The organism is Paraburkholderia fungorum, from assembly GCF_046027215.1.
GTDB lineage: Bacteria > Pseudomonadota > Gammaproteobacteria > Burkholderiales > Burkholderiaceae > Paraburkholderia > Paraburkholderia fungorum_D.
Map to the genome: position 1 here is coordinate 1,841,905 of NZ_JAQQEN010000002.1, position 461,373 is coordinate 2,303,277.

The 461,373-nt window shown below is 61.5% G+C and carries 385 protein-coding genes, 1 tRNA gene and 8 pseudogenes (1 of these 394 only partly in view); 151 read left to right on the top strand and 243 right to left on the bottom strand.

Going from position 1 to position 461,373, the window contains the following annotated elements; translation table 11 throughout:
• Positions 1–4 precede the first annotated feature (4 nt).
• The 5 genes from hpaE to hpaI all read left to right on the top strand — a co-directional run bounded on the left by hpaE (position 5) and on the right by hpaI (position 4,467).
• Complete coding sequence (gene hpaE, locus PQR27_RS28795) at positions 5–1,462, top strand: 5-carboxymethyl-2-hydroxymuconate semialdehyde dehydrogenase (RefSeq protein WP_408526987.1); 1,458 nt, start codon at positions 5–7, stop codon at positions 1,460–1,462.
• Positions 1,463–1,545: 83 nt separating this feature from the next.
• Complete coding sequence (gene hpaD, locus PQR27_RS28800; RefSeq protein ID WP_408526988.1) at positions 1,546–2,409, top strand: 3,4-dihydroxyphenylacetate 2,3-dioxygenase; 864 nt, start codon at positions 1,546–1,548, stop codon at positions 2,407–2,409.
• A gap of 21 nt (positions 2,410–2,430) precedes the next feature.
• The gene (locus PQR27_RS28805; RefSeq protein WP_408526989.1) at positions 2,431–2,829 is read left to right on the top strand and encodes a 5-carboxymethyl-2-hydroxymuconate Delta-isomerase; all 399 of its coding nucleotides are present in this window, start codon (positions 2,431–2,433) and stop codon (positions 2,827–2,829) included.
• 23 nt (positions 2,830–2,852) lie between these two features.
• Positions 2,853–3,656 carry a 2-oxo-hept-4-ene-1,7-dioate hydratase gene (gene hpaH / locus PQR27_RS28810; protein WP_408526990.1) on the top strand — a complete coding sequence of 268 codons (804 nt, stop codon included), beginning with the start codon at positions 2,853–2,855 and terminating at the stop codon, positions 3,654–3,656.
• 10 nt (positions 3,657–3,666) lie between these two features.
• The gene (gene hpaI / locus PQR27_RS28815) at positions 3,667–4,467 is read left to right on the top strand and encodes a 4-hydroxy-2-oxoheptanedioate aldolase (RefSeq protein ID WP_408526991.1); all 801 of its coding nucleotides are present in this window, start codon (positions 3,667–3,669) and stop codon (positions 4,465–4,467) included.
• Between the two features lie 677 nt (positions 4,468–5,144).
• Here the strand turns inward: hpaI and PQR27_RS28820 are convergent.
• Both PQR27_RS28820 and PQR27_RS28825 read right to left on the bottom strand, forming a co-directional pair.
• Positions 5,145–7,508, bottom strand: coding sequence for an EAL domain-containing protein (locus PQR27_RS28820; RefSeq protein WP_408526992.1), 2,364 nt, complete (start codon positions 7,506–7,508; stop codon positions 5,145–5,147).
• A 109-nt stretch (positions 7,509–7,617) separates the two neighbouring features.
• Positions 7,618–8,766 (bottom strand): GGDEF domain-containing protein, encoded by a 1,149-nt coding sequence (locus PQR27_RS28825; RefSeq protein WP_408526993.1) that lies wholly within the window; start codon positions 8,764–8,766, stop codon positions 7,618–7,620.
• A 598-nt stretch (positions 8,767–9,364) separates the two neighbouring features.
• On the opposite strand from PQR27_RS28825, the gene bcsD reads away from it, so the two are divergent.
• The 7 genes from bcsD to PQR27_RS28860 all read left to right on the top strand — a co-directional run bounded on the left by bcsD (position 9,365) and on the right by PQR27_RS28860 (position 22,349).
• Entirely contained in the window at positions 9,365–9,820 is a 456-nt protein-coding gene (bcsD, locus tag PQR27_RS28830) for a cellulose biosynthesis protein BcsD (protein ID WP_408526994.1), read from the top strand.
• Between the two features lie 129 nt (positions 9,821–9,949).
• Positions 9,950–10,894, top strand: coding sequence for a cellulose biosynthesis protein BcsP (gene bcsP, locus PQR27_RS28835; RefSeq protein WP_408526995.1), 945 nt, complete (start codon positions 9,950–9,952; stop codon positions 10,892–10,894).
• A complete protein-coding gene (gene bcsQ, locus PQR27_RS28840; protein WP_408526996.1) occupies positions 10,891–11,679 on the top strand; it encodes a cellulose biosynthesis protein BcsQ in 789 nt (262 codons plus the stop codon). Before bcsP ends, bcsQ begins: the two co-directional genes overlap by 4 nt.
• Positions 11,676–13,880, top strand: coding sequence for a UDP-forming cellulose synthase catalytic subunit (bcsA, locus tag PQR27_RS28845; protein ID WP_408526997.1), 2,205 nt, complete (start codon positions 11,676–11,678; stop codon positions 13,878–13,880). The genes bcsQ and bcsA overlap by 4 nt, the downstream gene beginning before the upstream one ends.
• A gap of 3 nt (positions 13,881–13,883) precedes the next feature.
• Positions 13,884–16,424, top strand: a complete 2,541-nt coding sequence (bcsB, locus tag PQR27_RS28850) for a cellulose biosynthesis cyclic di-GMP-binding regulatory protein BcsB (protein ID WP_408526998.1) — start codon at positions 13,884–13,886, stop codon at positions 16,422–16,424.
• A 10-nt stretch (positions 16,425–16,434) separates the two neighbouring features.
• Complete coding sequence (gene bcsZ / locus PQR27_RS28855) at positions 16,435–17,613, top strand: cellulose synthase complex periplasmic endoglucanase BcsZ (protein ID WP_408526999.1); 1,179 nt, start codon at positions 16,435–16,437, stop codon at positions 17,611–17,613.
• Positions 17,604–22,349: a cellulose synthase subunit BcsC-related outer membrane protein gene (locus tag PQR27_RS28860; protein ID WP_408527000.1), complete on the top strand. Its 4,746-nt coding sequence runs from the start codon at positions 17,604–17,606 to the stop codon at positions 22,347–22,349. Before bcsZ ends, PQR27_RS28860 begins: the two co-directional genes overlap by 10 nt.
• A 124-nt stretch (positions 22,350–22,473) precedes the next feature.
• Here the strand turns inward: PQR27_RS28860 and tnpC are convergent, their stop codons facing one another.
• Positions 22,474–23,892: an IS66 family transposase gene (gene tnpC, locus PQR27_RS28865; RefSeq protein WP_408523875.1), complete on the bottom strand. Its 1,419-nt coding sequence runs from the start codon at positions 23,890–23,892 to the stop codon at positions 22,474–22,476.
• Positions 23,893–24,409: 517 nt separating this feature from the next.
• Between tnpC and PQR27_RS28870 the strand changes: the two genes are divergently transcribed.
• The 4 genes from PQR27_RS28870 to PQR27_RS28885 all read left to right on the top strand — a co-directional run bounded on the left by PQR27_RS28870 (position 24,410) and on the right by PQR27_RS28885 (position 31,146).
• Positions 24,410–25,480 carry an IS30 family transposase gene (locus tag PQR27_RS28870; protein WP_408523912.1) on the top strand — a complete coding sequence of 357 codons (1,071 nt, stop codon included), beginning with the start codon at positions 24,410–24,412 and terminating at the stop codon, positions 25,478–25,480.
• A gap of 271 nt (positions 25,481–25,751) precedes the next feature.
• Positions 25,752–27,293, top strand: a complete 1,542-nt coding sequence (locus PQR27_RS28875) for a methyl-accepting chemotaxis protein (RefSeq protein WP_408527001.1) — start codon at positions 25,752–25,754, stop codon at positions 27,291–27,293.
• A 434-nt stretch (positions 27,294–27,727) separates the two neighbouring features.
• The gene (locus PQR27_RS28880) at positions 27,728–29,452 is read left to right on the top strand and encodes a peptidoglycan D,D-transpeptidase FtsI family protein (protein WP_408527002.1); all 1,725 of its coding nucleotides are present in this window, start codon (positions 27,728–27,730) and stop codon (positions 29,450–29,452) included.
• A 230-nt stretch (positions 29,453–29,682) separates the two neighbouring features.
• Positions 29,683–31,146: a catalase gene (locus tag PQR27_RS28885; protein ID WP_408527003.1), complete on the top strand. Its 1,464-nt coding sequence runs from the start codon at positions 29,683–29,685 to the stop codon at positions 31,144–31,146.
• A 65-nt stretch (positions 31,147–31,211) separates the two neighbouring features.
• Here PQR27_RS28885 and PQR27_RS28890 read toward each other — a convergent pair whose 3' ends face one another.
• Positions 31,212–32,360: a GGDEF domain-containing protein gene (locus tag PQR27_RS28890; RefSeq protein WP_408527004.1), complete on the bottom strand. Its 1,149-nt coding sequence runs from the start codon at positions 32,358–32,360 to the stop codon at positions 31,212–31,214.
• 406 nt (positions 32,361–32,766) lie between these two features.
• Between PQR27_RS28890 and PQR27_RS28895 the strand changes: the two genes are divergently transcribed.
• On the top strand, positions 32,767–33,021 hold the full coding sequence (locus PQR27_RS28895; RefSeq protein WP_408527005.1) for a DUF2866 domain-containing protein: 255 nt from the start codon (positions 32,767–32,769) through the stop codon (positions 33,019–33,021).
• Positions 33,022–33,035: 14 nt separating this feature from the next.
• Here PQR27_RS28895 and PQR27_RS28900 read toward each other — a convergent pair whose 3' ends face one another.
• Positions 33,036–33,674, bottom strand: coding sequence for a glutathione binding-like protein (locus PQR27_RS28900; protein ID WP_408527006.1), 639 nt, complete (start codon positions 33,672–33,674; stop codon positions 33,036–33,038).
• Positions 33,675–33,764: 90 nt separating this feature from the next.
• Between PQR27_RS28900 and PQR27_RS28905 the strand changes: the two genes are divergently transcribed.
• Positions 33,765–34,421, top strand: a complete 657-nt coding sequence (locus tag PQR27_RS28905; RefSeq protein ID WP_408527007.1) for a TetR/AcrR family transcriptional regulator — start codon at positions 33,765–33,767, stop codon at positions 34,419–34,421.
• Positions 34,422–34,462: 41 nt separating this feature from the next.
• On the opposite strand, the gene PQR27_RS28910 is transcribed toward PQR27_RS28905, so the two are convergent.
• On the bottom strand, positions 34,463–35,101 hold the full coding sequence (locus PQR27_RS28910; protein ID WP_408527008.1) for a 2-hydroxychromene-2-carboxylate isomerase: 639 nt from the start codon (positions 35,099–35,101) through the stop codon (positions 34,463–34,465).
• A gap of 78 nt (positions 35,102–35,179) precedes the next feature.
• On the opposite strand from PQR27_RS28910, the gene PQR27_RS28915 reads away from it, so the two are divergent.
• Together PQR27_RS28915 and PQR27_RS28920 are read left to right on the top strand one after the other, a co-directional pair.
• Positions 35,180–35,365, top strand: a complete 186-nt coding sequence (locus tag PQR27_RS28915; protein ID WP_408527009.1) for a hypothetical protein — start codon at positions 35,180–35,182, stop codon at positions 35,363–35,365.
• A gap of 182 nt (positions 35,366–35,547) precedes the next feature.
• Positions 35,548–35,916 carry a hypothetical protein gene (locus tag PQR27_RS28920; RefSeq protein WP_408527010.1) on the top strand — a complete coding sequence of 123 codons (369 nt, stop codon included), beginning with the start codon at positions 35,548–35,550 and terminating at the stop codon, positions 35,914–35,916.
• A 56-nt stretch (positions 35,917–35,972) separates the two neighbouring features.
• On the opposite strand, the gene PQR27_RS28925 is transcribed toward PQR27_RS28920, so the two are convergent.
• A complete protein-coding gene (locus PQR27_RS28925; protein ID WP_408527011.1) occupies positions 35,973–36,599 on the bottom strand; it encodes a LysE family translocator in 627 nt (208 codons plus the stop codon).
• A 262-nt stretch (positions 36,600–36,861) separates the two neighbouring features.
• On the opposite strand from PQR27_RS28925, the gene PQR27_RS28930 reads away from it, so the two are divergent.
• Positions 36,862–37,446, top strand: coding sequence for an IMPACT family protein (locus PQR27_RS28930; RefSeq protein ID WP_408527012.1), 585 nt, complete (start codon positions 36,862–36,864; stop codon positions 37,444–37,446).
• 669 nt (positions 37,447–38,115) lie between these two features.
• Here the strand turns inward: PQR27_RS28930 and PQR27_RS28935 are convergent.
• From PQR27_RS28935 to PQR27_RS28950, 4 genes are all read right to left on the bottom strand, one after another.
• Entirely contained in the window at positions 38,116–40,221 is a 2,106-nt protein-coding gene (locus PQR27_RS28935) for a TonB-dependent receptor family protein (RefSeq protein WP_408527013.1), read from the bottom strand.
• 65 nt (positions 40,222–40,286) lie between these two features.
• Positions 40,287–40,895 (bottom strand): YcnI family protein, encoded by a 609-nt coding sequence (locus PQR27_RS28940; RefSeq protein ID WP_408527014.1) that lies wholly within the window; start codon positions 40,893–40,895, stop codon positions 40,287–40,289.
• 46 nt (positions 40,896–40,941) lie between these two features.
• The gene (locus PQR27_RS28945; RefSeq protein WP_408527015.1) at positions 40,942–41,355 is read right to left on the bottom strand and encodes a DUF2946 family protein; all 414 of its coding nucleotides are present in this window, start codon (positions 41,353–41,355) and stop codon (positions 40,942–40,944) included.
• 247 nt (positions 41,356–41,602) lie between these two features.
• Positions 41,603–41,983: a DUF2946 domain-containing protein gene (locus PQR27_RS28950; RefSeq protein ID WP_408527016.1), complete on the bottom strand. Its 381-nt coding sequence runs from the start codon at positions 41,981–41,983 to the stop codon at positions 41,603–41,605.
• Between the two features lie 429 nt (positions 41,984–42,412).
• Here PQR27_RS28950 and PQR27_RS28955 point away from each other — a divergent pair, with 429 nt between their 5' ends.
• The 3 genes from PQR27_RS28955 (at position 42,413) to PQR27_RS28965 (ending at position 44,893) form a co-directional block, all read left to right on the top strand.
• A complete protein-coding gene (locus tag PQR27_RS28955) occupies positions 42,413–42,952 on the top strand; it encodes a hypothetical protein (protein ID WP_408527017.1) in 540 nt (179 codons plus the stop codon).
• 117 nt (positions 42,953–43,069) lie between these two features.
• On the top strand, positions 43,070–43,690 hold the full coding sequence (locus PQR27_RS28960) for a LysE family translocator (RefSeq protein WP_408527018.1): 621 nt from the start codon (positions 43,070–43,072) through the stop codon (positions 43,688–43,690).
• A gap of 225 nt (positions 43,691–43,915) precedes the next feature.
• Positions 43,916–44,893: a 2-dehydropantoate 2-reductase gene (locus tag PQR27_RS28965; RefSeq protein WP_408527019.1), complete on the top strand. Its 978-nt coding sequence runs from the start codon at positions 43,916–43,918 to the stop codon at positions 44,891–44,893.
• Between the two features lie 77 nt (positions 44,894–44,970).
• Here PQR27_RS28965 and PQR27_RS28970 read toward each other — a convergent pair whose 3' ends face one another.
• Genes PQR27_RS28970 through oxlT form a run of 3 tightly spaced genes read right to left on the bottom strand, consistent with a single transcriptional unit; the run spans position 44,971 to position 48,760 of the window.
• Positions 44,971–46,422 (bottom strand): aldehyde dehydrogenase family protein, encoded by a 1,452-nt coding sequence (locus tag PQR27_RS28970; RefSeq protein WP_408528331.1) that lies wholly within the window; start codon positions 46,420–46,422, stop codon positions 44,971–44,973.
• Positions 46,412–47,389, bottom strand: coding sequence for a LysR family transcriptional regulator (locus PQR27_RS28975; protein WP_408527020.1), 978 nt, complete (start codon positions 47,387–47,389; stop codon positions 46,412–46,414). Before PQR27_RS28975 ends, PQR27_RS28970 begins: the two co-directional genes overlap by 11 nt.
• Before the next feature lie 30 nt (positions 47,390–47,419).
• Complete coding sequence (gene oxlT / locus PQR27_RS28980) at positions 47,420–48,760, bottom strand: oxalate/formate MFS antiporter (RefSeq protein WP_408527021.1); 1,341 nt, start codon at positions 48,758–48,760, stop codon at positions 47,420–47,422.
• 372 nt (positions 48,761–49,132) lie between these two features.
• Between oxlT and PQR27_RS28985 the strand changes: the two genes are divergently transcribed.
• Positions 49,133–50,080, top strand: a complete 948-nt coding sequence (locus PQR27_RS28985; RefSeq protein ID WP_408527022.1) for a LysR family transcriptional regulator — start codon at positions 49,133–49,135, stop codon at positions 50,078–50,080.
• A gap of 117 nt (positions 50,081–50,197) precedes the next feature.
• On the top strand, positions 50,198–50,503 hold the full coding sequence (locus PQR27_RS28990; RefSeq protein WP_408527023.1) for an HAD family hydrolase: 306 nt from the start codon (positions 50,198–50,200) through the stop codon (positions 50,501–50,503).
• Between the two features lie 59 nt (positions 50,504–50,562).
• On the opposite strand, the gene PQR27_RS28995 is transcribed toward PQR27_RS28990, so the two are convergent.
• The 6 genes from PQR27_RS28995 to PQR27_RS29020 all read right to left on the bottom strand — a co-directional run bounded on the left by PQR27_RS28995 (position 50,563) and on the right by PQR27_RS29020 (position 56,638).
• Complete coding sequence (locus PQR27_RS28995; RefSeq protein WP_408527024.1) at positions 50,563–51,189, bottom strand: NAD(P)(+) transhydrogenase (Re/Si-specific) subunit beta; 627 nt, start codon at positions 51,187–51,189, stop codon at positions 50,563–50,565.
• A gap of 61 nt (positions 51,190–51,250) precedes the next feature.
• On the bottom strand, positions 51,251–52,069 hold the full coding sequence (locus tag PQR27_RS29000; RefSeq protein WP_408527025.1) for a fumarylacetoacetate hydrolase family protein: 819 nt from the start codon (positions 52,067–52,069) through the stop codon (positions 51,251–51,253).
• 86 nt (positions 52,070–52,155) lie between these two features.
• A complete protein-coding gene (gene frc / locus PQR27_RS29005; protein WP_408527026.1) occupies positions 52,156–53,403 on the bottom strand; it encodes a formyl-CoA transferase in 1,248 nt (415 codons plus the stop codon).
• 38 nt (positions 53,404–53,441) lie between these two features.
• Complete coding sequence (locus tag PQR27_RS29010; protein WP_408527027.1) at positions 53,442–55,205, bottom strand: thiamine pyrophosphate-binding protein; 1,764 nt, start codon at positions 55,203–55,205, stop codon at positions 53,442–53,444.
• Positions 55,206–55,716: 511 nt separating this feature from the next.
• On the bottom strand, positions 55,717–56,436 hold the full coding sequence (locus tag PQR27_RS29015; protein WP_408527028.1) for a GntR family transcriptional regulator: 720 nt from the start codon (positions 56,434–56,436) through the stop codon (positions 55,717–55,719).
• Positions 56,414–56,638, bottom strand: coding sequence for a hypothetical protein (locus PQR27_RS29020; RefSeq protein ID WP_408527029.1), 225 nt, complete (start codon positions 56,636–56,638; stop codon positions 56,414–56,416). Before PQR27_RS29020 ends, PQR27_RS29015 begins: the two co-directional genes overlap by 23 nt.
• Positions 56,639–57,184: 546 nt before the next feature.
• Between PQR27_RS29020 and PQR27_RS29025 the strand changes: the two genes are divergently transcribed.
• Together PQR27_RS29025 and PQR27_RS29030 are read left to right on the top strand one after the other, a co-directional pair.
• Complete coding sequence (locus tag PQR27_RS29025; protein WP_408527030.1) at positions 57,185–58,588, top strand: L-lactate MFS transporter; 1,404 nt, start codon at positions 57,185–57,187, stop codon at positions 58,586–58,588.
• Positions 58,589–58,598: 10 nt separating this feature from the next.
• Entirely contained in the window at positions 58,599–58,727 is a 129-nt protein-coding gene (locus PQR27_RS29030) for an MFS transporter small subunit (protein WP_408527031.1), read from the top strand.
• Positions 58,728–58,824: 97 nt separating this feature from the next.
• Here the strand turns inward: PQR27_RS29030 and PQR27_RS29035 are convergent, their stop codons facing one another.
• The 4 genes from PQR27_RS29035 to PQR27_RS29050 form a co-directional block, all read right to left on the bottom strand.
• Positions 58,825–61,644 carry a YadA-like family protein gene (locus tag PQR27_RS29035; protein WP_408527032.1) on the bottom strand — a complete coding sequence of 940 codons (2,820 nt, stop codon included), beginning with the start codon at positions 61,642–61,644 and terminating at the stop codon, positions 58,825–58,827.
• A 495-nt stretch (positions 61,645–62,139) separates the two neighbouring features.
• Positions 62,140–63,360 carry a sensor histidine kinase gene (locus PQR27_RS29040; RefSeq protein WP_408527033.1) on the bottom strand — a complete coding sequence of 407 codons (1,221 nt, stop codon included), beginning with the start codon at positions 63,358–63,360 and terminating at the stop codon, positions 62,140–62,142.
• Positions 63,361–63,640: 280 nt separating this feature from the next.
• Positions 63,641–64,066 (bottom strand): DUF3830 family protein, encoded by a 426-nt coding sequence (locus PQR27_RS29045; protein ID WP_408527034.1) that lies wholly within the window; start codon positions 64,064–64,066, stop codon positions 63,641–63,643.
• Positions 64,067–64,669: 603 nt separating this feature from the next.
• The gene (locus PQR27_RS29050; RefSeq protein WP_408527035.1) at positions 64,670–65,581 is read right to left on the bottom strand and encodes a helix-turn-helix domain-containing protein; all 912 of its coding nucleotides are present in this window, start codon (positions 65,579–65,581) and stop codon (positions 64,670–64,672) included.
• 178 nt (positions 65,582–65,759) lie between these two features.
• Here PQR27_RS29050 and PQR27_RS29055 point away from each other — a divergent pair, with 178 nt between their 5' ends.
• The 3 genes and pseudogenes from PQR27_RS29055 to PQR27_RS29065 all read left to right on the top strand — a co-directional run.
• Positions 65,760–66,761 (top strand): helix-turn-helix transcriptional regulator, encoded by a 1,002-nt coding sequence (locus tag PQR27_RS29055; protein WP_408527036.1) that lies wholly within the window; start codon positions 65,760–65,762, stop codon positions 66,759–66,761.
• A gap of 51 nt (positions 66,762–66,812) precedes the next feature.
• A pseudogene (locus tag PQR27_RS29060) lies at positions 66,813–67,040 on the top strand (3,4-dihydroxy-2-butanone-4-phosphate synthase); the annotation flags it as partial.
• A gap of 28 nt (positions 67,041–67,068) precedes the next feature.
• Positions 67,069–67,281, top strand: a pseudogene (locus PQR27_RS29065) (SDR family NAD(P)-dependent oxidoreductase); the annotation flags it as partial.
• Between the two features lie 105 nt (positions 67,282–67,386).
• Here the strand turns inward: PQR27_RS29065 and PQR27_RS29070 are convergent.
• The 8 genes from PQR27_RS29070 to PQR27_RS29105 form a co-directional block, all read right to left on the bottom strand.
• The gene (locus PQR27_RS29070) at positions 67,387–68,148 is read right to left on the bottom strand and encodes an ABC transporter permease (protein WP_408527037.1); all 762 of its coding nucleotides are present in this window, start codon (positions 68,146–68,148) and stop codon (positions 67,387–67,389) included.
• A complete protein-coding gene (locus PQR27_RS29075) occupies positions 68,145–69,071 on the bottom strand; it encodes an ABC transporter ATP-binding protein (RefSeq protein ID WP_408527038.1) in 927 nt (308 codons plus the stop codon). The genes PQR27_RS29070 and PQR27_RS29075 overlap by 4 nt, the downstream gene beginning before the upstream one ends.
• A 60-nt stretch (positions 69,072–69,131) precedes the next feature.
• Positions 69,132–71,051 carry a hybrid sensor histidine kinase/response regulator gene (locus tag PQR27_RS29080; RefSeq protein ID WP_408527039.1) on the bottom strand — a complete coding sequence of 640 codons (1,920 nt, stop codon included), beginning with the start codon at positions 71,049–71,051 and terminating at the stop codon, positions 69,132–69,134.
• Between the two features lie 52 nt (positions 71,052–71,103).
• On the bottom strand, positions 71,104–72,564 hold the full coding sequence (locus PQR27_RS29085; protein WP_408527040.1) for a sensor histidine kinase: 1,461 nt from the start codon (positions 72,562–72,564) through the stop codon (positions 71,104–71,106).
• Complete coding sequence (locus PQR27_RS29090; RefSeq protein ID WP_408527041.1) at positions 72,564–73,670, bottom strand: ATP-binding protein; 1,107 nt, start codon at positions 73,668–73,670, stop codon at positions 72,564–72,566. Before PQR27_RS29090 ends, PQR27_RS29085 begins: the two co-directional genes overlap by 1 nt.
• Positions 73,655–74,041 carry an anti-sigma regulatory factor gene (locus PQR27_RS29095; protein WP_408528332.1) on the bottom strand — a complete coding sequence of 129 codons (387 nt, stop codon included), beginning with the start codon at positions 74,039–74,041 and terminating at the stop codon, positions 73,655–73,657. Before PQR27_RS29095 ends, PQR27_RS29090 begins: the two co-directional genes overlap by 16 nt.
• 98 nt (positions 74,042–74,139) lie before the next feature.
• On the bottom strand, positions 74,140–74,499 hold the full coding sequence (locus PQR27_RS29100; RefSeq protein WP_408527042.1) for an STAS domain-containing protein: 360 nt from the start codon (positions 74,497–74,499) through the stop codon (positions 74,140–74,142).
• Between the two features lie 34 nt (positions 74,500–74,533).
• Positions 74,534–75,442: an STAS domain-containing protein gene (locus tag PQR27_RS29105; protein WP_408527043.1), complete on the bottom strand. Its 909-nt coding sequence runs from the start codon at positions 75,440–75,442 to the stop codon at positions 74,534–74,536.
• Positions 75,443–75,991: 549 nt separating this feature from the next.
• On the opposite strand from PQR27_RS29105, the gene PQR27_RS29110 reads away from it, so the two are divergent.
• Complete coding sequence (locus PQR27_RS29110) at positions 75,992–76,399, top strand: hypothetical protein (RefSeq protein ID WP_408527044.1); 408 nt, start codon at positions 75,992–75,994, stop codon at positions 76,397–76,399.
• Between the two features lie 51 nt (positions 76,400–76,450).
• Here the strand turns inward: PQR27_RS29110 and PQR27_RS29115 are convergent, their stop codons facing one another.
• Positions 76,451–78,067 carry a tannase/feruloyl esterase family alpha/beta hydrolase gene (locus tag PQR27_RS29115; RefSeq protein ID WP_408528333.1) on the bottom strand — a complete coding sequence of 539 codons (1,617 nt, stop codon included), beginning with the start codon at positions 78,065–78,067 and terminating at the stop codon, positions 76,451–76,453.
• Positions 78,068–78,117: 50 nt separating this feature from the next.
• Complete coding sequence (locus tag PQR27_RS29120) at positions 78,118–79,224, bottom strand: OpgC domain-containing protein (RefSeq protein WP_408527045.1); 1,107 nt, start codon at positions 79,222–79,224, stop codon at positions 78,118–78,120.
• A 388-nt stretch (positions 79,225–79,612) separates the two neighbouring features.
• On the opposite strand from PQR27_RS29120, the gene PQR27_RS29125 reads away from it, so the two are divergent.
• Both PQR27_RS29125 and PQR27_RS29130 read left to right on the top strand, forming a co-directional pair.
• On the top strand, positions 79,613–80,818 hold the full coding sequence (locus PQR27_RS29125; RefSeq protein ID WP_408527046.1) for an acyltransferase family protein: 1,206 nt from the start codon (positions 79,613–79,615) through the stop codon (positions 80,816–80,818).
• Positions 80,775–81,230, top strand: coding sequence for a tyrosine-type recombinase/integrase (locus tag PQR27_RS29130; RefSeq protein WP_408527047.1), 456 nt, complete (start codon positions 80,775–80,777; stop codon positions 81,228–81,230). The genes PQR27_RS29125 and PQR27_RS29130 overlap by 44 nt, the downstream gene beginning before the upstream one ends.
• A gap of 293 nt (positions 81,231–81,523) precedes the next feature.
• On the opposite strand, the gene PQR27_RS29135 is transcribed toward PQR27_RS29130, so the two are convergent.
• Positions 81,524–81,922 (bottom strand): hypothetical protein, encoded by a 399-nt coding sequence (locus tag PQR27_RS29135; RefSeq protein WP_408527048.1) that lies wholly within the window; start codon positions 81,920–81,922, stop codon positions 81,524–81,526.
• 568 nt (positions 81,923–82,490) lie between these two features.
• On the opposite strand from PQR27_RS29135, the gene PQR27_RS29140 reads away from it, so the two are divergent.
• Positions 82,491–83,669, top strand: coding sequence for a porin (locus PQR27_RS29140; protein ID WP_408527049.1), 1,179 nt, complete (start codon positions 82,491–82,493; stop codon positions 83,667–83,669).
• Between the two features lie 651 nt (positions 83,670–84,320).
• Here the strand turns inward: PQR27_RS29140 and PQR27_RS29145 are convergent.
• A complete protein-coding gene (locus PQR27_RS29145) occupies positions 84,321–84,725 on the bottom strand; it encodes a response regulator transcription factor (RefSeq protein ID WP_408527050.1) in 405 nt (134 codons plus the stop codon).
• 645 nt (positions 84,726–85,370) lie between these two features.
• Here PQR27_RS29145 and PQR27_RS29150 point away from each other — a divergent pair.
• Positions 85,371–85,604, top strand: a complete 234-nt coding sequence (locus PQR27_RS29150) for a hypothetical protein (protein ID WP_408527051.1) — start codon at positions 85,371–85,373, stop codon at positions 85,602–85,604.
• A gap of 89 nt (positions 85,605–85,693) precedes the next feature.
• Here the strand turns inward: PQR27_RS29150 and PQR27_RS29155 are convergent, their stop codons facing one another.
• The 5 genes from PQR27_RS29155 to PQR27_RS29175 form a co-directional block, all read right to left on the bottom strand.
• Positions 85,694–87,058, bottom strand: coding sequence for a DUF1254 domain-containing protein (locus tag PQR27_RS29155; RefSeq protein ID WP_408527052.1), 1,365 nt, complete (start codon positions 87,056–87,058; stop codon positions 85,694–85,696).
• A gap of 16 nt (positions 87,059–87,074) precedes the next feature.
• Positions 87,075–88,358, bottom strand: a complete 1,284-nt coding sequence (locus PQR27_RS29160; RefSeq protein WP_408527053.1) for a DUF1254 domain-containing protein — start codon at positions 88,356–88,358, stop codon at positions 87,075–87,077.
• A gap of 155 nt (positions 88,359–88,513) precedes the next feature.
• Positions 88,514–89,893, bottom strand: coding sequence for an MFS transporter (locus PQR27_RS29165; RefSeq protein ID WP_408527054.1), 1,380 nt, complete (start codon positions 89,891–89,893; stop codon positions 88,514–88,516).
• Between the two features lie 216 nt (positions 89,894–90,109).
• Positions 90,110–90,664 (bottom strand): hypothetical protein, encoded by a 555-nt coding sequence (locus tag PQR27_RS29170; protein ID WP_408527055.1) that lies wholly within the window; start codon positions 90,662–90,664, stop codon positions 90,110–90,112.
• A gap of 503 nt (positions 90,665–91,167) precedes the next feature.
• Positions 91,168–93,072, bottom strand: coding sequence for an ATP-dependent metallopeptidase FtsH/Yme1/Tma family protein (locus PQR27_RS29175; RefSeq protein WP_408527056.1), 1,905 nt, complete (start codon positions 93,070–93,072; stop codon positions 91,168–91,170).
• A 171-nt stretch (positions 93,073–93,243) separates the two neighbouring features.
• Between PQR27_RS29175 and PQR27_RS29180 the strand changes: the two genes are divergently transcribed.
• Positions 93,244–93,519, top strand: coding sequence for a hypothetical protein (locus PQR27_RS29180; RefSeq protein WP_408527057.1), 276 nt, complete (start codon positions 93,244–93,246; stop codon positions 93,517–93,519).
• Between the two features lie 372 nt (positions 93,520–93,891).
• Here the strand turns inward: PQR27_RS29180 and PQR27_RS29185 are convergent, their stop codons facing one another.
• Entirely contained in the window at positions 93,892–94,185 is a 294-nt protein-coding gene (locus tag PQR27_RS29185; protein ID WP_408527058.1) for a hypothetical protein, read from the bottom strand.
• Between the two features lie 297 nt (positions 94,186–94,482).
• Between PQR27_RS29185 and PQR27_RS29190 the strand changes: the two genes are divergently transcribed.
• Both PQR27_RS29190 and PQR27_RS29195 read left to right on the top strand, forming a co-directional pair.
• Entirely contained in the window at positions 94,483–95,508 is a 1,026-nt protein-coding gene (locus PQR27_RS29190) for a helix-turn-helix transcriptional regulator (protein WP_408528334.1), read from the top strand.
• 219 nt (positions 95,509–95,727) lie between these two features.
• The gene (locus PQR27_RS29195; protein ID WP_408527059.1) at positions 95,728–96,351 is read left to right on the top strand and encodes an ABC transporter ATP-binding protein; all 624 of its coding nucleotides are present in this window, start codon (positions 95,728–95,730) and stop codon (positions 96,349–96,351) included.
• On the opposite strand, the gene PQR27_RS29200 is transcribed toward PQR27_RS29195, so the two are convergent.
• The 10 genes from PQR27_RS29200 to PQR27_RS29245 form a co-directional block, all read right to left on the bottom strand.
• A complete protein-coding gene (locus PQR27_RS29200; protein ID WP_408527060.1) occupies positions 96,348–97,328 on the bottom strand; it encodes an O-fucosyltransferase family protein in 981 nt (326 codons plus the stop codon). The two genes, PQR27_RS29195 and PQR27_RS29200, sit on opposite strands and share 4 nt — an antisense overlap.
• Positions 97,329–97,542: 214 nt before the next feature.
• Complete coding sequence (locus tag PQR27_RS29205; RefSeq protein ID WP_408527061.1) at positions 97,543–98,877, bottom strand: sensor histidine kinase; 1,335 nt, start codon at positions 98,875–98,877, stop codon at positions 97,543–97,545.
• Positions 98,874–99,614: a response regulator gene (locus PQR27_RS29210; RefSeq protein WP_408527062.1), complete on the bottom strand. Its 741-nt coding sequence runs from the start codon at positions 99,612–99,614 to the stop codon at positions 98,874–98,876. Before PQR27_RS29210 ends, PQR27_RS29205 begins: the two co-directional genes overlap by 4 nt.
• A gap of 7 nt (positions 99,615–99,621) precedes the next feature.
• Positions 99,622–99,744, bottom strand: coding sequence for a hypothetical protein (locus PQR27_RS29215; RefSeq protein ID WP_408527063.1), 123 nt, complete (start codon positions 99,742–99,744; stop codon positions 99,622–99,624).
• Positions 99,741–100,115, bottom strand: coding sequence for a GFA family protein (locus PQR27_RS29220; RefSeq protein ID WP_408527064.1), 375 nt, complete (start codon positions 100,113–100,115; stop codon positions 99,741–99,743). Before PQR27_RS29220 ends, PQR27_RS29215 begins: the two co-directional genes overlap by 4 nt.
• A gap of 203 nt (positions 100,116–100,318) precedes the next feature.
• Positions 100,319–101,125 (bottom strand): TauD/TfdA dioxygenase family protein, encoded by an 807-nt coding sequence (locus PQR27_RS29225; RefSeq protein WP_408527065.1) that lies wholly within the window; start codon positions 101,123–101,125, stop codon positions 100,319–100,321.
• Between the two features lie 95 nt (positions 101,126–101,220).
• A complete protein-coding gene (locus tag PQR27_RS29230; protein WP_408527066.1) occupies positions 101,221–101,964 on the bottom strand; it encodes an amino acid ABC transporter ATP-binding protein in 744 nt (247 codons plus the stop codon).
• Between the two features lie 7 nt (positions 101,965–101,971).
• Positions 101,972–103,078, bottom strand: a complete 1,107-nt coding sequence (locus PQR27_RS29235; protein ID WP_408527067.1) for an amino acid ABC transporter permease — start codon at positions 103,076–103,078, stop codon at positions 101,972–101,974.
• Positions 103,079–103,093: 15 nt separating this feature from the next.
• Positions 103,094–103,960 carry an ABC transporter substrate-binding protein gene (locus tag PQR27_RS29240; protein WP_408527068.1) on the bottom strand — a complete coding sequence of 289 codons (867 nt, stop codon included), beginning with the start codon at positions 103,958–103,960 and terminating at the stop codon, positions 103,094–103,096.
• 350 nt (positions 103,961–104,310) lie between these two features.
• Complete coding sequence (locus tag PQR27_RS29245) at positions 104,311–106,002, bottom strand: peroxidase family protein (protein WP_408527069.1); 1,692 nt, start codon at positions 106,000–106,002, stop codon at positions 104,311–104,313.
• Between the two features lie 403 nt (positions 106,003–106,405).
• On the opposite strand from PQR27_RS29245, the gene PQR27_RS29250 reads away from it, so the two are divergent.
• Positions 106,406–108,178: an ABC transporter ATP-binding protein/permease gene (locus PQR27_RS29250; protein WP_408527070.1), complete on the top strand. Its 1,773-nt coding sequence runs from the start codon at positions 106,406–106,408 to the stop codon at positions 108,176–108,178.
• 23 nt (positions 108,179–108,201) lie between these two features.
• Here the strand turns inward: PQR27_RS29250 and PQR27_RS29255 are convergent, their stop codons facing one another.
• Complete coding sequence (locus tag PQR27_RS29255; protein WP_408527071.1) at positions 108,202–109,263, bottom strand: methyltransferase; 1,062 nt, start codon at positions 109,261–109,263, stop codon at positions 108,202–108,204.
• 302 nt (positions 109,264–109,565) lie between these two features.
• On the opposite strand from PQR27_RS29255, the gene PQR27_RS29260 reads away from it, so the two are divergent.
• Positions 109,566–110,075, top strand: a complete 510-nt coding sequence (locus tag PQR27_RS29260) for a DUF1993 domain-containing protein (protein WP_408527072.1) — start codon at positions 109,566–109,568, stop codon at positions 110,073–110,075.
• 54 nt (positions 110,076–110,129) lie between these two features.
• On the opposite strand, the gene PQR27_RS29265 is transcribed toward PQR27_RS29260, so the two are convergent.
• The 9 genes from PQR27_RS29265 to PQR27_RS29305 form a co-directional block, all read right to left on the bottom strand.
• Positions 110,130–110,666 (bottom strand): chromate transporter, encoded by a 537-nt coding sequence (locus PQR27_RS29265; protein WP_408527073.1) that lies wholly within the window; start codon positions 110,664–110,666, stop codon positions 110,130–110,132.
• 33 nt (positions 110,667–110,699) lie between these two features.
• Complete coding sequence (locus PQR27_RS29270; protein WP_408528335.1) at positions 110,700–111,239, bottom strand: chromate transporter; 540 nt, start codon at positions 111,237–111,239, stop codon at positions 110,700–110,702.
• Positions 111,240–111,456: 217 nt separating this feature from the next.
• Positions 111,457–112,416 (bottom strand): alpha/beta fold hydrolase, encoded by a 960-nt coding sequence (locus PQR27_RS29275; RefSeq protein ID WP_408527074.1) that lies wholly within the window; start codon positions 112,414–112,416, stop codon positions 111,457–111,459.
• Between the two features lie 17 nt (positions 112,417–112,433).
• Positions 112,434–113,846, bottom strand: coding sequence for an NAD(P)-binding protein (locus PQR27_RS29280; protein ID WP_408527075.1), 1,413 nt, complete (start codon positions 113,844–113,846; stop codon positions 112,434–112,436).
• A gap of 118 nt (positions 113,847–113,964) precedes the next feature.
• Entirely contained in the window at positions 113,965–115,083 is a 1,119-nt protein-coding gene (locus PQR27_RS29285; protein ID WP_408527076.1) for an ABC transporter ATP-binding protein, read from the bottom strand.
• On the bottom strand, positions 115,080–116,111 hold the full coding sequence (locus tag PQR27_RS29290) for a carbohydrate ABC transporter permease (RefSeq protein WP_408527077.1): 1,032 nt from the start codon (positions 116,109–116,111) through the stop codon (positions 115,080–115,082). The genes PQR27_RS29285 and PQR27_RS29290 overlap by 4 nt, the downstream gene beginning before the upstream one ends.
• A complete protein-coding gene (locus PQR27_RS29295) occupies positions 116,108–117,262 on the bottom strand; it encodes a carbohydrate ABC transporter permease (RefSeq protein ID WP_408527078.1) in 1,155 nt (384 codons plus the stop codon). The genes PQR27_RS29290 and PQR27_RS29295 overlap by 4 nt, the downstream gene beginning before the upstream one ends.
• Positions 117,263–117,265: 3 nt before the next feature.
• The gene (locus PQR27_RS29300; RefSeq protein ID WP_408527079.1) at positions 117,266–118,747 is read right to left on the bottom strand and encodes an extracellular solute-binding protein; all 1,482 of its coding nucleotides are present in this window, start codon (positions 118,745–118,747) and stop codon (positions 117,266–117,268) included.
• 121 nt (positions 118,748–118,868) lie between these two features.
• Positions 118,869–119,579 (bottom strand): GntR family transcriptional regulator, encoded by a 711-nt coding sequence (locus PQR27_RS29305; RefSeq protein ID WP_408527080.1) that lies wholly within the window; start codon positions 119,577–119,579, stop codon positions 118,869–118,871.
• Positions 119,580–119,772: 193 nt separating this feature from the next.
• Here PQR27_RS29305 and PQR27_RS29310 point away from each other — a divergent pair, with 193 nt between their 5' ends.
• Both PQR27_RS29310 and PQR27_RS29315 read left to right on the top strand, forming a co-directional pair.
• Positions 119,773–121,071, top strand: coding sequence for an L-fuconate dehydratase (locus tag PQR27_RS29310; RefSeq protein ID WP_408527081.1), 1,299 nt, complete (start codon positions 119,773–119,775; stop codon positions 121,069–121,071).
• Between the two features lie 132 nt (positions 121,072–121,203).
• Positions 121,204–122,349 carry an alpha-hydroxy acid oxidase gene (locus PQR27_RS29315; RefSeq protein ID WP_408527082.1) on the top strand — a complete coding sequence of 382 codons (1,146 nt, stop codon included), beginning with the start codon at positions 121,204–121,206 and terminating at the stop codon, positions 122,347–122,349.
• Between the two features lie 121 nt (positions 122,350–122,470).
• On the opposite strand, the gene PQR27_RS29320 is transcribed toward PQR27_RS29315, so the two are convergent.
• Positions 122,471–122,635, bottom strand: a complete 165-nt coding sequence (locus PQR27_RS29320; RefSeq protein WP_408527083.1) for an FmdB family zinc ribbon protein — start codon at positions 122,633–122,635, stop codon at positions 122,471–122,473.
• Positions 122,636–122,677: 42 nt separating this feature from the next.
• Positions 122,678–122,995: a hypothetical protein gene (locus tag PQR27_RS29325; RefSeq protein WP_408527084.1), complete on the bottom strand. Its 318-nt coding sequence runs from the start codon at positions 122,993–122,995 to the stop codon at positions 122,678–122,680.
• A 290-nt stretch (positions 122,996–123,285) separates the two neighbouring features.
• Here PQR27_RS29325 and PQR27_RS29330 point away from each other — a divergent pair, with 290 nt between their 5' ends.
• On the top strand, positions 123,286–123,924 hold the full coding sequence (locus PQR27_RS29330) for a DsbA family oxidoreductase (RefSeq protein ID WP_408527085.1): 639 nt from the start codon (positions 123,286–123,288) through the stop codon (positions 123,922–123,924).
• 220 nt (positions 123,925–124,144) lie between these two features.
• A complete protein-coding gene (locus tag PQR27_RS29335) occupies positions 124,145–124,348 on the top strand; it encodes a hypothetical protein (RefSeq protein ID WP_408527086.1) in 204 nt (67 codons plus the stop codon).
• A gap of 181 nt (positions 124,349–124,529) precedes the next feature.
• Here PQR27_RS29335 and PQR27_RS29340 read toward each other — a convergent pair whose 3' ends face one another.
• The 6 genes from PQR27_RS29340 to PQR27_RS29365 all read right to left on the bottom strand — a co-directional run bounded on the left by PQR27_RS29340 (position 124,530) and on the right by PQR27_RS29365 (position 128,430).
• Positions 124,530–125,390, bottom strand: coding sequence for a class I SAM-dependent methyltransferase (locus PQR27_RS29340; protein ID WP_408527087.1), 861 nt, complete (start codon positions 125,388–125,390; stop codon positions 124,530–124,532).
• Positions 125,387–125,806 carry a DUF1801 domain-containing protein gene (locus tag PQR27_RS29345; RefSeq protein WP_408527088.1) on the bottom strand — a complete coding sequence of 140 codons (420 nt, stop codon included), beginning with the start codon at positions 125,804–125,806 and terminating at the stop codon, positions 125,387–125,389. The genes PQR27_RS29340 and PQR27_RS29345 overlap by 4 nt, the downstream gene beginning before the upstream one ends.
• 56 nt (positions 125,807–125,862) lie before the next feature.
• Positions 125,863–126,348 (bottom strand): CPBP family intramembrane glutamic endopeptidase, encoded by a 486-nt coding sequence (locus PQR27_RS29350; protein ID WP_408528336.1) that lies wholly within the window; start codon positions 126,346–126,348, stop codon positions 125,863–125,865.
• Positions 126,349–126,587: 239 nt separating this feature from the next.
• The gene (locus PQR27_RS29355; RefSeq protein WP_408527089.1) at positions 126,588–126,881 is read right to left on the bottom strand and encodes a GYD domain-containing protein; all 294 of its coding nucleotides are present in this window, start codon (positions 126,879–126,881) and stop codon (positions 126,588–126,590) included.
• A 168-nt stretch (positions 126,882–127,049) separates the two neighbouring features.
• Positions 127,050–127,748 (bottom strand): haloacid dehalogenase type II, encoded by a 699-nt coding sequence (locus PQR27_RS29360; protein WP_408527090.1) that lies wholly within the window; start codon positions 127,746–127,748, stop codon positions 127,050–127,052.
• 49 nt (positions 127,749–127,797) lie between these two features.
• Positions 127,798–128,430, bottom strand: coding sequence for a CGNR zinc finger domain-containing protein (locus PQR27_RS29365; protein WP_408527091.1), 633 nt, complete (start codon positions 128,428–128,430; stop codon positions 127,798–127,800).
• A 178-nt stretch (positions 128,431–128,608) separates the two neighbouring features.
• Between PQR27_RS29365 and PQR27_RS29370 the strand changes: the two genes are divergently transcribed.
• The 3 genes from PQR27_RS29370 to PQR27_RS29380 all read left to right on the top strand — a co-directional run bounded on the left by PQR27_RS29370 (position 128,609) and on the right by PQR27_RS29380 (position 132,022).
• The gene (locus PQR27_RS29370; RefSeq protein WP_408527092.1) at positions 128,609–129,304 is read left to right on the top strand and encodes an alpha/beta fold hydrolase; all 696 of its coding nucleotides are present in this window, start codon (positions 128,609–128,611) and stop codon (positions 129,302–129,304) included.
• Between the two features lie 74 nt (positions 129,305–129,378).
• Positions 129,379–130,149 carry an SDR family oxidoreductase gene (locus PQR27_RS29375; RefSeq protein WP_408527093.1) on the top strand — a complete coding sequence of 257 codons (771 nt, stop codon included), beginning with the start codon at positions 129,379–129,381 and terminating at the stop codon, positions 130,147–130,149.
• 139 nt (positions 130,150–130,288) lie between these two features.
• Positions 130,289–132,022, top strand: coding sequence for an FAD-dependent oxidoreductase (locus tag PQR27_RS29380; protein ID WP_408527094.1), 1,734 nt, complete (start codon positions 130,289–130,291; stop codon positions 132,020–132,022).
• Between the two features lie 78 nt (positions 132,023–132,100).
• Here PQR27_RS29380 and PQR27_RS29385 read toward each other — a convergent pair whose 3' ends face one another.
• A complete protein-coding gene (locus tag PQR27_RS29385; protein WP_408527095.1) occupies positions 132,101–132,562 on the bottom strand; it encodes a MarR family winged helix-turn-helix transcriptional regulator in 462 nt (153 codons plus the stop codon).
• Positions 132,563–132,687: 125 nt separating this feature from the next.
• Positions 132,688–133,191, bottom strand: coding sequence for a peptide-methionine (S)-S-oxide reductase MsrA (msrA, locus tag PQR27_RS29390; RefSeq protein WP_408527096.1), 504 nt, complete (start codon positions 133,189–133,191; stop codon positions 132,688–132,690).
• Positions 133,192–133,673: 482 nt separating this feature from the next.
• Between msrA and PQR27_RS29395 the strand changes: the two genes are divergently transcribed.
• Complete coding sequence (locus tag PQR27_RS29395) at positions 133,674–134,672, top strand: hypothetical protein (RefSeq protein WP_408527097.1); 999 nt, start codon at positions 133,674–133,676, stop codon at positions 134,670–134,672.
• A 38-nt stretch (positions 134,673–134,710) separates the two neighbouring features.
• On the opposite strand, the gene PQR27_RS29400 is transcribed toward PQR27_RS29395, so the two are convergent.
• Positions 134,711–135,568: a LysR substrate-binding domain-containing protein gene (locus PQR27_RS29400; protein ID WP_408528337.1), complete on the bottom strand. Its 858-nt coding sequence runs from the start codon at positions 135,566–135,568 to the stop codon at positions 134,711–134,713.
• Here PQR27_RS29400 and PQR27_RS29405 point away from each other — a divergent pair.
• Positions 135,467–135,694 (top strand): hypothetical protein, encoded by a 228-nt coding sequence (locus PQR27_RS29405; protein WP_408528418.1) that lies wholly within the window; start codon positions 135,467–135,469, stop codon positions 135,692–135,694. The genes PQR27_RS29400 and PQR27_RS29405 overlap by 102 nt on opposite strands.
• 9 nt (positions 135,695–135,703) lie before the next feature.
• Here the strand turns inward: PQR27_RS29405 and PQR27_RS29410 are convergent, their stop codons facing one another.
• Entirely contained in the window at positions 135,704–136,450 is a 747-nt protein-coding gene (locus PQR27_RS29410) for an SDR family oxidoreductase (protein ID WP_408527098.1), read from the bottom strand.
• Positions 136,451–136,660: 210 nt separating this feature from the next.
• On the bottom strand, positions 136,661–137,515 hold the full coding sequence (locus PQR27_RS29415; protein WP_408527099.1) for a sugar phosphate isomerase/epimerase family protein: 855 nt from the start codon (positions 137,513–137,515) through the stop codon (positions 136,661–136,663).
• Positions 137,516–137,655: 140 nt separating this feature from the next.
• Here PQR27_RS29415 and PQR27_RS29420 point away from each other — a divergent pair, with 140 nt between their 5' ends.
• Both PQR27_RS29420 and PQR27_RS29425 read left to right on the top strand, forming a co-directional pair.
• Positions 137,656–138,504 (top strand): IclR family transcriptional regulator, encoded by an 849-nt coding sequence (locus PQR27_RS29420; RefSeq protein WP_408527100.1) that lies wholly within the window; start codon positions 137,656–137,658, stop codon positions 138,502–138,504.
• 11 nt (positions 138,505–138,515) lie between these two features.
• Entirely contained in the window at positions 138,516–140,261 is a 1,746-nt protein-coding gene (locus tag PQR27_RS29425) for an FAD-dependent oxidoreductase (RefSeq protein ID WP_408527101.1), read from the top strand.
• Here PQR27_RS29425 and PQR27_RS29430 read toward each other — a convergent pair.
• Both PQR27_RS29430 and PQR27_RS29435 read right to left on the bottom strand, forming a co-directional pair.
• Entirely contained in the window at positions 140,214–140,702 is a 489-nt protein-coding gene (locus tag PQR27_RS29430) for an SRPBCC family protein (protein ID WP_408527102.1), read from the bottom strand. The two genes, PQR27_RS29425 and PQR27_RS29430, sit on opposite strands and share 48 nt — an antisense overlap.
• Before the next feature lie 161 nt (positions 140,703–140,863).
• Complete coding sequence (locus tag PQR27_RS29435) at positions 140,864–141,643, bottom strand: SDR family NAD(P)-dependent oxidoreductase (RefSeq protein ID WP_408527103.1); 780 nt, start codon at positions 141,641–141,643, stop codon at positions 140,864–140,866.
• A 140-nt stretch (positions 141,644–141,783) separates the two neighbouring features.
• On the opposite strand from PQR27_RS29435, the gene PQR27_RS29440 reads away from it, so the two are divergent.
• Positions 141,784–142,674 carry an AraC family transcriptional regulator gene (locus tag PQR27_RS29440; protein WP_408527104.1) on the top strand — a complete coding sequence of 297 codons (891 nt, stop codon included), beginning with the start codon at positions 141,784–141,786 and terminating at the stop codon, positions 142,672–142,674.
• A 31-nt stretch (positions 142,675–142,705) separates the two neighbouring features.
• Here the strand turns inward: PQR27_RS29440 and PQR27_RS29445 are convergent, their stop codons facing one another.
• From PQR27_RS29445 to PQR27_RS29455, 3 genes are all read right to left on the bottom strand, one after another.
• On the bottom strand, positions 142,706–143,038 hold the full coding sequence (locus PQR27_RS29445) for a hypothetical protein (protein ID WP_408527105.1): 333 nt from the start codon (positions 143,036–143,038) through the stop codon (positions 142,706–142,708).
• A gap of 106 nt (positions 143,039–143,144) precedes the next feature.
• Positions 143,145–143,957, bottom strand: a complete 813-nt coding sequence (locus tag PQR27_RS29450) for an alpha/beta fold hydrolase (protein WP_408527106.1) — start codon at positions 143,955–143,957, stop codon at positions 143,145–143,147.
• 153 nt (positions 143,958–144,110) lie between these two features.
• Positions 144,111–144,248 (bottom strand): DUF3563 family protein, encoded by a 138-nt coding sequence (locus PQR27_RS29455; protein WP_408527107.1) that lies wholly within the window; start codon positions 144,246–144,248, stop codon positions 144,111–144,113.
• 571 nt (positions 144,249–144,819) lie between these two features.
• Here PQR27_RS29455 and PQR27_RS29460 point away from each other — a divergent pair.
• The gene (locus tag PQR27_RS29460) at positions 144,820–145,761 is read left to right on the top strand and encodes an enoyl-CoA hydratase/isomerase family protein (protein WP_408528338.1); all 942 of its coding nucleotides are present in this window, start codon (positions 144,820–144,822) and stop codon (positions 145,759–145,761) included.
• 82 nt (positions 145,762–145,843) lie between these two features.
• Here PQR27_RS29460 and PQR27_RS29465 read toward each other — a convergent pair whose 3' ends face one another.
• Positions 145,844–146,431: a BPSL1445 family SYLF domain-containing lipoprotein gene (locus PQR27_RS29465; RefSeq protein WP_408527108.1), complete on the bottom strand. Its 588-nt coding sequence runs from the start codon at positions 146,429–146,431 to the stop codon at positions 145,844–145,846.
• A 200-nt stretch (positions 146,432–146,631) separates the two neighbouring features.
• Positions 146,632–148,260 (bottom strand): electron transfer flavoprotein-ubiquinone oxidoreductase, encoded by a 1,629-nt coding sequence (locus PQR27_RS29470; RefSeq protein WP_408528339.1) that lies wholly within the window; start codon positions 148,258–148,260, stop codon positions 146,632–146,634.
• 804 nt (positions 148,261–149,064) lie between these two features.
• Between PQR27_RS29470 and PQR27_RS29475 the strand changes: the two genes are divergently transcribed.
• The 4 genes from PQR27_RS29475 (at position 149,065) to PQR27_RS29490 (ending at position 154,652) form a co-directional block, all read left to right on the top strand.
• Positions 149,065–150,354 (top strand): MFS transporter, encoded by a 1,290-nt coding sequence (locus tag PQR27_RS29475; RefSeq protein ID WP_408527109.1) that lies wholly within the window; start codon positions 149,065–149,067, stop codon positions 150,352–150,354.
• Between the two features lie 80 nt (positions 150,355–150,434).
• Positions 150,435–152,123, top strand: a complete 1,689-nt coding sequence (locus tag PQR27_RS29480; protein WP_408527110.1) for a GMC family oxidoreductase — start codon at positions 150,435–150,437, stop codon at positions 152,121–152,123.
• Positions 152,124–152,278: 155 nt separating this feature from the next.
• Positions 152,279–153,196: a TauD/TfdA dioxygenase family protein gene (locus PQR27_RS29485; protein ID WP_408527111.1), complete on the top strand. Its 918-nt coding sequence runs from the start codon at positions 152,279–152,281 to the stop codon at positions 153,194–153,196.
• A 34-nt stretch (positions 153,197–153,230) separates the two neighbouring features.
• Positions 153,231–154,652, top strand: coding sequence for an aldehyde dehydrogenase family protein (locus PQR27_RS29490; protein ID WP_408527112.1), 1,422 nt, complete (start codon positions 153,231–153,233; stop codon positions 154,650–154,652).
• Positions 154,653–154,728: 76 nt separating this feature from the next.
• On the opposite strand, the gene PQR27_RS29495 is transcribed toward PQR27_RS29490, so the two are convergent.
• Together PQR27_RS29495 and PQR27_RS29500 are read right to left on the bottom strand one after the other, a co-directional pair.
• Positions 154,729–155,079, bottom strand: a complete 351-nt coding sequence (locus tag PQR27_RS29495; RefSeq protein WP_408527113.1) for a BON domain-containing protein — start codon at positions 155,077–155,079, stop codon at positions 154,729–154,731.
• A gap of 102 nt (positions 155,080–155,181) precedes the next feature.
• A complete protein-coding gene (locus PQR27_RS29500; protein WP_408527114.1) occupies positions 155,182–156,345 on the bottom strand; it encodes a porin in 1,164 nt (387 codons plus the stop codon).
• A gap of 311 nt (positions 156,346–156,656) precedes the next feature.
• Here PQR27_RS29500 and PQR27_RS29505 point away from each other — a divergent pair, with 311 nt between their 5' ends.
• The 8 genes from PQR27_RS29505 (at position 156,657) to PQR27_RS29540 (ending at position 166,479) form a co-directional block, all read left to right on the top strand.
• The gene (locus PQR27_RS29505; protein ID WP_408527115.1) at positions 156,657–157,274 is read left to right on the top strand and encodes a DUF2889 domain-containing protein; all 618 of its coding nucleotides are present in this window, start codon (positions 156,657–156,659) and stop codon (positions 157,272–157,274) included.
• 131 nt (positions 157,275–157,405) lie between these two features.
• Entirely contained in the window at positions 157,406–160,252 is a 2,847-nt protein-coding gene (locus PQR27_RS29510; RefSeq protein WP_408527116.1) for a winged helix-turn-helix domain-containing protein, read from the top strand.
• Between the two features lie 204 nt (positions 160,253–160,456).
• Positions 160,457–162,334 (top strand): feruloyl-CoA synthase, encoded by a 1,878-nt coding sequence (locus PQR27_RS29515; protein ID WP_408527117.1) that lies wholly within the window; start codon positions 160,457–160,459, stop codon positions 162,332–162,334.
• A 45-nt stretch (positions 162,335–162,379) separates the two neighbouring features.
• Positions 162,380–163,519 carry an acyl-CoA dehydrogenase family protein gene (locus PQR27_RS29520; RefSeq protein ID WP_408527118.1) on the top strand — a complete coding sequence of 380 codons (1,140 nt, stop codon included), beginning with the start codon at positions 162,380–162,382 and terminating at the stop codon, positions 163,517–163,519.
• Positions 163,520–163,549: 30 nt separating this feature from the next.
• A complete protein-coding gene (locus tag PQR27_RS29525) occupies positions 163,550–164,734 on the top strand; it encodes a lipid-transfer protein (protein WP_408527119.1) in 1,185 nt (394 codons plus the stop codon).
• A gap of 27 nt (positions 164,735–164,761) precedes the next feature.
• Entirely contained in the window at positions 164,762–165,202 is a 441-nt protein-coding gene (locus tag PQR27_RS29530) for a MaoC family dehydratase N-terminal domain-containing protein (protein ID WP_408527120.1), read from the top strand.
• A gap of 12 nt (positions 165,203–165,214) precedes the next feature.
• Positions 165,215–165,628 carry a MaoC family dehydratase gene (locus PQR27_RS29535; RefSeq protein ID WP_408527121.1) on the top strand — a complete coding sequence of 138 codons (414 nt, stop codon included), beginning with the start codon at positions 165,215–165,217 and terminating at the stop codon, positions 165,626–165,628.
• 26 nt (positions 165,629–165,654) lie between these two features.
• Entirely contained in the window at positions 165,655–166,479 is an 825-nt protein-coding gene (locus PQR27_RS29540) for an SDR family NAD(P)-dependent oxidoreductase (protein ID WP_408527122.1), read from the top strand.
• 171 nt (positions 166,480–166,650) lie between these two features.
• Here PQR27_RS29540 and PQR27_RS29545 read toward each other — a convergent pair whose 3' ends face one another.
• From PQR27_RS29545 to PQR27_RS29615, 15 genes and pseudogenes are all read right to left on the bottom strand, one after another.
• On the bottom strand, positions 166,651–167,595 hold the full coding sequence (locus PQR27_RS29545; RefSeq protein WP_408527123.1) for an electron transfer flavoprotein subunit alpha/FixB family protein: 945 nt from the start codon (positions 167,593–167,595) through the stop codon (positions 166,651–166,653).
• 10 nt (positions 167,596–167,605) lie between these two features.
• Positions 167,606–168,355, bottom strand: coding sequence for an electron transfer flavoprotein subunit beta/FixA family protein (locus PQR27_RS29550; RefSeq protein ID WP_408527124.1), 750 nt, complete (start codon positions 168,353–168,355; stop codon positions 167,606–167,608).
• A gap of 37 nt (positions 168,356–168,392) precedes the next feature.
• A complete protein-coding gene (locus PQR27_RS29555; protein ID WP_408527125.1) occupies positions 168,393–169,553 on the bottom strand; it encodes a CaiB/BaiF CoA transferase family protein in 1,161 nt (386 codons plus the stop codon).
• A 211-nt stretch (positions 169,554–169,764) separates the two neighbouring features.
• A complete protein-coding gene (locus PQR27_RS29560; protein WP_408527126.1) occupies positions 169,765–171,123 on the bottom strand; it encodes an MFS transporter in 1,359 nt (452 codons plus the stop codon).
• Between the two features lie 176 nt (positions 171,124–171,299).
• Positions 171,300–171,806: pseudogene (locus PQR27_RS29565) on the bottom strand (class I adenylate-forming enzyme family protein); the annotation flags it as partial.
• Between the two features lie 100 nt (positions 171,807–171,906).
• Entirely contained in the window at positions 171,907–172,929 is a 1,023-nt protein-coding gene (locus PQR27_RS29570) for an NAD(P)H-dependent flavin oxidoreductase (RefSeq protein ID WP_408527127.1), read from the bottom strand.
• Between the two features lie 66 nt (positions 172,930–172,995).
• Positions 172,996–173,790 (bottom strand): crotonase/enoyl-CoA hydratase family protein, encoded by a 795-nt coding sequence (locus PQR27_RS29575; RefSeq protein ID WP_408527128.1) that lies wholly within the window; start codon positions 173,788–173,790, stop codon positions 172,996–172,998.
• A gap of 87 nt (positions 173,791–173,877) precedes the next feature.
• Positions 173,878–174,879 carry an acyl-CoA dehydrogenase family protein gene (locus PQR27_RS29580; protein ID WP_408527129.1) on the bottom strand — a complete coding sequence of 334 codons (1,002 nt, stop codon included), beginning with the start codon at positions 174,877–174,879 and terminating at the stop codon, positions 173,878–173,880.
• 27 nt (positions 174,880–174,906) lie between these two features.
• Entirely contained in the window at positions 174,907–176,064 is a 1,158-nt protein-coding gene (locus PQR27_RS29585) for an acyl-CoA dehydrogenase family protein (RefSeq protein WP_408527130.1), read from the bottom strand.
• 41 nt (positions 176,065–176,105) lie between these two features.
• A complete protein-coding gene (locus PQR27_RS29590; protein WP_408527131.1) occupies positions 176,106–177,674 on the bottom strand; it encodes an acyl-CoA synthetase in 1,569 nt (522 codons plus the stop codon).
• Between the two features lie 35 nt (positions 177,675–177,709).
• Positions 177,710–178,645: an SDR family oxidoreductase gene (locus PQR27_RS29595; RefSeq protein ID WP_408527132.1), complete on the bottom strand. Its 936-nt coding sequence runs from the start codon at positions 178,643–178,645 to the stop codon at positions 177,710–177,712.
• A gap of 72 nt (positions 178,646–178,717) precedes the next feature.
• Positions 178,718–179,905, bottom strand: a complete 1,188-nt coding sequence (locus PQR27_RS29600; protein ID WP_408527133.1) for a lipid-transfer protein — start codon at positions 179,903–179,905, stop codon at positions 178,718–178,720.
• Between the two features lie 26 nt (positions 179,906–179,931).
• Complete coding sequence (locus PQR27_RS29605; RefSeq protein ID WP_091808985.1) at positions 179,932–181,071, bottom strand: acyl-CoA dehydrogenase family protein; 1,140 nt, start codon at positions 181,069–181,071, stop codon at positions 179,932–179,934.
• Positions 181,072–181,224: 153 nt separating this feature from the next.
• Positions 181,225–183,969 (bottom strand): winged helix-turn-helix domain-containing protein, encoded by a 2,745-nt coding sequence (locus tag PQR27_RS29610; protein ID WP_408527134.1) that lies wholly within the window; start codon positions 183,967–183,969, stop codon positions 181,225–181,227.
• 234 nt (positions 183,970–184,203) lie between these two features.
• The gene (locus tag PQR27_RS29615) at positions 184,204–184,887 is read right to left on the bottom strand and encodes a TetR/AcrR family transcriptional regulator (RefSeq protein WP_408527135.1); all 684 of its coding nucleotides are present in this window, start codon (positions 184,885–184,887) and stop codon (positions 184,204–184,206) included.
• A 141-nt stretch (positions 184,888–185,028) separates the two neighbouring features.
• Between PQR27_RS29615 and PQR27_RS29620 the strand changes: the two genes are divergently transcribed.
• The 4 genes from PQR27_RS29620 to PQR27_RS29635 are packed head-to-tail and all read left to right on the top strand — an operon-like array spanning position 185,029 to position 189,538.
• Complete coding sequence (locus PQR27_RS29620) at positions 185,029–185,985, top strand: HlyD family secretion protein (RefSeq protein ID WP_408527136.1); 957 nt, start codon at positions 185,029–185,031, stop codon at positions 185,983–185,985.
• The gene (locus PQR27_RS29625) at positions 185,982–186,926 is read left to right on the top strand and encodes an ABC transporter ATP-binding protein (RefSeq protein WP_408527137.1); all 945 of its coding nucleotides are present in this window, start codon (positions 185,982–185,984) and stop codon (positions 186,924–186,926) included. Before PQR27_RS29620 ends, PQR27_RS29625 begins: the two co-directional genes overlap by 4 nt.
• Positions 186,923–188,065 (top strand): ABC transporter permease, encoded by a 1,143-nt coding sequence (locus tag PQR27_RS29630; RefSeq protein WP_408527138.1) that lies wholly within the window; start codon positions 186,923–186,925, stop codon positions 188,063–188,065. Before PQR27_RS29625 ends, PQR27_RS29630 begins: the two co-directional genes overlap by 4 nt.
• 12 nt (positions 188,066–188,077) lie before the next feature.
• Positions 188,078–189,538, top strand: coding sequence for an efflux transporter outer membrane subunit (locus PQR27_RS29635; RefSeq protein WP_408527139.1), 1,461 nt, complete (start codon positions 188,078–188,080; stop codon positions 189,536–189,538).
• A 14-nt stretch (positions 189,539–189,552) separates the two neighbouring features.
• Here the strand turns inward: PQR27_RS29635 and PQR27_RS29640 are convergent, their stop codons facing one another.
• From PQR27_RS29640 to PQR27_RS29660, 5 genes are all read right to left on the bottom strand, one after another.
• Positions 189,553–190,851, bottom strand: coding sequence for a TAXI family TRAP transporter solute-binding subunit (locus tag PQR27_RS29640; protein WP_408528340.1), 1,299 nt, complete (start codon positions 190,849–190,851; stop codon positions 189,553–189,555).
• Positions 190,852–191,009: 158 nt separating this feature from the next.
• Positions 191,010–191,897 carry an amidohydrolase family protein gene (locus tag PQR27_RS29645; protein WP_408528341.1) on the bottom strand — a complete coding sequence of 296 codons (888 nt, stop codon included), beginning with the start codon at positions 191,895–191,897 and terminating at the stop codon, positions 191,010–191,012.
• 93 nt (positions 191,898–191,990) lie between these two features.
• A complete protein-coding gene (locus PQR27_RS29650) occupies positions 191,991–193,013 on the bottom strand; it encodes a substrate-binding domain-containing protein (RefSeq protein ID WP_408527140.1) in 1,023 nt (340 codons plus the stop codon).
• A 25-nt stretch (positions 193,014–193,038) separates the two neighbouring features.
• On the bottom strand, positions 193,039–194,034 hold the full coding sequence (locus PQR27_RS29655; RefSeq protein WP_408527141.1) for an ABC transporter permease: 996 nt from the start codon (positions 194,032–194,034) through the stop codon (positions 193,039–193,041).
• Between the two features lie 40 nt (positions 194,035–194,074).
• A complete protein-coding gene (locus tag PQR27_RS29660; RefSeq protein WP_408527142.1) occupies positions 194,075–195,619 on the bottom strand; it encodes an ATP-binding cassette domain-containing protein in 1,545 nt (514 codons plus the stop codon).
• A 421-nt stretch (positions 195,620–196,040) separates the two neighbouring features.
• Between PQR27_RS29660 and PQR27_RS29665 the strand changes: the two genes are divergently transcribed.
• From PQR27_RS29665 to PQR27_RS29685, 5 genes are all read left to right on the top strand, one after another.
• Positions 196,041–196,937 carry a LysR substrate-binding domain-containing protein gene (locus PQR27_RS29665; RefSeq protein WP_408527143.1) on the top strand — a complete coding sequence of 299 codons (897 nt, stop codon included), beginning with the start codon at positions 196,041–196,043 and terminating at the stop codon, positions 196,935–196,937.
• Between the two features lie 208 nt (positions 196,938–197,145).
• The gene (locus PQR27_RS29670) at positions 197,146–197,895 is read left to right on the top strand and encodes an SDR family NAD(P)-dependent oxidoreductase (protein ID WP_408527144.1); all 750 of its coding nucleotides are present in this window, start codon (positions 197,146–197,148) and stop codon (positions 197,893–197,895) included.
• A 76-nt stretch (positions 197,896–197,971) separates the two neighbouring features.
• The gene (locus PQR27_RS29675) at positions 197,972–199,303 is read left to right on the top strand and encodes an MFS transporter (protein WP_408527145.1); all 1,332 of its coding nucleotides are present in this window, start codon (positions 197,972–197,974) and stop codon (positions 199,301–199,303) included.
• Between the two features lie 39 nt (positions 199,304–199,342).
• Positions 199,343–200,188, top strand: a complete 846-nt coding sequence (locus PQR27_RS29680; RefSeq protein WP_408527146.1) for a transketolase — start codon at positions 199,343–199,345, stop codon at positions 200,186–200,188.
• Entirely contained in the window at positions 200,185–201,186 is a 1,002-nt protein-coding gene (locus PQR27_RS29685; protein WP_408527147.1) for a transketolase family protein, read from the top strand. The genes PQR27_RS29680 and PQR27_RS29685 overlap by 4 nt, the downstream gene beginning before the upstream one ends.
• Positions 201,187–201,218: 32 nt before the next feature.
• On the opposite strand, the gene argE is transcribed toward PQR27_RS29685, so the two are convergent.
• The 4 genes from argE to PQR27_RS29705 are packed head-to-tail and all read right to left on the bottom strand — an operon-like array spanning position 201,219 to position 204,842.
• The gene (argE, locus tag PQR27_RS29690) at positions 201,219–202,382 is read right to left on the bottom strand and encodes an acetylornithine deacetylase (RefSeq protein WP_408527148.1); all 1,164 of its coding nucleotides are present in this window, start codon (positions 202,380–202,382) and stop codon (positions 201,219–201,221) included.
• Positions 202,375–203,052 (bottom strand): DUF1028 domain-containing protein, encoded by a 678-nt coding sequence (locus PQR27_RS29695; protein WP_408527149.1) that lies wholly within the window; start codon positions 203,050–203,052, stop codon positions 202,375–202,377. Before PQR27_RS29695 ends, argE begins: the two co-directional genes overlap by 8 nt.
• 9 nt (positions 203,053–203,061) lie before the next feature.
• Complete coding sequence (locus PQR27_RS29700; protein WP_408527150.1) at positions 203,062–203,493, bottom strand: RidA family protein; 432 nt, start codon at positions 203,491–203,493, stop codon at positions 203,062–203,064.
• Positions 203,493–204,842: a flavin-containing monooxygenase gene (locus PQR27_RS29705; RefSeq protein ID WP_408527151.1), complete on the bottom strand. Its 1,350-nt coding sequence runs from the start codon at positions 204,840–204,842 to the stop codon at positions 203,493–203,495. Before PQR27_RS29705 ends, PQR27_RS29700 begins: the two co-directional genes overlap by 1 nt.
• A 205-nt stretch (positions 204,843–205,047) precedes the next feature.
• Between PQR27_RS29705 and PQR27_RS29710 the strand changes: the two genes are divergently transcribed.
• Positions 205,048–205,974, top strand: a complete 927-nt coding sequence (locus tag PQR27_RS29710; RefSeq protein ID WP_408527152.1) for a LysR family transcriptional regulator — start codon at positions 205,048–205,050, stop codon at positions 205,972–205,974.
• A gap of 191 nt (positions 205,975–206,165) precedes the next feature.
• On the opposite strand, the gene PQR27_RS29715 is transcribed toward PQR27_RS29710, so the two are convergent.
• From PQR27_RS29715 to PQR27_RS29725, 3 genes are all read right to left on the bottom strand, one after another.
• Entirely contained in the window at positions 206,166–207,578 is a 1,413-nt protein-coding gene (locus tag PQR27_RS29715) for a purine-cytosine permease family protein (protein ID WP_408527153.1), read from the bottom strand.
• A 244-nt stretch (positions 207,579–207,822) separates the two neighbouring features.
• Positions 207,823–209,340, bottom strand: coding sequence for a CoA-acylating methylmalonate-semialdehyde dehydrogenase (locus tag PQR27_RS29720; protein ID WP_408527154.1), 1,518 nt, complete (start codon positions 209,338–209,340; stop codon positions 207,823–207,825).
• 395 nt (positions 209,341–209,735) lie between these two features.
• Complete coding sequence (locus PQR27_RS29725) at positions 209,736–210,611, bottom strand: LysR family transcriptional regulator (RefSeq protein WP_408527155.1); 876 nt, start codon at positions 210,609–210,611, stop codon at positions 209,736–209,738.
• A 110-nt stretch (positions 210,612–210,721) separates the two neighbouring features.
• On the opposite strand from PQR27_RS29725, the gene PQR27_RS29730 reads away from it, so the two are divergent.
• Entirely contained in the window at positions 210,722–210,928 is a 207-nt protein-coding gene (locus PQR27_RS29730; RefSeq protein ID WP_408528342.1) for a hypothetical protein, read from the top strand.
• Between the two features lie 7 nt (positions 210,929–210,935).
• Here the strand turns inward: PQR27_RS29730 and PQR27_RS29735 are convergent, their stop codons facing one another.
• The 6 genes and pseudogenes from PQR27_RS29735 to PQR27_RS29755 all read right to left on the bottom strand — a co-directional run bounded on the left by PQR27_RS29735 (position 210,936) and on the right by PQR27_RS29755 (position 218,696).
• Positions 210,936–212,648, bottom strand: a complete 1,713-nt coding sequence (locus PQR27_RS29735) for an IlvD/Edd family dehydratase (protein ID WP_408527156.1) — start codon at positions 212,646–212,648, stop codon at positions 210,936–210,938.
• A 172-nt stretch (positions 212,649–212,820) separates the two neighbouring features.
• Positions 212,821–213,441, bottom strand: a pseudogene (locus PQR27_RS29740) (aspartate-alanine antiporter-like transporter); the annotation flags it as partial.
• Positions 213,333–213,698: an aspartate-alanine antiporter-like transporter gene (locus PQR27_RS39405; protein WP_459251662.1), complete on the bottom strand. Its 366-nt coding sequence runs from the start codon at positions 213,696–213,698 to the stop codon at positions 213,333–213,335. The gene PQR27_RS39405 and the pseudogene PQR27_RS29740, both read right to left, overlap by 109 nt.
• A gap of 99 nt (positions 213,699–213,797) precedes the next feature.
• Positions 213,798–215,489 (bottom strand): choline dehydrogenase, encoded by a 1,692-nt coding sequence (betA, locus tag PQR27_RS29745; RefSeq protein WP_408527157.1) that lies wholly within the window; start codon positions 215,487–215,489, stop codon positions 213,798–213,800.
• Positions 215,490–215,532: 43 nt separating this feature from the next.
• Entirely contained in the window at positions 215,533–217,059 is a 1,527-nt protein-coding gene (locus tag PQR27_RS29750) for a purine-cytosine permease family protein (protein ID WP_408527158.1), read from the bottom strand.
• Between the two features lie 128 nt (positions 217,060–217,187).
• The gene (locus PQR27_RS29755) at positions 217,188–218,696 is read right to left on the bottom strand and encodes an aldehyde dehydrogenase family protein (RefSeq protein ID WP_408527159.1); all 1,509 of its coding nucleotides are present in this window, start codon (positions 218,694–218,696) and stop codon (positions 217,188–217,190) included.
• Positions 218,697–218,913: 217 nt separating this feature from the next.
• Here PQR27_RS29755 and PQR27_RS29760 point away from each other — a divergent pair, with 217 nt between their 5' ends.
• On the top strand, positions 218,914–219,849 hold the full coding sequence (locus PQR27_RS29760; RefSeq protein WP_408527160.1) for a LysR family transcriptional regulator: 936 nt from the start codon (positions 218,914–218,916) through the stop codon (positions 219,847–219,849).
• 96 nt (positions 219,850–219,945) lie between these two features.
• Here the strand turns inward: PQR27_RS29760 and PQR27_RS29765 are convergent, their stop codons facing one another.
• Positions 219,946–221,088: a branched-chain amino acid ABC transporter substrate-binding protein gene (locus PQR27_RS29765; protein WP_408527161.1), complete on the bottom strand. Its 1,143-nt coding sequence runs from the start codon at positions 221,086–221,088 to the stop codon at positions 219,946–219,948.
• 228 nt (positions 221,089–221,316) lie between these two features.
• On the opposite strand from PQR27_RS29765, the gene PQR27_RS29770 reads away from it, so the two are divergent.
• The gene (locus PQR27_RS29770) at positions 221,317–222,240 is read left to right on the top strand and encodes a LysR family transcriptional regulator (protein ID WP_408527162.1); all 924 of its coding nucleotides are present in this window, start codon (positions 221,317–221,319) and stop codon (positions 222,238–222,240) included.
• Between the two features lie 27 nt (positions 222,241–222,267).
• Here PQR27_RS29770 and speB read toward each other — a convergent pair whose 3' ends face one another.
• From speB to prpC, 4 genes are all read right to left on the bottom strand, one after another.
• Positions 222,268–223,245: an agmatinase gene (gene speB / locus PQR27_RS29775; RefSeq protein WP_408527163.1), complete on the bottom strand. Its 978-nt coding sequence runs from the start codon at positions 223,243–223,245 to the stop codon at positions 222,268–222,270.
• A gap of 196 nt (positions 223,246–223,441) precedes the next feature.
• A complete protein-coding gene (gene prpF, locus PQR27_RS29780; protein ID WP_408527164.1) occupies positions 223,442–224,647 on the bottom strand; it encodes a 2-methylaconitate cis-trans isomerase PrpF in 1,206 nt (401 codons plus the stop codon).
• Between the two features lie 82 nt (positions 224,648–224,729).
• Positions 224,730–227,327 (bottom strand): Fe/S-dependent 2-methylisocitrate dehydratase AcnD, encoded by a 2,598-nt coding sequence (gene acnD / locus PQR27_RS29785; RefSeq protein ID WP_408527165.1) that lies wholly within the window; start codon positions 227,325–227,327, stop codon positions 224,730–224,732.
• A gap of 286 nt (positions 227,328–227,613) precedes the next feature.
• Positions 227,614–228,783 (bottom strand): bifunctional 2-methylcitrate synthase/citrate synthase, encoded by a 1,170-nt coding sequence (gene prpC / locus PQR27_RS29790; RefSeq protein ID WP_408527166.1) that lies wholly within the window; start codon positions 228,781–228,783, stop codon positions 227,614–227,616.
• A 216-nt stretch (positions 228,784–228,999) separates the two neighbouring features.
• Between prpC and prpR the strand changes: the two genes are divergently transcribed.
• A complete protein-coding gene (prpR, locus tag PQR27_RS29795; RefSeq protein ID WP_408527167.1) occupies positions 229,000–230,955 on the top strand; it encodes a propionate catabolism operon regulatory protein PrpR in 1,956 nt (651 codons plus the stop codon).
• A 59-nt stretch (positions 230,956–231,014) separates the two neighbouring features.
• On the opposite strand, the gene PQR27_RS29800 is transcribed toward prpR, so the two are convergent.
• The 11 genes from PQR27_RS29800 to PQR27_RS29850 all read right to left on the bottom strand — a co-directional run bounded on the left by PQR27_RS29800 (position 231,015) and on the right by PQR27_RS29850 (position 243,608).
• Positions 231,015–231,371 carry a helix-turn-helix domain-containing protein gene (locus tag PQR27_RS29800; protein ID WP_408527168.1) on the bottom strand — a complete coding sequence of 119 codons (357 nt, stop codon included), beginning with the start codon at positions 231,369–231,371 and terminating at the stop codon, positions 231,015–231,017.
• Entirely contained in the window at positions 231,368–232,555 is a 1,188-nt protein-coding gene (locus tag PQR27_RS29805) for an NAD(P)/FAD-dependent oxidoreductase (protein WP_408527169.1), read from the bottom strand. The genes PQR27_RS29800 and PQR27_RS29805 overlap by 4 nt, the downstream gene beginning before the upstream one ends.
• Positions 232,552–233,922, bottom strand: a complete 1,371-nt coding sequence (locus PQR27_RS29810) for an FAD/NAD(P)-dependent oxidoreductase (RefSeq protein ID WP_408527170.1) — start codon at positions 233,920–233,922, stop codon at positions 232,552–232,554. The genes PQR27_RS29805 and PQR27_RS29810 overlap by 4 nt, the downstream gene beginning before the upstream one ends.
• Positions 233,907–234,221, bottom strand: coding sequence for a (2Fe-2S)-binding protein (locus tag PQR27_RS29815; protein WP_408527171.1), 315 nt, complete (start codon positions 234,219–234,221; stop codon positions 233,907–233,909). The genes PQR27_RS29810 and PQR27_RS29815 overlap by 16 nt, the downstream gene beginning before the upstream one ends.
• Positions 234,218–236,059, bottom strand: a complete 1,842-nt coding sequence (locus tag PQR27_RS29820) for an ABC transporter ATP-binding protein (RefSeq protein WP_408527172.1) — start codon at positions 236,057–236,059, stop codon at positions 234,218–234,220. The genes PQR27_RS29815 and PQR27_RS29820 overlap by 4 nt, the downstream gene beginning before the upstream one ends.
• Complete coding sequence (locus PQR27_RS29825; protein ID WP_408527173.1) at positions 236,059–237,003, bottom strand: ABC transporter permease; 945 nt, start codon at positions 237,001–237,003, stop codon at positions 236,059–236,061. The genes PQR27_RS29820 and PQR27_RS29825 overlap by 1 nt, the downstream gene beginning before the upstream one ends.
• The gene (locus PQR27_RS29830; protein WP_408527174.1) at positions 237,000–237,956 is read right to left on the bottom strand and encodes an ABC transporter permease; all 957 of its coding nucleotides are present in this window, start codon (positions 237,954–237,956) and stop codon (positions 237,000–237,002) included. Before PQR27_RS29830 ends, PQR27_RS29825 begins: the two co-directional genes overlap by 4 nt.
• A gap of 136 nt (positions 237,957–238,092) precedes the next feature.
• Positions 238,093–239,709 carry an ABC transporter substrate-binding protein gene (locus PQR27_RS29835; RefSeq protein WP_408527175.1) on the bottom strand — a complete coding sequence of 539 codons (1,617 nt, stop codon included), beginning with the start codon at positions 239,707–239,709 and terminating at the stop codon, positions 238,093–238,095.
• A 69-nt stretch (positions 239,710–239,778) separates the two neighbouring features.
• The gene (locus tag PQR27_RS29840) at positions 239,779–241,062 is read right to left on the bottom strand and encodes an NAD(P)/FAD-dependent oxidoreductase (protein WP_408527176.1); all 1,284 of its coding nucleotides are present in this window, start codon (positions 241,060–241,062) and stop codon (positions 239,779–239,781) included.
• A gap of 73 nt (positions 241,063–241,135) precedes the next feature.
• On the bottom strand, positions 241,136–241,804 hold the full coding sequence (locus tag PQR27_RS29845; protein ID WP_408527177.1) for a haloacid dehalogenase type II: 669 nt from the start codon (positions 241,802–241,804) through the stop codon (positions 241,136–241,138).
• Positions 241,805–242,117: 313 nt separating this feature from the next.
• Complete coding sequence (locus tag PQR27_RS29850) at positions 242,118–243,608, bottom strand: aldehyde dehydrogenase family protein (protein ID WP_408527178.1); 1,491 nt, start codon at positions 243,606–243,608, stop codon at positions 242,118–242,120.
• Positions 243,609–243,848: 240 nt separating this feature from the next.
• On the opposite strand from PQR27_RS29850, the gene PQR27_RS29855 reads away from it, so the two are divergent.
• The 4 genes from PQR27_RS29855 to PQR27_RS29870 all read left to right on the top strand — a co-directional run bounded on the left by PQR27_RS29855 (position 243,849) and on the right by PQR27_RS29870 (position 247,766).
• On the top strand, positions 243,849–244,712 hold the full coding sequence (locus tag PQR27_RS29855; protein ID WP_408527179.1) for a GNAT family N-acetyltransferase: 864 nt from the start codon (positions 243,849–243,851) through the stop codon (positions 244,710–244,712).
• A 6-nt stretch (positions 244,713–244,718) separates the two neighbouring features.
• Positions 244,719–245,645 (top strand): 2-hydroxyacid dehydrogenase, encoded by a 927-nt coding sequence (locus PQR27_RS29860; RefSeq protein WP_408527180.1) that lies wholly within the window; start codon positions 244,719–244,721, stop codon positions 245,643–245,645.
• A gap of 171 nt (positions 245,646–245,816) precedes the next feature.
• Positions 245,817–247,214, top strand: coding sequence for an aspartate aminotransferase family protein (locus PQR27_RS29865; protein ID WP_408527181.1), 1,398 nt, complete (start codon positions 245,817–245,819; stop codon positions 247,212–247,214).
• A gap of 54 nt (positions 247,215–247,268) precedes the next feature.
• The gene (locus tag PQR27_RS29870) at positions 247,269–247,766 is read left to right on the top strand and encodes an Lrp/AsnC family transcriptional regulator (RefSeq protein WP_408527182.1); all 498 of its coding nucleotides are present in this window, start codon (positions 247,269–247,271) and stop codon (positions 247,764–247,766) included.
• On the opposite strand, the gene PQR27_RS29875 is transcribed toward PQR27_RS29870, so the two are convergent.
• Positions 247,763–248,737 carry a LysR substrate-binding domain-containing protein gene (locus PQR27_RS29875; RefSeq protein ID WP_408527183.1) on the bottom strand — a complete coding sequence of 325 codons (975 nt, stop codon included), beginning with the start codon at positions 248,735–248,737 and terminating at the stop codon, positions 247,763–247,765. The two genes, PQR27_RS29870 and PQR27_RS29875, sit on opposite strands and share 4 nt — an antisense overlap.
• Before the next feature lie 157 nt (positions 248,738–248,894).
• Between PQR27_RS29875 and PQR27_RS29880 the strand changes: the two genes are divergently transcribed.
• The 4 genes from PQR27_RS29880 (at position 248,895) to PQR27_RS29895 (ending at position 254,295) form a co-directional block, all read left to right on the top strand.
• A complete protein-coding gene (locus PQR27_RS29880; RefSeq protein ID WP_408527184.1) occupies positions 248,895–249,977 on the top strand; it encodes a tartrate dehydrogenase in 1,083 nt (360 codons plus the stop codon).
• A gap of 15 nt (positions 249,978–249,992) precedes the next feature.
• Positions 249,993–251,477 carry an NAD-dependent succinate-semialdehyde dehydrogenase gene (locus PQR27_RS29885; RefSeq protein ID WP_408527185.1) on the top strand — a complete coding sequence of 495 codons (1,485 nt, stop codon included), beginning with the start codon at positions 249,993–249,995 and terminating at the stop codon, positions 251,475–251,477.
• On the top strand, positions 251,474–252,457 hold the full coding sequence (locus PQR27_RS29890; protein WP_408527186.1) for a M14 family metallopeptidase: 984 nt from the start codon (positions 251,474–251,476) through the stop codon (positions 252,455–252,457). The genes PQR27_RS29885 and PQR27_RS29890 overlap by 4 nt, the downstream gene beginning before the upstream one ends.
• Before the next feature lie 479 nt (positions 252,458–252,936).
• Positions 252,937–254,295 (top strand): MFS transporter, encoded by a 1,359-nt coding sequence (locus PQR27_RS29895; protein WP_408527187.1) that lies wholly within the window; start codon positions 252,937–252,939, stop codon positions 254,293–254,295.
• An 84-nt stretch (positions 254,296–254,379) separates the two neighbouring features.
• Here the strand turns inward: PQR27_RS29895 and PQR27_RS29900 are convergent, their stop codons facing one another.
• The 9 genes from PQR27_RS29900 to PQR27_RS29940 form a co-directional block, all read right to left on the bottom strand.
• Complete coding sequence (locus PQR27_RS29900) at positions 254,380–255,627, bottom strand: enolase C-terminal domain-like protein (RefSeq protein ID WP_408527188.1); 1,248 nt, start codon at positions 255,625–255,627, stop codon at positions 254,380–254,382.
• A gap of 6 nt (positions 255,628–255,633) precedes the next feature.
• Positions 255,634–256,974 (bottom strand): MFS transporter, encoded by a 1,341-nt coding sequence (locus PQR27_RS29905; protein ID WP_408527189.1) that lies wholly within the window; start codon positions 256,972–256,974, stop codon positions 255,634–255,636.
• A gap of 104 nt (positions 256,975–257,078) precedes the next feature.
• On the bottom strand, positions 257,079–257,846 hold the full coding sequence (locus tag PQR27_RS29910; protein WP_408527190.1) for an SDR family oxidoreductase: 768 nt from the start codon (positions 257,844–257,846) through the stop codon (positions 257,079–257,081).
• 126 nt (positions 257,847–257,972) lie between these two features.
• On the bottom strand, positions 257,973–258,692 hold the full coding sequence (locus PQR27_RS29915; RefSeq protein ID WP_408527191.1) for a FadR/GntR family transcriptional regulator: 720 nt from the start codon (positions 258,690–258,692) through the stop codon (positions 257,973–257,975).
• A 145-nt stretch (positions 258,693–258,837) separates the two neighbouring features.
• Positions 258,838–260,802 (bottom strand): beta-galactosidase, encoded by a 1,965-nt coding sequence (locus PQR27_RS29920; RefSeq protein WP_408527192.1) that lies wholly within the window; start codon positions 260,800–260,802, stop codon positions 258,838–258,840.
• A 36-nt stretch (positions 260,803–260,838) separates the two neighbouring features.
• Positions 260,839–261,690 carry a carbohydrate ABC transporter permease gene (locus tag PQR27_RS29925; protein ID WP_408527193.1) on the bottom strand — a complete coding sequence of 284 codons (852 nt, stop codon included), beginning with the start codon at positions 261,688–261,690 and terminating at the stop codon, positions 260,839–260,841.
• 19 nt (positions 261,691–261,709) lie between these two features.
• The gene (locus tag PQR27_RS29930) at positions 261,710–262,615 is read right to left on the bottom strand and encodes a carbohydrate ABC transporter permease (RefSeq protein WP_408527194.1); all 906 of its coding nucleotides are present in this window, start codon (positions 262,613–262,615) and stop codon (positions 261,710–261,712) included.
• 65 nt (positions 262,616–262,680) lie between these two features.
• Entirely contained in the window at positions 262,681–263,934 is a 1,254-nt protein-coding gene (locus tag PQR27_RS29935) for an ABC transporter substrate-binding protein (protein ID WP_408527195.1), read from the bottom strand.
• Between the two features lie 97 nt (positions 263,935–264,031).
• On the bottom strand, positions 264,032–265,171 hold the full coding sequence (locus tag PQR27_RS29940) for an ABC transporter ATP-binding protein (RefSeq protein ID WP_408527196.1): 1,140 nt from the start codon (positions 265,169–265,171) through the stop codon (positions 264,032–264,034).
• Positions 265,172–265,376: 205 nt separating this feature from the next.
• Between PQR27_RS29940 and PQR27_RS29945 the strand changes: the two genes are divergently transcribed.
• Positions 265,377–266,393: a LacI family DNA-binding transcriptional regulator gene (locus tag PQR27_RS29945; RefSeq protein ID WP_408527197.1), complete on the top strand. Its 1,017-nt coding sequence runs from the start codon at positions 265,377–265,379 to the stop codon at positions 266,391–266,393.
• Between the two features lie 566 nt (positions 266,394–266,959).
• Here PQR27_RS29945 and PQR27_RS39410 read toward each other — a convergent pair.
• Positions 266,960–267,643: a hypothetical protein gene (locus PQR27_RS39410; RefSeq protein WP_459251663.1), complete on the bottom strand. Its 684-nt coding sequence runs from the start codon at positions 267,641–267,643 to the stop codon at positions 266,960–266,962.
• Here PQR27_RS39410 and PQR27_RS29950 point away from each other — a divergent pair.
• Complete coding sequence (locus PQR27_RS29950; protein ID WP_459251664.1) at positions 267,633–269,348, top strand: hypothetical protein; 1,716 nt, start codon at positions 267,633–267,635, stop codon at positions 269,346–269,348. The two genes, PQR27_RS39410 and PQR27_RS29950, sit on opposite strands and share 11 nt — an antisense overlap.
• 66 nt (positions 269,349–269,414) lie before the next feature.
• Positions 269,415–269,651: a hexameric tyrosine-coordinated heme protein gene (locus PQR27_RS29955; protein WP_408527198.1), complete on the top strand. Its 237-nt coding sequence runs from the start codon at positions 269,415–269,417 to the stop codon at positions 269,649–269,651.
• Positions 269,652–269,826: 175 nt separating this feature from the next.
• On the opposite strand, the gene PQR27_RS29960 is transcribed toward PQR27_RS29955, so the two are convergent.
• The gene (locus PQR27_RS29960; RefSeq protein WP_408527199.1) at positions 269,827–271,089 is read right to left on the bottom strand and encodes a citrate synthase; all 1,263 of its coding nucleotides are present in this window, start codon (positions 271,087–271,089) and stop codon (positions 269,827–269,829) included.
• Positions 271,090–271,336: 247 nt separating this feature from the next.
• Between PQR27_RS29960 and PQR27_RS29965 the strand changes: the two are divergent.
• The 3 genes and pseudogenes from PQR27_RS29965 to PQR27_RS29975 all read left to right on the top strand — a co-directional run.
• Positions 271,337–271,642 (top strand): annotated as a pseudogene (locus PQR27_RS29965) (cupin domain-containing protein); the annotation flags it as partial.
• Positions 271,643–271,651: 9 nt separating this feature from the next.
• Positions 271,652–272,611, top strand: coding sequence for a PDR/VanB family oxidoreductase (locus PQR27_RS29970; protein WP_408528344.1), 960 nt, complete (start codon positions 271,652–271,654; stop codon positions 272,609–272,611).
• A 47-nt stretch (positions 272,612–272,658) separates the two neighbouring features.
• The gene (locus PQR27_RS29975; protein ID WP_408527200.1) at positions 272,659–272,823 is read left to right on the top strand and encodes a hypothetical protein; all 165 of its coding nucleotides are present in this window, start codon (positions 272,659–272,661) and stop codon (positions 272,821–272,823) included.
• A 4-nt stretch (positions 272,824–272,827) separates the two neighbouring features.
• Here PQR27_RS29975 and PQR27_RS29980 read toward each other — a convergent pair whose 3' ends face one another.
• Together PQR27_RS29980 and PQR27_RS29985 are read right to left on the bottom strand one after the other, a co-directional pair.
• Entirely contained in the window at positions 272,828–274,180 is a 1,353-nt protein-coding gene (locus PQR27_RS29980; RefSeq protein WP_408527201.1) for an MFS transporter, read from the bottom strand.
• A 180-nt stretch (positions 274,181–274,360) separates the two neighbouring features.
• Positions 274,361–275,587 (bottom strand): porin, encoded by a 1,227-nt coding sequence (locus PQR27_RS29985; RefSeq protein ID WP_408528345.1) that lies wholly within the window; start codon positions 275,585–275,587, stop codon positions 274,361–274,363.
• Positions 275,588–275,754: 167 nt separating this feature from the next.
• Between PQR27_RS29985 and PQR27_RS29990 the strand changes: the two genes are divergently transcribed.
• Positions 275,755–276,642, top strand: coding sequence for a LysR family transcriptional regulator (locus PQR27_RS29990; protein ID WP_408527202.1), 888 nt, complete (start codon positions 275,755–275,757; stop codon positions 276,640–276,642).
• Positions 276,643–276,677: 35 nt separating this feature from the next.
• On the opposite strand, the gene PQR27_RS29995 is transcribed toward PQR27_RS29990, so the two are convergent.
• The 6 genes from PQR27_RS29995 to PQR27_RS30020 all read right to left on the bottom strand — a co-directional run bounded on the left by PQR27_RS29995 (position 276,678) and on the right by PQR27_RS30020 (position 283,907).
• Positions 276,678–277,520: an IclR family transcriptional regulator gene (locus tag PQR27_RS29995; RefSeq protein ID WP_408527203.1), complete on the bottom strand. Its 843-nt coding sequence runs from the start codon at positions 277,518–277,520 to the stop codon at positions 276,678–276,680.
• A 77-nt stretch (positions 277,521–277,597) separates the two neighbouring features.
• Positions 277,598–279,139 carry an AMP-binding protein gene (locus tag PQR27_RS30000; RefSeq protein WP_408527204.1) on the bottom strand — a complete coding sequence of 514 codons (1,542 nt, stop codon included), beginning with the start codon at positions 279,137–279,139 and terminating at the stop codon, positions 277,598–277,600.
• A gap of 25 nt (positions 279,140–279,164) precedes the next feature.
• Positions 279,165–280,946, bottom strand: coding sequence for an ABC transporter permease subunit (locus tag PQR27_RS30005; protein ID WP_408527205.1), 1,782 nt, complete (start codon positions 280,944–280,946; stop codon positions 279,165–279,167).
• A 19-nt stretch (positions 280,947–280,965) separates the two neighbouring features.
• Positions 280,966–282,027, bottom strand: coding sequence for an ABC transporter ATP-binding protein (locus PQR27_RS30010; protein WP_408527206.1), 1,062 nt, complete (start codon positions 282,025–282,027; stop codon positions 280,966–280,968).
• Between the two features lie 11 nt (positions 282,028–282,038).
• Complete coding sequence (locus PQR27_RS30015) at positions 282,039–283,100, bottom strand: ABC transporter substrate-binding protein (protein ID WP_408527207.1); 1,062 nt, start codon at positions 283,098–283,100, stop codon at positions 282,039–282,041.
• Between the two features lie 45 nt (positions 283,101–283,145).
• Positions 283,146–283,907 carry an enoyl-CoA hydratase/isomerase family protein gene (locus PQR27_RS30020; protein WP_408527208.1) on the bottom strand — a complete coding sequence of 254 codons (762 nt, stop codon included), beginning with the start codon at positions 283,905–283,907 and terminating at the stop codon, positions 283,146–283,148.
• 235 nt (positions 283,908–284,142) lie between these two features.
• On the opposite strand from PQR27_RS30020, the gene PQR27_RS30025 reads away from it, so the two are divergent.
• Positions 284,143–285,558, top strand: coding sequence for an aminotransferase-like domain-containing protein (locus PQR27_RS30025; RefSeq protein ID WP_408527209.1), 1,416 nt, complete (start codon positions 284,143–284,145; stop codon positions 285,556–285,558).
• A 49-nt stretch (positions 285,559–285,607) separates the two neighbouring features.
• Here PQR27_RS30025 and PQR27_RS30030 read toward each other — a convergent pair whose 3' ends face one another.
• Complete coding sequence (locus PQR27_RS30030) at positions 285,608–285,796, bottom strand: DUF2970 domain-containing protein (protein WP_408527210.1); 189 nt, start codon at positions 285,794–285,796, stop codon at positions 285,608–285,610.
• A 228-nt stretch (positions 285,797–286,024) separates the two neighbouring features.
• Between PQR27_RS30030 and PQR27_RS30035 the strand changes: the two genes are divergently transcribed.
• From PQR27_RS30035 to PQR27_RS30045, 3 genes are all read left to right on the top strand, one after another.
• Positions 286,025–287,812 (top strand): nitrite/sulfite reductase, encoded by a 1,788-nt coding sequence (locus PQR27_RS30035; RefSeq protein WP_408528346.1) that lies wholly within the window; start codon positions 286,025–286,027, stop codon positions 287,810–287,812.
• Complete coding sequence (locus tag PQR27_RS30040) at positions 287,809–288,195, top strand: DUF934 domain-containing protein (protein ID WP_408527211.1); 387 nt, start codon at positions 287,809–287,811, stop codon at positions 288,193–288,195. The genes PQR27_RS30035 and PQR27_RS30040 overlap by 4 nt, the downstream gene beginning before the upstream one ends.
• A gap of 243 nt (positions 288,196–288,438) precedes the next feature.
• Positions 288,439–289,365 (top strand): glycosyltransferase family 2 protein, encoded by a 927-nt coding sequence (locus tag PQR27_RS30045; RefSeq protein ID WP_408527212.1) that lies wholly within the window; start codon positions 288,439–288,441, stop codon positions 289,363–289,365.
• A 12-nt stretch (positions 289,366–289,377) separates the two neighbouring features.
• Here the strand turns inward: PQR27_RS30045 and PQR27_RS30050 are convergent, their stop codons facing one another.
• The 9 genes and pseudogenes from PQR27_RS30050 to PQR27_RS30090 form a co-directional block, all read right to left on the bottom strand.
• Positions 289,378–289,662 carry a DUF4148 domain-containing protein gene (locus PQR27_RS30050; protein ID WP_408527213.1) on the bottom strand — a complete coding sequence of 95 codons (285 nt, stop codon included), beginning with the start codon at positions 289,660–289,662 and terminating at the stop codon, positions 289,378–289,380.
• Positions 289,663–289,826: 164 nt separating this feature from the next.
• A complete protein-coding gene (locus PQR27_RS30055; RefSeq protein ID WP_408528347.1) occupies positions 289,827–290,561 on the bottom strand; it encodes a hypothetical protein in 735 nt (244 codons plus the stop codon).
• Between the two features lie 20 nt (positions 290,562–290,581).
• On the bottom strand, positions 290,582–290,779 hold the full coding sequence (locus PQR27_RS30060) for a hypothetical protein (RefSeq protein WP_408527214.1): 198 nt from the start codon (positions 290,777–290,779) through the stop codon (positions 290,582–290,584).
• A 373-nt stretch (positions 290,780–291,152) separates the two neighbouring features.
• The gene (gene bfr / locus PQR27_RS30065; RefSeq protein ID WP_408527215.1) at positions 291,153–291,629 is read right to left on the bottom strand and encodes a bacterioferritin; all 477 of its coding nucleotides are present in this window, start codon (positions 291,627–291,629) and stop codon (positions 291,153–291,155) included.
• Positions 291,630–291,876: 247 nt separating this feature from the next.
• The gene (locus tag PQR27_RS30070; RefSeq protein ID WP_408527216.1) at positions 291,877–292,458 is read right to left on the bottom strand and encodes a type II secretion system protein; all 582 of its coding nucleotides are present in this window, start codon (positions 292,456–292,458) and stop codon (positions 291,877–291,879) included.
• A gap of 2 nt (positions 292,459–292,460) precedes the next feature.
• Positions 292,461–292,847: a type II secretion system protein gene (locus tag PQR27_RS30075; protein ID WP_408527217.1), complete on the bottom strand. Its 387-nt coding sequence runs from the start codon at positions 292,845–292,847 to the stop codon at positions 292,461–292,463.
• 5 nt (positions 292,848–292,852) lie between these two features.
• Positions 292,853–293,317, bottom strand: a pseudogene (locus tag PQR27_RS30080) (prepilin-type N-terminal cleavage/methylation domain-containing protein); the annotation flags it as partial.
• Positions 293,318–293,520: 203 nt separating this feature from the next.
• Complete coding sequence (locus PQR27_RS30085) at positions 293,521–296,109, bottom strand: secretin GspD/PilQ domain-containing protein (RefSeq protein WP_408527218.1); 2,589 nt, start codon at positions 296,107–296,109, stop codon at positions 293,521–293,523.
• 25 nt (positions 296,110–296,134) lie between these two features.
• Positions 296,135–296,665, bottom strand: coding sequence for a hypothetical protein (locus tag PQR27_RS30090; protein ID WP_408527219.1), 531 nt, complete (start codon positions 296,663–296,665; stop codon positions 296,135–296,137).
• 27 nt (positions 296,666–296,692) lie between these two features.
• On the opposite strand from PQR27_RS30090, the gene PQR27_RS30095 reads away from it, so the two are divergent.
• Positions 296,693–297,262: a hypothetical protein gene (locus PQR27_RS30095; protein ID WP_408527220.1), complete on the top strand. Its 570-nt coding sequence runs from the start codon at positions 296,693–296,695 to the stop codon at positions 297,260–297,262.
• A 406-nt stretch (positions 297,263–297,668) separates the two neighbouring features.
• On the opposite strand, the gene PQR27_RS30100 is transcribed toward PQR27_RS30095, so the two are convergent.
• The 8 genes from PQR27_RS30100 to PQR27_RS30135 all read right to left on the bottom strand — a co-directional run bounded on the left by PQR27_RS30100 (position 297,669) and on the right by PQR27_RS30135 (position 312,951).
• Positions 297,669–298,220 (bottom strand): PilN domain-containing protein, encoded by a 552-nt coding sequence (locus PQR27_RS30100; protein ID WP_408527221.1) that lies wholly within the window; start codon positions 298,218–298,220, stop codon positions 297,669–297,671.
• The gene (locus PQR27_RS30105) at positions 298,217–299,182 is read right to left on the bottom strand and encodes a hypothetical protein (RefSeq protein ID WP_408527222.1); all 966 of its coding nucleotides are present in this window, start codon (positions 299,180–299,182) and stop codon (positions 298,217–298,219) included. The genes PQR27_RS30100 and PQR27_RS30105 overlap by 4 nt, the downstream gene beginning before the upstream one ends.
• A 223-nt stretch (positions 299,183–299,405) precedes the next feature.
• The gene (locus PQR27_RS30110; protein WP_408527223.1) at positions 299,406–301,094 is read right to left on the bottom strand and encodes a GspE/PulE family protein; all 1,689 of its coding nucleotides are present in this window, start codon (positions 301,092–301,094) and stop codon (positions 299,406–299,408) included.
• A complete protein-coding gene (locus PQR27_RS30115) occupies positions 301,091–302,278 on the bottom strand; it encodes a type II secretion system F family protein (RefSeq protein ID WP_408527224.1) in 1,188 nt (395 codons plus the stop codon). The genes PQR27_RS30110 and PQR27_RS30115 overlap by 4 nt, the downstream gene beginning before the upstream one ends.
• 90 nt (positions 302,279–302,368) lie before the next feature.
• Complete coding sequence (gspG, locus tag PQR27_RS30120) at positions 302,369–302,821, bottom strand: type II secretion system major pseudopilin GspG (RefSeq protein ID WP_408527225.1); 453 nt, start codon at positions 302,819–302,821, stop codon at positions 302,369–302,371.
• Positions 302,822–302,894: 73 nt separating this feature from the next.
• Positions 302,895–310,013: a beta-1,3-glucanase family protein gene (locus PQR27_RS30125; RefSeq protein ID WP_408527226.1), complete on the bottom strand. Its 7,119-nt coding sequence runs from the start codon at positions 310,011–310,013 to the stop codon at positions 302,895–302,897.
• 718 nt (positions 310,014–310,731) lie between these two features.
• Positions 310,732–312,309, bottom strand: coding sequence for an aldehyde dehydrogenase (NADP(+)) (locus PQR27_RS30130; RefSeq protein ID WP_408527227.1), 1,578 nt, complete (start codon positions 312,307–312,309; stop codon positions 310,732–310,734).
• A gap of 18 nt (positions 312,310–312,327) precedes the next feature.
• Positions 312,328–312,951 carry a cysteine hydrolase family protein gene (locus PQR27_RS30135; RefSeq protein ID WP_408527228.1) on the bottom strand — a complete coding sequence of 208 codons (624 nt, stop codon included), beginning with the start codon at positions 312,949–312,951 and terminating at the stop codon, positions 312,328–312,330.
• 321 nt (positions 312,952–313,272) lie between these two features.
• Between PQR27_RS30135 and PQR27_RS30140 the strand changes: the two genes are divergently transcribed.
• The gene (locus PQR27_RS30140; RefSeq protein ID WP_408527229.1) at positions 313,273–313,545 is read left to right on the top strand and encodes a hypothetical protein; all 273 of its coding nucleotides are present in this window, start codon (positions 313,273–313,275) and stop codon (positions 313,543–313,545) included.
• Between the two features lie 413 nt (positions 313,546–313,958).
• On the opposite strand, the gene PQR27_RS30145 is transcribed toward PQR27_RS30140, so the two are convergent.
• The 6 genes from PQR27_RS30145 to PQR27_RS30170 all read right to left on the bottom strand — a co-directional run bounded on the left by PQR27_RS30145 (position 313,959) and on the right by PQR27_RS30170 (position 321,866).
• Positions 313,959–315,167, bottom strand: coding sequence for a pectate lyase family protein (locus PQR27_RS30145; RefSeq protein ID WP_408527230.1), 1,209 nt, complete (start codon positions 315,165–315,167; stop codon positions 313,959–313,961).
• Between the two features lie 971 nt (positions 315,168–316,138).
• Positions 316,139–317,308, bottom strand: a complete 1,170-nt coding sequence (locus PQR27_RS30150) for a porin (protein ID WP_408527231.1) — start codon at positions 317,306–317,308, stop codon at positions 316,139–316,141.
• 437 nt (positions 317,309–317,745) lie between these two features.
• Complete coding sequence (locus tag PQR27_RS30155) at positions 317,746–318,777, bottom strand: sulfonate ABC transporter substrate-binding protein (protein WP_408527232.1); 1,032 nt, start codon at positions 318,775–318,777, stop codon at positions 317,746–317,748.
• Between the two features lie 129 nt (positions 318,778–318,906).
• A complete protein-coding gene (locus PQR27_RS30160; RefSeq protein WP_408528348.1) occupies positions 318,907–319,578 on the bottom strand; it encodes a hypothetical protein in 672 nt (223 codons plus the stop codon).
• Positions 319,575–320,981, bottom strand: coding sequence for a selenium-binding protein SBP56-related protein (locus tag PQR27_RS30165; RefSeq protein ID WP_408527233.1), 1,407 nt, complete (start codon positions 320,979–320,981; stop codon positions 319,575–319,577). Before PQR27_RS30165 ends, PQR27_RS30160 begins: the two co-directional genes overlap by 4 nt.
• A gap of 348 nt (positions 320,982–321,329) precedes the next feature.
• Complete coding sequence (locus tag PQR27_RS30170; protein WP_408527234.1) at positions 321,330–321,866, bottom strand: hemerythrin domain-containing protein; 537 nt, start codon at positions 321,864–321,866, stop codon at positions 321,330–321,332.
• Between the two features lie 302 nt (positions 321,867–322,168).
• On the opposite strand from PQR27_RS30170, the gene PQR27_RS30175 reads away from it, so the two are divergent.
• Positions 322,169–323,104: a hypothetical protein gene (locus PQR27_RS30175; RefSeq protein WP_408527235.1), complete on the top strand. Its 936-nt coding sequence runs from the start codon at positions 322,169–322,171 to the stop codon at positions 323,102–323,104.
• Positions 323,105–323,325: 221 nt separating this feature from the next.
• On the opposite strand, the gene phaP is transcribed toward PQR27_RS30175, so the two are convergent.
• Positions 323,326–323,847, bottom strand: coding sequence for a phasin family protein (gene phaP / locus PQR27_RS30180; protein WP_408527236.1), 522 nt, complete (start codon positions 323,845–323,847; stop codon positions 323,326–323,328).
• A gap of 157 nt (positions 323,848–324,004) precedes the next feature.
• Positions 324,005–324,889, bottom strand: a complete 885-nt coding sequence (locus tag PQR27_RS30185; protein WP_408527237.1) for a manganese catalase family protein — start codon at positions 324,887–324,889, stop codon at positions 324,005–324,007.
• 459 nt (positions 324,890–325,348) lie between these two features.
• On the opposite strand from PQR27_RS30185, the gene PQR27_RS30190 reads away from it, so the two are divergent.
• Positions 325,349–326,665, top strand: coding sequence for a family 16 glycosylhydrolase (locus PQR27_RS30190; protein WP_408527238.1), 1,317 nt, complete (start codon positions 325,349–325,351; stop codon positions 326,663–326,665).
• Between the two features lie 63 nt (positions 326,666–326,728).
• On the opposite strand, the gene PQR27_RS30195 is transcribed toward PQR27_RS30190, so the two are convergent.
• Together PQR27_RS30195 and PQR27_RS30200 are read right to left on the bottom strand one after the other, a co-directional pair.
• Complete coding sequence (locus PQR27_RS30195) at positions 326,729–328,033, bottom strand: purine-cytosine permease family protein (protein WP_408527239.1); 1,305 nt, start codon at positions 328,031–328,033, stop codon at positions 326,729–326,731.
• 35 nt (positions 328,034–328,068) lie between these two features.
• Positions 328,069–329,529 (bottom strand): amidase, encoded by a 1,461-nt coding sequence (locus PQR27_RS30200; RefSeq protein ID WP_408527240.1) that lies wholly within the window; start codon positions 329,527–329,529, stop codon positions 328,069–328,071.
• A 167-nt stretch (positions 329,530–329,696) separates the two neighbouring features.
• On the opposite strand from PQR27_RS30200, the gene PQR27_RS30205 reads away from it, so the two are divergent.
• Entirely contained in the window at positions 329,697–330,452 is a 756-nt protein-coding gene (locus PQR27_RS30205) for a response regulator (protein ID WP_408527241.1), read from the top strand.
• On the opposite strand, the gene PQR27_RS30210 is transcribed toward PQR27_RS30205, so the two are convergent.
• Both PQR27_RS30210 and PQR27_RS30215 read right to left on the bottom strand, forming a co-directional pair.
• Complete coding sequence (locus PQR27_RS30210) at positions 330,383–332,788, bottom strand: ATP-binding protein (protein WP_408527242.1); 2,406 nt, start codon at positions 332,786–332,788, stop codon at positions 330,383–330,385. The two genes, PQR27_RS30205 and PQR27_RS30210, sit on opposite strands and share 70 nt — an antisense overlap.
• A 5-nt stretch (positions 332,789–332,793) precedes the next feature.
• Positions 332,794–334,086: a cytosine permease gene (locus PQR27_RS30215; RefSeq protein ID WP_408527243.1), complete on the bottom strand. Its 1,293-nt coding sequence runs from the start codon at positions 334,084–334,086 to the stop codon at positions 332,794–332,796.
• A gap of 290 nt (positions 334,087–334,376) precedes the next feature.
• Here PQR27_RS30215 and PQR27_RS30220 point away from each other — a divergent pair, with 290 nt between their 5' ends.
• Positions 334,377–336,206 (top strand): ABC transporter ATP-binding protein, encoded by a 1,830-nt coding sequence (locus tag PQR27_RS30220; RefSeq protein ID WP_408527244.1) that lies wholly within the window; start codon positions 334,377–334,379, stop codon positions 336,204–336,206.
• 73 nt (positions 336,207–336,279) lie between these two features.
• On the opposite strand, the gene PQR27_RS30225 is transcribed toward PQR27_RS30220, so the two are convergent.
• The 3 genes from PQR27_RS30225 to PQR27_RS30235 all read right to left on the bottom strand — a co-directional run bounded on the left by PQR27_RS30225 (position 336,280) and on the right by PQR27_RS30235 (position 342,370).
• Positions 336,280–339,621, bottom strand: a complete 3,342-nt coding sequence (locus PQR27_RS30225; protein ID WP_408527245.1) for an efflux RND transporter permease subunit — start codon at positions 339,619–339,621, stop codon at positions 336,280–336,282.
• Between the two features lie 10 nt (positions 339,622–339,631).
• Positions 339,632–340,846: an efflux RND transporter periplasmic adaptor subunit gene (locus PQR27_RS30230; RefSeq protein ID WP_408527246.1), complete on the bottom strand. Its 1,215-nt coding sequence runs from the start codon at positions 340,844–340,846 to the stop codon at positions 339,632–339,634.
• A 75-nt stretch (positions 340,847–340,921) separates the two neighbouring features.
• On the bottom strand, positions 340,922–342,370 hold the full coding sequence (locus PQR27_RS30235; RefSeq protein ID WP_408527247.1) for an efflux transporter outer membrane subunit: 1,449 nt from the start codon (positions 342,368–342,370) through the stop codon (positions 340,922–340,924).
• Between the two features lie 592 nt (positions 342,371–342,962).
• Between PQR27_RS30235 and PQR27_RS30240 the strand changes: the two genes are divergently transcribed.
• On the top strand, positions 342,963–343,736 hold the full coding sequence (locus PQR27_RS30240) for a hypothetical protein (RefSeq protein WP_408527248.1): 774 nt from the start codon (positions 342,963–342,965) through the stop codon (positions 343,734–343,736).
• Positions 343,737–343,747: 11 nt separating this feature from the next.
• On the opposite strand, the gene PQR27_RS30245 is transcribed toward PQR27_RS30240, so the two are convergent.
• Entirely contained in the window at positions 343,748–346,120 is a 2,373-nt protein-coding gene (locus PQR27_RS30245; protein ID WP_408528349.1) for a putative bifunctional diguanylate cyclase/phosphodiesterase, read from the bottom strand.
• Between the two features lie 430 nt (positions 346,121–346,550).
• A complete protein-coding gene (locus PQR27_RS30250) occupies positions 346,551–348,107 on the bottom strand; it encodes a glycoside hydrolase family 28 protein (RefSeq protein ID WP_408527249.1) in 1,557 nt (518 codons plus the stop codon).
• A gap of 553 nt (positions 348,108–348,660) precedes the next feature.
• Here PQR27_RS30250 and PQR27_RS30255 point away from each other — a divergent pair.
• From PQR27_RS30255 to pdxR (PQR27_RS30275), 5 genes are all read left to right on the top strand, one after another.
• Positions 348,661–349,161, top strand: a complete 501-nt coding sequence (locus PQR27_RS30255) for an Ohr family peroxiredoxin (protein WP_408527250.1) — start codon at positions 348,661–348,663, stop codon at positions 349,159–349,161.
• Between the two features lie 455 nt (positions 349,162–349,616).
• Positions 349,617–350,654 (top strand): LysR family transcriptional regulator, encoded by a 1,038-nt coding sequence (locus tag PQR27_RS30260; RefSeq protein WP_408527251.1) that lies wholly within the window; start codon positions 349,617–349,619, stop codon positions 350,652–350,654.
• A gap of 326 nt (positions 350,655–350,980) precedes the next feature.
• Entirely contained in the window at positions 350,981–351,199 is a 219-nt protein-coding gene (locus tag PQR27_RS30265) for an ATP-binding protein (RefSeq protein WP_408528350.1), read from the top strand.
• Positions 351,200–351,305: 106 nt separating this feature from the next.
• Positions 351,306–352,172, top strand: coding sequence for an RNA polymerase sigma-70 factor (locus tag PQR27_RS30270; RefSeq protein ID WP_408527252.1), 867 nt, complete (start codon positions 351,306–351,308; stop codon positions 352,170–352,172).
• Between the two features lie 219 nt (positions 352,173–352,391).
• Positions 352,392–353,870 carry a MocR-like pyridoxine biosynthesis transcription factor PdxR gene (pdxR, locus tag PQR27_RS30275; RefSeq protein WP_408527253.1) on the top strand — a complete coding sequence of 493 codons (1,479 nt, stop codon included), beginning with the start codon at positions 352,392–352,394 and terminating at the stop codon, positions 353,868–353,870.
• Between the two features lie 138 nt (positions 353,871–354,008).
• Here the strand turns inward: pdxR (PQR27_RS30275) and PQR27_RS30280 are convergent, their stop codons facing one another.
• A complete protein-coding gene (locus tag PQR27_RS30280) occupies positions 354,009–354,989 on the bottom strand; it encodes an alpha/beta fold hydrolase (protein ID WP_408527254.1) in 981 nt (326 codons plus the stop codon).
• A gap of 423 nt (positions 354,990–355,412) precedes the next feature.
• On the opposite strand from PQR27_RS30280, the gene PQR27_RS30285 reads away from it, so the two are divergent.
• Positions 355,413–356,915, top strand: coding sequence for an ATP-binding protein (locus tag PQR27_RS30285; protein ID WP_408527255.1), 1,503 nt, complete (start codon positions 355,413–355,415; stop codon positions 356,913–356,915).
• Here the strand turns inward: PQR27_RS30285 and PQR27_RS30290 are convergent.
• From PQR27_RS30290 to PQR27_RS30330, 9 genes and pseudogenes are all read right to left on the bottom strand, one after another.
• Positions 356,854–357,081: an EAL domain-containing protein gene (locus tag PQR27_RS30290; protein ID WP_408528351.1), complete on the bottom strand. Its 228-nt coding sequence runs from the start codon at positions 357,079–357,081 to the stop codon at positions 356,854–356,856. The genes PQR27_RS30285 and PQR27_RS30290 overlap by 62 nt on opposite strands.
• 175 nt (positions 357,082–357,256) lie before the next feature.
• Positions 357,257–357,538: pseudogene (locus PQR27_RS30295) on the bottom strand (LysR family transcriptional regulator); the annotation flags it as partial.
• 180 nt (positions 357,539–357,718) lie between these two features.
• Positions 357,719–358,198 carry a carboxymuconolactone decarboxylase family protein gene (locus PQR27_RS30300; protein ID WP_408527256.1) on the bottom strand — a complete coding sequence of 160 codons (480 nt, stop codon included), beginning with the start codon at positions 358,196–358,198 and terminating at the stop codon, positions 357,719–357,721.
• 181 nt (positions 358,199–358,379) lie between these two features.
• Positions 358,380–359,261, bottom strand: a complete 882-nt coding sequence (locus PQR27_RS30305) for an RNA polymerase sigma-70 factor (protein ID WP_408528352.1) — start codon at positions 359,259–359,261, stop codon at positions 358,380–358,382.
• Positions 359,262–359,332: 71 nt separating this feature from the next.
• On the bottom strand, positions 359,333–360,337 hold the full coding sequence (locus PQR27_RS30310; RefSeq protein ID WP_408527257.1) for a DedA family protein/thiosulfate sulfurtransferase GlpE: 1,005 nt from the start codon (positions 360,335–360,337) through the stop codon (positions 359,333–359,335).
• A gap of 520 nt (positions 360,338–360,857) precedes the next feature.
• The gene (locus tag PQR27_RS30315) at positions 360,858–361,664 is read right to left on the bottom strand and encodes a hypothetical protein (protein WP_408527258.1); all 807 of its coding nucleotides are present in this window, start codon (positions 361,662–361,664) and stop codon (positions 360,858–360,860) included.
• 121 nt (positions 361,665–361,785) lie between these two features.
• Complete coding sequence (locus PQR27_RS30320) at positions 361,786–362,793, bottom strand: bestrophin family protein (protein WP_408527259.1); 1,008 nt, start codon at positions 362,791–362,793, stop codon at positions 361,786–361,788.
• 89 nt (positions 362,794–362,882) lie between these two features.
• A pseudogene (locus tag PQR27_RS30325) lies at positions 362,883–363,128 on the bottom strand (DHA2 family efflux MFS transporter permease subunit); the annotation flags it as partial.
• Positions 363,129–363,138: 10 nt separating this feature from the next.
• Positions 363,139–364,020: a lecithin retinol acyltransferase family protein gene (locus PQR27_RS30330; RefSeq protein ID WP_408527260.1), complete on the bottom strand. Its 882-nt coding sequence runs from the start codon at positions 364,018–364,020 to the stop codon at positions 363,139–363,141.
• A gap of 260 nt (positions 364,021–364,280) precedes the next feature.
• On the opposite strand from PQR27_RS30330, the gene PQR27_RS30335 reads away from it, so the two are divergent.
• The 7 genes from PQR27_RS30335 to PQR27_RS30365 all read left to right on the top strand — a co-directional run bounded on the left by PQR27_RS30335 (position 364,281) and on the right by PQR27_RS30365 (position 370,733).
• A complete protein-coding gene (locus PQR27_RS30335; RefSeq protein ID WP_408527261.1) occupies positions 364,281–364,454 on the top strand; it encodes a hypothetical protein in 174 nt (57 codons plus the stop codon).
• Positions 364,455–364,783: 329 nt separating this feature from the next.
• Positions 364,784–365,191: a cupin domain-containing protein gene (locus tag PQR27_RS30340; protein WP_408527262.1), complete on the top strand. Its 408-nt coding sequence runs from the start codon at positions 364,784–364,786 to the stop codon at positions 365,189–365,191.
• Positions 365,192–365,513: 322 nt separating this feature from the next.
• Positions 365,514–365,786, top strand: coding sequence for a hypothetical protein (locus PQR27_RS30345; protein WP_408528353.1), 273 nt, complete (start codon positions 365,514–365,516; stop codon positions 365,784–365,786).
• A gap of 350 nt (positions 365,787–366,136) precedes the next feature.
• A complete protein-coding gene (locus PQR27_RS30350) occupies positions 366,137–367,345 on the top strand; it encodes an NAD(P)/FAD-dependent oxidoreductase (protein WP_408527263.1) in 1,209 nt (402 codons plus the stop codon).
• A gap of 591 nt (positions 367,346–367,936) precedes the next feature.
• Complete coding sequence (locus PQR27_RS30355; protein WP_408528354.1) at positions 367,937–368,866, top strand: LysR family transcriptional regulator; 930 nt, start codon at positions 367,937–367,939, stop codon at positions 368,864–368,866.
• Complete coding sequence (locus tag PQR27_RS30360) at positions 368,863–369,762, top strand: DMT family transporter (protein WP_408527264.1); 900 nt, start codon at positions 368,863–368,865, stop codon at positions 369,760–369,762. The genes PQR27_RS30355 and PQR27_RS30360 overlap by 4 nt, the downstream gene beginning before the upstream one ends.
• A gap of 242 nt (positions 369,763–370,004) precedes the next feature.
• Positions 370,005–370,733 carry an EF-hand domain-containing protein gene (locus PQR27_RS30365; RefSeq protein ID WP_408527265.1) on the top strand — a complete coding sequence of 243 codons (729 nt, stop codon included), beginning with the start codon at positions 370,005–370,007 and terminating at the stop codon, positions 370,731–370,733.
• Between the two features lie 170 nt (positions 370,734–370,903).
• On the opposite strand, the gene PQR27_RS30370 is transcribed toward PQR27_RS30365, so the two are convergent.
• Together PQR27_RS30370 and PQR27_RS30375 are read right to left on the bottom strand one after the other, a co-directional pair.
• On the bottom strand, positions 370,904–371,614 hold the full coding sequence (locus PQR27_RS30370) for an SDR family NAD(P)-dependent oxidoreductase (protein ID WP_408527266.1): 711 nt from the start codon (positions 371,612–371,614) through the stop codon (positions 370,904–370,906).
• Positions 371,611–372,363 carry an SDR family oxidoreductase gene (locus tag PQR27_RS30375; protein WP_408527267.1) on the bottom strand — a complete coding sequence of 251 codons (753 nt, stop codon included), beginning with the start codon at positions 372,361–372,363 and terminating at the stop codon, positions 371,611–371,613. Before PQR27_RS30375 ends, PQR27_RS30370 begins: the two co-directional genes overlap by 4 nt.
• Before the next feature lie 186 nt (positions 372,364–372,549).
• Between PQR27_RS30375 and pdxR (PQR27_RS30380) the strand changes: the two genes are divergently transcribed.
• Positions 372,550–374,079, top strand: a complete 1,530-nt coding sequence (gene pdxR, locus PQR27_RS30380) for a MocR-like pyridoxine biosynthesis transcription factor PdxR (RefSeq protein ID WP_408527268.1) — start codon at positions 372,550–372,552, stop codon at positions 374,077–374,079.
• A 99-nt stretch (positions 374,080–374,178) separates the two neighbouring features.
• Here pdxR (PQR27_RS30380) and PQR27_RS30385 read toward each other — a convergent pair whose 3' ends face one another.
• The gene (locus tag PQR27_RS30385) at positions 374,179–374,853 is read right to left on the bottom strand and encodes an FMN-dependent NADH-azoreductase (protein ID WP_408527269.1); all 675 of its coding nucleotides are present in this window, start codon (positions 374,851–374,853) and stop codon (positions 374,179–374,181) included.
• Positions 374,850–375,317 (bottom strand): GNAT family N-acetyltransferase, encoded by a 468-nt coding sequence (locus PQR27_RS30390; RefSeq protein ID WP_408527270.1) that lies wholly within the window; start codon positions 375,315–375,317, stop codon positions 374,850–374,852. The genes PQR27_RS30385 and PQR27_RS30390 overlap by 4 nt, the downstream gene beginning before the upstream one ends.
• Before the next feature lie 263 nt (positions 375,318–375,580).
• Here PQR27_RS30390 and PQR27_RS30395 point away from each other — a divergent pair, with 263 nt between their 5' ends.
• Positions 375,581–375,823 carry a hypothetical protein gene (locus PQR27_RS30395; RefSeq protein WP_408527271.1) on the top strand — a complete coding sequence of 81 codons (243 nt, stop codon included), beginning with the start codon at positions 375,581–375,583 and terminating at the stop codon, positions 375,821–375,823.
• A gap of 87 nt (positions 375,824–375,910) precedes the next feature.
• On the opposite strand, the gene PQR27_RS30400 is transcribed toward PQR27_RS30395, so the two are convergent.
• Entirely contained in the window at positions 375,911–377,293 is a 1,383-nt protein-coding gene (locus tag PQR27_RS30400; protein ID WP_408527272.1) for an undecaprenyl-phosphate glucose phosphotransferase, read from the bottom strand.
• A 39-nt stretch (positions 377,294–377,332) separates the two neighbouring features.
• On the bottom strand, positions 377,333–378,847 hold the full coding sequence (locus PQR27_RS30405; protein ID WP_408527273.1) for a mannose-1-phosphate guanylyltransferase/mannose-6-phosphate isomerase: 1,515 nt from the start codon (positions 378,845–378,847) through the stop codon (positions 377,333–377,335).
• A gap of 617 nt (positions 378,848–379,464) precedes the next feature.
• On the opposite strand from PQR27_RS30405, the gene PQR27_RS30410 reads away from it, so the two are divergent.
• Both PQR27_RS30410 and PQR27_RS30415 read left to right on the top strand, forming a co-directional pair.
• Positions 379,465–380,712: an O-antigen ligase family protein gene (locus PQR27_RS30410; RefSeq protein ID WP_408528355.1), complete on the top strand. Its 1,248-nt coding sequence runs from the start codon at positions 379,465–379,467 to the stop codon at positions 380,710–380,712.
• Positions 380,713–380,764: 52 nt separating this feature from the next.
• On the top strand, positions 380,765–381,364 hold the full coding sequence (locus tag PQR27_RS30415) for a phosphatase PAP2 family protein (RefSeq protein WP_408527274.1): 600 nt from the start codon (positions 380,765–380,767) through the stop codon (positions 381,362–381,364).
• 10 nt (positions 381,365–381,374) lie between these two features.
• On the opposite strand, the gene PQR27_RS30420 is transcribed toward PQR27_RS30415, so the two are convergent.
• From PQR27_RS30420 to PQR27_RS30445, 6 genes are all read right to left on the bottom strand, one after another.
• On the bottom strand, positions 381,375–382,565 hold the full coding sequence (locus PQR27_RS30420) for a glycosyltransferase family 4 protein (RefSeq protein WP_408527275.1): 1,191 nt from the start codon (positions 382,563–382,565) through the stop codon (positions 381,375–381,377).
• A gap of 52 nt (positions 382,566–382,617) precedes the next feature.
• Positions 382,618–383,931, bottom strand: coding sequence for a lipopolysaccharide biosynthesis protein (locus tag PQR27_RS30425; protein ID WP_408527276.1), 1,314 nt, complete (start codon positions 383,929–383,931; stop codon positions 382,618–382,620).
• 29 nt (positions 383,932–383,960) lie between these two features.
• Entirely contained in the window at positions 383,961–384,971 is a 1,011-nt protein-coding gene (locus PQR27_RS30430; RefSeq protein ID WP_408527277.1) for a glycosyltransferase family 2 protein, read from the bottom strand.
• A 73-nt stretch (positions 384,972–385,044) separates the two neighbouring features.
• Positions 385,045–386,505 (bottom strand): hypothetical protein, encoded by a 1,461-nt coding sequence (locus tag PQR27_RS30435; protein ID WP_408527278.1) that lies wholly within the window; start codon positions 386,503–386,505, stop codon positions 385,045–385,047.
• Between the two features lie 3 nt (positions 386,506–386,508).
• On the bottom strand, positions 386,509–387,624 hold the full coding sequence (locus PQR27_RS30440; RefSeq protein WP_408527279.1) for a glycosyltransferase family 4 protein: 1,116 nt from the start codon (positions 387,622–387,624) through the stop codon (positions 386,509–386,511).
• Between the two features lie 62 nt (positions 387,625–387,686).
• Positions 387,687–390,029 carry a polysaccharide biosynthesis tyrosine autokinase gene (locus tag PQR27_RS30445; RefSeq protein WP_408527280.1) on the bottom strand — a complete coding sequence of 781 codons (2,343 nt, stop codon included), beginning with the start codon at positions 390,027–390,029 and terminating at the stop codon, positions 387,687–387,689.
• A gap of 1,230 nt (positions 390,030–391,259) precedes the next feature.
• On the opposite strand from PQR27_RS30445, the gene PQR27_RS30450 reads away from it, so the two are divergent.
• The 4 genes from PQR27_RS30450 to PQR27_RS30465 all read left to right on the top strand — a co-directional run bounded on the left by PQR27_RS30450 (position 391,260) and on the right by PQR27_RS30465 (position 395,414).
• The gene (locus tag PQR27_RS30450) at positions 391,260–392,168 is read left to right on the top strand and encodes a helix-turn-helix domain-containing protein (RefSeq protein WP_408528356.1); all 909 of its coding nucleotides are present in this window, start codon (positions 391,260–391,262) and stop codon (positions 392,166–392,168) included.
• Between the two features lie 54 nt (positions 392,169–392,222).
• Positions 392,223–393,230, top strand: a complete 1,008-nt coding sequence (locus PQR27_RS30455) for an ATP-grasp fold amidoligase family protein (RefSeq protein WP_408527281.1) — start codon at positions 392,223–392,225, stop codon at positions 393,228–393,230.
• A gap of 86 nt (positions 393,231–393,316) precedes the next feature.
• Complete coding sequence (locus PQR27_RS30460; protein WP_408527282.1) at positions 393,317–394,432, top strand: glycosyltransferase family protein; 1,116 nt, start codon at positions 393,317–393,319, stop codon at positions 394,430–394,432.
• Positions 394,433–394,475: 43 nt separating this feature from the next.
• Positions 394,476–395,414, top strand: a complete 939-nt coding sequence (locus PQR27_RS30465) for a hypothetical protein (protein WP_408527283.1) — start codon at positions 394,476–394,478, stop codon at positions 395,412–395,414.
• Positions 395,415–395,509: 95 nt separating this feature from the next.
• Here the strand turns inward: PQR27_RS30465 and PQR27_RS30470 are convergent, their stop codons facing one another.
• The gene (locus tag PQR27_RS30470; RefSeq protein ID WP_408527284.1) at positions 395,510–397,069 is read right to left on the bottom strand and encodes a hypothetical protein; all 1,560 of its coding nucleotides are present in this window, start codon (positions 397,067–397,069) and stop codon (positions 395,510–395,512) included.
• Positions 397,070–398,366: 1,297 nt separating this feature from the next.
• On the opposite strand from PQR27_RS30470, the gene PQR27_RS30475 reads away from it, so the two are divergent.
• The 7 genes from PQR27_RS30475 (at position 398,367) to PQR27_RS30505 (ending at position 405,888) form a co-directional block, all read left to right on the top strand.
• Positions 398,367–398,867, top strand: a complete 501-nt coding sequence (locus PQR27_RS30475) for a MaoC family dehydratase (RefSeq protein ID WP_408527285.1) — start codon at positions 398,367–398,369, stop codon at positions 398,865–398,867.
• A gap of 167 nt (positions 398,868–399,034) precedes the next feature.
• The gene (locus tag PQR27_RS30480) at positions 399,035–400,441 is read left to right on the top strand and encodes an MFS transporter (protein WP_408527286.1); all 1,407 of its coding nucleotides are present in this window, start codon (positions 399,035–399,037) and stop codon (positions 400,439–400,441) included.
• Positions 400,442–400,447: 6 nt separating this feature from the next.
• Positions 400,448–401,875 carry an MmgE/PrpD family protein gene (locus PQR27_RS30485; protein ID WP_408527287.1) on the top strand — a complete coding sequence of 476 codons (1,428 nt, stop codon included), beginning with the start codon at positions 400,448–400,450 and terminating at the stop codon, positions 401,873–401,875.
• On the top strand, positions 401,872–403,035 hold the full coding sequence (locus tag PQR27_RS30490) for an acyl-CoA dehydrogenase family protein (protein ID WP_408527288.1): 1,164 nt from the start codon (positions 401,872–401,874) through the stop codon (positions 403,033–403,035). The genes PQR27_RS30485 and PQR27_RS30490 overlap by 4 nt, the downstream gene beginning before the upstream one ends.
• Positions 403,032–404,222, top strand: coding sequence for a CaiB/BaiF CoA transferase family protein (locus tag PQR27_RS30495; RefSeq protein WP_408527289.1), 1,191 nt, complete (start codon positions 403,032–403,034; stop codon positions 404,220–404,222). Before PQR27_RS30490 ends, PQR27_RS30495 begins: the two co-directional genes overlap by 4 nt.
• Positions 404,223–404,268: 46 nt before the next feature.
• Positions 404,269–405,024, top strand: coding sequence for a GntR family transcriptional regulator (locus PQR27_RS30500; RefSeq protein WP_408527290.1), 756 nt, complete (start codon positions 404,269–404,271; stop codon positions 405,022–405,024).
• Between the two features lie 36 nt (positions 405,025–405,060).
• A complete protein-coding gene (locus PQR27_RS30505; RefSeq protein WP_408527291.1) occupies positions 405,061–405,888 on the top strand; it encodes an HpcH/HpaI aldolase/citrate lyase family protein in 828 nt (275 codons plus the stop codon).
• Between the two features lie 31 nt (positions 405,889–405,919).
• Here PQR27_RS30505 and PQR27_RS30510 read toward each other — a convergent pair whose 3' ends face one another.
• From PQR27_RS30510 to PQR27_RS30555, 10 genes are all read right to left on the bottom strand, one after another.
• Positions 405,920–407,044, bottom strand: a complete 1,125-nt coding sequence (locus PQR27_RS30510; protein WP_408527292.1) for a porin — start codon at positions 407,042–407,044, stop codon at positions 405,920–405,922.
• Positions 407,045–407,206: 162 nt separating this feature from the next.
• Positions 407,207–408,559: an MFS transporter gene (locus tag PQR27_RS30515; RefSeq protein WP_408527293.1), complete on the bottom strand. Its 1,353-nt coding sequence runs from the start codon at positions 408,557–408,559 to the stop codon at positions 407,207–407,209.
• A 105-nt stretch (positions 408,560–408,664) separates the two neighbouring features.
• Positions 408,665–409,570, bottom strand: coding sequence for an amidohydrolase family protein (locus tag PQR27_RS30520; RefSeq protein ID WP_408527294.1), 906 nt, complete (start codon positions 409,568–409,570; stop codon positions 408,665–408,667).
• Between the two features lie 41 nt (positions 409,571–409,611).
• Positions 409,612–410,409: a class II aldolase/adducin family protein gene (locus PQR27_RS30525; protein ID WP_408527295.1), complete on the bottom strand. Its 798-nt coding sequence runs from the start codon at positions 410,407–410,409 to the stop codon at positions 409,612–409,614.
• A gap of 152 nt (positions 410,410–410,561) precedes the next feature.
• Positions 410,562–411,446: an HpcH/HpaI aldolase/citrate lyase family protein gene (locus PQR27_RS30530; RefSeq protein WP_408527296.1), complete on the bottom strand. Its 885-nt coding sequence runs from the start codon at positions 411,444–411,446 to the stop codon at positions 410,562–410,564.
• Positions 411,443–412,834, bottom strand: coding sequence for an MmgE/PrpD family protein (locus PQR27_RS30535; RefSeq protein ID WP_408527297.1), 1,392 nt, complete (start codon positions 412,832–412,834; stop codon positions 411,443–411,445). The genes PQR27_RS30530 and PQR27_RS30535 overlap by 4 nt, the downstream gene beginning before the upstream one ends.
• A complete protein-coding gene (locus tag PQR27_RS30540) occupies positions 412,827–414,050 on the bottom strand; it encodes a CaiB/BaiF CoA transferase family protein (RefSeq protein ID WP_408527298.1) in 1,224 nt (407 codons plus the stop codon). Before PQR27_RS30540 ends, PQR27_RS30535 begins: the two co-directional genes overlap by 8 nt.
• Positions 414,047–414,556 carry a MaoC family dehydratase gene (locus PQR27_RS30545; RefSeq protein WP_408527299.1) on the bottom strand — a complete coding sequence of 170 codons (510 nt, stop codon included), beginning with the start codon at positions 414,554–414,556 and terminating at the stop codon, positions 414,047–414,049. The genes PQR27_RS30540 and PQR27_RS30545 overlap by 4 nt, the downstream gene beginning before the upstream one ends.
• A 2-nt stretch (positions 414,557–414,558) precedes the next feature.
• Positions 414,559–415,737, bottom strand: a complete 1,179-nt coding sequence (locus PQR27_RS30550) for an acyl-CoA dehydrogenase family protein (protein WP_408527300.1) — start codon at positions 415,735–415,737, stop codon at positions 414,559–414,561.
• A 36-nt stretch (positions 415,738–415,773) separates the two neighbouring features.
• Entirely contained in the window at positions 415,774–416,280 is a 507-nt protein-coding gene (locus tag PQR27_RS30555; RefSeq protein WP_408527301.1) for a MaoC family dehydratase, read from the bottom strand.
• Between the two features lie 138 nt (positions 416,281–416,418).
• Between PQR27_RS30555 and PQR27_RS30560 the strand changes: the two genes are divergently transcribed.
• Both PQR27_RS30560 and PQR27_RS30565 read left to right on the top strand, forming a co-directional pair.
• Positions 416,419–417,336 (top strand): LysR family transcriptional regulator, encoded by a 918-nt coding sequence (locus PQR27_RS30560; protein WP_408527302.1) that lies wholly within the window; start codon positions 416,419–416,421, stop codon positions 417,334–417,336.
• A 268-nt stretch (positions 417,337–417,604) separates the two neighbouring features.
• On the top strand, positions 417,605–418,126 hold the full coding sequence (locus tag PQR27_RS30565; RefSeq protein WP_408527303.1) for a zinc ribbon domain-containing protein: 522 nt from the start codon (positions 417,605–417,607) through the stop codon (positions 418,124–418,126).
• Between the two features lie 37 nt (positions 418,127–418,163).
• Here PQR27_RS30565 and PQR27_RS30570 read toward each other — a convergent pair whose 3' ends face one another.
• The gene (locus PQR27_RS30570; RefSeq protein WP_408527304.1) at positions 418,164–419,339 is read right to left on the bottom strand and encodes a porin; all 1,176 of its coding nucleotides are present in this window, start codon (positions 419,337–419,339) and stop codon (positions 418,164–418,166) included.
• A gap of 60 nt (positions 419,340–419,399) precedes the next feature.
• Here PQR27_RS30570 and PQR27_RS30575 point away from each other — a divergent pair, with 60 nt between their 5' ends.
• Positions 419,400–421,067: an SGNH/GDSL hydrolase family protein gene (locus PQR27_RS30575; protein ID WP_408527305.1), complete on the top strand. Its 1,668-nt coding sequence runs from the start codon at positions 419,400–419,402 to the stop codon at positions 421,065–421,067.
• 132 nt (positions 421,068–421,199) lie between these two features.
• Here the strand turns inward: PQR27_RS30575 and PQR27_RS30580 are convergent, their stop codons facing one another.
• Positions 421,200–421,721, bottom strand: a complete 522-nt coding sequence (locus PQR27_RS30580) for a DUF8737 domain-containing protein (RefSeq protein ID WP_408527306.1) — start codon at positions 421,719–421,721, stop codon at positions 421,200–421,202.
• 87 nt (positions 421,722–421,808) lie between these two features.
• Here PQR27_RS30580 and PQR27_RS30585 point away from each other — a divergent pair, with 87 nt between their 5' ends.
• Positions 421,809–422,480: a TetR/AcrR family transcriptional regulator gene (locus PQR27_RS30585; RefSeq protein WP_408527307.1), complete on the top strand. Its 672-nt coding sequence runs from the start codon at positions 421,809–421,811 to the stop codon at positions 422,478–422,480.
• Positions 422,481–422,758: 278 nt separating this feature from the next.
• On the opposite strand, the gene PQR27_RS30590 is transcribed toward PQR27_RS30585, so the two are convergent.
• From PQR27_RS30590 to PQR27_RS30655, 14 genes are all read right to left on the bottom strand, one after another.
• A tRNA-Sec gene (locus tag PQR27_RS30590) sits at positions 422,759–422,851 on the bottom strand.
• 366 nt (positions 422,852–423,217) lie between these two features.
• On the bottom strand, positions 423,218–424,342 hold the full coding sequence (locus PQR27_RS30595) for a porin (protein WP_408527308.1): 1,125 nt from the start codon (positions 424,340–424,342) through the stop codon (positions 423,218–423,220).
• A gap of 61 nt (positions 424,343–424,403) precedes the next feature.
• Complete coding sequence (locus tag PQR27_RS30600) at positions 424,404–425,687, bottom strand: anaerobic sulfatase maturase (protein ID WP_408527309.1); 1,284 nt, start codon at positions 425,685–425,687, stop codon at positions 424,404–424,406.
• Between the two features lie 264 nt (positions 425,688–425,951).
• On the bottom strand, positions 425,952–427,253 hold the full coding sequence (locus PQR27_RS30605) for an MFS transporter (protein WP_408527310.1): 1,302 nt from the start codon (positions 427,251–427,253) through the stop codon (positions 425,952–425,954).
• On the bottom strand, positions 427,250–428,737 hold the full coding sequence (locus PQR27_RS30610) for a coniferyl aldehyde dehydrogenase (protein ID WP_408527311.1): 1,488 nt from the start codon (positions 428,735–428,737) through the stop codon (positions 427,250–427,252). Before PQR27_RS30610 ends, PQR27_RS30605 begins: the two co-directional genes overlap by 4 nt.
• A 120-nt stretch (positions 428,738–428,857) precedes the next feature.
• Positions 428,858–430,411 (bottom strand): class I adenylate-forming enzyme family protein, encoded by a 1,554-nt coding sequence (locus PQR27_RS30615; RefSeq protein WP_408527312.1) that lies wholly within the window; start codon positions 430,409–430,411, stop codon positions 428,858–428,860.
• Positions 430,412–430,481: 70 nt separating this feature from the next.
• Complete coding sequence (locus PQR27_RS30620) at positions 430,482–431,258, bottom strand: SDR family NAD(P)-dependent oxidoreductase (RefSeq protein ID WP_408527313.1); 777 nt, start codon at positions 431,256–431,258, stop codon at positions 430,482–430,484.
• Between the two features lie 70 nt (positions 431,259–431,328).
• Positions 431,329–432,486 (bottom strand): acyl-CoA dehydrogenase family protein, encoded by a 1,158-nt coding sequence (locus PQR27_RS30625; RefSeq protein WP_408527314.1) that lies wholly within the window; start codon positions 432,484–432,486, stop codon positions 431,329–431,331.
• 21 nt (positions 432,487–432,507) lie between these two features.
• Complete coding sequence (locus tag PQR27_RS30630; protein WP_408527315.1) at positions 432,508–433,749, bottom strand: thiolase family protein; 1,242 nt, start codon at positions 433,747–433,749, stop codon at positions 432,508–432,510.
• Between the two features lie 25 nt (positions 433,750–433,774).
• Entirely contained in the window at positions 433,775–434,560 is a 786-nt protein-coding gene (locus tag PQR27_RS30635; protein WP_408527316.1) for an enoyl-CoA hydratase/isomerase family protein, read from the bottom strand.
• 167 nt (positions 434,561–434,727) lie between these two features.
• Positions 434,728–435,861, bottom strand: a complete 1,134-nt coding sequence (locus PQR27_RS30640; protein WP_408527317.1) for a CaiB/BaiF CoA transferase family protein — start codon at positions 435,859–435,861, stop codon at positions 434,728–434,730.
• 110 nt (positions 435,862–435,971) lie between these two features.
• Positions 435,972–436,247 carry a hypothetical protein gene (locus PQR27_RS30645; protein ID WP_408527318.1) on the bottom strand — a complete coding sequence of 92 codons (276 nt, stop codon included), beginning with the start codon at positions 436,245–436,247 and terminating at the stop codon, positions 435,972–435,974.
• Positions 436,232–437,857: a GMC family oxidoreductase gene (locus PQR27_RS30650; RefSeq protein ID WP_408527319.1), complete on the bottom strand. Its 1,626-nt coding sequence runs from the start codon at positions 437,855–437,857 to the stop codon at positions 436,232–436,234. Before PQR27_RS30650 ends, PQR27_RS30645 begins: the two co-directional genes overlap by 16 nt.
• A complete protein-coding gene (locus PQR27_RS30655; RefSeq protein WP_408527320.1) occupies positions 437,854–440,253 on the bottom strand; it encodes an arylsulfatase in 2,400 nt (799 codons plus the stop codon). Before PQR27_RS30655 ends, PQR27_RS30650 begins: the two co-directional genes overlap by 4 nt.
• A 454-nt stretch (positions 440,254–440,707) precedes the next feature.
• Between PQR27_RS30655 and PQR27_RS30660 the strand changes: the two genes are divergently transcribed.
• The 5 genes from PQR27_RS30660 to PQR27_RS30680 all read left to right on the top strand — a co-directional run bounded on the left by PQR27_RS30660 (position 440,708) and on the right by PQR27_RS30680 (position 444,928).
• Complete coding sequence (locus PQR27_RS30660) at positions 440,708–441,754, top strand: AraC family transcriptional regulator (protein WP_408527321.1); 1,047 nt, start codon at positions 440,708–440,710, stop codon at positions 441,752–441,754.
• 83 nt (positions 441,755–441,837) lie between these two features.
• Positions 441,838–442,803 (top strand): helix-turn-helix domain-containing protein, encoded by a 966-nt coding sequence (locus tag PQR27_RS30665; RefSeq protein ID WP_408527322.1) that lies wholly within the window; start codon positions 441,838–441,840, stop codon positions 442,801–442,803.
• Between the two features lie 255 nt (positions 442,804–443,058).
• On the top strand, positions 443,059–443,601 hold the full coding sequence (locus PQR27_RS30670; protein ID WP_408527323.1) for a carboxymuconolactone decarboxylase family protein: 543 nt from the start codon (positions 443,059–443,061) through the stop codon (positions 443,599–443,601).
• 40 nt (positions 443,602–443,641) lie between these two features.
• On the top strand, positions 443,642–444,466 hold the full coding sequence (locus PQR27_RS30675) for an isocitrate lyase/PEP mutase family protein (RefSeq protein WP_408527324.1): 825 nt from the start codon (positions 443,642–443,644) through the stop codon (positions 444,464–444,466).
• 42 nt (positions 444,467–444,508) lie between these two features.
• Entirely contained in the window at positions 444,509–444,928 is a 420-nt protein-coding gene (locus PQR27_RS30680) for a RidA family protein (protein ID WP_408527325.1), read from the top strand.
• 177 nt (positions 444,929–445,105) lie between these two features.
• Here PQR27_RS30680 and PQR27_RS30685 read toward each other — a convergent pair whose 3' ends face one another.
• From PQR27_RS30685 to wrbA, 3 genes are all read right to left on the bottom strand, one after another.
• Positions 445,106–446,101, bottom strand: coding sequence for a hydroxyquinol 1,2-dioxygenase (locus tag PQR27_RS30685; protein WP_408527326.1), 996 nt, complete (start codon positions 446,099–446,101; stop codon positions 445,106–445,108).
• A 35-nt stretch (positions 446,102–446,136) separates the two neighbouring features.
• On the bottom strand, positions 446,137–446,628 hold the full coding sequence (locus PQR27_RS30690) for a cupin domain-containing protein (RefSeq protein ID WP_408527327.1): 492 nt from the start codon (positions 446,626–446,628) through the stop codon (positions 446,137–446,139).
• Between the two features lie 240 nt (positions 446,629–446,868).
• On the bottom strand, positions 446,869–447,495 hold the full coding sequence (gene wrbA / locus PQR27_RS30695; protein WP_408527328.1) for an NAD(P)H:quinone oxidoreductase: 627 nt from the start codon (positions 447,493–447,495) through the stop codon (positions 446,869–446,871).
• A 412-nt stretch (positions 447,496–447,907) separates the two neighbouring features.
• On the opposite strand from wrbA, the gene PQR27_RS30700 reads away from it, so the two are divergent.
• Both PQR27_RS30700 and PQR27_RS30705 read left to right on the top strand, forming a co-directional pair.
• Positions 447,908–449,119 carry an FAD-dependent oxidoreductase gene (locus tag PQR27_RS30700; protein ID WP_408527329.1) on the top strand — a complete coding sequence of 404 codons (1,212 nt, stop codon included), beginning with the start codon at positions 447,908–447,910 and terminating at the stop codon, positions 449,117–449,119.
• Positions 449,120–449,305: 186 nt separating this feature from the next.
• Positions 449,306–450,412 (top strand): porin, encoded by a 1,107-nt coding sequence (locus PQR27_RS30705; RefSeq protein ID WP_408527330.1) that lies wholly within the window; start codon positions 449,306–449,308, stop codon positions 450,410–450,412.
• Positions 450,413–450,462: 50 nt separating this feature from the next.
• On the opposite strand, the gene PQR27_RS30710 is transcribed toward PQR27_RS30705, so the two are convergent.
• Positions 450,463–451,395 carry a LysR family transcriptional regulator gene (locus PQR27_RS30710; protein ID WP_408527331.1) on the bottom strand — a complete coding sequence of 311 codons (933 nt, stop codon included), beginning with the start codon at positions 451,393–451,395 and terminating at the stop codon, positions 450,463–450,465.
• Positions 451,396–451,881: 486 nt separating this feature from the next.
• On the opposite strand from PQR27_RS30710, the gene PQR27_RS30715 reads away from it, so the two are divergent.
• The 5 genes from PQR27_RS30715 (at position 451,882) to PQR27_RS30735 (ending at position 457,134) form a co-directional block, all read left to right on the top strand.
• Positions 451,882–452,193: a DUF4148 domain-containing protein gene (locus tag PQR27_RS30715; protein WP_408527332.1), complete on the top strand. Its 312-nt coding sequence runs from the start codon at positions 451,882–451,884 to the stop codon at positions 452,191–452,193.
• Positions 452,194–452,331: 138 nt separating this feature from the next.
• A complete protein-coding gene (locus PQR27_RS30720; protein WP_408527333.1) occupies positions 452,332–453,846 on the top strand; it encodes an efflux transporter outer membrane subunit in 1,515 nt (504 codons plus the stop codon).
• A gap of 19 nt (positions 453,847–453,865) precedes the next feature.
• Positions 453,866–455,443, top strand: a complete 1,578-nt coding sequence (locus tag PQR27_RS30725; RefSeq protein WP_408527334.1) for an MFS transporter — start codon at positions 453,866–453,868, stop codon at positions 455,441–455,443.
• Positions 455,444–455,448: 5 nt separating this feature from the next.
• A complete protein-coding gene (locus PQR27_RS30730; protein ID WP_408527335.1) occupies positions 455,449–456,501 on the top strand; it encodes an HlyD family secretion protein in 1,053 nt (350 codons plus the stop codon).
• A gap of 81 nt (positions 456,502–456,582) precedes the next feature.
• Complete coding sequence (locus tag PQR27_RS30735) at positions 456,583–457,134, top strand: TetR/AcrR family transcriptional regulator (protein WP_408527336.1); 552 nt, start codon at positions 456,583–456,585, stop codon at positions 457,132–457,134.
• 34 nt (positions 457,135–457,168) lie between these two features.
• On the opposite strand, the gene PQR27_RS30740 is transcribed toward PQR27_RS30735, so the two are convergent.
• Entirely contained in the window at positions 457,169–458,761 is a 1,593-nt protein-coding gene (locus PQR27_RS30740) for an FAD-dependent monooxygenase (protein WP_408527337.1), read from the bottom strand.
• A 327-nt stretch (positions 458,762–459,088) separates the two neighbouring features.
• On the opposite strand from PQR27_RS30740, the gene PQR27_RS30745 reads away from it, so the two are divergent.
• On the top strand, positions 459,089–460,009 hold the full coding sequence (locus PQR27_RS30745; protein WP_408527339.1) for an AEC family transporter: 921 nt from the start codon (positions 459,089–459,091) through the stop codon (positions 460,007–460,009).
• A 377-nt stretch (positions 460,010–460,386) separates the two neighbouring features.
• Here PQR27_RS30745 and selB read toward each other — a convergent pair whose 3' ends face one another.
• Positions 460,387–461,373 carry the 3' portion of a selenocysteine-specific translation elongation factor gene (gene selB / locus PQR27_RS30750; RefSeq protein WP_408527340.1) on the bottom strand. It continues 927 nt past the right edge of the window, so 987 of the gene's 1,914 nt are visible here — the last part of the coding sequence; its start codon lies beyond the right edge, outside the window; it ends in the stop codon at positions 460,387–460,389.

Genomic DNA, 461,373 nt, shown 5'->3' on the forward strand with positions numbered 1-461,373 from the left:
GGCAATGAGAATCGAGCATCTGATTAACGGCAAGTCGAATGCCGCGCAAGACTATTTCGAAACCGTCAACCCGGCTACGCAAGACGTGCTTGCCGAAGTCGCGCGCGGCACCGCGGAAGAAGTCGACGCCGCCGTGCGTGCGGCAAAAGACGCTTTTCCCGCATGGGCCGGCAAACCCGCCGCGGAACGCGCGAAGCTGATTCGCAAGCTCGGCGAATTGATCGCGAAGAACGTGCCGGACATCTCGGAAGCCGAGACGAAAGACACCGGGCAGACGATCTCGCAGACGCGCAAGCAGCTCGTCCCGCGCGCCGCCGACAACTTCACGTATTTCGCCGAGATGTGCACGCGCGTCGATGGCCATACGTACCCCACCGACACGCATCTGAACTACACGCTGTTTCATCCGGTCGGCGTCTGCGCGTTGATCTCGCCGTGGAACGTGCCGTTCATGACGGCGACATGGAAGGTGGCGCCCTGCCTCGCGTTCGGCAATACGGCTGTGCTCAAGATGAGCGAGCTGTCGCCGCTGACCGCCTCCATGCTCGGCAATCTCGCGCTCGAAGCAGGAATTCCGGCCGGTGTGCTGAATGTCGTGCACGGTTTCGGCAAGGAAACCGGCGAGCCGCTGGTCGCGCATCCTGACGTACATGCGGTGTCCTTCACGGGATCGACCGCGACCGGCAACCGGATCGTGCAAACCGCCGGCCTGAAGAAGTTTTCGATGGAACTCGGCGGCAAGTCGCCTTTCGTGATTTTCGACGACGCCGATTTCGAACGCGCACTCGACGCCGCCGTGTTCATGATCTTCTCGAACAACGGCGAGCGCTGCACCGCGGGTTCGCGCATTCTCGTGCAGCGTTCGATTTACGCGCGCTTTGCCGAGCGGTTTATCGAACGCGCGAAGCGCCTGACGGTGGGCGATCCGCTCGCGGACAGCACGATCGTCGGCCCGATGATCAGCCAGGGGCATCTGGCCAAAGTGCGCAGCTATATCGAACTGGGCCCGAAAGAAGGCGCGACGCTCGCCTGCGGCGGGCTCGATACGCCTGATCTGCCGGAAGCCATGCGCAAGGGCAACTTCGTTCAACCGACCGTGTTCGTCGATGTCGATAACCGCATGCGGATCGCGCAGGAAGAGATCTTCGGCCCGGTCGCCTGCCTGATTCCGTTCGACGACGAAGCCGACGCAATCAAACTCGCCAACGACATTTCGTACGGCCTGTCGAGCTATATCTGGACCGAGAACACGGGCCGCGCGCATCGCGTCGCCGCGGCGGTTGAAGCCGGCATGTGCTTCGTGAACAGCCAGAACGTGCGCGATCTGCGCCAGCCGTTTGGCGGCACCAAGGCATCCGGCGTGGGCCGCGAAGGCGGCACGTGGAGTTATGAGGTGTTCCTCGAACCTAAGAACGTTTGTGTGTCGCTCGGCTCGCACCACATTCCGCGCTGGGGCGTTTGAGGTGCTGGGGGTTTTAGGCGCGAGGACGTGATGGCTTGCGCCAGACAGAATAGCAATTAACGTGTGTGGGACAGGAGGCCATAATGGGCAAACTGGCATTAGCAGCAAAAGTAACTCACGTCCCGTCGTTGTATTTGTCCGAGCTCGACGGTCCGCATAAGGGCTGCCGTCAGCCTGCAATCGACGGCCATCATGAAATCGGCCGGCGTTGCCGCGAACTCGGTGTCGATACGATTGTGGTGTTCGATGTGCATTGGCTCGTGAACAGCGAATACCACATCAATTGCGCGCCGAAGTTCGAAGGCGTCTATACCAGCAACGAACTGCCGCATTTCATCAAGAACATGCCGTATGCGTATCCCGGCAATGTCGGGCTCGGCGATCTGATCGCCGAAGTCGCCAATGAAATGGGCGTCAAAAGCCGCGCGCATAGCGAAACCACGCTCGAACTCGAATACGGCACGCTCGTGCCGATGCGCTATATGAACGGCGACCAGCACTTCAAGACCGTCTCCGTGGCGGCCTGGTGCATGTGGCACGACCTCGACACCAGCGCGCGCTTTGGCCTCGCCGTCCGCAAGGCCATCGAGGAGCGTTACGACGGCACCGTGGCGATTCTGGCGAGCGGCTCGCTTAGCCACCATTTCGCCAACAACGGTACCGCCGAGCATTTCATGCATAAGGTATGGAGCCCGTTTCTCGAACAGATGGACCGCCGGGTGGTCGAGTTGTGGGAAGCCGGCGACTGGAAAACCTTCTGCGAAATGTTGCCGCTCTATAACGAGAAATGCTGGGGCGAAGGCGGCATGCACGACACCGCCATGCTGCTCGGCGCACTGGGCTGGGACCGTTACGACGGCAAAGTGGAAGTCGTCACGCCATATTTCGGCAGCTCGGGCACTGGACAGATCAACGCGATCTTTCCCGTCACGCCGCTACCCGCTTAAAGCCTGAGAAAGGAGTCTACTGTGCCTCATCTGACACTTGAATATAGCGCCAATCTTGCCGGCGATGAAAGCATCGGACAGCTTTGCCAGGCGCTCGCCCGCTGTCTCGACGCGCAGCGCGAGAACGAGCAGCGCGTCTACCCGCTCGGTGGCATCCGCGTGCGCGCATTGCGCTGCGAGCAGTACTGCGTCGCCGACGGCAGACCGGAAGCCGCCTTCCTGCATGCCAATCTGAAGATCGGCGCAGGCCGCTCCGAAGCCGTGAAAAAGGCCACGGGCGAGGCGCTATTCGGATTAATCAAACAGCACTTCAGCGCTGAATTCGAAAAGCACGGCCTGGCGCTCTCGCTTGAGATCAATGAATTCAGCGAAGCCGGCACGTGGAAACACAACAATTTGCACGCGCGGCTAAAGGCCTGAGCGCGGCTCATCGAGAATCGACCATGCTAGACGAACAGACTATCCGCGATCTCGCGGCGCAACTCGACAACGCCGAGAAAACGCGCACCCAGTTGCGTCATTTTTCGGCTGCGTATCCCGGTATGACCGTACAGGATGGCTATGCGATTCAGCGTGAGTGGGTCAAGCTCAAGCTCGCCGAAGGCCATGTAATCAAGGGCCGCAAGATCGGGCTGACCTCGCGTGCCATGCAGCGTTCGTCGCAGATCGACGAACCCGATTACGCCCCGTTGCTCGACAGCATGTTCCTCGAAAACGGCCAGGACATCCGTGCCGACCGCTTCATTGCGCCGCGCGTCGAAGTGGAACTGGCGTTCGTGTTGAGCAAGCCATTGAAGGGCCCCGGCGTCACGTTATTCGACGTACTGGACGCCACCGCCTACGTGACGCCCGCAGTGGAGATTATCGACGCGCGCATCGAACAGTTCGACCGCGAAACGAAAGCGCCGCGCAAGGTGTACGACACCATCTCTGACTTTGCGGCTAACGCGGGCATTGTGCTGGGCGGGCGCCCGGTGCGCCCACTCGATGTCGACCTTCGCTGGGTTGGCGCGCTGCTGTACAAGAACGGCGCGGTCGAGGAAAGCGGATTGGCGGCGGCGGTCCTGAATCATCCGGCGACCGGTGTGGCATGGCTCGCCAACAAGATTGCCCCCTACGACGAGGTGCTGAACGCCAACGACGTGATCCTGAGCGGCTCATTCACGAGCCCGATCCCGGCGCGGGCGGGCGACACGTTTCATGTCGATTACGGTCCGCTGGGCGGAATTGGTTTGAATTTCATTTGAGCGTATAGCCATGCATCTACCGCAGAACCCATTCAAGCGTGCTCTCGCCGAAGGCCGACCGCAATTCGGGCTATGGGCGGCTCTTGCTGATGCCTACGTGACTGAACTACTGGCGACGGCTGGTTTCGACTGGTTGCTGATCGATAACGAGCACGCGCCGAACGACGTGCGCAGTACCTTGGCGCAATTGCAGGCGGTGGCCGCTTACGCGTCGCATCTCGTGGTGCGGCCGGTGCGCAGTGATAGTGCGTTGATCAAGCAGCTACTCGATATTGGCGCACAGACATTGTTGTTGCCGATGATCGATACCGCGGAGCAGGCCGCCGAGGCGGTGGCGGCGACGCGCTATCCGCCGCAGGGTATTCGCGGCGTGGGCAGCGCATTGGCGCGGGCCTCGCGGTGGAATCGGATTCCTGATTACCTTGGCGCGGCGTCGGATGAATTGTGTGTGCTGGTGCAGGTCGAGACTGTTCAGGGGATGGAGAATTTGCCGGCGATTGCCGGGGTGGAAGGGGTAGATGGTGTGTTTTTTGGTCCTGCGGACCTGAGTGCGTCGATGGGGTTGCTGGGCAAACCAGGGGATGAGCGCGTGCGCGAGGCGATTTGCAACGGGATTGCGACTGTGCGGAGCGCGGGCAAGAGTGCTGGTGTGCTGGCGACGGATGCTTCGATTGCTGAGGAATATTTGGCTGCGGGCGCGGTGTTTGTTGCTGTTGGGACGGATACTGGACTGTTGAGCCGTGCGGCGGGGGAATTGGCAGCGAAGTATGTGAGGGGTGCCGCTGTGGTCGCGGTGAAAGGGGGATATTAAATTGGGGGTTTTTGCCTTTCGCGGCGGCATTTTGTGGTTGTGCCTACGGCGTTGGTTGTTTCTATTCTTATTGGTTTATTAGTGTTCCCCCTGTGCGGGGGGGCACCTACTTTTCTTTGCCGGCCGCAAAGAAAAGTAGGCAAAAGAAAGCGGCTCAAACCGCCAACATTTAAGTGGGTCCCCTGGCTTGGAGTGGCTGGTGGTGCGATAAACGGATCACACCTCGGTCCATAACGGTCTGTGACACAGCCGTCATCCGCTCCCACTCCGCACTGCGTGCGTCGCGGTTGGGTCCACCAGGGAAACCATCGGCTTCGTTTGCGTGCGGTGGGGGCCGTCGGCTTCGCCTCGGCGAGGCGCCGAAAACACCGATTGGTTTTGTGAAGTACCGCCCCGGCGCGCGCAGCGCCGCCGGAAGCATGACGGCCTGGTCACTCACGAGAGCAGGTGCGCAGGCTCAATCTCTACGGGGCCACGAGCCCCTCCAAGCCAGGGGACCCACTTAAGAGTTGGCGGTTCGAGCCGCTTTCTTTTGCCTACTTTTCTTTGCGGCAGGCAAAGAAAAGTAGGTGCCCCCCCGCACAGGGGGAACGCTAATAGACCAATAAGCAAACAAGGAAAGGCCAAAGAAGCCAGAACCAGGAAATGCCGCCGCCAAAGGCAAAAAAAACCCACCTTCATTCCCCTGCCGGCCAAGGCAACCCAACTGTCGACCAATCCAGCTCGACCCCAACCACAACCCGCCCCACGGCACACAGTCCCACAGCACACTGCGCAGCGCCAAACTGCGCTGCCAAAGTCACAGCAACACAAGGCCGGCCGCTGGCCAAAGAAAGATAAGGATTACTGGCCACCGCCACCCCTGGCGCCAAAACCGCATTACGAAAATAAGGCCGATGATCCCATCGTGCATTGCGCGGGTTCGCAACCGGATGCAGCGAAGCCCCTTCGCTATCGTAAGCAGGTCCCGGTACTTCAAGCCCGATCTGCCGCCCCGAATCGTCCAGAATAAAACAGCTAATACACCGTTCAAACGCGGCCAGCGAAACAAACGCCTCTTCCATCGCGATGCCATGCAGCAAAGCATCGGTCGCCTGCCTCAATGCAGCCCGGTAAGGCTCGACTTCCGACTCGAACAAGGCGTGCTGATGCGCCCGCCCCTGCGCGATCACATCAAACGCATCGTCGATTCGACGATGCACGGAATCCGGCGGCACGATCTCGGCAGCCGGCCGGCCAAGCAGAAATCCCTGCGCAAAGTCCACGTTGGACTCAACCGCGAGAATCAACTCCTCTGTCGTTTCAACACCCTCGACCACCACCAGCATCCCCGCCTGATGCAACAGCGAAACCAGCTTCGGCAAAATCGGCTGCTCAGTGCCGTGACTCGTCGCGCGAATCAGCTCGCCGTCGAGCTTCACGAGATCCGGCCGGATGCGCAATAACCGGTCGAGATTGGATTGGCCCGCGCCAAAATCGTCAACCGCGATCAGGAAGCCGTGCGCGCGATACAGCGCGGCAGCCCGCGACATCTCATCGACACTGCCGCCGTGCGACTCGAGAATCTCGAGAATCACCCGCTCAGGTTCGAGCCCCACCGTGCGCACAATCCTGGCAAGCTGATCGGCGTAGCCCTCGGCAATGAATGTGGCCGGCAAAATATTCAGGAACAGCCATGCGTCGTCAGGCAGAGACTTGCGCGCGTTGTCCAGATGCACCGAGTGGCTCGCGCGATCCAGTGCGCCCTCGTCGCTGGATGGCTTCGGCGCGAATAGCACCACGGGCGGCACCAGCGTGCCGTCGTCCTGCTCGCCGCGCAGCAACGCCTCGAAGCCCACCTGCTTCTGATGCGACAAACTGTAGAGCGGCTGGAAATGCGAAGTCAGGTAGTAGTCATCCCATCGATGCCGCAGCGCCACCGCCCCACCCTCGCCTTGCACCGCGTCGGAGATGAGCTGCAGAGCCTCGCCCGGCAGCGAGCGCTCGGCGCATACGCGGTTTCTGCCCGAGTGTTTGGCGCGCAGCAAGGCTTCGTCGGCCCGGTCGAGCAACACCATGATGTTTTCGCCGCCGCGGTGTTCGGCCACGCCGAAACTCGCGGTCAACTGGCCGTCCGGTCGCTCGATGGCGGCAATCGCGCCGCGCAGGCGCTCGGCGAGATCGAGCGCGCCGACCAGACCGTCGCGCACCAACACGGCAAACTCCTCGCCGCCGATCCGGCTCACGCTCTCCTGCGCGGAGGTTTCCGCCATCAGCACCTGCGCGACCTGGTACAGGGCCTCGTCGCCCACGCCATGGCCGAAGCGGTCATTCAGCGCCTTGAAACCGTCGATGTCGAGAAAGATCGCGCTGATCCGCTCGCCAGATGCCAGCGTCTCGAGACGGTGCTCGGCCTGCTTCACGAACGCCCGGCGGTTTTGCAGGCCGGTCAGCGGATCGGTCGCGGCAAGCTGCGCCAGCTGGCTCTCGAGCAGATAGTGATTGCGCCGGAACCGGTAGAAGCCGAAGTGATAGACCACGGACGCGGGCATGCCGATCGCCACGATCCACATCCACGTGACCACATTGAAGTCATGAGCATGCGTCTGCCCGAATAGCATCGCGAGCGCCGCGGCGTAAAAAAGCGCGCTGCCCACGAAAAAGTGCGTGGGCGTGAGCCACAGCGGCGCGGCGCAGATCGGTATCACCACCACAGCGGGCAGCGCCCACAGCAACGGCTGCTCGACCCCGGCGATGTTCAGCGCCATGCCGGCTACCAGCGTCAGCGAAAACGCGACGCCGATTGCGCCGAAGGCCCAGGTGCTGGTCGTGCGTGGGATCGCCAGCACCAGCAGGCCGAGCACCAGCGCGCACGCGAGCCGGTATCCCAGCGGCATGGCAGGACCGTCGACATAATTGCGCGCACCGACAAAGAACAGGAATGCGACGACGGTAAACGCCAACGTCACCGTCAAAAGTGGACGTTGGTGTTCCAGCGCTCGCCGGTGAAAGCGATCACGCAAACCGGAATCAGACAGTTGCTTCGTTGAAGTGGAAAGCATATTGATAGATATCAGACTCGTTCCGGTCACTCTGCCGATGTATAACGGCAAGGGTCTGACAAATATTTATGCCTTCCAGCAAATAGAAGTGCGCCCCGCCCGCTCGCCGCTACGCCGCCGCCATCACGCGGTCGCGCCCTGACGCCTTGGCGGCGTACAACGCGCCGTCGGCCCGCGCCATCACCTCGGCGAGCGACTCGTCGCCCTGGCGCTGGTCGACGCCGACACTGAAGGTGTAGCGCAGCCCGCGCGGCAAGTCGGCCGGCCCGGTCGCGGCGAGCCGGGCGCGCAAGCGCTCCAGCAGCACCACCGCCTCGGCCGCCGTGGTGGCCGGGCACAACACGCCGAACTCCTCGCCGCCCAGCCGCCCGAACACATCGCTGGCGCGCAGGTTACAGGTGACAAAAGCCGCAAAGTGGCTCAGCACCTGGTCGCCGGCGGCATGGCCGTGGTTGTCGTTGACGGCTTTGAACGAATCGATGTCGATGATCGCGATCGCCACCGGCGACCCCGCGCGCCGCGCCGCCTTCAGCAGCGCTTCGCCAACTGTGAGAAAAGCACGGCGCGACAGGGCGCCCGTCAGCTCGTCGACGTTGGCGAGCCGCTCGAGCCGTTCGGCCAGGCGGTCGTGCGCCAGCATCACCACGCCGATCGACAGGCAGGGCATCGCGAGAATGCCGATCGCAAGAAACGCGATATTGGCCGCCGACACCTGCATCAGGCTCGACTGCGCCAGCATGCCGAAGCCGTACAGCGTGCCGCGCGCAATGTGTCCCACGCAGAACAGCGCCGCCGCCACGGCGAGGAAGTAATAGCTGTAACGCGGCCGGTTCGCGGGGCGGCCGCGCAGCATCGTGACCGCGAGCGTCGCATACAGACAGGCGTGGAACGCCGACACCAGCGCCACGCGCGCATTGAAGTCCGGCGCGGCAAAAGTCCAGTAGACGATGCCGGCCAGCACCGCGGCCAGTCCGATATATGCGGCCCATGGGCGTGACCGGCGCCCTAGGAAGCGCCAGCAACCTTCCAGCACCAGCAGCAACGAGGCAGCCAGCAGCACATTGGCGGCCACAAAAGACAGCCAGGGCGACGCGTGCCCCTGCACCGCGAAAGCCAGCAGCGCGACGATCGCGACGGCATTGGCGAGGATCCAGTAACCGACGCCGGTTATCGCCGCGCGCCAAAGGGAACCGAGCACGGCCATTGCCATGAGACCCGACAAAACCGTCACGACCAGAATACTGAGTGGATTGAGCATTGCAGTGATTGAGTCGAAGTGCGCCGCGATATCGTGCGACGCCCTGCTGCCACCGGTCCACGCTTTTCGACGCTTGCGCGTGCAACCGGACGGCACAAGTCCGTAAGCTTACTCGACGGGTACAAAAAACCGGCGCGCAACGGACAGCAAGTTATGGAAAGAATCCTCGGGACCGCACACGCCTGTTGCATCCGCACAAACATGAAGCGTTGCATTTCGTTGCATTTACCACGAAACGACATCGCTAAAATCCGCATGCGAAACATGCCGTTAGTGCGGCGATGGTGAATACATTTGCCCTTGGTGTTCGCCTTAAAACGCAAGCCAGGCGATTGCCGCAGTAAAAACTACGGAGCCCATTTGCCATTCTTTCGCATGCGCTTGCATGGTTCATGCGTATAGCCAGACGAATCGAATGTGGCTAAAAGTTACTGTCTTAAGTAGACTCATTCGAAGTGTGACGGACAGACTAGACAGACTCGGTAAAAGTAACCTAGGGCGCGTGCAATGCGCGGCTTTCCCGTAACACTTTCATGATCTTGGTCGTCGACGCCCGTCTTTGTACACGGTTTGAAGCAACGGCCGATTCCCGGAAAACATGGTCCCAATTCTCGATTACCTGCTGGAACGCCAAATCTCGCCGCAGTGGCGCGGCATGCTCACTGCACTGGCTACCGAGTTCGAAGCGCAGATTGGCCGCGCCGAACTGCGCCAGTTGATGCATCGGGTCGGCTGCCGGTTTGCGGCGGCGCACCAACTGCCCGCGTGCGGGTCAACAGCCGAACTCGCGCAGACCTTGAATCTGTACTGGCATGAAATGGATTGGGGCTACGTCGAACTCTCCGACGAAGCCGAGTGCCTGCGCATCGTCCATTACTGCGCGCCGCTGCAGGCATTCGGCGACGCGGCCCTGAACTGGACGCCCGCGTTTCTCGAGGGCGTCTATCAGACGTGGTTGAGCGCGTTGGGCGCGCAAGGCCTGTCGGTCGCGCAGACGAGCGAGTACGGCGCGGACACCGCAATCGAATTTCGCCTTGGCCGCCATCCGGCCTGAACCGGCGGCAGGTGGCGGGCGGCAGGTGGTTGTCGCAAGCAGTCAGTAGCGTATTAACGCGCCAGACCGGTGCGCGTGAAGTGGCAGCACCCAGGTTTTAGCGCCGCGAGCAAGAGTCAGGATCGGGGCATGGCAAGTCATGAACAAGACGGCGGCATTATGAGTTCATCCAGCGACATCGAAAAACTATTCGATCACTTTGGCGGCGACGCCAGCGCATACCAGGAAATCGGCCGCGAGAACGAAGCGCGCTCGGCGCGTACCCGTTGGCCCCTGCTGGTGACGCTGGACCTGACACAACCGGCGATCCCGGCGATCGGCCAGCGCAGCGAGGCCAGCCCTCGGGCGTTGCCGAAAGACGCGTCGCGCGAGGCCGTCGATCCCAAGGACACGACGCCCAAAGACGCCGCCTCGGTCACGCGCGCGAAAGCGCCGCTGTTCACCCGCTCGCATCGGCGCGACATTCCGCCGGTGGTCGTGGCCACGCCGTCTGCCGCGCCGCAGGGCGCCTCGCGTTTCGGCACGTTCGAAACGGAAGATGACAGCGCAGCACGAGCCGCGCTGGATGCGGCAGGCGCCGCACCGGTGCCGCCAGTGGTGGCGCAGGCCGCGCCGCTTGTGCACGTTGCTCCGGTTCCTCCCGTCATCCCCGTTGCGAGCGTCCCGCCAGCGGTTCAGTTTCGCGCGCCTGCCGCGTCGGCCAGACCCATTGCCACGCCCGCGGCCGCCGCAATGCCGGCAGCCGCGGGCGTGGGCACAGGCGCGCCCGCGTCGGCCTCAAACTGGGCACCAGCGCCCGCGCCGGCCCGGGCCTACGCAAGCGCGCCCGCTGCGCCTGCCGCCCCGGCCAGTCCCGCATCGATCCTCGGCAAGCTGTTCGCCGCGGAATCCAAAACCGAACCCGCGCCGCCGCAACCCGCTGCGCCCGCCGCCGAAGCGGCGCCGTTGCAAGCGGTTTTCGACCGTCTTCGCGGCTCGCCCGGTCAAACGTTTGCCAGGCCGGACAGTCCAACCCGCGCCGCTGTGCCCGCCCCCTCCAACTCGTGGCTGGTCAACGGCCCTCGTCGCTCATGAAAGTCATCGCGGTGGTGTCCGCCAAAGGCGGGGTCGGGAAAACCACTCTCGCCGCCAATCTCGCTTCCGTGCTGGCCAGCAGTGGCCGGCGTGTGATCGCCCTCGACCTCGACCCGCAGAACGCACTGCGCCTGCATTTCGGCGTGCCGCTCGACAGCGTCGACGGTTTGTCGCGCGCCACCCTGACGGGCGATCCCTGGCAAACGGTGATGTTCGACGGCGTGGACGGCGTGACCGTGCTGCCCTACGGCGCGCTGCTCGAAGACGACCGGCGCCGCTTCGAGGCGCATGTCGACCAGGACCCGAGATGGCTCGCGCAGGCCTTGCAGGCGTTGCGCCTCGACGCCGCCGACATCGTCATCATCGATACGCCGCCGGGTTCGTCCACCTATGTACGCACTGCGTTGAGCGCGGCCACCTTCACGCTGAACGTGGTCCTCGCCGACGCCGCCTCGTATGCGGCGATTCCGCTCATGGAACGGCTGATCAGCGCTTACGCGGCGCCGCGCCCCGAGTTCGGCGGTGAAGGCTACGTGATCAACCAGATCGACCAGTCGCGCCAGCTGACCAAAGACGTGCTCAAGGTCTTGCGCCAGATGCTCGGCGACAAGCTGTTCCCCGGCGTGATCCATCTGGACGAAGGCGTGAGCGAGGCACTCGCCTGCGACACCACGCTGATCCACTACGATCCGCTCAGCCAGGCGGCCGCCGATTTTCGCGCGTGCGGCAACTGGCTGATGGCGGCGGTCGACGCGATTGCCGTCTCGCCGAGGAACGTCGCATGAGTACGCCCCGTTCGCCGGGACTCGAACCCGCCAACCCGTCGCGGCTCGAAAGCTTCGTCGACGCGCGCTTCTGGAACAGCCGCATTGTGACCGGCGCCGTCACGCTGTTCGCGCTGGCCATGCTGTACTTCGTGTTCACCGTGCCGCTCGCGTTCTACGAGCAGCTGATGTTCGCGACCTGCTGCTTTGTCACCGCGCTGTGGTTCCGCCGCCTGCCGGGCCGTTACGCGACGATGGTGATGATCATGCTCTCGGTGGTCACCTCGGGCCGCTATATGTACTGGCGGCTGACCGCGACCACGTACTGGGAACATCCGCTCGACGCCGCGTGGGGGCTGCTGCTGGTGGCGGCGGAAGTCTATTCGACCGTCGTGCTGCTGCTCGGCTACTTCCAGACCGCATGGCCGCTCAAGCGCACGCCGATGCCGCTGCCCGCTTCGCGCGACCAGTGGCCGACCGTCGACGTATTCATTCCAACCTACAACGAGCCGCTCTCGGTGGTGAAGCCCACCATCTTCGCCGCGCTGGCGCTCGACTATCCGGCGGACAAACTGTCGATCCACGTACTCGACGACGGCCGCCGCCCAGAGTTCAAGGCGTTCTGCGAGGAAGTCGGCGTCAACTGGACGATTCGCACGCATAACCGCCACGCGAAAGCCGGCAATATCAATGAAGCGTTGAAGATCACCCAGGGCGAGTACCTCGCGATCTTCGATTGCGATCACATTCCGACCCGCTCGTTCCTGCAGATCGGCCTCGGCTGGTTCCTGCGCGACAAGCTGCTGTCGATGCTGCAAACGCCGCACCACTTCTTTTCCGCCGATCCGTTCGAGCGCAATCTCGGCACCTTCCGTAAGGTGCCGAACGAAGGCGAACTGTTCTACGGCCTCGTGCAGGACGGCAACGACTTGTGGAACGCAACCTTCTTCTGCGGTTCGTGCGCGCTGCTGCGCCGGAGCATGGTCGAAGAGATTGGCGGCATCGCGGTCGAAACCGTCACGGAAGACGCACACACCGCGCTGAAACTGCACCGCCTCGGCTACACCACCGCCTATCTGGCGATTCCACAGGCGGCCGGTCTCGCCACGGAAAGCCTGTCCGGCCACATCGGCCAACGGATTCGCTGGGCGCGCGGCATGACGCAGATTTTCCGGATCGACAATCCGCTGACCGGCAAGGGCCTGAAAATCGGCCAGCGCCTGTGCTATCTGAACGCGATGATGCACTTCTTCTACGGCATCCCGCGTCTGGTGTTTCTCACCGCGCCGCTGTCGTACCTGTTTTTTGGCGCGCACGTGATCGAAGCCGCCGCGAGCACGATCGCGATTTACGCGCTGCCGCACATGATGCACGCGAGCATCACCAACTCGCGCATGCAGCGCTCGTTTCGGCATTCGTTCTGGGCCGAAGTGTATGAATCGGTGCTGGCTTCCTACATCACCGCGCCAACGCTGCTCGCGCTGATCAACCCGAAGCTCGGCAAATTCAACGTGACGGCCAAGGGCGGCCAGATCGAGAAGAACTATTTCGACTGGGCAATCTCGCGGCCGTACCTGTTCCTGCTGCTGCTGAACCTGATCGGCTTCTGCGTGGGCATCGTGCATATCTATCTGAACTGGCACATCCGCAGCGAGGTGAACACCACCATCCTGAACCTCGGCTGGACCACCTACAACATGCTGATTCTCGGCGCGAGCGTGGCGGCGGCGAGCGAGCGCCGGCAGATTCGCGCGGTGCACCGCGTGGCGATGCAGATGCCGGTGATGCTGAAATTTTCGACCGGCCGCACGCTCGCCTGCGAAACCATCGACTACTCGGAAGGCGGCGTCGGCGTGGCGCTGCCGGCCAAAATCGAAGTGCCGATGCACGAACGCGTGACCGTCTCGCTGTTTCGCGGCGACGAGGAGTACGCCTTCCCCGCGACCGTCGGCTTCACGGCGCCGGGCCGCGTGGGCCTGCGCTTCTCGGCGATGACGCGCGAGCAGGAGTACGAGTTCGTCAAGACCACTTTCGCGCGCGCCGACGCCTGGACCGGCTGGGCCGAAGGGCGCGAGCAGGACACCCCGCTGCGGGGTCTGTCGCATGTGCTGACGGTCGGGGCGCGCGGCATCGCCGGGCTCTTCGAACATCTGTATGCCGACCTTCGAAGCTCGATGAAAAGCCGTCCGGTGGACGTCAAAAAGCTAAAAACCAAAGACTGATCTATGGGCAACAGGATGGCGAAGGGAAACATCGAACGCTCGAATCACGAGCGCAGTGGGATGGAATCCGGGACCTGGCTATCCGGCCGTCCCCGAACCCGCGGTTTGATGCGCGGCCTCGCGTGCTGGCTCGCGTTGCAGACCGCATTGGCGGCGCCGCTGGCGGCGGCGGCCGAAGTCGCTGCGGCGGCGTTGAGCAGTTCGGGCTCCGGCACAGCCGCAGCAGCACAGGCCGCCGTCGCAACCGGCGTGGGCAGCGTGCCCGCGCCGAGCGCCGCCGTGCCGTTCGACCCGAACGCGATCACGCAGGCACCGTTGGCCACGCCGACGCCCGCGCTCGCCGCGTCGTCGGTCAAAGCGCTGGGCGTCAGGACGCCGACCACCGCCGAACCGGGCACGCTGGTGCCGGGCGGCCGCCGTCAGACGCTGACCTTCGCCGACCTCGGCGCGCTCGATCCGCTGCAACTGCGCGGCACCGACGGCCAGAACGGCGTCGCGTTCTCCGTGCGTGGCGACGAAGTGGTGACCGGCGCGATCCTGCATCTGGTCTACAGCTATTCGCCGGCGTTGCTGCCGAATATCTCGCAGCTCAAGGTGCTGGTGAACGGCGAAGTGGCCGCCACCCTGCCCGTGCCACACGAACAGGCCGGCATGCTGGTGGCGCGCGACGTCTCGATCGATCCGCGCTTCATTACCGAGTTCAACCACCTGAACGTGCAGTTGATCGGCCACTACACGACGAGCTGTGAAGACCCGGCGAATTCGTCGTTGTGGGCCACCGTCAGCAATGCGAGTTCGCTGGATATGAGCTACGCGTCGCTCGCCAGCAAGCCGGATCTCGCGGCCTTGCCGCAACCGTTCTTCGACCGTCGCGACGTGCGCCGGCTCGAACTGCCGTTCGTGTTTGCGCAAAAGCCCGGCGCGGGCACGCTCGAGGCGGGCGGCATCGTGGCGTCCTGGTTCGGCGCGCTCGCCGGTTATCGCGGCGCGTTGTTTCCGGCGCAACTGGACAACCCGCCGCTGTCGGGCAATGCGGTGGTGTTCGCGACCTCCGACCAGCGTCCCGCAGGCGTGACGATTCCGGCGATTTCCGGGCCGACCATCGCGGTAGTCGATCGCGACGCGCCGGCGCGCGGCAAACTGCTGCTCGTGCTCGGCCGCACCGAAGCCGAACTGAAGACCGCCGCCCGCGCGCTCGGCATCGGCCAGAACACGCTGACGGGCCCAAGCGCGACGATCACGCAGTTGAATGAACTTGCACCGCGCGCGCCATACGACGCGCCGACCTGGCTGCCGACCAACCGTCCGGTGCGTTTCGGCGAGCTTGCCGACGCGCGCGATCTGACCGTATCCGGCTACGACGCCGACGCCGTGCGCGTGAATCTGCGCGTGCCACCCGATCTGTTCATGTGGCACACCAAGGGCGCGCCGATCGATCTGCGCTACCGCTACACGGTGCGCCCGCTGCGCGATCGCTCGTCGCTGAACGTGAGCGTGAACAACGGCTTCGTGCAGGCCTTGCCGATTCCGGCCGAGTCGGCCTCGGTGTTCGAACTGAGCCATTACTTCGCGCGCGTGTTGCCGGACAAGACCGCCGAAGCGCGCCGCACCGTGCATATTCCGCCGCTGCTGCTGACGCCGCGCGCGCAGGTGCGCCTGCACTTCTTCTACGACATTCCGAATACCGGCGAATGCCACGGCCGCCTGCTGGACAACGTGGTCGGCGCGATCGATCCGAACTCGACCATCGACCTGTCGTCGTTCCCGCACTACATGGCGTTGCCCGATCTGGCGGCGTTCGCCAATAGCGGTTTCCCGTTCACGCGCATGGCCGACCTCTCCGAGACCGCGGTGATCCTGCCGAACGAGGCCGATTCGAGCGACTACAGCCTGTATCTGCTGACCATGGGCCGCATGGGCGCATCGACGGGTTATCCGGTGACCGGCGTGACCGTCGGCACCGCGGATAGCGTCGATCAATACGCCAATAAAGACCTGCTGCTGTTCGGCGCGCCGGGCCGCCAGCCGCTGCTGCAACGCTGGGCCAAGTCGATGCCGTTCTCCAGCGACGGCGATTCGCGCACCTTCCAGCTCTCCGATATCGTCTTCAAACTCGAAGACTGGTGGCATGGCGAACGCGGCGTCGAGCGTGCGCCGGCGCGGGCCGATCTGACGCTGGTGAGTTCGAACGGCGCCGCCCTGCTGACGGGCTTCGAGTCGCCGTTGCAGAAGAACCGCAGCGCTGTCGCGCTGGTGAGCGCGGCGGGCCAGTCGGACGCCGATCTGTCCGCCGCCCTGCTCGACGCCGACGTGCTGCCGCAGATTCAAGGCGCGATGGCGGTGATCCACGGCCGCACCGTCACGATCACGTCGAACGGTGAGGCGTATTACGTCGGCCATCTGTCGCCGCAGGAATATCTGCGCTGGGCGCTCTCGTCGCATCCGCTGCTATTGATGCTGGGCGGTGTCGTCGCCGCGCTGATCATCGCGGGCCTGTTCTACCGGACGCTGCGCTCGATCGCCGCGCGCCGCCTGAAGGAATAATAGGACTGATATGCGGGTTCGAATCAACACGACGTGCGTGGCGCTGACGCTGGGGCTGGCGGCGTCCACGAGTTTCGCCAGTCTGATGAAGGTCGCCCAGACCACCGCCGCGCCGGGTGCGTGTGGTGACTGGAGCGGCTACCGCAGTTTCGTCGAACGCTTCGTGCAGGCCGATGGCCGCGTGATCGACTATTCCACGCCGGCCCAGCAAACCACCTCGGAAGGACAGTCGTACGCGATGTTTTTCGCGTTGGTCGCGAACGACCGCGCGAGCTTCGACCGCCTGCTCAACTGGACCCGCACCAACCTCGCGGGCAATCAGTTCGACGTGCAGAACATGCGTCTGCCGTCGTGGCAATGGGGCAGGAAGCCGGATGGCTCGTACGGCGTGCTCGATCCCAACTCTGCTTCGGATTCCGACTTGTGGATCGCCTACGATCTGCTGCAAGCCGGCCGTCTGTGGCGCGACCCGAGTTATACGCAACTGGGCGAAGCGCTCGCCGCGCAGATCGCGCGTGAGGAAATGACCACGCTGCCGGGCGTCGGCCCGATGCTGCTGCCCGGACCGCAGGGCTTCAAAACCGGCGGCGTAACGCGCCTGAACCCGAGCTATCTGCCGTTGCCGGTGCTGCGCGCGCTCGCTCGCGAACTGCCGAACGGCCCGTGGGCCAAACTCGCCGACAGCGCGTACAAGCTCATCAAGACCACCGCGCCGCTGGGCTTCGCGCCCGACTGGGCCGCCTGGCAAAACGGCCAGTTCGTGGTCGATCCAAAAAACGGCGACACCGGCAGCTACGACGCGATCCGCGTCTACCTGTGGGCCGGTCTCGCCTCGCCCGCCGACCCGCTCGCGAAGCCGTGGCTCGCGGCCCTCGGCGGCATGCGCGCGAGGGTTGCGCAGACCGGCATTCCGCCTGAAAAGGTCTCGTCCACCACCGGCACCGCCAGCGGCGAAGGCCCGCTGAGCTACTGGGGCGCGCTCGCGCCGTACTTCAAGGCGCTCGGCGACGAGCATGGCCTCGGTCTCGCGCGCACCCATCTGGCCGCGCTCGACGTCGGCGTGCCGGGCCGCGAAGCTGTCTATTACGATCGTGTGCTGGGCTTGTTCGGCACCGGATTCATCGACGGCCGCTATCGCTTCGACGAAGCCGGCCGTCTCGTGCCGAGTTGGAGAAACGCATGCGATTGAGCGCCCTCGCGTTGTCATTGCGCTTCGCGCTGAGCCTCACGGCCGTCTGCTGCGTGGCGACGGTTTCACCTGACGCGCTGGCGCAGGACTCGAAAGATCCGCTGAGCGTGCTGATCGACCAGGGCAAGTACTGGCAATCGCACCAGCGCGGTGACCTTGCCGAGCAGGCCTGGCAGAAGGTGCTGCGCATCGATCCGAAGCAGCCCGACGCGCTGTTCGGCATGGGCATGGTACTCGCCGACCGCAAGGACGGCGCCGGCGCGCAGCAATATCTGGCGCGTCTGAAGGCGGCCGCGCCGAACTATCCGAATCTGGACGAGTTGGGCCGACGGCTCGGTGAATCGAGTGTGCGCGACCAGACCGTGAACGACGCGCGGCGGCTGGCGCAAAGCGGCCAGAGCGCGAGCGCGGTGCAGCAATATCAGCGCGCGCTGAACAGCAAACCGGCGACACCCGAGTTGCAACTCGAGTACTACCAGGCACTCTCGGCCACGCCGCAAGGCTGGGACCAGGCGCGCCGCGGCCTCGAACAGCTTGCCCGCGATAATCCCGACGACCCGCGTTACGCCCTCGCCTACGCCCAGCATCTGACCTATCGCGACGTGACCCGCCGCGACGGTATTGCACGGCTGCAGAAGCTGGCCGGCGACAGCACGGTCGGTGCGTCGGCGAAAAAGAGCTGGCGCCAGGCACTGTTGTGGCTCGACGCACGGCCGTCGGACGCCGCGCTCTACCAGGCCTATCTGCAAACCGCCCCCGATGACGCCGCGGTCAAGGCGCGCTTCGATTCGATGGTTCAGCAGGACAAGGCCGCGCGTGATCGCTCGCAGGAAAGCGCCGCCGTCGATTCGCGAGGCCGCACCATCGCCGACGGCTTCGCTGCGCTCGATCGTGGCGACCTCGTCACCGCGCGCGCGAAGTTTTCGTCGGTGCTGGCCAATAGCCCGAACGATACCGACGCGCTCGGCGGCATGGGGATTGCCGCGTTGAAGCAGGAGCATTTCGCCGAAGCGCGCAATTATCTGGAGCGCGCGTCGCGCAGCGGCAATCCGGCGCGCTGGAAAGCCGCGCTCGACAGCGCGACTTACTGGACCTATACCAGCGACGCAATCGGCGCGCGCAGCAACGGCGAGTTCGCGAAGGCGAAGTCGCTGTTCGAACGCGCGATCGCGACGAATCCATCCGACGTCACCGCTCAAGTGCTGCTCGGCGAAATGTTGCTGGCGAACGGCGACCCCGCCGGCGCCGAACAGGCGTACCGGATGGCGCTGCGCCGCCAGGCCGACAACCCCGATGCGATTCGCGGCCTCGTCGGCTCGCTGGCCGCGCAAGGCCGTGGCGACGAAGCGCTGCAATTCGCCAATCAGCTGAACGCCGAACAGCAGTCGAAGGCCGGCGGCATCAACCGTCTGCGTGGCGAAGCGCAGGCGGCGCAGGCGCGCGCGGCCGAAGCGCGCGGCGATCTGGGCAGCGCGCGCAGTCTGTTCGAAGATGCGCTGCTGAATACGCCCGACGATCCATGGCTGCGCCTCGACCTCGCGCGCATTTACGTGCGCCAGGGTGCGGTCGCGAATGCCCGCAGCATGATGGACGGCCTGCTGGCCGCGCATCCCGACATGACCGACGCGTTGTATGCGAGCGCGTTGCTGGCGGCGGAAACCCAGGACTGGGCAGCGGGTCTCGCGCAACTCGAACGGATTCCGGTCGCGCAACGCACCGACGCGATGACCATTTTGCAGCACCGTTTGTGGGTGCATCAGCAGGCCGACATTGCGACGCGCCTCGCGCGCAACGGCCAGACGCAGCAGGCACTGGCAATCCTGCACGGCGCCGAACCGGTTGCCGGCAACAGCCCCGAACTGATCGGCGTGCTCGCCACCGGCTATCAGCAGGCGGGCGACCCGAACCGCGCGCTGAGCCTCGTGCGCGGCGCGATGAATGCCGCGCCCGGCAATACCGATCTGCTGCTGCAATACGCGGGTATTCTGTCCGCCACGCAGCAGGAGGCCGAGCTCGGCATGGTGATGCGACGGCTCGCGTCGATGCCGTTGACGCCGCAGCAACGCACGGATTTCGGCAATCTGAATCTGGGCATCGTCATCAAACAGTGCGATGCGGTGCGCCTGCGCGGCGACCTCGCCAGCGCCTATGACGTGATCGCGCCGTGGCTCGCGGCGATGCCCGACAACCCCGATCTGCAAGCCGCCCTTGGCCGCCTCTATTCGAGCGCGGGCGACGACCGCAATGCGCTCGCCAGCTATCGCGTCGCGCTGCAGCGCAAGCCTGACGACCTGAACCTGCTGCAAGCGACGATCCCCGCCGCGGTCGGCGCCAAACAGTTCAGCTACGCCGAATCGCTCGCCAATCAGGCGCTCGCCGCGGCGCCCGGCGATCCGGGCGTGCTGGCTACCGTCGGCCGCATGTATCGCGCGGAGGGCAAGCTGTCGCTCGCGTCGACTTATCTGCAACGCTCGCTGGTCGCGGCCAATACGCCGCTGATGAGCAATGCTCGCGCAAACGCGAACACGTCGGGCAATGTGCCGCGCGGCTGGGAAGTCGCGATGCGGCGGATCGGCGCGACGCCGTTGCCGGGCACCAATCCCTTCGAAGGCAAAACCGCCACGGCCGCGCCGGCCGACGCCGAGAACGCCGCGCGCGCCTCGCTCCCGCAGTCCTCCTTGCCGACACAAACCGTGCCGAACTATCCGCCGCCCTCGCCGCCCGCGCCTTATGTTGCGCCCTATGTGGCCCCCTATGCGACGCCCGCGCAGCCGTACGCGCCGAATCCCGCGCCCTCCGCCGTTCCCTATAACGCGCCACCTCCGGGCGCCAACTCAGGGGGCTATGGCCAGGAGAGCTATGGGTCGAGCCAGTCGGGCGCGCCGTTGCAGCCGTATCCGGGTCAAGGCCAGCAGTCGATGCAAACGCAAATGCCGCCGATGCAGCAGGCACCGCAGCAGCCGTACAACGCGCCTTATCCGCAGCAGGCGCCGTATGGCGCGCCGGACGGTTCCACGGCAACGCCATGGCCGATGTCGCCGGCTGCGCGCGAAGCGCAGGCCAATACGGGTTCGATGCAGCAACCGCGCTCGACGGGTTCGACTGCGACCGCGAACTCAAAACGCTCGACCAGCAAGAAGCAAAGCGCGTCGACCAGCAAGCGCAATGCGCCAACCTATGCTCAAGCGCCGTACGCGCAGCAGCAAGGTTATGCGCAGCAGCCGTATGCCGGCCAGCAGCCTTATCCGCAACAGCAACAGGCCTACGCTCAGCAGCCTTATCAACCGTATCCGCCGCCGCAGCAGCAGCAGGCCTATGGTCAGCAGCCTTACCAGCCCTATCCGCCACAGCAGGCGTATCCGAACCAGGGCTCCGGCTACTACGCTCAGCAGCAACAGCCGTACATTCCGCAGCCGCCGACCGGTTACGCCCAGCCGTATTACCCGCAGCAGCCGGGCGCGAACGGCAATGGCGGCAACTATGCGGCGTCGAACGTTGCGAACACGCAGACGCTTGGCGTTGCCGAAGAGCTTGCGCAGATCAATCGCGAGCAGGCGAGCACCGTGTCGGGCGGGATCGTATTTCGCAACCGTTCTGGCGAAGACGGCCTCTCGACGCTCACCGATATCGAGGCGCCGGTGCAGGGCCGCATCAAGGCCGGCAATGGTCACGTTGTCGTGACGGCCACGCCGGTTACGCTCGATGCCGGCACGGCGGCGGGCAATGTGTCGACGCTCGCGCGTTTCGGCGCGGGGCTCTCCAACAGCACGTCTGAATCGGCGGCGATTGCCGGCACGAATACGTATGGCAACCAGACTGCGAGTGGCGTCGGTTTGTCGCTCGGTTATGAGGGCCGCGGCATTAACGCCGATATCGGTGTGACGCCGATTGGCTTTCGCGAGACGAACATCGTAGGTGGCGCGCAATATAGCGGCGCCATAACGGACAAGGTGACGTATTCGCTGGCGATTGCGCGCCGCGCGGTGACGGACAGCCTGCTGTCTTACGCTGGCGCGCGCGACTCCGGGTCCGGTCTCGAATGGGGCGGCGTGACTTCGAACGGCGGCCTTGCCAGCCTTGCATGGGACGACGGCACCAGCGGCCTGTACGCGAACGCCGCGTATCAGCATTATCAGGGCACGCACGTGGCGAGCAACAACGCCGTCAAGGGTGGCGGCGGTGTTTACACACGCGTGTTGAAGGATGCCGATCAGACGTTGACGGTCGGGGTGAACACGACGCTGATGGGCTACAACAATAATCTGTCGTACTTCACATATGGACAGGGCGGCTATTTCAGCCCGCAACAGTATGTGATCCTGAATCTGCCGATTGAATGGACTGGGCGCAATGGTGCGTTCACGTACGACGTGAAAGGCTCGATTGGCGTGCAGCATTACCGGCAGGACGCGTCGAATTATTTCCCGCTCAACGATAATTCTGGCCGCCAGGATGCGGCGGCGGCGAATGCTGCTTTTGTTGGGACGGGTGTGGATAGTGGTGCTGTTTATCCTGGACAGAGCAAGACTGGGGTCTCGTATTCGCTGAGTGCCGTTGGAGAGTATCAGTTGGCGCCGCAACTGGCGTTTGGGGCGACTGCGTCGCTGGGGAATGCGTATGAATATCGCGAGTGGCTCGCGGCTGTTTATGTACGGTATAGCTTTAGCAAGCAGACGGGCTTGCAGCCGTTTCCGCCGGCGCCTTTGAGTTCGCCTTATCTGTCTTTGTCTAATTGAGGTTTGTGCCTTTGGCGGCGGCATTTTTGCTGGATGCCTATGGCGTTGGCTGTTTCTTTTGCTCTTGGTTTATTAGCGTTCCCCCTGTGCGGGGGGGCACCTACTTTTCTTTGCCGCCGCGTAACTATTCAGCAGCAGCCAGAGGCGAAACGACGAACCCCGCGAAGCTCAGGGCCAGCGCATTGATGAGCGAACGGCCCTGTTTGCGTAGGGTAGCGAGGTAGGAGCGGATCGTGCAGAACGCCTGCATGCCCGACTCTGCGCGGAAGCATCCGGAGATTTTCTGTTTGAGTTTGGGCATGCGGATATCGCGTTCGGCCTGGTTGTTGTCGAATGGTACGCGGTACTCCGTAATGAAGCGCCACACCTCGCGCACGTGCGTGCGCAGGCGCGCGAGCAGGTTGTAGGTGAAGCTTTGCCTGACCCTGCCGCGGCGTTCCTTGCGGGTCGGCTCGCGCGCCTGCCGCGGATTGAGCCTTCGCGCCTGGGCAAGCAGTGCCCCGTTGCGTCGCCTGTAGTAGCGTTGACGCGGCTCATCCAGCGCTGTGGCGCCCGCGGCCTGACTGAGCTGAACTTCCCGCTTTGCCTGGCAAAGCAGGTCGATCATCTGCTGGGCCCACGGTTGCTCCGTGGACTCCAGCACAAAGACCAGTTCGCGCAGATGGTGTGCATTGCATAGTGCATGTTCACACTCGTAGCGCGCGTAGGGCCCCCAGCCGTCATGTACCGCGATTCCCGGAAAGCCAGGCAGAATGCCGAAGCTGTCCAGCGCCTCACTACCACGCTTGCGGTGTGAGCCATACCAGCTCAACGCGCCGGTCGAGGCGACGTGCAGCCAGTAAGGCGTGCGTCCTACGCGCATGCTGCTCTCATCGAAATGCACCACGGGCTGCTCGCGCAGCGTCTGCCTGATCTGTTCAACCGCTGGCGCCAGCAACCGGGCCGCCTGATCAATGCTGTGCTGCACGGTACCCGTACTCACATGCAGGCCAAACAGATCCGCCAGCGCCTGGGCGGTACGCGCAACCGGCAACTGCTGGTATTGCGTCAGATAGACCGCAGCGGCGCGCACCTGAGGACCATACTGAACCGCCTGGCTCACGCCCTCGGGAAACGCGCCTGAATGGTGCTTGCCGCAGCGGCACTGCGCGATCTGCACGCGATGCTCGGTCACCTCAAGGCGCGTGGGCGGCAGATCGATCACCTGACGACCTTCAGGCAGCACGGTGATGTGAGCGCAGTCGATCCGCTGTCCACAGGCGTCGCACACCGGCGCCACCGGATGAATCTCGATGTGATCGGGCTGCGCCACGCGTTTGAGCGTCTTCCCCGGGTGCCCGGGCTGCGCGCCGGGCTTTGCGCCGCTCGTGCCGCGCAATGACTTCGGCTTGCGCCTGGGCCCATCGCCTGACGGTGGTTTGCTGGAGTTATGACTGTCCTTCTCAAGCTTCGCCTCAAGCTCGTTCAGACGTCTCACCAGATCAACGATGAGCGCGTCCTTCTGCTCCGGTGTCAGGTCCTTGATGTCGGGCATCTTCGTCATGTCCTTCACTATGCACGGCCTGCCTCAGGTTTACAACAGCTGAATAGTTACGCCGCCGCAAAGAAAAGTAGGCAAAAGAAAGCGGCTCCAACCGCCAACATTTAAGCGGCTCCCCTGGCTTGGAGGGGATCGTGGCTCCGTAGAGATTGGGCCTGTGCACCTTCTGGCCGGAGTGACCAGGCCGTCATACCTCCGGCGGCGCTGCGCGCGCCCGGGCGGTACTTCACAAAACCAATCGGTGTTTTCGGCGCCTCGCCGAGGCGAAGCCGATGGCCCCCGCTACGCGCAAACGAAGCTCCCGGTTTCCCTGGCAGACCCGTCCGCGACGCACGTAGTGCGGAGTGGGAGCGGATGACGGCTGTGTCACAGACACTAATGGACCGAGGTGTGATCCGTTAATCGCACCACAATCCCCTCCAAGCTAGGGGACCCACTTAAGAATTGGCGGTGTGAGCCGCTTTCTTTTGCCTGGCGGTTTCAAAATACAAGTGCAACAGCATCAGTTAGGATGCGTGGCATGGGAAAAATATACGAACATCTGAGCGCCGAAGAGCGCGGCGTGATCTTTGCGATGAAGCTCGAGGACCGTACGACAAGCGAGATTGCGCTGGTATTGCAACGTTCGCGCAGTACGATCAGCCGGGAGTTGAGGCGCAATAACTGGAAGCCGAAGCACGAACGCAGCGCGCTGGGCAGGCCCCCGGTTGCGGGTGGATACAATGCGACTTCCGCCGGGCGCCGGGCGACGCAGCTTCGCCACAAGCCGCGTCGTGAGCGCAAGCTACGGCCTGAGGGAAGCCTGTGGAGTGAAGTGCGTGAGCATCTGGACGAGTGTCACTCGCCTGAGCAGATTTCTGCCGAACTCAAACGTAATCATCCGGACAAGCCCGCCTTGAACGCGTCGCATGAAACCATCTACAAGGCCATCTATGCGATGCCGCGCGGCGAGCTCAGGCGCGAGCTGGTAGGCCTGTTAAGACAGGGGCGTAGCGCGCGCAGGCCGCGCACGCGAGGCGAGGACCGGCGCGGCAAGCTGGTCGATATGGCAAGCATCCATATCCGGCCTCCCGAGGCCAATGAGCGGCTGATTGCCGGTCATTGGGAAGGCGATCTGATCAAGGGCGCGGGCAACGGCTCAGCCGTGGGCACGCTGATTGATCGCAGCACGCTGTTCGTGATGCTGGTGAAGATGGAAGACAGCACCGCAGAAGCCGCGTTGAAAGGCTATAGCGCCGCGTTTGCGCCGCTGGATCCGCAACTGCTCAAGACCCTGACTTACGATCAGGGCAAGGAAATGGCGCTGCACAGAAAGCTGGCAGAGGCAACCGGTATCAAGGTCTACTTCTGCGATCCGCATAGCCCCTGGCAACGCGGAATCTGCGAGAACACCAACGGGCTGCTGCGCCAGTTCCTGCCCAAGGGAGCCGACCTGTCAAAGTTCTCGCAGCGCGAGCTTGATGCCATTGCTCTGAACCTGAACCGGCGTCCTCGCAAAACCCTTGGATGGCGCAGGCCTGGAGAGGTCTTCATTGATAACTGCGCAAAGCAGGGTATTGTTATCGACCCCGCTGTTGCACTTGGTATTTGAAACCGCCCCTACTTTTCTTTGCGGCGGCAAAGAAAAGTAGGTGCCCCCCCGCACAGGGGGAACGCTAATAAACCAAGAGCAAAAGAACCAGCCAACGCCGTAGGCACACAGCAAATAGTGCCGCCGCCAAAGGCAAAACCACACCTCAAGGGTTTCCCCTGCTCCACCCAAAGCAAAACCCCGCCGTAAACCCCAGTAACGAACAAACCCCCTCGCGGCAAGCGACCACCCCCTAGCCAGACCATTTTGCGCAAGCAAAAACCCAACTGCTATGACTTTGAATAAAAAACTGGCCTCAATGATCGCCGTCCTCTGGGCCGGCCTGATCCTGATCGGCGGCTTCGGTGCATGGCAAAACCGCGCGTCGATGATCTCCGACCGCCGCGATCAACTGACCTCGCTGATCGACCAGGCCAACCACATCGTCAACCGCTACTACACGCTAGCGCAACAACACACGATCACCGAACAGGAAGCCAAAAAGCAGGCGCTCGAAACCATCGCCACCATGCGTTATGGCAAAGACGGCTACATCTCCATCAACGACTCGCAGCCCGTCATGCTGATGCACCCGATCAAGCAGGACATGGTCGGCAAAAACCTGGCGCAGTTCGCCGACCCGGCGGGCCACCATCTGTTCGTCGATATCGTCAACGCGGGCAATCGCGACGGCGGCGGCTTCGTCGATTATCTGTGGGCCAAGCCGGGTAGCGACCAACCCGTCGCCAAAACCAGCTACGCCATCCACTTCGCACCGTGGGACTGGTATCTCGTCACCGGCATGTATATGGACGACGTGCAGCAGGCGTTCTACGCCAATCTGCTACGCTGGCTCGTCATCACCGTAACGCTCGGCGCGATCGCGACGGCCGTCATGCTGCTGGTCCTGCGCAGCATCCGCCGCACACTCGGCGGTGAACTGGAAGTCGCGGTCGAAGCCGCCCAGCTCATGGCGCGCGGCAACCTGGCCACGCGCGTGCCGCTGCAGTCGAACCACACAGGCAGCCTGCTGCATGCACTCCACACCATGCAGGCCGGTCTCGTCGACACCGTGTCGCGCGTGCGCCAGGGCACCGAGAACATCAACATCGGTGCAACCGAAATCGCCGCCGGCAACACGGATCTCTCGCAACGCACTGAAGAACAGGCCGCAGCACTCGTCGAAACCGCATCGAGCATGGATCAGATGACGGTCAACGTGAAGCAGAACGCCGACAGCGCGCTGCAGGCCGCGCAACTCGCCGGCCAGGCAGCGGATGTCGCCACGCGCGGCAGCCGAGTGGTCGACGACGTGGTCCGCACGATGGGCGAAATCACCAGCAGCTCGCGGCAGATCGGCGACATCATCGGCGTGATCGACGGCATCGCGTTCCAGACCAACATCCTCGCGCTCAACGCAGCCGTCGAAGCGGCCCGTGCGGGCGAACAGGGCCGCGGCTTCGCCGTGGTCGCCGCGGAAGTGCGCAGCCTCGCGCAACGCTCGGCCACGGCCGCGAAGGAAATCAAGGCGTTGATCGAAACCTCGACGGGTACCGTCGAAGCCGGCGCGTCGCTAGTGGCCAACGCCGGTTCGACCATGGGCGAGATCGTGCAGTCGGTGCGCCGCGTCAATGAAATCCTCGAGGAGATCAGCAACGCGTCGCGCGAACAGAGCGCGGGCATCGAGCAGGTCAATCGCGCGGTCGGCGAAATGGATCAGGTCACGCAACAGAACGCCGCGCTCGTCGAACAAGCCGCGGCCGCCGCCCATTCGCTGAAGGATCAGGTAGGCGTGCTGCGTGAAGCCATCTCGAGTTTCGCCCTGCCGGCCTGAGGCGATTTTCGCCAACCATCGTCACGCTCTAAAACGAGCAGGCAAAAAAGAAGGCGCTCGACAGGCGGAGAGCGCCTCTTAACACGCCGCGTCGGAGTCGACGCATTAATCGAACGAATCAGCCGCGTGGATTTTTTAAATCCCCGCGGTTTTTTTGTGCCCGTCTACACCGTCGCCGCGCCCGGCGATGCGTTGCCCGGCCACCCTCCGCGTGCGAGGCTCTCGCATCATGATTACGTTACACTTACATCGGAACCGTACCGATTGACGCCGCCAGCGCAATCGCCGCCGCCGATTCGGGCGGCGCACGCTAATCCCGCTGCACGCCATACGCGCGCAGCCCTCGCTCAAGGAGCACGCTCGACAGTCACGCGCAACCGGCCGCCGGCCTCGCCGGCCCCCGCTCGCCACGCACGCTGTCCGTATCCGCACCCATGATCCAGAAGAAAAAATCGCAGCCCCACGATCCCTACGCGCCCGTCGTCAAGAACCAGCTGCTGGCCGCGCGCCTGCCGATGTGGCGCTCGAAATTCATCGTCCTGCTGGTGTTCGGCGCGTTCGCGTCGCTGGCGGGCCGCGCGTTCTGGGTGCAGGTGGTGAATCAGGACTTCTACGTCGATCAGGGGCAAAAGCGCTATCAACGCACCATCGAACTGGATGCGACGCGCGGGCGCATCGTCGATCGCAACGGCTCGATGCTGGCCGTCAGTCTCGCGACCTACGAGATCTGGGCCAACCCAAAACTGATCGACGAAGCCGCCTTTGCGCCGCTCTCGAAGCTGCTCGACCTGCCGCTGGCGGAATTGCGCCGCCGTCTGAATGGCGACAAGATCTTCGTGCTGCTCAAACGCCAGGTGGACGCCGACACGGCCGGCCGCCTCGGCAAACTGGGTCTCGCCGGCATCACGCAGATCGCCGATTCCAAGCGCTTTTATCCCGAGGGTGAATCTGCGGCGCACGTGGTCGGCTTCACGGATATCGAGGACAACGGCCAGGAAGGGGTCGAACTCGCCGCCAACGAGCAGTTGCTCGGCGTGCCGGGCCAGCGCGAGGTGATCCGCGACCGCCTGGGCCGGGTGGTCTCCGAAACCCGGCCGCGCGTGCCGGCGCAAAACGGCGACACGATCCAGCTGACGATCGACCGGCGCATCCAGCAACTCGCCTATGCGCAACTGAAGGAAGCCATTGCCCAACATCGTGCCGAAGCCGGCAGTGTGGTCGTGCTCGACGCGCGCAATGGCGAGATTCTGGCGCTCGCCAACTATCCAAGCTTCGATCCGAACGACCGCGCCCGCCTGACCGGCCGGCAGTTGCGCAATCGCGCGGTGGTCGACACTTTCGAGCCGGGCTCAACGATCAAGCCGGTGGTCGTCGCGCTGTCGATCGACGAGGGCAAGGTGCGGCCGCAAAGCGTCATCGATACCGCGCCGGGCTGGTACAGGATCGGCCCGGCGGTGATTCACGACACCTCGAATCACGGCGCCATGACGGTTGCCGAGGCGGTGCAGAAGTCGAGCAATATCGCGCTCGCCAAACTCGCGCTGAACCTGCCCGCCGAAAAGATCTGGACCAAGTATCAGGAATACGGCCTCGGCTTGCGACCCGAACTGACTTTTCCCGGCGTCGCCTCGGGCAAGGTCAGACCCTACAAACGCTGGCGTCCGATCGAGCAGGCGACCATGGCGTACGGCTACGGTTTGTCCACCTCCCTGCTGCAGATCGCGCAGGTCTACACCGCCTATGCCGGCGACGGCACGATGCATCACGTGAGCCTGTTGCGTGATCGTACAGACGGCGCCGCACCGGCCAGCGATAAAGGTCATGCCGTCACGACGCCCACCACCGCGCGCGCGATCCGCTCGATGCTCGAAATGGCCACCGGCGTCGGCGGCACCGGACGCGCCGCGGCGGTAGAAGGCTACCGGATCGGCGGCAAGACCGGCACGGCGCGCAAGCAGGTCGGCGCGACTTACGCGAAAAACCGCTACCGCGCGTTATTTGTCGGCATGGCGCCGATGAGCGACCCGCGGCTAATCGTCGCCGTGATGATCGACGACCCGGCCGGTAAGGCATTCTACGGCGGCACGGTGGCCGGGCCGGTGTTCGGCGCGGTGACGGGCGGAGCGCTGCAGTTGCTGGGCGTGCCGCCGGATGCATGAGGGGCATTAGGGCCGCAAAGCGCGGCAGAAGCGCGAACAGGCCGCTCAATGCGGGCCGGCATAGCCCGCTCCGCTTCCGTTCTATTAACAGGCTTTTGATTGAGCGGTGCCGCCCCAGCCTTGCTAGACTAGCCCTCGCGCTAGACGATCTGGCATTTAGCGCCCCGTTGCGCGTCGGTCGCCACGAGAGCGGCCGATGCATTCCCCCGCAAGCAAGCTAAGGAAACGCCATGACGAATCGTACTTTGACGACCGCGGCCGGTGCCCCGGTCGGCGATAACCAGAATTCCGAAACCGTCGGCCCGCGCGGCCCGATCACGCTGCAAGACTTCTGGCTGATCGAAAAACTCGCGCATTTCGACCGTGAAGTGATCCCCGAACGCCGAGTGCATGCCAAAGGCTCCGGGGCCTTCGGCACCCTCACCATCACGCACGACATCACGCGCTACAGTAAAGCCAAGGTCTTCGAAGTGGGCAAGCTCACGCCCGCTTTCCTGCGCTTCTCCACCGTTGTGGGCGAGCGCGGCGCGGCGGACGCCGAACGCGACGTGCGCGGCTTCGCCATCAAGTTCTATACCGAAGAAGGCAACTGGGACGTGGTTGGCAACAACACGCCGGTGTTCTTCATTCGCGACCCGCTGAAATTTCCTGATTTCATTCACACGCAAAAGCGCAATCCCAAGAACAATCTGCGCGACGCCAACATGGTGTGGGATTTCTGGTCACGCAATCCGGAGTCACTGCATCAGATCACGATCCTGATGAGCGATCGCGGTATTCCGAAGAATTACCGGCAGATGAACGGCTATGGCTCGCACACCTATTCGTTGATCAACGCGCAGAACGAACGCTTCTACGTGAAGTTCCACTTCAAATCGAAACAGGGTATCGCCACCTACACGAATGCCGAAGCGACGGCACTGATTGGCCGCGATCGGGAAAGCGCGCAACGCGATCTGTACGAAGAGATCGAAAAGAAGAACTTCCCGCAATGGCGTTTCTGCATTCAGGTGATGACGGAAGCCGAAGCCCGTGCACGCCAGGAAAATCCGTTCGACATCACCAAGGTGTGGTCGCACAAGGAGTTTCCGTTGATCGACGTGGGCGTGCTCGAGCTGAACCGGAATCCGGAGAACTATTTCGCGGACGTCGAACAATCGGCCTTCACGCCGGCCAACATTGTGCCTGGCATCGGCTTTTCGCCGGATCGCCTGCTGCAGGGGCGCCTGTTCTCGTATGGCGACACGCATCGCTACCGGCTCGGCGTGAACCATCATCAGATTCCGGTGAATGCGCCGCGCACGGCGAACCTGAACACCTATCACCGCGACGGCGCGATGCGCGCGGACGGCAATCTCGGCAGCACGCCGAACTACGAGCCGAACCGGTTTGGAGCGTTTGCTCAGGACCCGTCCGTGAACGAGCCGCCGCTCGCCGTGGAAGGTGCCATCGAGCGCTACAACCATCGCGAGGACGACGACTATTACAGCCATCCACGTGCGTTGTTCAAGCTGTTCGACGCGGCTCAGCGCGAGCGCTTCTTCCGGAATATCGCTGAAGCCATGGCGGGCGTGTCGAAAGAGATCATCGAGCGGCAATTGGCGCTGTTCGAAAAGATCGACCCGAGTTACGCCGAAGGGGTGAAAAAAGAACTCGGCAAGACACCGCCCGTTTCAGAAACGGCACTCCCCTAGCTATCCGCCGATCCGCTGACTGGTTGCGCATGCAACCAGTCAGCGGGAGACGGCTCGCAGCTCGGTCAGGTCTCCTGCCGCTTCGGCGGTCGGCCTCGCGCGTGAGCGCCGGGGGTGGCCACCAGCGCCTCGATGCGATTGCGGCCGTTGCGCTTGGCCTGATACATCGCCCGATCGGCTTCCTCCATCATCGCCTGACAGGATGCGGCCGCTTCGGTCGTGCCGACGGTCATCGTGCGCGCCGCCACACCGATCGACACGGTCAACGCAATGCGCTCGCCCCGATCGTCCTGTAATTCCAGTCTTTCGACCGCTTGCCGCACACGCTCGGCGACGACCAGCGCATCGGCCCGGTCGCCTTGCAGCAGCGCGGCAAATTCCTCGCCGCCGTAGCGCGCCACGGTGTCGCCCAGACGCACCTGTTGCCGCACGCAGGCCGCTACCGCAGCCAGTGCGCGATCGCCGGTCTGATGGCCGTAGGTGTCGTTGATACGCTTGAAGCTATCGACATCGATGAACAGGCAGCTCACCGGCGCGCCATAACGGACGGCGCGCATGACCTCTTCACGCAGCCGCTCGTCGAAATAGCGGCGGTTGGCGAGACCGGTCAATGCATCGGTCATACCCAGTTGCTTGAGCCGCTCGCGATGCGCCACATTGTCGAGACTTGCCGTCACGATGCTCGCGAAGCGTTCCAGAATGTCCGTAGCCATGCCTTCGCCAAAGCGCAGCGGGTCGTTACTGCCGAGACACAGATAGCCGCTGACCTTGTTGCCGGCGGCCAGCGGCACAAGCGGCAGCATGATCGCGCTCGCCGGCGTAGGCGTGGCGCCGAAGAACGCGCGGCGCGCCGTTTCATCCAGCTCATGCCCTTGTCCCAGCCATGGCCGGCCGTCGTCGCACAGAGCATGCGCGGCGAGGCCGGCTTCGCGCGAGGTCATCAGACTCGGCTGGCCGAGCGCTTCCACCGCGCGCGGCTCGAGCAGTTCCAGCAACATCGGCGCATGGTCGTCGAGCCACAGCGTCACGCTCGCCAGCGAGAATTCCTGCGGCAGATGGCTGAACAACGTATCGAGAAACGAAGCGAAATCCTGCGCGCCGATCAGGCGCAACTCGACGTTCTGGAAGCGGCGCAGCGTGCGCTCGTTGTGCTGCACGGTATCGACGAGCGAGCGCAGGCGGTCGGAAAGCGGCGTTTGGGCGAGATTCGTCACGTTAGCAATGAGATGGCGCAAAAGGCCAGGCGGGGTCGACTCCCCCAACTGCTGTAATAACGGCCAATTCCACGGGGTCTTAAGGGCAAGATCAGAGCGCGGGTTCTAACGGGAGTTCGACGGTCGACCTGATCTTCGTCGATCCCGTGCTGGTGCATCACGTCGCCACCGATGCGCTCAATGACGATCAGGCGTGTGCGCAATCGCCGCTTTTACGCGCGATCTTAAGTCTGGCTTAATTCTTCCCTGTAACTATGGTGCATAACATCCCCTGTTGAGCCGCCAGAACATCGGCGGCGCTTTTTTTCTTCGGGTGTCGCATACGCGCATGTCGCATACGCGCATGTCGCATACGCGCAGAAAGATGCATCGCCAGCCTGCGAAAAAGGAAAGAAGGAGTCACACGATGGTTGAAGACACGGTATTCGAGCATTTGCGCACGATGCCCGGCAACGAATGGGTGAGCCAGATCCACTCGTGCAAGGTCTCGGACCCATTGCAGCCTCCTTGGGGACGTTCGTACAGGCTCGTCGAATGGACCATGAAACACACGCCCGAATCGAGTCGCTGTGTGGTCCCCGCGGAAAGCACGCCGCTTGAAATCGCTCAGTCAGTTGTGTCGCACATTCCGGGGCGGCGTTTCTGCCAGCATGGCGATTAATAACCCACCCGTTGTCAGCTTTTCGCGCGTTTCACCACTTCTTCGCTGAACAGCGCGAACTCTTCCGCGAGCGCTTTCGCGACGCTCGGGCGTTGAATCAGGCGCTTGTAGTAAGCGTCCACCGCCGGCCATTGCGACAGATCGATGCCGCCATGCGACGCCCAATTCAGCACCGTCACCAGATAGGCGTCACCCACGCTGAAGGCGTCGGCCAGATACTCGTTTTGCGCCAGATGCTTTTGCAGCACGCCTAAACGCAAGCCGGCCTTCTCGCGCGCATAGTGCTTCACGTCTTCGGGTGCGCGCGCATCGAGTAGCGGAACGAACACCGCCTTGTGCAACTCCGTACTGATGAAACCCAACCATTGCTGCAGGCGCGCGCGCTGTGCCGTACCCGCGGCCGGCGCGAGCCGCGCGGCCGGGTACCGGTCGGCCACATACGGCAGGATCGCCGTGTTTTCACTCAACAACCAGCCTTCGTCAGTGCGCAGAACCGGCACCTGGCCGAGCGGGCTGATCGGATAAAAATCGGACCCGTCGGATAACTGTTTCGACTTCGTGTCGACCTGAATGTAGCCAGCCTGCGCACCCGCCTCGTACAAGGCAATTCGGGTGGCCATCGAGCACGCAAGCGGAGAGAAGTACAGATCCATGAGGGAGTCCCCTGTCGTTGGTGTTTTTGTACTATATTGCATAGAAATCACCTCCGCCATATTTTTATGCCGACCAGTACAAAAAAAGAAATGCGCCCACGTGGACGCCCACGCGCCTACGATGCCGAGCAGGCGCTCGCCGACGCGAGAGATGTGTTCTGGCGCGGCGGCTACGCGGGCACCTCGCTGGATCAATTGAGCGCCGCGACCGGCATGAACCGGCCGAGCCTGTACAGCGCCTTCGGCGATAAACACGCGTTGTATCTGACCGCGCTCGTGCGGTATATCGAGGTCGGCCGGCTCGCGATGATCGATGCGCTCGGCGGCGATCTGCCATTGCCGCAGGCGCTGATGCGCGTGTATGACGGCGCGCTCACGTGGTATTTGCCTGCGGGTGGCGATCCGCTTGGTTGCTTCATGATCGGCACAGCGGCGGTGGAAGCCGTGGATGATCCCGAGGTCCGCGCCGCGCTTGCTGAAGGGCTGCGAACCTACGACAAGGCCTTCGAGAAACGCCTCAGGCTGGCCCAGGCCAATGGCGAGTTGCACGCCCACGCCGAGCCGGCCTTGCTTGCGAAGATAGCGTCGTCGATCCTGCACAGCCTGGCGCTTCGCGCCCGTGCAGGCGATTCGCGCGCGTCGCTGCGGGCCACGGCAATGGCGGGCGTAGCGTTGATATGTGCAGGCGGCGGTGAGCCGCCCGTTCCGGCGGCCGCCAAAACCGCAGCGAAGGGGCGCGCGAAATAGGCGACGGTGCCCAGGTTGCCAGCACGTCCGTGCGAATCACGCTAGCCCGGCGCGGCCGTCGGATTGCAGAAGGCCAATGCGTCGTCCAATCGATCATTGCCCCAGAACATCTCAGCGCCCGCAAAAAACGTCGGCGCGCCGAAAATGCCTCTGGCCGCGGCCGCCTCGGTCTGCTCGCGCAAACGCAGTTTGTTGGCGTCGCTTTGTGCGTCGGCAATGATGCGCTGCGCGGGCAGGCCCAATTCATTGAGGGCTTCGCTCACCACGTCGATCGAACCGATGTCGCGGTCGTACACGAAGTTCATCTGCATGATCTGCCGGCAGTATGCGGCAATCCAGTTCTGCTCGGCGCCGAACAACGCCACGCGTGTTGCGAGTAGCGCGGCACGGGGGAAGGTTGTCGGACGCGTCAGGGCGAGCCCGTATTTGCGGCATTCGCGCTCCATGTCTTTCCATATATAAGCGCCCTTTTCCTTCTGCGACACGAACGGCGAAGTGTCGTAACCCAACGCGCGAAAGATGGGACCGAGCAGGAAGGGACGCCAGCGCACCAGCACGCCCCGCTCCACCGCCTGGGCCTCGATGCGCATGACGCTCAGGTAGCTGTAATTGCTGCCGAAGTCGAACCAGAACTCGATTTCCCGTGCAGGTGTGATAGCGGGAGTCGCAGCGTCTTTCATTTTTGCCTCTCCAGATCATGCCGGGCTGGATAACGCCGTCGGTATTATTTGGCCACACGGCGCTCAGGCGTAACGGCTGTGGCCAATACGATCAACGCGAAATCCGACGTGCCCGTGCTGGCGAAACTCAATGCCGCGCGCAAGCGCGTGACGTGCGTTGCCCGAACACTGTTAGCGCCTTTGCAATGGTTGACAGTAAGTGAGAACGGTAATGCCTATGATGGGCTGATTCGCCGGTTACTTACATTTACGGTTACGACATGAATTATCCATACGACATCCTGACTGCCGTGTGCCTCTTCATTATCGTTATCTCCTCGACGATCATGCTGGCGCTGTCCTGATCCCTGCATACCTGCTCCGCGATGGCATTTCAAACGCTCTACGCGGTTCCCTAACCGGACGGGCTATACTGTACATATATACAGTGTTTTTTCGTCTGACCAATGCGCCTTCCTTCCTTCGAACCTCCAACGCTCGCCGACCTGCGCGCGTGGTGGCGCACGCGTGATGAACAGGCCGTCCAGCGGCTGATTCTCGAGATCCAGCGCCAGCGCCTCACGTTGCTGGAACTACGTTATCTGATCGACGCCGGCGTGCAGCAGGCACGCGTCACGGATCGCACGCTGATTGAACGCGGCGAACCGCTGATGACACTGCGCATCCGGATCGCGCAGGAAGTGCTGCGGGTTGGCGACATCGACGATACGCGGCAAATGAGCCGTGTCGAACAGGAAAGGCTCGCCGTGCGCACCGAGGGCCAGATGGAATATGCGCGCGAAGGCCGCTTGCGGCGGCAGCGCCGAAACATCTGACGTCAGAATGTGTGTTGCAGCATGCACGTTCGCAGGAACGGCGCGGCGCGCGCTGCTTAGCGCGTTTGCGCCGCTACCCGCAGGCCGAGCGAAATGAATAGCACGCCGATGATCTTGTTTTGCCAGCGGGCAAGCCATGTCAGGCGTTTGACCAGTTTGCCCAGCGGACGAATGGTTACCACGATCAGTGTCGTGTAAAGCGCGCTCATGCCGACAAAGATGAGGCCGAGCGTTGTGAATTGCAGGAAGGACGAACCGTGCTCGGGATGGACGAACTGCGGCAGGAACGCGAGGAAGAACAACGCGGTCTTGGGATTCAACACCTCGGCGGGGATGGCCTGGAAGAAGGCTTTGGAAGCCGATACCGGCGCGACCGTCGGCATATGCACGCTTGCCTGCTTTTCGCGCAACGCGCGGATGCCCAGATAGACGAGATAGGCGGCGCCGACAAATTTAACGGCATTGAAGGCGAGCGCTGAGGTCATCAGCAGTGCCGACAGGCCGATCGATGCCGCGAGCGTATGAATGAAGTCACCTGTGGCGATACCGAGGCCGGTGAGGATGCCCGCCTTGCGGCCACCATGCACGGTGCGCGTCAACACCAGCAGCACGGCCGGACCGGGAATCAGAAAAAGGCCTAGCACAACGGCAACGAAGGTTCCTAGCGTGGAAAGGTCAAGCATGTCGTCTCCTTGGTGACGCGCTGGGCCCAGCAGACAGGTGGGCGCGCGCTCAGTCGATGATTGTAGACGAATGGTTGGAATCTGGATTGGCGAAGGCGTGGGCGTGGACGTGCGCGTGCGCGGCTGGCGCTTGCGAACGAGCGTAGCGATATGTGGCAAGCGTGCGCGGGTGATTCGCCGGATATCTGCTGGCTATCCGTTACCATTGCAGTCACTGGGCCGCGAGAGCCGTCCGCATTTCTCATTCATTTAAGTTTTTGCCTTGCCCACTTATACCTTGCCCGCGGCGTTGACTGCGGAACTCGAGATTCGCAAGAGCCGGTTTATTGCGCATGCGATACCGGTCGCTGACCGCGACGCCGCGATGGCTGAGTTGCGGCGTCTGCGCGACGAGCATCCTGCCGCGACGCATGTGTGCTGGGCGTTGCTGGCGGGTGGCCAGTCGGGTATGTCCGACGACGGTGAGCCGTCCGGAACCGCGGGCCGGCCGATTCTGGAGGTACTGCGGCACCATGATCTGGACGGTGTGCTGGCGGCTGTCGTGCGGTATTACGGTGGGGTGAAGCTGGGCGCGGGCGGGTTGGTGCGGGCTTATACAGATGCAATTGCTTCGGCGCTGTTGAACGCGCCGCGGGTGGAGAGGGTTGTTCAGGCTTCGCTGATTGTCGAAGTGGGGTATGCCGATGAGGCGAAAGTGCGAAGATGGATTGAGGCTCAGGGATATGCGCTGGTGGAGAGTGCTTATGGGATGCTCGTAAGGATGACAGTTCGGGTGCCTGCCAATTCCATGGATGAGGCCCAGCTGGCGCTGGTGGATATGACTCAGGGGAAAGCTGGGTTTTTTTGATTTTTTTTGCCTTTGGCGGCGGCATTTTCCTTGTGTCTGCGGCGTTGGCCTTTCCTTGTTTTCTTATTGGTCTATTAGCGTTCCCCCTGTGCGGGGGGGCACCTACTTTTCTTTGCCGGCCGCAAAGAAAAGTAGGCAAAAGAAAGCGGCTCAAACCGCCAATTCTTAAGCGAGTCCCCTGGCTTGGAGGGGATCGTGGCTCCGTAGAGATTGAGCCTGCGCACCTCCCCGCCTGAGTGACCAGGCCGTCATGCTTCCGGCGGCGCTGCGCGCGCCGATGCGGTACTTCACAAAACCAGTCCGACTGGTGTTTTCGGCGCCTCGCCGAGGCGAAGCCGATGGCCCCCACAAACACAAACCGAAGCCCCTGGTTTCCCAGGCAGACCCATCCGCGACGCACGTAGTGCGGAGTGGGAGCGGATGACGGCTGTGTCACAGGCACTTATGGACCGAGGTGTGATCCGTTAATCGGACCACTAGCCCCTCCAAGCCAGGGGACCCACTTAAACGTTGGCGGTTTGAGCCGCTTTCTTTTGCCTACTTTTCTTTGCGGCGGCAAAGAAAAGTAGGTGCCCCCCCGCACAGGGGGAACGCTAATAAACCAAAAGCAAGAGAAACAACCAACGCCGCAGGCACAAGGAAAGTGCCGCCGCCAAAGGCAAAAAAAAATCAAAACGCGTATCTCATTCCAGCAAAAACACTCCTCCCCTCCCCAGGATAAAAAATCATCCCACTAGCAGTAGCAGCATTCCCCACTGTACTGATATCACTAACATACCGCTTGTTAGCCAGATTCCTGGCATCGACAAACACCGACACTCCATTACGAAAATCCATCCCCGCTTGCAACCCAAGCAACACATACCCCGGCACGCGCAGCGTATTAGCATCGTCAGCCCAGGCGCCGGCAGGCACCCAATCCATAGACGCCGAGACATGAAAACCATCCGGCCGCACATAACTCAAAGCCGCGCGCAGCACATTAACGGGTACGCCAGCAATCCGATTCGATCCATACTGTGGATCATCCTTAAAGCGGAAATCGCTCAGATTCCACAAGCCGGACAAAGTAATCCGGTCCCCCGACCCCGGCTTGAAAACATCGCGCCACACATCCACCGAAGCCTGCGCTTCAATCCCCCGCAATACAGTCTTGTTGGCATTGAACGTATTAGCCGGAACGTCAGGATTGATCGTGTACTGCAACAACTGATCCCGCACCATCGACTGATACGCAGTCAGATCCCAACTCACCCTGTCACGCGTGCCGCGCGTCCCCACCTCGAGGGTCCATGCATGCTGCGATTGCAACGGCGTAAAACGTGTGGTCGATGCGAACGACTGCGTGAGGTCGGTAAAGTCAGGCGTGTCCTGGCTGCGCGTGATGTCGATAAAGGCCTGAATCTCGCGATTGGGTTGCCACAAAAATCCGACCTTCGGATTGATGCCGTTATACGTCTGGCTCGCCGACTTATAAGTCGGGTCCGCAGCAAGACCGCCATGGTCCACATAATCGCGTACGTCCCGCAGCGCCTTCACGCCGGTCATCAACGCGACGGTCGGCAGGAAGAACAGGCGGTTCTCCACGTACGCCTCGTAGTTATACGCGTTCTGTGTCGAGTCGAGCGTCTGCGTGCCCCGGTTGCCAGATACGTTCACATACTGCCGCGCCTGCGTATTGCCGCCGAAAAATCGCGCGCCCGCAATCACGTCGTCGCGCATGCCGCCCAGGTTCAACGTCGCCGTGTAGCGCGGCGCGACGCCGTAGGTCCAGCCGTCCTGATCGATTACCTGGAAGATCGGGTGATACAGGCTCTTGTGAATCGCCCATGTGTCGATGTCGAGCTGCCCGACATCGAGCTTCACGGTCGTGCGATTGGCGATCCGCTCAGTGCGCGTGTTGCGCGCCTGATCGCCGGATAATGCGCTGGCCGCCGCTTTGGTCGGGTTGTTCAACGCGTCGCTCAGGCTCAGCGTGCCCGGCAATTGCTGATCGACAATATATGCGCCCAGATAGAAGCGCGTCTCGACGTTCGGACTGAAACGATAGCCAACGTTCGCGTTAAATTGCTCGTACTGGCCGCGTGAATGCTGACGGAAACCGTCGTTGTGATCAACCGTGAAGGTGCCGATAAAATCGAGCGGCCCCACCACGCGCGAGAACTGCGCGCCGCTGCGAACGGTGCCGAAGCTGCCGCCTTCGAGGCGCAAAATGTTTGGCGCCAACGCAGTGCGCGCGGTAGGCGTCAGGAAGTCAATCGCGCCGCCCAGCGTCGATGATCCATAAGCCAGGCCATTGCCGCCTTTGTAGACCTCGGTTGCCTGCAAGGCGAGCGGGTCAATCTGGTAATAGTCGCCGCTGCCGTCAGCCTGGTTGGTTGGTATGCCATCCTGAAGAATTTCGAGGCCGCGGGTATGGTACGAACGCGCAATGCCCGAACCACGGATCGAAAGCCGCAATTCCTGTCCGTAGCGGTTCTGCACGAACACGCCCGGTACATCCTTCAGAACGTCGCGCAAGGTGAACGCATAAGTGTTCGCGTACGACTCGCTGTCGACAAAACCCACCGAGCCCACCGTTTCGTCGAGCTTGCGTTTCTGTTGTGCGGGCGTGCCGGAAGTCAACGAGCCGTCGGCCTGCCCCTGAACCACAACGGGTGCGAGCAGCTTCGGCTCAGTGGCATCGGACGACTCGCTGGTTTGCGCGAACGCATGCGTGGCGACAAAAACCGCGGCACTCGATAGTGCGCCGCTTCGTTTAATGAATCGATACATGTGATGAGGTCCCGGCGCTGCATCGTGGCAGCGTCTTTTGAACGTGGAAGTTCACGCGGATTCGATCAGTTCGAATGCGAATGCGAGTGGACATGTGCAGGCTCAGCGTCCGTCGACGAAGCAGCCGCAGGAGGCGCCGCATCGGCCGCCTTCAGGCGAACGAACGGTGCCGGACTGTGCAACGCGTGCCAGCTTTGGCCGTCAGCGGGAATCTCGGTCCATTCGCGGCGGCCGCTTTCGCAGGTCTGCACGACCGGGAAATACAGGGTCTTGCCGGCGGCCTCGGGCAGCTTCATGACGAGACCAAAGCTGTCGTAAAGACTGTCGGGCAACGGACCGCCGCGCCATTCAACCGAACTCACCACGCGCGTGACCGACGCGCCGTGTTCGCCCTTTAACGGCGGTTCGATCGCGCGCGTCTGGATGTCGACGCGCCAGCCGGCTTTCATTTGCGGTTTGACCGACAACACATCAGCGGGTATGGCAACCTGAATGGCGACAGTCGACGAACCATCGCAACCGTGCGGCACATTCAGCGTGGTCTGAAAGTAAGTACCGCCAACTGCTTCATTCGGTTGCGCGGTGATATGGGAAAAGGCCGGCGCGCAGTTGGCTGCGCCGCCGAAAACGAGCGCGAGCTGGCACGCCACGCGTGCGAGAGTACGAGTGTGCATAACGTTTCCATGGATGACGAGTGGGCCGCGCAATACATCGCGCGGTCTAAACGGAATTGGAAACGCCTGCAGGTGGTCCACGCGGACGATTCGGAGAGAACCGCGCGACCAGCCGAAAGCCGAGCGAGCGTGCGTGCACCGCAGGGCCAAACGCCATCGATGCGCGCGGCACGCTAAAGCCGCTGCCCGCGATTGGCAAATGATGCGCAAGAAAACCGCAATAACCGCAGGACTTATCGTGATGCGTCGACGGCTGAGGCGCAGCCTCGCGCGAATCGCCCGCCAACGCATGCATGGCACGCGCCGCATGTGTCGAACACAGCTCGGCAAATGAAACCGCAGGCGAAGCCGCGCTTTCCCGCGCCGCCAGCATCTGTGTGACGACAGGCGCGGCAAGCCCTAGCCAGAGCGCCAGAAGGCCCAGCCATGCGGTCAGCCGCGTGTGCCGCTGACATGTCATGCAAAAGCGCCGCAAGGAACGATCATCGGCCAACCTGTCGGGTTCGTTGCGGGACGCCAGTCGTCATGCACGCGCCAGCGCATGACGCACCGTCAGACAGGCTGACGGACGCGAACAGGCACGGCTAGCGGTATGGATCGGCGAAGGAAAAATGGGTCCGCGCGGTCAGGCAACGAGGTGCATCGGTGCTATAGCGGCGTCCGTATGGAAACGCACCGCGTCACGCAGGTTGCCAGACCGGCTGGAATCAGAGAACGGCGACAGGTGGCGCGCGTGGTTGCGCCGAAAAAACGGGCGTAACGGATGGCCCGTTGACGCTTGCATGGACAACAGCGGCGTGCGCAAATGCGGCTTGAGTCGCGAAAGCGACCGGCACCGGCGGCACGGCAGGGAAATGCGCGAGCAGCCCGCAATAGCCGCACGCCTCCCAATGAAGCGCCTGCGAATGCGATGCGTCGGCGTCCCCGTTGGCAGAAGGCGTGGCTTGCGCCGAACAAAGATCCGATTGCTCCGCCTCGAGTCGGTCATGCGCGCTCAACGCCTGCGACACCGTAGGGGCGAGCGTTGTCATCAGGATCGCGAGCAATCCGAGGATACTGCCAATCTTCTGTAGATGGCGGCGCAGCATGCGACGGGATTTTAAGAATTGAAAGCCGTGCGATTATGCCACGCGAATTCGCGGGCGCGGCATTCTTGTCGACACGTGATGATCGATATAACGCTCTATATGAAATCACGCCCAGCAGTTATTGTCGTAAATCGACTGGCTGTTACCATGTAGCTTTGAACCGGTAAGACTCACGTCCGTCCGGACTCGCGAAAGCGCTGGGGAGACTTCGCGAATTCAGCCGCTGATACGGCTTACAGACGGTTCGCTGTGTGACAGCGGCGTGTATCCTCTTCAAGACCCGCCGCCGTTTTTGAATACGTTTCAATTTAAAGGGCACATCCTCTGACCTCGACCGCCGCTTTTCCCCGCACAGCGCCGGAGTCGCCGCAACAGAGCCAGTCTGTACGGCCGCCGCTCAGTGTCATGCATCCGGCCTTGAGAGGCGCCGTGCTCAAGGGCTGCGGCGCCATCGCGCTGCCGTTGATGCTATCCGCGTGCTCGTGGTCGTGGTTCGGTCTGAACAGTTCGCCGCGCGCAGTGGCGCATCCAACCGGCTGGCTGAGCGTCGCGCCTGCCCGAGATTTTGCCTATATGCCGGCACGCAGCGGGCGCGTTTCGCCGAACCGGATCGAGAACACGGCGATGACCGTCATCGTGCTGAAAAGCGATATCAACGAAGCAGTGCGCAACAGTGTCGCGAATAGCCTGCAGATCGCCGGCTTTCATCTCACCGAGAGCGGGAAGATCCTGAGCGGCAGCATCGAAAATTTCACGGTAGATGACGCACGCTCGCCGGCGTTCTGGACGCTGAAAATGCGCTACATCGTGACCGATGCCGCGACTCAAAAGGTTGTGTTCTCAACTATTAAGACAGTGCGGCAAAAGTCGCCTAAATTCACCAGCAGCACGATCGCAATCGAAGACACCGTCAAGCTGAGCGTCGATGCGCTGATCAGCGACCCGGGCTTCGTCAAATCGGTGAACTGAGTGAACGGGTCGAATCCGTAAGGGCGGGGCTTTCGCTACAATTGCATCAATGTGCACGAGACGCCCGGTCCTGCGCGCACAATTCGTTGCAAGCGCCCTTTCTCTCTGCGAGTCGTCATGTCCATCACCGCCTGGCTGTTCTTTCTGCCTGCCTGCTTCGCGATCAATCTCGCGCCCGGCCCGAACAATCTGTTATCGATCAATGTTGCGGCGCGTCACGGCTTCATGACCGCGTTTGTCGGCGGCACCGGGCGGCTCGTCGCATTCGCATTGATGCTGGTGCTCGCCGCAACCGGACTCGCGGTTGTGCTGCACGCCTCGGAATGGTTCTTTCTCGCGATCAAACTGGCCGGCGCCGCGTATCTGATCTGGCTGGCGATTCAGTTGTGGCGCAGCGACGCTCCCGCCATCGACACGACCCAACAGGACGACGCCTCGCTGTGGCGAATTGCGCGGCAAGAATGTCTGGTGGCGGCCGGCAATCCGAAAGCGATTCTGGTCTTCACCGCGTTTTTGCCGCAATTCGTCGATATCGCCAAGCCGATGCTGCCGCAATTCGCCGTACTCGGCGCGAGCTTTCTGGTGCTCGAATGGGTGGCGATCGCGCTTTACTCATGGGCCGGCATGCACCTCGGCAAGTGGCTCGTTCAAGCGAAAGTACGGCGATGGTTCAACCGCTGCTGTGGTGCTTTTCTGGCGGCCATCGGCGTGAGTTTCCTGCTGGTGCGGCGGACCTGACACGCCCCCGGTTGCGCAGGAAAACGCGGCCCGGGGCCTTCCTTCGAAACACACCCGCTTTCCGCCCTATTGGCGCATGCATAACCAATCGCTAATGGACGGCCGCAAAAACTTTAACTATCCCCAATCATCCCTCCCCCCTATGCTCGAAGCGTGACTCGCCGCCGTGACACGGCCAGATACGGCAGCGGGCAAGCGGCTTCTCAAAAGCATAGGGGCGACATCATGAAGATCTGTATCTTCGGAGCGGGAGCGATCGGCGGACTGATGGGCGTGCAATTGGCGCGCGCCGGCGCGGATGTGAGTTTCGTCGCGCGTGGCGCGCATCTCGCGGCAATGCGCGAACACGGCGCGCGCCTGATCATGGACGGCGAAACCTTCAGTGCGCCGGTGCGCTGCACCTCCGACCCGCGCGAACTTGGTGTGCAGGACTTCGTGATCGTCACGCTCAAGGCACACTCGCTGCCAGGCGTGGTCGACGCCATGCAGCCCCTGCTCGGCAAGCACACGGCAATCGTGACGGGCGTCAACGGGATTCCCTACTGGTACTTCTATCAGCACGGCGGCAAGTTCGCCGGCACGCGCCTCGCCAGCATCGATCCGGACGGCAGTCAATGGACGAAGCTCGGTCCCGAACGCGCGATTGGCTGTGTGCTGTACCCCGCGGCGGAAATCGTCGAACCGGGTGTCATCAAGCATGTGTACGGCAAGAAATTCCCGATCGGCGAGCCGAGTGGCGAACGCACGCCGCGCATTCAGCAATTGCACGAGATCATGCAGGCCGCCGGTTTCGATGCGCCGGTCCGCGACAATATCCGCGACGAAATCTGGCTCAAGCTGTGGGGCAATCTGTGCTTCAACCCGATCAGCGCGCTGACGCACGCTACGCTCGATGTCCTGACGAGCGACCCCGGCACGCGTGCGGTGTCACGCACGATGATGCTGGAAGCCAAGCGAATCGCGGATCAGTTCGGCGTGCATTTTCGGGTGGACGTCGAAAAGCGCATCGACGGTGCGGGCGCGGTCGGCGCGCACAAAACTTCGACGCTGGTCGACCTGGAAAACCGCCGGCCAATGGAAATCGATCCGCTGCTGACAGTGGTGCAGGAAATGGGCCGTCTCGTAGCCGAACCGACGCCAACCATCGACGTCGTGCTCGCGTTGATCAAACTGCGGGAACGGATGGCCTTGCAGGGCGATTGAAGTTCGGTTGGCTTCGGTTGCCATTTCAATGCTGAAGAAAGGACCGAACGCCGCGCGTTCGATCCTTTTCTAATGCCCTATTGATCGATCGCCAGCCACACGGCCTTGGGCTCGGTGAAATTCTCGATCGCCACATCGCCGTGCTCGCGGCCAAAACCCGAATCGCCTGAGCCACCCCACGGCAGGCGCACATCGGTATAACCGTAGGTGTTGATCCACACCGTGCCCGCCTTCAGGTCGCGCGCCACCCGATGCACCCGGCCGATGTCCGCGCTCCACACACCGGCCGCGAGGCTATACAACGTGCCATTGGCAATGCGTATGGCGTCGGCTTCATCGTTGAAACGAATCACACTCGCCACCGGCCCGAAGATCTCCTCCTGCGAAATACGCATTTCATGCTCGACGTTGGCGAACACGGTTGGCTCGACGAAGAAGCCGCGCTCGCCTATGCGCCGGCCACCTGTCACGAGCGATGCCCCTTCGGACTGTCCTGCGTCGACATAACCAAGCACGGTCTTCATCTGCGCAGCGGAGATGAGCGGGCCCATCGAGGTCTCGCGCGCCGCCGGATCGCCGACCTTGATCGACCTGGCACGCGCGGCCAGCCGCTCGACCACTTCGTCGTAGACGTCGCGATGCGCGAGAATGCGCGAGCCCGCCGAACACACCTGACCTGTGTTGAAGAAAATCCCCGATGCCGCTGCCCGCACCGCATTGTCGAGATTCGCATCCGGGAAAATCAGGTTGGCCGACTTGCCGCCCAACTCCAGCGTCACGCGCTTAAAGTTACCTGCCGCGCCTTGCAGAATGCCGCGCCCCACCGAAGGCGAACCCGTGAAAGTAACTTTGTCGATGCCCGGATGCGCGACCAGCGCGTCGCCCACCACCCGTCCCTTGCCGGTGACAATGTTCAGGACTCCCGGCGGAACACCCGCTTCAAGCGCCAGTTCACCAATACGCAGCGCTGTAAGCGGCGTGATCTCCGCCGGCTTGACGATCAGCGTGCAGCCGCACGCCAGCGCCGGCGCAATCTTCCACATGCCGATCATCAACGGGAAATTCCACGGCACGATCGCGGCGACCACACCGACGGGTTCGCGCAAGGTATACGTCAAGGCATCGGGCCGTACGGGCACAACCTGCCCGTTGATCTTGTCGCACCAGCCTGCGTAGTATTCGAGCGTATCGATCGCGGCCGGAATGTCCTGCCGCATCACCGCGGAAATCGGCTTGCCGGCATCAAGGCTTTCCAGCGCGGCGAGTTCTTCGAGATTCGCGCGCATCAGACCGGCGAGACGCGCCAGGATGCGGCCCCGCTCGGCGGCTCGTATTGCATTCCACACTTTTAGCGCAGCGCGTGCCGCATGCACCGCGGCGTCCACATCGGCGCCACTGCCTTGCGCGACTAGCGCAATCGGCTCTTCGGTGGCCGGGTTGATATCGACGGAATATTCGCCCGTGCCAGGCGGCAAGCGCTTGCCGTCAATCAGCAGATCGTGGCGCCTGAGGTCGGTGTCAGTTTCCATCATGAAGCTCCTTGCGTGGATGTTGCGTGGACTGATCGGGAGCGCCGGGCGGTGGTGTCACGGTGGCATTCGAATGTGCACTGGCTGACATGGCGAACTGCGCCCATGCCGATGCGGCGTTGGGTCTGAGCGAACGGTTGCGGCGATGCACGAGCATCGTCGTCAGATTCATCTGGGGAAGCAGCGGTCGGGATACCAGCGGCGCACGCGGCGCGGGCCAATGCGAGTCCACCGGTAACACGCCGATACCGAGGCCGAGTTCGATCATGCGCAACACGCCGGCGACATGGCCGAGTTCCTGCGCCGGCCGCTGTTTCAGGCCATGCATGCTGAAGGCCAGGTCGAGCGCGGCGCGCACGCCCGCGTCCGCATTCAGCGTGACGAGCGGAACATCCCGTAATGCGCTCCACGAGATGTCCGCATGTCTTGCCAGCGGATGCGCGAAGGGCAACACCGCGTGCAACGATGTGGTGAAAACCACTTGCGCATGCAACAGATCGCCTACCAACGGCTCCGCCACCGACACCACGCCGAAATCGACTTCACCTTGCTCGACGCTGGCGAGTACGCCGGCTTGTGGCTGATCCTTGACGGACACGATCAATTCCGGAAAAGCCGCGGCACAACGCGCAAGACCGTCCGCCACCCAGGCCGACGACAACACCGGATTGCTCGCCACCACCACCACGCCGGTATGTCCGTCGTATGCGGCGCGCTCCTCGCGCAGCGTCAGATCGATTTCGTCGAGCAGGCGGCCGATTCGCCGTTCGAGGCTCGCGCCCGCATTAGTCAGTTCTACCTGGCGGGTGGTCCGGTCGAACAGTTTCAGCTCTACCGCGTCTTCGAGTTCACGCACGCATCGGCTCACCGCCGATTGCGTGAGATCGAACTCACGCGCCGCGCGCGTAAAACTCCGCTCACGCGCAACGGCGACAAACACCTTGAGTTGCTGCAACGAAACGTTCATGAGTCAGTTGCCGGGCGCGAGCGGTTCACCCTACTCGCCTGTCTGCTCGGGCCAGTGGCCCAGCCGGGAAGTCTTGCTGCCGGCAGCGGCCAGCACGCCCTGCGGCTGGTTATGCGCCTCGATCCAGCGCGAGCGCATCGGCGCGAGCACGAACTTGGCCGAGATGCCCGCGGCAATCGTGACGACCGCCGCGACGATAAACACCAGGCTCCAGCCGCCCGTGGCCGACAGTACCGAAGCAATCGGCACGATCAGCGAGGCCGTGCCCTTCGCCGTGTACAAGGTGCCGGCGTTAGCCGCCGCGTATTTGCTGCCGAAAGTGTCGGCGCAGATCGCCGGAAAGATCGAGAAGATTTCGCCCCAGAACAGGAAGATCAGCGCGGCAAAGGTCATGAACGCATACGGGTTGGTGCCGTACTGCATCAGACCGAGCAGCGCCAGGCCCTCGCCGATAAAGATCACGAACATCGTATTTTCGCGGCCCAGCTTGTCGGAAATGAAGCCGCACAGCGGACGGGTAAAGCCGTTGCAGACGTTGTCGATCGAGAGCGTCAAGGTGAGCAGCGGCAAGGTCATGCCGAACATCGTCATCGGAATGCGCGCGAGTCCCCAGTCCTTTGCGATCGGACCGATTTGCGCGGTCGCCATCAGACCGCCCGCCGCCACCGCGACAAACGACACGTAGATCACCCAGAACACCGGTGTCCTGATCATCTGGCCCGGCGTGTAATCGACCTTGGTAACGGCGAATTTCTTTTTCGCGGTGGTGGCCGGACGCACGGTCGGCTTCTTCAGAAGCAGTGCGAGTACGAGAATGGACACGCCTTGCAGAATGCCGAAGAAAAAGAACGTGTGCTCGTAGCCCGAGCGAGTAATCATGTTCGCAATCGGAATCACCGTCACTGCCGCGCCCGCGCCAAAACCCGCCGCGGTAAGACCCGCCGCGAGACCGCGGCGATCGGGAAACCATTTCAACGCATTGCCGACGCAGGTCCCGTATACGCCCCCCGCGCCGATCCCGGCAATGACCGCTGAGACATACAGTTCCGGCAGGCTCGTCGCATAGGAATTGATGACCCACGCAAGCCCCGCGCAGACCGCGCCACCGGCAACCACCGGACGCGGTCCGAACTTGTCGACCAGCCAGCCTTCCACCGGCACGAGCCACGTTTCAGTGAGGATAAAGATGGCGAAGGCGAGTTGGATCGACGCTTCGCCCCAGTGATGGCGCGAGTTCATCGGTGTGACGAACAACGTCCAGGCGTATTGCAGATTGGCCACCAACGCCATGCACATCATGCCAATGGCGAGTTGCCACCAACGGTTCGCCCAGAATACGCGGGCCGTGGTCTGCTGATTGATATCGTCCATGAGCCTTGTCTCCGCCATTTATATAGTGCAGCCGGCCAGAACGCCGCGCTGTATGCATCCCACCTTTTGGTTATGACCCGAAAAGCCTTGCAATCCGGGAATATTTAATATTTGCGTCTTTATTCCGCTTTCTTTAGAAACCCTGCCGCCCTGAATCACCGTATTCCAGACAGTTCTTTATTCCGATCAATTAAGCACGGACTGTGCGTTCACTTTTACCGGCGGCCCTGTCGGGCCTGAAAAACAAGCGTTAACCCGAGTCCTGCAGCGGCAATTCCGCCTTCTTATACAGACCCATGCTAGGGTGATTGCTGAATAACTAATAATTAAAGTTTGTTATTATGTCGATTCACGTTTGCTTATACATCGGCCATGACGATGCGCAATGCGACTCTGCGGCAACTTAAGGTTTTCGAAACGGTGGCACGTCACCTGAGCTTCTCGCGCGCCGCAGAAGAATTGCATCTGACGCAGCCCGCCGTTTCCACTCAGGTCCGTCAACTCGAAGAACATGCGGGGCTGCCGCTGTTCGAGCAGCTCGGCAAAAAGATCTACCTGACCCCGGCCGGCACCGAGATGCTTCACTACAGCCGCGCGATCATTCAGCAGTTTCACGAAGTCGACGAAGCGATGAGTCAGCTCAAGGGCGTCTCCGGCGGCAAACTGAACGTCGCGGTGATCAGCGCGGGCGACTACTTCTTTCCACGCGTGCTGGCTGAATTCACCCGCCGCTACTCCGGGGTGGTGCTCAATCTCGCCGTGCACAATCGCGAAGAACTGCTGCACCAGCTCGCCACCAATCAGACCGATCTCGCGGTGATGGTGCGTCCGCCGCACGAAACCGACGCGACCAACGAGCCGTTCGCGCCGCACCCTTATGTGATCGTGGCAGCGCCCACGCATGCGCTCGCGCACAAGCGCAACATCAAGATGAACCAGCTCGCGAGTGAGGCCTTTATCGTGCGCGAACGCGGCTCGGATACATGGAATTCGATGGAAGAAGGTTTCGCCGGACGCCTTGCCAATCTGAAGATCGCGATGGAGATCAAGAGCACCGAAACCATCAAGCAGGCCGTGATCGCGGGCATGGGCATCGCGTTCCTGTCCGCGCATACCATCAGCCTCGAATTGCAGCTCGGCCATCTGGTGGTGCTCGACGTCGAGAGCTTCCCGGTCATGCTCAACTGGTATGTCGTGCACCGGAAGAACAAGCGCCTGCCGCCGGTCGCGGTCGCCTTCAAACGCTTCCTGATGGAGGAAGGCGCGAATCTGATCGAGAAGATCACGCGCGTGAAGGAATTGAGCGTGTATAAGCAGTAGGCTATGGAAATCCAATAAAACTTTAACTATCGTAAATTGATCAGCACCCCTATTCTGCAAGCGAGTCCTCACTGATCTTCCGTCAGTACTCTCACTTGTCAGCCCAGGAGGCCGATCATGAACCACGCCCAGGTTGTGTCTCATGCCAGCGCGCGCACTGCCCATGTTGCGGCGGATCACCCCGACGACGCGCATCTGAGCGCGTACAATGCCGCCTTCAGCGATCTCGGCCTGCGCTTTCGCTGGGACCGCGGCACGCTCGACGTCCTCAAGGAATTCAACGGCGAGGCCGCGCGCATTACCGCCTACATCGAGCGCTTTCACGCCCACCTTCACCGCGCGTACGACGCCGAGTTTCTGGCCCAACTGATCCTGCACAAGAAAGCTCAGTACTTCAGCGAGTTTTCTGCTGCCGGCGATTGATCGCTGCGGCGGAGCCATTCCGCCGCCCCCTGTTCCCGATGTCCGGCGTGTCCAGGTATTCATCGTTGACGACGCGTCGGGCGAAGCGTGGAGCGGTGGTGAGCACACACGCGCGTGGGTTGGGACCCGATTGCGTCGCAACGGCTGGCGAATGCATACGTGGCCGTGTCGTGCCTGCCGGAATACTCGCGGTTCAGCATCAGATGCGCACCTAATGCGGCAGCGAGCGCGCCTGTTTCAAGCAGCGCCGCGAGGCCGAACGGCTGCGCCTCTTCCGTGACGAATCCATAGCCGAGCCCCGCGCACAGAAGCAACCCGAGAAGATTGACAACGCTATGGCCGGGGCGCGCAGCTTGACGCGCTTCCCATGCGTTCAATACGCCGCGCAACTGGCACACGGTCACAGCCGATATCGCGAAGATCAGCGCACCCATCAACACCGCCACGTATAGCTCAACACGTTCGACATGCGCCTGCGCCGCCGACGACAGATAGCGAGCAAATCCGCCGCCCATCACAGCGAGCCCCACGGCCGTGCCAAGCAGAGCGACCAGCCCGGACGAGCTCGCCAGCTTGCGCCGTCGGCCGAGCGGCGCTTGCCAGGCCATCGCCGACGCCCCTGCCAGCCCCACTGCCAGCAGAGACCCGACTCCCACCCACACGGTACCGTCAGACGCTTCTAGCATGCGTACTCCTCCGTGTTGCGATGCAATGACGCGGATGACTAACCAACTCAACCGCTTCAGCTCAGACGATGCCCGCTGTCGCCAGTGATCCCGCCGATGCCGCCACACCCCGCGCGCCGGTCAACGTATTGCTGAGCGTGCCGATGCCCTCGATCGTGATCGTCACCGTCGAACCGTCCTTGATCGAACCGACGCCCACCGAGGTGCCGCACGCGATCACGTCGCCCGGTTCGAGCGTCAGATCCTGTGAAATCAGACTCACCTGCTCGGCCGGCGAAAAAACCATATCGGCGAGCGGATAGTTCTGCCGCTCCACGCCGTCGAGCATCGTGACCAGACGCGCGTCACGCCAGTCGAATCCGGAAACGATCGTGGGCCCGATGCAGCAGAACGTATCGAAGCCCTTGGCGCGGCACCATTGCGGAAAGTGCGGATTCTCGTTCAGCAAATCGGCTGCCGTCACATCGTTGACGAGCGTGTAGCCGAAGATCGACCGGGCGGCCTCGTCGACACTCGCCTCGCGGCAGCGCCGTCCGATCACGATGCCCAGTTCGCCCTCGTAGACGATCTTGCCCGTGTAACTGGGCGGCCGCCGGATCGGTTCGCCCGCGCCTATCACCGAGCCCGCAGGCTTCAGCAGAAACAGCGGATGCGCGGGTACTGGCTTGTCGAGTTTCGCCGCCAGCGCGTGATAGTTGTTCCACAACGCCACGACCTTGCCTGGCGCGCACGGTGCAAGCGGCGTGAGCGCGCGCATCGACAGCACCGCGCCGGTCGGCATCGGCTGATCGAGACTTTCGTACTCGTGCAGATAGCCGCCTTCGACCCGGCCAAACACAATGCCGCCATCGCTCGACATGAAACGCATCCACGTATCCATTACGTTGCTCCTTTGAGCACGGTGCTTCAGCGCGATCATCGTCCATACCGCGACGAAGATCGCGCATTGACTGCCGACTGCATCGTTCAGATCGCGCCGGCGGTGCGCAACGCACTGATCTGTTCAGGCGAATAGCCGAGTTCAGCCATCACCTCGTCGGTGTGTTCGCCGAGCAGCGGCGAGCGTTTGACGTCGGTTGGACTGTCCGACAGTTTGATAGGATTGCCAACCGTCAGATACTTACCGCGCAACGGATGATCCACTTCCACAATCGTGCCGGTTTTACGCAGCGACGGTTCCTCGGCGATTTCCTTCATCGACAGAATCGGGCCGCACGGAATGTCGTACTTGTTGAGAATTTCCATTGCCTCGAACTTGGTCTTGGTCATGGTCCAGCGTTCGATCTCGGCGAAGATATCCTTCAGACGCGGCAAGCGCGCGGCGGGCGTCGCGTAGTCGGGATCGGTGGACCACTCTTCCTTGCCGATCACATTGCAGATTTTCGTCCACACCGGCGCCTGCGTGATGAAGTAGATGTACGCATTCGGGTCGGTCTCCCAGCCCTTGCACTTCAGAATCCAGCCCGGCTGACCACCGCCGGAAGCGTTGCCCGCGCGCGGCACCGCTTCACCGAATGTGCCGTTCGGATACTGCGGATACTCCTTCATCGTGCCGGTGCGTTCGAGCCGTTGCTGGTCGCGCAATTTCACGCGGCACAGGTTGAGCACGCCATCCTGCATTGCGGCGAGCACGCGCTGGCCACGGCCGGTGGCGGTCCGTTGATAGAGCGCCGTGACAATCCCGAGCGCCAGATGCAAACCGGTGCCGCTGTCGCCGATCTGCGCGCCGGTCACCACCGGCGGGCCATCGTCGAAACCGGTGGTGGAGGCCGCGCCGCCCGCGCATTGCGCGACGTTCTCGTAGACCTTGCAGTCCTCGTACGGCCCGGGGCCGAAGCCCTTCACCGAAGCGACGATCATGCGCGGATTGAGTTCCTGAATGCGCTCCCACGTGAAGCCCATCCGGTCCAGCGCGCCGGGTGCGAAGTTCTCCACCAGCACGTCGCATTTCTGGATCAGTGCTTCGAGAACCTGTTTGCCTTCCGGGTTCTTCGTATCGATCGTGACCGAACGTTTGTTGTGGTTGAGCATGGTGAAGTACAGGCTGTCCACATCGGGAATATCGCGCAATTGCTCGCGCGTGATATCGCCCGCACCGGCCCGCTCCACCTTGATCACATCCGCGCCGAACCACGCCAGCAACTGCGTGCAGGTCGGCCCCGATTGCACATGCGTGAAATCGAGAATGCGTACGCCGTCGAGTGCTTTGCTCATGGTCTGTCCCATGCAAGATGATTGTTGAAGAACGCGATTTACTTGTACATGGTCTGGTTTTTCGTACCCGGCGCATATTCGCGCGGGTCGACCCAGATATTGACGATCGCCGAGCGGCCAGTGCGATGAATCGCTTCACGAGCGCGTTGCAAGGCACCGGCGATCTGCGCCGGATCACGCACTTCTTCGCCGTGACCGCCCAGCATTTCAGCGAACTTGCTGAACGGCACGTCGCTCAGCAAATTGCCGACGTTGCCGCGCTCCTCGCCATACTTCGCGAGCTGGCCGTAGCGGATCTGGTTCATCGCCGAGTTGTTGCCGATCACCGCGAGATACGGCGCGCCGAACCGGTTAGCAGTTTCCATATCGAACGCGGTCATGCCGAATGAGCCGTCACCGTAGTAGCACAGCACTTCCTTGTGCGGATGCGCGAGCTTGGCGGCGAGCGCGAATCCAGTGCCCACGCCGAGTGAGCCGAGCGCGCCCGGATCCATCCACTGGCCCGGACGGCGCGGCCGCACCGCTTGCGCGGAAATCGTCACGACGTCGCCGCCATCGCCGATGTAGACGGTGTCGTCGGCGAGGAATTCGTTGAGTTCGTATGCCACGCGATACGGATGAATCGGCGTGCTGTTTGACTTGAACAGCGGCATCAGCTTTTCCGTCGCGGTGACTTCGGCGTCCTGCAACTGCGCCATCCATTTGCGGCGCGCCTGGCGCTTGTCGTCTTTCAGACGGCCACTCGCCGCCTGCAGCACCGCGGCGAGAATCGCACCCGGATCGCCGACCAGCCCGAGATCGATATCGCGGTTCTTGCCCACCGTGCGATAGTCCATGTCGATCTGCACCAGTGTCAGTTCGCGGCTGATGCGCTTGCCGTAACCCATGCGGAAGTCGAACGGCGTGCCGACCACGATCAGCACATCGGCATTGGCAAATGCCTGCGAACGCGTGCGGTCGAAGTGATGCGGATCGCCCGGCGGCAGGAGCCCGCGGCTCGCGCCGTTGAAGTAGCCGGGAATGTCGAGGCCGCGCAGCAGCGCAACCGCTTCTTCATGACCGCGCGCGGTCCACACCTGCTGACCATAGAGAATCGCCGGGCGCTCCGAATTGACGAGGATGTCCGCGAGTTTCTCGATATCGCGCGGGTCGCCAATCGATTTGGTCGACGCACGATAGTGACCGGGTTGCGGCACCACCGCGCGCGTCAGTTCCACTTCGCGGTCGAGCACGTCGCGCGGAATTTCCAGGTAAGCCGGACCAGGCGCGCCGATGAAACACTCGCGCGCCGCCATCGAAATCATGTCCGCGACCCGTTCGGTGCTCGACACGCTGGCCGCGAACTTGGTGATCGGCGCCATGATGTCCACGTGCGGCAGGTCCTGCAGCGAGCCCATCTTGTGCTGCGTGAGCGCGCCTTGTCCGCCGATATGGAGGATCGGACTTTCCGAACGGAACGCCGTCGCGATTCCCGTCACGGCATTCGTGCAACCAGGCCCGGCGGTCGTCACCACGCAGCCCAGCTTGCCGGTCTGCCGTGCGTAGCCGTCTGCCGCGTGCGCCGCGACCTGCTCATGACGCACGTCGATAATGCGGATCCCTTCGTCCACGCAGCCATCGTAGATATCGATGATGTGGCCGCCGCACAGCGTGAAGATCGTGTCGACCCCTTCGTTTTTCAGCGCCTTCGCAACCAGATGGCCGCCCGAGACGACGCCGGCGTTGCGGGTCTTCTGCTTGAGCGTGTCTTCGGCTGTCGTACTGCCCGTGGCTGGATTCAGGGATGAAACAACTACAGACATGGTCGTCTCCTGGTCAATCGGTTATGCAACGGTTCTCGACGGACGCGCCCACTTCGATGACACCGCCACCGCGGAAGTCTGGTTGGCCTTGGTACATACCGTATGTGATATATCACATTCAATCAAGATCAATTTAGCGATGCGCCTGCATTGAGATCTCTGCCCGAAAAGCTTATCTGCTATGGATTTGAGTGAAAGAAGCCGTTCACAAGCGCTAAAAGCGAGGGAAAACACCGATCTCCGTTTTTAGCTTGGCACGTTTGATATATCACATACTATATTTTTAAGACCGTCAAGCGCGGTTTATCCCGCACTCGCCATTCCTGAAGGACGCGTGTTCGGAGACACCGATAGTGGGGTTATTGCAGGCGCGAGCGCGGCGATGCTGGCGGCGCTGCGGTAAGCGGTTGCGGTTGCGCTCGTGATCGCGATCACGTAATGAGCGGGCAAAAAAAAGCCTGCGGGGATGAACACACCGCAGGCTCTTCCATCTGCAACTCAGCGCAAACGCTCAATCCAGAAAATCGCAATTCGCCTCGACGAACGCGGCGAGGTCCAGCGAATGCTGGCGCGTTAGCCGCTCGGCCAGTTCGGTATCGCGTTGCTCCAGTGCCTCGATGATGCGCAGGTGATCGACGATGGAGCGCGACGCGCGGTCGCTCTGCGAAATCGTCATGCGACGAATGGCTCGCACGTGGATAAATATGTTCTTGATCGTGTCGAGAATGATCTGCGACTTCGACAATTCGACAATCGCCTGGTGAAACGCGATGTTGGCGTCCGAGTATTCGGCGATGTGTTCAGCAGGCGTGGCGTCGCGGAAATTGTCGAACATGTGCCGCAAGCGGGCGATTTCCTCGTCCGTGGCATGCAGCGTAGCCAGGCGCGCCGCCATGCTTTCCAGCGCGGCCCACATCTGGATCATTTCGACAATTTCGCGCTTGCTCTTGCGCACGATATAAATGCCGCGGCGCGGCACCATGCGCAGAAAACCTTCCTGTTCGAGCAGCGTCATCGCCTCGCGCACCGGCGTACGGCTCACGCCGAGCGATTCGCTCAGCACGCGTTCGTCGAGGCGGATTTCTTCGCGGCTCTGATAGATGTCCGCGTCGGCAATGGCCTGGCGGAGCATTGCATACGCCTGGTCGCGCAAACTCGCGCTGGCGCCGATCGGCTGCAACGTCAACGTCAACGGTGTGGCCACTGCTTCAGTTTGAAGTTCTGACGACATTCATCGCCTCTGGTTGAACATGCGCACGATACGGCACCGCCGCTGCAACCGCGCCGTTCTGCTCGCCCAGACCGACGAAGCGGCCATGTTGCGCTGCAAGCTGTGCAGCCGGCAGCGGAATCCAGCGGGTCAGCAGAACGGTGGCGGCCGAGCCCAGACCTACCACAGCGACGGCAAGCAGGGAGAGAGGAACGAATTCCATGTGCAACTCCGAATGATTGAGTGAACAGAGGGCTCAATCATATGCTGCAATGCCGCATTAATCAATATTCCGTATGTAGTATATCAGTGACTGTTGTTTTTGAGACCTTTTGAGACCACATGCTCACGGTAGCACGGGCGCGTCGCGGACGCCTCTCCTACTCGCCCAAACAGGACAAAGCGGACTGGCGCAGCGAAAGCCACCGCCGACCGGCGTCGCTCTGTGCTCACCTTTTTGCCAGTTCGGGCCTTCCCGTTTGGCTCAAGCCGGTACTCCCTACCGTGCATTTGCGGTGCGCCGCCGCAATTGGACGCATTACAGCGTGATTTCACCAGGCTAATGCCTTATGCATTTACATCTCATATTGCAAAGGCAAACTGCGCACCCTATCGTTCGACGGAGCGGCGTTTATCAACAAATTGCGAATGTCATATGAAATAGAAAAGCATATATCAGACGTATCTTTTCCGTCTGACCATTACGCCGCGGTACTCAAGCATTTCTGTTCAACGCCGATAACAAAGAAATCGTCTCCGGAGACCGACCATGAGCAGCATCACTGAGCCGAGCGGGAATTCAGGCTCCGCGCCATTCTTTTCCAAGCAGGCCACCGTTGCGAAACCGGGTTTTTCGCGCTGGATGGTACCGCCCGCAGCCCTCGCCGTGCACCTGTGTATCGGCCAGGCCTATGCCTTCTCCGTGTTCAACGGCCCGCTGACCAAAGTCATCGGGATTACGCAATCGGGTCCCGACGACTGGTCGCTAACCTCGCTCGGCTGGATCTTCTCGCTGGCGATCGTCTTCCTCGGTTTGTCGGCGGCATTCGCCGGCAAGTGGCTCGAGCATGTCGGCCCACGCCGCACCATGTTCACCGCGGCATGCTGCTTCGGCGGCGGTTTTCTGGTTTCCGCGCTCGGCGTCTATCTGCATCAGATCGTGCTGCTCTATCTCGGTTACGGCGTGATCGGCGGGATCGGACTCGGCCTTGGCTACGTCTCACCGGTGTCGACGCTGATCCGCTGGTTCCCGGATCGCCGCGGCATGGCGACGGGGATGGCGATCATGGGCTTCGGCGGCGGCGCGATGATCGCCGCGCCGCTTTCCGTGGCATTGATGAACCACTTCCGCAGCGCGACCAGCATCGGCGTGGCCGAGACCTTTGTCGTGCTCGGCATCGCCTACTTCATCTCGATGTCGATCGGCGCACTCGCGATCCGCGTGCCGCCCGCCGACTGGAAGCCGGCCGGCTGGACGCCGCCCGCGACCGGCCAGAAGAAGATGATTTCGCGCAACCACGTGCACATCGACCAGGCGCTGAAGACACCGCAGTTCTATCTGATCTGGCTCGTGCTGTTCCTGAACGTGACGGCCGGCATCGGCATTCTCGGCCAGGCCTCGGTGATGATCCAGGAGAGTTTCAAGGACACCGTCACGGCGGCTGCGGCGGCGGGCTTTGTCGGCTTGCTGTCGCTGTTCAACATGGGCGGCCGTTTCATATGGGCGTCGGCTTCGGACTGGATCGGCCGCAAGAACACCTACTTCATCTTCTTCGCGCTGGGCGCCGTGCTGTACTACCTCGTGCCCGGCTTTGCCGCTTCCGGCCAGATCGCGCTGTTCGTGCTTGCGTACTGCGTGATTCTGTCGATGTACGGCGGCGGCTTCGCTACCGTGCCCGCCTATCTCGCGGACATGTTCGGCACGGCGTTCGTGGGTGGCATTCACGGCCGCCTGCTGACCGCATGGGCCGCGGCGGGCGTCGCCGGGCCGGTGCTGGTGAACTACATCCGGGCGTATGAAGTCGCGCACGGCGTGGCAAAAGCAGACGCCTACACAATGACGATTCACATCATGGTCGTGCTGCTGGTAATCGGCTTCGTCTGCAACCTGCTGGTCAAGCATGTGAACGACAGGCACCACATGACTGACGCACAACTCGCCAAAGGCGCTTAAGGAGATCCGCATGTCGACCGTTCAGGCAGTGCACCCGACCAACAAGGCCAAACTCGCGGTCTTCTGGCTGTATGTGACGATTCCGCTGGCATGGGGCGTGGTCAATACGCTCTCGCAAGCGATGAAGCTGTTCAAGTAAGCGCAGACCCGCACCCCGCACCGTCTGGCGTGCGGGGTGGGCCAGTTGCCTGTCTACGCGCGCGAACGGCGCGCGCGCTCACCACCTTCCTGCCGGGCTACCACTGATACGCCGCGCCGGCGCCGACCGTTGTCGCTGCCGAACTGATGCCGGCGCCGAGCTTCACCTTCAGGCTCTGCGTCACACGCGCCGACAAGCCGACCGCCACCGCCTGGTACCCCTTGTAGCCCGCCGTGCCGATGCCGATCGCGAGGTTCTTGTTCGCATCGACTTCCGGCACCATCGTCAAGGCGATCGCCGACGCTGTTCCCGAGTAAGCATTGCGCTGCAGATCGCTTATGCCGCCCTGGAACTGCTGCATGTTGACGGCGTCGCCGGGTGCCTGCCCAGGCGCCACGTTGGTGATACGGCGCTCATTGCCGGCCGACCCGATCGACACGGTGTTCGCCTGATCAGCCACGGAGCCTTCGCCGATCGCGACCGAGTTTGTCGCACCCGCCTTCGCCCCGCCGCCGATCGCCACGGACTGATTGCCGTTCGCCTGCGCCGCATTGCCCGCGCTATTGACAGCCACATAGGCACTGCCGGTGACCTGGTTGTTCCGCACCGTCTGATTGAGGTTGCCGATCAACTGATTGGTGTTCCAGAGTTGCGCACCGGTAACAGCATCGCTGCTGCTCGCGGATACTTCGCCCTCCTGCAGATTGGTAAGCGTGACCTTTGGCGTATTGGCCGCCGTGCCCCCGAGTGTGACCTTGTTGTGCGCCGAACTGTCGTATTGAACCGCATTCGCCACCGATCCGCTGATATTGCCGATGGTGGTTTGCAAGCCCGCGATGTCGCTGGTGTTCTGCGTCACGCGGCCGTCCAGATTGGTAATCGCGCTGCCGACGTTGTTCACAACCGTGCCGCCCACGCTATACGAGGGCGCGCTCACCGAGCCGTCCGGATTGACGGTCGAACCGCCACCGAGCGCGACCGCCGTGCTGGCCGCGTGCGCGTATAGCTGTGAACCGTTGATCGCATCCGTGCTGGCGGCCTGTACCGCGCCCGACGCCACGCCGGTGACCACGCGGTTGCCGCCTGTGCCAGCCAGGTTGATCAGTTTGCCGTCCGTCGTTGCGCCGACATTGATGATGCGCGACACCGGATCTTGCGTCACGATGCCGATGCCGCCGGTTTCCATGTTCTGCTGCAACGTGGTGAGACCGCTGTCGAGCGAGCCGAGCGCGTCGCCTACGGTGGTTTGCGTGCCGCCCTGCAGGTGATACGTGGGGCCGGTCACCGAACCGTCGGCATTGACCTGCGCGCCGCCGCCGAGTGCGGCGACCATCGGTTTGAGCTGGCTGAGATTGACGGCGGAGGTGTCGGCGGTGGCCGCCGCCACGCCGGTCAACTCGCGTGCGCCGCTGGTGCCGGTGAAATCGACGCTGGCACCGTCGGTGTTTTTGGCGACCGTGAGATTGCGCGATGTCGGGTCCTGTTGGACCAGACCGATCTCACCGTTGGTGATCTGATTGGTGATATTGGTGACGTCCCCTTCGATCGTCGTGGTGCGGGCGTCGAGGTGGGTGATCTGCGTGGTGTTGTCCGTGACGCGTTGGTCGAGGTTGGTGATGCTGCTGGTGTTGGTGGCGATGTCGGCGGTGTTTTGAGCCACAGCCTCATTGGTCGCGAATAGTTGCGAGCCATTGACAGCATCGAGGCTGTTGGCCGAAAGCGTGCCGCCCTGCACATTGGTGACCCGAACCGGCGCCCCTGCGTTGCCCAGTGTCACCGTGTCGTGGGCGCTCGAATCATATTGGACCGCGTCCGCTGCGACTTCTTCGCCTTTGACAGCCAAGGCGGAAAGCGCCGTACCGACGTCGTTATAGGTTTTCCCGCCGATCTGATAGGCGGGCATCGAGATCGTCCCGTTCGCCGCCACGCCAGCGCCGCCGCCGATCGCGGCCGTCGCGCCTTTCAACTGTGTGATATTGACCGCATCGTTGTTCTGCGTGCCCGCTGCAACGTTGACTAGCTGACGCCGCGCAGCGCTGTTGCCTATCGAGACTACGTCAGGGCGCTCGGCCAGGGAGCCCGCACCCAGCGCGACGGAACCCGCTGCGCTGGCGCTGGCGCCTGAGCCGATAGCCATCGCCCTGGTGGCTGCCGTTGATATGAATGCGTTGCTGCCCAGCGCAACCGAATCTTCGGCATTGGTCTGTACGTTCGTGCCAATCGCCAATGCGTTGACGTTCTGCACTCTCGCCAGGTAGCCAATCGCCACGCCGTTGTCAGCAAAATTATTCGTGGTCGCGGCTGCTCCGACCACCGTTGCATTCACCGCCAAAGCCGCGGCGCCCGAACCAACCGCCGTAGAACTGTTTAGCGATGCCGCCGAGCTTGCCCCGACCGCCAGCGAGCCATCGCCTATCGCCGTCGCTCCGACGCCGACTGCCATGGCATTCTCGCCATACAACGCAGTCGTTGTGAGACCCGGAGTAATGACCGGGCTAACAGCGATGTACTGGGTAAGAGGTACGTCGTCGGTCAAAGCGGTTGATTGCGCAGTCAGCGTCCTGGCACCGCTCCCCGCAGACGCAAGCTGGCGCGAAAGACCAGCTAGCAGAGCGGCTGCAGACGCGTCAGGTGCATTCGTGATTGCGTTGAGCTGTTTGCCTGCTACGCTGGCGTTCAGCGTGGCACCTGCAAGCGCCGTCCCGCTCGGGAACACACAGGATTTGTCGTTCAATCCACATTCTGCCGCGCTCGCAGGCAACGAAAACGCCAATGCACCCAACAACCCGGCACTGGCGGCCACCAGCATTGTGCGGGCCGACGCCTCGTTCGGCCCACGGCTGCGCGCGACTTCGGATGCCGCAGTGTAAGCACAAGTTGTTGTGTTCCAAACCGCCTTATAAGTCTTGTTCAACATTCCTCCCAGTCTTTTTATCGAAAGCCAATTACCAAGATTTTTTCTAAGATATCCTAAGCATTTAACGTAAATGTTGAGAAACCTAAGAATGCATCGCGCTGTCGCTCGACCAGCACACGAAGGCACCAGTTTGCCGCCATCTAACGAAATGGCTGCAACACATGTGTATCTCGAACCGCGAAAAACTCACGATGCATCGCGCTTTCACCTGGCCAACTCACGCGAAGCCCTACTTTGCCACTGGCTTACAAGACGGCAAATGCGAAAACTCTTAAAAGCCATTTTTTAGCTTGAAATAGTACAAACGACATAGCCCGTTTAGGACGAAATGTGCCAAACATCTCAAATCATGCGAGATCTTTTAGGACATTCTTAGGACACATGCTTAGTACCTCTTAGGTTTCAGAGGCATGTGTTAAGCCAACGGCAATGAAATACGAGTGACATGCATCGAGGGAGAGAAATCGACAGGCCGGATTGATGTTGCCGACCGAACTAGACCTGCTGAATTGACAAGCGCAGCGGAAATGTAATCACGAAGATCGTCCCCTCGCCTTCCTGCGAGTCGAAGCGGATCTCGCCGCCCAGCAGCCGGCACAACTCCTTGACGATCGCAAGGCCAAGACCGGCGCCGGGAATATCGTCGTCGGTGGCGCGCTCGAACTCCTTGAACACGCGCTCGCGGTCCGCCGCGGAGATGCCGACGCCGGTGTCGGACACCCGCAAGCGCCAGTGCGCATGATCCGCCGATGACATTGCCAACCCGATCTGCCCGGCCTTGGTGTACTTCGCCGCGTTGGTCAGAAGGTTGAGCGCCACCTGCTTGAGTTTCAGGCGGTTGGACAATACGGCGCCCAGTTCGTCGTCGAAGGCGGTCTCGAGGCGCAGGCCCTTGGCTTCGATCGCCGGTCCGCAGGAGGCGACCAGTTCGTCGAACAGATCACGCAAAGAAAACTCCTCGAGCGCTAGCGGGCTCTCGTCGCCGAGTACGACCGAGTATTCGACCAGTTCGTCGACCAGCGTTTTCATATCCGCCGCCTGACGGTTCGCCAGCGCGAGCGCGGTTTCGATCCTGGCCGGCGCGCGGCTTATCAGTTGCAGCGCCATCGAGAACACATTGAGGAAGTTGCGCAGATCGTGCACGACGCTGCGCGTGATCTGCATGCGCGACTCGTACAGATCGCCGACCAGCCTTTGCTTGAGCGTCAGCTCATGATTGGCGCGCTCAAGCCGCCCGGTGTAATCGTCGATCTTCCGGTCCCGCTCGCTGACGACTTCACGGATCGACGTCAGCGTGACAAAGCTGACTGCTTCGTCGATGAAATACCGCGCCCGCTCCTCATGGCGCCGCGTGAAAGACGGCCGCGCCTCACTGAATTCGACAATCGCCCCGGTCAGCATCTGGCGAAACAGATCGAGTTCGCGCACCAGTTCGTCGATCCGGTAGCCCTGCTTCCAGCGCAGCTTGCCGTGCAACCGAGCGTCCCGCTTGATCGCCGGTTCGGCCTGGTCGAGATCCTGGTTCTCCAGCACGCTGCAGATCTCATCGAGGATGTTCGGGATGTGATCGGCGAGCTGTTCGTACGTGAGCCGGTCGGACTCGGTCAATTCGGCGTCATGAAACACGGCCTTCATCCAGCGTTCGGTCAATTCGACCTGCTGCTGGCGCAAGTGCGCAGCAAAAGCGGGCAGCGGCCGTACGTGCGAGTCCGTCATGTGGGCGACCTGACGCCGCAGGGCGGCGCAATGGAGGTATGTCGCGCCCTGCTCAACGCGACTGGAATGAACTGCAAACCGGGCACAGCACGCAGAATACTGGCGTGTCAGCCGTCCCGGTTCCTCCAGTATGCTTGATTTACGCCGCGGAAATTAACCAGGGTTAGGACGTGTTCTCGACCGATAACGCGACGGCACGAGGCGGCACGCGGCCGACCCCGCCCGCCATTCCGGGCCACGCGTGCGCCGCCCACCGCACGCGAGAGCGCCGCACAAGCGCCTAGATCTTCTCGAACAGCACGTCCTGCGCGCCTTCCCACAGCACCTTGGTACCAAGTTCGCGCAGCTTCTCCTTGCCTTCGACGATCGTCAGGAAGTGATTGCCCGCCAGTTGCCCCATCTTGCTCGCGAAGCAGCAGGAGCCGTACGCGAGAATGATCTCGGTCTCGCTGTAGCCGCCCGGGTAGAACAGGATGTCGCCCACCGAAGGATGACTGGTGTGATTCTCAAAGCCGACCGCGGCGCCGTTGTTTTCGAGTTTGAAGTCGCCGAGCGGCACCCAGCAGCCCTCGCCACTCCAGCGCACATGAATGATCTTCTGGCGATAGGGCAGCAGCTTCAGGAAGGCGGCCACGGTTTGCGGCGCGTCGGGATGGGTTTCGGCGGTCAGGACGTGGCCGCAGCACGTGATTCGAAGTCGGGTCATCGCTAGGTATCCGGTGTGAATGGGTGAAGGGAATGGTCGGTCAGGGGCCGGCTGGGGCAAGGCTATCGGCAGGCCATTCTGTCGGCCGATGCAAGGCTTCGACAGATACAATTGCCATACATCTGGTCAGGCCAGTTAGTCCAGTTGCAATGCGAGGCCACTTTCACCTGAACCTGCGCGGGCTGTTTTCGGCCGCTCCCCACTGCCTCAAACCCTTGCCAGATTGCCGTGTATGGCCGATGTAGCTGATCACGCGCCTCACCCCACGTTGAACCTGGCGAGGCTAAAACGGCAGGAAAAATGCATCGCGGCCGTGCCATGCCAGGTCTTACCATGCTGTCGCCACGAAAGTTCGTAGTTTGCAAGCCGCGCAATGCGCAGCACACTGCCAAAACTGCATGATTCCCGCTATGGCGACGCACCGGATCTTATCCCCGGTGATCAACCCCAGCCGGCCGCGATATGACACGCGGCGTCGCGGCACAGCATATGCGCCCGACCCGGGCCGACGCCAACGGGCACTCATGTGCCGTCAATCGCCGGCCGCCGCTCAGGCGCGACCTGCTGACCAGCCCGCGACTATCCTGCCGCGCAATCCGTATCTCAGCCGCGCAACCGGTAGGCGAGCGGCGTCACGCCGTAGCCTCGCTTGAACTGCACGGAGAAATGACTGGCGTTCTCGAAACCAACCGCAAGCGCGATATGCAGCACCGTCTGATCCGTGGCGCGCAGCAGTCTCGCTGCTTCCTCGAGCCGCAAGCGCGTCACGAATTGATGCGGCGTCTCGCCCGTCTCATGGCGAAACACGCGGGCAAAGTGAAAACTGCTGAGTCCGGCGTGCGTGGCCAGTTCGCTGATTGCCAGATCGGCGGCGAGATTGGCGCGGATGTAGTCCGTCACGCGGCGGATCCGGCGCGGCACCAGCCGTTCAGGCCGCGCCAGCACGCCGGCCGTGCCGCTCTGGCCGCGCGAGTAGTGCTGTAACAGATGGGCGGCCAGCGCATGCGCCAGCGCATCGACATAGAGGCGCGAGTCGGCGGGGTCGCCTGCTGCGCGGTGCAATGCACCAAGCATCGCCGCGATCAGTGGATCGTGCAGCCGCATCGCATTGCCGAGCGAGAGTTCGCGTGAGCCGCCAAGCTCCATCTGGTCGGCCACGCTGTCGATCAGGCTGCGCTCGAGATGCAGGTGAACGGTCGACAAAGGCTCGTCGCTGATCGAATGCCAGCGCCAGGAGATCGGCGCCGGCGGCACGAACCAGACGTCGCCCATCCGCAGGTCGGCGCTCTCCCAGCGCCCGTTCAGGTTGCGCTCGAGGTGTTCAGCGCCGCTGCCGAGGGTCATCAGCGTGACGTCCTGCAGTCCGGGCGTCTCCAGCAGTGCCTGCTCGGCGGGTTCGAGATAGGAGCGCAGCACCAGGTGCCGCCACGGGCGATCCACGCTCGACACCAGTTTCTGGCCCGCGAGGTAGCGGTCGTAGGCGAGTGTCGTTGTCAGCTTTGGAATTCTGGCCATCGCGTCTCTTCCTGGGAGGTCACGTATGCAAATGAGTCAACCTGCCGCACGCGCAGCGCTGCGGTCAGCGCAAGATCTCAAAAATGATAGCAAGGAACCGGCTACCGTAATTTTTGGAAATAGCTAATCATTCAGGTTCTCGTCTTTCACGCGTTTTGAACGCCGGAGCTACCGTTTCATGGAACACGAATGCGATACGCTGCCGCACTGGCTGACGGGCTCGCCGCAAGGTGAAGCCGGTCACGCGTCGGCAGCTCACAACTCAGCGGTTACTGCACAGACGGCTTACCAGGCCGGCGCGCGGCAACCCGCGAAATCAGCCCACGCGGCTGAAGCATCGATCGCCTCAACCCGGTCGGCATCAGGCGTGGCGCCGGCCGGTTTCCTGACCCTCTTCACTGAGGAGGAGATCGGCACGCCCTCGCCGGCCGCGCGGCGAGCCGCGCCGGTGATCAGTCCGCTGGTGCGTTTTGGCAGCGCGCAGGACCGCATCGAGTTCGTGCGGCGGCGCATCAAGCAGCTCGGCTTCGACTCGTTCAGCTATACCGCCACACGCACCACGGCGCACCACAAGACGATGTTCGTGCTGACGAGCTACGAGTCGCAGAGCTGGCTGACGCGCTATTTCCGCGAGCGCTACTTCGAGCTCGATCCGCGCGTCACGCTGGCCTCGCCGACCGGTCTGCCGTTCCTCTGGAATACGGCCGACATGCGCGCCAACCTGCCGCGCGCACAGATGCGCAGCGAGCGCCTGGCCAGTCTGATCGACATGCTGGAAGTGACCGGCCGCAAAAGCGGGATTCTCACGCTGATGCCGCTGCCCGAGCCGGAACTGAGCGCGAGCCTGTGCTTCAACTCGGAGATCGGCAACCCGCGCTGGATGACTGAATCTATCGTGGCCGAAACGCTGATGTTCGCGCACACGATCCACGAATTCATCTGGACCCACGCGAAAAGCGTGATCGGCATTGCGCCCGCGCAGCGACAGCGCGTCACGCTGAGCGACTTGCAGCACGCGGTGTTGAGGGCGGTCGTGCAGGGACAGCGCGACAAGGAAATCGCCTACTTCCTCGGGCTGTCGCCGCATAACGTCGATTACCACTTGCGCCGCTTGCGGCAGTTGTTCAACGTGCGCAATCGCGTGCAGCTGATCAACGTCGCTCAGGCGTACGTGTCCTGATCAACGAGGGTGAAAAAGTAGCCGCTGCCGGGCGTCCGTGTGACGCCCGGCATGATCATTCTGGTCGACGAGGATGATCGCGAGAACGAAGGCGATCTGCTGATCGCCGCCGATCATGTGAGGCCGGAAGCGATCAATTTCATGGCGCGCTTTGGCCGGGGCCTCGTCTGTCTGACGCTGAGCGCCGAGCATTGCGCACGCCTGAAGCTCGCGCCGATGGCGCAGGAAAACGGCACCCAATATGGCACGGCGTTTACGGTGAGTATCGAGGCCGCGCAGCTGTTATATGCACGGCGCGGCCTAGGGCTTCAGCGAACTGGCGGAAACACCTCAATTCACCGGACGGCTGATCGACGCGCTGTATCGCGATCCGCGACGGATGCAGAAGTCGGGCATGGTGCGGGTCGGCGCGGAGGTGGCGCATGAATACGGCATCGCCGAACTCGACGGCCGCCAGCCGCCTTCGCATCGCGAGGCGTTGGGCGGTCCGGTGCAGGCGCATCCTGCCATCGTCGCCTGATAGCTCGATAGCCCGATACATCATGGTGTTGGCGTTCAGTCAGGCGCCGCGCCGTGCAACTCACCCGAGGCTAACCGCCGCTCACCACCAGTCAGTTTTGCATGGCTAGCTCTTCAGCCGGTAGCCGGTCCTAAAGATCCACGCCACGATCACGAGAAATACAGCGAGAAACAACGCCGTCATGCCCAGGCTCACGCCGACATCCACATCGGCGAGGCCATAGAAACTCCAGCGAAAGCCACTGACCAGATAAACGATCGGATTGAACAGCGTCACGACCTTCCAGACCGGCGGCAACATGGCGACCGAATAGAAACTGCCGCCGAGAAACGTGAGCGGCGTGATGATCAGCAACGGTACGAGTTGCAGCTTCTCGAAACTATCGGCCCAGATGCCGATGATGAAACCGAGCAGACTGAACGTGATCGCCGTGAGCACCAGAAACAGGATCATCCAGAACGGGTGCTGCACCTGCAACGGCACGAACAGACCCGCGGTGGCGAGAATGATCAGCCCGAGCAGAATCGACTTGGTGGCCGCCGCGCCCACATAGCTCACCACGATCTCCAGATACGACACGGGCGCCGAGAGCAGTTCATAGATCGTTCCGGTAAAGCGCGGAAAGTAAATCCCGAACGAGGCATTCGAAATGCTTTGCGACAGCAACGACAGCATGATCAAACCCGGCACGATGAACGCGCCGTAACTGATGCCGTCCACTTCCTTGATCCGCGAGCCGATAGCCGCGCCGAACACCACAAAGTAAAGCGAAGTCGAAATCACCGGTGCGATGATGCTCTGCATCAGCGTGCGCCAGGTGCGCGCCATCTCGAACTTGTAGATCGCGCGAATGGCGTAGATATTCATTGGTTACCTCGGAGCAGACTGACGAAAATGTCTTCGAGCGAACTTTGCGTCGTATGTAGATCCTTGAAGCGGATGCCGGCGTCGTCGAGCGCCTTGAGCAGCGCGATGATGTCGGTGCGGCCGCCCTCGCCCTCATACGTATAGATCAACTCGTTGCCGCCCTTGGCGACATCGAGTTTGTAGGCCGCCAGAACGGCCGGCAGTTGCTCGAGTGGACTCTCCAGTTGCAAGGTCAACTGCTTCTTGCCGAGCTTGCGCATCAGCTCGGTTTTCTCTTCAACCAGCATGATCTCGCCCGCGTTGATCACGCCGATGCGGTCGGCCATTTCCTCTGCTTCGTCAATGTAGTGCGTGGTGAGAATGATCGTCACGCCGCTCGCGGCGAGCGAGCGCACCAGCTTCCACATGTCGCGGCGCAATTCCACGTCGACGCCCGCCGTGGGTTCGTCGAGAAATAGCACGCGCGGTTCATGCGAGAGCGCCTTGGCAATCAGCACGCGGCGCTTCATGCCACCCGACAGCGTGATGATCTTGCTATCGCGCTTTTCCCACAGCGACAGATCCCGCAACACCTTTTCGACGTAAGCAGGATTCTTCGGCTTGCCGAACAGTCCGCGGCTAAACGAGACGGTCGCCCAGACGGTTTCAAACGAATCGGTGGTCAGTTCCTGCGGTACGAGGCCGATCAGCGAACGGGCGGCGCGATAGTCGGTGCCGATGTCGCGGCCGTCCACCGTCACACTACCCTCGCTGGCATTGACAATGCCGCAGATAATGCTGATCAGGGTGGTCTTGCCCGCGCCGTTCGGGCCGAGCAAGGCGAAGATCTCGCCGGGGCGGATCGCCAGATTGATGTTCTTCAGCGCGTGAAAACCCGTGGCATAGGTTTTCGACAGATTCGTAACCGAAACGATTGGCTGCATGGATTCGACGGTGGCAGAGGTTGGCCGGTGTGGCGACACCGCTCCGCATAATACCTGGGTTCAGCGCTGCCCGTCCGGAAAGCGGCCGGCGATCACCCGCTGAATCTCTTCCGACGACACCGGCTTCACCAGATGGTGATCGAAGCCCGCCTCCTGCGTGCGCAGACGGTCGGCCGCCTGCCCATAGCCCGTCACCGCGATCAGCAGCGCATTGGCCGTGGCGGCGCGTTTGCGCATCTCCTGCGCGAGCTGAAAGCCGTCCATGCCGGGCAAGCCCAGATCGAGCAGCACGATTTCCGGCCTGAACGCATCGGCAATCTGTAGCGCGTGCCCAGCCTCATGCGCCACGCGCACCTCGTAGCCATCCGATTCGAGCACCAGCGACATGGCCGTGGCAGCGTCCAAGCTATCGTCCACCAGCAGCAGGCGCAAAGCCGGCCCCGCGGCTTGCGGCGCGGCGACCGGTGTGCTCACGATCGGCTGGCCGGCTTGTGACAAGCGTGTGAGCGGCAGGCGCACCACAAACTCGCTGCCCTGCCCCGGACCGTTGGAAAACGCCTCGATCTGGCCGCCATGCAATTCGACCAGCGTTCGCGCGAGCGGCAAGCCAATGCCGAGTCCTCCTTCGGAGCGTTCGAGCGAATTCTCCGACTGCACGAACAGGTCGAAGATATGCGGGATCGTCTCGGCAGCCATGCCCACGCCGTTATCGCGCACACTGATCTGGACGTTGTCATCCAGTTCGCGGACTGCGATCAGAATGTCGCCGCCTTGCGGCGTGTACTTCGCTGCGTTCGAAAGAATATTGCCGAGCACCTGCGCAATCCGCACGCCATCGCCGACGATAAACAGCGGCTCGTCGGGCATGCTGGTCTTGAGTGTGTGGCCCTTCTTGCTAAGCGTGGGGCCTGCCGTTTCAATCGCCGCCTCGATCGCGGCGGCAAGGCCGACGATTTCCTGGCGCAGCGTGATCTTGCCCTGCGTGATGCGGGCCACGTCGAGCAGATCGTCGACGAGGCGGCTCAGGTGCTTGACCTGGCGGCCGATCACCGCGCGCATCGCGTCGAAGTTTTCCGGCGACGGTGAACGGCTTGGATCGAGCACCTCGATAGCATTGCGGATCGGCGCCAGCGGGTTGCGCAATTCGTGCGCGAGCATCGCAAGGAATTCGTCTTTGCGGCGATCGGCGTCGCGCAGCACCATGTCATTGGCCTTGCGCTCGGAGATATCGTTGACGATGCCGGCCAGCCGCACAATCCGCTCGCGCGCGTCGCGCACCGGAAAGGCGCGCTCGGCGACCCAGCGGGTCTCGCCATTGGAATGCACGACCCGGTATTCGATTTCATACGGCTCGCCGGATGCCAGCGCGCGATATGCCGTCCCGACCGCGTCCGCATCTTGCGGATGAATCCGGCCGGCCCAGTGACCCGCGCCGGGAACCGGCGCATTCGCGTCGTCGCCCCACAGGCGGCGATACGCGGGGCTCACGTACAGCAACTGGCCGCTCGACGGATCGAGCATCCAGAACACGTCGTCGATGTTCTCCGCCATCTGGCGGAAGCGCTCTTCGCTTTCGCGCAGTGCGCCCTCCGCGCGCCGTACCCGCAACAGCGCGCGCACATGCGCGATCAACTCGGCCGGTTCGATCGGCTCGATCAGATAGCTGTCCGCGCCGCCGTCGAGCCCGCGAATCTTGTCGATGCTCTGCACCGCCGCCGCCGAGGTTTGCAGCACGAGAATGCCGGCGGTCTCGGGCGTCGACTTGATCAGACGGCACACTTCGAAACCATTGATGTCGGGCAGTTTGACGTCGAGCAGCACGAGGTCGGGCAGCGACAGACGCGCCCGTTCAATCGCCTCGGCGCCGTTGGCGGCTTCGATCACCACAAAGCCCGCGCGCGACAGAATGCGGCTCTTGGCATAGCGAGCGCCGTCGTTGTCGTCGACGTTCAGAATCAGATTTGCGGTCGCGTCGCTCATGGAAAGTCGTGTCCGTGTATGCGTCAGTGGAGATCGAGGTGGGTGGGCGCCATCACAGGTGTACACCGTTTGTGTCGCTTGTGTCGTTCGTGGCGCTCCTGCCGCTCACGCCACTGGCGCTGACCGCCACGCGTGGCCCGGCGCTCCCGTCGAGCGGCAGATACGCCTCGATGGTCGCTGTAAAAGTCGAGCCCTTGCCCAGTTCGCTTTCGAGCTCGACCGTGCCGCCCAGTAGCTTGCACAGCTTGCTGCACAGCGGCAGCCCGAGACCGGTGCCTTTTACGTAGTTCTGCAGGCGGTTTTCCACCTGCTCGAATTCTTCGAAGACGCTTTGCTGATGCTCGAGCGCGATGCCGATGCCGGTATCGCTCACCGAGAAGGCCAGATATCGCCGGGTGGCGTCGTAGTGCGCGCGTACCCGCACCTCGCCTTGTTCGGTGAACTTTAATGCATTGGATATGAAATTGCGGAGAATCTGCGCGACCTTGCCTTCGTCGGTATAGACCGGCGGAATGTCGTCGCATGGATCGAACAGCAGATCGACACCGCTTGCCGGCACCAGCGGACGCAGCATGCCGCGCAACGCCGAAAACAGATTGGCGACTTCGAATTCGGCGGGCCGCAATTCGATCTTGCCCGCTTCGATCTTGGCGATATCGAGCAGGTCGTCCACCGTTTCGGACAGCTCCTCCGCCGCCTTGCGAATGAAGCGTACCTGTTTGGCCTGCTCCTCGGTCAGATCGCCGTCAGCGCGATCCATCAGCAGCTTGGAGAGCGCGCGAATCGAATAGAGCGGCGAACGGAATTCGTGGCTCATGTTCGACAGGAAGCGCGACTTGGCTTCGTCGGCGCGGCGCAGGTGGTCAGCGCGCTCGTCCAGTTCGGCATAGAGCGCCACTACGCCGCGATTGGTGTCTTCGAGTTCACGCGTGAGCCGCACGAGTTCTTCCTGACGCTCCTGCAGATCGCTGAGCGCGTTGACCAGTTCGCGGTTTTGCCGCTGCACTTCGTCAAACGAGCCTTCGTTGCCCGAGGCGGCAACATGCTGGGCGCGCGACGCTGCGACGGCTATGGTGGCGGCCGTGGCGGGCGGCGCGTGCTCCGGCAAGCGCTTGGTCAACGTGACGACCGCGCCGCCCGTCGTCTCTTCGAACGCGCACGCATCCATCAGACGCTGCGCGGCAAGCACGCCCAACGCGCCGGACGGTTCGTCGCCATCGCTCGTGCGCGCGGGGCTACCGGGCCGCTCGGACAGACGAACAAGGGCCGTTGCAGGCGCAACGAATCGGATCAGCAGGCTTTGCGGGCGGCTCGTTTCGTCGAGCAGAAATTCCGCGCGCCCTTCCGGTGTGGCTGCCAGCACGGCACGCGCGACTTCGAGCACCGAGGTGGCAATGCGCGTCCGATCCTGCGCCGTGAAGGCGAGCGCTTCGCCGAGTTCGCGCGCGCGACGCCGCGCGGCGACCACCGCGAGCTCGCCGTCGATTGGCATGACATGGAGCGTCGCGGTCATCAAAGGTGCTCCGCGGGGCGGGCGCGCGCGACGAATACCGTAACGTCGTCACGCACGCGAGTGAAATCGCGGTACAGCGTGGCCGCGATCAACGCCGGATGACGCATGGCGAGACCCGGATAGCGGCCCAGATCCCAGCGCGTGGCGAGGCCGTCCGAGTGCAGGATCAACAAGCCGTCTTGCGGCCAGTCGACCTGAAATTCCTGCGCCTTGCGCAACTGGTGCCCGACAATGCCGGCGTGCGACACCAGATGGCGATGGCCGTACGGCGTCCAGACGCTCGCCGCGATGTTGCCGACGCCGCAAAAGCGCGCGCTGCCGGGCGCGCCGTCCGCCGCGGCCCGCGCCGGAATGCGCGCGACGCCGAGCGCCGCGCCGCGCGTGGGTCGCAACGCTTCGTGCGACGCCCGCACGATTTCCTCGACAGTAGACGGCCCGATCCGCGCAAAGGTGTCGATGGCGGCCATGGCCGCGCTATTGGCCAGCGGTCCGTGGCCGAGTCCGTCGGCCACCATCACCGTGAATTCGTCTTGCGCGTAGCCGCACGACCACGCGTCGCCGCACAGCGTCTCGCCCTGCAGCGGCAGATTGATCCCGCCGTACTCGACTGGCGCGCGATCCGCCGCGACTGGCGAGTCGGCGCCGGACCACACCACCACGCGCAGCACCGTGCCGAGATCGGGCGCGCTCCAGATGTCGAGCGCGTCGGCAAGGCGCTGAATCGCGCCCATGCCGTTGCCCGGACTGCCGGCCGTCGTATAGCCGTCGACGAAACAGGCGTGCAGATCGTGCATGCCCGGGCCGCTGTCGATGGCGAGCAGTTCGATGCCATAACGCGTTGACAGCGGCGACAGCGTCGACAGCGGTGCGCCCGGCTGCGAATCCTCGCTGATCGGCCGCACCAGCAACTCGCCGCGCTGCGCATGTTTGAGTTGATTGGTCGCGCACTCGGTGACGACGATCGCCAGCCGCCCCAGCGCCGTCTCGCTGAAGCCGACGCTGTGCGCGAGTTCGCCGATACCGCGCCGCGCAAACGACACCTGGCTCGAATCGCCGATTTCAAAGCGCTGCTGGGTAGCGCTCGACCCGTTCAGAACGGCTTCCATTTCGTCACAGAAATATGAGTACCCTCGCCAGGTGCTGAACGGATTTCGAATTCGTCGCACAGCCGCTTCGCGCCGCCGAGACCCAGGCCGAGACCCGAGCCACTGGTATAGCCGTCGGTCAGCGCTCTCTGAATATCCGCTATGCCGGGCCCGTTGTCGATGAATTCGAGCCGCAGGCCCACGCGGCCATTGCGCTGGACCGTATAAGAATGGACGTCGCCGCCCCCGCCGTACGTGAGCGTGTTGCGGGCGAGCTCGCTCGCCGCGGTGACGAATTTCGTCTGATCGATTAACGACAGCCCTAACGCGACCGCTTTTTCGCGCACGTGGCGACGCAGCCGCACGATCTGCTCGTCCGAGCGGATCGGCATGATCTCCTCGGGCGGCTGACCGTCAGGGCCGGCTGTTTTGCCGTTGCGCGTCACAGCGGAGAGGGGGTCGCTATCGGGCGGCTGACCGGGAATGGCGTTCAAAGCGATTCCGTGCCGGTTAGCAACGCCATGCCCTTCTCAACATTCAATGCCGTGCGCACGCCGGGCAGCGCAAGGCCGAGTTCGACCAGCGTAATCGCCACGGACGGCTGCATGCCGACCACCACCGTCTGGGCGTCGAGCACGCGCGCCATCGCGGCGGTATCGCCGATCATGCGGCCGATAAACGAATCCACTACGTCGAGCGACGAAATGTCGATCAGCACGCCCTTCGCGCGATCCTTGACGATGCGGTTCATCAGATCGTCCTGCAGCGTCATCGCGAGACGATCGTGCATGTCTACCTGGATGGTCACGAGCAGCAGCGTGCCCATCCGCAAGATTGGAATGCGTTCCATCGCCGGGTCCGGTAGGTGTGCGCGTGAGCCGGCGTCAGTCGCCGGCAAACTGGTTGCCGCGCAATGCGCCGGGTGCTTCCAGTTTGTGGACCGCCCCCAGCACCGATTTGCCGGCGCGTTGCAACGCGACGACGAACGCGTCGGCGAGCGTGGCCTTGGTCGTCACGTTCGACAGGTTCACGCCCAGATGAACAATCGTCTGCGCAATCTGCGGACGAATCCCGCTGATGATGCAATCGGCGCCCATCAGCCGCGCGGCGGCGACGGTCTTGAGCAGATGCTGCGCGACAAGGGTATCCACCGTAGGTACGCCGGTGATGTCGATGATCGCGATGGCCGCGCCGGTCTCGACGATCTTTTGCAGCAGGCTTTCCATCACGACCTGAGTGCGCGCCGAATCGAGCGTGCCGATCAGCGGCAGCGCGAGGATGCCATCCCATAGCTGCACGACCGGCGTGGACAGTTCGAGCAGTTCCTGCTGCTGGCGCATGATCACCTGCTCACGGCTCGTCTGGAAGACTTCCGTGGTGTAGAGGCCTAGCGCGTCGAACAACGTGCTGATGGTCCAGGTGAGTTCCGCCAGCGTGGCGGGTTCATTTGACAGCTCCGCGCGCAAACGCGCAAACAGCGGTTCCTTCAGCGAGAACACGAACATGGCGGTCTCGCCCGGCGTGAAGCCCTGCCGCGCGCGTTGGGTCGACACTTCGGAGAGAAAACCGCGCACCTCGTCCCATGCAGGGGTCCTGAAGTTCACCTGTTCAGACGCGCCGAGCGCGGCGCAGGTCAGCGCGACGAATTGCACAAACTGGTTGCGCAACTGCACTTCGGCGACACCGCCGCGGCGCGACGCGATGGCGTATTGCTGGGCCACCCACTCGCCCAGCAACTCGCTTTGCCGTTCGTTGAAGAGTTGGGCGAGACGGCTTCCGCCAAGCGTTTCCATACAGTTTCCCCAGTCATTGAACAGCGGATGGCGCGATGCGCCGGGCCATGTACTTTTACTCGTGTTCGGTGGTGCCGCCAATTGAGCGATTGGACTCTAGCATGCGCGCGCGTGCCTTCACAATGCTACGTCCCCTAATCGCATGACATGGCGATGCCAGGTGCCAAAGGCGCGTGATATGGCGTTTCGAATCGGCTGCTTTTACTCGAAATCGCTACACGTAACGCGAAACAAGGTAACTATTGCCTGTCAGCCGCACGCAACATCGGCCCGCTCCCGCGCAGCACGATCCGGTGCCCGGGTCGCATGCTGCGCGGCACGCTAACGTTTGCATGACCTTCCTGTCGCGTTTGTTCACCGCCCCCATGATCGGTCAGCATTACTTCGGATAACTACGGTTATTCCCGCTCTTTCAGCACAGCGCCGGGCACACGGGATGCTCGACTCCCGACATGCTGCTGGCAAGCGCGCGGCACACCGCTTGCGGCAGTTCGCTTATGCGAGCGACTTGCGCTTGCGTGACATCAACCGACTCCATAGAGGTGAATCATGAAACACGTGACCAGGACAATCTTTGCTTCGGCGCTCGTGATGGCGCTGTCCGCCGGTGTTTATGCTCAGGCTGGAGGTGGCGCGGGCGGCGGTGGCGGAGGAGCGGCTGGCGCCGGCGGGACGGGCGTGGGTGCGGGCGGCGGCACGGCCGGTGGCGCTGGCGGCACGGCCACACCGGGCGTCGGCCCCGGTACGATGAAAAGCCCGGGTGACTCCGGCTACGGCTCGCCGGGCGTGACCGGCATGGGTGGCGGGATGGGCACGGGTACCGGCGCATCGCCCAATAGCCCTTCGATGAACCGTCCGAATAGCGGCATGAGCAAAGGCATGAACAACGGTACGCGAAGCGGTACGGGTAACGGCATGAACAACGGCACGAACGGCACGATGCAGAATGGCCAGTAGCCGCTATGGAAGTGTGCGTGGTTCACTGCCCCAAACGGCGGTGATCCACCGTCACGGTTCGGCGCACACGAAACTGCTGGCTAGATTCAGATTGCCCTTCCCCAGATAACGTGGGAACAGCGGATAGCGGCACAACGGACGCGAGCGTCCGTTGGTCGCTGCCGCGATATCCGTCGCCGTCAGGGTTTCGGGCGATATGCCCCGTGTCACCCAGTTGTCGAGCGCGCTCAACAGATCGACTGACGGAATGAACACCCCGCTGCCGTGCTGGAATCCCGGCACCATATACAAGCGCATGAACGTATCGACCTGGTCCGTGCCGAAGCGATCGACCAGCGCCTCGTAATAGGCGATCGTCTGATTCGGGCTGATGACTTCGTCGGCGAGGCCTTGCAACGTGATGAGCTTACCGCCTCGTGCGATGTAGCGCGCGAGATCGGAATTCATCGCGCCGATCGTCTGTGACAGCGCAACCAGTTGCGCGCGATATTTTCCAGCGTGTTGCGGATCGAAGCGTAGCGAGTCGAAATTCGCGTCATGTGCCACGAAATAGCGGACGTAGCCGTCGCCCTGCGCGAACAGGTAACCGTTCGCGAAGAAGCTCGGCACAGGCAAACGGTCGGGCTGGTGGCCGAGTCCGAGCAAGCCCGTCAGATGCGTCCCCTGAAATACGTTATAGCCGCTGTAGCCACTCACGTCCCACGCGAGACGGTACGGCAACGACAGACCATCGCGCATCACCAGCAAGGTGGACAGTTGCGCGTCGCTGAGGCATTCATCGTGTGCGGGCATGTGCCCAGCGCAGCGCAATGACGCGATGATGTCCGCTTCGCGCTCGCGGCAGGCGGCCACGTCGCTGACGATGCCGTCTGCCGCGCCGTCGAGCCGGTCACACACAGCCAGCGTCTGGTGATACACGTGTTCGAGCGCGAGTGGTGAAACGAAGCCACCGGGTCTCGCGTATTCGGCCTGCCCAAGCTCCACCCCCAGCAGGCGCACGCCGGAGAAATTGAGCGCGGGCGAATTGGCGATGACCCCGTCGTAATCGTCCGGATAGCGCTGCATGACCGTGTAGCCTTCGCGCCCGCCGGTCGAGCCGCCGGCGAAGTACATGCGCTGCGGCGGCCGGCCGTAGGCACGCGCGATCAGTGCAAGCGCGGCATCGTGCGTTTTCTTCAGGTGCGCGTAGCCGAAGTTCGTCACCGCTTCGTCGACGAGGCCGAACACCGCGAGCGACGAATCGCCGACATGCCCCGAGTCGTCGCCGAAAGTGGCGTACCCTTGCGCGAGCGGTGCGCGATTCGGCGAAAACGGCATCACGCCCGTGCCGCTCACCACCACGCCGTTATAGCCACCGCCGCCGATCTGCAACGCGCGGCCGTTCCAGCGGCGTGGCAGATTCAGGTCGAAACGGATGTCGGGCGTGCCTGCCTTCAGCGCCTTGATACGGCCGGTCATGCGGCAATATTCGCCGCCTTGCTGGTTGCCGGGCGCGGTGGCGCCCACCATGGCCGCGCTTTCGATCTGCGCGCCCGCGGTCGGCAAGGCGATGAGTTCAGGTGGCAACACCGCGCCCGCGAGTTCCGCGCAACGCATCGCGAGCGGCACTTCGTTGTCCGCGGCAAACAGCTGACCCGCGCCGAGCCAGCCCAACGCACCAATGATCATGACGACCGTGCGCGTGCCTCGCATGCCATGCATATGGCGCAATCGCGCCCTCATCCGCAACCCGCGCCGTTGGCCGCCGTGCGGGCTTGCTGACCTTTCCAGTCGTTCCAGCCGCGCGCGATCATCAGCACCGCGCCGATCGCGACCAGATCGCCGCCGAGTCCAATCAGCGTGCCGCGAAAACCGCGAAACATATGCGGCGTGGCCGTATCGACGATCAACGACACCAGCGTGCCGGTGACGAAACACACGAGCCCGGTGCGGCCGACCGTCACCACGGCGGGCAGCCGTTGCGCGAGCCACGCGATACTGCCCATGCGTACGAATTGCGCGGCAAGCCAGGCGATAACGAGAAAGTTGATCACACGGTCCACGGAAAGGTTCTGTTTGAGGGTGCCGGGCAGCGGTTGCGTCAGCACGAAAAGTTTGACGATGGCGAAGGCCAGCACCGCGATCACCGCGCCCCGCGTGAGCCAGCGCGCGGCGCGGGTTGCGTGGAAAGCTTCGCTGATGGGTTGCACCCGGCACAGAATCCCGAGCACGAACATCAATTGCCATGCAAACGGATTAAAAGCCCAGTCGGCCATATCGTCAATGCTCAATAGCACGGCCAGCGGCCGCGCCAGCGCCCAGACAGTCACGCTCACACCCAGCGCCATCAGCACAGAACGGCGCGCCAGCGGCACCGCGAAGGGTACGCATAGCGCGAAGATCACGTACATGGGCAGCACGCTCGACAAATACGGCTGACGCCTGAGCACCGCGATATCGAACGCTTCGCGCAGCGGCTGCCCCGCGAAAGGCGCCCAGCCGGTCAGCTCGACCATCGGCTGGTTCAGATGCAGGAGCGCGAGCACCGCACCCGACACGAGCGTCAGCATGGCGGTCAGCAGATAGGCGCGATAGATCTCCCAGCAGCGCCTGACAAAACGCAGCTTCGCCGCATGTTCGCCACGGCCCGCAAGCACTGTTGTATACGCGGCTGCCGACGCATAGCCGCCGAGGAACACGAACACTTCCGCCGAATCGCACAGCGCGTACGCATGCAACATCAGATGCGACAGCGTGCTGCCGGGAATGTGGTCCAGCACGATGACGATCAGTACGACGCCGCGGAAGAAATCCACTTCGATCGAGCGTCCGCGACGTGATTCCATTGAGAGTCTCGCAGGATGGCGCGTGCATGCGATGCACGCTGGCGAGCGGTCATCGACCGCCGTTGTTCGTAGGAACACCAAGACAATAAAACGTTCTCGCCGAGGCCGCGCACCACGTCGATGCACGCTGACAACCGGCCTCTAAGCGCGGGCGGATTGGCAGCGATCTGAAATTTTGCTGTCGGCGAGCGGTAATACTTGGTCATCCCGCATGCAGAACGCGGCAAGTTTTGCGGCTTTTCATGGAGCACGTGCGTGTCATCCGGTCATAAACGCGAAAAAAAATCGACGCGGGTGGTGTGCGATTTTTTTCGCTTTTTTTCATCGTAGGATGGGTTGCTGCACGGCGTGTTTCACGCGCCGCCTCCGCCCCGGAAGACAACCCCCCATGAACAACAGGATTGCCGGCTTCGACGGATTGCGTGCTATTGCAGTCCTGATGGTGTTTTTTCAGCACCGCTTATTTGGCGAGATTGGCGAGATCGGTCATCTCGGCGTATGGATTTTCTTTGCGTTGAGCGGCTTTTTGATCATCGGCATTCTGTCGACACAACGCACGCGCATCGAGAGCGGCGGCAGCCGGTTCGGCGCCGAACTGAAGCGCTTTCTGTTGCGCCGGACCTTGCGCATTTTTCCGATCTACTACCTGATGCTGGTGGTGATGTGCGTGCTGATGGCGTTTGGAATGGCGAGCCCTGAACTCGCGAGCGGCATGCCGTTTCACTTCGCTTATTTATCGAACTTCTGGATCGGCTCGGTGCTGCATTACTGGCCGGGGCGTTATTCGCATCTGTGGAGTCTCGCGATCGAGGAACAGTTTTATCTGGTGTTTGCGCCGTTGTTGCTGCTGATCGCTGCGCGGCGGCATCGTGCGGTGTGCGTGATGATCATAGTGGTGGGTCTGATTTCGTTACTGGCGATGCGTGCAGAACACTGGCCGGAGATCACCGTCTATACGCATCCGCTGACCAACTTCTGGCTGTTGGCACTTGGCGGAATGGGCGGTTTGCTGATCGCTCGCGAGGGTAGCCGTTTGCGGGCACTGCTCGGGCGTGGTGTGACTTTGTTGGTTTTGAGTGCTTGCCTTGTAGCGTTGTGTGCGGCGGAGCCGGTATGGAGCGGGTTGGAGAATCCGTTTGCGTTCACGCTGGTCAGCGCGTTGTATGGGGTGTGTATTGCGGCGCTGGTGTGTTCGATTGCCTGCTGCAGGACTGCGATGGTGATCCAATTGCTGGAGACTCGTTGGCTCGTGAGTTTTGGGCGCATTAGTTACGGGTTTTATCTCTATCACAATCTGATTCCCGATCTCACGCGCAATCGTCATGCGGAGGCGTTGTTCGGTGGCGCCGTGCCGGTGTGGGCGCATGCTGTGGGGATTGTCGCGTCGTTCGTGATATCGCTGGTGATTGCGGGTGTGTCGTGGCGGTGGGTTGAAGCGCCGATTCTTCGGTTGAAGACACAACGGGCCAGTGAGGTTTCTTCGTCGCGCGGCGAGGGGGTTGTACGTCGATCACGTCAAGCCAGCGATCCTGCTCGCGGTAAACACCGGCATGCGCCGCTCCGAAATCATGCGGCTGCGCTGGACCGCGATTAACTGGACCGCAAGAACCGTCACCATCGAGCCGTGGACGACCAAGGTAAAGCGCCGCCGCGTGCTGCCGCTCAATGATGAAGCGCTGGCCGTCCTGAAGGCATGGCGACGCCAGACGAAATTCGAGTTCGTCTTTATCAACGAGATGGGCGAGCGTCTGATCGAGGTGCGTGACTGGCTCAAGATCAGGAAGGCGGCGCAGATCAAGGACTTCCGTTTCATGGACACGCGCCATCACACGGCCACACGAATGATTAACGAAGGCGTGCCGGTCTATCACGTACAAAAGATTCTCGGCCACACGGACAGCCGCATGACCCAACGCTATCTGAAGGCGCGCGACGCCAAGCTGCAGGAGGCGATAGCGGTCCTTAACCGGCCACGAACATCGAACTCAGTATCGCAAGCTGCGTGACGCGATTCCCGCCGTGCCCGAGTGTTTAGTCACGGCGGCAATCGCGCCCCAGCCTGACCATTCGACTACGAGGGGAATAATCGATGTCCGCGAACTGCGTGTAGGCCGATCTGAGAGGTCGATTTTCCGGCCAGCGGTGGGCTAACCAACTGACGCGACTTTTTCAACAGCATCGGGACACTTCGGTCGTTCGCAGTAGCGCGCCAAGATCCTCCTGGTGGCTGAATCCGGCCACCCACAACTTGCGGCGCCGTGCGAATAGTCGGCTCCCGTCAAACGGGCCCCACATTAAATCAAACGAGATCTTGTTCGAGATTGCCAAAGGCTGCCCGCTCAAGCGGTCCCCACGCGAAGGCCTGTCCGACGGTGATGCACTTTCCGTTCGAAAAGGACGATAGGAACAGTCCGTACCCTTCGCTCACGCAGTCATCAGCAAGCTTTCTGATCGGGTCCGAGTAGCCAAACCGATGTACGTTCCACTTTACATGTTCGCGGGAAAAATCCGTTTTATGCAGGGCGCATAGGTGCGCGAGGAACAACTGGTGATAGCCAAGCTCCACGTGTGCGAACAGCAGTCCGCTCTTCTGGTGATAAAGAAAATCGCCGGCGGAGCCCGACTGAACGTCATGCAATGCATCCGCAAGCTGCTCCGCGTAGCCAAAGCGGGCATGCCTCCAGAGATAGCGGTCCAAACCTTCCACTACGGCCGGTTGCGGTACCTCCGAAAAGCCTGACAGAAGCAGACGCGTAAGGTCCGGAGCATCTCCCATCCGGTATCGCATGTGACACCCTTCGCACGTTGCACGGGCCTTAAGTCTAGCGTAGGAAGACATTGCCTTTTCAAAACCGCCAACACCAAGCTTCGCAGCAAGGCGGTCCCGGTGTCTGTTGCGGAGCCGACTTTCAAGTGCCCGGGTCAAAGAGCGGGCCAGTGGCCGTAGATGGCCGACTGTACGCGTTCAGCCCCTTCGCCGTAAGCCGCCGGTCGAAAACATTCGCCTTGCGGCAGCGGCAGCTTTTTGGCGTCATATCTCCGCGGGTGCAACCCGGCCCAGTAATTCCGGTCGGTCGCGCTCGCAGTTGATCCGACACTCAACCGTCGGTTGCTCGGGAGCAACGGACGCGCGTACGTCAACATCCTCGCTGCACAGACAGCGACATATACTTCTGAATCTAGATGTTCGTAATGCTAAGTTTGGGCGCGTCTCTGTGTGAAGCAATTCACGAGAATCCTGTCGAGCGATCTACTGGAGCAAGCGAATGAAAAAATCCCTGATAGCCGGCGCGGCGCTGATCACCCTGGCAGGTTCGGCGCATGCCCAGAGCAGTGTGACGCTGTATGGCTTGATCGACGCGGGCCTGACTTACACAAACAGCCAGATTACCGGAACGGGCTCGGGCGGTCACAGCAACTGGCAGATGACCAGCGGCTCGGTGCAGTACAGCCGTTGGGGGCTCCGTGGGGCTGAAGATCTGGGCGGTGGGTTAAAGGCCGTCTTTACACTGGAAAACGGCTTCAACGTGAACAACGGGCAGTTGTCGTCGAACAATCGCATCTTTAACCGCCAAGCCTTTGTTGGCCTGTCCAGCCATGACTACGGTACGCTCACGCTGGGTCGCCAGACCGATGACATGGTCGACTTCGTGGCGCCGCTTTCGATGACGGGCACGGAATTTGGCGGCACGCACTTCGCCCACCCTTTCGACATTGACAACCTGAACGATTCGTTCCAGATCAATAATTCGGTGAAATATGAGAGTCCGGAGTATGCCGGGTTCAAGCTCGGCGCGTTGTATGGCTTTTCGAATCAATCCGGTGGCTTTTCAAACAATCGCGCCTACAGTGTGGGCATGTCTTACGTGTGGGGGCCACTGAACTTCGGGGCTGGATATCTGCACCTGAACAGCGCCGCGCGGACCCCGGGGCAGGTCAATACGAACGGTGCAGTTACCGATACGACCGGCGCGTCACTTCAAGGCCTCCTGGCGCCAACCACGGTTCCGTTAGGGGCGATGGCCGCCCGCCAGCAGACTTGGGGTGGTGGGGTGAATTACACGTTCGGCCCGGCGGTTGCTGGCTTTGTATATACGCAGACCAACCTGACACAGCTGTTCCAGACGGGCTTCAGTACGCACTTCCAGAACTTCGAAGGTAACTTGCGCTATGCGCTGACACCCGTGGTGGAACTCTCGGGCGCCTACACGTACTCGCGCGCGGGCGGCAATGCAGGCAGCGGCAGTCCGCACTGGAACCAGGTGAGCGCGATGGCTGATTACAGTTTGTCACGGCGTACGGACATTTATCTTCAAGGAACTTGGCAAGGCGTGAGTACGAGCAGCAATTCGCCGTTGGGCGTAGCCTGGATCAACGGCGTGAGTGCGCCGTCGTCCACGAACAACCAGGTTGAGGCGACTGTCGGCGTGCGTCACCGTTTCTAAGGGGGAAAAGCTAGCGATCAAATCGCCTCTGATATCGCCGGGTCGAGCGCTGCGCCGCATTTGAGACAGAGTAGCGTCGAGCTGCCGATTACGAGTTGAACACTGGCTTCCGAGGGCTGTGCGCTGGCGGCCGATGCAACGTCTCGTAAGCAACGTTAACTTGCGACACATTTAGGAGGGTGGTCAGAGCGCGACGCTAGATTATGTCTGGCATGTACGTGGTCAATACCGACTCCGCAAGCCTTAGTTGCGTGTCCTCTTCATCTCGGTTTCAATCTGTTGGCAGGTCGTCCCTGCCTCGCGATGCCGAGGGCTAAGCTCTCAATGCTCGTTCGGCGATGCCTGACGCTCTCGGAAACGAGTCGAACATTCTTCTTGCTGGGCAGGTTCGACCCGTAACTGAACGTCCCAAACTGGCGATGAAGGAGCGTTCGTCCTAGATAATCGTATGTCCGGTTACGGTGCGGAGCCTACGGCTGAACGTCCGATCGACGACGCGTGTGAATAGCGGTTTGTGGCCGAACTCTGCCGGAGGCCGCCGCACGCATGAACTCCAAAACCGCGCGTCACGCAGAGGACTGCAGCCGACGCATGGACGGCCACCTTCGGGATAAGCATGGCTCGATGAGGATAGAACCGCAGCGTAGGCAACTACGCGGTAAAGCGTTCTACAGAAATTGGCGCAACTCCAATCGCTATTCCCACGGCCGTAAACAATGTGGTGTCATCAAATGGTTTGCGCAGATAGCCAGCGGCGCCCGACGCAAGGGCCTTCTCTCGAACAGTAGGATCGTCGTTCGCAGTGGTGAAGATTACTGGCACGAGAGTCGGGGCAAGGCGGCGCTGTAACTCCAGCCCGTTGATCCCCGGCATCTGAAAGTCCAGGATCACACACGCGGGCCAACACGAAGCTGTCGTCGAAAGCGCGCCTAGAAATTCCTCGCCACTGGAAAACGTCTCGGCCTTTATTCCGACGGAACGCAGCAAGCGGCTGATGGCCCGGCAAACTGATTCGTCATCGTCGACCACAGCGACGATTTGGTTGAGATTGACCATATGACGACGCGCCCGGTGAGAAGACCCTACTAAGCAGCTTTAGCCTGACAGGAGATCAAGTGATGTGCCATTTGGCTTTGGTCCGATAGCAGCGCCGCACGCGAGCAGTCCGCTCAGCGCCTCGCGAGGTTCAAGCAGCGGCGCTACTGCGCCGACGACAAGTATTTCTTGAGCCGACCAGCGTAGTTCGCCACAGGTTGCTCCGCACCTATCCGGACGAGGGGGGCGCTGCAACTGCGCTTCTAGACGTGTCAATTGTTGACAATCCCGGCGGTCACGTCGAACGCCCGCTCGTGGCCGAACTGAGTCGCACGTTGACACCTCCGTTTCACGTACATTGCGCATCGCATCTAGCGGGAACGGCTTGCGACGAACACGCGGAAGTAGTCAACGTAAAGGCAAAAAAATAGGCGGAAACTGCCCGAAAATGGCCTAGCCGGTCGCAAAGCCTTACCAGACAAGGCACCGTACGCGCCGTCTATTTTCCGAAATTGCCCCTGTGCGGGGCGACGCTGATAAACCAATAACAAAACAAGGAAAGGCCACCGCCGTAGGCACAAGGAAAATGCCGCCGCAAAAGGCAAAAAAACCTCAGGCACACCTCTTGCGCAGTCCAGATCACCCCACAAAACAGGACCCATCACAATGCCAACCCAAACATCCTTTCCGGCGGAGCCGGACCAAAAGCGTTCTGAATCCCCTGGCGGTCCGCCGACTGACGTTTCCAAGCCGATAGGCGACGCAATCCCGACGCCGGTCGAACCGGGCCTCGACCAGCCCTTGCCGGAAAAGGGCGACCCAGAGAACAACCCAGACGCCCTAGGCGAAACCGACCCACCCCCCGGCGTCCCCGCCCCCGGTCCATCCGATTTCGCATAGCGGAGCAAGCCATAACGGTGCAAACAAAACCCGCACAAACAGAAAAAGCCACAACCCCATAGCGCCTGCATGCAAACCAAGAGCGCCCCTCACTCCGGCAAATCCAGATCGCGCGTAACCGCAGGGTACAAAAACCCCCGCGCCAGATGCACCTCCCGCGGACAATACAACCGCATCGCGAGATAAAACGACCCACCCGGCGCGGGCAACCAGTTCGCCCGCAACACCGCATCGCGTGGCTCCCGCGCCGAAATGGCAATGCGCAATCCGCCATCCTCATCAAACCGCAAACCCGGCGTGCGGTCCCCCACGGAATATCGTTCAATGCCATTCTCAACCAGCAAACAACTCGCCTTGTCATACGCGGTGATCGACCAGAACGCATCGGTCTGCAATTGCCCACCGGGCGGAAAATGCAGCACGTAAGACGTTGCGCCATCGAGCGGCATATCGTCGGCGTCGCGGTCGGCGACCACGTACATGGCCTCCTCGACGCCCAATGCGCCAATGTAGTTCAGCGCCACCTGCGCACGCTCGGTGTATCGCGTGCCGAACGATTCGCTCACGTCGACCGGCAGGAACCATCCGCCACCCAGCGCCGACGGTTGCGGCGCGGATAACGTGTCGATGGTCTGTGCAATCGCGCGCGAGAGCGCATCGCGCTGCACATCCGTCAGCGCATCGGCGTCGCACGACGCGCCGATTCCACACGCGGCAAAACGCTCGAGCATGGCCGCCGCTTCAGCCGCCGCTGGATTCTCGGCCAACGCACGGTTCACGATGCGCGCAAATTGCACGGGATCGCCCGCGCGATCCTGCGCCCGCATGCCGGCATCGATCAGACGCGGCACCTGCGCGCCACCCTCCGCCAGAGGCTCGATGACAAGGCGGTCCTGCAACGCGATCACCTCCGCGAGATCGTCGGGGCCGTCGATCAGCAGCCGGCCGATCATCCATACAGACGGCGTCGGGCAGCTCAGTGCGCGCGCGCCTTCGGGCACCACGCCTTGCCAGTCCGGACCATGCAGCAGGAAAGTGCCGGCTGCGCTGCCCGTCGTGCGGCTGCCGATATAGCCAAACGGATTGGTGTAAAAGTCGAGCAAGCCCAGCACGTAATAGCGTGTGCCCATATCCGGCACGTGCAGAAGCAATGGGCCTTCGCTCAGATCGAGCCACACGCTCGAATACAGCGTGTCGTTATTCGGCGTGACCACTTCGCGATTACGCGGCCCAAGGAGCTGGCGGGTATGAACCCAGCGATTCACCCAGCGCAGTGTCGAGTCCGGCGAGCCGCCGGCGAAACGGCCGGCGTCGTCACGTCGCGACGATGCGGCCGCACGCATGCGCGTCATTTCGTACAGCGGGAGAGTGAACAGCACGGCGTCAAGCGCAAGCGCGAGCAGTTCATCGGGCACGGCAGGTGCGCATTGATCCAGAGTAGAGGTGCGGGACATGGCGTGAAATCACTCGTTAGTTTTGTAGCGGCCGAACGGCCGGGATCGTGTAGCGCCCATCGAGAAACTCGGCGCGCGGATGATAGAAGCGAAGAATCAGGTAGAACGGTGTGGCGGGCGCGGGCAACCAGTTCGTGGTCGAGGGCGGCGCTTCATGCTGGATCACGATGCGCAGGCCGCCCTCGGCGTCGTACTGCAAACCCGGCGTGCGGTCGCCAATCGCGTAGCGCCCCAGCGGATTTGTGGCGAAAAACCGGTCCGCGGCATACAGCGACAACGACCACAACGCGTCGACCGGCGGCAGGCCGCCCGGCGGGAAAATCAGTTCGTACCCCTGAGTCCCGTCGAGGCGTTGGCCCGTCTCGTCGAAATCGGCTACGGCGTAGACGGCCTCGTCGGCGCTCAATGCGCCGAGGCCCTTCATCGCCGTGCATGCGCGCAGCAGGTAGTCGCTGCCGTACTGTCCGAGCTGCACGTTATAACTCCAGCTGCGGCGCGCGCGGCTTTGCGTATGCGCTTCGATCAGACGCAACGCCTGAGCGTAAGCGAGCCGCAACCCCTGCTGCGTAGCAAGCGGCAACGCGGCGATGTCGACTGCCGCGTCGTAGCGCAAACCAGCACGCGCGAGCAGGCCGAACAGGCCGGTCTCGTCGGCGCGCGGCGGCACATCGCGCAACGCGTCAAACAGATTCTGGAAGAAATCGAGTGCGGCGTCGCCCGTGTCGCACCATCTGCTCACGCAAGCCGGTCCTGCAGTGCGCGGGCCGTTCGACCGGAACCCTGCAGCGATGCGCTGCGCGGCTGGCAGATCCGCGTCGCTGGTCACGAGCACCCGGCCGAGCAGCCAGACCAACGCGGTTGGGCACGCCACCGTGCGCTTTGCCCCGGCTTCCAGCGTGTGTCCGGGCAAATGCAGGACAACCTGGCAAGCGCCGTTGTCGAGCGTGCGGGAACTGATATTCACGAAATTGTTGGTGAACGCATCGAGCAATTCGATGACGAAATACCGCCCGGCCTCAGCCGCGGGAATGTCGAGCGTCACCGGGCCGGCCGACAGATCGATCCAGCCATTCAGATAAAGAAAATCGTTCGCCGGCGTGACGATGTCGCGGTCCTCATGGGTCCAGCGACGCATGCTCGCGTGGATCGTATTGAACGGCGCGCGCAGCGGGCTCGTGGCATCCGGCGGCGTGTGCAGCGCGCACGTGCGCATGACTTCGACAAGCGGATAACCGTAGATCGCCAACGGCGTCGCGGCCACGCTGACAAGCGCCACACGGGGATCGTCGTTATCAGGCACGAATGATTCAGAGGCGGGTAAGCGCAAATTATTCATTGGATCAGCTCAGGAGGTTCAACAGGTTCAGCCGGTTCGTTTCAAGGAGTGTGGCGCGCCCGCACGCAGCCCTTGCAGCGCGCGCCAATCGTGGTCATCGGAGAAAAAAAACGGTGTCGCTAGCGTTCCGGCGACGCGGAATCTGTCGCGAACACTGCGGCGGTGCGGGTATCGTTGCTGACCTTCTGCGCAAAAGCCTCGCGCGCTCCCTGCACGGCGAAGCGGCGCCGGTCGGCAGCCGGATCGACGAGGCAAGCGGAAATCAGGCCGCCAGCCACCGCGAACAGGCCGGCCAGCAACATGCCGGTGCGGTAGCCATTCAACGGGTCGCTCGCCCGATCGATCACCTGCCCCATCACCGCTGGTGTGATCAGACCCGCCAGCGTTGTGATGCAGATGTTGATGCCGAGCAGGCCGCCGCGCTGCTTCGCCGGCGCAATCTCGCCGGTCAGGGTGACGCCTGTCGTGAAGGCGAACGACGCGAGCGAGAAGGCCAGCGTGACCATCGCGATCAACAGCGGCCCACGCGGCAGGAGCGGCACCAGGGCAAGACCGGCGCCCGACAACACGACGAGCGCGCCGCCCAGCGTGCCGCGCGCCTGCCGGCTCGATACGCCGCGCCGCATCAGATGCTGCGACCACCAGCCGAGCAGCGGCGCCGATACCATCTGCCCGAACGCCGGCAACACGATGATCCAGCCGACCTGAGTCATCGAATACCCTGCCACGCGCACAAGGTAGCTCGGCAGCCAGATAGTGGCCACCGTCAGGATCACGTACGCCGAGAAGCCCGACAGATTACTGCCCATGCATGTGCGCGAGAGCAGCAGCGCACGCATCGGAATGCGTGCCGGCAGGCTCGCGCCCGCCGCGGCCAGGGCCGTCGCCTGAGCCGTCCCGCCGCCACGCGCTGGTGCGTCGAGCGGTCCTTCGCGGCCGGCCCACAGCCAGACCAGGCTCCACACGAGGACCGCAGCGGCTAGCGAGAGAAACGCAGCGCGCCAGCCGAAGCTCACGATGACCCAGGTGATGAGCGGCGCGACAAAGCCGGCGCCAAATGCCGCGCCAATCGTCAGGATCGCGGAAGGCACAGTGCGCTCCCTGTCAGGAAACCACTTGTAGAGCGCATGCACGGCAACCGGATAGGCGGGCCCTTCGCTCGCGCCCAGCAGAACGCGCGACGCGATCAACATGCCCGGCGTCGCAACCAGCAGCAATGGCGCCTGGGAAATGGACCAGACCAGCGCCATGGCCAGCAGCAACCAGCGGGTCTTGATGCGGTTTGCCAGCAAGCCGACCAGCAAGGACGACAGCGAGAACAGCGTAAAGAAGCTCGCCGCGATCCGGCCGAACTGGCTGTGGGTCAAGTGCAATTCGCGCATGATGGGTTCGGCGGCGAGCCCCATCACGGCCTTATCCGCGAAGTTGATCGCGAGAAAGAAAAACAGGCTGATTACGACCACCCAGCGATGCCGGATGCCCCTTGCCGAAACCGTCATGTCGTCTCCAGTCGCGGCTATGTCTGCCCGCGCTCCCAGGAGCGGAAGCCGGCTTGCTGCCGCGTGACGGATGATTGGACGCCTCGCAGATCGATAACACAATTGCATAATTTGCACGAAATCAATGCAGCGATTGCATTGACAATTGGGCCACGGGCGGCGCCGCGCCAGATGGAATTCCATCCCCTGGCGCGGCCAATAGCGCAGCCCGGAAGCTTAAAAACGGATGCTGAAAGTCTGCACCTTCTGCCCTTCGAGGCTGACCTGCACTGCCTCTGTACACGACCCCGTCAAGCAGGTCGTGTCGTCGATGGTGGGGCCGACTGCCGGAACCGTCTCGCTGATGATGATGGCCTTGATCAGCCGCGCGTCATCGGTCACGACCATTTCTAGCACGAGCACCACGCCGCTGTCGTAGGTGATAGTCATCGTTCCGGTGCAATCGGAATTTACCGTGTAGGCGCCATTCTGAGCCCCGGTGAAATTGATCTGTCCGCCTTTCGGCGCGCCAGCGATTGTGCCGGTGTCGATCCGCGTGAAGTGGCCACTGCCGTCGAACGTCACGAGCGCGACGTCGTTAAGGGCCAACTGGGTAACGAACGGATGCACCCCTTTGGCGTCGATCAGTCCGATCACTTGCCCCACGGCGCTAAATCCGTACGCGCCTCTGAGCATGCCGGCCGAACACGACGGAGCGGCACGGGCCGCTCCGCTGAGCGACAGAAGGGCAATAGCCGTGGCCGACAACATGCGTATACGCTTGCTATTCATATTCATCTCCTTGTAAGCAACTCAGGCATTCAGATGCAAATCAACAATTTGGCTTCCTAACTGAGTTGAATGCACCATTCATGGCGATTCGACAGATACGGCCGTGCGTCACCACCGCTGTTTAGAGAAGCAGCGGCGAAAGGACGAAAGCCCGGCTGCACGGGTCGTCCATTGAAAAGGTGGCGCGCTGGCGTCGGTGTTCGATCGGCGCGCGAAAGTGACGCGCCGGGGACCGACATTGGGAGTGGTGAATTGCTGCACCGGGCCGGATTTGCAGCCGGGTGTCGGCGGATGCGTGCGGAGAATTCACACGGAAATCCGCGCAGGGATGACTTCGTGAGTCAGCAGCGCGTGAAGGAGCGCCGCGAGTACCAGTATAGGCCGCAAGACCGGAAATATCGGACAAAAGCGCGGCGGATTATAACGACAGTGCGGCTGCTTTCTTGCTGTCCCGATCAGGCAAACAGCCGCGCCTCGAGCGTGACTGAAAGGGCAAAATCGGCTTACGCCGCCTCAGGCTCATGCACGATTTTCAGCGCGCTTTTGTGTTCCCTGATCAACCGGTAAACCGTTTCGCCCGGGACCGTTTCATGCTCAAGCAGTTCGTCGGCGATGGCGCGCAACACGGGCTCGTAGGCATGCAGAAGCCCATAGCATAGTTCGTTCAACTCCTTGAGCAGAACGTTGGCCTGCTCGATCGCACCTTTCATCTGCAGGCCCGCGTATTGCTGCGGCAGCGCGGCGAGACTGAACAGATCGCCGTCGCTGTTAAAGCCGAACTTCGACACCATGTCGAGACTGATGCGTGAGGCCTCCTGCAGATCCGAAGCGGCTCCACTCGACGCTTCGGAGAACGTGAGAATCTCAGCGTTGCGACCGCCGAGCAACACCTGGATTTCGTTGCGGATTTCGGTTTCGCGATACAGATGCTTGTCTTGCGCCTTGGTAATGAGCGCGACACCCAATGCGCCGCCTCGCGGCAGGATCGTGACCTCTTCCAGCACCCCCGTGCCGAGCACCGCGGCGACCAGACCATGCCCCGCTTCGTGCACCGCGATGCGTGTGCGCTCGTCTTCGCTCAGCGCCCGCTCGGCGCCGCTCACGTCGCCAATGCGCGCGATCTTGATCGCCTCCATAAAATGCTTCGAGGCGATTTCCGTGTCGCCGGCTTTGCGCGCAACCAACCCTGCCTGATTGACCACCATCGCAACCGTTGCGGGCGACAGGCCGGTGGTGAGGCGAGCCAGCTGGTCATAGTCGATGTCAGCGGCCTTCGACTTGAGCTTCTGCGCATAGAAGCGAAAAATTTTCGCGCGGTCTTCGCGGTCCGGCAAACGGACCTGCACGGTGCGATCGAAACGGCCCGGCCGGCGCAACGCTTCGTCGAGATTGTCGGGATGGTTGGTGGCCGCAACGATGATGACGCCTTCGTTCGAAGCGAAGCCGTCCATTTCCGCGAGCAGCTGATTGATGATGCGGTTGCTCTCGGCTTCGACCGGACCGCCGCCGGTGTCGGTACGTTTGGCGAGACCGTCGGCTTCGTCGATGAAGATGACCGTGGGCGCATTCTTGCGCGCGAGTTCGAACAGGTGCTTGACCTTCTGGATGCCGACACCGTAGTACTTCGCGCTGAAATAGCTGCCGGTGATCGAGATGAAGCTCGCACCGCATTCGCCCGCGAGCGCCTGGGCGAGGCGCGTCTTGCCGACACCCGGGCCGCCGACCATCAGAATGCCGCACGGGGCGCGCACGCCCATGGAGGTGAACTGCTTCGGATTCGACAGATAGCCGCGTATGTCCGCCAGCGCGGCCTTCGCTTCGCCCGCGCCGATCACGTCGTCAAAGCGCAATACCGGGGCCTTGCTGAGGAGCTTTGCGCCGCCCTTCATCTCGCGGCGCATGAACCAGATCATGCCGCCGATCAGCACGAGCGGAAGCAGCACGCTGATGGCGTCGCGCGTCTGGTCGAGCACCTGCATCCAGCGCGACCCGCCGGTGCGGATGTCGGCATCGGGCAGCCACACGAGCTGGTAGGAGGCGGACTCATCCGATTTGGGCTCGCCGAGCAGCAGCGCATGCGAGAAGGTCGCATTGTGATCGGTGACGAAGTATTTCGAGCCGTCGCGCTTGGACACCAGAATCGCGCTCGGGCTGACGCCGATTGCCACGACATTGGCGTCGTGGATATCGCGCAGCATCTGCGAAGCGTCTTTTTCCTGACGGGTCCACGCCGACGTGTCGTGCCGCATCTGGCTCGCCACACCGGTTAGCGCCGGCGCCGCCTGCGCTTCGCGCTGCTGATACTGCCACGCGCTGAATGCGAGCAGCGCTGCGATAAGCGCGACGCTAATGGCAATGGCGATATTGCGTGTGCGTTTGTTCCCAAGCGAGTTCTTTCCCGGCTTCATGAGTCACTTCCAAAAACGGGCCAAAGCAGGGCCCAAAACTTGTCAAAATCAGATGGCGGCGGTCGGCGGGAGAGAATCGGCTGATACGACACCAGGCGTAATCGGTAAGAAGGACACCCAACAATATGTCCCTTTTAACGGCCCGCACACCGATCAGTATGGCGGTGCGTCATGCTTTCCAAGCCCCAGAAAAGACCCCTTATCACCGTCAATCCGGCGCTTTGCGGTCGTCGAATATGGGGAGCGAATCGTGCGATGAAAAGCGCCGGCGCGCTGCTCCGGGGCACAGTTTATCAGCCCTATATTCGCTGCGTATTTTGCATACCTACTATTCATTTCATTCTGCTAAAACCGGTCAAAATTGCAGCTAATCCTCAGACATTGAAATCCCCCGCAGGCCGCAAAATAACCGGCAAACAGCGTCTATCTGGATTTACTCTGAAATGACGTGAATGGATGCGGCAGCAGCCCGGATAGGGCGCACGGTATGAAGCGGATGGAGACAGCGGCGCGGATTCGCACGGCTGGTGGGTAAGAATTCGCGCATGCGTCCGGCCGGGCGATAGTAGCTCGAGGACCACACCCCGTGGTGTTCCCCGGCGGATCGCCCGGCCAGATGTCTGAAAACGCGTTCAGCGAAGGCGCCTTCAGACGTGCAACGGGTCATGCGCCCAAACGGTACGCGGCATCGCGCGGGCCTCTGCTGGACCCTGCGCGTCCTTCGCCGCGCTCTCAGGTTCGTCCGGTTTTTTTGTGGTCGATGCTACGTGGCATCGACCGGTTCCCCCGCTGCTTGCCCTCCTCTGCAATCCTGTTCCTTCAGCCGTGCCAGGCTGCCGTGCGCCGCTTCACGGTGATCCGCGCGTCCCGCTCTAGCAGGTCGAGCAGCCGGCTGACACGATGCCGCTGGCTGGTGACCAGGTCGTGGGTTTCTTCCAGCGCACGGATGCGCTTTTCCCAGTACTCGTGGTCGAGCCTCGCCGTGTCGCCGCCCGCGTCTTCGCGCGAAACGTACTGCACCATGTTTTCCAGGTGCTGTAACTGGCTGTCCACCAGACTGGCCGGACGCCGCCCGCCGCGCCCCGCGGTCGGTTGATTATCTGTGCCGCTCATCTCTCAGGTTCCCCGTGATCGCCAGCCAGGCAAAGCGTGGGCCGCTCACACCCATGGCGCCGTATGGCGGAACGGCGCTCCTTGCTGCGCGCAGTTGGCAATGTTCGACACCGGCGGCCGGATGAACCGGAGCGCCGGGACGTCGGCGAAAGCAGTCTGCATCTAATCATCCGACGTTACCGCGACTTTTTTGATACGCTTGACCGTCCGTCTCAGTTCCGGACGGCCGCGCATGGAAAACGCGCCCTGACAGGCGCGCGCCGACCGGAGCCGCCCCCCGCTCGCAGTGACCAGCCTATGAATCAGCACCCGTCCACACTTCACCCGGCCGCCGAACCCCGCCTCGCCGTCGCGACGAGCACCTTCAGCACCCGTAAGCTGGCCGTCAGCGAGCAGATGCTCGCGTGGCGCCAGCGTGTGGGGCACGTCGTGGACGTTCCGCCGTCCCGAAGCCAGATCGCGGCGGGATTTCGGGGCGATATTGACCGGTATGAGGTGGGCGGGATGGTGTTTACGGACTGCCGCACCGAGGCCATGCTGCTCGAGCGCTCGGTGGCGCGCGTGTCCACCGATTCGCGGCGCGATTACGTCTTTCAGCTGTTCGTGGAGGGCGAAATCGGCCATGTGACGGGCATGCATCGCAAACGCAGCGCGCCCGGCTCGGTGCAAGGTGTGGTGGCGTTCGACCTGAACCAGCCGTTTCGCGCGGAACGGCCCGAATGCCGGCTTCTGAGTCTGTTCGCCCCGGCGTCGATCGTCGACGAAGCGTTTCGCGACGGCGCGTCGATTCATGGCCGCATCGTTCAGCACGGCGCACCGCTGATGGGCGTCGTGTTCGATCACATGACGGCGCTCGCCAGGGAACTGCCGACGCTCGACCCCGCCGCCGCGAGCGAGGCGCTCAATGCCGGCACCCAGCTGCTGGTCGCCGCATTCCGTAAGGAAGCGCGCCTGACGGGCGCCGGCCGCGCCGCCCTCCAGGCCGCGATCATGGGACAGGTGCGGCGCTACGTCGAGGCGAACCTGCACCAGGGCGACCTCACCCCGACGAGCGTCGTTCACGCCCTGCAACTCAAACGCGCCACGATCTACCGCTGGTTCGAGCATGAGGGCGGTCTCGGCGCCTACATTCGCAACCGCCGGCTGCGGGAGGCGGCGGACGAACTGGTCCGCTTCCCGAATCTGCTGGTCACGGAAATCGCTTACGGCCTCGGCTTCCAGAGCGCGTCGGACTTCACTCGCGCATTTCGCCGCGCCTTCGACATGAGTCCGCAGGACATGCGGGCGCGCGCCCTGGACCTGCGGCATCGCCATGCGGCGTAGCGATCAGGTCGGCGGCCAGCCGAACTGACCTGCAGTGACGCTGCACTCGCGCATGCCTTGATAATGACGCGCTTGCCAAGTGGAGAGAGTGACATGCAATTGCGCTGCTAAACTGGCGGACCGCCAGTTTGCCGCACCGTCCGCGCCGCGTGCCGCGATACCGCACGTGATCCACCTGCGTGCGGCGCGCGGCAATTCTTCGTTCACACTCTGCAACCCATGCTTCGATTCGACAACCTTTCCAGGCGCTATAGCGAGCGCATCGTCTTTCAGGGACTGCACGACGACACCACCGCGGGCTGCGTGGCGTTAAACGATGAATCCGGCAGCGGCAAGTCCACCTTGCTCGGCATCCTCGCCGGTACGATCGAGCCCGACACAGGCGAGGTGTGGATCGGCGGCCACTCACTGCGTACCGCACCGCTCGCGGCAAAAGCCGCGCTCACGTACGTGCCCGAAGACTGCATGGTCTATCCGGATCAGAGCGGACGTGAGTACCTGGCGCGGGTGGCGTCGGAGAGGCATACGTCCGTCACAAGCGCAACGTTTGAGTTGGCCGAGCGCTTCGGTCTCACACCACATCTCGAGAAGCGCTTTGAGCAGATGTCGTTTGGCACGCGCAAGAAATTCTTCCTGACCGCCGCCATGCTGGGCGACACCAGCGTCGTGATCGCGGATGAGCCGGCAGGCGGGTTGGACGCCTCGGCGCGCACTGTGCTTGTCGACTTGTTCAGAACGCTGGGCAAAACCCGTACGGTCTTTTTCTCGAGTTACGACACGGCGTTTACCGAAGCTTGCGAGGCGCGAACGGTGTGTTTTGCAGACCTCGGCACGCGTGGCTAACTACACGGATCCAGTTCGAGCTCGGCGCTCTGCACGACCTGTTGCTCGACCCAGAGGCGGCTATCGGGAAACCAGAATGCGTCCGGGCGCGGCGGTGACGCGAGTTTCACCGGCAGTGACGGGTTGAATATCCTGGACCACGCGGACAAATAAGACGGCGTCTTGACGAGGTATCCGCACCTGGACAGGAGCAGGCTCGACACCAACGCCTCACGGCCGATCTCCAGCCCCGGATAGCCGCTGAAATGAATCGGCGTGCTGCCACTGGCGAGCAACTTCGCGGGCGCCACCTTGACGGGCCTGCTGAATGGCCACGTGACGAAGAAGTCGAGAAACGCCCGTTCGTCACTCGATACGAAGATGCTGGTCAGATGCGGATTGTCCGCGAGGGTCGACTCCACCAGACGGCAGAAATTGCTCCATGAAACCGGCACGGCTTCCAGCTTCTTGTCGGTGCCTCTGAAATGCGCGCCAAGGCTCGACGCGCCGACCCCGAGCTTCTGACAGATGAAATTGACCTCGTCGACAATATGCGCGGCCGGCCGGTAGTGAGCGAAAAACAGATCGCTCGCGCTTCTGAGTTGAAGCCGGGCCTCATACCGCTGACGAAAACCCAGCTGAACCAGATCGCGGACCGTCGAGGTTCTGACCTTGTGCGTGGCCGCGCCACCCGGCGAAGTCCGAACGTTCTCGAAGAAGGTCGAGAACCAGTCCATCTTTCCTTCCGGATCACCGTATATTCCGCCGCGCGCGCTGATGCGTGGAGTCAGGTGTTTCTCTTCGCAATACATCAGAATAAACAGGACCATCTGCATCACGGAGAAAAATCCCGAGTTCTCCTGAATCTCGATGGCAAACACACCCTTGTTCAAACGCTGTCTTGCATGAAGTGAGATCCGGCGTGGCATGGCCACAGAATGTTTAAACCCTTCGCTGCGTCGGATCTGTTTCGCCCGATCGACTACCTTTCTCAACATGCCCGACTCCTAATGGCTTAGGTATTCTTTGAAAGGACGCCCGAGGTTTTCGAGGGGTCTCCGCCATAGGCCGAGCGTAACATTTCAATAAAATTTTTCGGGTAAGTTTGGCAGACCTACGTGAGCTAGCGAACAAAGCGCCGGTAAGGTTTTCCCTGGCGGCGACGCCGGACCCTCACGGTGCGTGAGGGTCCGGCCTTCGTTCAGACATGGCTCAGTGCGCGGCTCCATAGCTCGCGTTTTTCAACACGAGCGTGGCTTCAAGGCCGCCGCCGGGACGGTTGCGCAACGACAGCGCCGCGTCCATCGCCAGCGCGAGCTGCCGGGCAATCGCGAGGCCGAGTCCGGTGCCGCCAGTGTGACGGTTGCGCGATCCCTCCAGCCGGAAGAACGGCCCGAAGACCGCCTCCAGCGAGTCCGCCGGGATGCCGGGTCCACGATCGAGCACCGAGATCGTCACCTGGCCGGGCTGCGATGCAGCCACCTTGATCTCGGCCGCGCCACCGAATTTCAGTGCGTTGTCAACCAGATTGCCGACGATCCGGCGCAACGCCTGAGGACGCGTCACGAGCGGTCCAGCGATCTGGCCGTGCAACGTCACATCTTTGCCGGCATCGACATAGTCGCAGACGAGGCTATCGAACAAGGCATCAGGATCGATACGCAAAGGCACCTCGGTCGCGCCGTGCAGGGTACGCGCGTACGTTACGCCTTCTTTTACGAGGCTTTCCATTTCCTTGAGGTCCTGCTGCAGCTTGCTGCCCTCCACGCTGTCGTCCATCACGTCGACCCGCAAACGCATGCGGGTGATCGGCGTTTGCAGGTCGTGCGAAATTGCCGCGAGAATCTGCATCCGTTCGGTCATGTACGTCGCCACGCGGTCCTGCATCGCGTTGAATGCCCGCGCCGCGCGCGCTACTTCGTCGGGACCGTCTTCCGGCAGACGGTCCGCCTTCAGGTCGGGGCCAAGCGTGTCGGCGGCCTGCGCCAGTTGCTTGAGCGGCCGCGTCGCGAGGCGCACCGCGAGCCAGCAGCACGCGGCCAGAACGGCGAGTTGCAAGGCCAGCACCACCGGCAGCCAGCGCGACAAGGGCGCGCCGGACATGGGGCGCAGATCGATGGTCAGCGGCGCGCCGTCGCTCAGACGCAAATGCACCTGGACACGCCCAGGGTCGCCGGGCACCGCATTCGCGGTAAGGGGATAGCGAGTGCCGATCCCGTCCGCAATCGACTGCGCCGCGCGCGCGGTGAGCCGCGCATCCGGCGGTCCGCCGCTGACGCCCGGGCCGAGAATAAAGCTGTAGCTGCGCCGCTCCAGCCGGGGCAGCCAGGCCGCACGCTGACCAGGCGGCAAGTGATCGAGCAGGGCAACCGAACTTGCAACCTCGCGCTGGATGTAGCCCATCATCACGTTGGTCATGGACTGGTCGCGTTCGGTCATGGTGAGCCAGAACGACATCGTCTGCGCGAGCGCGAGACCGACAAACAGAATCAGCGCCAGTCGTGCAAACAGCGTACGCGGCCAACGCAGCAACGCATGGGTGTTCATTGCGGGCCTTCGATCTGCGTCACCGCCGCGGAGAACACATAGCCCTCGCTGCGCAGGGTTTTGATGTAACGCGGTTCGCGCGCGACGTCCTGCAGGCGCTGACGCAGGCGGCTCACCAGCAGATCGATCGAGCGGTCGAAGGCATCGGCCTGGCGGCCCTGGGTCAGGTTGAGCAACTGTTCGCGCGTGAGCACGCGCTGCGGATGATCGAGAAACACGCGCAACAGACGGTATTCCGCACCGCTCAATGCCACCATGGTGCCTTCGGCATCGAGCAGGTGGCGTGCGGTGGTGTCGAGCCGCCAGTCGCCGAAGGCCAGCATCTGCGCCGATTCCGTGACCTCCATGCCCGGCGGCAGCATGCGCGTGCGGCGCAGCACGGAGCGAATCCGCGCCAGCAGCTCACGCACCGCGAATGGCTTGGACAGGTAGTCGTCCGCGCCCATTTCCAGCCCGACGATGCGGTCCGCCTCCTCGCTGCGGGCGGTCAGCATCAGCACCGGCACCGCGCGAAACTTGCTTGCGCGCAATTCGCGGCACAGCACGAGTCCGTCCTCGCCTGGCATCATCAGATCCAGCACGATCAGATCGGGTGCGCCCTGCTCGAGCACGGTGCGCATCTGGCGGCCGTTAGCGGCCAGCGACACGCGCATGCCGTTCTTCTCGAGATAGGTGGCAAGCAGTTCGCGGATGCCGCGATCGTCGTCGACGATCAGCACGTGGTCGGTGGTTTCCATCTACGAATCATTCCTTCCTGCGTTTGACCTGCGTGCCGCCCGAGTTGATCGTCACGCACTGCACCGGGTGAGCCATTTCCGTGGCGATCCCACCTGCCAGGAACGCGAAGATTGCCAGCAGGCGTTTCATGCGTCCTCCACCACGGAGAGACTCGCGCCGTCGTTGAGTCCGGCCTCGAGCGTATACGGATCGACGCCTTCCAGGCAACCGATGTTGACGCGCCAGCCGTTCGGGTCCATGCGTGTCTGATGGAACGGATAGATGCCGCAATGCTTGCAGAAGTAGTGCTTCGCCACTTGTGTATTGAACTGATACAGCGTCAGCGCTTCTTCGCCGCTCAGGATTTTCAGGTCACTGGCGGGGAACAGCGGTGTCATCAGCGCGCCCTTGCGCCGGCACAGGCTGCAGTTACAGCGCAAGGCCGGCGCGACGGCGGTACGTACTTCAAAGCGGACGGTTCCGCAATGACAGGAGCCTTGCAACGGCGATCCATTGTTCATATCTGTCTCCGTGAATAAGCGATGACTGCTTTATAGCCCAGCTTGCACGGCGATTTGTGTCCCAATGTATCTGGTCCGGCGCAGTACACAAAACGTTGCACACAAGGGCTTTCACGGATGAAAACCAGATACCGGCCCGCGCCTCCCAACAAGCGCCAACAGGGCAGCTCAAGGCGCGCAGACAGGCGGCGCGCGGGCCCCGCTCAGGTCTCGATCGTCACGCGATGCATTTCGCGCCGTTCGCCGTAGTAGTCGTTGATCGGCAGATGCTGCGTGCTGCGGTTGTCCCAGAACGTCACGGTGCCTTGTGCCCAGCGCACGCGGCAGGTGAACTCGGCCTGCGTCGCGTGCTGGAACAGGTAGTCGAGCAAGGGCCGGCTCTCCTCCACTGTCATGTCCTTGAAGTGCGTCGTGTAGGTGGAATTCACATACAGCAGCTTGCGGCCGGTTTCCGGATGCACGGTGAGCACCGGATGCTCACCGCGCGCGTTGACGAGCCGCAGCGGCTCGACCGGCAAACCGGTCACCGGATCGACTTCCGGCACCGGTGTCTCGTGAATCGCGACCAGCGTTTCGAGCATGGCCTTCATGCCGGCGGAAAGCCTTTCGTAGGCCATATACATGTTGGCGAACAGCGTATCGCCGCCCTTCTGGGGCGTCTCGATCGCATACAGGACCGAACCGAGTACCGGGCGCTCGAGAAAGGTCACGTCGGAGTGCCACTTCTCGCCGAACACGCGCCGGTCTTCCTTTTCCTTGACGACGCGCAGCACTTCGGGATGCCCATCGAGCGGCCTCGCCATGATGTACGGATGCACGTGCAGCGGCCCGAACTGTCGCGCGAAATTCTTGTGCTGCTCGAGCGAGAGCCGTTGCTCGCGAAACACGATCACCTGATAGTCGAACAACGCGCGACGTACCGCCGCAAGCGTATCCGGCGGCAACGCCACCGACAGATCAATGTCGAGAATTTCGGCACCCAGCGCGCCGACCAGCGGTTGAATCTTCATGCTTCGTCTCCGGTGTTTCAGGCGCCGCTTCAGGGCCACTTCGGGGCCACTTCGGGGCCACTTCAAGGCCGCTGCTGGCGCCACTTCAGGCAATGCTACAGCCGGCCCGCTTCGATGATGCGCTGCAGGAATGCCCGCGTGCGCTCGTTTTGCGGGTCATCGAACATCTGCTGCGGCGGTCCTTCCTCATGGACGCGGCCCTCGTAGAGGAAACAGACCTTGCTCGCCACTTCGCGCGCGAACGCCATCTCGTGCGTGGCAAGCAGCATTGTCATGCCTTCCGCGGCAAGGTCGCGCACCATGCGCAGGACTTCGGACACCAGTTCGGGATCGAGCGCCGAGGTGATTTCGTCGAGCAGCATCACGATCGGCCCCATCGCCAGCGCGCGGACGATTGCAACGCGTTGCTGCTGACCACCGGAGAGCCGGTCGGGAAAGGCGTTCGCCTTGTGCTCCAGGCCGATCCGCTTGAGCAGCGCCAGCGCATTGGCCTCCGCCTCCGCGTGGTCGATCCCCAGCACGCGGATCGGCGCGAGGGTCACGTTCTGCAGCACCGTCATATGCGGGAACAGGTTGAAGCTCTGGAAGACGATGCCGATATCGCGGCGCAGCGCGTCGACGTCGACCCCGACGCCGGTCATCCGGTCGCCGCGAATCAGGATCTCGCCGCCGTCGATCGGCTCGAGCCCGTTGATACAGCGCAGCAGCGTGGACTTGCCGCAGCCTGACGGCCCGATCAGGCACACCACCTGATGTTCGTCGACGTCGAGCTGCAAGCCGTCGAGCACCGTGTGCTCGCCGTAGCGTTTGTGGATATCGCGGATTTCAATGAGCGGCATATACGCCTCACATGCCGCTGGCGAGCCGGCGGCGCTCGATCAACCGGTCGACGAGGCGGGTCTGCGGAATGGTAATCACGATGAAAATGAACGCCACGGTACTCACCGCCGACAGGTTGAAGTGGTTGCTGGCGATGATCTTGGCCTGGTTGAACGCATCCATCGAGCCGATGATGTTCACCAGCGCCGTATCCTTCTGCAGGCTGATGAACTGGTTCAGCAGCGGTGGGATCATGCGGCGCACCGCCTGGGGAATCACGACGAAGCGCAGCGTCTGTCCATACGACAATCCGAGCGAACGGGAAGCGGCGGTCTGACTCCAGTGGATGCTGTCGATGCCGGCCCGATAGATTTCCGCCACATACGAGCTCGACGTCAGCGTCAGGGCGATGATCGCGAAGGTTTCGGGCGAGAGGTCTTTCAGCACCGGCAGACCCGTCAGCGAGATACCGAAGCCGACCAGGTAGATCGTGATGACGGCGGGCAAACCGCGGAACACGTCGATATAAGTGACCGCGAGCGCGCGGATCGGACGGCCCGCGGGGCCCGGCGCCATGCGCGCGACGGCGAACACCAGCCCGACGATCAGCACCAGGATCTCGGCCACCACGAAGATATGGATGTTGGTCCAGAACGCCTTCACGATGAGCGGCAGCGTCTCGGACATCAGCGGCAACATGAAGAACGTACGGCTGACGGCCAGATCGTTGGCAATCAGGAACTGGATCACGGCCAGGATTACCGCACACGCAACGGCAAGACTGATCGAAATCCAGGTGTCGCCGCGCGAAGCCACGGCGGCCACCCGCGCCGCCACCAGGTCGCCGCCGGCGACGGCGCGGCGCGCCTGGCGTGCAAGGCGCAGACTGCGCAGCGCCGGCACGAGCGGATACAACGCGCCAATGCCGAGCAGCACGAGCAGCGCGAGGACCGCCCTGCCCGTCACCTCGAGCGTCGCCAGCGCCGCGCGCAGATCGAGCAGCGTGCGCCAGCTGCAGGCTGCTATGACTATGCCGATCGCAACAGCGATCGCCGCGCCCCGGGTGGTGTCTTTCGGTGGCGCGCGAAAGTGCCAGCCGCGCTCGGCGGCCACAGAGGGTTCAAGCTCTCGCATCCGGTGGGCTTCGCGTTACGGCTTGAAGTACGGGATCTTCGTCGGGTCCTGGCCCCACGCCGCCGCCAGATACTTCTGCGTCAGCATCTTGAGGGTGCCGTCGTCCGCCATCGACTGGATGATGCGGTTGATTTTCTCCTCGTTGGCCGAGCCCTTCGGATAGATCGCGCCGTAGGTCTCCCCGGTGGTGTACTGGCCGACCACTTTCATCGTCCCGTGCGAATTGGCCGCCTGACCCAGCACGTAGGCGGTATCGCTCAGTGCGATGTCGATCTGGCCGGCGGCGAGCGCGGTGAACATGCCCGCCGTGTCGGGGAAAACCTTGACGGGTTGGGTCGGCTTGAGAACGTTGGCGGCAAAATCGGCGCCCGTGGTGCCCTGGTGGACACCGATGCGCATGCTGCGGATGTTCTCGGCGGTGACCTTGGTGGTGGTCTTGACCAGTACGCCGATATCGGAATTGAAATAAGGCGTTGAAAAGTCGATCACCTTTTTGCGCTCCGGGGTGATCGAGGCTTCAGACAACGACAGGTCGAAATTCTTCGTCTGCCCCGCGATCAGCGCGTCCCACGATACGTTCACCACCGCCACCTTGTCGAGCCCGGCACGATGCGCGATGTTGGCCGCCATGCAGTATTCGTAGCCGTCCTTGATCGACTCCGGCGTGTCGCCGTTCCACCAGCCCGGCGCGGGCAGCGAGACTTCGACGGTGAGCTGGCCGGGAATGGCCGGGGTCAGCGGCATCGATCCTTTCTTTCCCGTAATCGTGCAGGTGCCATAGGTCTGGGCCGCGGCCGGCATGGCGATGCCGGTAAGTACCACGGTGGCGGCCAGAGCGGAAAACAGCAAAGCCGCGCGGGTGCCGTAGGTGCCTTTCTGCATGGAGGGTCTCCGTTGGATTGATTCGAGCGTGCCGGCGAAATCGTGGAGCGGGAAGCAGGAAAAAAGCAGGAAAGAACTGGGGGGAAAATGACAGAAAAACAGGAGCGCGACAAGTCGTGCAAACTCGCACGCTGCAGTCGGCATGCGCCGTCGCTGGCGAGGCGCGCGTTGCCAGTGGGTTGACTCGCGCGGCAGGATCCGCCGCCGCGCGGCTCATCAGCCCGTAGCCAAACCTACGGCGATGAAAGTTGCGAACGCATCGAAATCCGCGTCATGACCTGATTGTCACAAAAGACACGCGCCTGGAATGTCCCGGCACGGGACATTCCAGGCGCACCGACCATCGCGGCTCAACGCGCCGGATTCACAGCGGATGCAGCATCAGGCCTCATGCCGCGAGGAGCAGGCGTGTGCCTCTTGTGGTGCGGCGGGGGCGGCGCTACCGGCGAACCTTGAATAAAGACATGCGGCGTCAACGCAGTGGTGTCGGTGTTGCGAAAGATGACGTCGGCGAGCGTTGTGTTCGCAATCATGGTAGTGGTCGCTGGATCGAAACCCTGGTTGAGCCAGAAGAAACGGTCTCCCGCGCGCAATGCAGAGAACTGGTCGGCGATGATTTTCTGAAAGGTTGGCCCGACGACCGCGTTGGGCGCGTGCGCTTCCGCGAGTCCGCCAATGAAAAGATCCACCTGATCGATCGTTCCAAACGCGGTTTTCAGCTTTGCCTGCAGCATCGGATCGTTTGTCAGCGCAGCGAACGACTGATACGGCGCCAGACCCAGCGCGCGGCGGACCTGGTTCAGGCTGCCGAGTCCCAGATCGCGTTCGCGCTGGATGTCGATGGCGATCAGATCGATCAGATCGACACCGCCGCCCACGAGGCTGGCGGCCAGCAGGTTACGCAACGTCGCGACCACGTAGACATCGGTTGCCTGCGCGAAATCCAGACTGAACGCGCGCAGCATTGGATCGATCCCGTTCGCGATGTCCATTGCGGGCGTATTGAAGAACGCCTGCCCGAGCCCTTGAGTGAAGGTGGTGACGCCGGCGTTGTCCACACCCTCCTGGGTATCCGAGATCTGCGTATGACCGACGCGGAACGCGCCAGCGGAAAACTCCTGCGAAATCTGCGCATTCTGGGAAGCGTCATAACCTGGGTATGGACCGAGCACCGGGCCGATCAACACGGGCAAATACTCGGAATACACAATGTTCTCGTATTCGGCCGTGGTGAGGGCTCGCGCCATGCCGTAAAGCTGGTCGCCTGACCAGTCTGCATGCTGGGCTTTCAGGCGACGTACCCAATTATTGTGTTCACGCATGAAAAGCGTCGTGGTCGCGGTGAGTTCGGGATTTTCCATCACCCGCGGATCGCCACTTTCAAAGACCGTCCCGACTATTGGGAGCGCCTGTCCGTCGGACGACGCTTTCAGCGTGCCGTCCGCATTGCGCAAGCTGTCGGCCATGGCCTGAGTCGAGCCATAAAGCTGCGACAGATCGAGATACCCGGCACTCGTGTTGATAATCGTATTGGTCGCCGGACTGCGAACCGCGCGGGTCATGGCGATGACAGTGCCGGGGCTCACGTCGGGGTCCCCCGCAGGAATGGTGATGTTGATCGCGGCGGTGGTGAGCGGTGTCGCTTCGAGACCCAGATCGTGGTCGACGAATTGCCCCCACACATAGAGCCACGCGGAGGCCGCGGGATCGGTGGTCTGGCCGTCTTGTCCCTGAGCGCCGGCGCCGCCCGAAATAAGGTTTGAAATGGTGCGCGGATTGGGTCCGGTTATCAGGCCATTAGCCGTGCCCGGCGCGAAGTTCAACGGCGCCAGGGTGGTTTCCGGGCTGCCTGGCGTAGCGTTGAATCCGGGGTTAATGAGATTATTCCCCGCGCCGCCGATTGGTCGAAATGCCTGTATCAGGGTAATGGGGTTAGCTGCGGGACGAGAGCCCTGGCCGGCGGCCAGAACGGTAGTTGGCAGAATAATTGCTGCGATTAAAAAAGAAAAATACGTCACCCGCACATATCCGAAGATGTGCATTTTCATTCTCCTCAGTGTATTTAATAATACTAATATTGACTATTTCGCGCGTCCCTTCTGATGTGGGGACGGGCAGCTTAATGCTGTTACGCACGATGCGATTATGAGGAGTGGAACTCAACAAAAATTAATATAACGATCCTCACATCTGATTTGCTTTGACTATGCCAATAGCATTGCGACCATTTGTCCGATTTAACAGGCCGCATTTTTGATTAGAATCGACGCACATGCCGGGCAAATGACCTCGATTGGTTGAAACCCATTTTTTTTAATCTACCGGCATTCTATTTTTGATAGGAATATATAAAAATGCCACAAAGCTGCAATTAGACTGACCCTACCAATCGTCAATGACCATGCAAAAAAACAATATGGCAAGCAATTCGGGCGATACCCGCTCATGATCCACTCCTCCCGCGACGCGGCATCCGGGCCGTCCGACCGTGTCTCGGCATGGAGTCTGATCAAACCGTACTGGGTCTCTGAGGAACGCGCTACCGCATGGGGGCTGCTGATCGCGATCATCGCGATGGACTTGCTGCTGGTCGGCATCAGCGCCCGGCTAAACACATGGAACCGCGATTTCTACGACGCGCTGGAAAGCAGGAACGTGCGCGAATTCCCGCAGCTGATGCTGATATTTGCCGGCCTCGCATTCGCGTCCGTCGCGATCACGGTCTATAACCGCTATCTGCGGCAGATGCTTGGCTTCCGCTGGCGCCAATGGCTGACCACGCGTTATCTGCGGGAATGGCTCGGCGACGGCATCTTTTACCGCATCGAGCGCGATCGTCTCGTCGACAATCCTGACCAGCGCATCGCTGCCGACCTCGACCTGCTCGCCACCGCCACGCTTTCTCTCACGCTCGACCTGCTCTCAACGCTCGAGACACTCATCTGGTTCTCCATGGTCCTATGGGGCACGGCGGGCGCGCTGGTCTTCATGCTCAGCGGCACGGCTGTCCAGATTCAGGGCTACATGGTCTGGGCAGCCGTGGCCTACGCGCTAGCCGGCTCGCTGCTGACCCATAAGGTCGGTCGCCCGCTGGTGTCGATCAACTACCAGTTGCAACGCGTCGAGGCGGATTTCCGTTTCGGCCTGATCCGTCTGCGCGAAAACGCAGAGCAGATCGCGATGTACGACGGCATGCGGACCGAGGAAGCGAATGCCGGGACCTTGTTCGGCCGGATTCGTGAAAACTGGTGGCGCCTCATGCGATACACGAGGCGCTACAGTTTCGTGGTCAACTTCTACGGTCAGATTGCCGATATCTTTCCGATCGTCGTCGCATCGCCCCGCTACTTCACAGGCGCATTGACTTTCGGCACGCTGATGCAGATCGCCGATGCATTCGGTTCGGTCAGCGAATCACTTTCGTGGTTCGTCAACAATTACGACACGCTCGTCGAATGGCGCGCAACAGTGAACCGCCTGCGCGAGTTCAAACGTGTCATGCGGCAACCTCATCTGAAAGAGTCCGTGTCGCCTGCCACCGAGCATGGCGGCATCAACCTGCACTATGTCGACGAGAACCGGCTGGTCACGCGCGACCTCGTGCTGGCGCTGCCCAACGGCGACATGCTTGCGCAGGTGCGCGATATTGCCGTCCAACCCGGTTCGCGATGGCTGGTGCGCGGACCGTCCGGCGTGGGCAAAAGCACCCTGTTGCGAGCGCTTGCCGGTCTCTGGCCGTTCGGCGACGGCTCGATCGATGCCCCCGTGGACGCGCGCATGATGTTCGTCCCGCAACAGAGCTATCTGCCATTGGGCACCTTGAAGGCCGCGCTGGCGTACCCTGCATCGTCCGAGGCCTTCAGCGACGACGACTGCCGCATGGCATTACGCGAATGCCGGCTGGAACGCTACGTTGACCGCTTGCAGCAGTCCGAGCCATGGCCGCGCATTCTTTCGCCGGGCGAGCAGCAGCGCCTGGCGGTCGCGCGCGTGCTACTGCACAAGCCTGACTACGTGTTCCTCGACGAAGCAACCAGTGCGCTCGACACTGAAAACGAAGCGCACATCTACCGTCTGCTCATCGAACGGCTGCCGAAAGGGGCAATTGTCAGCGTCGCGCATCACGAGTCGCTGGCGCAATTTCACGAGCAAACACTCGACGTTAGCGGCGCGGCTCGCCGGGATCCTTCCCCGCCCATCGCTTCAGCGCGAACGTAATGCGCTATCCGCCTGACCGTGTTCTACCGTACTCCAATCACCATCGAATCCGCGCCAGCGAGCGGCACCACCCGAACCTGTGTAAAGCCGGCCTCCTCCATCCACGCACGACACTGCGCGCCGGTATAGTCGAAACCACCCGGCGTTTCGATAAGCATGTTCAGGCTCATCAGAAGGCCGAATGCGTTCTGCCTGCGATCATCGTCGATCACCGCGTCATAGACGATCAGGCACCCTCCCACCGGCAGTGCTGCGTAACACTTCGCGAGAAGGTCACGTTTCTGTTCGAGGTCCCAGTCGTGGAGAATGTGTCCCATCACGAGCACGTCGGCCGCCGGGCAAGGATCCGTGAAGAAGTTGCCCGGATGGAAATGCAGCCGCTCCTGCAGACCGAACGAGCTCACGTACTCCTGGAATATGGGTCCCACCGCCGGCAAGTCGAAGCCGCCGCCGCTCAGGTGTTCATGGGCGAGCGCGATCTGCACAGGCAACGCGCCTTGCGCAGCGCCGATATCGATGAACGTGCCGTAGTTTTGCCACGGGAATTTCTGCGCGATTGCCCTGGCTGCTCCCAGGCTGATGCCGGTCATCGCGCCGAGGAAGCCACGCAGAGCCTGTTCGTCGCGATACAGCACGTCGAAAGGATTGCCGCCTTGTTTCGCTTCGTTTTGCGGCCGCCCGGTTCGGAGCGCTTCCGTCAGCGAACCCCAGAAGGGATAAAGACGGGCGTTGGCCATTTCGAGTATCCCGCCCACATAGCCGGGCTTCGACTTGTCCAGAAAGAGTGCCGCGTCCGGCGTGTTGCGGTAGCGTCCGTCGTCGCGTTCCAGCACATTCAGGGCGACCAGCGTGTCGAGAAAATCGTGCACCGATCTCGGATGCAAGCCGAGCGCCTCAGCGAGTTGCCGAGCATCCTGTGGACCGTTCGAGAGGTGAGTGAACAGCTCGAGCTCGACTGCGGACAACAGCGTCTTGGCCGGCCAGAAGCCCATTCCAAGCTGGAGTAGCCGGTCCGGGGAAGGCGCGCATTGCGGCGTGCCGTCGGCATCTGGCGCTGGTCGATCCGCGCGGGGCGTGCTTGCCATCATGGCTCCTGGGGCGAGTGTGCGCTGAAGCGCCAGATGGCATGGTAGACGCAGCAATGACATTCAAACGTGCGCTATCGCACAGAGCGAAGTGGCGCCTTGTGCATGGTTACATCGCTATTCCCGGTGGCGCGATGGTAATCTTCCCCCTCTTCAGGCAAGCCGCGCGCCGTGACCGGCAATTCGCGCCACGCCTGAAGCGCTATCGCTGCTACAGGCCTGGGCCTGCGGCAAACCCTGAATCAAACCGGCCGGCGCGGCATCTTCCACGCCGGCATCCCACATCTATAGAAAGAGTAAACATGACGAATTCCATCTACAGCGCATCCGTGCCCGTTTTCAAGCAAATGCTGAGCGCGTTATCCGAGGTGCTGAAGAAAGCCGAAGCACACGTCACCGAAAAGAACATCGAGCCGAACGCGCTGCTGCAGGCACGCCTGTTCCCGGACATGTTCCCGCTGGTGCGCCAGGTGCAGATCGCCGCGGATTTCGCCAAGGGCATCAGTTCGCGCCTCGCCGGCGTGGATGTGCCGTCGTGGCCCGACACCGAAGTCACGTTTGCGGAACTGCAAGCGCTGATCGCCAAGGCATTGGCCCATATCGGCGCGCTGGACGCCGCGCAGTTCGACGGTAGCGAGAACAAGGAAATCGTCCTGCGTCCGGGTACGCCGAAGGAAAAGAAGCTGGTTGGCAGCGCCTATCTGCAAAACTACGGCCTGCCGCAGTTTTTCTTCCACGTGACAACGGCCTACGCGATTCTGCGCCACAACGGCGTCGAGATCGGCAAGCGCGACTATATGGGATCTTACTGAGCGTCGGCGCGCGGGAGAGGCGTGGCGGGAGAGGCGTGGCCTAAGCGCCTCGGACTAAAGCACGCCGCCCAGATGAAGCAGAACAAAGAATAGGGCCGCACCCGCGATCACGATCAACGCGTTGATTCGTGTTGTCATGACGATCGCGGTTGAAACGAGTGCGGTGAGCCACGCGATCCAGCCGCCGTCGAGTCCCTTCACCAACACAAACACCGCCGCCAGAATCAGTCCCGCCGCAACCGGGCGAAGCCCGGACTGCAATGCGTTCTGCCAGCGCGCGCCGCGATGCCTGGTCCACAGATGCGCGACGCCATACATCAGGAACGCCGTGGGGCCGAAGAGTGCAAGTGTCGCAACCAGGGCACCGGGAACTCCGCCAACCTGCCAGCCGATTAACGTCGCCAGCAGGGAACCTGGACCCGGCGCCAGCCTGGCGATCGCGAAGTCGTTGACAAACTGTGCGTGTGTCATCCAGTGATGCACGTCGACCACCTGTCTCTGGATGTCCGCAACGATGGCCTGACCACCGCCGATGGTCACGATCGATAGCGGCGCAAAGACAGAGACAAGCGCGGTCAGTGTTCGGGGCAAGGGAAAAGGCTCGTGAAATGTAAAGGTTGTCGATTACTCGTCGCGTGAAAAACGAACATATTCGTAAGCGACGCTCAGGGTTCCCGCAATCAGGACGGTCCAGACGAGTGGCAGCGCGAAAATCGCGACGGCGATGAACGTTGCAATGAAGATCGCCAGCGGAACAATGCGGCGCGGCAATCTGCGCACCGCGGTAATCGCCATCGACAGGGAGAGGCCGATCGCTCCGGCCGCGGCACCGGCCAACGCAATGTGCGTCAGCGAGAAACCTGCGATCGCGGAGAAGAATGCGCCCAGGAAGACAATCACGACCGCCGGCGGGAAGATGATTCCACAGAAGCCGGCCAGCGCGCCGCGCCAACCAAGCAGGTGGTGCCCGATCCAGATCGCCAGGTTCTTCACGTTGACACCTGGCAGCGCCTGCGACAGCGCAAGCCCGTTCAGGAATTCCTCCTCGGTGAGCCAATGGCGATCATGCACGAACTCACGCATGAACCACCCGCTCAATCCACCGCCAAAGCTCGTGAGTCCGATTCGCGAAAAAATCAGAAAGAGTTCGAGCGTGGTTGGCATGGCAGCCGGCGCGTGTGCGCGCCGGCTGTCAATCCCGGTGATGGGGCTTCCTTCGTCCGGCTCCTGTGCGCCGTCATTCCTGGACAATGTCATTCCTCGTGGACATAGCGGTCAGGCCAGAGCCTGGCATCAACGCATCAATGCAGCGGCGCACCGGCGCACCGACGACTAGGCAGGCTGCGCCGGCAGCGGCAAAAACCGCATGATACCTGCCGGCCTACAGCCCCTTCAAAAACGCAACCAGCAGGTCGCTCACTTCGGCTGAACGCTCGCGCTGAATCCAATGACCCGCGCCATCGAGAATATGGCAGCCACGCAGTCCTGGCAGCACACGTGCCAGATTCTCGATACGGGCCTGCGAACCCGGAAACTTGAGGACGTCGTCTTTTGCGCCGGCCACGAACATCGAAGGCTGCCGGATCACGCATCCTCGCCACGCGGCCATCAGTTCCGACGAGCGTCGAATGCTGCGGTACCAGTTCAGCCCGCCTGTGAAGCCGGTGCGCGCGAACTCGCCCGCGACGTAGGCAATGTCTTCGCTGCTCAACCAGCCGGGCAGCGTGTCGGGGTCCACTGTGCTGTCGAGAAAACCCGCGCCGGGCGCCAGCATTCCCGCCACCACGCGGCCGGGGCCATCACCCGACATGCTGAAGGTGACGCGTCGAATGGTGGCTTCGGGGTCCGCCTCGAATTCGCGCTCAGCTACGCCGGGCGTCTGGAAATACTGCATATAGAAGGTTCGCACGCCTTGCCGCTCCAGCACACTGAGCAGGTCCTCCTGTGCCGCCGGATGGAACGGCACGCTCATGCCGACAACCGCCCGGAACAGATCCGGCCGCAACAGCGCCGCGTTCCACGCGACCGGCGCGCCCCAGTCGTGACCGACGATGACCGCCTCGCTCTCACCGAGCACCTTGACCAACTCGACCATGTCGCCGACGAGATGCAGCATCGTGTACGACTGCGCGTCGGGCGGCGCATCGGTGCCGCCATAACCGCGCATATCGGGCGCGACGGCCCGGAAGCCGGCAGCGGCCAGCGCCGCCAACTGCTGCCGCCAGGCAGACCAGGACTCCGGAAAACCATGGCATAGCAACACTAGCGGGCCACTGCCCTGGCTGGCCACGCGCATGTGCAGCGCGCCGACCTGCAGCGTCTCGAGGCGAAGTTCGTGCAAGATCTGCTCCATCAGGTTCAACTCAGGGTGGCAAGCAACGCTGGCAGCCTGGCGGCCGCCGCTGCGGCCTTGGCGCCGCTCTCCTGCAACAGGGCCAGCTTGCCGGTGTCGTCCGGGCGCACGCCACGCATCATCGCATTGAGGCTGTTCAGCCGGCAATGCGCTAGCCACGCGCTCAAGCCCGCGTTCTGCCGCCAACTGGCGGTGTTGGCAAGCGTCACGGCCCACATGCGCAGCCAGTCGGCCGGACGCTCGGGGCTGGGCACGAGGCGGCACAGCGCGTTCTTTTCCGCCGGATCGATGATATGGCTCTCCACATAGGCAATCAGCGCGGCACTGAAAACCGGCTGGCACCAGCGCACCATCAGCAGATTGATCTGGTCGCCGTCGAACACGGGCAGCGCGGGCGGGCTCTGTATCGCGCCGGCTGAGCAGTCGACGTAGAGCGTGTCAGGGTCGGCGGGTAGCGAGCCGCGCGCCAGCGTGATCTGCGTTGACTGCACCGAATCGAGGTGCCCAAGACGCACAATGTCGTCGATGCGGCGCAGTTGCGCCAGTTCTGCTTGAGAAATGATGGCGCATCGATAGGTGCCGGGTTCGACCGTTTTGTCGATACGCAGGAGCAGGCCGCGCTGTTCAAGCCGCGCAAACAGATCGGCTATCGACGTTGCCTCGATGATGGCATCGAACTGACCGATGGTGCTGCCCATCGAGCGCTCGAAGTTCTCCGCACCGGGTTGCGTGTTGGCGCGATCCAGCAACCATGCGTCGCGCGGCATGATCCAGCGGATGCGCGGCGGCGCCACGCCGTTCTGCAACAGCCAGAGGCACGCATCCATGCCGGTCTTGCCGGAGCCCACCACCGTATAGCAGGCATAGGAGCGTTTGACGTCGGGCAGCCGATTCACCGGTATGCAGTCCACGTCCTGCGCCACCGCATAGGCGGGACGATGCGTCGAGGCCACCTCGGTCCGCGCATGGGTCGCGTTGACCAGTTTCCGGCGCACGACGACCTGCCGTTCATCGTCATTCAGCAACGATCTGAAGCGATGGGTGCCGTCGGCGCCCGCGCGGTAGTCGCTCATTGGAAACCATTGAACGCGGCCCGAGGGCAGAAAGCGCTGGCGCATCACGAGATCAAAGTGACTCAGCACTTCCGCGCCACTGGCCAGCTCGTACATGCCTTCGTTCAGGCCGGTCGCGTCCTTGGTCCACGTGCTCAGCTCGCGCGAGTTCACACCGTAAAAAGCCGACGGCTGGTGCAGTCCAACAAACGGATACGCGTCGTTCCAGTGACCGCCGGGACGGTGATGCCGGTCGACCATCACCACCTGGGCATCGGTCTCGCTGAGCAGGGTGTCGACGAAGGCCATGGCGGTCGCGCCGGCGCCGACGACAAGGTAATCGGTTTCGATCGGTGTGGTGCTCATGGTGCCTCGCTCGCAACGCGCCTATGGCGTCAACGCGTCGTCGCTGAATCATGTCGATGACATGTGAACCGCTCCGGCGAACATCGGCAGGCCGCTTCCCGTATCGGACAGGCAGGCCTCAGTCTCGCCGGATCCGCTTACCCGAAGCCTGGTCGAAGAAGTAGACCCGCTCGCGGTTGGCCCGCAAGCCCACTTCGGTGCCGATCTCGCCAGCATACATGTTGGACACCTTGACGACGACCTGCTGCTCGCCGACGTTCACCGTGACGAGAGAATGGTCACCGATCAATTCGACCGAGTAAATACGGCCGCGAAATTCACCCTCGGCCGCGGCGGCGAGCGTGCAGTCTTCGGGGCGTATCCCAAGCACCGCCTCGCCATGATGATTCACGTCCGCAGCCACCGCGAGGCCCTCCGCCTCGAAGCGATTGTTCGCCAGTGTGCCGCGTAGGAAATTCATTGGCGGCGAGCCAATGAAGCCCGCCACGAACAGATTGGCGGGGTCGGAATAAATGCGCGCCGGGGCGTCGAGTTGCTGCAGCACGCCCTTGTCGATCAGCGCCACGCGATGCGCGAGAGTCATGGCCTCGATCTGGTCATGAGTGACGTAGATCGTGGTCACCCCGAGTTGATGTTGCAGGTGTTTGAGTTCGGCCCGCATATGGCCGCGTAGTTTCGCATCGAGATTCGACAGCGGTTCGTCCATCAGAAACGCCGCGGGACGCCGCACGATGGCGCGCGCGAGCGCCACGCGCTGCCGCTGCCCGCCCGATAGCTGGCGTGGATACCGGTCGAGCTGCGGTTCGAGATGAACGCTCGCCGCGACCTCGCGCACGGCCGCATCGATCTCGGCCTTCGCACGCTTTCTCACGATCAGCGGGTACGCAATGTTCTCGAACACCGTCTTATGCGGATACAGCGCGTAGGACTGAAACACCATCGCGACGTCGCGATCGCGAGGCAGTTGCTGCGACACGTCGTTCTCGCCGACGTAGATGCTCCCCTCGCTCGCGGATTCGAGCCCTGCGACGATGCGCAGCGCCGTGGTCTTGCCGCATCCGGATTCGCCAAGCAGGACGAGAAACTCGCCGGCGCGCACGTCGAGCGACAGGTCGTGCAACACGCGCGTGTCGCCGAAGATCTTGCTGACGTTGCGCAGCGAGACACTCTTCGAATGCTGCACCGGCGCGCTCGCGCCGTACGGCGGGCGTGGCGCCTGCGTTTCCATGCCGTTCATCCTTTGACCGCTCCGACGAGAATGCCTTTGACGATAAAGCGCTGCAGGGTGAGCGTAAGCAGCATCACCGGCAGGATCATGATCAGGATCAGCACCGACATGTTCCACCACTGCGGGCCGCGCGTGGCGTTCTGCGCGGCAACCAGAAGCGGCAGGGTTTGCGCGTTGGCCGTCGACAGAAAGAGCGCGAACAGGTACTCGTTCCACGAGAGAATCAGCACCAGCAGGCCGGTTGCGACGATGCCCGGCGCAACCAGCGGGACCACGATCCCGAACAGAATCGCAAAGCGTGTCGCGCCGTCGATCTGCGCGCTCTCCTCGATTTCCTTCGGCACGCTGGCGAAAAAATCGAACATCAGCCAGACGACAATCGGCAGATTGGCGGTTGCATACGTGATGATCAGTGCGGTACGCGTATCGAGCAGACCGACACTTTTGAAGGTCAGGTAGATCGGGATCACCGTGACGACCGGCGGCAGGATGCGTTGCGAGATCATCCAGAAGAGGATGTCATCGTTGGCAAAATGGCGCCGTGCGCGGCGAATGATCGGGCGTAGCAGCAAAAGGAACAGCGCAGCGCACACCGCCACCGCGATGCGCAGGTCCACGCCACCCCAGCCGACCACCGCCACCATCACGGCCAGCAACAGGATGGCAAGACCCACCGCCGCGAGAGGCGGTTTGTATTCGATGCGCGCGAGGGCATACGCCGCCATCGAGCCGAGAAACACAGCCGCAACCGTGGAGACCGTCGCGATGACCAGCGAATTCACGTAAGGTCGAAACGTGTCCGGCCCGAGGTCCACGAAGATGTAATGCCACGCGTCGAGACTCGGCTTGAAGTCGACGAAGGGCACGTAGGCCGGCCCGCTCGACACGTCGATGGGCAGCTTGAACGACGTGATCGCCATCCAGTACAACGGAAACAGGACGACCACCGTCCATAGTCCTAGCAGGCCGTAGGCAATCACGCGGGTGCCGATCGGCACCTCGTCGAGCCGCGCGGGAACGAACAGGCGCCGGATCATGATTGCCGCCCGCGCGCGCGCCGCACCACGAGCTGGAAGAAAGAGACGCAGGCGATCGTCGAGACGAAGAACAGCATATAGGCGACCGCCGACGCGCCGCCGAGATTCAGCGTGCGCCACTCGATGAACGCGTGCAGTGTCATCGATTCCGTCGCGATGCCGGGGCCGCCGTTGGTGAGCACGTTCGGCAGATCCACCACCTTGAATGCTTCGATCAGGCGAATCAGCACCGCACTCGCGGCGACCGGCGCGATCGACGGCCAGATCACATCGCGAAAGATCCGCCAGCTCGACGCGCCATCGAGTTGCGCGGCCTCGATCTGGTCACGCGAGGTGCCTTCCAGTGCGGCGAGCAAAACCAGAAACATGAACGGCACCCACTGCCAGGTATCCCCAATGACCACCACGATGCGCGCAAGCCACGGGTCCGCCGCCCAGGATATCTGACCCAACCCGAGCCATGCCCAGAGCGGCGCAAGCGGACCCACCGCGGTGTCCGCCATCATGCGGAACATGTACGCGATGCCAACCGGTGTCACCATCAGCGGCAGGAAAAACAGGATCCGGAAAAAGCGGCCGCCCTTGAGCGGCAGCGTGCACAGATAGGCGAGCCCGAGACCGAGCAGGAATTGCAGGGCCACGCCGAATACCACGTAAAAGAGCGTCACCATCAGGCTGCCCAGCTCGCCGCCGTGACCGACCGTATTGGCAGCAAGCCACACCAGCGCCAGCAGAAAGACGGCGGCAATCAGCCTGCCGATACAGCCGACCACCGAACGATGCCTGCCGCGCAGATAGCCGACGAGCCACCAGGCCGTGGCCAGTACGGCAGCGGCCATCACCGCGATGCTGATGAAGCCAGCCGGCCGGAACACGCCGACGAAGTGAAACTGCTGGCTGCCGCTGAACAGTCTCACGTAGTTGCGCAGTCCGACGAACTTCAGTTCATACCCTCCCTCGCCAAGCGAGAACCGCATCAACGACAGATAAGCAGACGTGACAAGCGGAAAAATCGAAAAGCCGAGGATGAGCAGCACGGCCGGCAGGACGAACACATTCGGCGCCTGACGATCCAGCCAGTTCGCAACGGACGACCTGCGCGACGCCCGTTGCGGTGGCTCAGCTGACGAAACATGCGACGAAGATTGCATGAGCTATTTGGCGCCGATCGACGCCTTGTAGGCCTTCAACTGTCCGTCCTTGCCGAGGTCGTCGGTAATTTCATCCCAGCCTGTTTCGATCGCCTTCATGGTGGCGTCGGCATCGAGTTCGCCGGCCAGAAAGCGCGCCACGGCGGTATCCAGCACGACCTGCTCGTAGCGCTGATTCTGCGGAATACGCAGATCGATGATCATGTTCGGGCTTTGCAGGCTCGCCTTGATCGCGCCGAGATAGGAGGCCGCCGCCGCGTCGCTCATGCCGGACTTCTTCCAGATCGACATATCCGTGAACTGCGAGTGGCGATACGGATTGAAACCGGTCGCGCCGATCGTCACATCGACATTCGACTGCGCAGGCTGGCTCATATACGAGAGAAACGCGTAGGCCGCATCCTTCACCTTGGGGCTGGCCTTGGCATTGATACCGCCGGACCAGCCGCCGAAGGCCGCAAAAGGCGCATGGTTGACGCCGTCTACCGCATACGGACAGGTGCTCTTGTCGCACGCCATCAGCTTGCCGGTGTCACGGTTCAACACCTTGGTGGAGCCCGGCAGGATAACCGCGCCGACCTTGTCGATCACTTTCGATTGCTTCGGGTCGATCGCCAGCACGCCGACGTCGCCCCAGTCGAGCGTCAACGCGCAGTGGCCTGAAATAAACGCGCTGCGCGTATCGCCGACATCGAGATTGATTTCGTTCGGCGGCCCGTATTGAGTCGATTCCTTGTACACGTTGAGCGCCGCCTTGAAGGCGTCATTGTTGACGAGCGGCTTGAAACTGCGCGGATCGAAGAAGGCCCCTTGCGCCGTTCCTTTCGACTGGATATAGCCACCCGCAATCGAGATGATCGCCCAGTACGCCTGCGCGTTGCGCTTCTTTGAAATGCACGAGCCCGCCACCGGCTTGCCGTCGCCGCCGAATACCTTGCCGTTCGCCGCCTTCGCGATATCCAGATAGTCGTCCCACGTCTTCGGCGGCTGCTTGCCGAGCTGCTTCAGGATGTCGGTCCGGTAGTAGACCATCTGGAAATCGCCATCGAGCGCAACCAGATAGGTCTTGCCGTTGAAGCGCTGCGAGAAATCGCGGAAGAACGGCATGACGTCGTCTTCCTTCAGCGCCGGATCGTGGGCGACCCGCGTTGACAGATCCTCAAGGAAGCCACCCTTCGTATAGTCGACCATCCATTGCGGGGCGAATACCGCGGCGTCGACCGAATTCGTCCCGGAGGCCCAATCGGTCAAAAGCTTCTGGTACAGGTCGGAAAACGGCACCGTCAGAATATTGACCTTGGCGCCCGTGAGCTTCTCGAAGTCGGGCGCGCGGCGCTGTAACGGCTCCGCGATTTGCGGACCCACGAATGTCATCACATTGATGGTGACGCCGTGGAAATCTTCCGCAGCGAGCGCCTGCCCCGCTGCCATCACCCACGCAGCCGCCAGGGCGACGGCCACCTTTGCACCTTTGACGAGTTTCATTTGTTGTCTCCTCCATACCGGGTGGACTACGCTGCGCCCGGCGGCTGGCGGGCAGCGCATCCGAGGCGCCCGGACTGCGGCGGTCCGGTGGCTCTTACGAAGACTCGTGCGAAGGCCCGGCTTACTCCTCGAACAGATCGGGCCGTTCGCTGGCAAAGCGCCGCAACTCTGCAACGACTTCATCCAGATGACTGTGCATTGCGTGCGCCGCAGCTTCGGCGTCACGCTCCGCAATCGCCTCGAAGATGCGCTCGTGCTCTTCGAGTGTATGAATATGACGTTCCGGACTCCCCAGCAACTGGCGAGCGCGATCGAGCGCGCTGCGCGACGTGCCGACGATTTCCTTTACGCGTGGCAAGTCGATGGCGTCGAGCAGGATCTCGTGAAATGCGAGATCGAGCAGGTGAAATTCATGGCGCAGCCCGCTAGCCACGGCCTCGCGTTGCTTCTCGAGATTGGCGGCGAGCGCATTCAGAGTCGACTCGGAACACGTCGACGAAAGGCCGCGCACGGTTTCGACTTCGAGTGCGCTGCGGATAAACAGATGCTGGCGGATATCGTGAATCACAATCGGCTTCACCCGCGTGCCGCGCTGCGGCAACACCTCGACAAGCCCGGCGGTGGCAAGCTTCGCGAGCGCTGCGGACACCGGAAAACGCGACACGCCCATGCGCTCGCAGACCGCCTGCTTGTCGATCATCATGCCCGGCTCCAGCGCAAGCGTGACGATCGCCTCACGCAGCGCGTCTGCCACGGCATCGGTCAAACTACTCCGCTCCCCGCCCTGCAGTTTCTGCAATGCGGCATAAGGATCGACGGCCGCTGTCTTCATGATCAAGAGACTCGCGCAGAGCTTGATTTACGACTAACATGCTAGCATGCTAGGTGGCGAAAGCGGTGCTGTCAACGCGTGCTAACACTTGGTATGTGACGGGGTATGTGCCTGCCGGCAGCGCTTCGCCGTGACCGGTATCCGCATCCCTTCAGGCAGGCTGCCGCAGCCGTCATCACTGGGAGGCGTCCAGATGACCACCATCACCAATCTGTCCGTTCGGGACATTCGCTTCCCCACCTCCCGCTCGCTCGACGGATCCGACGCGATGAATGCCGCGCCGGATTATTCGGCCACCTACGTCGTGCTCGAAACGGACTCGCCGGAACAGTTCGCGGGGCACGGCCTCACCTTCACGATCGGCCGCGGCAATGAAATCTGCGTGACAGCGGTGAACGCGCTGGCACCGCTCGTCGTCGGCAAGGCCCTTGAAACGATCGTTGCCGACATGGGTTCGTTCTGGCGCGCCATCACGTCGGATAGCCAGTTACGCTGGATCGGCCCGGACAAAGGCGCGATTCACCTCGCCACTGCCGCTGTCGTCAATGCCGTGTGGGACCTGTGGGCGAAGACGGAAGGCAAACCGGTGTGGAAACTGCTCGTGGACATGAGCCCGGAGGCGCTGGTGCGCTGCCTCGATTTCCGCTATGTCACCGATGCGCTGACACCGTCTGAAGCACTGGCGATTCTGCGGCGCCATGCGGCCACCAAAGCAGAGCGCGAAACAGAAATGCTGGCGCAGGGCTATCCGGCTTACACCACGTCGGCGGGCTGGCTCGGTTACGACGACGAAAAGATCCGCCGCCTCGCTCGCGAAGGGGTGGCGCAGGGATGGACGCACTTCAAGCAGAAGGTAGGCGGCAATCTCGACGAAGACGTGCGGCGCGCGCGCATTCTGCGCGAGGAAATCGGCGCCGATCGCAAGCTGATGATGGACGCCAACCAGGTGTGGGAGGTCGACGAAGCGATCTCCAACATGCGGCGCCTCGCGGAGTTCGATCCCTGGTGGATCGAGGAGCCGACCAGTCCCGACGATATCCTGGGGCATGCCGCTATTCGCCGGCGCGTCGCCCCGATCGGCGTCGCGACCGGCGAGCATTGCCACAATCGCGTGATGTTCAAGCAGCTCCTGCAGGCGCACGCGATCGATTTTTGCCAGGTCGACAGTTGCCGCCTGGGCGGACTCAATGAGGTACTCGTCGTGTTGCTGCTGGCGGCCAAGTTCGGCGTGCCGGTCTGTCCGCATGCGGGTGGCGTCGGACTCTGCGAGTACGTGCAGCACATCGCGCTGTTCGATTACATCTGCGTGTCGGCATCGCTCGAGAACCGCGTACTTGAATACGTCGACCATCTGCACGAGCACTTCGTCGACCCTGTCGTGATTCGCAACGGACGCTATTTGCCGCCGCAACGGCCCGGCTATAGCATCGAGATGCACGCCGCGTCGCTGGAACAGTTTCACTTTCCGCAAGGCACCGCTTGGCGTCGTTGAAAGAGGCTGAGCGGGGTTGAGCGCGTTTGAACCAGTTTCGGCGGGTTTTGCTTTTTCCCAGGAATTCCCTGAATACCGGGCGATCGTCCCGGCAACGTACACTCGTCGTTCCTCCCTGTGCCGAGAAAAACTGTGCCCGTCATTACCTGCATCGAAGATTTGCGCGTGCTCGCTCAGCGACGCGTGCCACGCATGTTCTACGACTACGCCGACAGCGGCTCGTGGACTGAGAGCACCTACCGCTCGAATGAAAGCGACTTCCAGCGCCTCAAACTGCGCCAGCGCGTGGCGGTCAATATGGCCGGCCGCACTACGCACACGGAAATGGTGGGGCAGCCGGTTGCCATGCCCGTGGCGCTCGCGCCGACCGGCTTGACCGGCATGCAACATGCCGACGGTGAAATCCTCGCTGCGCGCGCGGCGGAAAAGTTCGGCGTGCCGTTCACCTTGTCCACCATGAGCATCTGCTCCATCGAAGATGTTGCGGCCGGGACCAGTCAGCCATTCTGGTTCCAGCTTTATATGATGCGCGACCGCGATTTCATTGTGCGGCTGATCGAGCGGGCCCGCGCGGCACGCTGCAGCGCGCTGATGCTGACGCTAGACCTGCAGATCCTCGGCCAACGCCACAAGGACATCCGTAACGGGCTGTCGGCGCCGCCGAAGCTGACGCCCGCCAACCTCATCAATCTGGCGACCAAGCCGCGCTGGTGCCTCGGCATGCTCGGGACCCGGCGGCGCACCTTTGGCAACATCGTCGGTCATGCAAAAGGGGTGGGCGATCTGTCATCCCTGAGTTCATGGACCGCCGAGCAGTTCGATCCGGCGCTGAGTTGGGCGGATGTCGAGTGGATCAAGAAACTGTGGGGCGGCAAACTGATTCTGAAAGGCATCATGGATGCCGAAGATGCGCGCCTTGCCGCCGATAGCGGCGCGGACGCGCTGATCGTCTCCAATCATGGCGGTCGTCAACTCGACGGTGCGCCCTCTTCGATTTCGGCGCTCCCCGAGATCGCACGCGAGGTCGGCTCACGTATCGAGGTGTGGATGGATGGCGGCATTCGCAGCGGCCAGGACGTGCTGAAAGCCGTTGCGCTCGGCGCCAAAGGCACGCTGATCGGCCGCAGTTTCCTTTACGGTCTGGGCGCTATGGGCGAGGCGGGTGTCACGCGGTGCCTGGAGATTATCCAGAAGGAACTGGACATTACGATGGCCTTTTGCGGCCACACTGACATCCGGCAGGTGGACGAGCGGATCCTGCTGCCCGAGCGGCGTTGAGAATTGGCGCAGCGCGCAACGGCTGCCGATGATCGGGCCTTCCTGCGCGGCGCAACGACGACTTCGCCGGCTGCAGGCCAGTTAATCATCCGCTCCATGAACGAACTGATGCGAGCAATGCTCAGCTCTTTTTGGACGTCCTGGCGACAAACGGTGTGGGTACGTGCTGACACGTCTCGCCGCCACACTTTGGGCAAGGCGGATGGGCCTTCTCATGTTCGACGAGATGTTCGGCGTGCTCGAACAGATGGCCGCACTTCTCGCAACGGTACTGGTACGTTGGCATTGCACTTCTCCAACACGAATTGATCTGCTTCCAGCGTCAATGTCAACGCCTGGGGCCTCTCATCTCCTCGGATTCCATGGCTGCGTGCCGTTCCTCGCTCGCTTCGATAGGGTCCATGGCATCGTCGACGAACGCAGCCGCGCGTTCCGTGGCTGCTGTCGCCGCATCCAGGGTGGCATCGAGGTCTTCTTCGTCGTCGACCGGCGGCGCCAACATGTCTCGCAGCATTGCCGCCAACTCCGGGGTGTCCCACGGCGCGCCATGCTGCTTTTTCTTCTTTATGTAATGCCTGACTTCCGCGTCCTGCTCCGCAGTCAAGGGAAGACCGCGAAAAGTGCCTTGGGGGCCGGTCTCGATCATGATTTTGCTCCCGGACATACACCGCTTCGAGTGTAGCCCTATTTGGGTCATGAGGCGACGGCGGCAAGCGGGGATCCATTCTCCACCACGCGAGCGCCCCGGCGCACGCTTGCCTCGGAGGAACAATTGAATTGCGGCGGATCACGATGATCTCCGCTCGAAGGTCGTCCACAATACAAGGCATCCGCGAAGCACGCGCCTGCAAGCATTCGCCATTCCGGCTACCCTGTCTGCCGCGATTGCTCCGTATCGGGCCTTTAGCGCGACAGGTCATCCCCATCAGGAAAGCTATGAAACAACCGCTCAGAATCGATTTTGTCTCCGATATCGCGTGCCCGTGGTGTGCCGTCGGTCTCCCCTCGCTTGAGCTTGCACTCTCGCGCATCGGCGAAGCCGTCGACACCACATTCGTCGTGCATCCGTTCGAACTGAACCCGGAGATGGGCAAGGAAGGCGAGCTGATTGTCGACTACGTTGGAAGAAAGTACGGAAGCACCCCGGAGCAGGTCGCTGCGAACCAGGCCGTCATCCGCGAACGTGGTGCGAGCGTTGGCTTTACCTTCGGGCCGCGCACGCGCATCTATAACACGTTCGACGCGCACCGCCTGCTGCACTGGGCCGGCCTCGAGGGCAAACAGTTGCCGCTCAAACGCGCGCTGCTACAGGCCTATCACGGCGACGGCAAAGCCCCGAGCGACCACGACGTTCTGGTCAAAGCGGCGGAGTCAGTGGGACTCGACGCCGGGCAGGCGCGCAAGGTACTGCAAAGCGGCGACTACGCCAACGAAGTGCGTGCGGAAGAACGTCAATACCAGGCGATGGGCATCCATTCGGTGCCGGCGGTCATCATCAATAATCGCTATCTGGTGACGGGTGCGCAGCCCGTGGAAGCCTTCGAGGAAGCGATCAAACAGGCCCTGACTGAATGACCGCACACGACGGTTCGCTCTTTGAGATTCCGTAGTGTTGGCACGCGCGCAACTGAAATCATTTACGGTGCCGGCCGTTGACTCACTGCGCCTCCCGCCAATACCGCCGGATCGGTAAGCCAGCCTGAACCCGTGCGATGGCACGACATATGCGTTGATTTCTGCAAGCGTCCGGCCGCTTGTCCCAGTCCTCATCCTGTATCCACCTAAGGAGCGCATCATGAACACACTAACCATCACGGATCTTGCCACGTCCATCGACCTGGACCGTGAATCGATGGCAGAGATTCACGGCGGCCGCATGAAGATCATCGGCCAACAAAACAACGGCGCAATATTGACGTCGCCCGACGGGGAACCCGTCTCTGTGTACGTCGATGGCATGCTGCAGAATTCGACTCGCGACGGTTATTACCACCTTTGAAATGGCGAGGCGACGCGCGCGCTCCGTGGCGCGCGCCGCTGTCATTGCCAGGCATCCTTGCCGTGTCGCCCGCACGTTCTCGACGGGTCGCAATTTCGTCAGGTTTCCTATGCAGTAATGCGAGCGTGGTTATTGCGTCGCGTCGGTACAATGATGTGGCGCAAAAAAAATATGCGGACCGCTAGGTATTGGCCACCAGCAATTCCTCCGCATTGTTCGGCGGACGCAGGCCATCTGTGCGGCCCGCAAAGTAGCGTCCGGTGAGATCGGCCGCCGAAATGTGCCGCACTTCTCCAAAGCCCGCTTCGCGGGCCAGCGCCAGGATCTCCGGTGGCGTGAAGAAGCTGAGAAAAGGTGTCCCGCTTGCGCGCGCCCCTTTCTCCGCCATCTCAAGCCCGGGTCGTATCTCGGGATCCGCCAGTTCCAGCGGAAGCAGAAACGTCATGGCAAGCGTCGATGCCGGAGCGAAGGCCGCGACCTGGCGCAGTGTGGCCGCGTTCGCCTCCTTCGTGAGATACATGCTGACGCCGGTTGAAACCACGATTGCCGGCTTGCTGCTATCGAAGCCCGCAGTCACCAGCCCGTCGCGCCAGTCCTGCCCCGCCTCGAAGTCGACCGGAACAAAGCGCAGCCAGTCCGGCACGCCGAAGCCGAGTTCGATCAGGCGCTGGCGCTTCCAGGCCTGTGGACCTGGTTGATCGACCTCGAACACCCTGAGGCGGGACGCGATCTCCGGCCGCCGCTGTGCGAAGCTGTCAAGGCCGGCACCGAGGATGACATACTGGCTCAGCCCGCGGCTGACCTGTTCCACGACCAGGTCCTCAATGAAGCGGGCACGGGCCACGATCGAGGCGCGAAAGGGGCGCGTGAACTGCGGGTCCATGTCCCCGCGGCTGCGCCAGTCTTCATTCGGAGACAGCAGCGCAAGGCCGATTTCGTCTTCGAGCACATGGGGCGGAGCGTCGGCCTTGACATGCAAAGCGCGCCACAAGGCGACTCGCGCTGCTGTGCTGTCCGGCGCTACATCTCGTTTGCCGTTCATGCTTTTTTACTTGCCGGTGCTTTCGCCGGAGTACGCGCAGGCGCGTTCTTCTTCAAATTGGCGTGGTTGTACTCAATCGCGGCACGGACGAGATTTTTTAGCGCACGCTCATTGATCTTGTCGCCCTCGAAAAAATCGATCGCTCGTCGCGCGTTGCCTTCAAGACCCGCGTTGAATAGCCTGTCAGGATCCGGGAGACCCGCCCCGTGGGCAAAGGTAAGCTTGACTTTCCCTTTGTGAGCGTTGGCAACCGCGATCATTCCGTCGCGAGACCACACCGGGCTTCCCATCCACTTCCATTCCTCGATGATCTCCCGGTCGGCCGCAAGGATATGCTTGCGGATGCTGGCGAACGTCTTACCACGCCAGTCTGTGAGTCCCGCAATCAATTCATCAATTTTTTCCGCTGGATTCATTGGATCTCCATGCCTCGAATTCTGGTCGGGTTGCTTTGCAAAACCATGTGTGGCCGTCACGAGTTATACACAACCGTCAAACCGTTGAAAAACCCATGGGTAATGCATGTTGCCCAGAATGCGGGACCTGCTCTTCCTGACTCGATGACGAATATCGAAGCCAGGACCGCCGCGGTAGCCAACATCCTCACGGCGCGCCAGTCAGTGTGGCCATGGCCGAGTCCAAAGATTACCGCGGACGCCAATCCGGCGATTAGCCAGGAGCCACGCAGCGGGCCGTGGACGAATTTAATGATCAGCCACTGAAAGATTAATGTCTCATAGAGCGGCGCGAGTACCACTATCCACGGAATTTTGAGCCAGAGCGGACGCCCCGCAAATGGATCGATGGCCGGCGCCGGGTATCCGAACAGCCCGCCCAGGCATACGGAAATACCATATTGCGCGAGGAAGATCGATACAGTTCCAATCAGGATAAGTACTGGAGTGGGCGCCGCGAACAGCGCCGCGAATGATCTGCTTCGAAATGTCGATTCCAGAATCCGCTCCTTGAATTATTGTTGTATTCCGATTCGCGGGGAGGCCAGTCAGGCAGTTCATCTCACGCGAGTCTCTCTCCAACATCACGATAACCTGATAAGCCGATCCGCTGTTCGTTGTAGTACACATTATCATGAACGGGCGGTTCCAGATTCGGCTAGTCCTGCTTATTCAGACAGGCAATGTAGTCCCGGAAGATGTTGGAGAGGTGGGTTTTATTGACAGCAATGGTCCGTGATTTTTATGGGAGTTTGCCGACAACGGCACTGAATTCGTCTTTCGTGAACGCGCGAAGCGTTTGTGTGCGGACATTGCCTGCGGAGCCGAGCGCGAGGCCGAATGACATGAAGCTGGCCTCGTCCGGCGCTTCGATGATTGTCACAATGTCATATTCGCCCATAGTCCAGTAGATCTCTTTCATTTCACAGCCAAAAGTCCGGGCCATCTCCGCCGCCTGACCGGCCCGCTGTGCGCTGTTTTTGACGGCGCGGATGCCCTGATCAGTAAACTGTGCAAGCACCACATATGTTGCCATGACGATTCCCCTTACGATTGATACGAGTCGGGATTCAGACGCGCAAGTTCAATCCGGAACGCTACTGCGAGCGCGTTGCTCGAAAGCGTCTTGCACGCAATCTGATTCTAGACAATGGAATCGTGTGCTACTGGCTGTTTGGTTTTCTGGGCTGCGCTATTTTCGCCGTTACCGTCCCTTTGTTTCCGCTCGCGCCGAATCAATCAGTCGCACGAGTTCGTCAAGGCCACCTAACTGCCAGTCCGGCGCCTGCCCCATTTCTTCGAAGACCTTGCCGTCGCGATTGATCCAGCAGGTCGGAAAACCGAAATAGCGCGCACCTGTTGCATCCCATGCATTCGAGGACACAAACAGGATCGACGACCGGTTCAGTCCGAATGCCTGTTCAGCGAGCGCATAAGCGCGATCGTCCGGCTTGTACACGCGCACCGGATCGACGCTCAACAGGTGGTCGAATTCGGCGCGCAGTCCGGCGTTACCCACCACCGCGCCGATGGTATGCGGCGAACCGTTCGACAGCACCGCCAGTTTCAGTCCACGCCGCCGCAGTTCGCGTAGCGCTTCAGATGCCTCCGCAAACGGCTGCAGGCGCAAATACGCCTCACAGAGCGCGCCGCAAGCCGACGCACTCAAATCGAGCCCGAGATGCCTGCATGTATAACGTAACGCGTCTTCAGTCGCCTGCTCGAAAGTGACGTAGCGGTTCATCAGACTTCGCAGCCACGTGTATTCGAGTTGCTTTTGCCGCCACAATGCGCTGATTTCACGCCCACGCCCGGGGAATTGCTCATCGCACCGATCGACAACCGAGTGAACGTCGAACAGGGTGCCGTACAGGTCAAATGCGATCGCCTTGATAGGGTCCATCTCACTTCTCCTCACAGAATCATCACAACACGTTGCCACTGACGTAACGTCAGCCGTTTTCCTGCTCCTTGAGCCGCTTCCGGTGAGCCGCGACCTTGGCGCGGTTACCGCAGATCGCCATGCTGCACCAGCGGCGCACGCGGCCTCGTGTGTGATCCGCAAACATCAAGGTGCAGCGGGGACCTTCGCACACCTTCACATGCGTGAAGTCTTCCTCGCAGACAAGTCTGGCTAGCGCCTCCGCTATCGGCATCAACAAGGTCTCTGCTGACTGCCAACGCCGATTCACGCGCAGTTCGAACTGCGCCACACCACCCGAGGCATGCGTGACGATTTCGCCATGCTGTTCGTCGCGCTCGAGCAGTTGATTCAAAGGTTTGAGCTCGCGCAGATCTCTGGCGGTCAAGGGGCGCCCTTTTCTCTTCCGGACAAATGCCCTGAACCATTCGCGCAGATCGCGCGCCCGTGCCGCAACCTCATCGAGTTCGCGAGACGTGGCCCGAACCCGTATTGCTTCGAGCGACGCGGGCGGCACAAGCGCTGCCTGCTCCAGCCAGGCCAACAGGCCATCGCCGTCGCTGATCCAGTCGACTTCCTCGTCCACCGGCGTCGCGACAGAGTTCAGAAAATCGAGCCCGGCCGCGTCGGCGACAAATATTGCGGGAATCTGACGGTAGTCCATCTCTCATGACAAATAGAAAGTAGCGATGCCCACATCGTAACCACACTAAATGCTCTTGACAAGTTACACATCAAATCAGTAACCTGTTTAAACGGGTTAAAACGGTTACTGATTGTAGGGCGATGCGCGACCTGTGCGTACCTTGCAAGCAGCCCCCCTTCCCTCAAAGGAGCGAGACATGTCGATTGGCAACGTGAGCGCTGTGCTTGTGCATGGCGCGTGGGCAGACGGCTCAAGCTGGAGCAAAATCATCGAACGTCTGAAGGCACATGGCATCCATGCAGTCGCGGCGCCGTTGCCGCTCAGCTCGTTGCAAGGCGACGTCGCCGCCCTCGATAGAACCCTGGAACGGCTCGAAGGTCCGGTTGTGCTCGTTGGGCATGCTTATGCGGGCGCGGTGATCGGTTCAACCTCCGCTGAAAACGTCAAAGCATTGGTCTACGTTGCGGCGCTTGCGCCAGACGAAGGCGAAACCGTGGGCGACGTGTTCTATCGCGGTGAAGCGCATCCGCAGGCGCCGAAGCTGGCGCCGGACCGTCATGGCCTGATCTGGCTGCCCGACGAGGCATTTGGAGCGGCGTTCGCACAGCACGCGAGCGCGGAAGAACAGACGGTGCTCGGCGCGGTTCAGCGCCCGATTTCGGTTTCCTGTATCGGCGAGGCGGTCGGGCGCCCGCTTTGGAAAGACCGCCCGGCCTGGTTCCTGATCGCGGAACAGGACCGCATGATCAGCGCCGACACGCAACATTTCATGGCACGGCGGATGAACGCGCAGGTGCGCTCATACCAGGTCGATCACACGCCAATCGTCACGGCGCCCGACGCCGTGGTCAGCGTGATCGTTGAAGCGGCCGAGGCCATCCCGGTTCGCTAAGGCTCACTCGCCGGCAGCCGAATGCCGGGCGACGCAGATTCAGGCGGGTCATTCACGATTCAAGGAGAAAGGAAATGTCCAGGAAAGTAGCCATTGTTACGGGCGCGAGCCAGGGTATCGGCCGTTCGACCGCAATCAGGCTGGCGCGAGACTTTACGTCGATCGTACTGGTTGCGCGCAACCGCGAGAACCTCGATCAGACTGCTGTGGAAGTGAAAAAATCAGGTGCCGAAACGCTCGCCATCGACATCGATCTGTCCGAACCCGACGCCGCGCAAAAAGTGGTCGATCAGACGCTATCTGCGTTCGGTCAGATCGATGCGTTGCTGAACATCGCGGGCGCCGTGCCGCAGATCGATGTCTTCGATATGACCGACGAACAATGGGACCGTGGCCTCGCGCTGAAGCTCCACGGCGCGCGGCGGTTGACGGTGGCGGCGTGGCCCTGGTTGAAGAAAGCATCGGGATCCGTGGTGCTGATGTCGGGCAATTCGGCACTGTTTCCCAAAGCACCGTACGCGGCCGTTGGCACGATCAACGCGGCAATTGTGGCGCTGGCAAAGGCATTTTCCGACCGGGGCATCGCCGACGGTGTTCAGGTCAACAGCGTATTGCCTGGCCCCGTCATGACCGGTCGGCGGCAATCCTATCTGGAACATTGGGCGCCGCTGCATAACCTGAGCGTCGAAGAAGCAACAGCGAAATTCCCGCTTGAAGCAGGGATAGCACGGTATGGCACACCCGAGGAAATCGCCGAGTTGATGGCGTTCATCGTCTCGCCGGCGGCGCACTGGATGACGGGTTCGACGTTGAGGATGGACGGCGGCGAGGTCAAGTCGATCTGATCGACTGGTGTGGACCTGACCCCGAAGCAGCGGTTTCTCCCAGAAGTTTCTCCGATTGAATACACTTGAGCCTCATGACGGCAGGCTGCTTTCGATCAATCGGTGGCGGCTTCGGCCAGCCATTCGAGGAGAATGCGCGATGAGCAACGAGTCAGGACTGAGCGGCGATACGCCCGAAAATCAGCCTTCAGACGACGCAAGCGGTATCGACAACGGCGCGAACGTCGAAGACCCGAGCGTGCGCGAGCATCCGCGTTACCAGCAAATGTTTCCGGTCCTCAGCGAGGCAGAAATCGACAGGGTGCGCCGCTTCGGCGACCTGTCCCGCTATTCGAAGGGCGAATTGCTCTATCGTGCGGGAGTCCTCTGCCCGGGAATGTTCGTGCTGCTATCGGGCAAAGTCCGGATCGTGGGTCGCGACGGCCTCGGCCACGAACGGACAATTCACATCTATACGCAACGCGGCGAGTTCACCTCGGACGTCACGCAACTCTCGAACAAGCCCGCGGTGGTCGACGCGCACGTCATCGAAGATGTGGAAGCGGTGCTGGTGCGGCCTGACGAACTCAGCGCCATGATGATCAGCGAAGCCGATCTTGGCGAAAAGATCATGCGCGCGCTGATACTGAGGCGTGTCCTCGTGATCGAGCGCGGACATGGTGTGGTTCTGGTCGGCGCATCAGGGAACGCACGACTTCTTGCGCTGCAGAATTTCCTGCGCCGCAATTCTTTTCCGAACATGACGCTCGATGCCGAGCAGGACGCCGAAGCCGTCGCGCTACTCGAGCGCCTGACGCCGCAGCCTCACGATTTCCCATTGGTCGTGTGTCCGAACGGCACGGTGCTGCGAAACCCCGACGAAGGGCAACTCGCATCCTGCCTCGGGCTGATTCCCGAGTTCGACGCGAGGCACGTCTACGATGTGGCGATCGTCGGTGCCGGCCCGGCGGGACTGGCGGCGGCCGTCTACGCGGCGTCCGAGGGCATGTCGGTCGCGGCGCTCGACTGCCGCGCGCCCGGCGGCCAGGCCGGCACGAGTTCGCGCATCGAGAACTATCTGGGCTTCCCCACCGGCATCACAGGTCAGGCGCTCGCGGGCCGCGCGTTCGTGCAGGCGCAGAAGTTCGGTGCGCATATCGGCATCCCGTGCGAGGTCAAGGCGTTGTATTGCGACAAGCAACCGCCCGTCGTGGAGCTGACCGACGGACGCCGCATTACCGCGCGCACCGTGGTGATCGCTACCGGTGCGGAGTATCGGCAGCCTGTCGTGGAAGACCTCGCGCGCTTCGAGCGCTGTGGCGTCTACTACTGGGCGACGCCGATCGAGGCAAGGCTGTGCCGCAAGGAGCCGGTGTTGCTGATCGGCGGCGGCAATTCGGCGGGGCAGGCTGCGGTGTTCCTGGCATCACACGCCGAACACGTGCATATGTTCATTCGCGGCGCGAGCCTCGAGCACAGCATGTCGCACTATCTGACCGAACGGGTCGCCTCGCTGCCGAACGTGACGCTGCATACGCGGATCGAACTGACCGCCCTTGAGGGGAAGGCGCGTCTCGAACGCGTGCACTATCGCGGTGCCGGCGGCATTGAGGGAAGCATGACGACCCATCATCTGTTCGTGTTCATCGGCGCGGAGCCTAACACTGGCTGGCTCAGGACGTGCGGTGTGTCGCTCGACGACAAAGGCTTCGTCCTGACCGGCACCGACCTTCCGTCAGCTGGCGTGCAATCGATGCCGCTGCAGACGAGCGTTGGAGGTGTTTTCGCCATCGGCGACGTGCGTTCAGGATCGACCAAGCGCGTCGCCTCGGCAGTGGGCGAAGGCGCGGCCGCTGTCGGGCAGATTCATCGTTACCTCGCCGCCGTGAGGTGAATGCGGGGTGAACGCGGGGTGAACGCGCGGTCGTCACCACGACGTGGAAACGACCGCCTCACACGCTTTGCCGCGCACTCACTGCCCGGAATGCACTGAGTCCACGAGATTGTTGCGCAGCGTCACGATCGCCTTCTGCACCTTCGCGAACTCGTCCGGTGCCAGACCCGTCGCCTCGACGAGGTCCATGCTCAGGCCTTTTTCGCGCAGGCGCCGACCGCTTTTCGTCAGACCGACCCGCACCTGACGCTCGTCTTCGGGATCACGCTGCCGCTCCAGATAACCCATTGCCTCGAGCTTCTTCAGAATAGGCGTGAGCGTGTTGGAAGCGAGAAACAGCTTTTCTCCCAGGCCGCTGACGGTTTGGTTGTCCTCCTCCCACAGCGCAATGATCGTGATGTACTGCGGATAAGTAAGCCCAAGCTGATCGAGGATCGGCTTGTACGCCTTGCCGAACGCAAGGTTCGCGGAATAGACCGCGAAGCACAGGAAGTCGGAAAGCCTTACGTCTGCCGCGGCTGGTTGGTCTGTCGATTTCATCTGGATCCTCTTTGGCTGGAGACCAATGTCTCGCATGGAGGAATTATACATCGTGTACGATTATATCGCAGCAGCTCGAAACGGTTCACCACCGATCGGGGCTGCTGCGCAATCCGGGGCACGGGCTAAGCTGCGGGCAGCTTCCAGTCCGGTCGGACGAAGTGGCACGTGTAGCCGTCGGGCAGGCGTTCCAGATAGTCCTGATGTTCCGGCTCGGCCTCCCAGAATGGCCCCGCTGCAACGATCTCGGTGACGACCTTGCCGGGCCACAGATCGGATGCATCGACGTCCGTCACGGTTTTCACGGCCACCTGCTTCTGCTCATCGCTCAGATAGAAGATTGCCGAGCGGTAACTCATTCCGATGTCGTTGCCCTGGCGGTTCTTCGTCGTCGGGTCGTGGATCTGGAAGAAAAACTCCAGGATCTGACGATAGCCAATCTGGCGCGGGTCGAACACGACCTCGATGGCCTCAGCGTGCGTGCCATGGTTGCGGTAAGTGGCGTTGGGCACGTCACCACCGGTGTAGCCCACGCGCGTGGACAACACGCCAGGGTAGCGGCGCAGCAGGTCCTGCATGCCCCAGAAGCACCCGCCGGCCAGGATGGCGGTTTCGGTTTGCGTTGTCATAACAGTTCTCTCCATCAGTGGCGTGACTACGCTGAGTACACCACTCGTCAGTTAGTTAGCTCGCCGGCTATCGCTTGATGCGATAGCCGGAATGGGGCCGCCCTCGCTTCGCGAAGGACTTGCGAAAGTGTTGCCGCCATTGACGACCCCAGCAGCATGCCAGAGATCGGCGGGGTCGGTCGGATCACCGGCAACGCCAATCGCGCTGCACATGACGGCGGGCGTGCCGGGCGGCTTCGAGGCCGGCATGGGCTTCATCGGCGTCATACGCATGCCGCAGGCTAATCTTCTGATGATATTGTTGGCGTGACAGGGCCGCGGGTACACGTCGGGCGACGTTCGGGAAGCGCTGTTGTTGAACGGGAAGATGTCGTTATGATGTCGTGCAAGTGGCCTGGCTGCGCGGGAATATTACGAGGCATGACATTTGCCAAACGATTATCCTTGAGGTTACCCGCCGACCTCGACGACCGGTATCCAGCGTGCACAAAACACTAACGCTTTGCGCCTCCCTATCGGCACCGCTTCTCATCGCCGGCCTAATCGTTTTTTCCTCACCCGCGAGCGCACAGGAATTCTCCGCGCTTGCCGGCCCGCTTGTCAGCGGCAGCGAGAACTCCGTTTCATGGGACGCCAGTTATCGCGAAGGACTCGGCCGCTACGCGGCATGGAGTTTTTCCTGGATCAATGAAGGGCATATACCCGATCACCATCGCGACGGGCCAACCTTGCAAATCTGGGGACGACTGCCCCTGTGGAACGACCGGCTGGAATTGTCGGCCGGCGTCGGGCCGTACCGCTATTTCGACACGACCGCGGCGCGAGCGGGTGGGGACTATTCGAATACGCATGGCTGGGGCGCATTGTGGAGCGTGCGCACCGCCTACTACTTCGATCGTCGCTGGATTGCCCAGATGCAACTGAATCACGCGCAGGTCTTCGGCGGCCGCGACACGACCGCGCTGCTATTCGGTGTGGGCTACGAACTCGAGGGAAACGACGAGCCTGGTCCGCGACAGCGCGCCCTCCCCCGCACGTCGAACGTTACGCACAACGAAGTCACCGTCATGGTCGGCGAAACGATCCTGAACAGCAATGGCTCGGAAACGGCGGTCGCCGAAAGCGTGGAGTATCGACGGGGGATATGGCGGTACGTCGACGTGAGCGCTTCATATATTCACGAAGGCGGTCATGTCCAGTCGCGCCGGGATGGCGCGGCAGCACAGCTGTGGCTCACGCGCGGCTTCTTCGACGACCGCCTGACATTGTCAGCCGGTGTCGGTCCCTACGTTGCGATCACGCAGAACGACGACCTGCCGCAAAACCGAACCGGCGACGGTCGCGTCTCCGGACTCCTCTCGGTCTCGGCGAGTTATCGGCTCGGACAGCACTGGCTGACACGCCTGACCTGGAATCGCATCGTCACGCGCTACGATCGCGATACCGATTTGATCGAAGCCGGTCTCGGCTTGCGCTTCTGAGTTTGCACGGCATGCGGGCTATGACAGGCCATAACAGCCTACGGCGTGCCAACCTCAGAGATGAGCCATTCCTTGAAAGCAACGACTGCCGGCGCATCTTCATTGTCCTTCTTATGGACGATGTAGTACGCGAGCTCGCATGCTTGCGCTTCGCCGAACGGGCGTACAAGCCGGCCCTCGAGAAGATCGCGCTCAACCAGCGAGGTGCGCCCGAGCGCGACACCGATGCCGGAAACGGCCGTCTGGATAGCCGCGGCGGAATCGTTGATCTGCAGTCCGCGGTCACAGTCTACGACGTCCCGATAGCCTGCTTTTTGCAGCCATGACCGCCATGTTGGAAACACCGCGACCGTGCGCATCGACATGTCGTGAATCAATGAATGAAACCTCAGATCAGCGGGCTCTTTGAGAGGGTGTTCGCCACTCATGAGCGTTGGGCTGCAAACCGGAAAAAATTCGTCGCGGAGCAGAAACGTTGCGACCACATCGGACCAGTGTCCGGCGCCGTAGCGGATGCCCGCGTCAATTCTCTCCGCCGTGAAATCAACGAGCTTCCCGTTCGTGTCGATTCGGAGGTCGTAGTAGGGATGCCTGCTCTGGAACCGTTCAACGCGGCGTAGAAACCATTTATCGGCAAATGCCGGTGGGACCGTCACAGTGAATGTGATGCGCGCCTTGCTCGCCTTCAGCCGCTCGACAGCCGTCGACAACAGGTCAAAACCCGCCTGCAATTCAGGCACGATCGCGCGCGCCGCATCCGTGAGAACGAGCCGTGACGGTCCAGAAGACGCGCGATGAAACAGCTCGACGTCGAGTGCGTCTTCCAGTCCGCGGATCAATTGACCTATTGCCGCAGGGGTCACGTGCAACTCTTCGGCGGCGGCGACATAGCTCAGATGTCGCGCTACCGCTTCAAAAGCCCTGAGCGCGTTCAGGTGATGGGGTGCTCGCATACCCGGCGAAAAGCCTCCTCCGTATCTGATCGACCCATCTTCGCAGCGCGCGCGCTGGCGGTCAACTGAACGGCATGTTCAGAACTGCGTCAGGCCACCATCGACAACCATTTCCGTACCCGTCACGAATGACGAATCGTCGCTCGCAAGGAACAGCGCAGCCGTCGCGATCTCGCGCGCCTCGCCGAAGCGCTTGAGCGGCACCGTGGCCTGGATGGCGGCGCCCGTTTCTGTCAGTTGGCTCTCCGACAGGCCGAGCTTGCTGTGGAACGGTGTCGCGATGGGGCCCGGGCTCACCGCATTGACGCGAATGCCGCGCGGCGCGAGCTCTGCGCCGATGGAGCGCACCAGCGAGCGAACCGCCGCCTTCGTCGCGGAGAGAATCGACAGACCCGGCGTGCCGACTTCGTTCAGGAACGAGGTGGTCACGACGATTGCGCTGCCCTTGCCCAATAGCGGTGCCGCCTTCTGGATCGTGAAAAACAGGCCATTGAAGTTCAACGAGAACTGCTCGTTGATCTGTTCCAGCGTCACGGCTTCGAGCGGAGCGGCGGTGCCAGCGCCGGCATTCGCGAACACGATATCGATGTGCCCATGCGTCGCGCCCACTTCCCTGATGGCGCGCTCGATCTGGGCCGGATCGCGAAGGTCGGCAGACAGCACCGTGGCGGTCTCGCCGAGAACCTTGGCGGCCTCTTCCAGGCGAGCGGCATGGGTACCGGTCACGATGACCTTCGCCCCTTCGTTGCGAAACAGTTTTGCGGTTTCGAGGCCAATGCCCGACGTGCCACCAGTGATGAATGCAACCTTGCCTTGCAGCTTCATGACAGACTCCTTGAGGGGGAAAGTGATCCGGAGTTGCAATGCGTCCCCGGTGACTGCACTATCGTCGCTGGCGGCACAGCGGACAAATGAGAAGATCTGTCGCGGCAAGATAGAAAAGCTATCTGACCGGTTCCTTCGGCTCATTTGGCCGGCGATGAGTGGCCCACGTTGACGACACGGCCGGGCTTTTCCCTCAAGTTTCGTCGCGCCTTAAAACTGCCTCGCGTCTGGTTGGATCGGACCGTAGGTCGAATCCAGCACGGCGAGCGTTGCTTCACGCAGTTTCACCGCACGCTCCGTAGCCTTTGCCGTCTTCGCCCAACTCTCCATCGGCACTTCGATGCTGATCGGAATATCGTCCGGTAGCGCGCACAAAATGCCGGCGAGATCGAGGCCGCCCTGCCCCGGCATCAGCCGCTCGGCACGCGCCTGATAGAGCAGCGTTTGCAGATCCTTGGGACGCTCGGCGGGCGCGTCGCAGAATTGCAGATAGCGGAAGTATTCGCGCGGCAAGGCGCGGAGTTCGTCGATCGTCGAGCCCGCGCGATCGAAGTGGATCGGATCGACGATGAGCCCGGCATTCGCCCTCCCCGCGGCCTTCACGATCCGCGCGCCCTGCGTGATGTTCTTCGCATCGGTCCACGGCATCGGTTCGATCGAGGGCGTGAGTCCCAGGGGCGCGGCCCGCTCGCACAGCTTCGCGAAGTTATCGGCGGTGCGCGCTTCGTCGGGGTCGTTGCCTGCAACAAGCACATAGCGCGCGCCAAGTTCGGCGGCCGTTTCGAGCATCGCCTGATAGCCGGCCACATCCGTTTCGGGCTTCAGCCGCAGGATCTCTGCATCGAGCACGGCCACGTCGGTGTCCTTCAGGCGAGCCAGCGTCTCGCGTTTCAGCGGTGTGTCGCCAATAAAGTCGTAACGCACTTCCGTGTCGGTGGCGGGCAAAAGCCGCAGGCCGACGAAATCGTAGCCGGCGTCAGCCGCGCACTGGACCATTTGCGGCGGGGTCAATTCGATCACCGTCAATGCGGCAAGCGACAGCGGGCGTCGATTCTTCTGTGACATGTCCTTCTCCTTTCTGGGTCGATCCAGTGCTGGGAACGATATTGACACAACTTCGCGGCCTGTAGAATTGTTTTCCATATATACTGGAACGAAATTCCAGTTTCGATTCACCTGATCGACAACACCCAAAAGAGGCGCGTATGGCAAGCACTTCGCAGGAACTCAGCTTTTCCGGCGTCCTCGATCGAGGTCTGGCAATCATCGAGTTGCTGGCGGCAAGCGCGGACGGCCTGCCGCTGAGCGCCATCTCCGATGAGTTGCGGATTCCGCGCAGTGCAACGCACCGGTTGCTGACGTCGCTGTCCGGTCATGGCTACGTACGTCAGGAAGAGGATCGCGGAACGTATGTCCTGACATCGAAGGTTCAGGTGCTTGCCTTTCGCCATCTGTCAGCGAGCGGATTCGTCGACGCCGTCCAGCCTGTGATCAATCGGCTGGCAATGGAAACCGGCGAACTGGTGCGGCTCGCGGTCGCCGATAACGGACAACTCACCTGGGTCGCCCGCGCTCAAGGCGCCCGCTCCGGACTGCGCTACGACCCGGATATGGGCATGGAAGCCAGACTGTCCTGCTCCGCCACCGGTTACGCATGGCTCTCGCGCATGAGCGACGCAGAAGCGCTAGCGCTCGTCGAGGCACAGGGTTTCGGTTCCCGTGATGAATTCGGTCCCGCTGCGCCGCAGACAGGCGAAGAAGTCCTGGAGCATATTGCGCTGGCCCGTCAACGCGGATATTCGACAGCGGTCCAGACCTTCACGGACTGGATGTCCGCGCTGGCCGCACCGCTCGTGCACCCGGTCAGCGAGAAAGCAATCGGCGTGGTGAGTGTGGCGGGGCCGGTATTTCGCCTGACCGAAACGCGCTTGCACGAATACGCGCCGCTTCTGCTCGACGCCGTAGAGGAAATCAGTCATCTCATTCCGGGGTCGCCATCGCTGATGAACCCGGCCATGGCCGCATTCAACGCTCGTCAAGGGCTCCTTTCGTAGCGACTGTGGAAATGAATAACCCAACTCAGATGCACTGCGATCTGCTCGTCGTCGGTTCCGGCGCCTCGGGTCTCGCCGCCGCTGTCACCGCGGCATGGCACGGTCTCAAGGTGGTGGTGGTCGAGAAAGATGCGGTATTCGGCGGGGCCACCGCGTGGTCGGGCGGCTGGATGTGGGTCCCGGGCAATCCGCTCGCGAAGCGAGCCGGCATCAACGAAGACCCGCAGCAGCCACGCACGTACCTCAAAAACGAGTTGGGTGATCGCTACGATCCGGAACGCGTTGACGCGTTTCTCGACAACTGCCCGCACATGGTGGCGTTTTTCGACGAGCACACCGCGCTCAAGTTCGTCGACGGCAATCAGATTCCGGACATTCACGGCGATGTCGAAGGGGCTGCCACGCAGGGGCATCAGGTGATTGCCGCGCCTTACGACGGACGCGAAATCGGCCCACTCATCAAGCGTCTGCGCAAGACGATGCGCGAGACTTCCTTTATGGGCATGCCGATCATGGCCGGCGCGGACCTGATGGCATTCCTCAGCATGACACGGTCGCTCAAGTCGTTCATGCACGTCACGAAGCGCTTCTCGCGGCATCTGCTCGATCTGGCGCGCTACGGCCGTGCGATGCAACTGGTCAACGGCGTGGCGCTGGTTGGACGTCTCGCCAGGTCGGCTGAGGATCTGGGCGTCACGCTGATGGAATCCGCGCCCGCGAAGCGTTTGGTGATCGAAAACGGCGCCGTGCGCGGCGCGATCGTCGCGACAGCCGGGGGCGAAATCGAGATTCGTGCGACAAAGGGAGTCGTGCTGGCGGCGGGCGGATTCCCCAATGACCTGAGCCGACGCAAGGCGCTATTCCCGCGCACCCCGACGGGTCGCGAGCACTTCGCGCTGCCGCCTGAAAGCTGCTCAGGCGACGGCATCAGCCTCGGCGAATCGGCCGGTGGCGTGCTCGTGACGGACGTCGCCTCGCCCGTGGCGTGGGCGCCGGTGTCGAAAGTCAGGCATCCTGATGGAAGTATCGGCCACTTCCCGCACATCATCGACCGCGCAAAACCTGGGGTAATCGGCGTGCTTGCCAACGGCAAGCGCTTCGTGAACGAAGCCAGCGGGTACTACGACTACACCTCGGCGATGGTTGCGGCCGCGCCTGAAGGGCAGGAAGTCGCGTCATGGCTCGTCTGCGATCACCGCTTTTTGCGCCGGTATGGCCTGGGTTACGCGCGGCCTTTCCCTGTCCCGGTCGGATCCTTTGTCCGCAATGGTTATCTGCAGCGCGGCTCGACCCTTGAAGAACTCGCCACGCGTTGCGGTATCGCGCCCGACGCTTTGGCCGCGACCGTCAAGAGTTACAACGAGCACGCACGTCGCGGTGAAGATCCGCAGTTCGGCCGCGGCTCGACACCCTACAACAGAAAAGGCGGCGACCCGCTGCATACCGGGCCGAACCCCTGTGTGGCGCCCATCGAGCAGGGGCCGTTCTATGCAGTGAAGGTGCTCCCGGGCAGCTTCGGAACCTTCGCCGGCCTGAAGACAAACGGCTCGGCGCAAGCGCTCGATCAGGACGGCAGGCCGATTCCCGGCCTCTACGCGGTGGGAACCGACATGGCCAGCGTGATGGGCGGCTTCTATCCGTCAGGCGGCATCAATCTCGGTCCGGCGCTGACCTTCGGCTACGTCGCCGGCCGTCATGCCGCGCTGGCTTCATCCATGCTCCACGCCGAGCAGCCGTGCGTCCAGCCGCCGCGCTAGCGCCACGCCGCCTTCGCGCATCACGGCATCGTGGTTCCATTGGAAAACCGGTCGCAGCAACGGCGCCAATGCATTCATCCATGCGCGGTTCGTACGCACACACCAGTCATAGCGGACCACAGTAAGCTGGTGTCCGTCGGTCGAAAAGCTCCATCGGCCAGCGCCTTCGACGTCGCCACTGGCTTCCCCCTCCAACGCGACCAATGGTTCGACGCGCGTCACCCGCATATCGAACACGAGGCGATAGGGCAACCGGCCTTTCCACGTGTAGCGTTGCACGACGCCTACGCCCTGACTGGAACCCGCCTCGAGCTGGTCCACGCGCTCGACGTTATGCCACCACTCGGGCCAGCGCGCCGAATCATGGATTGCCGCCCAGACTTCATGCACTGGCGCATCGATGCGCCAAATGGTGGAAAAGCGGTATTCGACCGTTCGCAAGCTGCCTCCATTCGTCGCCTTCTCACACGCTGCGGAGCAACGACCGGCATAGGTTGATAACCGGGCGTCCGTCGCGATTCTCGACGAGAGTATGGCCGCCGTGCCGAGCTAACGCCAGTACCTGGAAAGACGCTTGACGCCGAACCTCATGGGCTGAGGCGTTAGAGCACCATGCCGCCCGAGACCTCGATGCGCTGCCCGTTGATCCAGCGGTTGTCGTCCGAGAGCAGCGCGGCGATCATCGGGCCAATGTCGTCGGGTTCGCCGACCCGGCCGAGCGCGGTCATATCCGCCACGCGTTTGTTCACGTCGGGATTGTCGCGCACCATGCCACCACTGAAGTCGGTCGCGATTGCGCCCGGCGCGACGGTGTTGACCGCGATCCCGCGTGCGCCGAGTTCTTTCGCCATGTAGCGTGTCAGCACTTCGATGGCTCCCTTCATTGACGCATAGGCGGACGACCCGGGGAGCGTTATGCGGGCCAGCCCCGAAGAGATATTCACGATCCGCCCACCGTCGTTGATGAACGGCAGAAGTTTTTGCGTGAGGAAGAACACGCCTTTGAAATGAATCCGGTAGACGGTGTCCAGTTCGTCTTCGGTTGTCTGGTCGAATGAATTGTGCAACGAGGTTCCCGCATTGTTGACGAGGTAGTCAAAACGGGTGGCGCCCAGGCTGGCCAGCGCGTGCTGAACTTCCTGCACGAACGGATCGAACGCAGCGACCTCGCCAGTGTCGAGTCGCAGCGCAACGGCCCGACGTCCCGTCTCTTCGACCGCGGCAATCACCTGCTCAGCCTCTGCACGATTCGAGTGCCAGGTAAAGATCGTATCGACGCCGCGCTTCGCAAGACTCAGTACGGTGTTGCGGCCAAGGCCGCGGCTGCCCCCGGTAACGATCGCGATTCGCGGATTTGAAGTAGGGGTGATGTCGGTTGGCATTGCGTGCTCCTTTGGTTTGGCGTGGAGACAAAGATAGCTGTAACGTCATCTCGTTTGAATGCCGGAACTCACCTGTTTCTTGCCTAATCCTGCTCCGGCGGCTATAACACCCAGGACCACCCCTACCGTGAGACCTGGATATGTCCGATGCGCTGATTCGCGCCGTCACCCGCTACACGGAGGCGCAGACCGGCGCAAGCCCGTTTGTCACCGCGGTTGAAGGGCTGACGATCCTCCGTTCGAATCAGGAGACGCGGCCCAATCACCTGATTCACAGGCCGGCGCTTTGTATCGTCGTACAGGGCGCGAAATCGACGACGTTCGGCAACCGGCAGTTCGACTACCGGGCGGGACAGGCGCTCGTTGTCAGCGTCGAGACGCCGGCGTTCGGCCGGGTGGTCGAGGCCAGTCCCGGGAAACCGTTTCTTGGCGTCATCATCGAGCTGGATCTGGCGATCATGCGCGAAGTGGTGGAAGCATCGAATACGCTGCCTGATTCAGGCGGCGGCGTCCGCTCGGGGATCTTCGTTGCGAATTTCGATGGACCGCTGGCCGACTGCGCGCTGCGCATGCTTCGCCTGCTCGATACGCCCCACGCCATCCCGATGATCCAGCCCCTGCTGATGCGGGAGATCAGTTACTGGCTGCTGAGCGGCCCGCGCGGCGGTGAGATCGCGCGGCTGACGCTGTCCAACAGTCATTCACAACGGGTGATGAGCGCAATTCATGCGTTGCGTGAACGCTTCGCAGAACCGGTACGCATCGAGGATCTGGCGCGCACTGCCCGATTGAGTCCTTCGGCATTCCATCGTGAGTTCAAGGCGCTCACGTCGATGACGCCGCTGCAGTACCAGAAACAGCTTCGCCTGCTGGAAGCGCGCCGCTTGATGACGGCTGATGCGACCAACGCGGAAACCGCCGCATTTCAGGTCGGCTATGAAAGCGCTTCGCAGTTCAGCCGGGAATACTCGCGCATGTTCGGCGCGCCGCCGCGACGCGAGGTGATTGCATTGAAATGGACTGCTTCGTAAGCAGCAGGACACCATCGCTCCGGGTTGTCTCTCACTGAAGCCACTTCCTCACGTCTTTCTCCCACTCCGGATCGCCGCAACCTTTCGGGTTCTCCGGGCCAAGCACGGTAATGTAGCCCTTGCTTTTCATGCACGACTCGTACGCACGAACTTTCGAGCATTGATCCGGGCCCGCGTTCTTCGAGACCACTTTGCATTGTGCGACCGTCCTGTCCATCGGACCGAAGTCCATATCGCTCGCCTGATTGAGCATCGGCGCATCGGCACCCGACGCGGAAAACTCGACGGGTCCGGTCTGCGCGCAAGCGCTCAACAATAAACCGGCGAATGCGGTAGCGAAGAAAAGATGAACACGCGGTCCCATGGATCGGCTCCTGCCTGAAAGAGGTTGACGAATCATACCCCCAGGCGGATGCATCGCGGTCCGTGAAAGCGGCTTCGTGAAATGAGCCGGACACGGGATGTCGTTCTCAGTTGCCGACCACAGCCGCCTCGGCGATATGCTGCACGATCGTCGCGTTGACCGTCTCCGCGTGCGTAAGCGGCCCCATGTGCCCCGCGCCCTCGACGATTGCAAGACGTGCTGCGGGCAGCAGCATCGGCAACCGCTCAGCAATCGCGCGCGTCGGCACGGGCGCGTGCTGGCCGCGCATGATCAGCGCCGGCACATGCAGGCTTGCGTACGTGCTTGCGGGCGTGCGTTCGTCAAGCAATGCACGGAAGTCGAGCGGCGCCTTCGGCGCCCAGCGCGTGAGCGCGGCCTGCACCGAGGGCCGCAGCGCTTCCCATGCACCGCGGCCGCCCCAGTAATCAACGAACGAAGCGGCCGCGCCCCGATAGTCGCCGCTGCTCACGCCGTCGGCAGTGCGCTTTGAAAGCGCGACGATTTCCGCGAGCGCGTGCGCTCCGTGCGCGCCCATCACCTTTAGCAGATGAAATGCCGAGGGCTCGTAAAGCGTCAGGCTCGCGATACGCTCCGGCCGCTCGACGGCCGCGCGCAACGCCACGCCACCGCCATACGAGTGGCCGACGAGATGCACCTTGCCACACGCGGCGTCGATGATACCGATGGTCCTCGCAGCCTCGTCGGCGAGCGTGAACGCGCGCTCGCCGCTCCACGGTCCCGTGCTATCGCAGCCGTAGTGCTCGGGCGCGACGAGCGCATGGCGCGAGCCGAGCGCCTCGCCGAGCTTGCGCCATTGGCTCGCTCCCGAGCCGGAGCAATGCAGTGCGATCACCGTCGTGACGGGTGAGAAGGCTTGCGATGCGATGGTGCTATTCATGTCGTCCTTGAAACTCAGCAGTGTGGCGTGCGGATGCCGGACCGGGGATGTCTCTACTATCGGTGCGACGCGGGCGGCTGGCTATGATCAGGACGCCAGCGCACATGATCTGGCGTCCTGATTTAGCGGTGGAGCGCGCGTTGGTGTGGCGCCTCAGCCATTAAGGTCGATCGACTGCATGCGGCGTTCGAGCTCGCCCATGTCGACGGCGGACGCGAGGTACGCGTCCCGACGGCTGTGTTCGGCGCGGTCGAGTGCCTTTCTCAATAGCAGGAAAAGATAGATGAACATGATGTCCTCCGGTCGGTGACCTGGTCGATTGCATATCGGCACGAACGCGGGCACGAACGCGGCTCGATACGTGGGTTCCAGGCGTGCATCCGCTGCGGGGCATCCGGGTTCGGCGGACGGGCGGGTCGTGCTACGGCTGGACGCTTTGTATCGCAGAGTCCGTGCCACATTGCAGCAAGTCCCGTCTGGCAGGCATTTCAGCGGTCTTGAGGGAGCCAGAGCGGGAGAAATGTCGTAGCGTGGCGAACACGTTTTCGAACCAGAGTCGGGCCGGGACAAACACAACAGGATGCCGAAGCATGACGACCGGCAGGCTCCTTCTGAAACCGCTTAAAGCCAATACCAACGGTCTAAAAACTTAATACCAACGTGTCGTCGACGGGCCAGGTAGCGTTGTGTAGTCTTCATCCAGAGCGTGAGTCGATACTTGGCAAGGCCTCTCGCTGAGCGGAGCTGTGTCGGCCTGGCAGCCCTGCCGTGACACGACCTTTCGTTCAACAGAGGTTGTCGATCTGTAGACCCTATTGGTTGTTGTTCTCTGGGAGAGCCCACCGTGAAATCAATACGACTGATGGCAATGCTGGCGGCTTTCGGGTTACTCGCCGGCGGCGTTTCCAATGCCGTAGGTCAACAGGCGGCCGCTGCCACGGGTCAGGCGGCGCAAGCGGAAACCGGTGCGAATCAGGAGTTCAGGATTACCCGTGTCAGCCCGGAATACTGGCGCGTCACCATTGACCATCCTCCGTTCAATATCTTCGGCCCGGAATCCATCCCGATGCTCAATAGCGTCGTCACCCAGATAGAGAGCGATCCCCAGTTGAAGGTAGTCGTATTCGACAGCGCAGTGCCCGGATTTTTTCTGACTCACTTCGACTTCACCGCTCCCCTCGAAGCTACGACGAGCTTGCCCCCCGGCCCTACCGGCCTGCCGCCGCTGCCCGATATTTTTGTCCGCCTGAGCCGGTCTCCGGTGGTGACGATTGTCAAGATACGCGGCCGGGCCACTGGCGTCGGCAGTGAACTCTCTCTCGCGTGCGACATGCGTTTTGCCAGCCGCGAAAAAGCGGTGTTGTCGCAGTTCGAAATCGGCGCCGGCTTCACGCCGGGTGGCGGCCCGATGGCACGACTCCCGCGCCTGATGGGCCGGGGCCGCGCGCTGGAAATTCTGCTGAGCGGCAATGACATAAACGGTGACATCGCCGAGCGCTACGGCTATGTCAATCGCGCTCTGCCGGATGCTCAACTGGACAAGTTTGTGGACACGCTGGCGCGCCGCATCGCCTCCTTCGACAAACAGACCCTTGGCGATATCAAGCACCTGGTCAATGCCTCAACCCTGCCTTCTGACCAGGAACTCGGCGCGGAATGGGCCTCGTTCATCACCTCGGTTCAGCGTCCGGCGGCACAGCGCGATATCGGGAAACTGATGGAACTCGGGCTGCAGAAAAACCCCGACGTGGAAACGAATCTGGCCAGATACACGGGCATGGTCAATCAGCCGGATAAGAAATAGTGGCGGCCACACCCAGGCTTCGAGCACTCACCCGGCGAAGCGAGTGAGCACTCTGTGCGAAACCACGCCGCCAATCCGGTCGTCAAATATTCAGGCGCGACACCTTGGTCCCCGAGAGAGAGACGTCGCCCATGAGACCGGCATTGGTCAGGATAATCACTTCGACTGGCGCGGTTGCCGTGGTCGTATCGATTGCGCCGTTCGCTCCCATTTTCACAAGCGCGACCGAGCCTTCTCCACCGACTGACCAGCCCTTTGAGTTGCGAAAGCTGCTTAACGCATCATGTGTCATGAACAGGAAGATGATGGCCTTCGATTGCGCACCTGCCTGAAAACCGAACGATCCCGATACCGTACTGTAGTAACCCACTGACTTCCCGCCGACGCGCAACGCCCCCTCGCCGTATTGGCCGCCCACGACGAAACCGGCCTGAAGCACGGACGGAAACACGAGCACGCCGTTCGCTTTCGCGACAAGCTCCCGCGAACCCTTCACGGTCGAATAGAGTCGCGACATCGTCCCCTGGACCTTGGCGTCAATCGATCGTCGCTTCGCCGAGTTGGTCTCACTCGTTGCAGCGTGACTCGCCGTGGCAGTCAAAACCGGGAACGGCAGACTGATGACAGCGAGCGCGGCGACTCCTGTCCGTATCAAAGTTCGTCTTTGCATCGTGACCTCCTCAGGTATTGCGGCGGTTGCCCCTACTGATCGTCCCATTCACCGGCTCGGCTCTCAACTGCCTCGTCGATATGCAGCCATTCTGTCCTTTCATCTTACAAGGTACCGATAGCGAACGGCTTTTGCGCGGTTCCAACCCGGACACTCCCGCCGGTCAACCCGTTCTGGCCCAGCCAGGCCGTCAACCACGGCTACATATTCGGATAATTAGGCCCACCGCCGCCTTCAGGCGTGACCCAAACAATATTCTGGGTAGGATCCTTAATATCGCATGTTTTGCAGTGCACGCAGTTCTGCGCATTGATCACAAGGCTGTCGTCGTCGTTCTCGTCTTTCACGAACTCGTACACGCCTGCTGGACAGAAACGGGCTTCCGGTCCGGCGTAGGTTTGCAGATTGACTTTGATGGGGACGCCTGGGTCTTTCAGCGTCAGGTGGGCCGGCTGATTCTCTTCGTGATTGGTGTTCGAAATAAACACCGACGACAACCGGTCAAACGTCAGCTTCCCATCCGGCTTCGGATAAACAATCGGCTTGCACTGCGAAGCCGGTTTCAGCATCTCGTGATCCGAATGCTGGTGATGCAGCGTCCACGGCACATTGCCACCCAACAGCTTCTGTTCGACACCCACCATCAACGTGCCGAGGTACAGGCCCTTGCTCATCCACTGCTTGAAGTTGCGTGCGCGGTACAGTTCGGTATGCAGCCACGACGTCTTGAAGCTCTCCGGATAGGCAGTGAGTTCGTCACCGGCGCGTCCTGCCTGTACGGCGTCGAACGCCGCGTCGGCCGCCAGCATGCCGGTCTTGATCGCCGCATGCGAACCCTTGATCCGCGATGCGTTCAGGAAGCCCGCATCGTCGCCGACCAGCGCGCCGCCCGGGAACACCAGTTTCGGCAGCGACATCAGGCCGCCTGCAGTAATCGCCCGTGCGCCATACGACATGCGTTTGCCGCCTTCGAGCACCGCGCGGATCGCCGGATGCGTCTTGTAGCGCTGGAATTCCTCGAACGGTGACAGATACGGATTTGAATAACCGAGGCCGACCACGAAGCCCACCACCACCTGGTTGTTGTCCATGTGATAGAGGAACGAACCGCCGTACGTATCGCTCTCCAACGGCCAGCCGGCGGTGTGCATCACCAGTCCGGGCTTGTGCTTCGACGGATCGATTTCCCACAGTTCCTTGATGCCGATCCCGTAGACCTGCGGATCGGCGCCTTCGCGCAGCTTGAACTTGTCGTTCAGCTGACGGCCCAGATGTCCGCGCGCGCCTTCGCAGAACAGCGTGTATTTGGCGTGCAGTTCCATGCCGAGCTGGAAATTCTCGGTCGGCTCGCCGTCCTTGCCGATGCCGAGATTGCCGGTGGCCACACCTTTGACCGAGCCGTCATCGTTGTAGAGAATCTCCGCCGCCGGAAAGCCCGGGAAAATCTCGACACCCAGCGCTTCAGCCTGCTGACCCAGCCAGCGCGTGACATTCGCGAGGCTGATCACATAGTTGCCGTGGTTCTTGAAGTTGTCCGGCAGCGCCCAGACCGGCACGCTCTTCGAGCCGGTTTCGGTCAGGAACAGGAATTTGTCTTCGGTCACGTCCACGGTCAGCGGCGCGCCTTTTTCCTTCCAGTCGGGGATCAGTTCATTCAAAGCACGCGGATCCATCACCGCGCCCGACAGGATATGAGCCCCGATCTCCGAGCCTTTTTCCAGTACGCACACGCCAATGTCAGCGCCTTTTTCAGCGGCCAGCTGCTTCAGGCGGATCGCCGCGGACAGGCCAGCCGGGCCGCCGCCGACGATCACCACGTCGTATTCCATCGACTCGCGAGCGACAACGGTCTCGTCGTCAAGAATGGTCGGGATTGACACTGCGTCGGTCTCCATTATTTATGAATAGATGAAAAGCAGAATGCTGCGATCGAGCAGTCTGTTTTGAATGCGTCGAGTAGTGGAGGCCGCCCCCGACCTGCCCGTCGTCAGGCTGGCGACGCGATCGGGCCTGGCGCCCCGGGCAACACCGGCATGCGTGCCGCGTTCATCGTCGGCCGCTTTGTTTCTGGAGGGAACACTGACCAGGAACCGTCCTCGTGGCGGAAGAAAAAGATCGACAGGTCACCGGACGCACTGCTGGACGCCACGCATACATAACGCCACCGGCTGCCCCGGGAGTGACTGAACAGCGTCACGCGCGCCCGCATCGCCGAATCCGGTCCAAACCACCTTTCCACGAGGCGGCGCAACGATGTTTTCCGGGTATTCACTGCCTCTCCTCTCCTCTCGTCCCAGGCGGGCACGGACACGAGCCGCGACAAGCAACACCGACGGCTTCATCCGCAAATTGGCGATCACATCAATTGAACTGCGATGCCAGTCGACACTTTCCGGCACCACAGTAATGCAATGTTCCGGCGACGCCACCACCCCGGTCGGGTAGAGCGCCCGTCCCCGACCAGGCCGGCACGAACAACCGGCCACCGGCGGCCCCAACGGACAAGGTTTTCCCTGGCCTACCTGTTCCGGGTGGTTACCCCCCCTCCGGAACGCCTTACCGTGACGCTACAAAGTCGGCCTACCGGGATGGACAGCGAAGTCCGCCAGGAAAAGGACGACAGGAGACAACCTATGAACGCTACCCCTGATTTCCGGGCAAAGTCCGCATGGACGATGACCCTCCTGCTGACGGGGCTCGCCCTCATCAATTTCCTGGACAAGATCGTCCTCGGTCTCGTGGCCGTACCGTTGACGGCTGAACTGCATCTGTCGCCAGAAAAATTCGGACTTGTCGCGGGCAGCTTCTTCTGGCTCTTTTCCATCTCGACTGTCCTCGTGGGGTTTCTTTCCAACCGCTTTCAGACGCGCTGGCTCCTGCTGGCGATGGGCCTGAGCTGGGCAGTCCTCCAGTTGCCGCAAGCGATGGCGACGAGCGCGGCAGGACTGCTCATCTGCCGCGTGATTCTTGGCGCCGCCGAGGGCCCCGCGTTTCCGGTCTCCGTGCATGCGTTGTACAAGTGGTTCCCCGACCGGAAACGCAATCTGCCTGTCGCCATCATCAACCAGGGGGCGGCCTTCGGCATGCTGCTGGCTGGGCTGCTGATTCCGCTCGTCACGAGACAGTGGGGATGGCGCATGAACTTTCTGCTGCTCGGCGCGATCGGCGCAACGTGGAGCGTGCTGTGGACGTGCTTTGGGCGCGAGGGAGGACTTGGCAGGCAGCAAGCCGTGCCGGTGATGCGAACCCCGGCGCACCGGCTGCCCTATCGGCGAATCCTCACCGACCGCTCGGTCCTCTCGGTGTTCGCACTGGGATTCACGGCTTACTGGACGCTGGGCCTGAGTTTGACCTGGATCCCCACCTACCTCGAAAAGGGGCTCGGATTCAGCGGCGTCGAAGCCGGCCGTTGCTTCGCCGTCGTGGTCGCGACTGCGACACCGGTCAACGTGGGCCTGAGCTGGTTGTCCCAGCGCATGCTCGGACGCGGCGTGTCCACACGCAAGGCGCGGGTTCATCTGATCTGTCTGTCGGCGGGCGCCGGGGCGCTGCTGTATGTCGCCCTCATGCTGCTGCAGTTGCTGCCGTTGCAGAAAGTGGCGCTACTCGCGATCGCAGGCGCGCTGCCCACTCTGAGCTTCACGCTCGCTCCCGCGCTGCTCGCTGAAATGGTCCCGGACAGCCAGCGCGGATCGCTCGTCGCAATCCACACGGCACTCGCCAGTCTTGGCGCCGCATTCGCGCCGGCCGTGATGGGACGGATCGTCCAGGTCTACGGCGGCGGCAACGGCCATGCATACGAACTCGGCTTCACCGTCAGCGCCGTACTGCTGATCACGGCCTCCCTCGCCGCCTTGCGCTGGCTTCATCCAGAGCGCTCGCACAAAACACTCAATCACTTTGCCACGCAAGCCGCGGCTTGATGCGTGCCTGACCAATCCAGTGGCGGTAATGACAACGGCCGCTGTCCATGCGCAAAACCTTTCCAATGAACAGAGGAACCATGATCGGACCTGGTAACAACGCTCACAGCACGATGATCGCAGCAGAGTACGACTATATCGTCGTGGGCGCAGGCTCTGCAGGCTGCGCGGTGGCCGCCAGACTGGCGGAGGACCCGGCGGTGACGGTCGCTCTGCTCGAGGCCGGCCCGCATGACCATCACATGAGCGTGTGGGTGCCGATAGGTCTTGCATCGACCGTGCAGAAGGCCGGTCCGCGCAACTATGCGTACTACACGGAACGCCAGGCCTGCCTTGACGGACGCCCCTCCTATCAGCCTCGCGGCCGCGGACTGGGAGGCAGTTCGTCGATCAATGGCATGGTCTACATTCGTGGACATCGCAACGACTACGACGAATGGGCGAGCCTCGGTTGCACGGGCTGGGGCTACGACGACGTGTTGCCCTATTTCCGCCGCAGCGAATGCAATCAGCGCCACGCCGGACGTACTGACGATCCGTGGCATGGTGGTGACGGCCCCTTGCATGTCAGCGACCTGCGTACGCCCAACCCGTTCTCCCATCGTTTCGTGAAAGCCGCCCTGCAAGCCGGATTGCCGTTGAACACGGACTTCAATGGCGCAGAGCAGGAAGGCGCCGGCCTTTATCAGGTCACGCAATTCAACGGCGAACGCTGGAATGCCGCGCGTGCCTACCTGCACGGCGGCAATGCGAAAGATCCGGACCTGAACGGCGGTCGCCCGAATCTGGATGTACTCACGGATACGCAGGTATTGCGTCTTGTCATCGAGGACAAACGTGCGCGCGGCGTCAGCGTCGTGCGCGCAGGCGTCGTGCAGACGTTGCGGGCCGGACGCGAAGTCGTACTCAGTTGCGGCGCCTTCAATTCGCCGCAGCTGCTGATGGCATCGGGCATTGGTCCGGCCGAGCATTTGCGCAGCCACGGTATCAAGGTCGTACAGGACTTGCGCGGGGTCGGCGAGAATCTGCAGGACCACCTCGACATCATCGTCAACAAACAGGTCAAGTCTAACGACCTCTATGGCTATTCGGCGGGCGGCTTTCTGCGGCTAGTGTCCGGCATGTTGCGTTACCAGCGCAATCGCAGTGGCATGGTCAGTTCCAACTTCGCGGAGGCGGGTGCCTTTGTGAAGAGCCGCCCCGACCTGGCCGTCCCGGACGTGCAGCTCGCCTTCGTTCTCGCGCTACTCGGCAATCGCAACGTCGCGAAACGCAGCAAACTCGGGCATGGCTACTCCTGTCACGCGTACATCCTGCGTCCCGAGAGCCGCGGTCACGTGCGTCTGCGTAGCGCGGACATGCGCGACGCGCCGTTAATCGACCCGCGCTTTTTGTCGGCGGAGGCCGACATGGACGCGCTGGTTGCCGGCGTAAGGATCGTCCGCCATATCTTTGCGCAGCCGGCGCTGGCCGAAGCAGGCGGAAAGGAATTGCTGACGGACGACTTCGGACCGGACGATTCCAACGAAGCGGCGATCCGCGCGTTCGTGCGCAGCCAGGCCGACAGCGTGTTTCACCCGGTCGGCACATGCAAGATGGGGATCGACGCAATGGCCGTGGTCGACCCGAGTCTGCGCGTGCGGGGCATTGAAGGTCTGCGCGTGGCCGACGCGTCGATCATGCCGACGCTGATCGGCGGCAACACCAACGCGCCAGCCATCATGATCGGAGAAAAAGCCGCTGACCTGATCCGCGCCGACAACCGATAGATTGCCGCTCTGCACGCTGAACCGGCCTGTGCATGGCGACCCACGAAAGAAGAATCTGGCATACGCGAATCGCGTCCGCCTGTGAAACCGCCCCCCCCCCGCCGCGAGCCCCACGTGCCGCGGCACATGCGGGCCCAGACAAATGGAGACATGACATGCAAGCAACAGAGATCGCGTTCGATTCGCCGGTGGCGCGGCCGGATTCCGACGCCTGGCCATTCACCATCGAGCGCTATACGCCGACGATCGGCGCGGAGATTCGCGGTGTCGATCTGCGCGAGCCGCTCGATGACGAGACTTACGCCGCGCTGCGCCGCGCGCTATTGAAGTTCAAGGTTCTGTTCTTCCGCGATCAGGACATCACCCCGGCCCAGCACGTTGCTGTGGCAAAGCGGTTCGGCGAACTCGAAATTCACCCCGCGTTCCCCCATCATCCCGAGCACCCGGAACTGGTCATACTCGGCCGCAACGATACAAAACGCGGTCGCGAGAATCTTTACCACTCCGACGTATCGTGGCGCGAGATCCCGTCGATGGGCTCCATGTTGCGATGCGTGCAATGCCCGGAGGTCGGCGGCGACACCATCTGGATCAACATGGTGGCGGCCTACGACAATCTACCCGACGACGTGAAAGCACGAATCGCTGGCCTCAATGCCGTCCACGACTTCCTGCCGCTATTCGGCATTGCGGTTCCCGAAGACCAGCACGCAACGATGCGCGCGAAGTTTCCGCCGGTCGAACATCCGGTTGTGCGAGCCCACCCCGAAACCGGCGAGAAGATCCTCTACGTCAACGAAGCGTTCACCACTCACCTGCCGAATTACGGCCGCCTGACCGCTCAGGAATATCGCGTCGGCTTCGACTACAAACTCGCCGAAATGGATCTGCTGCAGTACCTGTTCCGTCAGGCGCAGGCGCCGGAATATCAGGTCCGCCTCAAGTGGCGTCCGAACACGATCGCCTTCTGGGACAACCGCTCGTGCCAGCACTATGCGGTGCAGGACTACTTCCCGGCCCCGCGTCACATGATGCGTGCGACGGTGATCGGCGATCGTCCGGTTGCGGCCTGAGTCCGGCACGCCCCGAAGAACCCGAGGAAACGAAATGAAAACCCTGAACACCTTTTACATCGATGGCCAATGGGTCGAGCCGTCTGCCGGCAGCACGCAGATGGACATCGTCAATCCGGCCACCGAGACGCTGACCGGACGACTGACGATGGGAACCGCGCAAGACGCGGATCGTGCCGTCGCCGCGGCGCGGGCCGCGTTCCCGGTCTGGTCGGAATCGAGCCGCGCCGAGCGCATCGCGCTGCTCGAACGGATTATCGAGCGCTACCGCGCACGGCTCGACGATATCGCTGAAGCGGTCCGCATCGAGATCGGCGCGCCCATCACGCTGTGCAAGCATCTGCAGGCCGCGATCGGGCTCTCGCAGCTTCAGGCCGCAGTCGAGACGCTGCGCCATTTCGAGTTCGAGACACAACACGAGAAGAGCTACGTGCGCCGCGAAGCAGTCGGCGTCGCGGCATTGATCACGCCATGGAACTGGCCGTTGAACCAGATCGCCGCCAAGGTCGCGCCGGCCCTGGCAGCGGGTTGCACCATCGTGCTGAAGCCGTCGGAAATCGCGCCGCTGGACGCTGTGATCTTCGCGGAAATCATGCACGAAGCGGGCACGCCGCCCGGCGTCTTCAACATGATCTTCGGTGAGGGACGTATCGTCGGCACGCGGTTGTCGTCGCATCCTGACGTGGATATGGTGTCGATCACCGGCTCCACGCGTGCCGGCGTCGAAGTGGCCGTGAGCGCCGCGCCCACGGTCAAGCGAGTGGCACAGGAACTCGGTGGCAAGTCGCCACTGCTGATTCTCGACGACGCCGACTTGCAGGCCGCGGTGACGAGCGGTGTGGCGCAGTGCATGGTCAACTCCGGACAAACCTGCGTTGCACCGACCCGCATGCTGGTGCCGCGCGAACGATACGACGACGCTATTGCGATTGCCGCGGCGGTCGCCAATGGGATCGTCGTCGGCGATCCGGCGGACCCGGCCACCAGGATGGGCCCGATCTCCAACCGCGCGCAATACGACAAGGTGCAGCACATGATCCGCGCCGGTATCGAGGAAGGCGCACGGGTGATTGCCGGCGGTCCCGGCAGGCCTGACGGACTCGCGCAGGGCTTCTACGCGCGTCCTACTGTTTTCGCCGATGTCCGCAACGACATGAAGATCGCGCGCGAGGAAATTTTCGGCCCGGTGCTGGTGATGATTCCGTACGACGGCGAGGAACAGGCCATTGCAATGGCCAACGACACGCAATACGGTCTGGCCGGCTATATCGCCAGCAGCGATCCCGAACGCGCGCGTCGCGTCGCCGCGCGCCTGCGGGTGGGGTCGGTGCGAATCAACGGCGCGATGCTGGACATTACGGTTCCCTTCGGCGGCTATAAGACATCTGGTAACGGGCGCGAGTATGGCCGCGAAGGCCTCGCTGAATTTCTCGAGTGCAAATCGGTAACCGGGTGAGGTCTCGTACAAAGGGCCTGCTCACACACCGTGAGCAGGCCCTTTGGATTTGTTGCCAGAACGCTCGAAACGCGCTTTACAACGTGGACAACGTCAGCGCGTTTGTCACCGAGGTCACGCCCTCGACGCCTTCAGCAGCCCGAGTCGCCAGACCAACCTGCGACTGTTCGGGCACCGTTCCTTCCAGTGTCACCACGCCGCCATGCGCGCGCACCGTAATCGTGGCAGCCCTGAGTCCTTTCGTCTTGCTCAGCGCGCGAATCACGTTCTTCTGCAGCGCGCGGTCGGCGGCCTTGACCGCTTTCGCGTCCGATGCATACGACTGGCCGGACGCCTGAGCCGCAGCGCTGCTCTGCGCGTGCACGTCGAGCGATGCCAGAACAATCAGCACGCCGCCTACCAGCCTGGTTACCCTGTTTTGCTTCATGGATTTTTTTCCTGTTGTTATATCGGACCGCGTGAAAACAGATACGGCAGCGTTCACGAGCGACGCCGCGAGGCGGCGTCTTCCCGAGAACGCGTACCGTCGTCAGAAACGGTGCGTCATGCCCAGCACCGCAAGAATCTGCTTCGAACCGCTGGCGACGCCCGTGACGCCAGGCCAACTCATATTCGCGCTGCCGTTGTTCTTCAGATAGCCGGCCCGCATGTAAAGGCTCGTACGCTTTGACAGACTGTGGTCGACGCCGACTTCGATGCCCGGCGTGTTGTCGTGAACCCCGCGCACATCCCGTTCGATGCCGGCGATTTCGATCGTGTCCGCTGCCGTGGCCTGGATCGTCGCGCCCAGTTCCATGATGCTGTACGAGTGGACCAGCGAAGCAAGCGGCAGCTTGATCGCCGGCGTGATCGTGACCAGCGCGCCGGCGGGCGCATCTTTCGGCCGGTTATACGAATAGTTGAACTGGAAGTTCACGATGCCCAGCCGGTATGCCAGCGCGCCGGAAAAGTGCTCCGTTCCCATCAGGTCGAATGTCGTCAGCAGTGTCGGGGCAGTGGGCACCAGTGGCGCACTCTCCTGCGATCCGTGCTGATATTGGTAACCGACACCCGCGTAAAAACCATAGCCCGAATAATTCGCGGACAGGTCGAGCATCGCTCCCGATCGAACCGGCACGGGTTGCGTTACCGTGGAAGGCATCGCGTACATCGCGTAAAAGTGCGCACCTTTCAGGTCCGGCGACGTATAGACAATCGAATTGCTGGTTCGCCCGGACACGTACTGCGTGGCGAGCGTCGACCGGTCGGTTGCACCGGCGAGGTCGGCCGCTGCTAGTGGCGACATGACTTCGTTGCCGCGGAACGGGTCGGTGAAATAGACGGCCCAGAAGCTCGGCTGATACTGACGCCCGAAGGTCAGCGAGCCATAAGTATCGTGTTTCAATCCCACCCAGGTCTGCCGGTAGAACATCGCCGTACTGTCGGCAAAAAACGATCCGTTGTTAACGTTGAAGCCGTTTTCTACGTCGAATACCGCCTTCAGGCCATTGCCGAGATCTTCGGTTCCCTTCAGGCCGAACAGCGAACCGGTGGACCCGCCACTTCGTTCGGAAAACGAATGATTTCCGCCGTTATCCAGATACTGGATAAACGTGTCCGCTACCCCGTAAAGCGTCACGCTCGACTGCGCCGCCGCTCCCCCTGCGGCAAGAATCAACGTAGCCCCACAAATACTCCGACTCATGAAACGCATGCATGTCTCCCTTTTTGTGTTTGCCGCGTCCGACGGACACGGGTCAAGCAAACTCATGCAGATGTCCGCCGGGACGACGGTCGGCAACAACCTGACCCGTCTTTGCGAGGCCATATTGCAGGGACGTCCAGACAGATCACCTACCCAAACAGAGGGGGGACGGGAATACCCCGAGCGATGAAGCGGATGGCGACAGACAGCGACATCTCCCCCCCAACCTAGGGGGCGGCAGGCGTTCGCTGTTCAAATAGGCTCGGTGGTATCGATCACTCAGGGGCGGATGAATGATGACTTCCGCAAGCGAGATACTTATGTCTGCCATCCCAGCAAATCCTTCAGCACGGCAGCTCGTGCATACCCGCCGTGTCGAGTGCATGGGGTTCGCACGAAGCGACGGCCTGTTCGAGATCGAAGGCCGCATGCGCGATACGAAGGCCGACGATGCCGACCTGCTCTTCAAGACCGTGCCCGCCGGTTCGCCGATTCACGAAATGCGCATCATCGTCACGGTCGATTCGAAGCTCGTGATCCATCGCATCGAGGCTCATACCGACTCCGCACCGAGCCGCTTTTGCACGGAGATCAACGACGCTTATCGCAGCCTCGAGGGCTTGAGCATCGGCGCGGGCTTCATGAAGGAGGTCAAGAACCGGCTGAGCGGTCCGAAAGGCTGTACGCATCTGAGCGAGCTGCTCGGTCCCATCGCCACGACAGCCATCCAGACGCTGATGGGTTGGCGCAAGACCGCGACCCTGCAGGCGGAATCCGATGAAGGCGGAAAAGCCGTTCAGGCGCATCCGATGATCGACACCTGTCACGCATGGCGCGCGGGCGGCGACGTCGTGCAGTTCGTGTCGCGGCGTCAACACGCGATGCAGCAAAGCGAAGCGCATAGTGCCGAGACAAGCCAGCCGCCACACAAGGGATAGTCCGGGAAGACATCATCCCTGCCGCAGGTGAAAACGCTACCAGTGCTGCGCTACAATGTGACGATTATCATTTCGTCCTTTGGCCCACGCCGACGAGGCGCGAAGCTGGAGCGCGCAAGGCGCAGGTCACGATGTCGCAGAATTTCCCTCCCGTGGACCCTCGCCGCTCACCAGGCGGCGCCGCGGAATCCCGAGCCGATCCCCGATTGATTCCGCCGCGCACCACCGCCCGCATTGTCGCGCGCGAACGCCTTCTGGCCCAGTTACTCGACGCACGGCGCAACCGTTGCGTCGTGCTTCAAGGTCCCGCCGGCTGCGGCAAGACTAGCCTCCTGATCGCGTGGCGAGAGGCATTGCTTTCGCTCGGCTTCGATATCGCCTGGCTGACGCTCGCACCTGAAGACAACGAACTCACGCACTTTCTCGACTACCTCGTCGCGAGCCTCGCCCACGTCGACCCGGCGATGTGCCATGAAGCGGCCCTGCTAGGCGGTCGCGGCGTGGACGACGAAACGGTCGAACGCACGATCATCGCGCTCGTGCGCGGTATCGCTGCCCATTCGAACGACGTCGTGCTGGTGCTGGACGATCTGCATCACGTGGCCAATCCGCGCAATCACGAAGCATTGCAATGGCTGCTCGACTACGCGCCGGCGAATCTCCATCTCGTGTTGGTCTCGCGTGGCACCGTTCCGCTCTCGCTCGGGCGGCCGCGCGACCAGGGCCTCGTGCTGGAACTCGACATGCGCGACCTGCGCTTCACGGCCGCCGAGTCCGCGGCATTCCTCAAGGCCCAGTTGGGCGAGATCGGCCAGCGCGAAGCACGTCACATGCACGAACTGACCGACGGCTGGGTGGCGGGGCTGCAACTCTTCGCGATGCGTCTGAAACGCAAGAAGCAAAGCCCAACTGACCTCACGCCAGCCGACCCGCTCGATCACGCCCAACTTCTGGACGCCCGCGGGTTCGCCGAGTACTTCGAACGCGAAGTGCTGTCACGCCTTGCCCCGCCCGAAGTGGAACTGCTGATCCGGATGGCGTGCTGCACGCGGGTATGCGCGCCGTTGTGCATCGCATTGATCGGCGACGAGCAATCCCCCGCCGAAGTGCGCGCGTTGTTGACGAGACTGGAAAGCGACAACCTGTTCCTCGCCCCTATCGAGAGTTCGGGGAGCGAGTCGTGGTATCGGCTGAATCCGCTCTTTCGCGAGACGCTGCTTGAGCGTTTTCGCGCACGCAGCGAGCAGCATCAACGCGACGTGCATCTGGCCGCATGGACCTGGTTCCGCGATCACGACCAGCCCGACGACGCCGTGCGGCATGCGTTGCTCGCGGGCGAGGCGGCAGCGGCAGCCGACCTTGTGCTGCGCGTCGCCCGAACGATGCAGATCAGGGGCGACCTGCGCAAGCTGGTCGGACTGATCCGCCTGCTGCCGCTTGCCGAAGTGCAGGCTCGCATCGGCCTGCGGCTATGGATGGTGCATCTGCAACTGTATGCGCGCGAATTCGAGGCCTGTGCTGCGGCTATCGCGCGCCTTCAGGCCGACATCCCCGAAAACGACGTGTATTCGCAATATCGCCTCATCCTGTTGCGGGCGGCCTTGGCCGTGCAGCGCGACGACACCGACGACGCGGTGTCGGTGTTGCCGTACATGCAGCAAATTCCCGCCCACGCCGACAGCCTCGCAGTGGGTGGCCGCAACAACCTGCTGTCGTGGATTCACATGCGTCGCGGCGAATACGAGGAGGCACGACGCGTTCAGGACGACGCGCCGCAACTGCTCGTAGACGGCGCGCCGCTCATGGGCACCTCGGCAGGCGCCTTGAATGGGCGCTGCATTGCGGGTTTCAGCTATGCCCTGGAGGGCAAGTTCATCCAGGTCGAGCGCATCAGCCGCGACGTTCTGTTCGACGCCGATCAACGCGGCAGCGCCGCCGCCGAAGCCGCATGTTTTGCAGCCGCACTGCTCGGCGAAGTGCTGTACGAATTCAACGAACTGGACGCGGCCCGCAAACTTCTGGAAGACCGTATCGACGTGCTCGAACGCGTGTCCATTCCAGACTCCGTATTGCGTGTGCTGACCGTGCTGTCCGCGGCCCACTGGGTAGCGGGACATCGCCTCGATGCTTTCGCCTATCTCGAGCGCCTCGAAGAATACGCGACGCAATACGGCTTGCATCGGCTCGTCGCCCATAGCCTGGCCGAGCAGATTCATCGCCATCTGTTGAGCGGCCAGTTCGATGCGGCGGAAGCCGGCCTCGCCCGGCTCGACATGATCGCCACGCGGGTGGTGTCCACCCCGGCGGCTACCCTCGCGGGAACCGTCGCGGAAATCCACGCGATGGCGGAACGCTCGCATATCAACTGGTGTATCGCCCATGAGGATTTCGAGGGCGCCGCAAGCCGTCTTCACGCGCTGATTCCATTCTGCGAGGCCCGCGGCTGGCAACGCCACGTCGCGCATTTCCAGATACAGGCCGCCGTGGTCGATGCGCGGCGCGGCCGGACCGACGCCGCGCGCGAAGCCGTGCTCGCCGCGTTGCGCCGGGGCCACCGGCTAGGTCTCGTGCGTAGCCTGCTCGACGCCGATTCCGGCGCGCTGGATCTCATCGCCGCCGTGGTCCGAGGCGAGGCGCACGATCCGGTTTTATCCTTCTATGTCAGCCGGCTACAGGCCGCGCAGAAGACGACCCTGGCGAGCGGCGCAGTACGGGCCGCCCAACCCGCCAACCGGAGCGCACAACCTGCCGGCGCTGAGATGCTCAGCGAGCGCGAAGCCCGGGTGGTCGGCCTGCTTGCGCAAGCGTTGCCCAACAAGAAAATTGCCCGCACGCTCGGCATCTCGCCGGAAACCGTCAAGTGGCACCTGAAGAACATCTACGGCAAACTTGGTGTGACCAGCCGCGACGAGGCGGTTGCACGCGTGCGCGACCTCGAATTGGGCTCGGCGCCCGCGACCGGTGGCGAGGGCGGCTGACGCGCCCGCGTCATAGCGCGCCCCTGCGCCCCCCCTTCTCCGTTCTGATCCCCTGCGCCACCCACCTTGGGTGGTTCGCTTCCGGCCACGAGCCACTATCCTATAACTCAAGGGGTCACGCGCAGCCGCTTACGGCGGACGCACCTCATAAAACAAACGCCGGCGCGCACCATGGCGCGCGCTGAAGCTCAGGAGACAGGCGCAATGACGCTCATGGCTAGTGAATACACGGCAGCCCCCTACCGTCCCGCACGCTTTCCGGAACGGCGCCCGCTCGTCGAACGCCGCCCCGACGGCACGCTGATGCTGAGTTCCGCCAGCCCGCCCCCCGACATCGCACAGAACGGCTTCGCCGCTTTCATCCCCGAATGGGCCGAGCGCCGCGGCGACAGCCCGGCATTCTGCGAGCGGGATGAAAACGGCGCGTGGCGCTCGATCAGCTGGCGCGAACTCTGGCGCCAACTGCAGACCGTCGCAGCCGGCTTGCTGGAAATGGGCCTCGGCCCACAGCGCCCACTCGTCCTGCTCTCGGGCAATTCAATTGAACAAGCTGTTGTGCTGCTGGCGGCCGAGTACGTCGGCATTCCTGCCGCGCCGGTGTCGCCGGCCTATTCGACGCTCAGCAAAAACTTCGCCCGTCTGAAAGGCGTGCTCGAGCTGGTGCCGCCTGCGGCCGTGTTCGTGCAGGATGCGACGCAGTTCGAACGCGCGCTCGCGATTCCCGAACTGGAGGCCATGCCCGTCATCGCCGTACGCAATGTCCAACCCGCACAGCGTGCATGGGCCGACGTGCTTACTGCCGACATGACGCCGGCAAGCGTCGCCGCGGTGGCTGCCGCACACGCGGCCATTCGCCATGACGACACCGCCCGCATCCTCTTCACCTCGGGTTCGACCGGAACGCCGAAGGGCGTACCGCTCACCTACAGCAATTTCAAGGCGGTCGCCGCCTACTACGCCGACAATCTGGGCTGGCTGCGGGAATCCCAGCCGGTGTTTCTCGACTGGCTGCCGTGGCACCACGGCCTCGGTGGCGTCCTGAACATCGGGCGCTCGATTCAATTCGGCGCGACTCACTATATCGACGACGGTCGCCCGCTGCCCGGCATGATCGAGCGCACGGTACGCAACCTGCGTGAAGTCTCGCCCACCATCTTCACCAGCGTCCCTTCCGCGTGGGCCGTGCTCGCTGGCGAACTCGAGCGCGATCCCGTGCTTGCCCGCAGCCTGTTCGCCAACGTGGAGTACTTCGGCTACGGCGGAGCAAGCCTGCCGACGGACGTGTGGCATCGCATCCAGCGCGTGGCGGTGGATACGATCGGCAAACGCATCGTCTTCTCGACGGGCCTCGCCTGCACCGAGACGAGCGGCATGGGCACCTACTGCGGCTGGCCGAGCCCCGATCTCGGCAACATCGGCGGACCCGTACCCGGCTCGGAAGTGAAGCTCCTGCCGCTCGAAGGCGGCGACGGCCGCTACGAAATCCGCATGCGTGGCGCCAATGTGTTTGCCGGCTATATCGGCAACCCGACACTCACCGCCGCCGCATTCGACGACGAGGGTTACTTCCGGCTGGGCGACGCCGTGCGCCTCGCGAATCCGGACGATCCGGGCCAAGGCCTGCTGTTCGCCGGCCGGGTCGTCGAGGACTTCAAGATGACGAACGGCACGTGGGTGCGAACCGGCGCGGTGCGGCTCAGCTTGCTCGACCTGTGCGCCCCGCTGATCTCCGATGCCGTGATCTGCGGCCATGATCGCGAATTTCTTGCCGCCCTCGCGTGGCCGAATGTGGCCGCCTGCCGGCGCCTCGCGCCCGAACTCGCCGAGCTCGATGCGGCTGCGCTGGTCGAGCATCCGCTCGTCGTTGCCGCGCTGCGCGAACGCCTTGCCCGGCACACTGGCAGCGGCGCGAGCCTGACCGTCGAGCGTCTGATGCTGATGGCCGAACCGCCTTCGATCGACGCCAACGAGATCGCTGAAAAAGGTTACGTCAACCAGGCGGTGACCCGCGCGCGCCGCGTCCATCTGATCGAGCAGCTTTACCACACCGAACCTGCCGCGCACATCGCCTTCGCGCGATAACGCCATTCACGGATGCACGCCGCATCCATTTTCAGGAACTTAGTTATGCAAATTACACGCACCGTTTTTCGTGACGATCATGAAATGCTACGCACCACGGTGCGTCGCTTCCTCGAGCGGGAGTGCACGCCCAAACAGGCCGAGTGGGACAAAGCCGGCCGTGTCGACCGCGAGACGTGGCTCAAGGCAGGCCGCGAAGGTTTGTTGTGCCTCACGCTGCCGACGGAATACGGCGGTGGCGGCGGCGACTTCGGTCACGCAGCGATCCTCAACGAGGAAGTGAATCGTGCCGGCTTGAGTGGTCTCGGCTTTGGCGTGCACTCGGACATCATCGCCCCGTACATTGCTCGCATCGGCAATGAAGAGCAAAAGCAGAAATGGCTGCCGAAGACTTGTACCGGCGAATCCATTCTCGCCATCGGCATGACCGAGCCCGGCACCGGCAGCGATCTGAAGGCGATACGAACCACGGCCCTGCGCGATGGTGACGAGTACGTCATCAACGGCAGCAAGACCTTCATCAGCAACGGCCTGAACGCCGACCTGATCGTCCTGGTCTGCAAGACCGATCCCAGCGCCGGCTCGAAAGGCGTCAGCCTGATCGTCGTCGAGGCGACCCGTGAGGGATTCCGCCGGGGCCGCAAGCTTGAAAAAGTCGGCATGCACTCGCAGGACACGGCCGAGCTGTTCTTCGACAACGTGCGCGTACCGGTGAGCAATCGTCTCGGGGAAGAGGGCAAGGGCTTCGCTTACCTGATGGGCGAACTGCCGCAGGAGCGGCTCTCGATTGCGATCGGCGCCGCCGCAAAACTCGAAGCCTGTCTCGAGCACACGATCAACTACGTCAAGGACCGCCGGGCTTTCAACCAGACCGTGTGGGACTTCCAGAACACGAAGTTCAAGCTGGCCGATATCAAGGCGCAGGCAACCGCCGTGCGTGTGCTGGTCGACCACTACCTCGCCGAGCACGTGCGCCGGCGTCTCACGCTGGAAGAAGCGGCGATCGCCAAGCTGTTCGCCACCGAATCGCTCGGCAAGGCGCTCGACGACATGGTGCAGTTGCACGGCGGCTACGGCTACATGCTGGAGTACCCCGTGGCCCGCGCGTTTGCCGATGCGCGCGTCAACCGTATCTATGGCGGCACGAGCGAGGTCATGCGCGACCTCATCTCCCGCAAGCTGTAATTCGAACATCCCATACCAAGGAGCAATGATATGACTCGTAACGTCTTCGTCGCCGGCGTCGGCATGATTCCGTTCAAAAAGCCCGGCACCAGCGATCCCTACGACGTGATGGGCGCGGGCGCCGTGCGCGAGGCGCTGGCTGACGCCGGCATCGATTACGCGGACGTGCAGCAGGCCTACGCCGGCTATGTGTATGGCGACTCGACCTGCGGTCAGAAAGCGCTTTACCACGTGGGCATGACCGGCATTCCCGTCATCAACGTCAACAACAACTGCGCGACGGGTTCGTCGGCGTTGTTCCTCGCGCGTCAGGCGGTGCAAAGCGGCGCGGTGGATTGCGCGCTCGCGGTGGGCTTCGAATTCATGCAGCCCGGCGCCCTGTCGTCGAAGTGGAGCGACCGTGAGCCGGCGCTCGAACGCGCGCTGAGCCTCGTCAATGAACTGGTGGATCGCACCGATCTGCCGAGCGCGATTCGCCAGTTCAGCGGCGCCGGCCGTGCTCACATGCAAAAGTACGGCACCAGGCTCGAAACGTTCGCGAAGATTCGTGCGAAGGCGAGCCAGCACGCCGCGCGCAATCCGCTGGCCGTGTTCCGCACCGTCGTGACGCCGGAAGAAGTGCTGGCCTCGCCGATGATCTGGGAAGGCGTGCTCACGCGCCTGATGGCCTGCCCGCCGACGTGTGGCGCGGCAGCGGCAATCGTGGTGTCGGAAGAGTTCGCGCGCAAACGCGGCTTGCGCACCAATGTACTGATCGCCGGCCAGTCCCTGACCACCGACCTGCCGAGCACATACGACACGCGCGACATGATCCGCGTGGTCGGCTTCGACATGACACGCTCGGGCGCGAAACTCGCGTATGAGCAAGCCGGCGTCGGCCCGGAAGACATCGACGTGATCGAACTGCACGACTGCTTCGCGCAGAACGAACTGCTGACCTACGAAGGCCTTGGTCTGTGCGATGAAGGCGGAGCGGAAAAACTCGTCAACGACGGCGACAACACCTATGGCGGCAAGTGGGTGGTCAATCCGTCGGGCGGCCTGCTCTCGAAGGGGCATCCGCTGGGCGCAACCGGCCTCGCGCAATGCTACGAACTGACGCATCAGCTGCGCGGCACGGCCGATCAACGCCAGGTCGAAGGCGCGAAGGTCGCGCTGGCGCACAACCTGGGTCTCGGTGGTGCGTGCGTGACGACCATCTACAAGGCAGCGTAATGCGCCGCTTTTGACGGAGTGTTCGACATGATCGATAAAAAGCACATTGGCAAGGTGATCCCGAGTTTTCGCACCGTGGCCGAAGCGGGCCGGTTGCGCTTTTTCGCCAAGGCGACCGGCGAAACCAACCCGGTCTACTTCGACGAATCGGCCGCGCGCGACGCGGGCCATCCTAATCTTCCGCTGCCGCCCACTTTCCTGTTCTCACTGGAACTGGAGCAGCCGGACAAAAGCTGGCGCGACGAGATCGGCATTCAGGTCGCGCGCATCCTGCACGGCGAACAGTCGTTCACCTATCACCGGATGGCCTACGCCGGCGACGTTCTGCTGTTCGAATGCCGGATCGCCGACATCTACGACAAGAAAGGTGGCGCACTCGATTTCGTGGTGCGCGAGACACGCGTGACCAACCAGAATGGCGAGCACGTGGCCGACATGCGCAGCGTGCTGGTACACCGCAACGGTTGAGGAGAGACACGAATGAGCACATTGTTCGACGACGTCAAGGTAGGCGACACGCTGCCGCCGCTGACGCTCGCGCCCATCGACCGCACGACGCTGGCGCTCTTTGCCGGCGCTTCGGGCGATCACAACGCAGTCCACATCGACCTCGACTTCGCGCGCCGCAGTGGCATGCCCGACGTATTCGCGCACGGCATGCTGTCGATGGCATACCTGGCGCGTTTGCTGAACTGCTGGGTGGACCAGCGCCAACTGCGGCAATTTGGCGTGCGCTTTGTCGGCATCACGCATCTTGGACACCGGATCACGTGCAGGGGCCGCGTAGTTGAAAAGTTCGAGGCCGATGGCGAGCGCCGCGTGAAAGTGGAAATCCAGACGGCCAATCAATATGGCGAGCCGCGCGTCCTTGGCGACGCCGTGATCGCCCTGTAATTCGCATCAATCAAGGAGACAAAAACATGGGAAAGCTTGACGGTAAGGTGGCGCTCGTCACCGGTTCGGGTCGCGGCATCGGCCGCGCGATCGCCGAGAAACTGGCGAGCGAAGGCGCGCGCCTCGTGATCAACGACCTCGACGCCGACCCGGCGCACGAAACGGTCGAAGTGCTGAAGAAAATGGGCGTGGAAGCCGTGGCGTGCCCGGGCAACGTGAGCGCGCCGGACTTCGCCGACCGCTTCGTCAACACGGCGATGAGCACGTTCAAAAGCATCGACATCATCGTCAACAATGCCGGCTACACGTGGGACGACGTCGTCCAGAAGATGACCGACGAGCAGTGGTACGCGATCATCGACTGCCACATGACGGCGCCGTTCCGTATCCTGCGCGCGGCTTACCCGCACATCAAGGCACTGCATGCCGCCGACAAGGAAGCCGGTCGCGACGTGTATCGCAAGATCGTCAACATCTCGTCGACGTCCGCGCTCAATGGTAATGCCGGGCAGATGAACTACTCGTCGGCCAAGGCCGGTGTGATCGGCATGACGCGTGCGCTCTCCCGCGAGTGGGGGCGCTTTAACGTCAACGTCAATTGCGTGGCGTTCGGTCTGATCCACACGCGCATGACCTCGGCTGATGCGAAGGCAGGGGCGACGGTCAAGATCGCAGGCCGGGATATCCGCGTCGGCCTGAATCCCGAATTGCTCAAGTCGCATGCCCAGCGCAATCCGCTCGGTCGCGGCGGCACGCCGGAAGAAGCGGCAGGCGGTGTCTACCTGTTCTGCTCGCCCGAGTCGAACTACATCACTGGCCAGACCATCGCGGTCGCGGGCAATCTGCAGTAATCCAAGGGGTCCGGCCGAACGCCGGACTTTTTTTGCCACCGGCATGCGTCGAAACATTCGACACATGCCGGTTTTTTTACCCGCTATCCGCTGGCCCCATCGACATGCAAAAGGGGCATCGCTGCGCGATGCAGCGATGCCCCTCACCCTCACCTGCCCCGCCGACGAATCTCAGATCGCGTTCACCAGCTCCGGCACCGCGGCAAACAGATCCGCTTCAAGGCCGTAATCCGCAATACTGAAGATCGGCGCCTCCGGGTCCTTGTTAATTGCGACGATCACCTTCGAGTCCTTCATCCCGGCCAGATGCTGAATCGCGCCCGAGATGCCACATGCCACATACAGTTGCGGCGCAACGATCTTGCCCGTCTGACCCACCTGCCAGTCGTTCGGCGCAAAGCCCGCATCGACGGCCGCCCGGCTCGCGCCGAGCGCGGCGCCGAGTTTGTCGGCGAGCGGTGTGAGGACCTCGTCGAATTTCTCGCTGCTGCCAAGCGCACGGCCGCCGCTTACGACGATCTGCGCGTCGCCGAGTTCTGGCCGATCGCTCTTTGCCACCACGCGCTCGACGAAGGTGGACAGACCGCTATCCGCTACCGCATCGACCGTTTCAATCTGTGCTGCGCCGCCTTCGGCCGCGACGGCATCGAATCCCGTCACACGCACGGTGAGCACCTTCACCGGGTCGCTGCTTTGCACTGTCACCAGCGCATTGCCCGCGTAGATCGGTCGCTCAAAGGTATCCGCGCCCAGTACCCGAACGATCTCGGAGACCTGCGCTACGTCGAGCAGTGCCGCAACGCGCGGCGCCACGTTCTTGCCCGCGCTGGTGGCGGGAAACAGGATGTGCCCGTAACTCGCTGCGAGCGCCACCACCTGCGCCGCGACATTTTCCGCCAGACCGTTGGCGAGATGCGGCGCGTCCGCATGCAGCACACGCGAGACGCCGTTGATCGCCGCGGCCGCTTTTGCCGCCACAGCGGCGTCGTTCCCTGCCACCAGCACGTGAACCTCAGCGCCGCATTGCAGCGCGGCCGCTACCGTGTTCAGCGTAGCTGTCCTGATCGAAACGTGGTCGTGCTCAGCCACCACCAGCACTTGATTTGATGCAGTCATATCGATTCCCTTAGATGACCTTGGCTTCATTCTTGAGTTTCGCAACCAGCGCCGCCACATCGGGCACCTTCACGCCGCCGCTGCGTTTGGGCGGTTCAACCGTTTTGAGCGTCGTCAGACGCGGGGCGACGTCGACACCCAGTTGCTCCGGCGTCACGGTGTCCAGCGGCTTCTTCTTCGCCTTCATAATGTTGGGCAGTGTTGCGTAGCGCGGCTCGTTCAGGCGCAGGTCGGTCGTCACAACCGCGGGCAGCGCAAGCTGGAGCGTCTCCAGGCCGCCGTCGATTTCGCGCGTGACGGTCGCGCCGCTTTCTGAGAACTCGACTTGGCTCGCGAAAGTCGCCTGCGACAGACCTGCGAGCGCCGCCAGCATCTGCCCTGTCTGGTTGCAGTCGTTATCGATGGCCTGCTTGCCGAGAATAATCAGCTGCGGCTGCTCCTTGTCGACCAGCGCCTTCAGCAGTTTGGCGACGGCAAGCGGCTGCAACTCGGCGTCGGTTTCGACCAGAATGCCGCGATCCGCGCCGATTGCCATCGCCGTGCGCAAGGTTTCCTGGCAGGCGCTCGCGCCGCACGAAACCGCGATCACTTCGCTTACGATGCCCTTTTCTCTCAGACGCACCGCCTCTTCGACGGCGATCTCATCGAACGGATTGATGCTCATCTTGACGTTGGCGAGATCGACGCCCGAGCCATCCGACTTCACGCGTACTTTGACGTTGAAGTCCACTACGCGTTTGACCGCGACTAATGCTTTCATTTGTTGTCTCCAGAAAGGCTTTCTCTTTTAACGACGCTTACGCTTCGGGCTGATAGCCAAGCCCGTGCTCGCGCAAGCGTGCAACAGCGGCTTCGTCGAAGCCCCAATCGCGCAACGCGGCAAGGCCGTGTTCGCCGCGCTGCGGCGCGCGCTTCGCAATCGTCGACGGCGTCGCGGAAAAACGCGGCGCGGGGGCCGGCTGGACCACACCGCCAACCTCGACAAAACTGCCGCGCGCACGATGCTGTGGATGCGCGGGCGCCTCGGAAAAGCTCAGCACCGGCGCGACGCATGCGTCGCTGCCTTCGAACACCGCGCACCACTCGTCGCGCGTGCGCGTGAGAAAGGCTGCGGTAAAGCGTTCGCGCAGCACAGGCCAGCCGCTGCGATCGTGTTGCGCCGGCAAGCCCGCATCAGTGAGACCGAGCTTCGACAGGAGCTCCGCGTAAAAGCGCGATTCGACGGCGCCGACCGCCATGTACCCGCCGTCTTTCGTGCGGTAGCTGTCGTACCAAGGCGTACCACCGTCCAGCAGATTGCTGGCGCGCTCTTCCCGCCAGTTGCCTGAAGCGAGCAGCCCCCAGATCACCGAGCCGAGTTGCGCCGCACCCTCGATCATCGCGGCATCCACCACCTGTCCTTCGCCGCCACGCTGCACATTGAACAACGCAGCCACGACACCCAATGCGAGCAACATGCCGCCACCACCGTAGTCGCCCACGAGGTTCAGCGGCGGCACCGGCGGACCATCAGCGCGGCCGATGCCCGACAACACGCCGGACAGCGCGATGTAGTTCAGATCGTGACCCGCCCGCTCCGCGAGCGGACCCGTTTGCCCCCAGCCGGTCATGCGCCCGTACACGAGACGCGGGTTGCGCGCCAGTGCGGCTTGCGGCCCGAGACCAAGGCGCTCCATGGTGCCCGGGCGAAAGCCTTCGATCACTACGTCGGCGCGCGACATCAGATCCAGCGCAGCTTCGACGGCCTCGGGCTGCTTCAGATCGAGCGTGACCGAGCGACGGCCGCGCCCCGTGACGTCCACACGCTTGCCATTCGTCTTCGGCCCCAGATCTTGCGGCGCAATCGGCCGGTCAATGCGTAGTACGTCCGCGCCCATGTCGGCCAGCAGCATGGCGCCGAATGGCCCAGGACCGATCGCCTCGAATTCCAGTACGCGAATACCGCTCAGAACACCCATCGTCCCTCCACTTTCCGTTTTGCATGACGGCGCGCGGCGCGCACCGCTGTTAGTCGGCACCGAACATTGAGCCGGAATTGCCTAAGTGGAAGTAAGCCAGAACACGCGCAAAAGCGGACCACCCTGGCCGGGTAGCGAGATGGGTCAATTGACGCGCAGGCGTAATGGGAGACAGGTTACAGAATCGACCCACACCTGAGCGTGTGATGGTTTACGCGAGATTCGACGGGTACTCGACCGCCGCGGAAGCATCGGTTGCGGAACGCTTCAGCCACAACGCCACCGCCTGAATCAACATCGGCGCCGCCAGCAGCGTGAACACCGTGCTCACGTCGAGATTGAATTTCAGCATCAAGCCGCCTGCAGCCGGGCCCAACATGCCGCCGAACCGGCCCATGCCGGTCATCCACGACACGCCGGTTGCGCGGCCGCTGGTTGGATAGAACGACGCAGCCAAAGCCGCCATCGACATCACCGCCCCATTCACGCACACGCCGGCAGCAAACGTACAGACCGCGAGAAGCATGAGGTTGCCCTGTTGCTCGCCGAGTAGCCAGAGGGTCAGCGCACCACCGGCAACGGCAATCGCCACCACGCCGTTCTTCTCGAACCGGCCCATCAACCACCCCAGGCAAAGGGTGCCTGCCACGCCGCCTAGCGAGAACAGGCTGGTAATGAAGGAGGCCTGACTGGTGGTAATGCCGCTGCCCCGAAGCAACAACGGCATCCAGCCGTTCAACAGGTAAAACACAAACGCAGCACAGAAGTAAGCGCACCACAGCATCAGCGTACCGAAGCGGAAACCGCGCGACAGAATCACCGATACGCCCCGCTTTTGCTGAGTTTCCACGTCTTCTGAAATCACGAAGTGAGCACCATCGAAGGACGTATCGGGGGCGATACGTCGCATCACGGCTGCCACCCGTTCAGACGGCCAGCCTCGCGACACCATGAATCGAAGCGGCTCGGGCAGCACAAATATCGACACGACGGCGAGGACAAGCGGCACCACGCCGCCGATGACAAAAATGCTCTCCCAGCCAAACGCGGGGATCAGGGCCGCCGCCACCAGGCCACACGCCGCCGCGCCCAGCATGACGCCGCAATTCACAAAGTTGACGAGAAGCGGACCACGGCGAGTGGGCGTGTATTCGTACACAATCGTGAGCGCCACCGGCATCGCCGCCCCCAACCCCACGCCGGTAATAAAGCGCAGTCCCGCGAGTACGGTCATGCTGCCGGCAAACGCAGTCAGGAAGCTCCCTATTGCGGAGGTCATCATCATGATGATCAACACCCGCTTCGGGCTGCTCCAGTCTGAAACGGCGCCGCCGAGCAGCGCGCCGGCCGTCATTCCCAGCACGCCGGCACTCATCGCGCCGCCCAGTTGTGCTTTCGCAATATGCCATTCGCCAATGAGCGACGGCGCCGCATAGCCGATTGCGGCAATGTCATACGCATCGACCGTGAGAATCAGAAAACACAATGCGATGACGAGCCATTGATATGGCGAGAAGCGTCGGTCGTCGATGAACCGCTTTACGTCTATTGTCTGTGATGCTAAAGGCATGCCCGTCTCCTGATCTTATCGGGCCGTAAGATTCACGGCGTTATGAAAATAGCTTCATTCATGCATGCGGAACCACTGAGTTGCCCAACCTCTTTCGACTGATCTTCGTCACTTCAAACAGGCCATTTCATTCCGCCTGGAAAGTGTGCCCTGCGCGGGCCCGGTGGCGAAGTGGGTTAATTGACGGCGCGTGACCTGCCCGCCCAATACGGTGCGCGGATTTCGCGCTTCAGAATCTTGCCGGCAGCCGACAACGGCAGTTGCTCGCGAAACTCGACCGTCTTCGGGCATTTGTAGCCGGCGATAAACTGGCGGCAATGTTCGCGAATGTCGTCTTCGCCGACGGTCGCGCCCGGCTTGCGCACGACGACGGCGTGCACGGCTTCGCCCTATGTGTCGTGCGGAATACCGATCACCGCGCACGCGGCGACCGCGGGATGACGAACGATCACGCTCTCCACTTCGGCGGAGTAAACGTTCTCGCCACCGCTGACGATCATGTCCTTGATGCGGTCCACGATGTACAGGTAGCCCTGCGCGTCCATATAGGCGCCGTCGCCGGTATGCAGCCAACCGTCGCGGACGGCCTGTGCGGTGTCCTCGGGCTTCTTCCAGTAACCCGCCATGACGTTCGGCCCACGCACCACGATCTCGCCGACCGTGCCGCGCGGAACCTCGTTGCCGCCCTGGGTCAAATACATGCTTGTCTCCCTGGCTGTGTATGAACATTAAAGAGCGCCGCGGGCCGCGCCGGACCTCGCACGCGTTGGTGAAACGCGTGCTTCAGGCCACTTGCGCCGAACTGCAGTACGCGTCCACGTCGACCACACGCCGAGCGAACGCGCGTGCTGCGTGCGCCGCATCGCTCATCAACCGCTCGACGATCTGTGCGGCCGGAACAATCGCATCCGCGAAACCACCCGCCGGGCCGAGCGAGACGATGCCGGCTTCGACATCGCCGTCCTGATAGACGCGTTGCCGCGTCCGAGACGACAGGATCAGATCGCCGAAGTCGCTGTGCTGGCTAGCACCCGTGGCTTCGAGCCGCTGAACCTCGCGCGCGGCCTTGTTGTCCAGCACGCGCCAGGTGTCGCCGAGCGACGCGAGGATCGCTGTCGAGCAATGCGCGTCGGCGGCGACGATGCGCTGCTTCAACGCGTCGTGTGCAACGATTTCCGCGGCCACCATGAAGCGGCTGCCCATCACCACGCCATCGGCGCCGAGCGCGAGGGCGGCGGCAATCTGACGTCCATTACCGATACCGCCACCGATCACGAGCGGAATACGAATCTGCTCGAGGGCGTAAGCGCCGTTCACAAAGGCGGACAGCTGATTGGCACCGGGATGTCCGCCTTCCTCAAGGCCGACCAGTGCAACCGCATCCACACCGAGGCGTTGCGCGCTCAATGCGTGGCGCACACTCGGGCATTTGTGAATCAGCAAGCCGCCGCCCTGTTGAATCGGCTCGACCAGTTGCTCGGGCGAGGCGCCCGCGCTTTCGAAGTGACGCACACCTTCTTCGAGCGCGATCCTGATCCAGCCGGCGACATCGCGATTCAGTTCGGCGCGGCGCGACAAAGTCAGATTCACGCCGAAGGGCCGGCCATCAGTCAGTGTCCGGCAGCGGCGCAAATCGCTGCGCAACGCATCCGCACTGCTAAACGAACGCGCGGTGATAAAGCCCATCGCACCGGCATTCACAACGGCCGCGACGATGCCTGACTCACCGAGGTGATGCATGCCGCCGAGCAGGATCGGATGCCGGATGCCGAAGCAATCAGTAATGCGGGTGCGAAAGCTTTGCATGATCACTACCTCACGAGAGCCATTGCGCGCGCCGCGGCATCGCGCGGCACGCGATTTGCGACAGCTCTATCCATTGAACGACGGTGACCGTTTCTCGACGAACGCGGCGACCGCTTCCCGATGATCAGCCGTCTGATGCGAGAGCGCCTGATAAGCCGCCGACATTTCCAGCAGCGTATCCAGACGGCAATGCATGCCTTCGCGCAACAGTCGCTTCGCAAGACGCACTGCGTGGGGCGGATTGGCGGCAATCGAGCGCGCGAGACCCTGCGCGGTCGTGAGCAGCGCATCGTGCGGCACGACGCGGGACACCAGATTCCATTCGAGCGCCTGGTGCGCATCGATCATCTGGCCGGTGAAGGTCAACTCGGCGGCGCGCGACAGACCGACAATGCGCGGCAGCAGCCACGCGCCGCCGTCGCCGGGAATGATGCCCAGCTTGACGAAGCTCTCGGCGAATTTCGCGAGCTCGGACGCGATGCGGATGTCGCACATGCAGGCGAGATCGAGCCCTGCGCCGATCGCCGCGCCGTTCACGGCGGCGATAACCGGCACCTCCAGATTGAACAGCGCCAGCGGCAACTGCTGAATGCCGCGCCGGTAGTCCTGGCGAATCTCCATGCCGGGCACGCCGCCCGACGCATGCCGTTCCATGTCGTGGATATTGCCGCCCGACGAGAACGCCGTGCCGGCGCCCGTCAGGATCACGGCCCGCACGGAACGGTCGGCCTCGATCCGTGCGATCGCCGCCAGGAACTCCTGCACCGCCGTGTTGCCGGTGAGTGGATTGCGCCGCTCGGGTTCGTTCATCGTCAGCGTGACGATGTGCCCGTCCTGTTCGTAGTTCAGAAATTGGTTCATAGGATGTCTAAGCGTCTCCGCTGCTGTAAGGGTCTGCCGCCGGTGCCAGCGAGGCGCACACAGACGGGCTGTCAACCATTCGTTCGTTCACGCGGCCACGCGGTATGGAGCGGTTCGCGCGAAGTCCGCGATCGTGGTCTGCTGTTGCGTCAGGACTGCGTTCCCCACCATGCGATTCCAGAATGCCTCCGAGCCATCCGCCATGCGCCATTCGTGCAGCCTGCGGGTATAAAGCTGGAGATCGTATTCGGCGGTGACACCGATTGCGCCATGCAACGCATGCGCGGTCGACGCCACCAGCGGCACCGCCATGCTCGTGCGCGCTTTGGCGATGGCGGTCGCGAGCCGCTCAGGTACGGCGCCCGCGCCGGAGAATGCCAGCTCGGACGCGATGCCCGCCGACGCCACGTGCTGGGCCATCACGCTCAACTGATGCTGCACGGCCTGGAATTTGCCAATCGACTTGCCGAATTGCGAGCGATCGTTGCAGTACTGCAGCGTCATGGCGAACACGCGATCCATCGCGCCGGCGATGGCGGCCGCATGAATCGCCGCGCTGAACAGCAGCACCTCCGCGCCGTTCGAGCCGAGCGCGGCGGGTACAGCCTCAGGACGCCAGCTGAGCGCGCCGGTCAAGCTGCCGTGCACGCCGCATCGCTTGCGCTCGGCTCGCGCTGCGTCGAGCAACAGCAGATCTCCGTCGACATTGGCCAGCACGTGATCGCTGGTCATGCCGAACGGCACCAGCGGCGCCTCCAGAGAGCCGTCCTCGCGACGGCGGCAGGCGCCGGCGAGCGTCGTCAGCCCGGCAGGCGCAGCGACGCCCGTGTCGCGCAATAGCGCGCGCGCCGCGATACTCTGCGCGAGCGGCACAGGTACCGCGTAGCGTCCAATGGCGGTAAAAATCGGCGCAATCGCCGGCAGCGACAATCCGGCGCCGCCCGCGCTTTCCGGCGTCAGCAACTCCAGAAATCCGGCCTCCTCCACTTCGTTCCAGATGGACGCGGGCGCGCCGTCGTTCTCGATCGCGCGGATCGCTTCGGGTGTCGCGCGGTCGCGCAAGATAGCTTCGATGGCTTCGGTGAACATGCTGGTGTCTTTCCTGGTCCGGATGGGTTAGCGCAAACCAAGTCCGCGCGCGATCATGCCGCGCAGCACTTCGCGCGTGCCGCCGCGCAGCGAGAAGGTGGGCGAGATCTGGCTGAGGTAGGCCACCGTGCGATACAACTCGGGATCGATGGTTTGGGCGGGGTCCGCGCTGATCGCGGCTTCCAGTTGCGCGGGAATGGCCTGTTCGAACTCGGTGCCGATGTCCTTGACGAGCGCTGCCTCGACCACCGGGCTTTCGCCTTGCGCGAGCCTCGCCGTCACCGCAATCGACAGGCAGCGCAATGTGGCCAGTTGCGTCGCGAAGGAGCCGAGCAAGGCGAGTTCGGCGTCGTTGGCGCCGCGGCGGCGCAGTTGCGCGCTCCAGCAGTCAAGCAGCACGACGCTCGAATAGAGCCGTTCGGGGCCGCTGCGTTCGAAGGCGAGTTCGGCCGTCACCTGCTGCCAGCCTGCGCCTTGATCGCCGATCAACGCGTCGTCGGCGAGGAATACGTCGTCGAAAGTCACTTCGGAGAAGTGGGCGTCGCCAGTGAGATCCTCGATTGGCCGCACGTTGACGCCGGGCAGCGACAGATCGACGATGAATTGCGACAGACCCTTCTGCCTGTCTTCCGGCACGCCGGACGAACGCACCAGCGCGATCATGTACTGGCATTGCTGCGCATTGGTCGTCCAGATCTTGCGTCCGGTCAGACGCCAGCCGCCGTCGCAGCGCACCGCGCGCGTGCGCACGCTCGCGAGGTCGGAACCCGAGTCAGGCTCGCTCATGCCGATGCAGAAGAACGCGCTCGCGGCACAGATGCGCGGCAGGTAGAAGTCCTTTTGCGCCTCAGTGCCATAGCGCAGAATCAGCGGACCGCTTTGACGGTCGGCGATCCAGTGTGCGGCGACCGGCGCGCCCGCCGCCAACAGTTCCTCGACCAGCACGAAGCGGCGGAACGCGTCCATGCCAGCGCCGCCGTAACTCGCCGGCAACGTCAGCCCGATCCAGCCGCGCGCCGCGAGGCGTCGGCTGAAGTCCGCGTCGAAGCCCATCCACGACCGCGCCCGAACGTCGGCTGCCGCTGGCGGGAGGTGTTCGTCGAGAAAATGCTTCACGTCCGCACGAAAGGCTTCTGCCTCGGCGGGCAGCGCCGTCAGGTGGAAAGCATCCAACAGGTTGTTCACGTCTCACTCCAGATTTTTTGTAGTCGCCGCACCGCTGCGGGCTATGAAGCCGCGCGCTCCGCCCGCGCGCCATAGCGCTCACGCAATCCCTGCTTGTACAGCTTGCCGGTAGGCAGCCGCGGCATCGTGTCGATGAACTCGATCGAGCGCGGCACCATGTAGCGCGCCACCCGTGTGCGCAGATAAGCCAGGAGTTGTTCCGCAAGCGCGTCCGATGGCGCGATGCCGGGCGTCAGTTCGACAATCGCTTTGACCTGCTCGCCCATCTCGGCATCGGGCACGCCGATCACCGCCGCATCCTGCACATCAGGATGCACGGCTAGCGCGTCTTCAATCGCTTGCGGATAGATGTTGACGCCGCCCGAGATGATCATGAACGCCTTGCGATCGGTCAGATACAGATAGCCGTCGCTGTCGACATGACCGATGTCGCCGACAGCGGTCCACGCCGGATGGCGGGGATGTTGCGCGGCGCGTGTCTTGTCGGGATCGTTGTGATAGTGGAACGGCAACGCGTCGCGTTCGAAATAGACGGACCCGGTTTCGCCCACCGGCAACTCATTGCCTTCGTCGTCGCAGATATGAATGACGCCGAGCAACGCGCGGCCGACAGAACCCGGATGCGCGAGCCACTCCTCGGTGTTGAGCGTGGTCACGCCGTTGCCTTCGGTCGACGAGTAATACTCTTCGATGATCGGCCCCCACCAGTCGATCATCTGCCGCTTGATCTCCTGCGGGCACGGTGCGGCTGCATGGATCGCCACCCGATGGCTCGACAGGTCGACAGCATTGCGCACTTCAGGGTCGAGCTTGAGCATGCGGATCAGCATGGTCGGCACCCACTGGCTATGCGTGACGCGATAGCGTTCGATCGCGCGCAGCGCGTCGAGCGGGTCGAACTTCTCCATGAACACCACCGTGCCACCGCCGAACTGCGTCTCCAGCCCATAGCCGAGCGGCGCGGTGTGATAGAGCGGCGCCGGCGACAGGTACACGGTTTGCGCGTCGAAGCCATAACGCTCGAACTGTGGGCGGCGCGCGGAGCCGGAACCTTCGGTTACTCGCCCTTGGGGCTGCGCGCGAATGATGCCCTTGGGACGGCCAGTTGTGCCCGAGCTGTAAATCATCGTGGCGCCCAGCCATTCGTCGGCAAGACGGGTCGCGGGGTATTGACCGGTGAGCGCTTCGTAGCTCTCCCAGCCGGGGATGATGCCGTCCACCATCAGCCGCAAACGGCACGTCGGCATCATGCCGGTCAGTTCGCTCGCGAGCTCACGCATTGCATACGAACTGACCACCACTTGCGCATGGCTATCTTCGATAATGAAGGCCGCTTCCGGCGCCGTCAGAAACCGGTTGACCGGTGTGATCATCAGGCCCGAACGCAGCGCCGCCCAACACACCTCGAAGCAGCGTATGTTGTTCTCGAGCACCATCGCGATATGGTCGCCGCGCCGCAGCCCCGCCTCATACAGACATTGTGCGAAGCGATTGGAACGCTCGTCGAGTTCGCGATAGGTCAGGACGTCGCCGCTCGTGCTGTTGATCGCGGCGGCCTTGTCCGGTGTCAATGCGGCGTGGTCGCCGAGGTACTTCGGGGTTCCGCTCATGCTCACTCTCCTGCAATGCAACACGGTTGGAGCGCTTACGCCACCGCCGCCGGAATCTCACCGGAGGTCAACGCATTTGGCGCGGCCTCTTCCACCAGCCCCGGGATCAGCGCACCGAGTTCGGCTGCGTCCCAGCGGCCGTCCTTTTCGATGCGCGGGCCGGCACGCCAGCCTTCGGCAACCGTGATACGGCCGCCGCGCACGCCGAATACACGGCCGGTAATGCCACTTGACGCATTGCTGCCAAGCCATGCCACCAGCGGCGCGACGTTACCGGCGTCGAGCGGATCGAAGCCCGGTGCGGCGCCAGCGGTGAATTCGTCGCGCCGCGCCGCGAAGACGTCCTCGGTCAGGCGGCTCATCGCGGTCGGATAAATCGCGTTCACGGTCACACCGTAGCGCTCAAGCTCACGGGCGGCAATCACCGACATGGCCGCGATGCCCGCTTTCGCCGCACCATAGTTGGCCTGGCCCGGGTTGCAATACAGCCCCGACGACGAGCTGGTGTTGATGAGCCGCGCGACCCGCTGGCGACCCGCTTTGGCCTCATCGCGCCAGTACGCGGCGGCGTGGCGCGACGGCGCAAAGGTGCCGCGCATGTGCACGCGAATCACCGAGTCCCAGTCTTCCTCGCTCATGTTGGCGAGCGTGCGATCGCGCAGAATGCCTGCGTTATTGACCAGCACGTCGAGTCCGCCGAACACGGAAATCGCCGTGTCGATCATGTTTTTCGCGCCGGCCCAGTCGGCCACGTCGTCGAAGTTCGCGACAGCCTGGCCGCCGAGCGCTTCGATTTCGGCGACCACGTCAAGCGCGGGGCCGCTCGCCGACCCGGAACCATCGCCCTTGCCGCCAAGATCGTTGACCACGACTTTCGCGCCCTGGCGCGCGAACTCCAACGCGTATTCGCGTCCGAGGCCTCGTCCGGCGCCGGTGACGACAACAACGCGATTTTTACAAAGCTGCTCCATGGGGAATCCTCAGTACTCTTTCAGGTAGGCTGACGCGGGGCACGACGTGCCACCCCGTCTGTATTCGCGGGTTCAGTGCTTGCCGTACAGCGTCACCACGCACGCGCCGCCCAGGCCGAGGTTGTGTTGAAGCGCGAGCCTCGCGCCCTGCACCTGGCGCTGATCGGCGGTGCCGCGCAGCTGGTTGGTCAGCTCATAACATTGCGCCAGGCCCGTCGCACCCAACGGATGTCCCTTGGAAAGCAGGCCGCCCGACGGATTGACCACCACCTTCCCGCCATACGTGTTGTCGCCGTCGCTGACGAACTTCTCGGCGCCGCCCTCCGGACAGAACCCGAGCGATTCGTAGCAGATGACTTCGTTGTGCGCGAAACAGTCGTGCAGTTCGCACACGTCGATGTCTTCCGGTCCAATGCCTGCTTTCTCGTAGACCTTGTTCGCGGCCGAGCGCGTCATGTGCGTGCCCACGTAATTGAGCATCGACGGCGGATCGAACGAAGCGGGCGGATCCGTGGTCAACGCCTGCGCCACGATCTGCACATCCGTGCGCAAGTTGTGCTTCTTCGCAAACTTCTCGGAGACGAGGATCGCCGCGGCGCCGCCGCAAGTCGGCGGACAGGCCATCAGACGTGTCATCACACCGGGCATCAGCACCGTGTCGTTCATCACGTCTTCGGTCGTCACCTGTTTGCGAAACAGGGCCAGCGGATTGTTCGCCGCGTGGCGGCTCGCCTTGGCGCGTACCGCCGCGAAGGTTTCCATGCGCGTACCGTAGCGCTGCATGTGTTCGCGGCCCGCACCGCCGAATGTACGCAGCGCCTGTGGAAGGTGTGCGAGGTCGGCGGTGAGACCATGCATGATCGGCACGAAGCGTGCGCGCGTCACCGGGCGGTCGTCCCAGTGCGACTTCAGCGCGCCGGCCTGCATCTGCTCGAAACCGAGTGCCAGCACGCAGTCGGCGTCACCGGTGGCGATCGCCTGGCGCGCGAGATAGAGCGCGGTCGACCCCGTCGAGCAATTGTTGTTGACGTTGACGATGGGGATGCCCGTCATGCCCACTTCGTACAGCGCGGTTTGACCGCACGTGGAGTCCCCGTAGACATAACCGGCGAACGCCTGCTGCACGAGATCGTAGGCAATGCCCGCATCGGCCAGCGCGCGGCGGGTCGCTTCGGCGCCCATTTCGGTGTAGCTCTGGCTAGCCCCGGGTTTGGCGAACTGGATCATCCCGACGCCCGCCACCAGTACTTTTTCGCTCATGATGCTTCCTCAAAAGTTAGGGAGACTTACAGCTTGCGCGAGATCAGATCGCGCAGCACCTCGCTGGTCCCGCCGAAGATGCGTGTCACCCGCATATCGGCAAACGCGCGAGCAATCGGATACTCCAGCATGTAGCCGTAACCGCCATGCAGCTGGACCATTTCGTCGATGCACTTCCACATCGCTTCGGTCGCGAACAGCTTCGCGATGGCCGCCTCCTGCAGCGTGAGCTTGCGCTCCATATGCTCGCGGATGTAGTAGTCGACGAGCGTGCGGACCGCGACGGCCTGGGCCTTCACATCGGCGAGCTTGAATTTGGTGTTCTGGAAATCCCACACGGTTTGATTGAACGCACGGCGGTCCTTCACATACTGCAGCGTCAGTTCGAGTTGCCGCTCCAGCTTCGCTGCGCAATACACCGCAATGATCAGGCGCTCCTGCGGCAGTTCTTCCATCAGGTGGATGAAGCCGCCGTTCTCGTTGCCGATCAGGTTGCTTGCCGGCACCCGTACGTTGTCGAAGAAGAGTTCGGCGGTATCGGCCGCAGCCTGGCCCACTTTCTCCAGCTTGCGGCCCCGGCGAAAGCCCGCGCGGTCAGTCTCGACCATGATGAGACTGACGCCCTTCGCGCCCGCCGACGGGTCCGTCTTGCAGACCACCACCACCATGTCGCAGTTCAGGCCGTTCGAGATGAAGGTCTTGCTGCCGTTGATGACGTAGTCGTCGCCGTCGCGTACCGCGGTAGTGCGGATGGATTTCAGATCGGAACCCGTGCCGGGTTCGGTCATCGCGATGGCGAGAATCTTCTCGCCACGGCAGATCGGCGGCAACCAGTTGCGTTTCTGTTCTTCCGTGCCGAGGCGCACGATGTAGGGCGCGGTGATATCGGAGTGCACGGAATAGCTGAAGCCCGAGACACCGGCACGATGCAACTCTTCCGCGACGATCGCCGAATGACCGAAATCGCCACCGCCGCCGCCGTATTCCTCGGGGACGGTCACACATAGCAGGCCTTCCCGGCCGGCCTTCAGCCAGGTCTCACGATCGACGCAGCCGGCCTCGTCCCACTGCGCCTGACGCGGCAGACACTCGCGCTCGAAGAAACGCCGCGCGGTTTCGCGCAGCATCTCGTGGTCCTCGCGATAGACATTACGCTTGACTTCCACCTCACGCTCCTCGTCGATTGATTGCGTTGGCAGCGCTTGATGGACAACCCGCGCGCTGTTTTCATGAGGCTATTCTGCGCGGCGACGGCAAAAAAAAGCCTACCCCGGTGGAGTAGGCTGCACAGCAAATTCGTGGGTAGGGATGAGACGCGGCTACCCCGCGCTCAGGTCGCGCATCCTCGCGACAGCGCCATCACGCCCGGACACGTCGAGCTTCCGGTAGATATTTTTCAAATGCCACTTCACCGTGTCGAGCGATACATCCATGACACGGGCGATTTTTTTATTCGGCAGTGCGAGCGCGAGCAGATTCAACACCTCATTTTCACGTTCGCTGAGCAGCCCGAGCGCACCGTCCACGCCAGACACTTTGGATTCGACAGGCACACGCGCCTGTCCCGCCTCTATCAAACGCTGCACGTAGAAGGCCAGAACCGGATCGAAGGCTTCTTCTGCCAGCAGAGCGCCGAGCATCTCCTGCGGCTGGCCTGGCACGCCAAGCAAACTGCGCATCAGGCCAAGCCGATGTCCCAGACGCAACGCCGCGATGAGATGCTCGCGGGCAGCTTTATGGTTGTGCCGGCCCTTCTCCGCAATCGACATCTGCAAGCGCAGGCCGGCCACGCGGCACCACCGTCCTCCCGCTTCGGATAGCGCGCCAAGCGGCTTGAGGCGGTCCATCGCGCCGTCGAAGTCGTTCATGTGCAGGCACATGGCGATACGCGCAAGATCGGCACACACGCTGATTTCCCATGCCGTGCTGCGCACAGCGCCCGAGTAACGCTTCGCCAGCGCTTCGCAGCTCAGCAAGGCCGCGTCGGCTTCGTCGACCCGTCCCTCTTCCAGCAGCCAGCGCGAACGCAGAAGGAGCGCATTGGCCAGCAGGCGATCCACGCGATGACGCTTCGCGTAATCCTCCAGACGGCCGAGACACTCGCGCGCCTCGAGCCGGCGGCCAGCGAGCCAGTGCGCACTTGCCAGCACCAGCATGGCGCGCAATACGGTGTCCGGAATCGACACACGCTCGAGCACGTCGATACGCTTTTCCAGTAGCGGCAGCGCGGCCTCGACATCATTCAGCTCATAAAGCGCCTCACCGAGCAGCGCGGCCGCCATGCACGCGATGCCGACATACGCAGCGCCCTGCTTTTCGGCCTCATTCAGCACATCGCAAAAGACCCGCTCGGCGAGCAACACCTGACCTTCGGCGGCATGTGTCATGCCTTCCATGCAGCGCCCCAGCAGGATGCCGCGCGGCGCCCCGTCATGCGGCGCGCCTTCTTCCAGTACCTTGCGGGCCTGATCGTATTCACCGCGGTGGATGAACATCCACGAAAGGACATTGCCGCGTCCTGCGAAGATGAAATCGTCGGCATCAGGCGGGACGCGTTGCAGTTCGGGCAGCAAGGCCACAACCGAGTCGGTGTCGTCGCGCTGCAATGCCAGCCCGCCGCGCAGCAACGCGAGTGCATAGCGTTGACGCGGGCCGCGGCGCTCGCTGCGAGATTCCATTTGCTGAATGCTCTGCAGGAGCGCGTCGGTTTCGCCGGCATACATTTGCAGATACGCCAGCACGACATGCAGATCGAAGCGCGCCGTGACCTGTTCGGGCGGCAGGCGGCGTATCAGTCCTGCAAGCTGCCTGAGCTCACCGCGCACGAGCAGATTGTGCGCACATCCTTCCACCATGTTCGCCGCTGCCTGGGCGTCGTCGGCCAGTACTGCGTGATGGACGGCTTCGTCGATGTAACCTTGCGTATCGAACCAGTGCCACGCGGCGACATGCAATTCGCGCTGATCCGCCTTCGACAGCCCGGTGATCCGGCGCAGCAGAACTTCGCGCAACAAGGGATGCAGGCGATACCAGGTTGCGCGATCCGTTCCCCCGCCGATCTGCGTAATGAACAGGTTGTCTGCGTCGAGGTGAGCCAGTCTGCCGGCGATCTCGCCGACGGAGCCGGTATGTTTGAGCAACTTCGCGCATAGCGGCGCGCAAAAACGGCTGCATACAGCCGCACGGGTGAGCAGAAGCAGATCGTCACTCGCGAGGCGCACCAGCACCTCACGCTCGAAGTAGCGCGCGAAAGCTTCGGCGTCGCGCACCTCCATGGGTGCGAAAGCCGCGCCGCGTTTCGCCTTGAGATCGATCGCGAACAGTTGCAAGCCAGCTGCCCAGCCATCGGTCAGTTCGTGCAGCGCCTGGGCGTCGCGCTTTTCGATTCGGCCCAGCTGTTCGCACAGGAACCGCTCGGATTCTTCCGGCGAAAACCGCAGATCACGAAGATCGATCTCGGCGGCAAGACCTTGCGAGCGCAGACGCGCCAGCGACAGCGGCAGCGCGCGACGCGAGGCCAGCACCACGTGAAACTGCGCGGGCGCGTAGTCGAGAAGCCATCGTAGCGCTTCGAAAATCCGTGGATCCTCGAGGTATTGAACATCGTCGAGCATCAACATCAGGTCGCGCTTGCGGCTCGCCATGCCGCGCACAAGCGTAATTACCCAGTGTTCCGCCGCGCAATGGTCCCCGTCGCGCCCCGCGAGAAGTTCGGCTTCGCTCGTAATGGATTCGTCGACGGTCGCGAGGCTCGCCAGCAGGCCGCTAAAGAACGAAGTCAGATCGTTGTCTTCCGGCCCCAGCGACAGCCACGCCACATCGAAGTCGAGCGTCAGAATCGCCTGCCGCCAGGCAAGCATCGCGCTGGTCTTGCCGCTTCCCGCTGGCCCCTGAATCACCACGCAACGCTGGCGTCGCGCTTCGATCAGCCGCGCCATCAAGGCCTGGCGAGGCATCAGCTGACGCGCCCCACGCGGCGGGATTAACTTCGTGCTGGTGACGTGCTCGACCGCACGATGAGGGCTAGTACTCGCGTCTACCTGGAGTTCGCCGGAATTTGACATGCTGAAAAGCCTGGGGAACGCATGAGCCCGGTGAGCGGGGCGCATCGTAATGAGGGAATGCACCGGTGGGATTATAGGTTTGTCCCGCGACGTTCCGGAGCATTTGCCTCGTCACCCACCCGATGCGGGGGGGCAGGCTAACGGGCCATGCCGCCTCGCTCAGGTCGCCCGGTTGGCGAGTTTGCAATCAACGGTGGGCGCCGCGGCAAATCTCCCGGCACATCGCCCGCCCGGCTACTTACCAGGCCGGTGCGCAAGAGCGATCGCGTCGAGCCCCGCCATCACGAAGCGAATAAAGTCTTCCGCCAGTGCGTTCTTGTCCCCAGCGACCGCCGGCAGAAGCGCAGCCTGCATCTGCTTGGGTGCAATCATCAGTGCGATGCAGGGCAACACCGTAAATAACAAGGCGCGCTGCACTGCGGGTGTGGTTGGGTCCAGTCCCAGCACTTCGCCAACCATCTTTAGCAGGAACGCGGCTTTGGGCCGCACGGCCTTCTCAATGAGCGCCGGAATGGCTTTCGATGGCGACAGCACTTCGCGCAGCATCAACATGAATCCCCAAGGCGTGCCCGCATGCGTCGATAGACCCACGAAACGGGACAGCACTGCGCGAAGTTGTTCCCTGGGATCGCTCAGGCCAGTTGCGAGCGCAACCAGTTCATCGAGGCCCACGACCTGCCGGTGCGCCTCGACCAGTGCCGCTTCGTAAAGCGCCTCCCTGCTGCCGAAGTGATAGTTGACCGAGGCCATCGGCGTACCGGCACGTTCGCAAATTTCCTTGCTGGTCGCGTCCGCGAAACCGCGTTCGGCGAACACTCGCCCCGCGACATCGAGCAGATGATTGCGGGTTGCCGCGCCGTCGGGGCGCGAAGCCCGCTTTGGCTGGGTGGCGGCCGTTTTCTTTCTGGCTGTTGGCATAGTGAAAGGAATCGATCCGGAAAATAGTTTGAATTTGAATTCAAATTCACATATGATCCATTCTACTTCATCGGCGTCTGGCTCGCGAAATTGCAGGTCATACGCACGCTCCAATTGCCGCCTCTCATTGCGGAGTCAGTCATGAAACGTATTTCCAGCACCGCCGTTCTTGTGTTGCTCGTCGCCGTGCTGTCGGCCTGTTCGCGCCACGACGCCGTCACTTATCAGGGCTATGTCGAGGGCGAGTTTGTCTATCTCGGCTCGTCGCAAGCGGGCAAGCTGACGCAATTGTCAGTCGCACGCGGCCAAACGGTCGCCGCGGACGCTGCCTTGTTTTCACTCGAATCAGTCGACGAAACCAGCGCGCTCGCCCAGGCCCAGCATCAGCTCGCCGCGGCCCGCGCCCAGCTCGCGGACATCCAGACCGGCAAGCGCGCGCCCGAAGTCAACGTGAGCCGTGCCCAACTCGCCGAGGCGATAGCCAACGCACGCAAGGCATCGCTGCAACTCACACGCGATGAAGCACAGTACAGCGCGGGCGGCATCGCCAAGGCCCAGCTCGACGATTCACGCGCCAACGCGGACGCCACCGCGGCTCAGGTCCGCGAGCTCACCAGTCAGGTCGACGTGGCCCGCCTGCCGGCCCGCTCGCAACAGATCGCCGAACAGCAGGCGCAAGTCGCGGCCGCCGAAGCGGCCGTCGCGCAGGCGCAATGGAAGCTGGACCAGAAGCGCGTGGCCGCCCCTGCGCAAGGCCTCGTCTACGACACGCTGTATCGCAAAGGCGAGTGGGTGCCTGCGGGCAGCCCAATCGTGCAGATGCTGCCGCCGCAAAACGTCAAGGTGCGCTTCTTCGTGCCGGAGACAATCGTGGGTCGACTCACGCCTGATCGCCACGTGAGAATCCATTGCGATGGCTGTTCTGCCGACGTGCCCGCGCAAATCACTTACGTGTCGAGCGAGGCTGAATACACACCACCCGTTATTTATAGCAACGAGAGCCGCGCCAAGCTCGTTTTCATGGTCGAGGCGCACCCGTCGGTTGCGGATGCAACGAAGCTTCATCCGGGCCAACCCGTCTCGGTGGTGCTGCAATGAATGGCGACGCACAACAATACGTGATCGACGTGCACGGTCTGAACAAGCGCTTCGGCAACAAGCATGTCGTCAACGACGTGTCGCTGCAGGTCGCGCGCGGCGAGATCTTCGGCTTCCTCGGACCGAACGGCAGCGGCAAGACCACGTCGATCCGGCTCATGTGTGGTTTGCTCACGCCCGATTCGGGCAGTGGCACCTGCCTCGGTTACGACATTCTGCGCGAGAGCGAACAGATCAAGCGCAATGTCGGCTACATGACGCAGCGCTTTTCCTATTGGGAGGACCTGACGATCCGCGAGAACCTCGACTTCGTCGCGCGCATCTACCAGATGCGCAACCGGCGCGAGGCCGTGGACCGCTCGCTCGAATCGCTCGGCCTGCAAACCCGCGCGAACCAGCTGACCGGCTCGCTATCGGGCGGCTGGAAACAGCGGCTCGCGCTTGCCGCGTGCATGCTGCACGAGCCAAAACTGCTGCTCCTCGACGAACCCACGGCCGGTGTCGATCCCACTGCGCGGCGGGACTTCTGGGAAGAATTGCACCGGCTCGCGGCGAACGGCATTTCGGTGCTCGTCAGCACGCACTACATGGACGAAGCCGAGCGGTGCCACAAGCTCGCGTATATCGCTTACGGGAAGTTGCTCGCGAGCGGCACCTCGAGTGAGGTGATCGAATCGCAAGGTCTCGCGACATGGTCGATCCACGGCGAGCATCTCAGCAAGCTGTCCGAGCAGCTTCGCGCAACGCCCGGCATTGACCAGACCGTCGTGTTCGGCTCCGCGCTGCATGTCAGCGGGCACGATCACGCCGCGCTCGAAGCAGCGGTCAGGAAGGCCACGGCGGGCACCTCGTTGCGCATCGAACCGATCAGCACCGGACTCGAAGACGTCTTCATCTACCTGATGAGCCGTTCGAAAGATAACTTCGGAGCCGCATCGTGAGAAAACGCACCGTATTCTCGCTGACGCGCTGGTGGAGCATCGTCCTCAAGGAGTTCCTGCAGTTGCGGCGCGACCGCGTCACGTTTGGCATGATCGTCGGGCTGCCGATTGTCCAGCTGGCGCTGTTTGGTTTCGCGATCAACACCGACCCGAAGCATCTGCCGACAGCGGTCATCGTTCACGACCAGAGCGAGTTCTCCCGCAGCTTTGTTGCGGCCATGACGAACTCGGCCTACTTCGACATCGTCGAAACGTTGCCCACCGAAGAAGCGGGCCGCCGCGCGCTCGCCCAAGGCAAGGTGCAATTCGTGCTCAACGTCCCCGTGGATTTTTCGCGCAAATTGCTGCGCGGCGAACACCCCTCACTGCTGGTCGAAGCCGACGCCACCGATCCGACCGCGACCAACACCGCCGTCGGCGCGTTGGCGAACCTCGTCCAGCCCGTCGCGGACAAAGACCTCAAGGGCCCGCTCGCGCACCTGAACGGCACACAAGGTGCGTTCAACGTGCAGGTTCACAATCTCTACAACCCTGAAGGCGTGACGCAGTACAACGTGGTGCCGGGGCTGATGGGCGTGATCCTGACCATGACTCTCGTCATGATGACGGGGCTTGCCGTGACGCGCGAACGCGAGCGCGGCACGATGGAAAACCTGCTTGCAACGCCGGTGCTGCCCATCGAAGTCATGACCGGAAAGATCGTGCCCTACGTCGTGATCGGTCTGATTCAGGCATCGATCATTCTCGTCGCGACGCGCTATGTTTTTCACGTCCCGTTTGTGGGCAGCGTGGTCGCCATCTATCTCAGCGCGCTACTCTTCATCGCGGCAAATCTGACGGTCGGTATCACGCTGTCCTCGTTAGCGCAAAACCAGTTGCAGGCAATGCAGCTTACGGTCTTCTATTTTCTGCCGAATATCCTGCTCTCCGGCTTTATGTTCCCGTTCGCGGGCATGCCGAAGTGGGCGCAATTCATCGGCAACCTGTTGCCACTTACCTACTTCAACCGGCTGATTCGCGGCATCCTGCTCAAGGGCAATGGGTGGGCGGATCTGTGGCCCTCGGTGTGGCCCATGGCCCTCTTCACGGCAATCGTGATGGCCATTGCATTGCGCTTCTACCGCCGCACGCTGGATTAGGAGAACACGATAGTGAAACCACTCGCCATTTTTTGTTCACTCGTGCTGTGCGGCTGCGCGGTGGGGCCGGACTTCCATACGCCTGCAGCGCCGGACACGCAAACGTACATGCAAAGCGCGGATCCGTCACATACGGTATCCGCCGGCGGCAAGGACGGCGCTGTACAAACCTTCACCACCGCGGACACGGCAATGCCGATGTGGTGGCGGCAGTTTCACTCGGCGGACCTCGACCGTCTCGTCGAGCAGGCACTGAGCCAAAGTCCGACACTTGCGCAGGCTCGTGCGAGGCTGATCGAAGCGCGTGAAAACTACAACGCGCAGGCCGGTGCGACACAGTTTCCGAGTGTCGACGCGAAGCTCTCCGGGACGCGGCAACAGGTCGATCTCGCCGCGTTCGGCATTCCGAGTGTCGCGAACCCGGGGCCGTTTTCGCTATTCAACGCGTCGGTAAGCGTGTCCTATCTATTCGATGTCTTCGGCGGCAACCGTCGCGCGCTCGAAGCCACGCTCGCGCAGGTCGACTATCAGGCGTTCCAGCTCGACGCGGCACGACTTTCGATTGCCGGCAACGTGGTGTCGACGGCCATGCAGCGCGCCTCGTTGCAGCAACAGATCTTGCTGAGCGAGCGTCTCGCCGAAGCACAGGCGCAGCAGTTGACCATTGTCGAAGCGCGGTTTGCGGCGGGAGGCGTTTCGCAACTTGACGTGAACAGCCAGCGCACGCTGCTCGCGCAGACGCGCGCGTCGCTGCCGCCCCTCGCTACCCAACTCGCTCAGGCGGATCATCAGCTTGCGATCCTGGTTGGCGACGTGCCGTCGAACGCCGATTTCAATCGACTCACGCTGGAATCGCTTCATCTGCCGGAAGACATACCTGTCACGCTCCCCTCGACGCTCGCGCGGCAGCGTCCCGACATTCGCGCATCCGAAGCGCTGCTTCATCAGGCCAGCGCCAACGTGGGCGTCGCGACGGCGAATCTGTATCCGCAGTTTTCGCTTTCGGCTGGTATCGGGTCTGAGCGCACCAGTATTCAGAACATTGTGAGCGGCCTGAACGTCTGGAATTTCGGCCTGAATCTCACGCAGCCGATTTTCCACGGTGGCGAACTCCATGCGAAAAAACGTGCCGCGCAAGCAGCTTACGACGCTGCCTTCGCCAGCTATGAGCAAACCGTGCTACAGGCGTTGCAACAGGTCGCCGACGCGCTCACCGCGCTCAGTAACGATGCGCACGAACTGCGCGCCCGCGACGATGCCGCCCGGCAGGCACACGCCAGCCTCGATATCGCGCGTGCGCAATATTCAGCGGGAGGGGTCAGTCAGTTGAGTCTGCTCGACACGCAACGTCAGGCGTTGCAGACCGCATTGGACCAGACGCGTGCGCAGGCGAGTCGGTTGAGTGATACGGCGGCGCTGTTTCAGTCGCTGGGTGGTGGCCTGGCCGATCCGACGCTGGGAAGCGCCCCGTAAGCGCGCTTACCCGGCTAGTCGTGTGCCTTTCCGGCGATCTGGGAAATCCGATTCCGTACCACGCCAATCGCCTGCTTGAGCGCGTAGACGTCTTTAAAATAACGGTAAGGAATCCGTATCTGGTTCGCATGCGCGTCAATGTCTTCGATTTCATCGCGCCATTGAGCAATCTGCTGCTGGGTCGGCTGTTTGATTCCCCAAATTTCGTCTTCGAGCGATTTGATCTCGCGATACCACACGACGAGCCGGTTCTTCATCCGCGCCTCCGCCATGCGCGGCAGGGCCTGCAGCAAACCTAGCAATAGCGCCAGGAAGGGAACCAGAATCAGCAGGCGTCGTTCGACAAAACTGGCCAGCCAGAACGGCAGATAGCGCTGCAGGAACGGCCGGCCGGCTTTGAAGTAACGCGTACTCTCGTCGGAAATCGGAAATTCACTGGTGTTCAGGTTGGGAAACGCGCCAAGCGGCGTGAAGTAATCTTCGCCGCCGTGGACCGCTTTGGCGGCATCCAGCAGCAGATAAACGAGTGCGGGGTGCATCGTGTCTTTCGACACCAGCAGAGCGGTGGCGGCCAGCAGGGTGACATCGGCCGGCGGAAGATCGTCGACGATGCTGGTCGAGGCGCGCGGGAAAATGATTCTGGATAGAGACGGGAATTTTTGCACCAATGCATCGGCCTGGGCAAAGCTCATCAGCTTCAGATTACTGTGCAGTAACGTCTGCTGCATGGAGGCATCGGGCCTGCCGATAAAGAAAGCAGCATCCAGCCGGCCATCTTTGAGGCCTTGATAGGCCGCGAGCGCATCCATTTCCAACAGCGAGGTATTCGCGGCAGTGACGCCGCTATAGCCGAGCAGTACGTTGGACACGTTGAGCAGGCCGCTGCCGCGCACGCCTATCGCGATCCTTTTGCCGCGCAGTTGCGCCAGGCGGTCCACGGTGGCATCGCCACGATAGAACACCCAGATCGGTTCATAGGAGACGGCAGCAATGGTTTGCAAATGGTCGGCTTCGCTCGGCGTCGTGGTGCCTGACTGGATAAAGCCCACTTCGTATTCGCTGTCCGGATTCTTTAACCGCTGATAATTTTCGACCGAACCGGATGAACTGCGGATCTCGAGCGTGATGCCTTCGCGCTTCAGGAGCGGAGCATAGCGATCCGCGAAGCCGCGATAGATGCCGTGATCCGCCCCGGTTGTAATGACGATCGTGCGCTGGATGGCGGGCTTGAGCAGAACCACCAGCGACCAGCCAAACGCCGCCAGCAGCACTATTGCGCCAATGATGAGAAGCCTGCGGCGCCCCGGAGACATCGGGGCTTTCTGGCTACGGTGAAGCGCTGGGTTGTGCCTGGGCATTGATCGGCCTGTCTCGTCTGGTCTGTCCCGCGCGGGATGGGCGCGGAGCAAGGTGCCCCCGGGCAAGGTGCCCCGCTACGATACCAGATTGTCTTTTTACGGCACCCACCAGGTCATAGCCTGTACACGCGCTCCGCGTTGTCGTGAAACAGTGAGCGCCGTTCATCGGACGAGAATCCCTGGGTAATCTCCTTGAACGCGTTAAACACCGCGTCGTAGCTGCTAAACAGTTTATCGACCGGGAAGTTGCTCGCGAACATACAGCGGTTTACACCGAATGCTCCAATCGCATGCAGGACAAACGGACGGATGCTGTCAACCGTCCACTTCCAGTCGCCCATCCCGAGCCCGGAAATCTTGCAGAAAACATTCGGCGCCGAAGCAAGCAGCGTCATCCCTTTTTTCCAGCCGTCTATCTCCTCGGGCGCACGATCCACGGGCATGCCAGTGTGATTCAACACCATGGGCGTATCCGGAAAGTCGCGTGCGAGCGCCAGCGCTTCTTCCATCTGCGTGTAATAGAGCTGCAAATCGAACGACAAATCGTGACGCTTGAGCAGTGCATAACCTCGGCGCCATTGCGGATCGCTCATGAGGTGCGGGCTATCGATGAACGTCTTCACCGGATCGCGGTGAAAGTTCAAACATTGGCGGATGCCTCGCACGTTTTTAAACTGGCAATGCTCTTCGATCACGGCCTGGGAATTCGGTGCGGCAAGGTCCGCGAAACCGACGATACCGTGCGGATAGCCATGCGCATCGGCGACGCTCTGAAGCCATCGCGTTTCAGCGACCGGATCGTTATGATCGTATTCGACCTGCAGATGGACCGTTTTCACGACATTCTGGTTCTTGATATCGGCAAGGAAATCGTCGATCAGATAGTCCTTGCGGATAGCTGAATAGTCGCCGAATACACGGTCCAGCATCGGCCCCTGCAACCAGGGATAGTTGCCGGTCTTGAGATCGTAGAGATGATGATGCGGGTCGATGATTGGCAGATTGTCCATGGTGCCTCCCGTATGGAGTGAGTCGGTGTTGCGGTACCGTTCGCCGCGGGCGAGCGGTACCGCCGCGAAATCAGCGGCATTACCCTAGTAATTGCCCGCCGACGGCGGATAGACTCGCTTGACGGTCGCTTGTGCTTCGGCGTGGTCGATTGTGTCCTTGGTGACGAGCGGCTCCTTGAGCGCCAGTTCCTGAGTGGTCGGCTTATGGTTCAGCGCATTGAAGACCTGCGTGGTGGCGTCGATTCCCTGTCCCACTGCCTCCTGCAAGAAAATCCCCTGGATGTCGCCGTTGCGCAGCAGCTTGATCGTCGTCGGGCTACCGTCGGCGGTCACCACCGCCACCTTGCCGACCATGCCACGTGTTTGTAATGCCTTCGCGGCGCCGGTTGCGGCTTCGTCATACATGCCATAGATCGCCTTGACGTCCGGATGCGCCGTCAGGATATCGTTCGCCTGCGCAACCGCCTCGTTGACGGTCAGGCCATGCGTCTCGAGCACCTGCACGAGTTCGCAGCCGTCGGCCTTGAACGACTCCTGAGCGCCCTTCATATACTTCTGCGCGTTCTCGCGGTCCTGCGGCAGCGACAGCATCGCCACCTTGTTGCTGCCGCGCTCCTTCGCGAGCTTGCAAACGTAGGTGCCCTGGGCCTTGCCGGTCTCGTAGTTGTTGGCGGTGACCGCCGACGTGTAGTCCGTCTGTCCGGCTTGCGGCCCGATGCCTGTGAACGCGACCGGAACGGACTTCGATTTCAGCAGGCGCAACACCGGTGGCGTGCTGGTCGAACTGACCGGCCCCATCACGATCGCATTGACGCCGCGCGTCATGGCCGTGCGGACATTGTCCATCTGCTTGGCCGGCGAGTTCTCCGAAGTAAACTCCACATAGTCCATGCCAAGTTCTTTGGCCCTTTGCTTGACGCCATACGCCACCCACTGCCAGTACGAAATATCCAGCGAGGGTGCGATGTAGGCGACGGTCTGCCGGTCCGCCGCATTCGATATCTGCGACGTGAGCGCCGCGGCGAGCGTCAATACCGACACGCCGATCAACCGGCCGAGCGGCCAGCATGAGAAGCTGCCTGCTGATTGCAACGTGAGCTTGTCCATCTTTGTCTCCTGAGCTGACCCGTGCCTAGCGCCGGGCCTTGGTAACGCGGTCGACGAGGACCGCAATGAGAATGACGACGCCCGTGACGGTGCCTTGCCAGAAGCTGTTGACACCGATCAGGTTCGCGCCGTTCTGGATAATCGTGATCATCAGCGCCCCCAACAACGCGCCGATTGCCGAGCCGGTGCCGCCGAAAAGGCTTGCGCCACCGATCACTACCGCTGCGATTGCCTGCAGCATCAGGCTCGAGCCGGCCGTGGCTTCCGCATTGCTGATGTAGGACACGCTGACGATGCTGGCAAATGAAGCGAACAGTCCCGAAAGCAGATAGGCGCCGAGCCGGACGCGATTGACCGGAATGCCGATCACGCGCGCCGACGAACTGCTGCTGCCGATCGCATACAGCCACCGTCCCGCCACGACCTTGCGCAGGCAGTACTCGATTGCGACCAGCAGCAGCACGCACCACAATGCGTAGTTCGGCAGACCGGGAATCAGCGTTCCTGAATTCAGCAACCAGTAGTCGGGATTCGAGATCGGCAACGAATGGCCATCGGTGACGATGAAAGAAAGACTGCCCGCGATCGCGTAGGTGCTCAACGTCACCACGAATGGTGCAAGCCCCACGAACGTGACAAGTGCGCCGTTGATCGCGCCGATGACGAGACCCACCGACAGTCCCGCAAAACTACTGGCGATCGCGCCATAGCCATGCGCCATTGCCAGACCCGTGACCATGCCCGTCATCGAGAACACCGAGCCGACGGAGAGATCGATGCCGCCCGTAATGATCACGAGCAGCACGCCGAAGGCCATGATCACGAGTGGCGCGGCTGCCTGCGTCACGTTGGAAATATTGCCGCCGGACAGCGCTGCCGGCACGATCATGCCGACCGCGAGTTCGATCACGATGATCGCGATCGCAATGGCAATCTCGGTGCGATACGTCGATAGCAGACGCCGGCCTGCGCCGCTGCGCCGGCCGTGCCCCTCCGTAATCGTATGAGTGACTGATTTCATGACTGTCTCCAGATAAATGTCATTCTTGGGTGAGCCGGGTTCAGGCAGCCATGCCCGTCGCAGCGGCCAGTTGCGTTTCATTGACGTCGGCATGCCGCAAGACTTCGGTCGGCTTGCCATCAAGGTCGAACGCCAGCACCGTGTCGCACAGTTCGACGAGCTCGATGTATTCGGTCGACCACCAGACAATCGTCGTGCCCTGCTGCGCCATCTTGCGAATCAGCGCGTAGATTTCACGCTTGGTGCGAATGTCCACGCCACGGGTCGGTTCTTCGAGCACCAGCAACCGTGGCCGCAGCAATAGCCAGCGCGCGATCAGCAGCTTTTGCTGAGTGCCGCCGCTCAAGGTCGCGGGCAGATCCCACAGCGAGCCCGCGCGGATCTTCAGCGCCTCGAGTAAGTGCGTGCCCTGCTCCATCTCCGCACGCCTGACGACACTGCGCCGATCGACCACGCGCGCAGCGGCGACGAGGTTGTCGACGATCGGCAGCGTGGCGAGGATGCCCTTGTTCGAGCGGTCGCCCGAGACGAAGCCGACACCGTCGCGCGCGCCGGCGGAAGGGTGTGAGTAGCTGACGCGGGCGCCGTCACGTGTGATGGCCCATGCACCCGCCGGCGCGATTCCGGTGAGTGCGTCGATCAGCGACGATGGGCCAACCGGCGCACCCGCCAGCCCGACGATCGCGCCTGCGGGAACGTCGATCGCGACGCCTTCACGTTCGATGCGAAGCGCGCTACCGTTCCCGATCTGCTCGCCGTGGTCGCGCTCCTGCCCGGCGGCCTCGCCTGCATGCGCCGAGTCCGCCGACTCCGCCACGCTCGCCGCCGCATCGTCGACCACCACGCTTTGTCCCATGCATTCGATGATTTCGCGGTCCGTGATCGCATCGAGCGCCGCGCGATCGACCGCAGTCTTGCCGTCGCGGATGATCGTGCAGACGTCCGCGATCTGCCGGATCTCGCGCATCCGGTGCGAAACGAACAACACGGCGAGGCCCGTATCGGCGATCAGCCGGCGTATCACGGCGAAGAGCCGGCCCGTCTCTGCCGCGGTCAGATTGGCCGTTGGTTCGTCGAGCAACAGTAGCTTCGCACCCGAGCCGAGCGCACGGGCGATCTCCACCAGTTGACGCTCGTGCAGCGTCAACCCGCTCACGAGCCGCCCTGCCGACTCTCGCGCGAAGTGCGGATCGATCAGCGATAGCGCGTCGATCGCGATCGCCATCGACGCGCGCTCGCTATATTTCGCCGTACCGCGCCGCAAGCGTGGCATGGCAATGTTCTCAGCCACGGATAGATGCGGTAGAAGCGCGAGTTCCTGATTCACCACCGCAATCGCGCCCGCCTCGACATGCGTGCCAACCGAGGCGCCGAGCGCGGCTCCGTCGAATTCGAGTGTGCCGCCGTCGCGCTCGAACTGACCGGAGATGATCTTGATGAGCGTCGATTTGCCGGCGCCGTTGCCGCCCAGAAAAGCATGCACTTCGCCCGCGGCGATCGAAAGATCGAAGCCCTTCAGTACGCTTGTGGGTCCGAAACTCTTGACGATCGAACGTGCCGTCAACAGATACTGTGACTCAGTCATGTGTTGTCTCCTTGCGCGATTTCCACGCGGCACCCCACACCTGTTTCGTTTTCCGAACGAGTGTTGTGAGTGAACGCGACGATCATGCGTGGCGCCTCCGACATCAGAGGCAACGGACGCCCATCAGGGCGTCTCGACGTCATCGATCAGGACGGGGAACGAAGCGGCAGGAGAGCTTGCTGAAAGAGCGATCGCTCGATCGCTCTTTCAGCAGGAAAGACGGATAATTCATTGCAGTCTCCTACGCAGTTGTTGCACTGCGCCATGTGTTTTTGGTCTGCCGCTTAGCTGCCCGAAACCGCCGGGTCAGCACCAGGAGGTCTTCAGGTTGCGCTGTTGCGCGGCTTGCCCACAGAATGGCAGCGCATGTGACATGCGAACAAGGCGGTTTCATTCAACTGCATCTGAAAAAAATTTCACTATGCGTATTCCCCCGGTGAAAGCCATCATCGCGTTCGAGAGCGTGGCCCGAACAAAGAGCGTCAACCGTGCATCCGAGGAACTCGGCTTGACCGCCTCGGCGGTGAGCCATCAGATCAGCAATCTCGAGTCGATCATCGGTCAGCCGTTGTTCTATCGCGCGGGGCGGGGGCTTGTGCTGACGCCAACAGGCGAGCGTTACCTGTCCGACGTCACGGGGTCGCTGGCGGACTTGAGCAGGGCCACCGAGCGGGCATCGAGCCGCGCCGACGTCGATATCCTGCGCGTGCACTCCAGCCCCAGTTTCGGGCTCATGTGGCTGCTGCCACGGCTCGAGTCGTTCCAGGAAGCCAACGGGGATATCCAGCTGAACCTGGCCTGCTCGTATGAAGACGTATCGTTTACGAGCGGTTATTACGACATCGACTTGCGTCACGGCTATGCGAACTGGCGTGACCTGGAAGTGAAAACGCTGCGCAACGAATTCATTGCACCACTCGCGTCGCCGGGATATCTGGAGAAACATCCGGTCAACACGCCCGAAGATCTGCTGACGCACCGCCTGATCTATTCGGAAACACCCCTCGTCCAGTGGAAGCAGTGGTTCGGCCGCACCGGCGTATCCGCCGCCCATAAAAGCTTCGACTTCTCTTTCGACCGCTCTTACATGTCGCTCGAAACGGCCGCGCTCGGCCTCGGCATCGCGCTCGAAAGCCTGATGCTCGCGTCAGTACGGATCAAGGAAGGGGTACTTGTGCCGGTATTCGACACTACCTACGCCGTCGAGGTTGGCGCGCATCATCTGGTCTATCCACCGCAGAACGCCGAGTTGCCACGCGTTATGCGGTTCATCGCGTGGATCGAGCGGGAAATCGGCCGCAAGGATCGCACTGTTTAGCATCCGCTTCGATCGGCCCCAGGGTATTCCAGCACTCGTATGAAACTGCGGGGCCTCGCGCCGCGGCGATACGGTCGCTGCACCAGCCATCGCATTCGCGCGGCGGTTCACCTGAAAATTTCTCAAGCATAGTTGAGCGGTACGGCGTTGATACAACTGGCGGCGCAGCAGACACTTGAGTCATCACATCAACACTCAGGAGACAAAGATGCTGCTCGAAAACAAGGTTGTCATCGTAACGGGTGCGGCTTCGCCGCGCGGAATCGGCAAGGCGACCGCAAAGGCGCTGGCCGCACAGGGTGCGCGTATCGTCATCCTCGATCTTCGCGAAGAAGACGCACAAAGCGCGGCCGCCGACCTCGGCGACGCGCATCTCGGTCTCGCCTGCGACGTCACCGACAAAGCCGCCTGTGTGAAGGCCGCAAAGGCGGCACTCGACCGCTATGGCCGCATCGACGGCCTGATCAACAACGCCGGCATCACTCAGCCGGTGCGCACACTGGACATCACTGCCGAGGGCTTCGACGCGATCGTCGATGTCAATCTGCGCGGCACGCTCTATATGTCGCAGGCCGTATTGCCGGTCATGAAGGAGCAGAAAAGCGGCAGCATCGTCTGCATGTCGTCGGTATCGGCTCAGCGCGGCGGCGGCATTTTCGGCGGTCCGCACTATAGCGCCGCGAAAGCGGGCGTCCTCGGTCTCGCTCGCGCGATGGCCCGCGAGTTCGGCCCCGACACCATTCGCGTGAATTCGATCACGCCGGGCCTGATCCAGACCGACATCACCGGTGGCAAGCTCACCGACGAGATGCGGGTCGACATCATCAAGGGCATTCCGCTCGGGCGGCTCGGCGTTGCAGACGATGTCGCGAATGCCTGCCTCTTTCTCGTGAGCGACCTCTCGACGTATCTCACGGGCATCACGCTCGACGTGAATGGCGGCATGCTCATTCATTGAAGACAACGGCCGCCTCCGCGGCCGCGCTGTATCTCAGGCACCCGGGCTCACCCGGGGTCATGGAAGGAGACAGAACATGAAAGCGAAGTACACCGTTTCGCCGGTTGGCAGCGACGCGCTGCCACAGGCCACCGATTCCACGGACTTCGAGTCCAGGACCTACGCGAAAGTCAGCCGCCGGCTCATCCCGTTCCTGATGCTCTGCTACCTGGGCGCTTATCTCGACCGGGTCAACGTCGGCTTTGCAAAGCTGCAGATGCTCAACGATTTGCGCTTTAGCGAAACTGTCTACGGCATGGGTGCGGGCATCTTCTTTCTCGGCTACTTCCTCTTCGAAGTACCGAGCAACCTGGTCCTCCATCGCGTTGGCGCGCGCAAATGGCTTGCGCGCATCATGCTGACATGGGCGGTGATCTCCGCGTGCTTCGTGTTCGTGAAGTCGCCCATGGCCTTCTATGCGCTGCGTTTTCTGCTCGGCGTCGCGGAAGCGGGCTTCGCACCGGGTGTGATTCTCTATCTGACGTACTGGTTTCCCGCTGCGCGCCGGGCCAAGGCGTTGTCGCTGTTCTTCATGGCGATTCCGCTCGCCGGCATGATTGGCGGCCCGCTGTCGGGCTGGATCATGCACTCGCTGCAAGGCGCGATGAATCTGTCCGGCTGGAAATGGCTGTTCCTGCTCGAAGCGCTGCCGTCGCTGGTACTCGGGATCGCGATCCTACTCTATCTCGACGACAGCATTGCCAAGGCAAAGTGGCTGACGGACACCGAAAAGAATCTGCTCGCACGCAATGTTGCCGGCGATAACGAACACAAAACCGCCCATCTGTCCGTCAAGTCGTTTATCGGTGACCGCCGCTTGTGGCTGATGGCATCGATCTACTTCTGCGTGGTGCTCGGCCAGTACGGCCTGACCTTCTGGCTGCCGACCATCATCCGTAAGTCTGGCGTCGCCGATCCGCTCTGGGTGGGCGTGTTCACCGCGATTCCCTATCTGTGCGCAATCATCGCCCTGCCGCTGGTCGGCATGAGCGCGGACCGCCGCCGTGAGCGACGGCTTCACCTGGCCATCCCGATGCTCGTCGCCGCCGCGGGTTTCGCCGTACTGCCGACCCTTGGCAGCGTCCCGGCATCGATCGTCTGTCTGAGCATTGCGGCAGCCGGCATTCTCGCGTCGTCTTCGCAGTTCTGGTCGTTGCCGACGGCGTTGCTCGGCGGTATGTCCGCCGCGGCCGGGATCGCGGCTGTCAACTGTTTCGCCAATCTCGCAGGCTTCTTTTCGCCGGCGATCGTGGGGTGGCTCAACGACCTGACAGGCAAATCGACCGCGGGGCTGATTTTCATCTCGACGGCCGTGACGCTCGGCGCCTGCCTGGTCTTTCTTGTGCCCGCGAAGTCAGTGAACCGCTGAACCCTCTTTCAAACTTTTTGAATGTTCACAGGAGACGACATGAACAGTCCATCCACCGCGTCAACGGCAGAACTTGCCGAACACGCTTACCGTATCCGCAGAAACGCCCTGTTGATGGGTGAAGTCCAGGGCCAGGGCTACATCGGGCAGGCGCTCGATATCGCCGACGTGCTGGCCGTCGCCTATTTCGGCTCCATGCGCTATCGCCCGGAGGACCCCGAGTGGGAAGATCGCGACCGCTTCCTGCTGTCCAATGGCCACTATGCGATTGCACTGTATGCGGCGCTGCTCGCAGCAGGCATTCTGCCCGCCGAAGAACTCGAAACGTATGGCAGCGACGATAGCCGGCTGCCGATGTCCGGCATGGCCAGCTACACGCCGGGCATGGAGATGTCCGGCGGCTCGCTCGGCCACGGCTTGACCATCGCGGTCGGCCGCTGCCTCGGACTCAAACGCAAGAATTCCGCTTCGTTCGTGTACACGCTGTTCTCCGATGGCGAACTCGACGAAGGCGCGATCTGGGAAGGCATCATGTCCGCGAGCCACTGGAAGCTCGACAACCTGATCGCCGTGGTCGACGTGAACAACCAGCAGGCCGACGGCCCTTCGTCGCAGATCATGGCATTCGAGCCGCTCGTCGAAAAACTGCAGGCGTTCGGCTGGTTCACGCAACGGGTCGATGGCAACGATATCGCCGCCGTCGCAGCCGCGTTCGATGCAGCCCGCCAGCATCCCGTCGCGCAACCGCGCATGATCATCGCAGATACGCGCATGGGCTGCGGCGTGCCGTTCCTCGAAGCACGCGAGAAGAATCACTTTATCCGCGTCGATGCCCACGAATGGCAATTGGCGCTGCAGGCACTCGAAGCAGGGAGACAAGCATGAGCAACGCAACGTTGAACAAACCGCGCCTGAAGACCTCGGCGATGATTGCATCGATCGCCGGTGAAGGACAGGTCACGCGCTCCGCGCCTTTTGGTCATGCACTGGTGGAACTGGCGCGCCAGAAGACGAACGTGATCGGCATGACAGCCGACCTCGGCAAGTACACGGACCTGCATATCTTCGCCAAAGAATTTCCCGAGCGCTTCTATCAGATGGGCATGGCGGAGCAGTTGCTGATGGGCGCGGCGGCCGGCTTCGCGCACGAAGGCGCGCAACCGTTCGTCACCACGTATGCGGTATTCGCCACGCGCCGTGCCTATGACTTCATGCATCAGGCCATCGCCGAAGACAATCTCGACGTGAAGATCGTCTGCGCGCTGCCGGGTCTCACGACGGGTTACGGTCCTAGCCACCAGGCCGCCGAAGATCTCGCACTGATGCGCGCGATGCCGAACATGACGGTCATCGATCCGTGCGATGCACTCGACATCGAGCAGATGGTGCCCGCGATTGCCGCGCACAAGGGCCCCGTTTATGCCCGCCTGTTACGCGGCAATGTGCCCGCGGTGCTCGACGAATACGACTACAGCTTCGAACTCGGCAAGGCGAAGATGCTGCGCGACGGCGCCGAAGTGCTGATCATCTCGTCCGGCATCATGACGATGCGCGCGCTCGAAGTGGCAAAGGTGCTCGAAAGCGACCGGATCGGCGTAGGCGTGCTCCACGTGCCCACGATCAAACCGCTCGACACGGCAACGATCGTGCGCGAAGCGAAGCGCTCAGGACGACTCGTGGTGGTGGCCGAGAACCATACGACGATCGGTGGCCTGGGCGAAGCGGTTGCAGCCGAGCTGATGCGCGCGGGCGTCACTTGCGCGTTCAGGCAGGTGGGATTGCCCGATGCGTTCCTCGCGGCCGGCGCGCTGCCGACACTGCACGATCGCTACGGCATCTCGACGTCCACGATGGCCGAAGCGATCAAGGGGTGGGTGTCCTGAGTCGGTGTGACCGGGGGCTTCCTGCGCCAGGATCAGAAAGCCCCCCGCAGATATTCGGCCAGGCGAACCAGCATGGCATCGCAATGAGTCAGTTGCTCAAGCGTAATAAACTCGTCGGGCTTGTGCCCTTGATCCATGCTGCCCGGCCCGCACACTACCGTCGGAATACCCGCCTCGTCGAACAGTCCACCCTCGGTGCCGAAGGCCACGGTACCGAATTCCGACGAACCGCTCAACAACGCCAACAGGCGCGCTGCTTCGCTGTCGGGCGACGTGGCGAGTCCTGGGTAGGCGCTCAGCGGCTGCAGGCGAATGTCAGTGTCCGCCTGCACCGAACGCATTGCCGGCAGCAGTTCAACCTCGGCATAGGTCTGCAGCTCATCCGATACCTTCTGAGCGTCGAAGCCCGGCAGCGCGCGTACCTCAAAATCAAACTCGCATTCGGCCGGCACAATGTTCAGCGCCCGACCGCCTTTGATAAGGCCGGTCTGCACCGTCGTGAATGGCGGATCAAAGCGCTGATCGTGATGTTCGGGCTGTGCCAGTTGCACACCGATCTCGCCTAAGCGGCCGATCAGTCGCACCGCATATTCGATCGCATTGACGCCATAGGGTGCGTAGGCGGAATGACAGGCTGCCCCCTTCACCTGGCAGCGCATGGCCAGCTTGCCCTTGTGACCGAGCACCGGTTTCAAGCCAGTAGGTTCACCGATCAGGCACAGACGCGGCTTGTGCGCACGCTTTGCCAGTTCCGCCAACATCGGCCGCACGCCCAGGCATCCCACTTCCTCGTCGTAGGAGAAAGCAAGATGTACAGGTACTTTCAAAGGCTGCTTCAGAAAGACGGGGACCGCCGCTAACACTGAAGCGATAAAGCCCTTCATGTCGGCTGTGCCGCGACCGTACAAGCGTGCGTCTTTCTCCGTGAGACGGAACGGCTCCACAGTCCAGGCCTGCCCGTCTACAGGCACGACATCCGTATGGCCGGACAGCACAACCCCGCCTCGATCAGAAGGACCGATGGTGGCAAACAGGTTGGCCTTGGTGCGCTCTGAATTGTAGAAGATCTCGCTTTGCACTCCGAGAGCCTCCAGGTAATCGCGGATGAAAGCGATGAGTTCCAGATTGGAATCCCGGCTGACCGTAGCGAAACCGATTAGCCGCTCGAGCAGGGCGCGGCTGGACACTTCATGCATCGCCCGGCACTCCATAGCTGGGCGCTGCCGTCGGATTCAACGCCCGGGTCAGATAGTCCTGCATCTGCGGTCGATAGGCTTGCCAGAGACCGCCCAGCTGGCCGATGGGGTCTTTATCCGCCCAGTCGATCCGTAGATCGACGATCGGCCAGCTCAGGTCGCCGACTACCTTGAGCGCTGCCGAGTGCACGGGCCCCGCTTCACCGCCGGCTGCCATGGCGGCATGCATGGCCAGCAGCAGGCGGCCGGCAAGCATCCCGGGCGCATTCTCGAACGCGAGAACCATCGCCTCGATAACCTCGACACCCGCCAATAAATTGCCCGCGGCAACACACTGCCGACCCGCCACGGCGTGATGCGTGCCCAGCGCCTCCTTACCGCTAAAAAACGCGGTGCGGCCCTGACTATCGATCACCGTCACCTGCCGATACTGGCTCCAACGATCGGCGCCGAGCGCCCGGTCGAGAGCCGCCGCAGGCTCGAATCGCGGGTCTTCAAGGAGTTCGAGAATCTGCGGGCCGAGAGCAGGCAGCGTCACGTTCTGGGTCGCCACCGCCCCCACGCCGGCGCGTAACCAGGGGCATCGGGCACCCACCGCGATACTGGACGAGCTGATAGCGATGCCAAGCTGGCCGGTCTCCGGACACCGTCCGATGATCGAGAATGTCATGCCTGCTCCTTAAACCTGCTTCGCCTGCCAGCCATCCGGGATCACCGCGATCACATCGATCTCCATCAACCACTGCGGCTGGCCCAGCGCGGTAACAACAAGGCCCGTGGAAATGGGAAACACGCCCTTGAGCCACTTGCCGACCTCCTGGTACACCGGCTCGCGATAGCGCGGGTCGGTCAGGTAGGTCGTGGTCTTGACGATATGGGTCAGGTCGCTGCCGGCCTCCGCAAGCAGTTGCTTGACGTTTTTCATCGCCTGCCCGGCCTGGGCCTGCGGATCGCCGAGGCCCACCAGACGACCTTCGAAATCCGTGCCCACCTGGCCACGCACATAGACGGTATTACCCGCGCGAACGGCCTGACAAAGATCGTTATCCAGCGACTGGTTCGGATACGTATCCTTGGTGTTGAACATGCGGATGCGTGTATGAGTAGGCATCAATTCACTCCCAATTCGTTGAGTTGTTGAACCTGCGATTCGGCGTATGTGCCGGCAGGCGTTTCCTTTCGACATTTCTCAGCCTGACGCTGCGAAGCATCACGGTAGGAGAGGTATTTGCGCTGCGTAGCGATGTGGTCGGCAATATGCTTTGCATCGTGCCAAACGCCCCAGATAAACGTGGAGCCGCGACGCGCCAGCCACGGCAGACCCAGGAAATAGACGCCGGGCTCCGTTGAAACACCGCGTTGATGTTGCGGCTTGCCCTTTGCGTCAAAGGCGTTGACATGCAGCCAGTCGTAATCGACTGCATACCCGGTCGCCCAGACGATCGATGTCACGCCGGCTTCCGCCAGATCGAGCTCGAGAATCGGATGAGTCACGCAGACCGGATCCGGCAGAGTATTGCGGGCTTCAGGTTCTTCCGGCAGGTCGAGACCATTGCGGGCAATATAGGCATCCGCAGCATCCAGCAGCGACAGATAGTTCTCGTCGCCACGAGCAAGGTTGACTGCGAGATCCGCTTCGAAGGTCACGACATCGTCGTCGAATGTCTTCGTCAGGCCGACAAGCGTCATCCCCTGACTGGCGAGCCGCCGGAAGTCGACGGTATGGCCGCCGCGCGCACCGCTTACCGCAATCGTCACGTGTTCCTTACCGGGTATCGCCGCTTCCTTGTCCCATTCGCCGAGCACGCCAAGCCACCAGCAGAAGTCACGGCTGCGATAGGCGCGTGGCGGACGATCGTGCGGACCGACCGAGAGGTAGACCTTCTTGCCGGCACGCTGCAACTCGTCCGCGATCTGCACCCCGGACGACCCGGCACCGACCACCAGAACACCTCCCTCGGGCAGTTGCCCGGGATTGCGATAGTCGGCGGAGTGGATCTGGGTGAGCGTCCCGTGTTTCGGAGCGATCGGCGGGATAACCGGGCGCTGGAACGGTCCAGTTGCAACCACCACGCGATTGGCCTCGACCACGCCGATGGAGGTTTCAACGGTGAATCCCGGCCGGCCTGCATTGCGTACCACGCTCGTCACTTCCACACCCGTACGGATGGGGGCGTCGAACTTCCTCGCATAGGCTTCAAAATAGTCCGCGACCCGTTCTTTCGGCGCAAAGGCGTCCGCGTCGAGATCGTCGAATGCAAGACCCGGGAACCGGTCGTGCCAGGCCGGACCGTTGGCCACCAGCGAATCCCACCGCCCTGTGCGCCAGCGTTCGGCAATACGATCACGTTCCAGCACGAGGTGCGGCACCCCGAGTTTGCTCAGGTGCTCACTCATGGCCACGCCGGCCTGACCGGCGCCAACCACAAGCGTATCTATCGACATGTTTTCAGCTGTCATCGCTGTTTCCTTTTGAAAAGCGGTTCTGGTTCAGCCCGGCAACGGCCGCCTCTTTCGTTGACGCTTAACCATGAGGAAAATGTACGCCCGCCACTTGATTCGGAAAAACATATTTAAAAAATACATAGCATCGTTTTTTTCTATGCAGAGCTTTCTTTCGTGGCGCACAATGCATGCACCCCGGGTGCTTCAAGGAGATTTGCGGATGGAAAGCAATCCGTTGCGTTATTCGCTGCGCCAACTGCGATATTTCGTCGTAACGGCGGAAGCGCTATCTTTCACTGCCGCGGCAAAACGCCTGCATATCTCGCAGCCGTCCGTTTCGACAGCGCTAGCGGATCTCGAAGAGTCGTTCGGCGTGCAGCTTTTCATTCGCCATCACGCGAGTGGGCTGTCACTCACGCAGGCGGGCCGCGACCTGCTCGGGCACGCGCGTAATCTGCTGAAGAATGCGGAAGACTTGCAGTTAGCGGCAAAAGAAATGGACGGCGGCATGACGGGCACCATCTCGCTCGGCTGCCTCGTTTCGCTCGCCCCGCCGCTGATGCCGGGCATCATCAGCCGCTTCGTGCAGGACCATGCGGGTATCGCCTTTCGCACGGTGGAGGCGCACCAGGACACGCTGCTGAGCGGCCTGCACGATGGCTCACTCGACATCGCCCTGACCTATAGCCTCGACATCAATGAGGACATCACCTTCACCCCGCTGCTGTCGCTGCCGCCCTATGTGATCCTGCCGAAGACGCACCGGCTCGCGCGCGCCCGTAAAGTCTCGCTCGCGGAACTCCTGCCGGAACCCTATGTGATGCTGGATCTGCCACACAGCCGCGAGTATTTTTCCGCCTTGTTCGATGCCGTGGGCAGCCGGCCCATCGCTGCATTCCGTTCATCGCAGCCGGAAGTGGTACGCGGCATGGTGGCGAATGGACTCGGTTATAGCATCCTCAATTTCCCGCTCAAATCGAATCGCACCGTGGACGGCGAGGACTTCGTCATCAAGCGGTTCAAGGAAGACGTGAATGCCACCACGCTCGGCATCGCGCAGGCCAGCGCCATGAAGCCGCGTCAGGTCGTGCGGCGCTTCGCGACGTTCTGCGAGTCGTATATCCGGCGTTTGCATATCGATCAATGAGCGGCCACGTTTTCGCACAGCAAAAAAATGCGACCGCCAGCGCCGGAAGTCGCCCGGCGCCAGAGGTCGCACCTTCGGCAGCAGATTGAAGCGTTTCTGGATGACGTGCTGTCGCGAGTTCGCGCTCACACTGTTGAAAACGCAGCGACGGGGAGTATGTCGCTGCCTGCAATGCCAACTACAAGCAAGTTCTAGCGGATCGACACAGAGGGCTGCTGATTCAGGCGGCGGCGATAGGCCGTATCCCGTGTGGCGAGCCAATAGTACAGAGGCGCCGTCACCACGATCCCCACCAGCCACGACAGGTCAGCGCCGTTCAGGTGCGAAGAGAAAGACCCGACATAGATTGGCGTGTTCATGAAAGGGATCTGCACGACGATGCCGATAGCGTAGGCAATCAGCGCCTGCGAATTGAATCGTCCATAAATGCCGCCGTCGACCCGGAATATCGAATCGATATCGTATCGACCCTTGTGAATCATGTAGAAATCGATCAGGTTGATCGCCGTCCACGGAACGAGTACGACGAGCAAGGCCAGCACCAGGTCGACGAAATGACCAATGAAGTCCTTCGACGCGCCAACTGCCGCGAAACAGCAAGCTGCCAGAATAATGAAAGACAGGACGGCGCGTGATTTTGCGGTCGGAATCCAGCGGTAGGCAAAGGTCTGCAAGGAAGTGATAACCGACAGCACCGCGCCGTAGAGATTGAGTGCATTGTGACTGATGACACTCAGCAGAAACAGAACGAGCATGAAGGGCCCTATCGTACCCGTCGACAGTTTCACGGCGTCCATGGTGTCCGCTCCGGGCGCTACGGCGAGCACGGCAACCGCGCCAAACACGAACGCGAGTGTCGACCCAAGCGTGCAGCCAAGATATGTCGCCCAAAACGTAGCGCCGACGCCAACGTTAGCCGGCAGGTACCGTGAATAGTCCGAGACGTACGGGGCAAACGCAATTTGCCAGAGTGCCGAGAGGGAAACGGTCGCCAGCCAGCCGGCAAAATTAAAGCCGCCTCGCGTCAGAAAATCGGCGGTCGCCACGTGAGTAAAGATATAGGCAAAGCCGACCACAATGCCAATGCCCAGAACCCACGTGCCGATCCTGTTGAGAATGTGGATAAAGCGGTATCCGACTATGCCAATGAGTCCCGAGCCCAGCGCGCCGATCACGATCCCAACAGGAACCGGAATCGATGACTCGATGCCATGCAGCGACTTGCCGGCCAGCACGATGTTCGATGCGAAGAAACCGACATACATCACGCCGGCAATCACCGTCACGAGGAGCGCACCCCACGAGCCGAACTGGGCACGGCTTTGTATCATCTGAGGGATACCCATCTGCGGCCCCTGGGCCGAATGCAGCGCCATGAGAATGCCGCCAATCGCCTGTCCGACCAGAATGGCAATCACGCCCCAGAACAGGTTTAGATGGTAGATCTGTACGCCGAGCGCTCCCGTCACGATGGGTAGCGGTGCGATGTTTCCCCCGAACCACAGCGTGAACAGGTCACGTACCTTTCCATGTCGTTCCTCGTGCGGAACGTAACCGATGGTGTGCTTTTCGATCAGTGGAACTGCACTTCGGCTGTCGCCCATATCACCCTCCCTTCATACGTGTTGCGCGGTCGCGCTCGATAATTTGGTGACCAGGGCGTTGACGTCGGCGATCGATTGGCCAGCGCCCCATGTGTCAAACCAATTTACTTAGGCCATATTTCTTTGACCAACACTGTTTACCGATGCGCTGCATAGATTTTTTCGATGCAAGCGCCGGCGTGGGGTGTGCAGCATATGGAGGGTGGAGTGGCGCGTCGCGGGGTGGCGCGCCGCGCGGATAGGCTTACCTGGCTACGGGCATCGTGAATTCCGCGCCTTTGGCGATGCTATCGGGCCAGCGCTGCATGACGCTCTTGTAGTGCGTGTAGAAGCGCACGGCTTCCTCGCCGTATGCGTGATGATCGCCGAACAGCGAGCGCTTCCAGCCCCCGAACGAATGCCACGCCGGCGGCACCGGACTCGGTATGTTGATGCCCACCATGCCGATATGAATCTGCCGGGAGAACGTGCGCGCCGCACTGCCGTCGGAGGTGAACAGCGATACGCAGTTGCCCAGTTCGTGCGCGTTGACGAGTGCGATCGCACTCGCGAGATCAGGCACACGGACCACCGAGAGGACCGGCCCGAAAATCTCTTCCCGATAGATGCGCATATCCGGTTTCACATCGTCAAAGAGCGAGCCGCCTAAAAAGAAGCCCTCTTCGCGGCCGGACACGGTATGCCCGCGACCATCGACGACGAGCCGGGCACCCGCCGCGACGCCTGCTTCGATGTAGCCCAACACTTTCGTGCGATGCGCGGCGCTGATGAGCGGCCCCATGTCCAGATCGGGCTCCATGCCGCCGCCGATCCTGAGCGAGCGCACGCGCGGCACGAGGCGCTCGACCAGCTCATCGCCAATACGCCCCACCGCCACCGCGACCGAGGTTGCCATGCAGCGCTCGCCGGCTGAGCCATACGACGAGTTGATCAATGCATCCACGGCCTGATCGAGATTGGCGTCGGGCATCACGACCAGATGATTCTTCGCACTGCCCAACGCCTGCACGCGCTTGCCGCGCTTGGCGGTTTCGCTGTAGATGTATTCAGCGACCGGCGTCGAGGCGACGACAGACATCGCGACGACATCGGGGTGCTGGATCAACCCATCGACGACGGCCTTGCTGCCATGCAGGACATTGAAGACACCCTTGGGAAAACCCGCTTCGATGAACAGCTCGGCAAGCCGGATCGATGCCGACGGCGTGCGCTCCGAGGGCTTGAGTATGAACGTGTTGCCGCACGCGGCCGCCATCACGAACATCCAGCACGGCACCACCATGGGAAAATTGAACGGCGTGACGCCCGCGGCCACGCCGAGCGGTTGACGCAGATTCCAGTTGTCGATGCCGCCGCTGATCTGATCGGTGAACTCGGTCTTAAGCAGGCTCGGAATGCCGCACGCGAATTCGACGATTTCGATACCGCGCACCACCTCACCCTTCGCGTCGTCAAACAGCTTGCCGTGGTCGCGTGTAATGAGCTCGGCGAGTTCGTCGCTGTGCGCCTCAAGCAGTTCCTTGAACTTGAACATCAAACGCGCGCGCTTCAGCGGCGGGGTTTCGCTCCACGCCGGGAACGCGGCTGTCGCAGCGGCGACGGCGGCGTCGACTTCAGCTTCGTTTGCGACCGGCACACGGGCCGACACCCGGCCTTGCGCCGGATCGTATACGTCGGCGAACCGCCCGCTTGCGCCCGAGGCGCATTGACCGTCGATGAAATGACTCAGCTCGCGCACGGCGCCTTGATTTGCTTCGCTCATATGTCCTCCGATGGGGGGATGCGGGCGCTGACCACGCCACGCCTTCCCATGCAGCGTACGCTCGTCGCCGCTTGATGTCGCGCGACGTTAATGACATCGCATCGATCCCTTTCGGCGAGTCAAGCGACTTCCCGTGCAAGGTCAGCGAAACCCGGTCGCGGATCAACAAGGCGCACCGCGTGAGCACAGGGCTTGGAAGCTGTTGCGACGTTATCGATAGGGACTGTTAGCTGTTTCCGCCCGGCGCTCACTTCCTGGCTTGTTTTGCCCGACAGGAAACAGTGGCTAAAGGGCTCAGGGCTGGTCACTGCCTGTCGTCGATCGGCGCATACACGGGATGGTATTGCTAAACGCGAATGCAAACTGACATATCCCGCGGCAACGGGGCGCGCTGATCAACCACCTTTCGCCGCGGCGCGCACGAACGACACAAAGCGCGTCGTAATGGGATTGACGCGCACCGACGGCCATGCGAGTCCCACGCGCCACTTCGCTTCTTTACCCTGAAGCTTCAGCACCGTTGCATCACGCAGCAAATGCTGCGCACGCGAAGGAATGAACGCGACGCCTACTCCGGCGACGACTGACGCGAGGACCGACTGCACGTCTTCCGCGTACTGCGTCACGTTCGGCACAAAGCGGCGTTCGAGGCACCACCGGTCGATCTGTGCGGCGAGCCCAGGGCCGCGCGTGCGCTGCAACGCGACGAAGCCGATTTCATTGAGCACGCCGAGATCGGCCGGGAGCCGTGTGTACCCAAGGTCTGGCGGCAACGCCAGCGCAAGTGCTTCGTCGATCATACTGAACGACGACAAACCGTCCGCGACCGGCAAGCGCAGGAAGCCTGCATCCAGCTTGCCTGCCAGCAGGCGGCGCGTTTGTTCGGCGGAAGAAAGATCGCATAGCGTAACGGCGACGCCGGGATGTTGCCGACGGAAATCGGCGATCAGTTGCGGCACGACCGTTAGCACGGACAGACAGAGACCGATGCGCAAATGACCAAGCCGGCCGCTGCTTGCCTCTCTCGCTCGCAACAGGATCTCATCCGCGTCGCGTACAAGTGCCTGCGCATCGGGCAGGAAGCGCTCGCCAAACAGCGTGAGCTCCGCGCCGTGCCGCCCCCTCTCGAACAACTTGCCACCGAGGCTTGCCTCCAACGCGCCGATCTGCTTGCTGAGCGCCGGTTGGCTCATGTGCAGCGCATCCGCCGCGCGACCGAAATGGCGCAGGTCGGCAACCGTCAGAAACGTCCTCAGCAATTTCAGTTCCATTCCGTCAAGTTATCGTATGGATCAAAACATTCATTTTACTAATTAATAGGCGAAGCGTTCAATAAGGGCATGTCCTCCCGGAGTGATCCACCATGTCCTTTCAGAACCCGATGAGCCGCCGGACGCGGGCGGCCCGTCAATCCGTCACCGATGGCGAACCTGACGCGGCCTCAGTCCATAGTCCCGATCCCCGCAGTGAGCCAGGTCGTCGGCCCCGTTTCGGCGATGCGATACCCGACACACCTCGTCGCGCGACGACCGGCGCGATCGCGGTGAGCTTCGCCGTCGTCTCGCGCAAGCGCTGGCCGAACTTATGAGTCAGCGCTAGTGTGAGTCGCGCGGCACAGGTGCGCCACTCGCTCCGACCAGGAAGTCCAGATCCGCGCCCTGGTCCGCCTGCAGCACGTGCTCGACGTAGAGCCTGTAGTAACCGCGCTTGGGCAGATCCGGCGCCTGCCATTGCGCGCGACGGCGCGCGAGTTCCTCGTCGCTGACGTCCAGATGCAGACGGCGTGCTTCGACGTCAAGCTCGATCATGTCGCCGGTCTGGACGAGCGCGAGCGGGCCGCCCGCTGCCGCTTCAGGCGATACGTGCAGCACCACCGCGCCATATGCCGTGCCGCTCATGCGGCCGTCCGAGATGCGGACCATGTCGGTGATGCCTTTTTCAAGCACCTTCTTTGGCAGCGGCATGTTGCCCACTTCAGCGAAACCCGGGTAGCCTTTCGGCCCCGCGCCTTTTAGCACCATGATGCAGTGCTCGTCGATATCGAGCGAATCATCATCGACTTTGGCGTGCAACTCTTCGACGTTCTCGAACACCACCGCACGACCGCGATGTTTGAGTAAAGACTGTGTTGCCGCAGACGGCTTGATCACCGCGCCATTCGGCGCGAGGTTGCCCCTGAGCACTGCAATGCCCGCCTTCGGCTTGAACGGCTCGGCGAACGTCGTGATGACCTTCTCGTCATGGTTTGGCGCGTTGCACACGTTGTCCCAGAGCGTTTTGCCGTTCACAGTCAGCGCGTCTTTATGCAGCAGCCCCTGTTCGCCGAGTTGCTTCAACACTGCCGGCAGGCCGCCCGCGTAGTAGAAGTCTTCCATCAGGTATTCGCCTGACGGTTGCAGATTCACCAGGCACGGCACGTTCGAGCCCAGCTCCCAGTCTTCAAGCGATAACTCCACGCCAATCCGCTTGGCCAGTGCGATCAGATGCACAACCGCATTGGTCGACCCACCAATTGCCGCATTCGTGCGGATCGCGTTTTCAAACGCCTGACGCGTGAGGATCTTGTCCATCGTCAGATCTTCGCGGACCATATCGACAATGCGTCGTCCCGCCAGATGCGCGAGCACCTGGCGACGTGCATCGACCGCCGGAATCGCCGCGTTATGCGGCAACCCCATGCCGAGCGATTCCACCATCGACGCCATCGTCGAAGCCGTGCCCATCGTCATGCAATGGCCGCGCGAGCGGTTCATGCACGACTCGGCTTCGGTGAATTCTTCCTGCGTCATCGTGCCGGCGCGCACTTCCTCCGACATTTGCCAGACGCCCGTGCCCGAGCCAATTTGCTTGCCGCGGAACCGGCCGTTCAGCATCGGGCCGCCTGACACCGCCAGCGCCGGCAGATTGCACGACGCCGCGCCCATCAGCAGCGCAGGCGTGGTCTTGTCGCAACCCACCAGCAGGATCACGCCATCCATCGGATTGCCGCGAATCGACTCCTCGACATCCATCGAAGCGAGATTGCGAAACAGCATCGCGGTAGGGCGCAGATTGGATTCGCCCAGCGACATCACCGGAAACTCAAGCGGCAAACCACCCGCTTCGTGCACGCCTTTTTTCACGTACTCGGCGAGTTCGCGGAAATGCGCGTTGCACGGTGTGAGTTCCGACCACGTATTGCAGATGCCGATCACCGGGCGACCGTCGAATTCGTCGTGCGGAATGCCCTGGTTTTTCATCCACGAGCGGTGAATAAATCCATCCTTGTCTTTCCTGCCGAACCAGCTTTGCGAACGGAGCTTGCGCATGTCCTGTCTCCCGGAAACCCTTGTGATGAGGTGATGCCCTATCTAATGGAATCGTCCTGGCGCGAGCGATGCCCGTATTCCGAGCCTCACTGGCCGTGTTCTGATGGTAATCAATGAAGGGACATTGCGCCATTGCTACCTGCTGATCACCGATCATCGAGATGCAGTCACCTCAAACAAGCTCGACGAGCAGAGGCCCCAGCAACGCCAGCAACACATTTGCGATTGCATACGTGACCGCAAATGGCATCGTAGCCACCGCACTTTCTGACTTGTCCAGCACCTGGCCGAATGCCGGATTTGCGGCACGTGAGCCGGCCAATGCACCAGCGAGCAAGGCTGAGTTGTCGTAGCGCAAGACGTAGCGACCGAACAGCATGGTAAGCACTAGCGGAAACAGCGCGACAAATATACCGAGCAATAAAATGGTGAACCCACTTTGTCGGATCGTTAAGAGCGCCTGCATCCCGGAATTGAGGCCAACCGCAGCGACGAATGCAGACAACCCGAAATCCTTTAACAGTTGCGAGGCCGCCGAGGGCATTGCCCCATGCATAGGATATTTGCCGCGCAGCCAGCCAAATATCAGCCCCATCAGAAGGCAGCCCCCGCCTGCGCCGAGCGTCAACGCGAAACCATCGACATAGAATACGACCAGCCCTAGCAGCAGACCAAAGACCAGACCTAGTCCCAGGTAAACGAAGTCGGTTTTATCCGAACTGGGCAAGTCATAGCCCGCTGCCTCGACCGCCCGTTTGGTGTTCTCAGGAGATCCGTAGAACGTAATGACGTCGCGATCGCGTCTCCGGCCGTGCCGACAATAGCTGACTGTGTCAACGCACCGGCCGCCAGGCCCGCTGCGAGGCCTTTGTTCAGGTGGAATAGCCTGGCGCAGGCGACCACGATAAAGAGTGCCGAGAATGCAAGGAATGCGGCAAGCGCGAACTCGCGGAGCGTCTTGCGATGGAGCGACGCAAAGAACTGCGGGCCGGATGAATACCCAACCGCGTAGAAGGGGTCGGAACCGGATGCGGCCTGATTGCTACGCAAGCGTGCCAGGCGCGGAGAGACTGAAGGGAACCAGATAAAGAACGCCAGACGCCACCCGGCGGGCGCCGGCGCTTCTCCCCGCCGGCGCCCGCCATCAACTTACTCGACGTGCAGATCTCGCATCGGCGCATGCGTGCGTTGCCGCGTTTCCCATCCTTCGGCCAGACCCACGTCCGCGTCAGAGGCGGGCAACATGGGGACCGCGCGAAGCAGATCGGACGCCCGTTCGGCGAGCATGATCGTCGGCGCGTTCAGATTGCCATTGGGCTCGGTCGGGAATACGGATGAATCGATGACCCGCAAGCCCTCCACGCCACGAACCCGCAACTCGGAATCGACCACAGCCATGTCATCCTCCCCCATACGGCAGGAACCACACGGATGCATCGTGCTTTCCAGGTTCGCCCTGACAAAGGCGTCGATCTGCTCATCCGTTTGCACGTCCGGTCCGGGAGCCAGTTCGGCATCGCGAAAGCGGTCCATCGCCGGCTGCCCGATGATTTCTCGCGTCAAGCGGACACAACGTCGAAATCCCTCACGGTCTTCTTCGCGATCCAGATAGTTGAAGCGGATCTCTGGATGCGTATAGGGATCGGCCGATACCGAGCGCACGTAACCCCGGCTCTTCGGCTTGTTCGGTCCGGTCAACACCATGAACCCGTGTCCTTTGAGCGGCTTGTCGCCGTCATAGCGCATGGCGGCCGGCAAAAAATGGAATTGAATGTCAGGCCAGCGCAAACCCGCTTCGGAGCGAATGAATCCACCGGCCTCGAAATGGTTACTGGCTCCCAGACCATCCTTGAACAAAAGCCATCGCAGCCCGATCATGAATTTGCTGAACGGGTCCATTTTCGAATTGAGGGTGACGGGCTCCTTGCAGGCATACTGAATATAGATTTCGGCGTGATCCTGCAGGTTCTCGCCGACGCCGGGCAAGTGATGCCTGACCTCGATCCCCGCCTGGCGCAATACCTCGGCGGGCCCGATGCCGGAGCGTTGCAGCAGGTGCGGCGAACCGATCGGGCCAGAGGCGATCAATACTTCGGCGCGGCATCGCGCGACGTGCGTGCTGCCGCCCTGATCGTACTCGACCCCAACGGCGCGCTTGCCCTCGAGAATCACGCGGCGCGTCATCGCATTCGTCACCACGGTCAGATTGGGCCGCTTCATCGCGGGCCGCAAGTATGCGTTAGCGGTGGACCAGCGCACGCCATTCTTGACTGTCATGTGCATTGCGCCAAAGCCTTCCTGCATATGACCGTTACAGTCTTCCGTCTTGATGTAGCCGGCCTCGGCCCCCGCTTCGATCCAGGCGCCGTACAGCGGATTCACCATGTTGTTGCCGTTGTTGGTGCTCAGTGGACCTTCCGCACCCCGATATTCGTCGCCGCCGAACTTGTAGCTCTCAGCACGCCGGAAATACGGCAAACAGTTGCGATAGCCCCAGCCGCGCGCGCCCAACTCCTCCCATTCGTCGAAGTCGCACGCGTGGCCGCGAATATAAACGAGGCCATTGATCGACGACGATCCGCCCAGCACCTTGCCACGCGGACAATGCAACTGGCGGCCATTCAGATGAGCCTCGGGCACGGTCTGATAGCGCCAGTTGTATCTGGACGTATTCATCGGCATTGAAAACGCGCTCGGCATCTGAATGATGACGCTGCGATCGCTGCCGCCGAATTCCAGCACCAGCACGCGGACCGCCGGGTCCTCGGTCAGCCGGTTGGCCAGTACACACCCGGCCGATCCAGCGCCCACTATGATGTAATCGAATTGCTCGGTAGCCATGATATTTGCCTGCTTCGTAGATCTTGACGGGGTCGTCCGGGGTTCAGTAGCGACCTTTGTCGCCGGTGGTGTATTGCGGTGAGGTCTTCTCGATAGACGCGATGACGGACTCTTCGTACTTCAGATCGAGCGAGCGCGACAAGACGTAATACGCCAGGCCCGAGACGAACAGGCCGACGAGCCAGGCCAGATCGACGCTGCCCATCGCGCGAGAAAGCGGGCCGACGTATACCTCGTTGGCGCCGTCGAGCACACAGAAGAACGGAATCATCGAGACGAAACCAATTGCGTACGCAATCAGACCGCGCGCGCCCCACTTTCCGTACATGTTGTTGTGCGGCATAAAGAAGTGCGGAATGGCATAACGACCCTTGCGAACGAAAAAGTAGTCTGTCAGATTGACCGCGGTCCAGGGCACCAGAAAATACAGCATGACAACCAGGTAGATGTTCAGGACGGAAAGACCCTTACCCGAGGTATAGATGCTGAGCGCTACGCCAAGTTGAAGGACCACCACAAAGAGAATCGCCAGAACGCGGGTGCTCGGAGTCGGTTTGACTTTGCGGAACGAATCGACTGCGGTGATAGCCGTCAGTTTCGCGCTATAGATATTCATCGCGATGACCGGCAGAAACGCCAGAATTGTGACGCCAACCACAACGCTTCCCATCCCCGGTGCGAGGTCGCTGCCCACCTGGTTCAACGCGACCAGTACATCCGTTGCGTGCAGATGGTCTGCAAGCCAGCCGCCAATCGCGATCATCCACGCGCCCGAAAGCGATGCGCCGAGGAACACGGCCGCAATCAGTTTGCCGCTCGGCGTGTTTTTCGGCAGGTAGCGCGAGTAGTCGGACACATAGGGTGCATAAGCGATGTTGTAGCTGGCGGCGGCTGCGAATTGCGCGATGAAAGCCGTCCAGCCGAAGCCCAGCGGTGGCGTCGGTGTCGCGCCCGGCGCCACCGCGGCGAGCGGCACGTCATGCACCCAATGCATTAGTACAGCCACCGTGACGAGTCCATAAAGGGGCAGCGACAGATACAACGCCCATTTGAAACTCCGGTGCATCCAGTCGTGGCCGAGAATCGCCAGAACGGAAGCCGGCAAGGTCACTGCCAGTGCCACCTTAACGGGGTCCCAGTCGAACAGTGCTTTGAGGCCCTGCATCATCAGCACGAGGTTGACGATGTTGAATCCCGCAAACACGAATAGCGTCGCCAACAGGACGACAATGACCCCGCGATAGCCGAACTGCGCTCTCGACTGGATCATCTGCGGCAATCCCAGGTGAGGGCCCTGCGATCCGTGAAAGGCCATGAACAAGGTGCCGAACATGATGCCCAGCGTGCCGGCTATCGTGGTCCACAGCGCGCTCAGGCCGATGCTGGGACCGACAAAGCCAATGGTCATGGTAAAGAAAGTGAAATTACCCAGAAACCAGAAGGGTCCTTGCCGGGACAGCCTGTCGGTTCGTTCGTTATCCGGAATAAAGTCAATCGAATGGCCTTCAATGGCGCCGTGCTCAACCCCGGCTACGGTGCCTTTTACTGTCTCGTCTGCTACTTGCATCATGTACCCCTGACTGGAATGAGAGGTTGATGGAATGAGGATAGACCGGTCATGCATGCCATCTGCGACACGCGCCCGCCACCTGGCGCCTGGCTCACGTTCGTTTGAGGCGCCGTCGGCGGATGGGCGGTTCAGTGCAGCGTGATCCAGACCGCTTTGCTCTCCATCAGATGATCGAGTTGTTCGGGGCCGAGGTCTTTGCCAAAGCCGGATTCCTTGAATCCGCCGAATGGCATCGACGGGTCGATGGTGCTGTGCGCATTGACGTAGACCGTGCCGGCGCGCAATTGCGGAATCAGCCTGTGCACGCGGTTCAGGTCATTGGAGTAGATCGCGGCGGCGAGACCGTAGGGCGAGTCATTCGCCAGCGACAACGCATCGTTTAGATCGTCGAAGGGCGCGGTCACCAGCACCGGACCGAAGATTTCTTCGCGGACTATCTTCATCTCGCTGCGGCAATGCGCAAAGATGGTCGGCTCGACGAAGTAGCCTGGCCGATCCATGGCATGGCCACCATGTACAACTTCCGCGCCTTCGCGCCGGCCAGCTTCAATATAGGTTTCGACACGGTCTTTCTGAAGCGCGGAAACGAGCGGGCTGATGAAGCAGTCGCGGTCGAGTCCGGGCGCAATCTTCATCTTGCGCGTGTGTTCGATCAGCGCGCCAATGAACCTGTCGTGAATACCGCGCTGGACGTAGACGCGTGCCCCCGCGTCGCACACCTGTCCGGAATTGAAGAAGATGCCATTCGCCACGGCCTGGGCAGCGGCTTCGATGTCGGCGTCCTCCAGCACCAGCACCGGCGATTTGCCGCCGAGTTCGAGCGTGATGCGTTTGATGCCATCCACGGCCGTGTGCCCGACCGTGCGCCCCACTTCGGTGGAACCCGTGAACGTGATCTTGTCGATACCGGGATGGGCGGCCATCGCCGCGCCAATTTCGCGCCCTCGCCCCGTGATGACGTTGACGACACCGTCCGGGATCCCGGCCTCGTGCACCAGCTCGGCGAAGCGAAGCGTGGACAGCGACGTGAGTTCGGCCGGCTTGATGACGGTGGTGCAACCGGTGGCGAGCGCGGCCGCCACCTTCCACGCCATGGTTTGCAGCGGGAAGTTCCACGGCACGATCACGCCGACGACACCAATCGGTTCCTTGCGCGTATAGGCAACGTAGTCACCAGGCAGGGAGGGTTCTACTGTGCGGCCATGGAGCTTCGACGCCCAACCGGCAAAATAGCGGAAGGTGTCGATCGTGCCCTGCACGTCGACGTCACGCGCATTGGCGACAGACTTGCCTACGTCGATCGATTCGATCTCGGCTAGCTCCGTGGCGTTGGCTTCAATCAGATCGGCGAGGCGGTGAAGCAGCCGTTCGCGCTCAAGGGGTTTGAGTTTCCGCCACGGTCCACCGTCGAACTGCTTACGAGCCGCTTCGACCGCGCGATCCAGATCGGCAGTCGTGCCAAGGGGAATGTGTGTGATCACGCCCGCGGTGGACGGTTCGTGCACCGCGAAGCATTCGCGGTCGCCTTGCGCAACCCAGGCACCGCCAATAAACATCCTCTGCGGCCTGGTGAGAAAGCGTTGCGTCTCTTCCCGGATACCGAACTTCTCCAGGTAATCTTGTACGACCTTATCCATCATTGTCTCCTGTGTTACGGATTAACTGCTTCACGGCCTCTGGCGGGCCGGTTTCGTGCGCGTGAGCGCGCCTGATCCTGATCATCGATATAAACGCGGCTTGTGGCTGCACGGCGTTTTGAGAGACTATGGACGACACGGCCGCGGGTAAAAATCACGTGGTTCAGATGTTCATATCGGAAATACCGAAGCAAGCGGTACAAAGGGAGCGACGACGGTGATCCAGTTGCAGGACGTGGACCTCAAGCTACTGAGGGTTTTCATGACGGTGGTGCGATGCGGCGGCTTTTCGGCCGCCCAGGCAACGCTGAACGTCAGCCAGTCCACCATCAGCGAACAAATGACGACGCTCGAAACGCGCCTGGGCCTCAAGCTTTGCGAGCGGGGCCGCAGCGGCTTTCGTCTCACCGAACACGGCGTGGCGACTTACGAAGCAGCGCAGCGGCTGCAACTGGCGGTAGAAAACTTCTGTGTGGATACCGATGCGCTAAAAAAGGTCGTCTCGGGGAGGCTGTACCTGGGCATCATCGACAACACGGTGACCGACTCGGCTTCGCCGCTGCCGCAGGCACTGCAAGCGTTCGTATCGCGAGGGCACGACGTGCATCTGGATGTCTACGTCGGCACGCCTGCCGAACTCGAGGAGCGTGTGCTGGATGGACGGCTGCACATCGCTGTCGGGCACTTTCCCCTTCACGTGCCGGGGCTGACCTACACGGACCTGTATTGCGAGCCGGATGGACTGTATTGCGGAAAGAGTCACCCGCTCGCCGGCTGTGCGATGCCCGACCACACGCTTGACGCGCTTGAACAGGTCGTCGCATCGAGCCGCGTCGTCGCGCGGGGTTATCTGCAGCAGCACGATCTGCGCATGCTCAAGGTCAGCAAAGCCGCGGCAACCGTCGACAATATCGAGGCGCAGGCCATCCTTATCCTGTCGGGCGCATACATCGGATTTCTGCCGATTCACTACGCTACCCGCTGGGTCGCGCGCGGCGAGATGCATCAGATCTGCCCGGACCAGTTCGGCACGCAGTGGCCGTTTTGCGCGATCATCCGGCGGGCCGCCGTGCCGCCCACCATCCTGCAGGTGTTCATGATCGACCTGATGGAAAGCTATCGTATGGTCCAGCAGACTGCGCCAGCGGCGTAAGCAACGCGCCGGGGCCATCCGTGAGGCACTGCTGCAACCACGGCAGTGCCTCATCGGCATTTCATACTTCGTCGCCTCTGATCGGCTGATGCAAGTCTAGGGTTGCGACGACGCCAAAGGCGTCGGTTCACCATTCCGATAGGTATAAATCGTGATTGGCGAGTCGGTCAGGTCACGGTTCCCGTCAAACCGGTAGTGACCTGACACACCTTGAGAATCGATGCCGGCCAGCGCAGTGCGGTATTGAGCCGGTTCAATCGAGTTGGCTTTCTGCATGGCCTGCGCAACGATATTCACGCCGTCGTACAAGGCCGCGCTGTAGGTCAGCGGGTCGGTATGAAAGCGTTGCTTGTAGTCTGCCTTGAACTGACGGCCTTTCTGGGTCTGATCCAGCACCGGGCCGCCTTGCGGACAATACACGCGTGTATCGACCGAATCGCCACCAAGTTTCGCCAGTTCGGCATTGCACATGGCGTCGCCGCCGAGCAGGCAGCCATTCATCGCCAGCCGCTTCATCTGCTTACGCATCGCACCGGCCTGGGCGTAGTAGCCGCCGTAGAAAATCCCCTCTGCGTTCGCGCCCTTGACGTGCGTCAGAATCGAAACGAAGTCGGTCGCCTTGTCGGTCGTATATTCCCGATCGACAATCTCGATCCCGTTGGCTTTCGCCGCATTGACGAACTCATCGGCGAGGCCCTGGCCGTACGCTGTCCGATCGTCGATCACTGCAATGCGTTTGATCTTGAGCTGCCTTGCAGCGAATTCACCCATGCGGGCGCCGAGTTGCGTATCGCTGGCGGAGATGCGAAACACGAACGGATAGCCGTGCTGCGTGATCGACGGGTTCGACGCAACGGTCGCCATCACGATTCCCGACACGTTCACCAGGTTCGAGATCGGAATCGCGACGCCCGAATTGAAAGGCCCGAAAATGACTTTCACGTTGGCGTCGACAAGGCTTTGTGCGACCGACATGCCGGTACGCGGATCAGCGGCGTCATCCTGCGAGACCAGTTCGAAACGGGTCTTCTGGCCGCCGATCACCAGACCCTCGGCATTCAGCCGCTCGATCGCCATCCTGACGCCGTTTTCGTCGTCCTTCCCGATGGCCGCCTGCGGGCCGGTCAAGGGCCCGGTCAAACCGATTTTGACCACCTGCTCGCCCGCCGTCGCGCCCACCGCCACCATGCTCAAAGCGACCGCTGTCAACCAGCTTGCACCTGCGTACGGCTTTTTCATCTTGCTCTCCTCACATCGTGACGCGCCAAACCGCGCTGTCACCGGAGGTGGCGAACGCGCCGCGCTTTGGCACTGGAAACATCGCTTTGGGACCCCCGCTGTCCGAATGCCTTGCCGAACGCCCGGCAGTGGGGTTGACAGCAATTCTGTCTAGCCAAATTCCTCAATAAAATGCACCATTAATGAAATATATTTCGGCAATTCCCGAAGTAAACAAGAGGCGGCACGATGCAAGTTCAGGACACGGATCTCAAGCTGTTGCGTATCTTCGAAACGATCGTGCGATGCGGGGGTTTCGCCGCCGCGCAACCCATCCTCAACATCGGCGCATCCAGTATCAGCGAATACATGTCGCAACTGGAAACCCGCCTCGGGCTGCGGCTGTGTGAACGCGGTCGCGCGGGTTTCCGTCTCACGGAAGAAGGCGCGGAGCTGCACGCCGCCGCACAACGTCTGCTCGGCGCGGTCGACACATTTCAGATGGAAGCCGGCGCGTTGCGTAATCAGCTTTCCGGCGTGTTGCGCTTCGGCATGATCGAGGCGACGTTGACCGACAAAGATTCGCCGCTGCCGGTAGCGATTCGCGAGTTCGGCCGGATGGCGCCCGAGGTTCGCCTGCATGTGCAGATCGAAACCCCGGGCAGCATGGAGCAACACGTGCTGGACGGCCGTCTGCATCTGGCCGTCGGGCCGTTCCCCGCGCACATTCCCGGTCTCGACTACTTGCCGCTCTATCGCGAGGAACAGGGGCTCTACTGCGCTTCGACCCACCCACTGTACGAGCGGGCGAGCGGGCGCGTCCCCGTTTCGGTCCTCAGCAAACAGCGGCTCGCCGCCCGCGCCTATCTCGGCAGTCAGGAACTCAAGCTGTTACGCATGCCGCAGGCCGCGGCCTCCGTCGACAATGTAGAAGGCCGCGCCATGCTGATCCTGTCGGGCAATTACATCGGCTTTCTGCCGCCGCACTATGCGCAGCCGTGGGTGGACAGCGCGCTGTTGGCCCGCATCGATCCGGAACACTACATGACCCATCTGGACTTTCAGATCATCACACGCAAAGGCGGTGAATCGGCGCGGGTCGTACAGGCGTTTTGCAAGCAGTTGCGAGCGGCGGCCAAAGAAATAAGCCGCACCTCGCGAGGTGGCAAATAGCCACCGCGACCGCACAAGCGGTCCCGTTTAGCGGTACAGGTTTCGTTTGACCTTGCGTTGATGCATCACGCGGCCAATCGTGTTCAGCAGCAATTGCGCCGCCAGAATCGAAGTGGAACCGGAATGATCGTAGTCCGGCGCGACTTCAACGAGGTCGATGCCGATCACGTCACCTTGCGCCGCGAGGCCGGCGAACAGTTCGAGTCCTTCGTAGTACAGCAGGCCGCCGTGGCTCGGCGTGCCCGTGCCGGGTGCAATCGAAGGATCAAAACCGTCGATATCGATGGTCAGGTAGTAGCGCACGCCCTTTGGGACACGGTCCAGTACGCCCTGAATGCCGAGTCGCCGCAGGTCGCGCACCGAGATGATGTCCGAGCCCATTTCGCGCGCCTGTGCATAGCCCTCACGCGCCGTAGAGGACACGTTGCGAATACCGATCTGGGTCATGCCCGACACCACGCTTTTCTCCGCTGCGCGCCGCAGCGGATTGCCATGGCCGTGACGCACGCCATGGCGTTCGTCGACGAAATCGAGGTGGGCGTCAATGTGGACGATATGAAACGGCTCCTGGCCTTCGAATGCATTGATGCACGGAATGTTGATGGAGTGATCGCCGCCCATCACCACGGGCAAGGCGCCGGCCGCCAGCATCTTGCGCACGCCGTATTCGATGTTGGCGTGGCTCTTCTCCGTGTTGGTATGCACCATGTCCGCGTCGCCGATATCGACGATCCGCACTTCGTCGCTAGGCAGATAGACGACGTCGTCTTCGAAGTCGTATGCGCCGCCGTGTCCGAATGAGAACAGCGTCGACGCGTCCCGGATCGAACGCGGACCGAACCTGGCGCCAGCCCGCCACTGCGTGCCGCAGTCGAAGGGCGCGCCCATCACCGCGACGTCGGCGTCGATCTTGTCCCAGTCAAGGCACAGCGGAGACTTCGCAAAGGTGCAGATGCCCACAAACGGCAAATTGAGCCGGCCTGTTTCGTAGCTGTTTTCAGACATGATTGCCTCCGTCCTTTTATTGATCCAGATAGGTGCGGCGCACGCGAGGCGCCTCATTCTTCACCGCTGGGGCAACGCACATTGCGTGCGGCCCAGCGGTGCATCTGGAACGGAGTCTAGGCAAACATATTCAACGGAAAAATGCCAAAAACAAGAAATGCACTTCGGCATTATCCGAAGCGATGGTGAAACGTGGTCAGCTCGCGCTCTGGGCCGACACCGGAACCGGCACCCGCACCCACCCTTCCATCAACACGCGCGCACTGCGGCTCATGATCGCCTTGGTGACGGTCCATTCACCGCCTTCCTCACGCGCTTCAGCCCCCACCCGCAAGGTCCCCGACGGATGACCGAAACGCACCGCATCGCGCGCGCCGCCGCCCGCCGCGAGATTCACGAGCGTCCCCGAAATCGCCGCAGCGGTACCGATCGCGACCGCGGCCGTGCCCATCATGGCGTGATGCAGCTTGCCCATCGACATCGCCCGCACCAGCAGATCGACGTCACCCGCGCCAACGCGTTTGCCGCTTGACGCCACGTAATCCGCCGGCCGCGCGACAAAGGCGACCTTCGGCGTGTGCTGGCGCGTCGCGATCTCGTCGATATGCCTGATAAGACCCATGCGCACGGCACCATGCGCGCGAATGGTTTCGAACATCGCCAGCGCCTTGTCGTCGCTATTGATCGCGTCCTGCAACTCCGTGCCCTTGTAGCCGATCGCTTCCGCGTCCACGAAAATGGTCGGGATGCCGGCGTTGATCATGGTGGCCTTCAGCGTGCCCACGCCGGGCACTTCGAGGTCGTCGACCAGATTGCCGGTCGGGAACATCGCGCCGCCCGCGCCCTCTTCTTCGGCGGCCGGGTCCATGAACTCGAGCTGCACTTCAGCCGCGGGGAACGTGACGCCGTCCAGTTCGAAGTCGCCGGTTTCCTGCACCGCGCCATTGGTGATCGGCACATGGCCGATGATGGTCTTGCCGATATTGGCCTGCCAGATGCGCACGGTGGCCACGCCGTTGTGCGGAATACGGCTCGCGTCAACGAGGCCCGCGCTGATCGCAAACGGCCCCACCGCAGCGGAAAGATTCCCGCAGTTGCCGGTCCAGTCGACGAAGGCCTTGTCGATCGAGACCTGACCGAACAGGTAATCCACATCGTGATCGGGCCGGCTGCTCTTCGCGATGATGACCGTCTTGCTGGTGCTCGAGGTCGCGCTGCCCATGCCGTCGATCTGCTTGCCATACGGGTCGGGGCTGCCGATCACGCGCATCAGCAATGCATCGCGCGCGGCGCCGGGCACCTGCGCGGATTCGGGCAAATCCTGCAGGCGGAAGAACACACCCTTGCTAGTACCGCCACGCATGTAGGTGGCCGGGATTTTGATCTGTGCTTGATGAGCCATGAAAGTCGTGTCCTGATGAAGTCGGGCGGTGCGGCGCATCCAGCCGCGCGGCACCGCCCGAAACCTGCGTTACGTTCGCTGCTTAAGCGGCAGCCTTCGACGATTCGAGAAAGTCCTGTGCAAAGCGCTGCAGCACACCGCCGGCTTCGTAAATGGAGACCTCTTCGGCCGTATCGAGCCGGCACGTCACCGGCACTTCCACGCGTTCGCCGTCACGGCGCTGAATCACGAGTGTGAGATCGGCGCGCGGCTTGCGTTCGCCGATCACGTCGAAAGTCTCGGTGCCGTCGATGCCGAGCGTCAGACGGTTCACGCCGGGTTTGAACTCGAGCGGCAACACGCCCATGCCGACCAGATTGGTGCGATGGATCCGCTCGAAACCTTCGGCGACGATCGCTTCCGCGCCAGCCAGACGCACGCCCTTGGCGGCCCAGTCGCGCGACGAACCCTGGCCGTAATCCGCGCCGGCAATCACGATCAGCGGCTGCTTGCGCTCCATGTAGGTTTCAATCGCTTCCCACATGCGCGTCACCTTGCCTTCGGGCTCGATGCGGGCCAACGAACCGGCCTTTACCTTGCCGTCTTCCAGCACCATCTCGTTCTTCAGCGTGGGATTCGCGAAAGTGGCGCGCTGCGCCGTGAGGTGATCGCCGCGGTGCGTCGCGTACGAATTGAAGTCCTCTTCCGGCAGGCCCATCTTCGCGAGGTATTCGCCGGACGCGCTGTCCGCGAGAATCGCGTTGGACGGCGACAGGTGGTCTGTCGTGATGTTGTCGCCGAGCACGGCCAGCGCCCGCATGGCCTTGAGCGTACGTTCGCCGGCAAGCGCGCCTTCCCAATACGGCGGACGGCGGATGTAGGTGCTCATCGGGCGCCAGTCGTACAGCGGATCCGCCTTCTCGCCGGTATCGACGGAGACGGCGAACATCGGCTCATACACCTTGCGGAACTGTTCCGGCTTGACGCTGGAAGCAACGATCGCGTCGATCTCTTCGTCGGTCGGCCAGATGTCCTTCAACGTGACCGCGTGGCCGTCGGCATCGATACCGAGCACGTCCTTCTCGATGTCGAAACGGATCGTGCCTGCAATCGCGTACGCCACCACCAGCGGCGGCGAAGCCAGGAAGGCCTGCTTTGCATACGGATGAATCCGCCCGTCGAAGTTGCGGTTGCCGGACAGCACGGCGGTCGCATACAGATCGCGCTCGACGATTTCCTTCTGGATCACCGGGTCGAGCGCACCCGACATGCCGTTGCACGAGGTGCACGCATACGCGACCACGCCAAAGCCCAGTTGCTCCAGTTCCGGCAGCAGCCCGGCCTCTTCCAGATACAGCGTGACCGCCTTCGAGCCCGGCGCGAGCGAGGTCTTCGCCCACGGCTTGCGGGTCAGCCCGCGACGATTCGCGTTACGCGCCAGCAGGCCCGCGGCAATCATGTTGCGCGGGTTGTTGGTGTTCGTGCAGCTGGTGATCGCGGCGATGATCACCGCGCCGTCCGGCATCAGGCCCGGCTCGTTCTCCACTTTGCCGCTGATGCCGCGCGCGGCCAGCTCCGAAACCGGCAAACGGCGGTGCGGATTGGACGGACCCGCCAGGGTTCGCACCACGGTAGAGAGATCGAAGCTCAGCACACGTTCGTACTCTGCGTTCTTCAGGCTGTCGGACCAGAGGCCGGTTTCCTTCGCATAGGTTTCGACCAGCTTGACCAGCTCGTCATCGCGGCCGGTGAGCTTGAGGTACTTGATGGTCTGTTCGTCGATCGAGAACATCGCGGCCGTGGCGCCGAATTCAGGCGCCATGTTGGCGATGGTCGCGCGGTCGCCGAGCGTCAGCTTGGCGGTGCCCGCGCCATAGAATTCGAGGTAGGCGCCGACCACTTTTTCCTTGCGCAGGAATTCGGTCAGCGACAACACCACGTCCGTAGCAGTAATGCCCGGACCCGGTTTGCCGGTGAGTTCGACACCGACGATATCCGGCAGACGCATCCACGACGCGCGGCCCAGCATCACGCTTTCCGCTTCGAGCCCGCCCACGCCGATGGCGATCACGCCGAGCGCGTCGACCATCGGGGTATGAGAGTCCGTGCCGACCAGCGTGTCGGGAAAGGCCACGCCGTCTTTCACCTGCACCACCGGGCTCATCCGCTCCAGGTTGATCTGATGCAGGATGCCGTTGCCCGGCGGAATCACGTCGACGTTCTTGAACGCGCGCTTGGTCCAGTTGATGAAGTCGAACCGATCTTCATTGCGGCGATCTTCAATCGCGCGGTTCTTGGCGAACGCGTCCGGATCGAAGCCGCCGCACTCCACGGCGAGCGAGTGGTCCACCACGAGTTGGGTCGGCACGACCGGGTTGACCATGGCCGGGTCGCCGCCTTGCGCGGCAATCGCGTCGCGCAGGCCGGCGAGGTCGACCAGCGCGGTCTGGCCGAGAATGTCGTGACACACCACGCGCGCCGGGAACCACGGAAAATCCAGTTCGCGCTTGCGCTCGATGATCTGCTTGAGCGAGGCCGTCAGCGTGACCGGGTTGCAGCGGCGCACGAGGTTTTCGGCCAGCACGCGCGACGTGTACGGCAGCGTGTCATAGGCGCCGGGCTGGATCGCATCGACGGCGGCACGCGTGTCGAAGAAATCCAGTTGGGTGCCGGGAAGGCGTTTGCGGTTTGCAGTATTCATGGCTTAGGGGACAAAACAGTAATGATCCGGGGACGGTGGTGGCGGCCGGGCTTGACGATCAGCCGCCCCTTGTCTCAATCGGCGCTTCCCTGGCGTATCGATCGGGTAATCAATGCAGTGTAGCGCGGGCTTGCGGCCACTCTCGTCGATGCGCTTTAAAAAAACGGCCCTGGCCCGGGGTTCCAGCAAGCCAAGGCCCAACTTCATTACGTCGCGCTCAAGAGACGCAATGGAGGAGAAACACTCGCGGCAGGAAGCGGCCGCGCTAAAGCAGGTTCGGGCAGCGTCACACGCGCTTGGCGAGCGGCACGAACGGCAGGTCGTCGGGGCCGGTGTAATTCGCGCTCGGGCGGATGATCTTGTTGTCGACGCGCTGCTCGATGATGTGCGCGCTCCAGCCAGCCGTGCGGGCGATCACGAACAGCGGCGTGAACATCGCTGTCGGCACGCCCATCATGTGATACGACACCGCGCTGAACCAGTCGAGGTTCGGGAACATCTTCTTGGCTTCCCACATCACCGATTCCAGCCGCTCGGCAATGCTGAACAGCTTGGTGTTGCCCGCTTCCTTCGAGAGCTTCTGCGCGATTTCCTTGATGACCTTGTTGCGCGGGTCGGAGATCGTGTACACCGGGTGACCGAAACCGATCACCACTTCCTTGTTCTCGACGCGCTTGCGGATGTCCGCTTCGGCTTCGTCAGGCGTTTGATAGCGTGACTGGATCTCGAACGCCACTTCGTTGGCGCCGCCGTGCTTCGGCCCGCGCAGCGCGCCGATCGCGCCGGTGATCGCCGAGTAGATGTCCGAGCCCGTGCCCGCGATCACGCGGCCGGTGAAGGTTGACGCGTTGAATTCATGCTCGGCGTACAGGTTCAGCGACACGTGCATCGCGTCGACCCATGCCTTCGACGGCTCCGTGCCGTGCAGCAGATGCAGGAAGTGGCCGCCGATCGAATCGTCGTCGGTTTCGACCTCGATGCGCTTGCCGTTGTGCGAGTAGTGATACCAGTACAGCAGCATCGAACCGAGCGAGGCCATCAGCTTGTCGGCGATATCGCGCGCGCCCGGCAGGTTGTGGTCGTCCTTCTCGGGCAGCACGGTGCCGAGCACCGACACGCCGGTGCGCATCACGTCCATCGGGTGAGCGGCGGCCGGAATCCATTCCAGCGCGGCTTTCACGTTGGCGGGCAGGCCGCGCAGCGCTTTCAGCTTCGTCTTGTACGCGGTCAGCTCGGCTTGCGTCGGCAGTTTTTCGTGGACCAGCAGGTAGGCGATCTCTTCGAACTCGCACGCGCCGGCGATATCGAGAATGTCATAGCCGCGGTAGTGCAGATCGTTGCCCGTCTTGCCGACCGTGCACAGCGCGGTGTTGCCCGCGGTCACGCCAGACAGCGCGACGGATTTCTTCGGTTTGAACGCGCCTGCGTTCGGCGTGCTGTTGTCTGCTTCGCTCATCACTGTGTCTCCAGATGCATTGGGGGTAGCTTTTGCCGAAGCCTTAAAAGCAAAGAACGGGCCAGGTGCGGCCGGGCGAGCTAAGTGCCTGATTTAACAAAAAATCATTCGCCGGCTGCGGCCGCGCCTCATTTCACAATTGAAATTTCAATTTCGAAAGCGAAATGGATGCGCGCATAATGGATGAACCCGTGACCCGCCATGAGCCGCCCCACCGTGAGCACGCCCCCTTTCGAACCCGCCCAGCGCCCACGCATCTGGGCTGTCAGCATCAGCCGGCTGCGCGACCTGTTCTTCGACATCGCCGGCGAATACGTCGAGCGCGCGGATCTGCGCATCGTCTCGCACGGCTTTGAAGATGCAGTGCGCGAGATCGACGCCGCGGGCCCGGGCCGGCCCGATGTCGTGATTGCCGGCGGCTCGAACGGCGCGTATCTGAAAACACGCGTCGCGGTGCCGGTGGTGCTGATCGGTCCGACCGGTTTCGACGTCATGCACGCGCTCGCGCGAGCACGGCGCGACGGCGCGTCGGTTGCCCTCGTCACGCACGGCGACACCCCTGACGAAGTGCGGCGCTTTAGCGCCGCGTACGGACTCGACGTGACGTTTGCGTCGTACGAGTCGGCGCAGGATGCGGAGAGCGTCGTGCTCGACCTGCGCGATCGCGGCATCGACGTGGTGGTGGGTCCGGGGCTCGTCACGGATCTCGCCGCGAACGCCGGCATGGGCGCGGTGTTTCTCTATTCGCGCGCCTCCGTGCGCGCGGCCTTCGACACTGCGCTCGAAGTCGCGCAGGCCACCCGTCGCGAGACAGTGCGGCGTCAACGGCTCGACAATCTGCTGCAGCATCTGCGCGACGGCGTCGTCGCGCTCGATGCGCAAGGGCGGGTCGAAGCGATGAACCAGCGCCTCGCCGGCGTGCTCGGCCTCGACGCGGCGAAAGCGATAGGCCGCCCCCTGCTCGAACTGGCGCCGGATCTCGCGGGCGCGCTACCCGACGCGGACGGCGACACGCTCAGCACGGTACGCGGCGTGAGCTTCGTCGTGCATCGCGGCCCGCTGGCGGGCAACGGCGCGGCAGCGGGCACGGTGCTGACGTTCCAGGAATCGCGCGCCGTCGAACGGCTCGACCGCACCTTGCGTTCGCGGCAGCGCGTGCAGCAATTCACGGCGCGCTACCGGCTCGCCGATATCGTCGGCGCGGGTGAGCCGATCGAACGGGTGCGCACGCTCGTGCAGCGCTACGCCCGCTCGGACGCCACCGTGCTGATTCTCGGCGAAAGCGGTACCGGCAAGGAAATGGTCGCGCAGAGCATGCATCAACTGAGCGCGCGGCGCGATTTCGCCTTCGTCGCCATGAATTGCGGCGCGTTTCCGGAGGCCCTGCTCGAAAGCGAATTGTTCGGCTACGAGGAAGGCGCATTCACCGGCGCGCGCAAAGGCGGCAAGGCGGGGCTGATCGAAGTGGCGCATCGCGGCACGCTGTTCCTCGATGAGATCGGCGAGATGCCTTTGTCCCTGCAAAGCCGTCTGCTGCGCGTGCTGCAGGAGCGCGAAGTCGTACGGCTCGGTTCGACCGAACCGACGCGCGTGGATATTCGTGTGGTCGCGGCGACGCACCGCGCGTTGACCGAGGGCATCGAGGCGGGCAGTTTCCGTGCGGACCTTTATTACCGCCTCAACATTCTGAGCATCGCGCTGCCGCCGCTGCGCGAGCGTCCGACCGACCTGCTGCCGCTCGCCACCGAGCTGCTGCTTCAGGCCGCGGCGCGTGAACCAAGGCTTGCACTGCGCATTCCGGATGCGGATGCCGCCGCGCGCGTTCTTGCGGGTCTGAGCGAACCGTTACGGCATTACGCGTGGCCCGGCAACGTGCGCGAATTGCAGAACGTAATCGAACGGATCGCGGTTGAACTGGCGGACATCGATCCCGATGACGCGATGGAATCGTTTCTCAACCGTGACGAACTGCGCACGATCGCGCCGGAAATCTTCGAGTCGGCTGCGCGCGGGAAGAAGGCCGCGTTGACCTTGCGTGAGCGCAGCCGTCACGTGGAAGCGGACGAAATCCGCGCCGCGCTCGCCGCATGCGACGGCGATCGCGACGCGGTCTGCGAGGCGCTCGGTATTAGCAAGACCACGTTATGGCGCAAGCTGAACGCGGCGCAGTAAGCGCCGCGTTCAGCTTGCGCGATGCGCTGGAAAAAGCCGCCCTGGTGTTCGGCTGAGCGCTACGCGCTCTTCGCCGGGGCCGCGGGTTTCGCTCTCGCCGCGCGCTCGATGAACATGCTCGGTGTCATCCCACAGCATCGTTTGAAATGGCGGCCGAAATGACTCTGATCGAAGAAGCCGACCTCGGTCGCGACGACGGATCCCGGCACGCCTTCCAGCAACAAGGTTTGCGCGCGCTGGATGCGCAGTCCGCATAGATAGCGATAGGGCGATGAGCCGTACTGCTGCCGGAACACGGTCGCGAATCGTGACACGCTGAGCGCGGACAATTCGGCGAGTTGCGCGAGCGTCACCGGTTCGTCGAAATGCGCTTCAATGAAAGCCCGCGCGGCGTTGAGGGTCAGGGGATGTTTCATGACGTCGCGATCTCCGAGCGGCCCGTCGGATGTTTCGCGAAGCGCAGGATGGAAAACACGTCGAGCGGAATGGGCGTGCTGCCGGTATCGACGAGTTCGGCAAGCGTCTCGCCCACCCCTGGCCCGATCTGAAAGCCCGAACCGCTGAAGCCGAATGCGTAATAGAGGCCGTCCACCTTGCTGCTCGGGCCGATCACCGGTTCGCCATCGGGCAAATAGCTTTCCACGCCGCTCCACACGCGGATCACATGCAGCGGCGCCATCGCGGGCACAAGCCGGCGCAACTGCGCGAGTTGCCGCACGGTGTTGCGAGGCAGGACCGACGCGCGCGAGGTCGCCGCATCGGCCGGCCCGCCAGGACCACCGCCGAGGATGATGTTGCCGCGCGGAATCTGGCGGAAATAGATGCTCTCTTCCTTGACGGACGTAAAGACGCCCATCGACGAGCGGAACACGTACGGCACCGGCTCGGTCACCGCCATTTGCGGACCGCTCGCGGTCAGCGGCACCGTTTCGCCGAACTGTTCGGTCAGCCGGCTTGCCCAGGCGCCGGCGCAAATCACGAGTTGCGCGGCCCAATACACGTCGCCGCGCGCGCTCTCCACGCGAAACCGGGCGCCGTCTTTTTCCACGCGCACGATTTCCGTGTTCTCGACGATCTGCGCACCGCGCCGCGCGGCAGCGCGGCCAAACGCGGGCGCGGCGAGCCGCGGATTGGCGTGACCGTCGAGCGGCGATATCGACGCCGCCAGCACCTCGCGTCCGAGAAACGGGAAGCGTCTGAACATGGCGTCGCCATGTAGCACGTCGAGTTCGAGACCGCAGGCGCGGGCGTCGATCGCGTACTGATCGAAATTCTCGACATCTTTCTGGTGATAGCACACGCGCGTATGGCCCGAGGGCAGGAACTCGATGTCCTCGCCGAGCAGTTCGGCCGAGCGCTGCCATGTGCGCAGCGCACGATTGGCCATCGCCAGTTGCGGCAGCGCGCGCCCCTGGCGGCGAATGCCGCCGAAGTTCACGCCGCTCGCCTGCTGCCCGGTAAGACCGCGCTCCAGCAGAATCACCGAACGGTTGCGCTCCCGCAGGAAGAACGCGGTGGTCGTCCCCATGATGCCGCCGCCAATCACGATGACATCCGCTTCCCTGGCGTTTGGTGCGCTCGATGCGTTCGGTGCGCTCATTCCGGCACCTCCTCGACCAGCGCCACCGGCAACGGCTTAACCGGCGCCTGCCCGCGCAGCCGTCCTACCGACGACAACGGCACCGAGGCCGCCGCCGCGATAATCTCCGCACCCGCGTGGCCACAATAGCGTCCCTGACAGCGGCCCATGCCGACCCGCGAAAACGCTTTCGCGCGATTGGCTTCCTGCGCGCCGCTCTCGCGCACGACACGGCGCAATTCGCCGGCCGTAATCGCTTCGCAGCGGCACACGATCGTCTCGTCCGGCATCGACGCGGCGAATTTCGCGGGCCACGGGAACGCGGCCCGCAAGCCCGCGGCGAAACGCGTGAAACGCGCCAGTTCCACGCGCAGCCGCTCAATGCCTTCCACCTGCACGCCCTGATCGTGCAGCACCGCCAGCGCCGCGAGACGGCCCGACCGCTCGGCGGCATCCGCACCGCGCACGCGTGCGCCGTCGCCGGCCAGATAAACGCCTGACACACTGCTGCGGCCGTCTTCGTCGATGCGGGGCAGCCACTGCCGCGCGTCGACGTCGAAAACAAACTGGCAACCAGCGAGGTCCGCAAGCTGCGTTTCGGGCCGCAGGTGATAACCGAGCGCCACCGCCTCACAAGCCACCTCGAAGCGCTTGCCACCCGGCAACGCGACCTCAACGCCGCTCACGCCGTTCTGCGGCGAACCTTTGATTTCGATGGGCTGCACGCCGTGCTGCACCGGCACACCCGCTTGCGCGAGTACGCGCGTCAACGCGATCCCTTTCCTGAGCGCGGCAGGCATCGCCAGCAAACGAGGCAGCGCGGCCAGCCGCTGCATGAACGTCGACGTATCGAGTACCGCCGCGACCTGCGCGCCGGCCTTCACGTATTGCGCGGCCACCAGATACAGCAGCGGGCCGCTGCCCATCATTACCGTACGCGCCCCGATCGCGCAGCCCTGCGATTTCAGCGCGACCTGCGCGCCGCCCAGGCTATAGGTGCCGGCGAAGTGCCAGCCCTTGACCGGCATCAGCCGGTCCGTCGCGCCGCTGCAGACAATCAGGCTGTCGAACGGCAGCGTCCGGTAGCGCGCGCCGCTCACCAGATGCAAGGTGTTCGGCGTGACGTTCCAGACGAGCGTCTCCGGCAGGTAGTCGAGCTTGTCCTTCAATGCATCGAAGCTCTGATGCAACGCGGCGGCCCGCGCGGCCTCGGTGCCGTACAGCGTCTCATAGCTGCGCGAAAAGCCGTCCGGTTGCCGCCGATAGATCTGGCCGCCGTCGCGCCGTCCTTCGTCGATCACGATTGGCCGCAACCCCGCTTCCACCAGTGCCTGCGCGGCGCGCACGCCCGCCGGTCCGGTCCCGATGATGGCTACACGCGGGGCCATACGCCCTCCCCGGCCGCAGCCAGCGTCGTGACGATCGACATGCCGGGCGCGGCGGGCGTGCTGCAGGCGCGCACGCGCTCGCCGTCCGTGGTCCACACCCAGCAGTCCTGGCAAGCGCCCATCAGGCAGAAGCCGGCGCGCCGCCCGTCGCCGAATTCGGAATCGCGCAGCGTCGTCACGCTGGTCAGCAACGCGACCATCAGCGTGTCGCCCTCGGCTGCCTCGCGCATCACGCCATCGACGATGATCGGGAACGTCTTGCGCCCGCTCTCCGCGACTCGCACAAATCGTCCGTTCATGCCGGCGTTGCCTCCACGGTTTGCAACCGGTTCAGTTCCGCCACCGGATGATGGCAAAGAATCTCCGCGCCCGAAGGCAGCTTCTTCATGGCCGGCGGCGTCATATTGCACATCCCGTCGATACGGACCGGACAGCGCGCCCGGAACGCGCACAACTCAGGAATATCGGCACTCGGCCCGAGCGGCGGCAACGCGGTCAGGGCGATCTCCCGACGCGCGTCGAGCCAGCCGGGTTTCAACGCGGGCACCGAATCGACCAGCAGTCCCGTGTACGGGTGATACGGCGGCGCCGCGAGCACGTCGCGCTGCCCCGCTTCTACCCGATGACCTGCATACAGGACGATCACTTCGTCGCAGATCGCGCGGACTGTCGAAATGTCGTGGCTGATGAACATGTACGACACACCGAGTTCGCGGCGCAATTCGGCCAGCAGGTCGAGGATCGCGGCGCCGACCACCGTATCGAGCGCGGACGTTACTTCGTCGCAGAGAATCAGCGCGGGCTCGGCGGCCAGTGCGCGCGCCAGATTCACGCGCTGTTTCTGACCGCCGGAAAGTCCGGCCGGCACGCGCGTGGCGATCAAGGCCGGCAATTGCACCAGGTCGAGCAATTCGAGCATGCGTTTATTCGCCGCCGAGCCGCGCAGGTGGTGATAGAACGCGAGTGGCCGGGCGAGAATATCGGCGATCGAATGACTCGGGTTCAGCGCGGTATCGGCGTTCTGGAACACGATCTGGATCTGCCGGTACTGCTCCGGCGTGCGCCGCGACAATTGCGCGGGCAACGGCTTGCCGTCGAACAGCACCTCGCCGCGCGCCCGGTCGACCAGGCCCGCTACCACTCGCGCGAGCGTTGTCTTGCCGGATCCGGATTCGCCGATCACGCCAAGCGTGCTGCCGCGCGGGATCAACAGGCTGACGTCGTCGAGCACGCGCACGGCGGGTGCGCCGAAGCGGTCGATGCGTCCGTAGCCCGCTGCCAGCCCGCGGATTTCGAGCAACGGCGGCACCTGCTTGCCGGCCGCGGGCGTGTCGAACTCGGCCTCGGGACGGCGCGTCGCGGCGAGCAACTGCCGAGTATACGCATCCACCGGCGCATCGAGCACCTGCGCGACCGCGCCGTTCTCCTTCACCGCGCCGCCGTTCAACACCACGATCCGATCGGCCATCTGCGCGACCACCGCCAGATCGTGCGACACATAGACCGCGGTCGTACCGAGTTCGCAGATCACCTTCTTGAACGCCGCCAGCACTTCGATCTGCGTGGTGACGTCGAGCGCCGTGGTCGGCTCGTCGAACACGACGACCGCCGGATCGGTGATCAGCGCCATGGCGGCCATCAGCCGCTGCAACTGGCCGCCCGAGACCTGGTGCGGATAGCGCTCGCCGATTGTCTCCGGCTCGGGCAGCGCCAGCCCGCGAAACAGGGCGATCGCCTTGAGCCGCGCCGCATCCGCCGACATCAGGTGATGCAGCAAGGCCGGCTCGGTGACCTGATCCATGATCGTGCGAGCGGGATTGAAACCCGCCGCGGCACTTTGCGCGACATACGCGACGGTCCGTGCGCGCAACGCACGGCGTCCTTTGGCATCGAGCGACAGCACCTCCACGTCGCCAATCCGCACCGAACCGCCGCTGATCGAACACCCGGTGCGCGCATAGCCGAGCAGCGACAGCGCGATGGTGGTCTTGCCCGAACCGGATTCGCCGATCAGCGCCAGCACTTCGCCCTTCTTCACCGAAAAATCGACGCCCTTGACGATCTCGGTCACCAGCCCCGGCGCCGCACCGGCGACGACCCGCAGGCCCTTCACTTCAATCATGTCCCGTTCGGCCATCACGCGCCTCCATGGCTACGGCCACGACGCCGCAGGTTGTCGATCAGCAGATTCATGCCGATGGTCAGCGTCGCAATCGCGACGGCCGGCATCAGCACGGCAGGCGCGCCCTCGGACAAGCCGCCGATGTTTTCGCGCACGAGCGAACCCCAATCGGCGTTCGGCGGCTGCACACCGAGGCCGAGAAAACTCAACCCGCTCAGCAGCAACACGATGAACACGAAGCGCAGGCCGAAATCGGCGAGCATCGGATGAATCATGTTCGGCAGCACCTCGACGCGCGCAATGTAGAACAGTCGCTCACCCCGCGCGCGGGCCACCTGAACGTACTCGAGGCTCATCAGATTCACCGCGAGCGAGCGCGAAATACGAAACGCGCCGGGGATGTAGGCGAGTGCCGCGACCGTCGTCAGCATCGGGATCGACGAACCGAACGCGGCGATCACGACGAGCGCGAGAACCTTGCTCGGAATCGAGATCAGCGCGTCGAACAGACGGCTCAGAATCTCGTCGAACCAGCGCCCGGATACCGCCGCGAGCAGGCCGAAGAACGTGCCGATCACGCTGGCGAGCACGGCAGCCGCCAGCGCGAGGCCGACCGTGTAGCGCGCGCCGTAGAGAATCCGGCTCAGCATGTCGCGGCCCAGATAGTCGGTGCCGAGCGGATAGGCCGCGCTATAGCGGCCGAAAATCTCCGTGGAGGTGAGCGTGCCGCCCTTATACGGCGCGACCAGCGGACCGATAAACGCGACGATCAGCCAGAAGAGCACGAGCGTCAGGCCAATCAGGCCCAGCACGGAAAAACGCCGCACCAGCCGTGCCAGCACGCCCGGCTTGTGCGTGGCCGCGACTGCTGCCGGCGGCTCGACGGCGGGTTGATTGCGGCTCATGTCGTACAGCTCCGTGCCGGGGTGAGGAACGTCGGGATGGGTCGGTCGGTTCATGATCGGCGCAGCCTCGGGTTGGATACGATCTGACACAGGTCGGCGATCAGCACCAGCGCGAGATACGCCGCGCAGAACACCATCACGCAGCCCTGCACGAGCGGCATGTCGCGATTCGTGACGGCGTCGACCATCAGGCTCGCGAGACCGGGATAGTTGAAGATCGATTCGACGATCACCACGCCGCCGAACAGATACGACAGACTCAATGCCACCGCATTGGCAATCGGCCCAATGGTGTTCGGCAGCACGTGACGCAGCACCACGCGCGCCGGCGAGGCCCCTTTGAGCACCGCCATTTCGACGTACGACGAATTGAGCTGATCGAGCACCGCGGCCCGCGTCATGCGCGCCATCTGCGCGACGATCACGCAGCACAACGTCATCACCGGCATCGCGTAGATGCGCAGCAGCGCGCCGAACGAATGGACCTCGGAGAGATACGACAGCGCCGGCAGCCAGCGCAGTTTGACCGCGAAGATCAGCACGGCAATGGTGGCAATCAGGAACTCGGGCACGGCGACCGTGGAGAGCGTCAGCACATTGAGCACGCGGTCGAGCAGCGAGCCGCGGAACATCGCCGACGAAATACCGATCGCCAGCGCGAGCGGCACCGAGACCAGCGTCGTCAGACCGGCCAGCACCAGCGAGTTGGGCAGGCGCGTCGCGATCAACTCGCTGACCGGCAGATTGTTCGATAGCGAGGTGCCGAAGTTGCCGCTGACAATATGAATCAGCCACTCGAAGTAGCGTTGCAGCGCCGGCTGGTCGAGACCGAACTGATGCCGCAATGCCGCGACGGCTTCCGGGGTTGCCGCCTGGCCGAGCGCCTGCTGGGCGGCATCGCCGGGAAGCAGCCCGGTGATGGCGAACACGACCGCCGAGACCAGCAGCAGCGTAAGCAGCGCGAGGCCAAGGCGCGCGGCAATGAGTCGTTGCGCGTGTGCTTTCATCGAAAGTCTCCTCTGTCGACCAGCGTTGGTGCTTTAGCGCTTACTCTGGTCCCATGCAACGAGTTGCCGTTGAAGCCGCACACTGCGAGAAAGCGGCGTGCGTGTTGCTCGTGACTGCCCGTCAGGCGCGCCTGGCTCAGGCTTCCAGCCAGACGTTTTCCGCGAACATGAAGCCCATCAGGCCGGCCAGCGGAATCGAGCCGAGGCCCTTGAGTTTCGTCGTATATGCATCGATCGAACTCTGGAACAGCGGAATACCGACGCCGCCCGTTTCATGCACCAGCACCTGCATGTCGCCGTAGATCTTCTTGCGTTTCGCGTCGTCCGGTTCGCCGCGTGCCGCCAGCAGCATCTGGTCGAACTTCGGGCTCTTCCAGTTCGCTTCGTTCCACGGCGCGTCCGACTTGAAGAACTGCGTGAAGATCACGTCAGCGCTCGGACGCGCGTTGACATTGCCGAAACCCAGCGGATGCTTCATCCAGTGATTCGACCAGTAGCCGTCGGCCGGTACGCGCGACACCTGAAGATTCAAACCGGCTTGCGGCGCTACCTGCTGCAGGAACATCGCCATTTCAACCGACCCTTCCGCCGCCGGCGACGCGAAAATCTGGATCGGCGCGCTGCCGACCTTGGCCTTCTGGAAATGGAACTTCGCCTTGTCCGGATCGAAGGCACGCTGTGGCAAACCGGCGAGGTAGTACTTGTTGGTCGGATCGATAGGCTGGTCGTTGCCGATCGCGCCGTAACCCTGGAAGATCGCGCGGCGCATCTGCTCGCGGTCCTGCAGGTACATCATGCCTCGACGAAAATCGTCGTTGCCAGTAATGCCGCCTTCGTCGCGAACAACCAGGTCGGTGTACAGGCCGGTCTTGGTCTCCAGCACGGCGAAGCCCGCGGTGCTCTTGATCTGGGTGGTTGAACGCGGGCTCACCGAGTTGATCAGCTGCACGTCGCCCGAGAGCAGCGCGTTCACACGCGCCGATTCGTCGCCGATACCGATCAGTTCGACTTCGTCGAGATGTGGCAGGCCCGGCTTCCAGTATTTCTCGTTCTTCACGCCGACCGTGCGCACACCTGGCGAGAATTCCTTGACCTTGAACGGGCCGGTGCCGACCGCCGTTTTGAAATCCCGGGTGCCGTCCTTGATGATCTGGAAATGCGAGGTGGCGAGAATCACCGGCAGATCGGCGTTCGGACCCTCCAGCGTGATCGTCACTTCGTTCGGACCCGTCGCCTTCACTTCCTTGATCTGATCGGCAAGCGTCTTCGCTTTCGATGCCGTCGCCGGATCCTTATGCCGCATGATCGAATACACGACGTCCGCCGGTGCGAGCGCCTTGCCGTCGTGAAACTGCACGCCGCTGCGCAGCTTGACAACCCACACCGTCGCGTCCTTCGTATCCAGCGAGGTGGCGAGCGCCATCTTCGCGCCGAGATGGGCATCGAGTTCGGTCAGGCAGTTATAGAACATGAAACCGCGGACGTAGTCCGTGCCGAGCGCACCCTTGGCCGGATCGAGCGTGTCGGCCGCGGAAGCGGACTGCGTCGCCACCCGGATCTTGCCACCCTGCTTCGGCTTGGCCTGCGCAAAGGCCGCGCCGCTGGCGGTCAGAAGACCCGCGCCCGTCACCGACATCATGCCGGCCGCCGCCATCGCGCGCAGCACGTCGCGCCGCGACGCGCCCCTGGCTGTCAATTGCTCCAGCCCGGTGTCGAGTTGAAAAGCGCCATGTTGCGAGTTTTCCTTATTCATCGAACTTCTCCGCGAGGGTGAGCAGGGATAGCTGCGTGGTTTTTGATTTGCAAATAGAGCGATCGTGAATCAATAAAAAATGTCTTTGATGCGGTAGTACGTGCCCACCAGCGGCAGGAACCACGGTTTGCCCGTGTGGCCGGGAATCGCAGGCCAGTCGGCGCTGCGCCACGGATTGCGTTCTTCGTGGCCGTCCATCACGTCGGCCATCACCTGGCCCATGTGCGTCGACATCTGCGTACCGTGGCCGCTATACCCCAACGAGTAGTAGACGCCGTCGTGCTGGCCGGCATGCGGCAGACGGTCGGCGGTCATATCCACCAGGCCGCCCCAGCAATAGTCGATGCGCGCGCTCGCCAGCATCGGGAACATCGCGGCGAGTCCCTGTTGCAGAATCCGACCGCTCTTCGCGTCGGAAGGCTGCTCGGACGCGGTAAAGCGCGCCCGGCCGCCGAACAGCAGACGCGAGTCGGGGGTCACGCGGAAGTAGTTGTGCATCAGGCGCGTAGTGGTATACGCGCGCCGGTTCGGCAAGACCTGCGCCAACAGTTCCGGCGCAACGGGCTGGGTCACGACAATGAACGAACCCACCGGCGCGAGCCGCCGCCGATACCAGCCGAACGGCCCATGCCGCGACGGCCCGGTGGCGATCAGCACCTGCTTCGCGCGTACGTCGCCGCGCGCGGTGGTGATCCGGTAGCCGCCCACGCCGCTGGTATCTTTTGCGATCGCGGAGACGGCGGCGTGTTCGTACAGCTTCGCGCCGCGCCGCACCGCGGCATCGGCGAGGCCGACCGTGAACTTGCCCATATGCATCTGGCCGCCGTGCCGTTGCAGCAATCCGCCGTAAAAACTGTCCGACTGGACTTCGCTGCGAATACGGTCGCGGCCGATCAGTTCGATATCCGTATCGACTTCACGCCGGATCAGCTCCGCGGTCTTCTCCAGATGCTCGACATGATGCGGCTTGGACGCCAGCTTCAGCTTGCCGCTGGCGAGGTAATTGCAATCGATGTTTTCCTCGCGGATCAGACGCTCGACCGTATCGACCGCATCCGAAAACGCGCGGTAGCAGGCACTCGCCCGCTCCACCCCGAGTTGCGCGACCAGCGCGACGAAATCCTGCGCGACGCCCGTGTTCACCTGGCCGCCGTTGCGCCCGGAGGCGCCGCCGCCGATGCGCCCCGCGTCGAGCACCGTCACCGATGCGCCGCGCCGCCCCAGCGCCTGCGCCGCCGACAACCCGGTGAAGCCGCCGCCGATCACGACGACATCGGTATGACCTTCAACCGGACCTTCACACGCTGAAACGAGCGGCGGGGCGGTGTCGAGCCAGTAGGAATCGAGCTTCATCCGGTCTGTCCTTGAGAGGGGCAATGAGCGAGGCGGTGAATGCGCAAACGGTGCCAGCGGTGCGTTACGTTGCTTACAGCCCGAGTTCCGCGGCGAGATGCGGAATATCGTTGACTTCGTAGTACTGGTAGTACGGCGTCGACGGTTCGTGGCCGCGATTGACGAACGCCTTGTGTTTGATGCCCAGATCGTGTGCGGTCATCAGGTCGTAGCGCAGGCTCGACGACACGTGCAGCACGTCCTCCGGATTGCAGTTGAGCTGGTCGAACATGTATTCGAAGCCTTGCATGCGCGGCTTGTACGACTGCGCCTGCTCCGCCGTGAAGACTGCGTGGAACGGCGCGCCGAGCTTGTCGACATTGCTCTGGATCTGGTTGTTCGAAGCGTTCGACAGGATCACCAGCTTGTACTTCTTCGCCAGGCGCGAAAGGCCTTCCGGCACGTCCGGGTGCGGACCCCAGGTCGGCACGGCCGTGTAGATCTTCTCGGCTTCCACTTCATTGAATTCGACGTTCATGCGCTTGCAGGCGCGGCGCAGCGCGTTGACGACCACATCGCGATACGGCTTCCATGCGCCCAGCACTTCGTCTCGGCGATAGCCCGCGTAGAACGCAATGAGCTTCTCCAGATCTTCCGCGTTCAGCACGTTGCCGTACGTCTCGCGGGTCATGTCGGCCATGCGGAATCTGGTCAGCGTGCCGTAGCAATCGAAGGTGATGTATTTCGGTTCGAATTCGATCATGGTTGTCAGTCCTATCGTTGTGACGAACCCGCAGCGGGTTCAGTGGCGAAAACGTGAATAACTCATTCCTGTAAAAGATTTAATCAGCGCAAAAACATAGATGTTCCTGATTAAGGCGCTGCCAGTGACACAAACCATGCGTTTTGAGGCCATCGCGCAGCACAGTCTGCGGTGGTTGGGCTGAAAGCCCCGCCCATCATGGCTTTGCTGGATTCGATGTGAAACGCTCTGAAGCTGGAAGCCGCCTTGCCGGGGTAGCTTTCCCCTTACCAATGCTTGCCGCCTGCATGGCGCGCTCGCGGCCCCAGCGGGTTCAGGGCCGCAGATCGATCAGCACGCTCTTGAAGCGCAGGTTCGCCTCATACGCCTGGCGGCCGAGGTCCTTGCCGATGCCTGAGCGCTTGTAGCCGCCGGTGGGGATCATGAAGTCGGAGGTGCGGCCGTAACGGTTGACCCACACCGTGCCGGCTTCGAGGCCGCGCACGAAGCGCAGCGCCCGGCCCAGGTCGGCTGTGTGCACGCCCGCCGCGAGCCCGTACTCGGGATGCTGGGCGAGCGCGAGCGCCTCGTCTTCCGAGTCGAAGGTTTGCAGCGTCAGCACCGGGCCGAACACTTCCTCGCGCACGGCTTCGGAGTGGGCCGTGACGTCGGTGAGCAGGGTCGGCGTGTAGAACGCCCCGTGCGCGCCGCCATCGGCACGTGCGCCGCCGAAGCGCAGTGTCGCGCCCGAGTCGAGCGTGCGCCCCACAATGCCTTCGATGCGCGCCGCCTGCGGCTCGGAAATGATCGGCGACAGCGTGGTGCCGGCGGCCCAGGTCGCACCGGGCTTCAATTCGGCGAAAATCCGGCCGATGCGCTCGGCCAGCGGCTCCGCCAGCGCCCGCTCCGCCAGCAGGCGCGAACCCGCCACGCAGACCTGCCCGGCATTGCCGGTAATCGCTCCGGCAATGCGGCGCGCCACATCGTCCAGACGCGGGGCGTCGGCGAAGACGATTTGCGGACTCTTGCCGCCCAGTTCGAGCGTCACCGGCTTCGTGCCGCTGGCCGCACAGGCGGCCATGATCGCCGCGCCCGTGCGCGTGGAACCGGTGAACGTCACCTTGCTGATCTTCGGGTGGCGCACCAGTGCGTCGCCGGTGATGCGCCCGTCGCCCTGAATGACGTTGAAGATGCCCGCCGGGACGCCCGCCTGCACGGCCAGTTCGGCGAGCCGCAATACGGAGAAGGGTGTCATCTCGGACGGTTTGAGTACGACCGCATTACCCGCCGCAAGCGCTGGCGCGATTTTCCACGACGCCATCACGAGCGGGAAATTCCACGGTGCAATCGCGCCGATCACACCATAAGGCTCGGCGATCGTCATGCCGAGATGGTCGTGATCGGTCGCGGCCACGTCGCCACCCAGCTTGTCGGCAAACTCCGCATAGAAACGGATGCCTTCGGCGGTGAACGGCACGTCCCAGCCGACCGCCTGGCTGACCGGGCGGGTCGAGCCGAGCGCTTCCAGACGGCCGAGCGCGGGCGCATCGGCTTCGACCAGATCCGCGAAACGGCGCAGAATCCTGGCGCGCTCGCGCGGTGCCATGCGTGCCCAGCCACTGTGTCTGAACGCCTGCCACGCGTTCTCGACGGCGCGGTCCACGGCCTCGGCATCGGCGAGCGGCACCGACGCGTAGACGACGCCGTCCGAGGGGCGCGCCACCTCGATGCGGCGCACGTCGCTGCGCACGTCCTCCTCCACATACTGGCCGCCGATGAAATGGCCACTGCGAATCGCGACGTCGTCTGGATTGAAGCTGTCCATGAGAAAGGTTTCCTGAGTGCCTTGGATAACAAAATCGTAGGGCCGCGGGCGCGGCATATGTCGCCGACAAAAATCGCCGCGCAGCAGAACACGCTTGTAATGAGGGTCCAGACGGCATGTTTTGCATCGATTTTCGATGCGCCCCTTTCCCACAGCCGCGATGAAAAGATCGTCCTAGTCATGCTGCGCGCCGGATGACACAGTGATGGCGTAAGCCTTCAGTCATCCAGGGAGCACGGCGTGTCCGATCCGATCACCTATAGACGCTTCACCACCGACGACATCGCCGCGGCGCACGCGCTGACGGTCGAACTCAAGTGGCCGCATCGGCCGGACGACTGGCGCTTCGTCGCGCAACTCGGCACGGGGTTCGTCGCGCAGGACGCAAGCGGCGTGATCGGCACCGCGCTGTGCTGGAAATATGGCGCCGACCGCGCCTCGCTCGGCATGGTGATCGTCGCGCAGACACAGCAAGGCCGCGGTATCGGCAAAAGGCTGATGGATCTGATCCTGGAAGAACTCGGCGACCGGGTCACCTTCCTGCACGCCACCTCCGCCGGCCTGCCCCTGTACGAGAAGCTGGGATTTCGCGCCACCGGCACGCTCGACCAGCATCAGGGCGCGGCATTCCAGCCGCCGCTGGTCTCCTTGCCGCCGGGCGAGCGTCTGCGCCCGCTCGGATCGAGCGATACCGCCCGCCTCGTCGAACTGGCGTCGCGGGCGAGCGGCCTCGATCGCAGCGACGTGCTGCCGGCCCTATTGAGCACCGCGGACGGCATCGCGCTGGATCGCGACGGCGAACTGGTCGGCTTCGCCCTGTTTCGGCGCTTTGGCCGCGGTTTTGCAATCGGACCGGTGGTCGCGCCGGTATCCGCGGACGCGAGCCGCGCGAAGGCGCTGATCAGCCACTGGCTGGCGCTCAATGAAGGCGTGTTCGTGCGGATCGATACGCCGGGCGAGAGCGGTCTGACTGAATGGCTCGAACAGATGGGGCTGCCGCGTGTGGATACGGTCGTGAAGATGGTGCGTCATGCCGTACCGAAAGACGTCGGCACCGATTCACACCACCTGCAGTTCGGCATCATCAATCAGGCAATCTGCTGATCCATCATGGCCTTCCTCTATAAAGCCGACCCGGCACGCGGCGCGCAATGGGCCAGACTGTTCGCGCAGAAGGCGCCCGAGCTGCCCTTTCACGTCTGGCCCGATCTCGGCGATCCGGCGGCCGTCCGTTATCTCGCCGCCTGGCAGCCGCCTGACGATCCCACGCGCCTTTTCCCTAATCTCGAGGTCGTGTTCTCCGTCGGCGCGGGCATCGATCAGTTCGACCTCTCGGGCGTGCCGGCCCATGTCCCGGTCGTGCGGATGATCGAGCCTGGCATCGTCGAAGGAATGGTCGAATATGTCACGCAGGCGGTGCTGACGATTCACCGCGATCTGTTCGACTACGCGATCCAGCAGCGCCAGCAGGTGTGGAAGGAACTGCCGGTCAAGGCCGCCAGCGAGCGCCGGATCGGCGTGATGGGGCTCGGCGTGCTCGGCACCGCGGTGCTGGAGCGGCTGCGTCTGTTTGGCTTCGCGTGCGCGGGATGGAGCCGCTCGCCGCGTGAGCTTGAAGGTGTCGATTGCTACGCGGGCGAGGGCTCGCTCGACAGCTTCCTTGCCCGCACCGACATTCTGATCTGTCTGGTGCCGCTCACGCCGGCCACGCGCGGCCTGCTGAATGAAGCGTTGTTCGCGAAGCTGCCGCGCGGCGCGTCACTGATTCAAACCGGGCGCGGTCCGCATCTGAATCAGCAGGACCTGCTCGCCGCGCTCGATAGCGGCCACCTGCTGAATGCGATTCTCGACGTCACCGACCCTGAGCCGCTGGCCGCCGGTCACCCACTGTGGACGCATCCGCGCGTGCGCATCACGCCGCATATCGCCAGCGCGACGAGGCCCGAAACGGCTGTCGACGTGGTGCTCGAGAATCTGCGCCGTCATCGCGCGGGTTTGCCGATGCACGGCCAGATCGACCGGACCCACGGATATTGAGCACGGTGCCCGCCCATGGCGGGCTTCCCGCACGCGCAGCAGAAAATGCTAAGCCCATGCATCAAAACGCGTCGTGCGCGCTTTTCAGGCAATTGTTTAGGTGAGCAGGCGATCGCCGCTGATCAGTAGTATGGAACGGTCAACAGCCCTTTTCCGCGACGAGAAACCACCATGACGATTGATTCGCTGATCGAAGCCGACCGCAAGCATCTGATTCACCCCGTAATCAACTATCGCGCGCACGAAGCCCGCGGTGTCACCGTACTCGAGTCCGCCAGCGGCGCGTTCCTGCGCGACGCGGCCGGCAATGAACTGCTCGACGCCTTCTCGGGCCTGTGGTGCGTGAACGTGGGTTACGGCCAGCAAAGCATTGTCGACGTGGCCACTGAGCAGATGAAGAAACTGCCCTACGCCACCAGCTATTTCCATTTCGGCTCCGAACCGGCGATCGAACTGGCGGCCAGGCTGGTCGAGCTGTCGCCCGCTTCGCTGCAACATGTCTACTTCACGCTCGGCGGGTCGGATGCAGTCGACTCCGCGCTGCGTTTCATCACGCATTACTTCAACGCCACGGGCCGTGCGTCGAAGAAACACATCATCGCGTTGCAGCGCGGCTATCACGGCTCCTCGTCGATCGGCGCGGGGCTGACCGCGCTGCCCGCCTTCCACCGCAATTTCGATCTGCCGCTGCCGACCCAGCACCATCTGCCGTCGCCCTATGCGTACCGCAACGATTTCGCCGACGACGCCGCGCTGATCGCGGCCTCGGTGGCTGCGCTCGAAGCGAAGGTCGCCGAACTCGGCGCGGACAACGTCGCGGCGTTCTTCTGCGAGCCGATTCAGGGCTCGGGCGGCGTGATCGTGCCGCCGGTCGGCTGGTTGAAAGCGATGCGCGAATGCTGCCGCAAGCTCGGCATCCTGTTCGTTGCTGACGAAGTCATTACCGGCTTTGGCCGCACGGGTCCGTTATTCGCCTGCCAGGCCGAGGACGTTCAACCCGATCTGATGACAGTGGCGAAAGGTTTGACTGCCGGCTATGCGCCGATGGGCGCGGTCCTGATGTCTGATGAAATCTATCAAGGCATCGCGAACGGCGACGCCGAGGCGGTCGTCGGACATGGCCATACGTACTCCGCTCACCCAGTGAGCGCGGCGATCGGTCTCGAAGTGCTGCGCCTCTATCACGAAGGCGGCCTGCTTGCGAACGGCGTGGCGCGCGGGCCGCGTTTTGCCCAGGGGCTCGACGCGCTGCTCGCGCATCCGCTGGTTGGCGATTCGCGGCATCGTGGCCTGCTCGGCGCGCTCGAACTCGTTTCGGACAAACACAGCAAGACGGGCTTCGACCCGGCGTTGAAACTGTCTGAAAGAATCGCCGCCGCCGCGTATGCCAACCGGCTGATCTTCCGCGCCTTCGGCGACAATATTCTCGGCTTTGCACCGGCGCTGTCCTACACCGAAGCAGAGTTCGATCTGATGTTCGGGCGGCTCGAAAAGACCCTCGACGACGTTCTCGCACAAGCCGACGTGCGCGCCGCGTTGAAGGACAAAAGCCATGTCGCTGCATGCTAGAGTAGAGGAACCCTCTGAGGCCCCTTCACCCAACGCCGGAGCGATAACGTTACGATGAGCAGCGACTGCAAGCTAGACCGGATTGACCTGCGCATACTTTCCCAGTTGCAGAAGAAAGGCCGCATCACCAACGTCGAGCTTGCCGATGCGGTCGGCCTTTCGCCCAGTCCTTGCCTGATCCGGGTCAAGCGTCTGGAAAAAGCCGGCTACATAATCGGCTATGGTGCGCAGATCCAGCTTGAAAAGCTCGGCGACGTGCAGATCGTGTTTACCGAAGTCACGCTCGCCGATCATCGGCGCGAAGACTTCATCAAGTTCGTGAATGCGATCAAAGACGTCGACGAGATCGTCGAGTGTCACCTGGCGAGCGGCGGCTATGATTACTTGCTGAAGTTCATCACGCGCAGTGTGAGCCACTATCAAAGCATTGTGGAAGGCCTGCTCGAGCGCGACATCGGCATTGAAAAGTACTTCAGCTACGTCATTATCAAGTCGCCGTTCGTGAAGAGTCACTACCCGCTCGAAACGCTGTTTTCGCAGAACCACCACTAGGCGTTCTGATCCGCCGGTCCTTCACTGGAGCCGTCAGTGCTGTCTTCAATGAGCTCCTCGACCGGTGGACTCCATTGCGCGAATTCCTCGCTCAGAAAGTCGACGCATACCCGCACCTTGGCGGACTGGGCAAGACGTGCCGGATACACCGCCCACAGGTTCGCCGGTTGCGTGACGTCAGGCAGTATCTGCTGCAACTGGCCGCTCTCGAGCAGCGGCCGCACATCCCACATCGAACGCAGCACAATGCCGCGCCCGGCCAGTGCCCATTGCACGGCCACCTCGCCGTGATTGGTGGAAAGCGGCCCGGTGACCTTGATCGACACCGTCTCGCCGCGCACATTCAAACGCCACAAACCGAATGGATGGTCGCGCTCCTTGATCGCGAGACACGCATACGAGGACAGATCGGCAAGCTGGCGCGGCGCGCCATGCCGCGCGAGATAAGCCGGCGATGCGCACAGCACGCGATGGTTCGACGCCAGCCGTCTGGCAATCAGATGCGGCGCGATGTCGTCGCCGATGCGGATATCGAGGTCGAAACCCTCTCCGCCGACGTCGACCAGGCGATCGAACAGATCGAGGCGCACGCTTAGCTGCGGAAACTGGTCGGAGAAACGCGCCAGCGCGGGCGCCACAAAACGGCGGCCAAAGCCGAAGCTACTGGAGATGCGCAGCTTGCCGCCGGGAATGCGGCGCGTGGTGGAGACGTCTTCCACCAGCTGGTCGACGTCGTCGAGAATTTTTTCCGCCCACGTGTAGACACGCTCGCCGGCCTCCGTAATCGCGACTCGCCGCGTTGAACGATGCAACAAACGCGTACCAAGCGTACGCTCGAGCACATTGATCCGTTTGCTGACGTAAGCCGCCGACACCGACAAGGCCTCCGCCGCCGCGCTGAAACTCGACTTGCGCGCCACTTCGCAAAACACGCGCAAATCGCCTAGATCGGGTGAGGGGATGGCGTTCATAGGTCGCTTAATGGCACGTCAAGGGCACGTTAATGGCGCAGGAGTTTGTACACGAATCGTGCACAGTGGCTTAACTAAAGCGACTATTTTATGCTTAAACAGCAGGAATAAAATAACCGTATTCAATCGTCAAACGCCCCAATGGAGGAGCAGGAACATGTCGAAGACATATCGGATCGCGGTCATACCCGGCGACGGCATCGGTGTCGAAGTGATGCCGGAAGCCCTTCGCGTGCTGGACTCGGTGAAGAAGCGCTTCGGCATCGAACTGGAATACCAGCACATTGAATGGGCGAGCTGCGAGTATTACGCGAAGCACGGCAAGATGATGCCGGACGACTGGAAAGCGCAACTGCAATCCGCCGACGCGATCCTGTTCGGCGCGGTCGGCTGGCCCGACACGGTGCCCGACCATATTTCGCTGTGGGGATCGCTGCTGAAATTTCGGCGCGAATTCGATCAGTACATCAACCTGCGCCCCGCCCGGCTGTTCGCCGGCGTACCTTCGCCGCTCGCCGGCCGCAAGGCGGGCGACATCGATTTCTGGATCGTGCGTGAGAACACCGAGGGCGAGTATTCGTCGGTGGGCGGCGTGATGTTCGAAGGCACGGAGCGTGAATTCGTGCTGCAGGAATCGGTCTTCACGCGGCACGGCAGCGAGCGCGTGCTGAAGTTCGCGTTCGATCTCGCGCAACGGCGCGAACGCAAGAAGATCACGGTCGCCACCAAGAGCAACGGCATTGCGATCAGCATGCCGTGGTGGGACAAGTGCGCGGCCGGCATCGCGGCGCAGTATCCGGACGTGACGTGGGACAAGCAGCATATCGACATTCTCTGCGCCCGCTTCGTGCTGAATCCCGATCGCTTCGACGTGGTGGTGGCCACCAATCTGTTCGGCGACATCCTCTCGGATCTCGGCCCCGCCTGCACGGGCACGATCGGCCTCGCACCGTCGGCCAACCTGAATCCCGATCGCAAGTTTCCTTCGCTGTTTGAGCCGGTGCACGGCTCGGCGCCGGATATCGCCGGCAAGAACATCGCCAATCCAATCGCGATGATCTGGTCGGCGGCGATGATGCTCGATTTTCTCGGCAATCACGCAGGCAAGGAACGCGAGGCGCACGACGCGATTCTCGCCGCGATCGAGGCAACGCTGCTCGAAGGTCCGCTTACGGGCGATCTGGGCGGCAAGGCGAACACGACCGAGGTGGGTCAGGCCATCGCGGCGAAACTGTCTTAAGCAAGGAGAACAGCTATGACGAGCACTGCGGCACGTACATTCGAACTGGGCGAGCTGATTCGCCCGGACAATTTTATCGACGGCAAGTGGACGCCGGCACAAGACAATCTGCGCTTTGCCGTGACGAACCCCGCCACCGGCGAGACGATCACTCAGGTGGCCGACAGCAGCCCCGCCGATGCACGCGCCGCCACCGACGCCGCGGCGCGCGCGCTGCCCGCATGGCGCGCGCTGTTGCCCAAAGAGCGCGCGGCGGTGCTGCAGCGCTGGCACGCGTTGATCGTGGCCAATCAGGACGCGCTCGGTGCGCTGATCTCGCTCGAACAAGGCAAGCCGCTCGCCGAAGGCAAAGGCGAAGTCGCGTACGGCGCATCGTATGTCGCCTGGTTCGCCGACGAAGCCACACGCATTTACGGCGATCTGATTCCGCAGCAGCAGCGCGGCAAGCGCATGACGGCGGTGAAAGAACCCATCGGCATTGTCGCGGCCATCACGCCGTGGAATTTCCCGCTCGCGATGATCGCGCGCAAGATTGCCCCGGCGCTTGCCGCCGGCTGCACGGTGGTCGCCAAACCCGCCGAAGATACGCCGCTCACCGCCTCGGCGCTGGTCCTGCTCGCGCACGAAGCCGGCGTGCCGGCGGGTGTGCTCAACCTCATCACGGCCTCGCGCGAGCATGCGGTCGCGACCGTCGCGGACTGGCTGCACGACGCGCGCGTGCGCAAAATCACCTTCACCGGATCGACGCCCGTCGGCAAATACCTCGCGCGTGAATCGGCGGAAACGCTCAAGAAGCTCTCGCTGGAACTCGGCGGCAACGCGCCCTTCATCGTATTCGACGACGCCGACCTCGACGCCGCCGTCACCGGCCTGCTCGCGTCGAAATTCCGCAACGGCGGCCAGACCTGCGTCTGTCCGAATCGCGTGTATGTGCAAGCGGGTGTGTACGAGCGTTTTGCCGGCCTGCTCGCCGAGCGCGTGGGCGCACTCAAGGTGGCGCCCGCCACCGACCCGGCCGCGCAGATCGGCCCGATGATCAACGGCCGCGCGCTGGACAAGATCGCCCGTCACGTCGAGGACGCCGTGTCGCACGGCGCGCGGGTGCTGACCGGCGGCAAGCGCCTCAGCGACCTGGGCCCGAACTACTACGCGCCCACCGTGCTCGCCGACGCCACCGCGGACATGGAATTGAACGGCGAGGAAACCTTCGGCCCGGTCGCCCCGCTGTTCCGTTTCACCGACGAAGCCGAGGCCATCAAGGCCGCGAACGATACGCCGTTCGGCCTCGCCGCCTACTTCTATAGTGAAAACGTGAAGCGGATCGACCGGGTCTCTCGCGCGCTCGAAGCGGGCATTGTCGGCATCAACGAAGGCGCCGTTTCCAGTGAGGCCGCGCCGTTCGGCGGCGTGAAGGAATCAGGCTATGGCCGCGAAGGTTCGAAGTACGGCCTGGATGACTACCTGTCGATCAAATACCTCTGCCAGGGCAATCTCGAATGAGCCTCGAAGCCTATCCCATCGACGTCGAGTTCCCGGATATTTCGGCACACGAACAGTCGGCATCCGGCATCGCCTATGTCCACACGTTCGACTCGGGCGTGCCGGGACCGCACGTGATGATCAACGCGTTGACGCATGGCAACGAGGTGTGCGGCGCGATCGTCGTGGACGAACTGCTGCGCCGTGCGTTGCGTCCGCGTCGCGGACGGCTGACGCTTGCCTTTGCGAATGTCGCCGGCTATCAAAGCTTCGATCGCGCGAAACCGGACGCCGCCCGCTTCGTGGATCAGGACTTCAATCGTGTGTGGACCGCCGAGGTGCTCGACGATACTTCGCGCACGTCCAGCGAACTGGCCCGCGCTCGCGACATGCGGCCCGTGATCGATACCGTCGACGCCCTGCTCGATCTTCATTCGATGCATGAAAAAAGCGCGCCGCTGATCGTGGCCGGCCCGTTGCAGAAGGGCATCGACCTCGCAACGCGGCTCGGCACACCGGCCACGGTGATCTGCGATGAAGGCCACCCGGAAGGGCGGCGCATGCGCGATTACGAAGGCTTTGGCACAGCGGAGAGTCCGAAGAACGCGTTGCTGATCGAATGTGGGCAGCATTGGGAAGCGAGCGCGGTCGCCGTTGCGCGCGATACGACCGCACGCTTTCTGCTGCTGGCCGGCGTGGTCGACGAAGCGGATCTGCCGGCTGGCTGGATTGCGCCGCTGCCGCCTGCCCAGCATATCGTCCGCGTGACGCAGCCGGTGGTGGCAAGCAGCATGGACTTTCGTTTCGCGGCGCCGTACACCGGGCTGGAAATTTTTCCGCACGCCGGCACGGTGATCGGCTGGTCGAACGGCGAGCCGGTGCTCACGCCGTACGACAACTGCATGCTCGTCATGCCCTCGCTGCGGCAACTGCGGCCCGGCGTCACCGTCGTGCGGCTGGGCAAGGTCGAACAGACCGTCCATCAAACAGGCGGCCAGTGAACCGGCTCAGGCATATTCAAAAGGCAACATACGGATATATGTGATCTTCTGAGTACTGCCTGATTCGACGTGCACGAACAACAGCGTCGGGTTATCCCGCGTTGACCCCTCGTTGTCAAATTACTTACAGTGCTGCGAGTTCATATAAAGAATCCCGGTTCTATATACGAACAAAAACCAAACAAGCACTAGCGGCGACCGGGTCGCCAGACTTCGCCCGGCTTGACCTCGGGCGGTAAATCGAACGTCAGGCTGGTTCATGGCGTGCGGGCCGGCAGCCGATTCGGCCTGAAAGGCGCCGCACACCCAGGCGGTGCCGCCGCAACGACGGGTGACGGCTTTCAGCGCGCGCCATCGTCTTCGCGCAGCCAGTTTGCAGCCGGCGTAGACATCGTGCCCCGGATCCAGACTAAACGGCGTACGATCGCAACAAAAGGAAGGCCCGTCTCGACGGGCCTTCCGCACTCGGGAGACTCCTCATGAACCGCAGCACCGCCGTGAACGTCCAGACGTTCATCAACGAGCATCCCTTTTCGCCGTTCCAGTGGCTGATCTTTTTCATGTGCTTCATCATCGTCCTGCTGGACGGTTTTGACACGGCTGCGATCGGCTTCATCGCCCCCTCGCTGATCGCCGAATGGGGCATCACCAAACCGGCGCTCGCGCCGGTGCTCAGCGCGGCGCTGTTCGGCCTCGCGTGCGGCGCGCTCGTCTCGGGACCGCTGTCCGACCGGCTCGGGCGCCGTTCGCTGCTGCTCGGCTCGGTGCTGCTGTTCGGCGTGGCCTGTCTTGCTTCTGCCTTCTCGAACAGCATCGAACACCTCACGATCCTGCGCTTTATCACCGGCGTCGGTCTCGGCGCGGCCATGCCGAACGCCGTCACGATGATGGGCGAGTACTGCCCGGATCGCCGTCGCGCGACCGTGATCAATCTGATGTTCTGCGGCTTTCCGTTGGGCGCGGCCTTCGGCGGCTTTCTCGCGGCGTGGATGATCCCGCATTTCGGCTGGCGCAGCGTGCTGCTGCTCGGCGGTATTACGCCGCTGGTGCTGCTGGTTCTTCTGCTATTGAAGATGCCGGAGTCGGTGCGCTACATGGTCGCCAACAGCCAGCCGGTCGAACGCATCCGGGCCGCGCTTGCGCGTATTTCGAGCGAAGCGGCGCAGGCCGGCAGCTTCATGATGACCGAAACCGCCCCGCAAACCGGCGGCAAGGGCCTCGCCGTCGTGCTGTCGCGCTCATACATCATCGGCTCGGTGATGCTGTGGATCGCCTATTTCATGGGCCTCGTGATTTTCTACGCGTCGATCAACTGGATGCCGATCCTGCTGAAAGATGCCGGACTCACGCCGCAGCGCGCGACGCTGATTTCCGCGCTGTTCCCGCTCGGCGGCGTGGGCGCCGTGTTGTGCGGCGTGCTGATGGACCGCTTCAACGCGAACCGCATCATCGCAGCCTGCTATGCACTGACGGCGGTGAGCGTGTACTTCATCGGTCAGGCGGTCGGCAATGTCGGCGCGCTGGTGTTCATCGTGTTCGTCGCGGGCGTGTTGATGAATACCGCGCAATCGTCGATGCCGGCGCTGGCCGCCGCGTTTTATCCGACCCAGGGGCGCGGCACCGGCGTGGCATGGATGCTGGGCATCGGGCGCTTTGGCGGCATCGCGGGATCGTTCCTCGTCGCCGAACTGACGCGCCGCCACTTCACGTTCGCCGGCATCTTCTCGATGGTCGCGATAGCGGGTGTGATTTCCTGTATCGCGCTGTTGCTGAAGCAGGTCGCCCGCCCGCATACGGCAGCGGTGAGCGGTGCGAAAACGGAGTCGTTTGGGCACTGAGCAGGGTTTGTTCTGGTTTTAGCTTCGGCGCAATGCGCAGGCACCCGTGCAGGCGTGCCTGCCATTCACGCTGCTACGCGCCGCTCACGGCGTCTGCAGCGTGCCATCCTTCAAGCGTGTCTGCGTCCACGTCGTGACGGTGTTCTCGCACGGATATTTCGCCGCCTCTGCTTCGTCCATGTCCACGCCCAGGCCCGGTTTGTCGTTTGCATAGACATAACCGTCGCGGAACTCGGGAAGGCCAGGGAACACGTCGAGCAGCGCCGCACGCGGCCCTTTGAGTTCCTGGATCACGAAGTTGGGCGGCTCGGTGCCGGACCACTCCTGCACGCCGAAATTGCGTGAGGCAAGATCGATGTGAATGTTCGCCGCATGTGCCAGCGGTGACATGTCGCCCGGACCATGCCACGCCGTCCTGACGCCGAATTGCTCGGCGAATATCTGCAGCTTGCGTCCTGCCGTGATGCCGCCGATCTGGCTGAGGTGGACGCGGATATAGTCGATCAGACGCTCGGTGATCAGGAAGCGCCATTCATACGGATTGTTGAAGAGTTCGCCCTGCGCCAACGGGGTGGTTGTCTTGGCGCGCAACTGACGCATCCACTCGCCCTCCTCCAGCGCGATCGCGTCTTCGAGAAAGAACAAATCGTACTGTTCAAGCTCGCACGCGAAGCGGATCGCTTCGACCGGCTTCAGACGTTCATGCACGTCGTGACACAACGCAACGTCGAAACCGATCTTGCTGCGAATGCCGTCGAACAGTTTAAGTGTTTCGCGCATGTACTTTCTGCTGTCGAGATACACGCCCGCGGCGGAACCCGCAGGCGCACTCGACGGCGCCTTGCCAAAGCCACCTCCGCCATACCCGCCGCTTTGACAGCGAATATGCGTGATGCCCTGCTCGCGATAGCGCTGGATGTTCTCGCACAGCTCGTTCAGGTCGCGGCCATCCGCATGCCGATAAATCGGCACGCCTTCGCGGCACTTGCCGCCGAAGAGCTGATAGAGCGGCATATTCGCCATCTTGCCCTTGATGTCCCACAAGGCCATATCGACGCCCGAGATCGCGTTGTTCTCGATTGGACCGTTGCGCCAGTACGCGTTCTGATGCATCAACTGCCAGATCTCTTCGATCGCCTCGGCATCGCGGCCAATCAGCAGCGGCCGCAGATACTCTTCGATCAGGCATTTGACCGCGAGGTGCCGGTAAGCGAACGTCGCGCAACCGAGGCCGACCAGCCCCGGCTGATTGGTCTCCACTTTCACGACGATCAGGTTGATGCCTTCCGGCGCGGTCAGGATGACCTTTACATCGGTAATCAGGGTTGCCATTTCTCTCTACCTGCCAAAGCGAATCGATGAAACAAAGCGGGACACGCGCGGACCTTTACTACGAAGCGGCGACAGTGGGCCTTGATGCTTCGCGCGCTGGTCGGAATGCGCGGGCACGGTCATCATCAGGAACACGGAAGCCAGCAAACCGCACGCCATGAAAATGTACGAAGCGGCCGGGCTGCCGGTCGCGCCGTTCAGATAACCCACCACCCACGAACCCGCGAATGCACCCAACGCGCCGCAGGCATTGATGAGACCGATCGCGCCGCCCAGCACGTTGCTCGGAATCAGCTCCGGCACCAGCGCGAAGAAGGGGCCGTACGGCGCATACATCGATGCGCCCGCTACCACCAGAAGCGCGAACGAAATCCAGAAATGCGAGCCGCCCACCAGATAGGACGCGACAAAAGCAACGGTCCCGACGAGCAGCAGAGGCCAGACGAACAGCTTGCGGTTACGCGTCTTGTCCGAGAGCCACGACGCAAGCAGCATCAGAATGATGGCGGCGAGATACGGCACCGCCGCGAGCCAGCCGACCGAGACGATATCGATCGTCGAAGCAGCCTTGAGGATCGACGGCAGCCACATGATGAAGCCGTACACGCCGATGCTCCACAGTGCGTGGATCGCGCAGAACTTCACCACGATCGACGAACGGAACGCCGCCTTGTAGTCGCGCACCGGTGCGATATCCGACTGTTCGGCTTTCAGGCGGGCATCGAGTTCGGCTTTTTCGGCGTCGCTCATCCACGGCGCGTCGGCCGGACGATCCTTCACCGTGAACCACCACACCACCGCCCAAATGAGGGCCGGCGCACCTTCGAAGACGAACATCTCGCGCCAGCCGAAGCTGCGCACCAGATAGCCCGACACCACCGACATCCACAACACCGTCACCGGATTGCCGAGAATCAGGAAGGTGTTGGCGCGCGAGCGTTCGGTACGCGTGAACCAGCGGCTGATGTACATCAGCATCGACGGCATCACGGCCGCTTCCACCACGCCGAGCGTGAAGCGCAGCACCATTAGCATCGGAATGTTGCTGACCATGCCGGTTGCCGCGGCACACAGTCCCCACAGGATCAGGCTAAAGAAGATCAGCTTCTTCACGCTGTTGCGCTGCGCGTAGATTGCGCCGGGTACCTGGAACAGGCAGTAACCGAGAAAGAACAACGAGCCGATCAGCGACGAGGTGCCGTGCGTGATACCAAGATCCTTGTCGATCCCGGCCGCCGCCGCGAAACCGTAGTTCGCGCGGTCCAGATAGGCGAGGCTGTAAGTGATGAAGATGATGGGCATCAGATACCACCATCTTTGGGTTGCTACGGGTTTGACGCTTTCCATGATGTCTCCGGATCGGTACGGCGCACTAACACACACAAACAATGAATTACGCGAGCCGTTATCTGGTTTTGCTGTACTCGCGCGGACCTGCATTCAAAGCGGCTTCAAAGCACGGCCAGCCAGCCTCCGTCCACGTAGATGATCTGGCCGTTCACATAGCTCGACGCCGGTGCCGCGAGATACACCGCGGTGCCGACGAGTTCTTCCGGTTTGCCCCAGCGTTGCGACGGGTTGCTGCTCTTGACCCATGCGTCGAAGGCGGCGTTCTCGATCAGCGGCTTGTTCATGTCGGTCAGGATGTAGCCCGGACCGATCGCATTCGCCTGAATGTTTGCCGAAGCCCACTCCGCGCTCATCGCCCGGGTCAGCATCTTGATGCCGCCCTTCGCCGCGGTGTAGGCGCCGACTGTCGCGCGTCCGGCTTCACTCGTCAGCGAGCCGATGTTGATGATCTTGCCGCCCGTGCCGCGCGCGATCATGCGGCGCGCGGCTTGCTTCGCGACAATGAAAGCGCTGGTCAGGTTGGTGTCGATCACGCGTTGCCAGTCGCTCAGTTCGAGCTCGACGAGTGGCTTGCGAAACTGGATGCCGGCGTTATTCACCACGATGTCGATCTGCACGCCGTCTTCGTCCCACTGCGCGAATGCTTCGGCGACGGCGGTTTCGTCGGTGACATCGAACGCGCGGCCTTGCGCGTTGAAGCCCTGGCTGGCGAGCCGGTTGGCGGCTTGCGCTACCGTATCGGCGCGCGTGCCGTTGATGATCACACTGGCGCCCGCGGCGGCCAGCCCCTCGGCAAGCGCGAAGCCGATGCCTCGCGCCGAACCGGTAACGAGCGCCGTGCGGCCGCTCAGATCGAATAACTGGGTCATGCGTGAATCCTCTCGAGGTTCGGGAACAAGGCGTGACTGCGCCCTCGCGACGACTATTTAGGTCGCGATAAAAAGCGAGTTCGGTTCCGCTTATGACGCGGCAATGATGAGCTGGCGAGCCGACCGCTAGGCGGGTTGATCGTTAACCGCGCGGTTCAGCGCGGCGCGGTCCTCGAAGTCCTGCTCGGCGCGTTCGATCAGTGTCAGCACCGCCTGCTCGGCCGCCTCCGGATCGCCGTTCTCGATCGCAACGCACAGCGCTTCGTGCATCGGCAGCGAACGCGCTGGGCCGCCGGCGATTTCGGAACTGAGTTCGAAGCTCGTGCGCAGGATCGCCGACAGCGCGTTCTGCATCTGCTGGACGAACTGGTTGTGGCAGGCGGCGAGAATGGCGCCGTGAAACGCGAGGTCGGCGGGCACGTACTCGCCGTGGCCGGCCACCGCGCGCTCCATCGCCTTGAAGGCTCGCCGCACCGCGACGCGATCTTCCGGCGTGGCACGTTTCGCGGCGAGCTTGGCCGCGTTCGGTTCGATGATGAGGCGCAGTTCCATCAGGTCTTCGATCAGACCCGGTTCGATCGTGCCGGCGCGCGCACGCCAGGTGATCACGTCAGGATCGAACAACTGCCATTGGGAGCGCGGCAGCACGATCGTGCCGTAACGGCGGCGCACCTGCAGCATGCCCTTGGCGGAGAGCGACTTCATCGTCTCGCGGATGGTGATGCGGCTCACCTGCATCTGCTCGGCGAGAACGGGCTCGGCCGGCAGAATGTCGCCGGGCATGAATTTGCCTGAACAAATCTGCTCGCCCATCTGATTCAGAACCTGCCGGTGTAGTGTCGCCACGATTCACTCTCTAGGTCATACGTATGATGTAGAAAGATAATCGCATGAACGCACGAACGCAACTCGGGTTGACCCTAAGGTCAACCCGAGACGGTTTTGCTCGGTAAATAGGGGACGCCCGCCTGCGCGCGGCGAGCGGGACTGTTCAGGCGCTTAGCCAGACGCAGACATCGCCGGTCTTCAATTGCGAAGTGCCGAGTACAAAAGTCGCATTGGCCGGTGCGGGCGCCCGCACCTGCTCCGCGCCGAAGTTGAACGCGAAAGTCAGATCGCCACGCCGGCGAATCCGCAAGCCGTCGGGCAATCGCTGCGTCTCGATGCCGGCGTCCTGCGCCGCCTGAGCAAGCACCTCGCGATGCAACGCGTGCGACAACCATGCCGCCACGTAACGCACCCGTCCGTGGCTCAACACAGCCGGCCATGCGTCGTCGAAATATGCATCCACTTGCGTCTCCCCATTGGCGCGAACGTGCTCGCGCCAATGCATCGCCACGCCGTGCACGCCGCCAAGCGACATCGCGGGCGCCAGTGTGGGGCGCAGCGATTCGACTTCGAGCACCTGCATCGGCAACACCCGTTGCAGCGCGCCAGGCGGCAGGCTCGAAGGAATCGCGAAGGTCGTTGTCTTCGAGCCGCTGCGCGGACCGAAGACCCATTGCGCGGCGCTTCGTTCGATCTGGCCGACGAGCGCGTCGTCGATCACGGCGATGCTCGGCACCACCACCAATCGGTACGCAGACAGATCGGCCTTGCTCGATACGATATCGACGTCGAGGCCGAGTCCGCGCAGCGCTTCGTAGTAGTCGAACACCAGCGTCTGATAGTCGAAGCTTTTACCGTGACGCTGAATCTCGAACATCCACTGCGTTTCATAATCGAATATGACTGCCGTGGCCGCGCGCGCCGGCGCGCCGAGTTCCGACAGGGCCGCCGTCGCGGCAATTTCGCGCGCCGCCTGCTGCACTTCGAGACCGCCCGGCGAGAGCTCGTTATTCGGCAAATTAAGCCCGGAATGCATCTGCTCCTGCGCATAGGGACACTGGCGCCAGCGGAAATACGACACCAGCTCCGCACCGTGGGCGAACGCCTCGTAGGCCCACAGCCGCACCATGCCTTTGGCCGGCACCGGGTTCCATGGCGCCCAGTTCACCGGGCCGGCCTGCTGCTCCATGACCCAGAAACGCCCGCCGCCAATCGCGCGATAGCGGTCATGGTCGAACGCGGAAACGTCCGGATGCGCGGTGCGTGCGTAACGCGCCTTCTGCTCTTCCGGCAACGCGATCGATTCCGTCCGCGCGATCGGATAGCTGTCCCATGCGGCCACATCGAGCGCGTTGTCTTCGGCGAACTGGTAGTGATCGAAGGTCGTGAAAAAGCCCATGAAGTTGTGCAGCAGATCAGCGCTGGGCGCATGCTGCCGCAACACGTCGATCTGCTCGCGATGAAAGCTCGCCACCTCGTCGGACATGAAGCGGCGGAAGTCGAGCAGATGGATCGGATTGGCGTCGGTGGGCGTGAGGTTCGGCAAGCCGATTGCCCCGAACGACGGATACTCCATACTCCAGAACACATTGCCCCACGCGTCGTTCAGCGCCTCCACGGTTTCGTAGCGCTGTTGCAGCCATGCCTGAAAACGCTCGAGCGCCGCGCTCGAATAACTCGGCACCGTATCGTGACAGCCGAGCTCGTTATCCGTCTGCCACGCAACAATCGACGGATGCCGCCCGTAGCGTTCAGCCATTGCGGTAACGATACGCACGCACTCGCGCCGATACGTCGCGCTCGAAATGTCGTAATGGCGGCGCGAACCGAAGTTCCAGCGCGTGCCGTCCGCGCGCACCGGTAACACGTCCAGATGCGCATCGATCAGCCATTTCGGCGGCGACGCAGTCGGCGTGCCGAGCACCAGTTTCAGCCCCGCCGCTGCCAGCGTGCCGACCGCTTCATCCAGCCATTCCCAGACGAATTCGCCCGCGCGCGGTTCCATCCGGCTCCAGGCGAATTCGGCGATCCGCACATGCGTGATGCCGAGTTCGACCATCCGCTTTGCGTCGTCGGCCCACATCGAACGCGGCCATTGTTCCGGGTAGTAACACACACCAAGTTGCATGAGAGAGTCTCTTCAGTAAATAAGGGCTAGCGGGCATCAGCCCTTGCTTGCACCGAAAGTCAGACCAGCGACGAAATGCTTCTGCATCGCGAAGAACATCAGCACGGAGGGCAGCGCGGCCAGCACCGAGCCGGCGGCGACCAGGTTCCACGCGGTCGTCCATTGCCCCTTGAGCGCGGCGACGCCTACCGTGATCGGTGCGGCCTCGTCGCCTTGCGTGAGGCACAGCGCCCAGAAGTAGTCGTTCCAGACAAACGTGAAGACCAGAATGCCGAGCGCGGCGAGCGCGGGCCGGATCAGCGGCAGCACGATGCGCAGATAGATCGTCCATTCGCTCGCGCCTTCCACGCGTGCGGCTTCGATCATTTCGAACGGCAACTGCTTGATGAAATTGCGCAGAAACAGCGTGCAAAAGCCGGTCTGAAACGACACGTGGAAAATCACCAGCGCCCACACGGTATTGAACAGGCCCACTTTCAGCGCCATGTCGCGTACCGGGATCATCAGGATCTGGATCGGCACAAAATTGCCGGCGACAAACGCAAACAGCACAGCCGTGTTGCCCGGGAAGCGATAAGTCGCCAACGCGAAGCCCGCCATCGACGCCAGCACGATGGCGCCGATCACCGAAGGCACGGTGATCAGCACGCTATTGGCGAAATAATGCAGCATCGGCGTTTGCGTGAGCGCCGTACCGTAGTTCTCGATCAGCGCGAAATGCTTCGGCCAGCCCCAGTAGTCGCCTTGCGACAGTTCGTCGGAGGAGCGGATCGACGTGACGAGCACAGCCAGCATCGGCAATAGCCACACCAGCAGCGCGAGTGGCAAAGACGCTTTGTACAGCGCGCGATTGAGCGGTTTCCAGCGTTCGACGGGAAGTGGATACATGACGCGTGACTCCCAGAATTCAGCGTTCTTCGCGCAACATACGGCGCAGATGGAACACGATGTAGACGAGCATGATGGCGAACAGCACGACGGCGATCGCCGCGGAATAGCCTTCGCGGTAATACTTGATGGCCTGGTCGTACATGTAATAGGCGAGCACGGTGGAACTGTCGAAAGGACCGCCGCCGCTCATCACGGCAATCAGATCGAAGCTGCGCAGCGCGCCGATCACCGTCAGCACCACGGCCATGAACGTGGCGGGCCGCAGTTGCGGCAGGATCACGTGCCACAACAGACGCATGCCCGTTGCGCCCTCCATACGCGCGGCCTCGACCACTTCGGGATTGATGCCCGTCAGGCCGGTCAGATACAGCACCATGCAGAACGGTGTCTGCGGCCACAACGCGGCGAAGATGATGCCGAGCGTCACCGTATGCGGATCGCCGAGCACCGGAATACCGTGCCCGACAATCAGGCGCAGCAGGCCGAAGCCCGGGTCATAGAACCAGCTGAACACGAGACCGACCACCACGCCCGAGAGCACGAACGGCGCGAAAAACAGCGACTTCACCACCCGCATGCCACGGATATGCTGGTTCAGATACAACGCGAACAGCAGGCCGAGCGGCGGTGCCAGCAGGAACAGTGCAAGCCAGATCAGGTTGTTCTTCAGCGCCGTGTAGAAGGTGTCCGAATGGAACAACTCGATGTAGTTGTCGAGGCCGGCGAACGTCTTCGGCGTCATGCCGTCCCAGTGATAGAAGCTGAGCGAGATGCTGCTGATGATCGGGTAGACCACGCACAGACAAAACAACGCGCAACCCGGCAGCAGGAAGAAGAACGCGGCGCGGTGCTGATGACGGCGCGTCGTCGAGACGTGCCGGCGCTGAGCCGCCGGCAAGCGGCCCGCTGTGGGATGAGACATGATCGGGCCTCGTCAGGAATCGAAGACGAGCGCCAGCTGTGGCTACGCTGCTGGCGCTCCTGGGCTTACTTCTTGTAGATGCGCTTGCGGGTCGCTTCGAGGCGCACGAGCACGGCGTCGAGTTGCGAAGGATCGCTATAGAACTGCTGCATCGCCTTCATGCCTTCGTCGGCCATTTCCTTCTGCATGTCGCGATCGTAGAACTGCGCGATGCCGCCCTTCGTGTTCGCGAGCGTCTGGAAACCCACCTTCGAAATCTCGTCTTCAGGTTCCGCCGACTGGCTGTTCGACGGCAACTGCCCCCAGCCCTTCGCGAGGTCGGCGTTGATCTGCGGCTGCTCCATGAAAGCCAGCAGCTTGCGGGCGTCGGCCTTGTTCTTCGCCTTCGCCGGAATCAGCAGCACGTTGACGGGACCGTCTTCGGCCATTGGCACATTCGCGTCGATCACCGGGAAGCGGAAAAAGCCAGTCTGCGGTCTCAGGGACGCCGGAATGCTCGCCGAGAAGAAAGTGCCCATCAGCATCATCGAGGCCTTGCCGTTCACGAGAAACGGCGCGATCGAATCGAGGTCGTAGGAAAGCGCGTTGTCGATGAAGTAATGATCGTCAATCAGCGTTTTCCACGCGGTGTAGACCTTTTTCACGCGAGCATCGGTGTACGGAATCTCGCCGGCCATCAGTTGCTGGTGGAACGCGTTGCCGTTGATACGCAGGTCGAGATAGTCGAACCACGCGGCGAGCGTCCAGCTATCGCGCGCGGCAACGGCGATCGGCGCGACGCCGCTTGCCTTCAGCTTCTTGCAGGCGTCGAGAAATTCATCCCACGTTTTCGGCTCGCTTTTGATACCGGCCTTCTCGAACAGATCCTTGCGATAGAAGAACCCATATGCGTCGTAACCGAGCGGCGCCGCGTACTGCTTGCCCTTATACGTCGACGCTTCTTTCACTGACGCGTACTGCTGCGACCAGCCATTCTTGCTCCAGTCCGACGACAGATCTTCAAGCAGGCCGCGCTGTGCGTAGTACGCCATCCGTTCGCCGTCGTGCCACGACACGACATCGGGCGGATCGGTGGCGAGCCAGCCGCCCATCTGCACCTTGTACGCCTCCTCGGTGATATAGGTCACCTTGAGGTCGACATCGGGATTGGCTTTTTTGAATTTGTCGAACGCGTCCTGCCAGGTCGAGCGCTGATTCCCGCGCGCCGAAACGTTCACGTTGAGCGTGGCGGCATCGGCCACCGCGCAGGACAGTGCGCCCGCAACCACAGCGGCCGCGATGGACACGTGCGCCAGACGGCGAAGGCGAAGAGCAATCATCTTTTGTCTCCTTGACTACCTTGTTAGCTGACAGCACACCGCTGCCAGGTGAAGTAACCCGCTCTATGGCGGAGTTTGAAAGTGCACATCCGATCTGTTACGCCGCGACCCGCACGGGTTCATGGGTGTTGCGTCGCAATGCGATGCCGTTCGCGTCGAACAGGTGGCAGGCCGACGCCGGAACGCGAATGCTGATGCGCTCGCCCGAACCGGTCGTCGTATCGCCAGGCGCTTTGGCGACGAGCGTGCCGGCCGCGTGATCCGCGTGAATGTAGCTGTGCTCCCCGAGCCGTTCCGAGAACACCGTGACGCACTGAATGGCTTGCTCGTCGCCGTCGAGGCGCAGATGTTCCGGGCGCACGCCGAGTGAAACCGGCTGGCCGCGCGTGAGGCGCTGGCCGTCGACGTGCGCGACCAGTTGTTCGCCGCTTTTGGCGAGCGTGACCGTGACGCTGCCTGCGCCGATCGAGTCAACCGTGGCGTCGATGAAATTCATGCGCGGCGAGCCGATAAAGCCCGCAACAAAGCGCGACTTGGGGTGGTGATACAACTCGAGCGGCGCGCCGCTTTGCGCAATGCTGCCGTCGCGCTCCGCATCGGCGCCTGCGTGCAGCAGGACGATGCGGTCGGCGAGTGTCATGGCTTCGACCTGGTCGTGGGTCACATAGACCACGCTGGCGTTCGCAAAGCGCTGGTGCAGTCGCGCGATCTCGACACGCGTCTGACCGCGCAGCGCGGCGTCCAGATTCGACAGCGGTTCATCGAACAGGAACACGCCAGGTTCGCGCACGATAGCCCGGCCGATCGCGACGCGTTGCCGCTGGCCGCCGGACAGCGCTTTCGGATAGCGTTCGAGCAGGCTGTCCAGTTGCAGAATGCGCGCGGCTTCACGCACCTTCCGGCCGATCACGTCCTTGGGTTGCTTTGCGAGTTTCAGACCGAACGCCATGTTGTCGAACACGGTCATGTGCGGAAACAGCGCGTAGCTCTGGAATACCATCGCCACACCGCGGCCCGCAGCGGGAACATCGTTCACCAGACGTCCGCCGATATGCAACTCGCCTTCGCTCAGGTCTTCGAGGCCCGCGATCATTCTCAGCAGGGTCGACTTGCCGCAACCCGACGGTCCGAGAAAGACGCAGAACTCATGCTGCGCGATCTCGAGATTGACCTGGCGGATCACCGGCGGGTGGTCGCCATACGACTTCTGCACGTTCACAAGACGGATCGCCGCCATGCTGCCTCCTCCGGATTTAAACGCTTAAATCTGTTTGAAAAAAAACCGGCCGGCCCTTGCGTGGCAGCCATTTAATCGCTTAAATTCGGGGATGACGAAGAAATTCATGATGGGGTGTCTCGAATATGTTTTCCAGAAGTTATCAACCTCGCCGCCAGCTTGCAACATTTGAATCACATTCCCTGAATATGGGATAAGCAGAAAAATGGTCACCTTGTCTGAAGTTGCCAAGCGCGCGCACGTCACGGCGGCAACCGTTTCCAACGTACTGCGCAACCGCGAGAAAGTGCGCCCGGAAACCGCCGAACGCGTGCTGAAGGCCATTGCCGATCTCGGCTACCGGCCCAACCTGAACGCACGCGCGCTGGCCGAGGGCCGCTCGTCGACGCTGGCCTTGATGCTGTCGAATATCTCGAACCCGTTCTATCCCGAGTTCGTGCTCGCGGCCGAGCGCGCGGCGCGCAAGGCAGGCTACTTCCTGATGGTGTGCAATACGGACGACAACGCGGAGACCGGCCGCGCGTACCTGAACCAGATCGCGGGAACACTCGCGGACGGCGTCCTCGTGATGAACACGGACATCGCGATCAACGACCTGTGCGCATCGGCCATGCACAGCGCGCCGATCCTGCTGGCGATGTGGGAACACCCGGAGACGCCGCCCGCCCTGCCCTGCATCGCCGTGGATTTTGCGCACGCGGGCGCGCTGGCCGCGCAGCATCTGCTCGAGCTTGGCCATCGCCAGATCGGCATGCTGATTGGCGACGGCTGCGGCGGTTTGCAGGATGCGCGCTCCAATGGCTTTCGTGCGGCGACGCGCGCGGCCGGCATCGAAACGGACGCCGCCGCGATCCTGCAGATACGCGACTCGATCGACGCCGGCTACGCCGCCTGCATGCAACTGATGGCGAACCAGCCGCATCTGACGGCGATTTTCGCGACCAACGATCTACTGGCGATCGGCGCAGCGCAGGCGTTGATCACGCTGGGCCGCAAGGTGCCGGACGACGTGTCGGTGATCGGCATCACGGACATTCAACTCGCACACCAGGTCCACCCTGCGTTGACGACGGTGGCGATCCAGACCGCGGCCGTGGCGGAGTTGTCGATCAATAGTCTGATCCGGCTGATTCAGGCGCCCGGCCAGCAACCGTCGATGGTGCTGGCTCCGCCGCCGGAACTCGTCGTGCGCGCGTCGACGAGTCGGCGGCGGCGGGGATGAAGCTGGCGGTCGATTCACTGCTGCGATCCGCAATTTTGCATTGCCGCCGTCTGTGCGGCAGCACACACAACAATCACTTCTCTCGCTGAATCACTTGTGTGCGCAAGCAAACTTTACTTCTGGCGAAGATCTGCCGTCATTCTTTCCGAAAAGTGCTTTTTGTTGTCCGGCTCCGCGCTCTCAAACGGCATTAACTGAAAGCTGTTTGTTGTCCTCGCACCCTGGCAGTGATCCCGCCTGACTATTCCCCACGCCCTTGATCGAAAGCGCGGGTAGTCCCGACGATATCCATTCGCGGAGTCCGAAATGAAACGCGCTCTTCTGATGCTTGTGCGCGTCGGTGGCATGCTGTTTGGCACCGCCCACGCCCAAAGCACATTGACCATTAGCGGAACGACGTACGCATACTGCGCAACCGAGGGACAGTACTGTTCCTTCTCCGGCTCGGCGAAGGTCATCTACGGTACGACTTCGCCTTCGCTTCAATACGACATCAACGGTCCGTTCACGGGCGGCGTGCAATGTTCAACAGGGTCGGTGTCGAGTACGGACCCGGCGTATGGTTATCAGAAGAGTTGCTGGTACGCGAATAGCGCGACACCGACTCCTACGCCTGCTCCCACACCCACCCCTGCGCCGACACCCACGCCGCCCGCCGCATGGATGCGATGCGCCGTCGAGAACGCGTACTGCTCGTTCACCGGAACGACGACTGTGCTGTATGGCGCCAGCACTACCTCACAGAACGTCACCCGGACGTTCACAAACGGCACCACTTGCAACAATGCTGCATTCGGCACTGATCCGGCATTTGGCAGCACGAAATCCTGCTGGATTCCTATGAAGGGGGCGGCACCGACGCCGACGCCGACGCCGGCACCGACTCCGACACCGACTCCGACACCGACACCGACACCGACACCGATACCGACACCAACGCCAACGCCAACGCCAACGCCAACACCAACACCAACGCCAACGCCAACGCCAACGCCAACGCCAACACCAACACCAACACCAACACCAACACCAACACCAACACCAACACCAACACCAACACCAACACCAACACCAACACCAACACCAACACCAACACCAACACCAACACCAACACCAACACCAACACCAACACCAACACCAACACCAACACCAACACCAACACCAACACCAACACCAACACCGTCAGGCTCCATCACCTGCACGACACCGACCAGCAAAGCCGGCGGCACAGCCCAGGGTTTGATCGCCACCGACACGCCGAGCAGCGACGGTACGCGCCTCTTCAATCAGCGCAGTGCGTTCCAGGTCGCGTTCGTCACCGCGGCAACATCGGCGGATACGGTCATCTGGTCGATGCAGGATCAACTGGGCAACATCAAGGGCAGCGGCTCGTTCGCGGTGGCGAGCGGCACGCGGACCAGTACGCTGTCGTGCCAAAGCGCCATCGCCGGCTACTTCGCGATCACGGCGACGCTGTCGCGCGCCGGCGGCACGTTGCCGCAAGCCGGTACGCGCCCAACCGGCATCGCCACGTTCGGCATTCTGCCGAACCTGTCCGGCACGCTACCGGCCGTGAGCTACGCGCGTCAGGAGCAGCACCGTTTCGGCATGCAGGGATTCAACGACAACGGCCCCATGCTCACCGCCCTCGGCATCTCGCAGACCATCGACGACCGGCAACTCTCCGCAATGGAACCCAATGCCGCCAATACGTGGACACCGTCGCTATCCGATCTCGATCCGTTCTACACGAATGGCAAGATCATGCGGCTCATCCGGCTGGACGGCATTCCTGCATGGGCAAGCCCGACGGGTGCCTTCCAGGACGACACCAACCCACCCTCGAATGAAACCTACTATCGGAACTACATGGCGCGCGTCGGCACCGATAGCGCTGCGATCCGCAAACGGTACTTCCCGAATCAGCAGAACAATTACTACCAGGTGACGTGGGAGCCTCAATGGGCTGACTCGACCGCCAACTTCATCGCGATGTATGCCGCCGTTTATGCGGGATTGCACTCGACGGATCCCAATGCGGTTGTGATGGGTACGAGCAATGTCTTCCCCGCGAACTGCGTGACGCAATGCACACAAGGGTATCTCGCGACCTATGCGCCACTCGGGATCGGCAAATACATCGACGGCGTGACAACGCACGGCTACTACAACGCCGGCACATTCGCCGGCCATCCTCCGGAGCAATACGACACCGATCCGAATCCCGCCAATGTCGCCAATGCCCTCGATCAGCAGATGAAAGCGCTGCGCGCGCAAATGCAGACGGTCAAGCCGAACATGCGCCTGTGGGTCACTGAACTCGGCATCACCTACGATGCGGACGCCGCCTACGGCGCGACCTATCCGCCGGCTAACCAGCTCTACGCGCAGGCTGCGGTCGCGTTGCGCGCGCATCTGATCATGCTCGGCGAAGGCGCGCAGGTCACCTACTTCTTCTATGGCGCGGACTATCCGGTGGACGTGGGCATCGGCACGTTCTTCGATCTTACGAATCCGCAGGGACAATACGGTGCAACCAATCTCAGCCCGAAACCGGAAGCACTCGCCTTCGCGGCACTCACGCGTGTTATAGACGGAACGCAGACACTGGGCCGTCTCAACGGCCTGCCTTCGATGGTCTATGGCTATGCGTTCCAGCAACTGAACTCAGGCGCTGTGATCGCAGCGCTATGGACGCACAACAATTCGAACTGGCCGACCTCGTCGGGCACCTACAGTTCGACCTATAGCACGTCATACGCGTTGACCGTAGGCTCGACCGGCACCAGCGGACACGTGACGGTGATCGACATGATGGGCAATCCAACGTCCGTGGCGTACACGAATGGCATCGTGAATCTCACGTTGACCGAGTCGCCGGTTTACGTGGTGCTGGCGAACCCGAATGCCATACGGGGAAAGTACACCGCGCCGGTGGGTTATACCGGACAATAGATCAGTCGTGTTAATGACCGTTGGATGAAACTCAAGCAGCCCGCCAACCCCACATGGAGACAGGCAATGAGCACAACGCTGGTTCCCGACAATACCTTGATCACAGCAACGCCGGAAGAAGGACGGCAGCTTGCAATAAAAATGGCGCGGCTTGTCATCAAGGCCACGCAACCTGACGACAGCATTCGCAGCAAACTGCGCGACATCTATGCGAACGACGCCGCGATGCTCATCCAGGCTGGCCATGTCGTTGCAATCGAATTTGCAACCATTGCAGCCGCCAATAACTACTGGCGCACTTAGTACGTAATAAATCCGGCCGCGAAACGCTCCGCAGCCGGATTTATCATGCGCCTGTCGAGCGCCAAAGCCGCCTCAAAAAGCTATGTTCCGCTCCCACCAACGCGCCATTCACATACTCCTGCAAACGTAGGCACACTTACTGAATTGGCGAATACGGCGTACTCGTCCGCTGTGGTCAATCGGGACCCTTCATCGCCGAAATGTACTTCGCGCGCGGCCTCAGCATGAAGGCTTGTGTGCGCTGCTCCACCACGTGCGCAACCCAGCCGGCAGTCCGGGCAATGACCCACAGCGCGGTGGCGCTGCCATTCGGCAGACCCAGCGCGCGCGTCAAGGCGACCAGCCCGATCGCGAGACCGGGCGTCATGCCAGCCTGCTTTTTCACGCGTTCGAGAAAGCCAACGATATTGCGCACGGACTCGCGCGACTTTCCACATGCCTGCGCCAGCGAGAGCAATAGCTCCGCGCGGGGATCGCCGTGCGGGTACAGCGGATGGTTGAACCCAAACAGGCTGGCACCGTAGGCGCGAACGGTATCGCATTTCGCTTCCAGCGCACTTTGCGTGCACACATCGAAGAGTTGCGTTTCCACGCGCTCCGTCACCGCGCCGGTGGAATAACCAACGTGCGCGCTGATCGCCGCGGCGATGCAGTTGCATAGCCCCGCATCGATCGATGCTGCGACGCGGGCCGCCAGCGTGGCCGGCGCCAGTTCGTGATCGGCGAGGATCACCAGCGCTGCGTTGATCGTGCGCACCGCTTCCGGCGTGACGCGAGCGCCGCTCGCGCGCAATACGTAGGAGGCCAGCGACTCGCCTCGCTCGCGCGCAGCGTGCCGGCCTTCGCGGGACACGAATCCCATGCATCCTGCGAACACCTGCAGGAGCAGCCGCGCGGTCTGTACCGTCGTACCGTCCGCCATCTCGCGCTGATCGCGCCCGCGCATGCCTAGCGCAAGCGACACCATCGCCATCAGACTGCCGATATCGCCGGGCACGACGGCCTTCGCGTGCGCGGCAAGCAGCGCCTGTACGTCTTTCGGTATGTCCGCATTGGGCCAATCGCCCTGAGTCTCCTGCCAGACACCGGTAATCAGGAAATGGACGACGATTTCGAATGGGTAGCCGGCCTGCGCGATATCCAACGCCACCCGATTGCGATACACCGGCCCGCGCTCGCCGATGTAGGTAATCGACGAATTGACCACCGGCTCGCCCCAGCGCATCGATGCGCCCGCCACCACGGATCGCGGCACCCTGCCCCGGCCGCGCGCGGCAAACCGTTCAATGTCGTCGCGCGAATAGAGGTGCTTGTTCGTTCCTTCGGCAGGAATGCTTCGTATCAGGCCACGGCTGACATACGAATAAAGCGTGGCGGTTTTCACACCGAGCGTTTCGAGCGCTTCGTCCCGGCTCAGAAAATCTTTGCGAATCTTCATAGTCGATTTTAAAAATCAATCTTGATCAATGTAGTCCAGCTTAATAGCATTCACATCGAGAAATCAAGATTCCTCGCGCCGAACAGCCAGCCAGCGCCGGACATCACGCTCCCGGCCTCCGCTGCGCCGCAACCCTGCACGCGTACCGCGACTTCTTCAGGAGACAACAATGAGCACCCTTCCCCACGAAGGTCCCATGCCGACGGCGGCCGTCACTGCCGATCCGGTGACATGGCACGTCGACGACATGCCGTGGACCCCGTTGACCGGTCTGTTTATTCAGAAGTCCGGTTACAAGACCGTCGCCGACATTGACTACACCGGCAGCGCGTACAGCATCGAGCTCACGTCGGTTGCACCCGGCGGCTCCTCGCCGACGCATGTGGAGCCGCATTCGCACCTCTTCTATGTCCTGTCGGGCTACGGCGAGGTGACCGTCGCGGATGAAGTCCAGCATGTGCGTGCCGGATCGGTCAGCCCGATTTCCGCCGGCGTGCCGCATTCGTTTCGTAATCTCGGCGACGATGCACTCGAAATGCTGGTCGTCTATCACCCGCCGCGCATGCGTCCCAAAGCGGGGACGACGTTGCGAGCCGTCGTGCACGCGATCCGCAGGGAAGCACGGCGCGTCGTGAGTGTCGAATTGCGGCCGCACAAAGGTGCAAAATTCCCTTTGTTCGACGCGGGCTCGCATATCGATCTTCATCTGCCGGAAGGTGTGATCCGCAGCTATTCGCTGTGCAATCCACCGGGAGAGGAAGGACGCTATGTGGTCGGCGTGCTCAATGTTCATGATGGCCGCGGTGGCTCGCGCCATATTCACGAACACCTGCGCGTCGGCAGCGACATCGAAATCTCCCGACCGCGCAATAACTTTGCCTTGCACGAAAACGCCGCGCATAGCGTGCTGATTGCCGGCGGCATTGGCATCACGCCGATTCTGAGCATGGCGCAACGGCTGCAGGCACTCGGCCGCCCGGCAGAGATCCTATATTGCGCGCGCTCACGCGACGAAGCAGCCTTTGTGGAACAGATCGGGGCGTTAGGCCTGCCTGTGACATGGCACTTCTCGGATGAACAAAGCGGCGAAGCCGATCTGAAGCGCTTTATCGCCGCGCGCCCCGCGGATGCTCACTACTACGCCTGCGGCCCCGCCCGCATGCTGGACGACTTCGAGCAACTGTGCGGCGAGCTTGGCCGCGAACACGCGCACGTCGAAAGATTCAGCGCGCGCGATGTGCCGGCGCAGGCGAGCACGAAATACGAAGTCGAATTGCGCCGCTCAGGCCGGCGTCTCGACGTCCATCCCGACAAAACCCTGCTGCAGACCCTCCTCGATGCCGGCATCCAGGTCGATCACAGCTGCACGCAAGGGGTGTGTGGCGCATGCAAGACACGGGTACTGGCGGGCGAACCTGAGCATCGCGACTCTGTTCTAAGCGCAGCCGAGCGCGCCAGCAACAACGCGATGACGGTATGCGTGTCCGGCTGCAAGCGCGGCCCTCTGGTCCTCGATCTCTGAAGCCCCGACCGCCGGTCAGGACTTCGTCCAAGCAGGAGAGCAACATCATGAGTAGTGCACGAAGCATTTCCCAATGGAAAGAATTCATTGGTGGTTGTCTGGATTTTCGTCCGGTGGGAGCGATCAAACAGTGGCTCGCCGAACAGCCTGTCGAAGACTTCCGCCTGCACTACGAGAAGTTCAGCGACAGCAATTCGGCTCGCGCGGCATAAGCGATCAATGCACGGGATCACGCATGGAAGCGGTAATGGATGGTGCGGCGCTCGACGCCGCCTGGCCGTGGTCGACCATGAAAATGGCGGCCGCCGCGATGCATGCGGGCAGCGCGATCGCGAAGAAATCGTGGCGCAGCGGCAGATCCATCCCCACCAGTGCGCCGATGAAAATCGGCGCCGTGATTGCTCCGAGACGCCCTACCCCCAAGGCGATGCCCACACCCGTCGCTCGCACCGTGATCGGATAGAACTGGCCCGCATAAGCAATGGTGACAATCTGGTTGCCGATCGTCGCTGCTCCGGCCAGACCGACCACGAACATCAGCAGCACACCCGGCAACGGAAAACCGAGCAAGGCGATCGATACAGCCGCGCTCAGGTACATGCCGACAAGCACGTATTTGATGTGAAAACGGTCAGCGAGCCAGCCGCCGCCAATCGCCCCGACCAGCGCACCAATGTTCAGCACGAGCACGAAGGTCATCGCCGAGCCCAGACTGTAACCGGCGCCGGACATCAGCTTCACCAGCCAGGAACTCAGCGCGTAGACCATGAACAGACACATGAAGCAGGCAATCCAGAACATCAAGGTACTCAGCGCACGGCCAAGCTGAAACAGTTGCAGGGGGTTCGCGCTCGTGCGTTGCTTGCCGTCACCGAGCAGATAGACGTCGCCGGGAAGCGGTTGATGTTGCGGATCGACCTTGCGCAACACGCGCTGCAACGCGTCGACGTGCCCGGCGTTCAGCAGATAGGGCATCGAATCCGGCAACCACTTCAACACGCAGGGTACGAGCAGAATCGGCAAGCCGCCCGCGAGAAACACCGCCGGCCAGCCGTGCGTCTGAATGACCGCTTTGCCAATCAGCGCGGCCAGCATCCCCCCAACCGAATAGCCGCTGAACATCAGCGCCACCATCGTGCTGCGCACCCGGCGTGGCGCATATTCGGTCATCTGCGCGACCACATTCGGCATCACGCCGCCCATGCCGAGCCCGGCGATGAAGCGGCTTATACCGAACGTCCACGGGTTGTGGGTAAGCCCGGCCGCCGCGGTAAATACGCTGAACAGCCCGAGGCACAACGCGATCGTCCGGCGCCGTCCGATCTTTTCGGCGAGTGCGCCGAACAGCAGATTGCCGAACATCATGCCGAACAACGCGGCGCTCACCATCACCCCGGCCCGCGCCGGTGCGATCGACATGTCGCGCATGATCGACGGCAGCACAATGCCTGCAACAGCGAGATCGTAGCCGTCGAAAATGATCATCAGGGCGCACCAGAACAGCACGGACCAGTGGAACCGGTTAAGGGGCGCATCGTCGGTGAAATGCTGAAGGTCTATCGAACGCATGGAATGATTGCCACCGTGGGAGTTGAAGTCACCGCATCAGGCTTGCGGCGCGTAAGTGCGCCGGAAATCGCGTGGATTGCTACCGGACGCGGCAAAAGAGTTTCGCCGGATGAGGTTTGTGTACCGCCGGGGGCGAGCCGCCTCCAGCCGGCCACGCGGCGTACCGGTATCGGTCAGGAATCAGAAGCGATGCCGGATTCCGGCGCGTACGCCGATCTGCCTGTCGGTCGTGGATGGCGAAAAACCGCTGACGCTCGCCACCGCCTGCTGACCAATCGAATCGACACCGCTTGCGCGTTGCAGCACGGTCAGTGCATACAGGTCGGTGCGCTTCGAGAGGCTGTAGATCGCACCAAAGTCGAGCTGCAAGTATTTCGCGCCGCCGTCGTCCTGCACTGCGGTGCGGCGCGTGTAGTCAAACGCCGCGCCGAGCAGCAGCGCGGGCGTGACATACGATCGCACGCTCAGTTCCGCGCTCAGGAAGTTGGTGTCGCCGCGATAGCCGCGCGGATTCGGTGCGCTGGTTCCGCCAAGGCCGGAGAAACGCGTGTCGGTGACGATGGCGGCCACCGTCGCGCCGCTGAAGTTCAGCGCCAGTCCGCCGCCGATCAGCTGCAGCGTCTTCGCGGACGCATAGCCCGCATAGACCGGATTACTCTGCGCGGCGGAGGGCGAGCCGAGCGAGCCGATATTGTCGACCGTGGCAACGCCCTTGTTCGGCGTATTGCCGTAAAACGACACGTTCGGATCGCGCGCGTTCAGGTAGCCGACGCCCGCCGAGACGAGACCATTGGCATAACTGCCGCCAAGCGACCAGATCTGGTTGGTGCCCACGCTGCCGGCCACGCCACCGAGGCTGTACATCCCTTCGGCGCTGAAGCCCGCGTATCGGTTGCTGCTGAACTTGATCGCGTTGTTCACACGATTGGTGTTCGAGAGGTTGTCGACGTCATCGGGATGCGAGCCCATGTAGCCCGCGAAGGTGCCGGGAGCGGACAACGGCTGAAGCGATTCGAGGTACGGGTCGTACTGGCGGCCAATGGTGAGCGTGCCCAGAGACGACGAAACGAGACCGACATACGCCTGACGCCCGAATTCAGCGCCGCCTTGCGCGAGCACGCCCGTATTGGCCATGAATCCGTTCTCGAGGACAAAGACCGTTTTCAGGCCACCGCCCAGCTCCTCGCTGCCGCGCAAGCCCCAACGGCTGCCGCTCAATCCCGTGGCATGCGCGTCGGTCATGGCGATCTGGCCTGCGCCCGTGAGATGGCCAGGCTGACCGCTCGTTTGTGCGTTATTCGTGTACTGCACGCCGATATCGATCAACCCGTACAACAGCACGCTGCTCTGTGCATGCGCGCCCGTACAGGCCAGTACCAGGGACACGGCAAATATGCGCCTCATTATCCGATCTCCATCATTTATATAGTATGACTACGTATTGCGTCTCTGTTCCGGTTGGCGATGAGCGTGGTTCGCATCGTCAATGCATCGCTTCGGTAGCAGATAGTAGGAAGTCGCCGTCGCGCTCGTCCAACACCAGATTTAAATACTTTGATACCTTCGAGGCATAAATGGACCTGCGCCAGCTTCGCTACTTCATGGCGGTCGCCGAAGAACAGAATTTTTCGCGCGCGGCCGAGCGCCTGCATATGACACAGCCGCCTCTGAGCCGGCAAATGCAAATGCTCGAGGAGGAAATCGGTGTGCCGCTGTTCGTGCGCGGCGCGCGGCCGTTGAAGATGACCGAGGCCGGCCGCATCCTCTACGAGAAGGCGCCCCGCGTGCTCAACGAAGCGGACGGGCTCGCCCCGTTGACGCGGCAACTGGCCCGGACCGTTCAGCGAATCGTGATCGGCTTCGTGCCGTCGACGTTGTATGGGCCGTTACCTGAAGCCATTCGTGCGTTTCGTGCGATGTCGCCGAATATCGAGCTGACGCTCGTCGAAATGTTCTCGCTGGAGCAAGCGGAAGCGCTCAAGGCGGCGCGCATCGATATCGGTTTGGGACGTGTACGTCGCGACGACGATCAGATCGCGCGCGAAGTGCTGGTCGAAGAACCCATGATCGCGGCACTGCCGCACACCCATCCGCTCGCGCAGGAAGACGCCCCGCTCACGTTGGCGGGGCTTGCGCGTGAGACCCTGATTGTCTACCCGAGCCAGCCGAGACCCAGTTACGCAGACCAGCAGATCGCCGCGCTGCGCGATCACGCACTAGAGCCGTATGCGGTGCATGAAGTGAAGGAACTGCAAACGGCGCTCGGTCTCGTCGCCGCGGAGATGGGTGTTTGTCTGGTGCCGGCCAGCGTGGCTGGCTTGCGGGCGCGTGGCGTGGTCTATCGTCAGCTGGAGAATGCGAATGTCACGTCGCCGATCATTCTGAGCCGTCGCGCGCAGGACCGCTCCATCACAAACGATCTCTTCTGTTCTGTCGCACGTGAGCTGTTCCGGACCATGTGAAGCACAGGCCGGCAGTACCTTCAGCGAACTTAACCTCAGTCTGCTCTGCGCCGCGACGAAATCGCCGAAGCGGTCGATATCACCAGATCGGCAAAACGCCGTTCGTCGCGATCGGCTTGCCAACGCGGTCGCGAGACAGCGATATTCACTGCGCCGACCCCGCGGCCATGCGCATTCGTAATCGCCGCTGCCGTTGAGATATCGCTGACGAAGTACTCGTCTTCGGTATGCGCGTAGCCCTGCTTGCGGATCTGCGCGATCCGATCCTTGATCTTGCGCGGCTGATAGACAGTTGCCGCCGTGTAGGCCACCAGATTCGTGCGGGCAAGAATATCGTCGATCTCGCCGTCGTCTAACGTGGCGAGAATCGCAAGCCCGGGAGCCGTGCAATACGCCGGCAGCCGCGAACCGGTAATCACATGCGCATTGAAAACATTCCGGCTGACAATACGCAGCACGAATACGATATCCGTGTCGTCCAGAACGGTCAGATTGGTCGCCTCCTCGGTCTCGGACCCGAGTTGCTGCAAATAAGGCGTTGCGCGGCTCACTAGGTCGTTCGAGGTCAGATAGTGATAGGTGAAGTCGAGCAGCTTCGGCGACAATTCGTACTTGCGGCTTTCCGGATCTTTGCTCAGATAGCCGAGCGCGGCGAGCGTGAACGTGAAACGCTGCGTCGCGCTCATGTCGAAGCCGGTTAGCGCGGCGATCTCCGAGAGCGACAACTGCCGTTTGCTGCCGTCGAACGCGGTGAGAACGGTCATCGCTTTCTCCACCGATTGAACGTACAGCGAAGACGCCGTTGGATCGGCGGCTTCCTGAACGGCAGTCGAGTCGCTCTTTTTCTTACGCGGAGTTTTGGGCAGCGCAGTGGTCACGATGAAAAGCCTGTTGGTTCTAACAGAACTGAATTATCGCATGAAGATATTAGTCTATCTATACGCAATAATTTCCATCACGCGATGACGTTGCCCGCCCGGTCCCATGCATCACTGACATCGCGCGCGAGCAGGTGCTTTTTAATCCGTTCACTGGGCGTCAGCTCGAAGTGAGCAACCGCCCGATAGTAGCGCGGTAACTGAAAGCTGGCGAGCCGTTCGGCCGCCCACGCGTGGATCGACTCCCAGTCGACGGCGGCGTCCCTGAATTGCACGTTCAGCAGAATGTCCTGCTCGCCGATCTCCGAAGCCACGCCAATCGCCGCGCTGGCAAGAATCGCGGGATGCTGCGCGAACACGCGCTCGATCTCCCAGGCCGAGACGTTCTCGCCGCGCACGCGCATGCTGTCCGTGCGACGGCCGACAAAGAACAGATCGCCATCGGCATCGCGCCGCGCGCTATCGCCGGTATGCAGCTTGCCATTGCGTAGCGCGGCACGGGTGGCGTCGCTGTTCTTCAGGTAAGTCGGCAGGAAAGTGCCTTCCACCCGGCTCGACAGCACGATTTCGCCGATCTCGCCGTCCGCTACCGGTACACCGTTTTCGTCGAGCAATTCCAGCTCGATCCACGGTAACGCCCGGCCGATCGAACCGGGTTTGCCGTTCGCGTTCAGCGTCGCAAAACTCGAACACTCGGTCATGCCATAGCACTCGCGCAGCTTGACCTGCAGGCGCGATTCAATGGCCGCCCAGGCCGTTGGACTGACGCCCGCGCCCCATGCAACGCGAATCGTGTGTGCGTCGGGTTGGGCGCGCTCGGGAAGCTGCATCAGAATATCCAGCACGCCGCCGAGATAGTGCAGTTGCGTTGCGCGTGAGTGGGCGATCTGCGCCCAGAATTGCGTGGCGGAGAAACGCGGCACGACTTGCAGCTCAACCGCTTCGAGAAACGGCAGCAGGAGCATCTGCGCGCCGCCGATATGACACAGCGGTTCCCACAGGAACAGCTTGTCGCCCGGGCGTACATCCGCCACCTGCATGGCGGCCTCGCTGGCGATTCGCATCATCCGGTGCGTAAAAACGACGCCCTTCGGCGCGCCGGTCGTACCGGACGTATAGATCACGCACAGCGGATCGAACGGTTCAATGCGGAGGGCCGACAGTGTGGCGCTGATATCGTCCGGATCGAACGCGGGCACTTCGACTTTGCGCGCCGCGCCGGAGTCCACGCCGTTGATCACCTCATCGAACATGGGTTCCGATACGAGGAGCTTCGGTTCAGCGTGCCCAAGCAAATACTCGAGCCCTGCCCGGCGCAGCTTCGTATTGACCGGCACCCACACGAGTCCACTGACGATCAGCGCGTAGATCAGATGGATATGCTCCGGGCTATTGCCGAGCATGACGGCCACGCGATCGCCCGGTACCAGCTTCTGTTCGGCGAACCAGCGTTGCAGCTGGGCGATGCGTTGCGCGGCTTCGGCGCAGGTAACGGCCTGCTGGTCGAAATGGAGTACGGTGCTTGCGGCTCTGCCGCTCAGGCCGGCGACGATCAGCGGCGCGCAGTCCAGTTCATCCTGCGGGTGACGTTGGGCGAAGTATTCAGAGTAGCTGTGCATGGTAAATAGAATGAAAGCTCGGCTGTTAGCGTGTGGTGCGCCGCAGCCGTGAGGAAATGAAAACGACCAGCGCGATCAGAACGACAAGGGTCGTTGAAACCGCTGCGAGTGTCGGCGTGATGGCAAGCTGGATGTCGTCCCACATCTGCTTGGGCAGTGTGGTGTTGATGCCGCCGCTCACAAAGATCGCAATCGTCAGGTCATCGAATGAAACGATAAAGGCGAACAGGAACGCCGCGGTGACGCTGGCCATCAGGAGCGGGAGCACGATCGTTGCAATGCGCCGGGCGGGCGAAGCGCCCATCACCCTGGCGGCATCATCGAGACGCCAGTCGAACTGCCGGAAGCCAGCCGCCAGCGTCACGACAACATAGGGAATCGCCAGCACCGTGTGACCAATCACGAGACCCGTGTTGGTGCCCGTCAGCCCAAGTCGCGCAAACAGATACAGCAAACCAACCGCCACCACGATGCGCGGCACAATCAGCGGCGCCACCAGTAGCGCGAAGAGTGGCTTGCTGGCGCGCTGCGACATGCGGGTCAGCGCGAGCGTTGCGCCAAAGCCGAGTGCCAGCGCAAGGACCGCTGTCCCGAGACCCACCTCGAACGACCGGATCAACGCGCTTTGCCATACCGGCGATTGCAGAAACGTGCCGAACCATTTGAAGCTGAACAGCTTCGGCGGAAATGCGATGAAGTCGCTGCGTGTGAACGCATAGGGAATCACCGACAACACCGGCGCCACCAGCACGGCGAGTATCGCGAATGTATAGAGACGCAGCGGGCCGAAACCGCTGTCGGCGCGCGCGGCACCCGTCAGGCGACGCCTGACGAGCGGCGCCGTCAACCGGCCCGCAACCATCAGCATCGCGAGCTTGACGCCCTGGGCGCGCGAGCCGCGCCGCTTGTCCTGAACCTCGCCGGTCAGCGACGAGAGGCCGACCAGCCGGTCATACACGAGAAAAATCACGATCGAGCACAGCAGCAGCACCGTGGACAACGCGCCTGCAAAGCGCATGTCGAAGAGTTCGAGCACCGATGAGATCACCAGTTGCGCGATCATCGTTTCCTTCGGCGAACCGAGTAGTGCGGGCACGATAAAGAAGCCGAGACTCGAAATGAATACGAGCAGGCCGGCCGCTGCCACGCCGGGCGAAGAAAGCGGCAGGAATACGGTGAAGAAACTGGTGCTGCGCTCGGCGCCAAGCGTTTCCGCCGCTTGCGTGAGACGGTCGTCGATGCCGCGCATCACGGGCAGCATGGTCATCACCGCGAGCGGCAACATCGCGTGAACCATGCCGACCAGCACGCCGGTGAGCGACGGAATCGTGCCGCTGGTTTCGCTGACGAGGCCGAGTGCAAGCGCGATGGTCGACAGCACGCCGGTTTTCGACAGCAACAGCATCCACGCGTAAGTTTTCACGAGGTAGCTGGTCCAGAACGGCAACATGATCCATAGCAGCCACCGCTCGCGTGAGCGCGCCGGCAGGCGGCTTAGCAGATAGGCGGCTGGATAGCCGAGCATCACCGAAATCGCCGCCGTCATGAACGAAATGGAAAACGTGATCCACAGCACCTTCGCATAGACCGGTGTGCGTGCAATGCGCTCGAACTGGCCGAGACCGAAGGCGCCATCGGCGTTGAACAGGCCGCCTTGCAGGATCTCGCCGACCGGCACGATAAAGAAGATCAGCAGGAACAGCAGCGTCGGCACGATGGGCAGCAGACGCAGCGAATGCGCGAGCCATCTGGTGCGGCGCGGGCGCGTGTCGTCGTGCGAAGGCTGAGCCTGGAGGGCGAGGTTCATGATGGTTCCTTGGCGTCGGTCACGCGCGCAGTAGTGTGGTGCGATGGGGATCCCACACGAGACCGACTGTGTCGCCGACACGCGGCGCCAGGCTGCGCTCGCAACGCACGCTCAGGTGGCTGCCGTCGGGCATGGTCAGTTGCACGCGCGTATCGCTGCCGAAAAACACGATGTCGGAAATCGTGCCGTCGAGAAAACCGCTCTTCGGTTCGACGAGACGCGGTGCTTCAGGGCGTAGCAGCAGACAGTGTTTCGCACCCGGCGTGGCAGCGCCGGCGTGCGGCAACGGCACGCGGCCACCCGCGGCCAGCAGGATCGCTTCGCCGCCCACGCCGCGCGTTTCGTCGACGGCGCCCTCGAGCAGATTGGAATGCCCGATGAAGCCGGCGGCAAAGCGTGTGGCCGGACGATCGTACAAGTCGACCGGCGTGCCCACCTGTTCGATGCGCGCCTGATTCATCAGACAGATACGGTCCGATAGTGTCAGCGCCTCGTCCTGGTCATGCGTCACGTAGACGAAGGTCGCGCCGAGTTCCTTATGCAAGCGGCGGATCTCTGACTGCATGTGCTCGCGCAATTTCTTGTCGAGCGCCCCCAGCGGTTCATCCAGCAGAATCACCGCGGGCCGGTACGCAAAGCAGCGCGCTAGCGCAATACGCTGCTGCTGGCCACCCGACAGCTCCTTCGGGTAGCGCTTCGCGTAGTCGCTCATGCGCACCATCGTCAGGGCGTCGTCGACCGCGCGCCTGACCTCTTCGCGCGACTTGCGGCGCATCCGCAACCCGTACGCGACGTTATCCCACACGCTCATGTGCGGAAACAGTGCATAGCTTTGAAACACCATGCCGATACCGCGTTTACCGGGCTCCACATGCGTGACGTCGCGGCCGTCGATCTCGATGCGCCCGGCGCTCGGTGCGACGAGCCCGGAGATCATCTGCAGCAGGGTGGTTTTGCCCGAGCCGGACGGTCCGAGCAAAGTAAGAAATTCGCCCGCCTGCACCGTCAGATCGGTCGGCTGCAGCGCCACGGTTTCGCCGTAGCTTTTCGCAATCCCGATCGTTTCAAGTTTTGCACTCATCGCGGCCCTCTTCAGGAAATGATCCAGGTGTTGAAGCGCTCGGTCACCTTCTGGCGGTTATCGGCCCACCATTGCGGACTCGGCAGGCGCATATCGCGCAGGTTGTCCGGCGCGGTGGGCAAGATCGCGGCGCGCGCGGCTGGAATCGAATCGAATGACTTGCGGTTGGTCGGACCGTACGCAAGCGTGCCGGTCAGCATCGCCTGGCGCTTCGCGTCGGCGCAAAAACGCACGAACTGGCGGGCGAATTCAGCGCGTGGCGTGCCCTTCGGAATCCCCCATCCTTCGATCGAATAGAGCCCCTGGTTCCACACGATCGACACGGGCGCCCCGCCGTCGCGTGCCGCCTGGACCCGGCCGTTCCACGCCGAGATCATGTCGACATCGCCGCTCTGGATGGCCTGCATCGCCTGCGCGCCCGACGTCCACCAGATGTTCACGTGTGGCTTGATCCGGTCGAGACTGCGAAACGCGCGGTCGACGTCGAGCGGATAGAGCTTGTCGAGCGGCACGCCATCGGCGAGCAACGCCTGTTCGAGGGTGTCGAGCGGACTGCGCCGCAGACAGCGCCGCCCCGGAAAACGCTTGACGTCCCAGAAGTCGGCCCACGACTTCGGACCGTTCTGCCCGAACTTGTCCTGCCGGTACGCCAGCACGGTTGCATAGACATCGACGCCGAGCCAGTTCGGCGCCACCGCCTCGGACATGACGTCGGGATACTCGCTGGGCTTCATGCCGATCGGCTCGAGAAAGCCCTTCGACTCGAGATACGGAATATCCGCGGAAAGCGTGAGGGTGGTGACGTCCCAGACGAAGTTCTTCGTCTGCACCATCGCCGCCAGTTGGGCGACCGGCTGCGATTCACGCGCGACGCTCACGACCTTGATGCCGGTCGCTTTCTCGAAGGGGTCGTAAAAAGCCTGACGATAAGCCGAGGTGTACGGCCCGCCCGGATCGGACACCACGATCTGTTTCGACTGCGCGCCGGCCAGTACCGGCATGGCGCCCGCGAGTGCGGCGCCGCCCACGCCCTGCAGAAAGCGGCGCCGGGTCAGGTTGAAGTCTTGCGTCATGTTCAGGTCTCCCGCACAGGATGAAAAGAAACGGCCGCGAACTGCTTACTTCACGCGTTCCCGAAAGAACGCTTCCATCATTCGCGCGGGCTCGCCGGAGTCGTACGCTTCACGCTGGATCCGCACGCCTGCTTCGATCGCGTCGCGGAAGGCCGGCTCCGTCATCTCGCGGAAACGCTGCTTGTCGAGACGCATTGCGGTTGGCGGCTTCGCTGCCAGTTCGGTGGCGATTTCAAGGGCTTTGGCGAACACCTGGTCCGCGGGGACGATGTGATGGATCAGTCCAATGCGATGACATTCCTCCGCCTCCATCAGCCGGCCGGTCAACGTCAATTCAATGGTGCGCGACATGCCGAGCATCTGCCCCATGATCCAGGGGCCAGTCGTGCTGGCAATACCCGCGTTGATCTCCGGCTGCCCCATGCGTACGCCCGGATGTCCAACGCGGATATCGCCCAGCAACGCAACCTGAAAAGCGGAACCTGCGGCCGTGCCGTTCAACGCCATCACCAGCGGTTTCTTCAGACTTCGCAGCACCGAGTAGTAACGCTCCCACTCCTTGACCCATGCCACGGCCCGCTCGCCGTCGAAGTCGTGCGCCTCCGAAAGATCCTGCCCTGCCGAAAACGCCCGGTCGCCGGCACCGGTCATGACGATGGCGGCGACGTTGCCGTCCGCGTCGAAGCGCTGCAGCGCCTCGATGATCATTTCGCGCATCGCGGTGGTCCATGCGTTCAGGCGCGCGGGCCGGTTCAACGTGATGACGGCGACGCGGCCATGATTTGAAACCAGGATGTCTTCGTTCATTTGTTATCTCATAGAGATAGTTGATGGTGTATAGCAATATACGATTGTCAAAAAGCACATGCAAGGACTGATTAGGTGGGGGTTTACGCGAGGGAGGCCGGCGAGAGACTGCAACACGGGCGACTTGCCCAACCGCCCCATTCGAGGCAACATCGCCTGCCCGATGGCCTGATTGTCGAAAAGACACCGGCCGCAGACGTTCACCGGATGAACGCAGGCGAACCATGGCCGCTCAATGAAACGCTTCGAAATGCTGGCCAACACCATGGCCGAAGAAATCCGCTCCGGCAGCCGTCCCGTCGGCTCCCGTATGCCGTCTTTGCGGCAACTCACCACGCAGCACGGCGTCAGTCAGTCGACCGTGTTCCGCGCCTACTATTTGCTTGAAGAGTGGGGTTTGATACGCGCACGTGAGCGCTCCGGCTACTATGTGGCGCCGGGTGCCGAGGTCGAACCGCGGCAGACGGCGCGCCCTGCGCCGGCCCTCGAGTCGGCCAAGGTTGAAATCAGCGAGCTGGTCTTCTCGGTGCTCGACGCCGCGAAGCACCCTGGCATCGTGCCGCTCGGCTCGGCGTTTCCGTCTCCGCAGCTTTTTCCCTTGCAGCGCCTGGCCAAATCACTCGGGCACGCGAGCCGTTTGATCAGCCCGTGGAGTACCGTCGTCGACCTGCCGCCAGGCAATGAGCAACTGCGTCGGCAGATTTCGCTGCGGTACATGGGGATGGGCATTGCCCAACCCATGGAAGAACTCGTCGTCACCAATGGCGCGCTGGAAGCACTCAATCTCTGTTTGATGGCGGTGACGCGGCCAGGCGATGTCGTGGCAATCGAGTCGCCGGGATTCTATGCGGCACTGCAGGCCATTGAGCGCCTCGATCTGCGCGCGGTGGAGATTCCAGTCGACCCCGTTTCGGGCATCGATCTGCAGGCGCTGGCGGATGCTCTGGACAAACAGCCGATTCGCGCATGCTGGTTCATGACCAACTTTCAGAATCCGACTGGCGCGGCGATGCCGCTGGAAAAGAAGAAAGCGCTGGTCGAGCTGCTTGCCCGACATGACGTGCCGCTCATCGAGGACGATGTGTACGGTGAGCTGCACCACGGAGCGACCTACCCTCTGCCTGCGATCGCCTTTGACACGAAGGGGCTCGTGATGCACTGCAGTTCGTTTTCAAAGACGCTCGCGCCGGGATACCGCATTGGATGGGTCGCGGCTGGACGTTTCGCCGACAAGGTGCAACGCCTGAAGTTGATGACCACGCTGTCGGCCAGCATTCCCGTTCAGGCCGGGATAGCGGACTATCTTCAGCACGGCGGCTACGACAAGCATCTGCGCAAACTACGCGGCGCATTCCGCAGTCAGCTTGACGAGATGGATACAGCGCTACACCGCTGGATGCCTGACGACTCGCACTGGACGCGACCGTCTGGAGGCTATTTTTTGTGGGTTCGACTTCCAGCGCATGTCGAGGCAATGCAATTACATCGCCTCGCAATAGAGAACGGCATTAGCATCGCGCCCGGACCTGTGTTCTCCGCACGGCACGAATTCCGTGACCACGTCCGCCTGAATTTCGGCCATCCATGGAATGACCGGATGGAAAACGCGATTCAAACGCTTTGCTCGCTGCTCGAACGGGCCAGCGAATAAGGCGCACTTACGCGTTTCAATCTGGCGGCGCAATGCCCCGCAGAAGCGGTTAATGCGCCACGTTGATCGCAAGCTTCACGAGCGCAAACAGGATCGCACCGAACCCGGCGGCGAGCGCCACCGCAACCACCGGCAACAGGGGCAAGCTGACATTTGCGATATCGGCTTGATGCGAGGCGCTCCGGCGCACGCCGAGAAAACTCCACAGCACGATTCGGGTCATCTTCAACAGATTCATGGCATCACCTCTCAAGGCAGATAGGGCTCATCTCAGGTGATACTCTGAACCGGACGGACCGGGCAAAAAAGTAGCAGTTGCGGACAATTCTTGCGCAGCAGTCTTGCCTCCTGCCACAGTCCAATGGCCGGCTGCTCGGCCGTGAGCCCCGCCTGCTATCTGCTAGCGCGTTTTTGTCGGCATCTGCTACTTTTCAGCGACCGCGGCTGGCTCTATCGTTCGCTGACCATGTACCAATACACCGAATTCGACAAATCATTCGTGCGCAGCCGTGCAGCGCAATTTCGCGACCAGCTCGAACGCTGGCAGTCCGGGAAACTTCCTGAAGACGACTTTCGTCCACTTCGTCTTCAGAACGGCTGGTATGTGCAGCGCCACGCGCCAATGCTGCGGGTCGCCGTCCCGTACGGGGAACTGTCGAGCGCGCAGTTGCGCATGCTCGCCAGGATCGCGCGCGAATACGATGAGCCTGAAGCCGACATATACCGGCTTGCCAGCGAAGCGCAGCGCAAGCTCGGCACCACTCACCTGCCCACGCACTACGCGCATTTCACCACGCGCACCAACGTCCAGTTCAACTGGATTCCGCTTTCGAAAGCAGCGGACGTGATGGACCTGCTCGCCAGCGTCGACATGCACGGCATTCAGACCAGCGGCAACTGCATCCGCAATATTTCCTGCGACGAGCGCGCAGGCGTGGCACCGGACGAAATCGCCGACCCACGCCCTTTCGCAGAAATCATGCGCCAATGGACGACGCTGCATCCCGAGTTCGCGTTTCTTCCGCGCAAGTTCAAGATCGCGATTACCGGCGCGACCGAGGACCGCGCCGCGACGGATTGGCACGATGTCGGCCTGCGGCTTTTAAAGAATGACGCGGGCGAACTCGGCTTTCAGGTGACAGTCGGTGGCGGGATGGGTCGCACACCGATGATCGGCGTGGTGCTGCGCGAGTTCTTGCCGTGGCATCAGATCATGAATTACATCGAAGCGGTGGTGCGGGTCTATAACCGTTACGGCCGACGCGACAACAAGTACAAGGCGCGCATCAAGATTCTGGTGAAGGCCGAGGGTCAGCGGTATATCGACGAAGTAGACGAGGAGTTTCGTCAGATCGTCGAGCTCGATGGCGGTCCGCACACCATCCCTCAAGCCGAAATGGACCGCGTCAGCGCCTCGTTTGTGCCACCTGAACTGAACAGCCGCGAACGCCGGAGCGACGCGAGTGCCGGTTCGGACCTGCGCGCGCAAGCGGAAGCGCATCCGCGCTTTGGCCGCTGGCTGCAACGCAACGTGGCGCCGCACAGGAATCCGGCGATGCGCGTCGTCACGCTGTCGTTCAAGCGCCTGCTGCAGGCACCCGGCGACGCGTCGGCTGATCAGCTCGATCGGGTAGCCGACCTGGCCGAGCGTTTTTCCGCTGGGGAAGCACGAGTGACGCATACGCAGAATGTCGTGTTGCCGTGGGTTCACGTCGACGATCTGTTCCCGCTCTGGAAGGCAGCGTGCGACGCGGACCTCGCAAGCGCGAACGTCCATCTGCTCACCGATATGATTGCGTGCCCCGGCGGCGACTTCTGCGCCCTCGCCAACGCACGTTCGATTCCGATTGCGCAGGCAATCACCGAACGATACCAGGACCTCGACGAACTCGACGACATCGGCGAGGTCGACCTGCATATCAGCGGCTGCATCAACTCATGCGGCCATCACCACAGCGGTCACATCGGCATTCTCGGCGTCGACAAGGACGGTCAGGAGTGGTATCAGGTCACGCTTGGCGGGGCGGACGGAAAGATCTCGAGCGGCGCTGCGCAGCCCGGCAAGGTCATCGGCCCGTCATTCTCCGCCTCGGAGATTCCTGATGTTATCGAAGCGATTCTGCTGGCCTACCGTGATATCCGGAACACCAGTGGAACGCGCGAAACTTTTATCCAGACGTTCAGGCGCGTTGGACCGGAACCGTTCAAGGCGGCCGCCAACGATGCGAGAAGAAAGGCGGAGGTTGCGCTGTGACGAATCGCACTCGCCTGAGAATATTGGCAACGTCCGAACACCTCACCGACGAAGCGACGAACGCGGTTCAGCTCGTCAACGACGCTGACCCAATGACACTTGCCGGCCGGATTGGCGAGATCGCACGCATCGACCTGCACTTCCCGCATTTCACGGATGGACGCGCGTATAGCCAGGCCTATCTCCTGCGCCGCAGACTCGCGTTCAAGGGCGACTTGCGCGCAACAGGCGACGTGCTGATCGACCAGCTCGTGCAGATGGAGCGGACGGGTTTTTCGAGTGCGGTACTGAAAGAGGGTGTCGACCCGGCTGACGCGAAACGGCAGTTCGAACGTTTCCCCGGCTACTACCAGAGCGGCGCCACGGAGCCATCGGGTACCTGAAACCGGGCTTGGCGAGGCGAGCAGGGCTGGACCAGAAAATGGCGCCAAGCCTTCCGCGCTCGCGGATTTTTCGCGCAAGCGCGCGCCACGCCGGCGTCCGCGGAAAAAACTCGTAATCCTCCGACATGTCTGGCGTTTACGGACAATTCTCACGCAGCGCGCGCCATACAAACTCCTCAGTGAGTTCGCGTGTTAGCTTTGAAGCATCGAAAGTCGTGATTATTGCCCCGGGCCCCAACGGATATGGCGGGAACGTTCGAGGATGAAATTGGCGAGATCTCCGCTCGCGCGAGTCAACCGCGCGCGGCGGTCGTTATCGCGACCAAGGGGCGCCCTGCTGCCACGCCAAAGGTGCTGGAATTTCTCGCCCGCCAAACCATCCTGCCGCAAACGGTCATCCTTTCGGCCACCAACGAAGCCGATATCGGCGAGTGGTCGAGTAATACGCTTGCCGTGACCCGCATTTATGGCACGGCCGGTTTGACAGTCCAGCGCAATAGAGCACTCGATTTGCTTGGCTCGGACATCGACGTCGTGATCTTCTTTGACGACGACTACGCGCCGTGCCGTGACTGGATCGAGCGGTGTCTCAGAGTATTTCAGAACAATCCCTCCGTGGTCGGCCTGTTCGGCCTTACGTTGAAGGACGGCGCCACGCAACTGCCTGTCTCATGGGACGAAGCACAGCGCATCGTGCACGAGGCGGACGGCACAGTGGCGGGCCCGGAGCTGCTCATGCCCTGCTCGTCTCTCTATGGCTGCAATATGGCATGCCGCCTGAGCCCGGCCAAGGGCGTGCGTTTCGATGAGAGGCTGGTGCTGTATGGGTGGCTGGAGGACAAGGATTTCTCACGCCGGCTGACGCACAAAGGATCACTGGTCTGGTGTGAGCAACTGCGCGGCGTGCATCTGGGCCTGGTGAGCGGGCGTATATCCGGCAAACGGTTCGGCTACTCGCAAGTCGTCAACGCACACTACCTGCGGCGCAAAGGCGTCATGTCGCGACGCGAGGCCGCTCGCAACATCGCGATGGCCCTCGTCGTCAACACCCTGAAGTCGATCAGGCCTGAGGCGCATCTGGATCGCCGCGGCAGGTTACTCGGCAATCTGATCGGGCTCATGTCAATCTGCCGCGGCTCTTGCGAGCCCGAGCACGCCACCCGGATATAAGCACCGCACGCCTCACGGCGAAGGCTTCACCTGACCGTTCTGGCCCGCGCTCATCACCGCTTCTCTTTCCGCGCGATGTCTGGCCGCAACTTTCGCTTCCGCAGCCTGAAGATCGGCAGGGTAAGTAGCGTCGTCGCCCTGGGACGGGTTATAACCCGCCGCCTCCAGTTCCTCGAGTTCATGCCTGACTTCCGCACGGGTGATTTGATGGGTGTCTGGCTCCGGCATGGTCTGCGCATAAACGCTCGCAGTACTTGCCGCCATGAGTGCGGCGGCGATCACGATATATCGTTTCATTTCAGACTCCTGAGTAATTGTGTGCGAGTTGCACGACACACACCAAGTAGACGCTACTGCCGCGCCAGATATTCCCGATTCCTGTAAATCACGATGTCGGCGGGCGCCGGATACATCCTCTCGATCGGCCCGTGCCGATTCTTCCCGGCGCTGCAACCACGTCATCAATTCAGCAGTTTCTGCCGCAATCTCCGGCGTTCGAGTCCGTTGCGCAGCAGGCCTGCAATGAAGGCGCTGCAGATCATGGCCAGGTAGAGCGTGACGAGATTGTGCCGCCATGCCTCCAGGGCGAGTTGATGAGCGACGAGTTTCGGATCGGCTGCCGCAAGTACCGGGCTTTTTGCCTCGACGGCTAGCATCATCCGGATGAAACCCGCCGCGGAAAGCAGGGGCAACAGAACCACGAATGCCAGCAACGCCGGCTTCGCGCGCCGAGCCCACGCATAGTGGCGCAATCGGAACCAGAGTCCGAGGCATCCGTGTATCCAGCCGGGCGCGAGCAGCGCGAGTTGCAAACCCTGCGTGCCACTCCTGAGCAACAAGATGATCACGCGTTCATAGTCAGGCTCGAAGCCGTAGAGCGAGCCCGCAAGCCGCGTTGTCACTGCGTGGCGGATCAGCAGCAGCGGCAGGCTAAGGCCAGCCCAAAGGCGGATCCATTCGGCGAGTGGCAACGCCCAGTGACGCCGCCCATATATCGTGCGCACTGCCAGCGCGAAATGCAGCAAAAAAGCGCCGTACAGCGCGACCGTTCCGGGCGCGCTGCGCCAGAGTCGCAGCGCCAACGCGAGGCCGCGTCCGGCAAGATCAAGCGACCAGATCCCGAGTGCGTGATTGACCAGATGCAGAAAGAGATAGATGAGCAGCACCACGCCCGAACCGAGTTGCAGACGGCGCATAACGGATTGCGTCTGCACCTTCAATTCTCCACAGTCGCGGACATGCCGCGCGCCCTCTTGCCGACTGTGCTCTGGTCTGTTTCGTTGTGACGCACTGCCTCGGCGAATCGCTGTAATGCCGATATCGAACCACTGACGCTTTGATATTCCTCACGGCCGATTCTGCCCTCGAGGATGACGGTCATGCCCGATATGCGGGCCATGTCGACGATGTCCATTTTGATCACCTGTTCCGTGTGTGCTTTCCTTGCAAGACCGCCCGTGCGGGCCGGTTATTCCCTCTTTTGCACGGACGCAGGAAAAGCCTGGCAGAATTGGCGGATGAAATAATTTCGCTGACGAGATCAGGGCCCCGCCCGGCATGGAATTGCGGGCGGGTTCAAAGCGCTTTGGGAGAGAATCAGGCTGTCAGGCCGCTGAAGCAGTGAGCAAGACGGTGTAAGCGGCTGGCGAGCCCGTCATGTCTGATGAATCGGTGCTCGGTCACGCCGCCAGGAAGATGGAACAGCAACGGGGTACCACTGTGTGGACCTCGAACTCTCCCGCTAATCGGCCTCAAAACGTAGCGGGAAAGCTGGCACAACAATGAACTCATTCCAGCGAAGCCATTCCCGATTGCTGATAGTTCTGAATCCCCACCTTGTCGATCAAGGCCAGATTGGTCTCGAGCCAGTCGATATGTTCCTCGGTATCATCGAGAATATGGGTCAGTATCGCGCGTGAGACGAAATCGCTCACCGTTTCGCAATAGGCAATCGCTTCCTTGCACGTCGCCTGCGACATCCGCTCAAGCTTCAAGTCGCATTCAAGGATTTCCTTCGTTTCCTCGCCGATCAGTAATTTGTGCAGGTCCTGCAAATTCGGCAGACCGTCCAGCATGAAAATACGCTCGATCAACAGATCGGCGTGCTTCATTTCACCGATCGATTCGTCGTACTCGTGCTTGCCGAGACTTTTCAGGCCCCAATGCCCATACATTCTCGCGTGCAAAAAATACTGATTGATCGCGGTCAGTTCGTTCTTCAATTGCGCATTCAGGTATTCGAGAACCTTGGCATCTCCTTGCATATCGCCTCCCATATGGGTTACGCCACGCCGTGAATGAGGTGCAAGGAGTCGCTCAAACCTCCTGCTTCACCTGATCGCGCCTCGCGCGCAGCATCGACGCGGCTCATGCACGTGACCCGTCAATGCAGCATAGTGTATTGTCCGGTCGACGCTAAGAATGAGAACTGGAATCGTTTCAGATGGGTACGCTGATTTGAGCGCGGACGGGAAGCCGTTTTCTGAATCGCGAATGCTCAACGCTCTGGCGTTACGGGTTATGGCTGAGGGGCCTTCCGCCCAACGTCTGCATTGGGAGTTGAGCGACGAACACCCAGTCGACATAGCTGTGCTTCTTGCCAAAGCCCAGAAACTCGCTCGGGAAATTCGCGAGCTTGATGGGATGCACGGTAGACGCGCTATGTATGCCCACGATGCCTTGCCCATCGGGTGATCTGACCAGCACCCAGTCGTCCTTCCCGGTGATCGGATCCGCGTAGAGCTTGCGCAGGTGACGCATCGGATTCGGGTAGCGCGGGTCGCGCACCAGGTCGGCGAGTTCGTGCGGCTGAGGCAGTTGGCCGGCGGGCGTGGCCAGCGCATAGCTCAGCAACGCGCGCTGGAATTCGCCGCCGACGAACAGCAGTTCCTCTTCGGCCATGCGCCTTTGGTAGATCGCGCCGAGCTGCGCCGTGGCGGCAGCGGTCACGCCGATGATGGCGATCAGGATCAATAGTGCGAGGTAGGCGTAGCCCCTTTGCGCGGTGTGGTGCCTGCAGCTGAGCTTGCTGCGGTATTTACCGCTGCGCTTGCCGCTATATCGACTGCTACGCTTGCCGTTCGCGCCTCGCATGCCTATAGCGCCTCGTACGGTTGTCCGTCGCGATTGGCGCCTGACGCGCCGCTTTTGATGTCGTAGACCTTGCCGGGGAATTGTTCGTCGGGCGCCACGATGTGCCAGGTCGTGTTGCTGTCCGTGACCGGGTCGAACGGCAGCGAGCGCAGATAATGCTTGTCGACGAGTTCGTCCAGCGAGTCCGGATAGCGGCCCACGTCGCCATAAAACCTGTCAATGGCGTCGCGTGTCACGTGCAGATTCTCCGCGAGGATTTTGTCCTTCGACGCATCGATCGAGTGGAAGTAATGGGGTAAGGCAATCGTGAGCATCAGCGCGATCACCGACAGCACCACCAGCAATTCGATCAGCGTGAAGCCCCGCTTTGTACGCAAGCGCTGTTTCATCAGTGTCACCACTTCCGGTAAGGAATGCCATTGAGTCCGACGCCCGTGGAGGTCGTGTAGACGTCGTAGACGTCGTCACCCTCTTGCGGATCGTCCGGCTCGCTCGCATAGGCGCGCTTGCCCCATGTGGTCGCGTCGCCGCGCTGGGCGTCACTGACCATCGGGTCACGTGGAATGCGGCGCAGGAAGTACAGCTTGTGACCCTTCGGATCGGTCTGGTCCTTTACACCGTTCACGAGGACGTCGAGGCTCGGCGGATAGCCAGTCGCGCCCAGTTCTTTGGCCACAAGCCCCTCCCTGCTCGCGGCCTTGTAGGCGTCGATCGCGTTGCGTATTTCATGCAAGGCCAGGCGCAACTCCTGCTCGCGTTCGCGCTGGCGCATGACCTGCGCGACCGGCACCGCCATCGAGGCGAGCACGCCGAGAATGGCGAGCGTGACGAGCAGTTCGATCAGCGTAAAACCGCGCGATCTGCTGGTGGCTGTGCCGTTGCCATTGCCATTGCCGTTGCCGTTGCCATTGCCATTGCCATTGCCATTGCCATTGCCATTGCCATTGCCATTGCCATTGCCATTGCCATTGCCAGTGCCAGTGCCAGTGCCAGTGCCAGTGCCAGTGCCAGTGCCAGTGCCAGTGCCCCGCCGGCGCACGATGACCCCGTGGTTTTGTTCACTCATGGCCGTGCCGCCACGCCGAGGCTGTATGACGACGGCGGTGTCATCGTGACCGGTGCACCGCCCACGCCGATCAGGGAGCCCGGCGTGATCTGGATCGACGTCTGTGCGGCCGGCGCCAGCGCCTTGAAGTTCAGCACGGCGAAGGTGGCCTGCGCGGTCGCGCCAGCGCCGCCCTGAGCCGAGTCAGCGAGGATCAGCTGGCCGCTCTGGCCGAGGCGGTTGGAGAAGGTGGTCTGTTCGCCGCCCTGCTTCATGAAGTCGCCCTCCGTTGCGCCGCTGAACTGCAGCTTCGTGCTGTCGTAAGTGACGGTCGAAGACACGCTCGTCACCGGCTGGTCCGCCTGCAGCAGCAACGCCAGGCTCACCGAATCGCCCACCTTGACCTGCGGCGGCCCCTGAATCGACATTTGCGCCGTGCCCACGCTTGGCGCCGCGCCGCCCAGGTACGGTACGCCGTCGCCGCCCGTGTAGGCACCGGTACCCGCGCCGTACCCATAGCCGTTGCCGTATCCGCCGACGCCATTTCCATACGCGCCGCTGCCCGAGCCGTAAGCGCCGTTTGCGTTCGCGCCGTTCGCGCCATTCAGGCCGCTCTGCGAATTGTTCGACCCCGCGCGACCGGCGGCGCCAGAATCATTGCTCGAAGTGGTCGAGGTCGAAGTCGAGCTGCCCGAGGACAACGACGAGCTGAGCCCATTGGACCTGATCATGCTCTGCATGTTCGACTCCGTGCCCGACGTGAAGTACGCGAGCGCGGCATCCGGGCGCTGGATGTTGCGCACCAGATGCGGCGTGATCGACAGGACGATTTCCGTGTTCTTGTCGTCGTCAGTGGTCGCGCCGAACAGGCGACCCAGAACAGGCAGCTGCCCGAGGCCTGGCAGCTTGTTGCCGGAGGTACGCTCCTGGCTGTCGATCAGCCCAGCCAGTACATCCGTCTCGCCGTTCTTCAGTTGCAGCACGGTACTGGCCGTACGCGTGCCGATTTCATAAGCGGTCGTGCCCGAGGAACCCGTGACCTGGTTAAGCAGGCTGCTGACTTCCAGTGATACCTTGATGCCGACCGTGTCGTCGAGGAAGATGGTCGGCTCCACGTTCAGCGTCAGGCCGATGTCGAGGTAGTTGATCGACTGCGAGACGAAGCCGGTGGAAGTCGCCGTCGATGTGATGTTCGGCACGCGCTCGCCGATCAGGATCTTGGCCTTCTCATGGTTGCGCACGCGGATGCGCGGGTTGGTCAGCAGCTTCGCGTTGGAATCCTGCTGGTTGGCATTCACCGTGGCCTGTAACGACGATACGCCCAGGCTGCGGGAAGTCTGGTGCAGCAGATCCCAGAGCGACATGGCGGGTGAGCCGGAACCGCCCGCTGACGAGGACGAACCGAACGACGAACCCACCGCACTTCCCGTGCTGCTGCCGTTGCCGGTGGAACTGATCACGCTGCCCACGGGCGTCGGCGTGAACGAGACCGAGCCCGGCCACGCGACGCCGAGATCCTGCAGGCTGTTGCGCTGCACTTCCAGCACTTCTACCTCCAGCATTACTTCGGGCTCCGCAACGTCTTCGAGTGCGACGAGCTTTTCCGCCATCCTGATGGCGTCGGGCGTATCGCGCACGATCACCATGTTGAGCTTCTCGTCAGCCACCACGTCGTGCGACTTGACGATGGTCTTGAGCGTGTTGGCAATCGTCTTCGCATCGGCGTTCGCGAGAAAGAACGTTCGCACCGCCAGTTCCTGGTAGTCCTTCAGCTTCGCGGGCGTGTTCGGGTAGATCAGTACCGTGTTCTCGTCGAGCACCTGCTGCGCGAGCTGATTCGTGGCGAGCACGTAGCGCACCGCCGATTCGATCGTGCTGTTTCTCAGGAAGATCGATGTGCGCTGGTCCGTCTTCACTTCCTTGTCGAACAGGAAGTTCATCCCCGCGCTGCGCGAGATCACTTCGAACACCTGCTTGAGCGGCGCATCCCTGAAGTCGATGTGAATCGGCTTGCGGTAAGCACTCGCAAGCGCGGCCTCGACGTGCGCCTCGCCCGTGTCGGCGGCGAGTCTGCGCTGCAGGGCGAGCGCGCGTGGGTGCGCCGGAGCTTCGGTCAGGACTTTGGCGAGTAGCGTGCGGGCGCCGTCAGTGTCCTTCTTCGCGGCTAACGCTTCCGCCCGGCCGACCAGTACGTCAAGGCGCGCCGCGCTGTCGAGCGCGACGAGGCCCGCCCGTGCCCGCTCGTTATCTGGGTCGAGCGTCAGCGCGTGTTGATATGACTTGCGGGCCGCGTCGCGCGCGCCGTTTGCGGCAAGGCGGTCGCCCTGTTCGTCGTCGCGGGCGAGCGCGTTTTCGCGTGCCGCCAGCCAGGTCGAACGGTATTGTGCGTCGTGCGGGTCACGCTGGACGGCCTCCTGCAACTTGGCGAGGCCTTCGTCGATCTTGCCTTGCGACACGAAATTCTGGCCGTCGTGGTAAGCCTGTTGCGCGGCGCAGCCGGCCAGCAGCATCGGCACCGCGACAATGAGCGCAAGCCGCCGCCAGTTGCGCATCGCGAAGCCGCGGCGGGCCTGACATCTGTTCTGTATCGGGAATGGCGTACGCAACGGTTCTTTCCTTGTATCGCGCGGCTTAGTCGGCACTGCCGACATCCAGCGTCTGGACCTGTTTCAGGGGCAAATAGACAAGCGTCATGGTCGGCGGTGTGATGGCGTCGACACGGTAGGTTCCGTCGATGACCATCTGCTCATGCACGATCAGCGTCTCGTCCCCTCGTCCCAGATACACCTCCCAATGACCGTCCGCCGACTGCTTGCCGAGATAGGTGAACGGCATGCCGGGCACTGCGGGCTCCGGCGGTAACGGCGGCACGTCTGCGCCCGCTGGGGCCGCGGAAGGTAGCGGCGGCGCCGGGGACAGGCTGCCGAACAGGGTGTGGTGCGCGCCGTCTGCCGGGGCGATGAGCTCCGCGCGTGCGCGTAGTGCGGCGATGCTGGCGTTGGCGTTGGAGCTGGTGCCGGCTTGGGCCACCGGTGCCGCGCTACGCGTCCTGGTGCGTGGCACGGCTTCGACGACCTGGTCCGGTGGATTCATGCTGGCGAAGGCGAGCAGTCCCGCGCCTAGCAGCAGGAGCAGACCGAGGATCATGTGCTTGCGCTTCATCGCCGCACCTCGACTGGCGTGACATGCGTGGGCGTCGGCGTTTGCGTCGGAATCCATGCCGATGCCGATGTCGCGGCCCATGTCGGCGCCGATGCTTTCGCTGAAACTGATGCAGGAGCCGATGTTTTAGCCGACTCCGATGCAGAAGCCCCTGCTCTATCCGACTCCCATGTCGACGCCAAAGCTTTCGTTGAAACCGATGCAGGAGCCGATGCTTTAACCGACTCCGATGCAGAAGCCCTGGCTTTAGCCAAATCCAATGTCGGCGCCGATGTGTTCGCTGAAACCGATGCAGGAGTCAATGCTTTAACCGATTCGGGTGTCGGAGCCATTGCTCCAGCCAACTCCGATGCAACCGTCGTTGCCTTAGCCGACGCCGATGCAGGGGCCGATACCAACGCAGGCGATACCGATACCGGAGCAGCAGCCCGTGCGAAAACCGATCCTGATAAGTCAGGCCGCAGGAAAACGGTGAAACGCAAACTGGCCTCGACGGCCTGCTCGTTGGCCGAGTTGCGCCTGAAGCGCATGTCGTCGAGCGCGGCGTACGGAATACTCAACAGGACCTTCTCGCAGAAGCGCCGGAGGCTCGCATAGTCGCCCTTGACGGGCAGGATGACGGTATAGGTGTCGAAGCGCCCGGATGCATCATGGGCCGGTTTGTACTCGGCCTTCTCCAGCGCGACGCCCGCTTCGGCGGCGGCGTCGAACAGGCGTGTCACGATTTCCTCGGTGTGCCCTGCATCGCCCAGTGCTGCATAAAAGGCCGCCAGCCGCTCAGCCGCGAGAGCCGGCGCCTGGACAACGGGTTTCGCTACCGGCGCCGAGCGCGCGCGCGTTAGCGCCTGCGCGTGCTCAGCGACGCGGGCCGACAGACCCGGCAGCAAAGCGAACCACATCGAGGCGGCCCCCAGCACGAACGCGCCGGCCAGCAGCGCGCCTGCATTCGATCTCCGTACCACCAGTTGCAGTTGCAACACGCCTCTCGAGACGTTCGGCATCCTCATGATCCCGCTCCCCGCCACTGCGCTTCGATCTGGAAGCGGATCACACCATCCGTGCCGTCGCGTGTCAGCTCATGGCGCACCAGATTGACGCGTGTAAACAGGGGCTGCTGCTCGAGCACCTTCAGGTAGTCGATCATGTCGTTGCTGCCGCTGCATTCCGCTTCGATCCTGAGCAGCGCGCGGCCCGGCTCGGGGGTGATGGACAGCAGCGCGACCTTGTCCGGCGTGGCGGCTTCCAGCGCGTCGAGGATGTCGCCCCAGGGCAGGTTGAGGCGCGCCACGGCGGCATTGACCGCCATGCCCTGCTTTGCCTCGATCGGCTCGCTCGTCACGCTCATCGACGCCCGGACGGATTGCTCCGCGCGTGCGGCAAGGCGAGCCGCCTGGCTGTCGAGCGAGTCGAGATGCGCGAGCAGCTTCTGCGCGCGAAAGCCGGCGAGCGCGCAGCACAACAGCCCGGCGAGTGTGAGCACGCGCGCGGCCGGATGGATGCGATAAAGCTGGCGCCGCAAGCTGAACGGCGCAAGGTCAAGCTGCAGGCGCCTCATGGCGACACCCCGCCCCATGCGAGCTGTGCTGCCGTCGATGCGCTACTGCCCTCTGCGACGGGTGGCATATTGCCCGGCGCGCACCAGCGCACGCGCATTCCCGTGTCGCTCAAGGACGCGGGACCCGTTGAAGCCGAACTCACTAAAGGCGAAGTCATTGACGCTGAACTCGCTGAAGCCGAACTCGCTGAAGCCGGACTCGCTAAAGGCGAAGTCATTGAAGCCGAACTCGCTGGAACCGCACTCCCTGAAGCCAAACTCGCTGAAGCCGAATTCATTGCAGTAGAACCCGTCGACCAACCATCGATCTGCGGTCCATGGACGTACAGCACCGCCGGCGCCGGCACGTTGTCCAGCAAGGCTGCGCGCGCCACCTGCTCGCGCAGCCAGTCCAGCGACGGTGCCGCATCCGGCAGCACCAGCGTGCGCACAGCTGCAAGGCGAGGCTTCCCGGTATTAGCGACAACAAGGCCGAGCGTCAGCGCGCCGTCACTGAGCGTCGCGAGCCACACATCAGCGCCGAGGTGCCGACGCGAGCGATTCCACGCGGCCACGAAATCCGGCACCACGGAGACAAGGGTGCCGCGCTGCGTCGCCACGGCAAGCTCCAGGGCCGTACAGAGACGCTGTGGCACCGCGCAGGCGAGAAACGGCGCCGTGGCCTGCCAGTCGGCGACGATCTGCCAGCTCGTGATCGATTCCCCATAGAGCACCTGGAAGCGCACCGCGGCAGCGGCGCGCAGGTCCTGCAAGCGCGCACTGTTGCCCGGCGGTGTGACGATGAAGTAGCGCACGAGCGCGTCGCCCAGCGTGGCGTAAACGGGCAGACGATTGCCGCCCGCTTCATCGAGCGCGGCGGCGATCTGCGTGACCAGGATGTCGGCCGTAGCCGGCGCGGCGGCACCCAGCTCGCGCACCGGCCGCTCCGCAAGAATGGGCGTCGACTTGCGCGAGGCGCCCATGCGGCACACAGCAACGCCCTCGCGCGACAGGCCAAGCCGACAGTGCCCTCGAAGTATCTGAAATCCTCGAAGCGGGCGAAGTCCTCGAAGTGCTTGAGGTTCTCGAAGTGCTTGCGGTCCTTTAAGTGCCTGCTCCTGCGATCCTTCAGGTCCTTGAGGTCCGCCAGATCCGCGAAGTCCCCACAGTCCTCCGACTCCCCGCACCCTGCCAAACTTCAACCAGTCAGGCATTGAGCGTCACCCGCTTCACTTCGGCAAGCGTCGTCTCACCCCGCCTGACCAGCTCCATCGCCACATCGCGCAGACGCCGCGTGCCGTTCCTGCGCGCCGCCTCCTTGATCACCCGGATCGGCTGCTTCTCCACCACCATGCCGCGGATGTCATCATCGAGAATCAGGATTTCCGCAATCGCGCGACGTCCGCGATAACCGGTGCCGCGGCAGTCGCCGCAACCGGTGCCCTGGCGGAAGTCGAAGCCGGCGACATCGGCGCGCGAGAGTCCGAGGCGCGCGAGTTCGGCGTCGCCCGGAACATACTGTGCCGCGCAGTGCGTGCAGGTAACGCGCAACAGACGCTGCGCCCAGATCCCGTTCAACGCCGACACGAACGCATACGGATCGATGCCCATGTGACTGAAACGCCCGAACACGTCGAACACGTTGTTGGCATGCACAGTGGTCAGCACGAGGTGGCCCGTCAGTGCCGACTGCACCGCAATTTCAGCGGTCTCCCGGTCGCGGATCTCGCCCACCATGATCTTGTCCGGGTCGTGCCGCAGAATCGAGCGCAGGCCACGGGCAAAGGTCAGCCCTTTCTTCTCGTTGACGGGAATCTGCAGGATGCCGGGCAACTGATATTCGACCGGGTCTTCGATCGTGATGATCTTGTCGCGGCCGTTGTGAATTTCGGTCAGCGCAGCATAGAGCGTCGTCGTCTTGCCCGAGCCCGTGGGGCCGGTAACGAGCAGCATGCCGTACGGTTCTTCCGCCAGCGCGCGCAGCGCCACCAGAGACTCGCCGTCGTAGCCGAGCGCTTCGAGCGTCAGCGAACCGTACGCCTCGATCATCGCGCGCTTGTCGAGAATCCGGATCACCGCGTCCTCGCCGTGAATGCTCGGCATGATCGACACGCGCAGGTCGATGTCGCGCCCGCCGGCCGCCACGCGGAAGCTGCCGTCCTGCGGCACGCGTCGCTCGGCAATATCCAGTTCCGCCAGCACCTTCAGGCGCGAGATCACCTGCTCCGCGGTCTCGACGCCGTTGATGGTGGCCGCCGCGTCGAGCACGCCGTCCACGCGGTATTTCAGGGCGAGACCATTACCCGTGCTCTCCAGGTGGATGTCGGACGCACCGGCCTTGAGCGCGTCGTACAGGGTCGAATTCACCAGCTTGACGGCCGGGCTCGCCGCTTCGCTGACCGACTGGAACGACAGCACTGGCGCCGTGCGTCCATCGGTGCGCGCCTCGCCGCCATCGGCCACGACGCTGTCGATGGCACGCGCGGACTCCTCCATGCGCGTGTGGTACGCCTGGAGATCGGACGGCAGCGCGAGCCGGATGTCGATCGTCGCGCCCGCCTGCGCGGCGAGCCACGTCCATAGATCCAGATCGAACGGGCTCGTCAGCACGCCGACGAAGGTTTCATCAGGGGTCCGTAGCAAGGCACAGCGCCGCTGCATCGCACGCGATAGCGGCACGCGGTCGAAGGCCGGCTTCAGCGCCAGCATTTCCGCCGTCTCGATGACGTGCATCGCGAACTGCTGCGCGAGCGCCTGAAGCAGCAGACGCGGCTCGCTACCGGTCAGCGCTTCCAGTTCCACCACGATGTGACGCTGCGTGGCTGAGGCGGCCGCGCGCGCACGCGCGAGCAGATCGGCGTCGAGCACCGGCGCGAGGGTTTCCCGTACGGTCATGACAGGCCTTCCGCGAGATCAAAGATCGGCATATAGAGCAGCACGACAATCGTGCCGACGACGATGCCAATCGCCGACATCAGCAGCGGTTCGAACATCCTGGTGAAGCGGTCGATCCAGCGGCTGATCTCGCCGTCGTAGAACGCCGCCGACTGGGTGAGCATGCTGCCCAGTTCGCCCGAGCGTTCGCCCACGCGCAACATGCGCAACGAGATCGGCGTGGTGAGGCCGCCCGCGTGAAACGCGCTGGACAGCGACGTGCCGGACTGCACGGCGGAGCGCGCCTGCAACAGCCCTTCGCGCAACGCGGGCGATACTGTGCCGCCGGCCGTTTCCATCGCGGAGACGATCGGGATCCCGCCTTCGAGCAGCATGCCGAGCGTCAGATAGAGCCGCGAGAGCTGGTAGATGCGCAGATGCGGGCCCAGCAGTGGAATGCGCCCTAGCAGGCTCACGAGGCCCACCCTGGCAATCGCGGCGCGCACGCCCATGAAGCCGCCAGCCGCAAGAACAACGGCGGCGATGAGGAGCGGCAAGCCATGCGCCGACGCGAATTTGCCCCAGTTGAGCAGCATCTGCGACATCCACGGCAGCGATCTGCCGGTGCCTTCGTAGATGGTGGCGAAGCGCGGCACCACATAGGAAATCAGGAACGCCGACACACCGCCGCCCACCACCAGCAGAATGCTCGGATAGATCGCGGCGCTGACGAGCTTGTTGCGCACCGTGTCGATGCGCGCCTGGTAATCGACGTAGCGTTGCAGCGAGCGCGGCAGGTCGCTCGTGCCTTCTGCCGCGCGCACGATGCCCACATAAAGCGGCGGAAACACGTCCGGCTGCTCGGCGAGCAGGCTTGAGAAGCGCTTGCCTTCGCGCAGCCCCGCAAGCAGCCGCTCCAGCACGCCGCGCAGCCGCGCGCCGCCCTCGCGTTCCACCAGCGCCTCCAGTCCTTCGACAATGGACAGGCCCGCCATCAGCAGCGCCAGCAGTTCCTGACTGAACAGCACGAGCGAGATGGTGCCGCGCGACGCAGCGGGCCGGCGCAGCGAGCGCAACGGGGCAAGCTGCGTGGCGTGCAGCCCGCGTGCCTCGATCTGGCGGCGTGCGTCTGCTTCATCCTGCGCGTCGATGACGAGGGCGATGATCTGGTTGTCGGGCGAGAGCGCCCTTACTTCGTACTGCATGTTGACGGGTTACCGCTTTCTACTGTGTGCTGCCGTGTTGCCACACGCCCGGATGGGCGCGATCGCACTGCGTGTTGTTTGTTTGCTGGGTCATTCACTGCTGATATCGGCATCTTCCCCAGTACCACCCGGCTGACCGTCGCGACCATAAGAGATCACCGCGTAATCGCCCTTGGTGCCTGGCACCTGATACACATACGCGTGCCCCCACGGATCGAGCGGCACTTCCTTCTTCAGATAGGGACCCGCCCATCTGTCCGCGCTCGCCGGCTTGACGAACAGCGAGGCCAGACCTTCTTCGGTGGTCGGATAGCGGCCAACGTCGAGTCGATAGTTGTCGATCGCCTTCGTCAGTCCGTCGATCTGCGCGCGGGCAATCGTCACCTGCGACTTGCCCAGCTGCGCGAAATAGCGTGGTCCCACGAGCGCCGCCAGCATGCCGATGATGACCAGCACCACCAGCAGTTCGAGCAGGGTAAAGCCCCGCGCTTTCTTCACTTGCGCACGTCGTGCTCCCCTCCTGCTACCCATCCGAAATTCCATTGACACTTCCCTCAAAAATGGGGCGCCCGCCAAGTGGACGCCCGTTCCTCGTTGCAAACCACTCAGCCGACTATCACCAGCCGATGCCCATTACGATGTGCTCGGGATGGGGCGCGAAGATCGTCGAACTTGCGTTCGACACGTCGTCGTAGGCAAAGCCATAAGCCAGACCGCTCACGCCGTGGTCGTGCCAGAAGCGCGCGTACTCGTTCGACGGCGACGCGGCGTACCACGCCGACGGCGTGCTCCACTTCGTCACGTCTTCCATCACGTGGCGGTTGAATGCCGCGCAGATCTGCGCTTCGATCGCCAGTTCCACCGTATTGGCATCCGCATTCACCGGATCGCCCGTGGCAAGAGCGCCGCTGCCTTGCAGGATGTCCTGCGTGGTCGGCTTGCCGACCGTGTAATTGCCGCCAACGTAGGCACCGTTGTTCAGATTCACTTCCGCGAACACCAACTGGTTGTTCTGAACAGTGCCGCTGAACTGGCGGTTGCCGCCCAACGTCACGACCAGGTGGTTCGACGTGTAGTAATTCCAGATCTGATCCACATACGCGTCAAAGTAATTGCCGTTGGGTTGTCCTGCGGCGAAGCTGCCCTTGGCCGGCGCCATGATGCGGTAGGTCGAAGACGGCACGGGCTGGAACGCGGACGACACTTCATTGGCGTAAGCGGTGAACAGATCCGCGCGGCGCTGCGTGATGCCGGTCTGCACATGCCATGCGCGGTTGTTGCCGTAGACGTCTTCAACCAGCGGGAAACCGAACTCGTCGACCTGGGTGGTATTGATCCAGATGCCCGCGTTGTTGTACGTGAACTCATACCAGTCGAAGTTGATCTTGTTGTTCGGATCCGTGCCGTTCTGCGGATTCGGTCCTGCGTAGCCGATATTGTTGTTGGCGTCGGCCATGATCTTGATGAACAGCGGACTGCCGAGCGACACGTACATGCGGCCGGAGAACAGTTGCGGCAACTGCAGCGTCTTGCTCTGCGCGAGCGTGAAGAAGTAGTTGCTGTAGTTCTGGCCTCCAGCCGTCAGGTGATTCGCCGCATCGTTGTCCGCCACAGCGGCCGGCACGATCGTGCCGTCCGGTTTGAGCCAGGCGAACTGATTCGTCGCCGGGTCGCGTGCAATCACCGCCACATACACCTGGTCGTCCGTGAACGCGCCGTTGGTGTTGTTCGCCAGATCGATACCGATGAAACCCGGCTTGACCGTGTAGTTCGGCACCGTGCTGTTGACCGTCAGCGCGGCCTTGTTCGACGTCACGACCCCGTTCGGACTGGTCACCGCCACGCTGTACACCGTGCCGCTGTCGGCGGCGACGGTCGGCGGCGTGTCATAGGTGCGGCTCGTGGCGCCGTTGACCGGCGCGTCGTTCTTCAGCCATTGATACGTGAACGGCCCGCTGCCCGGCATCATCACGGCGAAATGCCCATTCTGGCCGGCCGGCACCGTCTGTGCTGCCGGCTGCTCGATGAAGGTCGATTGCTGCGGCTGCTGCGGTTGCGTAGAGGTGACGTTGTTGTACACCTCGAATGCGAACAGCGAGTAGCCGTACTGGGTCGCGCGTTTCGTGCCGTACATGCGCACATAGCGCGCCGTCGTGGTCGGGAACGAGAAGTCCTCGATACCGCCCTTGCCGGCCGTTTGCGTGTAGACCGTGTTCGACCAGTCCACTCCGTCGTGCGAGGTCTGGATCTGGTAGGCCACGCCGTAAGCGTTCTCCCAGTGCAGCACCACGCGGTTGAAGGTCTGCTCCGAACCGAGATCGACCGCGATCCACGACGGGTCGACGAACAGCGACGACCAGCGGGTTGTCATGTCGCCATCGAAAGCCGCGGCGGCCGGGTTGTTGCCATTCTCGTCGCCGCTCGAGGTAGCCGGCTTGTTCAGCGCAAGGTTCTGGCTCGCCGCGGCCGGCACGAAGGTCGCACTGATGCTGTGCGCCGTCGTGACGTTCGTGAACGTGTAGCTCGTCTGGACGCCGAGATTCTGGCCGTCCACGATCATCGAGCCGACGCCATAGCCTGCTGCCGGTACTGCCGTGAAGGTCTGATTACCCCCCTGGATCACGCTCACGTCGCCCGACGGGCTGATCGTGCCGTTGGCGCCGGCGCTGGCCGTGACAGTCAGCTTCGGCGTTGCCGTCGAGTTATAGATCTCGAACTCGAACAACGAATAGCCGTACTGCGTGGCACGCTGGACGCCTTGCATGCGGACATAACGCGCTGTCGTCGGCGGCACACTGATGTCCTCGATGCCACCCGCGCCTGCGCGTTGCGGAATGACGTTCGTCCAGTTGCCGTTGTTGTCCAACACCTGGATCAGATAGGCCTTGCCGTAAGCGTTCTCCCAGTTCAGCACGACGCGGTCGAACAGCGTCGGTTGACCGAGGTCGACCGTGATCCACGCGTTGTCGTTGAAGTCCGACGACCAGCGCGAACCGAGGTTGCCGTCGATTGCGTTGTTAGGGCTATAACCGTCGTCCTGCACGCCGCTCGACGTCGCGACCTTGCCGAGAGCGAGGTTGGCGCTCGGGGCGCCGTTACCGCCACCGCCATTGCCACCCGTACCGCCGTTGCCGCCGTTGCCACCGTTGCCACCGTTGCCACCGTTGCCACCATTGCCACCGTCACCGCCATTACCTCCGTCACCACCGTTACCACCGGTAGCCGCGGTCACGGTCAGCGTGACCGTGCCACTCGTGGCACTGCCGCCGCCGTTAACGATGACGACGCTATACGTGGCACCGTTGTCGCCCGCCACTGTGGTGGCCGGCGTCGTGTATTTCGGAACGTCCGAAACGTACACTTCCTTGCCGTTGCGCAGCCAGTGATAGCTGAACGGACCGGTACCCGTGACGCCTACCGTGAAGGTGGCCGTCTGCCCCTCGCTCACCGTCACACTGGCCAGTGGTGCGGAAATGACCGGCACAGCCGCCGTCGGACCGTCGACACACAATGCGTAACCCGGCGTGTTGTCGATAATGGCGGACACCGACTGACCCGACGAGAACACCTGATACGCGTTGCTCTGGACGTTCGGCACGCCGGTCGTCGACCACGTGGACCACGGGCCCGGGAAGGCACAGGTCGAGTAGTTGGTCCGCGCCACTGTCAGTGCTTCGTTCTGCGTGGGCAGACGCATGCCCACCGCGGCGCAGTACTGCTTCGCGATGGTTTGCGTGAACTGCGCGCCCTGCTGCTGGAAGCCCGTGGAGTATTGCTGCCACGTCAAACCGCTGACGTTGTCACGCACGGTCGGAACATAAGGACCCGACGGCAGACCGGCGATGGTCGAGGTCCAGGTACCTTGCTTCGCGCCCAGCACCGTATAGCGCTCGGTTTCGCTGCCGCATTGCGCCGAATCGAACACCTGGAACTCGAACAGTGAATAGCCGTACTGCGTTGCGCGCTGCAAGCCGAGCATGCGCACGTAGCGGGCTGACGTGCTCGGGAAAATCGTCGTTTCAGTCCCGCCTTGACCCGCAATGACCTGGTCGTTAGGCAGAACGTTCGTCCAGTCCTGGTTGTTGTTGGTGTTGGACACCTGAATCTTGTACTGCGACGCAGATGCGTTTTCCCACGCCAGCACCACCTTGTTGAACGTCTGTACGGAGCCGAGATCGACCACGATCCACGACGGGTCGATACCCGGTGCGGACGACCAACGCGACGTGAGATCGCCGTCGACCGCGTTCTGCGCCGTGAGGCCGCCATTCTGGTCGCTGCTGGAAGTCGCCTTCGCGTTGAGCGCAAGGTTGCTGTTGTCGGCGCCGCTCACCGTGAGCGTGGCCTGGTCGCTGGTCGCGCTGCCGGCGCTATTCTTGATCGTGACGGCATAGGTGCCGGCGTCGCTGCCTTGCGCCGATTGAATGACGATGCTCGACGTGTTGCCGCCGATCGGCACATTGTTCCTGGTCCACTGGTACGTCAGCGGGTCTGAACCTTTGACGACCACCTCGAAGGTGACGCTCTGCCCGAACGGCACGCTTTGGCTCTGCGGCTGGGCCTGGATGGTGGGCGCCATTGCGGCGTTCACGCTCAGCGTCACCTCGTTCGAGGTGAACGTGCCCGCGCTGTTAGTCACCACGACCTTGTACAGCGAGCCGCTGTCCGACGTTGTCATGACCGGCGTGTCGTACACCGGCTGGATCGCACCGGGGATAGCCGTGCCGTTTTTGAACCACTGGTAGGTCAACACCGGCGAGCCGTTCGCCTGCACCGTAAATTCCGCGGTTTGTCCGGCCGTGATTGTCAGCGGCAGCGGTTGAAGGGCGATCGTCGGTGCAGCCGGCTGCACCACCGTCAGATTTGCCTCGCGTGACGTGGCGCTGCCGCTGGCATTGCTGACGGCAACGCTGAAGGTGGCGCCGCTGTCGCCTGTCTGAACAGCCGGCGTGGTGTACGTGTAGCCGGTCGCACCTGCAATCGCTACACCGTTCTTCCGCCATTGGTAACTGATCGGCGCGGCGCCGGCCGAGAGGACGGAGAATTGTCCGCTCTGCCCCACCGTCGCGAACTGGTCGGCCGGCTGCGAAATGATCTGCACCGCGCCCGGCTCCTGCGGGCCGACCACCAGACCATTGCCGTTGAACATCTGCGGGTCGCCGGTTGGCACCACGTTGAACGTGGTGGTGCCGCTGCCGAGACCCGGCGAAGTTGCCGTCACCGTCACCGTGCCGGGCGTGAACTGTGTCTTCACCGCAATGCGCGTCTGGCCGCCTTCGGCAACCAGGTTTGGATCGCCCGGCGCGTGATACGACAGCGGCTGGTTCGCCGTCACGTAATGGTCAGAACCGCCGCGATAGGTACCGGGACCGCTGACGCTGAAGGTCAGCGTCTGACCCGCGTCCGGCACGAGAACATTGTTCGCGTCCACCACGCGCGCCGTAATGATGGCGGCATCCGTGCCGTTGGCCTTGAGCGTGAAAGACTCGCCGCTCGGCTTGACCAGTTCCGGCTCGACCGTGAGCGCGATATGGTCGGCCGGACCCGCCGTCACCAGTTGATCCGACGCCGCGAGTTGACCGTTTTCGTCGAGACACTCTGCCGTCAGCGTGCCAGGCACCCACGTCACGTTGTCCCAGTGCACCTGGCCCGGCAACAGCGTCGTATTCTGGGTGATATCAGCACTTGGATCCGTGTTCGCCGAATTCGGGACCTGGTCTCCGCCCACCCGCACACCGTTGAGCAGCAGTCGCACCGAAGGGCAATTGCTGAACGCGTTGACGCGCACGTCGCCGGCACGGTTCCAGGTATGCCCCAGCTTGACTACCGGCTTGACCTGGAACGGCGTCCAGGCCGCTTCATAAATGTAGTAAATCAGGCGCGGAAAACGGTTGGCATCCATCATGGATGCGCCATTGCTGCGCACGTTGTCCGCAGGCGTGCCGTCGGTCTGATTATTGGTCTCGCCCGGTGTATCCGCCAGGTACCAGTGCGCAATACCGAACGAGTTGCCGAGCTTGCTATGCACCCAATCCTTCAGGTAGGACGCAGCAAACGCGAGTTCATAGTCGTACAGCCAACGGCCGATCCCATCGCCCCAGTATTCCGATCCCCAGGCCGGCGAATTCGGATAGGTTTGCTTGACGTTGATGTCGCAGCCTTGCTTGCTGCAGCCGAGAATGTCGCCGTTCGCCGGATTGGGCGTGCGGTCAGCCTGGGCGCGCGTGTTGATCGGGTCCCACGTTTGCGATATCGACTTCAGGAATTTCGCGTAATCGGTATCCATCGCGCCGTTGTTGGCCTCCCAGGCCAACACCGAGGGATGGTTGCGATCGTGCACGATCATGTCCCGATGCAACTCGTTCTTCAGCGTGACGTTGTTCGGCGTCATGCATGGGATCTTGGGATCGGTTGTGGCCGTACAGAGGACACCGAATCCGCTCTCGCCATCGCCGCTGGGCTGAACCATCATCACGCCATAGGCGTCCGCGGCATCGAGGAAATCGCGACCCTGGCTGGAGTGACCGGGCCGGTACAGACTGCCGCCCGCCTGCGCGAGCAGGTTCAGATCTTTCCATTGCAGTTCCGGCGGCACAGCCGAGCCCAGCGCGGGGTAGTCGTAGCGGCCCGATGCGCCCCACAGATAGTGCGCGTGGCCGTTGATGATCGGAAAGTTCTGATCCCACGTGATCGTGCGAATGCCCAGCGGGCTTTCCGTTGTATCCACCACCACGCCGTCGATACTGACCGAGTGAATCACGCGGTACATGTACGGTTTGCCGAAGGGGCTGTTGTTCGGATACCAGAGCGTGGGATTGGCGACTGACAACGTCTGGTCGAACAGCGTCGGACTTAGCGGCGCCGTAGGATTGGCGGGCAAGGTTTGGGTGTCGTGAGCCGTCTGCACGACATTGCCGGCGGCGTCGACGATCTGCGTCGTCAATGTCACCTGCTTGTCCTGAGAATATTCGTTCACCACCTGGGTCTGCACGCGGATCGTCGCGAGACTCGGGGTTGCCGATACCGTGGCGACATACGTGCCCCATGTCTTGAGCACCGCATAGATGTTCTCGGGAATGTGAACCCGATCCGTGATGTGCATCCACACCGGACGGAAGAGTCCCGTGTCGTCCTGGCCGAAGCGGAACGCGCCCGAGAAATTCGGCGACTCGAAGAACCTGTCGCCGCGCGAGACCTTCACAGCCAGCACGTTATCCGTGCCGTCGAATTTCACGTAGGGCGTGATATCGACGATGAACGGAATGAAACCGACCACGTGGGTTGCCTGGGGATTGAGCTGACTGTTACCGGGAATGAACTGGCCGTTGATGTACACCTGCACACCCGTATGCGCACCCTCGAACTCGATATAGATCTTTCGCGTCGAGTAGGACGGATCCAGTGCAAAGTGCTTGCGATACCAGTTGGTATTGCCCGTCAGATACGCCTGGTCGCCGCCCGATTTCCAGTTAAGGAATGAATCGTTGTCAGCCGGCGTTTGCGGCACGCCGATCGATTGCCAGGCCGAGTCGTTAAAAGCCGGTTGCATGGAGTTGGGATCGTCGACGTCCTTCACGTACTTCCAGGGTGTCGCTCCCAGATTGATCTTGAGGTGATTGGACGGCGGAAGCGTATCGCTCGCGAATGCATGAGTCGCAGCGAATATCAACACCACCCAAAGCAGCGCAAACCAGCCCCCCGGCTGGCCTGTAAAAGCCCTAACGCGATTACGCATTGTGTGTTCCTTCTTGTTCTTTGAGTACGTGTGGTTTCGCTTCGAGCCCCACACCTTGCAGGGTTGCGCGACTCGATACGTTGCTCGACGTCACTTCCGACTTACCCATCATCTGGAGCGGCAGCGCCGATACCGTCATCTTTCTCAACTACTGGGCTTTTCCAACGAAGAGCAAACGTTTGCCCTTTCGTTTGTAAGCAAGACCGGGAAACGGCTCGGATGATACTTCGGTTGATAAGTAGAAACCCTAACTATTTATTGCGCGCGCGAGAATTGAACCAGGATGTCGTTGATTCATATCGCGTTTATATGGATTCGGATTTAATCCGATATTTTGGTGAACGAATGGAACATATTGCCTTCCGTGACGCTTGCCACCTTCAATTGCTATCTAATTCGGAATGAGTCAAACAGTTTGATTAGCAAATGGAAAATATCGCTATGGCTGGTGGCTTTCCGGTTTCTCTTAATATTAACCGCACGCGATTACATCGTATATGATTTAAAAGCGGCAACCGTGCGACCGGGCACAACGTGTCGCTCACTTCGGGCAATGCAGCCATTCAAACCTCTCCGGAAATCGCAACGAGTATTAAGTATGATAATCATATCAATGATAGCATCCGATCGACCTGTCACTCACGCGTGAGGAGCACGCGACCGTGCGACACGCGCGGATCACAGGCTCCTCTCACGTTACTTTTACAGCGAGCGTCGATCAGGCTTTAGACAACTCGCCATCGGTGAGGCGCCAGATGCCGTGAGGATTGTCATGCTGCAAGGCTTCCGGCAGCAGTTCGTCCGGAAAGCCCTGATAGCACACAGGCCGCAGGAAGCGCTCAACCGCACTCATGCCAACCGAAGTGAAGCGGCTATCCGACGTTGCGGGAAACGGCCCGCCGTGAATCGACGCGTATGACACCTCCTGCGGATGCGCGAACGCGTTAACGACGATGCGTCCTGTGCGACGTTCGAGAATGGGCAGCAGGCGCGCGGCGAGCGCGTGATCGGCCGCATCGATCTGCATCGTGGCCGAAAGTTGACCGCGAAACTGCCGGGCGATGGCAATCAGTTGCTCCACATCCTTCACACGCACCAGTAGTGCAGCAGGGCCGAACACTTCTTCCGACAACGACGGATTCTCGAGCATGCGTGCGCCGTCGATCTCGAAGAGAATCGATTGACCGTCCCAGGCGCCTTGTGGTTTGCCGCCCGCTGCAATTCGCTCCGCACCCGCATTGCTCTGACGCTCCAGGTTCTGGCGATACGCCGCGTTGATGCCCGGCGTCAGCATCGTGCGCGCCTGCATCGTTTCGACGCGAAGGATCATCGCGTTCTTCAGTTCAGCGTAACCGGGGCCGTCGACGGCGAGCAGGATCGCCGGTTTCAGGCAAGCCTGACCGACGGTCACGAGCATGCGTTCAGCAAAGCCATCGCCGATCGCGCCACTACGCGCGGCGAGCGCAGCTGGCAGCACGAAAGTCGGATTGACGCTCGTCATTTCGGTGAAGACCGGGATCGGATCCGGACGTTGCTGCGCGCGCCGGAATAGCGCCATTCCGCCACCTTCAGAACCCGTAAACGTCACGCCCTTGATGAGCGGATGATCGACCAACGCTTCACCGATCTCATTGCCGCCACCGCGCACCAGTGAAAACACGCCTTCGTGCAGGCCCGAATCTCTCACGGCCTGCTGGATCACGCGCCCCATCAGTTCTGACGCCCCCGGATGTCCGTTATGCGCTTTCAGAATGACCGGACAGCCAGCGGCCAGCGCCGACGCGGTGTCGCCGCCCGCGACCGAGTACGAAATCGGAAAATTGCTTGCGCCGAAGATCGCGACCGGACCCAATGCGATCTTCTGCATCCGATGGTCCATCCGTGCGCGCGGTTGACGCTCCGGCTGGGCGGGATCGATCGTTGCCTGGCGAAAGCGCCCCTGACGGACGACGGTCGCGAACTGGCGAAACTGTGTCGCCGATTTGGCAGCTTCTCCTTCGAGTTGAGCGACCGGCAAGCCGGTTTCGAGCGACGTGCGTTGCGCGAGCTCCGATGTGATGGCGTCGAGGCCGTCGGCGATACGCTCGAGGAACGCGGCGCGTTCGGGAAGACTTGTGCGGTTATAACTATCGAATGCGTCATCGGCCAGTTGTGCCGCGCGATCGACCTCCTCGATTCCGCCAAACGCAAAGAGTGGTTCGATCTCGACATTCGTCGCTGGATTCAGCGCCTTCATGCTGCCGGCGGTGGCGGACACTTCCTGTGCACCAATGAGTAGATTGCCACTGAGGTTCATTGTTCTTCTCCTTGCGATTCAGACAGGAAGTGCGGCGATCAACTCTGCCGTCGTCAGGATTTCATGGGCGAAAGTCGGGCCATTCAGATCATGTGCGGCGCGCATCATTTCTTTGGTGAAAGCGGCCGTTGCATCGCGCACGAGCGTGACGTGATAACCCAGTTCCATGGCGAAACGGCTCGTGGATTCAATACATGTATTCGCCAGCAGGCCGACCACGATCACATGCGTGATGCCTTGCTGTTTCAGCTGAAAGTCGAGATCGGTGTTAGCAAAGCCGCTTTGGGCCCAGTGCTCCTGGATGACGATGTCGCCGTCCTGCGGCACAAAGTCAGGATGCCATTCGCCACCCCATGTCCCCTTTGCGAAGGTGTGACGTTGTTGCACGAGACGTTGCGTCGGATTCGGATGATCCCAGTTGTCGTAATCGCCGGGTTGCCAGCGGCGATGCGGGACATAGAAGACCTGAATATCGGCGTTGCGCGCGGCGCCGACCGTGGCGCGGAGGTTGTCGAGCAGCCGGACGTCTGCGGCGATGTCGCGGAGCATCGGAAAGAGCTTGCCGCCATCCGAGAGAAAGTCGTTGTACGGGTCGACCAGCAACAGGCCGGTGCGCTGCACGTCATAGACAGGGTTGGGCATTTCAGTACTCCATTCGGGAAGTGTGTGCGAACAGATTCGCGTCGCGCAGCCGGCGCCGGGCTGCTTTTGTCGGACGATTTGTGACGTCTCACCCATCGCGTACGGTACGCACAGGATATAACTATGAAAATCATATTGTCAAGTGCAGCGGTGTCATGCCGGTCACCGTCATCGCCGCCGTCTCATCAATAATAAATCGCACACGATTTCATCTTATCCGATTTACAACACGAGACTTCTCGGTCATCATGCATCGCATGCGAATACATCGCATACGACTAATAAGCGGCTATCGCTCATTTCTACACCAAGGAATCCATCATGAAGACCCAATACATCGTTGCACTGCTCGTCGCACTTTCGGCTTCCGTGGCAACACCGGCATTCGCTAGCGGCTATGGTCCAGCGCCCTCCTACAATCCCTCGGTCGGGGCACCGGCGTCGCAACGCGGTCAGAGCGCGCAAACCGTCGCCTCAGAACGCAACGACGCTATCGTTTCACAAGAGGCGTATGGCGGCGTGGTCGCCGGCCATTCCCAATCGTCGAGCCATGCCGCCGTGACATTCGGCGACAACCTCTACGCGCATCGCTAGATCGCGGATCTCTCCATCGGTCGGCCGTCGCGCATCGTCGCTACTCATGCGCCTCGGTCACCGCATCGGATGGGTTATGGCTTAATTGGGAAGAAGCTCGAGTTGACGGGCTATCGGAAAGACAGCGCGATCCCGACGACAAGCGCCAGGTGCGGTCTCACGAAAAGCGATCGACAGGTACGCAAAAAGGTCCTGAGAAGGACCTCATCGAGGCGACTGGCCTCGTCCCAAACGGATTTGGGAATGTGCAGAAGGTGGTCGTAGGCCGCGAGCGCGGCCCGACGGTGTCTGGAGAAAGCGATGGTGGTGATGGAACGGCTTTGAGTTCTTGATCCTCTCACCCCAATCGCATACCCCGTTACTGTACCGGTGCCCTGATCAGTCAGGCGGGAACCGGTAAGCTACGCGGGAAATCACGGCGTAACCGAGCAACCCGACGTGCAGGTGTTGTTCGAATACTGCGCGGCTTTCACGCCCCAATTCTTGCCGATAATGGTTCGGCTCGGGATGTTGGCGCCACGGAACCCCTGTGCGTTGCTCTTGCCCGACACCGTGTTGTTGCGCACGATGTTGGTGGAGTAGTCGGCATTCGCCGCAACGCCGCCCGTTACCATCACCGACGAAGTCATGTCAGGTGCGCCATAACCGTACACAGCGCTAACTGTGTTGTACTCGATCACGTTATTGCCGGTTGCTTGGGTGGTATCGTCGTTCTCGATGCCCACAGCGCAGTCGGTCACTGTGTTGTGTCCGATATAACCATGAGTGTGAGCAACGAATACCGGGCCATAGTAGCCGCAGCTTGCAAACGTGTTGTACTCAATGATATCGCCGCTACCGCCATTGGTCGAGCCGTAGGTCTGGAAACTCGACTGGCCGAAGAACTGCTTGAAGCTGTTGCCTGCCAGGAAGAAGTTGCTCACCGGGCCGGTCGTTTCAATTGCGATATCCAAACGCCGCGCATCGTTGTTGTAGTACTGCGGGATCGCAGTGTTCGCGCCCACGAAATTGCACTCAACAATACTATCGTTTTGATAGCTGTTTTTATAGTCACCGATGATGAACATCTGGTTGTTAAACCCGGTGTTACGCTTGAGTACGGTCCCTTGGCACTGAATGTGTCGGTTGCTCACCCGGACATTGATCGTGCCGTTGATAACGCACGTCCCGGCAGGAACCAACACGTCGCCTGCATTGATTGCCTTCTGGAATGCGGCCGTGTCATCCGTTGAGCCATTGCACTTCGCACCGTAATTAAGCGGATTGACCGGATTCACCAGCGCTGGCGGTGTGTATTTGGTGGGGGTAGAAGCCGCATCGGCCTTGATATAGCACGCCTTCAGATAACCGTATGCGGGATCGGGAGACATAGCGCTATTGTCACAGGTCACACCGCGGGTGTAGGTGCCGTGCACCGCGTACATTGCGGAGGGCGAAACTGGAGCCCATGAGCCGTAGAGTACGCTTTGCGTGCCGGAGAAGGAGCAGGTAGCGTGCTCGTCGGCACACTTCGTCCATGTGACGCCGTCGACGACAACGGTTTTCGGGTTGCTGGCCGCGTACGCCGCCGGCAAAAACGCGAGTGAAAACAATAAAAATAAGATGTACTTAAGGTGTCTCATTCCATTCCATTCCAAAGTTAGACATGACGCTATCTCTAGCGATGCGAGAGGTGAACCGGAGAACGCGTTGAACGCGTTCATTGCTGATGACGGTGGCGCTTCGGATGTGTCGATATCCGTCGGCAGATGCCTTTCGACGGACGTGCACAGTCCGCTGCCCCAATAGGCAGCCTGCGCGATCTATCGATCTGCGACAGTCAACGGGTCAATACTCTGCAGTCCTTATTGGCCCCACTAATGCGGTTCGTGCAGCGAATTGCTATTAGCGGTTAAAGCCCTGGATTGCACCATCAGGATGGGGTACAGGATGGGGTGAAACGCTCCCGTACGCATTTGACCTGCGACACACTTCAATCGACCTTTCAGCCAGCGTCGACGACGCGTCTCTCACGTTTCCGCCCAAAAAAGGCCGATGCGTGAGGGCTGTGCACACCGGTAATCTGGAGCGCAATGTCTCGAAGACCTGCGCTAGCCAGCCGGCACGCTGTAGATGTAACAGCCGACTTCCGCTTCCGACCCTTAAATTTAGGATAACTGAGAGATCATTCGACCCTTGTTATCAGCATGGCTACACAGTTCGCCAACCCTGCCGGGAAGGCGCTCAAGATTCCGGCAATCGGTACCGCAACTTCGGAAGCTTACGGCATCATTTGCAGGTGATTCGAGGAGTGCAAGTATAAACCTTTCACAAATGAAACGTTTTTGGAAATCCGGCTGATGCGTAGCAATCGGAACATCTTTCGCCAGTCTGGCTGGCGATCCTCCACGAGACTGTGAAAATAAGAAATGCATCCGTCGTTCTTCTGCGAAAACGAGTACCTCTATTTACGTCAGATGATTAATGTTGACACCGTAACGTCTGGACATTTGCACAGCGTTCCGCTAAGAAGGCGCTGAATTGAGCGAGCGGCAAAATTTCCCGCCCGCTGCGCAGCGCTTTCTCCAGATGAATTGTCCGAGAGGCCAAAAAACTAGAACGTATGACGAATACCGATCACCGCCATCGCCTGTTTGTTGGTGCTGGCATCGATGCCAAAATCGCCCATCGAGGCAACGGCTGAGACCACTTGCCCCGTGGTCGCGCTAATCGTGTTGCCGGACGCTTTCTGATAACCCGCCACTGCATAAATGTCAGTGCGTTTCGACAGGAAATAGTCAGCGCCAAAGCTGAACTGGTTGTAGCTGACAGTGACGCCGTTGCCGCTGCCCTTCGTGTAGTTGTAGCCCACGCCCACGATCGCCGCCTTGGTGATCTGGTAGTTCAGGAAAACCTGGCCAGTGTTGAATTTCGTGCTGTTCTGATTGCCAAACGCCGTCGCGTAGTTGTTATATTGCACGTTGCTATAAGAAGCGCCGACTGTGAAATGACTAAACACATAGTCCGCCGCCGCACGGATAATCTGAATGGAATTCGCCGATACAAATGCGCCGTTGATAGCCACTGAATCGATAGCATAGCTAGTAGCATCCGGGTTCAACCCGCCGAAAGTACCGGACGTCCCGTTGCTATTCGCATGAAAATAACCCGCGCCCAAGCCAAACGGACCATGGTTATACGCCGCAGCAACCGCATACGTTTGACCGTTTCCGACACCCCCCGGCTGGCCACCGAAGGCATACAGCGCCGACCACCGGAGACCTGAATAGTCCGGGCTGGCGTACTTGACTGCATTGTTGGTCCGAAAACTATTATCATAGTTGTCCATATCACCCGGCGTAGCAAAGACCTCTGCGAAAGCGCCGTCGTTGGTCAACGGCTGAATCAGGTCAATCAGAGGATCGTACTGACGCCCCAGCGTCACCGTACCAAGGCGGGTATCCGACAAGCCGACGATTGCCGTTCGGCCGAACATACGTCCGCCTTGACCGAGACGACCGTTGTCCACGTTGAAGCCGCTTTCCAGCTTGAATATCGCCGACAGACCGCCGCCAAGATCTTCGCTCCCCTTCAGGCCCCAGCGGTTCGCTGACAGATTGCCGGGCGACATCTGGAATGTCCCGCCCGAACGAGGCGTGCCTTGCTGGTTACCAAAATAGGCGATCCCAGTGTCGACCGTGCCGTAGAGCGTCACGCTGCTTTGTGCTTGCGCTGTCGACAGCATCGAGGCAAAAGAGGCAATCGCAAGAATCTCTCTTTTCATGAAATTTCTCCTTTGAAGATTTCATGTCGGGATCGACCTGATTCGCGAGACCTCTCATACACCGGTCGCCCTTTCCGTTCAGATCCATTTCAACCTGCACAAATACCGTTAGGGGATCTGAAAAAATACTATCCGCATAAGTAAGATAGGCTGAAATAGATCGTTGTCAAACGGCTGTTCTGGCCCAGGAGGCAGTTCCTCCAGAACCGGCACGAGATCAACGTCTATCCTGGACCCTATTGCAGGGCGGCAGGCATGTTCGCAGCTTCCATTCGGGATTCCATCGGCGGTGGCCGGCATGGCTGATGGATGAAGTCGAAGTGAGCTACGAACTCACGCAGCTCAACGAGTTAATCACGGGCACCGAAGTTTCGTGAAGGTACCGCGGACCTGAGGGGATGGTCCAGTGCAGCCCGCCGGCCTGGCGGGCGTTTGCGTTAAGCGGCTACGCGCCATCTCGTGTCCGCCACCACGAGCTTTTTCGGAATCAGTTTCAGCTCGGTGAAGGTGTCCGCAATCTGTTGCTGATAGTCGAGCGTGGCTGCATCGACGTGTTGCACGCCATAACTCGCGCGATTCAATGCCAGTTCGAGCGTCGGTGCGTCGAGGCCGACGAGCGGCGACAACTGGCTGGCGGCAGCAGGAATATGGTCGCGGCTCCATCGATCGACCTGATCGAGTTCGGCGAGCAGTTCTCGCAGCAGCTGGGGCTGTGCATCAGCAAACTTGCGCGCGGCAAGATAGTACTGCGTGTTGTGCACGAGACCTTCGCCATTGGTAATCACCCGGGCATTCGCCTGCCGCTCGATTGCGGCCAGATACGGATCCCAGATCACCCAGGCGTCGATGCTGTTCTGCACGAACGCCGCGCGCGCATCCGCAGGCGTCAGAAAAACCGGCTGGATATCGGCATACGAAAGCCCTGCATGCTGCAAGGCCTTGACCAGTAGAAAATGCACATTCGATCCGCGGTTCAGCGCGACCTTTTTGCCGCGCAAATCGGCGACCGAGCGAATCGGCGAATCATGCGGCACGACGATCGCCTCGCCCTTGGGCGCCGGCAGTTCGTTACCAATGTAGACAAAGTCGACACCCGCAGCTTGCGCAAAGATCGGTGGTGTTTCGCCGACCGTCCCGACATCCACCGCGCCCGCGTTCAAGCCTTCGAGAAGCTGCGGTCCAGCGGGGAATTCAAGCCATTGCACCGAAGCGCCCTGCGCGGCCAGCCGTTTCTCGAGCGTGCCGCGCGCTTTCAGAATCACGAAGTTGCCGTATTTCTGAAAACCGATTCGCAAGGTTTTGCCATTGGACGGCGTCTGAGCCTGAGCCCGCTGTGCGGTGAAGAGCGCGCCGCCAGCGAGTGTCGCAGCGCTTGCCGCGGCGGCCTTCAGCAGCGTGCGCCGGCGTGGATCAGTCAAATTGAGGCCTGCCAACGTGTCCGAAAAGTCCGATGTGTCGCGAGAAGCCATATGCTGCCAGATAGGTGAGTTGAATGGGCCGAATGCTAGATTGGTTTGAAAATAGCGGGCCGCACCGCGCACGGCAACCAAGGAAAGGTCATAAGGTTATGAGGCCTTCCGCATTCTGACTATCCACCTCTACATCACGCCGGCATTAACCGCCAATGAGAGCACTCCAACCAGGATAAAACTCAATGCCCAGATTGCGTCCAGATTGAACCAGCTCCGTGACACAAACTTCAACCCCAGGTAGCGGTAGGCCAACCAGGCCAGGAGTCCACCGACAACCATCATGGCGGTGGCATGGACAGCGGAGACAAGCAATGCCATGCCCAGATTGGCATCGATCAGGGCCTGCGCGGCCTGATGTCCTCGATCCATATCGTAAGACCGGCAAAGTCCAAGGTAGATGGGCACGAGCATGAATCCGGCGCCGTGAGCAATAGCAACGGCGAAAGACCAGAGCGCGATCCGCGACGGCGGGATCCGCGCAAGCACCCGCGGATGGTGTTTGCCGATCAGAAGGAATGCACCGAAACCGATGACGAGCGCGCTCGCGCCCACCTGGATCTCGCGCTGCCAGGTAAGCAGAACCCCAAGCAGGGCGAAAGGCAGCATCACCGCCAGCATCGCCACGAGGTGCCCCGCCGCGAGACAGAAGAGCGCGCAGAAGAGCGCCCGCGCACGGCTGTGCATCAACCCGTTCGACACGGCGAGGGGCCATCCCATCGCGGGATTGGCCCCATGATAGAAGCCACTTGCCAGAACGGCTAACCATAGGCCGGTCTGCGACCAGCCGCCCCCGATCAAACGCCCACCGATGGGTAACAGAACGAATCGGTCGAGCAATCGCCGCCTTCGAGCCGGATCTGGTGCGCGCGATATCCGTCGGGAAAGCTCACCCAATAATCGTCAGCCAGCACAAGGCCACCACCGGGCTCCGCCCGAGCCATGACCTGTGCCGCAGGCACGCCGTTCGGGTAGAACTGGTTGTCCCAGGTCGAATAGAGCGAGTTGGTCCAATAGACACGCTTGCCGTCGCGACTGATCTCGACCATCTGCGGACCACCCGCGAAGCTTTGACCATTCGGATGGGGCGTGCGCCGTGCGATTCCGCCAATGTGGACCGATCCTGTGAGCTTGGGCTTGCGGGGTTCCGTCACGTCATACTGGCGCATTTCGCCGGTTCCCCAACAGGCGACGTAAAGGAATTTGTCGTCGATGGAGAGATCGATATCAGTGACAAGTGGCGGCACTGCACCGAAACCCTGAAGCAACGGTGGCAGCAGTTCCGTGGCTGCGGGCTCGGGTGGGATGGTCGCTGTCTTCTCGATATGGAACTGTCCATCCTCCCGCCACCAGGTCCAGATCGACCCTTCCAGGTTGGTCGTGTCGACCACGACACCGATGAAGCCGTACTCCCGCCGCGGATCGTGCGCGGGCCGCACTTCGAGCGCCATCTGGTGGTTCGCGCCGAGGTCGATCGTCTGTACATTGCGCCTTGCCCGCAGATCCCAGAAGTGTATGCGGTGCCCGTACTTGTTCGACAGAAGATCCTCAGGGACGATGCCGTTTTCGAATTGCGGCGGCAACGCCCACTCGCTCGACACCATATAGTCGCGTGGCAGGTTCCACCAGAAATCGTAGTGTTTTTCCTGCATACCGCGGTCGATTTCCCAGCGGCCGAGCACCTCGAATGTTTCGCAGTCCATGATGAAAATGCCCGGCGGCCCGTCGGTACCATCCTCGCCTGCGCCACCGAGCGTGCTGACGTAGATGCCTTCCGGTCCGCAATGCACCGTATGCGGACGCGAGTAGCCTGTCTTGCGAAATATCTCCTCAGGTTCGATGATCTTGTGAATCCTGGCCTGGGTGGGATGAGGCTTGGTATCCACAATGTAGATGCGCGAAGAACGCATCCCCGGAATGATCAGATAGCGTCGTTCGAGGAAGGCGTGGCCGGTCAACGGCGAGAGTGCCGATGAGCAGGCATTCCATCCGAAATGATGGAATTCGTCTCCTTTGTTCGGCACCGGTACGGTGTGAACCACCTGGCTGTAGGTCGGCGAGCCGGGCTTCACGTCGACGACCGCGAGCGCATCGGGCTGCGAGAAGTCCGGACTCAGCAGCACCGTGTACGCGTAGTCTTCCGCTGGCGCATCCATCGCGAGTTTCGGCGATGCGTGGAACGTAGGATCTGGGCGCATACCCATACGAGACTCTCCTTATCGACCTGATGCGGGACCCACGGTGTTCGCGTGTTCACTGCCCCTAACCTTGACGGGCCGCGCGACGGGTGGCGAAACGTCTGTTGACACAGAAATGCACGGCCCGACAAGGCGGGCCGCGGTACTGCTTTCAATTTGTAGTCTACGTTAGCGGCGAGAGCAACCCGAGAGTTTTCGCCACCTTTGCCGCGCTTCATTTTTTGTCGTATTTAAGCGTCTTCCTACAATATCGGCACACGGCCTTGCAACGGTGGTGGCCCGCAATCAGAACGATCGCGCGACCTTCCTCTCGCCCGAACAGAACGCGGCGATTGCGTTGGGCCCTACACTTTTTTAAAGCATCACGGTCTTGTCGCCCACCGATCTGCTGCCCACCGCATCCAGCTTGCTCTGCAGTTCCGCCTTGCGCTTCGCCATCTTTTCCCCAAGCTCGCGGAGATTGCATTTCGACTTGCGCAGTTCCGGGAAGAGCTCTTCCTCTTCTTCCTCGACATGATGACCCACCATCTCGCTCATCACCTTGAAGGTCGCGTCGAAGCCCTTGTCGCCCGCCTTCATCGTTTCGAACTTCGCGATCAGCGTCTTGACGAGGAAATGCTCGACGTACGCCTCTTCGACGTCGATTTTGTCGCTGTCAGGCAATGCCGCCTGGGCGGCCGGATACAGCAGTTCCTCTTCCAGCATCGTGTGAATGGATAGCTCTTCGCAAGCGCGCTGCGCGAGTGTCGACTTTGCTTCGAGGTCGTCGTCCGCGGCCTTCTCGAACGCTTTGAACAGCTTTTCGACTGCGCGATGCTCCGCTTCGAGAAAGGCCAGTGCGTCGTGCGACCCGGATCCGGTCTCTGTTTTGTCCTGTTTCGTCGCTTCCATGTTGATCTCCTGGGTCATACGGTTGGCCGCTGCGGTCGGAAAGCTGCGGCAGAACGCTAACTGCCGCAAACGCCATACCTGCCGGCGGACGGCGAGTACGCCGAAGCGGCAAACGGGAACCTGGAAAATAACGACAAGACGGTATGGAGATCTAACGGCAGTGGCATCCCCACCAAACGCTCACAGACGGCTGACACGCGCAAGCGGCACAGAAAATGCGTCCTACGCTGGCGATTTACCCCCGCGCGGCGTCGCGGTGCTGCCGAACGATGCCGGTATCGACAAGGTTATGGAGGCTGTCAATGAACAACGCAAGAGATCCGGCGGACTACACGCTGGCCACGAATGATCCTGGGCTGTTAATCCGTCAACACGAGACCGTAGTCTCATGGGGAGCCGTGTTCGCCGGCGGCGTCGCTGCGGCCGCATTCGCACTCATCCTGCTGACCCTGGGCACCGGCCTCGGCTTGACGTCCATCTCCCCGTGGTCATCGGGGCCTTCGAATGCAAAAGCGTTCGGCTTTGCCGCCGTGGTGTGGGTATGTGTCACCTCGATTCTCACGTCAGGATTAGGCGGCTATCTGGCGGGACGCCTACGCAGCCGCTGGCTGGCAGTCGATACCGATGAAATCCACTTCCGCGACACGGCGCATGGTTTCCTCAGTTGGGCCGTGGCGACGCTCTTCACGGCTGCCATCCTGACATCGGCTGTCTCGGGCATCGTGCGGGCCGGCGCGCAGACCGCTGCGGCAACTGCCGCGGCAGGCGGCACCGTGACGATGGAGACGATGCAACGTGGCAATGCCCAAGCCGCGACGAACACGTGGCCGCTTGGTTATTTCGTCGATTCGTTGTTCCGGATGCCCGCCGGTTCGCCACTCGCCGCACCCACACCCGCAACAGGCAGTAACGAGACGCCGCGTACGGAAACAGCGCGGATCCTGCTCAATAGCGCGGCAACGGGCGATCAATTGTCGCCCGAAGATACTGCCTATTTAAGCCAGCTTGTCGCGCAACGTACTGGCCTCACGCCAGAAGCTGCACAAGCGCGTGTGACGACCACCTACACGCGTCTGTTGCAGAAAATGACTGCCCTCGATGCTGCGGCTAAACATGCCGCTGATGCGGCGCGCAAAGTCGCGATCGGCGCCTCGTTGTGGTTATTCATCTCGCTTCTGATGGGCGCTTTCTCTGCGAGTCTGATGGCAACTCACGGCGGCCGCGTACGCCAACTCTGATTGAAACTTCAATTCATTTACCGACGGAGGTGTTTATGCGCTCGATTCTTCTTTATATGCTCGGGGTACCGATTCCCATCATTATTCTGATCGCGCTGTTCTGGCATTAAGCGCCACCGTGCCGCCGCTCGCCGGGGCGTAACCCGGTGTTCGGCGGCGGTGGTGAACATCGAATCGGATGGAGCGCGGCACGTCATGCGGGGTGCCGCGCCAAGCCAATCCTAATGCAGATCGCCCCGAACATCGTCCGAAGAAACTACCTTGCCCGAACTGTCCACGATCGCTACCTGCTCGACGGCGGCGACCGCTGGTTGCGCCGTGACAAGCAGGCTTGATTCGCCAGATTGCTCCTGAGCATCCTGCACGGCTACTCCGCCGCCCGCCATATCCACCATTACGGCGAACGTCTCCAAAGAACCGCCGAAGTTCGCCTGCATCGCCGTGAATAACTCCATTCGCATCTGTACAGCAATGTCTTCCACATGCCGCCAGTATGCGAATGTCTTCGTAACGGCAGCCGGAAGCTGCTGCGATTGAAGATCGATTACCTCGCTGATGGATCGGGCAGAGAGTGCCGCGTCGGTCAACGCCTCCTGCTCGGACAATGAGGTTTTTACGGTCTGCACATTCAATTCGACAACTTTCTCAATTCCGGCAAAGAGTTCGGTAGTGCAGTCAAATGCTGCTTCGACTGCAGCGTCTCGTTGACGCGGGGAGAACTGGTTCGTGATGTCGGGGTACATAAAGGATCCGTAGTGGTGAGGCGCGCGCAGCGCCGTGATAGTGCATCTTGCATCCGGGGACAACCTGTTCGCGCCCTTCGCACTGAGCTGACGACCGAACAGGTTGCACCGTCGCCGGCACTGTGCCGCCGGCGACCTTGAATGCTGCTAGCAGCTTTTACTTCGATACTTCGACGTCCTGACCGGCGCCCAGGTCGGCACCGGTGACCGGGTCGGTTTCAGTTGCGGAAGCCGTTCGCGATGCCATCGCACTCAACACCTCGACTTCCTTCTCGGAGACCTGAACGCTAGCGAGGCCGTCGCCGCCATCGACCGCCGGCTGTGGCTTCTCTACGAACTCCCAACCCGGTCCTTCATTCCACGGACCGCGCGGTGCGTCGTCGCCATCGGACATGTTGTAGTAGACATTGGTGAACTCCGGAACGCCCGGCAATTTGCCTTGCGGGAAGTTTGGCTGTATCGAGTGCAAGGCTTTCTCAAACGACTTCTGGTGAGCAATCTCGCGGGTCATCAGAAAGCCGAGGGCTTCCTTGATGCCTGGGTCATCGGTCACATTGATCAATCGTTCGTAGACGATCTTCGCGCGCGCTTCCGCGGCGATATTCGAGCGTAGATCCGCGGTCGGCTCGCCGATCGTGTCGATGTAAGCGGCCGTCCACGGCACACCCGCCGAGTTGGTCAACGCCGGGCCGCCACCGTACAGCAGTGCCGTGGTGTGCGAGTCATTGCCGCCTTCGGTGAGCGAACGGTACAACTCCGCTTCCTGCTCGACACCTTCTGCGAGCTGACCCTTCGCGCCCTTGTTGAGCATCGCGACAATCGAACCGATGATTTCCAGGTGACTGAGTTCTTCCGTCGCAATGTCGAACAGCATGTCGCGCCGGCCTGGGTCGTCCTCGCTTACCGCCTGCGTGAAATACCGGCACGCTGCAGCCAGTTCGCCTTGCGGCCCACCGAACTGCTCGAGCAGCAGATTGGCAAGACCGGGGTTTGGCGCTGCTACACGGACGGTGTACTGAAGTCGCTTGTTGTGCACAAACATCGCATTTCTCCGAAACAGGATTGTGGGTTCCGCCGGAGGTCTTCATGCCGCGAGCGGCAGGAACCTCGGACAGAGGACGCATGGTGGGAAAGCCAGCTGTGCGGGCGATGACGAACGCATGTGCGGAATGCCCCGACCCTGGTCTCAGAGCGATGGCTCTGGCGTGATGTGCGCGCAGGAACGCAAGGAGATGCACCTGCGCCTCCGACTCCGCACGCGTCGTGCCTGGGAGGTGAAATGTTGTGTCCGCAGGAGTTCGATCAACTGAGCCGGCACCTGCCAGATTCAATGTCCACTCCCGCACATAGGCTGCCGGGGCACGCATCGGCGCCCCTAGTGATTTCCGTTCAATGGAATTTTATACTCGCGCTAACCCTGATATCGGCCGCAGAATTTGCGAAGTAAGCTCTGTTTGTTCCATTTGTCGGAACTTAAATCCAGTCACCAGCAAGGAGACCCATGGAACAGCCCGTCTCGCGCCTGTGCGCACCTTCGGCATCGATTCACTTTTTGAACGCCACCCGCACCGCTGTCGCAGCGGCCTGCCTCCTGAGCTTTTTTGCCCCGATTGCCGGCGCGGCCCCTGTGGGAGCCGGGTGGACTGCGGACGTCATCGCCAATCCCACGTTCAACGACGACTTCAACGGCACGCAACCGGACGGCACGGGAGTCGACACCACGAAGTGGAACTACCGCACCGATCAGTGGAAGCAAGGCTTGAACAGTGTGCAGACGCCCGCGAACGTCAGCGTGGCCAATGGCAACATGGTGGTGAGTCTTCTGAAGCAGGACACGCCCAACGTGCAGACGAGCAGTGGGATGATCACTCAGCATTACACCGGTGGTGGCCTTATCAGCAAGCAGAGGTTCCGTTATGGCTACTACGAGATTTCCGCGAAAATCAATTCCACCCCGGGCTGGCACAGCTCCTTCTGGCTGCAGGAGGGCGATGGGTCGACGACGTACACGACAGACCGGCGAACCGAGATCGACGTCTTCGAGATCAACTCCGCCAGCTTGACCTACATCCAGCACAACCTTTTCAAGTGGTATCCCCCGTTCTCGGGGAGCGGCGGTGCCGCGGAAGTGACGACTAACCCCTACGTATATTCAGGCTTCGCTACCGGCGGAGCCTACGTTGGATCCGATTTTTCAAAGGCCTACCATACGTACGGCGTCGACTGGGAAGAAAACTCGATTACCTTCTACATCGACGGTGTGGCTGTGACGAAATCTCCCACCCCGATCCCGTATTCGCCCAGCGCCGACACGCACGATCCGGTGTCGATCTGGCTGACCGACGTTGCAACCGGCAGCTTGCCTACGGCGTCGGCCGACCAGATCTATTTCGACTATGTTCGCTATTGGCAGAAGGACTACTACGTCGACTACAACGACGCCGGCTCGGGTTACGCGGAACCCGTTGGAACCTGGTACACCTCCAGCCTCGCGGGCTGGACGAAGGACTACAAGACGCGCTACGCAACCTGTAACGTGGGCGGCAACGTCGCCACCTGGACCCCGGCGATCCGGAACGCCGGTAACTACGATGTCTACTACTACAACGTCGTGAATGCCAACAGCGATCCCAACATGGCGCTCAATGTCGCGGGACAGACCACCATGGTCAACGGCACTACCGGTACCACGGGCTGGGTCAAGCTGACCGCTGCGCCGATCGCCGTACCGGCCGGCACCGGCACGACCGTGAGCGTGACGTCGAGCGGATCAGGCTGTGCTCGCGCCGAAACCGTCAAGTTCGTTAGGGTGAGCTAACGATCTCCGGGAGGCCGCTGAAGCGGCCTCCCGAAAGACCGGTTGGCTCAGCCCAGCACGCCCTTAAAGCAAGCCGCTACGCTGACGCACCGCGCGCCTCGCCCCTTGGGAAAGCGCGTAATACGCAACCCCGCCCACCAGCATCCCGGCGACGGCATCGGAGAACCACGGCGCCGTCGCGTGCACGAGCACCGCGGCGCACGCGCCCACTGCCCACGCGGCGAATGCGCTGCCGCGGAAGTTCGGCAGATCGTCTTCGTACGAGTAATGCCGCACGAAGATCTGATCGACGATGATCACCGCGCCGATCGGTGGCACGAGCACACCGAGCAGGTTCAGCCAGTTCAGGAACAGACTCCACACGCCTGCCACGGCCAGCAATCCGCCGAGCAAACCGAGAAGGACCGTCATCGTGCGCATCTTCCTGTTCGCAATGCGTCCCCAGCCCACTGCGCCGTTGTACAGGCAATGCGTGCATACCGACCCGAGGTTCACGAAAACGAAAATCAGCGCAATCGCCGATAGCACGCCGCCATGGCTGGTCAGCACCGACATGAAGTTGCCGCCCTCGGTCGCCGGCGCTGCGGCGGCCCCCGCGCATACGATCACAATGCCGACCACCTGCGCGACCATGTTGGCAAACGGAAACGCAGTGAGAGTCGCGTAGACCGCACTCTTGCCGTCCTTCGACCAGCGGGTGAAATCCGCGGTCATCGTGCCGGAATCGGCAAACGTCGCCACCACCAGCGTGACCGCGCCGCCGAAGGACATCATGCTGTTCACGCCGAGCCCGTCATAAACCAGCACACCCGCGAGCGAATGCGCCGAGCCGATCAGATACACCGCCGCACATCCCAGGATCAGATAAAGCGGCGCGGCGATCATGCCGACGATCGAGAGCGCGCGGATACCGATGAACGTCACAGCGGTATAGAGCATCGTGGCCGCCACGATAGTCACCGTTTCGTTCCACCCGAACGACGCATGCACCGTCGTCCCGGTGAGGCCGGTCTGAAACGCGAACCATCCGACCACGACACTCGCGAGAAAACCGGAGGTGATCGCATAGCCCTTTTTGCCGAAGGTACGCTCGGCCTGTAGTGCAAAACTGCGACCGGTGTTACCGGCGATAAAGCTCAACGTGCCCACGTACGCAAGCAGAATCGCGTTGCCGATCAGGATCGCAAGCAGTGCTCGCGCAAAGCCGAGGTTGTACGCGATGATGCCGGCGAATACCGCGTTCGTGATGATCATGGGAAAGCCGAACCACACCGCCGCCACCGAAGACAACCGGTGACGATGCGAGAGTGGAACCGGCTGGTGCTCGAACTCTTCGTCGAGCCCGTGCTGTTCGGTCGAGCTGGTCATGATGTCCTCCTGGGTTTCCTGGCTGGATAGGCCGTTCACTGAACGAGGCCGAGTGCCTTGAGCAACGGCGGCACCGTATTGCGCCACGGACGTGCCCGCTCGAACGCTGCCGACGCGCGCAGCACCAGCGGATCGTCGAGATGACGGCCGACGATCTGCAACCCGATGGGCAGGCCGTCGCTGGTGAAACCTGCCGGCACCGAGGCCGCAGGCTGGCCAGTCAGGTTGATCGGATAAGTGAACGACAGCCACTGCGTGGGTGCGACCATGCGGCCGTCGGTTTTCTCCGGTCCCTGGCAATGAACGGGAAAAGGCGGAACCGTCAGCGTCGGCGTCAGCAACAGGTCGTAGTTCTCCATGAAGCGCCACATCTTGTTGACCACGCTCTTGCGGGTCACCATCGCGTTGGTGAAGTCTTCCGCAGTCCACGGGTGATTCAGAAACGCGACCAGATGCGGCGACATCTCCTTGCCCCATTTCGCCGCCATTTCACGCATCCCTTTCAGGTCGGTATCCATGGCGACGATCGCCCAGAACGCGTCGAAGGGATCGCTCCACCCAGGATGCGCAATCTCGACGCTACAGCCCAGATCGCGCTCGAAGACCCGCACCGCGTCGTCTACCACGCGGCGCACTTGCGGGTCGACAGCCGCGTAGCCCCAGTCCGGGCTGTAGGCGACACGCAGCCCTTTCAGTTCGCCGTCGAGCGCTTTCTGCCAGTCGATCCCGGAGGACGGCAGCGAATGGCGGTCGCGCGAATCAGGCCCTGCGATCACCGACAACATCAGCGCGCTATCCGCCACCGTGCGGCTCATCGGACCAATATGCTCGAGGCTCTCCCAGCTCGAGACGCCCGGATAGCGTTCATCACGGCAGCCGGGATAGAGCGGCACGCGCCCCATCGACGGTTTGATGCCGTAAATGCCCGAATGCGCCGCCGGAATGCGGATCGATCCGCCGCCGTCGCTGCCGATCGCAAACGGCACCTCGCCGCTCGCCACCGCCGCGCCGGAACCCGCGCTGGAGCCGCCCGGCGTCATGTCCAGATTCCATGGATTGCGGGTGGTTTCGAATACCGGGTTGTGGCCCACACCGCTATAGCCGAATTCCGGCACGTTGGTCTTGCCGACGATAATCGCGTCGGCCTTTTTTAGACGCTCGACGACCACGTCGTCCTCGTCGGGCACAAAGTCCTTGTACGCAGGCGAGCCGGATGCGGTCCTGATGCCCGCCGTGCTGACGAGGTCCTTGATGCCGACCGGCACGCCCGCCAGTGCGCCCACCTCGTCGCCGCGCAGAATGCGTGCTTCCACCTCGCGCGCCTGCTCGCGTGCCGCCTGCGATGTAATGGTGCAGAACGCGTGAATCGACGGCTCGAGCGCTTCCATGCGCGCGAGATGTGCCTCGACCACTTCGACGGGCGAAAGCTCCTTGCTGCGAATGGCCCTCGCGAGGGCGACTGCGTCCATGCCGCAGATCTGTTGCTTGACGTCCATGCTCATCTCCTGATCGGGTTTTTTGGTGGTGCGCTAACTATCCGTCGATCTTGTGAACGAGTCTCCACCAGCCGTTGAACAGGCTGTGTCGGTTTGTTAAAATTTGTGAACAGCGCGCGAAAGTGCGTCGCCGATAAACGGGTACAGGAAGGATTCGCGAGGGACCCATGCAGCAGAACCGGACTGCCCAGCGCATTGCCGTGGTCGACGACGACCCGTCCATACGCGAAACACTTGAAGGCTTTCTGGAAGCAGAAGGCTACGAGATCGGCTGCGCGGGCGATGCCGACGAACTTGACCAGATGCTGCGCATCCGTCCGGTGGACCTCGTGCTGCTCGATATCCGGCTGCCGGGGCGCGACGGCCTGTCGTTGACGCGCGATCTGCGCGAAAAGTCCGAGATGGGCATCATTCTGATCACGGGCCGAAACGACAAGGTCGATCGCATTCTCGGCCTCGAATACGGCGCGGACGACTACATCGCCAAACCGATCGACGAACGCGAACTGCTGCCGCGCGTGCGCAATCTGCTGCGGCGCGTGGAGCACAGCCGTAGCGTCAGCGTGCCTGCCACGCTGTCGTTCGGTCAGTTTCAGCTCGACACGCGCGGGCGCAACCTGACCGACCCGGCAGGCAACAGCGTGCCCCTCACCACCGCGGAGTTTGATCTGCTCGCGGTATTCGTCCGGAACGCGGGCCAGGTGATGTCCCGGGAGCGGCTGATCCTGGCCATCAAGCGGCGGCACTTCGAGTCAATGGACAGAACGATCGATACGCTCGTGCGCCGCTTGCGTCGCAAGATCGAGGCGGATCCTGACAATCCGCTCCTGATCAAAACCGTTCATGGCACCGGCTATCTGTTCTCGGGCCCGACCGGCGCGGACGACAACAGGCCCCGCACGCAGAGATCCACCTCCCGGTAGAGAACGACGACCTTCAGCGCCGCGTCCGACACCTCCAGCGCGCTGCCGGTGCGGGCAATCTGCTCCAGATCCGCGGCGGCGTCCGCCAGTTGCTGAAACCCGACATTCGACGCCGCGCCCGCGAGACGATGGCCGTTCTCCGCGACCTTCTCGAAGCTCGCGTGGGCGCAATCATTGACGATTCCCTCAAGGGCTTCGCCGGCGGTTTGCGCGAACGCCGCGACAATGCGCAAGGTTCGATTCTGTCCCAGCGACTGGCGTAACCGCTCGATGCGCTCCGGTTCTTCGATCGCCACGGTTGGCGCCGGCAGCGCCGCCTGCCTCAACGCCGTGCGCAGCGTGTCCACCTCGACCGGCTTTTCGATGATGCCGTCGATGCCGCGCAGCAGATAAAGCGGCTTGTCCGTCGGCAGAGGATTCGCGGTGAGCCCGAGTATCGGGCCCGTATGCCGGTGCGGCTCGCGGCTCGAACGGATCGCGGCTGTGGTGGCGAGCCCGTCCATCACGGGCATGCGAATATCCATCAACACCAGATCGAAACGCTGCGTCTTGAGGATGTCCAACGCTTCCTGCCCTGAGCCGGCGGCCATGACATCGCAGCCTTCGGCGCGCAGCAATTCGCTCACCACGTCGCGATTGAGCGCCACATCGTCGACCACCAATACGCGCGAGGTCAGCGCGACCTTCGGCACGCCGTCCTCAGGCTGCGCCAATGCGAACGGCAAACGCACCGCGAAGGTCGAGCCGCGCCCGATCTCGCTCTGCACCGAAATCGAGCCGCCCATCGCTTCAGCGAGACCTTTGCTGATCGCAAGACCCAGACCCGTTCCTTCGAAGCGCTTTTCATGGCCGGTTTCCGCCTGCGAAAACGGGCGGAACAGCTGCGGAATGACGTCGGGGGCAATGCCGATTCCCGTGTCGGTCACTTCGACGACAATCTCGATCCCATCGTCACGGCGCGCGACGACATCCGTCCTGACCTCGATATGCCCTGACTCGGTGAACTTGATACCGTTGCTGACCAGGTTGATGATGATCTGCTGCAAGCGCGCCGGGTCGCCGAATACCGCGGGCGGCAGCGGCGCAAGCGCGCTCACGCGGACCAGCAAGCCCTTCTCCACGGCGGCGGCACTCGCCAGGGTGGCGGCGCCCGTGATCACTTCGCGCAGATCGAAGCGACGACGGTCGAGCCGGACGTGCCGGACTTCGAGTAAGGCAAAGTCGACGATGTCGTTGATGATCGCCGCCAGCGTCTTGCCGGCCTGAATCATCCGGCGCACGATCTGCGCCGCGCCTTCGGGAAGCTCATATTGAACGAGCAGTTGCGCGAGTCCGAGCACGCCGTTCACAGGCGTTCTCAGCTCATGGCTCATCATCGCAAGCGATTCGGACTTCATCCGCTCGAGCGCCTCGGCTGCATTCTTCGCTTTGACGAGCGCGGTCTCGGCGTCGTGCCGCACGGTGATGTCCGCCACACTCGCAATGATCATCCGCTTCGAGCGCACCAGCAGCGACTGCCGGGAGACCAGCAGATGTCGCACGGCACGGCCGCCGCTATCGGTTTCGAACTCGCTCGTCTCGATGGCGCCGCCCGTGTCCTGCTGGGACGTCAGCCAGCTGAACAGATGCGTCTCGCGCCGCAGCGCTTCCTGCAAATTGCCGAGTGAGCGCAACGGATCGTCCACAAAGAGCTCGAGCGCCTGGCGGTTGGCGAATTCGATCTGCCCTTGCGCATCGATCAGCAGAAGCGGAATCGGCGAGGCATCCAGCAAGCGGTGCACCGAGTAGTCGCTCAACCGGCTCTCGCGCACGAGCAACAGCAGGCATCCGAGGAAGAACACGCCGGCAATGTCCATCGTAATGCGGCCGAACAGGCCTGCCGCCAACGCGGAAAGCGGCGCGGACGACAGAATGGCGACCGTGCTGCCACGAAGCGACGCGAACAGCGCGCCGTGGCGGATGACAAACTTGCCCTTGGTATCTTCGTTCTGCGCGTCTGACAGACCACGGCAGACGGAACTTTCTGCGCAGCCCGATGAGACCGGAATGACGATCGTCTTCTGCCCCGGCCATGCAGCGATGCCTGCAAGCAGCTTGCTCGAATGGCTTGCATCGTCATCGATGAGCGTGACAGCCTCTGAAGTTTCGGCATGGGCCTCGGCAGAGGCAAACTGGATCGCGAGACGGGCCTGATGCAGAAGAAGATTGTCGAGCACGTCTTTGCGTGCCTGAAAAAGCAGAAACGCGAGCGACGAAATCAACACGATCACCACAATGGCGGTTCTCGCCTCGGCTGGCGGACGCGGGGTTAGCGCTCTGGTTCTGGTGCCGAACATGGACATCAATCAAGTGCTTCCGCGCCGGCGGTCGACGCGCCGAGATCCGTGCCGAGACGATGCGACGCCAGCCCGGACAGAACGAGGTACAGGCAACCGGCTGCAGGCGCGCTAATCAAAGGGGTGATCACGTCGGGGAACATGCGGTGACACACGAGCGCCACCGTCAGGCCCGCCCCCGCTGCAAACAGCGCGGCGAGATTGACGGGCGCCGCCCGCGTGCGCGAGAAGCCGACCCGCACACGCAGGACGTAATAGTCCGCGACGATCACACCGCCAATCGGCGACACAACGGCGGTGAGCAGCAAGGTCCAACTGGACACGTCGCTGACGGTGTGGGTAATGGCCAGTAGCAGGCCTAACAATGTGGCGGCCGCCGTGATCGCCATCCACGGGAGTGCCGGAAAAGCGCTTTTAAATGTCGCGCCGGCGTTGGTCAGGCACGCATCGCAGGTGGTCCAGTTGGAGACGATGACGAGCACCAGCAGCAGCCACGATAGCGCGTTGCCCGAAGTAAACAGGTCGTTCACGCTGATCCCGGCCGCGGCGACCAGTACACCGAGGATCAGGAACGGGAGATTCGACAGGAGGAAGCCGAATGCGGTTGCCTGCACCGCTTCGTTTCCGGTGCGGCAGTAACGCACGATGTCACCGGTCATCGTGCCGCTCACGACGAAGGTGCCGAACGCGATGCACACGCCCGTGCCGAACGGCAATGTTCCGCCGATCGGACCATCCAGCAGCACAGCCCATTTGGGTGCGAGATGATGTGCAATGACGATAGCGGCAAATAGCACCATCGCGGGGATCGCGATCGCTGTCATGTTGAAGCCGCGGCTGATGCGGACAATAGCCGGTATGGCGAACAGAACGCCGATCACGCAGATCGCGAGTGTCGAATCGCCCGGCAGACGCAGTATGGCGGCTAGAATCGAGGCCGTCAGCGCAACATGGAAAGCGAACCAGCCCGTGACGAGCGAGCCGAGCAATGCGCCGGGGATGACGGCGCCCCAGCGGCCGAACACGGCTTCCAGCACGAGTTGCGAACTCAGGCCCCAGCGGCCGGCTGCGAAACCGATCGCCGCCGAATAGATGAAAAGAATCCAGTTGCCGAGAATGGCGGCAAACAGCGCGTCGGGCGTGCCTAACGACGCCTGCAGGTAACTGCCGACGACAATGGAGGCGAAAGCGGATGAGAACCCGGACCACGCGAACGCGGGGAAAATGAGCCCGCGCCGCCGTGGTAGCGGGATCGGCTGGGTGCTGGTGCCGTCGTTGGCTTCGCGCAGGAGGTTCATGATTGCTGCTGACGCTTCGATAACGAGGGCTGATTTATACCACTATAGTCCGGTGCCAATGTGGAGCAGCGACGTGTCAGACTGAGTCCTGGCTGAGTCCTCGCTGAAACAGGTGCGCGCCCCCGACGGCGCCCTGGCTGCTATAGACAGACTAACGGCGTCTTGCGTGGCACAGCGGTTGCGTCTTTACTTAGCTTCGGGAGCGAACAATCCCATCCTCACTGTCGCCAGCGATCCCTTTCGTCGTCGCAACAGGTCATAATTCCGTCGCAGCCACGGAGTTCAAGCACATGCAAGTTGCCGATGAAGCCGACCACAGTCGCGCGGGACGCGTGCGCCGGCGTCGCCAGTCACGCGAAATCTCCAGATATGCTGGCAGGCCGATCCGCTTGCTATGGCGCTATATCGGCCGTCGCAAGATAGCCCATACCGTCGTGCTCGTGAGTGTCCTGATCGCCGTTGGATGCGCCCTCGCCTCGCAGTACGGCATCAAGAATCTTATCGATGCATTGCCCGCCGGACGCGCACACCCAGGCACCGTGATTCGCGCCTTCACCATATTGGTCATACTGATTCTGGCCGACAATCTGTTCTGGCGAATCGGAGGCTGGGTCGCCGCGCGTGCGTTCGTCGGCGTGACGGGCGATATCCGCAACGAGATGTTCACCTATCTGTCCGCACACGCCCCGGTCTTCTTCGCGGACAAGCAGCCTGGCGTCCTGTCCAGCCGCGTGTCGGCCATGGCGAACGCTGTCTACACCGTGGAGAACACGGTCGCATGGACCGCACTGCCACCGTGCCTGACCGTCGCGGGCGCCATCGCGATGGTCGCGGTTGTCAGCGTGCCCATGAGCCTTGCGCTCGTCGCCGTCTCAGGCGGACTCGCGTTATGGCTGTTCCGGCTCGCAAGCACAGGAACGGCGCGACATCAGGCATTCGCCGCACGGGCCGCATCGGTGGATGGCGAACTGGTGGACGTGCTCGGCAACATCGGTCTTGTCCGCACCTTTTCAGCGGTGCCGATGGAATGTCAACGGCTCGATGCACAACTGCACACTGAAGGTGCAGCCCGCACGCAAAGCCTGCTGTTCCTCGAGAAACTGCGCTTGCTGCACTCCATTGTCACCGCGATCTTCTCCGCTGGACTTCTTGGCTGGACACTGTGGCTGTGGAATCAGGGCCGTGCGACGACCGGCGATGTGGTGCTCGTCAGCTCGCTTGGCTTTGCAATCCTGCACGGCACCCGGGATCTGGCGGTTGCGCTAGTCGACCTCACGCAGCATATTGCGCGTCTGGGCGAGGCAACGCAGACGCTGCTCATACCCCACGAGATGGTGGAACGCGGCAACACCCAGCCGCTGCAGATCGAACGGGCGACGGTGGATTTCGACAATGTGTCGTTTGCTTATTCCGGCCGCCGGCCAGTGCTCAGCGAATTCAACCTGCACATTCGCGCGGGAGAGCGGGTGGGCCTGATCGGCCCTTCCGGCGCCGGCAAATCGACCCTCTTCGCCCTGATCCAGCGCTTTTACGAGCCACAGGCGGGCTGCGTGCGGATTTCGGGGCAGGATATCTCGCGCGTGACTCTGCATAGTCTGCAGTCAGTGATTTCGATCGTGCCGCAGGACGCCTCCCTGTTTCACCGGTCCCTGCTGGATAACATTCGCTACGGTGTCCCGGACGCGACCGAGGCCGAGGTTCGCCGTGCCTGCGAGGACGCAAACTGCACGGATTTTCTCGCAGCCTTGCCAGGAGGTCTCAATACTATTGCTGGCGACCGCGGCGCGAAACTTTCGGGCGGGCAACGGCAAAGGATCGCCATCGCGCGCGCCATCCTCAAGGACTCGCCTATCCTGCTGCTCGACGAAGCGACTTCAGCGCTCGATACGGCTTCCGAGCTCGCCATTCAAACGGCGCTCGAGCGGTTGATGCACAACCGTACCGTCATCGCAATTGCCCACCGCCTCTCCACCCTGCAGACCTTCGATCGCATCGTGGTAATTAATCGAGGGCGTGTGGTTCAGGACGGCTCGCCGACGGAGCTGGCGGCTGTCTCCGGGATATATCGCGAGACGCTTGCGCGACAGCGCAGGCGCACAGCCACGCCAGAGGTGCCCTGAAGTAAAAGCGACGTGTCGTAACGCTGGCATTCACGCCGCCGCTTTTTTCGGCCCTTGCACGCGCACCGGTTCGCTAGACTGGCGCGCCCTCGCCCGCAGGACTCGCGCCGCCCCCGCCACCTGTCCCACTACCGTCGTGACCATCCCCATCCCCCGGTTTGCCCCCGCCTTCACCGTCGTCATCGTGATGCGGCATTTTGTGCGATACCTCGTCGAGCTTGTCGCCAAGCAGCATCCGTACGACCACATAGAACACCGGAATCAGCAGCAGACCGAAGAATGTCGCGAACAGCATGCCGCCGATCACGCCAGTGCCGATTTCGTGGCGGGAAGCGGCGCCTGCACCCGATGAGATCACGAGCGGGAACACGCCGAGAATAAAGGCCATGGATGTCATCAGGATCGGACGCAGTCTCAGCCGGGCGGCGGACATGACGGCATCGCGCAGCGTCATGCCATGTTGCTGACCCTCCACCGCGAATTCGACGATCAGGATCGCGTTTTTCGCCGCGAGACCGATCACGGTCACGAGGCCGATCTTGAAGTAGATGTCGTTCGGCACGCCAAACGAGAGACAGAACGCCAGCATGCCGAGCATACCGAGCGGCACCACCAGCAGCACCGCAGCCGGAATCGACCAGCTTTCATACAACGCGGCGAGACAGAGGAACACCACCACGATCGACAACAACAGCAGCGTCACCGCCGACGAGCCGGACAGCAACTCCTGGAACGACTGCCCGGTCCAGTCCGCTGCGAAGCCCACCGGCAACTGGCGGTCGACGATCTTCTGCAGCACGTCGATCGCCTGCCCCGTCGAATAGCCCGCCGCGGAGTTGCCGACGATCTCGATCGCCGAGTAGCCGTTATAGCGCGGCAGCACGGTCGGCCCGAAGCTCCATTTCGTATTGACCACGCTCGAAAGCGGCACCATGTTGTAGGGGCTGATCGACGTATTGGCCGGCGAAGGGTCGGCGGGTGTCGCGAAACCATTCGACGCGGTCGCGCTGTCCGGTGACAACCGGCTCGTGACCGCACTGCCGCCATTCGTAAAGAGACTCGGCGTATACAGGTGCTGAAACGCATCGAGACTCATCCGGTACGGCGCATCCGCCTGGATATAGACACGCTTCACGCGCCCGCCGTAAGTGAACTGATTGACGTAAAACGGCGCGAGCTCCATCTGGAGCGTGGAGTAGACATCGGTCAGGGACAGACCCATCGATTCCGCCTGGGTCCGGTCCACCGCGATGGCCAGTTGCGGTGCGCTTGGCAGCGAATTGGGGCGAATCCCGAACAGCACCGGACTCTTCGACGCACTCCCAAGCAGTGTGCGTTCGGCCTCGCCTAGCTCCTCGCGCGACTGGCCGGCACGTGCCTGCAGATACATGTCGATGCCGCCAAACTGGCTGAGACCGCGGATAGTCGGCAGATTCACCGCGAAGATCTGCGCATCCGTAATGCCATGAAGGACCTGGTTGATCTTCGGAATCAGCGTCATCGCGGTGTCATGACGCTTATCCCAGTCCGCCAGCTTGATGAACGACATGCCGACGTTTTCGCTCGTGCCGACAAAGCTGAAGCCTTCCGGCTGGAAAATCCCCACGATTTCCTTGCTGAACGCACTGTTCCCGAGCTTGTCGCGCACCTCGGCCATCACGTGGTCGGTGCTCTGCAGCGTCGAGCCGGACGGCAGATTGATGAGGGCGAGCACAAAGCCCTGATCTTCGTCGGGCACGAAGCTGGTCGGCAGTTTCGTATACAGGAAACCGGTCAGCACGAGGACGAGCACAAACACGATCATCCAGCGCGGTGCGTGATGCACGGCGCGTTCGGCATGTCCGAGATACTTTTTCGTCGTCCAGTCGAATGAGCGGTTGAACCAGCGGTAGACCGCGCTCTTCTTGTCCGGGTGTTCGGGCCGCAGGATCGCCGCGCACAGCGAAGGCGTGAAGGACAACGCGAGGAACGCGGAGAATCCCATCGACACCGCGATCGTCAGCGCGAACTGCGCGTAGATGATGCCGGTTGCGCCCGGCTGCAGCGCGGACGGTATGAAGACGGCGGACAGCACCACCGTAATCGCGATGATGGCGCCGGTGATCTGGCCCATCGCCTTGCGGGTCGCCGCCCGTGGCTCCAGATGCTCCTCGGTCATGATGCGTTCGACGTTCTCGATCACGACAATCGCATCGTCAACCACGATGCCGATCGCGAGCACCATGCCGAACAGCGTCAACTGGTTGAGCGTGTAGTGCAGCGCGGACAGGCCGATAAAGGTTCCCAGCAGCGCGACCGGAATCACCAGCGTCGGAATGATCGTCGCCCGCAGATTCTGCAGGAAGATCAGCATCACGAAAAACACCAGCACGATCGCCTCGACGAGCGTGCGGATCACGTCCACGATCGACGCGGTAATAAACGGCGTCGTATCGTAGGGCACGCTCCATGTAACGCCTTCCGGCAGATCCTTCGACAGCGTGGCCATCTCGGCTTTGACCGCCTTCGCGACCGCGAGCGCATTCGCGCCCGGCAGCAGGAACACGGCCATCCCCCCCGCTGGCTTGCCGTTATAGACCGGCGCGAAGCCATACGTCTGCGAGCCGAACGAAATGCGTGCCACGTCGCTCAGCTTGACTGTGGTGCCGTTGCTGTTCGCCACGATAATAATGTCGCGGAACTGCTTGAGCGATGAAAAGAGGCTGTCGCCCGTCACGTTCGCCGTAAACACCTGCCCTTTCACGGCCGGATCCGCGCCTAGCGAGCCGGCCGCGAACTGCGCATTCTGCGAGGTCACGGCATTGAGGACCTGGGTCGTCGATAGCCCATAACTCTGCAGCTTGTCAGGGTCGAGCCAGATGCGCATCGCGTACTCCGAGCCGAGCAGCGTCGTATTGCCGACCCCGTTCACCCGGCCGATGTTCGGCTGGATCTGCGACGCGAGAATATCGGAGAGACGCCCTGCATCGATTGCCGGATTGCTCGACTGCAGCGCGACAAACAGCAGGATGTCCGGGCTCGCCTTCGCCACCACGACCCCTTGCTGGGTGACCTGCGAAGGCAGCAGCGGCTCGGCGAGCGTGACCTTGTTCTGCACCTGCACCTGGGCGATGTCCGGGTTGGTGCCCGTCGCGAAGGTGAGGATGATTTGTGTCTGGCCGTTCGAACTCGACGCTGAACTGAAATACAGCAGATTGTCGATGCCGGTGAGTTGCTGCTCGATCACCTGGGTCACCGTCGATTCCATCGTCTGGGCGCTCGCGCCCGGATACTGCGCGGTGACGGTTACTTCCGGCGGCGCGATATCCGGGTACGAATCGATCCCCATGCCGTGCACCGAGATGATGCCGAACAGGCAGATCAGGATCGCAATGACCCATGCGAAGACAGGGCGATTAATGAAAAAACTCGGCATGAGCGGTCTCCTACTTCGCCATGCCGGCCGAAGCCGAAGCCGAAGCCGATGACGCCGCGGACACCGGCGCCGAACCTGGCGCCGCAGGCGGCTGCCATGTGACTGTCTTCACCGCGGCCCCTTCCCGCGCGATCTGCACACCCGTCACGATAATCTGGTCGCCCTCTGCCAGCCCGTGCGTCACGATCCAGCTGTTGCCGAGGTTATTGGCCGCCTCGACGTCCTTGCGCGCCACCTTGTTATCCGCGCCGACCACCAGGACGTATGCGCCGACCGTGTCGCGCTGGAGTGCCTGCTGCGGGACCAGGAACACATTGTTCTGCCGGCCGAAATTGACGGCCAGCGTCACATACATGCCGGGCAGCAGACGCCGCTGCGGGTTCGCGACGAGCGCGCGCATATTGATCGAGCCGGTCGCCGCATTCACCGTCACGTCGGAGAAATCAAGCGTGCCCGCCGTGCCGTACGACGTATGATTGGGCAGCCCGATCTGCACCGTGGTCTGGTTCTGCTGCTGCAGATCAACCGAACCGTTGCTCTGCGACTGCTGCAGCGTCGCCAGATCGGCCGAACTGATCGTGAAGTTCACATACATCGGATCAATCTGCTGGACCGTCGTCAGCAGCGTGCCGTTGCCACCCGTGTCCGATGTGCTGGTGCCGACCACCGCGCCCGCCGTCACCTGTTGCTGTCCGGCGATACCGCTGATCGGTGCCGTCACACGCGTGTAGTTGAGCGAGACCCGCGCGCTCTCGACGTTCGCCTGGTCAGCCTTGATCTTGGCCGCGGCGCTGCGTTCGGCAGCATCGGAATTGTCGACCGTCTGCTGCGAGACTGACCCGACCGGCAGCAGCTTACGGTTGCGCAAGGCGGTGATGTGGTTGTTGACGTAGGTCGCCTGATCCTCGGCCAGCAGCGCGAGGTCGCTATTGAGCTGCGCGCGGTAAAAGACCGGATCGATTTCGAATAGCTGTTGCCCCGCGCGAACCTGCGAGCCTTCCGTGTAGGTGCGCCGCAGCAGCACGCCGGACACGCGCGCCGTGACATTTGCGCTGTAATAGGGCGAAAGCCGGCCGACAAACTGACGCTCGAGCGGCACCGTCTGCGATTGCGCCTTCACTACGGCGACCTGGGGCGGCGGAGGCGGCGGCGCGCTTTTCGAACAGGCGGCGAGTACGATCAGACACAGATACGACAGCGACGCGCGCTGAGGACGTGACTTCATGAGAACTCCGTTCTTGCTTGAGGCCGGCACACGCGGGCTGCGCGGCATGCCAGATCTTATGGACCAGCATGTGAGTCAGTCGGCTGACTGCGCCGAAGCAGGTTGTACTGTCGCTTCCGAAGCGGGCGATGAAGCGGCGGCCGGCACCGAAGCGACCTTGGCGTCATCACGCTGCCAGCCGCCGCCAAGGTTCTTGACGAGTAACACGTTGCTCTCGGCAAGCAGCGCCTGCGTATCGCGCACGCCCTGCTGTGCCTGGATCAGGGTCAGCCGCTGGGTCAGCACGTTCTGCTCGCTGGCCGCGCCGGCGGCAAACTGCGCCTGTTGACTCGCGAACAGCCGGCTGCTGCTGTCGAGCACGTACGTGAGCGCGCTTTCCTGCGCCCGCAGGTGGTTCATCGACGACAGGCTGTCCTCCACGCTCTGGAACGCCGTCAGCACTGTATTGCGATAGTTCGCGACGTCCTGGTCGTAGGTCGCGCGCGCCTTGTGTACCGCGGCCGTGCGTTCGCCGCCGTCGAAAATGGTAGCGGCGAGATCGGGGCCGAGCGTCCAGAAGCGGCTCGGCACCGTGAACAGATGCGCAAAAGTGTTGTGCGCAAAACCGCCCTGGGCCGAGAGCGTGAAGGTCGGGAAGTACGCGGCTTCGGCGACACCGATGCTTGCATTGGCCGCCGCCGCCGTGCGCTCGGCGCTCACCACGTCGTAGCGCCGCTCGAGCAGTTGCGAAGGCAGCGCGGGCGGCACGTCGGGATGAGGGAACGGATAGTCCGGATCGGGTGCGATGGTGAGCGATTCGGGCGGCGTACCGGTCAGCACGGCAATTGCGTGCTCGTCCTGCTCGCGTATCGTTTCGGTCGCCTGCAGGTCGGCAATCACCGTTTGAATGTTCTGCTGCGCGTCGAGCACGTCGTCGTTTGACGCTGCACCTTCTTTGAGGCCGGTCTGCGTCATCACCAGAATGCGGCTGTAGATGGCCTGCTGCTCCTGCAGCGCACGAATGTCGTAGTCGGCCTGCCGTAGCTGGAAGTAGTCGGTCGCGACACTGGCCGCGATCGAGATGCGCTCACCGGCAAGCTGTGCATCCGACGCCTCGGCGTTCGCTTTCGCCTCCTCGATCTCGCGCCGAATCTGTCCCCACAGGTCCAGTTCCCAGCTGACGGCCCCGGTAGCCGCCACGACGTTGCCCGGCGAAGCCGACGAACCGGAACTCGCCGAGAGCCCCTGGATATTGCCGCCAGAGCGCGCGCCGGCGAGCCCCGCGGTAACGATCGGAAACAGGCCTGCCCGATTGGCCTCTACCGTTGCGAGGGCAACCCGGTAGGCGGCCTCGGCCGCCGCGATCGACTGGTTGGCCGTCAAGGCCTGCTCGACCAGACCATTTAGCTGGTCGTCGCCATACATGCGCCACCACGTACTGGAGATCGCAGCCTGCGGATTTGCCTCGGCACGCTGCCAGTCGACGCCTTCCTTGAACCCTTGCGGCACCTGGACCTCGGGCTTGCGATAGTCCGGACCGACCATGCACGCTGCAAGGGACGTGGCGGCGACAAGCGCGACGCCACTTATCACCGCGCGCCGCGATCGGAAACGCGTAACGTTTTCGTAAGCAACTCCCAAGATGCGCGAATGACTGTTCAAGTGCATTCCCCTGTGCCGACCGGAATTGGCATGTCGGCTCGGCTGGAGTTGGAGCTTTAGCGCTTAGTCCAGCCCCATGGCGCTTACTCCGGTCCTATGCAGACTCGTTCCGCTCATCGGACCGGCAGTCCGACAACGAGATGACGCAAACTTTGTATATTTAAGTACCTTAGAAGAAAATATCAATCCCGATCGCCGCGACGTACGCGACCCGATTACATCGGCGGCGCCACGCCATCTTCCTCCACTCTCACTTGTTGTGCCGCAAACGCACGCTGCGGACGAGGTTCCTCGCATGGCAGCGCAGGACAATCACCAAAGCCGACAATTTCCATTCATTCATCAGGATGTCGAATTTTTTCCGGCATATCCGGAAAAGTGATCTTCAGGCGCAGCAAAAAATTTTGCGCAAAAGTGGAATAGGCCACGGCGGCAAATCGTTTATACGACATATCCGAATCCGCGGCCGACTTCGATGAGCATTCGACAATCGCACGTTATTCGATCCACCAGCGGACTGCTGCAAATTGCATCCGTGGTGCTGTTCGCCGGCTGCGGCGGCGGCGGAGGAAGTGGCCCCGGAGTTGGCATCGGTAGCACAAGCAGCATGCCGATGGTGTCGATCGCCGGTACGGCGGCAACGGGCAAGGCACTCGCGAACGCGACGATTAGCATCGACTGCGCACAGGGCTCGATGTCAGTCACAGCAGGCGCGAACGGAAACTACCACGCGACGTTCGGCGCAGTCATGCCATGCATGATCGCTGCGACTTCGGCCGGAACGACACTGCATTCCACAGCGTTCGCTGGCGGCACGTACAACGTCACGCCGGAGACGGATCTGTTGTTATCGTATCTCGCGGCGCAACTCGGTACGAATGAAAACGGGCTCATCGTCGGCTTCGCGACGAACACGCAGTTCCAGCAAACGCTGCAGAATCAGACCGCGGTCATGACTGCGCAGGCCGCTGTCGTCCAGAGTCTGCAGCAAACGTACGGTGTGACACTTTCTACCCCCAATTTTCTGACCACCGCATTCACTGTCGGCCAACCCGGCGAGGACAGTGATCTCGAAGCACTCTTCGCTCGCGGCGCAATCGACGCCAACGGCGAACCAGACGCAGCCGCCGTCACACTCATGGCCACGACGGGGGCCGCGCATCCGATTGCGACAGCACCAGCTGGCGGCACAAGCGGGACCGGTGGGACCGGGGCGGGCGGTACTGGAGGCCTGGGCGGAATGATGTGAGACAACATGGGTCAGAGCAGTTCCATGGTGACGTCCCCCGCGCAATGGTAGCGGCTGGAACCGGCAGAACCCGTACGAAACAGACCGGCGAACTCCTCTGCAGGTACAGGTTGTGAAAAAAGATAGCCCTGTCCAGTCTGGCAGGACCATTCCCGAAGGAGCCTTGCCTGCTCGCTCGTTTCGATCCCTTCGGCCGTGACGGACAGTCCAAGCGACTGCGCCATCGAGATGACGGCTCGAACGATTGCGTCATCCTCGGCACTCGTACCGATGCCCTGAACAAAGGAGCGGTCGATCTTCAGAACATCCAGCGGCAGCTTGCGAAGATAACTTAGCGATGAGTAACCCGTGCCAAAGTCATCGATGGCGATCGTTACACCAAAATCTTTCAGTTTCTGGAGCGTCTCGATGCTCTTTGCCGTATCCCGCATGATCAGGCCCTCCGTGACCTCCAGTTTCAGCGAGCCAGGGCCAATCTGAGCACTGGACAGCGCCGCAGCCACGTCGGCAACGAGGTTGGGATCATCGAACTGCCGAGGGGAGAGATTGACGCTCATCTGCAGCGGCGGCTCCGCTGGGAACTCCCGCTGCCAGCGGGCGACTTGCTGGCAAGCCTCTTCCAGTACGTAGCGTCCGAGCGGAATGATCAGGCCGCTTTCTTCTGCAATCGCGATGAACTCGGACGGCGGCAACAAGCCTCGCGTGGGATGCTGCCACCTCACGAGCGCTTCCATTTCACGGAACCCGGCCGCCTGAAGCTGCATGATGGGCTGAAAATACACGCGTAGTTCGCGATGCTCGATCGCGTAACGCAGGTCCGTTTCAATCTCCAGCTTTTTGACGGCTTCCGCGTGCATGTTCTCTTCGAAAACCACATAACGGCCCTTTCCGCCATTCTTGGCCCGGTACATCGCGACGTCGGCGTCCCGCAACAACGTGTCAGCATCACCGCGACCGCCGCCAGCATGCGCGAATGCCAGCCCGACGCTCGCGCTAACGATGTACTGCTTGTTGTCGAGATCGAACGGTTGACTGAACTGCGCAAGGATGTGGTCCGCGACCAGGGTGCCTTCGCCCGTTGCTTCGCTGCCCAGGTGTTCCAGCAGAATGACGAACTCGTCTCCGCCTAACCGCGCGACGGTGTCGGACGGGCGCACACATCCTTCGAGGCGCTTGGCCGCCGCGATCAGCAACTGGTCTCCGACGTGATGTCCGAGACTGTCATTCACCCGCTTGAAGTTGTCCAGGTCGATGAAAACGACGCCGATCATCGCATTGCGTTGACGCGCGCGAGCTTCGGCCTGGCTAATACGATCAAGCAGCAGTGCACGGTTCGGTAACGAGGTGAGCGTATCGTAGAACGCCCGTCGCGCGAGCTGCTCTTCGAAGTTCTTTCGTTCGGTGGTGTCGCTCGCGGTCGCCACGATCGCGCCGACAGCCGGCTCGTTGAGCAGATTCGTCAAGGTAAGCTGAATATAGCGCCACGCATCGCCCTCACCTCGAGTACGGATCTCGATGGATTTCGTGGATCGAGCCGTCGACGACACGGTCTCCAGCAGGCCCTGCAGCGTGGGACGGTCAGTAGGATGAATCGGATCGAGCAGGCTGGTGCCGACGAGCTGGCCCATGTTCTTCAAGGGATCCGGTCTGCGCGTCGGCGCCTCGTAAGTCACCGTCCCGTTGACGTCGGAAACGAGTATCGCATCCGACGTGTTGGCGACAAGCGCCTGCAACCTCTGTTCACTCGTGCGCAGCGCGTCCTGGGCGGCTGCATCCACGTTCCTGCGAATACGCCGCAGCATCTGAAGAAACAGCAGCGCGAGCCCCACGCCGATCGCCAGAACTACGGGGGTCGAGATCAGGACGATCCGTTGCACTGCAACGAGCCGGTCGAGTTGCTTCGTCGCATCGTCGCGGTGCTGTGCCGCTGCTGCGAGGACCTTTTGCTCGATGTCGTCGAAGAGCGGATCGGCCGAATCCTCGTCGATCTCGTTGGCTCTCGCGATGTCGTGATCATCGACGGCCTTGAACATCGGCTTCGCGAACGATCGATACTTCGCGTGCTTCTCCAGCAGGCTGTGCAGCATCGCGCTGCTGCCTGGCTCCAGCGCCAGCGCCTTCTTCAGCGACGCGTCAAGGGCCTGGCCGGCCTCGCTGTGCTCGCGCAGAACCTCCGGACGTGGGTCCAGGAAGTACTTGCGTTCGGCCGATTCCTCCCATGCGACGCTGTAACGGGCTTCCTCGAAAGCTTTATTCGCCTCGTTGGCAGCCTGCGCGGCGAACCCGGCGCTCAGGCTTTCATAGGCTCCCCAGAACGCCAGAAGCGGCACGCTCAACAGAACGAGGACAAGTCCAAATACTGCCGTGCGCCGCTCGGGCGGCACGTTCAATGACGTCTGCTCAACCCGGCCTGCGCCTGCGTTGCGTCGCCACAGGTATCGACGCCATTGGGTACCGTTCTGTCTGGTCACGATTGCTCCGATATGGAACGGCACGTCGACTGTTCGGGCAGATTGGGCAGAACAAAACTGGAATGTCAGTCTGCCCGTAGACGACGTGCGCATCCGGAAGTCGCGACCCGAAGTTGGCTCAGTTCGTTGCTTTTGAACCGAGTAGCTGACGGACGACTCCGATCCCGGTCCACGTTTTGTCGGACCACCGCTAGTTAACGGCAGGCTCTGGCTTTTTCTAAAGGGCTCGCGTGGGTGGATTGCAGAGGGCGGTGTTTGGGCATAGTTCACCGGGGCGGCCGGCACGGCGACGCGATCGCGACACGCGTCCAGGCCGTAGCGACCGCCCCGCCCACTTCCGGGCTTACTGCCCCGGCAACCCGGTGACGTTACTCGTCGTAGACGGCAAAGTGGGAACGATGTTCGCGCCGCCAGCGTTCTTGATGGTGCTATTAGTGAACACCCAGTTCCCGGCATTGGCGATCGACCCGGCGCCCACCGATTTGCCCGCTGAATTGACGGCCGTGATATTCACATTGTTGAACGTGAAATTCGTAAACCGGCCCTTCTCCGCCTCGCCAGCAAGCGTATAGCCCGTCACACCGAACACAGCCGTCTCGACATGCTTCATCGTGATGTTCTCGAATTTGAAATTCCGGTAAATCGGATATCCGTCTTCGGGTGTAGCCGGCATCACGAGAATCGGCGGCCAGTATGAAGGCTCCACGTAAGTGGAACCAAACGTGGCCGGAACCGTCCCGCCTGCCGGCCAGTTTTCGTTGCCCTGCATGAAGTAATAAGCATCGTCGACGGTAATGTCATGGATATAGACATTTTCCATCGTGCCACCGCGCGTCGGCGCCGATTTGAATACGAACGCGCTATAGACGGCCGGGCCGCCCGCCTTGTATCCGACGTTGCTGTTGATCTGCCCGGTGAGCGGCGTGACCTGGATGTTGGACACTTCGATATTGTTCGCGCCGCCGGACGTTTCGCTGCCGATCGTAAATGCGGTCGCACCGGCCCGAACCACGGAATTGCGGATCACCACGTTCGCTGTCGGCTTGTTGACACGAAGCCCGTCGCCGTCACGCCCCGACTTGATGACGAAGCCGTCGTCGTTCGCGACGATGTCCGCGTTCTCCACCAGAATGTTCGTCGAGGAATCCAGATCGATACCATCGGTACTCGGCATGATCCCGGTCGCGGCAGTCGGGAAGTTGTAGACCTTGACGCCGTCCAGATGCACCTGATCCGAATAGCAGATATGAACGGTCCAGAACGGGGAATTCTGAACAGTCACGTCTTTGATGGTGACATTCGTCGAATGGAATGTTTCGATACCGCGTGGCCGCTGCTCGTCCCAGTTGAGCGCCCATGTCACGCCTTGCGCGGTGTGAAACGACGTGCCCTCTGCGTAGTAATGCGACCACCACGATTGCCCGTTGCCGTCGATCACGCCTTTGCCGGTGATGACCACATTGTTGGCATTGCGAACATTGATGATCGCCGATGCCCAGTTCATCTCGATGCCCTGCACACGGGTCGGCACCTGCGGGTAGTGAGAGAGGCCATCCGGATAAAAGCCGTTCGTTGCGCCAGACGCAATGGGCGTTTCGATGTTCCACCATGACTGGGCCTGGATGGCCTTCAGCGTCACGCCTTCATCCACTTGCAAGGTCGTATTCGAACCGACGAACAATGCGCCGGTCATGAAAGTGCCCTGCGGAAACACGACCGTCGCCTTCGCGGCGCTCGCTGCGTCGAGTGTTTTCTGAATGGCTGCCGTGTCGTCGGTTGTACCGTCGCCCTTCGCGCCGAAGTCCTTGACGTTGTACGTCGGGCTACCGGATATGCCATCCCCACTGCAACCTGCCAGAACCATGCACGCACACGCAATCGCCAACAAGCCTGTTTTCATGTTCCCCTCCGATGTTTCCAGGTCAAGACTCGAAATATGGTCGGAGGCCATTCTCGGTATTCATGCGATGTCAGACAATAGAGTTTACCCTCGACGTCTTTATATTTCAGATTTACGCCAGCAATTCCGGGCAGCTTCCTAAATATTGGAAAACGAATCCCATACTGTGTGCGCGAGCAGGATTCTGTTTTCTTTTTTAGTCAATCGAAGTAGTTGGGACCGCACGCGGAGAATGTCGATTCTGGCCGGTGATCGCATTTTTATGATGCGACATCCTACAACCTGAAGCAGTTCAGTCGTCAATCGACGCGGTTCGACGACGACCACTGAAGGCGCGCTCCATGACGAGTACTCCGATTTCATCTGCCTATTCGGATTGGCGCCAAATTGGAAACATCACGAGTCCGTCGACGGCTCTACCCTCACCATCCGCGCCCACCTACTATTGATTCAGGGGTACTCCGTAGTCTCATCAGGAATCAGGCTGCACGATGAACACCGTTGCTATCGCCGGTGCCGGCCCGATCGGCAGCAACGATCTCGAGAACACATCATGGGCAACGAGAAACTGCAACCACCGCCGCTTTCGCTCCTCGACAGGTATCGCGGCCGGGATTTTGAGCCACTGTACACAACGACCGTCACCGTTTCTGGCGGCGAGACGGGGCACGGCCGTGCATCGGGCGTGGCCCGTTCAGATGACGGGAATCTGGTTCTGGATCTGCGGCTGCCCAGCGAGCTCGGGGGACCCGGCACCGGGACCAATCCCGAGCAGTTGTTCGCCGCCGGCTTTGCAGCATGCTTTCACGGGGCGCTGATCCTGCTCGGAAATCGCGCCGCGATGGAGATTACCGATACGGTTGTGGAGGTGCAGGTCTCGTTCGGTCGTGATCCTGTCGATGGAGGCTATGCATTGGCCATCGATATCCGGGTCCGGATGCCGGGTGTTGAGCGAAACGTGGTGGAAGAGCTGGTTCGAAGCGCAGAGCGTTTTTGCCCGTATGCAAAAATGGCCAGACAAGGAACCATCAATATCGTGACCGTTGTCGACTGACGCAAAATGCGCCTTCCTCCGGCGAGAGCGCGCGTAGCGCCATGGTGACAGACTGCCTATTTGCGCCCAGCCTTTACCCCGAATGTGTCGCGTACGTCGACTGCCGATTGGGTTCGTCGGGCCCGTACCCATCCCTCACGCCGTGAGCCGTGAGCCGTGAGCCGTGAGGCTGACTTACCAGCCGTCATGGCAAGCGCGGGGTTGCAGCGCACGCAAACCGCCCGGAGCGCTGCCCCCGAGTGCGAAGGCATACCGTCGACACCTCATATTCAAGTATGAGGGCCCCCCTCGTTCGTAGGTACAAAGTCAGCCGTTCGTTGAATGTTCTTTCCCCTGCCCGCGACATAGATTTGTAATCAGTTGAAAGAAACACCTGGAACGCACGTGACGGCGGCAGGGATGCCGCAGTGCATGGCAACCCAGGGTCGCATCTGATTTCTTTTGGGGGTAGCAAAATGGATCAATCGGACACATCGGAACGCTGCTTTCGCCTCGGTTTGCCGAATCGCGCTGACGCGCTGTCCACAAGCATCGCCGCGAGCTATGCGGGCATCATGGCATTCATGGCGGTGGCGAGCGAGGGGAGTTTCGCCAAGGCCGGCGAACGTCTGGGTGTCGGCAGATCGGCTGTGAGCCGGAACGTCCAGAAGCTGGAAACGCAGTTGAGTACGCGGCTGTTTCTACGCACCACGCGCAGCACGCAACTGACGCGTGAAGGCCAGCGGTTCTTCGAGAACTGTCACCAGGGTGTCACGCATATCGCGGAAGCCATGAACGACATGCTGGAGCTTCGCGAGGGGCCGCCTCGCGGCCTGATCCGCATCAGCTCGACGGTGGGCTTCGGCAGGAAGGTGGTGGCGCCGCTACTGGAAAAGTTTATCAAGGCCTACCCCGACATTGCCGTCGATCTGCTGCTCGACGACCGGCCGACGGATTTTGCCTCCGAGCAGATCGACGTGGCCTTCCGCAGTGGGCGTATCGAGGATTCCAGCATCATCGCCAAGCAGTTGATTCCGATGCAGATGGCGCTGTGCGCCGCACCATCCTACGCTAAGGCGCACGGCCTGCCGCATACGGTGGAAGAGTTGTGCCAGCATGAATGCATCAACTTTCGCTTCTCCAGCGGCCGGGTGTTCGAATGGGAGTTCAAGGTCGACGGCCGCGTGCGGAAATACCTGCCGACAGCCCGCCTCACCTTGAACGATGCCGACCTGGTCTTGCATGCGGTTCTGCAGGGCTCCGGCATTGCGCAGATGGCCGGCTATCAGATCCGCGATCACATTGCGGCCAATGAACTCGTCGTCGCGTTGGCGAGGCATGTGCCCGACGACGGCGGACACTACATCTGCTACCTGAGCCGGCGGCACTTGCCGACGCGCATTCGTGTCTTCATCGACTTTATGACCGAGCAGATCCGCGCGCTCGATCTGAATTGCCTGACCGGGTTCAACGCCGATGCAAACGGGCCTTCGGCAGAGGGAATGGCAGCATGAATCTGGTTTCGTGGCTGCGCGGCGGGCGCGATTATCCTGCGGGCGGTCGCGACACTTCTGCAGCGGAACGTCGAGGCACGCCGTCGCTCGCGCGCGAACCGGAATTCCGGACGCGGACGCCCCGCCCCATACGTCAGTATGATTTGGGTCCCACCGCTTCCGGACTAATCTGTAACGACTAAGGATTCACGGCGCAAGCCCGTCGGGTCGGCGGACTTGCGCGCGATAGTCGAGGTCCGAGTTTTGATTACCAACCCGGTTGTCTGCATTGTCGACGACGACGAAGCCGTCCGCTGCGCGACCGCGAGCGTCGTGCGCGCATTGGGCTGGACGACGCGCGTCTTGGACCGGGCTTTGCTCCGCAGAGCGCCGAGCGCGTTTTCGCCCCGTTCTACACGACGAGGCCCACCGGTTTGGGGATGGGGCTGTCGATCTGCCGTTCGATTATCGACGCGCATGGCGGCCAGCTGTGGGCCAGCGCGAACCTGCCCCGCGGCGCCGCGGTTCGATTCACCGTGCCGGGCCACCCGGCCGTTTCGTTGTGATCGGAACTAATCGGAATATTGAAGCCGCCGCAAGAGGCGGTCGCTTTCATCGATGTCACAATCTGCATTGCCAAAACGTCTAATATTGATCTTCGAGCCTTGGACTATGGATGCCGTAGAGACCTTCACCACACTGAAGCCCCGTCTGTTCGGCATTGCGTACCGAATGTTGGGAACGCGCTCGGATGCCGAGGACGTAGTCCAGGACGCCTGGCTGCGCTGGCATGAGGCCGATCGCGCCGAGATGCGCTCGGCGGAAGCCTGGTTGGTCACCGTGACGACGCGCCTGTCGATCGACCGCCTGCGCGCCCGCAAGAGCGAGCAGGAGACCTATTTCGGCTGCTGGCTTCCGGAACCGTTGATCGAGTCGCACGAGGACACCCCCGAAGCCGCGGCAGAGCTGGCAAGCGATGTGTCGGTGGCGTTCCTCTGGGTGCTCGAACGTCTATCCCCGGATGAACGAGCCGCTTTCCTTTTGCGGCAGGCGTTCGACCTCGACTACCGGGAAATTGCATCCATCGTTGGAAAATCCGAGGCTGCCTGCCGCCAGCTTGTCAGCCGCGCGGCTGAACGCGTGCGGGAAGGCCGGCCGCGCTACACCGTGTCGGAACAGGAGCATAACGATCTGCTGACCCGCTTTATGCAAGCGGCGAGCACTGGCGACCGCGAGGCCATGAAGTCAATGCTCAGCCCCGACGCCGAGCTGGTCACCGACGGCGGCGGCAAGGTGCCGTCATTCGGGCGGATCCTGCAGGGCGCCGCGCGCGTGGCCGGTGTTTTCTGGTCGGTCGAGCACTCGGCACCCGGCAAGGTAGTGTATCGGCCGGCACGCATCAACGGTACGCTTGGCCTGCTTCGGTATGTGGATGGCCAGATCGAATCAGCGAACGCCTTCACGATCGAGGCGGGGCGTATCACTGCTGTGTATAAAGTGCGAAATCCTGACAAACTTTCTGCCGCACCGCCGCTTTAGGCTGTCACAAATATCGTAGCTGGTACGTCTAAGACTGTAGAGCGGGATGCAAGCCTTGCCGAAACGACGCAAGCGCAACTCCACACTCGACCCGTTTAACCGCTCGCGGTTGCCGTCCTGGCCGGGCAACTATCGCAGCGTGGGCCAGTTTAAGACCTTATGAATGATCGCAGTCAGCCGCCTCGCAAACACAGGCAGAGCAGAAAACCCACTTTGGTCTTGTCACTTCCTCTCGGCGCACCCGCTGCCGGCGAGGGATTGCAGCGCTGGTTGTACGACGGATTGAGACAGGCGATTCTTACCGGGCGCTTGCCGGTAGATAGCATCTTGCCCGGCACGCGAACACTCGCACGGCAATACGATGTCGCCCGCGGAACGGTCCTTGCCGTCTACGAGCAGTTGCTATCCGAGGGCTATCTGGTTGCCCGCGCCGGCAGCGGCACGCGTGTCAGCCGTCTGATTCCTGGTCTCAGCTTGCACGCCGGGTCTACACCGCCCCGTCCCGCGTCTACGCCCACGGCACTCGATCAGATACCCAAAGGTCCGTGGATCAAGCGACTGGTGGAACACGACCCCGCGTTTCCGCTCAACGTATCGAATATGCCGCCCCGTCCGTTTCTTCCCCACAGGGGTGACGTCCGTGCGTTTCCAATGGATGTATGGCGTCAATTGCATGTGCGGCAACTGCGATCTTCCCGCCTTGATTCTCTTCGTGAAGCAAGTCCCGCCGGACTGCCCGCACTGCGTTCGGCCATCGCCGATCACCTGGCTATCGCACGCGCGGTCTCGGTATCGCCGGAACAGATCGTCATCGTGAGCAGTGTCCAGCAGGCCCTCGATCTATGCATGCGCCTGCTGGCTGGGCCAGATGATTCGGTATGGATGGAAGACCCTGGCCATATCGGCGCACGCCAGGTCATGCACGCAGCGGGTGCAAAAATTGTCGATATCGCCGTCGACCAGCACGGAATGCGTGTGGAAGACGGTGTGCGCGACGCGCCATCAGCGGTGCTCGCCTATGTGACGCCGTCGCGTCACGCGCCGCTAGGCGTATGTCTATCTGCCGCTAGACGCATGGCGCTACTTCGCTGGGCTCTCGAACACAATGCCATCATTTTTGAAGACGACTACGACAGCGAGTATTGCTTCGCCGCCAAACCTATTCCGGCATTGCAAAGCCTACCGGGCGGCGACACTCACGTCATACTGTCGGGCACGTTCAGCAAACTCATGTTCCCTGCGCTCCGGCTGGCTTTTGTCGCGTTGCCGGCGCGCCTTGTCGACCCGTTCAAGCGCGCTGCGTCGATAACCTCGCGTAGTGCGAACGGTCTGGCGCAGGCCGTTCTCGCAGATTTTCTGGCCGACGGGCATTTCGATCGCCATATTCGGCGCATGAACAAGATTTACGCAGCTCGTTCGCAGGCATTTGAACACGCGGCCGGGCGCTACTGGCAGGGTTTGATCGACATTCCGTCCGCCCAGGCCGGCCTGGATGTGGTGGGACGTCTGGTGCGGCTTGACGAAACTACTGCGGCACGTCGCCTCGCCGCTGCCGGCATAGAAGCAGCGCCGCTAGGCCGGTACACAACCCGTCATGACCATCCCGCGAGCCTGGTCATGGGATTTGCGCCCTTCGATGAAGAGGAAATCGATCGGACGGCACAAAAAATTGCCCTGGCTTTACGCGAGGCCGCGTGATGCGGCGGCTACCCAGGATCCGTTCGCATTCGCTCACGTCTTTCTTCTGCCACGGCGCATTCCCCGGCCGGCGAGGTCGTGCTGAGCACGACCCGCGCAACGGCAGTGGCTTGCGCGACCGGCAAGCCTGCCTCGCAATCAGCTGAGCAGGAACGACAACAGATCCTGGTTAAGCTGATCCTTGTGTGTCTCCGTCAGTCCGTGCGGCGCGCCGGGATACACCTTAAGGATGGCGTGAGGCACCAGCTTCCTGCTGGCGCGCCCCGCAATATCGATCGGTACGATCTGGTCATCTTCCCCATGCACGATCAGCGTCGGCTTGTCGAACTTCTTCAGATCCGCCGTGAAATCCGTTTCGGAAAAGGCCTTGACTGAGTCGTAGGTATTTTTGAATCCGCCCGTCATCCCTTGCAGCCACCACGCGTCGATCAAACCTTGAGAAGCCTTCGCACCCGGGCGATTGAAACCGTAGAACGGACCCGCTGGAATATCCTTGAACAGCTGAGCACGATTAGCAATCATGCCGTTGCGAATATCATCGAAGACTTCGACAGGCACGCCGCCCGGATTGCCCGTGGTCTTAACCATCAGCGGCGGAACCGCCGAAATCAGGCCGATCTTCGATACACGTGATGTGCCATGACGGCCGATATAGCGTGCGACTTCGCCGCCTCCTGTCGAAAAGCCAACCACAGCGACGTTGCGCAAACCCAGCGTCTCTATCACGGTCGCGAGGTCGTCCGCATAGTGGTCCATATCGTTGCCCTCCCACGGCTGGCTCGAACGGCCATGGCCGCGACGATCATGGGTGATGACGCGAAAACCTTGCGACGCGAGGAAAAAGGCCTGATTCTCCCAGCTATCCGAGCTGAGCGGCCAGCCATGACTCAGCGTGATAGCCGGACCGTCCTTGGGACCCCAGTCCTTGAAGTACAAATCCACACCGTCCTTTGTGCGGATCACGTCATCTGTGTTTTTCGAAGCTTGCCGGCTGGATCCGAGTTTCATTTGCTTGCCGGCACCCATAGCGAGGGTGCTGGCCATTGTCCCGACGACCCCGCCAATCATCAAATTGCGCCGTTTTGCGTCAAGGGAAGGCTTTCCTGATTCTTTAGTCATGGTTCTGATTCAAAAAATAGAAGACCGGCACTCGAAAGGGAAGAAGTCCTGACCGGTCAAATCAGTAGGATAGCCACGACGCTGTGAGCGACCCAGTTAAGCGATGCAAAACGCTGTTGTTCTTTCGGAGCCAGGTGGCCAAAAACTCACAGCCTTTTACGGCGCTTAACGTACGCGTAGATTCGCTCGAATACTGGAATCACGGACCCATGGAATGATGCAGAAGACTCGTGAATTGAAGAGATCTGCCCCAACGGATTGATCGCGCTGATTGTCGCCTTTCCGGTAACACCGTGAGTGCCCCTTGAAGGCTTCTGCCTGAAACGCGACAAGCCTATGATTTCGTCTGACGGTAACCTGGGCATGCCGGTCGCATCTGGCAGATCGCGGCGGCAATTCAGTTAGATATAGGTGGGGAATTTTTTGTCGTCCGATTTTTTGTCGTCCGAATTCCTGGCCGGTCCCAATCAGTATGGATCCGGCGAAGCAGTATCCTTCGGTCCGTTCCGACTTTTTCCCGATGAGAGGCGCCTGGAGCGAGCGGGTGCGGCCCTGCGGCTGGGCAGCCGCGCACTCGATATTCTTATCGTCCTGATTCAGCATGCTGGGGAGGTGGTGGATCGACGCATTCTCATGTCACGCGCATGGCGAAACATCGTTGTCGATGAAAGCAATCTGCGTGTCAACATTGCTGGATTGCGCAAAGCACTCGGCGACGGCAAAGGTGGCGTGCACTACGTGCAAAACGTCCCCGGCATCGGGTATTGCTTTGTAGGCCAACTGACCCGCGAACGCATGATCGCTGACTGCACGGCCTTATCGGTCAACGTTCCCGATACAGTGCCGGCGCGGCAGTTCGTCTCCCATGCCACCGGGCTGTCAGGGCGCGACGATGCGGTGCAGTCTCTTGCGTCTGCTTTGACCCGGCAGCGACTCATTTCCATTGTTGGGCCGGGTGGCATCGGCAAGACTACCGTGGCCATTGCTCTGGCTAACAGGCTCGCCGCCTCCTTTCCCGCGGCGGTGTATGTTGTTGACCTCAGCGAGGTTATCAGCGGCGATAAGGTGGCGCTAACGCTGGCACACCGACTCGGGTTAAGTGATAGCCATGACGAACCGCTTGCATGTCTGTTGCGGCACCTTTCCAATAGACGCGTGCTGATAGTCCTGGATAACTGTGAACATCTGATCGACGATGTGGCGACACTCACAGAACAACTCATAAGCGGTTGTGCCGAAGCCCATTTTGTTTTGACGAGCCGTGAAGCGCTGCGTATAAAAGGCGAGCACGTGTATCGCCTTCCGGCATTGAACACACCGCCGCCGAGCAAGGCAATTTCGGCAGAAGAAGCGTGTACTTATCCGGCCGTACAGCTCTTCATTGAGCGGGCACTAGCCGCTGGTGCCACGTTCGAACAAACGGAGCAAAACTGCGCAGCAATTGCGGACATTTGCCGTGAGCTTGACGGAATAGCGCTTGCCATCGAATTCGCTGCGGCGCGCGTTGCGACATTTGGCCTGGCGGGCACATTAAGCCTGCTGGGAACCCGATCGCGTCTGCAATGGCAGGGATGTCGCAATGCGCCTGCGCGACATCGAAAACTAGAGGCATCGATTGAATGGAGTTACCAGTTGCTATCGGAGCGCGAGCGGCTAGTCTTCCGTCGCCTTTCCTCCTTCGAGCAACCGGCAACGCTGGAGGCTATCCTGGCTGCGGCAGCAAACCGTACAGCGGAACTGCCGGATGCGATCGAGGCTATTGAAGGGCTGGTCGCCAGGCACCTTCTGCTGGTCTTGCCCGGCCAGGACGGCGTGCCTCGCTATCGCCTGATGGCGTCAGAAAGGATCTACGCACAGGAACAGCTCAGGCAAGCAGAAATCGATCAATGGTCCGGTGAGAGCGATCGGTCAGCATGGATTGAATAAAAGTCTTGTCGATCTTGACCTTGTCCAACCGCAGGTCGCGAAGAAGCTGCAAACTGGAATAACCACTACCAAAATCGTCGAGCAAGATCTGCACCCCTTCACCCCGAAACTTTTCAATGACCAGGCGCGCCGTCTGTAAGTCAATGATGCGCGCCGTCTCCGTGATTTCAACTTAAAGACGAAATGGCGCGAAGTTTTCCTCCCATGACCTACATTGACGCTACCAGACGCCTACCATGACAGCCTTGTGCTAGCCGAAAACATCGCTTCTGGGCGATTGCCAAATACCGGGAAGTGCGCCTGAACACAGCAGGCCGACAAAGCCCTCCTTAAAGCGAAAACACGGCTTTCTCAATACAGTCGTAGAAGAGCTGGCCCTCGCGCGTCAACGACGTGCTGCGTTTCGTGCGCAGGAAGAGGCGCGTGTCGAGCTGGGCCTCCAGTGTCTGCACGTTGCGCCTAACGGAGGATCGGCCGATTCCAAGGCGGACACCCGCGCGAGAAAAGCTGCCGGCCTTGACGACGGCCAGAAAAGAAACGACGCCGGCGTAACTGGCCGCAAAGCTGCTTGCGAACAGATCATCGGCGCCGCGGGTGGGAAAGCGTGATGAGTAGTCTGACATGGAAGCGCGAGTCATAATGGTTGTACCGGTTAGACGTACCAGCGCTGCCATTCGTGACACGGGCCGCCGTTCTTCCAAGGCAGATAAACGGCGGGCATCACAATTGATTCGTCAGGATCCTTCAAGTACGCAAATCAAACCGCGCGGACCCAAGCTGAAGAAACGGAGCAGCCCTCGCACTCAGCTGAGATTCGCCTTGTCCAGACCGAATGCCTTGTCGAATGAGCCCGGCACCGGTTTGAACGCGACGTTCGCGCGGTTCCATGCGTTGATAGCCATCACTTCGAACGTCAGGTCCGAAAGTTCCTTTTCGGAGAACTGAGCACGCACGTTCTCGTAGATATCGTCGGGCACACCGTGTTCCGGAAGCTTGGTCAGCACCTCCGTCCAGGCAAGCGCGGCGCGTTCCCGCGTTGCGAAGAGCGTCGACTCACGCCACGCCGCAAGATGATGGATGCGCAGTTCGCGCTCGCCGTGAATACGCGCTTCCTTCACGTGCATGTCCAGACAAAATCCACAACCATTGAGTTGCGACGCCCGGATTGAAACCAGGCCACGAATTGATTCTTCGATTGCGCTGTCTTTCAGTAGCTCGTTGAGCTCAACGAACTTCTTGACGAGTACCGGCGATTGCTGAAAATAATTGATACGCTGCATCATGACTTCTCCTGGCGACGGTAAGTGAACACCCGCCTATGCGGGTGCCGTTAGCGGCTATAGGCCGTACAAGTCATCGTAGATGTGCGCGGTGTGTCTCGGTAGACGTGTGAACGGACTCACTGTGTTGCCAACGAGGCACCAATTGCCGAGTACAGCACACCCGCGCCGGGAAGATCGGTGTTCAGCTATTCTGGTGTGCTGCCGCGATGCGGGCGAGCTTGTCCGGATTGCGCTGCACGTGGATACAAACAAAGCGCTCACCGTCCGTTTCGAACGACGATCCTGATTCGAGTTTGCCTTCAATAAAACGCAGCAGCGCCCATTGACCGTTGAGCACCTCGAGTTTGACGCTGAGTTTGCTGCCGTAACGCAGCGACGACGCATAGAAAAGTTGCGCGATGCGCCGGCCGCCCGCCATTGGTCTCGGCAAGCTCGGCACTTTGCCGCCGCCGTCCCCGATCAGCATCGCGTCTTCGGCCAGCAATGCGTTGATCGCGGGGAAGTCGCCTCGTTCCAGCGCCTGGGCGAACATCCGCAGCAAGCGAAGATGCGTCTCGCGTGGCACCACATGACGTGGGCGCTCGTCGCGTAATTGCGCTTTCGCACGGCTTACCAGTTGGCGGCAAGCCACTTCCGTCTTGCCGATGGCTTGTGCGACCTCGTCATAATCCGCATCGAATATCTCGCGCAGCAGGAATGCTGCTCGTGCTTCCGGCGTCAGCCGCTCGAGCAGCAACAGAAAGGCCATGGAGATGTCCTCGGACCGTTCCGCCGCTCCCTCTGGCGTAGCCCGGAAATCCGTCATTTGCGGTTCGGGCAACCACATGCCCGCGTAGCGTTCGCGTTGAATCTTCGCCGCACGCAGACGGTCAATGGACATTCGCGTCGTGACCGCGACCAGCCACGCCTCCGTGTTAACGATGACTTCACGGGCGGCGGCATGCCAACGCAGCCAAACGTCCTGTACGACATCTTCAGCCTCGGCAACCGACCCGAGCATTCGATACGCAATCTTATGCATTCGCGGGCGGAGCCCATTAAAGGTACCTGCATCGTCGTCCATAAACAGACTTTCTCTCGCGTTAAAGCACAAGCGCTGCCAGAGGGCTTCTCGTGGGACAGGCTGGCTGCCAGTCAATGCGCAAGAAGTTCCCTCCCTTCTCCGCTGACGACAACACCGGTTGCCACCATCATCGGATCGACTTCGAAGCCCGCCGCGCGCCATGCACCGATACCGCCCAAAAGCGGCAATGCAAGTTTGACGCCGGCCCGCCGCAACCGCCTGGCCATCCACGCCGCAGACACGTCGTTGGGACACGAACAATAGATGACCAGCGTCCGGTTCACCCCATAGCACTCGACAATCTGCTGAAGTTTCCGTTCATCGGCAAGCACGGCGCCTGGAATAACAAACGGATCAAGCATTCTCCGCTCGGCGGAGCGGATATCGAACACCACTGGCCGCGGATTGTTCGCCAGCAATGCATGCAACTCGCCCACGCTGATCCGCGCCTTTTCGAGCGCTTTTGCCAGCAAGACTCTCCGGCAGTATCGATACGCCACGTAAAGCACCAGGGCGATGCCGATCACGAACAACGTATGCCAGCCAAGATGGGAGACAAGTGCGAAAACCCCGTCGATCTGCGAGGCGAAGATTGCACCGATAGTCAATCCAACCGACGCCCATAGCGCAACGCCTGCGCCATCGTGCAAGATAAAGGTACGCAACCTGACGGCCATCGCACCGCACAGCGGCACGGCAACGAGCGATAAGCCGGGTAGGAACCGCGCAACGATCAGCACGCGGACGCCCCAGCGGCCAAAGAAGCGTTCCGTTTTTCTGACGCACGTTTCGCGCGACAACGACAGTTTGCAAACGATATGAAGCGTGCTTTCGCCGTACCGCTTGCCGCCCTGAAACCAGACCAGGTCACCGAGCACGCCGCCAATCATAGCGGCGCCGATTATCGTCGCGAAATGCAACAACGTCGGCGACGCACCACGTGTAGCGAGCGTAATGCCTGCGCCAACCGTAATCAATGTCGGTATGACAGGCAATGGCAGACCAAGCGAAGAACCCAGCACATTCAGGAATACGACTAACACGCCGTACCGCGCGATCACTTCATTCGACAACATGATGCTCTCCTTCTGGCCTACGTATACCCGTCTTGAAGATCGTTCATCGCCTGGACCGGTCTGCCCGAAGCAGACCCGGCACTGACCGGCATCCTGACGGTGCAGCAGCGAAGATCGTCATCGCCTGACCACGACTCACTACCCTTCCAGTACATAAACAATGCGGCAATCTGCATATCGCTGATACGGTGCCGTGTCTACCTGGTTCGCTTCAGGTAGCTTTCGCTGCCACCGTCAGGACAAATCGTATGCGCGGTTGCCGAACGGCAGTAGCCCCGCGAAGGACCTCACCGTGTTGTCGCGGTAGCAACAATCAACACCACTGGAAAATGGGCTAACGTTCGGCCCTGCCGATCGGGAGCAAGGGTCCACGCCAGCAAGTGCTTGCGGCCGGGGTAGCACACATGGTTGCAGCAGGCATAGGGCGCATGCCGGGCGAGGCACACATGCGCATGCGAGCGACGCGCAAACGATAGTCCGCGTTGGAATGATCTGCTTCGCGACGAGCTGCCAGCTTGCGCTACTTCGAAAGATGCAGCGCCTTCGACAGCACCACACCGCGCTGTGGGCTAACCAGCCAGATGGCACTGATATCAACGTATAACCTGAAGGTTCTTGTCGTGATGTCAGTAGGCTCGTCATCGGTAGGATCGCTGTGATCGATCCGGTCGTTGAAATAGGGTGGCACCAGGTGCCCCTTGAGGACAATCGCGTAGTCCCCATCCGCTTCTGCGTGCGCAGCCGGTGAGAGTGTCACGCGTCCGTGAACCCTGGTCTTCTTACCTTCGCCAGACTCAAGCTCGATTGTGTCGACACGCTGAATGAATCCTTTGGACCTCGCTTCCGGCGCGACCACAAGCTTTCGACCGCTTGGTCCGACTATTGTCTTCTTGAGGAGGATGCCCCCCGGATTGTCGTCGCCGGCCAAATCCACGTTGACCGTCAACCGGTGTTTGTCTGCCTGATACCGTATCCCGTACGAGACGGGTATAACAAAAGTCAGTTCGCGAGCAAGACTGGCTTCCGTCAGGTCGGAATTGGAGCGCTGCTTACCGGTTGGAATGTGGATCAGGTTCAGGACGCGATCGCCCAGGGAAGGCGAGCCGGCACTCATGTGCTGGTTCACCATCCTGTCCCGAATGGCAACTGGGTCGTCACCTACGAAAGGGCTTCCCGACGAAAAGCTTGCAGCATTAGAGGCTTCGGCGCCCGCCGCACGCATGACCTCGGCCGCATTTGCCTGTGTTCTGACTTCTGCCAGCATCAACACAGATACGAGGACGCGCATGCTGCTGGATAAGACTCGTTTGGATTTCAGATGAAACACGACAATACTCCTCGCGTTCCAACACGGGCTGTTGTAAAGCCATGCTGGTTCGATTCAGATGCGCAACCGATCCACCGGTCTTGAGCGGGCTCCCGCCAGGTCGTTCTAATCAACTTCCGAATTAAAGCACGACGTCAGTCTCCTGGTCCGGCATGGGAGCCATTTCGGCATCGCCAAGCATCTCCCTTAGCTCGCATTCGATAGTCCGGCAGAGCATTGAAATTGGCACATCGTTGGCGCCGCCCTCAAACGGGTTTTCAGTGCTCTCCCCGACCTGCTCAAGCGAGGTGTACATCCACGAAACCATGACGCTAAAAGGGACGACGAGCCAAACCATGTTGCCGTGCATGAATCCCGTCACGCCCTCGTTAAGTTTGTTGAACTCCTGCAGCAAGCCAAAAGGAAAAAGCAGACAAAAGAACCGCACGAACAGCGTATTAATTGTTGCGTACTGACGCGGATAAGGAAAGTTCTTGAGTCGCTCGGCACTAGCTTGCTGGTCAATCAACTCCCGGAGTGTCCTTTCCAGTTCCATGTAAAAGCTGCCGCTGATCTTCCCGGAAGCGAGCAGCCGGCTGATAGCCGCACCTTGCAGGCTTAAAACCTGGGTTGGCCTACTTGCACTCGACAACACCTGCTTTGTTTCCGCAGCGGGCAGGTACAAGGGCAGCAGATCCTGAATCCCAATCTCGCGCTCAGGAATACTATAGTAGCGTTGGTATTCGGCGTTGAACGGTTTGTCAGTACTTTCCCAGACCCGCGGCCGCCTGAGCTCATAACGTAAGGCCGTGAGCCACGCCAGATGCCGGTACACCAGTTCTTTCGAAATCTCCGCATTGGCAGGGAAATCCCGGGCAATAACGCCCCAAAGCCGACTCGCGCTCAGGATCGATGTCCAGATATGCTGCGCTTCCATCGCCCGACTGTATGTCTGGGCGTTTTTGAAGCCCACAATGAACGACGTGGCAGTACCGAGCAGAACAACGACGGTCAGCGGTACGGATAGCCAGCTTAGACCCAGCGTTTTATAAAGAACAACCGGTACCGTTCCGCAGATGAGAAGCCCATAGATCTGCCTTCTGGTCCAGACCAGGAACTCGGAGAATTTGTATGATTTTCCCAGATGCATGACGAGTTTAGGGGTAAGAAAATTGCTAGTACCAGAGTGAATGAGCCTGTAGAAATTGGCGCCTGGTGCGCCAGCCTGTTACGAAGAGCTCAGTGCGCACCCACCGCCGCCGCACCACCATCGCCCTTGCCAGGTCTCGTCAGCCAGATCAGCGGAATGATCGCGATGAAGATCATCGACGAGAGCCAGAAAATATCGTTCAATCCAAGCATCGCGGCCTGCGCGTTCAACGCATGTTCGAAAAACGCTGCGGCCTGATCCGTGCTGCCGCCGAGCGTCGCGTGAAGGTTCGCCATGGCGCTCATATAGTCGGGGTTGTTCACCCCCGACTGTTCGGGATGCGATTTAGCCTGCGTGTCGTTTAGTGCCGCTCCTGTCGCTTGCCTCGCGCTTTGCGAAAGGGATCGACGATACGACGTTGCCCGCGGACCCCGTATGCAAAGGGACAATGTTCCGCACGATGGTATTCGCGATCTCGGCATCCGCCTGTGCTCCGTACCCGACAAACACATCCGTACGATACGACGTGTTCATGGCCGCGCCGAGCTGCGGGCCCGTGTTGTTGCGCGTATCCACTTCGACTTCCGGCACCCCCAGCTTCAGTGCGCCTGATGCGCGTGGTCTGGTGTTTGACTGAATGCTCATTTTCTGGCCCATCAGATAGCCGCGTAAAAAATTCTGCGTTGAAAAGCGTGGGGCACATCCAGTCCGACCCTGGCGACTCGTCGCGCGACCTAACCGGTGACTGCTCTGGCGATTCGGCTCCGCGAGGTCACGGAAAGTGTCCGCCGCAAGTGCAAACAGCGTCTTGATACCTGTCCATGGATTCCTTAAACATCGACGTACCTGCTGACTACGTCCGGCACCTAGCACACACCATGTGCAGAAGTGTTCGCAGTTATTGGTCAGCAATCGATATCGGTCTTCGCCGAGGCGGGACCTGGCCCTCTCCACCGCTTCTGTTCCGGTATGTATGGCGTCTGGTTCCGGCTGAATTTTTATCCCTTTTCCTGCCGCGAAATCACGCAACGGAATATATTCAATGGGGTGCCGTTTCGCGGAGTGGAGAAAACCTCCGTAGTGAATCACCTGTCCATGCCCCGCATAAATTCCATGGTGCGTATAGCCTTCTCGCTCACTAACAAGATGGGCACCAACTTCGATAGCGCGTTTTGTGCGCGCCGACGCCGGCGAAGCTCCGGGACAATCAATGTCTGAGTTTTCCATGGCGAACCACCCATGTCGTACCTGCGATGAATTCAGTACTTGGGGAGCCAGATAGCTGACTTCAGAGAATGCCGCTGAACGAGAGTGCAATTGCAAGTCCGACATTGATCGCACATACCATAATCCAGCCAACTAGCACTAACAGAGGTCCGAGACGAAACATGGTGCCCTCCACTAACGACCTCGACGACTCGTCAACTCAGTCGAGTCACCGCGCTGCATGTCGGAATGATAGGTATCGAATCCCTGCCCCGGTAGATATGTATCAGGACACTCACCGTTTCCGCCACGGCACCAGTGGGCGCCTCAATCTGGAAGGCAAGCTCGAACCGGCGCATTCAGCCGAAACAAACGGCGGGCACTTCGTTAGTATTCTGGTGCAGCGCAATCGCGACATGCCAGCGCGTATCACCGCAGCGCACGGCAATACCTGAACGCTGATTTTTCTCCGGCCTGCACGCGCCCGCCCGCTTTTGATTGGTGCCAAAGGGGCAACACCGTGAGCCCGTTTGCGCGTCTACCGCGCTACGCGGCGTCGACCTACGATACCTTCATGCGGCGCCCTGCCGCTAACGACATCCGCCAAGTGCGGGTATTTGCCGTCGTCGCGAGGAGAAGTCCATGACGCGCGTATCAACGACATCCAGCAATCGCCGGAACTCTTCAAGAGATTCCTTGAGTTCAGCAATCTGCCGAAGGACTGTGTAATCGTTCTTCTTCATCACCGTCCCGCGTGCGGGCTACGCTACCTGGAATGCACACCATGTTTCGCCTGAAGAACACTGCAATCGCCATGCTCGCTGTCGCAGGCGTGCTTGTCGGCACGGCGTGTGCCGCGGCTCCCGAAGCCGCTGTCACGCCGCTACTCACAAAGCCGCTCGACGACTACCCGGGCAAGGAAGCGCTGATGATCACCGTGACCTATCCGCCAGGCTCCGTCGACCCCGTCCACCGGCATCATGCGCACGCCTTTATTTATGTGCTGGAGGGTTCGATAGTGATGCAGGTCAAGGGCGGCAAGGAAGTTACGCTGACGCCTGGACAGACCTTCTATGAAGGCCCGAACGACGTGCACACGGTCGGGCGCAACGCAAGCCAGACCGAACCTGCGAAGTTCATCGTGCTTCTTTTGAAGGACAAGGGCGCGCCCGTTCTCGTGCCAGAGAAGTAAGCATCTTCGTGCAGCGACGCTTTTGGCTTTTGCTTTTTCCGGCTTGCCGCCAGCATCCGCATTTGCGTGTTCGCGGCGTGCCGTGGCCTAAGGAATGCGCCATGACCCGGTTCGAAAAATCCTCCCCGCCGGAAAAACCCACACTTCGGACGGTGGCTGGAACGGCACCGTCCGCAGCGCTGGCGATGGCACCCATCCGGCACAACTGTTCGCCGCCAGCGGGTCCATCTCTCTCATCCGCGCGATGGCCTTCCCGGCCGGCAAGATGAAGATCGCGCTCCCGCCTCTCATTCAGTTCGCCATCCTTTCCTGGAGTTCTACCATGAAGACCAAACTTGTCGCTGCACTGCTCACCGCGCTCGGTGCATCGCTGGCTGCGCCTGCGTTCGCCAGCGGCTACGGCCCGGCACCTTTCTACCGGCCCTCGGTCGGTGCACCGACGCCACAGCGCGTTCAAATTGCCGGAGCGCCCGCCGCCGAACACGACGACACAGCCGATATGCAGCGTGGCCGTGGCGGCGTGGCCGCCGGGTCGTCGCAATCGGGCAGCCGTGCGGCCGTGACGCTGCACGATGACCCGAACGTGCATCACTGATCGCACTCAGTCTTCATTGCGCAGTACCGCTCATTGACCGCCTGGACGGGCTGTGCCGGACGCAGACAATATCGCAAATTTGCTCACCCGGCGACCGGTATCGTTCAGGTATTTTGAAACTGGACCAACTACCTTTCTGTAAGCCGGATCAATACATGGCGAGAACAGTCGCGACAATAGAGCCTGTCAACTATTCGAGGATGCGTATCTCGGGAGGAGCTGGCGTTATCCCGGAGATGGGTCACCGTACGGCGTCGTGAAAGATCACCGCGTAACGAAGCAGGGTATCGGTTGTCGTGAGTCCGGTACCTGTCGTCGAATTCGCAATTTTCTAACAGAAGGCAATAATCATGTCGCAGAAGATCCTGATAGTAGGTGCCGGCTTCGCCGGGGTATGGGGTGCGCTGGGCGCAGCTCGCGTACTCGATGCTGCGTGCGTATCGACCAGTGACGTTGAAATCACCCTGATTTCGCCGAAGCCGGAGTTGCAGATCCGGCCGCGGCTGTACGAAAGCGAGCCGCAGCGTATGGCTGCTCCGCTGCTGCCACTGCTCGAGGCCGTTGGCGTGAATTATCTCGAGGGCATGGTCGAAGAGATTTCCGTCCATGAAAAGACAGTGAGTGTAGTGGCCGCAAATGGCCAGAAGCGAACGCTCTCATACGACCGGCTGCTGTTGACAAGCGGCAGCAAACTGAGCAGGCCACCGGTTCCGGGCCTTGCAGAGTACGCTTTCTCTGTCGATCGCATTGAGGATGCCGTCGTACTCGAACGCCACTTGGAAGAGTTGGCGAGACAGCCGGATTCGCGTGCGCGCAACACGGTTGTCGTGGTGGGATGTGGCTTTACGGGCATCGAGGTCGCGACCGAGCTGCCTACGCGAATGCGCCAGACGTTTGGCCCTGATGCCGCTATCCGGGTTGTCGTTGTGGGCTCTCAGGCCGAGATTGGTCCCGATCTCGGACCTAATCCTCGCCCGTTCGTATCTGAAGCATTCAACTCACTGGGCGTTGAGGCCGTACTGGGATCTGGCGTGGTGTCGGTCGATGCAGACGGGGTTCGCACTGCGTCGGGAAGCCATATTGAAGCCAGGACGGTAATCTGGGCGGGAGGCATGCGCGCCAGCTCACTGGCTGCGCAAGTTTCTTCGCGTCTTGATCCGCTAGGACGTGTCGAGGTGGCATTGGATCTTCGCGTAGCAGAAGCACCTGATGTGTTTGTGGCGGGTGATGTGGCGCAAGCGCTATGCGACGATAACGGGCGCTACGCATTGATGTCCTGTCAGCACGCCATCGTGATGGGGCAATTCGGCGGACATAATGTAGCCGCAGATCTGATCGGTGTCCCGACCCTGGAATATAGACAACCGTTTTATGCCACTTGTGTCGACCTTGGCGAATGGGGTGCTATCTATTCGGAAGGCTGGGATCGGCAGATCAAACTGACGAACGCCGAAGGCAAGGCGCGGAAGCAGATCATCAACACGCAGTGGATCTACCCGCCGGCGCCGAATCGTACCGAGGCATTGGCGGCGGGTAACCCGCAAGCTTCCTTCGGCTAACCTTCTGGCACCGCCCTGGCGGTTGCAATGACCGGAGTGGTGGATCCGCCACGTGCGGCAGCGACGATGAACGTTTTCAACCGACCATCGCACGCTGCTACCGCACGTGGCGCCTTCACTTTAAGCGCCGGTCTACTACGTGGCACGTGGCGCCATTCGCGATGTTCCCAACTCCTCCCTCTACTTTTCCTTCATGCAGTCCTTCCTCGCTCCCGAGTCGCGAGAGCTACCTGGCTGCCGTCATGGCGAGCGCGAGCGGCGCAGCGCGCTCAAGCCGTTCATTGGCCTGCTCAAGAATGCGAAGGGCCCTGCTTACACCTGATACGCAAATACCAGGCGACGACTCCTTGTCAGGAGCAAAACGCGCCTGCAGCACTACTTGAAGATCTCAGAATCAGTTGGAAGAAACACCTGGAACGCACGTGACGGCAGCGAGGATGCCGCAGTGCACGGGGAGCCAGGCCGCATTGGATTTCCTTTTTGGGGAAGAAATTGAATCAACCGGACACATTGGAATGCTGCTTTCGCCTCGGTTTGTCGAATCGCGCTGACGCGCTTTCCACAAGTATCGCCGCGAGCTATGCGGGCATCATGGCATTCATGGCGGTGGCGAGCGAGGGCAGTTTCGCCAAGGCCAGCGAACGTCTGGGCGTGGGCAGATCGGCCGTGAGCCGGAACGTCCAGAGGCTGGAAACGCAGTTGAGTACGCGGCTGTTTCTGCGCACCACGCGCACCACACAATTGACGCGCGAAGGCCAGCGGTTCTTCGAGAACTGTCACCAGGGTGTCGCGCACATCGTGGAAGCCGTGAACGACATGCTCGAGCTTCGCCAGGGGCCCCCTCGCGGCCTGGTCCGCATCAGCTCGACGGTGGGCTTCGGCAGGAAGGTGGTGGCGCCGCTGCTGGAAAAGTTTATCAAGGCCTACCCCGACATTGCGATCGATCTGCTGCTCGACGACCGGCCGACGGACTTTGCCTCCGAGCAGATCGACGTGGCGTTCCGCAACGGGCGCATCGAAGATTCCAGCATCGTCGCCAAACAGCTGATTCCGATGCAGATGGCACTTTGCGCCGCACCATCCTACGTGAAAGCGCACGGCCTGCCGCATACGGTGGAAGAGCTGTGTCAGCATGAATGCATCAACTTTCGCTTCTCCAGCGGCCGGGTGTTCGAATGGGAGTTCAAGGTCGATGGCCGCGTGCGGAAATACCTGCCGACAGCCCGCCTCACCTTGAACGATGCCGACCTGGTCTTGCATGCGGTTCTGCAGGGCTCCGGCATTGCGCAGATGGCCGGCTATCAGGTCTGCGATCACATCGCGGCCAATGAGCTCGTTGTCGCGCTCGCGAGGCATGCGCCCGACGATCGTGGGCACTACATCTGTTATCTGAACCGGCAGCATTTGCCGACGCGCATTCGCGTCTTCATCGATTTTATGACCGAGCAGATTCGTGCGCTCGATCTGCCCGACCGGGTGCGACGCGACATCGAGACTTCGACAGTGGGGATGGCGGCATGAATCTGGTTTCGTGGCTCTGCGCGGCCGGCGCGATTATCCTCTGGGCGTCGTTTGCGACGCTGGTCTCCCACGCGCCGCAAGTGCCTCCGCTCATGCTGACGGGCGTGGCCCTGTCGTTGGGGAGTGTGACATGTCTCCTGCGCGCTCGCGAATGGCGCGTGCCCTTGCGGACGATGGCGTTCGGCACCATCTGCCTGTTCGTGTATCACGTCAGCCTGGTCATGGCATTCCGGCTCGCCCCCATCACCGAGGCAAACCTGATCAACTACCTGTGGCCCCTGCTGCTGGTCCTGCTCGGCACCTCACTACGGCGCGGTGCTGATTGCGCCGCAAAGATTGCCGGCGCGATGCTCGGCTTCGGCGGCTGCGTTGTCGCGATTGGCTCCACTTCGGGCAGCCTTGCGTTCAGTATGGCGCATGGCGTCGGCTATGCGATGGCGTTGCTAGCGGCCGTTGTCTGGGCCGTGTATTCGCTTGGCGCCAGATGGCTGCCGCCGTTTTCGTCGTGGGCTGTCGGCGGGTTTTGCCTGGGTGCCGGCCTTCTGGCGATTGCCAGTCATCTGCTATTTGAGCGTGCCTTCACACCGTCCGGCAGCGACTGGCTGTGGATGACCGCCATTGGTCTCGGCCCGCTCGGCATTTCTTTCATGCTGTGGGATCGCGCGTTGCGGCAGGGCAATGCGTCGCAGATCGGCATCCTGGCATACAGCACGCCGGTACTGTCGATGTTGGGCCTGGCGCTTGCAGGACAGGTCACAGACCGCGACTGGTCGACGATCTTCCTTGCCAGCATATTGATTGTGGCAGGCGTAGCGGTTGCCTCGCTGGCGTCGACAATTAAAAGAAGCGCACTTTGTCGTGAAGACGCGCACGCTTCGGCGGACAGCAGCGTATAGCAGGCATCCCGGAAATAGCTACGGTGTCCAATCTAATTCACGGAATTCCAACAGACGAATCGGGCCGCGAAATTGATCCGATACGTCCTGAGAAGAGTTCAAAGCGGAAATAGAGCACTAAACCCCGTCTTCTTCAGGCTTTAGACGATGGCGCCGTTGCTAATCTTCTGAGTGTGGTTCGGCGATTTAAATGCAAATTTCGCACAATTTAATTTTTAAGGACAGAGGTAGTTGATTGTCCAGTGAAGAGCATCGAAATCGGCGATCACACAATTTTTTCAACTACATTGGAGAGCTCTATGAGGGTGATGCCTTCGTTGCCGTCGTTTTACTCAAACTTCGTCAATCAGGAAGCGAAAAAGACTCAACAAAAGTTCTCAGTAGCGGGGAGCAACGGGCAGTCGTCGGCCGGAGCAGCGGCAAATGTGATCAAGGACGCGCAGAGTGCGTCCGCGAAAGACGCCCAAACAGATGCGGACGTAGCGAAAGCGAATGCCGCCACTATCGACCATTTCGCAAAACTGGGAATGACGCTAATGTCGACATCATTTTCGTCGCTTTACAAGAATGAAGTCTCGGCCGCGACGGACCAGAACGGTGACGGCATGATTTCGTTATCCGAACTTGGTCATCAAGTGGTGGCCGGCGGTGGGACAAATGCTCAAGCGGCCTCGCTATACAAAGCAATGGATGAGAACGGGGATGGTTCCGTTTCAGCGCGGGAATTCGAGGACAGCCTCCCAGATCCTTTTGCTACCCCTGAGTTCGCGCAGCAAATGAAAGCCCGTATTGAGCAATTTCAGAAGGAAGCGAGCCCGAACGGAAGCATAGTGATGGAGTCCCCTGAAAGTAAGCCGGCTCCGGTAGACGCGGGGCTGGTCCTTGGCAGTCTGGCGATGGAACTGGACTCTGGCAGTCAGTCATCAAATTCTGGCAACGGTCAATCGAACTTCGGCAGCCAGGTGTCCTGAACGCGGGACGGCCGACCATTGGCTCCTGCTTGATAGCGGAGTTTGATGGTCGGCAAGTCGGGGCGCGTGGCCGCCCCGACGTTGTCGAGCCGCCTGCTTCCAGGGACTCGCGGATGATGTACTTGCTGCAGAGACAGGAAAGGGCACCGGCATGCGGTGCCCAACGAATTTTAGCGCCCGGCGCTCTGGCCGCCGTCGACGTGCAGGATTTCTCCCGTGATGAACGATGCCGAATCAAGGAACAGAATCGCGTCGGCGATATCGCTCATCTCGCCCATGCGCCCGAGCGGATGGAAAGCGCCCAGCGCTTCGTGGGTTTCCGGCGAGTGCATCGGCGTCTTGATGATCCCCGGCGCGACGGCATTCACGCGAATCCCTTTCTTGGCGTATTCAATCGCCAGTGACTTCGTGGCGGCGTTCAGACCACCTTTCGTCAGGGCTGCCAGTACCGAATACGAGCCGCTGATTGCAGCGTCAGCGGTGCTGGAAGTCACGCTCACCACGTGGCCGCTCGAATACTTTTCCATTTCGGCGATGGCGAGCTGCGTGATGTAATAGAAGCCCGCCACATTCACGTTCACCACAGCGGCGTAGTCTTCCGCGGTGTGTTCGGTGAAAGGCTTGCCGATGTAAATGCCGGCGTTGTTCACCAGCGTGTCGATCCGGCCAAACTTTGCAACGCCTTCGGAAATGACACGTTGGGCGGTAGCCGGATCACCGATATCACCGGCAATCGTCAGGATGTTCGGATCTTCCGACGGTCTGATCGAACGCGAGGTTGCGACAATGCGGTAATCCAGCTTGCGAAATGCCTTGACGACTTCGGCACCAATGCCTTGCGATGCGCCAGTAACGACGACAACCTTTTGCGACCGGCTCATGCTTTTTTCGCCTGTGCCAGCCACTGGTCGAGACTAACACGGCCGATCCGCGCGTCGCCGAGCGGCACGAGCGATTGTTCTTCGACAAGACCGCCGTAGTACCGCGCATCGCGATCCGTCACCACCGGGCGCGCGTCGCCTACCGATTTCAGATAACGCGCGACGATCTCCGCAAAGGGCGCGCGGTCTGGGCCGGCGATGTCGACCCTGCCGTTTAGCGGCGCAGACTGTGCGATCTGCGCGAGAATTGCCGCGACATCGTCTACGGCGATCGGCTGAAACAGTCCTTCGCCGATGCGCACCGTACCGCTGTCCGTGCTGAAATCCGCGATACCGCCGATGAACTCCATGAACTGAGTCGCGCGCACGATCGTGTACGGTACACCCGCCGCTTCAATCGCTTCTTCCTGCGCGACCTTGGCAACGAAATACGCGTTCTCCGGCGAGCGGTCGCAGCCGACGATGGATAGCGCAACATGATGGCGCACGCCTGCGGCCACTTCGGCCTTGCCGAGGTTGCGCGCCGAGGTGCGGAAGAAGTCGAGCACCGCCTGCGGCTCCCATGACGGCGCGTTCGTTACATCCAGTACGACGTCCGCGTCCACCAGCGCATTGCTCAGGCCCTCGCCCGTCACCGCGTTCACACCGGTACGCGGCGACGCAGCGACTGCCACATGGCCCGCCTCGCTGAGCAGTTTGACCACACGTGAGCCGATCAGGCCGGAACCACCGATTACGACGATCTTCATGGCAAATTCTCCAGATGAAAGTAATTGAACGTGCGGGGCGCTGGCGGACATCGTATTGTGAAACTGCTGGCCGCCGTCGCATCGCCTGAGGCTATTGTGGAAGAATCATGTTCTATAGAGAAGTGACAAGAATCGTTGAGCCGACTAGTCCAAGTCGCTTCCGTGCCCCTTGTCCGAGAGACCGTCATGACCGTGCCGACTCCCCCATTGACTATCGAAATCGATCGGCAGCAGCAGCTGCCGATCTATCTGCAGATCTGCGAGCGTTTCAGGACCGCGATCGCCGCGGGGCATCTGCGTCCCGGCGACCGTGTGCCGGCGCTGCGCGGCCTCGCCACGCAGCTGAACACGGCGCGCGGCACGGTCGAGCTAGCCTATACGATCCTCGTCGACGAGGGCTACCTGCAGATGCGCGGTGCGGCGGGCACATTCGTATCACGGTCGCTGCCGGCAACGGTGATGCGCTCGTCGCGCACGCAAAGTGTTCGGGACGCGCACGGTAGCCAGAGCACCGAAGGAACCGGCGCGCCGGTAACACCGGGCGAATCGCGCGGCGGCCAACCGGCGCCGCGCCAACTGGGCATCGCTGCCGCCATGAGCGGCGAGCCGCTGCCGTTGCAACCGGGGTTGCCCGCGCTAGACGCATTTCCGGGCAAGGTATGGAACCGGCTCGTTGCGCAGCGCGCGCGCAGCGGCGACCGAGCGATGCTCGCGTACCCGGATCCGGCCGGCTACCGGCCGTTGCGGGAACATATCGCCACCTATCTCGGGCTCTCGCGCGGCGTGACCTGCCTGCCGGAACAGGTATTCGTCACCGGCGGCTACCGTGCGACGCTGGAACTCGTGTTGCGTAGTCTCGCCCGCCCGAACGATCACGTATGGTTCGAGGATCCCGGTTATCTGCTCGCGCGTAGTTTTCTGTCCGAGACCGGCGTGCACCTCGTGCCGGTGCCGGTGGATGGCGAAGGGATCGATGTGGAGCGCGGCACGTTGCTGGATGCGCAAGCGCGCTTCGCGGTGGTCACGCCGTCACATCAAAGCCCGCTCGGGCACACGCTGTCGCTCGCCAGACGCATGGCGCTGCTGGACTGGGCAGAGAAAGCGTCCAGCTGGATTATCGAAGACGACTACGACAGCGAGTTCCGTTATGTCGGCCGGCCATTGCCGCCGTTGAAGAGCCTCGACCGGCGCGATCGCGTGGTCTATTGCGGCACGTTCAGCAAGGTGATGTTTCCCGGTTTGCGGCTCGCGTATGTGGTGGTGCCAGAGCGAGCCGTCGAGCGCGTCGGGCGGGTGGCGCGCAGCATGAACGCCGGATCGCCGACGCTCTTGCAGGCGGCCGTGGCGGATTTCATTGGACAGGGGCATTTTGCGCGTCATCTGAAACGGATGCGTGCGTTGTACAGCGAGCGGCGCAAGCTGATCGTGCACGCGCTAGAGCAGACGTTTGGCGAACGGTTGATTGTCGATTTGCCGCCAGGTGGGATCCAGTTCGCGGTGCAGTTCGCCGAGGGCCCGGATGGCCCGGTCGACGACGTCGCCGTCGCGTCGCGAGCCCGCGAGGCGGGGCTCGCAGTGCTGCCGCTTTCGATCTGGTACGCAAATGCCCGTACGCGGCGTGCGCGGCGCGGTCTCGTGATGGGCTTCGCGAACATCGCCGATGCGCGTGAAGCCGGCCGTCTCGCGCGAAGCTTGCGCGCGTGTCTGGACGGCTGACGCGCGGGGCATGTACGCAGATCTCCGATTGGCGCCGCGCGGCACGCCTTCGCACGATGCGGCAAGAGCGCTTACGGAACGCATTCCGTCCGGCGCGCGCTATGCGCTGCGCGCAGCCGCACCCGCCGCCGTCCTCGCGCTACCGGCCGCCTGCACGGCGAGCGAAGCGAAGACCGCATCGTCGGTGAGTTGGACGCGCGCTGCATCGAGCTCGTCGGCCACCGTCGCTTCGCCCCTCACAAGCCCCTGCAAGAGAAGAAACCGCACGCTGTGAATGCCGATCGAGCCGAGCGCGTAGCGCAGATACGGCGTCAGGAAATCCGGCTGCCGTGCGTGTTCGCCGCTATGGACACTGCCCGAACCGACGATCACGATGGTCGGCCGGTCGCGCATCAGTCCAACCTTGCCGTCCGGTGTCGAAGCAAACGTGCGATGAATGCGCAGCGTGTAATCGATCCACAGCTTGAGCGCTGCCGGCACCGTGAAGTTGTGCATCGGCGTGTTGATAATGAGCGCATCCGTCGTTTCGATTTCACCGATCAGTTGCTCTGAGACACTGAAGTGCGCCTTATCCGGCGTGCGCGATGTGATGGCGCGGGCATAGTCGCGGGCTACCGGCGGCAGCGGTGCGGCTGCGAGGTCGCGTTCGATCACTTCGATGGCCGATGCAGCGGCTGCGGCGTGCCCACGTAGCATGCCGACGATCTCGTCGGCGAAACGGTAACCGTGACTCGCCTCGCCATGCGGGCTGGCATTGAGTAGCAAAATTCTCATGACGTAAGCGCGGCAGGATGGGAAAGAGGGGCGAGTGGTTCGACGAAGTGCATGCCTCGTGCGAGCAGCCCATTGCGGAAATAGAAGCGTTGCGCAAGTGGCATGTGAAGGCCCGTGTCGAGCACGAAGTGCGCGCAGCCGGCTTCGCGCGCTATCTGCCGTACGGCGTCGAGCAGTTGCGCGCCAACGCCGCCACGTTGCAGCGTGCCATCGACAACCAGATCGTCGACATAGACGAAGCGGCCATACAGCAGATTGGTCAGCGTGCGATAACCGGCGAGGCCGACCACGCGGCCCGCGTCGGACGCAGCCAGCAGGCGATAGCCTTCGGCGTTCTGCCGGGCCACTTGAGCGGCAAACGAGCGCGCATCCGTTAGATGCGGGCGCAACTGACGCATGACGTCGAATGCGGGCAACAGCGAATCGGGCGTGTCGAGGTGAACGAAGCGAAGTGAGGTAGCCATGAGCGTCTCCACGAGGAACAACGCTCACAATACCCGGTGCACGGCCTGGTCGGTAGAGCCAAGAAAATGCATTTCGACCAAGCCATGGGAGTGACTCACGTGTGTCCGCTGAGCCGGGGCCAGCCGCAGATCACATTAAATCTGCTGTGCATGTACAGTCAGCGTTGCTTACCACGCGCCACCGACACCAGCTTTTTTACACGTCGCGCCATATTCAAAAGGACGCCGCCGGATCGATTCGCAGACGGTCGTCTGTGCGGCATATGCTGGACGTCATTGCAGTCTTCCTCCAGCGCGCGAGCATGATCGGCGCTGTCGAATGGCCATTCGATCACCACCGCTCTCAGGAGCGCCGTGCGTTGGCCTGTTCCGGCGCTGTCTATGTACGCGTTAATGGCGGATGCCTCTTCCTCAGCCGCTCGCTGACAATCCGCGACAATGAAGTCGTTAAGTCCTTCGATATGGACGCACCACAACCGTTCGCTCACATCCCTGTCTCCGTTTGACGCTCTGAATCGCCTGCAACCGCGCCCCCGCAGCTTGCTCCCAATGCTCGACTCCCCGCAACGTATTACTGGGACCTCGATTCAGGCTCAATAAGCATTAGGATGATGTAGCCCTTTGAATACGGTCGCGCAAATGATCTTTACGTCAAGTCTGAATGACCAGTTCCTGAGGTAATACAGATCATGTGCTACGCGGCCCTCCATTTTTTCGATTCGATCGGTCTCGCCGCGAAACCCGTTAATCTGCGCCCAGCCAGTAATGCCAGGCTTGATGCGATAACGATGAATGTAACCGGAGACAATGTTCTGGTAGAGATCGTCGTGTTCGAGTGCGTGAGGACGGGGCCCCACTACCGACATATCGCCGCGTAGCACGTTAAAGAATTGCGGTAATTCATCAAGGCTCGTGCGACGAAGAAATCCACCCACTTTGGTGATCCGTGTGTCGCCGCGAATAGCCTGCTCGAGCACGCCATGCTTCTGTGCATGCAGACGCATGGTGCGAAACTTGAAGATCGTGAAGACGCGCCCGTCTGCCCCTTTGCGGCGCTGTTTGAAAAATACCGGTCCGGGCGAACTCAGCTTCACCGCAACTGCACACGCAAGCAGGACGGGCGACACCGCGATCAGCGCGCACAGCGCAAAGAGACGGTCGAACAATTCTTTCTGTACCAGCGCGTTGGGCGGCAACGGCGACGCGGCCAGATTGATGGTCGGCACGCCGAGCAGGTCTGTGACACTTCCTTCAAACAGAGCCAACGTACGCACGTCGGGCATGAATCGTATGTTGATCAGATCATTGCGAAACTCGTCGACCAGCCTGAGAATCGTGCGCTCCTCGGTCAGTGGCAATGCCAGCCAGACTTCGCAGATCTGCTGTTCACGCACGTATCGAATGAAGCTTGCATGCTCTTCAAAGACACGCACCGATGTCGTGGTCGTTACCGTGGTATCAGGCTGCACGTTATACAGCGCGTTGGGCCGAAAGCCAGCGGCCGGTGACATCTCCATCTTGCGAATGATCTCATCGCAATGGTCCCCGCATGCTGCCACGGCAACCTGCCGCAGATTCAGACCCGCGTTGCGCGCCCGGCCCAGCAGCACGTGTGTCATCATGCGGCCGGCAATCATCAGGCCGCCTGAAATGCCTGTCCAATATGCGAACCAGAGACGCGAGACGAAGTCGATGCGATGTAACGAGAACATCAACGCCATCGCGCAGGCCTGCACCATGAGCCAGCCGAGCGCAATTTGCCCCGCCAACGCTCTCTTCGACCGCCCGCGCCAGGATTCGTAAACTCCGAGCGCCGGAAAAACAGCGAACGAAAACGCGGCGGCGAAAGCCACGAACGCAAAATAGAAACCTCGCTGGGAGGCATCGCCGAAGCGGATCTGCGAGGCCACGAGTGCGCCGGTCAGGATCATCGCGCCGTCGAACAGTCTTGCCAGTAGACCAGTAATCAATCGCATCACAGCCCCCCAGGAGCCCGCCGGGTCATCGGAACTGATTTAGCCGCATCGTCCGTACTTGTCGTCAAATCTGACTATGTCGTCTTCGCCAAGATACGTTCCCGACTGCACCTCGATGATCTGAAGCGGTACACAGCCGGGATTTTCCAAACGATGGCGTATGCCAAGCGGAATGTAGGTCGACTCGTTTTCGCCCAGAAGGAACTGCTCTTCCCCGCGAGTGACTAGGGCGGTACCGCACACCACGACCCAATGCTCCGCGCGGTGGTGATGCATTTGCAGCGACAGACGCGCGCCCGGCATCACGACGATTCGTTTCACCTGGAAACGGTCGCCATGATCGATCGAATCGTAGAAGCCCCATGGACGACGGACTTTTCTATGCGCGTCGGCTTCTGGAGACTTCTCGCGCTTGATGCGCGACACCAGTGCCTTGATGTCCTGCACGTGCGAGCGGTCCGCAACCAGCACGGCGTCGTCGGTATCGATCACGATCATGTTGTTCGTGCCGACACACGCAACCAGCCTGCCGCCTTGCGAGCGCGCATAAGTGGCGGTTGCGCCTTCGAACAGGACGCGCCCGTTCGAAGCGTTGCCGCACTCGTCCTTTTCCATCGCCTGCCACACCGCATCCCATGAACCGAGATCCGACCAGCCCGCTTCGAGCGGCACCACAATTCCGCTGAACGGCGAATCAGGCTTGCCCACCTGCTCCATCACTGCGTAATCGATCGAATCGGATGGTGAACTCAGGAACCCGGCTGCGTCGGGGATGACGCATTCGTCGGTTTTCCTGGCACCTTGATAGGCCCGCACACAGGCAGCGTACATCTCGGGCTGAAAACGCTCGATAGCCGCCAGCCAGACGGACGACCGAACCACGAATATGCCGCTATTCCACCAGTAATGGCCGGATTCAACATATTGCGCAGCAAGCTCCGCAGCGGGCTTCTCGACAAAACGCTCGATGCGATGCGCGCCATCCGGCAACGCGTCGCCGAGGCGGATATAGCCAAATCCCGTGTCGGCGCGGTCGGGCGGAATGCCCAGTGTGGCGATCTCGCCCTTCAGTGCATGGCGGGCTGCAATATCGATCGACTCGTGAAGCGCAGCCAGATCCGCAATCGCGTGGTCCGCGGGCATGGCGATCAGGATGGCATCCGGTCCGTCAGCGCATGCCGCCAGCGCGGCAAGCGTGAGAGCCGGTGCGGTATCCCGACGCGCCGGTTCCACGATGATGCGCGCGTTCACGCCGATTTGACGAGCCTGTTCGTAAGTCGCGAAGTAATGCTCCGCGCCACACACGATGAGGGGATCCGCGGCGATCTCCCACGTCGCGCTGAAACCGGCCATACGTCCCATCGTGGCCTGTAGCAACGTCTGGTTGCCGATCACGTCGATCAACTGCTTCGGAAACTGCTCGCGCGACACCGGCCACAGGCGAGTCCCTGACCCACCGGCCAAAATCACCTGCACGAGCGGCGGAAAGTCCACCAGGACCTGATCAATCGCTTCGCTATCCATCTCGCCGGCAACTACCGTGGGCTTGCTCATTGAAAGCTCCTTTGTATTGAAACCCGCTGGCGAATGAAATCTCCACGACCGCGCTCAAAGCATTGCGCCGTCAATCGCGCCATTGGTTTCTTGTGTGACAGGACGACCGTATCAGGCGGACAAAGCCAGCGATGCGGTTCCCGGTGACAAAAGCTTCACGCGTTGACCGTCAATCTGGCCCGACCGGAGAGCGTGGACAGCATTGCGGCACGATCGCACTGATATGCCGTTCAACAGTAACGACACGTATCGACGTCCTACCGACAAGCTGGCGCCAAAGAGCAGTACTTGATCTGTTTCATCATAGTCAGGCTACGCTGCACCACAGCATTCCTGGCGCGAACAGTTGAGGTTTTGGCCAAGGTCGTTGGACCTGTTTTCGCAAGTGCACCAAACAGAGGCGATTTCCACGCCTGATAGACAGGGAGGTTGGAAATCAATTTTTAGCCGTGGTACCTTCCACGTGAAGGAGTTGATGATCTGGTGTAAAAGATAGAGCGCCGATATTGTCCGTTGTCCGTAACACGCTGGCTTTTGGCGTCCCACTCCCAAGTTTTGTTCTGCGAGTGCGGAGTGGTCCCCAAAAACTGTACGCCATCCGTTTACCTGGAGCCGCAATGGCTTACATATCGCTACTCGCACTATTTCTGACGGTCACCAATCTGGTACCTGTGAGCGCGGTTGGGCTGATCCCTCTCGTCTTTTGTCCGTGGCGCTTTTTCGGACGCAGCTACCCCGCGTTCATGACGCCTCTCACCGCGTTCACGCTTCTGGTCGTGGTCTCCACGCTGCTCTACGATCCTCGCTCTTTCCTGGAATTCGATTTCTATCGGCGTGACGGCAATTTCTTCATCTCGTACGCGCCTATTTTTGCCGGTTGCCTGTACACGCATCGTTGGGACCTGAATAAAGTGCTGCGCACGTTCTTCGTGTTCGCGGTTGTAATCAACATACCGCCCTACGTTTATTACATCGCCCACAATGGCTTACTCAGTATCTTCGCGCGTCCCGACGACAGCTTTGGCAGTTACTTCATCGCGCGCAACGCGGCAGGCGGGTTCTTCGCCATGCTGCTTTGCCTCGGCATCGCATGCTATCTGCACAAGCGCAGCAAACTGCTGCTGGCCTTGTTCGCGGTCAATGCGCTCATGCTGTTCTCCACCTACAGCCGGGGCTCGTTGCTAGGTGTTCTGGCGATACTTCCCTACCTCTACTTCGGCCGCAAACGCTGGATGCTGGCCACCCTGCTAGCCGGCCTTATCGTGGGCTCCGTCGCGATGGCGATCTACCATACGGATTCGAAGATCGACTATATGGGTTACACGTTTACCATTGAGAATCAGGATGCTAAGGTTGCCAATCTGAACATTCGCTACGAATGGCTGTGGCCGCGGGCTCTTGCTTATTTCGAGCAGAGCCCGGTCGTAGGCCTCGGGTTCGGTTCATTCGACGATCATATTGGCAGCGTGACCTCTTACTTTCATCTGCTGGGCGTCCCTTCAGACGCGATCATCGAACATAGCGACTCGCATGCTCACAATTCTTACCTGAACTTCCTTGCGGAACTGGGCGTAGCCGGTCTCGCGCTGATGCTGAGCTTTTACTGGAGACTGATCGAATGGAGCAAACACGGCGCAGCGGCCGCCGCACTGTTCGCCGGTGGGCAGAACTTCGCCGCCTTCCGGTTTGTTGAACTCTCGTCGGTGTGCCTTCTTGTCATGGCCGCGACTGAACATCGTCTGGTCTCGCCATCGAATGTGCTAATCCTTGCTCTTGTCATTTCCCTGTTGCTGGCAGCACGGTCGGTCAACGCCGCCGCGATCGAACATCTTCGGCAGAAGTCAAACGGCAACCTGCCACTCTGACTGCCCCCACGACGAGCCGGCGTGGCTGCGAAAACGAAGAAGAGAGAATCCCATGTGGACCCTGTTCACGAACTTAGGCGACGCCGCCATAACGGTGCCCGTAGCGGCTATCTGTGTCGGCTGGCTGGCATTATTCAACACCCGTCTCGCATGGCGGTTGGTCGGTGCGCTCGCAGCCGGAACTGCCATCGTCGGTGCAACCAAAATTATCTATGCCGGTTGGGGCGTCTCCATCCCGGCTACCGATTTCCGCGTCATTAGCGGGCACGCCATGTTGTCGACTGCCGTGTGGACGGTAGCGATTACCCTTCAGCTGAAGTGGTGGCGTCTGCCGGCGCTTCCAGGCGTCGGCGCCGGTATGGTGATTGGCGCGCTTACCGGCTTTTCCCGAATCATGGACCACTCCCATTCGTTTCCGGAAGTATTTTCCGGCTGGCTTCTCGGCGCACTAGTGGCCGTACTCTTTTTACGGACCGCTATCAACGTCGAGTCTGAGCGCATCGGGCCGATCTGGTTCACCCTCAGCCTTTTGCTGGTCTCCATGCTTGCCTATGGGCACGAGGCGCCGCTTCAATACCTGATCGATGTTCACTCATCACAAATCCATCGCCATATCCCATCTGTCAGGGCCTTCCTTGGCCAGATCCACTAACGCATCACACTCACGACACGACGTCAGCAACATGACGCTGGTTGGCCGGTAACTGGCCCATGACCGGATAAGGGAGAAAGTGTTCGAGGAAGCCGTATGGGAGTCGGGAGTCGATAAAATTCATTAGTGCCGCTTTGAAGTTCTCTGACGAAAAACGCTCCGCGTTTCTACGGCATGCACGGGGGTCAAACAGAGTAGCGTTACGCTCAAACCGGCCTATCGCTGCCAGTAAAGACTCCGCTGTCTGTTCACCAAAGAACACGCCAGTTGGCCGTTCAAGCGGCAAACCGATGATGGACTCGAGCGCGCCGCCTCTGCCGAATGCGATGACCGGCGTTCCGCAAGCCTGGGCTTCCACTACCGAAATACCGAAGTCCTCTTCCGCAGCGAACACAAATGCGCGAGCACGCCGCAAATGATCGACAAGCACATCGAATGGTTGATGACCGAGGATCGTGACGTTCTCGCCAGCGACTGCCTTGATCTTCTTCATGTCTGGACCATCGCCAATCACCACGAGCCGGCGCTCAGGCGTCTGCGAGAAGGTCCGTACGATCAGATCGATACGCTTATACGGCACCATGCGTGACGCCGTCACGTAAAAGTCGTCCTTTTGCGTGCACATCGTCATATTTGCCAGATCGACCGGCGGGTAAATGACGGTTGCTTCACGTTGGTACGTTTTTCTGATCCGCCGGGCAACGAACTGGGAATTCGCCAGGAGATGATCCACGCCATTGGCCGAGCGCGAGTCCCATCCGCGAATATAGTGAAGCAGGACGCGCGCCATGACAGACTTGATGCCAGTGCTTAGATGAGACTCAGCAAGATATTGATGCTGCAAGTCCCATGCATAGCGAATGGGCGTATGGACGTAACTGACGTGGACCTGGTTCGGTCCGGTAAGAACGCCCTTGGCAACCGCGTGCGAGCTGGAAATCACAAGATCATAGCCCGACAGGTCGACTTGTTCGATCGCGATCGGCATCAACGGCAGGTAGGCACGATAACGTTTGCGCGCCAACGGCATATTTTGAATGAAGGAAGTCTTGACGGATTTCCCCTTCACGCAATCGCGGTCTTCCAGAAAATCGACAACCGAAAAGATGTCGGCTTTCGGAAAGCACTCGATGATATTTTTCAACACCTTTTCTGCACCACCCGAAACCACCAACCAATCGTGAACAATAGCGACTTTCACTTCGACCTCCTGTGAGATTACGGCCCAGGTCCTTCCCCTTTCACAATCAGATTCACTCGTCCTTTGCAGGTGTATGAGGCCGGATGCCGCATGCAACCCGAACCATCCCGAGCGCCCGCTCGCCACCCGGCACGAGACTCACCATTTCGAGGCGGATCACGACAACCACCAGCATGACCGATAGCAACGCCTCGCCGATTACCCGGGCGAATGCGATTCCAATGGCGCCGTACCAGGGCGCAAGAATGAGCGCCGCGACAAGATTGATCAGGCCCGAGGCGATGCCCACGGTGGCAAGCAGGCGATCCTTCCTTCTCGGCAGAAATACGTAGCCTGCAACAAACTCGTTAAACGCAGCGAACGGGAACATCCACGCGAAAATCTGCAGTACGTGGGCACTGGGTTCGAAGGAAGCGCCCAGAATCAAAGGCAGAACGAAAGGCGATAGCGCCAGCGCGCCACAGAAAATCAGCAGCCCGTATCCCATCAGCAAGGTGGCGCCGCGCCGGGTCGTTTCATGCGCGCCTTCGGTGTCGCCCTGTGCGAGCTGTCGCGTGATGGTGGGAATGAACACCTGCGCGGCCGGCCCCATCAGCGCGAGCGCGATCGTCGCGAAACGTTCAGCCGCGCCGAAATAGCCGACCTGATCGGGCGTGGACAATAGCGTCAACAGGTAAGTCGACGACGCCGTAAATACGACCGACCCGGAGGAGTAAAGAAAGAGCATGGTCGAATTTCGCACGAGAGGAACGATGCCAGTCAGCCTGAGACGTGGCCAGCCCAGTTGATAGATCGTAAGACCGTAGGAGACGATCGTGGACGCCACACCCGCAATCAACAGGCTCGCAAGCACCCACACGGCGTCATCGGGTCCTTTTACGAAGGTCAAAACCAGCACAAGGCTCAAGACGAAGCCGAACACCTCGATCATGATGGGGGTTCGAAACTGATGACGTCCTTGAAACAGCCAACCGAGGTTCATTCCCGACACGATCCCCAGCAGCGTAGCCAGTACACCGATCAGAGGACGTCCGGACAAGGCGGGCGAACACATTGTGGCTACCAGGCCTATGCATCCGCCCATCAATCCATGCGCAACACGCGCGCTCACATGCAACGAGAAGATGTCGTTACATTCCGCCGCCGATTGCGCTTTCGACACATCGCGCATGCCGACAGGGCTGAAGCCGTAGTTGACGAGCATCCATATCACGTTCATGAGTGACATCGACGCGAGTACCCGGCCGTACCCTGCCACACCGAGCATCCTGCCGTAAAACGGCACCACGATGATGAGGTACACATACCTCATCAAATAGCCGCCGTAGACAAACCCGATAAGCCGAATGCTCTTTCGTCGATCCATTCTGTCCTCCGTACGCGCGTGGCTGGACTTCAGCGCCCAGCCACGCGACGGCGGGCAAGCGGGTTGGAAATATACCGCACCACGAAGTCGGAAAGTGGCGAATAGGGGACGAGACACAAACTTGAAAGCACGAGCGTGCCAAGTTTTTTCTTGAGGCTCCAGAATGGATTCGCGACTATGGCGTGCAAATAGTGGCGAGAATCACGCATCATCCAGCGCCACCGGCTCTTGAGCGTTGCGCGATAGATGCCTGAGCAAAAGTGCGCCTTCTCGTAAGAAAAATCGTGAAATGCCGGAGGAAGCTCCACCTGTAGCCGGTCCCTCGCGATCTTCCTCAATATTGCCCATCTCAGGTTGAACGCTTCCGGCGCTTTGTTGATCTGCTCCGAGTTTGCGAACGACACTGTCACGCTGCCCGCGTTGTGCACGCGATAGCCTCCCAATGACTGTCGGACTGTGGCGACACGACCTACCAGAGCAGTGCCGTAGATTGCATAGAAGTCCGCTCCGTAGCGGTTGATGTTCGCTTCCGGAACCGGAAAAATGCGCCTGAGCGCGCTCACCCGGTATGCATTACCCGAGGCAGGCGGCGACGGATACAGCCAGCCATCCAGCAACAGTTTTCCGCAATCGGCAGGCGGGTCGGTGTGAGGCACATAGGCGCCCAGCGGCGCGCCCGCGCTGTCCATGACATTCAGGCGAAACTGCACCTTTGCCCAGTCGCCGGATGCGAAAAGCCGCATCACTTCGGAGACCGCGCCCGGATAGAGAACATCGTCTGAATCGAGAAAAATCGCATATTCCGTTTCGAGCACCTCGATGGCCTGGTTATAAGCGGACACCTGGCCGCCGTTCTCCTTGAGCATCGGTTCAATGCGTGTTCCAAACTTCTCGATGATCGCGCGCGACCCGTCGGTCGAGCCGTCGTCGATGACCATGACGTGCGTCGCCGGATAGTCCTGCGCGAGCGCCGATTCGATCGCAGCGGTCAAATAGTGCTCGTAGTTGTAGTTACAGATCACAACCGTGACGTGGTTCATGACATTCCAACGCAATCCAGAGGTTCGATCAGTCGAAACTCGACGACCGTGTAACTAAGGCAATGCTCGCTCACTACGCAATTCCACGCACAACGACATACGCAAGGTGCTTAGGCGGCTTGTTATCGGCCCCATTGACGCGATCCGGCACCTTGAAGCGAACCTTGAGGGCTTCGTCGTTCCATGCCACGGCAACGTCATCACGAGCACTCACCGTACCTGTCAGCGCGTCGATAAACTCCACCCGTGCGTTGCGTGAAGACGGCGCTTTAAGCCCCCCTACGGTGACGCTTTGCCAACCCGGATCCGCGCTTACCTGCATCACGACGTCATGGCCGGAGAGCAACGCACTTCCAGAAGCTCCTCGATCGAACTGCAACGGTTTCGAAAAGCGTGCCAGGGATCCGCTCGCGGTCTGATTCAGCACGACCAGGCTTCGGCCGGATACGTTGTAAGTCCGCTTCGGCGGACCGCGATGCGTCAGACGGAAAGGCTCGTACCCATCCCAGTGATAGACCATCGACAGATATTTGTTCGAATCGTCCCAGTTTCTGTCGAGTGCCCACACGGCGAAGTCGAAGAAATAGCGTGGCAGGTAGTGCGGGTCCTTCATGTACGCGTCGCCGATTTCGGTTTGCCAGATGCCTCGTGCGGGCCCGTTCCTGACGTACTGCTGATACAGGGAATCCAGGTCGGCGACGGGGAGATAATGCGTGTCGATGTAATCGACCCAATCCAGCATCCGTTCCTTCAACACCGGGCTCCTGTACTCAAGCCATGTCCTGAAGTTGTCGAGGCCGCCCTGGTCCGGCCATCCACCGTAGACGACGTACGCGCGGTAACGACGGATAACGCGGGCCGCCGGAATATGGATGCGTTCGACGTAGTCCTGCATTGCACGCTCGTACGGTTTCGAACTCTTTACGTTCCCGTCGGCATCCGCGCCATGCCAGAAGGTTGCCTGAGCCAGCCCGCCCGACAACTTGCCCGCTGCCTCGTTCCATATCTGGAAATAGCGCAGGTTATAAGGCGGCGCGGAATACTTGCGCACTACTGCATCGACATATCGCGTCCACACCTCCACGTCCACCGGCGCCGAATTGGCGTCACCCGGCACACTCGCGTTCCACGTCGGCGTGTAACCGAGCTGCAGGAGCGAGCCGATCCCATTGCGCTGATTCGCGATCAACGCCGGCGGCAGGTCGCTATCGAACGCGGAGCTGGTTTTGTCGATGCGCATCACGTCTTCTGGCCCATCCGGCTGGCCAGGGCCGACCGAACTTCGCCCCCAACTGATCCCCATTGCGCGCCACATCTGAACATCGCCGGGCGCTCCCGCCCAGCCATTCGAACCGATCAACTCCGTGATCCTGCGGCCACGATCTCCCGCAGACCCCGACTCGGGCGTCAATGCCGACGCAGTCTTGCCACGCGCGAGCGGCATCGCCGCTCCCGCGAGTGCCGCGAGTGTGCGCAACGCGCGCCGCCTGGCGGCAATACTCATGACCCGGTGCTTGCGTCTGGCCACAAACATGGATTAACTCGCCGACGCGCCAGGCGCCAGATCCGACAGCTGCTCGCCGGCATGGCCGTACAGAAGCTGAAGTACTTTCCGCGCTGAATATTCCCAGCGAAACTCGCGCGCATGCGTCACGCCCATTGTTCGGTAACGCTGCCGCAGTTCCGTGTCAGCCATCATCTGGGAAATCTTCGCCGCGATATCGTCCGCCGACGTCGCGTCGCAGTACATGGCGGCGTCGCCACACGCTTCCGGCATCGAGGTCCGCGAAGAGGCGATCACCGGGCAGCCGCAGTACATGGCTTCGAGAGGCGGTAATCCAAATCCCTCGTATAAGGACGGAAAAACCAGGCATGCCGCATTCTCATAGAGCGATTTCAATTCGCCATCCGACACAAACCCCGCCCACACAATCTGGCTGGGACAAGTCCGCAACGCCATATTCTCGCCGCTGAAGACACGTTTATTGCGGCCGCCAACAATGACGAACTTCACGTCCTTCAGATGTCCGAGCTTATCGGTCGCTTCCAGAACACGTTGCAGATTCTTTCGTGGATCAAGGCTGCCGACGATGACGCAATAAGCGTCTCTTACAAGTTCCAGACGCCTCATGACTGCCGGGTCCGATACGACCCGGTCCAGATGATCCGCGCCAGGCGTGACGACCGTGACACGCGACTCATCCACCTTCAGGTGAAAACAGATCCGCTTCTTCGAGTAGGTCGAGACCGTCAGAATCAGCGGCGCCATTCGCGGCAACATGGCGAAACAAATGCGATACCAAAGCCGGAACTTCCTCGAGAAGCCTTGCGGAACATCGTAGATCGCCATGTCATGAACCATCACGACCTGCCCGCGCTTGAAAATCGGATTGGTGTTGCACAGGTTGAGGAGCATCATTCCTCTCGCCGCAATGGGCAGCGTAATCTGCTCCCAAAGCGTGCCACGCAGCCATGGGAAGCATCGTTTCCGCTTGAGCTGCGCGCCAGGTTCCACCACGTTTTGAGGCACGAAGACGTCCGGTTCGTCCCCAGGCGTTGCGCTCATTTGCATGGCCCGGGTGAGTTCATAAGCCACACGTTGAACACCCGTGACTGTCTGTGAGGTGAACTTTCCGTTGATTGCAAAGCGCATCGTCTTCTCCGTTTGGCGGCGTCGCGAAACATCTGCCCGCAAGTTTCGTGCGGCGTGTGCTATCAATGCGTTGCTTCGAGATCACCTAAATCGCTGGCATAGTTCGTCACGTAGCCATAATTTCGCGTGCTTCGCTTAAGCGGAATGCCATTGAAGATGGCACCGGCAATGCGTCCTTCGGCGCGTTCCATCTTCTTGACTGTGTCCGCAATTTCCTGCTCGCTCTGCATCCCCGAGCGCAGAACGAGTAAGGATGAGCCTGCTTCACTTGCGATGATGGAAGCGTCCGTGACTGCGAGAAATGGCGGCGTATCGATGATTACCATGTCGAACTGGCTGGCGACTCGCTCCAATAGCTCTTTGAAGTGGAGCCCCATGAGCAACGCCGCGGGGTTCTCCGGTCGTATGCCGCACGACAGGAACGTCAAACCGTCGATACTTGTCGGGCGCAATGCCTTACGCAAACCGAGCCGCCCCGAAAGCACCTCCGAAAGACCTTCCCGGTTACTTTCGCCGAATAACGCGGCGAGGTGGCCTCGGCGCATATCGGCGTCTATCAGGAGGACGCGCGCGCCGATCTCCGCGTGCAGGATCGCGAGGTTCGCCGCAACAAAGCTCTTTCCCGCTGAAGGCGTCGGCCCGATCACCATCAGAAGGTTATTGCGTGCATGCGCAAGGTCGCGCGCCACCGCTGTGCGCACGGCACGAAGTGCCTCGACCGATGTGTCGTGCGGAAAACGCGCAGCAAGGACTCTCGTGTTCTCGGCACCAGGAGACGGTGCTACAAACATTCCGGCCGCACCGTCAGGAAGCTGAATATCGGCGGCGCTTCGCGGAAATGGCAGATTGCTACGTCCACTCACGCCTGGCAGAGATTTGCGGCCGGCGCCCGCGCCGTAGCGGTCGAGTAACAACTGATGCTGACTGAACAGGATCTCGCCGAAGACCGGCACGCTCATGCGATTTTCCACGTACCTCGGGTCAGTCACTCCGGTCATCACATGGCGGCGCATGAAGACCAGCACGACCCCGGACAGAAGTCCCAGTGCCAAACCGCCCGAAAGCACGATTGCAGGCTGTGGTCTCGCCGGACGATGAGGCCTGATCGCGGCGTCGACGATATGCGCGCCGCCCGATGTACTGGCACGCCGGACCTGCAACTGCTCGGCTTTCTGGACCATCCCGAGGTAGATCGCTTCCGCAACTCTCTGCGCGCGAAGAAGATCGACGCTCTGACGCTCGGACGACGGCATGCCATTGAAATGGCTGTCGAATTGCGCCTTCGCATCCTGCAATTGCGCAATTTGCCGGTCGGCACTCTGTACCCAGCGGCTATCCGCGGTATAGCGCTCCAGAAGTTGGGTACGCTGTATCTGCAGGCCCGCTATCTGCTTGTCAAGGTCCAGCCCGCCCTGAAGATAAGCCTGTGCTTCGTTGGTCGGCTGCATGGACCGCGCCGCGCCACGGAAATGCTTGAGCGCATCCTCGGACTTTCTAAGGTCCGCCAGCAAACGGGGAAGCTCGCGGTTAATGAACGCTAGCGTGGTCGTGTCATTGAGTTGCCGGGCGGCAACTGCATAAGCAAGGTACTGGTCGGCCAGCGCATTGGCGACTTCGGTCGCCTTATCCGGACTCTTATCCTCATACTCGATCTGAAGAAGGCCGGAGTCCTTTACCTTGTCGCCAACCTTCACCAGTTCTCCAAACCGCTTTATTGCGTCGAGCGAATTCCAGCGAATCACCTGAAATTTAGTGCCCGGACGCGCGTCCAACTGCTTAACAAGTATGGAAACTTCATTTTGCTGGACCGCCTTGCCCACTACGCCCTTTACAAGCAACTGATCCGACGGACCAAGCAATTCGTATGCACCCCCTGCGAGGGCGACCAGCGTCAATTTCTCTTCCTCGAGGTCCTGCGGCACATCCAGCGATCCGATCTGAACGCGCTCTCCGCCCCACGCAAAAGACTTCAGTCTGAGCCATGGCGCTGACGGCTCCCCCGGAGTGGCAAATTTCTCGGCGATGTCCGCCAGCAATGGAATCGTGTGCGGCTTCACCGACACGTCAAAGCGGAATCTCTCAATGACCGGTTCCAGTACCGAGCGGCTGCGCATCACGGCCATCTCAGTCACCGGCGACGGCGCAGGCGGCGGAAGCGCTTCCTGATTTTGCAAGGCGAGGCCGAGCGCATTCGGTTCCGGCGGGTCGACACGCACCAGCACGTCGGCCGAGTAGATTGGCGGCGCAATGAGCAGATAAGCCTCCGCCAGCGTTAGCACTATGACAGCCGTAACCACGATTTCCCAAATGTGATCCCGCATCAGCGTGAGCATTCCGCCAGCGCTGAGTTGACCACGCTCCGTGCTGGCAATGGGAGAGAGCGAATTTGAAGGGTAGTAATCCACTGGTTTGATCCTTCCATGTTTGATGGGCAGAGTAATGACTCGTTACTGCTCTGCTGCACCACCAGTTCGTGATCTGAAACCGCCGCCGAACGTTAGATGTGGCATGACCGGCGGCACCTCGGAGTGACGTGCTGGTTCAGGTTGGGTCGAAGAGTCGTGGTCAGGACTCCCTGGGCGACGCAGTGCAGTACGGCCTGTGGCCTTTCGCCAGCGGCTTGCGCAAGCCGCCCAGAAACGCCGCCTTTCTGCAGGCGACGCGACGATCAGTTGCATGCATACGACACTCCTATCTCATCGCGTTACTACATGATTCGTAGTCCAACTCAAAAACGGACTGCACTGTGCATTGCTAACAACGCACCACTCTGTGTCCCGAACAGGCGGATATGTATGTTGGGCTACCTGATATCGACGACGTCAGCCTCTAGCTGCGCAGAGACTTCGTGAGAAAGCGTTGCCATGGAAAGCATAGCTTCGCGCAATCGCGCGCTTGCTTTCGTGGCATCACGAATGCTTAAGCACCAAGGCCTTCAGCGGTCTTGGAAAAGGTAATTGTTATGTGCTTGCCACAGCGGCTAGACGGCGTTTTACAGCAAATTACCCGGCGGACAAATTCGAAATTCGACGAATCGCCAGCGCGAATTTATCTATGCATGTTGCGGTGAAGCATAGCCGCAAAAGACGCGTCATATCGACGACGGCATAAATTCGGGTGTTAATGGCCGATTAAGTTGAACGCATTACGATTTGGCCAATTCGGAAAGCGTTGTTGCGATCTGTAACTGCTGTAACAGAGTTGTACATCGCGTCGCGACCTGTAACAGAACCTTAGTGACAGTTCAGCCAGTGCAAACGCGTGTTTGAACGCCCGCAGCTCGCTGCGCCCCTTGCCAGCAGGCTAGAAGGTCATCAACCGACGGTCGGATCGAGCGATCTTAGGTTATTGGATGCGGAAAAAGTTTCTGATTGTATTGGCTATTAACGCATTTTTCTACACATCTCAAGGTAACAACTTCTCCGATCATGACAATTACGCCAAAACACCTGGAATACCGGCCAAACTCGTTTCACCAATTTCGATCGGCTAATCTCCTACCTAGCATGTTTCGTGTGTTTGGAGAAATGAGCGTGATGACTTCCACCGATTTTCTTACGTCGTGCGTCAATGAACGTCAGAATGGCATGAAAGCTGTCAAGCACATCGGTCTTCTGATTTTCCACAACTGTTCCATGTTGACCGCTGGAGCTATCGGGGATGCTTTCCGGCTCGCCAACGAGTTCAAAAGAGCGGGAGGCGACGAGCCTCCTTATAGGCTCTCAGTGCTGTCCGACGAAGGCGGCCTGGTGACCAGTTCATCTAACATCCTGATCTGGACGCACAGTCTCGAACGATATAGCCTGGCCGATTTCCACGCGTTCTTTGTGGTCTGTCGTGACGCCACTGAAACCATGGAGCCCAACGATCGCTTTCTTTCGTGGATCTCGCGCCAGGGTTCGATCGCATCTTTTGGTATGCCGCATGGCGCGAATCTGACCGTGGTTTGCAAGAACCGGTCGCAATCAACAGTGCCCGTCTTTCTCTTTGAACGCTGCGGCGATGCAAGCAGCAGCAGCGTGACGCCTGCCGACCTGGCACTTGCGCAGATCGAGCGAGATCTGAATTCAGTCACCGCGCGAAAGATCGCCCGTGTATTGCAAACGAATTACGTCGACCAGAACAAGCCGGAACTGGACGATGCGAGCATGACCACAACAACCGAGAAAATCCGCGAGTCGGGACGCTGGATCAAGGAGAACTATAGCAAGGCCATCTCCGTGGCCAAGGCAGCCGAATTCGCAGCAATGAGCAAACGCAATTTTCAGCGTCGCTTTAAATGCGAGTTCGGCTTGACACCGCTCGAGTATCTGTTGCGCACGCGCTTTGACTTTGTCTGCACGATGCTAAGAAGTTCCGATTTGCCTGTCGACAAAATCGCGAGACGCTGCGGAATGGGTGACGGCAATCGACTCGGTCGCCTGTTCAAGGAGCGATACGGCATGTCACCCACGCAATTCCGCACGCAGCAGCACATCGAATCGGAAGAGCGATGGTTGACGCCCGAAGATGGCTGCGATACCGCGACTGAAGTCTTGCGATAAGCGCCCTGATTTTTGGACTGCAGGTTCGCGACCGCACCAACCACGGATTGCAACATGACGACCACAAAGTCCGCACAGTTCGACCAGGAAACCGCCACATCTACGGCAAGGCACAGGGAAGCGCAATCATCTGAAAACTTCGCGCACGAAGACGTGAGCCTCGCGCCGGGAGATCTGTATCAGCCGACGCAGTTGCCGGCTTCCGTAGTCGGCCGGCTCAAGGAGGCAGCGAAATGCATGCTGCCGGATTCCGTATTCCTGAGTCTGCTGCATCACAAGTGCATTGGCCGCTATCCGAATCTTCTCCGCCCTGCTACCTTCAACGAAAAGATCCTGCAACGAAACCTCAGACCCGATCCCCGCTATATCAGCTTGACCGACAAACTGTCGGTAAGGGAGTATGTTGCGTCCAAGATAGGAGATAAATATCTCATACCGTTGATTTCGGCGCCGGATGCGCTGACGCGTGAGGTCTTCGACGCGCTCCCATGTGCCTTTGTAATGAAGGCAAACCACGGCAGCAGCTTCGTCGAGGTTGTTAGAAACAAGTCCGAGACCTCTTTCAAAAAACTGCAACTTCTCGCCGCGAAGTGGTTGTCCACCGACTTCTACTACATCGCACGCGAGAGGCATTACCGCGCGATCAAGCCGCGTATCTTTTTTGAGCACCTGCTTCTGGACCAATCCGGCCAGATACCGGCCGATTACAAATTGCATTGTTTTGGCGGCCGGCCGGGGCGTCCCATCATCTACATACTGGTGATATCCGACAGGTTCGGGAGCGCGACGCACGGCGATGTGTACGACGTCGACTGGAACCATCTCGATGTAGCCATCGGCCGCTACAAACGGAGCGCCACGCCCGCTCCGCGCCCGAAGAACCTGGAATCAGTGCTGGACGCTGCGATGATTCTATGCGAAGACTTCGACTATGTTCGCGTGGACCTATATGCTCCGGATAACGAGGTTTACTTCGGCGAGCTTACCTTCACGCCAGGCGCTGGCGTGCTGCCATTTACGCCTGACAGCATTGACTTCGAGTGGGGAAAACTGCTGAATTGAGCGAAGGCCACCGAGACCGCCTTCTGGAAGAACGATGCGCTAGAGCGGATGTCTTTGCGACCTTCGACTCAACCGGAGAGGTATATATGACGCAAACTACCAGCGGAGAATGCGGCATGATTGGCAACAATGTAGCGGAGGGACCGCGGCCCCGGGTGATGATGTGTCCATTCACCAACCCAACGAATCGGTATATACAAATTCAGAAAGATCTCTATAGCTCGATCGGTTATGACGTCGTGCCGCTTTCCATCAAGGGTTTGCTGAAGGGTGGATTCTTCCAATTATTCAAACCGGACAATATTCTCGCTTTTCATTGGCTTGAGTACCGGCCATTCAAACGAGACAAAGGCCCAGCACAACTGAGCATACCGGGGTCCCTGCTCTTCGCATTCTATTGCTCGCTCATGTTGATAGGGCGGGCGAAAGTCGTCTATTTTGTGCACGATCATGCGGTCCACGATACGAGCGGCTTCAACAGGCGTCTGTCGGTTCGGATTATTGCCTTCGTACGCCGCCTGGCAGACTTTTGCGTGGTCCACGCGCCGGATTTCCAGGCGCAATACAACGCGCAATATCTGCCGCATCCACTCTATTGGGATGCGCCGGGACAGGCTCCCACCGCGCCTAAAAAAGATGACACGACGCCACTGTATTCGTTGCTCGGCGTGATTCGCCCATACAAGCAGATTGATGCTTTGCTCGATGTCTGGCCGAGCGAGTGCAAGCTACATATCGCCGGGCACGGCACGGAAGCCTACCTCGCGAGGCTGAATGAAATCATCGACAAGCGATCGCTTCAGGACGTCGTGCGCCTCGACGCCAAATTTCTATCCGACGCAGAGTTTGCCCAGAGCATTGTCGATAGCGACGTGCTGATCCTGCCACATGCGGCCGATTCAATGCTGGTGAGTGGCGCGTTTTTCGAGGCAATCGGACGCGTGAAGTTGCTGATCTCGCGCTCGACGCCATTTATGGTGTGGGCTGCCAGGAAGTTCGACAATGTCATTCTGTTCGATGACATTGCGGAGCTCCCGAAGATTGTTCGCTCGGTGAGCGAGTCGTGGCCCGCGATTGCTCGCGACGCGGGCAACCGCCTGGCTATCGACGAATTCGGCTGGAATGCCTGTCGTCAACGCTACGGGCAGTTTTTTGAAACCGTTGAGGGTCACCGGGGCGCGGTTGAAAAGCCGGTTGTTTAGCGATTTCTGCCTCATAAAAACCGTGCGCAGGAGAAAGACCTGAATGCTAGCTTCCAACCTGGTTCCGCGACGCTTTAAGACCTTGCTATATAGATATGTTGCTGAGCGTCCTCGGGAAATCACGCTATTCGATACGCTTCGCCCGAAGTTCGTTTCGATGAAGATTCCTGGCGAGTACCGACCTTGTAATCCATCACTGTGTTTTGATGGGGAAGGTTATGCCGTCATTGTTAGATCTGTCAATTATGAATTATTGGAGAGCGGCGGCGTAAGGCTGCATGGTGAAGGCTACGACACCATAAACTACATTGGCAACCTGTCCACGAGTCTTGGTATCTTAAGTATGAGCTCTCTGGAAGACGCTGCTTTCCGACACGCATCAGCTGGAGGCGACGGATTCGAAGATTTACGAACTTTTTTCTGGAAAAAGAATTTGTGGTGCCTGGGTAGCGCGCGCAGCAATTCGGACGACACTAACACGATGGCTCTTCAGAAAATATCAGGAAGCAGTGTGGTGGAAAGCTATCTTATCGAGTCGCCATTTGGTTCAAGTCGGGAGAAAAACTGGATGCCTTTCGTTTCCGACGGGAAGCTTTATGCGATACACACAATGAATCCGCTGACAATCGTCGAAATCAGCGAGCGTGGCGCGACAGTGTCGCTTCGGAAGCCATTGAAGGTACCGAAAGATCTGCTGGGATCCTCTCAACTAGTCCAGTGGAAGGATGGTTGGCTGTGTATCGTACATGAGCGCAGTCGAGGGAAGAGACATCTTTATAAACACAGATTCGTCTATTTCGATCGGGGCTGGAATGTTGCGATCTCTGAACCGTTCTACTGGAAAGAGTATGGCGTGGAGTTCTGTTGCGGGCTAGCGGTTCATGATGGAACGGTAGCGGTCGGGATTGGTGTCAACGATTCGGAGGCGATCATCGCTCAGTTTGATGAAACTGATATCGACGGGCTGTTGGAATTCGCTTAGATAGCGAACACCGTGGCGGCCAACGAATACACCTGGTCTCCTCCAAGCCATTCAAGAGGAGACCAGACATACGATGCAATCAAACGCTTGCCGGCTTACTTATCCGGATTGCCACTAGTAAAGCTCGTAAATGCACTGTACGACGGATTGATTTGCGAGCCGTTCAGCATGATGCCGAAGGTATTATTTCCGCTATCGAGTACGTAGTACATCACGGACTGGATGTTGTGAGTCTTTCTCGCCTGATAGTACTTGCCCAGCTGTGCGGTGATGTAGCTCGCCCGATAAGCCTGGGTTTGTTCCGGACCCGTGTTCCACTCGGTGATGATGAAAGGCACACCATATCTGGCCTTGCAATACGTCGGCAGATCGAAGCCCGGGCCGGCGCCGTCGGTGCCGATGTTGAAGATATCGCCGTAGACCTCGTAATTGTGCCAGGTAGTGACGTCCCAGCGCACCGTGGGATAGCCGCTGCTGCCGTTCGGTTGAGTGCCTTCCCACAACGCGTCGGCTGCGCCAACATCGTTCACGCAGAAATTGATACCGCACTTCGCGGAAGGCTGAACCGATTTCACCCCGTCAATCATGCCACGCATAACGCCTCGCATGACCGGCCAGTTCGTATTGTTGAAATCGAGAGCCTTCGTTCCTGCGTTGGTGGAATCCAGAATGATGGCGCCGTCCCGTGTCAGCTCATTGCCGCATTCGTAGATGGTCACGCCATACGCCATTAGCGCACGTGCAACTGCTGAGCCTGCCGTGTAGCCAGCGCTGTAAGCGGTCGACTCGCCGCTGAACAGTTTGCCGCTGCTGTCGTAGAGACCCTGGTTAATCAATACAATCAGCGTGATCCCAGCCGATTGGAAAGTTTGCGCCAGTTTGGCTACAGCATTTATCTGGGCCGGGTCGGACGTGCAGCCGACACGGTAGCTGGTGCAGCCCATCCCCTTCAGTATCGAGGCCAGTTGCGATGGCGAGTACGTGTAGTCGAAGTGGCCATTCATACCGTAGAAGCAACCTGCAGCCGGAGCAACCGCGATGCGCGGATCCGTGCACGCCAGCCATTGAGCGGCCACCTCTGCATTCGCGTAAAAGTGACCAGCCGTGTTGCAATGGTAGATCTTGCCGCCGTACCAGACGACGAGCGACACGTTGAAATTGGTACCGACGACAGCGCCGTTCTTGTAGATAACACCATTAACGAGGGTCCACTTCGCGCCCGACTTATCAATAATGTACGGCGCAGAAGGTAGCGTGGTGCCGTCCGCAGAAACGCTGCCCACGCGCGGATCGATGCAGCTCAGCCATGTCGAGCCGTTCCATTGATAGAACTGACCGCTCGTGTTTTCGTGATAAATGCTCCCCGCGTACCACAGCGCGAGCTTCACATTGTAGTTGTTCCCCGCTTTTGCGCCGTTTTGATATACCACCCCGCCCGACAGCGTCCACACGGCTCCCGTGCTGTCTGTAATCGAAGCTGCCGGCGGCATCGACGTGCCGCTAGCGGATGCGGCACTTGCACGTACCGTTGCTTTGCTGACAGCAGATCCAGGAGCGCCGCTGCCGCTGTCTTCCGAGCCTCCACCACAAGCGCTCAAAAGATAACTTCCACCAAGGGCTGCCAGCCCACCAATAAATTGACGTCGTTTTACCATGGCCAAATATTTTCCATTGTCGATAAAAAACCCAGATATTGGTTTTTTTAGGTTTCGAATGAGTGAATGCTTATAGATGTTTCTACTTGATTCGCGATCCTAATTATGTAAAAAATCTTCTTACATATCTTGGAGTCGACTTAAATCCTGATTGAACGGCTCAAGGGGACGCTCGATTAAACGCGCCAGTCCAGCGGACGAGCGTCACCGATCGCTACGGCGAGCGGATTCGCGCGTCATACAACGTTTAAAAAACGATGGGGAGACGACGTGACTACGACACCCATTACTGCCTGGACCCTACTGCTGCGCCTCGCGCAAACGTTTCACCGGACGGGCAGAGCTACTGCAATCGCCCGGCAAATTCTTCGCACGCTCGCCGTGACCGGGGTAAATCGTACCCGCAATGCCCGTTCTTCCCCAGAAGAAATAGTACTTTTCGGACAAATAGTAAGAATCTTTCTAATAATTTGCCGCATCGAAAACATCCCTGCTTTCTCATGATGATAATAGGATTGGACGATCGTCAGATTTCTCACTTCGACCCCAAGGAAAAGTCTCGTACTTTGGGCAGCGAATCCGTGGGCAGCGTCTGGCCACCGGCGATGCACCGTTTGAGGGCGCATCTCCAACCGCGCTTCGATCGCAATCATGCGCAGGAGTACGCGAATTTTGTCCAAACGTAAGTGGCGGCAGTTGGAGATTCGAGCAAGATCTCTCGGTCCATTGAAAGGCGCCATTACGATGTCACCGATCAACGGCATCGGGATTAATACGCCGCATGGACGAAGAAATTCAGTGCAACTTTGAATAGGCAGCTGAATGCGGGAATAGAAATCGACTACCCCAACCGGCTACGGTCGCGAACGAGTTGAATGAACTGGCTGAGCGCGCGCAAATAAAACAAGTACACGTAACCGAGCGACTTTCGGTGATTTCGAGGCCGCCGAGAGATCAGTTACACCGGGAAGCGATCCAGTTGCTTTAGCGATATTTAAGCCGTCGCAAGATGGCGAACGCTGCTTCGAGCTTGGGCCTCGCCAGCGCGCGCCGCCTTGTGGAAAAGGGCCTAAAGGCGATATCAAGCCTCGGGGCGCTGGCAGACGGCACTCAGCTGCCACCGAGGGTAAACCTTCCAACGTAGTCCACGCGTGGCTCAGCGGCCCTCTTGAAGGCGATTTCAGCCTCCCTTCCAAATCAGCCCTTGACTTTCACTACCCTGCCGACAATACTGAATTCATACTTTGTACGGACAAACACACAAACCCGTACAAACCATTCAGAACAGGAGACAGACATGGAGTCCGACGTCGCAGTAAAGACCCGCATCCGCGCCAGCTACGGCCGCTACCTCGAAGATTTTCAGGTAGGCGACATCTACGAACACCGGCCCGGGCGCACGATCACGGAAGCCGACAACATCCACTTCTCACTGCTGACGATGAACTTCCATCCGATGCATTGCGACGCTGCCTACGCCGCCAAAAGCGAGTTCGGCCGCCTGCTCGTCAATAGCGGTCTAACGGTCGCCGTGGTGCTGGGGCTCTCGGTGAACGACGTCAGCGGCAAGGCGATTGCCAACCTCGGCTGGAAAGAGATCCGCCTCACCGCGCCAGTGTTTTGCGGCGATACGATCTACGCGGAATCCGAAGTACTCGAAAAGCGCGAATCGAAATCCCGTCCGGGGCAAGGCATCGTCACTGTGCAGACCCGCGCGTTCAAGCAGGACGGCACGCCGATCATGGACTTTGTGCGTAGCGCTCTGGTGCCGACGCGTGGAAATGGCGTAGGCGACTGACACGCCTGCACGGCTCGAATCGCTGCGATACCGAGCCCACAACTCGTGCAGTCAGACAAAACAAACAGCAGCACACGGCGCCAACCTGTCAGCAAGAGCAGGCGGCGTGCGAATCCCGGCGGCGCCCGAACAACGCGCCGCCATGCGGCAAGCGCAAGCAGAGCCGCATGCACACCAAGGAGACAAAGGTGGCTATCGGTATCGTCAATTCGGGCGCGCGACTCGATCGCCTGCCTATCGCGTCCTTCCACTGGAAGGTTCTAGGGCTCATCAGCGCCGGGGCCTTTCTCGACGCCTTCGACATCTATCTCGCCGCTGGCGCGCTCGGCGCAATGGTCAAGTCCGGCTTCTCCGATCTGAAGCTGAATGCGCTGTTCATCTCGGTGACCTTTTTCGGCATGCTGATCGGCGCCGGTTTCGCCGGCTATCTTGGCGACCGTTTCGGGCGCCGTTCGTCGTATCAGACCAATCTGCTGATTTTCGGCATCGCGTCGATCGCCGCCTGTTTCGTCCCGAACATGACCTGGCTCATCGCCTTGCGGCTAATCATGGGCATCGGCCTTGGCGCCGAACTCGTGGTCGCAGCCGGGACCTTGTGCGAATTCATTCCGCCTGCTTCACGCGGAAGGTGGACCGCGTTGCTTGCGTTCATCATCAACTCCGGCTTGCTGGTGTCGACCGCGGTGGGTTACGTCGTCATCCCGCTTCTCGGCTGGCGCTATATGTTCGCGATTGCGGGCGTCGGCGCGATCATCGTGTGGGTCCTGCGGCATCGCATGCCTGAATCGCCGCGCTGGCTCGAATCCGTGGGACGCGCCGAAGAAGCCGAGGCGACGGTCTCGGCGATCGAGCAGCAGGTGCAGCGGCAAAAGGGGCCGTTGCCACCGGTCGGTCGCACCGAAAGTCTTGAAGTACCGAAAGCGCCCTTCTCCGCCTTGTTCTCGCACGCGATGCTCGGTCGCACGCTGGTCGCCGCCTTAACGGCAGTCGCGGTGAACATTTCCGTGTACGGCTTTGTCGCGTGGCTGCCGACCTTCTTCGTGAAGGAAGGGCTGACCATCGTGCAGTCGCTCGGCTTCACGACCTTGATGGCGTTCGGCGCGCCGGGCGGCGCGGTGATCGGCTTTCTGTGCGCTGACCGCCTCGGCCGTGCGCGGGGCCTCGTGATCTTCGCGGTCGCGACTATCGCAGTAGGCTTCGTCTATCCGACGATGCACGCGGGCTGGGCCATCAGCCTGGTCGGCTTTGTTCTGATCACGTGCATCTACACAGTCGCGACGCTCGGCCTCTTTGCCTACATTCCCGAACTGTTTCCCACCGAGTTGCGCTTGCGCGGTACCGGAACGGCGGGCGTATGCGGACGCGCTGCCTCAATGACGACGCCCTATTTCGCGGTGCTGCTCTACAACTCTTTTGGCGTCGCCGGCGTGCTGGCGATGGTCAGCGGCGTGCTCGCGTTGCTGGTGGTCGGCATTCTGTTGCTGCGTGTCGAGACCAACCAGCATGCGCTCGAGCAGATCTCGCCGAGCCTCGACACCGGTTCCGAGCCGATGCCCGCTACGCAGCAAGGATAAATCGACATGACTTCGCTCAATCCATCCGTCACGCTCTCCGATCAATACGCGCGCTTCGCGTTGAGCCTGCAACTGCGCGATATTCCGCGCGCCGTGCAGACGCGTGCCAAGCACCTGATACTGGACGCCGTCGGCATCGCGCTGGCATCGCGCGGCTATCCATATGCCGATGTATCGCTCGCGGCATTCTCGGAGCTTGGTAGCGGCAGCTCGCCGGTGATCGGCTTTGGGCGGCGTCTCGCTCTGCGCGATGCCGCAGTGATGAATGGCGTGCTGATTCACGGCCTCGATTTCGACGACACGCATTCTCGCGGCGTGATTCATTCGACGACCAGCGCATTGCCCTGCGTCCTGGCGCTCGCCGACCGTGACGGGATGAGCGGCGCCGATTTGCTCAGCGCCTATATCGTCGCGATGGAAGTATCGACTCGCATTGCGTCGGCCGCGAAGGGTGGCTTTCATCAGGCCGGCTTTCATCCGACGGGACTGGTCGGCGCGTTCGGTTGCGCGGTCGCCGCGGCGCGTTTGCTGCATCTGGATGAGCTTCAGGCTGCTCACGCGCAAGGCATCGTTCTATCGATGGCCGCCGGCAGCCTCGAATTCCTCGAAGACGGCGCTTGGACCAAACGCGCCCATCCTGGTTTCGCTGCCGCGTCCGGCATCACCGCCGCCACGCTCGCGAAGCACGGTTTCACCGGTCCGGGTTCGGCCTACGAAGGACGCTTCGGTTTGTACGCCAGTCACCTGGGCAAGCCGCTCGACGCCGCCGACCAGCAGCTTGCGATCGAAGGACTCGGCAGCGCGTGGCAAATCGACGAAGTCGCGATCAAGCCCCTGCCCGCGTGCCACTTCACGCACGCGGTGGCCGATGCAGCCATCGCGTTGCATCGCGAGCACCGTTTTTCCGCGGCCTCGCTCGACTCGATCAAGCGTGTAGTCGCAAAGGTGCCGCGTGAGACAGTCGAGATCGTCTGCGAACCTGTTGAGCCGAAGCGCAGACCAGTGACCAGCTACGACGCGCAATTCAGCGTGCCGTACATCGTCGCCACCGCGCTGCTCAAAGGCCGCTTCACGCTCGACGAACTCGAACCGGCCGCACTCGCTGATCCCGCCGTGCTGGCGCTGGCCGCACGCGTCGACTACGAAATCGATCCTGATACGACCTTCCCACGCCACTACACCGGCGAAGTCGTGGTGGAACGCAGCGACGGCACGCGCGTCGCGCATCGCGAGGCGATCAATCGTGGCTGCGCCGACCGCCCCGTCAGCAACGACGACATCGTCACCAAGTTCTATGCGAACGCTCAGCGCACGGTATCCCGTAGTGCCGCTGAACAGATCGCCCAGGCCGTTTTGCAACTCGACGAACGCCCGTCGCGCGCACTCGCCGATACGCTCGCCGGATCCACCGAATCTTCAAGGACGTCATCATGACCGCCACCGAACTCGACACGCTGGACAACGATCAACTGATTCTCGACATGCTGGACCGCTTCCTCGAAACCGAAGTGCGGCCCTATGTGCACAAATTCGATCACGACGACATTTACCCCCAAGAGATCGTCGAGAAGATGAAGGAGATGGGCCTGTTCGGCTGCATCATCGATCCCGAGTACGGTGGCCTCGGTTTGTCGACTCGCACGTACGCGCAGATCATCACGCGGATCGCGCGCGTGTGGATGTCGATCAGCGGCATCATCAACTCACATCTGATTCTCGCCATGCTGGTGCAACGCAACGGCACGCCCGAGCAGAAAAGCAAATACCTGCCGAAGTTTGCCACTGGCGAATGGCGTGGCGGCATCGGTCTCACGGAGCCGGATTGCGGCACCGATCTGCAAGCGATCCGCACTACGGCAAAACGTGTCGGAGACGAGTACGTCGTGAACGGTAACAAGACCTGGATCACCAATAGCAAGTACGGCAATACACTTGCGCTGCTGGTGAAAACGGACCCCACGACGGAACCGCGTCATCGCGGTATGAGCCTGCTGCTGGTGCAGAAGGGACCGGGCTTCGAAGTCAGTCGCCAGCTCGAAAAGCTCGGCTACAAAGGCATCGATACCTGTGAGTTGTCGTTCACTGATTTTCACGTCCCGGCCGATGCATTGATCGGCGGTGTGGAAGGCAAAGGCTTGCAGCAGATACTCGGCGGACTCGAACTCGGGCGCATCAATGTGGCCGCGCGTGGCGTCGGTATTGCGCAAGCGGCGCTCGAAGAATCGGTCAGTTATTCCCAGCAACGCAAGACCTTCGGCAAGCCGATCTGCGAGCACCAGGCGATTCAGTTGAAGCTCGGCGAAATGGCAACGCGCGTCGAAGCCGGCCGCCTGCTGGTGGACGCCGCCGCGCAGAAGTATGACCGCGGCGAGCGCTGCGATATGGAAGCCGGCATGGCGAAATACTTCGGCACCGAAGCCGCGCTGGAAAACAGCATCGAAGCCATGCGCATTCACGGCGCCTACGGTTATTCGAAGGAATACAACGTCGAGCGACTGTACCGCGATGCGCCACTGCTGGTGATCGGCGAAGGCACCAACGAGATGCAACGCATCATCATCGCCAAACAGCTGATCGAACGGAGTCCGGTATGAGTCTGCCCCTTTCCGGCGTGCGCGTGCTCGCCATCGAACAATACGGCGCTGGGCCGTTCGCGACCCAGCATCTCGCGGACCTCGGCGCGGAGATCATCAAGATCGAGCATCCGGGCAATGGCGGCGATGTGGGCCGAGCGGTCGGTCCGTATTTCTTCGGCGAAGGCGATAGCCATTTTTTCGAAGCCTTCAATCGCAACAAGTGCAGCTTGACGCTCGATCTGAAGAAGCCCGAAGCGCGTGCGGTACTGCTCGACCTCGTCGCGAAAAGCGACGCCGTGTTCAATAATCTGCGCGGCGATCTGCCGGTGAAACTCGGCGTCACCTATGACCAGTTGTGCGAGGCGAACCCGAAGATCGTCTGCGCGCATCTGTCCGCATATGGCCGTACCGGCAGCCGCGCGGCGTGGCCCGGCTACGACTATCTGATGCAGGCCGAGGCGGGTTATCTGTCGGTGACAGGTGAGCCCGATAGTCCGCCGGCACGTTTCGGTTTGTCGATCATCGATCTGATGACCGGCACGACCGCGGCGATGGCGCTGCTGGCCGGTCTCGTCGATGCGAAGACCTCCGGCAAGGGGCGCGATATCGACGTGAGCCTCTTCGATGTCGCGCTGCATAACCTCGCCTATGTCGCGACGTGGTATCTGAACGGCGGCGTGGTGACAGGGCGCGAGAACCGCTCGTCGCACCCGTCGCTCACTCCGAGTCAGTTGTACAAGACGCAGGATGGCTGGATCTTCCTGATGTGCAATAAGGAGAAGTTCTGGAGCGTGCTGGCGGAAGTGGTCGACAAACCGTCGTGGGTCACCGACCCGCGCTTCTCCAACTTTCAGGCGCGTCTGGCAAATCGCGATCTGGTGCAGACCGAACTGGACGCGGTGCTGTCGACGGCGACCACCGCGCAATGGCTCGAACGTTTCGGTGGTCGCGTGCCGGCCGCGCCGGTGTTAGACGTTCAGGAGGCGCTGGAGAATCCGTTCGTTGCCGAGCGCGAATGCGTGGTGAGTGCCGAGCATCCGCGCTTCGGCAAGATTCGCGGCGTCGCCGCGCCGGTACGGGTCGACGAGCCGCTGCCGATGCGCGCCGCGCCGGATATCGGTCAGGATACGCAGCGTCTGCTCGACGAGTTGGGCTATGGGGCAGAAAGGATTGCTTTGCTGCGGGAGGCGGGTGTGGTGCAATAAGGCCGGGCGGGTCACCGCCCGCTCCTTCACTTCATTGCACATCGAGATGGCCACAACGACAGTCCTTGGGCAACAGCCGCGCTACATGCAGCTGGCACAGACGCTCCTCAACGAGATTCAGGGCGGCCGGTTTCCTGTCGGCGCTCTGCTGCCCACCGAATTCGAGTTATGCGAGCAGTTCGGCGCCAGCCGCTTCACGGTGCGGCAAGCGATCAAGCAACTCGAACAGCGTGGCCTCGTCGACCGGCGGCCCGGCATCGGCACCCGCGTAAAGGCGACGCAGAGCGAGACCGCGTACCGTCAGGTGATGGAGCGTCTGAGCGATCTGCAGCGTTATACGGCCGATACCGAGCTGGAGATTGCGTCGACGCAAACCATTGATATCGACGATGCGGAACTGCGCGAGCGGCTCAACGCGAAGCCGGGCGAAACGTGGCTGCTGGCCGAAGGTATCCGCCATTCTCCCGGCAGCGTCGAGCCGATCTGCCACACCGAGGTGTACATCCACCCGGCGTTCCGGTCATTAGCGGGCTTGAGCGGCCGAACCCACGTGCCGATCTACACGCTGATCGAAAAGCAGTTTGGCGAGCAGATCACTGAAGTGCAGCAGGAAATCCGCGCGATCGCGATGCCAGCGAAACTTGCGCAGCGTTTGAACGCGAAGGCGCGCTCACCGGCGCTGTGGTTGTGCCGCAGATATCTGAACCGGCGCGGGCAACTGGTGGAGCTGACGATCAGTGTTCACCCGGCGGATCGCTACAGCTATTCCGAAACGTTTCAACTCGACTGGCACGCGAACTAGGCAGCATCAAGCCACGTGCTTCTGAAGGAGAGCAGCATGGACGCACGCAGTTATCTGTTCGTTCCGGGCGACCGGCCCGAGCGCTTCATGAAGGCGCTCGACACGGGCGCCGACGCGGTGGTGATCGATCTGGAAGACGCGGTCGCACCGGCCGCCAAGGAACATGCACGCGAGGGCTTGCAGCGCTGGCTGATGACCGCGGACCGCTCGCGGCTGATCGTTCGCGTGAATGCGGTGGGCACGCCCTGGCATGCAGCGGACGTGGCGATGGTTAGTCGCGCCGGCGCTGCGGTCGTGATGGTGCCGAAGTCCGACAGTGCGCCGCAACTCGCCGATGTTGCCGCACGGTTGCCGTCGCAGGTCAGGATCGTGGCGCTGATCGAGACCGTCGCGGGCGTGGTGGCAATGCGCGAGATTGCCGCGGTGCCCTCCGTTGCGCGCCTTGCATTCGGTACAGTTGATTTCTGTGGCGATGCCGGGATTGAAGGGCTGGGCGTCGAACTGGATTACGTGCGCTCGCAAATGGTGATCGAATCGCGCTATGCGGGGTTGGCCGCGCCAGTGGATGGCGTGACATTGGAACTCGACAACCTCGAGCGGCTCACTGAGCAGGTTGCGACTGCGCGGCGCTTTGGGTTCACCGGAAAGCTTTGTATTCACCCCAGGCAGGTGGACCCGGTGAATCGCGGGTTCGCTCCAAGCGAGGAAGAGCGGCGCTGGGCCGCACGGGTATTGGCCGCTTGCAGCGAGCACCCTGAGGGCGCGTTTGCCGTGGATGGCAAGCTGGTTGATAAGCCCATCGTCGATCGCGCCAGGAGGATTTTTGGGTTTGAAGCCAGACAGAATAGTGGTTTCGCCGCCTGAGATGATCGAGTGCTCGCAGTGATCTGCGGGATCAGAACGTGTGACGGATGCCGATCATAGCTGCGGTGGTCGACACGCCCGGCGCAACAGGCTGACCGTATACGATCGTCTGATTCATGGTGCCCTTGTTGTTGACGTATCCGACCTGCGCGTAGGCGAGGGTGCTCTTGGAGAGGCTATATTCGGCGCTCGCCGAGAATTCATCCGAGTGGTTCGTCGAATTGTTGCGGTCCTTCAGGTAATAGAAGTCCGATGTCACCCTGAGGGCCGGAGTGAACCTGTAGCCCAGACCCGCGGAGACCATCTCATAGTTGACGTGACCACTGTTCGCGGGATTCTTGCCGATGCCGTATGACGTCGACACGGAAAAATCGTGAAACGTATACATCGCACCCAGATAGTAAAAGCGGTTATTGTTCAATCCAGTCGGGACAGTTGTGGCAGAAGGGTTCGTATCGTGCCCGTTGTAGTACGCAGCGGCCAGGTTGAGGCCGTAGTTCGCGTACTTCAGCACGGCGGACTCGCGCGTTCCGCCTTGAAACTGGCCTGCTACGCCGCCGGGGGCATACTCCAGCGCGACGGATGCGCCATAGAACTTCGGTGACTGGTAAACCAATGCGTTGTCGTCCCACAGTGCGCCAATCGGGCCATTTGTACTGGTGCCCGGCCAACCCGCGGCCTGGTTCATGCCAAGCCACGCGGTCAAGATACTGCCGAAATATTGAGCGCCCCGTACGTCAGTTTCATACATCGCATAGATCATCGGAGTGATCTGCCGGCCCGCGTCGAAGGTGCCGAACGGACCCGACACGCCTACCGTCGTTTGCTGATTGAAGACCGCGGTGGCACCCGGCGCGCTGGCCAATCCTACCTTTCCGGTACCGCTATTGAACGACCCCTGCAGCCTGAAGTTGACCTTGTAGCCGCCGCCGATATCTTCAGTGCCTTTAAGACCCCAGATGCTCGAATAAACGCCGCCATCCTTGAACGCGAATACCTTTCCGGTGTTAGGCGCCTTCGGTGAGAACGAAGCTGCCGACGTGCTTTGATACAGCAATCCCGAATCAAGGGCACCATAAAGCGTCACCGACGACTGCGCGTGTGCTGCACTCTCCATAGCAACCAACGCGGCCGCCGTGATCCACTTTCTCTTCATCTCGTCTCCTTTTTCCTTTGTCGACGCCACTTGATATAGATGGCTTGAATTTTTGCGTTTATTTTGTAGTGTTAATTATTTTAGATGCTCTGCCCTGCCGGTCTTCAGTGGTGGATTTGTCGTAACGAGTTGGTGAAGTGGCGCTGGCTCAGAGGCCAACGCCTATCGGGAACTCGATCCGTCGTACGCGTGGGTGTCGCTGGCACTCCCCTTTCCGCTCGAGCGGCCGTGACCGATCAGGGTCACCACGGCCGCCGCGATGAACATCGGAATCGCAATGAGCAGAAAGTTCTGATAGCGGGGCAGCTGCAGCGCCATCAGTGCTCCGAACGCGATTGGCGCGAGTATCGCACCCAGTCTTCCCACCCCGGTGACCCACCCCACCCCCGAGGAGCGGATGGCGGGCGGGTAAAACTGTGCGGCATACGCATAGGTCAGCATCTGACCACCATAGGTCGAGGCACCAAGAAGGCCTGTCGCGACGTAAAGCCAGGTGACCGGAGCGTTGCTGCCCGATATGAGGATCGCAATGGAGGCGAGCAGGTAGAACGCGCACAGGACCGCCTTGATCGAAAATCGATCGGCGAGCAGGCCGGCGGAAACGCCGCCGAGGAGAGCGCCGACATTCAACGCAAGCAGAAGATTCAATGCCGACGTGAGGCTGTAGCCGGCATTGGTCATCATCTTCGCGAGCCACGACGCCAGTCCGTAGATGACGAACACGCACATGAACGAAGCAAGCCACAACATGATCGTGCTGGACAGACGGCCATCGCTGAACAGGAGGGCAACAGAGACATCGTCGTGCACGGGCGCCCCATTCCTGCGAGCTGGAACGTCAAAGCCATCGTCGGGCTGCATGTCGAAGCGGGGATCCAGGTGGCGCACGATAGCGCGCAATTCGACTACCCGATGGGCCCTGACCAGATGCGCGATCGACTCAGGCAGCAATCCAATCACAAACGGAACGACGAGGAGAGGCAATGCCGCGACGAAGAATACCGACCGCCAGCCATGCGCTTCTATCATCGTATTGCCAAGGACCGCTGCCAACATTCCGCCAATCGCAAAACCACTGAACGACACGGTCACCATGGTCGCCCGATACTTTCGCGGAGCAAACTCCGCGACGTGAGCCACGACGCACGGCATGACGCCACCAATTCCTATGCCGGCCACGAAGCGGACAATGCCGAACAGCGCGGCATCGTGGACGAGGCCGGTACACGCCGTCACGATACTGAAGAGGCCCACGCAGACGGCTATCGTCTTTCTGCGACCAACGCGGTCTGCCAGCATCCCTGCCGCAATTGCGCCGATCATCAGTCCAACGAAACCCGCACTCACCATCATGCCGGCCTGGGTCGGTGCGACGTGCAGGTCCTTCATGACTGACGGCAGGGCCGCGCCCATAATCGCGAGATCATAGCCGTCGGCGACGATGATCAGCGTACAGATCAGCAGGATAGTGGCGTGTAAGGCGCCAAACCGTGCGCCATCGGCGAATGCCTGCACATTCAACTGTCTCATCGTTGTCTCCTGATGTTTTTTATAGACTGCTGCACTGCCCGCCCGCCGTCTACACGCACGGGAATCTCTCTTCGTTTCCTGCCGCGATGGCTATTCCTGGCCAACAACGGGCGAGTCTGGAAAACCGTATAACCGATGGGCGTTGTCCGCGAGAATGGCGTTGCGAATCGCCTCGTCCGGTGCCCAGTCCGCGAGGAGATCGAGCAGGTTGCCGTCGTTCGGCATTGGCCCCCAATACGCAGGATGCGGCCAGTCCGAACCCCACACGCACCGGTCAGGTGCCGCCTCGATCAAAGCCTGCGCGAAAGGCACGGTGTCCGCGTAGTCCGGCGCGTCTGAGACGCGGTATGCGCCCGAGAGCTTGACCCACGCGCCGTCCGCCATCAGCTTGAGCATCAATTGCATGCCTGCCGACTCAAGTCCGTCTGACACTGCGAAATGCCCCATGTGGTCCATGATGTAGGGCACTCGCAACTTCGAAAGGCGCGACGCCACGGGGTCGAGTCGGCTCGTATCCGTGAGGAATTGCAAATGCCAGCCGAGCTCCGCGCAGAGCGCCTCGTAGCTATCCAAGTGATCGAGCCCGATGCCGCCACCGGACAAGGTATTGAGACGCAAGCCCACGACACCCGCCTCTTTCATTTTCAGCCACTCACGTTCGGGCAAGTCGTGCGGGGCTACTGCAATACCGCGCAATCGTTCGGGATACCGGCCGAGCATGTCCGTCAACAGACGGTTGTCCGTGCCATGCACGCTCACCTGCACGAGCACGGCGAAGGTCACGCCTGTCGCAGCGAGCATGCGAAAGTAGTCTTCTCCCGTTGCCGGCGGCGGCGTATAACTTCGGTTTTCAATCAGCGGGTACTCGGGCGGTGCGCCAATCACATGTGCATGCGTGTCGACTGCGCCCCATGGCATGCGCAAGCGCGTCGGCGCGCGCGGGTTCGGGTCTGGTGCGGGACACACGGCTAGCCTGTCAGGAACATTCGTGGTCATGGGTTCTTCCTTCGACATGGTCAATTGGGATTAACAGGCGTTCACTGGTCATACTGCGGATACCCGTTGTTTCGCTGCTCGGCTTCGAGACGGCGCAACATGGCTGGCCATTCAAGAATGCCGTAGGAGCGGATCTTTCCTGGCTGAAAGATGCTCGCCGTCCGTTCGATCACTTCCGGCGACGGCAGGTTGATGCTCGCGCCCGCGGCCATGAGATCTACCTGGGCCCGGCAGGACATTTCTAGCTGGTAGAGCAGATTGAATGCTTCCGCAGCCCTGGGGCCGCACGTAATGAGGCCGTGATTACGCAGGATCAGCGCGTTATGCAGTCCGAGGTTTTTGACGAGACGCTCGCGCTCACCCAGGTCGAGAACTGGGCCTTCATAGTCGTGATAGCCAACGTGTCCGTGAAACCTCATCGCATGCTGCGTGACCGGCAGCAGTCCGCACTTCATCGCCGAAACAGCCATTCCGGCACGCGTGTGCGTGTGGATGACACAGTTCATTTCTGGACGCGCGGTATGGATGGCGCCATGAATGACATAGCCGGCGGAGTTCAGACCGTACTGTGTGTCAGGCTTCCAGATAATGTTGCCTTCAACGTCGATTTTCATCAGGCTGGAGGCGGTGATTTCCTTGTACGTCATCCCGTACAGGTTGATAAGAAGATGCTCAGTTCCCGGAATCCGCACGGTAATATGGTTGTAGATGAGATCGCTCATCCCGTAGGCGTCGATAAGCCGGTAGCAGGCTGCCAGATCGACTCGCGCCTGCCATTCTTCCGCGCTGACTTCGTCACGGATGCATTTGAAGTCTGTCGGGTATTTGCGCTTGCGCACGTCTTCGTCGCTGGTATAGCCGGCTCGTTCCCGAATTTCGCTGAAGTCGGTTGGATGGCTCATGGTGTCAGTCCTCTCAATGGAAGTTTCCTGGCAAAGTCCGGTAGTTGAACCTTCGGCAATTCCGGCTTGCCTGGTATTACGAAGTATGTCTATGTAGATTGCGCCTCGCCTTCTGGAGCGATGCGTTGTGCCAGCGCCAATTTGCGCTGCGCTATCTTGAGGACCGCCTCGTCGACCAGCAGGCCATCCACGATGATTGCGCCGCGGCCGTCGCGCTGTGCCGCCTCATACGCCGCAATCGTGCGGCGCGCATTGGCAATTTCATCCTGGTCGGGGCTGAACACAGACTCGATCGGCTTCACCTGTTGCGGGTGGATCGCCCATTTGCTGGTAAAGCCGAGCTTCTTGCCGGCCTGAGCGGCGCGCACCAGTCCTTCGGCGTCCGCCACGTCGGGATGCACATGATCGATGGCCTGCACGCCAGCCGCGACCGCGGCGGTCACGATGCGCGACCGCACGGGCAGCAGCGCCTGCTCGTCGAACGCCATGCCGGTCTGGGCGATGAAATCGCCTACGCCAAAAATCAGCGCGCGGCAGCGTGGCGACGCGCGTGCAATCGACAGCGCGTTTTCCACGCCGCCCGCGCTCTCGATCAGCGCAAGCAACGTCAACCCACGGCGGCCGTCGCGCAGTTCGAGCTGCCGCAGCAACTGGTCGTACACGTACAGATCCTCGGGACCCTGCACCTTCGGCACCACCACCGCATCGATCGGCAACCCTTCCAGGGCGAGCAGATCGTCGAGACACCACGGCGTCTCCAGACCGTTGATACGCACGCACAGTTCACGTCTGCCGGGCACAGCATGGGCCAGCGCCCGACGCAGCACCTCGCGCGCCTCATGCTTGAAAGTGGGCGCGACGGCGTCTTCGAGATCGATGACGAGCGAATCGCAGTCGATCGCCAGCGCTTTTTGCAGCAGCTTGTCGCTGCTCGCTGGCGTGACAAGCTGACTACGGCGGTAAAACCCTGTCATTGCACGCTCCTGCGAAATTGCCGGATCAGCGCCGACACATCCGTTTCGTCTTCGAGAGCCGCCACGCGCTGCGCGATCCGGGCGGCGTGCGCCGCGCCAAACACCGGCACGGCGAGGCCATCGAACTTGCGTCCAAGCGACGCGCCATCACATGGCCGCGACGATTCACCCAGCGGCTCGTCGATACGCACCACGTGCCCGGCGAACGACAACACCGCTCCCATGACGGGCGACTGCGCATCGATCACGACATAGATGGCCGCGCACAACGCCGCGACGTCCGCTGCGCCGATGCGCTCGTAGCTCTGCCAGTTGCAACGACCGTCCAGCAACGCCACCGCAATCTGAAAGTACACACTGAACTGCGCATCGACGATGTTGCGCGGGTCTATCTTGTTCGGCGTTGCCTCACCGACGATCTGCGCGGCTTTGGGCGACAGACGCACTTCGAGCCGCGTCCCCTCGCGCAGCGCGGCCTCGATACGCTTGCGCGCGTCGGTACCGAGCAGTTCATGCAATTGCAACGCAGCTTCGATTGCACCGTGATTGAAGCGACAGGACGGAAATGGCTTGATTGCCGTCTCACCCGACGGCCACCACTCACCGAGACGATCCGTGAGCGCCGATGGCGTCGCCTCGTTCGTGTACCCCGCGAGTAGTCCGTATCGACCTTCAATCGGCGCAGCGGCACCCACCACCCCGGCCTGCGCAAATGCGAGTGCAAGTAGCGCGTCGTGCGCGGCAAAGCCCGGATGCAGGCGCTTGTTCCACGAGCCATTCGCGAGATACTGCATGGAGCCTGCCGCCTTGCTCCCAGCGATGCCCAACGCGCTGGCAAGCGTGCCGGCATCCACGCCACGCAGCCGGCCCACAGCCGCCACGGCGCCGAAGATGCCGGCGACCGACGTGACGTGAAAGCCGCGATCGTAAGCCGTGCTGCCCAAGGCCGCGCCGATACGCGTCGCGACTTCGTAACCGACCGCCAGGGCGGCAAGCCATCGTTTCCCGGTGGCGTGGATGCGTTCGGCCTCGACCATCGCGGCAGCGATCACTGGCGCGCCGGGGTGTAGGCAGCCCCATACGTTGGTATCGTCGAAATCGAGGGTATGAGCGAACGCGCCGTTGAGCAACGCAGCTTGCAGATACGAATATCCCTGCGTGTCACCAACTACGGTTGCATCGTCGGTCCCGCCCTGCAACGCTATAGCGCCCGCACGAAATGCAGCGCTGCTCTCCGCATTGACAGCTGCGAACGCGGCGTTGCCGATGAAATCGAGCAGACAGGCCTTGAGCCGGCTGCGTACGGCCACCGGCACACTTTCCAGGCCGGTCGTTGCGGCAAAGCGGGCCAACGCGAGTGTCGCGTCATTCGCGGACGAATCAAACATGAGACGTCTCCTTCTTCGATGCGGCGCATTGCACGACACCGGCCGATTCGAGTGTTTCGATCGTCGCGGCGTCGATGCCGAGTTCTGTCAGCACACTGGCCGTATGCTCGCCGAGTACGGGCGGGCCCAGCCTGTTGACTGATTCGAGTTCCGACGACTGCGGCGGGAAGTCGAACACCTTGACCTTGCCGACCGCGCTGTCCACTTCCTTGATCAGGTCCCGCGCCTTGATGGCCGGATGATCCAGCGCTTCGCCGAGGTCGTTCATGGCGCCGGCGGGAATGCCACAAGCGTGGAAGCGCTCCAGCCAGTACGCGCGCTCGCGAGAGCCGATCGCCAGGCAGATCCGCTCGTCGAGCGCGTCCCGGTTGGCAAGGCGCAACGCGTTGGTGGCAAATCGCGCATCGTCGATCAGGTCCGGACACTCGATCGCCTGACAGAACTTGCGCCACATCTCCACATGACCGCCACCGGCAGCCACGATCACCATGCGCCCGTCTCCGCACGGATATGGGCCGTATGGCGCCATCGTGTGATGATGCAGACCGACGCGCTTCGGCAGCGTATTGCCGTACCAGACCATGTAAGGGAAATAGCCGGTCCACGTGAGCACGGAGTCGAGCAGCGAAACCTGAACGTCCTGCCCTCTCCCCGTTCGCTCGCGATGAAACAGTGCTTCAAGAATGGCAATCGTCGCGTACATCGAGCCTGCAATGTCGCAGAGCGACACGGAAATCTTCGATGGCGCTTCGGGCGTGCCATTGGTCATGATGAGACCCGCCTCGCCCTGCACGATCAGATCGAGCGCCGCGCGATCACGATACGGTCCCTCCTGGCCGAAACCGGAGATGTGGCAATAAATGACATCCGGCTTGATCGCCTTGACCTTTTCGTAATTCAGTCCCCACGAATCGACCGTGCCCGGAACGAAGTTTTCGATGAGCACGTCCGCGCGCTCGATCAACTGGTGAAGAATGGCGCGTCCGCTCTCGCTCTTCAGGTCCAGCGCCACGCTCTCCTTGCCCGGGTTGACCCATGCATGGCCGGAACACATGCCGTGAACAATGTCATCCCAGTAGCGAATGAGATCGCCCGTACCGGGACGTTCGATCTTGATCACGCGCGCGCCCATCTGACTGAGCAGGCGCGTGGCAAAGGGGCCCGACACGCCCTGCGTCAAATCCACGACGGTAATTCCCGACAATGCAGTGCTCACGATTGTTCTCCCATGTCATGACCGGGCATCACGGCTTCATCCCTTTGAGCCCATGCCGAACGCTTCTTGAGGCGTACTGTTCGCTCGCCTTCGGCGACGGTCTTGCCATCCTGATTGGTCGCGCTGAAGCGATAGCGCAACAGGCCGCTGTCGGGCCGGTCGTCGGTGAGCGCCAGCACTTCGCTTCTCGCGTGGAGCGTATCGCCGGCAAAGACCGGATTGGGTAAGCGCAAAGCTGTCAGACCCACATCCATAAATGCGTTTTCGCTCATGTCCTGGCTTGTCAGGCCGATGACAAGACCAAGCGTGCACGGGCCAGCGACGATGCGCTCGGAGAACCGTCCATCGAGCGCCTGGCGGCTGTAGACCAGATTGAAATGGGCTTCGGCCGTATTCATCGACAGATGGGTGAGCGCATAGTTGTCGTAGTTCGTGACAGTGCGTCCCCTGGTGTGCTCGTACAATTCACCGACGCTAAAGTCCTCGAAGTAGGTACCGTGACTCATATTTACCTCTCTCCCAGTAGTCGTCGCGCAATCACCTCACGCTGGATTTCGCTCGTACCTTCGCCGATGGTGCAGAGACCGGAATCTCGCCAGTAGCGATTGACGGGAGTCTCGACGGCAAAACCCATTCCGCCATGTATCTGCACGGCGTCGTGGCAAACCTTGTGCGCCATTTCCGATGCGAAGAGCTTGACCATGCCGGCCTCGAGATCGACGCGGCAGCCCGCGTCCATCTTCCGCGCGACCATGTAGCCAAGCTGGCGAGCCGCCTCGATCTGCGTCGCCATATCGGCCAGCTTGTGGCGTATCGCCTGGAACTGGCTGATGGGCTGACCGAACTGCACGCGGTTTTGGCTATGCTCGAGCGCCGCTTCATATGCGGCCCGTGCAAGGCCAATGCAACGAAACGCAAACTGCAGGCGAGCGAGTTCGTAGATCGCCATCAACTGCTTGAAAGCGATCCCCTCAATGCCGCCAAGCAGGTTCTCCTCAGGAATCTCATGCTCATCGAAGTAGAGCGTGTAGCTGTGCATGCCGTGGTAGCCGATCGTCTCGATCCGGCTGCCGGTCAGTGTCGGCGGTACGAACTGCTCACCGCGGGCCTTCTCGACGAGCAGCAAGCTAATGCCGCCGTGCTTGCCGGCGTCCCGTCCCGTGCGGCAAAAGAGCGAGATCAGATCTGCGCGGTTGGCGTGCGTGCACCATTGCTTCGTACCGCTGACCACATAGCGCCCGTTGCGCAAGGTGGCGGTCGTCCTGATGTTTGCTGCGTCCGAACCTGCCTCCGGCTCTGTGCCCGAGTGCGCCGCCTGCAATTCGCCAGATGCGATTCCAGGCAGCCACTTTTTCTTTTGCTCAGGCGTGCCGAATCTTTCGAGCAGCACGCCAAGTCCCCAGTTGCGCGCTGGAAGCGCACCTGCACTAAACCAGGCCCGGCTGAGTTCCTCCGTCACAAGTGCCACAGCGCGTGCGCCAAGCCCCAGTCCGCCATACTCGGGCGAGGCGAGCACGCGGAAGAAACCCATCTCCTGCATCTTCGCCAGCAGGCTGTCCGGTATCTCCTCGCCGGCCAGGTGAAGCCTCTGCGCCACGGGTGCGATTTCAGCTTCGGCAAAGTCGCGCGTTGCCTGCTGCAGTTCGCGAAGCTCGTCGGTAAACTCAGTAATGCTATCTATCTTCATTTCCATTCTTCCCGTTGAACCGTCTGACCTGACTGCTTAGCTGGCCACCTGTTGCGGAATCGAACGCATCCGCGAGAGATTGCGCCGCCGGAATTCGATCACCGGCTCGCCGCGCTGATTGAGCGCCCTGGTATGCCATTCGACGACGCCCCAGCCGGGACGAGACTCAGTCGCGCGCCGGCTCGTCACCACCGAGTGCGCGCTGATTGTGTCGCCCGGAAAGACGGCCTGTTGAAAAATGACATCCTCGACGCCGAGGAACGGACCGCCCGCTTCCGACAGATCCTCGACGGACAGTCCAACTGTCGTCGCGAAGACAAACATGGGATGCACGGGAATCCCGTCATATCCGGCGGCCGCCGCATGCGGCGCGCTAAAGTAGATCGGGTTGTACTGCAGGGTCATCGCACTGTACGCGGTGGCATCGGCGTCATTGAACGTGCGAGCCCAGTGGTGGCGAAATTGTCTCCCGGGTTCGAAGTCTTCATACATCAGGCCATGCGGAATGCGTTTCGTAATCATGCTTGCTTCTCTGGAATACATGAGGTCTCGTCTCCTGAGCGCGCCCGATCGCAACGGCCACGCTGTTTTGCGTACGGAGCGCGAGTCGCGCCAACCGTTAATGGCATTCTAGGAATGGACGATTGACAGAAAAAGGCTTTTTATTCTATAAATTGATCGATGAACCCTATCAATATCGGTCCGCGCGATATCGAGGCCATTCTCGCCGTGGCCAGACACGGATCTTTTCGCGCTGCAGCCGCCGCATTAGGCATTGCCCAGCCGTCGGTCTCGGCTCGCATACGCCACGCCGAGGACGTGCTCGGCGTGAAGCTTTTTCATCGTACGACGCGCAAGGTCACGATCACCAGTCACGGCGAGCGGCTCGTCGCTCGCGCGGAGCAGGCGATGGCCGAACTCCGCATGCTTGCGCAGGAGTTCAGGGATGAAGCCCGTCTCAAGCGCGGGCGCGTTGTGCTCGGTGCAACGCCGACCATCGCCAGCGCGCTCCTCCCTTCCATCATTCAACAGTTCCGCAAACGCTGGCCGGGTATTGAAGTCGTGCTGCACGACGACCTGCTCGGTCGTGCGCTGGACCGCGTACACCTCGGGGAAATCGATTTCGCCGTGACCCCGTCTGCCGATACGGATGATCGTTTCGATTGCGAGCCGTTGAGTGATGAAGAATTCGTCCTGGTTGCGCCGAAGGACCATCCGCTCGTGCAGGCGGGCACCGTCACGCTTATTCAGGCGTCGGAGTACACCTTGCTCACGCTGCCGCGCGAAACCGCGACTCACGAAATGCTTGCCAAGGCCTACGCAGCGCAAGCACTGCCATTTCATCCTTCGTTCGAGACACACAACGCGATCTCGGTGCTGGCTCTCGTCAAGGCGGGATTCGGCATTACATTCATGCCCGTCGGCATGCTTTCGTTATTTGATATGAGGGCGCTCGGTATTGCGCACATCGCTCCCGGTGGCCTCTATCGCACGATTTCGATCACTCGGGCCAAGGGCCGCGCCATACAGCCGGCAGGCGAGGCGCTGATTGAGGCGTTGCGGGAAGGATTTCAGGGCAGAAAGGAGGGGAATCAATAGGGGATGCTTCCGCGCAGCACATGCGCCGTCGTACTGTGTGAAATGGCACTGTCACATTGCAGTGATGGTCGAGTTGTCTCAACAACGCGGCCGACACGGTACGTGCCTCACCCGCTATTTTTCGATCTTTTCAACGTACTTTTACAATGCACGCCGGTTACACTCGACTACGTCGGCCCCATGACGTTCGAGAAGAACTGGCTGCCCGACTGTAGCGATAGAAAGCAACGCACTGCGACGAGCCCCAGAAAACTGATCGGAGGAACTCATGGCGTTGGTCAAATGCAAGGAATGCGGGAACGGGGTTAGCGACAAGGCGACGAGGTGCGTCAAGTGTGGCGCGTCGGTGATAAAGCTGCAGAACGACGCCGGCAAAATGTTGAGCGGCTGGGGGGTGCTGATAGTCGGTGCGTTGATCACCTGGGGTTGCGTTTCGGACAATAGCGTTAAGAACGGCAGCGACGCAGCGAATCAAGCCCAGTCGTGTAGCAAGGACGATCTGCAATGTCGCGGCGACAAAGGGACCGTTGCGGCCGGCATCTATTGCAAGAATCCGATCGAGCGACTTGCGACGCACATCGTGAGATGGACGAACGGCACCGACGAGATGAAGTTCAGTCGCTTTCGCTGGACCGATGAACGGGGCGGTTCCATCACATACATTGGCGACAAGGCCGAGTTTCAGAACGACGTCGGCGCCTATACGCCGATCATTTACCAATGCGACCTTGCCGGTGATGGCGAGACAGTTCTCTCCGTCGGTGCGACCGCGGGCAGATTGGCGCCCTGAAGACGCCCGGATCTAGTATGACTAGTATGACGCGTCTTTAGAACATCTTGCGAAGCCCGATTGCCACGCCGAGCTGGTTGGTTCGGCCAATCGTGTTGGTGGGAACGCCGGCGGAATTGACACCGCCCGGGTAGTCGGCGGAGAAGGCCCCGGTGCCACGCGCCCAGTCCGTGATCGCGTAGATTTCCGACTGCCTTGAGAACGAATACTCGGCAAGAATCGTAGCTGACTGGTTCACGCCCCTACCGAGCGTGCCGTCGAGCAACTCGGCATTGCGCGTGTGCCCGTAGTAGTAGGCGAATGTGAACAGCAGTGGATCGATGGCTTTCCAGTTCGCACCGACGTACCAGGTGTCGTCGATGCGGTTGGGGCTGCCACCCTTCAGTGCCGGCGCGCCAGCCTGTTGCATGTTTTTATCGGTCAAACCAGTCTGGTCCTGGCCGTGCAGCCAGCCGGCCAGCAAGCGGACATCGTGAGTAATCTGATACGCGCCGCTGATGTGCAGGAAGTTGGTCTTGCCGCCGTTGACTGCGCTGCCGACACTGCTGCCAACCGCCGAGCCCGTCGCGGACGTCGGTACGGAAACCTGCTGGAAACCTGCGTTGAGCATGGCGGGACCGTACGTGTACGTCAGCTCCACGGCGTAGATAGCGCCGAGGCCGAGGGCGCCCGGCTGATTGCCGAAGGCATAGAGGGCATCGATCGCCAGGTTGTCGAAGGTGCCTTTGTACTTGACCGCGTTGTTGATTTCCAGGTAACTGCCGATGCCGTTATACGGCCAGCTGTTTTGCCAGTAGTTGCCAACGGTCAACGGGTCGAAGATATCACCCAAGGTGTCGTAGGCGGGTGCATATTGCAGGCCGAAAGTCAGCGCACCCCACTTGTCGTTCGAAAGACCTACGTAAGCCTGTCGACTGAACAGTGTGTTGGGGACGTGCAGTTGTCCATCGAAGGCCTCGAAACCGTTTTCGAGGTGGAAGACTGCGGACCAACCGTCCCCCAGATTCTCACTGCCCTTCAAGCCCCAGCGGCTGTGGGTTTCCGGGCCAGATGTCATGGCGACCTGGTCATTGCCACCCGGGCCGGCGTTCGTCTGGTATCGGACGGCTTCATCGACAATGCCATATAGCGTGACTGAGCTTTGCGCGAATGCCGACGATGTCGCAGCAGCGAGAAGTGCGCTAACGGCACTCAAAATGACGATTTTTTTCATCAGCGATCCACGGAGATTAGTGAGCCGACTGGAGCAAATTCGTGAACAGAAGCATAGCCTGTGATTTTATTGACGCATAGCAATCTGCAGTGGAGTGTTGCTTATTTGCAGTGCTGGACAGACATGGGCGAATCATCTGGCAATTACGTCGGCGCGCACGTTATTCATACGCCACGCTTGCCACGGGGCGACGCGAACAGATGCTTCCGATCCCAATCATTCAGCGCTAATTCGCACCGGCGAAAATGCCCTTGCCATATCGACCGGATTGGGGCAGACGGGTGTCAGGCGCGAACTGGCGGCGTCGACTCACGATGTACCCCTCCGTACATCCAGATCGCGTGCCGGGTGAATAGACAAACAGCAGGGCGCACCATGCGCTTTTCAGACATGACGAATTACAAGAAATGCTGGCTCGTCTGCATGATGGGCCTGTTCGCGGTCCTATCGGTTCGGACCGGCCACACGGCAACATCGTTATCTGACGGTCTGCCAATTCAAAAAGGCACCCCCACGACGCTGGCGACCGCCAACGCTGACGCCACTGAGCATGCCCAACAGACCTCGACCTACCTGCGTTGCTACTATCGGACGAGCCATTCTCCCTTTCGCCTCGACACCCACTACGTGTGGGCGACAGACCCAACAACAAACTGGTTCTATCGTCTTTCGGGCCAATGGCATGGCGGCGAAGCTTATCACTGGCAACGCCTCTTCTATACCGACCAATCTCAAGCGGCATTAGACTCGCTGTGCCAGGACACGCTGCGTAGCCATGGAATCGACACCGGCCTGGCAATGTACTCAGCGGGAAACCGCGCGTTTGCGTTCGACTACAGCACGTGGAAACCAGACGCCAATAGTGGCGGCACAAGCATTGACCGTGTAGTCGCGTTTGGCGATAGCCTCTCCGATACACACAACATGTACAACGCGTCACGGTGGCAGATTCCGAATGGTACTTCGTGGTTCGCTGGACGCTTCACGAACGGCCATAACTGGGTCGAGGATCTTGCTGGCGATTTGCAGGTCCCGCTATACGACTGGGCAGTTGGCGGCGTTGGCGTGTCCGACAGACAAGTGCTGCCTTGGGCCAAGGTTCCCGGCCTTCTGTCACAGTCGCGCCAGTGGCGGCGAGCCACCGGCGAAGATCCGTCCTATGATCCCGGTCGAACGCTTTTCACCGTCCTGATCGGGGGCAACGATCTGATTTTCTTTGGTACCTCCCCACGCGAAATTGTCGGGAAAGAAGTGCAAGCGCTGCAGGTGTTGATCGCTGGCGGGGCGAAGAACATTCTTGTGCTGAACTTGCCGGACATCTCGCGAGCGCCTATCTTCAAGCTCAAACCAGGTGAAGATGACGTGGCGTCGAAGGTGCGGGTGGTCAACGCGGAACTTGATTCGGCGATCGCCGCGATGCGGACGGAATACGGTGCGCGCGTGAACATTCAGCTTTTCGATGCCAACGCGCTCTTTAACCGGTTGTTCCAGAATCCGGCCGCATACGGCTTTCAGAACGCTACCGATTCGTGCCTCGATATCAATCGCACCGGCTTTTCCAACTTCATGGAGAGCCATATGCCGCGGCCAGAGTGCAAGAATCCGGATACGTTCGTGTTTTGGGACATGCTGCATCCCACCGCTCGCACGCATCGCATGCTCGCCGATGACGTTGCAGCGTTTGTCGCCACGCATTTCCCTGTGGCGTTTTCGCATCGTGCGTCTTGAGGACGAAGTACTTTCATGGCTGGGGCGGGGATAGATGTTTCCAGGAACCAGATGTCGACTCCGATGTGCAACCCCATGCCATCTTCTTCCTCGCAGAGGGAGAAGCCAGGTGCTATCAGCGCACCGCCAGGTTCAAGTCGCGGGGCTGCCGGTTTCCCGCATTGCGGACTGACGTTGATGTTGCAGAAGAATCCGGAAGACGAGCCCGTGCGTGATCAGCAGTAGTGGCACAACGAGCGTTGGAATGAAGTAGGCGGCGCCCAACTGCCCCGCCATGAGCCCGGCAGCATTGGCCTGGTAGAACGCGTTCAGGAGATCGACAGAGCCCCAAAGGTTGAAGACCCATGCGATGACAATGCCAGCCCCGCCTGGCAGCGATACCAGCGATACCAGCGAGAGCACCGCGAGTGTCGCCGCAACAAGGTCCCCGCAGGCGGCGGAATAGGCGAAGGCAGACGGCAACTCGGGCGACACGATGCCTGGCACGAGGAATGCCAACCCAATGAAACGGAAGCTGTGCAGGATGAGAAGAGGCCGCAGCGCTTCGGCCCGTCGCAGGAGGCGGAGTCTGGGCCAGATGTATCGCGCCGCGACGATCCCCCACGCGATAAAGCTGAATGCGATGCTCACGAAAAAGCAGAGTTGCGGCAGCATGATAATCTCCCGGCGGGTTTGGTACCCGTAGGTACCAGATGGTTGCGCCAGTATGGTACTGTGCGGTACCGACTGTCAAGAGGGGAAATGATGACCACCGTATCGCTGTCAAAGGAGCGTCAGGAAGGCCGCGACGAAACTGAGGTGCGCGCGCGTATCCTCGATGCAGCCTTCGCTGCGTTCATGAAGAGTGGCTACGCGGCGAGCAGCACGCTTGAGATCGCCACGCGCGCGCGCGTTTCGAAACGAGAACTGTACGCGCTGGTGGGCAACAAGAAGGAAATGCTGATCGCATGCATCAGCGCGCGCGCCACGCGACTGCAGGTACCCGCTGACTTGCCCGTGCCGCACGATCGCGAGACCCTCGCGGAGGTACTCACTTCCCTCGGGACGCAGCTTGTCCGCGAGATAACTGATCCAACGGTCATTGCGGTATTCCGACTGGCGATCGCCGAGGCGGTCCATGCGCCCGAGGTGGCGCACGCGCTCGACTCCATAGGGCGGGAGACGAGCCGTGCCGCCTTGCGGCAAATCATGGCCCGGGCCCAGGCCTCCGGACATCTCAATGGCCGTCCTGCCGAACTCGCCGAACAGTTCGGCGGGTTGCTGTGGGGCAATTTGATGGTCGGCCTGCTGCTCGGCGTCGCCGAGCGGCCGAGTTCACGCGAAGTCGCGGCACGTGCCCGCGATGCCACAACTGCGTTTCTTCAACTGCATCCGCAGCCGATTAGCGCTACGATGCCCCGCCAGCACATCTGATGCATGGATGGTTCCGTGGCAAGGCTCCCGGGAGGGCGCTATCGGGAAATCTGCGAGATTGCCCGTTGACGCAAGCGTCGGGCGTGGCGCATCACTGGCTGAACCAGGCCAGCGCAAACACGCGATGACACATAGCACGGCGCACCTCCTCGTGCTGCTCTATCGGAATGTGACGAGATGAAAATCGGGCAGGCAGGTTTAAACCGGTTGACTTCCTGGCGGAAGTTTTATGGTTACCTAGACAACGGTGATCTACAGGATGTCTGTGGAAGCTACGGCGGAAGGCAGCCGGAGTCGAACCGACCTGAGAGCGTCTGACGCCCTCAACTGGGTTTGAAGCCCAGCCGCACCACCGGATACGAATGCCTTCCTCGGTGATTGAACTGCTGTAACGATGCACGAAAATTGTTGCAACCAACAGTTTTTGGCTGCTTGCGCGATACGAAAATTACCCGTTGCTCAAGTCCGAAACACTCAACATCGGTACCCAGTCGACGAAGCGGCGATAAATTATAACCGCTTCGACGAACACGTTTCTGGGCAAGTCTTCTTATCTAAAGCACAGCAACACCCCGAACATTCGAACTCGCCCCACGATCAGGAGCCGTTCGTCGGCTCTCTCAACAGGGTGTACGAGGCGTCGCGAACTTTCGTTGTTCGAAAAGAATGCGTAAAGCCGTGCAACATCAGCCACTGGACCATGAATGACAACATGGAGTGGCGCCTGGTGGAAGCCGTCAGAACCGCTTTCTGATGCCAACCATCGCCGCCGTCGTATTGATACCTGGCGCGACAGGCTGCCCATATTCCACCGACTGATTCATCTTGCCCTGGTTGTCCACGAAGCCTACCTGAGCATACAGCGTGGTGGCCTTCGAAAGACTGTAGTCCACGCCAAGCACATATTCGATGGACTTGTTCGCCGAGTTATATTCGTCCTTGATGTAATACACGCCGCTCGTGACGCCGAAAGCCGGCGTGAACCGATAGCCGAAGCCGCCTGAAATCATGTCGAAATTAGTGGTTTTGGGATGCGCGGGATTGCGGCCATTGCTAAACGATGTGCTGACACTGAAGCCGTTGATCGAATACAACGCGCCGAGGTAGTAGAACCGGTTGTTGTCCAGACCGGTCGCCACGCTGGTCGGACTGGGGTTGGTATCGTGCCCGTTGTAGTAGGCCGCCGCGAGTTTGAGCCCATAGTTGTCGTACTGCAAAACCGCCGATTCCCGCGTACTACCTTGCGCCTGCCCCGCTACGCCACCCGGCGCATATTCGAGGCTGGCCGTCACGCCGCCGAAGTTCGGCGAGACATAGACGATTGCGTTGTCGTCGAAGACCGCTCCGAGTTGTGCATTCGTACTGGTTCCGGGCCAACCGGCAGCCGAATTCATGCTGACCAGCGCGGTAAAGATACTGCCGAAGTAGCCGCCCTGGCGCACATCGGTGTACGCCATCGCATAGGTCATCGGAATGATCTGCCGGCCCATGGTGAGCGACCCGTACGGGCCAGCCAGGCCAACCGACGCCTCCTGATTGAATTGCGCCGCCGCGCCGGCGGTACCGCTCAAACCGAACTTGCCACTGGTGCTGTCAAACGCGCCTTGCAATTTGAAGTTGGCCTTCCACCCGCCGCCGAGGTCTTCCGTTCCTTTGAATCCGAGCATGCTGGTATAAATTCCGCCGTCTTTCATTTTAAAAATGTGGCCCGCATTCGGCGCGGCGGGACTGTACGAAGCCGCCGAAGTGTTCTGATAAAGCAACCCCGTATCTACTGCCCCATACAACGTCACCGACGATTGTGCATACGCAGTACTACCAACCGTTGCCAATGCGATCGCTGCTGCAAAAACCCTTTTCATTTTGTCTCCTTGGATTACCCGATCCGGCATCCACGTGGGAACCAGAATTTTTTGTACTGCATCACTTTCTATCAACAGCAATCTGCAAGACCTCCATGACCTCATCCGCCGGCTTTCCCTGCTCTAGCAGGCGCGCCATGATGTTCATCGCGGGCGTGATGTGGCGGAAATAAGCCTTATAGCCGGCGCAAAGATAATTGAGGCGTGGCCCACCATCAGCGCTTTCGATAAAGCGGTTCTTGGGGCACTCGCCATTGCACGCGAAGCGGAATTCGCAACGCAGACATTCGGTGGGAAGCGAGGTTTCCTTCGCCATGCCGAAGTCGGTTTGTGCCGGCGACGACATCATGGTCGCGAGGTCGTCGGAGACCACATTGCCGAGACGATATTCCGGGTACATGAAATGGTCGCAAGAGTAGACACTGCCGTCATGTTCGACGATGGCAGCCTTGCCGCAACGCGGGCTGAAAATGCACGCACCGGCGGGCAATTGGCACCACGACGCGAGAGCCCACTCGAAATTCATCACATGAACCGCGCCGACATCGTGACGAACCCATTCGTCGAACACCGTGGTCAGGAATGCACCGTACGCAAGCGCGCTCACCGTGTGCGACGTCACGGCTGTTTCCATCCGAGCCACGGGTTTCGTGTTCGCGACGGCAGACATACGGAGAGACGGGGGCACGGCGAAATGCAGTCCAATGACCTTTTCCTCCGGTTGAGCGACACGCTCAACAACCGGATTGAACTGGATAAAGCCCGCACCCAGTTCCTTCAGATGGCGATAGATCTCCAGCGGCTGATGCACATTGGCGCTGGATACCGTAACCAGCACATTGAAATCCACGCCATGACGCGCGAGGACAGCCAAACCACGCACAGTATCGTCGTAACTCGACGCGCCGCGTTTGTCAGGGCGCGCCACGTCGTTAAGCGCACGCGGACCGTCCAGACTGACACCCACGAGGAAGCGCTCGCGTCGGAGAAACGCGCCCCACTCGTCGTCGAGCAACGTGCCGTTGGTTTGCAAGGTGTTGCGAATCAGCTTGCCCTGAGAAAACTTGCGCTGCAATGCAACGGCGCGCTCGAAGAATTCCAGCCCCAGCAGTGTGGGCTCGCCACCCTGCCACGTGAATTCGACCTCAGGCGCCGACTGTGCCGCAATGTATCGCTGGACGTAGGCCTCGAGGACCTCGTCCGACATGCGAAAGCGCTCGCGCGGCGGAAACGCGTTTTGCTTCTCGAGGTAAAAGCAATAGCCGCAATCCAGATTGCACAGCGCGCCAATCGGCTTTGCCATTAGATGAATGCCAGTGAGCGATACCGCGGCTTCGGTATTCATGCTTGACAGTGGCCGCGGGCCACCCAGTAATGCGAAGTAGAATTCATGACTATCACCTTTGACGAGCAGGCAACCCGCTTGAGATTTGGCTGAATCATCATCGAAACGCCATTGCGACGCGGCCGGCTCCGGCCATTTCGCGTCGATGGCTTATCGTATGAGACGAGTGAATCCGGCGCCTGTCATTGCGGTTAAAGGGGTGGTCTTTGAGAATGCCGCCAGAAGCGCGCGGCATGTGGCTGCAGACACAAACGGCTGCCGGGTCTAGCCGGCAGCATTCCTCGCGGCGATATCCGCTTCGTAGTAACGCGCGGCAAGCAGAAATAAAATCCCCGCGGCCAGCGACATCAACGGTGCGACAGTGAGCGCTGTCCGCAGGTTTGTCACATCGGACAGGAGTCCCACCAGATAGGGACCCGGCGCCGTGCCCAGCAGATTGGCGCCTAACACCGCGGTCGCCGTCACCGTGGCGTGAACGGCAGGATTGGTGACGTCGATCAGCATCGCCACCGCGGCGCCACCATGCGCGGCGGCGAACAGCGCACCGCCGATCAGCAGCACTAGCCCGGCTACACCAGGTGGCAACGCGAACGCCCCGAACAGCATCAACGCGGAAATCAGCGCGTAAGCGGCCGGCACGAGCGCCCGATAGCGTGGCCGCCCGTTGCTCAGCCAATCGGCCACGCCGCCGCCAAAGAGCATGCCCAGACCCAGCACGAGTACGACCACCGCCGCGATCAGACTCGCCATCTTCGGGTCATAGCCGTAGAAGCGATTGAAGTACGTTGGCACCCAGGCGATCAGAATGGCGGGTATCCCCATCTGCAGGCCGAACGCGGCGAATGTAAAGTTGCCGGAGCGCGCGACGAACACTTGCCTGAATACCTCGGTAAAACGCAGCCGTCGATTGACGGGGGCGCCGGAAGCGCCCTGATGCAAAGCCGGAACCTGGTAGTCGCGAACAAACAGCGGGTAGAGAACAGCGAGCAGCAGACCCGGCGCGCCGACCGCGAAAAAAGCATAGCGCCAGCCGAACTGGCTTGCGACCGCGCCGCCGATCACCACACCCAGGACCGAACCAAACACGCCACCCGATTGAAACGCCCCCAGGACAGCGGAGCGCTTGTCATTCGGAAAGGTGTGAGCCAGCAACGCTGCGCCAGCCGCCGCGTAGGCGGCTTCGCCAAACCCGACCATCGCGCGGGCCACGAGCATTTGCGTGTAGCTTGTCGTCAGTCCACATGCGATCGTGGCGAAGCACCAGACGAACGCCATCAGCGTAATGCTCTTCACGCGCCCCCAACGATCGGCGATCAGCGATAACGGAATGGTCATCACGCCGACCACCAGCGAGACGATGCTGACGAGCGCGCCCAGTTGCGAATCCGATACGCCCCACACGGGCTTAAGGAAAGGGAATACGGCGCCGACCGCCTGGCGTGACAGGTAGTCCGAGAGGATCAGCCCGAAACTCAGGGCGAACACGGTCCACGCATAGGCTTTCGAGTCCTGATAGGCACTGGTGCCGGCAACCCCGCGCGTGGACATCAGATGAAAGGTCCTCATATCGATTCCCCGCTGGTCTCTTGCATCGTGGAACCGACGCGGCCGATCCCGTATGAACATGGAATGTTCAATGCCGGGTCAGCATGCCCGAGGAACAACGTCGCGATGAACCGCTGAACGCGCGTGCCGTAGGGCGGACGGAACAGATTGATCGGGAACCAGCGCCTCATCCTCAGCACCGACTTGCCGTGCGACAAGGATCTGAATCCCTCCGGTCCACGCCAGCTTCCGATTCCCGAATTGCCAGTACCACCGAACGGCAAGTCACCCTGGAACACATGCCATGCCCAATCGTTGACAGTCATGCCACCGGCGTGAACGTCGCGCTCCAGCCGCTTGATTTCATCCGCGTGCGTACCATAGTAGTACAGCGCCAGGGGACGGGGCCGCGCCGTGACATACCGGATGCCTTCGTCCAGCGAATCGCAGGCCACCACGGGCAGGATCGGATTGAACAGCTCTTCCTGCATGATGCGCATATCCGGCGTCACCCCCGTCACGATCTGCATGGGTACGACTCGCCAGCCGTTTCCGGTGCCGCACGAGGTCACCGTGGCGCCTTTGGCGCGGGCATCGTCGAGCAATTCATGCACGCGTTTCGCGTGGCGGTCGGACGCGATGCAGGTGTACTCCGGATCGTCGACCGGGTTGGGAACCATGCATTGAAATGCGCTCACCGCCGCGGCAACGAACTCGTCCATCCGATCGCGCGGCACCAGCGCATAGTCCGGCGCGACACAAGCCTGCCCGGCGTTGAATGCCTTGCCGTGAGCGATCGAGTGCGCCGCGGCCGCCATGTTCGCAGACGGCGCAACGATAGCCGGCGACTTGCCGCCCAATTCCAGCGTAACGGGTGTCAGATTGGCCGAGGCCGCGCGCATGATCTCCTTGCCGACGGCAGGCGACCCGGTAAACACGATGTGATCGAAGGGCAAGCTCGCAAAAGCCTGAGCGACATCGACACCACCGCCGAATACCGCCACTTGATCTTCAGGAAATATCTCTGCCAGCATCTCGCTCAGAATCGCCGTGCTGCGTGGCGAGAACTCCGACATCTTGATCATCACCCGATTGCCCGCTGCAAGCGCCATGATCATCGGCCCCACCGCCTCGACAACCGGAAAGTTCCATGCCGCAATCACGCCAACGATACCTTTCGGCTGGTAGACCACTTTGGCGTCATTGCCGAGAAACAGCCAGTCGGTGCGCCGTTTTTGGGGTTTCATCCAGCGGCGCAGGTTGGCGAGCGCATGGTCAATCTGCAACGCAGGAAACATCACGTCCAGCATCTTGCACTCGAACGGGGAGCGGCGACCGAAATCGTCGCTCATCGCGGTTGCGAGTTGATCCTGATAGCGGCTCAGTGCCTGCCGCAGCGCTTTCAACTCGCGCCTGCGTTGCTTCAGTTCAGGATAGGGGCTAGCGAGGCACGCTTCACGCTGCCGGCCCAATACATCCCGTAGATTCTCAATGGCGTCTTTCATGTCGGCATTCCCGTTCACCCTCCTTCACGACGCGGTTTCAATCGAGCACCTTTGAGTACCCGATGCCGCCGCGCCTTGCGCTTCAGCCGGCATGCAGCCGGGGCGTCGTTGCAACCGCACTCATACCGATCGCCACTGCGCGCCCCAGTACTTTTCCCGAACGTCTTTCTTGAGCAACTTGCCCACGGCGCTGCGCGGCAGGTCGACCCAGAACTCGACGCTCTTCGGGGTCTTCGTGCTGCCCAGATGCTCCTTGCAGAGCGCCATGATCTCTTCTTCTGAAACGGCCAGCCCGGGCTTGCGCTGCACGACCGCTTTGACCGCCTCGCCCCATTTGTCATCCGGCACGCCGATCACAATGCAATCGAGAACCGCGGGATGACTCTGAATCACTTTCTCGATTTCGACGGGGAAGACGTTGAAGCCGCCAGTAACGATCATGTCCTTCATGCGGTCCACGATGGTGACGTAGCCACGTGCGTCCCGCACACCGATATCGGTGGTGTGATGCCAGCCGAACGTTGACACGGCAGCCGTGTCGTCCGGCTTCTTGTAGTAGCCCTGCATGACCATCGACGAGCGCACGACGATTTCCCCGCGTTCGCCGGCAGGCAACAGATTGCCGGCTGCGTCCATGATGGCAAGGCACGCCACGTCGACTGCTTTGCCCGCGGCTTTGACCACGTCCTCGTCGAAGCTGCCGTCATCCTTCAGATAATCGGCGGGACCTTTGACCAGGATCGGCACCAGCGTTTCTGTTTGTCCAAAGCTTTCATACATGATGGGACCAAACATGCGCACCGCTTCCTTGAACTTGTCCGGCGCAATCGGTGCAGCGCCGACAATAAACGCCTGCAGCGACGAGAAATCCGTTTGCCTCGTCTTCGGATGCGCCAGCAGACCGTAGACCGCGGTGGGCGGCAGGTACAGGTGAGTGACCTTTTCCGTTTCGATCACGCTCAGCAACACCTCAGGATCGAAACCCGGCAAGATGATGTTGACACCGCCCTTGATCGTAAAGCCAAGCGCCAGCAGTCCGGCGGCATGCGTCAGCGGTGCTACGCACAGATGCCGCGAGCCGGATGTAATGCCAAAGGCCGAAGCCAGTCCCAGCCCCATGAACTCGAGGCTCCGATGCGTGTGCACCGCGCCCTTGGACGGCCCGGTCGTGCCACCGGTGGGTTGCAGGAAAGCCCGCGTAGCAGGGTCTTCCGGCTGATTGCGAAACGGCTTCCAGCAATCCTTCAGCCACTCGTCCATCGACATCCCATATTCCGACGCGCGGTCAATGCAAACGTAGACCCGCGCTTTAGACAGCGCTGCCTTCAGCACCGGAACGCTGCTTTCAAAATAGCTGTGAAAGAACACGATGTCGGTGTCGAAGTAATCGAGCACCTCGGCATTGGTCTCGACCGAATTGCGAATGTGGACGGACAGCCACGCGGCGTCGGCCAGGTTGATACCCAGGTGCAGCAGACTGACCCGGTAATCGTTCGGCGCATAGATTGCCGCGTGCGTGCCCATGCCGCCCTCGCGCGCACGCGTCAAACCGTGGGCCACCGCGTGAACGTATTTCTGAGCCTCCCCATACGTCATGCGCGTGGCGCCGTCGATAAAAGCCAGATTGTCCGGGTGAAGTGCCGCTACCGCGTCGAAATAGTCTGCCAATCTCATCTTATTGATCTCCTCCAACACCAGCTTTGAACCAACCGTTCAGGGATCGAATCGATCCTCCGACTCAATCCTATTTCGCGCGCATACGTGACGCCGCATCGAGACGAATCGTTTCGCCATTCAGGTAAGCGTTTTCGATGATGAACGCGCAGCAGTGTGCAAACTCGCGCATATCGCCCAACCGCTTCGGCGCTTCCATCTGCTCCTTGAGCATCATCAGTACTTTCTCGTCGAGCGCCGCCACCATGCTCGTCAGGAACAGGCCCGGGGCGATCGCGTTGACGCGCACCCCGATCGCGCCGAGCTCACGCGCGGCCGGCATGTTCATGCCGATAATGCCGGCCTTGGTCGCCGCGTAGGCGCTCTGACCGATCTGACCTTCGTACGCCGCGCCCGACGAAACGTTGATCACCACGCCGCGTTCTTCGCCGGCCTCGGGATCATTGCTCGCCATCTGCTCAGCGCATTTGGACATCATGTTGAACACGCCGTTGAGATTGACGGCCGTGGTCTGAGCGAATTTAGCCAGCGGCGCGGCCTTGCCTTCCTTGCCTAGCACCTTGAATGCGGACGGCACTGCTGCGCCGTTGATACAGACGTGAATGGCACCGAAGCGGGCCATGACCTCGCCGACCGACTTCTGTACCGACTCTTCGCTGCTAACGTCCGTCTGCACGAACATCGCACGATCAGCGCCGATATCGGCTACCGCCTTTTGGCCGGCTTCGACGTTCAGGTCGAAAATGGCGACACGTGCGCCCTTTTCCTGCGTGAGGTAGAGCGCGGTGGCCAGCCCAAGGCCTGAAGCGCCACCCGTGATAACGACGACTTTGTCCTGAATACGCATGGGAGATCCCCGTATAAGATGAGAAATTGAACGTGATTTTTGCGGGCGGTGCGATGAGCACCGCTCTGCATCAGAATGCGTTGACGCCGGTCAGCGCTCGCCCGATGATCAGTTGCTGGATTTGAGTCGTGCCTTCCGGAATCGGCGCGACAATCGCTTCGCGTGCCAGCTTCTCGACCAGGAACTCTTTGGTGACCCCATTGCCGCCGTGAATCTGCACCGCCTGTCGGGCGATCTTCACGGCTGCTTCGCAAGCGAAGTATTTGGCCATCGCCGCTTCCATCTCAGCGGGCACGCCTGCTTCGATCATCGATGCGGCACGCTGGGTCAGCAAACGGCTGGCGTCGACATGCGTGGCCATTTCGGCCAGCATCGCGGAGATCAACTGATGCCCGGCAATCACCTTGCCGTGCTGTTTGCGCTCCGTGGCGTAGCGCGTCGCTTCTTCAAGTGCGCGCCGGGCAATCCCGAGCCCTTGAGCCGCGACGAAAACGCGCGAGCGTTCGAACATCGTCAGCGTGTTCTTCAACGCCTCCCCTTCATTGCCGAGCATGTTGCTGGCGGGCACGCGAACGTCGGTGAGGAAAATCTGTGTGGTCGACTGGCTGTTCCAGGCGATCTTGTGAATATCCCGGACCTCGTACGGATGCTCTTTGCGGTCCAGCAGGAAGTGCGTCAAGCCACGGCGTGGATCGTCACCTGTTCGGCAGGTGCAAATCAGAAAATCCGAATACGCGCCGTTGCTGATCCAGGTCTTCTCGCCGTTGATGATGAAGTGATCACCATCGCGCCGGGCGCGGGTCTTGATTTCGAGCACGTTGGAGCCGACGTCAGGCTCGGAGATCGCCGCGCTGCAGAACGATTCCCCTTTCAGCAACCCCGGCAGATAGCGTTCACGCAGATGCGCAGGGGCCAGTTTCGCAATCATCTGCGCGCAGAAGCTGTTGATCAGCACCGGCACCGACAGATCGACCGACGTGGCCGCCACTTCTTCGAACAGCATGATCATCGTGAGCCAGTCGAGACCCAGGCCGCCATGCTCCTCGCCGACGACACCCGAGATCAGGCCGAACTGGCTCAGCTCACGCATGAACTCGCCCATCTGCTCCTTCGGCACGAACCTGTCGCGATACGCCTTGTTAAACAGCGGATCGGCTTTGTCCGCCAGATAGCGCCGCAATCCATCTACCGCGCCTTGTTGCTCTTCCGTTCTAAATACGTGTCCCATCTTTCGGCTTTCCTGAATGACTTACTGTTTGGCGAGGATCGTGATGGCCACAACGGCTTCTTCGATACCGTAAAGACCGCCGCCGTTCTCCTGGATCGCAATGCGTGCGTTGTCCACCTGGCGCTGGTCCGCTTCACCGCGCAACTGGGTCACCAGTTCGTGTATCTGACCGAGACCGGTTGCGCCGATGGGATGCCCTTTCGATTCAAGGCCGCCGGACGGGTTGATTGGGATGCAGCCGCCAACCGTAAAATCGCCTCGCTCGGCTGCCGGGCCGCCTTCGCCGAACGGCACCAGCATCAACGACTCGGCATTGAGAATTTCACCGATAGCGGATGCGTCGTGAACCTCGGCGACGTCGACATCGGCAGGTGCCACGCCGGCCTGTTCGTAGGCCCGTTTGGCTGCGAGGTGTGCAACGATCTTGTGCGGTTCATCCAGACCACGTGTAGAGCCGGTTTGAACGACGCTGGCGAGCACGCGCACCGCGCGCCCGGCCGCACCATTGAGGCGTTTCAATCCCGCCTGATTGCACAGCACGACGGCGGCCGCGCCGTCGCTGATAGGCGAACACATCAAGGTAGTCAACGGATAGGCGATCGGCGGCGACGCCAATACCTCATCGATGCTGAAGGCCTGCTGAAACTGCGCCAGCGGGTTATGCACGGAGTGCTGATGGTTTTTTGCCGCGACCGCAGCGATCTGCCGCTGCGTGGTGCCGTAACGCAGCATGTGGTTGCGACAGATGGCGGCGTACACATCCATAAAGACGCTATAGGGGCGCTCCGACATGCTGCCCGGCGGTGGCGTCACACCTTCGCCCATGGCAAGCAACGTTGCTTTGTTGTGCTCCACCGTCGATACGTCCCAACCGCCGTCGAACGCCGCGAACATTCTGGCCTTGTCCGGAATATTCATCTTCTCAGCACCGACGGCGAGCGCGATATCGCAACTGCCGGAACGCAGCGCCAGCGTCGCCAGGTTGAAAGCCGATGAACCGGTGGCGCAGGCGTTTTCGACCGTAAATACCGGCACACCTTCAATACCGAGGCGGCGCATCGCAATCGGCCCCGGGATCGCGGTTTGGCCTTGAAACTGGCCGTTGGTCATGGTCCCGTAAAACGCGGAGCCGATGTCGGCCGCGCCGCAACCAGCATCCTTCAACGCGAGCCCTACCGCTTCGCCGACCATGTCATATACGGACTTCTCAAGGTGGCGCCCAAAGGCAGTCATGCCGACGCCGACCACGTAGATATCGCTCATGTTTCTATTCCCGTTTCGATGTGATTCAGCGGCCCTGGAAGCGAGGCGCGCGCTTTTCGGCAAAAGCCTGCAAGCCTTCGTGGAAGTCGAAGGTGCGCATGTGCTGACGCAGCATCACCTGCTCGTGAAGCAGGGCGTCGTCGCGCGTTTTGTCGGCGCAATGGCGCGCCACTTCTTTTATGCGGCGCAGCGCAATCGGGCTCTTTCGCGCGATGTGTGCAGCCAGCTTCTGTACGGTTTCGCCAAGCGCTGCATCCGGATGCACTTCGCAGACAAGACCACATGCCTTCATCTCGGTGGCCGACAGGGACCTGCCGGTCAGCAGCAGATACATCGCCATGTTGAGCGGAATGAGTCGTGGCAGGACGGCCGCGCCACCTGCCCCCGGATACACGCCGAAGTTGGCATGCGCATCGGCAAGCGTGGCGCTCTCGGCGGCGACCACCAGATCCGCGCACATCGCGAGTTCGAGGCCGCCCGCCATCGTCACGCCGTTCAGCGCGGCGATCACCGGCTTCGGGAAATTGCGCAGCCGGCCGAACACCTGATTCGCACGATCGAGAAAATCCGCTTCACCGGGACCGAGGCTTTGGCCTGCCAGGACTTCCTTCAGATCGGCGCCAGCACAGAAGGCCGCGCCGGCGCCGGTGAGCACCAGCACGCGCATTTCATCGTCGGCCTCGATCTGCGTCAGGCGGCGCTCCAGCTCGGAAAGCATGGCCAGATTCAGCGAATTCATCGCCTTCGGGCGATTCAGCGTCAAACGGGCAACCGGCCCATCGACGTCGTACAACAAAACGTCTTCGTTCATCACATCTCCATACTTTTTTAGTGATCCGGATGCTCGACGAATGCGCCGGCCTCAAGAAATTGGCGAGTGTGCTGATCGTATGGGGAACGGCGGTTGGCAACAGGTCATTGCAATGAAGTTGCAGGTCCCGGCGATATGTCGCGTGTGACGTCGCGTGTGACGTGGCCTCAATGAGCAGAGAGCAATTGCGCGATTTCGTCTTCGCCAAGCCCGACGCTTCGCAGGATTGCAAGGCCATGTTCGCCACGGCGCGGTATGGCGTTAGGAACGCCAGACGGGGTCACAGAGAAGCGCGGCGCAGGCGCGGCCTGCAAGACTCCGTCGCGCTCGGCATAGACGCCGCGAGCGGCCATATGCGGATGCGTCATGGCTCCGACAGGTGTCAGCACCGGCGCGAAGCAGGCATCGCTGCCTTCAAGCAAATCGACCCAATGCTGCCGGGCTTGCGTGGCGAACACCGCCGCCAACCGTTCACGCAGGGCAGGCCATCGATGTGGGTGATAAGGTTGCCGGAAATCCGGATCGTCACCGAGCCCGAGTTTGCTGAAGAGCAGCGCATTGAATTGCGGCTCCAGCGCCTGCACGCTGACAAAATGCCCGTCGGCACACGCGTAGGTGCCGCTCCAGTGCGGGCCATCCAGAAGACCGCAGCCACGTTCGAGGGGTTGGTGCCCTGCGGCGTGCACCGACAGCAGCAGGTTCATCAGGTTGGCGCTGCCATCGACAATCGCCGCATCCACGACCTGGCCTTGACCGCTTCGGCGCGCGCCCAGGATGCCGGCAAGGACGCCCATCGCCAGATACAGTGCTCCGCCGCCCAGATCGCCCAATAGGGTGGGTGGAGCGAGAGGTGGCCTGCCTGGCTCGCCTGCGAACCAGAGCGCGCCGGAGAGCGCGATGTAGTTCAGGTCGTGTCCGGCGGCTTGCGCCAACGGACCTGTCTGTCCCCATCCGGTCATGCGGCCGTAAACGAGGCGCGGATTGCGCGCGAGGCATATTTGCGGACCGAGCCCGAGGCGTTCCATCACGCCTGGGCGCATGCCTTCGAGCAAAGCGTCTGAGCCCTCGATGAGCCGCAGGACGGCGTCGATCGCGCGCGCGTCCTTCAGGTTCAGCGCAATGGACTGTTTGCCGCGATTGACAATCGCGCTCTTGCCGAGATCGAGCATACCGCCATCGTTGGCGTCCGCGCGTTCGATCAGAATGACTTCGGCGCCCATGTCGGCCAGCAACATGCCGCAAAAAGGCCCTGGGCCAATGCCGGCGATTTCCACGACGCGAATGCCGTCGAGAACACCCATGGTTCTGCTCCTTTGGAGATAAATATGACGAGCCGTGGCGGTGCTCGATAAGCGTCGACGCGAAGTAGAAAGCACTTTGCGTTCGCCGCTTACCCGATGCCACCGCGTCTCTAGCTTTCTGTGCCGCGCGAGCGCCGCGCGTTGATGAGGGGCATCCAATGCAGCACACCGAACAGGAGTGTCAGCAGCACGCTGAGCATCAAGGGCCCCCGATATAGCCGCACCTTCCCGAAGGCAAAGACGACCTCGAGTGCGTGGATGACCAGAAACGCCATCGCCACGATCTCCGCGCCACGAGCGAGTCCGCTCGATAGGCCGGGCGCAGCGAGGCTTGCAAGCGCAAATCCATAGATCGCGAGGCAGGCCGCCTTCAGGACGCGCAGCATGATCCCTCTTTAACCTCGGCCAACGCTGCCTTGATCATGTCAGCGGCTTTCTCGGCGATCATGATGGTCGGCGCGTTGGTGTTGCCGGACACGATGTTCGGCATGATCGACGCGTCGACGACACGCAAGCCCTGCACGCCTTTCACACGCAATTGATCGTCGACCACATCGAACGCGCCCTGACCCATGCGACAAGTCCCGACCGGGTGATAGGCGCAGTCAGCGTGATTGCGAATGAATGCTTCGATCTGCGCATTCGTCTGCGCGCCGGCCGAGTTTCTGGATTCCTTGCCGCCAAATCGCGACAACGCCGGCTGACGCATGATTGCCCGTACCAGGTTGAAAGCGCGAATCAGACGATTCACATCATCCTGATCGGAGAGGAAATTCGTGTCGATCAGCGGTGGTGCCAGCGGGTCGGCGCTCGCCAGTGAAACGCTGCCACGGGATTTCGGACGCAACAGCCCGCAGTGAACCGAGTAGCCATTGCCGATCAATATCTTGCGCCCATGATCGATCAGCTTGGCGACGATAAATACGAGCTGGATATCCGGGCGCGATTCTTCGGGCAGCGTCTTCACAAAGCCGGTGCCCTCCGCGAAGTTCGACGTCAGCACACCGCGTCGATATTTGCCCCAGGTGCGAATACCCTTCGCCACGGACCACACACCCGACAGCGACAGGCCAAATAGTCCACGCGACGCCCCGGCTTCGTAGCTGTGAACGATATCGATATGGTCCTGCAGGTTTTTGCCGACGCCCGGCGAATCGTGCACGACGGTAATGCCGTGCTGCTGCAAATGGCTCGCGGGTCCGATGCCCGATAACATGAGAATCTGCGGCGATTGCAATGCACCGGCCGACAACAAAACTTCCTGCGTGGCTTTCAGGACCTTGATTGCGCCACCTTGCCGATATTCGACGCCGACCGCTCGCGTGCCTTCCATCAGGATTCGCGTGACATGCGCACCGGTAACGACCTGCAGGTTCTTCCGGCCGAGGTTTGGCGTGAGGAATGCCTTGGCGGTGCTGCAGCGCTCGCCGTTCCTTTGCGTGACCTGGGTCAGCCCAATACCCAGTTGATGATCGCCATTGAAGTCGGGATTCGGCGGAAGACCCGCCTGCACACCCGCGTCGACAAACGCTCTTGCATAGACGCTCGGTTCGAGCACGTCCGCCACGTCGAGCGGGCCGCCTGCGCCGTGAAACGCATTGCTGCCCCAGAACGCGTTGTTCTCCGACTTCCTGAAGTACGGCAACACATCGGCATAACTCCAGCCGACGTTGCCCTCTTCTGCCCAGCCGTCATAGTCGGTGCGGTCGCCGCGGATATACATCATTCCGTTGATCGAACTGCTTCCGCCCAACGCCTTACCGCGCGGCTGGTAGCCGATGCGACCGTTCAACCCGCGATTGGGAATCGTCTTGAACGCCCAGTTGAAGATGCGATAGGGGATCAACGCGGCAAGACCAGCCGGGCATTGAATCAACGCGCTGTTATCGGAAGCACCCGCTTCGAGCAGGCAAACCTGAATCCGCGGGTCCTCGCTCAGGCGGCCTGCCAGTACACAGCCCGCCGATCCACCGCCAATGATGATGTAATCGGTCATGGCAGGTAGACGATATGAACATCGTTGATCCGGCCATTGAATCTGAACGGCGCACGATCACGATAGTCCAGCGCAACCGGGCAACCGAGATCGACGCCGACGTTAAAGGTTTCACTTGCGCTGAACGCAAGCGGCACGGTGAACGGCGTCGTGCCCCGCGCCACTTCCACACCGTCGACACTCATCACCAGAGTCGCAGCCGCGCCCGGAGCGGGTCCGCTCATCACAGTCTCGAGCCCGAGCTGGTGCGGACCCGGCGCGATCCTGTCCGCTGAACGTAACCGGGTCCTCACCACACCCAGGAAGTTGTATTCGTAGTGGAGGTAGCCGTCGTCCATGTAGAGCACCAGACCACCGGCAACCGCGCCGAGCGAATAGAGCACACCGCTGCCCTCGGCGGCCACCTCGACGGCGACCGTTACCCGGTTGTTGCGCGCGCGTAGATTGGGCGCACAGAATTCAGGCAACCGCGTGATCTCCGTATTGAAGTGCCATTCGGTCTGACTGGTACCCACGCGCGCATCGGGATTCAGAAGCGGCCCCAAACCCGCGCCGATCGGATAAACGTGATTGGCGCGCGCCTCGTCATCGAATTTCTGTTTCAACTCCGCGAGCTTCTGCGGGTAGTCGCGCGAAATATCGTTCGACTGGGAGTAGTCGCCGTCGAGCTTGTATAAGGCCCACACATCTTCATCCGGATTCCAGTTCGCATAGGCAGCATAAGCGCCCGGCAACCATGGCACGCGCGGCCCGAACACCGACGCCATCCAGCCTTCCGAGTAGATCCCGCGACTGCCGAAAACTTCGAAATACTGATGGGTTTTTTGCGTGGCCGCCTCGCTGTCGGCGAAGGTATAGGCGAGGCTCACGCCGTCCAGCGGGTCCTGCTTCTGGCCATTGACCGATTCCGGCGGCGTAATGCCGATGATGTCGTAGAGGGTAGGCGCGATATCGTTGACATGATGGAACTGTCCACGCACGTTGGTATCGGCCTTGATCCCCTTGGGCCAGGAAACCGCCATGGGCACGCGGGTCCCGCCAAAATATCCCGCCACCAGCTTGGTGCCCTGAAATGGACTTTCTCCAGCCCAGGCCCAACCGGCGTGATACATGTTCGCTATCTTCGGGCCGCCCAGTGCGGGCAGGCCGCCGTATTCCTCTTCGAGGATTTTCATCTGCTGCGCGAAAGGCATCGGCACACCGTTGAGTGTCAGCATTTCGTTGATGGTGCCGCTCCAGCCCTCCGACGACGCGCCGTTGTCCGACAGCACATAAAAGATCAGCGTGTTGTCACGCAGGCCGAGCCGCTCCAGTTCATCCACTACCTTGCCGGCCTGTGTGTCAGCATGCTCGAGGAAACCGGCGTACACCTCCATCAGGCGTGCCTGGAATCTTTTCTCATCGGCGCCGAGGCTGTCCCACGCGGGCATCGTATCCGGGCGCGGCGTCAGCACGCTATCGGCCGGAATCCAGCCGAGCGCCTTCTGACGCTTGAACGCCTGCGCGCGATAAACGTCCCAGCCGTCGTCGAACTGTCCCTTGTACTTGTCCGACCATTCGCCGAAGACCTGGTGCGGACCGTGCACCGCTCCCGGTGCCCAGTACATCAAAAACGGCTTGTCCGGCGCGAGAGCATGTTGCTGGCGCAACCAGCCTGTGGCCTGGGCTGCGAGGTCCTCGCTCAGGTGATAGCGGGGATCGTCAGGCCGCTCGATCGGCGTGGTGTTGCGGTACAGACTCGGCTCGTACTGCGAGGACTCCGCGCCCATGAAACCGTAGAAGTGATCGAATCCGCAGCCGGTCGGCCAGCGGTCGAATGGTCCTGCTGCGGAGACGTCCTGGGCCGGCGTGTTATGCCACTTCCCGAACGCCGCGGTGCTGTAGCCATAGTGCTGCAGCACTTCGGGAATGGTTGCCGAAGTCTTCGGAATCTCTCCGGTGTAGCCGTCAAAATCACTCGCCAGTTCGGTGATCGTCCCGGATTCCACGCGATGGTGGTTGCGCCCCGTCAGCAGCGACGCGCGGGTCGCCGAGCAGATGGCGGTGGTGTGAAAGGCGTTGTAGCGCACGCCGGAGTCGGCAATGCGGCTGAGCGTCGGCGTATGAATCGCACCGCCGACTGTATCGGCATGCGCAAAGCCGACATCATCCAGCATGATGATCAGTACGTTCGGCGCATCGGTGCGCAAATGGTTGGCTTTGGTGCGCCACTGATGTTTCGACTCGGCCAGCGTGCGCCCGGCAGCACTGGCTGTCGGTGTCCTGGGAAACGGCAGATCCTGCGGTCCTGCTGCGGCCATGCTGGCGAGACAGGGCTGCTCGACTGAGCCCGTCTCTTGCGAAGACGGTTCCGTCGGATCGGAAGCGGGTGCCGCCGGGTTGATTTCGCGGGTCATGATGGTCTCCTGTCCTTGCTCAAACGTGACGCCAGCCGCCGGATCGCGGGTCTGTGGGTCATAGACAAATCGGAGGCATTTTATGAACGGCTCCCCGCGAGACGCTGGTCTTTGAAGACAATCCAGTGGTCTTGCGCGTCACGTGGGGTGCAACCTGACTTGAGAGGCGGGTAAACACTGAGGGAAAGTAAGACGCACGCAAGATCAACGCAAAGCGCCCATCAGGCGCTTTGATCTTCGTGCAAAATGGCAGGGAACGCGCGCGACAACGGATACCCTGGCATTTACGCCGATGGAGTTTGTCGTGCAATCGCGGATACGCTATTGCGATATTGACGCACCGCACCCACACGAACACCTCTACGCGGTCGCATCGTCACTCAAGCGTATTTCTTTCACACCCCGCCCGCCGGTGATAGACAGCAAGCCGGCCCAGCAATGATTGCGGTCCAACATGCAGAGACCACCCGCCTCCCGCTTCGACAGTGACGCCGCTCTCACGACGATCGGTGGCTACGCGCTGGCAATTTCGCGCGCCCTGGAGCACAACGGGGTGGATAGCGCCCGGATTTTTCAGGCGGCCGGCATCGAGCCGTCGCTGATGAAAAACGACCCCATGACGCGGTTGCCGGTCGCCACAATGGCGCGGCTCTACAAGGTATGTGTGGACGTGACGCACAACCCCTATTTCGGATTGACGGTTGCCAGATTCATTCACGTTTCGAATTTGCATGCACTTGGCTATGCACTCGCCGCCAGTTCGAACCTGATGGCATTCTGCCAACGGCTGGAACGTTTCTTCAGACTCGCTTCCCAAGCCTGCGAAATCAATATCGTTGAGAACGGCGACGAGGTCTCGCTGCGCATGAAACTGCTGGTGTCCGTATGCGCCGAAACGGAAGATGCGCTGCTGGGATTTGTCGTGCTGTCCATGCGTCAGCTTTACCATGCCGATTTCAACCCGGTTCGCGTAGCGTTCTCTCACGCCATGCCGCGCGAAGGCAGTGCCCCTTATGAGAAGCTGTTTCGCTCACCCGTCGCCTTTGACCAGACTGCGCCGGAACTCGTGTTTTCGAAACCGGATCTGCAACGTCCACTCGCCGGCGCGTGTGCTGAAATAGCCCAACTGCACGACAACCTCGCCGTCAGCTATATCGCCCGCCTCGACAAACACGATGTGGTGAGCACAGTGCGGCAGAAAATCATTGAGTATCTGCCCAACGGCGACTGCTCACGAGATAAAGTCGCCGGCGCCATGTGTATCAGCCCGACCACCTTGCAGTTCAAGCTCTCGCAATACGATACGAATTTCAACGAGCTGCTCGACGCGACACGCAGGGAATTGGCATCCAGCTACGTACAGCAATCGGCGTTGTCGATTACTGAAATCACGTTCTTGCTGGGGTTTAGCGATTCGAGCAACTTCACCCGCGCATTCAAACGCTGGGAAGGCGTTTCGCCAAGCGACTATCGCAAGGACGCAAAGCCTGTGGATGGGTAAGCATTGCATTCACCAGAAACCTGCGGCAATCTTTCTCCAAGCTCAAACATGGGTTGATTGCCTCACTTTCCATCGGATGACAGATGCCTGCTTCCCAGCCAATTTCGCCGCCGCGTCTGTCACCTGGCGGTCTGAACGAACTGATCACGTTGCTCGACATCCAGGTGGTGGGGCTTTCCGAGTGTCTGGTCAGCCAGGGATTCATGCTGGAACTGGACGGGCATGACGCGCCGGGCATCCACTACATCCTGTCGGGCGTTGGGCGTCTGCATATCTCAGGCGCCGAGTCCGTGCCGCTCAAGCCCCACACGCTGCTGATCGTTCCGCCCCGTCATCCGCTGAAGCTCGAGGTACCGGCCGGCCAGGCGGGAATCGCGCCGACCGTCGTACCCGGGCGCGAGCACAGACAGGTCGTCGATTCGATCAGCCGTTTCCGCGCCGGCGATGCCGAGCCGATGACCGTGATGATTTGCGGCTATTTCAAGGCGTGCTTCGGCGCGTCAATCAATCTGTTCGATACCCTGTCGACGCCGATCGTCGAGCAGTTCGATGCTTCCGACCGGCTCGATGTCTATCTGCGCTCGGCGTTCAATGAACTCGTGGCGCAGGAGATCGGCGCCGGTGCGATGTCGGGCGCATTGCTCAAGCAGGTAATTGTCGCGTTGGTGCGCCGGTCTCTGAAGTCAAACGCGCTCTGGATGGAGCGATTCGCGTTACTCGGCGATCCGCAGATCGCCCGGGCCTTCGCCGACATGGTGGCTCGCCCCGGCGCGCCGCATACGGTCGCCAGTCTCGCGGAGGTGGCGATCCTCAGCCGCTCGGCATTCATGGCGCGCTTTGCCGCCACGCTCGGCCAGTCGCCGATGCAGGCATTGCGCGACATCCGCATGCGGCAGGCGGCCGCCCAGTTGCGAGCCGGTGACTTGCCACTGGACCAGGTCGCGCGCCACGCCGGTTATGAAAGCCGCAGCGCGTTCGTGCGCGCGTTTCGCGAAGTATTCGATACCGGCCCCGCCGAATACCGCGCGAAGTCGGCCGATTCGAACTAGTCCACGCGCGAACGCGCTTGTGCCCTGACCGGCGCCTTGCATCGGCATATCAACGCCGGTGCAAGGCGCCGGTTTCGTTTCCAGAGTGGCTCACGCCTGCAGCTGCAGACGCGGACTTTTGCGTCCTTTCCGAGGATTTTTCGTTCGGCCCGCACGCCTAGAATTTCCATCAATGCAGCCGGGAACGCACCGCGATATTCCGAGGCAGACACATACACATCACTTCTCTCGATCGCCAGACACAGGAGCAGGACCATGACCCGCATCGCACTCCCCGTCAACGAAGCTATCCCTGCCGCATCGCAGCCCGTAGTGGATGCGGTGACGAAGCAACTGAAGATGACGCCCAATCTGTTTCGCCTCATGGCGATGAGCCCGAACGCGTTGAACGGTTGGGCAGGCCTGCAAGGTGCGCTCGCAAAGACACTCGATGCAAAACTGCGCGACGGCATTGCGCTTGCCGTTTCGCAGGTCAACGGCTGCCAGTACTGTCTGTCGGCGCATACTTACGTTGCCAGCAACATGGCGCATATCGACGACGACGAGATTCGCCTGAACCGGCTTGGCAAATCGCATATGCCCAAAACGGCTGCCGCCGTGGCGTTCGCCAAGACGTTGATGGAAACGCGCGGCAAAGTCGCCGAAAGCGATCTGCGCGCCGTGCGCGAAGCCGGCTTCAGCGATGCGAACATCGTTGAAATCATCGCGCTCGCTGCGCAGTTCATGTTGACGAACTTCGTCAATAACGTCTTCGATACCGAGATCGACTTTCCGGTCGTCGAAACAGAAGTGGCGTAACGACACTGCGCCGACACGTCCTCAGACAAGGAGATTGTTCATGACTTCCACCATTGCCGAAAAACGCCACATGTTTCGCGCATTGCACGAAGGCGGATGTTTCGTCCTGCCGAATCCGTGGGACGTTGGCAGCGCGCGTTACCTCGCGTCTGTCGGCTTCAAAGCGATTGCTACTACCAGTTCTGGCTTCGCGTGGTCGAACGGGCGGCCGGACAACGGCGTGTCACGCGATGTGATGCTTGACCACCTGCGCGAGATGGTCAGCGCGACCGATCTGCCGGTCAATGCCGACTTCGAAAGCGGCTTCGGCGACAACCCCGCGGAGGTGGCCCAAAGCGTGCGGATGGCGATCGAGACCGGCATCGCCGGATTATCGATCGAAGACTCGACGGGCGATCCGAACGCACCGCTGTTTCCGCTCAATGTCGCCGTCGAGCGACTCACCGCGGCGAGACGCGCGATCGACGAGACCGGCGGCGACACGCTGCTCGTCGGGCGCGCGGAGAATTTCTTTGCCGGCGTGCCCGATCTTGAGGACACGATCGCGCGCCTGCGAGCCTATGCGCAGGCAGGCGCCGATTGTCTGTACGCGCCTGGCATTCAGACGCGCGAGCAGATCGAAGCGGTAGTAGCCGCGGTCAGCCCGAAGCCGGTCAATCTGCTGATCGGCGGCCCTTCCGCATTCACGCTCGACGAACTGGCAAAGCTTGGTGTGCGGCGCGTGAGCGTCGGAGGCGCACTGGCTCGCGCGGCATGGGGCGGCCTCGTGACTAGTGTTCAGGCACTTGCGAACGGCCGCTTCGATAGCTTGCCGAAGGAACCGTCAGGCGCGTGGCTGAACGGCATGTTTCGCGACGTAGCGTAGCGCCCTCTTCAATAACTAACCGCTTTTTAGATGAGGTCAAAGATGAGCCGTGAAATCATTCGCGTCGAACCGCTTTCGAGCTGGCTTGAACGCTGGAAGGCGCCGACTTCCGCCGTCACCCGCCATGGCGACACAATCTACGTGTCCGGCTTCCCGCCGTTCGATCCAGAAACGGGCGAAGTGATGGATGCGCCGATTGAGCGTCAGACGGAACGTGTACTGGAACAGCTGAAACTGTGTGTCCAGACCGCCGGTTCATCGCTCGATCAGGTGCTCAAATGCAACGTGTACTGCACGTCGGTCGAGATGTTTCCCGTCGTCAACGCGATCTATGCGAGCTTCTTCGGGCCGAACCCGCCCGCGCGGATTTTTGTCAATGTGCCGGCGTGGCCTGGACGCTTCGACATCGAGATCGACTGTGTCGCGGCAATCGATAGTAGCCGCACCGTGGTGGCAGGATGATAGCGATCGGTCTAAAACGTTGACGACTTCATCGCGGGCCGGATAGAGCACCGTTGTGAGCATGTTGTAACCAGACGCTTCGATCAGAAATCGCGACGGGTGCGGCGTCGCGGCTGTAGGCAAGCCCGACGCCGGCACCTCCGACGCAATCGAAACGTCGAGCAAGAACGCGAAGAACTACATCTGGATCGGATACGGTGCCAGTTCGCCGCTTTCGTAGCGCTTGGGCAGATCGGGCGTAGCGTTCTCCCACACCAGCAGCATCGAGCGTTTCTGAGAGTACCCTTTGTGGCGAATATCGGCGGGCATTGCAGCAATATCACCTGCATTCATCGTAATGCGCGCACGCGGCTCGCCGCTATCTTTGTCCGCGATGTCCCAGATGATCTTGTCCGAAAGCTGCAGGAACCATTCGACGCGGTCATTGCCGTGGAACACGGGCAACATGAATTCCTCCGTAGTCGGGCAAAACAGACTTTGCTGGCACACCGAAGTAACGGATGGGTTCCACGTCACATCCGAACGCGACAGATACTTGAACAGGCTGAACGCGTGCAGCGTCTTCTCGAAACCCGGCTCAGCGTGGATCTCCGGCTCGTCCTGGACGACGTCGGCGAAGTGACGATTGACCGGCAGTTCGTCTCGCAGCGGCGAATCGCCCTCCATGCCCGGCATACGCTTGGTCGCGATGCGAAACCGCTCGATGGCCTCGATGTTATCGCCATGTTTGCTGCCGTAGGCCGAACCGGTTTCTCCCGGTGCCGCGAATGGGTCGAAGCCTTCATTCACCCAGTCCTTCAGGATCGCCTTGAAGGTCGCCATGATCAACGGCGTCTCGAACTGCTGCGTGAAATCGATGCCCGCCTCCTTGAAGCTCGCGTTGTAAGAGCCGGCATACAGGTCGACCTTGCCGTAATGGTTGCGCGTGCCGATGACGTGATCGAAGTTGACCCAGCCGTAGAAGAAACCCCAGGCGACGTCGCGCATCATCGCGCGCAGGAAGTCGTCGGCGGGAATCTGGTGTGTGCGCGTTTGCCCATTGACGGGCCACTTCACGGTGGCGAAATACGAGTCCCGGCTGAACTCGAAGTCACCAAGCTGGAATGCGCGATAACCGCTTACCGCGTCCGGTTCACTCGCCGCGACAGTTTGCAGGTTGCTTTTGTTTTCCACAATGAACTCCGTAATTGGCTTGTCTTAAGAGTGATTCAGCGCACGCAGATATCGGCCCACTTCTCGACCGAATGGCGGCCGAGAATGGTCTGCACGAGTAGCACTCCCGTCGTCACCGCATCAAAGCGATAAGCAGAGTGGGCGGGCAATAGCGCCTGGTGGCCTCGGCGCAAACGCACGCGTCCCATCGTTTGGCCCGCCGGGTTCGAATCGAGACGCACACTGCCTTCAATACTTGCATCGACGAGCGGGGCATCGCAAGGTTTGACAAAATGCACGTCGATTTCACCATCGAGTGCCACGACAAATTCATCGTGCGATGCGCTGAACCACGGCGAAATTCCTTCCGCCCGAAGCGTCTCGATCACGTACTTAAGATTTTTCCCGACGACAATCTTTTCGTATGGCCCGGCGGTTCCCGCGACCTCGAACACATTCGACATCGCGTAATGCTCGGGCTTTCCGCTGATGATCTCGATTGACCCTTTCCTGAAACTATTCAAGCTGCCGAATAATGTCTGTTCCATGTCTGCCTCCAAAAAATCCGTGAATGTGCTGCGTGAGCGAAAGGTTAAGTCGCGACGGCTCTCACATCAACGCCTGTGTCGTTCTGGATTCGCGAACCTTGCGTATTCGAAGATGCCGCCAGGAGATCTACTTAGTGGCCAACGCGTACGGCTGTTTCAAGCAAGTTGGCGCGCCATGCAGAAACCCCGCTCACGCATGACGGGGTCGTCAAAGGTGGCCCATTGATCGGACCACGGCGATCAATTCGCCCTGCTGACCAAACGCTTGGCGATTGTCGCGACGTGCTCGCCCTGAAACCGGGCGATTTGCAGTTCATTCTCGCTGGGCTGGCGCGAACCGTCGGCGCCGGCCAATGTGGAGGCACCGTACGGCGAGCCGCCGGAGATTTCGCTCATGTTGACGAGACGCTGCTCGGAATAAGGAACGCCAACGATGACCATGCCGTGATGCAGCAGCGTGGTGTGGAAACTGGTGATCGTTGTCTCCTGGCCGCCATGCTGGGACGCGGTGCTCGTGAATACGCTGCCCACCTTGCCGATCAAGCCACCAGACATCCAGAGTCCGCCGGTCTGATCCAGGAAATTGCGCATCTGTGCGCACATGTTGCCGAAGCGCGTCGGCGTACCGAAGATGATCGCGTCCGCTTCCGCCAGAATTTCGGGTGTTGCGTAAGGAATACTTCCGAAAGCGGCGCGATAGCCTTTGACGCCGCTCTTGACCAGCACGTCCTCGGGTACGAGTTCGGGAACCTGCAAGAGGGTGACTTCCGTATCACCCATTGCTCGCGCACCGGCGGCAATCGCTTCGGCCATCTTGTAGATGTGGCCGTACGAACTGTAGAAAACGATCTGAATTTTGGTTGCCATGTCTATTCCCTAGGTTGGGTTCTCTGTCTGAACGCAGATTGCAATCGAACCGGATCAAGGACCGGTCATCTGCTCGTTTCAGCATAAGCAGGCCAATCAAACAAGACAACGGCGCCGTCGGTCCGGTTTGACGAACTATCCGATTGCAAAAAGCAAACGATCAGGTCCGCAGCTCCTGCTGCAAACATCGCAATGTTTCGGTCATTAAACGCATGTCAACCGGATTTACCCTTCCGATACGCGCACCAGGCGCCGCTAAAAACCGATCAGTCCGTTTGCGAATGGCAAACCGGATCGCATTGCCTCCGTTAATCCGGTTGGTTACGCTTGGTTCAGATTTTCCGACCACGCGCAGCTCGACTTTCAGGTGGCGGAATTTTCCCTGCAGATGGACATCGATAGGAGACAGAACATGGAAACATTGGATGGGGTGGTCGTCGTCGGTGGAGGTCCCGTCGGACTCCTTACCGCTCTCAAACTTGGCAGAGCCGGCATTCGCGTTGTCGTGCTCGAATCAGAATCCGGTATCTCTCCGTCGCCACGCGCCGTGGCCTATATGCCGCCCACCGCCGCAGCCCTCGACCGCTTCGGTCTGCTCGACGACATCCGCAAGCGTGCGGTGTGGTGCCCGAACTTCGCCTATCGTCACGGCGACGGCTCACTCATCGCCACAATGGACTGGAGCGTTCTCGCCAACGACACAGACTACCCGTACATGTTGCTGCTCGGACAGAATCACGTGTCCGGTGTCATCTTGCAGCATCTGCGCACGTTGCCCAATGTCGAGATCCGCTGGAATCATCGTGTGGAGAGCATCGACCAGGACACTTCATGGGCAACGATCCAGACCACGGGTCCGGGTGGCACGACACGCTTGCGCGCGCGCTGGGTTGCGGCCACCGATGGCGCACGCAGCACCGTGCGCGAAAAAATCGGCATGACCTTCGACGGGATCACCTGGGCTGAGCGCCTCGTCGCGACCAACGTCTTTTACGACTTCTCGCTGCACGGCTACTCACGCGCCAATTTCGTTCACGACCCTGTCGATTGGGCTGTGGTTGTTCAGCTCGAACAGACCGGCCTGTGGCGCGTCTGTTACGGCGAAGATCCGTCGATATCGGACGCCGAGGTTCGCCGGCGCCTGCCGGAGCGCTTCAAGCGCCTGCTCCCCGGCGCTCCCGCACCTGAACAGTATCGAGTCGATCACCTCAATCCGTACCGGGTTCATCAGCGATGCGCACCCGAGTTCCGCCGTGGACGCGTGATTCTCGCCGGTGACGCCGCGCATGCAACCAATCCCATGGGCGGTCTCGGACTGTCGGGTGGTGTGCTCGACGCGGAGCATCTTGCCGAAGCATTGATCGCCGTGATCAAGGACGCAGCGCCGCTCAGGCTGCTGGACGAATACGCTGTGGATCGCCGCAAGGTCTTCCTTGAATTCACCTCTCCGACCGCCACTGCCAATTTCACCTGGATGAAGGAAAGCGACCCGGCCCAACGTGCCCGCGACACCGCCATGTTCGAACGTGCCGGCACCGATCGCTCCGTCATGCGGCAATTTTTGCTCGAGTTCGAGAAGCTGAATGGCAAGCGGTTTATCGAACCACAACGCCTCGCTGCATGACACACAGACGTCTGATGGTCTGACAGCAAAGCGCGCTGTCAGACCGCCTGCTGGCCTCCCACGCAGACGTCCATACACGATGCACTAATCCATTCTGGCCACCCTAGGCGAGGCCAGCAACGGGTCTTCTCGCGGCATTGCAATTCCTCCGCGCCCCCGCTTTTCAGTATTGAACGGAAGGGAAAGATGAGAAAAACCGGTGTCATCGCAGCAACCTTGTTCACTTTCGCGCCACTTGTCCACGCTGAAAACAGCGTCGTGATGTTTGGTCTCATCGACGCGGGCATCTCATACATTAGCAACCGCGGAGGTTCATCGTCGTGGAAAATGGACGACGGAATCGGCGTTCCTAATCTTTTCGGGCTACAAGGTAGCGAGCAGATCGATACAAGCACGAAAGTTGTCTTTCGGCTCGTCTCGCAATTCCTGCTTGGTACGGGATCGATAGTGGGATTCAGGAGCAATGCCGATCAATCGAGCGGGCTTTTATTTTCTCGAGAAGCTTTCGTCGGACTATCCGACGATCGTCTAGGCACGTTGACATTAGGACGTCAGCAAGACTTCATGGTCGACACACTTCTCGGCGACGTCGACGCGGACGCCGCGGCATACATGGGTGGCTTTTATAACTTCCGGGACGGCCCGTTCAGCGGGCTCGCGCTCCCCGATTCACCCCCGAACGAAGCATATGATTTCGATCATATGAACGGAAGCGAACCGCTGTCCGATTCAATAAAATATAAATCGCCCACATTCGCCGGCTTGACAGTAGGTTATCTTTTTGCATTTGGGAATGCAGCCGGGAATTTTCGACAGAATAGTGCATCCAGTGCGGGTGGAAGTCTCGCTGCTGGTCCACTCGCCATCGGTGCGGCCTATACATCCGTGCGCTACGCGCAGCTGGGAGGCGGGGCCATCCAGAATATCGGCGCCGGCGTGCGATATTCGATCGGAACAAGCCAGATCTCCGCGCTATACACGAACACACACAACACCGCGAACGGAGCGACGGTCAACTTGATCCAGAGCGGCGGCTTGTATCGCTTTACGCCAGCTGTGGCATTCGGCGCGGACTATATGTACATGTGGGGCAATGACGTCGTGAATCGGAACCACGCTCATCAGGTGACGGCAGTTGCACAATACATTCTGTCCAAGCGGACGACGACCTATGTCAACGTTGTCTACCAGATCGCCAATTCAGGTGCCTCGGCTTCCATCAACGGAACATTTGGGCCGTCGAGCAGCCGTTCCCAATGTATAGGTCGCGTGGGAATTCAAACGCGATTCTAGATGCGCCTGCCCTTCCGAAAAAACGCGGGTCAGTTTGACCGCGGCAAACATCAGGTGCTGTTTCCGTGCGTAAGGCCGAGCAACCGATCCCATTCCGGTTCCATCGAAAATGTAGACGAGAGCAGGTCAAGGAACAGTTTCACTTTTGCCGTCGCGCGGTGTGAGGTTGGATATACCGCGGAAAAATAGGGAACATCTGTCGCAAACTCCGGCAGCACACGAACGAGCCGTCCTTGCAAAAGATCGTGGTAGGCAACCATGGTGGGCAGATACGCGATTCCCATCGCCCTGCGTGCAAACTCCTGCACCAGATGTACGCTATTGGAGCGAAGCGCGGGCACCAGTGTCACCTCGCTGTGCTGCGATCCATTGTTTAGAGACCATCGGTTGCGCCAGGGATAATAACGGTAGCACGCGAAATCGTGCGCGCAGAGATCGTCTGGGGTCGAAATGGGTGCCAGGCCTTCAAGGTATCCTGGCGTGGCAACAAACACTCCTCGCATCCGAAATAGTCGACGCTCGATCAGAGATTCCGACGCCGGCGGAAATATCTGAAGCACGACGTCATAACCCTCCTGTACAGGGTCCACTACCTGATCGTTTGCAAAGACATCGAACTCGATGCGCGGATTACTCTTTCTGAACGTCTCGATGATGCCCGGAAGATGCTCGAGCGCGAAACCGTTCAGCGCGGCGACACGTATGGTTCCAGATAGAGCAGTGGTCGTATCTCGAGACCGCTGGGAAAGCGCTTGCATGCGACCGATCAGATCATGGCAGTCGGAGTAGTAGGAGATGCCGAACTCCGACAGTTTCACCGCTCTACTCGAGCGGTGAAAAAGCGAAACGCCCAGATGCTCTTCAAGTTGTTGTACCCGCGTACTGATGACAGATTTGGCCACGCCGATTTGCCTCGCCGCTGCCGCGAAATTGCCGGACTCGGCGACACGCACGAATGCTTCAATACTTAAATAGATATCCATGAAACGTCTCCGGCCTCTGGGGCGCTTGCCGCGAACGCCCTGGCCGCCCAGCGTTTCAACGCTGTCTGATCGGCCAGCGCGAACATAAGGTGCGAGATGGGTCTGAAAACGATACCACGTCGATTAGTAAGTCACTATGGTGGAATTCCCGTCACGCGCATCGCATCGAGCGTCGTAGAAGCCCTTTCTTGATGGCTATTGAAATGATTGCCAGGCTCGACCACAGGCGGACGAATGTGTGACGAGCCGTTCCATCTCGTAGCCAGACACGAGCGGCGATAGCGAACGTTCGGTTTTCGCGAACGTCGTGTTCGTGCAAAGCCAACGCGGGAAATGCGGGCGACGGACATCGCAGATGCTCATCGCTGGGTAAGGGAACAGGCACTAAAACGCGATCAGTGCGTTTGCGATCAGGGCTCTACGCCGCTGGCGGAAAGGATCGAAAATCACTCTTACATCCTCTATAGTATTACGATACTTTTGAGTATGTCTAAGATCGATCGCCATCCAACTCACCAGCCCATGGACATGTCAGCCATGAAATATCCCGTTCCGCTTTACCTCCTGGTCATCGCTTCAATTGTTCCGATGAGAGCATTTGCGCAAGACACTGAATATCTCACTCGCGCTCAGGTGCGTGAAGAACTAGCCGATCTGGAGCAACGTGGGTATAACCCTGGCGATTGGGCTCACTATCCGCAGAGTCTGCGCGTCGCGCAAACGCGTTCTGCGCCGGCTGCGAACGAGCAAAGTCGTGACAATCGACCGGCTCATCTCCAGCCGTCACGGGCTGAATGAATCAGCGGGCGCGCGCCGACGCTTATGCGTTGAGCGCCAAGGTCACCTTTAATATACTTAATAGTATACGCATACTGTATGGTATATTAATGGCAAACCTTCACCGTGCCGGGAATCGAGATGCCTCTGACAGCTTCAATGCGCGCTTCACTGTCCGCGATCGCGCTTTTAGGCGTCGCTGCTTGCAGCGTCGGTCCCGATTTCCGGTCGCCGGACGCGACCCCGCCGCTTAGTTCGCTCACCAGCCGCACGAACGATGTACCAAGTCATCTAACGGATCAGTACCTGAATCCGGAATGGTGGACGCTGCTAAACGATCCTCTGCTGACATCGCTGGAAGTTCGCGCGACAAGTCAAAACCTGGATCTGCAATCCGCACAGACGCGGATAGGTCAAAGCAGAGCAAAGCTGCGTATTGCAGGCGCCGATCTATATCCAACAATCGGCGCGAATGCGTCCGAGTTACGCGAGCGGGCCAGTCCAAACGGAATACTCAAACTGACCGGGCCGTCCAGTCCGGTCAGCGCAACTGCAGCCAACGGTGCCGACCCTTATGGAACGAGCGCATTGAATGGAAGCAGCGGCTCCGCGCCATACAATCTTTGGCAATACGGATTCGACGCGAGCTGGGAACTGGATCTCTGGGGGCGTGTGCGCCGAACCCGGGAATCCGCGCAGGCCAACGCCGAAGCAGCGACACTCGAAGCCGCAGGCGTAAAAGTGTCCGTTTCTGCCGAAGTCGCGCGGACGTATCTGGAGCTTCGCGGCGTCCAGAACACGCTGGACATAGCGCGAAAAAACCAGGACATCGCGCGCGCCAGTCTGCGGCTTGCGAACCACCGGCAGAATGAAGGTGTCGCGACCCGATACGACAGTGCAAGCGCCGCAGCGCAACTCGCAACGGTCAGCGCATCGATTCCCGAACTCGAACGTCAGGTGTCCGCGCTCATGAATGCATTAGCGCTTCTCGTCGATGAAGCGCCGCATGCGCTCGATGACGAACTGGCCACGGCAGCGACCGTTCCGGTCCCGCCCGACAATGTGCCGGTGGGGCTTCCTTCAGAGCTTGCGCATCGTCGTCCGGACATCCTGCGTGCAGAGGCAGAGTTGCACGCCGCGACCGCGGACATCGGCGCGGCAAAAGCCAACTTCTACCCGACCGTTAGTCTGACAGGCAGTTTCGGCATTCAGGCACTGAAATTCAGCGAAGCGGGTGATTGGAGCGCGCGACAATTTGCGTTCGGCCCTGTGCTGCATCTACCGATTTTCGAAGGTGGCCGCCTCACGGGCACGCTCGCCTTGACCAAAGCACGGCAGCAGGAAGCCGCAATCCAGTATCAACGCACGGTTCTCGGCGCCTGGCATGAAGTAGACGACACCATCACGGCGTATCGGAGCGAGCAACTTCGGTATGTGCAGCTTGGCACCGCCGTCGATGAAAATCGCCTTGCATTTGAGACGGCAAAGAATCGCTATGGACAGGGTGCTTCGACATTTCTGACCGTACTCATCGCTCAGCGCGACCTGCTCGCTAGTGAAACCGCTCTATCGCAGAGCCGGACGAATGTTTCGCTCGCACTGGTGAAGCTCTACAAGTCTCTCGGCGGTGGATGGGATGCCCCAATCGACCGCAGCCACGCGAGCCCTGCTTAGTATTCCGATACTTTGTCGCATGCAAAAATCACAAGCAAACACATTGATGCCGCACACCACGCCGCCGCAGTCACCGCCAGCCGCGCCGCATCCATTCAATAGCCGCATATTGATTGGCGTATTTGGGGTCTTTGCGGCCGCGATGATGTCAGGCCTGAACAGTCGAATCGGTGGTCTGTCGCTCATCGACATCAAGACGGCATTCGGCGTCGGTGCCGACGAAGGTAGCTGGATTGGGAGCCTGTACTCTGCTTTCGAGCTTGCTGCGATGCCGTTTGCAACCTGGTTCGCCGTCACATTCTCGTTCAGACGCTTTCACGTCGGCGTGGTCATCGTCTTCACTGTGCTGGGGTTGCTAACCCCGCTTGCACCTGGCTTCGGCGTGCTGTTGACGCTTAGATGCCTGCAAGGGTTCTTCGGTGGATTGCTTATTCCCGTTCTGATGGCGGCGGCGCTGCGCTTCTTCCCTCTTCCACTCAGGCTATACGGACTGGCCCTGTATGCGATGACGGCGACCTTTTCGCCCAATATAGCTACGTGGCTTTCTGCGACTTACACCGATACGTTGTCCAATTGGCATCTCGTGTTCTGGCAAATCGTTCCACTCGCGATTTTCTCCATCTGGGCCGTCGCCTGGGGCATCCCGCAGGATCCCGTCCGCCTGGAGCGCCTCAAGAACCTCGACTGGCTGGGGTTGGTCAGCGGCGTCTGCGGTCTGGTGTGTATAGGCGTTGGATTGACTCAGGGCGAGCGCTATGACTGGTTTAACGACGCGCTCATCACCTGGCTATTCTGCCTCGGCGCAATCTTGCTGTTTGTATTTCTGCTTGCCGAGTGGTTTCATCCTCTACCGTTCATCAAGCTTCAATTGCTCCACCGGCGAAATCTCGGGCTTGGTTTTACGATCTTTATCGCGCTAGTGGTCGTGTTGCTATCCGGTTCGCTTCTACCTGCGCAGTATCTGATCGAAGTACACGGATTCCGCACACCGTACATCGCAGGGATTGGGCTTCTGGTTGGCGTTCCTCAAATCCTGTGTGGCCCTGCCGTCTCCTTTCTTCTCTACAAGCAATGGATCGACGCGCGACACGTGTTCGCTACGGGTCTGGCCTGTCTCGCGGCGTCGTGTCTGGTGAACGCCCATGTGACATCGGCGTGGATCACACATGAGTTCCTGGCAGGCCAGATGCTCCAGGCCCTCGGACAGCCGATGGCCGTGATTTCCTTGCTGTTTCTGGCGACCAGCGTCGTACAACCTATGGAGGGACCGGTCGTATCGGGAATCATCAACATGTTTCGCGCCTTTGGAACACTGTTGGGCGATGCCATGCTCGAGCGCGTCTTCACGCTCCGGGAAAAGATGCACGCCAACGTCATTCTGGATTCCGCCGCAGGCGCCGGAATGATGACGCCGTCGCAACATAGCGGCGCTCTCGACACGCTTGGCGACCTCGCTGAGCGCATCTCACGGCAGGCCTTTGTTCTCACGGTAGCTGACGCATATCTGATTCTCGGCGCACTCGCCGTTCTGTTGATTCCGCTCGTGCTGAACCTGAATTACATCCGACCGCCCATACTCAATTCGACTTCCAGGTGATTGTCATGCCCCTCCCACGACCAGCGAAAATAGCCGTTGCCATCGCGCTCATGTCCGCCTGCGCGGCCAGCTTATACCTCTACAACCGGGACGAAGGAAGAGCTTCAGAGCAGACCACGACTGACGCGTATATCACGACTGATTCGACTTTTGTCGCGCCGAAGGTCGCAGGAAACATCCTGAATGTTCTGGTGGAAGACAATGAAACTGTTCGCAAGGGGCAATTACTTGCCGTGATCGACGACCGGGACTTTGTCGTCGCTGTCGCGAGCGCGAAGGCGGACGTCGAAAATGCACAGGCGGACGTAGCACGGCTCGAAGCCAGTGCCGTTCAGCAGCACAGCCTGATCCAGCAGGCCAACGCAGCGATTCTTGGTGATGCGGCCTCGGTAAATTTCGCCGCAGCGAATTCGAAACGCTATTTGAATCTCGCGAAAGACGGCTCAGGCACGATTCAGGAGCAGCAGCAGGCCGAATCGACACTACAGATTGCGAATGCCCGCCACGCGCAAGACACCGCCTCACGCGACGCCGCGCAACATCAACTCGATGTGCTTCTTGCCCAGGAAAGGCAGGCAACTGCGACAGTTGCAAAGGCCAGGACAGTGCTTCAGGCCGCGGAACTGAACCTGTCCTATACGAGAATAGTCGCGCCAATTGACGGCACGGTAGGTCAGCGCACCCTTCGTACCGGCGCTTACGTTCACGTCGGCGCGCCGCTGCTCGCAGTGGTTCCATTGCAGCAGGCGTATGTCGAGGCCAATTTCCGCGAAACCCAATTGCAGCATGTTCGCCCCGGGCAACCGGTTACAATCAGGGTCGACATGTTGTCTGGCGCCATCATCCATGGTCACGTCGACAGTCTCGCCCCTGCCAGCGGGATCGTGTTCTCACCCATCGCACCCGACAATGCAACAGGCAATTTTACGAAAGTAGTTCAGCGGCTTCCGGTGAAGATCATCATTGATCCGAACCAGCCAGCCACCGATCGGCTTCGTGTTGGAATGTCCGTCGTCCCTACAGTGCACATAGATTCGACAAGGACGGCGCCAGGCTGACACATCAAACTTCCAGGAGGGATCGCCGGAATGCCCAGGATGACAAGAGAAGAGAGTCGCTTGCAGACGCGAGAGAAATTGATGCTTGCTGCCGCAAAGATGTTTGCGCGTGAAGGACTGGGTGGCGCATCCATCGACCGGATTGCAGAGGAAGCCGGCTATACGAAAGGCGCGTTTTATTCCAACTTCGATTCGAAAGAAGATATCTTCCTGCAGTTGATTGAGGCTACGGCCCGACAAAACATCGAAAGGATTGAGACCGCACTTGCAGGCGTGTCGGATCCAGACGAAATCATCGAAGCGGTTTGCGCATGGGCGAATGCCCACACTCACGAACCAGACATGCGACCGTTAGTCCTCGATCTGGTCCGTCATGCAAAGCAGGACGCAGCGCTGACAAAGCGGCATACCGAGCTTTTTAGCAAGCAATGGACGATTGTCGGCAAGCTGCTTCTCCGCGCTTTTCCGAAAGGCAGAGCGCCTGCAACGGCGCTCGAACTCGGTGCGCTAGTGATGGAGCTGACTTACGGCACCGCCGTCCAGTTTCATGCGGGACCAACCGGAGGCGACCTTGTCAGGATCGCCCTCAAGGGGCTGATGACCGCTGCGCAAATGCCGCGCAAGACTCGCTGAATAATCGTCAGAAGCGATAGGTCAGCGAACGACTTCATTCCGAGTTCAGGCTTTCCAGCCAACGACTGATCGCAGCACCCGAACACTCGCTACTTCTCCAGCCAATATGACTGTCTGGTCTGACGATCCAGACATCACCGCCCTTCGCACGGTACGTCGTGGCAAAGTCACCTGCGGCGTCCGTCACTATCGTCATGAGTTCAGACACAGACACTTCGCAATCCGGAGACGTGACCAGCACAGCCGATGCGCCGCCGGGTAGCGAAGCTGCAAGTGCGCGACAACCGTCGATGAAGGCGTCATATTGCTTCCCAGCCGCGTCAACATAGCCGATGAGCGTATATCGTCCCGCGCCGACATAGTCATACAATCGCTTCGGATGACCAACGAAACGTTGTGCCAGACCCTGCGCGTCAGGCAGCCGGTCACCGGGTGCAGGCGATTCACGATCCGCGTCGGGACATAGGTCAGCAACGATTGGGCTCCCACGATAGGTGATCAGCAGCTGGGTCTCGCGCATCGCCGGATTTGCGGCCTGGCGCGTGAGGACAGCATTGAGTGCCGCACTCGTCGACTTGACGACATCGACGCCAACAGGGTAACGCTCAGCCTGATAGCTATCGAGCAATGCAGGACCGGCCAGCCCCTTCGCAACATGTGCCAGCTTCCACGCGAGGTTGTGCGCGTCCTGCAGGCCCGTGTTCATTCCCTGTCCGCCGACGGGCGGATGAATGTGCGCAGCGTCGCCGGCAATGAACACCCGGCCTCGCCCGTAAGCGGACGCGATACGATGGCTTACCCGGTAGACCGACGACCAACGCATCGACGTTAGCCGCGTGCCTTCGGGAAGAGACGGCAGCATCAGGCTGCACATCGTTTCAAAGTCTGGAGAGTCAGTGCTCGCGAGCGAAGAGACACGTTCGTCGGGCACGATCATCGAGAGCCGATAGCGCTCTGCGGAGCCTCGAATGGGCACAGCCACGAGGCTCGCTTTCGCGCGCGCCGCATCCGTCCACTCGAATCGATACATGGGCCCGCGCGGATACGGCCAGTCCACGTCGACATCGGCGAGTGCGAAGGTTTGGGGATATCGCTCGCCTTCGAAGGTCAGTCCCAACCCTGAGCGGACCTTGCTGTGCGCGCCGTCGCACCCGACCAGCCATTTGCAACGAACGGTGAGCGTTTCGCCCCGCGGTCCAGTCAAATGGGCCTCGACTGCGTCGCCGTTGTCGGTGAAGCTGTCCAACGTGCATCCGTAATTCACCTGACCGGCGTGTTCTGCGTACGCCGCTTCAAGCAACCGTTCCGTCTCGTACTGCGCAATTGACAGGGACCCGTAGGGCAAACCCTCCTCTGGAACGTGCATACTGCGCGCGGGCACCATCGCACCGTCGACCCACGTTTCGACGCCGGTGAGCCAAACGCCCGCCTCGATCACACGATCGACGATGCCTAGATCGTCGAAAATCTCGAGCGTGCGAGGCGTCACACCGAGCGCCTTGCAGAAAAACCCTCTTCCCGCCATCCTGTCGACCACCTTCACCGCGACGTGGTCGCGTCGCAATTCAGTGCCAAGCAGCAAGCCGACTGGGCCGGCGCCGACGACGAGTACATCCACGTCTTCCATGTTTTTCTCCTGACAGGTTATTTGCCCAGCTGTTATGGAGGCGTATGGCTCGAGGCGCTTCGAGTTCGCAAAACGGTGTATGAATATGCGCCAATTAAATCGCAGGCAGACATCCTCGAATAGATTGTATAGAACTGAATTCGGTTCGCCATCCTCAGGTGTGAGCAAGGGCTCCGCGCGGGCAACGCCTGAGAGGATCGTTTTGGGCCGCCCCTGCCTGAGCCCACTGACCTCACCTAACATCGCGCGAGGCTTTCACGGATAATGGCGTTCATTCACGGGCAGGCGTCCGCGTGCCTGGGCATTCGATCGTCACGAGAGGTCGTCATGCATCTCGCCGGCACCATACTTCCGATCTTCGCGATCATTCTGCTGGGATGGCTTGCCGGCGTCTCCGGATACATAGCGCGGGACCTGGCCGCGCCGCTGATGCGCTTCGCGTATTACGTCGCGATGCCGGCGTTAGTGTTCCTGACGATCGCGGACGAGACGCTTCACTCGCTTCTCGACTGGCGCTTCGTTGCCGCGTTCGGCGGCGGCTCGATGATCTGCTTTGCGGCCGTGATGATGTTCGAGCGCATCGCGCGCGGAGCCAGCGTGCGGAAAAGCGCGATGCTTGCCGCCGCTGTTTCGATGACCAACACCGGTTTCGTCGCACTGCCGATACTGAAGACCTTGTTCGGCCAGCCTGGTGTGCTCGCGGCGGCCATCGCGACAATATTCGTCGGCGCAGTCATCTTTCCAGTGCTGGTGGTGCTCCTCGAAATCGATCGACCCGACGCTTCGCGCGGCTTACGCGGGGCGGCGCTGATCCGGCAGATCGCGACCAACCCCGTTATCCTGGCGACAATCTGCGGCGTTACCTGGTCGATCGTTGGCGTGACGTTGCCGGGACCGGTCGCGTCGTTTCTCAGGATTCTGGGCGAAGCGTTGACGCCGTGTGCGCTTTTCTCGATCGGCCTTGATCTGACGCTGGGCGAACTGCGTCAGCGCCTGAAGCTCTATGCGCTACTGACCGTGCTCAAGCTCGCGATCGTGCCGCTCGTCGTGTACGTACTGTGCCTCGCGGCGCAGCTCGATCGCACGGCTAGCGTCGCCGCTGTCGTGTGCGCCGCCGTGCCGACCGCGAAGAGCGCTTACGTGCTCGCAGTGGAATACGATGTCGAGAAAACAGTCGTGAGCGGCGTGATCTCGATGACCACTCTGTTCTCAGTCGTCACGCTGCTCGCCTGGCTTCACGTTTTCTAGCGGCTGTAGGCGTAACAGCTCGCGGTAGCGCAAAAAGACACCAACTTGCGCGATGTATTCCACACGCAGATGGTGAGATAACGCACGCGCGACTGGACTCTTCCCCTGCTAGACTTCAGATATAAACGGAGGGGACGGCCATGCACGCACAACCCGCTCACTATAAGGGGGCGACGATAATCCCCGTCGCTTCGCTGTCGTCACGTGGATATGCCGCAATGGCTATCGTCACTAGTCCGGTCGGCAAACAAAGGGCCTTTGGGCCGATGGGCTATTTCTCTACCGAGAAGGCCGCGTGCGAATTCGCAGTGTCCTACGCGAAAACGTGCCTGGACGGGCGTAGGGCGCGAAGGCTTACGTCCAGGGGCTGACAGAAATTAAATGGATTCGAACAACCGGCTATCCGTTCGCATCAGATGCAGGCCCCGGTGAAAGCGCGTGTATCCAACCCGGTCGAAGAATTCCAAAAGCTGGATGGCGCGCTTTCGTCCTAAACCCGTGGCATCACGGAAAGGCGCCGCAGCTACCGTACCTGCATTCTTCTGCGCTTCGGACGCCGCAAGCGCAGCCAGTTCACGAATTGCCTCGGGATCGTAAAAGAGGTCCTGCACCACCTGAAACAGCTCGCCTTGGCGCGCGAGCTTGCGCAGCAACTGGCGCACGCGCTCTTCCGATGCACCGTGCGCCGCCGCCAGATCGCGAACCCACGGCGGATCGAAATGCCCTGCTTTCACGGCCGGCACCAAGCTCTGTGCGAGCGCCCGATCCGCGTCGTCGAATGCGACCGTATGGTCCGGCAGATGCAACCAGGGCCCGTGCCGCACGATCTCGCCACGCGCTTCGGCATCGCCGGCAAGCGCACGCCACAACGCATCCTGCACCAAAGGCGCTGCCATTCGCCGCAAGCGTGAAGCGTCCGGACCGAGCTCATGCGGCGAGCGCTCGTGAAACTGCTTCAACGTCGTAGCGAGCCGTATGCGCAACGCCCGCCATGACACATCCGCAACCAGCAACGCATCGCCGCCGGGCAACTCCACGACGTGCGTGCCGGGTGGCAATTCTAGTGCCGCGGCCGGCATGCCCTTCAACCTTTCCAGCAAAGCGCGCGACAAGCCATTCCCCGCGCGTTCGAGCAGTGCATCCACCGTGCCGGTGTCGAGCATGATCTGCAGCGCGTCGAGCCAGGCCAGCCGCTCGCCGGAGCGACGCTTGCGCGACGGCGCAAACGGATCGAGCACATGACCGCCGCCAACGGTGCGATCCGCCTGCGCATTGCGCACGACAAAGCAATCGCCGGGAACCGCGCAGACGGGTCGCTCGAACACGAGTTGCACGCGCGCCTGCTCGCCTGCGCGCAGTGTCTG

Excerpts from the sequence above, each read along its gene's own strand:
- hpaE (WP_408526987.1), top strand. The coding sequence starts at position 5 with ATGAGAATCGAGCATCTGATTAACGGCAAGTCGAATGCCGCGCAAGAC.
- hpaD (WP_408526988.1), top strand. The coding sequence starts at position 1,546 with ATGGGCAAACTGGCATTAGCAGCAAAAGTAACTCACGTCCCGTCGTTG.
- hpaH (WP_408526990.1), top strand. The coding sequence starts at position 2,853 with ATGCTAGACGAACAGACTATCCGCGATCTCGCGGCGCAACTCGACAAC.
- hpaI (WP_408526991.1), top strand. The coding sequence starts at position 3,667 with ATGCATCTACCGCAGAACCCATTCAAGCGTGCTCTCGCCGAAGGCCGA.
- PQR27_RS28820 (WP_408526992.1), bottom strand. The coding sequence starts at position 7,508 with ATGCTTTCCACTTCAACGAAGCAACTGTCTGATTCCGGTTTGCGTGAT.
- PQR27_RS28825 (WP_408526993.1), bottom strand. The coding sequence starts at position 8,766 with ATGCTCAATCCACTCAGTATTCTGGTCGTGACGGTTTTGTCGGGTCTC.
- bcsD (WP_408526994.1), top strand. The coding sequence starts at position 9,365 with ATGGTCCCAATTCTCGATTACCTGCTGGAACGCCAAATCTCGCCGCAG.
- bcsP (WP_408526995.1), top strand. The coding sequence starts at position 9,950 with ATGGCAAGTCATGAACAAGACGGCGGCATTATGAGTTCATCCAGCGAC.
- bcsQ (WP_408526996.1), top strand. The coding sequence starts at position 10,891 with ATGAAAGTCATCGCGGTGGTGTCCGCCAAAGGCGGGGTCGGGAAAACC.
- bcsA (WP_408526997.1), top strand. The coding sequence starts at position 11,676 with ATGAGTACGCCCCGTTCGCCGGGACTCGAACCCGCCAACCCGTCGCGG.
- bcsB (WP_408526998.1), top strand. The coding sequence starts at position 13,884 with ATGGGCAACAGGATGGCGAAGGGAAACATCGAACGCTCGAATCACGAG.
- bcsZ (WP_408526999.1), top strand. The coding sequence starts at position 16,435 with ATGCGGGTTCGAATCAACACGACGTGCGTGGCGCTGACGCTGGGGCTG.
- PQR27_RS28860 (WP_408527000.1), top strand. The coding sequence starts at position 17,604 with ATGCGATTGAGCGCCCTCGCGTTGTCATTGCGCTTCGCGCTGAGCCTC.
- tnpC (WP_408523875.1), bottom strand. The coding sequence starts at position 23,892 with ATGACGAAGATGCCCGACATCAAGGACCTGACACCGGAGCAGAAGGAC.
- PQR27_RS28870 (WP_408523912.1), top strand. The coding sequence starts at position 24,410 with ATGGGAAAAATATACGAACATCTGAGCGCCGAAGAGCGCGGCGTGATC.
- PQR27_RS28875 (WP_408527001.1), top strand. The coding sequence starts at position 25,752 with ATGACTTTGAATAAAAAACTGGCCTCAATGATCGCCGTCCTCTGGGCC.
- PQR27_RS28880 (WP_408527002.1), top strand. The coding sequence starts at position 27,728 with ATGATCCAGAAGAAAAAATCGCAGCCCCACGATCCCTACGCGCCCGTC.
- PQR27_RS28885 (WP_408527003.1), top strand. The coding sequence starts at position 29,683 with ATGACGAATCGTACTTTGACGACCGCGGCCGGTGCCCCGGTCGGCGAT.
- PQR27_RS28895 (WP_408527005.1), top strand. The coding sequence starts at position 32,767 with ATGGTTGAAGACACGGTATTCGAGCATTTGCGCACGATGCCCGGCAAC.
- PQR27_RS28900 (WP_408527006.1), bottom strand. The coding sequence starts at position 33,674 with ATGGATCTGTACTTCTCTCCGCTTGCGTGCTCGATGGCCACCCGAATT.
- PQR27_RS28905 (WP_408527007.1), top strand. The coding sequence starts at position 33,765 with ATGCGCCCACGTGGACGCCCACGCGCCTACGATGCCGAGCAGGCGCTC.
- PQR27_RS28910 (WP_408527008.1), bottom strand. The coding sequence starts at position 35,101 with ATGAAAGACGCTGCGACTCCCGCTATCACACCTGCACGGGAAATCGAG.
- PQR27_RS28920 (WP_408527010.1), top strand. The coding sequence starts at position 35,548 with ATGCGCCTTCCTTCCTTCGAACCTCCAACGCTCGCCGACCTGCGCGCG.
- PQR27_RS28925 (WP_408527011.1), bottom strand. The coding sequence starts at position 36,599 with ATGCTTGACCTTTCCACGCTAGGAACCTTCGTTGCCGTTGTGCTAGGC.
- PQR27_RS28935 (WP_408527013.1), bottom strand. The coding sequence starts at position 40,221 with ATGTATCGATTCATTAAACGAAGCGGCGCACTATCGAGTGCCGCGGTT.
- PQR27_RS28940 (WP_408527014.1), bottom strand. The coding sequence starts at position 40,895 with ATGCACACTCGTACTCTCGCACGCGTGGCGTGCCAGCTCGCGCTCGTT.
- PQR27_RS28945 (WP_408527015.1), bottom strand. The coding sequence starts at position 41,355 with ATGACATGTCAGCGGCACACGCGGCTGACCGCATGGCTGGGCCTTCTG.
- PQR27_RS28950 (WP_408527016.1), bottom strand. The coding sequence starts at position 41,983 with ATGCTGCGCCGCCATCTACAGAAGATTGGCAGTATCCTCGGATTGCTC.
- PQR27_RS28960 (WP_408527018.1), top strand. The coding sequence starts at position 43,070 with ATGTCCATCACCGCCTGGCTGTTCTTTCTGCCTGCCTGCTTCGCGATC.
- PQR27_RS28965 (WP_408527019.1), top strand. The coding sequence starts at position 43,916 with ATGAAGATCTGTATCTTCGGAGCGGGAGCGATCGGCGGACTGATGGGC.
- PQR27_RS28970 (WP_408528331.1), bottom strand. The coding sequence starts at position 46,422 with ATGGAAACTGACACCGACCTCAGGCGCCACGATCTGCTGATTGACGGC.
- PQR27_RS28975 (WP_408527020.1), bottom strand. The coding sequence starts at position 47,389 with ATGAACGTTTCGTTGCAGCAACTCAAGGTGTTTGTCGCCGTTGCGCGT.
- oxlT (WP_408527021.1), bottom strand. The coding sequence starts at position 48,760 with ATGGACGATATCAATCAGCAGACCACGGCCCGCGTATTCTGGGCGAAC.
- PQR27_RS28985 (WP_408527022.1), top strand. The coding sequence starts at position 49,133 with ATGACGATGCGCAATGCGACTCTGCGGCAACTTAAGGTTTTCGAAACG.
- PQR27_RS28990 (WP_408527023.1), top strand. The coding sequence starts at position 50,198 with ATGAACCACGCCCAGGTTGTGTCTCATGCCAGCGCGCGCACTGCCCAT.
- PQR27_RS28995 (WP_408527024.1), bottom strand. The coding sequence starts at position 51,189 with ATGCTAGAAGCGTCTGACGGTACCGTGTGGGTGGGAGTCGGGTCTCTG.
- PQR27_RS29000 (WP_408527025.1), bottom strand. The coding sequence starts at position 52,069 with ATGGATACGTGGATGCGTTTCATGTCGAGCGATGGCGGCATTGTGTTT.
- frc (WP_408527026.1), bottom strand. The coding sequence starts at position 53,403 with ATGAGCAAAGCACTCGACGGCGTACGCATTCTCGATTTCACGCATGTG.
- PQR27_RS29010 (WP_408527027.1), bottom strand. The coding sequence starts at position 55,205 with ATGTCTGTAGTTGTTTCATCCCTGAATCCAGCCACGGGCAGTACGACA.
- PQR27_RS29015 (WP_408527028.1), bottom strand. The coding sequence starts at position 56,436 with ATGTCGTCAGAACTTCAAACTGAAGCAGTGGCCACACCGTTGACGTTG.
- PQR27_RS29020 (WP_408527029.1), bottom strand. The coding sequence starts at position 56,638 with ATGGAATTCGTTCCTCTCTCCCTGCTTGCCGTCGCTGTGGTAGGTCTG.
- PQR27_RS29025 (WP_408527030.1), top strand. The coding sequence starts at position 57,185 with ATGAGCAGCATCACTGAGCCGAGCGGGAATTCAGGCTCCGCGCCATTC.
- PQR27_RS29030 (WP_408527031.1), top strand. The coding sequence starts at position 58,599 with ATGTCGACCGTTCAGGCAGTGCACCCGACCAACAAGGCCAAACTCGCG.
- PQR27_RS29035 (WP_408527032.1), bottom strand. The coding sequence starts at position 61,644 with ATGTTGAACAAGACTTATAAGGCGGTTTGGAACACAACAACTTGTGCT.
- PQR27_RS29040 (WP_408527033.1), bottom strand. The coding sequence starts at position 63,360 with ATGACGGACTCGCACGTACGGCCGCTGCCCGCTTTTGCTGCGCACTTG.
- PQR27_RS29045 (WP_408527034.1), bottom strand. The coding sequence starts at position 64,066 with ATGACCCGACTTCGAATCACGTGCTGCGGCCACGTCCTGACCGCCGAA.
- PQR27_RS29050 (WP_408527035.1), bottom strand. The coding sequence starts at position 65,581 with ATGGCCAGAATTCCAAAGCTGACAACGACACTCGCCTACGACCGCTAC.
- PQR27_RS29055 (WP_408527036.1), top strand. The coding sequence starts at position 65,760 with ATGGAACACGAATGCGATACGCTGCCGCACTGGCTGACGGGCTCGCCG.
- PQR27_RS29070 (WP_408527037.1), bottom strand. The coding sequence starts at position 68,148 with ATGAATATCTACGCCATTCGCGCGATCTACAAGTTCGAGATGGCGCGC.
- PQR27_RS29075 (WP_408527038.1), bottom strand. The coding sequence starts at position 69,071 with ATGCAGCCAATCGTTTCGGTTACGAATCTGTCGAAAACCTATGCCACG.
- PQR27_RS29080 (WP_408527039.1), bottom strand. The coding sequence starts at position 71,051 with ATGAGCGACGCGACCGCAAATCTGATTCTGAACGTCGACGACAACGAC.
- PQR27_RS29085 (WP_408527040.1), bottom strand. The coding sequence starts at position 72,564 with ATGACCGCGACGCTCCATGTCATGCCAATCGACGGCGAGCTCGCGGTG.
- PQR27_RS29090 (WP_408527041.1), bottom strand. The coding sequence starts at position 73,670 with ATGGAAGCCGTTCTGAACGGGTCGAGCGCTACCCAGCAGCGCTTTGAA.
- PQR27_RS29095 (WP_408528332.1), bottom strand. The coding sequence starts at position 74,041 with ATGCCGATCCGCTCGGACGAGCAGATCGTGCGGCTGCGTCGCCACGTG.
- PQR27_RS29100 (WP_408527042.1), bottom strand. The coding sequence starts at position 74,499 with ATGGAACGCATTCCAATCTTGCGGATGGGCACGCTGCTGCTCGTGACC.
- PQR27_RS29105 (WP_408527043.1), bottom strand. The coding sequence starts at position 75,442 with ATGGAAACGCTTGGCGGAAGCCGTCTCGCCCAACTCTTCAACGAACGG.
- PQR27_RS29110 (WP_408527044.1), top strand. The coding sequence starts at position 75,992 with ATGAAACACGTGACCAGGACAATCTTTGCTTCGGCGCTCGTGATGGCG.
- PQR27_RS29115 (WP_408528333.1), bottom strand. The coding sequence starts at position 78,067 with ATGATCATTGGTGCGTTGGGCTGGCTCGGCGCGGGTCAGCTGTTTGCC.
- PQR27_RS29120 (WP_408527045.1), bottom strand. The coding sequence starts at position 79,224 with ATGGAATCACGTCGCGGACGCTCGATCGAAGTGGATTTCTTCCGCGGC.
- PQR27_RS29125 (WP_408527046.1), top strand. The coding sequence starts at position 79,613 with ATGAACAACAGGATTGCCGGCTTCGACGGATTGCGTGCTATTGCAGTC.
- PQR27_RS29130 (WP_408527047.1), top strand. The coding sequence starts at position 80,775 with ATGCGCCGCTCCGAAATCATGCGGCTGCGCTGGACCGCGATTAACTGG.
- PQR27_RS29140 (WP_408527049.1), top strand. The coding sequence starts at position 82,491 with ATGAAAAAATCCCTGATAGCCGGCGCGGCGCTGATCACCCTGGCAGGT.
- PQR27_RS29145 (WP_408527050.1), bottom strand. The coding sequence starts at position 84,725 with ATGGTCAATCTCAACCAAATCGTCGCTGTGGTCGACGATGACGAATCA.
- PQR27_RS29150 (WP_408527051.1), top strand. The coding sequence starts at position 85,371 with ATGCCAACCCAAACATCCTTTCCGGCGGAGCCGGACCAAAAGCGTTCT.
- PQR27_RS29155 (WP_408527052.1), bottom strand. The coding sequence starts at position 87,058 with ATGTCCCGCACCTCTACTCTGGATCAATGCGCACCTGCCGTGCCCGAT.
- PQR27_RS29165 (WP_408527054.1), bottom strand. The coding sequence starts at position 89,893 with ATGACGGTTTCGGCAAGGGGCATCCGGCATCGCTGGGTGGTCGTAATC.
- PQR27_RS29170 (WP_408527055.1), bottom strand. The coding sequence starts at position 90,664 with ATGAATAGCAAGCGTATACGCATGTTGTCGGCCACGGCTATTGCCCTT.
- PQR27_RS29175 (WP_408527056.1), bottom strand. The coding sequence starts at position 93,072 with ATGAAGCCGGGAAAGAACTCGCTTGGGAACAAACGCACACGCAATATC.
- PQR27_RS29180 (WP_408527057.1), top strand. The coding sequence starts at position 93,244 with ATGCTTTCCAAGCCCCAGAAAAGACCCCTTATCACCGTCAATCCGGCG.
- PQR27_RS29185 (WP_408527058.1), bottom strand. The coding sequence starts at position 94,185 with ATGAGCGGCACAGATAATCAACCGACCGCGGGGCGCGGCGGGCGGCGT.
- PQR27_RS29190 (WP_408528334.1), top strand. The coding sequence starts at position 94,483 with ATGAATCAGCACCCGTCCACACTTCACCCGGCCGCCGAACCCCGCCTC.
- PQR27_RS29195 (WP_408527059.1), top strand. The coding sequence starts at position 95,728 with ATGCTTCGATTCGACAACCTTTCCAGGCGCTATAGCGAGCGCATCGTC.
- PQR27_RS29200 (WP_408527060.1), bottom strand. The coding sequence starts at position 97,328 with ATGTTGAGAAAGGTAGTCGATCGGGCGAAACAGATCCGACGCAGCGAA.
- PQR27_RS29205 (WP_408527061.1), bottom strand. The coding sequence starts at position 98,877 with ATGAACACCCATGCGTTGCTGCGTTGGCCGCGTACGCTGTTTGCACGA.
- PQR27_RS29210 (WP_408527062.1), bottom strand. The coding sequence starts at position 99,614 with ATGGAAACCACCGACCACGTGCTGATCGTCGACGACGATCGCGGCATC.
- PQR27_RS29215 (WP_408527063.1), bottom strand. The coding sequence starts at position 99,744 with ATGAAACGCCTGCTGGCAATCTTCGCGTTCCTGGCAGGTGGGATCGCC.
- PQR27_RS29220 (WP_408527064.1), bottom strand. The coding sequence starts at position 100,115 with ATGAACAATGGATCGCCGTTGCAAGGCTCCTGTCATTGCGGAACCGTC.
- PQR27_RS29225 (WP_408527065.1), bottom strand. The coding sequence starts at position 101,125 with ATGAAGATTCAACCGCTGGTCGGCGCGCTGGGTGCCGAAATTCTCGAC.
- PQR27_RS29230 (WP_408527066.1), bottom strand. The coding sequence starts at position 101,964 with ATGCCGCTCATTGAAATCCGCGATATCCACAAACGCTACGGCGAGCAC.
- PQR27_RS29235 (WP_408527067.1), bottom strand. The coding sequence starts at position 103,078 with ATGCGAGAGCTTGAACCCTCTGTGGCCGCCGAGCGCGGCTGGCACTTT.
- PQR27_RS29240 (WP_408527068.1), bottom strand. The coding sequence starts at position 103,960 with ATGCAGAAAGGCACCTACGGCACCCGCGCGGCTTTGCTGTTTTCCGCT.
- PQR27_RS29245 (WP_408527069.1), bottom strand. The coding sequence starts at position 106,002 with ATGCACATCTTCGGATATGTGCGGGTGACGTATTTTTCTTTTTTAATC.
- PQR27_RS29250 (WP_408527070.1), top strand. The coding sequence starts at position 106,406 with ATGATCCACTCCTCCCGCGACGCGGCATCCGGGCCGTCCGACCGTGTC.
- PQR27_RS29255 (WP_408527071.1), bottom strand. The coding sequence starts at position 109,263 with ATGGCAAGCACGCCCCGCGCGGATCGACCAGCGCCAGATGCCGACGGC.
- PQR27_RS29260 (WP_408527072.1), top strand. The coding sequence starts at position 109,566 with ATGACGAATTCCATCTACAGCGCATCCGTGCCCGTTTTCAAGCAAATG.
- PQR27_RS29270 (WP_408528335.1), bottom strand. The coding sequence starts at position 111,239 with ATGCCAACCACGCTCGAACTCTTTCTGATTTTTTCGCGAATCGGACTC.
- PQR27_RS29280 (WP_408527075.1), bottom strand. The coding sequence starts at position 113,846 with ATGAGCACCACACCGATCGAAACCGATTACCTTGTCGTCGGCGCCGGC.
- PQR27_RS29285 (WP_408527076.1), bottom strand. The coding sequence starts at position 115,083 with ATGAACGGCATGGAAACGCAGGCGCCACGCCCGCCGTACGGCGCGAGC.
- PQR27_RS29290 (WP_408527077.1), bottom strand. The coding sequence starts at position 116,111 with ATGATCCGGCGCCTGTTCGTTCCCGCGCGGCTCGACGAGGTGCCGATC.
- PQR27_RS29295 (WP_408527078.1), bottom strand. The coding sequence starts at position 117,262 with ATGCAATCTTCGTCGCATGTTTCGTCAGCTGAGCCACCGCAACGGGCG.
- PQR27_RS29300 (WP_408527079.1), bottom strand. The coding sequence starts at position 118,747 with ATGAAACTCGTCAAAGGTGCAAAGGTGGCCGTCGCCCTGGCGGCTGCG.
- PQR27_RS29305 (WP_408527080.1), bottom strand. The coding sequence starts at position 119,579 with ATGAAGACAGCGGCCGTCGATCCTTATGCCGCATTGCAGAAACTGCAG.
- PQR27_RS29310 (WP_408527081.1), top strand. The coding sequence starts at position 119,773 with ATGACCACCATCACCAATCTGTCCGTTCGGGACATTCGCTTCCCCACC.
- PQR27_RS29320 (WP_408527083.1), bottom strand. The coding sequence starts at position 122,635 with ATGCCAACGTACCAGTACCGTTGCGAGAAGTGCGGCCATCTGTTCGAG.
- PQR27_RS29325 (WP_408527084.1), bottom strand. The coding sequence starts at position 122,995 with ATGATCGAGACCGGCCCCCAAGGCACTTTTCGCGGTCTTCCCTTGACT.
- PQR27_RS29330 (WP_408527085.1), top strand. The coding sequence starts at position 123,286 with ATGAAACAACCGCTCAGAATCGATTTTGTCTCCGATATCGCGTGCCCG.
- PQR27_RS29335 (WP_408527086.1), top strand. The coding sequence starts at position 124,145 with ATGAACACACTAACCATCACGGATCTTGCCACGTCCATCGACCTGGAC.
- PQR27_RS29340 (WP_408527087.1), bottom strand. The coding sequence starts at position 125,390 with ATGAACGGCAAACGAGATGTAGCGCCGGACAGCACAGCAGCGCGAGTC.
- PQR27_RS29345 (WP_408527088.1), bottom strand. The coding sequence starts at position 125,806 with ATGAATCCAGCGGAAAAAATTGATGAATTGATTGCGGGACTCACAGAC.
- PQR27_RS29355 (WP_408527089.1), bottom strand. The coding sequence starts at position 126,881 with ATGGCAACATATGTGGTGCTTGCACAGTTTACTGATCAGGGCATCCGC.
- PQR27_RS29360 (WP_408527090.1), bottom strand. The coding sequence starts at position 127,748 with ATGGACCCTATCAAGGCGATCGCATTTGACCTGTACGGCACCCTGTTC.
- PQR27_RS29365 (WP_408527091.1), bottom strand. The coding sequence starts at position 128,430 with ATGGACTACCGTCAGATTCCCGCAATATTTGTCGCCGACGCGGCCGGG.
- PQR27_RS29370 (WP_408527092.1), top strand. The coding sequence starts at position 128,609 with ATGTCGATTGGCAACGTGAGCGCTGTGCTTGTGCATGGCGCGTGGGCA.
- PQR27_RS29375 (WP_408527093.1), top strand. The coding sequence starts at position 129,379 with ATGTCCAGGAAAGTAGCCATTGTTACGGGCGCGAGCCAGGGTATCGGC.
- PQR27_RS29380 (WP_408527094.1), top strand. The coding sequence starts at position 130,289 with ATGAGCAACGAGTCAGGACTGAGCGGCGATACGCCCGAAAATCAGCCT.
- PQR27_RS29385 (WP_408527095.1), bottom strand. The coding sequence starts at position 132,562 with ATGAAATCGACAGACCAACCAGCCGCGGCAGACGTAAGGCTTTCCGAC.
- msrA (WP_408527096.1), bottom strand. The coding sequence starts at position 133,191 with ATGACAACGCAAACCGAAACCGCCATCCTGGCCGGCGGGTGCTTCTGG.
- PQR27_RS29405 (WP_408528418.1), top strand. The coding sequence starts at position 135,467 with ATGAAACAGCTCGACGTCGAGTGCGTCTTCCAGTCCGCGGATCAATTG.
- PQR27_RS29410 (WP_408527098.1), bottom strand. The coding sequence starts at position 136,450 with ATGAAGCTGCAAGGCAAGGTTGCATTCATCACTGGTGGCACGTCGGGC.
- PQR27_RS29415 (WP_408527099.1), bottom strand. The coding sequence starts at position 137,515 with ATGTCACAGAAGAATCGACGCCCGCTGTCGCTTGCCGCATTGACGGTG.
- PQR27_RS29420 (WP_408527100.1), top strand. The coding sequence starts at position 137,656 with ATGGCAAGCACTTCGCAGGAACTCAGCTTTTCCGGCGTCCTCGATCGA.
- PQR27_RS29425 (WP_408527101.1), top strand. The coding sequence starts at position 138,516 with ATGAATAACCCAACTCAGATGCACTGCGATCTGCTCGTCGTCGGTTCC.
- PQR27_RS29435 (WP_408527103.1), bottom strand. The coding sequence starts at position 141,643 with ATGCCAACCGACATCACCCCTACTTCAAATCCGCGAATCGCGATCGTT.
- PQR27_RS29440 (WP_408527104.1), top strand. The coding sequence starts at position 141,784 with ATGTCCGATGCGCTGATTCGCGCCGTCACCCGCTACACGGAGGCGCAG.
- PQR27_RS29445 (WP_408527105.1), bottom strand. The coding sequence starts at position 143,038 with ATGGGACCGCGTGTTCATCTTTTCTTCGCTACCGCATTCGCCGGTTTA.
- PQR27_RS29450 (WP_408527106.1), bottom strand. The coding sequence starts at position 143,957 with ATGAATAGCACCATCGCATCGCAAGCCTTCTCACCCGTCACGACGGTG.
- PQR27_RS29455 (WP_408527107.1), bottom strand. The coding sequence starts at position 144,248 with ATGTTCATCTATCTTTTCCTGCTATTGAGAAAGGCACTCGACCGCGCC.
- PQR27_RS29460 (WP_408528338.1), top strand. The coding sequence starts at position 144,820 with ATGGCAATGCTGGCGGCTTTCGGGTTACTCGCCGGCGGCGTTTCCAAT.
- PQR27_RS29465 (WP_408527108.1), bottom strand. The coding sequence starts at position 146,431 with ATGCAAAGACGAACTTTGATACGGACAGGAGTCGCCGCGCTCGCTGTC.
- PQR27_RS29470 (WP_408528339.1), bottom strand. The coding sequence starts at position 148,260 with ATGGAATACGACGTGGTGATCGTCGGCGGCGGCCCGGCTGGCCTGTCC.
- PQR27_RS29475 (WP_408527109.1), top strand. The coding sequence starts at position 149,065 with ATGAACGCTACCCCTGATTTCCGGGCAAAGTCCGCATGGACGATGACC.
- PQR27_RS29480 (WP_408527110.1), top strand. The coding sequence starts at position 150,435 with ATGATCGGACCTGGTAACAACGCTCACAGCACGATGATCGCAGCAGAG.
- PQR27_RS29485 (WP_408527111.1), top strand. The coding sequence starts at position 152,279 with ATGCAAGCAACAGAGATCGCGTTCGATTCGCCGGTGGCGCGGCCGGAT.
- PQR27_RS29490 (WP_408527112.1), top strand. The coding sequence starts at position 153,231 with ATGAAAACCCTGAACACCTTTTACATCGATGGCCAATGGGTCGAGCCG.
- PQR27_RS29495 (WP_408527113.1), bottom strand. The coding sequence starts at position 155,079 with ATGAAGCAAAACAGGGTAACCAGGCTGGTAGGCGGCGTGCTGATTGTT.
- PQR27_RS29500 (WP_408527114.1), bottom strand. The coding sequence starts at position 156,345 with ATGCGTTTCATGAGTCGGAGTATTTGTGGGGCTACGTTGATTCTTGCC.
- PQR27_RS29505 (WP_408527115.1), top strand. The coding sequence starts at position 156,657 with ATGTCTGCCATCCCAGCAAATCCTTCAGCACGGCAGCTCGTGCATACC.
- PQR27_RS29510 (WP_408527116.1), top strand. The coding sequence starts at position 157,406 with ATGTCGCAGAATTTCCCTCCCGTGGACCCTCGCCGCTCACCAGGCGGC.
- PQR27_RS29515 (WP_408527117.1), top strand. The coding sequence starts at position 160,457 with ATGACGCTCATGGCTAGTGAATACACGGCAGCCCCCTACCGTCCCGCA.
- PQR27_RS29520 (WP_408527118.1), top strand. The coding sequence starts at position 162,380 with ATGCAAATTACACGCACCGTTTTTCGTGACGATCATGAAATGCTACGC.
- PQR27_RS29525 (WP_408527119.1), top strand. The coding sequence starts at position 163,550 with ATGACTCGTAACGTCTTCGTCGCCGGCGTCGGCATGATTCCGTTCAAA.
- PQR27_RS29530 (WP_408527120.1), top strand. The coding sequence starts at position 164,762 with ATGATCGATAAAAAGCACATTGGCAAGGTGATCCCGAGTTTTCGCACC.
- PQR27_RS29535 (WP_408527121.1), top strand. The coding sequence starts at position 165,215 with ATGAGCACATTGTTCGACGACGTCAAGGTAGGCGACACGCTGCCGCCG.
- PQR27_RS29540 (WP_408527122.1), top strand. The coding sequence starts at position 165,655 with ATGGGAAAGCTTGACGGTAAGGTGGCGCTCGTCACCGGTTCGGGTCGC.
- PQR27_RS29545 (WP_408527123.1), bottom strand. The coding sequence starts at position 167,595 with ATGACTGCATCAAATCAAGTGCTGGTGGTGGCTGAGCACGACCACGTT.
- PQR27_RS29550 (WP_408527124.1), bottom strand. The coding sequence starts at position 168,355 with ATGAAAGCATTAGTCGCGGTCAAACGCGTAGTGGACTTCAACGTCAAA.
- PQR27_RS29555 (WP_408527125.1), bottom strand. The coding sequence starts at position 169,553 with ATGGGTGTTCTGAGCGGTATTCGCGTACTGGAATTCGAGGCGATCGGT.
- PQR27_RS29560 (WP_408527126.1), bottom strand. The coding sequence starts at position 171,123 with ATGCCTTTAGCATCACAGACAATAGACGTAAAGCGGTTCATCGACGAC.
- PQR27_RS29570 (WP_408527127.1), bottom strand. The coding sequence starts at position 172,929 with ATGCAAAGCTTTCGCACCCGCATTACTGATTGCTTCGGCATCCGGCAT.
- PQR27_RS29575 (WP_408527128.1), bottom strand. The coding sequence starts at position 173,790 with ATGAACCAATTTCTGAACTACGAACAGGACGGGCACATCGTCACGCTG.
- PQR27_RS29580 (WP_408527129.1), bottom strand. The coding sequence starts at position 174,879 with ATGTTCACCGAAGCCATCGAAGCTATCTTGCGCGACCGCGCGACACCC.
- PQR27_RS29590 (WP_408527131.1), bottom strand. The coding sequence starts at position 177,674 with ATGAGCGGAACCCCGAAGTACCTCGGCGACCACGCCGCATTGACACCG.
- PQR27_RS29595 (WP_408527132.1), bottom strand. The coding sequence starts at position 178,645 with ATGGAGCAGCTTTGTAAAAATCGCGTTGTTGTCGTCACCGGCGCCGGA.
- PQR27_RS29600 (WP_408527133.1), bottom strand. The coding sequence starts at position 179,905 with ATGAGCGAAAAAGTACTGGTGGCGGGCGTCGGGATGATCCAGTTCGCC.
- PQR27_RS29610 (WP_408527134.1), bottom strand. The coding sequence starts at position 183,969 with ATGTCAAATTCCGGCGAACTCCAGGTAGACGCGAGTACTAGCCCTCAT.
- PQR27_RS29615 (WP_408527135.1), bottom strand. The coding sequence starts at position 184,887 with ATGCCAACAGCCAGAAAGAAAACGGCCGCCACCCAGCCAAAGCGGGCT.
- PQR27_RS29620 (WP_408527136.1), top strand. The coding sequence starts at position 185,029 with ATGAAACGTATTTCCAGCACCGCCGTTCTTGTGTTGCTCGTCGCCGTG.
- PQR27_RS29625 (WP_408527137.1), top strand. The coding sequence starts at position 185,982 with ATGAATGGCGACGCACAACAATACGTGATCGACGTGCACGGTCTGAAC.
- PQR27_RS29640 (WP_408528340.1), bottom strand. The coding sequence starts at position 190,851 with ATGTCTCCGGGGCGCCGCAGGCTTCTCATCATTGGCGCAATAGTGCTG.
- PQR27_RS29650 (WP_408527140.1), bottom strand. The coding sequence starts at position 193,013 with ATGGACAAGCTCACGTTGCAATCAGCAGGCAGCTTCTCATGCTGGCCG.
- PQR27_RS29655 (WP_408527141.1), bottom strand. The coding sequence starts at position 194,034 with ATGAAATCAGTCACTCATACGATTACGGAGGGGCACGGCCGGCGCAGC.
- PQR27_RS29660 (WP_408527142.1), bottom strand. The coding sequence starts at position 195,619 with ATGACTGAGTCACAGTATCTGTTGACGGCACGTTCGATCGTCAAGAGT.
- PQR27_RS29665 (WP_408527143.1), top strand. The coding sequence starts at position 196,041 with ATGCGTATTCCCCCGGTGAAAGCCATCATCGCGTTCGAGAGCGTGGCC.
- PQR27_RS29670 (WP_408527144.1), top strand. The coding sequence starts at position 197,146 with ATGCTGCTCGAAAACAAGGTTGTCATCGTAACGGGTGCGGCTTCGCCG.
- PQR27_RS29675 (WP_408527145.1), top strand. The coding sequence starts at position 197,972 with ATGAAAGCGAAGTACACCGTTTCGCCGGTTGGCAGCGACGCGCTGCCA.
- PQR27_RS29680 (WP_408527146.1), top strand. The coding sequence starts at position 199,343 with ATGAACAGTCCATCCACCGCGTCAACGGCAGAACTTGCCGAACACGCT.
- PQR27_RS29685 (WP_408527147.1), top strand. The coding sequence starts at position 200,185 with ATGAGCAACGCAACGTTGAACAAACCGCGCCTGAAGACCTCGGCGATG.
- argE (WP_408527148.1), bottom strand. The coding sequence starts at position 202,382 with ATGCATGAAGTGTCCAGCCGCGCCCTGCTCGAGCGGCTAATCGGTTTC.
- PQR27_RS29695 (WP_408527149.1), bottom strand. The coding sequence starts at position 203,052 with ATGACATTCTCGATCATCGGACGGTGTCCGGAGACCGGCCAGCTTGGC.
- PQR27_RS29700 (WP_408527150.1), bottom strand. The coding sequence starts at position 203,493 with ATGCCTACTCATACACGCATCCGCATGTTCAACACCAAGGATACGTAT.
- PQR27_RS29705 (WP_408527151.1), bottom strand. The coding sequence starts at position 204,842 with ATGACAGCTGAAAACATGTCGATAGATACGCTTGTGGTTGGCGCCGGT.
- PQR27_RS29710 (WP_408527152.1), top strand. The coding sequence starts at position 205,048 with ATGGAAAGCAATCCGTTGCGTTATTCGCTGCGCCAACTGCGATATTTC.
- PQR27_RS29715 (WP_408527153.1), bottom strand. The coding sequence starts at position 207,578 with ATGGGCGACAGCCGAAGTGCAGTTCCACTGATCGAAAAGCACACCATC.
- PQR27_RS29720 (WP_408527154.1), bottom strand. The coding sequence starts at position 209,340 with ATGAGCGAAGCAAATCAAGGCGCCGTGCGCGAGCTGAGTCATTTCATC.
- PQR27_RS29725 (WP_408527155.1), bottom strand. The coding sequence starts at position 210,611 with ATGGAACTGAAATTGCTGAGGACGTTTCTGACGGTTGCCGACCTGCGC.
- PQR27_RS29730 (WP_408528342.1), top strand. The coding sequence starts at position 210,722 with ATGAGCCGCCGGACGCGGGCGGCCCGTCAATCCGTCACCGATGGCGAA.
- PQR27_RS29735 (WP_408527156.1), bottom strand. The coding sequence starts at position 212,648 with ATGCGCAAGCTCCGTTCGCAAAGCTGGTTCGGCAGGAAAGACAAGGAT.
- betA (WP_408527157.1), bottom strand. The coding sequence starts at position 215,489 with ATGGCTACCGAGCAATTCGATTACATCATAGTGGGCGCTGGATCGGCC.
- PQR27_RS29750 (WP_408527158.1), bottom strand. The coding sequence starts at position 217,059 with ATGATGCAAGTAGCAGACGAGACAGTAAAAGGCACCGTAGCCGGGGTT.
- PQR27_RS29755 (WP_408527159.1), bottom strand. The coding sequence starts at position 218,696 with ATGGATAAGGTCGTACAAGATTACCTGGAGAAGTTCGGTATCCGGGAA.
- PQR27_RS29765 (WP_408527161.1), bottom strand. The coding sequence starts at position 221,088 with ATGAAAAAGCCGTACGCAGGTGCAAGCTGGTTGACAGCGGTCGCTTTG.
- PQR27_RS29770 (WP_408527162.1), top strand. The coding sequence starts at position 221,317 with ATGCAAGTTCAGGACACGGATCTCAAGCTGTTGCGTATCTTCGAAACG.
- speB (WP_408527163.1), bottom strand. The coding sequence starts at position 223,245 with ATGTCTGAAAACAGCTACGAAACAGGCCGGCTCAATTTGCCGTTTGTG.
- prpF (WP_408527164.1), bottom strand. The coding sequence starts at position 224,647 with ATGGCTCATCAAGCACAGATCAAAATCCCGGCCACCTACATGCGTGGC.
- acnD (WP_408527165.1), bottom strand. The coding sequence starts at position 227,327 with ATGAATACTGCAAACCGCAAACGCCTTCCCGGCACCCAACTGGATTTC.
- prpC (WP_408527166.1), bottom strand. The coding sequence starts at position 228,783 with ATGAGCGAAGCAGACAACAGCACGCCGAACGCAGGCGCGTTCAAACCG.
- PQR27_RS29800 (WP_408527168.1), bottom strand. The coding sequence starts at position 231,371 with ATGAAACATCCCCTGACCCTCAACGCCGCGCGGGCTTTCATTGAAGCG.
- PQR27_RS29805 (WP_408527169.1), bottom strand. The coding sequence starts at position 232,555 with ATGAGCGCACCGAACGCATCGAGCGCACCAAACGCCAGGGAAGCGGAT.
- PQR27_RS29810 (WP_408527170.1), bottom strand. The coding sequence starts at position 233,922 with ATGGCCCCGCGTGTAGCCATCATCGGGACCGGACCGGCGGGCGTGCGC.
- PQR27_RS29815 (WP_408527171.1), bottom strand. The coding sequence starts at position 234,221 with ATGAACGGACGATTTGTGCGAGTCGCGGAGAGCGGGCGCAAGACGTTC.
- PQR27_RS29820 (WP_408527172.1), bottom strand. The coding sequence starts at position 236,059 with ATGGCCGAACGGGACATGATTGAAGTGAAGGGCCTGCGGGTCGTCGCC.
- PQR27_RS29825 (WP_408527173.1), bottom strand. The coding sequence starts at position 237,003 with ATGAACCGACCGACCCATCCCGACGTTCCTCACCCCGGCACGGAGCTG.
- PQR27_RS29830 (WP_408527174.1), bottom strand. The coding sequence starts at position 237,956 with ATGAAAGCACACGCGCAACGACTCATTGCCGCGCGCCTTGGCCTCGCG.
- PQR27_RS29835 (WP_408527175.1), bottom strand. The coding sequence starts at position 239,709 with ATGAATAAGGAAAACTCGCAACATGGCGCTTTTCAACTCGACACCGGG.
- PQR27_RS29840 (WP_408527176.1), bottom strand. The coding sequence starts at position 241,062 with ATGAAGCTCGATTCCTACTGGCTCGACACCGCCCCGCCGCTCGTTTCA.
- PQR27_RS29845 (WP_408527177.1), bottom strand. The coding sequence starts at position 241,804 with ATGATCGAATTCGAACCGAAATACATCACCTTCGATTGCTACGGCACG.
- PQR27_RS29850 (WP_408527178.1), bottom strand. The coding sequence starts at position 243,608 with ATGGACAGCTTCAATCCAGACGACGTCGCGATTCGCAGTGGCCATTTC.
- PQR27_RS29860 (WP_408527180.1), top strand. The coding sequence starts at position 244,719 with ATGGCCTTCCTCTATAAAGCCGACCCGGCACGCGGCGCGCAATGGGCC.
- PQR27_RS29865 (WP_408527181.1), top strand. The coding sequence starts at position 245,817 with ATGACGATTGATTCGCTGATCGAAGCCGACCGCAAGCATCTGATTCAC.
- PQR27_RS29870 (WP_408527182.1), top strand. The coding sequence starts at position 247,269 with ATGAGCAGCGACTGCAAGCTAGACCGGATTGACCTGCGCATACTTTCC.
- PQR27_RS29875 (WP_408527183.1), bottom strand. The coding sequence starts at position 248,737 with ATGAACGCCATCCCCTCACCCGATCTAGGCGATTTGCGCGTGTTTTGC.
- PQR27_RS29880 (WP_408527184.1), top strand. The coding sequence starts at position 248,895 with ATGTCGAAGACATATCGGATCGCGGTCATACCCGGCGACGGCATCGGT.
- PQR27_RS29885 (WP_408527185.1), top strand. The coding sequence starts at position 249,993 with ATGACGAGCACTGCGGCACGTACATTCGAACTGGGCGAGCTGATTCGC.
- PQR27_RS29890 (WP_408527186.1), top strand. The coding sequence starts at position 251,474 with ATGAGCCTCGAAGCCTATCCCATCGACGTCGAGTTCCCGGATATTTCG.
- PQR27_RS29895 (WP_408527187.1), top strand. The coding sequence starts at position 252,937 with ATGAACCGCAGCACCGCCGTGAACGTCCAGACGTTCATCAACGAGCAT.
- PQR27_RS29900 (WP_408527188.1), bottom strand. The coding sequence starts at position 255,627 with ATGGCAACCCTGATTACCGATGTAAAGGTCATCCTGACCGCGCCGGAA.
- PQR27_RS29905 (WP_408527189.1), bottom strand. The coding sequence starts at position 256,974 with ATGGAAAGCGTCAAACCCGTAGCAACCCAAAGATGGTGGTATCTGATG.
- PQR27_RS29910 (WP_408527190.1), bottom strand. The coding sequence starts at position 257,846 with ATGACCCAGTTATTCGATCTGAGCGGCCGCACGGCGCTCGTTACCGGT.
- PQR27_RS29920 (WP_408527192.1), bottom strand. The coding sequence starts at position 260,802 with ATGCAACTTGGTGTGTGTTACTACCCGGAACAATGGCCGCGTTCGATG.
- PQR27_RS29925 (WP_408527193.1), bottom strand. The coding sequence starts at position 261,690 with ATGTATCCACTTCCCGTCGAACGCTGGAAACCGCTCAATCGCGCGCTG.
- PQR27_RS29930 (WP_408527194.1), bottom strand. The coding sequence starts at position 262,615 with ATGTCTCATCCCACAGCGGGCCGCTTGCCGGCGGCTCAGCGCCGGCAC.
- PQR27_RS29935 (WP_408527195.1), bottom strand. The coding sequence starts at position 263,934 with ATGATTGCTCTTCGCCTTCGCCGTCTGGCGCACGTGTCCATCGCGGCC.
- PQR27_RS29940 (WP_408527196.1), bottom strand. The coding sequence starts at position 265,171 with ATGGCGGCGATCCGTCTTGTGAACGTGCAGAAGTCGTATGGCGACCAC.
- PQR27_RS29945 (WP_408527197.1), top strand. The coding sequence starts at position 265,377 with ATGGTCACCTTGTCTGAAGTTGCCAAGCGCGCGCACGTCACGGCGGCA.
- PQR27_RS29955 (WP_408527198.1), top strand. The coding sequence starts at position 269,415 with ATGAGCACAACGCTGGTTCCCGACAATACCTTGATCACAGCAACGCCG.
- PQR27_RS29960 (WP_408527199.1), bottom strand. The coding sequence starts at position 271,089 with ATGAAGATTCGCAAAGATTTTCTGAGCCGGGACGAAGCGCTCGAAACG.
- PQR27_RS29970 (WP_408528344.1), top strand. The coding sequence starts at position 271,652 with ATGCGTCCCAAAGCGGGGACGACGTTGCGAGCCGTCGTGCACGCGATC.
- PQR27_RS29975 (WP_408527200.1), top strand. The coding sequence starts at position 272,659 with ATGAGTAGTGCACGAAGCATTTCCCAATGGAAAGAATTCATTGGTGGT.
- PQR27_RS29980 (WP_408527201.1), bottom strand. The coding sequence starts at position 274,180 with ATGCGTTCGATAGACCTTCAGCATTTCACCGACGATGCGCCCCTTAAC.
- PQR27_RS29990 (WP_408527202.1), top strand. The coding sequence starts at position 275,755 with ATGGACCTGCGCCAGCTTCGCTACTTCATGGCGGTCGCCGAAGAACAG.
- PQR27_RS30000 (WP_408527204.1), bottom strand. The coding sequence starts at position 279,139 with ATGCACAGCTACTCTGAATACTTCGCCCAACGTCACCCGCAGGATGAA.
- PQR27_RS30005 (WP_408527205.1), bottom strand. The coding sequence starts at position 280,946 with ATGAACCTCGCCCTCCAGGCTCAGCCTTCGCACGACGACACGCGCCCG.
- PQR27_RS30010 (WP_408527206.1), bottom strand. The coding sequence starts at position 282,027 with ATGAGTGCAAAACTTGAAACGATCGGGATTGCGAAAAGCTACGGCGAA.
- PQR27_RS30015 (WP_408527207.1), bottom strand. The coding sequence starts at position 283,100 with ATGACGCAAGACTTCAACCTGACCCGGCGCCGCTTTCTGCAGGGCGTG.
- PQR27_RS30020 (WP_408527208.1), bottom strand. The coding sequence starts at position 283,907 with ATGAACGAAGACATCCTGGTTTCAAATCATGGCCGCGTCGCCGTCATC.
- PQR27_RS30025 (WP_408527209.1), top strand. The coding sequence starts at position 284,143 with ATGAAACGCTTCGAAATGCTGGCCAACACCATGGCCGAAGAAATCCGC.
- PQR27_RS30030 (WP_408527210.1), bottom strand. The coding sequence starts at position 285,796 with ATGAATCTGTTGAAGATGACCCGAATCGTGCTGTGGAGTTTTCTCGGC.
- PQR27_RS30035 (WP_408528346.1), top strand. The coding sequence starts at position 286,025 with ATGTACCAATACACCGAATTCGACAAATCATTCGTGCGCAGCCGTGCA.
- PQR27_RS30045 (WP_408527212.1), top strand. The coding sequence starts at position 288,439 with ATGGCGGGAACGTTCGAGGATGAAATTGGCGAGATCTCCGCTCGCGCG.
- PQR27_RS30050 (WP_408527213.1), bottom strand. The coding sequence starts at position 289,662 with ATGAAACGATATATCGTGATCGCCGCCGCACTCATGGCGGCAAGTACT.
- PQR27_RS30055 (WP_408528347.1), bottom strand. The coding sequence starts at position 290,561 with ATGCGCCGTCTGCAACTCGGTTCGGGCGTGGTGCTGCTCATCTATCTC.
- PQR27_RS30060 (WP_408527214.1), bottom strand. The coding sequence starts at position 290,779 with ATGGACATCGTCGACATGGCCCGCATATCGGGCATGACCGTCATCCTC.
- bfr (WP_408527215.1), bottom strand. The coding sequence starts at position 291,629 with ATGCAAGGAGATGCCAAGGTTCTCGAATACCTGAATGCGCAATTGAAG.
- PQR27_RS30070 (WP_408527216.1), bottom strand. The coding sequence starts at position 292,458 with ATGCGAGGCGCGAACGGCAAGCGTAGCAGTCGATATAGCGGCAAGCGC.
- PQR27_RS30075 (WP_408527217.1), bottom strand. The coding sequence starts at position 292,847 with ATGAAACAGCGCTTGCGTACAAAGCGGGGCTTCACGCTGATCGAATTG.
- PQR27_RS30090 (WP_408527219.1), bottom strand. The coding sequence starts at position 296,665 with ATGAAGCGCAAGCACATGATCCTCGGTCTGCTCCTGCTGCTAGGCGCG.
- PQR27_RS30100 (WP_408527221.1), bottom strand. The coding sequence starts at position 298,220 with ATGAGGCGCCTGCAGCTTGACCTTGCGCCGTTCAGCTTGCGGCGCCAG.
- PQR27_RS30105 (WP_408527222.1), bottom strand. The coding sequence starts at position 299,182 with ATGGGCGCCTCGCGCAAGTCGACGCCCATTCTTGCGGAGCGGCCGGTG.
- PQR27_RS30110 (WP_408527223.1), bottom strand. The coding sequence starts at position 301,094 with ATGACCGTACGGGAAACCCTCGCGCCGGTGCTCGACGCCGATCTGCTC.
- PQR27_RS30115 (WP_408527224.1), bottom strand. The coding sequence starts at position 302,278 with ATGCAGTACGAAGTAAGGGCGCTCTCGCCCGACAACCAGATCATCGCC.
- gspG (WP_408527225.1), bottom strand. The coding sequence starts at position 302,821 with ATGGAATTTCGGATGGGTAGCAGGAGGGGAGCACGACGTGCGCAAGTG.
- PQR27_RS30125 (WP_408527226.1), bottom strand. The coding sequence starts at position 310,013 with ATGCGTAATCGCGTTAGGGCTTTTACAGGCCAGCCGGGGGGCTGGTTT.
- PQR27_RS30130 (WP_408527227.1), bottom strand. The coding sequence starts at position 312,309 with ATGAACCTCAGTGGCAATCTACTCATTGGTGCACAGGAAGTGTCCGCC.
- PQR27_RS30135 (WP_408527228.1), bottom strand. The coding sequence starts at position 312,951 with ATGCCCAACCCTGTCTATGACGTGCAGCGCACCGGCCTGTTGCTGGTC.
- PQR27_RS30140 (WP_408527229.1), top strand. The coding sequence starts at position 313,273 with ATGAAGACCCAATACATCGTTGCACTGCTCGTCGCACTTTCGGCTTCC.
- PQR27_RS30145 (WP_408527230.1), bottom strand. The coding sequence starts at position 315,167 with ATGAGACACCTTAAGTACATCTTATTTTTATTGTTTTCACTCGCGTTT.
- PQR27_RS30150 (WP_408527231.1), bottom strand. The coding sequence starts at position 317,308 with ATGAAAAGAGAGATTCTTGCGATTGCCTCTTTTGCCTCGATGCTGTCG.
- PQR27_RS30155 (WP_408527232.1), bottom strand. The coding sequence starts at position 318,777 with ATGGCTTCTCGCGACACATCGGACTTTTCGGACACGTTGGCAGGCCTC.
- PQR27_RS30165 (WP_408527233.1), bottom strand. The coding sequence starts at position 320,981 with ATGGGTATGCGCCCAGATCCTACGTTCCACGCATCGCCGAAACTCGCG.
- PQR27_RS30170 (WP_408527234.1), bottom strand. The coding sequence starts at position 321,866 with ATGGAAGCGACGAAACAGGACAAAACAGAGACCGGATCCGGGTCGCAC.
- PQR27_RS30175 (WP_408527235.1), top strand. The coding sequence starts at position 322,169 with ATGAACAACGCAAGAGATCCGGCGGACTACACGCTGGCCACGAATGAT.
- phaP (WP_408527236.1), bottom strand. The coding sequence starts at position 323,847 with ATGTACCCCGACATCACGAACCAGTTCTCCCCGCGTCAACGAGACGCT.
- PQR27_RS30185 (WP_408527237.1), bottom strand. The coding sequence starts at position 324,889 with ATGTTTGTGCACAACAAGCGACTTCAGTACACCGTCCGTGTAGCAGCG.
- PQR27_RS30190 (WP_408527238.1), top strand. The coding sequence starts at position 325,349 with ATGGAACAGCCCGTCTCGCGCCTGTGCGCACCTTCGGCATCGATTCAC.
- PQR27_RS30195 (WP_408527239.1), bottom strand. The coding sequence starts at position 328,033 with ATGACCAGCTCGACCGAACAGCACGGGCTCGACGAAGAGTTCGAGCAC.
- PQR27_RS30200 (WP_408527240.1), bottom strand. The coding sequence starts at position 329,529 with ATGGACGTCAAGCAACAGATCTGCGGCATGGACGCAGTCGCCCTCGCG.
- PQR27_RS30205 (WP_408527241.1), top strand. The coding sequence starts at position 329,697 with ATGCAGCAGAACCGGACTGCCCAGCGCATTGCCGTGGTCGACGACGAC.
- PQR27_RS30210 (WP_408527242.1), bottom strand. The coding sequence starts at position 332,788 with ATGTTCGGCACCAGAACCAGAGCGCTAACCCCGCGTCCGCCAGCCGAG.
- PQR27_RS30215 (WP_408527243.1), bottom strand. The coding sequence starts at position 334,086 with ATGAACCTCCTGCGCGAAGCCAACGACGGCACCAGCACCCAGCCGATC.
- PQR27_RS30220 (WP_408527244.1), top strand. The coding sequence starts at position 334,377 with ATGCAAGTTGCCGATGAAGCCGACCACAGTCGCGCGGGACGCGTGCGC.
- PQR27_RS30225 (WP_408527245.1), bottom strand. The coding sequence starts at position 339,621 with ATGCCGAGTTTTTTCATTAATCGCCCTGTCTTCGCATGGGTCATTGCG.
- PQR27_RS30230 (WP_408527246.1), bottom strand. The coding sequence starts at position 340,846 with ATGAAGTCACGTCCTCAGCGCGCGTCGCTGTCGTATCTGTGTCTGATC.
- PQR27_RS30235 (WP_408527247.1), bottom strand. The coding sequence starts at position 342,370 with ATGGTCGGTCCGGACTATCGCAAGCCCGAGGTCCAGGTGCCGCAAGGG.
- PQR27_RS30240 (WP_408527248.1), top strand. The coding sequence starts at position 342,963 with ATGAGCATTCGACAATCGCACGTTATTCGATCCACCAGCGGACTGCTG.
- PQR27_RS30250 (WP_408527249.1), bottom strand. The coding sequence starts at position 348,107 with ATGAAAACAGGCTTGTTGGCGATTGCGTGTGCGTGCATGGTTCTGGCA.
- PQR27_RS30255 (WP_408527250.1), top strand. The coding sequence starts at position 348,661 with ATGGGCAACGAGAAACTGCAACCACCGCCGCTTTCGCTCCTCGACAGG.
- PQR27_RS30260 (WP_408527251.1), top strand. The coding sequence starts at position 349,617 with ATGGATCAATCGGACACATCGGAACGCTGCTTTCGCCTCGGTTTGCCG.
- PQR27_RS30270 (WP_408527252.1), top strand. The coding sequence starts at position 351,306 with ATGGATGCCGTAGAGACCTTCACCACACTGAAGCCCCGTCTGTTCGGC.
- PQR27_RS30280 (WP_408527254.1), bottom strand. The coding sequence starts at position 354,989 with ATGACTAAAGAATCAGGAAAGCCTTCCCTTGACGCAAAACGGCGCAAT.
- PQR27_RS30300 (WP_408527256.1), bottom strand. The coding sequence starts at position 358,198 with ATGATGCAGCGTATCAATTATTTTCAGCAATCGCCGGTACTCGTCAAG.
- PQR27_RS30305 (WP_408528352.1), bottom strand. The coding sequence starts at position 359,261 with ATGGACGACGATGCAGGTACCTTTAATGGGCTCCGCCCGCGAATGCAT.
- PQR27_RS30310 (WP_408527257.1), bottom strand. The coding sequence starts at position 360,337 with ATGTTGTCGAATGAAGTGATCGCGCGGTACGGCGTGTTAGTCGTATTC.
- PQR27_RS30320 (WP_408527259.1), bottom strand. The coding sequence starts at position 362,793 with ATGCATCTGGGAAAATCATACAAATTCTCCGAGTTCCTGGTCTGGACC.
- PQR27_RS30330 (WP_408527260.1), bottom strand. The coding sequence starts at position 364,020 with ATGGAAAACTCAGACATTGATTGTCCCGGAGCTTCGCCGGCGTCGGCG.
- PQR27_RS30335 (WP_408527261.1), top strand. The coding sequence starts at position 364,281 with ATGTATCAGGACACTCACCGTTTCCGCCACGGCACCAGTGGGCGCCTC.
- PQR27_RS30340 (WP_408527262.1), top strand. The coding sequence starts at position 364,784 with ATGTTTCGCCTGAAGAACACTGCAATCGCCATGCTCGCTGTCGCAGGC.
- PQR27_RS30345 (WP_408528353.1), top strand. The coding sequence starts at position 365,514 with ATGAAGACCAAACTTGTCGCTGCACTGCTCACCGCGCTCGGTGCATCG.
- PQR27_RS30350 (WP_408527263.1), top strand. The coding sequence starts at position 366,137 with ATGTCGCAGAAGATCCTGATAGTAGGTGCCGGCTTCGCCGGGGTATGG.
- PQR27_RS30355 (WP_408528354.1), top strand. The coding sequence starts at position 367,937 with ATGGCATTCATGGCGGTGGCGAGCGAGGGCAGTTTCGCCAAGGCCAGC.
- PQR27_RS30360 (WP_408527264.1), top strand. The coding sequence starts at position 368,863 with ATGAATCTGGTTTCGTGGCTCTGCGCGGCCGGCGCGATTATCCTCTGG.
- PQR27_RS30370 (WP_408527266.1), bottom strand. The coding sequence starts at position 371,614 with ATGAGCCGGTCGCAAAAGGTTGTCGTCGTTACTGGCGCATCGCAAGGC.
- PQR27_RS30375 (WP_408527267.1), bottom strand. The coding sequence starts at position 372,363 with ATGAAGATCGTCGTAATCGGTGGTTCCGGCCTGATCGGCTCACGTGTG.
- pdxR (WP_408527268.1), top strand. The coding sequence starts at position 372,550 with ATGACCGTGCCGACTCCCCCATTGACTATCGAAATCGATCGGCAGCAG.
- PQR27_RS30385 (WP_408527269.1), bottom strand. The coding sequence starts at position 374,853 with ATGAGAATTTTGCTACTCAATGCCAGCCCGCATGGCGAGGCGAGTCAC.
- PQR27_RS30390 (WP_408527270.1), bottom strand. The coding sequence starts at position 375,317 with ATGGCTACCTCACTTCGCTTCGTTCACCTCGACACGCCCGATTCGCTG.
- PQR27_RS30395 (WP_408527271.1), top strand. The coding sequence starts at position 375,581 with ATGCTGGACGTCATTGCAGTCTTCCTCCAGCGCGCGAGCATGATCGGC.
- PQR27_RS30400 (WP_408527272.1), bottom strand. The coding sequence starts at position 377,293 with ATGCGATTGATTACTGGTCTACTGGCAAGACTGTTCGACGGCGCGATG.
- PQR27_RS30405 (WP_408527273.1), bottom strand. The coding sequence starts at position 378,847 with ATGAGCAAGCCCACGGTAGTTGCCGGCGAGATGGATAGCGAAGCGATT.
- PQR27_RS30410 (WP_408528355.1), top strand. The coding sequence starts at position 379,465 with ATGGCTTACATATCGCTACTCGCACTATTTCTGACGGTCACCAATCTG.
- PQR27_RS30415 (WP_408527274.1), top strand. The coding sequence starts at position 380,765 with ATGTGGACCCTGTTCACGAACTTAGGCGACGCCGCCATAACGGTGCCC.
- PQR27_RS30425 (WP_408527276.1), bottom strand. The coding sequence starts at position 383,931 with ATGGATCGACGAAAGAGCATTCGGCTTATCGGGTTTGTCTACGGCGGC.
- PQR27_RS30430 (WP_408527277.1), bottom strand. The coding sequence starts at position 384,971 with ATGAACCACGTCACGGTTGTGATCTGTAACTACAACTACGAGCACTAT.
- PQR27_RS30435 (WP_408527278.1), bottom strand. The coding sequence starts at position 386,505 with ATGTTTGTGGCCAGACGCAAGCACCGGGTCATGAGTATTGCCGCCAGG.
- PQR27_RS30440 (WP_408527279.1), bottom strand. The coding sequence starts at position 387,624 with ATGCGCTTTGCAATCAACGGAAAGTTCACCTCACAGACAGTCACGGGT.
- PQR27_RS30450 (WP_408528356.1), top strand. The coding sequence starts at position 391,260 with ATGTTGACCGCTGGAGCTATCGGGGATGCTTTCCGGCTCGCCAACGAG.
- PQR27_RS30455 (WP_408527281.1), top strand. The coding sequence starts at position 392,223 with ATGACGACCACAAAGTCCGCACAGTTCGACCAGGAAACCGCCACATCT.
- PQR27_RS30460 (WP_408527282.1), top strand. The coding sequence starts at position 393,317 with ATGACGCAAACTACCAGCGGAGAATGCGGCATGATTGGCAACAATGTA.
- PQR27_RS30465 (WP_408527283.1), top strand. The coding sequence starts at position 394,476 with ATGCTAGCTTCCAACCTGGTTCCGCGACGCTTTAAGACCTTGCTATAT.
- PQR27_RS30470 (WP_408527284.1), bottom strand. The coding sequence starts at position 397,069 with ATGGTAAAACGACGTCAATTTATTGGTGGGCTGGCAGCCCTTGGTGGA.
- PQR27_RS30475 (WP_408527285.1), top strand. The coding sequence starts at position 398,367 with ATGGAGTCCGACGTCGCAGTAAAGACCCGCATCCGCGCCAGCTACGGC.
- PQR27_RS30480 (WP_408527286.1), top strand. The coding sequence starts at position 399,035 with ATGCACACCAAGGAGACAAAGGTGGCTATCGGTATCGTCAATTCGGGC.
- PQR27_RS30485 (WP_408527287.1), top strand. The coding sequence starts at position 400,448 with ATGACTTCGCTCAATCCATCCGTCACGCTCTCCGATCAATACGCGCGC.
- PQR27_RS30490 (WP_408527288.1), top strand. The coding sequence starts at position 401,872 with ATGACCGCCACCGAACTCGACACGCTGGACAACGATCAACTGATTCTC.
- PQR27_RS30495 (WP_408527289.1), top strand. The coding sequence starts at position 403,032 with ATGAGTCTGCCCCTTTCCGGCGTGCGCGTGCTCGCCATCGAACAATAC.
- PQR27_RS30500 (WP_408527290.1), top strand. The coding sequence starts at position 404,269 with ATGGCCACAACGACAGTCCTTGGGCAACAGCCGCGCTACATGCAGCTG.
- PQR27_RS30505 (WP_408527291.1), top strand. The coding sequence starts at position 405,061 with ATGGACGCACGCAGTTATCTGTTCGTTCCGGGCGACCGGCCCGAGCGC.
- PQR27_RS30510 (WP_408527292.1), bottom strand. The coding sequence starts at position 407,044 with ATGAAGAGAAAGTGGATCACGGCGGCCGCGTTGGTTGCTATGGAGAGT.
- PQR27_RS30520 (WP_408527294.1), bottom strand. The coding sequence starts at position 409,570 with ATGACCACGAATGTTCCTGACAGGCTAGCCGTGTGTCCCGCACCAGAC.
- PQR27_RS30530 (WP_408527296.1), bottom strand. The coding sequence starts at position 411,446 with ATGACAGGGTTTTACCGCCGTAGTCAGCTTGTCACGCCAGCGAGCAGC.
- PQR27_RS30535 (WP_408527297.1), bottom strand. The coding sequence starts at position 412,834 with ATGTTTGATTCGTCCGCGAATGACGCGACACTCGCGTTGGCCCGCTTT.
- PQR27_RS30545 (WP_408527299.1), bottom strand. The coding sequence starts at position 414,556 with ATGAGTCACGGTACCTACTTCGAGGACTTTAGCGTCGGTGAATTGTAC.
- PQR27_RS30550 (WP_408527300.1), bottom strand. The coding sequence starts at position 415,737 with ATGAAGATAGATAGCATTACTGAGTTTACCGACGAGCTTCGCGAACTG.
- PQR27_RS30555 (WP_408527301.1), bottom strand. The coding sequence starts at position 416,280 with ATGTATTCCAGAGAAGCAAGCATGATTACGAAACGCATTCCGCATGGC.
- PQR27_RS30560 (WP_408527302.1), top strand. The coding sequence starts at position 416,419 with ATGAACCCTATCAATATCGGTCCGCGCGATATCGAGGCCATTCTCGCC.
- PQR27_RS30565 (WP_408527303.1), top strand. The coding sequence starts at position 417,605 with ATGGCGTTGGTCAAATGCAAGGAATGCGGGAACGGGGTTAGCGACAAG.
- PQR27_RS30570 (WP_408527304.1), bottom strand. The coding sequence starts at position 419,339 with ATGAAAAAAATCGTCATTTTGAGTGCCGTTAGCGCACTTCTCGCTGCT.
- PQR27_RS30580 (WP_408527306.1), bottom strand. The coding sequence starts at position 421,721 with ATGCTGCCGCAACTCTGCTTTTTCGTGAGCATCGCATTCAGCTTTATC.
- PQR27_RS30585 (WP_408527307.1), top strand. The coding sequence starts at position 421,809 with ATGATGACCACCGTATCGCTGTCAAAGGAGCGTCAGGAAGGCCGCGAC.
- PQR27_RS30595 (WP_408527308.1), bottom strand. The coding sequence starts at position 424,342 with ATGAAAAGGGTTTTTGCAGCAGCGATCGCATTGGCAACGGTTGGTAGT.
- PQR27_RS30600 (WP_408527309.1), bottom strand. The coding sequence starts at position 425,687 with ATGAATACCGAAGCCGCGGTATCGCTCACTGGCATTCATCTAATGGCA.
- PQR27_RS30605 (WP_408527310.1), bottom strand. The coding sequence starts at position 427,253 with ATGAGGACCTTTCATCTGATGTCCACGCGCGGGGTTGCCGGCACCAGT.
- PQR27_RS30610 (WP_408527311.1), bottom strand. The coding sequence starts at position 428,737 with ATGAAAGACGCCATTGAGAATCTACGGGATGTATTGGGCCGGCAGCGT.
- PQR27_RS30615 (WP_408527312.1), bottom strand. The coding sequence starts at position 430,411 with ATGAGATTGGCAGACTATTTCGACGCGGTAGCGGCACTTCACCCGGAC.
- PQR27_RS30620 (WP_408527313.1), bottom strand. The coding sequence starts at position 431,258 with ATGCGTATTCAGGACAAAGTCGTCGTTATCACGGGTGGCGCTTCAGGC.
- PQR27_RS30625 (WP_408527314.1), bottom strand. The coding sequence starts at position 432,486 with ATGGGACACGTATTTAGAACGGAAGAGCAACAAGGCGCGGTAGATGGA.
- PQR27_RS30630 (WP_408527315.1), bottom strand. The coding sequence starts at position 433,749 with ATGAGCGATATCTACGTGGTCGGCGTCGGCATGACTGCCTTTGGGCGC.
- PQR27_RS30635 (WP_408527316.1), bottom strand. The coding sequence starts at position 434,560 with ATGAACGAAGACGTTTTGTTGTACGACGTCGATGGGCCGGTTGCCCGT.
- PQR27_RS30640 (WP_408527317.1), bottom strand. The coding sequence starts at position 435,861 with ATGGGTGTTCTCGACGGCATTCGCGTCGTGGAAATCGCCGGCATTGGC.
- PQR27_RS30645 (WP_408527318.1), bottom strand. The coding sequence starts at position 436,247 with ATGCTGCGCGTCCTGAAGGCGGCCTGCCTCGCGATCTATGGATTTGCG.
- PQR27_RS30650 (WP_408527319.1), bottom strand. The coding sequence starts at position 437,857 with ATGACCGATTACATCATCATTGGCGGTGGATCGGCGGGCTGTGTACTG.
- PQR27_RS30655 (WP_408527320.1), bottom strand. The coding sequence starts at position 440,253 with ATGACCCGCGAAATCAACCCGGCGGCACCCGCTTCCGATCCGACGGAA.
- PQR27_RS30660 (WP_408527321.1), top strand. The coding sequence starts at position 440,708 with ATGCAGAGACCACCCGCCTCCCGCTTCGACAGTGACGCCGCTCTCACG.
- PQR27_RS30665 (WP_408527322.1), top strand. The coding sequence starts at position 441,838 with ATGCCTGCTTCCCAGCCAATTTCGCCGCCGCGTCTGTCACCTGGCGGT.
- PQR27_RS30670 (WP_408527323.1), top strand. The coding sequence starts at position 443,059 with ATGACCCGCATCGCACTCCCCGTCAACGAAGCTATCCCTGCCGCATCG.
- PQR27_RS30675 (WP_408527324.1), top strand. The coding sequence starts at position 443,642 with ATGACTTCCACCATTGCCGAAAAACGCCACATGTTTCGCGCATTGCAC.
- PQR27_RS30680 (WP_408527325.1), top strand. The coding sequence starts at position 444,509 with ATGAGCCGTGAAATCATTCGCGTCGAACCGCTTTCGAGCTGGCTTGAA.
- PQR27_RS30690 (WP_408527327.1), bottom strand. The coding sequence starts at position 446,628 with ATGGAACAGACATTATTCGGCAGCTTGAATAGTTTCAGGAAAGGGTCA.
- wrbA (WP_408527328.1), bottom strand. The coding sequence starts at position 447,495 with ATGGCAACCAAAATTCAGATCGTTTTCTACAGTTCGTACGGCCACATC.
- PQR27_RS30700 (WP_408527329.1), top strand. The coding sequence starts at position 447,908 with ATGGAAACATTGGATGGGGTGGTCGTCGTCGGTGGAGGTCCCGTCGGA.
- PQR27_RS30705 (WP_408527330.1), top strand. The coding sequence starts at position 449,306 with ATGAGAAAAACCGGTGTCATCGCAGCAACCTTGTTCACTTTCGCGCCA.
- PQR27_RS30710 (WP_408527331.1), bottom strand. The coding sequence starts at position 451,395 with ATGGATATCTATTTAAGTATTGAAGCATTCGTGCGTGTCGCCGAGTCC.
- PQR27_RS30715 (WP_408527332.1), top strand. The coding sequence starts at position 451,882 with ATGTCTAAGATCGATCGCCATCCAACTCACCAGCCCATGGACATGTCA.
- PQR27_RS30720 (WP_408527333.1), top strand. The coding sequence starts at position 452,332 with ATGCGCGCTTCACTGTCCGCGATCGCGCTTTTAGGCGTCGCTGCTTGC.
- PQR27_RS30725 (WP_408527334.1), top strand. The coding sequence starts at position 453,866 with ATGCAAAAATCACAAGCAAACACATTGATGCCGCACACCACGCCGCCG.
- PQR27_RS30730 (WP_408527335.1), top strand. The coding sequence starts at position 455,449 with ATGCCCCTCCCACGACCAGCGAAAATAGCCGTTGCCATCGCGCTCATG.
- PQR27_RS30735 (WP_408527336.1), top strand. The coding sequence starts at position 456,583 with ATGCTTGCTGCCGCAAAGATGTTTGCGCGTGAAGGACTGGGTGGCGCA.
- PQR27_RS30740 (WP_408527337.1), bottom strand. The coding sequence starts at position 458,761 with ATGGAAGACGTGGATGTACTCGTCGTCGGCGCCGGCCCAGTCGGCTTG.
- PQR27_RS30745 (WP_408527339.1), top strand. The coding sequence starts at position 459,089 with ATGCATCTCGCCGGCACCATACTTCCGATCTTCGCGATCATTCTGCTG.